This window comes from Pseudomonas sp. CH61, from assembly GCF_059429415.1.
Map to the genome: position 1 here is coordinate 4,988,910 of NZ_CM182098.1, position 453,268 is coordinate 5,442,177.

426 protein-coding genes, 7 tRNA genes, 3 rRNA genes, 1 pseudogene and 1 riboswitch (2 of these 438 only partly in view) are annotated in these 453,268 nt (G+C 59.1%); of the genes and pseudogenes, 206 read left to right on the forward strand and 231 right to left on the reverse strand.

Annotated elements, in window-relative coordinates:
* Positions 1-121, reverse strand: partial view of a transcriptional regulator NrdR gene (gene nrdR, locus AC5SEM_RS22345; RefSeq protein ID WP_007910946.1) — the 5' end (the start) only. 344 nt of this gene lie to the left of the window's left edge; the window shows 121 of its 465 coding nt (coding positions 1-121); its start codon is at positions 119-121; the stop codon falls past the left edge of the window.
* A 128-nt stretch (positions 122-249) separates the two neighbouring features.
* Between nrdR and AC5SEM_RS22350 the strand changes: the two genes are divergently transcribed.
* From AC5SEM_RS22350 to trxA, 3 genes are all read left to right on the forward strand, one after another.
* Positions 250-714: a YbaY family lipoprotein gene (locus AC5SEM_RS22350; protein WP_053124259.1), complete on the forward strand. Its 465-nt coding sequence runs from the start codon at positions 250-252 to the stop codon at positions 712-714.
* On the forward strand, positions 711-1,364 hold the full coding sequence (locus AC5SEM_RS22355) for a class I SAM-dependent methyltransferase (RefSeq protein ID WP_077574709.1): 654 nt from the start codon (positions 711-713) through the stop codon (positions 1,362-1,364). Before AC5SEM_RS22350 ends, AC5SEM_RS22355 begins: the two co-directional genes overlap by 4 nt.
* A 183-nt stretch (positions 1,365-1,547) precedes the next feature.
* Positions 1,548-2,420, forward strand: a complete 873-nt coding sequence (gene trxA / locus AC5SEM_RS22360) for a thioredoxin (RefSeq protein WP_116029891.1) — start codon at positions 1,548-1,550, stop codon at positions 2,418-2,420.
* An 88-nt stretch (positions 2,421-2,508) separates the two neighbouring features.
* On the opposite strand, the gene AC5SEM_RS22365 is transcribed toward trxA, so the two are convergent.
* Complete coding sequence (locus AC5SEM_RS22365) at positions 2,509-2,868, reverse strand: hypothetical protein (RefSeq protein WP_077574711.1); 360 nt, start codon at positions 2,866-2,868, stop codon at positions 2,509-2,511.
* Between the two features lie 135 nt (positions 2,869-3,003).
* Between AC5SEM_RS22365 and AC5SEM_RS22370 the strand changes: the two genes are divergently transcribed.
* From AC5SEM_RS22370 to AC5SEM_RS22390, 5 genes are all read left to right on the forward strand, one after another.
* The gene (locus AC5SEM_RS22370) at positions 3,004-3,603 is read left to right on the forward strand and encodes a DUF2796 domain-containing protein (RefSeq protein WP_495471297.1); all 600 of its coding nucleotides are present in this window, start codon (positions 3,004-3,006) and stop codon (positions 3,601-3,603) included.
* Positions 3,604-3,741: 138 nt separating this feature from the next.
* On the forward strand, positions 3,742-4,452 hold the full coding sequence (locus AC5SEM_RS22375; protein ID WP_016984101.1) for an ABC transporter ATP-binding protein: 711 nt from the start codon (positions 3,742-3,744) through the stop codon (positions 4,450-4,452).
* A 1-nt stretch (position 4,453) separates the two neighbouring features.
* Positions 4,454-5,719 carry an ABC transporter permease gene (locus AC5SEM_RS22380; RefSeq protein ID WP_077574714.1) on the forward strand — a complete coding sequence of 422 codons (1,266 nt, stop codon included), beginning with the start codon at positions 4,454-4,456 and terminating at the stop codon, positions 5,717-5,719.
* An 11-nt stretch (positions 5,720-5,730) separates the two neighbouring features.
* Positions 5,731-6,249 carry a DUF3299 domain-containing protein gene (locus tag AC5SEM_RS22385; RefSeq protein ID WP_116029893.1) on the forward strand — a complete coding sequence of 173 codons (519 nt, stop codon included), beginning with the start codon at positions 5,731-5,733 and terminating at the stop codon, positions 6,247-6,249.
* Between the two features lie 221 nt (positions 6,250-6,470).
* Positions 6,471-7,169, forward strand: coding sequence for an OmpW/AlkL family protein (locus tag AC5SEM_RS22390; RefSeq protein ID WP_007910962.1), 699 nt, complete (start codon positions 6,471-6,473; stop codon positions 7,167-7,169).
* A gap of 468 nt (positions 7,170-7,637) precedes the next feature.
* Here the strand turns inward: AC5SEM_RS22390 and AC5SEM_RS22395 are convergent, their stop codons facing one another.
* Together AC5SEM_RS22395 and AC5SEM_RS22400 are read right to left on the reverse strand one after the other, a co-directional pair.
* Positions 7,638-8,570 carry an NAD-dependent epimerase/dehydratase family protein gene (locus tag AC5SEM_RS22395; RefSeq protein WP_495471298.1) on the reverse strand — a complete coding sequence of 311 codons (933 nt, stop codon included), beginning with the start codon at positions 8,568-8,570 and terminating at the stop codon, positions 7,638-7,640.
* Complete coding sequence (locus AC5SEM_RS22400) at positions 8,563-9,447, reverse strand: sugar nucleotide-binding protein (RefSeq protein WP_495471299.1); 885 nt, start codon at positions 9,445-9,447, stop codon at positions 8,563-8,565. Before AC5SEM_RS22400 ends, AC5SEM_RS22395 begins: the two co-directional genes overlap by 8 nt.
* A gap of 308 nt (positions 9,448-9,755) precedes the next feature.
* Here AC5SEM_RS22400 and AC5SEM_RS22405 point away from each other — a divergent pair, with 308 nt between their 5' ends.
* Positions 9,756-14,042, forward strand: a complete 4,287-nt coding sequence (locus AC5SEM_RS22405; protein WP_495471300.1) for a DEAD/DEAH box helicase — start codon at positions 9,756-9,758, stop codon at positions 14,040-14,042.
* Between the two features lie 117 nt (positions 14,043-14,159).
* On the opposite strand, the gene AC5SEM_RS22410 is transcribed toward AC5SEM_RS22405, so the two are convergent.
* The gene (locus AC5SEM_RS22410) at positions 14,160-16,253 is read right to left on the reverse strand and encodes a mechanosensitive ion channel family protein (protein WP_495471301.1); all 2,094 of its coding nucleotides are present in this window, start codon (positions 16,251-16,253) and stop codon (positions 14,160-14,162) included.
* A gap of 284 nt (positions 16,254-16,537) precedes the next feature.
* Positions 16,538-17,679, reverse strand: a protein-coding gene (locus AC5SEM_RS22415) for an IS3 family transposase (protein WP_495471302.1) whose coding sequence is annotated in 2 segments (ribosomal slippage) — positions 16,538-17,418 and positions 17,418-17,679 — 1,143 coding nt in all. Because the reading frame shifts where the segments join, the coding sequence is not laid out codon by codon here.
* A gap of 228 nt (positions 17,680-17,907) precedes the next feature.
* Between AC5SEM_RS22415 and AC5SEM_RS22420 the strand changes: the two genes are divergently transcribed.
* From AC5SEM_RS22420 to AC5SEM_RS22435, 4 genes are read left to right on the forward strand one after another with little or no spacing between them, the layout of a single operon-like run.
* Positions 17,908-18,834, forward strand: a complete 927-nt coding sequence (locus AC5SEM_RS22420; RefSeq protein WP_495471303.1) for a DUF72 domain-containing protein — start codon at positions 17,908-17,910, stop codon at positions 18,832-18,834.
* Positions 18,831-19,628: an endonuclease/exonuclease/phosphatase family protein gene (locus AC5SEM_RS22425; protein WP_495471304.1), complete on the forward strand. Its 798-nt coding sequence runs from the start codon at positions 18,831-18,833 to the stop codon at positions 19,626-19,628. The genes AC5SEM_RS22420 and AC5SEM_RS22425 overlap by 4 nt, the downstream gene beginning before the upstream one ends.
* Positions 19,625-20,899: a cardiolipin synthase ClsB gene (gene clsB / locus AC5SEM_RS22430; protein ID WP_495471305.1), complete on the forward strand. Its 1,275-nt coding sequence runs from the start codon at positions 19,625-19,627 to the stop codon at positions 20,897-20,899. The genes AC5SEM_RS22425 and clsB overlap by 4 nt, the downstream gene beginning before the upstream one ends.
* Positions 20,896-21,882, forward strand: a complete 987-nt coding sequence (locus AC5SEM_RS22435; RefSeq protein WP_137216607.1) for a lysylphosphatidylglycerol synthase domain-containing protein — start codon at positions 20,896-20,898, stop codon at positions 21,880-21,882. The genes clsB and AC5SEM_RS22435 overlap by 4 nt, the downstream gene beginning before the upstream one ends.
* A gap of 114 nt (positions 21,883-21,996) precedes the next feature.
* Here AC5SEM_RS22435 and AC5SEM_RS22440 read toward each other — a convergent pair whose 3' ends face one another.
* The 3 genes from AC5SEM_RS22440 to AC5SEM_RS22450 form a co-directional block, all read right to left on the reverse strand.
* Positions 21,997-22,755 carry an alpha/beta hydrolase family protein gene (locus AC5SEM_RS22440; RefSeq protein ID WP_495471306.1) on the reverse strand — a complete coding sequence of 253 codons (759 nt, stop codon included), beginning with the start codon at positions 22,753-22,755 and terminating at the stop codon, positions 21,997-21,999.
* Positions 22,745-23,854, reverse strand: coding sequence for a DUF3182 family protein (locus AC5SEM_RS22445; RefSeq protein WP_495471307.1), 1,110 nt, complete (start codon positions 23,852-23,854; stop codon positions 22,745-22,747). The genes AC5SEM_RS22440 and AC5SEM_RS22445 overlap by 11 nt, the downstream gene beginning before the upstream one ends.
* A gap of 280 nt (positions 23,855-24,134) precedes the next feature.
* Positions 24,135-25,136: a GlxA family transcriptional regulator gene (locus AC5SEM_RS22450; RefSeq protein WP_495471308.1), complete on the reverse strand. Its 1,002-nt coding sequence runs from the start codon at positions 25,134-25,136 to the stop codon at positions 24,135-24,137.
* A gap of 101 nt (positions 25,137-25,237) precedes the next feature.
* Here AC5SEM_RS22450 and AC5SEM_RS22455 point away from each other — a divergent pair, with 101 nt between their 5' ends.
* The 7 genes from AC5SEM_RS22455 to AC5SEM_RS22485 all read left to right on the forward strand — a co-directional run bounded on the left by AC5SEM_RS22455 (position 25,238) and on the right by AC5SEM_RS22485 (position 30,483).
* A complete protein-coding gene (locus AC5SEM_RS22455; protein ID WP_495471309.1) occupies positions 25,238-25,792 on the forward strand; it encodes a cysteine hydrolase family protein in 555 nt (184 codons plus the stop codon).
* 145 nt (positions 25,793-25,937) lie between these two features.
* Entirely contained in the window at positions 25,938-26,606 is a 669-nt protein-coding gene (locus tag AC5SEM_RS22460) for a YjfI family protein (protein WP_093434422.1), read from the forward strand.
* A 17-nt stretch (positions 26,607-26,623) separates the two neighbouring features.
* On the forward strand, positions 26,624-27,322 hold the full coding sequence (locus tag AC5SEM_RS22465) for a PspA/IM30 family protein (protein ID WP_064118871.1): 699 nt from the start codon (positions 26,624-26,626) through the stop codon (positions 27,320-27,322).
* Positions 27,323-27,521: 199 nt separating this feature from the next.
* Complete coding sequence (locus AC5SEM_RS22470) at positions 27,522-28,172, forward strand: DUF2491 family protein (protein WP_212620936.1); 651 nt, start codon at positions 27,522-27,524, stop codon at positions 28,170-28,172.
* A 15-nt stretch (positions 28,173-28,187) separates the two neighbouring features.
* Positions 28,188-28,613 (forward strand): DUF350 domain-containing protein, encoded by a 426-nt coding sequence (locus AC5SEM_RS22475; RefSeq protein ID WP_016983572.1) that lies wholly within the window; start codon positions 28,188-28,190, stop codon positions 28,611-28,613.
* A gap of 17 nt (positions 28,614-28,630) precedes the next feature.
* Entirely contained in the window at positions 28,631-29,323 is a 693-nt protein-coding gene (locus AC5SEM_RS22480) for a DUF1190 domain-containing protein (protein ID WP_116029905.1), read from the forward strand.
* Positions 29,324-29,325: 2 nt separating this feature from the next.
* Positions 29,326-30,483 carry a glutathionylspermidine synthase family protein gene (locus tag AC5SEM_RS22485; protein WP_495471310.1) on the forward strand — a complete coding sequence of 386 codons (1,158 nt, stop codon included), beginning with the start codon at positions 29,326-29,328 and terminating at the stop codon, positions 30,481-30,483.
* A gap of 197 nt (positions 30,484-30,680) precedes the next feature.
* On the opposite strand, the gene AC5SEM_RS22490 is transcribed toward AC5SEM_RS22485, so the two are convergent.
* A complete protein-coding gene (locus tag AC5SEM_RS22490) occupies positions 30,681-31,205 on the reverse strand; it encodes a single-stranded DNA-binding protein (RefSeq protein WP_008081898.1) in 525 nt (174 codons plus the stop codon).
* Between the two features lie 9 nt (positions 31,206-31,214).
* Entirely contained in the window at positions 31,215-32,612 is a 1,398-nt protein-coding gene (locus AC5SEM_RS22495) for an MFS transporter (protein WP_016983569.1), read from the reverse strand.
* A 191-nt stretch (positions 32,613-32,803) separates the two neighbouring features.
* On the opposite strand from AC5SEM_RS22495, the gene uvrA reads away from it, so the two are divergent.
* The gene (uvrA, locus tag AC5SEM_RS22500; RefSeq protein WP_495471311.1) at positions 32,804-35,638 is read left to right on the forward strand and encodes an excinuclease ABC subunit UvrA; all 2,835 of its coding nucleotides are present in this window, start codon (positions 32,804-32,806) and stop codon (positions 35,636-35,638) included.
* Between the two features lie 65 nt (positions 35,639-35,703).
* Here the strand turns inward: uvrA and bfr are convergent, their stop codons facing one another.
* From bfr to tyrS, 56 genes are all read right to left on the reverse strand, one after another.
* Positions 35,704-36,171: a bacterioferritin gene (gene bfr / locus AC5SEM_RS22505; RefSeq protein ID WP_007918444.1), complete on the reverse strand. Its 468-nt coding sequence runs from the start codon at positions 36,169-36,171 to the stop codon at positions 35,704-35,706.
* A gap of 149 nt (positions 36,172-36,320) precedes the next feature.
* Positions 36,321-37,775 (reverse strand): catalase, encoded by a 1,455-nt coding sequence (locus AC5SEM_RS22510; RefSeq protein ID WP_495471312.1) that lies wholly within the window; start codon positions 37,773-37,775, stop codon positions 36,321-36,323.
* 240 nt (positions 37,776-38,015) lie between these two features.
* Positions 38,016-38,402 (reverse strand): 50S ribosomal protein L17, encoded by a 387-nt coding sequence (gene rplQ, locus AC5SEM_RS22515; protein WP_003176402.1) that lies wholly within the window; start codon positions 38,400-38,402, stop codon positions 38,016-38,018.
* A 42-nt stretch (positions 38,403-38,444) separates the two neighbouring features.
* On the reverse strand, positions 38,445-39,446 hold the full coding sequence (locus AC5SEM_RS22520) for a DNA-directed RNA polymerase subunit alpha (RefSeq protein WP_003186012.1): 1,002 nt from the start codon (positions 39,444-39,446) through the stop codon (positions 38,445-38,447).
* A 22-nt stretch (positions 39,447-39,468) separates the two neighbouring features.
* Complete coding sequence (gene rpsD, locus AC5SEM_RS22525; protein WP_003176404.1) at positions 39,469-40,089, reverse strand: 30S ribosomal protein S4; 621 nt, start codon at positions 40,087-40,089, stop codon at positions 39,469-39,471.
* Positions 40,090-40,107: 18 nt separating this feature from the next.
* The gene (rpsK, locus tag AC5SEM_RS22530; protein WP_002555466.1) at positions 40,108-40,497 is read right to left on the reverse strand and encodes a 30S ribosomal protein S11; all 390 of its coding nucleotides are present in this window, start codon (positions 40,495-40,497) and stop codon (positions 40,108-40,110) included.
* 30 nt (positions 40,498-40,527) lie between these two features.
* On the reverse strand, positions 40,528-40,884 hold the full coding sequence (rpsM, locus tag AC5SEM_RS22535; protein ID WP_009045849.1) for a 30S ribosomal protein S13: 357 nt from the start codon (positions 40,882-40,884) through the stop codon (positions 40,528-40,530).
* A 129-nt stretch (positions 40,885-41,013) separates the two neighbouring features.
* The gene (rpmJ, locus tag AC5SEM_RS22540; protein WP_002555468.1) at positions 41,014-41,130 is read right to left on the reverse strand and encodes a 50S ribosomal protein L36; all 117 of its coding nucleotides are present in this window, start codon (positions 41,128-41,130) and stop codon (positions 41,014-41,016) included.
* A gap of 27 nt (positions 41,131-41,157) precedes the next feature.
* Complete coding sequence (gene secY, locus AC5SEM_RS22545; protein ID WP_077574735.1) at positions 41,158-42,486, reverse strand: preprotein translocase subunit SecY; 1,329 nt, start codon at positions 42,484-42,486, stop codon at positions 41,158-41,160.
* Positions 42,487-42,924, reverse strand: coding sequence for a 50S ribosomal protein L15 (gene rplO, locus AC5SEM_RS22550; protein ID WP_003228720.1), 438 nt, complete (start codon positions 42,922-42,924; stop codon positions 42,487-42,489).
* Between the two features lie 3 nt (positions 42,925-42,927).
* Positions 42,928-43,104 (reverse strand): 50S ribosomal protein L30, encoded by a 177-nt coding sequence (gene rpmD / locus AC5SEM_RS22555; protein ID WP_003176408.1) that lies wholly within the window; start codon positions 43,102-43,104, stop codon positions 42,928-42,930.
* 2 nt (positions 43,105-43,106) lie between these two features.
* Positions 43,107-43,607, reverse strand: a complete 501-nt coding sequence (gene rpsE / locus AC5SEM_RS22560; protein ID WP_003186035.1) for a 30S ribosomal protein S5 — start codon at positions 43,605-43,607, stop codon at positions 43,107-43,109.
* Between the two features lie 3 nt (positions 43,608-43,610).
* Complete coding sequence (gene rplR, locus AC5SEM_RS22565) at positions 43,611-43,961, reverse strand: 50S ribosomal protein L18 (RefSeq protein ID WP_003186037.1); 351 nt, start codon at positions 43,959-43,961, stop codon at positions 43,611-43,613.
* A 10-nt stretch (positions 43,962-43,971) separates the two neighbouring features.
* On the reverse strand, positions 43,972-44,505 hold the full coding sequence (rplF, locus tag AC5SEM_RS22570) for a 50S ribosomal protein L6 (protein WP_003176412.1): 534 nt from the start codon (positions 44,503-44,505) through the stop codon (positions 43,972-43,974).
* Between the two features lie 12 nt (positions 44,506-44,517).
* On the reverse strand, positions 44,518-44,910 hold the full coding sequence (gene rpsH / locus AC5SEM_RS22575) for a 30S ribosomal protein S8 (protein WP_077574736.1): 393 nt from the start codon (positions 44,908-44,910) through the stop codon (positions 44,518-44,520).
* A gap of 209 nt (positions 44,911-45,119) precedes the next feature.
* Positions 45,120-45,425: a 30S ribosomal protein S14 gene (gene rpsN, locus AC5SEM_RS22580; protein WP_003228726.1), complete on the reverse strand. Its 306-nt coding sequence runs from the start codon at positions 45,423-45,425 to the stop codon at positions 45,120-45,122.
* Positions 45,426-45,438: 13 nt separating this feature from the next.
* Positions 45,439-45,978 (reverse strand): 50S ribosomal protein L5, encoded by a 540-nt coding sequence (rplE, locus tag AC5SEM_RS22585; protein ID WP_003176415.1) that lies wholly within the window; start codon positions 45,976-45,978, stop codon positions 45,439-45,441.
* A gap of 20 nt (positions 45,979-45,998) precedes the next feature.
* Positions 45,999-46,313: a 50S ribosomal protein L24 gene (gene rplX, locus AC5SEM_RS22590; RefSeq protein WP_008081905.1), complete on the reverse strand. Its 315-nt coding sequence runs from the start codon at positions 46,311-46,313 to the stop codon at positions 45,999-46,001.
* Positions 46,314-46,324: 11 nt separating this feature from the next.
* Positions 46,325-46,693, reverse strand: coding sequence for a 50S ribosomal protein L14 (rplN, locus tag AC5SEM_RS22595; RefSeq protein ID WP_002555479.1), 369 nt, complete (start codon positions 46,691-46,693; stop codon positions 46,325-46,327).
* Between the two features lie 23 nt (positions 46,694-46,716).
* Positions 46,717-46,983, reverse strand: a complete 267-nt coding sequence (gene rpsQ / locus AC5SEM_RS22600) for a 30S ribosomal protein S17 (RefSeq protein WP_003194644.1) — start codon at positions 46,981-46,983, stop codon at positions 46,717-46,719.
* A gap of 2 nt (positions 46,984-46,985) precedes the next feature.
* A complete protein-coding gene (gene rpmC, locus AC5SEM_RS22605; RefSeq protein WP_002555481.1) occupies positions 46,986-47,177 on the reverse strand; it encodes a 50S ribosomal protein L29 in 192 nt (63 codons plus the stop codon).
* Positions 47,177-47,590, reverse strand: coding sequence for a 50S ribosomal protein L16 (gene rplP / locus AC5SEM_RS22610; RefSeq protein ID WP_007896757.1), 414 nt, complete (start codon positions 47,588-47,590; stop codon positions 47,177-47,179). Before rplP ends, rpmC begins: the two co-directional genes overlap by 1 nt.
* Positions 47,591-47,602: 12 nt before the next feature.
* A complete protein-coding gene (rpsC, locus tag AC5SEM_RS22615; protein ID WP_003176422.1) occupies positions 47,603-48,289 on the reverse strand; it encodes a 30S ribosomal protein S3 in 687 nt (228 codons plus the stop codon).
* Between the two features lie 13 nt (positions 48,290-48,302).
* On the reverse strand, positions 48,303-48,635 hold the full coding sequence (gene rplV / locus AC5SEM_RS22620; RefSeq protein WP_003103908.1) for a 50S ribosomal protein L22: 333 nt from the start codon (positions 48,633-48,635) through the stop codon (positions 48,303-48,305).
* 11 nt (positions 48,636-48,646) lie between these two features.
* Complete coding sequence (gene rpsS, locus AC5SEM_RS22625; RefSeq protein ID WP_011336172.1) at positions 48,647-48,922, reverse strand: 30S ribosomal protein S19; 276 nt, start codon at positions 48,920-48,922, stop codon at positions 48,647-48,649.
* Between the two features lie 16 nt (positions 48,923-48,938).
* On the reverse strand, positions 48,939-49,763 hold the full coding sequence (rplB, locus tag AC5SEM_RS22630; protein ID WP_003228734.1) for a 50S ribosomal protein L2: 825 nt from the start codon (positions 49,761-49,763) through the stop codon (positions 48,939-48,941).
* A 14-nt stretch (positions 49,764-49,777) separates the two neighbouring features.
* Positions 49,778-50,077, reverse strand: a complete 300-nt coding sequence (rplW, locus tag AC5SEM_RS22635) for a 50S ribosomal protein L23 (RefSeq protein ID WP_002555488.1) — start codon at positions 50,075-50,077, stop codon at positions 49,778-49,780.
* Complete coding sequence (gene rplD, locus AC5SEM_RS22640; RefSeq protein ID WP_007918468.1) at positions 50,074-50,676, reverse strand: 50S ribosomal protein L4; 603 nt, start codon at positions 50,674-50,676, stop codon at positions 50,074-50,076. The genes rplW and rplD overlap by 4 nt, the downstream gene beginning before the upstream one ends.
* Positions 50,677-50,688: 12 nt before the next feature.
* Positions 50,689-51,324, reverse strand: a complete 636-nt coding sequence (rplC, locus tag AC5SEM_RS22645; RefSeq protein ID WP_003228738.1) for a 50S ribosomal protein L3 — start codon at positions 51,322-51,324, stop codon at positions 50,689-50,691.
* A gap of 80 nt (positions 51,325-51,404) precedes the next feature.
* Entirely contained in the window at positions 51,405-51,716 is a 312-nt protein-coding gene (gene rpsJ / locus AC5SEM_RS22650) for a 30S ribosomal protein S10 (RefSeq protein WP_003186070.1), read from the reverse strand.
* 158 nt (positions 51,717-51,874) lie between these two features.
* Positions 51,875-53,068 carry an elongation factor Tu gene (tuf, locus tag AC5SEM_RS22655; protein WP_077574737.1) on the reverse strand — a complete coding sequence of 398 codons (1,194 nt, stop codon included), beginning with the start codon at positions 53,066-53,068 and terminating at the stop codon, positions 51,875-51,877.
* A gap of 31 nt (positions 53,069-53,099) precedes the next feature.
* Positions 53,100-55,205, reverse strand: coding sequence for an elongation factor G (gene fusA, locus AC5SEM_RS22660; protein ID WP_016984188.1), 2,106 nt, complete (start codon positions 55,203-55,205; stop codon positions 53,100-53,102).
* A 30-nt stretch (positions 55,206-55,235) separates the two neighbouring features.
* Positions 55,236-55,709, reverse strand: coding sequence for a 30S ribosomal protein S7 (gene rpsG / locus AC5SEM_RS22665; RefSeq protein WP_007916467.1), 474 nt, complete (start codon positions 55,707-55,709; stop codon positions 55,236-55,238).
* Between the two features lie 107 nt (positions 55,710-55,816).
* The gene (rpsL, locus tag AC5SEM_RS22670) at positions 55,817-56,188 is read right to left on the reverse strand and encodes a 30S ribosomal protein S12 (RefSeq protein ID WP_003186084.1); all 372 of its coding nucleotides are present in this window, start codon (positions 56,186-56,188) and stop codon (positions 55,817-55,819) included.
* A 216-nt stretch (positions 56,189-56,404) separates the two neighbouring features.
* Positions 56,405-60,604: a DNA-directed RNA polymerase subunit beta' gene (gene rpoC / locus AC5SEM_RS22675; RefSeq protein ID WP_016984189.1), complete on the reverse strand. Its 4,200-nt coding sequence runs from the start codon at positions 60,602-60,604 to the stop codon at positions 56,405-56,407.
* Between the two features lie 64 nt (positions 60,605-60,668).
* On the reverse strand, positions 60,669-64,742 hold the full coding sequence (rpoB, locus tag AC5SEM_RS22680; RefSeq protein WP_077574738.1) for a DNA-directed RNA polymerase subunit beta: 4,074 nt from the start codon (positions 64,740-64,742) through the stop codon (positions 60,669-60,671).
* 221 nt (positions 64,743-64,963) lie between these two features.
* Positions 64,964-65,329 carry a 50S ribosomal protein L7/L12 gene (gene rplL, locus AC5SEM_RS22685; RefSeq protein WP_003228750.1) on the reverse strand — a complete coding sequence of 122 codons (366 nt, stop codon included), beginning with the start codon at positions 65,327-65,329 and terminating at the stop codon, positions 64,964-64,966.
* Positions 65,330-65,403: 74 nt separating this feature from the next.
* Entirely contained in the window at positions 65,404-65,904 is a 501-nt protein-coding gene (rplJ, locus tag AC5SEM_RS22690) for a 50S ribosomal protein L10 (RefSeq protein ID WP_008081912.1), read from the reverse strand.
* 198 nt (positions 65,905-66,102) lie between these two features.
* The gene (rplA, locus tag AC5SEM_RS22695) at positions 66,103-66,798 is read right to left on the reverse strand and encodes a 50S ribosomal protein L1 (RefSeq protein ID WP_007916481.1); all 696 of its coding nucleotides are present in this window, start codon (positions 66,796-66,798) and stop codon (positions 66,103-66,105) included.
* The gene (gene rplK / locus AC5SEM_RS22700; RefSeq protein WP_003228756.1) at positions 66,798-67,229 is read right to left on the reverse strand and encodes a 50S ribosomal protein L11; all 432 of its coding nucleotides are present in this window, start codon (positions 67,227-67,229) and stop codon (positions 66,798-66,800) included. The genes rplA and rplK overlap by 1 nt, the downstream gene beginning before the upstream one ends.
* Positions 67,230-67,346: 117 nt before the next feature.
* Entirely contained in the window at positions 67,347-67,880 is a 534-nt protein-coding gene (gene nusG, locus AC5SEM_RS22705; protein WP_007916492.1) for a transcription termination/antitermination protein NusG, read from the reverse strand.
* Between the two features lie 9 nt (positions 67,881-67,889).
* On the reverse strand, positions 67,890-68,258 hold the full coding sequence (gene secE / locus AC5SEM_RS22710) for a preprotein translocase subunit SecE (RefSeq protein ID WP_007916493.1): 369 nt from the start codon (positions 68,256-68,258) through the stop codon (positions 67,890-67,892).
* A gap of 45 nt (positions 68,259-68,303) precedes the next feature.
* Positions 68,304-68,379: transfer RNA gene (locus AC5SEM_RS22715), tRNA-Trp, on the reverse strand.
* A 53-nt stretch (positions 68,380-68,432) separates the two neighbouring features.
* Complete coding sequence (gene tuf, locus AC5SEM_RS22720) at positions 68,433-69,626, reverse strand: elongation factor Tu (RefSeq protein WP_038362141.1); 1,194 nt, start codon at positions 69,624-69,626, stop codon at positions 68,433-68,435.
* Positions 69,627-69,711: 85 nt separating this feature from the next.
* A tRNA-Thr gene (locus AC5SEM_RS22725) sits at positions 69,712-69,787 on the reverse strand.
* A 26-nt stretch (positions 69,788-69,813) separates the two neighbouring features.
* Positions 69,814-69,887 (reverse strand) — tRNA-Gly (locus AC5SEM_RS22730).
* A gap of 25 nt (positions 69,888-69,912) precedes the next feature.
* A tRNA-Tyr gene (locus AC5SEM_RS22735) sits at positions 69,913-69,997 on the reverse strand.
* 143 nt (positions 69,998-70,140) lie between these two features.
* Positions 70,141-70,572, reverse strand: coding sequence for a hypothetical protein (locus AC5SEM_RS22740; protein WP_116029910.1), 432 nt, complete (start codon positions 70,570-70,572; stop codon positions 70,141-70,143).
* 7 nt (positions 70,573-70,579) lie between these two features.
* Positions 70,580-71,332 (reverse strand): pantothenate kinase, encoded by a 753-nt coding sequence (locus tag AC5SEM_RS22745; RefSeq protein WP_495471313.1) that lies wholly within the window; start codon positions 71,330-71,332, stop codon positions 70,580-70,582.
* A complete protein-coding gene (birA, locus tag AC5SEM_RS22750) occupies positions 71,322-72,275 on the reverse strand; it encodes a bifunctional biotin--[acetyl-CoA-carboxylase] ligase/biotin operon repressor BirA (protein WP_495471314.1) in 954 nt (317 codons plus the stop codon). The genes AC5SEM_RS22745 and birA overlap by 11 nt, the downstream gene beginning before the upstream one ends.
* Positions 72,276-72,407: 132 nt before the next feature.
* Positions 72,408-72,523: ribosomal RNA gene (rrf, locus tag AC5SEM_RS22755) — 5S ribosomal RNA — on the reverse strand.
* Between the two features lie 151 nt (positions 72,524-72,674).
* A 23S ribosomal RNA gene (locus tag AC5SEM_RS22760) occupies positions 72,675-75,568 on the reverse strand.
* A gap of 246 nt (positions 75,569-75,814) precedes the next feature.
* Positions 75,815-75,890 (reverse strand) — tRNA-Ala (locus AC5SEM_RS22765).
* A 30-nt stretch (positions 75,891-75,920) separates the two neighbouring features.
* Positions 75,921-75,997: transfer RNA gene (locus AC5SEM_RS22770), tRNA-Ile, on the reverse strand.
* A gap of 162 nt (positions 75,998-76,159) precedes the next feature.
* Positions 76,160-77,696, reverse strand: a 16S ribosomal RNA gene (locus AC5SEM_RS22775).
* The 16S, 23S and 5S rRNA genes sit together here with 2 tRNA genes alongside, the layout of an rRNA operon.
* A gap of 496 nt (positions 77,697-78,192) precedes the next feature.
* On the reverse strand, positions 78,193-79,392 hold the full coding sequence (tyrS, locus tag AC5SEM_RS22780) for a tyrosine--tRNA ligase (protein ID WP_129395737.1): 1,200 nt from the start codon (positions 79,390-79,392) through the stop codon (positions 78,193-78,195).
* Between the two features lie 212 nt (positions 79,393-79,604).
* On the opposite strand from tyrS, the gene AC5SEM_RS22785 reads away from it, so the two are divergent.
* Positions 79,605-81,023: a peptidoglycan DD-metalloendopeptidase family protein gene (locus AC5SEM_RS22785; protein WP_495471315.1), complete on the forward strand. Its 1,419-nt coding sequence runs from the start codon at positions 79,605-79,607 to the stop codon at positions 81,021-81,023.
* Between the two features lie 3 nt (positions 81,024-81,026).
* Positions 81,027-82,118, forward strand: coding sequence for an anhydro-N-acetylmuramic acid kinase (locus tag AC5SEM_RS22790; protein WP_212620932.1), 1,092 nt, complete (start codon positions 81,027-81,029; stop codon positions 82,116-82,118).
* Positions 82,119-82,191: 73 nt separating this feature from the next.
* Here AC5SEM_RS22790 and erpA read toward each other — a convergent pair whose 3' ends face one another.
* Together erpA and argC are read right to left on the reverse strand one after the other, a co-directional pair.
* A complete protein-coding gene (erpA, locus tag AC5SEM_RS22795) occupies positions 82,192-82,542 on the reverse strand; it encodes an iron-sulfur cluster insertion protein ErpA (protein ID WP_008077999.1) in 351 nt (116 codons plus the stop codon).
* A 168-nt stretch (positions 82,543-82,710) separates the two neighbouring features.
* A complete protein-coding gene (gene argC / locus AC5SEM_RS22800; protein WP_495471316.1) occupies positions 82,711-83,745 on the reverse strand; it encodes an N-acetyl-gamma-glutamyl-phosphate reductase in 1,035 nt (344 codons plus the stop codon).
* Between the two features lie 132 nt (positions 83,746-83,877).
* On the opposite strand from argC, the gene hemJ reads away from it, so the two are divergent.
* From hemJ to coq7, 6 genes are all read left to right on the forward strand, one after another.
* On the forward strand, positions 83,878-84,306 hold the full coding sequence (gene hemJ, locus AC5SEM_RS22805; protein WP_077574746.1) for a protoporphyrinogen oxidase HemJ: 429 nt from the start codon (positions 83,878-83,880) through the stop codon (positions 84,304-84,306).
* A 32-nt stretch (positions 84,307-84,338) separates the two neighbouring features.
* Positions 84,339-85,307, forward strand: coding sequence for an NAD(P)H-dependent flavin oxidoreductase (locus tag AC5SEM_RS22810; RefSeq protein ID WP_495471317.1), 969 nt, complete (start codon positions 84,339-84,341; stop codon positions 85,305-85,307).
* 78 nt (positions 85,308-85,385) lie between these two features.
* Complete coding sequence (locus AC5SEM_RS22815; RefSeq protein ID WP_116028300.1) at positions 85,386-86,336, forward strand: DUF805 domain-containing protein; 951 nt, start codon at positions 85,386-85,388, stop codon at positions 86,334-86,336.
* A 61-nt stretch (positions 86,337-86,397) separates the two neighbouring features.
* The gene (locus AC5SEM_RS22820; RefSeq protein WP_077574749.1) at positions 86,398-87,186 is read left to right on the forward strand and encodes an SDR family NAD(P)-dependent oxidoreductase; all 789 of its coding nucleotides are present in this window, start codon (positions 86,398-86,400) and stop codon (positions 87,184-87,186) included.
* 81 nt (positions 87,187-87,267) lie between these two features.
* Positions 87,268-87,606: a histidine triad nucleotide-binding protein gene (locus AC5SEM_RS22825; protein ID WP_053124353.1), complete on the forward strand. Its 339-nt coding sequence runs from the start codon at positions 87,268-87,270 to the stop codon at positions 87,604-87,606.
* A 199-nt stretch (positions 87,607-87,805) separates the two neighbouring features.
* Positions 87,806-88,453 (forward strand): 2-polyprenyl-3-methyl-6-methoxy-1,4-benzoquinone monooxygenase, encoded by a 648-nt coding sequence (gene coq7, locus AC5SEM_RS22830; protein ID WP_008077993.1) that lies wholly within the window; start codon positions 87,806-87,808, stop codon positions 88,451-88,453.
* 107 nt (positions 88,454-88,560) lie between these two features.
* Here coq7 and speD read toward each other — a convergent pair whose 3' ends face one another.
* Both speD and AC5SEM_RS22840 read right to left on the reverse strand, forming a co-directional pair.
* The gene (gene speD / locus AC5SEM_RS22835) at positions 88,561-89,355 is read right to left on the reverse strand and encodes an adenosylmethionine decarboxylase (RefSeq protein ID WP_034155105.1); all 795 of its coding nucleotides are present in this window, start codon (positions 89,353-89,355) and stop codon (positions 88,561-88,563) included.
* 237 nt (positions 89,356-89,592) lie between these two features.
* Complete coding sequence (locus AC5SEM_RS22840) at positions 89,593-90,015, reverse strand: OsmC family protein (protein ID WP_003228794.1); 423 nt, start codon at positions 90,013-90,015, stop codon at positions 89,593-89,595.
* Positions 90,016-90,252: 237 nt separating this feature from the next.
* Between AC5SEM_RS22840 and crp the strand changes: the two genes are divergently transcribed.
* On the forward strand, positions 90,253-90,897 hold the full coding sequence (gene crp / locus AC5SEM_RS22845; RefSeq protein ID WP_008088598.1) for a cAMP-activated global transcriptional regulator CRP: 645 nt from the start codon (positions 90,253-90,255) through the stop codon (positions 90,895-90,897).
* A 9-nt stretch (positions 90,898-90,906) separates the two neighbouring features.
* Here crp and AC5SEM_RS22850 read toward each other — a convergent pair whose 3' ends face one another.
* The 4 genes from AC5SEM_RS22850 to AC5SEM_RS22865 all read right to left on the reverse strand — a co-directional run bounded on the left by AC5SEM_RS22850 (position 90,907) and on the right by AC5SEM_RS22865 (position 94,229).
* A complete protein-coding gene (locus tag AC5SEM_RS22850) occupies positions 90,907-91,608 on the reverse strand; it encodes a lipoate--protein ligase family protein (RefSeq protein WP_495471318.1) in 702 nt (233 codons plus the stop codon).
* A 135-nt stretch (positions 91,609-91,743) separates the two neighbouring features.
* Entirely contained in the window at positions 91,744-92,580 is an 837-nt protein-coding gene (trpC, locus tag AC5SEM_RS22855; RefSeq protein WP_212620929.1) for an indole-3-glycerol phosphate synthase TrpC, read from the reverse strand.
* On the reverse strand, positions 92,577-93,626 hold the full coding sequence (gene trpD, locus AC5SEM_RS22860) for an anthranilate phosphoribosyltransferase (protein ID WP_077574752.1): 1,050 nt from the start codon (positions 93,624-93,626) through the stop codon (positions 92,577-92,579). The genes trpC and trpD overlap by 4 nt, the downstream gene beginning before the upstream one ends.
* Before the next feature lie 9 nt (positions 93,627-93,635).
* Positions 93,636-94,229, reverse strand: a complete 594-nt coding sequence (locus AC5SEM_RS22865) for an aminodeoxychorismate/anthranilate synthase component II (RefSeq protein WP_095050324.1) — start codon at positions 94,227-94,229, stop codon at positions 93,636-93,638.
* Between the two features lie 408 nt (positions 94,230-94,637).
* Here AC5SEM_RS22865 and estP point away from each other — a divergent pair, with 408 nt between their 5' ends.
* Positions 94,638-96,545 (forward strand): esterase EstP, encoded by a 1,908-nt coding sequence (estP, locus tag AC5SEM_RS22870; protein WP_495471319.1) that lies wholly within the window; start codon positions 94,638-94,640, stop codon positions 96,543-96,545.
* A gap of 174 nt (positions 96,546-96,719) precedes the next feature.
* Here the strand turns inward: estP and trpE are convergent, their stop codons facing one another.
* From trpE to AC5SEM_RS22920, 10 genes are all read right to left on the reverse strand, one after another.
* Positions 96,720-98,201 (reverse strand): anthranilate synthase component I, encoded by a 1,482-nt coding sequence (trpE, locus tag AC5SEM_RS22875; protein WP_137217349.1) that lies wholly within the window; start codon positions 98,199-98,201, stop codon positions 96,720-96,722.
* A gap of 71 nt (positions 98,202-98,272) precedes the next feature.
* Positions 98,273-99,091, reverse strand: coding sequence for a phosphoglycolate phosphatase (locus tag AC5SEM_RS22880; RefSeq protein ID WP_137217350.1), 819 nt, complete (start codon positions 99,089-99,091; stop codon positions 98,273-98,275).
* Positions 99,088-99,762: a ribulose-phosphate 3-epimerase gene (gene rpe / locus AC5SEM_RS22885; protein WP_007918813.1), complete on the reverse strand. Its 675-nt coding sequence runs from the start codon at positions 99,760-99,762 to the stop codon at positions 99,088-99,090. Before rpe ends, AC5SEM_RS22880 begins: the two co-directional genes overlap by 4 nt.
* 114 nt (positions 99,763-99,876) lie before the next feature.
* The gene (locus AC5SEM_RS22890; RefSeq protein WP_495471320.1) at positions 99,877-101,025 is read right to left on the reverse strand and encodes an iron-containing alcohol dehydrogenase; all 1,149 of its coding nucleotides are present in this window, start codon (positions 101,023-101,025) and stop codon (positions 99,877-99,879) included.
* A gap of 397 nt (positions 101,026-101,422) precedes the next feature.
* Positions 101,423-102,247 (reverse strand): ABC transporter permease, encoded by an 825-nt coding sequence (locus tag AC5SEM_RS22895; RefSeq protein WP_008027084.1) that lies wholly within the window; start codon positions 102,245-102,247, stop codon positions 101,423-101,425.
* Positions 102,248-102,259: 12 nt separating this feature from the next.
* Complete coding sequence (locus AC5SEM_RS22900; RefSeq protein ID WP_122604300.1) at positions 102,260-103,507, reverse strand: ABC transporter permease; 1,248 nt, start codon at positions 103,505-103,507, stop codon at positions 102,260-102,262.
* A 194-nt stretch (positions 103,508-103,701) separates the two neighbouring features.
* Positions 103,702-104,745 (reverse strand): ABC transporter substrate-binding protein, encoded by a 1,044-nt coding sequence (locus AC5SEM_RS22905; RefSeq protein ID WP_016983607.1) that lies wholly within the window; start codon positions 104,743-104,745, stop codon positions 103,702-103,704.
* Between the two features lie 48 nt (positions 104,746-104,793).
* Positions 104,794-105,918 carry an ABC transporter ATP-binding protein gene (locus tag AC5SEM_RS22910; RefSeq protein ID WP_038363353.1) on the reverse strand — a complete coding sequence of 375 codons (1,125 nt, stop codon included), beginning with the start codon at positions 105,916-105,918 and terminating at the stop codon, positions 104,794-104,796.
* A 354-nt stretch (positions 105,919-106,272) separates the two neighbouring features.
* Positions 106,273-106,902: a response regulator gene (locus tag AC5SEM_RS22915; protein ID WP_008085218.1), complete on the reverse strand. Its 630-nt coding sequence runs from the start codon at positions 106,900-106,902 to the stop codon at positions 106,273-106,275.
* An 85-nt stretch (positions 106,903-106,987) separates the two neighbouring features.
* On the reverse strand, positions 106,988-109,384 hold the full coding sequence (locus AC5SEM_RS22920) for a PAS domain-containing sensor histidine kinase (RefSeq protein WP_495471321.1): 2,397 nt from the start codon (positions 109,382-109,384) through the stop codon (positions 106,988-106,990).
* A 73-nt stretch (positions 109,385-109,457) separates the two neighbouring features.
* On the opposite strand from AC5SEM_RS22920, the gene AC5SEM_RS22925 reads away from it, so the two are divergent.
* Positions 109,458-110,447, forward strand: coding sequence for an alpha/beta hydrolase family protein (locus AC5SEM_RS22925; RefSeq protein WP_077574761.1), 990 nt, complete (start codon positions 109,458-109,460; stop codon positions 110,445-110,447).
* A gap of 123 nt (positions 110,448-110,570) precedes the next feature.
* On the opposite strand, the gene AC5SEM_RS22930 is transcribed toward AC5SEM_RS22925, so the two are convergent.
* From AC5SEM_RS22930 to AC5SEM_RS22940, 3 genes are read right to left on the reverse strand one after another with little or no spacing between them, the layout of a single operon-like run.
* Positions 110,571-111,338, reverse strand: a complete 768-nt coding sequence (locus tag AC5SEM_RS22930; protein ID WP_077574762.1) for a TerB family tellurite resistance protein — start codon at positions 111,336-111,338, stop codon at positions 110,571-110,573.
* A gap of 1 nt (position 111,339) precedes the next feature.
* On the reverse strand, positions 111,340-112,011 hold the full coding sequence (murU, locus tag AC5SEM_RS22935; protein ID WP_116028311.1) for an N-acetylmuramate alpha-1-phosphate uridylyltransferase MurU: 672 nt from the start codon (positions 112,009-112,011) through the stop codon (positions 111,340-111,342).
* Positions 112,008-113,027 (reverse strand): aminoglycoside phosphotransferase family protein, encoded by a 1,020-nt coding sequence (locus AC5SEM_RS22940; RefSeq protein ID WP_495471322.1) that lies wholly within the window; start codon positions 113,025-113,027, stop codon positions 112,008-112,010. The genes murU and AC5SEM_RS22940 overlap by 4 nt, the downstream gene beginning before the upstream one ends.
* A 130-nt stretch (positions 113,028-113,157) precedes the next feature.
* Here AC5SEM_RS22940 and AC5SEM_RS22945 point away from each other — a divergent pair, with 130 nt between their 5' ends.
* From AC5SEM_RS22945 to AC5SEM_RS22995, 11 genes are all read left to right on the forward strand, one after another.
* Positions 113,158-115,959: an LPS-assembly protein LptD gene (locus AC5SEM_RS22945; RefSeq protein ID WP_495471323.1), complete on the forward strand. Its 2,802-nt coding sequence runs from the start codon at positions 113,158-113,160 to the stop codon at positions 115,957-115,959.
* On the forward strand, positions 115,934-117,256 hold the full coding sequence (gene surA, locus AC5SEM_RS22950) for a peptidylprolyl isomerase SurA (RefSeq protein ID WP_495471324.1): 1,323 nt from the start codon (positions 115,934-115,936) through the stop codon (positions 117,254-117,256). The genes AC5SEM_RS22945 and surA overlap by 26 nt, the downstream gene beginning before the upstream one ends.
* Positions 117,253-118,242: a 4-hydroxythreonine-4-phosphate dehydrogenase PdxA gene (gene pdxA, locus AC5SEM_RS22955; protein WP_495471325.1), complete on the forward strand. Its 990-nt coding sequence runs from the start codon at positions 117,253-117,255 to the stop codon at positions 118,240-118,242. Before surA ends, pdxA begins: the two co-directional genes overlap by 4 nt.
* Positions 118,239-119,057 (forward strand): 16S rRNA (adenine(1518)-N(6)/adenine(1519)-N(6))-dimethyltransferase RsmA, encoded by an 819-nt coding sequence (gene rsmA / locus AC5SEM_RS22960; protein WP_095122616.1) that lies wholly within the window; start codon positions 118,239-118,241, stop codon positions 119,055-119,057. Before pdxA ends, rsmA begins: the two co-directional genes overlap by 4 nt.
* 113 nt (positions 119,058-119,170) lie before the next feature.
* Complete coding sequence (apaG, locus tag AC5SEM_RS22965) at positions 119,171-119,551, forward strand: Co2+/Mg2+ efflux facilitator ApaG/CorD (RefSeq protein WP_008085199.1); 381 nt, start codon at positions 119,171-119,173, stop codon at positions 119,549-119,551.
* Positions 119,551-120,432, forward strand: a complete 882-nt coding sequence (locus AC5SEM_RS22970) for a symmetrical bis(5'-nucleosyl)-tetraphosphatase (protein WP_495471326.1) — start codon at positions 119,551-119,553, stop codon at positions 120,430-120,432. The genes apaG and AC5SEM_RS22970 overlap by 1 nt, the downstream gene beginning before the upstream one ends.
* Positions 120,433-120,465: 33 nt before the next feature.
* Entirely contained in the window at positions 120,466-120,795 is a 330-nt protein-coding gene (gene glpE / locus AC5SEM_RS22975; protein WP_016983139.1) for a thiosulfate sulfurtransferase GlpE, read from the forward strand.
* A gap of 297 nt (positions 120,796-121,092) precedes the next feature.
* Positions 121,093-123,015, forward strand: coding sequence for a PrkA family serine protein kinase (locus AC5SEM_RS22980; RefSeq protein ID WP_007910115.1), 1,923 nt, complete (start codon positions 121,093-121,095; stop codon positions 123,013-123,015).
* Positions 123,016-123,136: 121 nt separating this feature from the next.
* Positions 123,137-124,408, forward strand: a complete 1,272-nt coding sequence (locus AC5SEM_RS22985; RefSeq protein ID WP_007910114.1) for a YeaH/YhbH family protein — start codon at positions 123,137-123,139, stop codon at positions 124,406-124,408.
* On the forward strand, positions 124,405-125,967 hold the full coding sequence (locus AC5SEM_RS22990; RefSeq protein ID WP_077574770.1) for a SpoVR family protein: 1,563 nt from the start codon (positions 124,405-124,407) through the stop codon (positions 125,965-125,967). The genes AC5SEM_RS22985 and AC5SEM_RS22990 overlap by 4 nt, the downstream gene beginning before the upstream one ends.
* Positions 125,968-126,030: 63 nt before the next feature.
* Positions 126,031-127,260, forward strand: coding sequence for a multifunctional CCA addition/repair protein (locus tag AC5SEM_RS22995; protein ID WP_495471327.1), 1,230 nt, complete (start codon positions 126,031-126,033; stop codon positions 127,258-127,260).
* 84 nt (positions 127,261-127,344) lie between these two features.
* Here AC5SEM_RS22995 and folK read toward each other — a convergent pair whose 3' ends face one another.
* Both folK and folB read right to left on the reverse strand, forming a co-directional pair.
* Entirely contained in the window at positions 127,345-127,863 is a 519-nt protein-coding gene (folK, locus tag AC5SEM_RS23000) for a 2-amino-4-hydroxy-6-hydroxymethyldihydropteridine diphosphokinase (RefSeq protein WP_095122605.1), read from the reverse strand.
* Entirely contained in the window at positions 127,854-128,210 is a 357-nt protein-coding gene (gene folB / locus AC5SEM_RS23005) for a dihydroneopterin aldolase (RefSeq protein ID WP_064390789.1), read from the reverse strand. The genes folK and folB overlap by 10 nt, the downstream gene beginning before the upstream one ends.
* 74 nt (positions 128,211-128,284) lie before the next feature.
* Between folB and plsY the strand changes: the two genes are divergently transcribed.
* Complete coding sequence (gene plsY, locus AC5SEM_RS23010) at positions 128,285-128,854, forward strand: glycerol-3-phosphate 1-O-acyltransferase PlsY (RefSeq protein ID WP_038363312.1); 570 nt, start codon at positions 128,285-128,287, stop codon at positions 128,852-128,854.
* A 23-nt stretch (positions 128,855-128,877) separates the two neighbouring features.
* Here the strand turns inward: plsY and tsaD are convergent, their stop codons facing one another.
* Positions 128,878-129,903: a tRNA (adenosine(37)-N6)-threonylcarbamoyltransferase complex transferase subunit TsaD gene (gene tsaD, locus AC5SEM_RS23015; RefSeq protein ID WP_495471328.1), complete on the reverse strand. Its 1,026-nt coding sequence runs from the start codon at positions 129,901-129,903 to the stop codon at positions 128,878-128,880.
* A gap of 199 nt (positions 129,904-130,102) precedes the next feature.
* Between tsaD and rpsU the strand changes: the two genes are divergently transcribed.
* The 5 genes from rpsU (at position 130,103) to AC5SEM_RS23040 (ending at position 138,646) form a co-directional block, all read left to right on the forward strand.
* Positions 130,103-130,318, forward strand: a complete 216-nt coding sequence (rpsU, locus tag AC5SEM_RS23020) for a 30S ribosomal protein S21 (protein WP_002551877.1) — start codon at positions 130,103-130,105, stop codon at positions 130,316-130,318.
* 486 nt (positions 130,319-130,804) lie between these two features.
* Positions 130,805-132,769, forward strand: coding sequence for a DNA primase (dnaG, locus tag AC5SEM_RS23025; protein ID WP_077574774.1), 1,965 nt, complete (start codon positions 130,805-130,807; stop codon positions 132,767-132,769).
* A gap of 67 nt (positions 132,770-132,836) precedes the next feature.
* Positions 132,837-134,681 carry an RNA polymerase sigma factor RpoD gene (rpoD, locus tag AC5SEM_RS23030; RefSeq protein ID WP_137217364.1) on the forward strand — a complete coding sequence of 615 codons (1,845 nt, stop codon included), beginning with the start codon at positions 132,837-132,839 and terminating at the stop codon, positions 134,679-134,681.
* A gap of 126 nt (positions 134,682-134,807) precedes the next feature.
* Positions 134,808-138,554: a bifunctional diguanylate cyclase/phosphodiesterase gene (locus AC5SEM_RS23035; RefSeq protein ID WP_495471329.1), complete on the forward strand. Its 3,747-nt coding sequence runs from the start codon at positions 134,808-134,810 to the stop codon at positions 138,552-138,554.
* Between the two features lie 15 nt (positions 138,555-138,569).
* Positions 138,570-138,646, forward strand: a tRNA-Ile gene (locus AC5SEM_RS23040).
* A 120-nt stretch (positions 138,647-138,766) separates the two neighbouring features.
* Here the strand turns inward: AC5SEM_RS23040 and AC5SEM_RS23045 are convergent.
* Positions 138,767-139,831 (reverse strand): phage integrase, encoded by a 1,065-nt coding sequence (locus tag AC5SEM_RS23045; protein ID WP_495471330.1) that lies wholly within the window; start codon positions 139,829-139,831, stop codon positions 138,767-138,769.
* Positions 139,832-140,071: 240 nt separating this feature from the next.
* Positions 140,072-140,320 carry a helix-turn-helix transcriptional regulator gene (locus tag AC5SEM_RS23050; RefSeq protein ID WP_339433290.1) on the reverse strand — a complete coding sequence of 83 codons (249 nt, stop codon included), beginning with the start codon at positions 140,318-140,320 and terminating at the stop codon, positions 140,072-140,074.
* A 90-nt stretch (positions 140,321-140,410) separates the two neighbouring features.
* Between AC5SEM_RS23050 and AC5SEM_RS23055 the strand changes: the two genes are divergently transcribed.
* From AC5SEM_RS23055 to AC5SEM_RS23080, 6 genes are all read left to right on the forward strand, one after another.
* Positions 140,411-140,638 carry a hypothetical protein gene (locus AC5SEM_RS23055; protein ID WP_495471331.1) on the forward strand — a complete coding sequence of 76 codons (228 nt, stop codon included), beginning with the start codon at positions 140,411-140,413 and terminating at the stop codon, positions 140,636-140,638.
* Between the two features lie 9 nt (positions 140,639-140,647).
* On the forward strand, positions 140,648-143,341 hold the full coding sequence (locus tag AC5SEM_RS23060; protein WP_495471332.1) for a toprim domain-containing protein: 2,694 nt from the start codon (positions 140,648-140,650) through the stop codon (positions 143,339-143,341).
* 487 nt (positions 143,342-143,828) lie between these two features.
* A complete protein-coding gene (locus AC5SEM_RS23065; protein ID WP_495471333.1) occupies positions 143,829-144,122 on the forward strand; it encodes a hypothetical protein in 294 nt (97 codons plus the stop codon).
* Between the two features lie 13 nt (positions 144,123-144,135).
* Positions 144,136-144,387, forward strand: coding sequence for a hypothetical protein (locus tag AC5SEM_RS23070; protein ID WP_495471334.1), 252 nt, complete (start codon positions 144,136-144,138; stop codon positions 144,385-144,387).
* 339 nt (positions 144,388-144,726) lie between these two features.
* The gene (locus AC5SEM_RS23075; protein WP_495471335.1) at positions 144,727-144,969 is read left to right on the forward strand and encodes a hypothetical protein; all 243 of its coding nucleotides are present in this window, start codon (positions 144,727-144,729) and stop codon (positions 144,967-144,969) included.
* A gap of 511 nt (positions 144,970-145,480) precedes the next feature.
* On the forward strand, positions 145,481-145,693 hold the full coding sequence (locus AC5SEM_RS23080; protein WP_495473510.1) for a hypothetical protein: 213 nt from the start codon (positions 145,481-145,483) through the stop codon (positions 145,691-145,693).
* Here the strand turns inward: AC5SEM_RS23080 and AC5SEM_RS23085 are convergent.
* From AC5SEM_RS23085 to AC5SEM_RS23095, 3 genes are read right to left on the reverse strand one after another with little or no spacing between them, the layout of a single operon-like run.
* Positions 145,669-145,926 carry an ogr/Delta-like zinc finger family protein gene (locus tag AC5SEM_RS23085; RefSeq protein ID WP_495471336.1) on the reverse strand — a complete coding sequence of 86 codons (258 nt, stop codon included), beginning with the start codon at positions 145,924-145,926 and terminating at the stop codon, positions 145,669-145,671. The two genes, AC5SEM_RS23080 and AC5SEM_RS23085, sit on opposite strands and share 25 nt — an antisense overlap.
* Positions 145,927-145,979: 53 nt before the next feature.
* Positions 145,980-146,846 carry a phage portal protein gene (locus tag AC5SEM_RS23090; protein ID WP_495473496.1) on the reverse strand — a complete coding sequence of 289 codons (867 nt, stop codon included), beginning with the start codon at positions 146,844-146,846 and terminating at the stop codon, positions 145,980-145,982.
* The gene (locus AC5SEM_RS23095) at positions 146,758-148,791 is read right to left on the reverse strand and encodes a terminase large subunit domain-containing protein (protein WP_495471337.1); all 2,034 of its coding nucleotides are present in this window, start codon (positions 148,789-148,791) and stop codon (positions 146,758-146,760) included. Before AC5SEM_RS23095 ends, AC5SEM_RS23090 begins: the two co-directional genes overlap by 89 nt.
* A 162-nt stretch (positions 148,792-148,953) precedes the next feature.
* Between AC5SEM_RS23095 and AC5SEM_RS23100 the strand changes: the two genes are divergently transcribed.
* The 24 genes from AC5SEM_RS23100 (at position 148,954) to AC5SEM_RS23215 (ending at position 166,410) form a co-directional block, all read left to right on the forward strand.
* The gene (locus AC5SEM_RS23100) at positions 148,954-149,880 is read left to right on the forward strand and encodes a GPO family capsid scaffolding protein (RefSeq protein WP_495471338.1); all 927 of its coding nucleotides are present in this window, start codon (positions 148,954-148,956) and stop codon (positions 149,878-149,880) included.
* Complete coding sequence (locus AC5SEM_RS23105; RefSeq protein WP_495471339.1) at positions 149,881-150,906, forward strand: phage major capsid protein, P2 family; 1,026 nt, start codon at positions 149,881-149,883, stop codon at positions 150,904-150,906.
* Positions 150,903-151,607, forward strand: coding sequence for a phage terminase small subunit (gpM, locus tag AC5SEM_RS23110; RefSeq protein ID WP_495471340.1), 705 nt, complete (start codon positions 150,903-150,905; stop codon positions 151,605-151,607). The genes AC5SEM_RS23105 and gpM overlap by 4 nt, the downstream gene beginning before the upstream one ends.
* 98 nt (positions 151,608-151,705) lie before the next feature.
* Positions 151,706-152,167 carry a head completion/stabilization protein gene (locus tag AC5SEM_RS23115; RefSeq protein WP_495473497.1) on the forward strand — a complete coding sequence of 154 codons (462 nt, stop codon included), beginning with the start codon at positions 151,706-151,708 and terminating at the stop codon, positions 152,165-152,167.
* Entirely contained in the window at positions 152,164-152,616 is a 453-nt protein-coding gene (locus tag AC5SEM_RS23120; protein ID WP_495471341.1) for a phage tail protein, read from the forward strand. The genes AC5SEM_RS23115 and AC5SEM_RS23120 overlap by 4 nt, the downstream gene beginning before the upstream one ends.
* A complete protein-coding gene (locus tag AC5SEM_RS23125) occupies positions 152,603-153,286 on the forward strand; it encodes a phage virion morphogenesis family protein (protein ID WP_495471342.1) in 684 nt (227 codons plus the stop codon). Before AC5SEM_RS23120 ends, AC5SEM_RS23125 begins: the two co-directional genes overlap by 14 nt.
* Positions 153,287-153,297: 11 nt before the next feature.
* The gene (locus tag AC5SEM_RS23130; protein ID WP_495471343.1) at positions 153,298-154,413 is read left to right on the forward strand and encodes a DUF2586 domain-containing protein; all 1,116 of its coding nucleotides are present in this window, start codon (positions 153,298-153,300) and stop codon (positions 154,411-154,413) included.
* Positions 154,414-154,419: 6 nt separating this feature from the next.
* Positions 154,420-154,872, forward strand: coding sequence for a phage protein (locus tag AC5SEM_RS23135; protein ID WP_039756525.1), 453 nt, complete (start codon positions 154,420-154,422; stop codon positions 154,870-154,872).
* The gene (locus AC5SEM_RS23140; protein ID WP_495471344.1) at positions 154,872-155,084 is read left to right on the forward strand and encodes a TraR/DksA C4-type zinc finger protein; all 213 of its coding nucleotides are present in this window, start codon (positions 154,872-154,874) and stop codon (positions 155,082-155,084) included. The genes AC5SEM_RS23135 and AC5SEM_RS23140 overlap by 1 nt, the downstream gene beginning before the upstream one ends.
* The gene (locus AC5SEM_RS23145; protein WP_041074592.1) at positions 155,081-155,377 is read left to right on the forward strand and encodes a hypothetical protein; all 297 of its coding nucleotides are present in this window, start codon (positions 155,081-155,083) and stop codon (positions 155,375-155,377) included. Before AC5SEM_RS23140 ends, AC5SEM_RS23145 begins: the two co-directional genes overlap by 4 nt.
* Entirely contained in the window at positions 155,374-155,907 is a 534-nt protein-coding gene (locus AC5SEM_RS23150; protein WP_116256723.1) for a lysozyme, read from the forward strand. Before AC5SEM_RS23145 ends, AC5SEM_RS23150 begins: the two co-directional genes overlap by 4 nt.
* A complete protein-coding gene (locus tag AC5SEM_RS23155; RefSeq protein WP_495471345.1) occupies positions 155,907-156,422 on the forward strand; it encodes a lysis system i-spanin subunit Rz in 516 nt (171 codons plus the stop codon). The genes AC5SEM_RS23150 and AC5SEM_RS23155 overlap by 1 nt, the downstream gene beginning before the upstream one ends.
* Entirely contained in the window at positions 156,419-156,712 is a 294-nt protein-coding gene (locus AC5SEM_RS23160; protein ID WP_039756535.1) for a putative phage tail assembly chaperone, read from the forward strand. Before AC5SEM_RS23155 ends, AC5SEM_RS23160 begins: the two co-directional genes overlap by 4 nt.
* A gap of 23 nt (positions 156,713-156,735) precedes the next feature.
* Positions 156,736-156,876, forward strand: a complete 141-nt coding sequence (locus AC5SEM_RS23165; RefSeq protein ID WP_039013052.1) for a DUF6890 family protein — start codon at positions 156,736-156,738, stop codon at positions 156,874-156,876.
* A 5-nt stretch (positions 156,877-156,881) separates the two neighbouring features.
* Entirely contained in the window at positions 156,882-158,867 is a 1,986-nt protein-coding gene (locus tag AC5SEM_RS23170) for a phage tail tape measure protein (protein ID WP_495471346.1), read from the forward strand.
* Complete coding sequence (locus tag AC5SEM_RS23175; RefSeq protein ID WP_071173502.1) at positions 158,864-159,181, forward strand: DUF2590 family protein; 318 nt, start codon at positions 158,864-158,866, stop codon at positions 159,179-159,181. Before AC5SEM_RS23170 ends, AC5SEM_RS23175 begins: the two co-directional genes overlap by 4 nt.
* Positions 159,178-160,353, forward strand: a complete 1,176-nt coding sequence (locus tag AC5SEM_RS23180; protein ID WP_495471347.1) for a baseplate J/gp47 family protein — start codon at positions 159,178-159,180, stop codon at positions 160,351-160,353. The genes AC5SEM_RS23175 and AC5SEM_RS23180 overlap by 4 nt, the downstream gene beginning before the upstream one ends.
* Complete coding sequence (locus tag AC5SEM_RS23185) at positions 160,350-160,874, forward strand: phage tail protein (RefSeq protein WP_150708049.1); 525 nt, start codon at positions 160,350-160,352, stop codon at positions 160,872-160,874. Before AC5SEM_RS23180 ends, AC5SEM_RS23185 begins: the two co-directional genes overlap by 4 nt.
* 9 nt (positions 160,875-160,883) lie before the next feature.
* Entirely contained in the window at positions 160,884-162,578 is a 1,695-nt protein-coding gene (locus AC5SEM_RS23190; RefSeq protein ID WP_495471348.1) for a phage tail-collar fiber domain-containing protein, read from the forward strand.
* 8 nt (positions 162,579-162,586) lie between these two features.
* Complete coding sequence (locus AC5SEM_RS23195; protein ID WP_495471349.1) at positions 162,587-163,294, forward strand: DUF4376 domain-containing protein; 708 nt, start codon at positions 162,587-162,589, stop codon at positions 163,292-163,294.
* On the forward strand, positions 163,291-164,214 hold the full coding sequence (locus AC5SEM_RS23200) for a hypothetical protein (protein ID WP_495471350.1): 924 nt from the start codon (positions 163,291-163,293) through the stop codon (positions 164,212-164,214). The genes AC5SEM_RS23195 and AC5SEM_RS23200 overlap by 4 nt, the downstream gene beginning before the upstream one ends.
* The gene (locus tag AC5SEM_RS23205) at positions 164,211-164,765 is read left to right on the forward strand and encodes a baseplate complex protein (protein ID WP_460120334.1); all 555 of its coding nucleotides are present in this window, start codon (positions 164,211-164,213) and stop codon (positions 164,763-164,765) included. The genes AC5SEM_RS23200 and AC5SEM_RS23205 overlap by 4 nt, the downstream gene beginning before the upstream one ends.
* Positions 164,762-165,466, forward strand: coding sequence for a hypothetical protein (locus AC5SEM_RS23210; RefSeq protein ID WP_495471351.1), 705 nt, complete (start codon positions 164,762-164,764; stop codon positions 165,464-165,466). The genes AC5SEM_RS23205 and AC5SEM_RS23210 overlap by 4 nt, the downstream gene beginning before the upstream one ends.
* Positions 165,439-166,410 carry a hypothetical protein gene (locus AC5SEM_RS23215; RefSeq protein WP_495471352.1) on the forward strand — a complete coding sequence of 324 codons (972 nt, stop codon included), beginning with the start codon at positions 165,439-165,441 and terminating at the stop codon, positions 166,408-166,410. The genes AC5SEM_RS23210 and AC5SEM_RS23215 overlap by 28 nt, the downstream gene beginning before the upstream one ends.
* A gap of 38 nt (positions 166,411-166,448) precedes the next feature.
* On the opposite strand, the gene AC5SEM_RS23220 is transcribed toward AC5SEM_RS23215, so the two are convergent.
* The 3 genes from AC5SEM_RS23220 to AC5SEM_RS23230 all read right to left on the reverse strand — a co-directional run bounded on the left by AC5SEM_RS23220 (position 166,449) and on the right by AC5SEM_RS23230 (position 170,488).
* A complete protein-coding gene (locus tag AC5SEM_RS23220) occupies positions 166,449-167,090 on the reverse strand; it encodes a DUF2931 family protein (RefSeq protein ID WP_495471353.1) in 642 nt (213 codons plus the stop codon).
* Positions 167,091-167,101: 11 nt separating this feature from the next.
* On the reverse strand, positions 167,102-168,949 hold the full coding sequence (locus tag AC5SEM_RS23225; protein WP_495471354.1) for a PAAR domain-containing protein: 1,848 nt from the start codon (positions 168,947-168,949) through the stop codon (positions 167,102-167,104).
* 546 nt (positions 168,950-169,495) lie between these two features.
* A complete protein-coding gene (locus AC5SEM_RS23230) occupies positions 169,496-170,488 on the reverse strand; it encodes a hypothetical protein (RefSeq protein WP_495471355.1) in 993 nt (330 codons plus the stop codon).
* A 508-nt stretch (positions 170,489-170,996) separates the two neighbouring features.
* Here AC5SEM_RS23230 and AC5SEM_RS23235 point away from each other — a divergent pair.
* The 11 genes from AC5SEM_RS23235 to AC5SEM_RS23285 all read left to right on the forward strand — a co-directional run bounded on the left by AC5SEM_RS23235 (position 170,997) and on the right by AC5SEM_RS23285 (position 182,783).
* Complete coding sequence (locus tag AC5SEM_RS23235; RefSeq protein ID WP_495471356.1) at positions 170,997-171,563, forward strand: PBECR2 nuclease fold domain-containing protein; 567 nt, start codon at positions 170,997-170,999, stop codon at positions 171,561-171,563.
* A 295-nt stretch (positions 171,564-171,858) separates the two neighbouring features.
* Positions 171,859-172,320 carry an Lrp/AsnC family transcriptional regulator gene (locus AC5SEM_RS23240; RefSeq protein ID WP_007910086.1) on the forward strand — a complete coding sequence of 154 codons (462 nt, stop codon included), beginning with the start codon at positions 171,859-171,861 and terminating at the stop codon, positions 172,318-172,320.
* Positions 172,321-172,542: 222 nt separating this feature from the next.
* Complete coding sequence (locus AC5SEM_RS23245) at positions 172,543-174,225, forward strand: flavin monoamine oxidase family protein (RefSeq protein WP_495471357.1); 1,683 nt, start codon at positions 172,543-172,545, stop codon at positions 174,223-174,225.
* A gap of 12 nt (positions 174,226-174,237) precedes the next feature.
* The gene (locus tag AC5SEM_RS23250) at positions 174,238-175,032 is read left to right on the forward strand and encodes a carbon-nitrogen hydrolase family protein (RefSeq protein ID WP_495471358.1); all 795 of its coding nucleotides are present in this window, start codon (positions 174,238-174,240) and stop codon (positions 175,030-175,032) included.
* Positions 175,033-175,070: 38 nt separating this feature from the next.
* Positions 175,071-177,485: a pyrroloquinoline quinone biosynthesis protein PqqF gene (gene pqqF, locus AC5SEM_RS23255; RefSeq protein WP_495471359.1), complete on the forward strand. Its 2,415-nt coding sequence runs from the start codon at positions 175,071-175,073 to the stop codon at positions 177,483-177,485.
* Positions 177,486-177,641: 156 nt separating this feature from the next.
* Complete coding sequence (gene pqqA, locus AC5SEM_RS23260; protein WP_003422658.1) at positions 177,642-177,716, forward strand: pyrroloquinoline quinone precursor peptide PqqA; 75 nt, start codon at positions 177,642-177,644, stop codon at positions 177,714-177,716.
* A gap of 81 nt (positions 177,717-177,797) precedes the next feature.
* Positions 177,798-178,709, forward strand: coding sequence for a pyrroloquinoline quinone biosynthesis protein PqqB (gene pqqB / locus AC5SEM_RS23265; protein ID WP_495471360.1), 912 nt, complete (start codon positions 177,798-177,800; stop codon positions 178,707-178,709).
* Positions 178,710-178,849: 140 nt separating this feature from the next.
* Entirely contained in the window at positions 178,850-179,602 is a 753-nt protein-coding gene (gene pqqC / locus AC5SEM_RS23270) for a pyrroloquinoline-quinone synthase PqqC (protein ID WP_495471361.1), read from the forward strand.
* Positions 179,599-179,874 carry a pyrroloquinoline quinone biosynthesis peptide chaperone PqqD gene (gene pqqD, locus AC5SEM_RS23275; protein WP_495471362.1) on the forward strand — a complete coding sequence of 92 codons (276 nt, stop codon included), beginning with the start codon at positions 179,599-179,601 and terminating at the stop codon, positions 179,872-179,874. The genes pqqC and pqqD overlap by 4 nt, the downstream gene beginning before the upstream one ends.
* Positions 179,867-181,006, forward strand: coding sequence for a pyrroloquinoline quinone biosynthesis protein PqqE (gene pqqE / locus AC5SEM_RS23280; RefSeq protein ID WP_218959291.1), 1,140 nt, complete (start codon positions 179,867-179,869; stop codon positions 181,004-181,006). The genes pqqD and pqqE overlap by 8 nt, the downstream gene beginning before the upstream one ends.
* Complete coding sequence (locus AC5SEM_RS23285) at positions 180,972-182,783, forward strand: S9 family peptidase (protein ID WP_137217369.1); 1,812 nt, start codon at positions 180,972-180,974, stop codon at positions 182,781-182,783. Before pqqE ends, AC5SEM_RS23285 begins: the two co-directional genes overlap by 35 nt.
* Positions 182,784-182,912: 129 nt before the next feature.
* Here the strand turns inward: AC5SEM_RS23285 and AC5SEM_RS23290 are convergent, their stop codons facing one another.
* From AC5SEM_RS23290 to AC5SEM_RS23300, 3 genes are all read right to left on the reverse strand, one after another.
* A complete protein-coding gene (locus tag AC5SEM_RS23290) occupies positions 182,913-183,071 on the reverse strand; it encodes a YqaE/Pmp3 family membrane protein (RefSeq protein WP_003228885.1) in 159 nt (52 codons plus the stop codon).
* 109 nt (positions 183,072-183,180) lie between these two features.
* Positions 183,181-183,501 carry a helix-turn-helix domain-containing protein gene (locus AC5SEM_RS23295; RefSeq protein ID WP_102900121.1) on the reverse strand — a complete coding sequence of 107 codons (321 nt, stop codon included), beginning with the start codon at positions 183,499-183,501 and terminating at the stop codon, positions 183,181-183,183.
* Between the two features lie 267 nt (positions 183,502-183,768).
* Positions 183,769-185,052 carry an aspartate aminotransferase family protein gene (locus AC5SEM_RS23300; protein ID WP_495471363.1) on the reverse strand — a complete coding sequence of 428 codons (1,284 nt, stop codon included), beginning with the start codon at positions 185,050-185,052 and terminating at the stop codon, positions 183,769-183,771.
* A gap of 169 nt (positions 185,053-185,221) precedes the next feature.
* On the opposite strand from AC5SEM_RS23300, the gene AC5SEM_RS23305 reads away from it, so the two are divergent.
* Positions 185,222-186,136 (forward strand): LysR family transcriptional regulator, encoded by a 915-nt coding sequence (locus AC5SEM_RS23305; protein WP_077574788.1) that lies wholly within the window; start codon positions 185,222-185,224, stop codon positions 186,134-186,136.
* Positions 186,137-186,363: 227 nt separating this feature from the next.
* Here AC5SEM_RS23305 and AC5SEM_RS23310 read toward each other — a convergent pair whose 3' ends face one another.
* From AC5SEM_RS23310 to bioB, 10 genes are all read right to left on the reverse strand, one after another.
* A complete protein-coding gene (locus AC5SEM_RS23310; RefSeq protein WP_495471364.1) occupies positions 186,364-188,142 on the reverse strand; it encodes an acyl-CoA dehydrogenase C-terminal domain-containing protein in 1,779 nt (592 codons plus the stop codon).
* 211 nt (positions 188,143-188,353) lie between these two features.
* Complete coding sequence (locus AC5SEM_RS23315; RefSeq protein WP_495471365.1) at positions 188,354-190,150, reverse strand: acyl-CoA dehydrogenase C-terminal domain-containing protein; 1,797 nt, start codon at positions 190,148-190,150, stop codon at positions 188,354-188,356.
* Positions 190,151-190,240: 90 nt separating this feature from the next.
* Positions 190,241-191,530, reverse strand: coding sequence for a GGDEF domain-containing protein (locus AC5SEM_RS23320; RefSeq protein WP_077574791.1), 1,290 nt, complete (start codon positions 191,528-191,530; stop codon positions 190,241-190,243).
* 192 nt (positions 191,531-191,722) lie between these two features.
* Complete coding sequence (locus tag AC5SEM_RS23325) at positions 191,723-193,528, reverse strand: phenylacyl-CoA dehydrogenase (protein WP_495471366.1); 1,806 nt, start codon at positions 193,526-193,528, stop codon at positions 191,723-191,725.
* 275 nt (positions 193,529-193,803) lie between these two features.
* Positions 193,804-194,100, reverse strand: coding sequence for a pyrroloquinoline quinone biosynthesis protein PqqE (locus AC5SEM_RS23330; protein ID WP_495471367.1), 297 nt, complete (start codon positions 194,098-194,100; stop codon positions 193,804-193,806).
* Positions 194,101-194,207: 107 nt separating this feature from the next.
* Entirely contained in the window at positions 194,208-194,888 is a 681-nt protein-coding gene (gene bioD / locus AC5SEM_RS23335; protein ID WP_368967739.1) for a dethiobiotin synthase, read from the reverse strand.
* Positions 194,885-195,694: a malonyl-ACP O-methyltransferase BioC gene (gene bioC / locus AC5SEM_RS23340; protein ID WP_495471368.1), complete on the reverse strand. Its 810-nt coding sequence runs from the start codon at positions 195,692-195,694 to the stop codon at positions 194,885-194,887. The genes bioD and bioC overlap by 4 nt, the downstream gene beginning before the upstream one ends.
* Complete coding sequence (locus tag AC5SEM_RS23345; RefSeq protein ID WP_495471369.1) at positions 195,687-196,418, reverse strand: alpha/beta fold hydrolase; 732 nt, start codon at positions 196,416-196,418, stop codon at positions 195,687-195,689. Before AC5SEM_RS23345 ends, bioC begins: the two co-directional genes overlap by 8 nt.
* The gene (gene bioF / locus AC5SEM_RS23350; protein ID WP_212620904.1) at positions 196,411-197,589 is read right to left on the reverse strand and encodes an 8-amino-7-oxononanoate synthase; all 1,179 of its coding nucleotides are present in this window, start codon (positions 197,587-197,589) and stop codon (positions 196,411-196,413) included. The genes AC5SEM_RS23345 and bioF overlap by 8 nt, the downstream gene beginning before the upstream one ends.
* Before the next feature lie 146 nt (positions 197,590-197,735).
* Positions 197,736-198,791: a biotin synthase BioB gene (bioB, locus tag AC5SEM_RS23355; RefSeq protein ID WP_038363255.1), complete on the reverse strand. Its 1,056-nt coding sequence runs from the start codon at positions 198,789-198,791 to the stop codon at positions 197,736-197,738.
* Between the two features lie 91 nt (positions 198,792-198,882).
* Here bioB and AC5SEM_RS23360 point away from each other — a divergent pair, with 91 nt between their 5' ends.
* From AC5SEM_RS23360 to rarD, 5 genes are all read left to right on the forward strand, one after another.
* Complete coding sequence (locus AC5SEM_RS23360; RefSeq protein WP_495471370.1) at positions 198,883-199,617, forward strand: ComFC family protein; 735 nt, start codon at positions 198,883-198,885, stop codon at positions 199,615-199,617.
* A 186-nt stretch (positions 199,618-199,803) separates the two neighbouring features.
* Positions 199,804-200,568: a TOBE domain-containing protein gene (locus tag AC5SEM_RS23365; protein WP_077574798.1), complete on the forward strand. Its 765-nt coding sequence runs from the start codon at positions 199,804-199,806 to the stop codon at positions 200,566-200,568.
* Between the two features lie 70 nt (positions 200,569-200,638).
* Positions 200,639-202,540: a PhoX family protein gene (locus tag AC5SEM_RS23370; RefSeq protein WP_454563648.1), complete on the forward strand. Its 1,902-nt coding sequence runs from the start codon at positions 200,639-200,641 to the stop codon at positions 202,538-202,540.
* 166 nt (positions 202,541-202,706) lie between these two features.
* Entirely contained in the window at positions 202,707-203,681 is a 975-nt protein-coding gene (locus AC5SEM_RS23375; protein WP_007910023.1) for a serine/threonine protein kinase, read from the forward strand.
* Positions 203,682-203,887: 206 nt separating this feature from the next.
* The gene (gene rarD, locus AC5SEM_RS23380; protein ID WP_495471371.1) at positions 203,888-204,775 is read left to right on the forward strand and encodes an EamA family transporter RarD; all 888 of its coding nucleotides are present in this window, start codon (positions 203,888-203,890) and stop codon (positions 204,773-204,775) included.
* Between the two features lie 223 nt (positions 204,776-204,998).
* On the opposite strand, the gene AC5SEM_RS23385 is transcribed toward rarD, so the two are convergent.
* Positions 204,999-205,517, reverse strand: a complete 519-nt coding sequence (locus tag AC5SEM_RS23385) for a glycine cleavage system transcriptional repressor (RefSeq protein WP_116028337.1) — start codon at positions 205,515-205,517, stop codon at positions 204,999-205,001.
* Between the two features lie 503 nt (positions 205,518-206,020).
* Here AC5SEM_RS23385 and AC5SEM_RS23390 point away from each other — a divergent pair.
* Positions 206,021-208,198, forward strand: coding sequence for a malate synthase G (locus AC5SEM_RS23390; RefSeq protein WP_495471372.1), 2,178 nt, complete (start codon positions 206,021-206,023; stop codon positions 208,196-208,198).
* A gap of 347 nt (positions 208,199-208,545) precedes the next feature.
* On the opposite strand, the gene AC5SEM_RS23395 is transcribed toward AC5SEM_RS23390, so the two are convergent.
* Positions 208,546-208,992, reverse strand: a complete 447-nt coding sequence (locus tag AC5SEM_RS23395) for a response regulator (RefSeq protein WP_077574803.1) — start codon at positions 208,990-208,992, stop codon at positions 208,546-208,548.
* 258 nt (positions 208,993-209,250) lie between these two features.
* Between AC5SEM_RS23395 and AC5SEM_RS23400 the strand changes: the two genes are divergently transcribed.
* From AC5SEM_RS23400 to AC5SEM_RS23435, 8 genes are all read left to right on the forward strand, one after another.
* Positions 209,251-211,185 (forward strand): putative nucleotidyltransferase substrate binding domain-containing protein, encoded by a 1,935-nt coding sequence (locus AC5SEM_RS23400; RefSeq protein ID WP_495471373.1) that lies wholly within the window; start codon positions 209,251-209,253, stop codon positions 211,183-211,185.
* Positions 211,182-211,889, forward strand: coding sequence for a 3'-5' exonuclease (locus AC5SEM_RS23405; RefSeq protein WP_077574805.1), 708 nt, complete (start codon positions 211,182-211,184; stop codon positions 211,887-211,889). The genes AC5SEM_RS23400 and AC5SEM_RS23405 overlap by 4 nt, the downstream gene beginning before the upstream one ends.
* A gap of 336 nt (positions 211,890-212,225) precedes the next feature.
* On the forward strand, positions 212,226-212,702 hold the full coding sequence (locus tag AC5SEM_RS23410; protein ID WP_495471374.1) for an RNA polymerase sigma factor: 477 nt from the start codon (positions 212,226-212,228) through the stop codon (positions 212,700-212,702).
* Complete coding sequence (locus AC5SEM_RS23415) at positions 212,699-213,673, forward strand: FecR domain-containing protein (RefSeq protein ID WP_495471375.1); 975 nt, start codon at positions 212,699-212,701, stop codon at positions 213,671-213,673. The genes AC5SEM_RS23410 and AC5SEM_RS23415 overlap by 4 nt, the downstream gene beginning before the upstream one ends.
* A 208-nt stretch (positions 213,674-213,881) precedes the next feature.
* On the forward strand, positions 213,882-216,305 hold the full coding sequence (locus AC5SEM_RS23420) for a TonB-dependent siderophore receptor (protein WP_495471376.1): 2,424 nt from the start codon (positions 213,882-213,884) through the stop codon (positions 216,303-216,305).
* 74 nt (positions 216,306-216,379) lie between these two features.
* Positions 216,380-217,510: a PepSY-associated TM helix domain-containing protein gene (locus AC5SEM_RS23425; protein WP_116028668.1), complete on the forward strand. Its 1,131-nt coding sequence runs from the start codon at positions 216,380-216,382 to the stop codon at positions 217,508-217,510.
* On the forward strand, positions 217,507-217,686 hold the full coding sequence (locus tag AC5SEM_RS23430; RefSeq protein WP_077574808.1) for a hypothetical protein: 180 nt from the start codon (positions 217,507-217,509) through the stop codon (positions 217,684-217,686). Before AC5SEM_RS23425 ends, AC5SEM_RS23430 begins: the two co-directional genes overlap by 4 nt.
* Positions 217,687-217,860: 174 nt before the next feature.
* Positions 217,861-218,490: a glutathione S-transferase gene (locus tag AC5SEM_RS23435; protein WP_495471377.1), complete on the forward strand. Its 630-nt coding sequence runs from the start codon at positions 217,861-217,863 to the stop codon at positions 218,488-218,490.
* A gap of 208 nt (positions 218,491-218,698) precedes the next feature.
* On the opposite strand, the gene creD is transcribed toward AC5SEM_RS23435, so the two are convergent.
* The 4 genes from creD to rloA2 all read right to left on the reverse strand — a co-directional run bounded on the left by creD (position 218,699) and on the right by rloA2 (position 222,930).
* The gene (gene creD / locus AC5SEM_RS23440) at positions 218,699-220,069 is read right to left on the reverse strand and encodes a cell envelope integrity protein CreD (protein WP_495471378.1); all 1,371 of its coding nucleotides are present in this window, start codon (positions 220,067-220,069) and stop codon (positions 218,699-218,701) included.
* 185 nt (positions 220,070-220,254) lie between these two features.
* Positions 220,255-221,673, reverse strand: coding sequence for a two-component system sensor histidine kinase CreC (creC, locus tag AC5SEM_RS23445; protein WP_495471379.1), 1,419 nt, complete (start codon positions 221,671-221,673; stop codon positions 220,255-220,257).
* Complete coding sequence (gene creB, locus AC5SEM_RS23450) at positions 221,673-222,353, reverse strand: two-component system response regulator CreB (protein WP_077574813.1); 681 nt, start codon at positions 222,351-222,353, stop codon at positions 221,673-221,675. The genes creC and creB overlap by 1 nt, the downstream gene beginning before the upstream one ends.
* Positions 222,354-222,426: 73 nt before the next feature.
* Positions 222,427-222,930: a retropepsin-like aspartic peptidase RloA2 gene (rloA2, locus tag AC5SEM_RS23455; protein ID WP_007909997.1), complete on the reverse strand. Its 504-nt coding sequence runs from the start codon at positions 222,928-222,930 to the stop codon at positions 222,427-222,429.
* A gap of 306 nt (positions 222,931-223,236) precedes the next feature.
* On the opposite strand from rloA2, the gene yihG reads away from it, so the two are divergent.
* Positions 223,237-224,124 (forward strand): 1-acylglycerol-3-phosphate O-acyltransferase, YihG family, encoded by an 888-nt coding sequence (yihG, locus tag AC5SEM_RS23460; protein WP_331692766.1) that lies wholly within the window; start codon positions 223,237-223,239, stop codon positions 224,122-224,124.
* 1 nt (position 224,125) lies between these two features.
* Here the strand turns inward: yihG and AC5SEM_RS23465 are convergent, their stop codons facing one another.
* Positions 224,126-224,683 (reverse strand): DUF2780 domain-containing protein, encoded by a 558-nt coding sequence (locus AC5SEM_RS23465; RefSeq protein WP_077574816.1) that lies wholly within the window; start codon positions 224,681-224,683, stop codon positions 224,126-224,128.
* 150 nt (positions 224,684-224,833) lie between these two features.
* Between AC5SEM_RS23465 and AC5SEM_RS23470 the strand changes: the two genes are divergently transcribed.
* From AC5SEM_RS23470 to AC5SEM_RS23480, 3 genes are all read left to right on the forward strand, one after another.
* A complete protein-coding gene (locus AC5SEM_RS23470; RefSeq protein ID WP_495471380.1) occupies positions 224,834-225,469 on the forward strand; it encodes an RNA polymerase sigma factor in 636 nt (211 codons plus the stop codon).
* Positions 225,466-226,140, forward strand: a complete 675-nt coding sequence (locus AC5SEM_RS23475) for an anti-sigma factor (protein ID WP_495471381.1) — start codon at positions 225,466-225,468, stop codon at positions 226,138-226,140. The genes AC5SEM_RS23470 and AC5SEM_RS23475 overlap by 4 nt, the downstream gene beginning before the upstream one ends.
* 210 nt (positions 226,141-226,350) lie before the next feature.
* Entirely contained in the window at positions 226,351-226,662 is a 312-nt protein-coding gene (locus AC5SEM_RS23480; protein ID WP_259698374.1) for a hypothetical protein, read from the forward strand.
* Positions 226,663-226,719: 57 nt separating this feature from the next.
* On the opposite strand, the gene fdhA is transcribed toward AC5SEM_RS23480, so the two are convergent.
* The 8 genes from fdhA to AC5SEM_RS23520 form a co-directional block, all read right to left on the reverse strand.
* Positions 226,720-227,919 (reverse strand): formaldehyde dehydrogenase, glutathione-independent, encoded by a 1,200-nt coding sequence (gene fdhA / locus AC5SEM_RS23485; protein WP_038363199.1) that lies wholly within the window; start codon positions 227,917-227,919, stop codon positions 226,720-226,722.
* A 176-nt stretch (positions 227,920-228,095) separates the two neighbouring features.
* Positions 228,096-228,953 (reverse strand): formyltetrahydrofolate deformylase, encoded by an 858-nt coding sequence (gene purU / locus AC5SEM_RS23490; RefSeq protein WP_212550107.1) that lies wholly within the window; start codon positions 228,951-228,953, stop codon positions 228,096-228,098.
* Positions 228,954-229,202: 249 nt separating this feature from the next.
* The gene (locus AC5SEM_RS23495; RefSeq protein WP_008086919.1) at positions 229,203-229,835 is read right to left on the reverse strand and encodes a sarcosine oxidase subunit gamma; all 633 of its coding nucleotides are present in this window, start codon (positions 229,833-229,835) and stop codon (positions 229,203-229,205) included.
* 160 nt (positions 229,836-229,995) lie between these two features.
* Positions 229,996-233,013, reverse strand: a complete 3,018-nt coding sequence (locus AC5SEM_RS23500) for a sarcosine oxidase subunit alpha (protein ID WP_495471382.1) — start codon at positions 233,011-233,013, stop codon at positions 229,996-229,998.
* Complete coding sequence (locus AC5SEM_RS23505) at positions 233,010-233,339, reverse strand: sarcosine oxidase subunit delta (RefSeq protein ID WP_016986286.1); 330 nt, start codon at positions 233,337-233,339, stop codon at positions 233,010-233,012. Before AC5SEM_RS23505 ends, AC5SEM_RS23500 begins: the two co-directional genes overlap by 4 nt.
* 14 nt (positions 233,340-233,353) lie before the next feature.
* Positions 233,354-234,604, reverse strand: a complete 1,251-nt coding sequence (locus AC5SEM_RS23510) for a sarcosine oxidase subunit beta (protein WP_495471383.1) — start codon at positions 234,602-234,604, stop codon at positions 233,354-233,356.
* A 20-nt stretch (positions 234,605-234,624) separates the two neighbouring features.
* Positions 234,625-235,878, reverse strand: coding sequence for a serine hydroxymethyltransferase (locus tag AC5SEM_RS23515; protein WP_007913117.1), 1,254 nt, complete (start codon positions 235,876-235,878; stop codon positions 234,625-234,627).
* 274 nt (positions 235,879-236,152) lie between these two features.
* Positions 236,153-236,863: a TraX family protein gene (locus AC5SEM_RS23520; RefSeq protein ID WP_495471384.1), complete on the reverse strand. Its 711-nt coding sequence runs from the start codon at positions 236,861-236,863 to the stop codon at positions 236,153-236,155.
* Between the two features lie 126 nt (positions 236,864-236,989).
* Between AC5SEM_RS23520 and AC5SEM_RS23525 the strand changes: the two genes are divergently transcribed.
* The 3 genes from AC5SEM_RS23525 to AC5SEM_RS23535 all read left to right on the forward strand — a co-directional run bounded on the left by AC5SEM_RS23525 (position 236,990) and on the right by AC5SEM_RS23535 (position 239,965).
* Positions 236,990-238,030 (forward strand): threonine aldolase family protein, encoded by a 1,041-nt coding sequence (locus AC5SEM_RS23525; RefSeq protein ID WP_064119210.1) that lies wholly within the window; start codon positions 236,990-236,992, stop codon positions 238,028-238,030.
* 314 nt (positions 238,031-238,344) lie between these two features.
* Entirely contained in the window at positions 238,345-238,878 is a 534-nt protein-coding gene (locus tag AC5SEM_RS23530) for an REP-associated tyrosine transposase (RefSeq protein WP_495471385.1), read from the forward strand.
* 262 nt (positions 238,879-239,140) lie between these two features.
* A complete protein-coding gene (locus AC5SEM_RS23535) occupies positions 239,141-239,965 on the forward strand; it encodes an SDR family oxidoreductase (protein WP_495471386.1) in 825 nt (274 codons plus the stop codon).
* 322 nt (positions 239,966-240,287) lie between these two features.
* Here the strand turns inward: AC5SEM_RS23535 and gbcB are convergent, their stop codons facing one another.
* Entirely contained in the window at positions 240,288-241,388 is a 1,101-nt protein-coding gene (gene gbcB / locus AC5SEM_RS23540) for a glycine betaine monooxygenase reductase subunit (protein WP_007911227.1), read from the reverse strand.
* A gap of 297 nt (positions 241,389-241,685) precedes the next feature.
* Between gbcB and gbca the strand changes: the two genes are divergently transcribed.
* The gene (gene gbca / locus AC5SEM_RS23545) at positions 241,686-242,981 is read left to right on the forward strand and encodes a glycine betaine monooxygenase oxygenase subunit (protein WP_064388154.1); all 1,296 of its coding nucleotides are present in this window, start codon (positions 241,686-241,688) and stop codon (positions 242,979-242,981) included.
* 928 nt (positions 242,982-243,909) lie between these two features.
* Here gbca and etfB read toward each other — a convergent pair.
* The 6 genes from etfB to AC5SEM_RS23575 form a co-directional block, all read right to left on the reverse strand.
* Positions 243,910-244,680, reverse strand: coding sequence for an electron transfer flavoprotein subunit beta (gene etfB / locus AC5SEM_RS23550; RefSeq protein WP_077574827.1), 771 nt, complete (start codon positions 244,678-244,680; stop codon positions 243,910-243,912).
* A 9-nt stretch (positions 244,681-244,689) separates the two neighbouring features.
* A complete protein-coding gene (etfA, locus tag AC5SEM_RS23555; protein ID WP_495471387.1) occupies positions 244,690-245,910 on the reverse strand; it encodes an electron transfer flavoprotein subunit alpha in 1,221 nt (406 codons plus the stop codon).
* Positions 245,910-247,859 carry a dimethylglycine demethylation protein DgcB gene (dgcB, locus tag AC5SEM_RS23560; protein ID WP_495471388.1) on the reverse strand — a complete coding sequence of 650 codons (1,950 nt, stop codon included), beginning with the start codon at positions 247,857-247,859 and terminating at the stop codon, positions 245,910-245,912. The genes etfA and dgcB overlap by 1 nt, the downstream gene beginning before the upstream one ends.
* Positions 247,860-248,012: 153 nt before the next feature.
* Positions 248,013-250,073, reverse strand: a complete 2,061-nt coding sequence (gene dgcA / locus AC5SEM_RS23565; RefSeq protein WP_116028357.1) for a dimethylglycine demethylation protein DgcA — start codon at positions 250,071-250,073, stop codon at positions 248,013-248,015.
* A gap of 15 nt (positions 250,074-250,088) precedes the next feature.
* A complete protein-coding gene (locus AC5SEM_RS23570; protein WP_005792152.1) occupies positions 250,089-250,619 on the reverse strand; it encodes a DUF5943 domain-containing protein in 531 nt (176 codons plus the stop codon).
* A gap of 107 nt (positions 250,620-250,726) precedes the next feature.
* On the reverse strand, positions 250,727-251,704 hold the full coding sequence (locus tag AC5SEM_RS23575; RefSeq protein WP_027610650.1) for a dipeptidase: 978 nt from the start codon (positions 251,702-251,704) through the stop codon (positions 250,727-250,729).
* Positions 251,705-251,938: 234 nt separating this feature from the next.
* Between AC5SEM_RS23575 and AC5SEM_RS23580 the strand changes: the two genes are divergently transcribed.
* The 3 genes from AC5SEM_RS23580 to AC5SEM_RS23590 all read left to right on the forward strand — a co-directional run bounded on the left by AC5SEM_RS23580 (position 251,939) and on the right by AC5SEM_RS23590 (position 253,212).
* Positions 251,939-252,340 (forward strand): lysozyme inhibitor LprI family protein, encoded by a 402-nt coding sequence (locus tag AC5SEM_RS23580; RefSeq protein WP_160059706.1) that lies wholly within the window; start codon positions 251,939-251,941, stop codon positions 252,338-252,340.
* A gap of 102 nt (positions 252,341-252,442) precedes the next feature.
* Complete coding sequence (locus AC5SEM_RS23585) at positions 252,443-252,766, forward strand: helix-turn-helix domain-containing protein (RefSeq protein WP_495471389.1); 324 nt, start codon at positions 252,443-252,445, stop codon at positions 252,764-252,766.
* Positions 252,767-252,795: 29 nt separating this feature from the next.
* Entirely contained in the window at positions 252,796-253,212 is a 417-nt protein-coding gene (locus AC5SEM_RS23590; protein WP_116028358.1) for a DUF3010 family protein, read from the forward strand.
* A gap of 122 nt (positions 253,213-253,334) precedes the next feature.
* On the opposite strand, the gene AC5SEM_RS23595 is transcribed toward AC5SEM_RS23590, so the two are convergent.
* Positions 253,335-254,279, reverse strand: a complete 945-nt coding sequence (locus AC5SEM_RS23595) for a GlxA family transcriptional regulator (RefSeq protein ID WP_110721290.1) — start codon at positions 254,277-254,279, stop codon at positions 253,335-253,337.
* Positions 254,280-254,471: 192 nt separating this feature from the next.
* Between AC5SEM_RS23595 and AC5SEM_RS23600 the strand changes: the two genes are divergently transcribed.
* From AC5SEM_RS23600 to AC5SEM_RS23625, 6 genes and pseudogenes are all read left to right on the forward strand, one after another.
* On the forward strand, positions 254,472-255,416 hold the full coding sequence (locus tag AC5SEM_RS23600) for a choline ABC transporter substrate-binding protein (RefSeq protein ID WP_495471390.1): 945 nt from the start codon (positions 254,472-254,474) through the stop codon (positions 255,414-255,416).
* Positions 255,417-255,536: 120 nt separating this feature from the next.
* A complete protein-coding gene (gene cdhC, locus AC5SEM_RS23605; RefSeq protein WP_495471391.1) occupies positions 255,537-256,424 on the forward strand; it encodes a 3-dehydrocarnitine:acetyl-CoA trimethylamine transferase CdhC in 888 nt (295 codons plus the stop codon).
* 141 nt (positions 256,425-256,565) lie between these two features.
* On the forward strand, positions 256,566-257,531 hold the full coding sequence (locus AC5SEM_RS23610; protein ID WP_495471392.1) for an L-carnitine dehydrogenase: 966 nt from the start codon (positions 256,566-256,568) through the stop codon (positions 257,529-257,531).
* A 329-nt stretch (positions 257,532-257,860) separates the two neighbouring features.
* Complete coding sequence (locus AC5SEM_RS23615; protein ID WP_495471393.1) at positions 257,861-258,337, forward strand: thioesterase family protein; 477 nt, start codon at positions 257,861-257,863, stop codon at positions 258,335-258,337.
* A 100-nt stretch (positions 258,338-258,437) separates the two neighbouring features.
* Positions 258,438-258,578: pseudogene (locus tag AC5SEM_RS23620) on the forward strand (TauD/TfdA family dioxygenase); the annotation flags it as partial.
* 402 nt (positions 258,579-258,980) lie between these two features.
* Complete coding sequence (locus tag AC5SEM_RS23625) at positions 258,981-259,244, forward strand: hypothetical protein (RefSeq protein ID WP_016983943.1); 264 nt, start codon at positions 258,981-258,983, stop codon at positions 259,242-259,244.
* Between the two features lie 88 nt (positions 259,245-259,332).
* On the opposite strand, the gene gbdR is transcribed toward AC5SEM_RS23625, so the two are convergent.
* Both gbdR and AC5SEM_RS23635 read right to left on the reverse strand, forming a co-directional pair.
* Positions 259,333-260,436: a choline metabolism transcriptional regulator GbdR gene (gbdR, locus tag AC5SEM_RS23630; protein ID WP_007949927.1), complete on the reverse strand. Its 1,104-nt coding sequence runs from the start codon at positions 260,434-260,436 to the stop codon at positions 259,333-259,335.
* Positions 260,437-260,958: 522 nt separating this feature from the next.
* A complete protein-coding gene (locus tag AC5SEM_RS23635) occupies positions 260,959-262,335 on the reverse strand; it encodes an L-serine ammonia-lyase (protein ID WP_495471394.1) in 1,377 nt (458 codons plus the stop codon).
* Between the two features lie 437 nt (positions 262,336-262,772).
* Here AC5SEM_RS23635 and AC5SEM_RS23640 point away from each other — a divergent pair, with 437 nt between their 5' ends.
* The 3 genes from AC5SEM_RS23640 to choV all read left to right on the forward strand — a co-directional run bounded on the left by AC5SEM_RS23640 (position 262,773) and on the right by choV (position 265,807).
* Positions 262,773-263,720, forward strand: coding sequence for a choline ABC transporter substrate-binding protein (locus AC5SEM_RS23640; RefSeq protein ID WP_095121425.1), 948 nt, complete (start codon positions 262,773-262,775; stop codon positions 263,718-263,720).
* Between the two features lie 66 nt (positions 263,721-263,786).
* Complete coding sequence (choW, locus tag AC5SEM_RS23645) at positions 263,787-264,632, forward strand: choline ABC transporter permease subunit (protein ID WP_137217404.1); 846 nt, start codon at positions 263,787-263,789, stop codon at positions 264,630-264,632.
* Complete coding sequence (choV, locus tag AC5SEM_RS23650; protein ID WP_034153601.1) at positions 264,629-265,807, forward strand: choline ABC transporter ATP-binding protein; 1,179 nt, start codon at positions 264,629-264,631, stop codon at positions 265,805-265,807. The genes choW and choV overlap by 4 nt, the downstream gene beginning before the upstream one ends.
* Positions 265,808-265,994: 187 nt before the next feature.
* Here the strand turns inward: choV and betT are convergent, their stop codons facing one another.
* Entirely contained in the window at positions 265,995-267,992 is a 1,998-nt protein-coding gene (gene betT, locus AC5SEM_RS23655) for a choline BCCT transporter BetT (RefSeq protein ID WP_008085768.1), read from the reverse strand.
* Between the two features lie 429 nt (positions 267,993-268,421).
* Between betT and betI the strand changes: the two genes are divergently transcribed.
* From betI to yccS, 9 genes are all read left to right on the forward strand, one after another.
* On the forward strand, positions 268,422-269,015 hold the full coding sequence (gene betI, locus AC5SEM_RS23660; protein WP_077574838.1) for a transcriptional regulator BetI: 594 nt from the start codon (positions 268,422-268,424) through the stop codon (positions 269,013-269,015).
* A gap of 88 nt (positions 269,016-269,103) precedes the next feature.
* Positions 269,104-270,576 (forward strand): betaine-aldehyde dehydrogenase, encoded by a 1,473-nt coding sequence (gene betB / locus AC5SEM_RS23665; RefSeq protein ID WP_123376206.1) that lies wholly within the window; start codon positions 269,104-269,106, stop codon positions 270,574-270,576.
* Between the two features lie 153 nt (positions 270,577-270,729).
* Complete coding sequence (betA, locus tag AC5SEM_RS23670) at positions 270,730-272,433, forward strand: choline dehydrogenase (protein WP_150651706.1); 1,704 nt, start codon at positions 270,730-270,732, stop codon at positions 272,431-272,433.
* Between the two features lie 281 nt (positions 272,434-272,714).
* On the forward strand, positions 272,715-274,157 hold the full coding sequence (locus AC5SEM_RS23675) for a TldD/PmbA family protein (RefSeq protein WP_471895852.1): 1,443 nt from the start codon (positions 272,715-272,717) through the stop codon (positions 274,155-274,157).
* The gene (locus AC5SEM_RS23680; protein WP_495471395.1) at positions 274,157-275,494 is read left to right on the forward strand and encodes a TldD/PmbA family protein; all 1,338 of its coding nucleotides are present in this window, start codon (positions 274,157-274,159) and stop codon (positions 275,492-275,494) included. The genes AC5SEM_RS23675 and AC5SEM_RS23680 overlap by 1 nt, the downstream gene beginning before the upstream one ends.
* Before the next feature lie 150 nt (positions 275,495-275,644).
* Positions 275,645-277,072 (forward strand): multidrug transporter subunit MdtD, encoded by a 1,428-nt coding sequence (gene mdtD, locus AC5SEM_RS23685; protein ID WP_495471396.1) that lies wholly within the window; start codon positions 275,645-275,647, stop codon positions 277,070-277,072.
* Positions 277,073-277,152: 80 nt separating this feature from the next.
* Positions 277,153-278,538, forward strand: a complete 1,386-nt coding sequence (dbpA, locus tag AC5SEM_RS23690) for an ATP-dependent RNA helicase DbpA (protein ID WP_077574844.1) — start codon at positions 277,153-277,155, stop codon at positions 278,536-278,538.
* Between the two features lie 131 nt (positions 278,539-278,669).
* Positions 278,670-279,848 (forward strand): BaiN/RdsA family NAD(P)/FAD-dependent oxidoreductase, encoded by a 1,179-nt coding sequence (locus AC5SEM_RS23695; RefSeq protein ID WP_495471397.1) that lies wholly within the window; start codon positions 278,670-278,672, stop codon positions 279,846-279,848.
* A gap of 230 nt (positions 279,849-280,078) precedes the next feature.
* The gene (gene yccS / locus AC5SEM_RS23700) at positions 280,079-282,271 is read left to right on the forward strand and encodes a YccS family putative transporter (protein ID WP_122604380.1); all 2,193 of its coding nucleotides are present in this window, start codon (positions 280,079-280,081) and stop codon (positions 282,269-282,271) included.
* A 114-nt stretch (positions 282,272-282,385) separates the two neighbouring features.
* On the opposite strand, the gene AC5SEM_RS23705 is transcribed toward yccS, so the two are convergent.
* Positions 282,386-283,123 carry a substrate-binding periplasmic protein gene (locus AC5SEM_RS23705; protein ID WP_077574847.1) on the reverse strand — a complete coding sequence of 246 codons (738 nt, stop codon included), beginning with the start codon at positions 283,121-283,123 and terminating at the stop codon, positions 282,386-282,388.
* Between the two features lie 255 nt (positions 283,124-283,378).
* Here AC5SEM_RS23705 and AC5SEM_RS23710 point away from each other — a divergent pair, with 255 nt between their 5' ends.
* Positions 283,379-283,831 carry a GNAT family N-acetyltransferase gene (locus tag AC5SEM_RS23710; RefSeq protein ID WP_034153611.1) on the forward strand — a complete coding sequence of 151 codons (453 nt, stop codon included), beginning with the start codon at positions 283,379-283,381 and terminating at the stop codon, positions 283,829-283,831.
* A 184-nt stretch (positions 283,832-284,015) separates the two neighbouring features.
* Here the strand turns inward: AC5SEM_RS23710 and AC5SEM_RS23715 are convergent, their stop codons facing one another.
* From AC5SEM_RS23715 to AC5SEM_RS23725, 3 genes are read right to left on the reverse strand one after another with little or no spacing between them, the layout of a single operon-like run.
* The gene (locus AC5SEM_RS23715; protein WP_007913779.1) at positions 284,016-284,312 is read right to left on the reverse strand and encodes a winged helix-turn-helix domain-containing protein; all 297 of its coding nucleotides are present in this window, start codon (positions 284,310-284,312) and stop codon (positions 284,016-284,018) included.
* 24 nt (positions 284,313-284,336) lie between these two features.
* Positions 284,337-284,831, reverse strand: coding sequence for a M48 metallopeptidase family protein (locus tag AC5SEM_RS23720; RefSeq protein ID WP_034153713.1), 495 nt, complete (start codon positions 284,829-284,831; stop codon positions 284,337-284,339).
* 44 nt (positions 284,832-284,875) lie between these two features.
* On the reverse strand, positions 284,876-286,999 hold the full coding sequence (locus tag AC5SEM_RS23725) for a putative bifunctional diguanylate cyclase/phosphodiesterase (protein ID WP_077574848.1): 2,124 nt from the start codon (positions 286,997-286,999) through the stop codon (positions 284,876-284,878).
* A gap of 321 nt (positions 287,000-287,320) precedes the next feature.
* Between AC5SEM_RS23725 and AC5SEM_RS23730 the strand changes: the two genes are divergently transcribed.
* A complete protein-coding gene (locus AC5SEM_RS23730; protein ID WP_034153613.1) occupies positions 287,321-287,989 on the forward strand; it encodes a polysaccharide lyase family 7 protein in 669 nt (222 codons plus the stop codon).
* Between the two features lie 101 nt (positions 287,990-288,090).
* Here AC5SEM_RS23730 and AC5SEM_RS23735 read toward each other — a convergent pair whose 3' ends face one another.
* Positions 288,091-288,492 (reverse strand): hypothetical protein, encoded by a 402-nt coding sequence (locus AC5SEM_RS23735; RefSeq protein WP_495471398.1) that lies wholly within the window; start codon positions 288,490-288,492, stop codon positions 288,091-288,093.
* 550 nt (positions 288,493-289,042) lie between these two features.
* Here AC5SEM_RS23735 and AC5SEM_RS23740 point away from each other — a divergent pair.
* Together AC5SEM_RS23740 and AC5SEM_RS23745 are read left to right on the forward strand one after the other, a co-directional pair.
* Positions 289,043-289,405, forward strand: coding sequence for a DUF6124 family protein (locus AC5SEM_RS23740; RefSeq protein ID WP_495471399.1), 363 nt, complete (start codon positions 289,043-289,045; stop codon positions 289,403-289,405).
* 281 nt (positions 289,406-289,686) lie between these two features.
* Entirely contained in the window at positions 289,687-289,959 is a 273-nt protein-coding gene (locus AC5SEM_RS23745; RefSeq protein WP_495471400.1) for a hypothetical protein, read from the forward strand.
* 101 nt (positions 289,960-290,060) lie between these two features.
* Here AC5SEM_RS23745 and fba read toward each other — a convergent pair whose 3' ends face one another.
* The 6 genes from fba to tkt all read right to left on the reverse strand — a co-directional run bounded on the left by fba (position 290,061) and on the right by tkt (position 296,401).
* Entirely contained in the window at positions 290,061-291,125 is a 1,065-nt protein-coding gene (gene fba / locus AC5SEM_RS23750; protein ID WP_008081027.1) for a class II fructose-bisphosphate aldolase, read from the reverse strand.
* A gap of 252 nt (positions 291,126-291,377) precedes the next feature.
* Complete coding sequence (locus tag AC5SEM_RS23755) at positions 291,378-291,710, reverse strand: MliC family protein (RefSeq protein ID WP_016987235.1); 333 nt, start codon at positions 291,708-291,710, stop codon at positions 291,378-291,380.
* 57 nt (positions 291,711-291,767) lie between these two features.
* A complete protein-coding gene (locus AC5SEM_RS23760) occupies positions 291,768-291,989 on the reverse strand; it encodes a hypothetical protein (protein ID WP_495471401.1) in 222 nt (73 codons plus the stop codon).
* Positions 291,990-292,023: 34 nt separating this feature from the next.
* Positions 292,024-293,187 carry a phosphoglycerate kinase gene (locus AC5SEM_RS23765; RefSeq protein ID WP_007913753.1) on the reverse strand — a complete coding sequence of 388 codons (1,164 nt, stop codon included), beginning with the start codon at positions 293,185-293,187 and terminating at the stop codon, positions 292,024-292,026.
* Between the two features lie 12 nt (positions 293,188-293,199).
* On the reverse strand, positions 293,200-294,252 hold the full coding sequence (gene epd / locus AC5SEM_RS23770) for an erythrose-4-phosphate dehydrogenase (RefSeq protein ID WP_368967873.1): 1,053 nt from the start codon (positions 294,250-294,252) through the stop codon (positions 293,200-293,202).
* Positions 294,253-294,403: 151 nt separating this feature from the next.
* Entirely contained in the window at positions 294,404-296,401 is a 1,998-nt protein-coding gene (gene tkt / locus AC5SEM_RS23775) for a transketolase (RefSeq protein WP_495471402.1), read from the reverse strand.
* Positions 296,402-296,659: 258 nt separating this feature from the next.
* Here tkt and AC5SEM_RS23780 point away from each other — a divergent pair, with 258 nt between their 5' ends.
* The 4 genes from AC5SEM_RS23780 to AC5SEM_RS23795 all read left to right on the forward strand — a co-directional run bounded on the left by AC5SEM_RS23780 (position 296,660) and on the right by AC5SEM_RS23795 (position 301,264).
* Complete coding sequence (locus AC5SEM_RS23780; RefSeq protein WP_077574856.1) at positions 296,660-297,655, forward strand: ArsR/SmtB family transcription factor; 996 nt, start codon at positions 296,660-296,662, stop codon at positions 297,653-297,655.
* 18 nt (positions 297,656-297,673) lie between these two features.
* A complete protein-coding gene (metK, locus tag AC5SEM_RS23785) occupies positions 297,674-298,864 on the forward strand; it encodes a methionine adenosyltransferase (protein WP_016987231.1) in 1,191 nt (396 codons plus the stop codon).
* A gap of 230 nt (positions 298,865-299,094) precedes the next feature.
* Entirely contained in the window at positions 299,095-300,771 is a 1,677-nt protein-coding gene (ligB, locus tag AC5SEM_RS23790) for an NAD-dependent DNA ligase LigB (RefSeq protein WP_495471403.1), read from the forward strand.
* 97 nt (positions 300,772-300,868) lie between these two features.
* Entirely contained in the window at positions 300,869-301,264 is a 396-nt protein-coding gene (locus tag AC5SEM_RS23795) for a DUF1090 domain-containing protein (protein WP_077574858.1), read from the forward strand.
* A 78-nt stretch (positions 301,265-301,342) separates the two neighbouring features.
* Here the strand turns inward: AC5SEM_RS23795 and AC5SEM_RS23800 are convergent, their stop codons facing one another.
* Positions 301,343-301,792: a c-type cytochrome gene (locus AC5SEM_RS23800; protein ID WP_495471404.1), complete on the reverse strand. Its 450-nt coding sequence runs from the start codon at positions 301,790-301,792 to the stop codon at positions 301,343-301,345.
* A gap of 128 nt (positions 301,793-301,920) precedes the next feature.
* Between AC5SEM_RS23800 and mltA the strand changes: the two genes are divergently transcribed.
* Entirely contained in the window at positions 301,921-303,099 is a 1,179-nt protein-coding gene (mltA, locus tag AC5SEM_RS23805) for a murein transglycosylase A (protein ID WP_495471405.1), read from the forward strand.
* A 126-nt stretch (positions 303,100-303,225) separates the two neighbouring features.
* On the opposite strand, the gene AC5SEM_RS23810 is transcribed toward mltA, so the two are convergent.
* Both AC5SEM_RS23810 and AC5SEM_RS23815 read right to left on the reverse strand, forming a co-directional pair.
* Positions 303,226-303,609, reverse strand: coding sequence for an MAPEG family protein (locus tag AC5SEM_RS23810; RefSeq protein WP_077574861.1), 384 nt, complete (start codon positions 303,607-303,609; stop codon positions 303,226-303,228).
* 38 nt (positions 303,610-303,647) lie between these two features.
* Positions 303,648-304,481, reverse strand: coding sequence for an EamA family transporter (locus tag AC5SEM_RS23815; protein ID WP_495471406.1), 834 nt, complete (start codon positions 304,479-304,481; stop codon positions 303,648-303,650).
* 212 nt (positions 304,482-304,693) lie between these two features.
* Between AC5SEM_RS23815 and AC5SEM_RS23820 the strand changes: the two genes are divergently transcribed.
* Positions 304,694-305,863 (forward strand): MFS transporter, encoded by a 1,170-nt coding sequence (locus AC5SEM_RS23820; RefSeq protein WP_077574863.1) that lies wholly within the window; start codon positions 304,694-304,696, stop codon positions 305,861-305,863.
* A 269-nt stretch (positions 305,864-306,132) separates the two neighbouring features.
* Entirely contained in the window at positions 306,133-307,395 is a 1,263-nt protein-coding gene (locus AC5SEM_RS23825) for a cation:proton antiporter (protein WP_495471407.1), read from the forward strand.
* A 31-nt stretch (positions 307,396-307,426) separates the two neighbouring features.
* Here AC5SEM_RS23825 and AC5SEM_RS23830 read toward each other — a convergent pair whose 3' ends face one another.
* Positions 307,427-308,290 carry a LysR family transcriptional regulator gene (locus AC5SEM_RS23830; RefSeq protein WP_495471408.1) on the reverse strand — a complete coding sequence of 288 codons (864 nt, stop codon included), beginning with the start codon at positions 308,288-308,290 and terminating at the stop codon, positions 307,427-307,429.
* 91 nt (positions 308,291-308,381) lie between these two features.
* Between AC5SEM_RS23830 and AC5SEM_RS23835 the strand changes: the two genes are divergently transcribed.
* Complete coding sequence (locus AC5SEM_RS23835; protein ID WP_495471409.1) at positions 308,382-308,795, forward strand: VOC family protein; 414 nt, start codon at positions 308,382-308,384, stop codon at positions 308,793-308,795.
* Positions 308,796-308,832: 37 nt separating this feature from the next.
* Complete coding sequence (locus tag AC5SEM_RS23840; RefSeq protein WP_495471410.1) at positions 308,833-310,122, forward strand: cation:dicarboxylate symporter family transporter; 1,290 nt, start codon at positions 308,833-308,835, stop codon at positions 310,120-310,122.
* A gap of 2 nt (positions 310,123-310,124) precedes the next feature.
* On the opposite strand, the gene AC5SEM_RS23845 is transcribed toward AC5SEM_RS23840, so the two are convergent.
* Positions 310,125-311,021 (reverse strand): formate/nitrite transporter family protein, encoded by an 897-nt coding sequence (locus tag AC5SEM_RS23845; RefSeq protein ID WP_495471411.1) that lies wholly within the window; start codon positions 311,019-311,021, stop codon positions 310,125-310,127.
* Positions 311,022-311,195: 174 nt separating this feature from the next.
* Complete coding sequence (locus AC5SEM_RS23850) at positions 311,196-311,603, reverse strand: acyl-CoA thioesterase (protein ID WP_016984776.1); 408 nt, start codon at positions 311,601-311,603, stop codon at positions 311,196-311,198.
* A gap of 198 nt (positions 311,604-311,801) precedes the next feature.
* A riboswitch (S-adenosyl-L-homocysteine riboswitch) is annotated at positions 311,802-311,901 on the forward strand.
* A gap of 23 nt (positions 311,902-311,924) precedes the next feature.
* On the opposite strand from AC5SEM_RS23850, the gene ahcY reads away from it, so the two are divergent.
* From ahcY to rhlE2, 4 genes are all read left to right on the forward strand, one after another.
* Positions 311,925-313,334 carry an adenosylhomocysteinase gene (gene ahcY, locus AC5SEM_RS23855; RefSeq protein ID WP_457464319.1) on the forward strand — a complete coding sequence of 470 codons (1,410 nt, stop codon included), beginning with the start codon at positions 311,925-311,927 and terminating at the stop codon, positions 313,332-313,334.
* A gap of 156 nt (positions 313,335-313,490) precedes the next feature.
* Entirely contained in the window at positions 313,491-314,336 is an 846-nt protein-coding gene (gene metF / locus AC5SEM_RS23860; protein WP_007913720.1) for a methylenetetrahydrofolate reductase [NAD(P)H], read from the forward strand.
* 193 nt (positions 314,337-314,529) lie between these two features.
* Entirely contained in the window at positions 314,530-315,342 is an 813-nt protein-coding gene (locus AC5SEM_RS23865; protein ID WP_495471412.1) for a substrate-binding periplasmic protein, read from the forward strand.
* 222 nt (positions 315,343-315,564) lie between these two features.
* The gene (gene rhlE2 / locus AC5SEM_RS23870; protein ID WP_495471413.1) at positions 315,565-317,448 is read left to right on the forward strand and encodes an RNA helicase RhlE2; all 1,884 of its coding nucleotides are present in this window, start codon (positions 315,565-315,567) and stop codon (positions 317,446-317,448) included.
* Between the two features lie 259 nt (positions 317,449-317,707).
* Here the strand turns inward: rhlE2 and AC5SEM_RS23875 are convergent, their stop codons facing one another.
* Both AC5SEM_RS23875 and AC5SEM_RS23880 read right to left on the reverse strand, forming a co-directional pair.
* Positions 317,708-318,286 (reverse strand): YceI family protein, encoded by a 579-nt coding sequence (locus AC5SEM_RS23875; protein ID WP_495471414.1) that lies wholly within the window; start codon positions 318,284-318,286, stop codon positions 317,708-317,710.
* A gap of 31 nt (positions 318,287-318,317) precedes the next feature.
* Positions 318,318-318,869 carry a cytochrome b gene (locus AC5SEM_RS23880; RefSeq protein ID WP_077574882.1) on the reverse strand — a complete coding sequence of 184 codons (552 nt, stop codon included), beginning with the start codon at positions 318,867-318,869 and terminating at the stop codon, positions 318,318-318,320.
* Between the two features lie 323 nt (positions 318,870-319,192).
* On the opposite strand from AC5SEM_RS23880, the gene AC5SEM_RS23885 reads away from it, so the two are divergent.
* Positions 319,193-319,690 (forward strand): hypothetical protein, encoded by a 498-nt coding sequence (locus AC5SEM_RS23885; RefSeq protein ID WP_495471415.1) that lies wholly within the window; start codon positions 319,193-319,195, stop codon positions 319,688-319,690.
* 375 nt (positions 319,691-320,065) lie between these two features.
* On the opposite strand, the gene AC5SEM_RS23890 is transcribed toward AC5SEM_RS23885, so the two are convergent.
* Positions 320,066-321,835 carry a flavin monoamine oxidase family protein gene (locus AC5SEM_RS23890; protein WP_495471416.1) on the reverse strand — a complete coding sequence of 590 codons (1,770 nt, stop codon included), beginning with the start codon at positions 321,833-321,835 and terminating at the stop codon, positions 320,066-320,068.
* Between the two features lie 223 nt (positions 321,836-322,058).
* Between AC5SEM_RS23890 and AC5SEM_RS23895 the strand changes: the two genes are divergently transcribed.
* Both AC5SEM_RS23895 and AC5SEM_RS23900 read left to right on the forward strand, forming a co-directional pair.
* On the forward strand, positions 322,059-323,465 hold the full coding sequence (locus AC5SEM_RS23895; protein WP_495471417.1) for an adenosylmethionine--8-amino-7-oxononanoate transaminase: 1,407 nt from the start codon (positions 322,059-322,061) through the stop codon (positions 323,463-323,465).
* A gap of 132 nt (positions 323,466-323,597) precedes the next feature.
* Positions 323,598-324,317 carry a 16S rRNA (uracil(1498)-N(3))-methyltransferase gene (locus AC5SEM_RS23900; RefSeq protein ID WP_212620857.1) on the forward strand — a complete coding sequence of 240 codons (720 nt, stop codon included), beginning with the start codon at positions 323,598-323,600 and terminating at the stop codon, positions 324,315-324,317.
* Positions 324,318-324,453: 136 nt separating this feature from the next.
* On the opposite strand, the gene trhA is transcribed toward AC5SEM_RS23900, so the two are convergent.
* The gene (gene trhA, locus AC5SEM_RS23905) at positions 324,454-325,071 is read right to left on the reverse strand and encodes a PAQR family membrane homeostasis protein TrhA (protein ID WP_025109169.1); all 618 of its coding nucleotides are present in this window, start codon (positions 325,069-325,071) and stop codon (positions 324,454-324,456) included.
* A gap of 187 nt (positions 325,072-325,258) precedes the next feature.
* Here trhA and AC5SEM_RS23910 point away from each other — a divergent pair, with 187 nt between their 5' ends.
* Positions 325,259-326,179, forward strand: coding sequence for a LysR family transcriptional regulator (locus AC5SEM_RS23910; protein WP_463398484.1), 921 nt, complete (start codon positions 325,259-325,261; stop codon positions 326,177-326,179).
* Positions 326,180-326,293: 114 nt separating this feature from the next.
* Here the strand turns inward: AC5SEM_RS23910 and madM are convergent, their stop codons facing one another.
* The 16 genes from madM to pilG all read right to left on the reverse strand — a co-directional run bounded on the left by madM (position 326,294) and on the right by pilG (position 344,839).
* Positions 326,294-327,058 (reverse strand): malonate transporter subunit MadM, encoded by a 765-nt coding sequence (gene madM, locus AC5SEM_RS23915; protein WP_007913704.1) that lies wholly within the window; start codon positions 327,056-327,058, stop codon positions 326,294-326,296.
* A gap of 1 nt (position 327,059) precedes the next feature.
* Complete coding sequence (madL, locus tag AC5SEM_RS23920) at positions 327,060-327,476, reverse strand: malonate transporter subunit MadL (protein ID WP_038358777.1); 417 nt, start codon at positions 327,474-327,476, stop codon at positions 327,060-327,062.
* 66 nt (positions 327,477-327,542) lie between these two features.
* Positions 327,543-328,463, reverse strand: coding sequence for a malonate decarboxylase subunit epsilon (gene mdcH, locus AC5SEM_RS23925; RefSeq protein WP_495471418.1), 921 nt, complete (start codon positions 328,461-328,463; stop codon positions 327,543-327,545).
* Positions 328,460-329,080: a malonate decarboxylase holo-ACP synthase gene (locus AC5SEM_RS23930; RefSeq protein WP_495471419.1), complete on the reverse strand. Its 621-nt coding sequence runs from the start codon at positions 329,078-329,080 to the stop codon at positions 328,460-328,462. The genes mdcH and AC5SEM_RS23930 overlap by 4 nt, the downstream gene beginning before the upstream one ends.
* The gene (mdcE, locus tag AC5SEM_RS23935) at positions 329,074-329,859 is read right to left on the reverse strand and encodes a biotin-independent malonate decarboxylase subunit gamma (protein WP_495471420.1); all 786 of its coding nucleotides are present in this window, start codon (positions 329,857-329,859) and stop codon (positions 329,074-329,076) included. Before mdcE ends, AC5SEM_RS23930 begins: the two co-directional genes overlap by 7 nt.
* A complete protein-coding gene (locus AC5SEM_RS23940; protein ID WP_160059749.1) occupies positions 329,856-330,707 on the reverse strand; it encodes a biotin-independent malonate decarboxylase subunit beta in 852 nt (283 codons plus the stop codon). Before AC5SEM_RS23940 ends, mdcE begins: the two co-directional genes overlap by 4 nt.
* Entirely contained in the window at positions 330,700-330,999 is a 300-nt protein-coding gene (locus AC5SEM_RS23945) for a malonate decarboxylase subunit delta (RefSeq protein ID WP_007913697.1), read from the reverse strand. The genes AC5SEM_RS23940 and AC5SEM_RS23945 overlap by 8 nt, the downstream gene beginning before the upstream one ends.
* Positions 330,999-331,871, reverse strand: coding sequence for a triphosphoribosyl-dephospho-CoA synthase (locus tag AC5SEM_RS23950; RefSeq protein ID WP_495471421.1), 873 nt, complete (start codon positions 331,869-331,871; stop codon positions 330,999-331,001). Before AC5SEM_RS23950 ends, AC5SEM_RS23945 begins: the two co-directional genes overlap by 1 nt.
* A complete protein-coding gene (gene mdcA / locus AC5SEM_RS23955) occupies positions 331,871-333,541 on the reverse strand; it encodes a malonate decarboxylase subunit alpha (protein WP_007913685.1) in 1,671 nt (556 codons plus the stop codon). The genes AC5SEM_RS23950 and mdcA overlap by 1 nt, the downstream gene beginning before the upstream one ends.
* 321 nt (positions 333,542-333,862) lie before the next feature.
* Positions 333,863-334,228, reverse strand: coding sequence for a DUF6124 family protein (locus tag AC5SEM_RS23960; RefSeq protein WP_077574893.1), 366 nt, complete (start codon positions 334,226-334,228; stop codon positions 333,863-333,865).
* A 655-nt stretch (positions 334,229-334,883) separates the two neighbouring features.
* Positions 334,884-335,354, reverse strand: coding sequence for a chemotaxis protein CheW (locus AC5SEM_RS23965; protein ID WP_034153648.1), 471 nt, complete (start codon positions 335,352-335,354; stop codon positions 334,884-334,886).
* Positions 335,347-341,244 carry a hybrid sensor histidine kinase/response regulator gene (locus AC5SEM_RS23970; protein WP_495471422.1) on the reverse strand — a complete coding sequence of 1,966 codons (5,898 nt, stop codon included), beginning with the start codon at positions 341,242-341,244 and terminating at the stop codon, positions 335,347-335,349. The genes AC5SEM_RS23965 and AC5SEM_RS23970 overlap by 8 nt, the downstream gene beginning before the upstream one ends.
* Positions 341,245-341,255: 11 nt before the next feature.
* Positions 341,256-343,304 (reverse strand): methyl-accepting chemotaxis protein, encoded by a 2,049-nt coding sequence (locus tag AC5SEM_RS23975; protein ID WP_093429842.1) that lies wholly within the window; start codon positions 343,302-343,304, stop codon positions 341,256-341,258.
* A gap of 154 nt (positions 343,305-343,458) precedes the next feature.
* Complete coding sequence (locus AC5SEM_RS23980) at positions 343,459-343,998, reverse strand: chemotaxis protein CheW (RefSeq protein WP_007913675.1); 540 nt, start codon at positions 343,996-343,998, stop codon at positions 343,459-343,461.
* Between the two features lie 10 nt (positions 343,999-344,008).
* Entirely contained in the window at positions 344,009-344,374 is a 366-nt protein-coding gene (pilH, locus tag AC5SEM_RS23985) for a twitching motility response regulator PilH (protein ID WP_007913674.1), read from the reverse strand.
* 60 nt (positions 344,375-344,434) lie between these two features.
* Entirely contained in the window at positions 344,435-344,839 is a 405-nt protein-coding gene (pilG, locus tag AC5SEM_RS23990) for a twitching motility response regulator PilG (protein ID WP_116028398.1), read from the reverse strand.
* Between the two features lie 225 nt (positions 344,840-345,064).
* Here pilG and gshB point away from each other — a divergent pair, with 225 nt between their 5' ends.
* From gshB to AC5SEM_RS24030, 8 genes are all read left to right on the forward strand, one after another.
* Positions 345,065-346,036, forward strand: coding sequence for a glutathione synthase (gshB, locus tag AC5SEM_RS23995; protein ID WP_495471423.1), 972 nt, complete (start codon positions 345,065-345,067; stop codon positions 346,034-346,036).
* A gap of 107 nt (positions 346,037-346,143) precedes the next feature.
* Positions 346,144-347,043 (forward strand): energy transducer TonB, encoded by a 900-nt coding sequence (locus tag AC5SEM_RS24000; RefSeq protein WP_038358807.1) that lies wholly within the window; start codon positions 346,144-346,146, stop codon positions 347,041-347,043.
* A 171-nt stretch (positions 347,044-347,214) separates the two neighbouring features.
* A complete protein-coding gene (locus AC5SEM_RS24005) occupies positions 347,215-347,787 on the forward strand; it encodes a YqgE/AlgH family protein (protein WP_016985971.1) in 573 nt (190 codons plus the stop codon).
* Positions 347,787-348,224 carry a Holliday junction resolvase RuvX gene (gene ruvX, locus AC5SEM_RS24010; RefSeq protein ID WP_008077844.1) on the forward strand — a complete coding sequence of 146 codons (438 nt, stop codon included), beginning with the start codon at positions 347,787-347,789 and terminating at the stop codon, positions 348,222-348,224. The genes AC5SEM_RS24005 and ruvX overlap by 1 nt, the downstream gene beginning before the upstream one ends.
* A gap of 79 nt (positions 348,225-348,303) precedes the next feature.
* Positions 348,304-348,810, forward strand: a complete 507-nt coding sequence (pyrR, locus tag AC5SEM_RS24015; RefSeq protein WP_495471424.1) for a bifunctional pyr operon transcriptional regulator/uracil phosphoribosyltransferase PyrR — start codon at positions 348,304-348,306, stop codon at positions 348,808-348,810.
* Positions 348,811-348,837: 27 nt separating this feature from the next.
* Positions 348,838-349,842, forward strand: coding sequence for an aspartate carbamoyltransferase catalytic subunit (locus tag AC5SEM_RS24020; RefSeq protein WP_007913665.1), 1,005 nt, complete (start codon positions 348,838-348,840; stop codon positions 349,840-349,842).
* Positions 349,839-351,110, forward strand: coding sequence for a dihydroorotase (locus AC5SEM_RS24025; RefSeq protein ID WP_495471425.1), 1,272 nt, complete (start codon positions 349,839-349,841; stop codon positions 351,108-351,110). Before AC5SEM_RS24020 ends, AC5SEM_RS24025 begins: the two co-directional genes overlap by 4 nt.
* Positions 351,111-351,838: 728 nt before the next feature.
* Complete coding sequence (locus tag AC5SEM_RS24030) at positions 351,839-352,417, forward strand: lipid II-degrading bacteriocin (protein WP_495471426.1); 579 nt, start codon at positions 351,839-351,841, stop codon at positions 352,415-352,417.
* A 517-nt stretch (positions 352,418-352,934) separates the two neighbouring features.
* On the opposite strand, the gene AC5SEM_RS24035 is transcribed toward AC5SEM_RS24030, so the two are convergent.
* Positions 352,935-353,348, reverse strand: coding sequence for an NINE protein (locus AC5SEM_RS24035; protein ID WP_495473498.1), 414 nt, complete (start codon positions 353,346-353,348; stop codon positions 352,935-352,937).
* Between the two features lie 266 nt (positions 353,349-353,614).
* On the opposite strand from AC5SEM_RS24035, the gene AC5SEM_RS24040 reads away from it, so the two are divergent.
* On the forward strand, positions 353,615-354,232 hold the full coding sequence (locus AC5SEM_RS24040; RefSeq protein ID WP_016985978.1) for a C40 family peptidase: 618 nt from the start codon (positions 353,615-353,617) through the stop codon (positions 354,230-354,232).
* A gap of 143 nt (positions 354,233-354,375) precedes the next feature.
* On the opposite strand, the gene AC5SEM_RS24045 is transcribed toward AC5SEM_RS24040, so the two are convergent.
* Positions 354,376-355,410 (reverse strand): type IV pilus twitching motility protein PilT, encoded by a 1,035-nt coding sequence (locus AC5SEM_RS24045; protein WP_007953348.1) that lies wholly within the window; start codon positions 355,408-355,410, stop codon positions 354,376-354,378.
* 56 nt (positions 355,411-355,466) lie between these two features.
* Here AC5SEM_RS24045 and AC5SEM_RS24050 point away from each other — a divergent pair, with 56 nt between their 5' ends.
* The 10 genes from AC5SEM_RS24050 (at position 355,467) to AC5SEM_RS24095 (ending at position 362,442) form a co-directional block, all read left to right on the forward strand.
* Complete coding sequence (locus AC5SEM_RS24050) at positions 355,467-356,153, forward strand: YggS family pyridoxal phosphate-dependent enzyme (RefSeq protein ID WP_495471427.1); 687 nt, start codon at positions 355,467-355,469, stop codon at positions 356,151-356,153.
* 23 nt (positions 356,154-356,176) lie between these two features.
* Positions 356,177-356,995 (forward strand): pyrroline-5-carboxylate reductase, encoded by an 819-nt coding sequence (gene proC / locus AC5SEM_RS24055; RefSeq protein WP_495471428.1) that lies wholly within the window; start codon positions 356,177-356,179, stop codon positions 356,993-356,995.
* 10 nt (positions 356,996-357,005) lie between these two features.
* On the forward strand, positions 357,006-357,596 hold the full coding sequence (locus AC5SEM_RS24060; RefSeq protein WP_038358826.1) for a YggT family protein: 591 nt from the start codon (positions 357,006-357,008) through the stop codon (positions 357,594-357,596).
* Positions 357,593-357,880, forward strand: coding sequence for a DUF167 domain-containing protein (locus tag AC5SEM_RS24065; RefSeq protein WP_095121519.1), 288 nt, complete (start codon positions 357,593-357,595; stop codon positions 357,878-357,880). Before AC5SEM_RS24060 ends, AC5SEM_RS24065 begins: the two co-directional genes overlap by 4 nt.
* A gap of 179 nt (positions 357,881-358,059) precedes the next feature.
* Positions 358,060-359,199 (forward strand): homoserine O-succinyltransferase MetX, encoded by a 1,140-nt coding sequence (metX, locus tag AC5SEM_RS24070; protein WP_007913641.1) that lies wholly within the window; start codon positions 358,060-358,062, stop codon positions 359,197-359,199.
* Between the two features lie 7 nt (positions 359,200-359,206).
* A complete protein-coding gene (gene metW / locus AC5SEM_RS24075) occupies positions 359,207-359,827 on the forward strand; it encodes a methionine biosynthesis protein MetW (protein WP_007913638.1) in 621 nt (206 codons plus the stop codon).
* Positions 359,828-359,853: 26 nt separating this feature from the next.
* Entirely contained in the window at positions 359,854-360,288 is a 435-nt protein-coding gene (locus tag AC5SEM_RS24080; protein ID WP_495471429.1) for a DUF4426 domain-containing protein, read from the forward strand.
* Complete coding sequence (gene rdgB, locus AC5SEM_RS24085; protein WP_007913634.1) at positions 360,285-360,881, forward strand: RdgB/HAM1 family non-canonical purine NTP pyrophosphatase; 597 nt, start codon at positions 360,285-360,287, stop codon at positions 360,879-360,881. The genes AC5SEM_RS24080 and rdgB overlap by 4 nt, the downstream gene beginning before the upstream one ends.
* Positions 360,878-362,083, forward strand: a complete 1,206-nt coding sequence (gene hemW, locus AC5SEM_RS24090) for a radical SAM family heme chaperone HemW (RefSeq protein ID WP_495471430.1) — start codon at positions 360,878-360,880, stop codon at positions 362,081-362,083. Before rdgB ends, hemW begins: the two co-directional genes overlap by 4 nt.
* Positions 362,084-362,118: 35 nt before the next feature.
* Positions 362,119-362,442 (forward strand): DUF3392 domain-containing protein, encoded by a 324-nt coding sequence (locus AC5SEM_RS24095; protein WP_034153666.1) that lies wholly within the window; start codon positions 362,119-362,121, stop codon positions 362,440-362,442.
* Between the two features lie 131 nt (positions 362,443-362,573).
* On the opposite strand, the gene trmB is transcribed toward AC5SEM_RS24095, so the two are convergent.
* The 4 genes from trmB to AC5SEM_RS24115 form a co-directional block, all read right to left on the reverse strand.
* Complete coding sequence (trmB, locus tag AC5SEM_RS24100; protein WP_077574906.1) at positions 362,574-363,299, reverse strand: tRNA (guanosine(46)-N7)-methyltransferase TrmB; 726 nt, start codon at positions 363,297-363,299, stop codon at positions 362,574-362,576.
* A gap of 9 nt (positions 363,300-363,308) precedes the next feature.
* Positions 363,309-364,103: a thiazole synthase gene (locus AC5SEM_RS24105; protein ID WP_007913621.1), complete on the reverse strand. Its 795-nt coding sequence runs from the start codon at positions 364,101-364,103 to the stop codon at positions 363,309-363,311.
* A gap of 60 nt (positions 364,104-364,163) precedes the next feature.
* Positions 364,164-364,364, reverse strand: coding sequence for a sulfur carrier protein ThiS (thiS, locus tag AC5SEM_RS24110; protein ID WP_122604433.1), 201 nt, complete (start codon positions 364,362-364,364; stop codon positions 364,164-364,166).
* 71 nt (positions 364,365-364,435) lie between these two features.
* Entirely contained in the window at positions 364,436-364,816 is a 381-nt protein-coding gene (locus AC5SEM_RS24115) for a DUF423 domain-containing protein (RefSeq protein WP_077574908.1), read from the reverse strand.
* A 74-nt stretch (positions 364,817-364,890) separates the two neighbouring features.
* On the opposite strand from AC5SEM_RS24115, the gene mtgA reads away from it, so the two are divergent.
* A complete protein-coding gene (mtgA, locus tag AC5SEM_RS24120; protein ID WP_495471431.1) occupies positions 364,891-365,613 on the forward strand; it encodes a monofunctional biosynthetic peptidoglycan transglycosylase in 723 nt (240 codons plus the stop codon).
* 180 nt (positions 365,614-365,793) lie between these two features.
* Here the strand turns inward: mtgA and rpoH are convergent, their stop codons facing one another.
* The 4 genes from rpoH to ftsY all read right to left on the reverse strand — a co-directional run bounded on the left by rpoH (position 365,794) and on the right by ftsY (position 370,019).
* Positions 365,794-366,648 (reverse strand): RNA polymerase sigma factor RpoH, encoded by an 855-nt coding sequence (gene rpoH / locus AC5SEM_RS24125; protein ID WP_456020477.1) that lies wholly within the window; start codon positions 366,646-366,648, stop codon positions 365,794-365,796.
* 115 nt (positions 366,649-366,763) lie between these two features.
* Entirely contained in the window at positions 366,764-367,789 is a 1,026-nt protein-coding gene (gene ftsX, locus AC5SEM_RS24130) for a permease-like cell division protein FtsX (RefSeq protein ID WP_077574909.1), read from the reverse strand.
* Positions 367,786-368,457 carry a cell division ATP-binding protein FtsE gene (ftsE, locus tag AC5SEM_RS24135; RefSeq protein WP_003229148.1) on the reverse strand — a complete coding sequence of 224 codons (672 nt, stop codon included), beginning with the start codon at positions 368,455-368,457 and terminating at the stop codon, positions 367,786-367,788. Before ftsE ends, ftsX begins: the two co-directional genes overlap by 4 nt.
* Positions 368,454-370,019 carry a signal recognition particle-docking protein FtsY gene (gene ftsY, locus AC5SEM_RS24140; RefSeq protein WP_495471432.1) on the reverse strand — a complete coding sequence of 522 codons (1,566 nt, stop codon included), beginning with the start codon at positions 370,017-370,019 and terminating at the stop codon, positions 368,454-368,456. Before ftsY ends, ftsE begins: the two co-directional genes overlap by 4 nt.
* A gap of 344 nt (positions 370,020-370,363) precedes the next feature.
* Between ftsY and AC5SEM_RS24145 the strand changes: the two genes are divergently transcribed.
* The 5 genes from AC5SEM_RS24145 to AC5SEM_RS24165 all read left to right on the forward strand — a co-directional run bounded on the left by AC5SEM_RS24145 (position 370,364) and on the right by AC5SEM_RS24165 (position 375,720).
* Positions 370,364-371,719: a M16 family metallopeptidase gene (locus tag AC5SEM_RS24145; protein ID WP_025112091.1), complete on the forward strand. Its 1,356-nt coding sequence runs from the start codon at positions 370,364-370,366 to the stop codon at positions 371,717-371,719.
* A complete protein-coding gene (locus tag AC5SEM_RS24150; RefSeq protein ID WP_495471433.1) occupies positions 371,712-373,199 on the forward strand; it encodes a M16 family metallopeptidase in 1,488 nt (495 codons plus the stop codon). The genes AC5SEM_RS24145 and AC5SEM_RS24150 overlap by 8 nt, the downstream gene beginning before the upstream one ends.
* Complete coding sequence (gene rsmD / locus AC5SEM_RS24155; protein WP_116028413.1) at positions 373,199-373,813, forward strand: 16S rRNA (guanine(966)-N(2))-methyltransferase RsmD; 615 nt, start codon at positions 373,199-373,201, stop codon at positions 373,811-373,813. The genes AC5SEM_RS24150 and rsmD overlap by 1 nt, the downstream gene beginning before the upstream one ends.
* A gap of 63 nt (positions 373,814-373,876) precedes the next feature.
* Positions 373,877-374,872, forward strand: coding sequence for a hydrolase (locus AC5SEM_RS24160; RefSeq protein WP_495471434.1), 996 nt, complete (start codon positions 373,877-373,879; stop codon positions 374,870-374,872).
* On the forward strand, positions 374,869-375,720 hold the full coding sequence (locus AC5SEM_RS24165; RefSeq protein WP_495471435.1) for an AraC family transcriptional regulator: 852 nt from the start codon (positions 374,869-374,871) through the stop codon (positions 375,718-375,720). Before AC5SEM_RS24160 ends, AC5SEM_RS24165 begins: the two co-directional genes overlap by 4 nt.
* Before the next feature lie 98 nt (positions 375,721-375,818).
* On the opposite strand, the gene AC5SEM_RS24170 is transcribed toward AC5SEM_RS24165, so the two are convergent.
* Both AC5SEM_RS24170 and AC5SEM_RS24175 read right to left on the reverse strand, forming a co-directional pair.
* The gene (locus AC5SEM_RS24170; protein WP_495471436.1) at positions 375,819-376,673 is read right to left on the reverse strand and encodes a sulfurtransferase; all 855 of its coding nucleotides are present in this window, start codon (positions 376,671-376,673) and stop codon (positions 375,819-375,821) included.
* Positions 376,674-376,705: 32 nt separating this feature from the next.
* On the reverse strand, positions 376,706-377,377 hold the full coding sequence (locus tag AC5SEM_RS24175; RefSeq protein WP_007913599.1) for a TetR/AcrR family transcriptional regulator: 672 nt from the start codon (positions 377,375-377,377) through the stop codon (positions 376,706-376,708).
* A gap of 128 nt (positions 377,378-377,505) precedes the next feature.
* Here AC5SEM_RS24175 and AC5SEM_RS24180 point away from each other — a divergent pair, with 128 nt between their 5' ends.
* The 5 genes from AC5SEM_RS24180 (at position 377,506) to AC5SEM_RS24200 (ending at position 382,232) form a co-directional block, all read left to right on the forward strand.
* Positions 377,506-378,954, forward strand: a complete 1,449-nt coding sequence (locus AC5SEM_RS24180) for a coniferyl aldehyde dehydrogenase (protein WP_495473499.1) — start codon at positions 377,506-377,508, stop codon at positions 378,952-378,954.
* Positions 378,955-378,983: 29 nt separating this feature from the next.
* Entirely contained in the window at positions 378,984-379,529 is a 546-nt protein-coding gene (locus AC5SEM_RS24185) for a twin-arginine translocation pathway signal protein (protein WP_212620838.1), read from the forward strand.
* A 119-nt stretch (positions 379,530-379,648) separates the two neighbouring features.
* Positions 379,649-381,244 (forward strand): GMC family oxidoreductase, encoded by a 1,596-nt coding sequence (locus AC5SEM_RS24190; RefSeq protein WP_495471437.1) that lies wholly within the window; start codon positions 379,649-379,651, stop codon positions 381,242-381,244.
* Positions 381,245-381,359: 115 nt separating this feature from the next.
* Positions 381,360-381,839, forward strand: a complete 480-nt coding sequence (gene coaD, locus AC5SEM_RS24195; protein ID WP_003229157.1) for a pantetheine-phosphate adenylyltransferase — start codon at positions 381,360-381,362, stop codon at positions 381,837-381,839.
* A 141-nt stretch (positions 381,840-381,980) separates the two neighbouring features.
* Positions 381,981-382,232 (forward strand): YfhL family 4Fe-4S dicluster ferredoxin, encoded by a 252-nt coding sequence (locus AC5SEM_RS24200; RefSeq protein WP_003195146.1) that lies wholly within the window; start codon positions 381,981-381,983, stop codon positions 382,230-382,232.
* A 124-nt stretch (positions 382,233-382,356) separates the two neighbouring features.
* Here AC5SEM_RS24200 and AC5SEM_RS24205 read toward each other — a convergent pair whose 3' ends face one another.
* The 3 genes from AC5SEM_RS24205 to AC5SEM_RS24215 form a co-directional block, all read right to left on the reverse strand.
* Positions 382,357-382,680, reverse strand: coding sequence for a multidrug transporter (locus tag AC5SEM_RS24205; protein WP_495471438.1), 324 nt, complete (start codon positions 382,678-382,680; stop codon positions 382,357-382,359).
* 69 nt (positions 382,681-382,749) lie between these two features.
* Positions 382,750-383,562 carry a bifunctional DNA-formamidopyrimidine glycosylase/DNA-(apurinic or apyrimidinic site) lyase gene (gene mutM, locus AC5SEM_RS24210; protein ID WP_007913582.1) on the reverse strand — a complete coding sequence of 271 codons (813 nt, stop codon included), beginning with the start codon at positions 383,560-383,562 and terminating at the stop codon, positions 382,750-382,752.
* Positions 383,563-383,574: 12 nt separating this feature from the next.
* Positions 383,575-384,387, reverse strand: coding sequence for an HDOD domain-containing protein (locus AC5SEM_RS24215; protein ID WP_177412531.1), 813 nt, complete (start codon positions 384,385-384,387; stop codon positions 383,575-383,577).
* A 228-nt stretch (positions 384,388-384,615) separates the two neighbouring features.
* Between AC5SEM_RS24215 and AC5SEM_RS24220 the strand changes: the two genes are divergently transcribed.
* The 6 genes from AC5SEM_RS24220 to ilvD all read left to right on the forward strand — a co-directional run bounded on the left by AC5SEM_RS24220 (position 384,616) and on the right by ilvD (position 392,333).
* Positions 384,616-385,155: a type 1 glutamine amidotransferase domain-containing protein gene (locus AC5SEM_RS24220; RefSeq protein WP_077574922.1), complete on the forward strand. Its 540-nt coding sequence runs from the start codon at positions 384,616-384,618 to the stop codon at positions 385,153-385,155.
* Between the two features lie 172 nt (positions 385,156-385,327).
* The gene (locus AC5SEM_RS24225; protein ID WP_077574923.1) at positions 385,328-386,524 is read left to right on the forward strand and encodes a class I SAM-dependent rRNA methyltransferase; all 1,197 of its coding nucleotides are present in this window, start codon (positions 385,328-385,330) and stop codon (positions 386,522-386,524) included.
* Positions 386,525-386,961: 437 nt separating this feature from the next.
* Positions 386,962-388,035 carry a SagB family peptide dehydrogenase gene (locus tag AC5SEM_RS24230; protein ID WP_495473500.1) on the forward strand — a complete coding sequence of 358 codons (1,074 nt, stop codon included), beginning with the start codon at positions 386,962-386,964 and terminating at the stop codon, positions 388,033-388,035.
* Positions 388,032-389,009, forward strand: a complete 978-nt coding sequence (locus AC5SEM_RS24235) for a diiron oxygenase (RefSeq protein ID WP_495471439.1) — start codon at positions 388,032-388,034, stop codon at positions 389,007-389,009. The genes AC5SEM_RS24230 and AC5SEM_RS24235 overlap by 4 nt, the downstream gene beginning before the upstream one ends.
* A complete protein-coding gene (locus AC5SEM_RS24240; RefSeq protein ID WP_495471440.1) occupies positions 389,002-390,234 on the forward strand; it encodes a multidrug effflux MFS transporter in 1,233 nt (410 codons plus the stop codon). Before AC5SEM_RS24235 ends, AC5SEM_RS24240 begins: the two co-directional genes overlap by 8 nt.
* A gap of 257 nt (positions 390,235-390,491) precedes the next feature.
* Positions 390,492-392,333, forward strand: a complete 1,842-nt coding sequence (gene ilvD, locus AC5SEM_RS24245) for a dihydroxy-acid dehydratase (protein ID WP_008088424.1) — start codon at positions 390,492-390,494, stop codon at positions 392,331-392,333.
* A gap of 191 nt (positions 392,334-392,524) precedes the next feature.
* On the opposite strand, the gene AC5SEM_RS24250 is transcribed toward ilvD, so the two are convergent.
* Positions 392,525-393,586, reverse strand: coding sequence for an HAD family hydrolase (locus AC5SEM_RS24250; protein WP_099757434.1), 1,062 nt, complete (start codon positions 393,584-393,586; stop codon positions 392,525-392,527).
* 241 nt (positions 393,587-393,827) lie between these two features.
* Here AC5SEM_RS24250 and AC5SEM_RS24255 point away from each other — a divergent pair, with 241 nt between their 5' ends.
* Complete coding sequence (locus tag AC5SEM_RS24255; RefSeq protein WP_038358898.1) at positions 393,828-395,219, forward strand: L-cystine transporter; 1,392 nt, start codon at positions 393,828-393,830, stop codon at positions 395,217-395,219.
* Positions 395,220-395,309: 90 nt separating this feature from the next.
* Here the strand turns inward: AC5SEM_RS24255 and AC5SEM_RS24260 are convergent, their stop codons facing one another.
* Positions 395,310-395,822 (reverse strand): dihydrofolate reductase, encoded by a 513-nt coding sequence (locus AC5SEM_RS24260; protein WP_495471441.1) that lies wholly within the window; start codon positions 395,820-395,822, stop codon positions 395,310-395,312.
* An 85-nt stretch (positions 395,823-395,907) separates the two neighbouring features.
* Here AC5SEM_RS24260 and AC5SEM_RS24265 point away from each other — a divergent pair, with 85 nt between their 5' ends.
* Positions 395,908-397,287, forward strand: a complete 1,380-nt coding sequence (locus tag AC5SEM_RS24265; RefSeq protein ID WP_077574929.1) for a DUF2868 domain-containing protein — start codon at positions 395,908-395,910, stop codon at positions 397,285-397,287.
* Entirely contained in the window at positions 397,280-398,665 is a 1,386-nt protein-coding gene (locus AC5SEM_RS24270) for a GTPase/DUF3482 domain-containing protein (RefSeq protein WP_495471442.1), read from the forward strand. Before AC5SEM_RS24265 ends, AC5SEM_RS24270 begins: the two co-directional genes overlap by 8 nt.
* Positions 398,666-398,867: 202 nt before the next feature.
* On the opposite strand, the gene AC5SEM_RS24275 is transcribed toward AC5SEM_RS24270, so the two are convergent.
* The 7 genes from AC5SEM_RS24275 to AC5SEM_RS24305 all read right to left on the reverse strand — a co-directional run bounded on the left by AC5SEM_RS24275 (position 398,868) and on the right by AC5SEM_RS24305 (position 408,022).
* Positions 398,868-399,428 (reverse strand): phosphonate degradation HD-domain oxygenase, encoded by a 561-nt coding sequence (locus AC5SEM_RS24275; protein ID WP_495471443.1) that lies wholly within the window; start codon positions 399,426-399,428, stop codon positions 398,868-398,870.
* Complete coding sequence (locus tag AC5SEM_RS24280; protein ID WP_495471444.1) at positions 399,428-400,561, reverse strand: TIGR03364 family FAD-dependent oxidoreductase; 1,134 nt, start codon at positions 400,559-400,561, stop codon at positions 399,428-399,430. Before AC5SEM_RS24280 ends, AC5SEM_RS24275 begins: the two co-directional genes overlap by 1 nt.
* A gap of 190 nt (positions 400,562-400,751) precedes the next feature.
* The gene (locus tag AC5SEM_RS24285) at positions 400,752-401,777 is read right to left on the reverse strand and encodes a putative 2-aminoethylphosphonate ABC transporter substrate-binding protein (RefSeq protein ID WP_034153698.1); all 1,026 of its coding nucleotides are present in this window, start codon (positions 401,775-401,777) and stop codon (positions 400,752-400,754) included.
* Positions 401,778-401,813: 36 nt separating this feature from the next.
* Positions 401,814-403,538: a putative 2-aminoethylphosphonate ABC transporter permease subunit gene (locus AC5SEM_RS24290; RefSeq protein ID WP_077574933.1), complete on the reverse strand. Its 1,725-nt coding sequence runs from the start codon at positions 403,536-403,538 to the stop codon at positions 401,814-401,816.
* Positions 403,538-404,614 carry a putative 2-aminoethylphosphonate ABC transporter ATP-binding protein gene (locus AC5SEM_RS24295; RefSeq protein ID WP_495471445.1) on the reverse strand — a complete coding sequence of 359 codons (1,077 nt, stop codon included), beginning with the start codon at positions 404,612-404,614 and terminating at the stop codon, positions 403,538-403,540. Before AC5SEM_RS24295 ends, AC5SEM_RS24290 begins: the two co-directional genes overlap by 1 nt.
* A 221-nt stretch (positions 404,615-404,835) precedes the next feature.
* Positions 404,836-405,699 (reverse strand): LysR family transcriptional regulator, encoded by an 864-nt coding sequence (locus AC5SEM_RS24300; RefSeq protein WP_495471446.1) that lies wholly within the window; start codon positions 405,697-405,699, stop codon positions 404,836-404,838.
* A gap of 13 nt (positions 405,700-405,712) precedes the next feature.
* Positions 405,713-408,022 carry a heavy metal translocating P-type ATPase gene (locus AC5SEM_RS24305; protein ID WP_495471447.1) on the reverse strand — a complete coding sequence of 770 codons (2,310 nt, stop codon included), beginning with the start codon at positions 408,020-408,022 and terminating at the stop codon, positions 405,713-405,715.
* An 84-nt stretch (positions 408,023-408,106) separates the two neighbouring features.
* On the opposite strand from AC5SEM_RS24305, the gene cadR reads away from it, so the two are divergent.
* Positions 408,107-408,556, forward strand: a complete 450-nt coding sequence (gene cadR / locus AC5SEM_RS24310; protein ID WP_016983204.1) for a Cd(II)/Pb(II)-responsive transcriptional regulator — start codon at positions 408,107-408,109, stop codon at positions 408,554-408,556.
* A 125-nt stretch (positions 408,557-408,681) separates the two neighbouring features.
* On the opposite strand, the gene AC5SEM_RS24315 is transcribed toward cadR, so the two are convergent.
* The 3 genes from AC5SEM_RS24315 to AC5SEM_RS24325 all read right to left on the reverse strand — a co-directional run bounded on the left by AC5SEM_RS24315 (position 408,682) and on the right by AC5SEM_RS24325 (position 411,381).
* The gene (locus tag AC5SEM_RS24315) at positions 408,682-409,653 is read right to left on the reverse strand and encodes a thymidylate synthase (RefSeq protein ID WP_064116306.1); all 972 of its coding nucleotides are present in this window, start codon (positions 409,651-409,653) and stop codon (positions 408,682-408,684) included.
* Between the two features lie 50 nt (positions 409,654-409,703).
* Positions 409,704-410,519, reverse strand: coding sequence for a prolipoprotein diacylglyceryl transferase (gene lgt, locus AC5SEM_RS24320; protein WP_007913003.1), 816 nt, complete (start codon positions 410,517-410,519; stop codon positions 409,704-409,706).
* Between the two features lie 79 nt (positions 410,520-410,598).
* Positions 410,599-411,381, reverse strand: a complete 783-nt coding sequence (locus tag AC5SEM_RS24325; RefSeq protein WP_457463126.1) for a sulfite exporter TauE/SafE family protein — start codon at positions 411,379-411,381, stop codon at positions 410,599-410,601.
* A 132-nt stretch (positions 411,382-411,513) separates the two neighbouring features.
* Between AC5SEM_RS24325 and AC5SEM_RS24330 the strand changes: the two genes are divergently transcribed.
* Positions 411,514-412,260: an NRDE family protein gene (locus tag AC5SEM_RS24330; RefSeq protein WP_495471448.1), complete on the forward strand. Its 747-nt coding sequence runs from the start codon at positions 411,514-411,516 to the stop codon at positions 412,258-412,260.
* Positions 412,261-412,495: 235 nt separating this feature from the next.
* On the opposite strand, the gene ptsP is transcribed toward AC5SEM_RS24330, so the two are convergent.
* Entirely contained in the window at positions 412,496-414,775 is a 2,280-nt protein-coding gene (gene ptsP / locus AC5SEM_RS24335) for a phosphoenolpyruvate--protein phosphotransferase (RefSeq protein WP_007913900.1), read from the reverse strand.
* 22 nt (positions 414,776-414,797) lie between these two features.
* Complete coding sequence (locus AC5SEM_RS24340) at positions 414,798-415,277, reverse strand: RNA pyrophosphohydrolase (RefSeq protein ID WP_003229203.1); 480 nt, start codon at positions 415,275-415,277, stop codon at positions 414,798-414,800.
* A gap of 143 nt (positions 415,278-415,420) precedes the next feature.
* Between AC5SEM_RS24340 and AC5SEM_RS24345 the strand changes: the two genes are divergently transcribed.
* On the forward strand, positions 415,421-416,077 hold the full coding sequence (locus AC5SEM_RS24345; RefSeq protein WP_331692964.1) for a histidinol-phosphatase: 657 nt from the start codon (positions 415,421-415,423) through the stop codon (positions 416,075-416,077).
* Between the two features lie 93 nt (positions 416,078-416,170).
* On the opposite strand, the gene AC5SEM_RS24350 is transcribed toward AC5SEM_RS24345, so the two are convergent.
* Both AC5SEM_RS24350 and ilvA read right to left on the reverse strand, forming a co-directional pair.
* On the reverse strand, positions 416,171-416,584 hold the full coding sequence (locus tag AC5SEM_RS24350; protein WP_495471449.1) for a DUF2269 family protein: 414 nt from the start codon (positions 416,582-416,584) through the stop codon (positions 416,171-416,173).
* A gap of 40 nt (positions 416,585-416,624) precedes the next feature.
* The gene (gene ilvA, locus AC5SEM_RS24355) at positions 416,625-418,139 is read right to left on the reverse strand and encodes a threonine ammonia-lyase, biosynthetic (protein ID WP_371043403.1); all 1,515 of its coding nucleotides are present in this window, start codon (positions 418,137-418,139) and stop codon (positions 416,625-416,627) included.
* Positions 418,140-418,286: 147 nt separating this feature from the next.
* On the opposite strand from ilvA, the gene rpiA reads away from it, so the two are divergent.
* Positions 418,287-418,961 (forward strand): ribose-5-phosphate isomerase RpiA, encoded by a 675-nt coding sequence (gene rpiA, locus AC5SEM_RS24360; RefSeq protein ID WP_007913886.1) that lies wholly within the window; start codon positions 418,287-418,289, stop codon positions 418,959-418,961.
* A gap of 146 nt (positions 418,962-419,107) precedes the next feature.
* Here the strand turns inward: rpiA and AC5SEM_RS24365 are convergent, their stop codons facing one another.
* The 4 genes from AC5SEM_RS24365 to AC5SEM_RS24380 all read right to left on the reverse strand — a co-directional run bounded on the left by AC5SEM_RS24365 (position 419,108) and on the right by AC5SEM_RS24380 (position 423,549).
* Positions 419,108-420,025: an SdiA-regulated domain-containing protein gene (locus AC5SEM_RS24365; protein WP_495471450.1), complete on the reverse strand. Its 918-nt coding sequence runs from the start codon at positions 420,023-420,025 to the stop codon at positions 419,108-419,110.
* 242 nt (positions 420,026-420,267) lie between these two features.
* The gene (locus AC5SEM_RS24370; protein ID WP_116028439.1) at positions 420,268-421,191 is read right to left on the reverse strand and encodes an SdiA-regulated domain-containing protein; all 924 of its coding nucleotides are present in this window, start codon (positions 421,189-421,191) and stop codon (positions 420,268-420,270) included.
* A gap of 258 nt (positions 421,192-421,449) precedes the next feature.
* Positions 421,450-422,115, reverse strand: a complete 666-nt coding sequence (locus AC5SEM_RS24375; protein WP_495471451.1) for a fumarylacetoacetate hydrolase family protein — start codon at positions 422,113-422,115, stop codon at positions 421,450-421,452.
* A gap of 39 nt (positions 422,116-422,154) precedes the next feature.
* Positions 422,155-423,549, reverse strand: a complete 1,395-nt coding sequence (locus AC5SEM_RS24380; RefSeq protein WP_116028440.1) for an FAD-binding oxidoreductase — start codon at positions 423,547-423,549, stop codon at positions 422,155-422,157.
* Between the two features lie 204 nt (positions 423,550-423,753).
* Between AC5SEM_RS24380 and serA the strand changes: the two genes are divergently transcribed.
* Positions 423,754-424,983 (forward strand): phosphoglycerate dehydrogenase, encoded by a 1,230-nt coding sequence (gene serA / locus AC5SEM_RS24385; RefSeq protein WP_008085296.1) that lies wholly within the window; start codon positions 423,754-423,756, stop codon positions 424,981-424,983.
* 119 nt (positions 424,984-425,102) lie between these two features.
* On the opposite strand, the gene AC5SEM_RS24390 is transcribed toward serA, so the two are convergent.
* A complete protein-coding gene (locus AC5SEM_RS24390; protein ID WP_102901377.1) occupies positions 425,103-425,528 on the reverse strand; it encodes a DUF4399 domain-containing protein in 426 nt (141 codons plus the stop codon).
* 135 nt (positions 425,529-425,663) lie between these two features.
* Between AC5SEM_RS24390 and AC5SEM_RS24395 the strand changes: the two genes are divergently transcribed.
* Complete coding sequence (locus AC5SEM_RS24395) at positions 425,664-426,227, forward strand: transporter substrate-binding domain-containing protein (RefSeq protein ID WP_495471452.1); 564 nt, start codon at positions 425,664-425,666, stop codon at positions 426,225-426,227.
* 286 nt (positions 426,228-426,513) lie between these two features.
* Here the strand turns inward: AC5SEM_RS24395 and AC5SEM_RS24400 are convergent, their stop codons facing one another.
* Complete coding sequence (locus AC5SEM_RS24400) at positions 426,514-426,999, reverse strand: 2-thiouracil desulfurase family protein (RefSeq protein ID WP_495471453.1); 486 nt, start codon at positions 426,997-426,999, stop codon at positions 426,514-426,516.
* A gap of 1 nt (position 427,000) precedes the next feature.
* Positions 427,001-427,633, reverse strand: coding sequence for a 2OG-Fe(II) oxygenase (locus tag AC5SEM_RS24405; protein WP_137218534.1), 633 nt, complete (start codon positions 427,631-427,633; stop codon positions 427,001-427,003).
* A gap of 108 nt (positions 427,634-427,741) precedes the next feature.
* Here AC5SEM_RS24405 and AC5SEM_RS24410 point away from each other — a divergent pair, with 108 nt between their 5' ends.
* Positions 427,742-428,473, forward strand: a complete 732-nt coding sequence (locus AC5SEM_RS24410; RefSeq protein ID WP_123593566.1) for a DUF2059 domain-containing protein — start codon at positions 427,742-427,744, stop codon at positions 428,471-428,473.
* 103 nt (positions 428,474-428,576) lie between these two features.
* Here the strand turns inward: AC5SEM_RS24410 and bipL are convergent, their stop codons facing one another.
* Complete coding sequence (gene bipL / locus AC5SEM_RS24415) at positions 428,577-429,524, reverse strand: phospholipase BipL (protein ID WP_495471454.1); 948 nt, start codon at positions 429,522-429,524, stop codon at positions 428,577-428,579.
* Between the two features lie 99 nt (positions 429,525-429,623).
* Here bipL and AC5SEM_RS24420 point away from each other — a divergent pair, with 99 nt between their 5' ends.
* Positions 429,624-430,202, forward strand: a complete 579-nt coding sequence (locus tag AC5SEM_RS24420) for a DUF6436 domain-containing protein (protein ID WP_077574953.1) — start codon at positions 429,624-429,626, stop codon at positions 430,200-430,202.
* A gap of 102 nt (positions 430,203-430,304) precedes the next feature.
* Positions 430,305-432,713, forward strand: coding sequence for a penicillin acylase family protein (locus AC5SEM_RS24425; RefSeq protein ID WP_495471455.1), 2,409 nt, complete (start codon positions 430,305-430,307; stop codon positions 432,711-432,713).
* A gap of 180 nt (positions 432,714-432,893) precedes the next feature.
* On the opposite strand, the gene AC5SEM_RS24430 is transcribed toward AC5SEM_RS24425, so the two are convergent.
* On the reverse strand, positions 432,894-433,859 hold the full coding sequence (locus AC5SEM_RS24430) for a GlxA family transcriptional regulator (protein ID WP_495471456.1): 966 nt from the start codon (positions 433,857-433,859) through the stop codon (positions 432,894-432,896).
* Between the two features lie 154 nt (positions 433,860-434,013).
* Between AC5SEM_RS24430 and AC5SEM_RS24435 the strand changes: the two genes are divergently transcribed.
* The gene (locus AC5SEM_RS24435; protein ID WP_495471457.1) at positions 434,014-434,655 is read left to right on the forward strand and encodes an HD domain-containing protein; all 642 of its coding nucleotides are present in this window, start codon (positions 434,014-434,016) and stop codon (positions 434,653-434,655) included.
* Positions 434,656-434,795: 140 nt separating this feature from the next.
* Here AC5SEM_RS24435 and AC5SEM_RS24440 read toward each other — a convergent pair whose 3' ends face one another.
* The 8 genes from AC5SEM_RS24440 to AC5SEM_RS24475 form a co-directional block, all read right to left on the reverse strand.
* A complete protein-coding gene (locus AC5SEM_RS24440; RefSeq protein WP_007913861.1) occupies positions 434,796-435,686 on the reverse strand; it encodes an ABC transporter permease subunit in 891 nt (296 codons plus the stop codon).
* Positions 435,683-436,564 (reverse strand): ABC transporter permease subunit, encoded by an 882-nt coding sequence (locus tag AC5SEM_RS24445; protein ID WP_174245145.1) that lies wholly within the window; start codon positions 436,562-436,564, stop codon positions 435,683-435,685. The genes AC5SEM_RS24440 and AC5SEM_RS24445 overlap by 4 nt, the downstream gene beginning before the upstream one ends.
* A 35-nt stretch (positions 436,565-436,599) precedes the next feature.
* Entirely contained in the window at positions 436,600-437,742 is a 1,143-nt protein-coding gene (locus AC5SEM_RS24450) for an ABC transporter ATP-binding protein (protein WP_007913856.1), read from the reverse strand.
* A 66-nt stretch (positions 437,743-437,808) separates the two neighbouring features.
* Complete coding sequence (locus AC5SEM_RS24455; RefSeq protein WP_471895014.1) at positions 437,809-438,906, reverse strand: polyamine ABC transporter substrate-binding protein; 1,098 nt, start codon at positions 438,904-438,906, stop codon at positions 437,809-437,811.
* Positions 438,907-439,094: 188 nt separating this feature from the next.
* The gene (locus AC5SEM_RS24460; protein ID WP_077574958.1) at positions 439,095-440,207 is read right to left on the reverse strand and encodes a polyamine ABC transporter substrate-binding protein; all 1,113 of its coding nucleotides are present in this window, start codon (positions 440,205-440,207) and stop codon (positions 439,095-439,097) included.
* Positions 440,208-440,379: 172 nt separating this feature from the next.
* On the reverse strand, positions 440,380-441,744 hold the full coding sequence (locus tag AC5SEM_RS24465) for an aspartate aminotransferase family protein (RefSeq protein ID WP_077574959.1): 1,365 nt from the start codon (positions 441,742-441,744) through the stop codon (positions 440,380-440,382).
* 56 nt (positions 441,745-441,800) lie between these two features.
* Complete coding sequence (locus AC5SEM_RS24470) at positions 441,801-443,159, reverse strand: glutamine synthetase family protein (RefSeq protein WP_034151968.1); 1,359 nt, start codon at positions 443,157-443,159, stop codon at positions 441,801-441,803.
* Positions 443,160-443,253: 94 nt separating this feature from the next.
* Positions 443,254-443,610 carry a gamma-glutamyl-gamma-aminobutyrate hydrolase family protein gene (locus AC5SEM_RS24475; protein ID WP_495471458.1) on the reverse strand — a complete coding sequence of 119 codons (357 nt, stop codon included), beginning with the start codon at positions 443,608-443,610 and terminating at the stop codon, positions 443,254-443,256.
* A gap of 278 nt (positions 443,611-443,888) precedes the next feature.
* On the opposite strand from AC5SEM_RS24475, the gene AC5SEM_RS24480 reads away from it, so the two are divergent.
* Both AC5SEM_RS24480 and AC5SEM_RS24485 read left to right on the forward strand, forming a co-directional pair.
* On the forward strand, positions 443,889-445,265 hold the full coding sequence (locus tag AC5SEM_RS24480; protein ID WP_007913842.1) for a glutamine synthetase family protein: 1,377 nt from the start codon (positions 443,889-443,891) through the stop codon (positions 445,263-445,265).
* A gap of 260 nt (positions 445,266-445,525) precedes the next feature.
* Positions 445,526-446,164, forward strand: coding sequence for a TetR/AcrR family transcriptional regulator (locus AC5SEM_RS24485; RefSeq protein WP_212620814.1), 639 nt, complete (start codon positions 445,526-445,528; stop codon positions 446,162-446,164).
* Between the two features lie 153 nt (positions 446,165-446,317).
* Here the strand turns inward: AC5SEM_RS24485 and AC5SEM_RS24490 are convergent, their stop codons facing one another.
* From AC5SEM_RS24490 to AC5SEM_RS24525, 8 genes are all read right to left on the reverse strand, one after another.
* Positions 446,318-446,533: a TOBE domain-containing protein gene (locus tag AC5SEM_RS24490; protein WP_003229256.1), complete on the reverse strand. Its 216-nt coding sequence runs from the start codon at positions 446,531-446,533 to the stop codon at positions 446,318-446,320.
* Between the two features lie 27 nt (positions 446,534-446,560).
* Positions 446,561-447,367 carry an aliphatic sulfonates ABC transporter ATP-binding protein gene (ssuB, locus tag AC5SEM_RS24495; protein ID WP_495471459.1) on the reverse strand — a complete coding sequence of 269 codons (807 nt, stop codon included), beginning with the start codon at positions 447,365-447,367 and terminating at the stop codon, positions 446,561-446,563.
* On the reverse strand, positions 447,364-448,146 hold the full coding sequence (gene ssuC / locus AC5SEM_RS24500; RefSeq protein WP_003229260.1) for an aliphatic sulfonate ABC transporter permease SsuC: 783 nt from the start codon (positions 448,144-448,146) through the stop codon (positions 447,364-447,366). Before ssuC ends, ssuB begins: the two co-directional genes overlap by 4 nt.
* Before the next feature lie 8 nt (positions 448,147-448,154).
* Positions 448,155-449,303, reverse strand: a complete 1,149-nt coding sequence (ssuD, locus tag AC5SEM_RS24505) for an FMNH2-dependent alkanesulfonate monooxygenase (RefSeq protein WP_018928626.1) — start codon at positions 449,301-449,303, stop codon at positions 448,155-448,157.
* Positions 449,304-449,328: 25 nt separating this feature from the next.
* On the reverse strand, positions 449,329-450,294 hold the full coding sequence (locus AC5SEM_RS24510; RefSeq protein WP_137218529.1) for a sulfonate ABC transporter substrate-binding protein: 966 nt from the start codon (positions 450,292-450,294) through the stop codon (positions 449,329-449,331).
* A gap of 92 nt (positions 450,295-450,386) precedes the next feature.
* The gene (gene ssuE / locus AC5SEM_RS24515; protein ID WP_034151973.1) at positions 450,387-450,980 is read right to left on the reverse strand and encodes an NADPH-dependent FMN reductase; all 594 of its coding nucleotides are present in this window, start codon (positions 450,978-450,980) and stop codon (positions 450,387-450,389) included.
* Between the two features lie 308 nt (positions 450,981-451,288).
* Positions 451,289-451,927, reverse strand: a complete 639-nt coding sequence (locus tag AC5SEM_RS24520) for a peroxiredoxin (RefSeq protein ID WP_077574963.1) — start codon at positions 451,925-451,927, stop codon at positions 451,289-451,291.
* Between the two features lie 296 nt (positions 451,928-452,223).
* Positions 452,224-453,268 carry the 3' portion of an OprD family porin gene (locus AC5SEM_RS24525; protein ID WP_495471460.1) on the reverse strand. 311 nt of this gene lie beyond the right edge of the window, so the window shows 1,045 of its 1,356 coding nt (coding positions 312-1,356); its start codon lies beyond the right edge, outside the window; it ends in the stop codon at positions 452,224-452,226.

The following is a 453,268-nucleotide window of genomic DNA, read 5'->3' on the forward strand; positions in this document are numbered from 1 at the left end:
ACGTCGTGAAACGCTCGCCGCAGGCCAGGCATTCACGCCGGCGGCGCACCTGTTCGCCCTCGGCGACCAGACGCGAGTCGATGACCTTGGTGTCGTTGGCACCGCAGAAGGGACAGTGCATGGTGGCTGGCAACAAAAAAAGGGAGGGCCATGGTAGCGCATCCCGGTGGCAAGACAAGCCATAGGCTTTGCGGTATACAGAACGGCATGATCGTTTGATCCATGGATTTCATTTTGCCGGAGCATCCAATGCCGTTACGTCCGCTCGTTTTGCTCAGTCTTTTCAGCCTGCTGGTGGCCTGTGGCAGCGATGCACCCAAGCCCCAGCCGCCGACGCCAGGCCCGGCGCCGCAGCAAGCGCAGAAAAAAGCCAAGGAAGCCGCCGAGCTTGGCCCGCTGCCAGCCTATCAACGCGAACTGAGCGGCACCCTGCAAGGCGTGCCGGCCGGCGCCGAGGTCGAACTGGCGCTGTTGGTGATCGACGAGAAGGATCGCCCGCAACAATTGCTCGCCAGTTCAAGTCTGATCGGCAACAACCAGATTCTGCCGTTCCGCCTGCGTTTCAACCCGGACGCCTTCCCCGCCGGTGCGCGGGTTGAGTTGCGTGGCCGCGCCAGCCAGTCCGGCCAGTTGATCCTGCACCTGCCGTCGCAAACCATCAGCCAGCCGACCACTCAGGCGCTGGGCCAACTGCAATTTGTCAAAGCACCATGAATGCACCGCTCGACCTGCAACAGGCGTTAGGTGAATTGCTCGGCGACGCCAGACTTAAAGTCTGTGCGTTGCCGGACACTGATTTACAGCTATGGCTGATCGATGGCGACAACATGGATCGCGAATTCAGCCAGGAAGAAATTCAGCGAATTCTGCACGAGCCACCGTACTGGGGTTTCTGCTGGGCCAGCGGTCTGGCGGTGGCGCGCCATCTGGCGGAGTTTCCCGAGTGGGTACGCGGCAAGCGCGTGCTGGATTTCGGCGCCGGTTCCGGGATTGCCGGGATCGCGGCAGTGAAGGCCGGAGCGCTGGAAGTGGTGGCGTGCGATCTCGATCCGCTGGCGATTGCTGCATGCCGGGCGAACGCCGAGCTCAATGATGTGCAAATGAGTTATTCAACGGATTTCTTTGCCGAAGCCGATCGGTTTGATCTGATCCTGGTGGCGGATGTGTTGTATGACCGGGCGAATCTGCCGTTGCTCGATGCTTTTTTGAGCCGTGGAAGAGAAGCGCTGGTGGCGGATTCGCGGGTTCGGGATTTTCGGCATCCGTTGTATGAGCGCATTGAAATGCTTGAGGCGATGACGTTGCCGGATCTGGCTGAGCCGGAAGAGTTCAGACATGTCAGCCTGTACCATGCGCGGCGCTAGCTAAAAGCTTCGCCAGCAGGCTGGCTCCCACAGGGGTTTTGTGAACGACACAGATCCAATGTGGGAGCGAGCCTGCTCGCGAAGGCGTCCACCCATGCAACACCCCTCTCAAAAGCTGACCGCTTCCGGCCACACCCCGCCAAGCCGTATAGTTGCCCCATCCACGCTTCTACGAGATCCCCCATGAGTGAGCAAACGCCGTACATCTTCGACGCCACGACGGCCGATTTCGACCAGTCGGTAATCGAGGCCTCTTTCAACAAACCGGTGCTGGTGGATTTCTGGGCCGAATGGTGTGCGCCGTGCAAGGCGTTGATGCCGATGCTGCAAGGCATTGCCGAGAGTTATCAGGGCGAACTGCTGCTGGCCAAGGTCAACTGCGACATCGAGCAGGACATCGTCGCCCGCTTCGGCATCCGCAGCCTGCCGACTGTGGTGCTGTTCAAGGACGGTCAACCGGTCGACGGTTTTGCCGGTGCACAACCAGAGTCCGCCGTCCGCGCCCTGCTTGAGCCGCACGTGCAAATGCCACCGCCGGCTGCCGCTGATCCGTTCGAACAGGCTCAGGCATTGTTCGATGACGGTCGTTACGCTGACGCCGAAGCGGCGCTGGTGGTGATGCTCACTGAAGACAACAGCAACGCCAAAGCGCTGATTCTCTACGCGCGTTGCCTGACTGAACGCGGCGAGCTGGACGAAGCGCAAACCGTGCTGGATGCAGTCAAGAGCGACGAACACAAAGCCGCACTGGCCGGGGCCAAGGCGCAGATCAAGTTCCTCGGCCTGGCGCGTGACTTGCCGGATGCCGCTGACCTGAAAGCGCGCCTGGCGAAAGATCCGCAGGACGATGAGGCGGTGTATCAACTGGCGATTCAGCAACTGGCGCGTCAGCAATACGAAGCGGCGCTGGAGGCATTGCTCAAGCTGTTCATCCGCAACCGCAACTATGGCGAAGGTCTGCCGCACAAGACCTTACTGCAAGTGTTCGAGCTGCTGGGCAATGATCATCCGTTGGTGACGATGTACCGCCGCAAGATGTTTGCTGCGCTTTATTAAGATCAAAAGATCGCAGCCTGCGGCAGCTCCTACATTGGGATCGTGTACACCCTTGCAGGAGCTGCCGCAGGCTGCGATCTTTTGCGGTTCACTCGATCCAGCTGTAGAGCGGCGTATCCCCGCCGCTCACCACTTTCACGTCGGAACTGTGGCGCAGGCGCACCAGCAAGCGCTTGCCTGCCACCGCGCTGCCGGTCAGCCCTTCCAGTTGATCAAGCAGGTCCGGACCGCTGAGCTGCCCGGCCTTGCGCAACAGGTCCTTGGCCAACTGCCACAAGGCATCGTCCTGATTCAGCGGTTTCGCCGCCGGGGCTGATGCGACCGCCTCAGATTGAGCGACCGGCGCCTGCCCATTCAGCGCTGAACCGAGCTTCGCCCAATCGCCGTCATCCAGTTCCACCGTCAAATCCACCGGCACATCGCCGACGGTTCCGCGTATCCGCAACATTGAGTTCGCTCCTGCACTTTTCTGACCTGCATGCTCCCACGGGACTTGTGCAACGCCAAGCGCACGGGCAAACTCTGCGCACTTTCGTTATAAGATTACATAACAAACTCTTCACTTTACTTCCCGGAGACCGCCATGCGTCGTCTGCTGCTCGCTTTGCCGTTTGCCCTGTTGCCGCTGGCTGTCGCCCACGCGGCTGATGAGCATGACCACGATCACGACCATGAACACGGCAGCCTCGGTGCACATGAACATGGCGTGGGTCGCCTGAACGCTGCGCTCGACGGCCAGACCCTGGAGCTGGAGCTGGAAAGCCCGGCGATGAACCTTGTGGGTTTCGAACACATCGCCACCAGCGATGCCGACAAGGCCAAAGTTGCCGCCGCGCGTGCGCAACTGGAAAAACCCTTGGCCCTGTTCAGCCTGCCCGCCGCTGCCGGTTGCAAAGTGGTCAGTCAGGAACTGGAAAGTCCGCTGTTCGGCGACAAGCCGGATGCCGATGACCATGACGCCGATGAAGCGGACAAGGACGGTCACGAGCATCACCACGACCACAGCGAAATCCACGCGCATTACCAATTCAACTGCGCCACACCGGGCGCCCTGAAAACCCTTGATCTGGCCAACGTCTTCAATACCTTCCCGGCGACGCAGAAAATTCAGGTACAACTGATCAGCGCCAGCGGCCAGCAAGGTACCGAAGTGACGGCCAAGGCTGCCTCGCTGAAATTCTGAAATCTGTGAAGATCCCTTGTAGGAGTGAGCCTGCTCGCGATAGCAGACTGTCAGTTGATTCAGTGCTGACTGGTACACCGCTATCGCGAGCAGGCTCACTCCTACAAAGGGGCCACTAAACTCCATATCCGGTTTCACATGACCCAAGCACTCATCGAACTGTCCGACCTGGGCTTCAACTGGCCCGGTCACCCGCCGTTGCTGGACATCCCGGCATTTCGTCTGGAAGCCGGCGAAACCCTGTTCCTCAAAGGCCCCAGCGGCAGCGGCAAGACCACCCTGCTCGGCCTGCTCGGCGGCGTGCAGAAACCCGGTCGAGGCAGCATTCGCCTGCTCGGTCAGGAACTCACCGAACTCTCCGCTGGCGCTCGCGATACTTTTCGCGTCGATCACACCGGCTACATCTTCCAGCAGTTCAACCTGCTGCCGTTTCTCTCGGTGCGCGAGAACGTCGAGCTGCCTTGCCACTTTTCCAAGCTGCGTGCGCAACGGGCGAAACAGCGTCATGGCAGCGTTGATCAAGCCGCCGCCACCCTCCTCGCCCACTTGGGTTTGAAAGACGAAAGCATCCTCAGCCGTCGCGCCGATTCGCTGTCGATCGGCCAACAACAGCGCGTCGCTGCTGCGCGTGCGTTGATCGGTCAGCCTGAGCTGGTGATCGCTGACGAACCGACCTCGGCACTGGATTACGACGCCCGGGAAAACTTCATCCGCCTGCTGTTCGCCGAATGCCGCGAGGCCGGATCAAGTCTGCTGTTCGTCAGCCACGACCAGAGCCTGGCGCCGCTGTTCGACCGTCACCTGTCCCTGGCCGAACTCAATCGCGCCGCCACGTCTGCCGAGGTCTGAGATGTATCTGTTTCGTCTGGCCATGGCCAGCCTGGCCAACCGCCGCTTCACCGCTTTGCTCACGGCTTTTGCCATCGCCCTCTCGGTGTGCCTGTTGCTCGCCGTTGAGCGGGTGCGCACCGAAGCCAAAGCCAGTTTCGCCAGCACCATCAGCGGCACCGACCTGATCGTCGGCGCACGCTCCGGTTCGGTGAACCTGCTGCTGTACTCGGTATTTCGCATCGGCAACGCCACCAACAACATTCGCTGGGACAGCTTCGAACACTTCGCCAGCAACCCGAAAGTGAAGTGGGCGATCCCGATGTCCCTCGGCGACTCCCATCGCGGCTACCGGGTGATGGGCACCACCGAAGCCTATTTCGAGCATTACCAGTACGGTCGCCAGCAACACCTGGCACTGGCTGACGGCCGTGCGTTTGCCAGCGATCCGTTTGAAGTGGTGCTCGGCGCCGAAGTGGCCGATGCGCTACATTACAAACTCGGTGACAAACTGGTGCTGGCCCACGGCGTGGCGGCGATCAGTCTGGTCAAGCACGACGACAAACCGTTCACCGTGGTCGGTATTCTCAAGCGCACCGGCACCCCGGTCGATCGCACGTTGCACATCAGCCTCGGTGGTATGGAGGCGATTCACATCGACTGGCACAACGGTGTGCCGGCACGCGGAAATGGCCGGATCAGCGCCGATCAGGCGCGCAACATGGACCTGACGCCGCAAGCGATCACTGCATTCATGCTCGGTCTAAACAGCAAGATTTCCACGTTTGCGCTGCAACGCGAAATCAATGAATTCCGTGGCGAACCGATGCTGGCGATTCTGCCGGGCGTAGCGTTGCAAGAATTGTGGAGCCTGATGAGCACTGCGGAAAAAGCGCTGTTCGTGGTCTCGTTGTTCGTGGTGCTAACCGGGTTGATCGGCATGCTCACGGCGATTCTCACCAGCCTCAACGAGCGGCGCCGCGAGATGGCGATTCTGCGCTCAGTCGGGGCGCGACCGTGGCATATCGCGAGCCTGTTGGTGCTCGAGGCGTTTGCACTGGCGCTGACCGGGGTGATTGCCGGGGTAGCACTTTTGTACATCGGCATCGCTGCAGCGCAGGGCTACGTACAGGCCAATTACGGTTTGTATCTGCCGCTGGCGTGGCCGAGCGAGTATGAATGGACGCTGCTCGGTGGCATTCTGGCCGCCGCGCTGCTGATGGGCAGCGTGCCGGCCTGGCGCGCTTATCGCCAATCCCTGGCCGATGGCCTGTCGATCCGTTTATGAGGATGTTCACCATGCCCCGCGCCTTACTTGCGCTGCTATTGCTGGTCGCCCTGCCCGTGTGGGCAGCGGCGCCGAAAGACCTGACGTGGTCGGAAATGATCCCGCCGGACGCCGCGCCGGAAGTGCCGAACATGACCCCGCTGCACGACATGTCGAAGATGAGTGATGCGCTGTCTGCCGAGTCGGCGCCAGCGGCGAAGCAGGACCTGCCGAACGCGCCGGTGGTGCAATCACTCGACGGTCAGAACATTCGTTTGCCGGGTTATATCGTGCCGCTGGAAGTCAATGAAGAAGGACGCACCACGGACTTTTTGCTGGTGCCGTATTTCGGCGCCTGCATCCACGTGCCGCCACCGCCGTCGAACCAGATTGTGCATGTGAAAAGCGAGTTGGGCGTGAAGCTTGATGAGCTGTATCAGCCTTACTGGGTCGAGGGACCGTTGCAAGTCAAGGCGTCGAGCAGTGAACTGGCGGATGCCGGGTATCAGATGGATGCGGACAAGATTTATGTGTATGAGCTGCCGGAGTGAATCCGGCGGTTTTGTGTTGATTGATCCATCGTCTTCGCGAGCAGGCTCGCTCCCACAGGTGATCACATTCCAGGGTGGGAGCGAGCCTGCTCGCGAAGAGGCCCTCAAGGTTCCACAGAAATCTACCCCTTCACTGTTTCATTGAGCTGAGTCAAAAGACCGTATCAGTTGGTTTCGTACCATAGGACATCAGAAACTTTTAACGTCCTTTCGGAGCCCCCATGAACAAGTCCTTGCTCAGCGCTTCGCTGTTTGCCCTCGCGCTCGCAGCCCCGCTCGCCCACGCCCACGAAGCCGGTGACATCCTCATCCGCGCCGGTGCGATCACCGTCAACCCGAAGGCCGACAGTTCCAGCGTCAAGGTTGATCAGGGGCCGTTGAGCGGCACCAATCTGGGCGGCAAGGCGACCATGAGCAGCGACACCCAACTGGGTCTCAACTTCGCTTACATGCTCACCGATCACGTCGGCCTCGAACTGCTCGCGGCGACGCCGTTCGAGCATGACGTCAAGCTCAAAGGCACTGCCCTGCCAGCGGCCAATGGCAAGCTCGGCACCCTGAAACACCTGCCGCCAACCCTCAGCGTCGTCTACTACCCGCTGGACTCGAAGTCGCCGTTCCAGCCGTATGTCGGTGGTGGCATCAACTACACCTGGATCTATGACGAACACGTCGGCAGCGAAGCCAGCGCCAACGGTTTCAGCAACTTCAAGGCGAAAAACTCCTGGGGTCTGGCCTGGCAGGTCGGCGCAGACTACATGCTGACCGACAACATCATGCTCAACGCCCAAGTGCGTTACATCGATATCGACACCCGCGCCACCGTCGAGAACAACGCGGTTGCACCGGGCACTCGCGCACGGGTCAACGTCGATGTGGATCCGTTCATCTACATGGTTGGCTTGGGCTATAAGTTCTAAGTCGAGTTTCGAACGTTCACGTGGTGGTGAATGAGGCTTGGTGGCGAGCAGGCATAGAACTGACGGCGACCGAACGCAGTTGATCGGGGATAACATCCCCTTGCCACAGGAGTAGCGACATATTCCGGCCGTGAAAAAGGCGCCTGTCAAAGGGCGCCTTTTTCATGTCCGCTGGAAACCTGTGGCGTGAGTTGGATCTCCCCCCTCACCCCAGCCCTCTCCCTCAGGGAGAGGGGGAAAGGGAGCCGATTTGTGTGTTCTTCAAAACCTGAGTTCGACTCGGTATCTCACGCCGGCGTAACCCGAAAGAACACCTCGGTCAGTCCCCAATCCCCCCCGGGAGAGGGAGCCGATTTGGGTGACTTTCAAAACCTGAGTTCGACTCGGTATTTCACGTCGGCGTAACCCGAAAGAACACCTCGGTCAGTCCCCTCTCCCTCTGGGAGAGGGTTAGGGTGAGGGCTCTTTTCAGGAACGCCCCAACAACCGCGCCAACCCCACACTCATCGGCGTCTGCTGCGGCAGTTTGAAGCGCTCCAGCAAACGAGCATTGTTCGCCCGCGAATGCCGGATGTCACCGGAGCGCGCCGGGCCGTAGCTGACGGGCGGCAACTCACCGACCACCGCTTGCAGTGCTTCAAGCATCTGCTTGAGGCTCATCGCCTGATTCCAGCCAACGTTCACCGGGCCGACGTCCACCTCAGGCTTTTCGATGCCCTGCACCAGCAGATCGACCAGATCTTCGACGTACAGGAAATCACGCGTCTGCTCACCATCACCGAACACCGTAATCGGCAGACCTTTCTGCGCGCGTTCGCTGAAGATGCTGATCACCCCGGAGTACGGCGAGGACGGATCCTGGCGCGGGCCGAAGATGTTGAAGAAGCGGAAAATCACCGGCTCCAGGCCATGCTGGCGGCGATAGAAATCGAAATAATGTTCGCCCGCCAGTTTGTCCGAGGCGTAAGGCGTCAGCGGGGCTTTGGGTGTGTCTTCATCTATCGACTCGCCCTCACCGTTGTTGCCGTACACCGCCGCACTGGACGCATACAGCACACGTTTGACGCCGGCCAGACGCATGGCTTCGCAGACATTCAGCGTGCCGATGAAATTGCTCTGGTGAGTTTTCACCGGATCATCCACCGACGCCTGCACCGAAGCCACGGCCGCCAAGTGCGCGACCGCGCTGCAGCCTTGCATGGCCTTGGCCACCAGCGCCGCATCGGCGACATCACCAACAATCAGTTCAACCTTCGGATTGTCCAGCGGCAGGTTGCTGCGCTTGCCCGTCGACAAATCGTCGAGGATGCGCACCGAATGCCCCTTGGCGAGCAAAGCGTCGGTCAGGTGGGAGCCAATGAAGCCGGCTCCGCCGGTGATTAAAACAGTCCCTTCAGCCATGACGGTAGAACCTATCCAGTAAGCCCGGGAGTGCGGCACGCCAGGCGCGCGGTTTGATCCCGAAAGTGTGCAGAATTTTCTTGCAGGCCAGCACCGCGTGTTGCGGCTCTTCGGCAGCGTCCGGCCGCGCGGCGTGAGCCTGGGCGGTCGGCGCTTCGATGGCCAGGGCGTGCAGGCTGCGCGCTTCGGTCAGAATCGCCTGGCCCAGCGCCAGCGGTGTGGTCGCTTCGTGGCCGGCGTAGTGGTAAGTGCCCCACAGTGGCGCGGCGCAATCGAGTTGTTTGAGCACCGAAATGATCACGCGCGCGGCATCGTCGACTGGCGTCGGATTGCCACGGCGGTCGTCGGCCAAGAGCAATTCGTCCGGTTGTTCGGCACGAGCAAGAAAGCGTCCGAGGGTGCCATCGGGGCTGTCATCGAGCAACCAGCCAAATCGTAGCAAAACGTGTTGCGGGCAGGTGGCGCGAACGCTTTGTTCGATACGCCACAATGCTTGACCGCGCAGGCCCAGTGGCACCGGCTCGTCTTTTTCGCTGTACGCCGTGGCGCGCGAACCATCGAACACCCGATAACTGGAGGGCTGCACGAGGACGATGTTGTGGTGCTGGCACAGTTCGGCCAGACGTTCGATGGCGCGTTCCTGCCCGGCCATGCGGCCTTCGCTGACGGTTTCGGCCTGGAACCAGTCGAAATAGTAGGCGAGGTTGATCAACGCATCGGGACGGGTGTCGTCGAGCAGTTGCGTCAGGCTCGCGGCATCCCAGCCGTCTTCGGGCGGGCGGGGGGCGAGGAAACCGATGTCTTCCTCCGCACCGAGGCGAATCAGCGCCTGCCCAAGGGCATTTCCGCCGCCCAGTAACATAAGGCGCATTCGCATAGAGTCAGCAGGCCCAGTCTGATTGGAACGATGGCTTTAGCGACGGATCTCGTGGAACCGTCGTCGATAATTACCGGAATCGTTGCATTTTGCGGGTTTAGTGCGCAACCGTCATCCGTAAAGTGTAGATCGCCGGGATTTGTGCTGTCCCGACCGGCCCCTTCGCGAGCAGGCTCGCTCCCACAGGGGATTTTGCGGTGCACATAAATCCACTGTGGGAGCGAGCCTGCTCGCGAAGAGGCCCTCCAAGACGCTGAAGATCCCGGCGGTACTTGCATCTTCCCCCCAGCGCCCGCATAACTTAAGCCATGAATCTGCCCATCCCAACGGACGCGGCCCTGGCAGGCTTTCACCCCGCCGTCAGCGCCTGGTTCAGCAAAACCTTCCCGACGGTCACCGCCGCCCAGGCCCGCGCATGGCCGTTGATCCGCCAGCGCCGTTCGACGCTGATCGCTGCGCCCACCGGCTCGGGCAAAACCCTCACAGCCTTTCTCGCCGTACTCGATGATCTGGTTCACCGTGGCCTGGAAAACCCCGAAGGTTTGCCCGATAAAACGCTCGTCGTTTATGTTTCACCGCTAAAAGCACTGTCGAACGACATCCGCATCAACCTGCAAAACCCGCTCGCTGGGATCATCGAACAACTGCGGCAGATGAACCTGCCGGAAGTACACATCACCACCGCCGTGCGCACCGGTGACACCCCGCAGAAAGAACGCGCGGCCATGCGAAAATCGGCGCCGCACATTCTGGTGACCACGCCGGAATCGCTTTACGTCCTGCTCGGCTCGGAATCGGGGCGCAAAATGCTCGGCACCACGCGCACGGTGATCATCGATGAAATCCACGCCATGGCCGCCGGCAAGCGTGGCAGCCATCTGGCCCTGAGCCTTGAACGCCTGCAAGCACTGTGCGCCGAACCGCTGACCCGTATCGGCCTGTCCGCCACGCAGAAACCGGTCGAAGCCGTGGCGCAATTCCTCGTCGGCGATGACCGCCGCTGCGAAATCATCGACATCGGCCACGCCCGGCCACGGGATCTGGGCATCGAGGTGCCGCCCGTGCCGTTGTCGGCCGTCATGGCCAACGATGTCTGGGAATTGGTATACGACCGCCTCGCCGAACTCGCTCGCGAGCACCGCACCACGCTGATTTTCGTCAACACGCGGCGCCTCGCCGAGCGCCTGAGCCGACACCTCAGCGAACGCCTCGGTAAACAAGCCGTTGCCGCACATCACGGCAGTCTGGCCAAGGAGTTTCGCCTCGACGCCGAACAACGCCTCAAACGCGGCGAGTTGCAGGTGTTGATCGCCACTGCCTCACTGGAACTGGGCATCGACATCGGTGAAGTCGATCTGGTCTGTCAGATCGCCTCGCCGCGTTCCATCGCCGGTTTTCTGCAAAGGGTTGGCCGTTCCGGTCACCAGGTCGGCGGTACGCCCAAGGGTCGGTTGTTCGCCACCACCCGCGACGATCTGATCGAATGCACCGCCCTGCTCGACTGCGTGCGCCGTGGCGAGCTCGATACCCTGCACATCCCGGTCGCGCCGCTGGATGTTTTGGCGCAGCAGATCATCGCCGAAGTCAGTTGTCAGGAATGGGCAGAAGACGCCTTGCTCGCGATGTTCCGCCAAGCCTCGCCCTACCGCGATCTCGACGAAAGACACTATCAGGCCCTGCTGAGCATGCTCGCCGAAGGCTACAACGGTCGTCAGGGCATCCGCAGCGCCTACCTGCACCGCGACGCCGTCAGCCGCACCTTGCGTGGCCGCCGAGGCTCGCAGCTGACCGCCGTGACCAGCGGCGGCACCATCCCCGACAATGCTGACTACAGCGTGATGCTCGAGCCGCAAGGCCTGAACATCGGCAGCGTCAACGAAGACTTCGCGGTGGAAAGCATTGCTGGCGACGTGTTTCAGCTCGGCAACACCTCCTATCGCATCCTGCGCGTGGAAACCGGCAAGGTCCGCGTCGAGGATGCCCACGGCCAGCCGCCGACCATTCCCTTCTGGCTTGGCGAAGCGCCGGGACGCAGTGATGAATTGTCGTTCGCCGTGGCACGTCTGCAAGCGCAGCTCGACGAACTGCTCGGCGCCAGCCCCGGCGATCTGCAACCGGCGCTCGACTGGCTGACGCAGACCCTCGGCCTCAACCACGCCAGCGCCGAACAATTGGTCGAATACCTCGCCCGCGCCCGTCAGACCCTCGGCGCCCTGCCCTCGCAGGACACGCTGCTGATGGAGCGCTTTTTCGACGAGTCCGGCGGCACGCAATTGATCATCCATTCGCCGTTCGGCAGCCGCATCAACCGCGCCTGGGGTCTGGCCCTGCGCAAGCGATTCTGCCGCACCTTCAACTTCGAATTGCAGGCTGCCGCCAGTGAAGACGCGATCGTCCTGTCGCTGTCCACCAGCCACAGCTTTGAACTCGATGACATCTGGCGTTACCTGCACAGTAACAGTGCTGAACACATCCTCATCCAAGCGGTACTCGATGCGCCGCTGTTCGGCGTGCGCTGGCGCTGGAATGCCGGGGTGGCGCTGGCATTGCCGCGTTTTACCGGCGGACGCAAAGTCGCGCCGCAGTTGCAGCGGATGAAAAGCGAAGACTTGATTGCCAGCGTGTTTCCCGACCAGATTGCTTGCCTGGAAAACCTCGCCGGTGAACGCGAAATTCCCGAGCACCCGTTGATCGAACAAACCCTCGACGATTGCCTGCACGAGGCGATGGACAGCGAAGGCTGGCTCAATCTGCTGCGGCGCATGGAGCGTGGCGAGGTGCGTTTGATCAGCCGCGATCTGCCGGCGCCCTCGCCGCTCGCCGCTGAAATTCTCAGTGCGCGGCCGTACACCTTCCTCGACGATGCACCGCTGGAAGAACGTCGCACCCAAGCGGTGATCAACCGGCGCTGGAGCGATCCGCAATCGACCGATGATCTCGGTGCGCTGGATGCCGACGCGATTACCGCCGTACGTGAAGAAGCCTGGCCGACACCGAACACTGTGGATGAAATGCACGAGGCGTTGATGAGCCTGGCGTGCATCAGCGATGACGAAGTGCAAGCGAACGAAGGCTGGCGTGCATGGCTGGAAAATCTGGCCAAGAGTGGTCGCGCCTGCCGTTTGCAGATCGATGCCGAGCATTGTTTATGGCTGGCCCGCGAACGCCTGACGTGTCTGCAAGCGCTTTATCCACAGGCGACTCTGCAACCCGAGCTGGAGGCGTTGCCGGGATTCGATGAGGCGTGGACGTTCGATGAAGCGCTGGTCGAAGTGATCCGCGCACGGCTCGGTGCGTTCGGCCCGTTACCGTTGCCTGCCATCGCCGAACCACTGGCGTTGCCGGCCGCTCGGGTCAATCAGGCGCTCGCCCAACTGGAGCGCGAAGGTTATGTGCTGCGTGGTCAATTCACGCCAAAGCTCAATGTCGAGGAATGGTGTGAACGGCATCTGCTCGCGCGCATTCATCGCTACACGGTCAAGCGCCTGCGCCGGGAAATCGAGCCAGTCGCGTTACAGGATTTCATGCGGTTTCTGTTCGATTGGCAGCATCTGTCGCCCGCGACTCGCGGTCAGGGCAGCACCGTGTTGCCGGCGATTGTCGGCCAGTTCGAAGGCTACGCGGCGGCGGCTTCGGCATGGGACAGCGACATTCTTCCGGCGCGGCTCAAGGACTATTCGCCGAGCTGGCTGGATGAGCTGTGCCGCAACGGCAAACTGGTGTGGACGCGCCTCAGTGCCCGGCAAAAAGTCAGCGGCACGGCTTTGCGCAGCACGCCGATTGTATTGCTGCCGCGCAGTCAGGTCGGTTTGTGGAGTGCGTTGGCCGAACAGACACCGGTGAGCGAGCTGTCACCAAAAACCCAAAAGGTGTTTGAAGCGCTGAGCCAGCACGGCGCGTTGTTTTTCGATGAGCTGATTCATGAAGCGCACCTGCTGCGCACCGAGCTGGAAATCGCCTTGCAGGAACTGGTCGGCGCCGGACTGGTGAACGCCGACAGCTTCGCCGGCCTGCGCGCGCTGATCACCCCGGCGAGCAAGCGCCAGCAGCGCAGCAGTCGTCGCGGGCGCGGGGCATTTGTCGGTGGCATGGATGACGCCGGGCGTTGGGCGTTACTGCGGCGAGGCGCGGCTGTGGATAACAGCGAAACCCTGGAACATGTCGCCATGACGTTATTGCGGCGTTACGGCGTGGTGTTCTGGCGCTTGCTGGAGCGCGAGGCGGACTGGCTGCCGAGTTGGCGCGAATTGCTGCGCACGTTTCATCGGCTGGAAGCGCGCGGCGAGATTCGTGGCGGGCGGTTTGTCAGTGGTTTGGCGGGGGAACAGTTTGCCTTGCCCGAGGCGATTCCGTTGTTGCGCGAAGTGCGCCGTCGGCCGCATGACGGCAGTCTGGTGGCGGTGTGTGGAGTGGATCCGCTGAACCTGGCCGGGACGTTGTTGCCGGGGGTAAAAGTGCCGGCGTTGGTGAGTAATCGGTTGGTGTATCGCGATGGCTTGCCGGCGGCGGCGGAGATTGCCGGCAAGCCGCAGTTCTGGCTGGAGCTGGATCAGATCGGCATGGAGCAGGTGCGCGGCAAGCTGATCCGGCATTGAGGTTGACTGTTCTGGCGCTATCGCGAGCAGGCTCACTCCTACAGGGGAACGCATTCCAAAATGTAGGAGTGAGCCTGCTCGCGATAGCGTCGGTAATCCCCCCTCAAAATCCGAAAGTTAAGTCCGCGATTCCTGCGGCACCTCGCTCGCCACCACCGCCCCCTCCTGCTGCCGCTTCGGCAACAAAACCTGCTGTGGATAAGTCTGCGCGAAATGCACCACCGGGCTGTTATCCACAAGCTTCTTCAAACGCTGATTGAACGCCCGGCTCACCGCATACTGCCCACCCGAGACCGTACGGAACTGCGCGGTCAGCACCACGCCATTCAAATCCATCTTGTCCACGCCAAACACATCCAGCGGCCCTTGCAGGTTGTACTTGAGGAACGGGTCTTCGCGGATCGAATCGCCGGTTTCGCGAATCAGCTCGATGGCCTTGTCCACGTCCGTGTCGTAGGTGAACTGCACCGAGAAAAACGCAAAGGCAAACTGCCGCGATTGGTTGGTCACGGCTTTGATCTGGCCGAACGGCACCGAGTGCACAAAACCCTTGCCGTCGCGCAGACGCAGGGTGCGAATGGTCAGCCCTTCGACTGTGCCGGCATGGCCCGAATCGAGCACCACCCAATCGCCAATCGAAAGCGTGTCTTCAATGATGATGAACAGCCCGGTGATCACGTCCTGTACCAGTTGCTGCGAACCGAAGCCGATGGCCAGACCGACCACCCCGGCACCGGCCAGCAGCGGCGCGACGTTGATCCCCAGATTGGCCATGGTGGTGATCGCGCAGATCACCACGAGGATGATTTTGATCGCGTTGCGCAGCAGCGGCAGGATGGTTTTCACCCGCGTGCTCGGCTGGCGCGCCGCGCGTTTGCTGAGCGGCGGCTTCAGCGCTTCCTGAATCGCCGTGTCGAGTACCACCCACAGCAACCACGTAACCAGGAAGATCAGTCCGATGCTGCTCAGCGCGTTGCTGATCGCCCGGCCGACCGTGCTGCTCTGAGCGAAATCGAGCAGCGATACACCCCAGATCCGCCCGAGGATATCGATGAAGGCAATGGCGATGACGATCCGCAACAAGGCATGCAAGAGGCTGAGGAACCGTTCCTTGTAGGCGCTGCTGCGCTGGATCGCTTCGGCTTTTCGCGACTTGAACAAATGCTGCAGGATCGTGCTGAGGAACACCGTGCCGATTAACAAAACCGTGGTGAACAACGCGCAGCGCAGGGCTTTCTGATTGTCCTCGCCGATGCCGATCAGATTGACCGCCGAGACCAGCACCATCAGCACGATTGGCCAGTACCACAGCCCCGAGAAAATCCGCAGCGACTCCTGCAACGAGGGTTGTTTCAGCCGCTGACTGAGCGAACGATTGCGGATCAGATGCGCCACCGGGCGGCGCAGGCGAATCACCAGCAAACCAAAAATGATCGAGGCGATCAGGCCGGTGAACACCGCGATACTGCTGGTGATGTTACCGCCCAGTTGTCGGGCGATCTGCGGGCTGGTCAGCGCATCGCTGAGGGCCGCGAGGAAGCCGATCAGGAACAGCGGACGCGGGCAATAATCACGAATGATCCGCGCCGCCGGACGTTTATGGCCGACGTTGAACATCACCACCACGCACAACAACATCGAGGTGGAAAAGATGCCGCTGCTGGTGGCGTAAGCCAGACACAGCGCCAGCGCGCGTCCCACGGAGGCTTGCAGAAAATGGCTGACATATAACGTCAGCGGTAGGCAGATCAGCGCCGGCACGGTATACGGCAGCAAGTAACCAATCAGGTCCTGGCTGCGTTGGCGGGTGCGCAACCAGCGGCCCTCGCGCAGACGCTTGGCCAATAGACTACCGAGCACGGTCAATAACGCGAAACTGCCGAGCCAGACGCCCGACAGCGTGAGGAAGTCCCCGGCAACGCTCCAGCCCGAGCGATTCGACGGTTGATTGACCAGTTTGTCGACTTCATCGGCGGCGCGATCGGCGCGCAGGCGCCAGGCGTCGACCAGGTGTTCGTTGAGATCGAGCTTGTCCTGGACGTCGTCGATGCTCGAACTGATCGCACCGAGCAGACCGCCCTGCACAATCGGTTCGGGTTTAGCCGCTTCTTCGGTGGTGGCCGGGACGCCCGGCAATGCGGCGGCGTCAATTTCACTGGCGCCGAGAAACAGCAGTGCTCCCAGCAGAATGGCGATCCTGAACTTGACCAAAACTCCGATCTCCCTTGGCTGAACCTGTAAGGAACTGATCGGTAATTGCACAGCAAGTTCAAGAGCACCCTCACCCCAGCCCTCTCCCAGAGGGAGAGGGAGCCGACCGAGTTGAATACAAGAATTACATCGACCTGAAAGTCCGGAGTCGAATTCAAGTTCTGGAAACCATAAAGACCAGCTCCCTTACCCCTTGTGAGGCGAACTCAAACCCTGAAAACCAAGATCTGCTCCCTTGATCTGGTCAAACGATACTGGACACGGTTATAGGGTTTTACCCTTTTTCATGCCGCCAGGGCCTCCATGTCCACCGGAGTTCGGTAGCCATTGTGACTGTGCAGCCTGATCCGATTGTAATAATGGGTCAGGTAGCGCAATACATCGGTACTGGCCTCATCTTCGTTTCGGTAGCCAGCCTTGGGTATCCATTCAGATTTCAAACTGCCAAAGAAACGCTCCATCGGGGCGTTGTCCCAGCAGTTTCCTCGTCGACTCATGCTTTGTTTTATGCGCATGTCCGCCAGCGTTTCACGAAACACTTTACTGCTGTAATGACAGCCCTGATCCGAATGGAACATTAGGTTTTCAGGGCGTCCTCGCGACTCGAAAGCCATCTTTAACGCTCGACAGGTCAGAGCTGAATCCGGACTTCTGGACATCGCCCAGCCGACGATGCGGCGGGCATGCAGATCAAGTACAGCAGCCAGATAAACCCAGTAAGTACCGGCCCAAATGTAAGTCACGTCGCCACACCACACTCGATTGGGGGCCTCGACTTTGAATCTACGCTCCAAATGATTGGGGGCGTATTGCGCCTCCGCACCGCTGGGTTTGTACCGATGCCTGCGCCGTTGCTGGCTCTTCAAACCGAGCTCGCGCATCAGGCTACGAGCCATGTAACGACCTACCGACTCTTTTTCGTTACACAGCGCTTTTGACAGGCTGCGCGCGCCCATTGATCCGCGACTTTGCTCATGTAATTCGGCAGCCTTGATCTTTAGGCGATCGCGCCCGACATGCACTTTCGCCCGCTGTTTCAGACGCTCGTAATAACTGCTGCGGTTGATACCAAACACGCCACACAACTCGGATCTTGGATATTGCTCGCTTAACTCCTCGACCAGCCTTACCGATCGAGGGAATCCGACATCAAGAGAGCTGTAGCCTTTTTTAAAATTTCCTTCTCGCGCTCAATCCGTCGAATTGTTGCTTCCAGTTCCTGGATGCGTTGTTGGTCAACGGTCATGGCCTTGGACTTCTCAGGCGTCTTGCCACTGCGCTCCGCACGCAGTTGCTCAACCCAGCGGCGCAGAGCTGTAGGGCCCACGCCCATTGCTTCGCAGGCTTCACTCACCGAATAGTCTTTATCCAAAACCAGGCAAGCCGCATCCCGTTTGAAATCTGTCGAAAAATATCGTCTGGTCAAATCACACCTCTTCGTTGGGCGTAGATTAACGCCCTTTAGGGGTGTCCAGAATCATTAAGCCAGATCACCTTCCCCCTCGCCCCCTTGGGGGAGAGGGTTGGGGTGAGGGGGAGCGCTTTTGATCTTCGCCTTGGACGTGACCGTCCGTAATACCGTCGAAACTTTCCCCGTCCGCCAGCAGTCATCAAAAGATACCGGCAACACGAGGACTTTCGACGGGAGGGCGGCATGGCAACGATTCACATCGGTATTTCCGGCTGGCGCTACGCACCGTGGCGCGGGGACTTCTACCCCAAGGGACTGGCGCAGAAACGCGAATTGCAGTTCGCGTCGAGAGCGGTCAACAGCATCGAAATCAATGGATCGTTCTACGCCCTGCAACGGCCTGAACGCTATGCGCAGTGGTACGCCGAAACACCCGACGACTTCGTTTTCAGCGTCAAGGCGCCACGCTTCATCACCCACATCCGCCGCTTGCGCGAGATCGAAAAACCACTGGCGAATTTCTTCGCCTCCGGGGTGCTGGAACTCAAGGAAAAGCTCGGGCCGATCCTTTGGCAGTTTCCGCCGAACTTCAAATTCGAGCCTGAGCGCTTTGAACACTTCCTCGCATTATTGCCCCACGACACCGAAGCCGCCGCCACCCTCGCCCATCAACACGATTCGCACCTGCACGGCCACGCCAGCATGAAAGCCTGGCGCAAAAAGCCGCTGCGCCATGCCGTGGAAATCCGCAACGAGAGCTTCATCGACCCCGAGTTCGTGCGCTTGTTGAAACGCCACAACACCGCGCTGGTGATCGCCGATACTGCGGACAAATGGCCGTACCGCGAAGACCTCACCAGCGATTTTGTCTACCTGCGCCTGCACGGTGCCGAAGAACTTTACGCCAGCGGCTACACCGCACCGGCACTCAAACGCTGGGCCGAGCGCATTGACGCTTGGCACCACGGCGAGCAACCGCAAGACGCACACCTGATCGCACCACGGCAGAAACCGCACGCGCGCAAATCCCGAGAGGTGTTCTGCTATTTCGACAACGACATCAAAGTCCGCGCGCCGTATGACGCCCGCGATCTGCTGCATCGTTTCGAGCTGGATAAAGACCTCGCCACCACCCCCGGCGAACCCGCTGGTGAAGGAGTGTTGCCATGAGCATTCCAGAACCGGTCGGTTTCACCGATGAAGGCTGCGTGGTCGCGCCGTCAGTGCGCACCTTCACCGTGCTGACGGTCAACACCCACAAAGGTTTTACCGCGCTCAACCGGCGCTTCATCCTGCCGGAGTTGCGCGAAGCGGTACGCAGCGTTGCCGCCGACGTGGTGTTTCTGCAGGAAGTTCATGGCACCCATGAACAGCATCCCAAGCGCTACAACAATTGGCCGACGATGCCGCAATACGAATTCCTCGCCGACAGCCTCTGGCCGCAGTTCGCCTATGGGCGCAACGCGGTGTACCCGGAGGGCGATCACGGCAACGCGTTGCTGTCGAAGTTCCAGATCATCCGTCACGACAACCTCGACGTGTCGATCAACGGCCACGAGAACCGCGGCCTGCTGCATTGCGTGCTGCGCCTGCCGGGTGACGGCACTGAAGTACATGCGATCTGCGTGCACCTGGGCCTGCGTGAAAGTCATCGCAACGCCCAACTGGATTTGCTCATGCAGCGCTTGGCGGAGTTGCCCGACGACGCACCGGTGATCGTCGCTGGCGATTTCAACGACTGGCGCCAGCGCGCCGATGCACAGCTCAAACCCTGTGGCCTGCGCGAAGTGTTCGCCGAGCATCAGGGCAAACCGGCGCGCAGTTTTCCCGCGCGCCTGCCAACACTTCGGCTTGATCGTATTTACGTGCGCAACCTCAAGGCCAGCCAGCCGAAAGTTCTGGCGAACCGGCCCTGGTCGCACCTTTCCGACCACGTTCCTTTATCGGTAGAGATCGAACTATGAGCAGCGCGCCGCTGGAGAAATCTGCCGTGGAACCGGTAGCCATCAACCCGCCGATACGCGAGCCCGGCCAGGTCGATGTCGAGTACCACTGGCAGGGCAACAACCGTGTCGAGTTGCTGGAGAACGGCGAGGAGTATTTCCCGCGAGTGTTCGAGGCGATGCGCGCAGCGAAGAGTGAAATCCTCCTCGAGACCTTTATCGTTTTCGAAGACAAGGTCGGTGCCGAGTTACAGGAGATTCTCATCGACGCTGCCCGGCGCGGTGTGCGCACCACGGTCAGCCTCGACGGCTTTGGTTGCGGCGAGTTGACCACCGCTTATCTCACCGCGCTGAGCGAGGCCGGCGTGCATCTGCAAATCTTCGACCCGGCGCCGAAACGCCTGGGCATCCGTACCAATTGGTTCCGTCGTTTGCACCGCAAGATCGTGGTGGTCGACGGCCTGATCGCATTTATTGGCGGGATCAACTTTTCCGGCGATCACCTCGCTGATTTCGGCCCTGAAGCGAAGCAGGATTATTCGGTGCAGGTCCAAGGGCCGGCAGTCGCTGACATCCACCATTTCGCCCTGCTGCAAAGTGGTCGGCCGGGCCGTGCGCGATTCTGGTGGCAACGTCGGCGCCAGCGCCGTGCGGAAATGGCCTTCAATGATCACGACGGTCAGGTGCGTCTGGTGTTCCGTGATAACGACCAGCACCACTCCGATATCGAAGACGTCTATCTGCAGGTACTGCGCCGCGCCAAACGCCGGGTGGTGATCGCCAACGCCTACTTCTTTCCCGGTTATCGCCTGTTGCGGGAAATCCGTAATGCAGCGCGTCGCGGGGTCGAGGTGCGCCTGATTCTACAAGGTCAACCGGACATGCTGGTGGCCAAACTGGCGGCGCGCATGACCTACGACTACCTGCTCAAGGCCGGCGTGCAGATTCACGAATATTGCCAGCGCCCGCTGCACGGCAAAGTCGCGCTGGTCGATGAAGAATGGAGCACGGTCGGCTCAAGCAATCTCGACCCGTTGAGCCTGTCGCTGAATCTGGAAGCCAACGTGCTGATCCGCGACCGCGCCTTCAATCAGCACTTGTTCGAGCGCCTCGAAGACCTCAGTCAAAACCATTGCAAAGCCATGGATGCCAGCAAGTCCCCACGTGGACGCATCTGGCACATGACCGTAGGGTTTCTGGTGTTTCACTTTCTGCGGCATTTCCCGGCGATGGCCGGATGGTTGCCAGCACATAAACCGCGGCTCAAGCCATTTCGAGGGAACACGCCATGAGCCACTCCGAAGCGCACCCGAGCGGCCATGCGGCGCCAGCCACTCATTCGAAATGGAGTCGCTGGAAGCGCCCGTTGACCCTGCTGTTTTTCCTCGCGCTGATCGTGTTGCTGACGCTGTTCGCCACGCGCATCGAATGGGCCGAAGTGCTGCAAACCCTCGCCGACTTCAAGGTGCGTACGCTGATCATCGCCGCCAGCCTGACGCTGTTGAGCTTTCTGGTGTACGCCAGTTTTGATCTGATCGGCCGTACTTACATTCGTCAGGACCTGACCTGGAAACAGATTCTGCCGGTAGGGATCATCAGCTATGCGTTCAACTTGAATCTGAGCGCGTGGGTGGGTGGCATCGCCATGCGCTATCGGCTGTATTCGCGCCTTGGCGTGAGCAAAAGCAACATCGCCAAGATTCTCGGTCTGAGCCTGGCGACCAACTGGTTCGGCTACATGACCATCGCCGGTGCGGTGTTCAGCAGCGGGCTGGTGAGCATGCCGCCAGGATGGAAAGTCAGCAGTGACGCGTTGCAAGGCATTGGGGTGCTGTTACTGCTGATCAGCGCCGGTTATCTCGCGGCGTGTCAGTTTTCCAAGCGCCGCGAATGGTCGATTCGCGGCGTGGAAATCAATCTGCCGTCGTTGCGCATGGCGGTCCTGCAACTGCTGCTGGGGGCGTTGAACTGGTCGCTGATGGCGGCGGTGATTTTCACCTTGCTGCCGAGCAAGCTCGATTATCCGTTGGTGCTGGGCGTGTTGTTGATCAGTGCGATTGCCGGGGTCATCACGCATATTCCGGCCGGGCTTGGGGTGCTGGAGGCGGTGTTTGTGGCGCTGCTGCAACACGAGGCTTCGCGCGGCAGTCTGGTGGCGGGGTTGCTGGCGTATCGGGCGATTTATTTTCTGTTGCCGTTGTTGATTACGGTGGTGATGTATCTGGTGGTTGAGGCCAAGGCCAAGGCGCTGCGAATAGAGAAGAAACCGTCCTGAGAAAGTTGCTAAGGCTGATGCCCTCTTCGCGAGCAGGCTCGCTCCCACAGGTTGAATGCATTCCAAATGTGGGAGCGAGCCTGCTCGCGAAAGTGCCCGGGAGAACAACACAGATCATGCGGACTGAATAATGCTCAACCGCTCACCCACGACCATCTCGGTAATCCAGTCCACCAGAATCGAGGTGTACGCCTGCTGCGACACCGGCTCGCTCAGCGCATGATCGGCGCCGTCGATAATCCGGTGGGTCAGTGAATGGGTCTGCTGACACGCCGCACGGTAACTCATGATCGCTGCATGCGGGACGTAATCGTCGGTTTCCGACTCCACCAGCAACATATCGCCAGTGAACTGCGAACAAGCATGCAACGCCCGATTGGTGTCCGCGCGCACCAGCGTGCTGCGGTAATCGCGCAGATCGGCCTTGTCCAGCTCACGCTTGGGTGTGTGCCATTGCTCGTCGCGATACAGTGCCGGCACGCGCAACGCCAGCCAGCGCACCGGGCGCAGCGAGGTCAGGATCGACGCCAGATAACCGCCATAACTGGTACCGACCACGGCGATCGCGGAAGTGTCGAGCGCCGGATGCGCCAGCAAGCGGTCATACGCCGCGAGCAAATCACGCAGGTTGTCTTCGCGGGTGACGCGAGTCAGCGGGATGCCGGTACCGCCGGTGTGTCCGCGCAAGTCGAAGGTCAGGCACACACAGCCGAGACCGGCGATGCCTTTGGCGCGCTCAAGGTCCCGTTCCTGACTGCCGCCCCAACCGTGCACAAACAACACCCCCGGGACTTTCGATTTGGGACTGAGAAATGTCCCGCTCATCTGTTCATCATCAATGTCGATTTGAATGCTTTCGCTTCTAGCCGTCATAAGATTTGACCGTTACGTATTTGAGGAGAAATTCGCTGTTCTCAGCCGGCCCGCGATAGACCTCGATAGCGTCCGCTGGCAGCGGCTGATCGATGTAGGTTTCCACCGAAGACACCCGGATCGCGCGCATCCCCGGGTCGTTGACGAAGCTTTGCAACGCTGCCACTTCAGCACTGCTGGCACCGCCCATGCGCCAGGATTGTTCGAGCACACCGCTGCGGGTTTTGCCGTTGCTGTCCAGGCCCTGGGCGATGTCGTAGTTGCGTCGCGAAGCATAGAAGCGCGGATAGGCTTGATTGGCGGCCGCGTCGAAAACCTGCGCCTGCTCAATGGCCAGACGCACATCGTCGGGCAGGTCCAGCGTCAGTAGTTCGTCATAACCACCCTGCACCACCAGCAGATTCGAGCCGCCATAAACCTCTTCGCCGTGGGCGTCCTTGGTCAAGTATTGATCACCGCAGTAGCTCAGCACTTTATCGCCGATGAATGACTGGCCGACGCTGTGGGTGATGACGTCGCTCAGGTCCTGTTCCAGCACCACGCCTTCGCTGAACTGCTTTTCAATGTCAGGGCGGGCAAGGATTTCGTCAAAGGCATCGAGGCTTTTGATCACTTCCTGCCCCCGACCGGCGCAGGCGTGAACCGGCTTCAAACGAATCGGGCCGTTGTACAGCAAATGCTCGGCAGCGGGCCGCGCATCTTCCAGCGCGAACACGCTGAGACCGTCGAGCACTACGTTACGCGTCCGCTCGGAAAACAGTGGCGACCACCCAGGTGGCGCATGAGCCAGATGACTGCGCAAACCGTGGCTGATGGCTTTGGTGCAGATGAAATCGTGCTCGACAAAGCCACCCCACAAATCGTCAGGGCCTGTGATACCGAGTTGCTGAGCGCTGGCAGTGCCGACAATGGTTTGCGTCGGTAGCAGATACAGATCACGGCCGCGATGTTTGTCCGGGTCGTAGCTGCCGCCGAATTTGCATCCGAGAATCTGCGCCAGCCATCGCGCCAGGGCCTTGTTGGTCTGTACTTCATGTTGCGGCGCGTCGGCGCGCACTGAGTGGGCGACGACGATTTTCCTGCGGGGTGTCGGGGTCATGCGTCCCCCTTCCATCGGTTCGATGACTGTAGCGGTGAAGAGTGCAGAGATCAGGCCAACGGCGGCTCTAGTAAAATCATAGACCAATCAGAAACTTGCCAGCAGGGTGCTGGCATCACGCCTGTTTCAATCTGCACGACGGCGTGCAAAACCCCGGCAAATTGCACGATCCCGAACCTTGTGCGGTCTCTTGTAGGAGTGAGCCTGCTCGCGATAGCGGTGGGTCAGTCACCTCACGGTTTTCTGACAGATTGCTATCGCGAGCAGGCTCACTCCTACATTAGATGTTCGTTGCTTTCGGGATCGGGGTCACACCAAACCGCGCCCGATAATCACTCGGCGCCAGCCCGGTAATCTTCTTGAAGATTGCGCGAAACGCGCCCGGATCCTGATAGCCCACCGTCCACGCAATGTGATCGATCGTGCCATTGCTGAACTCGAGCATTTCCCGCGCCTTGCCGACCCGTAGATGCTGGCAGTACTCGGTCGGTTTCAACCCGCTCGCCGCGCGGAACCGCCGCAGAAATGTGCGCTCCTCCAGCCCGGCCCGCCCCGCCATCGCCGTCAGCGAAACATCCGTCGCGCCGGTGCTTTGCAGCCAGTGCTGAACCTTGAGAATCGCCGCATCGCCATGACCGAGAATCGGCGCGAAATTACTGCCGCACTCACTGGCGCTGTCACTGTGCTCGATCACCAGAAATCGCGCGGTGCCGGTGGCAATGCTCGGCCCGAGCAACCTGTCGACCAGACGTAATCCCAGTTCCGACCAAGCCATCAACCCGGCCGTGGTGATCAAGTCGCCGTCGTCGACAATCGGGGTATCCGCCTTGAGCTTGATCTTCGGGTAACGCTCGGCGAAGGCCTTGGCCGAGGTCCAGTGGGTGGTGGCGCTGCGGCCGTCGAGCAGACCGCTTTCAGCCAACATCAGCGAACCTACGCAAACCCCGCCAAGCGTCGCACCGCGGGCATGTTGATCGCGTAACCATTGCATCAGGCTGGCCGGTGCTTGCGCCGCCGAGAACCCGCCGATCGACGGCGGAATCAGCACCGCCAGCAAAGCGCTGTCGTCACCCGCATGACTGGCGTAAGTGCGCGTCGGCGGCTGATCACCTTCGACCTGCCAATGACTGACCCGCAGCACAGGCAACTGCGCGGCCTGATGCTCGGCGGCAATCCGGTTGGCCACCGCAAACAAATCGGTCAAACCGTGCACCGCTGCCATCTGCGCACCGGGATAAATCAGCACCCCCAGTTCAGCGATGGCAGCTCTTTCTGCGCCCATTGTCAGTTTTCCCCTGTCTATTGTCGGTGCGGCCAATCCCCGAATCTCTGCTCAGCGCCAATACTGAAGCCACTTCCAGCCACTACATCGAGGACACACCCATGGCCAAGCAAGCGCTCATCGTAGTCGATATCCAGAACGACTACTTCCCCCAAGGCAAGTGGCCGCTGGCCGGTGCTGATGCCGCCGCCGACAACGCCGCTCGGCTGATCGCCGCCTTCCGCGAGGCCGGCGATTCGGTAATACACATTCGCCACGAATTCACCTCAGCGGACGCGCCGTTTTTCACCCCGGGATCGGACGGCGCCAAGCTGCATCCGAAAGTGCTCAACCGCGCTGATGAACCGGTGGTGCTCAAACACTTCGTCAACTCGTTCCGCGAAACCGAACTGCAAGCGATCCTCGACGAACAAGGCATCAAGGAACTGGTAGTGGTCGGCAGCATGAGCCACATGTGTGTTGACGGCATTACCCGCGCGGCGGCAGATCTGGGTTATGGCGTGACCGTGATTCACGATGCCTGCGCCAGCCGCGATCTTGAGTTCAATGGCCTGACAGTGCCGGCCGCTCACGTCCATGCCGCGTTCATGTCAGCGCTGGGTTTTGCCTACGCCAGCGTGGTGTCCACTGACCAACTCCTCGCAGCCAAAAGCTGAGTCATATTTCGCAAAAACACTGGGCCCGCGTTATTGCGGGCCTTTTTTCGTCTGTCATGAAAATCTCACGCGTGAGCCATTGATGGCATTTTGAATTGGTTGTAGTGTGGCTCACGCGTGAGATGTCCATAACCGAGCCATTGCCATGAAAAGCCGTTCCCCCACCGCGAAATCAGAAAGTCCCAAGGGAGAGCGCGCGAAACCGTCGGCGAAAAAACCGTCGAGCTTCTATATGAAGCAGATGCGCGCGGGCCTGGCCGCTGCCGGTTATGTGAAACACGAAACTTGGGTGCTTCCCGAAAACCGAAGCTTGCTCAAGCAAATGGAGCAACAGCTACGCCAACCGATTCTGGCTGGCTCTTTCATGTCGGAGAATTACATGAGCGCAGGCAACAACTGGACCATCGATAGCCTCTTCAACGCCCTCAAGGCCCTGGACGAGGTGGCTTCGCAAGAAATCACGCTGTCGCTGATCCAGAGCTCCGAACCCAGCATCAAGCTGGAAATGAACGAATTCGGCGGTCTGCCGATTCACATCGCCCTGGCCGGCCAGCAGATCATCGTCGACACCGTGCTGGTGGACATCGATTCGATCAGCGACGTGCGCGCCTTCAACGATGCCGTGCTGCGCAGCCGGGAAATGTTCCCGCTGTCGTCGATCGGTATCGAGTCGATGCCGAACGGGCAGACCGTTTACAACATGTTTGGCGCCCTCAGCGCCGACTCGAGCCTGACCAACGTGGTGACCGAGGTGAAAACCCTGGTCGACAACGTGCAGCGCGCGAGCGAAGCCTTCGAACACTTCTTCAAGTAATCAACAGGGAATATCCAATGACTCAGTCCATCTGGAGCAAGTTGTTCACCGCACTGCGCGGCGGCGCCAATGAAGTCGGCGAAGCGATCGCCGACCAACAGGCCCTGCGCATCCTCGATCAGGAAATCCGCGACGCCGACACCGCCCTGTCGAACGCACGCCGCGAACTGGTCACCATCATGGCCAAACACAAACTGGCTGCCGACCGCGTGAGCGAGTACGACGCCAAGATCAAGGATCTGGAAGCCAAAGCGGTCTCGGCGCTGAACGCCGGCCGTGAAGACCTGGCACTGGAAGTGGCCGAAGCGATTTCGACCCTGACCAACGAGCTGGATGTTGAGAAAAAGCAGAGCGACGAATTCGGCACTTACGCCGAAAACATGCGCAAAGACATCAGCAAAGCCGAGTCGCGGATCAAGAGCCTGCGCCAGCAAGTGGACATGGCCAAGGCCCGTGAAAGCGTGCAGAAAGCCCAGGTCAGCGCTTCCATCGCCAGCGGTGGCGCCAATGGCAAACTGGAAACCGCCGTCGGTACGTTGAACCGCCTGCAAGCCAAGCAGCAGCAACGTGCTGCCGAGCTGAGCGCGGCGGACGAACTGGCTGACGCTTCGACCGGCAACGACCTGGAACGCAAACTGCGCGACGCCGGCATCACGCCGAACGAAGGCAGCGCCAATGCGATTCTTGAGCGCCTGAAGCAAAAGTCCGCTCAGTAAGCATTTGCGCAAAACCTGTGGGAGCGAGCCTGCTCGCGAAGACGGAATATCAGTCGGCATATGAGTCAGCTGACATGACGCTTTCGCGAGCAGGCTCGCTCCCACATGGTTTGTGGCGTGTCGTTGATCGCGTAGCCCGGTACACTAGCCACGTTTTTTTCGCCGACGAACACCTCCACCCGCTTCAAGGAACGTACCCATGGGATGGTTTAAAGACTTGCTGGGCACCAGCAACTGGCAGACCGCTGCGCCGACATCGACCGTTGCCAGTGGCCCACTCGGCTTGGCTCAGGGCAAGGCTGTCAGGTTCGATACGACGCTGGCGCTGCTGCTCGACGGCTCGACCACGGTGCGCGTGCCCTTCGATCAGGCGATCTGGAGTCACGGCTGGGTCGACCTCGGCCAGTCCAATAAACTGCACCGCTATTACATGAATGACGAGGATTTCTGGCTGCAGATCCACGTCACCGGTGACGATCAGATCGAATCGGTCACCCTGTTCAACTACCTCAGTTACGTGACCGTCAACAGTGACGCCGAACTGCAGCGTCTGGCCGGCCCCAACAGTTCGATCGGTCTGCCGACCTACACCCACGCAGGTGTCGAATACACCCGCGAGTGGGGCACCGAGCACGGCCAGACCGAACTCGTACCGATGACCGAACAGGTGGTCAATCCGGACGAGAGCTACACCATCGAACACCACTCCATGCTTTATGCGCGCGAGACCGGCCTGACCGATCGCCGCGAATTGCTGCTGTTCTCCGTCGAACAGGATGAAGAAGGCACCGTCAGCCTGAGCACTTCGCTCGGCATTTCGCTGTACACGACAGATCTGAGCACCATTTAAAAAAGGAAGTTTTTCATGCTGGAAGTGCTGGCCGTTTCCCTGAACAAAACCGCGCTGGTCGGTTTCGTCGTCTACCTCATCGGCGCCGTACTGCTGTTCATGCTGTTTCAATTCGTCTACACGCGCATCACACCGCACAAGGAATTCGAGCTGATTCGCTCCGGCAACGTAGCCGCGGCCATCGCTTTGGCCGGCGCGATCATCGGCTTCGCGATTCCGGCCAGTAACGTGATTGCGTTTTCGGTCAATGTTCTCGATTTCGTACTGTGGGCGGTGATTGCCGCCGTCGTGCAACTGCTGGCGTTTCTTGCCACGGGCCTTGTGCTCAAAGGCACCTCCCAGCGCATCGCCAACGGTGAAATCGCTTCCGGCATTTACGTTGCAGCGGTCGCGATCAGCGTCGGCATGCTCAACGCGGCGTGCATGACACCGTCCAACTGATCGGCAGGAAGCCTTAGATGAAACGCAGCAAATACGTTCAGTTGTCCCTCGCTGCCTCGGTGGCCATGGCCGTTTCCGGCCAAGTGACAGCCGCGGATCAACCGCGCAATTTCCAGAACGTGGAACAGTGCGTCGACGCCGAAGTGGCTGCCGATGTCTGCTCCAACGCCTACGTCGCCGCTCTGACCGAACACCGGCGCATCGCCCCGGCGTACGACGCCAAGGCCAAGTGCGACGCAGATTTCGCCGCTGACTGGTGCCAGAAGAATTCCGACGGCCGCTTCGTGCCGAAACTCGGCGGCTTCAAAGTGCCGCAGGAAGGTGAGCCGGCGCAGAACCTCGACGCCATCGCCAATGCCCAGATGCCCGCCGGTAGTGCAACGGCGCAGAATGTGCAAAGCACTTCGCACGTCTCCAGCGGTGGCGGAAATGGCTGGCTGACCGGCTGGCTGATCGGCAACGCGATGAGCAACAACGCCGAACGCACGGTTTACCGCGATCGCGAAACGCGCCAGCCCTACAACACCTCGACGCAGTACCGCAGAGCCGAAACCACGACGCGCAGCCAGCCGGATTACGAGAGCAGCAAAAGCAAACCGGTCAACGTGGCTTCTTCGACGTCACGCGGCGGCTTCGGCAGCCAGTCCAGCGCCCGTAGCGGCTGGGGTGGCTGGGGCAGCAGTTCTGGTTCTGGTCGTTCGAGTAGCTGACCATGAAGAAGATCCTCTGCGCCGAGCGCCCCGACTGGAAACAGACCGCCGAAAGCCTCGGCTTCATGTTCCACACCATCGACGACGAGCCGTACTGGGACGAAAGCGCGTACTACCAGTTCACGCTCGCGCAGATCGAAAACGATCTTGAGGACCCGACCACCGAACTGCACGAGATGTGCATGGACCTGGTCGACCGTGTGGTGCACAGCGAGGAACTGCTGGATCGCCTGAGCATCCCGGCGCCGTACTACGACATGATCCGTACTTCCTGGCTGGAAGGTCATCCGCATCTGTACGGCCGCATGGACTTTTCCTACAGCGGCAACGGCCCGGCAAAACTGTTGGAGCTCAACTACGACACGCCGACCAGTCTTTATGAAGCGGCAGCGTTTCAATGGGGCTGGCTGGAACAATGCATCGAGCGCGGCACCCTGCCGCGCCATGCCGACCAGTTCAACAGCATCGACACCCAGTTGCACCAGGCCTTCGCCGAATTACAGCTGAAGCGTCCGTTCTACTTTGCTTCGATGAAAGAGTCGGTCGAAGACAAGGGCACCACGGATTACCTGCGGTTGATCGCCGAGAAGGTCGGCATCGAATCACGGCACATCGATATTGAAGACATCGGCTTGACGGCTGAAGGGCGTTTTGTCGATCTGGAAGATCGCTGGATCCCGCATCTGTTCAAGCTGCATGCCTGGGAATTCATCTTCCACGAGCCGTTCGGCGCGGCGATTGCCGAGTGCGATACGCAGTTTTTCGAACCGGCGTGGAAGGCGATTCTGTCGAACAAAGCTGCACTGCCGTTGCTGTGGGAAATGCACAAAGGGCATCCGAATCTGCTGGCGGCGCATCTCGACCCGAACCCGGCAAGCGCGGTGCCTAAAGGCTGGGTACGCAAGCCGTACTTTTCCCGCGAGGGCGCGAACATTGAGTTGCAAACGGCTGATGGTCTGATCGTCAAAGAGGACGGACCCTACACGGATGCACCGTTTATCCTGCAGGAATTTGCACCGCTGCCGAAATTTGGCGACAGCTACACGTTGATCGGTTCGTGGGTGATCGGCGATCAGGCAGCGGGGATTGGTGTAAGGGAAGACAACAGCCTGATCACTAAAGATTCGAGCCGGTTTCTGCCGCATCTGATCCTTGATTGAAACCCGAATCCCTTCTGTGGGAGCGAGCCTGCTCGCGAAAGCGGTGTGTCATTCAACCATTTTTTGAACTGACCGACGCCTTCGCGAGCAGGCTCGCTCCCACAGTTGATCGGGGGGATTGCAGGTTATTTGCTCCACAAAAAAGGCCCGTCGTTTAAGCGACGGGCCTTTTTATTTGCAGCGGTTACAGCAGCGAATCAGAACGGAATATCGTCATCAAAGCTATCGAAATCCGGAGCCGGTTGCGGTGCGGCCTGTTGTGGAGCCGGGGCCGAACGCTGCTGTGGAGCCGACTGCTGCGGACGCGGCGCCTGCTGGCGTGGCGCTGGAGCGGACTGCTGGTAGTTGTTGCCACCACCTTGTTGGTCGCCCTGCTGTGGACGGCCGCCGAGCAGTTGCATGGTGCCTTGCATGTCGACCACGATTTCGGTGGTGTAACGCTTGATACCGTCTTTTTCCCACTCACGGGTCTGCAGCTTGCCTTCGATGTAAACCTGCGAACCCTTGCGCAGGTATTCGCCGGCAATTTCCGCAACCTTGCCGAACATCGAAACACGGTGCCACTCGGTCTTCTCGACCTTCTGACCGGTTTGCTTGTCGGTCCATTGTTCGCTGGTGGCCAGACTCAGGTTGGTCACGGCGTTACCGTTAGGCAGGTAGCGAACTTCGGGATCCTGGCCGCAAGTGCCGACCAATATGACTTTGTTAACCCCACGGGCCATAACGTTCTCCTAGGCTTCGCAAGCAGCCCCGGCCGGGTTGTTCACCAGGCGTTCGAGGGTGTCGCGATCCACTAATTCTTTGTCCAGTTTGATGTAAACAGCCGCTTCGTCAGCAACTATCACTGCATCGGTTACCCCTACGAGGGCCTTGAGGCGCTCGACCAGACCCGCTTCGCGGATCGCCTCGGGCGACAACGGCAAGCGCAGGCTCGTCACGTAGGGAGGTTCACGCATGGTAACAGCAAAGGCCAACCAAAGTGCAGCCAGCCCGGCACATCCAAGGAACACAACCGACAGACCGCCATGCTGAAACAGCCAGCCGCCGAGTATCCCGCCGAGTGCCGAACCGAGGAACTGGCTGGTGGAATACACGCCCATCGCCGTGCCCTTCCCGCCCGCCGGTGAAACCTTGCTGATCAGCGACGGCAATGAAGCCTCCAGCAGATTGAACGCGGTGAAGAACACCACCGTACCGATCACCAGAGCCCGCAGGCTGTCGCCGAACTGCCAGAAGAATAGCTCAGTCAGCATCAGCGTCATGACGGCGCCGAGCAAAACTCGTTTCATTTTGCGTTTCTTCTCGCCATAGATGATGAACGGGATCATGGCGAAGAACGAAATCAGCAGCGCGGTGAGGTAGACCCACCAGTGCTGTTCCTTGGGCAAACCGGCTTTTTCCACCAGCGCCAGGGGCAATGCAACGAAGCTCGACATCAACATGGCATGTAACACAAAGATGCCCAGATCGAGTCGCAGCAAGTCCGGATGCTTGAGCGTCGGCATCAAGGCCTGACGCGCCACGCCGGACTCGCGATGAGTCAACGGCCCGGTGGATTTCGGCACCATGAACATCACGATGACGATGCCCACCAGCGCCATGCCGCCGGTGGCAAGAAACAATCCAGAGAGCCCGAAAGCACGGGTCAACAGCGGCCCAACCACCATGGCCACGGCGAACGACAGACCGATGGTCATACCGATCATGGCCATCGCTTTGGTGCGATGTTGTTCGCGGGTCAGGTCGGAAAGCAGCGCCATGACCGCAGCGGAAATCGCCCCGGCACCCTGCAGGATCCGCCCGGCGATGACGCCCCAGATCGAGTCGGCCTGAGACGCCAGCACACTGCCGAGGGCAAAGACGATCAGCCCGAGGTAAATCACCGGACGACGGCCTATGCGGTCGGAAATGATTCCGAACGGAATCTGGAAAATTGCCTGGGTGAGGCCGTAAGCGCCGATAGCCAACCCGATCAGGGCCGGGGTCGCGCCTGCCAGATCCATGCCGTAGGTCGCCAGTACCGGCAACACCATGAACATGCCAAGCATACGGAAGGCGAACACCAGGGCCAGACCGCTCGCCGCGCGGGTCTCGCTGCCACTCATGCGTTCGCTGTGGGGATCGTGCATGGAAAAACCTCGTGTGAACCGGCGGCGATTCTACCAGTCCCATCGGAAGACGGGGTAGATCGCGACGCTTTGACGCGTATAGATGAAACTCTCTTCATCCGGGGCAAAAAACCCTTCGTTTGATAGTGTGCATCCATCCAGTATTTGCCCGTATACTCCTATGTTTTCGACGCCCGCCGAGCGAGGCCACTTTGGACAAGATCCTGATACGTGGGGCCCGTACCCACAACCTGAAGAACATCGACCTGACCCTGCCACGGGACAAGCTGATCGTCATCACCGGCCTGTCCGGATCCGGCAAGTCGTCCCTGGCCTTCGACACACTGTACGCCGAAGGTCAGCGCCGCTATGTCGAATCGCTGTCGGCCTACGCCCGCCAGTTCCTGTCGATGATGGAAAAACCCGACGTCGACACCATCGAAGGCCTGTCGCCGGCGATCTCCATCGAACAGAAGTCGACCTCGCACAACCCGCGCTCCACGGTCGGCACCATCACCGAAATCTACGACTATCTGCGCCTGCTCTATGCCCGCGTCGGTACGCCGCGCTGCCCGGATCACGATATTCCACTGGAAGCGCAGACCGTCAGCCAGATGGTCGACCTGGTGCTGGCGCAGCCGGAAGGCAGCAAGCTGATGCTGTTGGCCCCGGTGATCCGCGAGCGTAAAGGTGAACACCTTTCGGTCTTCGAAGAGCTGCGCGCACAAGGTTTCGTACGCGCCCGGGTCAACGGCCGCATCTGTGAGCTCGACGAACTGCCGAAACTGGATAAACAGAAGAAGCACTCGATCGATGTAATCGTCGACCGTTTCAAGGTACGCGCCGATCTGCAGCAACGTCTGGCCGAGTCTTTCGAGACTGCGCTGAAACTGGCGGACGGCATTGCACTGGTGGCGCCGATGGACGATGAGCCGGGCGAAGAGATGATCTTCTCCGCGCGCTTCGCCTGCCCGATCTGCGGCCATGCGATCAGCGAACTGGAACCGAAGTTGTTCTCCTTCAACAACCCGGCCGGCGCTTGCCCGACCTGTGATGGCCTGGGCGTGAAGCAGTTCTTCGACATCAAGCGGTTGGTCAACGGCGACCTGACCTTGGCCGAGGGTGCGATCCGCGGCTGGGACCGGCGCAACGTCTACTACTTCCAGATGCTCGGCTCACTGGCCTCGCACTACGGTTTCAGCCTCGAAGTACCGTTCAACGAACTGCCGGCCGACCAGCAGAAATTCATCCTGCACGGCAGCGGCTCGCAGAACGTCGACTTCAAATACCTGAACGACCGTGGCGATATCGTCAAACGTTCGCACCCGTTCGAAGGCATCGTGCCCAACCTTGAGCGTCGCTACCGCGAGACCGAGTCGGCAAGCGTGCGCGAAGAGCTGGCCAAGTTCCTCAGCACTCAGTCGTGCCCGGATTGCCGTGGCACGCGCCTGCGTCGCGAGGCGCGGCACGTTTGGGTTGGCGAGAAGACATTGTCGGCGGTGACCAATCTGCCGATCGGTGATGCTTGCGAATACTTCGGCCAGCTGAAGATGACCGGCCGCCGTGGCGAGATCGCGGACAAGATTCTCAAGGAAATCCGTGAGCGTCTGCAGTTTCTCGTCAACGTCGGTCTCGACTATCTGTCGCTGGATCGCAGCGCTGACACCCTTTCCGGTGGCGAGGCGCAACGGATTCGTCTGGCCAGCCAGATCGGTGCGGGCCTGGTGGGCGTGTTGTACATCCTCGACGAACCGTCCATCGGCTTGCATCAGCGTGATAACGACCGACTGCTCGGCACGCTCAAGCACCTGCGCGACATCGGTAACACGGTAATCGTGGTTGAGCACGACGAAGATGCGATTCGTTTGGCTGACTATGTTGTCGATATCGGCCCGGGCGCCGGCGTGCACGGCGGGCAGATCGTTGCCGAAGGTACGCCGGCGGAAGTCATGGCGCATCCGGACTCCCTGACTGGCAAATACCTGTCGGGCCGGGTGAAGATTGAAGTGCCGGCCAAGCGCACACCACGCAACAAGAAGCTCAACCTGTCGCTCAAAGGCGCGCGTGGCAACAACCTGCGTAATGTCGATCTGGATATCCCGATCGGTCTGCTGACGTGCGTCACCGGCGTGTCCGGCTCGGGCAAATCGACGCTGATCAACAACACGCTGTTCCCGCTGAGCGCCACCGCCCTCAACGGCGCGACCACCCTGGAAGCGGCAGCGCATGACAGCATCAAAGGCCTGGAGCATCTCGACAAAGTCGTCGATATCGACCAGAGCCCGATTGGCCGTACACCGCGCTCTAACCCTGCGACGTATACAGGGCTGTTCACACCGATCCGTGAACTGTTCGCCGGCGTGCCCGAATCACGCTCTCGTGGTTACGGCCCGGGGCGCTTCTCGTTCAACGTCAAGGGCGGTCGTTGCGAAGCGTGCCAGGGCGATGGTCTGATCAAGGTTGAGATGCACTTCCTGCCAGACATCTACGTGCCGTGCGATGTGTGCAAGAGCAAGCGCTACAACCGCGAAACCCTTGAGATCAAATACAAGGGCAAGAGCATCCACGAAACCCTCGAAATGACCATCGAGGAAGCCCGAGTGTTCTTCGACGCGGTGCCGGCGCTGGCGCGCAAGCTGCAGACGCTGATGGATGTCGGTCTGTCGTACATCAAGCTCGGACAGTCGGCGACCACGTTGTCCGGCGGTGAAGCGCAGCGGGTCAAGCTGTCCCGCGAACTGTCCAAGCGTGACACCGGCAAGACCCTGTACATCCTCGATGAGCCAACCACCGGTCTGCACTTCGCGGATATTCAGCAGTTGCTCGATGTGTTGCATCGACTGCGCGACCACGGCAACACAGTGGTGGTGATCGAACACAACCTCGACGTGATCAAGACGGCCGACTGGCTGGTCGATCTGGGGCCGGAGGGCGGCTCCAAAGGTGGGCAGATCATTGCCACCGGCACGCCTGAGGATGTGGCCGAGATGAAGCAATCTCACACCGGCCATTACCTCAAGCCATTGCTGATCCGTGATCGGGCTTAAACGCCAGGCATGAAAAAGCCCCTGTCACTTCATCAGTGACAGGGGCTTTTTTGTATCGATTGCAATCAGGAAGTGTGGGATTGCAGATAGTTCTCGAGACCGATCAGCTTGATCAGGCCCAACTGCTTTTCCAGCCAGTAGGTGTGATCTTCTTCGGTGTCGTTCAACTGCACGCGCAGGATCTCACGGCTGACATAGTCTTTGTGCTGCTCGCACAGCTCGATGCCTTTGCACAGCGCAGCTCGGACTTTGTACTCAAGACGCAGATCGGCTTCGAGCATCTCCGGCACAGTGGTGCCGACATCCAGATCATCCGGACGCATGCGCGGCGTGCCTTCGAGCATCAGAATCCGGCGCATCAGTGCATCAGCGTGACCGGCTTCTTCTTCCATCTCGTGGTTGATTCGCTCGTAGAGCTTGGTGAACCCCCAGTCCTCATACATCCGCGAATGAACGAAATATTGATCACGCGCGGCCAGTTCGCCGGTCAGCAACGTGTTGAGGTAATCGATTACGTCTGGGTGGCCTTGCATCGCCCTACATCTCCCTACTTGAAAGGCTGTAGTTTGAACCAACCTGACTGGAAGGTCACCCGCTTCACGCAATAAAAGCGAAGATATTCTGAGAAAAGCAGCCTAAATAACGCAAAAACCGCCCGAATGAGGGCGGTTCTGCTTCTCGTTTAGACTTCGTTAAGCTGTACGTTGAGCAGCTTTGCGATTGCTTCTCCATACGCCGGGTCGGCTTTGTAGAAATGCTGCAGCTGACGATCGACCACATCACTGGAAACACCCGACATGGCGCCGGCGATATTGCTGACCAGCAATGCTCTCTGCTCGTCGCTCATCAGTCGGAACAGCGCGCCGGCGTGGCTGTAGTAATCGGTATCCTCGCGGTGATCGTAGCGATCTGCAGCACCGCTCAAGGCCAGCGCTGGTTCAGCGTAACGCGGCGCTTGTTTCGGCGCTTCGGTATAGCTGTTCGGTTCGTAGTTAGGCGCGGCACCACCATTGCTGCCGAACGCCATCGAGCCATCACGCTGGTAAGTGTTCACCGGGCCGCGTGGCGCGTTCACCGGCAACTGCTGGTGATTGGTACCTACGCGATAGCGGTGAGCATCGGCATAGGCGAACACGCGACCTTGCAGCATGCGGTCTGGCGAGAGACCAACGCCTGGGACCATGTTGCTTGGGCCGAACGCGGCTTGCTCGACTTCAGCAAAGTAGTTCTGCGGGTTGCGGTTCAGCTCCAACTCACCCACCTCGATCAACGGGAATTCTTTCTGCGACCAGGTTTTGGTGACGTCAAAAGGATTCTCGTAATGTGCCGCCGCCTGAGCTTCGGTCATGATCTGGATGCATACGCGCCATTTCGGAAATTCACCGCGCTCGATCGCTTCGAACAGATCACGCTGGGCGTAATCCGGATCGGTGCCAGCCAACCGCGCAGCATCGGCCGGAGCCAGATTCTTGATGCCTTGTTTGGTCTTGTAGTGCCATTTCACCCAGTGACGCTCACCTTTTGCGCTGATCAGGCTGTAGGTGTGGCTGCCGAAGCCGTGCATGTGACGGTAGCCATCAGGAATGCCACGATCGGAGAACAGAATGGTGACCTGGTGCAGCGCCTCGGGCGAATGCGACCAGAAGTCCCACATCATCTGCGCACTTTTCAGGTTGCTTTGCGGCAGACGTTTTTGCGTGTGAATGAAATCAGGGAACTTCAGTGGATCACGGATGAAGAACACCGGCGTGTTGTTGCCAACAATGTCCCAGTTGCCTTCTTCGGTGTAGAACTTCAATGCAAAACCGCGCGGATCACGCTCGGTGTCGGCAGAGCCGCGTTCGCCGCCTACCGTGGAGAATCGCAAAAACGTCGGGGTTTGTTTACCGACAGATTCAAACAACTTGGCGCTGGTGTATTCGGTGATGTCGCGGGTCACGGTAAAGGTGCCGTAAGCACCTGAGCCTTTAGCGTGAACACGACGCTCAGGGATGTTTTCCCGATTGAAGTGGGCGAGCTTCTCGATCAGATGAAAGTCGTCGAGCAGCAGCGGGCCACGCGGGCCGGCGGAGCGAGAATTCTGGTTATCAGCGACAGGTGCGCCACTGGCGGTCGTAAGCGTTTTGATCTGGCTCATACGGTCTTCTTCCTCTGTCAGTCTTGAAACTGCCGGCTAATCGGCTTGTCGGGAAGTATCGATCATCCATGTGATAGCTACAAATTCATTAACTTGCAGACATCGATAGATAATTACTAATTATGTTTCCCAGCACATAGTGACAACAGAGACATGTCAGAAGCTTGTATGAACAGCGCATTTTCTTGCAGGCACAAAAAACCGGGCACTAGGCCCGGTTCTTTGTTTCAGACTGACGTCTTACTCGGCGGATACAGCTTCGCCGGCAGTAGCACGATCAACCAACTCGACGTACGCCATAGGCGCGTTGTCGCCAGCGCGGAAACCGCACTTGAGGATGCGCAGGTAGCCACCCTCACGGGTAGCGTAACGCTTGCCCAGGTCGTTGAAGAGCTTACCAACGATAGCTTTCGAACGAGTACGGTCGAAAGCCAGACGGCGGTTAGCCAGGCTATCTGTCTTGGCCAGAGTGATCAGCGGCTCAGCAACGCGACGCAGTTCTTTGGCTTTTGGCAGAGTAGTTTTGATCAGCTCGTGCTCGAACAGCGACACCGCCATGTTTTGGAACATGGCCTTGCGGTGCGAGCTGGTGCGGCTCAGGTGACGACCACTTTTACGATGACGCATGGTTCATTCCTTACCAAACACTACGTTCGGTGATTACGACGATCAGGCAGTCGCCTTGTCGTCCTTCTTAAGACTTGCAGGCGGCCAGTTGTCGAGGCGCATGCCGAGGGACAGACCGCGGGAGGCCAGAACGTCCTTGATTTCAGTCAAGGATTTCTTGCCAAGGTTCGGAGTCTTCAACAGCTCTACTTCGGTACGCTGAATCAGGTCACCGATGTAGTAGATGTTTTCCGCCTTAAGGCAGTTAGCCGAACGTACAGTCAGTTCCAGATCGTCAACCGGGCGAAGCAGGATCGGATCGATCTCGTCTTCCTGCTCGACAACCACTGGCTCACTGTCACCTTTGAGGTCGACGAACGCAGCCAACTGCTGTTGCAGGATGGTTGCAGCGCGGCGGATAGCCTCTTCAGGATCCAGAGTACCGTTGGTTTCCAGATCAATAACCAGCTTGTCCAGGTTGGTACGCTGCTCGACACGGGCGTTTTCCACCACGTATGCGATACGGCGAACCGGGCTGAACGAAGAGTCAAGCTGCAAGCGACCGATGCTGCGGCTTTCGTCTTCATCGCTCTGACGCGAGTCTGCTGGTTCATAACCACGACCACGAGCTACGGTGAGCTTCATGTTCAGGGCGCCGTTAGACGCCAGGTTAGCGATTACGTGATCGGGATTAACGATCTCGACATCATGATCCAGCTGAATATCGGCAGCGGTAACCACCCCCGAACCCTTCTTCGACAAGGTCAGCGTAACTTCGTCACGACCGTGCAGCTTGATGGCCAGACCTTTAAGGTTCAACAGGATTTCAATTACGTCTTCCTGTACACCTTCGATGGCGCTGTACTCGTGGAGCACACCGTCAATCTCGGCCTCGACTACTGCGCAGCCGGGCATTGAGGACAACAGGATGCGTCGCAGCGCGTTGCCCAGGGTGTGGCCAAAACCACGCTCGAGAGGCTCGAGAGTGATCTTGGCGCGGGTTGGACTGACAACCTGCACATCAATGTGGCGGGGTGTCAGGAACTCATTTACCGAAATCTGCATGGATGCACCTATTTTCTAGCCCTTACTTGGAGTAGAGCTCGACAATCAGGCTTTCGTTGATGTCGGCGGACAGATCACTGCGAGCAGGAACGTTCTTGAAAACGCCCGACTTCTTCTCAGTGTCTACTTCTACCCATTCTACGCGGCCACGTTGGGCACACAGATCGAGAGCTTGGACAATGCGAAGTTGGTTTTTTGCTTTCTCGCGAACTGCAACCACGTCACCAGCACGAACCTGATACGACGGAACGTTTACGGTCTGACCGTTAACGCTGATCGACTTGTGCGATACCAGCTGACGGGATTCGGCACGAGTCGAACCAAAGCCCATACGGTATACAACGTTGTCCAGACGGCATTCGAGCAGTTGCAGCAGGTTTTCACCGGTTGCACCTTTCTTGCCAGCAGCTTCTTTGTAGTAGCCGCTGAACTGACGCTCGAGAACGCCGTAAATACGACGGACCTTCTGCTTTTCACGCAGTTGGGTGCCGTAATCGGACTGGCGACCGCGGCGTTGGCCGTGGATACCAGGTGCTGCTTCAATGTTGCACTTCGATTCGATCGCGCGCACGCCGCTCTTCAGGAAGAGATCGGTGCCTTCGCGACGAGCGAGTTTGCATTTTGGACCAATGTAACGAGCCATTCTTTACAATCTCCTGGATTACACGCGGCGCTTCTTCGGCGGACGGCACCCGTTGTGCGGGATTGGCGTCACGTCGGTGATGCTGGCGATCTTATAGCCACAGCCGTTCAATGCACGGACAGCGGACTCACGACCTGGACCTGGACCTTTGACGTTAACGTCGAGGTTTTTCAGGCCATATTCCAGCGCAGCTTGACCAGCACGTTCAGCAGCTACTTGAGCAGCAAACGGGGTGGACTTGCGGGAACCGCGGAAACCCGAACCACCGGAGGTAGCCCAAGAAAGCGCGTTACCTTGACGGTCGGTGATGGTCACGATGGTGTTGTTAAAAGAAGCATGGATGTGGGCGATGCCATCAACCACTGTCTTTTTAACTTTTTTACGAGGACGAGCAGCAGGTTTTGCCATGATTAATTTCCTGTCGATTCGCGTGGGCGATTACTTGCGGATCGGCTTACGCGGACCTTTACGGGTACGCGCGTTAGTCTTGGTACGCTGACCGCGTACTGGAAGACCACGACGATGACGCAGACCACGGTAGCAACCGAGGTCCATCAAACGCTTGATTTTCATGTTGATTTCGCGACGCAGGTCACCTTCAGTGGTGAACTTCGCCACTTCGCCACGCAACTGCTCAATCTGCTCGTCGCTCAGATCTTTGATCTTTGCGGCTGGGTTTACCCCAGTCTCTGCGCAAATTTTCTGCGCAGTAGTGCGACCAACACCATAGATGTAGGTCAGCGAGATAACAGTGTGCTTGTTATCTGGAATGTTAACGCCTGCAATACGGGCCATTCAGTGGGACTCCAATTGACAGCTACCTACGCCCCGGAAGCCAAGAAATAGGGCGCGAGATAATATCGCTGTAATAACAAATAATCAACCCGGCAGCGCACTAGCTGCCGGGCTTCAAGCAGATCACACTCAGCCTTGGCGCTGTTTGTGACGCGGTTCCGCGCTGCAAATTACTCGAACAACACCTTCGCGGCGAATAATCTTGCAGTTACGGCACAGCTTTTTCACCGATGCACGAACTTTCATCACCAACTCCTCGAACCTTATGGGTACTCAGCGCAACATGCCGCTGCCGTAACCCTTCAGGTTGGCTTTCTTCATCAGGGATTCGTACTGGTGCGAAACGAGGTGCGATTGTACTTGGGACATGAAGTCCATCACAACCACGACCACGATCAGCAACGAGGTCCCGCCAAGGTAGAACGGAACGTTTGCTGCAACCACCAGGAACTGGGGCAACAGGCACACGGCCGTCATGTAAAGAGCACCGAACATGGTCAAGCGAGTCAGAACGCCATCAATATAGCGCGCAGACTGCTCACCTGGACGGATGCCCGGAATAAAGGCACCGGACTTCTTCAGGTTTTCCGCTACGTCTTTCGGATTGAACATCAACGCCGTATAGAAGAAGCAGAAGAAAATAATCCCTGCACTAAACAGCAGAATATTCAACGGCTGACCAGGAGCGATCGACTGCGAGATGTCCTGCAACCAGCCCATACCTTCAGACTGACCGAACCAGGCACCCAACGAAGCCGGGAACAGCAAAATGCTGCTCGCGAAAATAGCCGGAATAACACCGGCCATGTTCACTTTAAGCGGCAGGTGGCTTGTCTGCGCAGCAAAAACCTTGCGGCCCTGCTGACGCTTGGCGTAGTGAACAGCAATACGACGCTGACCACGCTCAATGAACACCACAAAACCGATAATCGCTACTGCCAGCAAACCGATGGCAACCAAGGCGAAGATGTTGATATCACCCTGACGCGCAGACTCGAAAGACTGCCCGATTGCTCTCGGAAGACCGGCGACGATACCCGAAAAAATCAACATCGAGATACCGTTGCCTACACCACGCTCAGTAATCTGCTCACCCAGCCACATCATGAACATCGCACCAGCCACAAAAGTGGATACCGCGACGAAATGGAAGCCAAAGTCACCAGTGAACGCAACACCCTGCCCCGCCAGACCAATGGACATGCCAATAGCCTGAACGAGAGCGAGGATGACGGTGCCGTAGCGGGTGTACTGGCTGATCTTGCGACGGCCAGCTTCACCTTCCTTCTTCAACTGCTCCAGCTGCGGACTGACGGCTGTCATCAGTTGCATGATGATCGATGCCGAAATGTACGGCATGATCCCCAGTGCAAAGATGCTCATCCGTTCCAGCGCGCCGCCGGAGAACATGTTGAACAAGCTAAGAATGGTCCCCTCATTCTGTCGAAACAGGTCTGCGAGTCGGTCCGGGTTAATACCTGGAACCGGGATGTGTGCGCCTATTCGGTAGACGATAATCGCCAGGAACAGAAAACGCAGACGAGCCCAGAGTTCAGACATACCGCCTTTGCCGAGCGCAGAGAGAGCACCTTGCTTAGCCATTTATTCCTCGAACTTGCCGCCAGCTGCTTCGATAGCCGCACGCGCACCTTTGGTGGCGCCGATTCCCTTGCCGATAGTGACAGCGCGAGTCACTTCACCGGACAGCATGATTTTCACACGCTGTACGTTGACGTTGATCACGTTGGCATCTTTCAGGGACTGCACGGTGACGATGTCGCCTTCCACTTTAGCCAGCTCGGACAGACGCACTTCTGCGCGGTCCATGGCTTTCAGGGAAACGAAACCGAACTTCGGCAGGCGACGATGCAGCGGCTGTTGACCGCCTTCAAAGCCTGGAGCAATGGTGCCACCGGAGCGGGAGGTCTGACCTTTGTGACCACGGCCACCAGTCTTACCCAAACCGCTACCGATACCACGGCCCGGACGATGCTTTTCGCGACGGGAACCCGGCGCTGGACTCAGATCATTGAGTTTCATCGATTAACCCTCGACACGCAGCATGTAGTAAGCCTTGTTGATCATCCCGCGATTCTCGGGAGTATCCTGGACTTCCACAGTGTGACCGATGCGACGCAGACCCAGACCCTTAACGCACAGTTTGTGGTTAGGGATGCGGCCGGTCATGCTTTTGATCAGCGTTACTTTAACGGTAGCCATGATCAGAAGATCTCCTTGACGCTTTTGCCACGCTTGGCGGCAATGGATTCAGGAGACTGCATAGCTTTCAAACCTTTGAAAGTGGCGTGAACCACGTTTACCGGGTTAGTCGAGCCGTAGCACTTGGCCAGAACGTTCTGAACGCCAGCAACTTCGAGAACAGCACGCATAGCGCCGCCAGCGATGATACCGGTACCTTCAGAAGCAGGCTGCATGTACACCTTCGAAGCGCCGTGAGCGGACTTCATTGCGTACTGCAGAGTGGTGCCGTTCAGATCAACTTGAATCATGTTGCGGCGAGCAGCTTCCATTGCCTTCTGGATCGCAGCAGGCACTTCACGCGACTTGCCACGGCCGAAGCCAACACGCCCTTTACCATCACCAACCACGGTCAACGCGGTGAAAGTGAAGATACGGCCGCCTTTAACGGTTTTGGCTACGCGGTTAACTTGAACCAGCTTCTCAATGTAGCCTTCGTCGCGCTTTTGGTCGTTATTTGACATAACTTAGAACTCCAGCCCAGCTTCACGAGCAGCATCAGCCAGCGCTTTAACGCGGCCGTGATACTTGAAGCCAGAGCGGTCGAAAGCCACTTGCGAGACGCCAGCGGCCTTAGCACGCGTAGCGACCAGCTGGCCAACCTTTGTGGCCGCGTCGATGTTGCCAGTGGCACCATCGCGCAGTTCTTTATCCAAAGTCGAGGCGCTTGCCAGGACCTTGTTGCCGTCGGCCGAGATGACCTGGGCGTAGATGTGCTGCGACGAGCGGAACACGCAGAGACGCACGACTTCGAGTTCGTGCATTTTCAGGCGTGCTTTGCGAGCGCGACGCAGTCGAGTAACTTTTTTGTCGGTCATTTGCTATGCCCTACTTCTTCTTGGCTTCTTTACGACGGACGACTTCGTCCGCGTAGCGCACACCTTTGCCTTTGTACGGCTCTGGTGGACGGAAGTCGCGGATCTCAGCGGCCACTTGACCTACCAGCTGCTTGTCGATGCCCTTGATCAGGATATCGGTCTGGCTAGGAGTCTCAGCGGTGATGCCTTCCGGCAGTTCGTAATCCACTGGGTGCGAGAAGCCAAGGGCCAGGTTCAGAACCGTGCCTTTTGCTTGCGCTTTGTAACCAACACCGACCAGCTGGAGCTTGCGCTCGAAGCCTTGGCTTACGCCTTGGACCATGTTGTTTACCAACGCACGCGTGGTACCGGCCATTGCGCGAGTTTGTTGATCGCCATTGCGAGCAGCGAAACGCAGCTCACCAGCTTCTTCAACGATCTCAACGGACGAATGGATGTTCAGTTCAAGAGTACCCTTGGCACCCTTCACCGAAAGCTGTTGGCCTGCGAATTTTACTTCGACACCGGCTGGCAGCTTAACGGGGTTCTTAGCGACGCGAGACATGCTTATCCCCCCTTAGAACACAGTGCAAAGAACTTCGCCGCCGACACCGGCAGCGCGCGCAGCACGATCCGTCATCACACCTTTGTTGGTGGAGACGATAGACACGCCAAGACCGCCACGAACTTTCGGCAGATCTTCAACGGACTTGTACTGACGCAGGCCTGGACGACTAACGCGCTTCACTTCTTCGATAACCGGACGGCCTTCGAAGTACTTCAGCTCGATGGACAACGACGGTTTAGCGTCGGTGGTGATCTGAAAATCCGCGATGTAACCTTCGTCCTTCAGGACTTTTGCTACAGCCGCCTTCAACGTGGAAGATGGCATGCTTACGACAGACTTTTCAGCCATCTGGGCATTACGGATTCGAGTTAGCATGTCCGCTAACGGGTCCTGCATACTCATGGGCTAGACGCTCCTAATACAGAAAAATTAGCCTTGCGGCTACTACTTGTCGCCGAGAACTTCCGGGCATGAAAAACACGGGCTCAGGCGAGCCGGTCATTCTAGACACACCCCAGAAATGAATCAAGCCCCAAAAGGGGCTTGATTCAGATTCAAGGCCACCGATGGTCAGGTTCTTGCGAACCCGAACATCGAGACTTTGACAGCAATTACCAGCTGGCTTTAACCAGACCTGGTACGTCACCACGCATTGCAGCTTCACGCAGCTTGTTACGGCCAAGGCCGAACTTGCGGTAAACGCCGTGCGGACGACCAGTCAGGCGGCAACGGTTACGCATGCGCGAAGCGCTTGCGTCACGTGGTTGCTTCTGCAGAGCTACGGTAGCTTCCCAACGTGCTTCTGGACTTGCGTTCAGATCAACGATGATAGCTTTCAGCGCTGCACGCTTGGTGGCGTACTTGGCAACGGTGAGCTGACGCTTCAGCTCACGGTTTTTCATGCTCTTCTTGGCCATTTTCCTACTCCAATCAGTTGCGGAACGGGAATTTGAAAGCACGCAGCAGAGCGCGGCCCTCATCATCGTTCTTGGCAGTGGTGGTCAGGGTAATGTCCAGACCGCGGAGAGCATCGATCTTGTCGTAGTCGATTTCCGGGAAAATGATCTGCTCTTTCACGCCCATGCTGTAGTTACCACGACCATCGAAGGACTTGGCATTCAGGCCGCGGAAGTCGCGAACCCGAGGCAGGGAGATCGACAGCAGACGATCCAGGAACTCATACATACGCTCACGGCGCAGAGTCACCTTGACGCCGATCGGCCATCCTTCACGGACTTTAAAGCCAGCGATGGATTTACGAGCGTAGGTCACAACGACTTTTTGGCCGGTGATCTTTTCCAGGTCAGCAACAGCATGCTCGATGACTTTTTTATCACCAACAGCTTCGCCCAGACCCATGTTCAGGGTGATTTTTGTAACGCGTGGAACTTCCATCACGTTCGAAAGCTTAAGTTCTTCCTTAAGCTTCGGTGCGATTTCCTTCCAGTAAATCTCTTTTAGTCGTGCCATGGTCTTCTACCTAGCAGTGTTCAAGCATCAACCGCTTTTTGGGTCGACTTGAAGACACGAATTTTCTTGCCGTCTTCTACTTTGAAACCAACGCGGTCAGCCTTGTTGGTTTCGCCGTTGAAAATGGCGACGTTAGAAGCGTCCAGTGGAGCTTCTTTTTCGACGATACCGCCTTGCACGCCCGACATCGGGTTAGGCTTGGTATGACGCTTTACCAGGTTCAGACCGCTGATAACCAGACGGTTATTAGCAAGAACCTTGAGCACCTTACCGCGCTTACCTTTGTCTTTGCCGGCGATCACGATGATCTCGTCGTCACGACGAATCTTTTGCATGTCGGATCTCCTTACAGCACTTCTGGGGCGAGCGAGACGATCTTCATGAACTTCTCAGTACGAAGTTCACGGGTCACTGGCCCAAAGATACGGGTGCCGATCGGCTCTTGCTTGTTGTTCAGAAGAACAGCAGCGTTGCCATCAAAGCGGATAATGGAGCCATCAGCACGACGTACGCCGTGACGAGTGCGGACTACAACAGCAGTCATCACTTGGCCTTTTTTCACTTTACCGCGAGGAATTGCTTCCTTCACGGTAACTTTGATGATGTCACCGATACCAGCGTAACGACGATGGGAGCCACCCAGCACCTTGATGCACATAACACGGCGAGCGCCGCTGTTATCGGCCACATCGAGCATGGATTGAGTCTGAATCATATAATTTCTCCGACCCCTAGTCCTTAGACTTCCACAGCGCGTTCGAGAACATCAACCAGCGCCCAAGACTTGGTCTTGGCCATAGGACGAGTTTCACGAATAGTGACTTTGTCGCCGATGTGGCACTGGTTGGTTTCGTCGTGCGCGTGCAGCTTAGTCGAACGCTTAACGTATTTACCGTAGATCGGGTGCTTTACGCGACGCTCGATCAGTACGGTGATGGTTTTGTCCATCTTGTCGCTGACAACACGGCCAGTCAGCGTACGGACAGTTTTTTCGGCTTCAGCCATGATCACTTACCTGCCTGCTGGTTGAGCACAGTCTTCACGCGAGCGATGTCACGTTTAACTTGCGAGAGCAGATGAGACTGCCCCAACTGGCCAGTTGCTTTCTGCATACGCAGATTGAACTGGTCGCGCAGCAAGCCGAGCAGTTGCTCGTTCAGCTGCTGTGCGGATTTTTCACGAAGTTCATTCGCTTTCATCACATCACCGTCCGTTTAACAAAGGCGGTGGCGAGCGGCAGCTTTGCAGCAGCCAGGGCAAAAGCCTCACGCGCCAGCTCTTCAGAAACACCCTCGATTTCATACAGGACTTTGCCTGGCTGAATCTGGGCAACCCAGTACTCCACACTACCCTTACCTTTACCCATACGAACTTCGAGGGGCTTTTTGGAAATAGGCTTGTCCGGGAATACACGGATCCAGATCTTGCCGCCACGTTTAACGTGACGGGTCAGAGCACGACGCGCTGACTCGATCTGACGAGCGGTGAGACGACCACGAGCTACAGACTTCAGCGCGAACTCGCCGAAGCTGACTTTGCTACCGCGCTGAGCCAGACCACGGTTGTGGCCTGTCATCTGCTTGCGGAACTTCGTACGCTTAGGTTGCAACATTTGGCGTACCCCTTACTTAGCAGCTTTTTTACGAGGCGCTGGTGCTTGTGGTTTCAGCTCTTCTTGGCGACCACCAATTACTTCGCCTTTGAAGATCCAAACCTTTACACCGATCACACCGTAAGTGGTGTGAGCTTCGTAGTTGGCATAGTCGATGTCGGCACGCAGGGTGTGCAATGGCACACGACCTTCGCGATACCATTCAGTACGTGCGATTTCAGCACCGCCGAGACGACCGCTCACTTGGATTTTGATGCCCTTGGCACCAATGCGCATGGCGTTCTGAACTGCGCGCTTCATAGCGCGACGGAACATTACACGACGCTCCAGCTGCTGAGCTACGCTCTGCGCAACCAGCATACCGTCGAGCTCCGGCTTGCGGATCTCTTCGATATTGATGTGCACAGGCACACCCATTTGCTTGGTCAGGTCCTGACGCAGTTTCTCAACATCTTCACCTTTCTTCCCGATAACGATACCTGGACGAGCGGTGTGGATGGTGATACGTGCAGTTTGGGCCGGACGATGGATATCGATACGGCTTACGGACGCGCTTTTTAGTTTGTCTTGGAGATACTCACGCACTTTCAGATCTGCGAACAAGTAGTCCGCATAAGTCCGACCGTCTGCGTACCAGACGGAGGTGTGCTCCTTGACGATTCCCAGGCGAATGCCAATGGGATGTACTTTCTGACCCATCTCTTCGACTCCGTTACTTGTCAGCAACCTTGACAGTGATATGGCAAGACCGCTTGACGATGCGATCAGCACGGCCTTTGGCACGTGGCATGATGCGCTTCAGCGAACGCCCTTCGTTGACGAAAACGGTGCTGACCTTCAGGTCATCAACGTCTGCGCCTTCGTTATGCTCGGCGTTGGCTACGGCCGACTCCAGCACTTTCTTCATGATCTCGGCGGCTTTCTTACTGCTGAAAGCCAACAAGTTGAGCGCTTCGCCCACCTTCTTCCCGCGGATCTGGTCGGCGACCAAGCGGGCTTTCTGGGCGGAGATTCGAGCGCCCGACAACTTAGCGGCTACTTCCATTTCCTAACCCCTTAACGCTTGGCTTTCTTGTCAGCCACGTGCCCGCGATAGTTGCGGGTACCGGCGAACTCGCCCAGTTTGTGGCCGACCATGTCTTCGTTAACGAGAACTGGGACGTGCTGACGACCGTTGTGTACTGCGATGGTCAGACCGACCATTTGTGGCAGGATCATCGAACGACGCGACCAAGTCTTAATTGGTTTGCGATCGTTCTTTTCCGCCGCCACTTCGATCTTCTTCAGTAGGTGAAGATCAATAAAAGGACCTTTTTTCAGAGAACGTGGCACTGTCGTATCCCTCTATTTACTTGCGACGACGGACGATCATTTTGTCGGTACGCTTATTACCACGAGTCTTCGCGCCCTTAGTCGGGAAGCCCCATGGCGATACCGGATGACGACCACCAGAGGTACGACCTTCACCACCACCATGTGGGTGGTCAACCGGGTTCATGGCAACACCACGAACGGTTGGGCGAACGCCACGCCAGCGCTTGGCACCAGCTTTACCCAGCGAACGCAGGCTGTGCTCGGAGTTCGAGACTTCGCCCAGGGTCGCACGGCATTCAGCCAGGACTTTACGCATTTCACCGGAACGCAGACGCAGGGTAACGTAAACGCCTTCACGAGCGATCAGCTGAGCCGAAGCACCAGCGGAACGAGCGATCTGTGCGCCTTTACCTGGCTTCAGTTCGATGCCGTGTACGGTAGAACCGACTGGAATGTTGCGCAGTTGCAGAGCGTTGCCTGGCTTGATTGGAGCCAGAGCGCCTGCGATCAGCTGGTCGCCAGCACTCACGCCTTTAGGGGCGATGATGTAGCGGCGCTCGCCGTCTGCGTAGCAGAGCAGTGCGATGTGAGCAGTACGGTTTGGATCGTATTCGATACGCTCGACAGTGGCGACGATGCCATCTTTGTCGTTGCGACGGAAATCGACCATACGATAATGCTGCTTATGACCACCACCGATGTGACGCGTGGTAATACGGCCATTGTTGTTACGACCACCAGTCTTCGATTTTTTCTCGAGCAGCGGTGCGTGAGGAGCGCCTTTATGCAGCTCCTGGTTGACCACCTTGACCACAAAACGGCGGCCAGGGGAAGTCGGTTTGCATTTAACGATTGCCATGATGCACCCCTTCCTTACTCAGCACTGCTGCTGAAATCGAGATCTTGGCCTGGCTGAAGGGAGATAACTGCCTTCTTCCAGTCATTACGCTTGCCCAGACCGCGAGCAGTGCGCTTGCTCTTACCCAGAACATTCAGGGTAGTGACGCGCTCTACTTTCACGCTGAACAGGCTTTCGACGGCCTTCTTGATTTCCAGCTTGGTTGCGTCAGTAGCAACCTTGAAAACGAACTGGCCTTTCTTGTCTGCCAGAACCGTAGCCTTCTCGGAAACGTGCGGGCCAAGCAGAACTTTAAATACGCGTTCCTGGTTCATCCCAGCAGCTCCTCGAATTTCTTCACGGCCGACACGGTGATCAACACCTTGTCGTATGCGATCAGACTAACTGGATCGGAACCTTGAACGTCACGTACATCTACGTGCGGCAGGTTACGAGCAGCCAGGTACAGGTTCTGATCAACAGCGTCCGACACGATCAAAACGTCGGTCAGGCTCATGTTGTTCAGCTTGCCCAGCAGATCTTTGGTTTTCGGAGTTTCAACAGCGAAATCCTGAACCACGACCAGACGATCAGTACGCACCAGCTCAGCAAGGATGGAACGCATTGCTGCGCGATACATCTTCTTGTTCAGCTTCTGGGAGTGATCCTGTGGACGCGCTGCAAAAGTGGTACCGCCGCCACGCCAGATTGGGCTACGGATAGTACCGGCACGAGCACGGCCAGTACCTTTCTGACGCCATGGGCGCTTACCGCCACCACGAACGTCGGAACGGGTCTTCTGCTGCTTGGTACCTTGACGGCCGCCAGCCATGTAGGCCACGACTGCTTGGTGAACCAGCGTCTCGTTGAATTCGCCGCCAAATGTCAGTTCGGAAACTTCGATCGCTTGAGCGTCATTTACATTTAATTGCATGTCAGCTTCCCCTTAACCGCGAGCCTTGGCTGCTGGACGTACAACCAGGTTGCCGCCAGTAGCGCCAGGAACAGCACCCTTGACCAACAACAGATTGCGTTCAGCGTCCACGCGCACTACTTCCAGGGACTGCACGGTCACGCGCTCAGCGCCCATATGACCGGACATTTTTTTGCCCTTGAATACACGACCAGGAGTCTGGCACTGGCCGATAGAGCCTGGGACGCGGTGGGATACGGAGTTACCGTGGGTGTTATCTTGCCCGCGGAAATTCCAACGCTTGATCGTACCCTGGAAGCCTTTACCCTTGGACTGACCGGTTACATCAACCAGTTGACCAGCGGCGAAGATTTCAGCGTTGATCAGATCGCCAGCCTGGTACTCGCCTTCTTCAAGACGGAATTCCATGGTGGTGCGACCAGCGGCAACGTTCGCTTTAGCGAAGTGGCCAGCCTGAGCTGCTGTTACACGCGAAGCACGACGCTCGCCGACAGTGACTTGCACTGCACGATAGCCATCGGTCTCTTCAGTTTTGAACTGGGTGACGCGATTCGGCTCGATCTCAATGACCGTGACCGGAATGGAGACACCTTCTTCGGTGAAAATACGGGTCATACCGCATTTACGACCGACTACACCAATAGTCATGTTGTAAACCTCATGAGTGTACGGGGCTTTCACCCGCTATGGCCGCCCATTTCAGAGCGTTACACGACTAAGACCGAGTCTTAGCCGAGGCTGATCTGCACTTCCACACCGGCCGCAAGATCAAGCTTCATAAGAGCATCAACGGTTTTATCCGTTGGCTGGACGATGTCCAGAACGCGCTTATGAGTGCGGATTTCGTACTGGTCGCGCGCGTCTTTGTTGACGTGCGGAGAAACCAGAACGGTGAACCGCTCTTTACGGGTAGGCAGTGGAATTGGACCACGCACTTGAGCACCAGTACGTTTCGCGGTTTCCACGATTTCCTGGGTTGATTGGTCGATCAGGCGATGGTCGAAAGCCTTCAACCTGATACGGATTTGCTGATTTTGCATTGGATTTCAGACTCCGGCTGCTATTCCCACCGAGCGCAATACGCCCGTTAAAAGGAGGCGCAATTCTATAGACGCCCCAGATAGGTGTCAACCCAATAAAAAAGCCCCCGCTGAGCGGGGGCTTTTTCAAAGCATCAGGCAATCTCTATAAAAGAGAATTACGCGATGATTTTGGCTACGACGCCAGCGCCGACGGTACGACCGCCTTCACGGATAGCGAAACGCAGGCCGTCTTCCATCGCGATGGTTTTGATCAGGGTAACAGTCATCTGAATGTTGTCACCTGGCATTACCATTTCAACGCCTTCTGGCAGCTCGCAGTTACCAGTCACGTCAGTAGTACGGAAGTAGAACTGTGGACGGTAGCCTTTGAAGAACGGAGTGTGACGACCGCCTTCTTCCTTGCTCAGAACGTAAACTTCTGCGGTGAAAGTGGTGTGCGGCTTAACCGAACCTGGCTTAACCAGAACCTGGCCACGCTCAACGTCGTCACGCTTGGTACCACGCAGCAGAACGCCGCAGTTCTCGCCAGCACGACCTTCGTCGAGCAGCTTGCGGAACATTTCAACACCGGTGCAAGTAGTAACGGTGGTGTCACGCAGACCAACGATTTCCAGCGGATCCTGAACGCGAACGATACCGCGCTCGATACGACCAGTCACAACAGTACCGCGACCCGAGATCGAGAATACGTCTTCGATTGGCATCAGGAACGGCTTGTCGATCATACGAACTGGTTCTGGGATATAGGTATCCAGAGTCTCAACCAGTTTACGAACGGCAGTGGTGCCCATTTCGTTGTCGTCTTTGCCTTCCAGCGCCATACGAGCCGAACCGATGATGATTGGAGTGTCATCGCCCGGGAAGTCATAGGTGGACAGCAGGTCGCGAACTTCCATCTCAACCAGTTCCAGCAGCTCAGCGTCGTCTACCAGGTCAGCCTTGTTCAGGAAAACCACGATGTACGGAACGCCTACCTGACGGGACAGCAGGATGTGCTCACGGGTTTGTGGCATCGGACCATCAGCGGCCGAGCAAACCAGAATAGCGCCGTCCATTTGAGCAGCACCGGTGATCATGTTCTTCACATAGTCAGCGTGACCTGGGCAGTCAACGTGAGCGTAGTGACGAATTGTCGAGTTGTACTCAACGTGAGCGGTGTTGATGGTGATACCACGAGCTTTTTCTTCTGGTGCGCTGTCGATCTTGTCGAAGTCAACGATTGCGGAACCGAAAACTTCGGAGCAAACGCGAGTCAGAGCAGCAGTCAGAGTGGTTTTACCGTGGTCAACGTGACCAATGGTGCCAACGTTGACGTGCGGTAGGGAACGATCAAATTTTTCTTTAGCCACGACAATTAACTCCTAGCCTAAAGGGGCTGAATCAGCCTTGTTTTTTGGTTACGGATTCGACGATGTGCGACGGAGCCGTATCGTATTTTTTGAATTCCATAGAGTAGCTTGCGCGACCCTGGGACATGGAACGAACGTCGGTCGCATAACCGAACATCTCACCCAGTGGAACCTCGGCACGGATAACCTTGCCGGACACTGTGTCTTCCATACCCTGGATCATGCCGCGACGACGGTTAAGGTCGCCCATCACATCACCCATATAGTCTTCAGGCGTAACAACCTCTACAGCCATGATCGGCTCAAGCAACTCACCACCGCCCTTCTGGGCCAGTTGCTTGGTCGCCATGGAGGCAGCCACTTTAAACGCCATCTCGTTGGAGTCGACGTCGTGGTAAGAACCATCGAACACGGTAGCCTTCAGGCCGATCAGCGGATAGCCGGCAACAACGCCGTTCTTCATCTGCTCTTCGATACCCTTCTGGATAGCCGGGATGTATTCCTTAGGAACCACACCACCTACAACTTCGTTCACGAATTGCAGACCTTCCTGACCTTCGTCAGCAGGAGCAAAACGGATCCAGCAGTGGCCGAACTGACCACGACCGCCGGACTGACGAACGAACTTGCCTTCGATTTCACAGTTCTTCGTGATGCGCTCACGATACGAAACCTGAGGCTTGCCGATGTTGGCTTCGACGTTGAACTCACGGCGCATCCGATCAACCAGGATGTCCAGGTGCAGCTCGCCCATGCCGGAGATGATCGTTTGACCAGTCTCTTCATCAGTTTTAACGCGGAAAGACGGGTCTTCCTGAGCAAGTTTGCCCAGAGCGATGCCCATTTTTTCCTGGTCATCCTTGGTCTTAGGCTCTACGGCTACCGAAATAACCGGCTCCGGGAAGTCCATGCGAACCAGGATGATTGGCTTGTCAGCGTTGCAGAGGGTTTCACCAGTGGTGACGTCCTTCATGCCGATCAGGGCCGCGATGTCGCCAGCGCGCACTTCCTTGATCTCTTCACGGGCGTTTGCGTGCATTTGCACCATACGACCCACGCGCTCTTTTTTACCTTTAACCGAGTTGATCACGCCGTCGCCGGAGTTCAACACGCCCGAGTAAACACGGACGAAGGTCAAGGTACCCACGAATGGGTCGGTAGCGATCTTGAACGCCAGAGCCGAGAACGGCTCCGCATCGTCTGCATGACGCTCCAGCTCGATTTCCTCGTTATCAGGGTCAGTACCCTTGATCGCAGGAATGTCGGTCGGCGCAGGCAGGAAGTCGATAACGGCGTCGAGAACCAGGGGAACACCCTTGTTCTTGAACGAAGAACCGCAAACAGCCAGAACGATTTCGCCGGCGATAGTACGCTGACGCAAAGCAGCCTTGATCTCTTCGATCGACAGCTCTTCGCCTTCCAGGTACTTGTTCATCAGCTCTTCGTTGGCTTCAGCAGCAGCTTCAACCATGTTGTTGCGCCACTCTTCAGCCAGCTCTTGGAGCTCAGCAGGAATGTCCTTGCGAACAGGGACCATACCTTTGTCAGAGTCGTTCCAGTAGACAGCTTGCATGTTGATCAGATCGATCTGACCCTGGAAGTTGTCTTCGGAACCGATGGCCAACTGGATCGGCACCGGAGTGTGACCCAGACGCTGCTTGATCTGACCGATCACGCGCAGGAAGTTGGCACCAGCACGGTCCATCTTGTTTACGTAAACAAGACGTGGAACACCGTATTTGTTAGCTTGACGCCATACGGTTTCCGACTGAGGCTCAACACCCGAAGTACCGCAGAACACAACGACAGCGCCGTCGAGTACGCGCAGGGAACGCTCAACTTCAATAGTGAAGTCAACGTGGCCCGGGGTATCGATTACGTTGAAGCGGTGCTCGTCCTTGTACTGCTTCTCGGAACCTTTCCAGAAAGCGGTGATGGCAGCAGAAGTGATGGTAATACCACGCTCCTGCTCCTGCACCATCCAGTCTGTGGTCGCGGCGCCATCATGCACCTCGCCCATTTTGTGACTTTTGCCGGTGTAAAAAAGGACGCGCTCGGTGGTGGTGGTTTTACCAGCATCCACGTGAGCGACGATACCGATGTTACGGTAGCGGCTAATCGGAGTAGTACGAGCCATAAAGCCCTCGCAAAATTAGTGAAGCTAAAATTAGAAGCGGTAGTGCGAGAAAGCTTTGTTGGCTTCAGCCATACGGTGCACGTCTTCACGCTTCTTAACAGCAGCACCTTTACCTTCAGCAGCATCCAGCAGTTCGCCAGCCAAACGCAGAGCCATAGACTTCTCGCCACGCTTACGGGCGAAGTCTACCAACCAGCGCATTGCCAGAGCGTTACGACGGGAAGGACGAACCTCGACCGGAACCTGGTAAGTAGCACCACCAACGCGGCGCGACTTCACTTCGACCAGCGGAGCGATGGCGTCGAGTGCTTTTTCGAAGAGTTCCAGGGGATCGGTGCCAGCCTTACGGGTCGCAACGGTTTCCAGGGCACCATAAACGATACGTTCGGCAACGGCTTTCTTGCCGCTTTCCATAACGTGGTTCATGAATTTGGCGAGGATCTGGCTTCCGTATTTCGGATCGTCCAGAATCTCACGCTTTGCTGCTACGCGACGTCTTGGCATGATAAGCCCTCAAGCGGTCTTCAGGTTAGCTCGGGACAGATCCAATGGATGCGTGCCCGACCTTACTCTTATCGACTCAATAAAATGAAAATCTGCAAAACGGCCGATTACTTCGGACGCTTGGTACCGTACTTCGAACGACCCTGGTTACGGCCTTTAACGCCGGAAGTATCCAAGGAGCCGCGAACGGTGTGGTAACGAACACCTGGCAAGTCTTTTACACGACCGCCGCGGATCAGTACCACGCTGTGCTCTTGCAGGTTGTGACCTTCACCACCGATGTACGAGGAAACCTCGAAACCGTTGGTCAGGCGCACACGGCATACTTTACGCAGTGCCGAGTTAGGTTTTTTCGGCGTGGTGGTGTACACACGGGTGCACACGCCACGACGTTGCGGGCAGTTCTGCAGCGCAGGTACGTCGGATTTCTCGACGATACGCTTACGCGGCTGACGTACCAGCTGGTTGATAGTTGCCATCTACTAGCTCCACTGTTGTCTTGCGACGCTATTGTCTTGCAAGAAAAGCAAAATGGCAGGAACGAATTCCCGCCAAATTTAGGGGATCAAGAGTCTAAAGAGGATCTTGTCCCCAGTCAAGGCAAGGCCCCGACCTCCCCGCCCCTCGAACCTCGACAAAATGTCTCGATTCGATGAACGGAGCGATCAGGGCCTTACACTCATTTATCGCAGAACTCAGTTACCGCTCGAGTTCAGCGCTTCGGTCAGTGCAGCTTCCACTTCACTGGCGCTTACGCGCAACGGCTTGTCTGCTTCACGACGACGCTTGCGCTCGCTGTGATATGCCAGGCCGGTACCTGCCGGGATCAGACGACCCACGACCACGTTTTCTTTCAGGCCGCGCAGGTAATCGCGCTTGCCGGTGACTGCCGCTTCGGTCAGTACGCGGGTGGTTTCCTGGAAGGAAGCCGCCGAGATGAACGATTCGGTGGACAACGACGCCTTGGTGATACCCAGCAGAACGCGAGTGTACTTGGAGACGAACTTGTCTTCGCCGCCCAGACGCTCGTTTTCTACCAGTACGTGAGTCAGTTCCATCTGGTCGCCCTTGATGAAACTGGAATCGCCGGATTCAGCGATTTCAACTTTACGCAGCATCTGACGCAGGATGGTCTCGATGTGCTTGTCGTTGATCTTCACGCCTTGCAGACGGTAAACGTCCTGGATCTCGTTCACGATGTACTTGGCCAGCGCGCTCACACCCAGCAGACGCAGGATGTCGTGCGGATCGCTTGGACCGTCGGAGATAACTTCGCCGCGGTTTACCTGTTCGCCTTCGAACACGTTCAGGTGACGCCACTTCGGAATCAGCTCTTCGTACGGATCGCTACCGTCGTTCGGGGTAATAACCAGACGGCGCTTGCCTTTGGTCTCTTTACCGAACGCGATGGTGCCGCTGACTTCAGCCAGAATCGACGCTTCTTTCGGACGACGGGCTTCGAACAAGTCGGCAACACGCGGCAGACCACCGGTGATGTCACGGGTCTTCGAAGTTTCTTGCGGGATACGCGCGATAACATCACCGATCGCGATCTTCGCACCATCCGCTACACCGACCAGGGCGTTGGCTGGCAGGAAGTACTGAGCGATAACGTCAGTGCCTGGCAGCAACAGATCCTTGCCGTTGTCGTCGACCATCTTCACTGCTGGACGGATTTCTTTGCCCGCAGCTGGACGATCTTTCGCGTCGAGTACTTCAATGTTGGTCATACCGGTCAATTCGTCAGTCTGACGCTTGATCGTGATGCCTTCTTCCATGCCCACGTAGGTCACGGTACCTTTCATTTCGGTAACGATCGGGTGAGTGTGCGGATCCCACTTGGCCACGATTGCGCCAGCGTCGACCTTGTCACCTTCTTTAACCGAAATCACAGCACCGTACGGCAGCTTGTAACGCTCGCGCTCACGACCGAAGTCGTCAGCGATGGCCAGCTCACCGGAACGGGACACAGCAACCAGGTGACCATCCACTCGCTCAACGTGTTTCAGGTTGTGCAGACGGACGGTACCGCCATTCTTCACCTGAACGCTGTCGGCTGCGGAAGTACGGCTTGCCGCACCACCGATGTGGAACGTACGCATCGTCAGCTGGGTACCCGGCTCACCGATGGACTGGGCAGCGATAACGCCGACCGCTTCACCGATGTTCACCTGGTGACCACGAGCCAAGTCACGGCCGTAGCACTTGGCGCAAATGCCATAGCGGGTTTCGCAGCTGATCGGCGAACGCACGATCACTTCGTCGATGCTGTTCAGCTCGATGAATTCAACCCACTTCTCGTCTACCAGAGTACCGGCCGGAACGATAACGTCCTCGGTGCCTGGCTTGAATACGTCACGGGCAATAACACGACCCAATACGCGCTCACCCAACGGCTCTACAACGTCACCGCCTTCAATGTGCGGAGTCATCAGCAGACCGTGCTCGGTGCCGCAATCGATCTCGGTTACAACCAGATCCTGCGCCACGTCTACCAGACGACGAGTCAGGTAACCGGAGTTCGCAGTTTTCAACGCGGTATCCGCCAGACCTTTACGAGCACCGTGAGTCGAGATGAAGTACTGAAGTACGCTCAAACCTTCACGGAAGTTCGCAGTAATCGGCGTTTCAATGATGGAACCGTCCGGCTTGGCCATCAGACCACGCATACCGGCCAGCTGACGAATCTGTGCTGCGGAACCCCGCGCACCCGAGTCGGCCATCATGTACATCGAGTTGAAAGACTCTTGATCGACTTCAACGCCGTGACGGTCGATAACCTTCTCTTTCGAGAGGTTGGCCATCATTGCCTTGGAAACTTCGTCGTTCGCTTTCGACCAAAGGTCGATCACTTTGTTGTACTTCTCGCCCTGGGTTACCAGGCCGGAGGCGTACTGGCTCTCGATCTCTTTCACTTCGTCGGTGGCAGCACCGATGATGCGGGCTTTTTCATCCGGGATAACGAAGTCGTTAACACCGATGGAAACGCCGGAGATGGTCGAGTAAGCGAAACCGGTGTACATCAACTGGTCAGCGAAGATCACGGTCTCTTTCAAACCAACCACGCGGTAGCACTGGTTGATCAGCTTGGAGATCGCCTTTTTCTTCATAGGCAGGTTGACGACGTCGTACGACAGACCTTTTGGCACAACCTGGAACAGCAGCGCACGGCCGACAGTGGTGTCGACGATACGGGTACCGCTCACGCTGTTGCCGTCACGGTCGTTGACGGTTTCGTTGATACGAACCTTAACCTTGGCGTGCAGTGCGGCTTCGCCGGCACGGAACACACGGTCAACTTCCTGCAGATCCGCGAACACACGACCTTCGCCTTTGGCGTTGATCGCTTCACGAGTCATGTAGTACAGACCCAATACAACGTCCTGCGACGGAACGATGATTGGCTCACCGTTGGCTGGCGACAGAATGTTGTTGGTCGACATCATCAACGCACGCGCTTCCAACTGGGCTTCCAGTGTCAGCGGTACGTGCACGGCCATTTGGTCGCCGTCGAAGTCGGCGTTGTACGCGGCGCAGACCAGAGGGTGCAGCTGGATAGCCTTACCTTCGATCAGTACCGGTTCAAACGCCTGGATACCCAGACGGTGAAGGGTCGGTGCACGGTTGAGAAGAACCGGGTGTTCGCGAATCACTTCAGCGAGAACGTCCCAAACCTCTGGCAGTTCGCGCTCGACCATTTTCTTGGCCGCTTTGATGGTGGTCGCGAGACCACGCATTTCCAGCTTGCCGAAAATGAACGGTTTGAACAGCTCGAGAGCCATCTTCTTCGGCAGACCGCACTGATGCAGACGCAGAGTCGGGCCTACGGTAATTACCGAACGACCGGAGTAGTCAACACGCTTACCGAGCAAGTTCTGACGGAAACGACCCTGCTTACCCTTGATCATGTCAGCCAGGGATTTCAGAGGACGCTTGTTGGAACCTGTGATAGCGCGGCCACGACGACCGTTGTCGAGCAGAGCATCGACAGCTTCCTGCAACATACGCTTTTCGTTGCGCACGATGATGTCCGGAGCGGACAGATCCAGCAGGCGCTTCAAACGGTTGTTACGGTTGATCACTCGACGATACAGATCGTTGAGGTCGGAAGTCGCGAAACGGCCGCCGTCCAGCGGGACCAGTGGACGCAGATCTGGCGGCAGAACCGGCAGAACGGTCAGCACCATCCACTCTGGCAGGTTGCCGGAACCCTGGAAGGCTTCCATCAACTTCAGACGCTTGGACAGCTTCTTGATCTTGGTTTCGGAGTTGGTTTGCGGAATTTCTTCACGCAGACGGCCAATCTCGTGTTCCAGGTCGATAGCGTGCAGCAGTTCACGTACAGCTTCAGCACCCATACGGGCGTCGAAGTCGTCACCGAACTCTTCCAGCGCTTCGAAGTACTGCTCGTCGTTCAGCAGCTGACCTTTTTCAAGGGTGGTCATGCCTGGATCGATAACGACATAGCTCTCGAAGTAGAGAACGCGTTCGATATCACGCAGGGTCATGTCCATCAGCAAGCCGATACGGGACGGCAGCGATTTCAGGAACCAGATGTGAGCAACCGGCGAAGCCAGTTCGATGTGCGCCATGCGCTCACGACGAACTTTGGCCAGTGCAACTTCAACGCCGCACTTCTCGCAGATCACACCACGGTGCTTCAAGCGCTTGTACTTACCGCACAGGCACTCGTAATCCTTTACCGGGCCAAAGATCTTGGCGCAGAACAGGCCGTCACGCTCAGGTTTGAACGTACGGTAGTTGATGGTTTCCGGCTTTTTAACTTCACCGAACGACCATGAGCGGATCATCTCAGGCGAGGCCAATCCGATACGGATGGCGTCGAACTCTTCGACTTGACCCTGGTTTTTCAGCAAATTCAGTAGGTCTTTCAAGGCCTTTCCTCCTGGCGGAGCAGAGAGCGGGCAATCCTGCCCCGCTCTCGATTCGCGTCACGTGTTATTCGGTTTCCAGATCGATATCGATGCCGAGGGAACGAATTTCCTTGATCAACACGTTGAAGGACTCGGGCATGCCCGGCTCCATACGGTGATCGCCATCCACGATGTTTTTGTACATCTTGGTACGGCCGTTCACATCGTCCGACTTCACTGTGAGCATTTCTTGCAGAGTGTAAGCAGCACCGTATGCTTCCAGTGCCCAGACCTCCATCTCCCCGAAACGCTGACCACCGAACTGCGCCTTACCACCCAGCGGCTGCTGGGTAACCAGGCTGTACGAACCGGTAGAACGCGCGTGCATCTTGTCGTCTACCAAGTGGTTCAGCTTCAGCATGTACATGTAGCCAACGGTAACTGGACGCTCGAACTTGTTGCCGGTACGGCCGTCAGTCAGCTGCATCTGGCCGCTTTCCGGCAGGTCTGCCAGTTTCAGCATGGCCTTGATTTCGCTTTCCTTGGCGCCGTCGAACACTGGAGTGGCCATTGGAACGCCGCCACGCAGGTTCTTCGCCAGATCCAGGATTTCCTGATCGGAGAAGCTGTCCAGATCTTCGTTACGACCGCCGATCTGGTTGTAGATCTCGTCCAGGAAGGTACGCAGTTCAGCGACTTTACGCTGCTCTTCGACCATCCGGTTGATCTTCTCGCCCAGACCTTTGGCCGCGAGGCCCAGGTGGGTTTCAAGGATCTGACCAACGTTCATACGCGAAGGTACGCCCAGTGGGTTGAGGACGACGTCGACCGGGGTGCCATTGGCATCGTGCGGCATGTCTTCAACCGGCATGATCACGGAGACCACACCTTTGTTACCGTGACGACCGGCCATCTTGTCGCCCGGCTGGATGCGACGACGGATTGCCAGGTAAACCTTGACGATTTTCAGCACGCCTGGAGCCAGGTCATCGCCCTGCTGCAGTTTGCGCTTCTTGTCTTCGAACTTGTCGTCCAGCAGACGGCGACGATCAACGATGTAGGCCTGAGCCTTCTCGAGCTGCTCGTTCAGAGCATCTTCAGCCATGCGCAGTTTGAACCACTGACCATGCTCAAGACCGTCGAGGACCTCGTCGGTGATGTCCTGACCTTTCTTCAGACCTGCGCCGCCTTCAGCCTTGTGGCCTACCAGAGCGGAACGCAGACGTTCGAAAGTCGCGCCTTCAACGATACGGAACTCTTCGTTCAGATCCTTGCGGATCTCGTCGAGCTGAGTCTTCTCGATCGACAGTGCACGAGCATCACGCTCAACGCCGTCGCGGGTGAAGACCTGTACGTCGATGACAGTACCTTTGGTACCGGTAGGTACACGCAGGGAGGTGTCTTTAACGTCGCTGGCTTTTTCACCGAAGATTGCACGCAGCAGTTTTTCTTCCGGAGTCAGTTGGGTCTCACCTTTCGGAGTGACCTTACCTACCAGAATGTCGCCTGCGCCAACTTCAGCACCTACGTAAACGATACCGGCTTCGTCCAGCTTGTTCAGTGCAGCTTCACCCACGTTAGGGATGTCCGCAGTGATTTCCTCAGGCCCAAGCTTGGTATCACGAGCCACACAGGTCAGTTCCTGAATGTGGATCGTGGTGAAACGGTCTTCCTGAACCACACGCTCGGACAGGCAGATGGAGTCTTCGAAGTTGAAGCCGTTCCATGCCATGAACGCGATGCGCATGTTCTGACCCAGTGCCAGTTCACCCATGTCGGTGGACGGGCCGTCGGCCATGATGTCGCTACGCTGAACGCGATCACCCTTGCTCACCAGCGGACGCTGGTTGATGCAGGTGTTCTGGTTCGAGCGGGTGTATTTGGTCAGGTTGTAGATGTCGACACCAGCTTCGCCGGTTTCAACTTCGTCATCAGCAACACGAACCACGATACGGCTGGCGTCGACGGAATCGATCACGCCGCCACGACGAGCCACGACGCAAACGCCGGAGTCACGGGCTACGTTACGCTCCATGCCGGTACCTACCAGCGGCTTGTCAGCACGCAGCGTTGGTACAGCTTGACGCTGCATGTTCGAACCCATCAACGCACGGTTGGCGTCGTCGTGCTCGAGGAACGGAATCAACGACGCTGCAACCGAAACTACCTGCTTCGGCGAAACGTCCATCAAGGTGACTTCTTCAGGCGCCTTAACGGTGAATTCGTTCAGGTGACGTACGGCTACCAGTTCGTCGATCAGGACTTTCTGGTCGTTCATGGTCGCCGAAGCCTGCGCGATCACGTGATCGGCTTCTTCAATAGCTGACAGGAACACGATCTCGTCGGTAACCACACCCTCTTTCACCACACGGTACGGGCTTTCCAAGAAGCCGTACTGGTTGGTGCGAGCGTAAGCAGCCAGGGAGTTGATCAGACCGATGTTCGGACCTTCCGGCGTTTCAATCGGGCATACACGACCGTAGTGAGTCGGGTGTACGTCACGGACTTCAAAGCCTGCGCGCTCACGAGTCAGACCGCCAGGGCCGAGTGCAGAGACACGACGCTTGTGGGTGATCTCGGACAGCGGGTTGTTCTGGTCCATGAACTGCGAGAGCTGGCTGGAACCGAAGAACTCTTTCACCGCCGCAGCCACTGGCTTGGCGTTGATCAGGTCTTGCGGCATCAGGCCTTCGCTTTCAGCCATCGACAGACGCTCTTTGACCGCACGCTCAACACGTACCAGGCCAACGCGGAACTGGTTCTCGGCCATTTCGCCTACGCAGCGAACACGACGGTTACCCAGGTGGTCGATGTCATCGACGATGCCTTTACCGTTACGGATGTCGACCAGAGTCTTCAATACCGCGACGATGTCTTCCTTGCACAGCACGCCCGAACCTTCGATCTCGGTACGACCGATACGACGGTTGAACTTCATCCGGCCGACCGCAGACAGGTCATAGCGCTCAGGGCTGAAGAACAGGTTGTTGAACAGGGTTTCGGCAGCGTCTTTGGTTGGCGGCTCGCCTGGACGCATCATGCGATAGATCTCGACCAGCGCTTCCAATTGGTTGCTGGTGGAGTCGATCTTCAGCGTGTCGGAGACGAACGGACCGCAGTCGATATCGTTGGTGTACAGAGTTTCGATGCGAACAACGCCGGACTTGGCAATTTTTGCCAGGACTTCGGTGTTCAGCTCGGTGTTGCACTCTGCCAGGATTTCGCCGGTAGCCGGGTGCACGATGACCTTGGCGGTAGTACGGCCCAGGACGTAGTCCAGAGGTACTTCCAGAGTCTTGATACCGGCTTTTTCGATCTGGTTGATGTGGCGCGCGGTAATACGGCGGCCCGCTTCAACAATGACCTTGCCTTTCTCGTCCTGAATGTCCAGAACCGCAATTTCACCACGCAGACGCGAAGCAATCAGTTCCAGGCTGAGGGTTTCGCCGCTCAGGTGGAAAACGTTGGTGGTGTAGAAAGCGTCCAGCACTTCTTCAGTGGTATAGCCGAGCGCGCGCAGCAGTACCGATGCCGGCAGCTTGCGACGACGGTCGATACGCACGAACACGCAGTCTTTCGGGTCGAACTCGAAGTCCAGCCACGAACCGCGGTAAGGAATGATGCGCGCGGAGTACAGCAGTTTGCCGGAGCTATGCGTCTTGCCGCGGTCGTGATCGAAGAACACGCCCGGGGAACGGTGCAGCTGGGAAACGATTACACGCTCGGTACCGTTGATTACGAAGGTACCGTTCTCAGTCATCAGGGGGATTTCACCCATGTAGACTTCTTGCTCTTTGATGTCCTTGATCGCTTTGTTCGACGATTCTTTGTCGAAAATGATCAGGCGCACTTTTACCCGCAAAGGTACGGCGAAAGTTACACCGCGCAATACGCATTCTTTGACATCAAATGCCGGTTCGCCCAGGCGATAACCGACGTACTCCAGCGCAGCATTGCCGGAGTAGCTGATGATCGGGAAAACGGATTTGAAGGCCGCATGCAGGCCCACGTCGCGGAACTGATCTTTAGTCGCTCCCGCTTGCAAGAATTCACGATACGAATCCAGCTGGATGGCCAGGAGGTAAGGCACATCCATGACGTCCGGCAACTTGCTAAAGTCCTTGCGGATACGTTTTTTCTCAGTATATGAGTAAGCCATCAGCGTTCCCCAGCTTGGTCACCTGCTTGTTTGGCCCCTCCCGACGGGAGCAGCCAGAAAATCGTGCAAACCCCATGGTTTGCTCCACCGCATCGGGTGGTTACAGCGCCTTTATCAGCACCGACCCAGTCGGCTGCCAATAACGGAAAAAGGCCGGTGGCAAGAGCCACCAGCCATCAGCCTGTCGCTTGACGCTCGGGCTGGAGGAGCAAAGTCGATACTTATTTCAGTTCGACTTTAGCGCCTGCTTCTTCCAGCTTCTTCTTGGCGTCTTCAGCCGCTTCTTTCGAAACGCCTTCAGCTACAACCTGAGGAGCGCCGTCTACTTTCTCTTTGGCTTCTTTCAGGCCCAGACCGGTCAGTTCACGAACTGCCTTGATCACGTTAACCTTCTTCTCGCCAGCTTCCAGCAGAACAACGTTGAACTCGGTTTGCTCTTCAACAACAGCGGCAGCAGCAGCTGGACCAGCCGAAGCAGCAGCAGCGGTAACACCGAAGGTTTCTTCCATCGCTTTGATCAGCTCAACGATTTCCACTACGGATTTCTGGCCGATTGCTTCGATGATTTGTTCGTTAGTCAGAGACATGACTCAATTCCTGAATTGGGGGACGGCCTACGCGACCATCGAAATAAACAAAAAACGCGAGAAGTTGACGAGCCTTAGGCTGCAGCAGCTTCTTTCTGGTCGCGAATTGCCGCCAGAGTACGAGCCAATTTGCTGGTAGCGCCTTGAATCACGCTCATCAGCTGAGAAATTGCTTCGTCACGGGTCGGCAGAGTTGCCAGTACGTCGATCTGATTAGCTGCGAGGAACTTGCCCTCGAACGCAGCTGCCTTGATCTCGAACTTGTCCTGACCCTTGGCAAACTCTTTGAAGATACGAGCAGCAGCGCCCGGATGTTCGTTCGAGAATGCAATCAGGGTCGGGCCGGTGAACACGTCGTTGAGGACACTGTATTGAGTGTCAGCAACAGCGCGCTTGAGCAGGGTATTACGTACAACGCGTACGTAAACGCCAGCTTCACGAGCCTCTTTACGGAGTCCGGTCATTGCGCCTACTGTTACGCCACGTGCATCAACCACGACAGCGGACAGAGCGACTTTGGCAGCCTCGTTGACTTCAGCGACGATGGCCTTCTTGTCTTCGAGATTAATTGCCACGGGTTTAACTCCTGCTTGTTACCGTTTCATTCGATCGGAACCGAATGTCGTTTTGGTGTCTGATTCGGTAAGGAACCGGGAGCACCATCTGCGTAGGCTGGTGGTTTAAGACTTGCGTCGCCTACGGTCTTGGATAGCCCCCGCCAGGCAGGGACCCCAATCTTTCAACTGGCGCGAATACTCGCGCCAATTTTTGTCTTACGCGTCCAGCGAGCTCTGGTCGATGACCAGACCTGGGCCCATAGTGGTGCTCAGGGTAACGCGCTTGACGTAGATACCTTTCGAAGAAGCTGGCTTGATACGCTTCAGATCAGCGATCAGGGCTTCAACGTTTTCCTTCAGCTTGACGGCGTCGAAGCCCATCTTGCCAACGGAGGTGTGAATGATGCCGTTTTTGTCGGTGCGATAACGAACCTGACCAGCTTTAGCGTTCTTGACCGCGGTAGCTACGTCTGGAGTTACGGTACCAACCTTAGGGTTAGGCATCAGACCACGTGGACCGAGGATCTGACCCAGCTGACCTACAACGCGCATGGCATCCGGGGATGCGATCACTACGTCATAGTTCAGGTCGCCGCCTTTCATTTCGGCAGCCAGGTCGTCCATACCTACACGGTCAGCGCCGGCAGCCAGAGCGGCCTCAGCAGCTGGACCTTGGGTGAAAACAGCAACGCGAACAGTCTTGCCAGTGCCGTGCGGCAGCACAGTAGCGCTACGAACAACCTGGTCAGATTTACGCGGGTCTACACCCAGGTTTACAGCAACGTCGAACGACTCGCTGAACTTGACAGTCGACAGCTCAGCCAGCAGTGCAGCGGCGTCTACAATATTGTAGGCCTTGCCTGCTTCGATTTTGCCGGCGATAGCCTTTTGACGCTTGGTCAGCTTAGCCATTACACACCCTCCACGTTAAGGCCCATGCTACGAGCAGAACCGGCGATAGTACGCACGGCTGCATCCATATCAGCTGCAGTCAGATCCGCGTTTTTGGTTTTCGCGATTTCTTCCAGCTGAGCACGGGTAACGGTGCCAACCTTAACGGTGTTCGGACGAGCGGAACCGCTGGTCAGACCGGCCGCTTTCTTCAGCAAAACCGAAGCAGGGGTGGATTTTGTTTCGAAAGTGAAGCTACGGTCGCTGTAGACAGTGATGATCACTGGAGTCGGCAGACCTGCTTCAAGACCCTGAGTACGGGCGTTGAAGGCCTTGCAGAATTCCATGATGTTCACGCCGTGCTGACCCAAAGCAGGACCAACAGGTGGGCTTGGGTTAGCCTGAGCGGCCTTCACTTGCAGCTTGATGTAAGCGGTAATTTTCTTGGCCATGAGGCACTCCAATTACGGGTTCGAACGCCTCGAAAGGCTCCCCGGTTACTTGCGCGTTTATCCCAGTGACGACAAAACCCCACAGCCTAGGGCTGCGGGGTTGGGATGCTTGCCCAGCTAGACCTTTTCGACCTGACTGAACTCCAACTCTACCGGAGTAGAGCGACCGAAAATGAGCACTGCCACTTGGATCCGGCTCTTTTCGTAGTTAACTTCTTCAACAACGCCATTGAAATCAGCGAATGGACCGTCATTGACTCGCACCGTTTCACCTGGCTCGAAGAGAGTCTTCGGCTTCGGCTTGTCGCTACCATCAGCAACACGACGCAGAATTGCTTCTGCCTCTTTATCGGTGATTGGCGCAGGCTTATCGGCAGTACCGCCAATGAAACCCATCACCCGAGGAGTATCCTTGACCAAGTGCCAAGTACCCTCGTTCATATCCATCTGAACCAGCACATAGCCTGGAAAGAACTTGCGCTCGCTTTTGCGTTTCTGGCCATTACGCATTTCAACCACTTCTTCAGTGGGAACCAGAATCTCGCCGAAGCCATCTTCCATGCCAGCCAGCTTTACGCGCTCGACCAGCGAGCGCATCACATGCTTCTCGTAACCCGAGTAAGCATGCACAACATACCAACGCTTAGCCACGGGACACCCTTAGCCGACAATCAAGGAAACAAGCCAACCGAGCAGGGAATCAAGACCCCACAACAGCAACGCCATAACCAGAACAACAGCCACCACAATCAGGGTGGTCTGCGTGGTTTCTTGGCGAGTTGGCCACACGACTTTACGAATCTCGGTGCGAGCTTCCTTAACCAGTACAAAGAAAGACTTGCCCTTGGCTGTCTGCAGGCCTACAAAGGCAGCTACAGCAGCAATAACAAGCAAAGCGAGTACACGGTACAGGATCGGCGAAGCAGAGTAATACTGATTGCCAACAACGCCAACAACCACCAAAGCGACAACTACAAGCCACTTGAGCAGATCGAAGCGAGAGCCTTGAGCTTCAGCTTTAGGAGTCATCTATGAAGATCCTGTGAAAAGAAAGCCAGACACACTGAGTGAATCTGGCAGGTCAGGAGGGAATCGAACCCCCAACCTACGGTTTTGGAGACCGTCGCTCTGCCAATTGAGCTACTGACCTAAAACAAAATCAGGCCGACCATTATGCCGGCCCGAAAAATACATTACAACCACTTACTCGATGATTTTGGCTACGACGCCAGCGCCGACGGTACGACCGCCTTCACGGATAGCGAAACGCAGACCATCTTCCATCGCGATGGTTTTGATCAGGGTAACAGTCATCTGAATGTTGTCACCTGGCATTACCATTTCAACGCCTTCTGGCAGCTCGCAGTTACCAGTCACGTCAGTAGTACGGAAGTAGAACTGTGGACGGTAGCCTTTGAAGAACGGAGTGTGACGGCCGCCTTCTTCCTTGCTCAGAACGTAAACTTCTGCAGTGAACTTGGTGTGCGGCTTAACCGAACCCGGCTTAACCAGAACCTGACCACGCTCAACGTCGTCACGCTTGGTACCACGCAACAGAACACCGCAGTTCTCGCCAGCACGACCTTCGTCGAGCAGTTTGCGGAACATTTCAACACCGGTGCAGGTGGAAACGGTAGTGTCACGCAGACCAACGATTTCCAGCGGATCCTGAACGCGAACGATACCGCGCTCGATACGACCAGTCACAACAGTACCGCGACCCGAGATCGAGAACACGTCTTCGATTGGCATCAGGAACGGCTTGTCGATCATACGAACTGGCTCTGGGATGTAGCTATCCAGAGTTTCAACCAGTTTCTTGACGGCAGTTGTGCCCATCTCGTTGTCGTCTTTGCCTTCCAGCGCCATTCGAGCCGAACCGATGATGATTGGAGTGTCATCGCCCGGGAAGTCGTAGGTGGACAGCAGGTCGCGAACTTCCATCTCAACCAGTTCCAGCAGCTCAGCGTCGTCTACCAGATCAGCCTTGTTCAGGAAAACCACGATATACGGAACGCCTACCTGACGGGACAGCAGGATGTGCTCACGGGTTTGCGGCATCGGACCATCAGCGGCCGAGCAAACCAGGATAGCGCCGTCCATTTGAGCAGCACCGGTGATCATGTTCTTCACATAGTCAGCGTGACCTGGGCAGTCGACGTGAGCGTAGTGACGGATCAGCGAGTTGTACTCAACATGCGCGGTGTTGATGGTGATACCGCGAGCTTTTTCTTCTGGAGCGCTGTCGATCTTGTCGAATTCAACTACGGCCGAACCGAAAACTTCGGAGCAGACGCGAGTCAGAGCAGCGGTCAGAGTGGTTTTACCGTGGTCAACGTGACCAATGGTCCCAACGTTGACGTGGGGCAGGGAACGATCAAATTTTTCCTTAGCCATCGATATCACCCTCAACAGAAGAAATTAGACAAACAATATCAACCATTAAAACAAAGGCAGATATTTTCATATCTGCCTTGTTATATGGAGCTCTTGAGCGGATTTGAACCGCTGACCTCACCCTTACCAAGGGTGTGCTCTACCAACTGAGCTACAAGAGCGAAACGCGTTGCACAACCTGCAAACTTGGAGCGGGTAGCGGGAATCGAACCCGCATCATCAGCTTGGAAGGCTGAGGTTCTACCACTAAACTATACCCGCGGAGCCTGCAGCTCACGCTTAAATCTGGTGGAGGGAGAAGGATTCGAACCTTCGAAGTCGTAGACGTCAGATTTACAGTCTGATCCCTTTGGCCGCTCGGGAACCCCTCCTAATCAGGCCGGCATTCTATACTATGCCAAACCCCTGTCAAGCATTTTCTCATTTAAAAACCTGAGGTTAGCTGCGTTGACATCACTTCACTTTGAATACCCGTTTAGGTCTTCGCTGTGGAGCGGGCGCCATTCTATGCAAACTATTCAGCAGGTGCAACCCCCTCACACAGCATTATTTTATGTTTTAACTCATTGAATTCGTTGGAAAGGTTTTGTAGCTGAGCGTCACCCAACAAACGCTGGCTCTGAGGCGCGACAGACAACCAATAACCAGCCCCAAAAGCATCCCTCGAAGAAGATTGCACACTGACCCCCATTTCGACCAAGCGCTGCTGAAGGGCTGAAAGCGACTCCTGACTGGAAAAGCCACCGAGAAACAGACACTCCTGCCGTCGCCGCTCTCGCCCCTCCCGAACATCACCCGTCGTTTCGCTGAGCAAGCGTATGTCTTGCTGGGAACCCCGATACAAACTGAGGGGCGTTACATCTTTCGCCCGCAAGGGCGCCTCTTGCTGATGCCAGACATAATAGAAAACGTTGAGAACAAGAAGCAGGAGGAACAACCAACGCATACAAACCTCAGGAAAAAGGACACGCCATGGCCAACCCCACAAATACCAGGTCGGGAACAACTCGGGCCTCAGGCGCGACATCCGCGACCAATTCAGCATCACCGCCAGTTATAAAGACTGTGAAGTCTTCCCCCCAGTAAGAGCGCGCCAGCTCCAACTGCGTCAAGACGAAACCTCGCAGCATCAATGCACACCCGCGCTCCACCGCCTCAACGGTGGTGCGCCCAGGCGCAATACTGGACAGTGCACGCTCAGCCGCCTGATCCCCATAGCGAATCTTGCGGGTATGAGTACGCAGCTGATCTCGCATCAATGGAATTCCAGGGCAAATAAAGCCGCCAAGATGGTCACCATCAGAAGCAATAAAATCTGCAGTTACCGCTGTACCGAAATCGAGTACAAGGCAAGCGCCGCCCGATGCCAGATAAAACCCGCCAAGCATGGCCAACCATCGATCAAGCCCTAGACGCTCGTAGTCTTCATAACCATTTTTGACACCAGACATTTCACGAGCAGACTTCGCACACACCGCAGAAACACCGAACTCCCGCTCGAGAGCATCGATCAATACATCCGTCTCTTCCGCAGTCCTGACGCTGACCAGGCGACACTTGCGCAGTACTAGCCCTTCAAGGGACCTTAAACTGTCAAGCAACGCGATATCAGAGCCGACAACTCCTTCAGAAAAAATAGCGACGGGCGCAGCCTTCAGCACACGCCACTTAATAAAGCTGTTTCCACAGTCGAGCTCAAGAATCATCACGCAACCTCAGGCTGAGCTCACCACCACTAAAGACTTTTTCCACACCACTCACCTTCAGACGCAGCGCACCCTGACTATCTATTCCGAGCACCACACCATCTACATGGTTGGAACCGGCGATCAATGACACCGAGCGATCTTGCCATAGATGGTTCGCCTCCCATTCCGACTGAAGAGCCGAAAAACCATCGACTTGATGGCGCTGAATGTAAGCACTTAATTGCTTACTCAACTCAACCACCAAGGCGTTGCGATCACTGCTTCTGCCTGACTCAAGCCGAATTGAAGTCCATTGCTGATCCACCTCATCAGCCACCTGCATATTCACGTTGACGCCAATACCCAAGACCACGTGGCAAACGTCTGCCGGATCGCCGACGAGCTCAAGAAGAATGCCCGCGATTTTCTTGTTACCCACCAAGACATCGTTAGGCCACTTCAATCCCACACCTGGCACCCCAAAGTTTCTCAGAGCCTGCAAGACAGCCAATCCCACAACAAGACTCAAGCCCTCAAGCTGGCGCATTCCGCCATCGATGCGCAGGACAAGACTGTAATAGAGATTTTCAGCAAACGGACTCACCCACTTGCGACCTCTTCTTCCGCGCCCAGAGACTTGTCGCTCCGCGAGCACCAAAAAGGGCGCCTGCCCCCCTTGGCCGATTGCACGCAAAGCCTCAGCGTTTGTCGAGTCGACCGAATCCAGGACGGTCACCGGCCAAGATGGAGCAATTGCGGATATCGTCAGAGCGTCGAGAAGCATCAATGGCGCAGCCAATTGATAGCCCCGCCCCCGCACTTTATGGATAGACAGACCAAGCTCAGCTTCAAGATGCTGAAGTTGCTTCCATACCGCACTTCGACTTATCCCCAGGGCGGCGCCCAGATCCTGACCAGAATGGAATCGACCATCTTTCAGAAGGTTCAACAACGTCAACATGCAGGTCTCGCCTCACAATGAGGCCCGAATAATAGCCATGCACCGGGCCGTTGCATAGAAATCAAGCAGATGCTTTTCTTGCGGGCAAAACAAAACCCCAACTGCTTTCGCAATTGGGGTTTCGGAATTTAATCTTGACGATGACCTACTCTCACATGGGGAAACCCCACACTACCATCGGCGATGCATCGTTTCACTGCTGAGTTCGGGATGGGATCAGGTGGTTCCAACGCTCTATGGTCGTCAAGAAATTCGGGTACTGAGTCGTGACCAGATGGCCTCGCTTCAGCAAATTGGGTATGTGACAGCTTTCGGTGTTTGTGAACATCGAACTTTCGGTTCGTTTCGTCTTCACACACCGCAATCTGGTCTCTTCGACGCAAATTGCTTGGGTGTTATATGGTCAAGCCTCACGGGCAATTAGTATTGGTTAGCTCAACGCCTCACAGCGCTTACACACCCAACCTATCAACGTCGTAGTCTTCGACGGCCCTTCAGGGAACTCAAGGTTCCAGTGAGATCTCATCTTGAGGCAAGTTTCCCGCTTAGATGCTTTCAGCGGTTATCTTTCCCGAACATAGCTACCCGGCAATGCCACTGGCGTGACAACCGGAACACCAGAGGTTCGTCCACTCCGGTCCTCTCGTACTAGGAGCAGCCCCTCTCAAATCTCAAACGTCCACGGCAGATAGGGACCGAACTGTCTCACGACGTTCTAAACCCAGCTCGCGTACCACTTTAAATGGCGAACAGCCATACCCTTGGGACCGGCTTCAGCCCCAGGATGTGATGAGCCGACATCGAGGTGCCAAACACCGCCGTCGATATGAACTCTTGGGCGGTATCAGCCTGTTATCCCCGGAGTACCTTTTATCCGTTGAGCGATGGCCCTTCCATACAGAACCACCGGATCACTAAGACCTACTTTCGTACCTGCTCGACGTGTCTGTCTCGCAGTCAAGCGCGCTTTTGCCTTTATACTCTACGACCGATTTCCGACCGGTCTGAGCGCACCTTCGTACTCCTCCGTTACTCTTTAGGAGGAGACCGCCCCAGTCAAACTACCCACCATACACTGTCCTCGATCCGGATAACGGACCTGAGTTAGAACCTCAAAGTTGCCAGGGTGGTATTTCAAGGATGGCTCCACGCGAACTGGCGTCCACGCTTCAAAGCCTCCCACCTATCCTACACAAGCAAATTCAAAGTCCAGTGCAAAGCTATAGTAAAGGTTCACGGGGTCTTTCCGTCTAGCCGCGGATACACTGCATCTTCACAGCGATTTCAATTTCACTGAGTCTCGGGTGGAGACAGCGCCGCCATCGTTACGCCATTCGTGCAGGTCGGAACTTACCCGACAAGGAATTTCGCTACCTTAGGACCGTTATAGTTACGGCCGCCGTTTACCGGGGCTTCGATCAAGAGCTTCGCGTTAGCTAACCCCATCAATTAACCTTCCGGCACCGGGCAGGCGTCACACCCTATACGTCCACTTTCGTGTTTGCAGAGTGCTGTGTTTTTAATAAACAGTCGCAGCGGCCTGGTATCTTCGACCGGCATGAGCTTACGGAGCAAGTCCTTCACCCTCACCGGCGCACCTTCTCCCGAAGTTACGGTGCCATTTTGCCTAGTTCCTTCACCCGAGTTCTCTCAAGCGCCTTGGTATTCTCTACCCAACCACCTGTGTCGGTTTGGGGTACGGTTCCTGGTTACCTGAAGCTTAGAAGCTTTTCTTGGAAGCATGGCATCAACCACTTCGTGTTCTAAAAGAACACTCGTCATCAGCTCTCGGCCTTAAGATCCCGGATTTACCTAAGATCTCAGCCTACCACCTTAAACTTGGACAACCAACGCCAAGCTGGCCTAGCCTTCTCCGTCCCTCCATCGCAATAACCAGAAGTACAGGAATATTAACCTGTTTTCCATCGACTACGCTTTTCAGCCTCGCCTTAGGGACCGACTAACCCTGCGTCGATTAACGTTGCGCAGGAAACCTTGGTCTTTCGGCGTGGGTGTTTTTCACACCCATTGTCGTTACTCATGTCAGCATTCGCACTTCTGATACCTCCAGCAAGCTTCTCAACTCACCTTCACAGGCTTACAGAACGCTCCTCTACCGCATCATCCGAAGATGATACCCGTAGCTTCGGTGTATGGTTTGAGCCCCGTTACATCTTCCGCGCAGGCCGACTCGACTAGTGAGCTATTACGCTTTCTTTAAAGGGTGGCTGCTTCTAAGCCAACCTCCTAGCTGTCTAAGCCTTCCCACATCGTTTCCCACTTAACCATAACTTTGGGACCTTAGCTGACGGTCTGGGTTGTTTCCCTTTTCACGACGGACGTTAGCACCCGCCGTGTGTCTCCCATGCTCGGCACTTGTAGGTATTCGGAGTTTGCATCGGTTTGGTAAGTCGGGATGACCCCCTAGCCGAAACAGTGCTCTACCCCCTACAGTGATACATGAGGCGCTACCTAAATAGCTTTCGAGGAGAACCAGCTATCTCCGAGCTTGATTAGCCTTTCACTCCGATCCACAGGTCATCCGCTAACTTTTCAACGGTAGTCGGTTCGGTCCTCCAGTTAGTGTTACCCAACCTTCAACCTGCCCATGGATAGATCGCCCGGTTTCGGGTCTATTCCCAGCGACTAGACGCCCTATTAAGACTCGCTTTCGCTACGCCTCCCCTATTCGGTTAAGCTCGCCACTGAAAATAAGTCGCTGACCCATTATACAAAAGGTACGCAGTCACAGAACAAAGTCTGCTCCCACTGCTTGTACGCATACGGTTTCAGGATCTATTTCACTCCCCTCTCCGGGGTTCTTTTCGCCTTTCCCTCACGGTACTAGTTCACTATCGGTCAGTCAGTAGTATTTAGCCTTGGAGGATGGTCCCCCCATATTCAGACAAAGTTTCTCGTGCTCCGTCCTACTCGATTTCATGACCAAGAGATTTTCGCGTACAGGGCTATCACCCACTATGGCCGCACTTTCCAGAGCGTTCCGCTAATCTCAAAGCCACTTAAGGGCTAGTCCCCGTTCGCTCGCCACTACTAAGGGAATCTCGGTTGATTTCTTTTCCTCAGGGTACTTAGATGTTTCAGTTCCCCTGGTTCGCCTCTTGCACCTATGTATTCAGTACAAGATAACCATCTTATGATGGCTGGGTTCCCCCATTCAGACATCTCCGGATCAAAGTCTGTTTGCCGACTCCCCGAAGCTTTTCGCAGGCTACCACGTCTTTCATCGCCTCTGACTGCCAAGGCATCCACCGTATGCGCTTCTTCACTTGACCATATAACCCCAAGCAATCTGGTTATACTGTGAAGACGACATTCGCCGAAAATTCGAATTTCTCAATTAAGAGAACTCACAAATTTTACCTTAGCCTGATCCGTTACCAGTGAAAGTAACGTTCAGTCTATCTTTCTATCACATACCCAAATTTTTAAAGAACGAACTAGTCAAAGACTAGAAATCAACATTCACCATCACAACGATGGAATGCTCATTTCTAAGCTTTATACAAGAGAAGCAGTAGTGGTGGAGCCAAGCGGGATCGAACCGCTGACCTCCTGCGTGCAAGGCAGGCGCTCTCCCAGCTGAGCTATGGCCCCGTATTTCTACAGGCGTTTCCCACACAAAATTGGTGGGTCTGGGCAGATTCGAACTGCCGACCTCACCCTTATCAGGGGTGCGCTCTAACCAACTGAGCTACAGACCCAATTTCGAGCTACTAAGGCCGACCTCACCCTGCTCTTAACCACAAAGCATGGGGTACGCTCTAACCAACTCAGCTACAAACCGATACAGGCTGCTTCTTTCGTCTTCTTCAATGAATCAAGCAATTCGTGTGGGAACTTATGGAGCAGCTGATGTCGTCGATTAAGGAGGTGATCCAGCCGCAGGTTCCCCTACGGCTACCTTGTTACGACTTCACCCCAGTCATGAATCACACCGTGGTAACCGTCCTCCCGAAGGTTAGACTAGCTACTTCTGGTGCAACCCACTCCCATGGTGTGACGGGCGGTGTGTACAAGGCCCGGGAACGTATTCACCGTGACATTCTGATTCACGATTACTAGCGATTCCGACTTCACGCAGTCGAGTTGCAGACTGCGATCCGGACTACGATCGGTTTTATGGGATTAGCTCCACCTCGCGGCTTGGCAACCCTTTGTACCGACCATTGTAGCACGTGTGTAGCCCAGGCCGTAAGGGCCATGATGACTTGACGTCATCCCCACCTTCCTCCGGTTTGTCACCGGCAGTCTCCTTAGAGTGCCCACCATGACGTGCTGGTAACTAAGGACAAGGGTTGCGCTCGTTACGGGACTTAACCCAACATCTCACGACACGAGCTGACGACAGCCATGCAGCACCTGTCTCAATGTTCCCGAAGGCACCAATCCATCTCTGGAAAGTTCATTGGATGTCAAGGCCTGGTAAGGTTCTTCGCGTTGCTTCGAATTAAACCACATGCTCCACCGCTTGTGCGGGCCCCCGTCAATTCATTTGAGTTTTAACCTTGCGGCCGTACTCCCCAGGCGGTCAACTTAATGCGTTAGCTGCGCCACTAAGAGCTCAAGGCTCCCAACGGCTAGTTGACATCGTTTACGGCGTGGACTACCAGGGTATCTAATCCTGTTTGCTCCCCACGCTTTCGCACCTCAGTGTCAGTATCAGTCCAGGTGGTCGCCTTCGCCACTGGTGTTCCTTCCTATATCTACGCATTTCACCGCTACACAGGAAATTCCACCACCCTCTACCATACTCTAGCTCGACAGTTTTGAATGCAGTTCCCAGGTTGAGCCCGGGGATTTCACATCCAACTTAACGAACCACCTACGCGCGCTTTACGCCCAGTAATTCCGATTAACGCTTGCACCCTCTGTATTACCGCGGCTGCTGGCACAGAGTTAGCCGGTGCTTATTCTGTCGGTAACGTCAAAATTGCAGAGTATTAATCTACAACCCTTCCTCCCAACTTAAAGTGCTTTACAATCCGAAGACCTTCTTCACACACGCGGCATGGCTGGATCAGGCTTTCGCCCATTGTCCAATATTCCCCACTGCTGCCTCCCGTAGGAGTCTGGACCGTGTCTCAGTTCCAGTGTGACTGATCATCCTCTCAGACCAGTTACGGATCGTCGCCTTGGTGAGCCATTACCTCACCAACTAGCTAATCCGACCTAGGCTCATCTGATAGCGCAAGGCCCGAAGGTCCCCTGCTTTCTCCCGTAGGACGTATGCGGTATTAGCGTTCCTTTCGAAACGTTGTCCCCCACTACCAGGCAGATTCCTAGGCATTACTCACCCGTCCGCCGCTGAATTCAGGAGCAAGCTCCTGTCATCCGCTCGACTTGCATGTGTTAGGCCTGCCGCCAGCGTTCAATCTGAGCCATGATCAAACTCTTCAGTTCAAACATCTTTGGGTTTTTAAGAAACCCTAAACTTGGCTCAGCAATCGTTGGTTACATCTTTGATTTCTCGCGGAGTAACTTGTGATGCTGATAATCTTGTTGACTATCAGTCTGACTCCACAAGCACCCACACGAATTGCTTGATTCAGTTGTTAAAGAGCGGTTGGTTAAGATCTTTCGTCTCAACCGAGGCGCGCATTCTACAGCAGCCTCATTTGCTGTCAAGTGATTATTTTCAGAAGTTTTCGAAGACTTCTTCAACAACTTCAACCACTTGCGCCTCCGATCTCTCGTCAGCGGGAGGCGAATTCTACAGCGTTACACGCTGCTGTCAACACCTCTTTTTCAACTTCCTTTCGGCTTCGACGAACTGAAGCAACTCACTGCCGAAACCTACATAACTCATTGAATCTCAAGGAGTTTTCCGTTTCGACTGCGCCGGAAGTGGGGCGAATTATAGACATCTGAAATCTGCCGTCAAGACCTATTTTCAACTTTACTCGGATTTCAGCGTGATACGTGCAAACGCCTTCTTGCCTGCCTGGCAAACATGGGTTGCGCCCAGTACATATATAAAGGAGCGATCAACCACCTCACCATCAACGCGCACACCGCCGGACGCCAACAGGTCGCGCGCTGCTGCTGAGTTCTTCACCAGACCTGCTTTATTAAGAACAGCCGCGATCGGCATATCTTCAGCAGAGGCCAGTTCGATCTCCGGCAGATCATCCGGCAGCTCGCCATCCTTCATGCGATTGCCCGCCGCACGATGAGCATTGGCCGCCGCCTCTTCACCATGGAAGCGCGCAACGATCTCTTCAGCCAGCTTGATTTTGACGTCGCGCGGATTGGCACCCGCCTCGACATCGGCACGCAACGCATTGATTTCATCCATCGAGCGGAAACTCAGCAGCTCGAAGTAGCGCCACATCAATGCATCCGGAATCGAAACCAGCTTGCTGTACATGACACCCGGCGCTTCCTGAATACCGACATAGTTGCCCAACGACTTGGACATCTTCTTCACGCCATCCAGACCTTCAAGCAGCGGCATGGTCAGAATGCACTGAGCCTCTTGGCCATAACCACGCTGCAACTCACGCCCCATCAGCAAGTTGAACTTCTGATCGGTACCACCCAGTTCGACATCCGCGCGCAGAGCGACCGAGTCATAACCCTGCACCAGCGGATAGAGGAACTCGTGAATAGCGATTGGCTGATTAGTGGTGTAACGCTTGTCGAAGTCATCACGCTCAAGCATGCGCGCGACCGTGTATTGCGAAGTCAGGCGAATGAAGTCCGCAGGCCCCATCTGATCCATCCAGGTGGAGTTGAACGCGACTTCGGTTTTCGCCGGATCGAGAATCTTGAACACCTGAGTTTTGTAGGTCTCGGCGTTTTCCAGAACTTGCTCGCGAGTCAGCGGAGGACGAGTAGCGCTCTTGCCGCTCGGATCACCGATCATCCCGGTGAAGTCACCTATAAGGAAGATCACCTGATGCCCCAGCTCCTGGAACTGACGCAGCTTATTAATAAGCACGGTATGACCCAGGTGCAGATCCGGAGCGGTTGGATCAAAACCAGCCTTGATACGCAGCGGCTGGCCGCGCTTGAGCTTCTCGATCAGCTCGGACTCGACCAATAGTTCTTCCGCACCACGTTTAATCAGCGCTAGCTGCTCTTCAACCGACTTCATAACAGACCCGCAAGGCTCAGATTCAAAGGGAACCAACCATACAAGATCGCGCACCAATTACAAGTTTTGCCCGGCGCACGGACACCAATCCACAGACGCGGTGTCTGTAGACTTGCTTCAGAGATGATTTGGTTATATTTTATACAGTTATTTCATCTTCATCATGTCATTCATCTTTTCCAATTCATCATTTTTCAAAGTCAAAATTACCTATGACCACAGAACCGTCTAAAGCGCCGCCGCTTTACCCGAAGACCCACCTGCTTGCCGCAAGTGGAATCGCCGCCCTTCTTAGCCTGGCACTCCTGGTATTCCCTTCCAGTGATGTTGAAGCCAAAAAGACGACCCTGAGTCTTGAACTGGAAAGTCCTGCTGAACAACTGACACAAGATCAAGACGCTGCTGACGCGGCTCAAGCCACAAATGAGCCAGTAGCTTCTCCGTTTGCTCAAATCGAAAACACTGACGAAAACACCGCACAAACCGCTGAAGCAGCACCGGCACCAGCCGCTGAAAAGCCAAAAGCGCCAGGTCATCGTGAAGTCATCGTTGCCAAAGGCGATACACTATCGACCTTGTTCGAAAAGGTCGGCCTGCCTGCCGCCTCCGTTCATGAAGTATTGGCCAGCGACAAACAAGCCAAACAGTTCAGCCAGCTCAAGCACGGCCAGAAACTCGAATTCGAATTGAACCCAGAAGGCCAACTGACCAGCCTGCACAGCAAGGTCAGCGACGTCGAAACCATCACCCTGACCAAGAATGACAAGGGTTATGCCTTCAACCGGGTTACCGCAAAACCCACCGTTCGCACCGCTTACGTACACGGCGTGATCAACAGCTCGCTTTCACAATCCGCGGCCCGTGCCGGCCTCTCCCATAGCCTGACCATGGATATGGCCAGCGTCTTCGGCTACGACGTCGACTTCGCTCAAGACATCCGCCAGGGCGACGAATTCGATGTGATCTACGAGCAGAAAGTGGTCAAAGGCAAAGCCGTCGGCAATGGCCCGATCCTGTCCGCCCGCTTCACCAATCGCGGCAAGACCTACACCGCCGTGCGTTACACCAATAAACAAGGCAACAGCAGCTACTACACCGCTGACGGTAACAGCATGCGCAAGGCATTCATCCGAACTCCGGTGGATTTCGCCCGCATCAGCTCGAAGTTCTCCATGGGCCGCAAACACCCGATCCTCAATAAGATCCGCGCCCACAAAGGCGTTGATTACGCTGCGCCACGCGGTACGCCAATCAAGGCTGCCGGTGACGGTAAAGTGCTGCTCGCCGGGCGTCGTGGTGGCTACGGCAACACCGTGATCATCCAGCACGGCAACACTTACCGCACGCTATACGGCCACATGCAAGGCTTCGCCAAAGGTGTGAAGACTGGCGGTACCGTGAAACAGGGCCAGGTCATCGGCTACATCGGCACCACCGGCCTCTCGACCGGTCCGCACTTGCACTATGAGTTCCAGGTCAACGGCGTTCACGTCGACCCGCTGGGCCAGAAGCTGCCAATGGCTGATCCGATTGCCAAAGCCGAACGTGCGCGCTTCCTTGCACAGAGCCAACCGTTGATGGCGCGCATGGATCAAGAGAAGGCCACCATGCTGGCTTCGAGCAAGCGCTAAGTCATGGCCCTGTATATCGGCGTAATGTCCGGAACCAGCCTCGACGGTCTGGACATTGCCCTGATCGAACAGACCTCGGCGATCAAGCTGATCGCCACGCACTACATTCCCATGCCTGAATCCCTGCGCGCCGAGCTGCTTGGCTTGTGCGCCAGCGGCCCCGACGAAATCGCCCGTTCGGCGATTGCCCAACAGAACTGGGTGACGCTCGCTGCGCAGGGCATTCATACCCTCCTCGACCAGCAGCAACTCAAACCCCAAGACATTCGTGCAATCGGCAGCCACGGCCAGACTATCCGCCATGAACCGGCGCGCGGTTTCACCGTGCAGATCGGCAACCCTGCCCTGCTGACCGAACTCACAGGTATTACCGTAGTCAGCGACTTCCGCAGCCGCGACGTCGCAGCCGGTGGCCAAGGCGCTCCGCTGGTTCCCGCGTTCCATGAAGCTTTGTTCGAAGAGCGTACCGGCAATCAGGCCGTCTTGAATGTCGGCGGTTTCAGCAATCTCAGTCTGATTGAGCCGACCAAACCTGTAGCCGGTTTCGACTGCGGCCCGGGGAATGTGCTGATGGACGCCTGGATTCAGCAGCAGCGCGGCGAAAACTACGATCGCAATGGCGAATGGGCGAAATCAGGCACTATTGAGCCAACCCTGTTGCAGTCACTGCTCAGCGATCCGTTCTTCGTTACCAAAGGACCAAAAAGCACCGGCCGCGAAGTGTTCAACCTGCCATGGCTGGAACAACACCTTTCACGCCTGCCAACCTTTGCCGCTGAGAATGTGCAGGCCACGCTGCTTGAACTGACCGCATTGACCATCATCGAGTCGCTGCAAAGCGCTCAATCCGACACTCAGGAATTGTTGGTCTGCGGCGGCGGTGCGCACAACGCCACACTGATGAAGCGCCTGGCCGACCTGCTGCCAAACGCAACGGTCGCCAGCACCGCCACTCACGGCGTTGATCCGGACTGGGTTGAAGCCATGGCCTTCGCCTGGCTCGCCCATTGCTGCCTTGAAGGCATCGCCGCCAACCGCCCAAGCGTCACCGGCGCTCGCGGTCTTCGTGTCCTCGGCGCCATCTACCCGGCCTGATTAAACCGCACACAGCAAAACGCCGCAGAACCGTAAGGCTCTGCGGCGTTTTGTTATCTGAAGCGCGGCGCGATCAGATCGAGAACGAAGACCCGCAACCACACGTCGTGGTGGCGTTCGGGTTCTTGATCACGAAGCGCGAACCTTCCAGACCTTCCTGGTAGTCCACTTCAGCACCGGCCAGGTACTGAAAGCTCATCGGATCCACCACCAGACTCACGCCTTCGCGCTCGACGATGGTGTCGTCCTCGGCCACATCTTCATCGAAGGTGAAACCGTACTGAAACCCTGAACAACCGCCGCCCGTAACGAATACGCGCAGCTTCAAGCGATCATTCCCCTCTTCATCGACCAGGCTCTTCACCTTGTGCGCGGCACCGTGGGTGAATTGCAAAGCCGTGGGGGTGAAGGATTCGACGCTCATGCTGACTATCTCCCGGCGTTACGCCGCCATAATGCGTGATGACGCGCATTATCCGCTTGTCCGAGAAAATCGGTCAACTATTGTTACGGTATATCAATAAACCCGACGAGCTGATCAGAATGCAAAAAGGCCCGTCAGACGGGCCTTTTCGCTCTGCCGTTTAAAATGTTACGGCAGCATACCGGCGTGGGACAGACCGAAGCGCTCGTCCAGCCCGAACAGAATGTTCATGTTCTGTACCGCCTGGCCCGACGCGCCTTTGACCAGATTGTCGATCACCGACAGCACCACCACCAGATCGCCATCCTGCGGACGGTGAACGGCGATACGGCAAACGTTGGCGCCACGCACGCTACGGGTTTCCGGATGGCTGCCGGCCGGCATCACGTCGACGAACGGTTCGTTGGCATAACGCTTTTCAAACAGCGCCTGCAGATCCACCGAACGATCAACCACGGTCGCGTAGAGCGTGGAGTGAATGCCACGGATCATCGGGGTCAGGTGCGGAACGAAGGTCAGACCGACATCCTTACCCGCTGCACGACGCAGACCCTGACGAATTTCCGGCAGGTGACGGTGACCTTTTACCGCGTAGGCCTTCATGCTTTCCGACGTCTCGGAGTACAACGAGCCTACAGCCGCACCGCGACCGGCACCGCTGACACCGGATTTGCAGTCGGCGATCAGACGCGAAGTATCGGCCAGATCTGCTTCAAGCAAAGGAAGGAAACCCAACTGCGTCGCTGTCGGATAGCAACCCGGCACGGCGATCAGGCGAGCTTTCTTGATCTGCTCGCGATTGACTTCCGGCAGACCGTAAACCGCCTCGTCCAGCAGCCCGGGCGCGCCGTGCGGCTGACCGTACCACTTGGCCCATTCTTCAGCGTCTTGCAGACGGAAGTCGGCTGACAGGTCGATGACCTTGGTGCCCGCTGCCAGCAATTCGCCCGCCAGCGCGTGAGCAACGCCGTGTGGTGTGGCGAAGAACACTACGTCACAAGCGCCGAGCGTCTTGATGTCCGGTACGCTGAAGGCGAGGCCGTCGTAGTGACCGCGCAGGTTCGGGTACATGTCAGCCACAGGCAGGCCGGCCTCGGATCGGGAAGTGATGACAACCACTTCTGCCTGCGGATGCTGCGCCAACAGACGCAGCAGTTCGACACCGGTGTAACCCGTGCCGCCGACGATACCGACCTTGACCATAACCTGCCCTCAAAGAACCACTGGAAAGCCGTCGATAATAGGGGCCGCGCGGCCCTGCGACAACCGTCAAGGTGACGTGCGGACGCTCAAGCCTCTACTATCCGGCTTACCGTGAACCTGGAATAACTAAAAATGCTCTATCTATGGATCAAAGCTTTTCACATTGTCAGCGTCGTTTGCTGGTTTGCCGGGCTGTTCTACTTACCGCGTCTGTTCGTGTATCACGCGCAAAGCGAAGACACGCTCAGCAAAGAACGCTTCAGCATCATGGAGCGCAAGTTGTATCGCGGCATCATGGGCCCGGCGATGATCGCCACGCTGATATTTGGCGGCTGGCTGATCTATCTCAACCCGAGCATCTTCAGCATGGGTGGCTGGATTCACGCCAAACTGACCCTCGTCGTCTTGCTGATCGGCTACCACCATATGTGCGGCGCGCAGGTAAAACGTTTTGCCCGTGGCGAAAACACCCGCAGCCATGTCTTTTATCGCTGGTTCAATGAAGTGCCGGTTCTGATATTGCTGGCTATCGTAATTCTGGTCGTGGTCAAGCCGTTCTAACTTCAACAAGTACAGATCTTGGGGTGTTCATAATGTCGCTGCCCGCTTTGCTCGAACAACGTCTGCGTCTGCCAGTAGTAGCGGCGCCGATGTTTCTGATTTCCAACCCGGAGCTGGTGCTCGCCTGCTGCCGCAATGGCGTGGTCGGCAGCTTTCCGGCCTTGAACCAGCGCGAAAGCAGCGGCTTCAAAGCCTGGCTGGAACAGATCGAAGCGGGACTTGCGACACTGGAGAACCCGGCGCCCTACGCGGTGAACCTGATCGTGCACAACAGCAACCCGCGCTTGCAGGCGGATCTGAACATTTGCGTCGAGCACAAAGTGCCAATCGTCATCACCAGCCTCGGCGCGGTGAAGGAGTTGGTCGACGCGGTACACAGTTATGGAGGCCTGGTGTTCCATGACGTCACCACTCGCCGACATGCCGAGAAAGCGGCCGAGGCGGGTGTCGACGGTTTGATCGCCGTGGCGGCTGGCGCCGGGGGACATGCCGGGACCTGGAGTCCGTTTGCGCTGATCGCCGAGATCCGAGAGTTTTTCGATAAAACCCTGTTGCTTGCAGGATGTCTTAACCACGGTCACGAGATTCTCGCCGCACAGCTGCTCGGCGCGGATTTGGCCTACTTCGGTACGCGATTTATCGCCACCACGGAAAGTCATGCGCCTGACGCCTACAAGGAGATGCTGCTGACAGCCAAGGCTTCGGACATCATCCATACTCCAGCGGTCTCGGGAGTGCCGGCGAGTTTTATGCGTCAGAGCCTGGAGGCGGCCGGTTTCGATATGGCTGCTCTGCAAGGCAAAGGCGAAGTGAATTTCGGTGACAAGTTGAAGCCGATCAGCGATGAGGCCAAAGCCTGGAAAACCGTGTGGTCGGCCGGTCAAGGCGTAGGGCAGATCGATGACCTGCCGAGTGTGGATCAATTGATCGCACGGCTGGACGCCGAGTATCGCCAGGCACAGGAACGCGCAGCCCAGCTACCGCAACGCTGGCCGCGCTAAGAAAAATCGGGTCAGCCCCGCTGGGCTGGCCTTACACTGCTGACCTTTCAATTTATTCGCGACAAGGATGCCTCGGCCATGAGCGAACCCCGTTACAAGATCGTGTTCGACGGTGCTCTACAGCCCGGTGTCGATATCACCACTGCCAAACTCAATCTGGCGGATCTGTTCAAAAGCGATGTGGCCGCGATCGAACGCCTGTTCAGTGGCCGCAGCGTCGCGCTCAAGCGTGATTTGTCCCACAGCGATGCGCAGACCTATCTGCAAGCGCTGAGCAAAACCGGGATCGACGCACGCATTGAAGCTGAAACGGCAATCGAGCTGAACCTGGCGGATGTCCATGAGCACACCGCCGTTGTGGCCGAACCGGACTCGCCGTATGCACCGCCTCGCGCAAGCGTTGGCGAAAGCCAGGCGGAGTTCGCCACGCTCAAGCCATTCAGCGTCGAAGGCCGAATCGGACGCCTGCGTTTTCTGGCGTGGACAATGGTCCTGAGCCTGGTGACCTTGCCCATTGTCGGCGTGTTCGCCCTGCTGGCTTTGGGACTGGTCGCCGGCGACTCCACCACCGGTCTGATCATCGGCGGGATCTTTGCGTTCTTCCTGTTTATCGCTTTCCTGATTGTCAGCATCCTGTTCAGCATTCAGCGCCTGCACGACATCGGTTGGTCGGGCTGGCTCTGGCTACTGAACCTGGTGCCATTCGTGGGCAGTTTCTTTCCGCTGGTGATCATGGTCGTGCCGGGCAATACCGGCGCCAACCGTTACGGCCCTCCCCCACCTCCCAACAGCACTGCCGTGAAAGTGCTGTGCTCCCTGTGGATCGTGTTCTTCGCGCTGGTGTTCGCCGGCGGCATGCTTGGCGGGATCTCGGCCATCCAGCAGGAATATGAAAGCAATCTGGAAAGCAGCTACGAAAGTGGCTCGGTGACCACTGATGAAGTCGAAGTAGAGGTCCAAGCGCCTGCGGATTACGCCGACGAGGCAGCCGAAGCGGCGCAGGCCCCTGTAGACTCTGCGAAAGAATGAACAGCGCTCCCCGCCGTGACACCCGCGTCGCCGGCGCGGAGCTGTTGCGATGGAGAATTGCATGACCCGTTACGCACTGATCACCGGCGCTTCCAGCGGCATTGGCCTGGCGATGGCCGAGGCACTGGCCCGGCGTGGCCGCAGCCTGATTCTGGTGGCCCGACAGCGTGATCAGCTGGAAAGCATTGCGATCGAGTTGACCCAGCGTTTTGGCGTCGAGGTACTGTTCCGCGCCTGCGATCTGGGCGAGCCATTGCGTCTGTCCGGCTTCCTGCTGGAACTCGAAGAAGGTGACCGGCAAATCGACTTGCTGGTCAATTGCGCCGGTATCGGCACCTGCGGCCCGTTTCTCGCGCAGGACTGGATGACCGAGCAGGACCTGATCGAAGTGAACATCCTCGCCCTAACCCGCCTCTGCCACGCCATCGGCAACAGCATGGCGTTGCAGGGTGGCGGGCAGATTCTCAATGTCGCCTCGGTGGCCGCGTTCAATCCCGGCCCATGGATGAGCACTTACTACGCCAGCAAGGCCTATGTGCTGCACTTCTCCGAAGCCTTGCGGGTCGAACTAAAACAAAGCGCGGTGAAGGTTTCGGTGCTCTGCCCAGGCCCGACACGCACGGCATTTTTCCGCACGGCACAGCTCAACAGCGAAAAACTCAAAGACAGCAAATTGCTGATGAGCCCCGAGGAAGTCGCGCTGTACACCGTGCGCGCCCTCGACAAGAACCGGGCGATCATCATTCCGGGACGACGCAATCGCTGGTTCGCGTTTTTGCCGCGACTCGGTTCGCGCTGGCTTAATCGCACCATTGTCGGCATGGTCAACAAGGCTTACTGCCCTCGCTGAAATGCCCTACAGGTAAAACACTGGGCGGGATAAGCCGCCCTGCGTACACTCAGACCAGCCCAAACAACGGAGAAAACAGCAGTGGATACTCTGTTCACCAAGATCATCAACCGGGAAATCCCGGCCAAGATCATTTACGAGGACGACCAGGTTCTGGCGTTCCACGACATCGCCCCGCAGGCGCCAGTGCATTTCCTGGTGATCCCGAAAAAACCGGTGCGCACCCTCAATGACCTGACCGAAGACGACAAGGCACTGGCAGGGCATATCCTCTTCACTGCACAGCGCCTGGCGCTGGAGCTGGGCTGCGAAGACGGTTTCCGCGTGGTGATGAACTGCAATGAAAAGGGTGGGCAAACCGTCTACCACATTCACATGCACGTACTCGGTCAGCGGCAGATGAACTGGCCACCGGGCTGATCCGTACCCCATCCCCCTGTGGGAGCGAGCCTGCTCGCGAAGTCTTCGGCACATCCAATGTATCAGTGCCTGACATTCCGCCTTCGCGAGCAGGCTCGCTCCCACAAAAAAGCATGACCGCGCAGCAAATGACCCAGCGCAAACCTTCCCCCGGCCGATTCGGTTAAACTGGCCGCCGAGATTCTTCCCGGAGGTCAGCATGACTACCCAACGTCACTACTCGCCAATTGACCGTCTTCTGCTGCAAGCCGATGCCGCGATGCGTACCCTGCTGCCCTTCAGTGGCCAGCCGTACCGTCCATCGCCAGCAATTTTGCAACCGGACACGCAGATGAGCGACGAAGACACCCGCCACGTCGCCGGTCTGATGCGCATCAACCATACCGGTGAAGTCTGCGCCCAGGCGCTGTATCAGGGACAGGCTTTGACTGCCAAGCTGCCGCAGGTACGCGAGGCCATGGAGCACGCCGCCGAGGAAGAGATTGATCATCTGGTGTGGTGCGAACAGCGCATTCACCAGTTGGGCAGCCATACCAGCGTTTTGAATCCGCTGTTTTACGGCATGTCGTTCGGGATTGGCGCAGTGGCCGGATTGATCAGCGACAAGGTCAGTCTCGGGTTTGTCGCGGCGACTGAACATCAGGTGTGCAAGCACTTGAACGAACATCTCGAGCAGTTGCCAGCGGAGGACGAGAAGTCCCGTGCGATTCTGGAGCAGATGCGCATTGATGAAGAACATCATGCGGAAAGTGCGCTGGAGGCTGGGGGGTTCCGTTTTCCGGCACCTGTGAAGTTCGGGATGAGTATTCTGGCCAAGGTGATGACCAAGAGTACTTATCGGATCTGAGAACGGTATTGCTGCAAAGGGCCCCTTCGCGAGCAGGCTCGCTCCCACAGGGGGTGGCAGAATTGAAAAAGGCGACCGAAAGGTCGCCTTTTTTGTGCCCGGGAATCTTAGGTCGGCATGTTGCGCGCGTAGAAGATTTCGAGCATTTCGTGTTTCACCCGGTCGGTCACCTGAGCGCGCTGCTCGGAAGACAGATTGCTGGTGGCGTCGCCGAACAGGTAGTTATCCAGTTCGAAGTTCTTCAGCAGCATTTTGGTGTGGAACAGGTTTTCCTGGTACACGTTCACGTCGGTCATCTGGTACGCGTCGCGGGTGTCTTCGGAGAGGTAGTTCTGGATCGAATTGATCTCGTGGTCGATGAAGTGCTTGTTGCCTTCAACGTCACGGGTGAAGCCGCGCACACGATAATCCACAGTCACGATGTCCGAATCGAACTGGTGAATGAGGAAATTGAGCGCTTTCAGCGGTGAAATGACACCACAAGTCGACACATCGATGTCCACACGGAACGTTGCAATACCGTCGTCCGGATGGATTTCCGGGTAGGTGTGCACCGTGATGTGGCTCTTGTCGAGGTGGGCCAGGATAATTTCGGGCAACGGGCCCGGCGATTCTTCAATCTGGCTTTCAGTCGGGGTTACCGGCTCTTCAGAAATCAGGATCGTGACGCTGGCGCCCTGAGGTTCATAGTCCTGACTGGCAATGTTCAGGATGTTGGCACCAATGATCTCGACAACTTCTGTGAGAATCTGCGTCAGGCGTTTCGCGTTGTACTCTTGATTGATGTACTCGACGTAAGCCTGCTGGTCTTGCGGGGTTTCCGCGTAGCAGATGTCATAGATGTTGAAGCTCAAGGTCTTTGTCAGGTTATTGAACCCGTGGAGCTTGAGTTTGCTTTTCACCGTTAAAAACTCTCTATGTATGCGGCGCAGCCGCGTGATCAAGCATGCCCGTCAAGTGCGAACAACGCACCTGCGTAGGACGGTTAACACCTCTTCGCGATGGCGATTTTGGTTATCTGTTCAGGCGGCTGATCCGTCGGCTGACCGATCACTGCCCTGAAAAAAGTGGCGCATTATGCAGACGTCAGCGGGGGATCGCCAGAGTCTGCACTGCTTTTATGATAGTTGAATGTCGGATCAACCGAGTTCGACGATTTCGTAGTCGTGGGTGATTGCCACGCCGGCCGCGCCGAGCATGATCGAGGCCGAGCAATACTTCTCGGCGGACAACTCGATGGCGCGCTTGACCTGGGCTTCTTTCAAGCCACGGCCCTTGACCACGAAATGCATGTGAATCTTGGTGAACACCTTTGGATCTTCAGTCGCGCGCTCGGCTTCGAGGAAGGCTTCGCAGCTTTCAACGGCCTGGCGGGACTTCTTCAGAATGCTGACCACGTCGAAGTTGCTGCAACCGCCGACACCCAGCAGAAGCATTTCCATCGGGCGAACACCCAGATTACGACCACCGGCGTCCGGCGGACCGTCCATCACCACGACATGACCGCTGCCGGATTCGCCGAGGAACATGGCTTCGCCAGCCCATTGGATGCGTGCCTTCATCGCCAAGACTCCACTGTAGAAAAAAGGGTCGCCAGCTTAGCACAGCGCCCCGGCCTGACAGCGAGCGCTGATCCTAGGACGGATGCCTCTACGACGTAGGTAATTTCTCGAATTTTCGACGAAGTGTCTGTTAAGCTGGCGCCAATTCGCTGGCGCCCATGCCAGCTGTGTAGCGACCGCCTTCAGCGCCTCATAAAAAAATCAAACATCACCGTGCAGTCTTTTCGGGATACAACCATGGTTGCTATTACCCCCACACCCAAAATCAAGAACCTCGACAAGCTGTTGATGCATTGTCAGCGCCGTCGCCATGCGGCCAAGAGCAACATCATTTGTGCAGGCGATCGCTCGGACACGCTGTACTTCATCATCAAGGGTTCGGTAACGATCCTGATCGAGGACGACGATGGTCGCGAGATGATCATCGCCTACCTCAACGCCGGGGATTTCTTCGGTGAACTGGGCCTCTTCGAGCAAGCGGGTCAAGAACAGGAACGCAGCGCCTGGGTGCGGGCCAAGGTTGAATGCGAAACAGCAGAAATCAGCTACGCCAAGTTCCGCGAGTTGTCGCAGCAGGATCCGGACATTCTTTACGTGCTCAGCGGACAAATCGCACAACGCCTGCGCAACACCACGCGCAAGGTCGGCGATCTGGCGTTCTTCGACGTAACTGGTCGAGTCGCGCGCTGCTTGCTTGAGTTGTGCAAACAACCCGATGCGATGACCCACCCTGACGGCATGCAGATCAAGGTGACCCGTCAGGAAATCGGCCGGATTGTCGGTTGTTCGCGGGAGATGGTCGGTCGCGTGCTCAAGGATCTCGAGGAACGCAACCTGGTCGATGTCAAAGGCAAGACCATGGTGGTCTTTGGTACGCGCTAAGCCCGAATATCAGGCGCTGTACATCTGCGCCAGCATCAGACGAAACAGCTCATCGAGACGCGCCAAGGCCTGTGGCGCGTTGAATTTCTCATGCAGGGCAATGTGGCTTTCAGCCCGTACCCGCTGCCCCAGGCCGCACGCTTCGTTGAAGCGATTGACCGCGGCGACCATCGATTCGCGCTCGTTATCCATCAGCATCGCACCATGCACCAGACCGACCGGACGCTGTCCGCCCTGACTCTGGCGCCAGCGCTGCGCGGTGCCGACCATTTTGCGGCCATCGAGGTTGACGTTGAATCGACCGTCGCAGAATGCGCCATCGATTTCGCCCAACGATGATGTGCCGCCCAATTCATCCAGTAACTGACAGATCGGATCGCAGAGACGGTGGTAGCCGGTTTCGATGCGATTGAGGTCGCCTTCGCTGCGCGGTGGCGCGTAGACCAGGGCGATGTTGATTGTCGCGGCAGATTGCGGGACCGGTTCGCCGCCGGTTTCACGCAGCAGGACTGGCCAACCGGCAGCGGCGGAGACTTCACAGGCGTGGTCGAACGCGGGGAGGCGATTGAGGCGGCGTGGCATGACCAGGGCGCGATCGCTGGGTTGCCAGAACAGCAGGCCGAATTCAGAGTCGCCGGCGCAGACCGAGGCCAGCAAATCCTGTTCGGCTTGCAGGCCGGCTTCGATGGTCAGGGGGGTTGGCAGCGGCATGGAAGGCTCCGGCTATATGGAAATCTTCAGAGGTTTCGATGAACCCATCGCGAGCAGGCTCACTCTTACAGGGGGAACGCATCCAAGTGTAGGAGTGAGCCTGCTCGCGATGGCGTCGACTCGGTCTGAAGCGAATCAGTCGAGGGTCGAACCGCTGATCGAAGTGCCACGCTCCGGGAAGAACAGTCGCTGCAGTTCAGTGCCCGGATTTTCCGCGCGCATGAACGCTTCACCGACCAGGAACGAGTACACGTCACTGATTTCCATCAACTCGACATCGGCACGGTTGAGGATGCCGCTTTCAGTAATCACCAGACGATCGCGCGGAATGCGCGGCAGCAGATCGAGGGTGGTTTCCAGGCTGACGTCGAAGGTGTGCAGATTACGGTTGTTGACACCCACCAGCGGCGTGTCGAGGGTTTTCAATGCGCGCTCCAGCTCATCGCCATCGTGCACTTCAACCAGCACATCAAGACCAACGCCTTTGGCGACCGAGGCCAGCTCGGCCATTTTCACGTCGTCCAGCGCGGAGACGATCAACAGCACACAGTCGGCGCCCAGCGCACGGGCTTCGACGATCTGGTACGGATCGATCATGAAGTCCTTGCGGATCACCGGCAGTTTGCACGCGGCCCGGGCCTGTTGCAGGTACGCATCGGCGCCCTGGAAATAATCGATGTCGGTCAGTACGGACAGGCAAGTCGCCCCGCCCTTCTCGTAGCTTTTGGCGATGTCGGCGGGAACGAAGTTCTCGCGGATCACGCCTTTGCTCGGCGAGGCCTTTTTGATTTCGGCGATCACAGCAGGCTGCTTCTTCTTGGCTTGCGCCAGCAATGCCTGGGCAAAACCACGGGGTGCATCGGCCGCCTTGGCCAGACTTTCCAGCTCGCTCAGGCTGACGCGAGCACTACGCTCGGCGACTTCCTGAACTTTGCGCGCCAGAATGTTTTCCAGAACCGTCGGTACACTCATCCCTCATTCTCCACTCTGAATACCGCGGTAAAGGCACCCAGCTCCTCGAGTTTTTCCCGAGCAAGACCGGTGTGCAAGGCGTCGTGCGCAAGCTCCACGCCCTGTTTCAAACTACTCGCCACGTCGGCGGCGTACAGCGCTGCACCGGCATTGAGGACAATCATTTCGGCGGCTTTCTGGCCGTTTTCGGTTTTGCGCTTGCCGAGGGCATCGCGGATCAGCGCCAGCGAGGCTTCCGGGCCGTCGACCGACAGGCCATGCAGACTCTGGCTTTTCATACCGAGGTCTTCCGGCTCGACCCAATATTCGCTGATCTCGTTGTTTTTCAGCTCGGCGACAAAGGTCGGTGCGGCGAGACTGAATTCATCCAGGCCGTCCTTCGAGTGCACCACCAGCACATGCTTGCTGCCCAGACGCTGCAAGACTTCGGCCAATGGCCGGCACAGCGCCTTGTTGAATACGCCCACTACCTGATGTTTCACACCGGCCGGATTCGTAAGCGGGCCGAGCATGTTGAACAGTGTGCGCAGGCCGAGATCGCGGCGCGGGCCGGCGGCGTACTTCATGGCTTTGTGGTGAGTCTGGGCAAACATGAAACCGATGCCGACGTTGTCGATACAACGGGCGACCTGCACCGGCGTCAGGTTCAGATAGATGCCAGCCGCTTCCAGCAAGTCGGCGCTGCCGCTCTTGCCCGACACCGCGCGGTTGCCGTGTTTGGCCACCGTGCAACCGGCTGCCGCGACGACAAACGAAGAAGCCGTCGACACGTTGAAGATGTTCGCGCCGTCACCGCCGGTACCGACCACATCGACCACGCCATCAAGGGTCTTCAGTTCGACCTGATCGGCCAGCTCACGCATCACCGACACGGCACCGACGATTTCGTCGATGCTCTCGCTCTTCATGCGCATGGCCATCATGAACGCGCCGATCTGCGCATCGCTGCATTGGCCAGTCATGATTTCGCGCATCACATCGCGCATTTCCTCGGTGCTGAGGTCGAGGTGATCGACGATACGGCTCAGGGCTGTCTTGATATTCATGGGAAGTCCTTAGCGCGTGCCGCCGGTTTGTTTGAGGAAGTTGGCAAACAGTTCATGACCCTGTTCGGTCAGGATCGACTCGGGGTGGAACTGTACGCCCTCAATGTTGAGGGTCTTGTGCCGCAGGCCCATGATTTCGTCGACTGAACCGTCGTCGTGTTGGGTCCACGCAGTCAGTTCCAGGCAATCGGGCAAAGTGTCGTGCTTGACGATCAGCGAGTGGTAACGGGTGACGGTCAGCGGATGATTGAGACCGGCGAAAACGCCCTTGTCCTCGTGGAATACCGGACTAGTCTTACCGTGCATTACCTGACGCGCACGCACTACATCGCCGCCAAAGGCCTGACCGATGGACTGGTGGCCGAGGCAGACGCCAAGGATCGGCAGCTTGCCGGCAAAGTGCTTGATGGCTTCGATGGAAATGCCGGCTTCGGTCGGCGTGCACGGGCCTGGCGATACCACGATGCGCTCAGGCTTGAGGGCTTCGATTTCGGCGATGGTCAATTCGTCGTTGCGCACGACTTTGACCTCGGCACCCAGCTCGCCAAGGTATTGCACAACGTTGTAAGTAAAGGAGTCGTAGTTGTCGATCATCAGCAACATGGCGTTTCGAACCTCTTGAATTCTGATTTGAAAACAGCCTTCAGATCACTTGCCCGCAGGGCGCTGCACGATGTCGGACGCAGGAAGACGCGGCGGCACAGCGGCATTTCAAACAGGCAAGGAAGGCAAAGCGATACAGATCCGGCGGGGCCGGCAGAAAAGATTCAGGCGCGCCAACGCCAGCGGGCGTGTGCCTTGATGACTTGATCCAGAAGTTTGCTGGTGATCAACACGGGGGAGGTCTCGTTCATACGTTCCGGCACAGTAACTTAGCTGGGCGGAGCGTGCAATATGGCCGGGCCTTTGGGGGATAAATCCAGGGGAGGATTCGCGACCGATGGCAAAACGCCGGGAGTTTTTGGTACTGTCGTTTCGTTCACCTACAACAATAAATAAACGGACTTGCTCATGATCAAACAGACGTTGTTTGTACCGCTGGCTGGCTGCCTGCTCGCACTGGCTTGTGCTCAGGCCAATGCAGCGCCCAATCCTTATTCCCGTTTCATTGTGTTTGGCGACAGCCTCAATGATGCCGGTACCTTCACCGACGCCGGCGGACCGGCCGGCTCCACCGAGCGTTACACCAACCGGACCGGGCCGGTGTATCAGGATGGCAGCGGCGAACTGTATTCATTGAACTCCACGCAGTTGCTCGGCGGACGCCTTGGCTTTTCGCCAGATCAGACAGCCTCTTCCAGCTCTGCAGTGCGCGCCGAAAACGGCCAACCGGACGGTAACAACTGGGCGGTGGGCGGCTATCGTACCGACCAGATCCTCGACTCGATCACCACGCAATCCGCTACCGGTGAACGCACTCGCGCCGGTTACCTGCCATCGAATGGCTTCCGCGCCGATCCGAATGCGCTGTATTACATTTCCGGCGGCGGCAACGACTTCCTGCAAGGGCGCATTCTCAGCCTGCCGCAAGCCAACGCCGCCGCCGATCGACTGGCCGACAGCGTGCAAACCCTGCAAACCGCCGGCGCCAAATACGTGATGGTCTGGCTGTTGCCTGATGTGGGGCTGACGCCGGCCATCAACGGTACGCCACTGCAAGCTTTCAGCAGCCAACTCGCCACCCAGTTCAACAGTCAGTTGGTTACGCGCCTGCAAGGCATCAACGCCGAGATCATTCCGCTGAACATTCCGGTGCTGCTGTCGGAAGTGTTTGCCGATCCAGGACGTTTTGGCCTCGCGACCGATCAGAACCTGACCGCGACCTGCTTCAGTGGCAATAGCTGCACCGAGAACGCCCGTTACGGGATCAACAGTGCAACGCCGGATCCGACCAAGCTGATCTACAACGACGGCGTACACCCGACGGAAGCCGGGCAAAAACTGATCTCCGACTATGCCTACTCCCTGCTCGCCGCACCGTGGGAACTGACGCTGTTACCGGAAATGGCCCACGCCACCGTACGCGCGCACCAAGACGAACTGCGCAACCAATGGCAAGCGGACTGGGAGAACTGGCAAGCGGTCGGCCAATGGCGCGCGATTGTTTCCGCGGGTGGCCAGCATCTGGATGTCGACAGCCAAAGCAGCGGCGCCAGCGCCGATGGCAGCGGTTACAACCTCAACGTCGGCGGCAGTTATCGTTTGAATGAGGCCTGGCGCGTCGGCGTGGCAGGCGGCTTCTACCGGCAGAACCTGGAGGCCGGCCATAACGATTCGGACTACAAACTCAATAGCTATATGGCTACGGCATTTGCCCAGTACCAGCAAAATCGCTGGTGGGCTGACGCGGCGTTGACCGGCGGCAAACTCGACTACGACAACCTCAAGCGCAAGTTCGATCTCGGTGCCAGCGAAGGCGCAGAAAAAGGCGACACCGACGGCAGCCTCTGGGCCTTCAGCGCCCGTGTCGGTTATGACATTGCCCAGCCGGGCAGCGAGTGGCACCTGTCGCCATTCGTCAGCGCTGACTACGCCAGCGTTGATGTCGATGGCTATTCAGAGAAGAGCAACCGCGCCACAGCGCTGACCTTCGATGATCAGACTCGCGATTCGAAACGTCTGGGGTTGGGCTTGCAGGGCAAATACAACATCACCCCGCAAACGCAGGTGTTCGGCGAGTACGCTCACGAGCGTGAGTACGAAGATGACGTGCAGAAGGTGCGTATTGCACTTAATACTCTGCCGGCCAACGACTTCAAGCTTGAGGGTTATACGCCGCAGAGCCATTTGAATCGCTTGAGCCTGGGCGTCAGCCACAAGCTCACGGCGGATCTGGCGCTGCGTGGCGGTTATTCGTTGCGCAAGGATGATGACTTTACCCAGCAGGGCGTTAATGTCGGGGTTGTGCTGGACTTCTAACTCGCAGGCACAAAAAAGCGGCGCCCTCACAGGCGCCGCTTTTTTATTGCCGAGCACAAAGCCCACTGTGGGAGCGAGCCTGCTCGCGAAGAGGGTGTGTCAGTCGCCATTAATGTTGGCTGACACAACGCCTTCGCGAGCAGGCTCGCTCCCACAGGGTTTTGCGCAAGCTGCTCAAGCTTGCGGGGTTTGCTCGGCCAGGGCCACGGCGCGGAACATCGCGCGGCGTTTGTTCAGGGTTTCTTCCCATTCCAGGGCCGGCACCGAGTCGGCAACGATGCCGCCGCCAGCCTGCACGTGCAGCTCGCCGTTCTTGATCACTGCCGTGCGAATGGCAATCGCGGTGTCCATGTTGCCGTTCCAGGCGAAGTAACCGACCGCCCCACCGTAGACGCCACGCTTGACCGGCTCCAGTTCGTCGATGATTTCCATCGCGCGAATCTTCGGGGCGCCCGACAAGGTGCCGGCCGGCAGAATCGCTCGCAGCGCGTCCATCGCCGTCAGGCCTTCTTTCAACTGGCCGGTGACGTTGGAGACGATGTGCATCACGTTGGAATAACGCTCGATGACCATTTTCTCGGTGAGCTTCACCGAGCCGATTTCCGAAACGCGGCCGGTGTCGTTGCGACCGAGATCGATCAGCATCAAGTGCTCGGCGATCTCTTTGTCATCCGACAGCAGATCTTCTTCCAGCGCCACGTCCGCCTCTTCGGTCGCGCCACGAGGGCGAGTACCGGCAATCGGACGCACGGTGATCAGGTTGTCTTCAACGCGCACCAGCACTTCCGGCGAACTGCCAACAACATGGAAGTCGCCGAAGTTGAAAAAGTACATGTAAGGCGTCGGATTGAAGCAACGCAGCGCGCGATACAGATCAATCGGCGCAGCCTTGAAGTCGATCGACATGCGCTGCGACGGCACGACCTGCATGCAGTCACCGGCAAGGATGTATTCCTTGATGGTGTCGACGGCTTTTTCGTAATCGTCTTGGGTGAAACTGGAGCGGAACACTGGATCAGCGGATTGCTGTTTGCTGAAATCCAGGCCACGGCGCGGGGTGATCGGCTGGCGCAGTTTCTCCAGCAATGCCTGCAGTTGCGCCTGACCTTGTTCGAAGGCATCCACCTGCGCAGGGTCGGCCAGCACGATCGCGTGCATCTTGCCGGCGAGGTTGTCGAACACCACGACAGCGTCGGAAACCATCAGCAGAATGTCCGGTACGCCCAGCGGATCCGGGTTCGGGCATTTGCCCAAGCGCTTCTCGACATAACGCACGCAGTCATAACCGAAGTATCCGACCAGACCACCGTTGAAACGCGGCAGACCGGCGATAGTCGGCACGTTGTAGCGCGCCTTGAAGGTTTCAACGAACGCCAACGGATCTTCAACATCGTGGCTTTCGGTCTCGACACCATCAACGGTGATGCTGACGTGATGGTCGTGAACCCGCAGCACAGTGCGGCACGGCAGGCCGATGATCGAGTAACGGCCCCACTTCTCGCCGCCCTGCACCGATTCGAGCAGGTAGGAGTTGGGCTGGTCGGCCAGTTTCAGGTAGATCGACAGCGGCGTGTCGAAGTCGGCCAGGGTTTCGCAGGCCAACGGAATGCGGTTGTAGCCGTCAGCGGCCAAGCGCAGGAATTCTTCGCGGATCATAAGGTGCCTCGTGGAGTGAGGGGCAAATCAGTCAGGTATGCAAACGCGCCGGCAGGCCGGCCAGGAACAAGTCAGGCGCGCCAACGCCAGCGGGCCAGGGCCTTGATGACTTTCATCCAGAGTTTGCGAGTGACCACCACGATGGCGTTTCCAGAATGGGAGTGAGAAGCGTCGGGCAACGTTATCTCAGCGGCCGAACCGAGGCAACCGGGAATTAGCTTGCGCAGATCGTCGATCACCAAAGCCGGCGATTCTTCGGCAATTGGCCGGCCATGGTTGTAGCCGTAACTCAGTGCCACGCATTTGACCCCCGCCGCTTTCGCCGCCAGTACGTCGCTGCGCGAGTCGCCGACGAACAACGATTGCGAGGCCGGGATGTTGGCCATTTTCATGACAAAGAACAGCGCCGCCGGATCCGGTTTCTTCTGCGGCAAGGTATCGCCACCGATGATCCACTTGAAGTAGCGGCCGATTTTCATCTGATCCAGCAGCGGCGCGACGAAACGCTCCGGTTTGTTGGTGATCAGCGCCATCGCCACGCCTTGCTTGTGCAGCCACTTGAGGGTGTCGCGCACGCCGGGATAGACCACGGTCAGCTCATGGCTGGCGCCGTAGGCGTCCATGAATACTTCCAGCGCGTGCTCGGCCTCGACGTCATCCACCGCTGAATGATCAATGCCGCCGGCCAGCGCGCGGCGCACCAGGACTGGCGCGCCATTGCCAACCCATTCGCGCACCGAATCGATGCCCGCCGGTTGACGGCCGAGGGAGAGCAGCATGGTGTCCACCGCCGCTGCCAGGTCTGGAACCGAGTCGATCAGCGTGCCATCCAGATCGAACATCACCAGCCGTGGCAGTTTTCCCGGGAACAGCTGCTCAAATCCGCTCATGGGCGAGCCAGCGCCAGTTCGGAACGCATCTTATCGATGACTTCCTGATAGTTCGGCGCATTGAAGATCGCCGAGCCAGCGACAAAGGTGTCAGCGCCAGCCGCGGCGATTTCGCGGATGTTGTTGACGTTGACGCCGCCGTCGATTTCCAGACGGATATCACGGCCCGAGGCATCGATGATCGCCCGCGCTTCGCGCAGTTTGTCGAGGGTGCCGGGAATGAATTTCTGCCCGCCGAAGCCAGGGTTGACGCTCATCAGCAAGACCATGTCGACCTTGTCGATCACGTACTTGAGCACGTCCAGCGGGGTCGCCGGGTTGAACACCAGACCGGATTTGCAGCCGCCTTCACGGATCAGCTGCAGCGAGCGATCAACGTGCAGCGTGGCTTCCGGGTGGAAGGTGATGTAGGTGGCGCCGGCCTCGATGAAGTCGCCAACGATGCGATCCACCGGGCTGACCATCAGGTGCGCATCGATCGGCGCGGTGACGCCGTACTTGCGCAATGCCGCGCAGACCATCGGACCGATGGTCAGGTTCGGCACATAGTGGTTGTCCATGACGTCGAAGTGAACGAAGTCGGCACCAGCGGCCAGAACGTTGTCGACTTCCTCGCCGAGGCGGGCGAAGTCGGCGGAGAGAATCGACGGAGCAATTACGAAGGGCTGCATGACGCACCTTTTCTGAGCTAAATCACGATGGCGCGCATTGTATACCTCAAGTTTCCAAGCGCGCACCGTGACCGCGATGATTGGGTTGTGCCATGACGGATGACCGACGCTGACTCAATACGCCGCGCGGTAGATCTTCTCGATGTCCACGGCGCTGAGTTTGCGCGGGTTGTTGCGCATCAGCCGCTCGATCCCTGCCGCTTCCACGGCCATCGCCGGGATCGCCTCTTCCGGGACACCGAAACTGCGCAGCCCGGCCGGGATTTCCACGGCCGCGCACAGATCGCTCATCGCCTGCACGGCTTTGTCCGCTGCTTCGGCGGCACTCAGATGAGCGGTCTTCACCCCCATCGCTTCGGCAATATCCTGCATGCGTTCGACGCAGGCCATCTTGTTCCAGGTCATGACATACGGCAGCAGCAAGGCGTTACTCACGCCATGGGCAATGTTGAAGCGCCCGCCCAGCGGATACGCCAGCGCATGCACCGCGCCGACCCCGGCATTACCGAACGCCATACCGGCCATCAGGCTGGCGGTGGCCATGTCTTCGCGGGCTTGCAGGTTGGCGCCGTTGGCGTAGGCCTTGGGCAGGGCTTTGGCGATCAGCTTGATGGCGCCGATGGCCAGCGAATCGGTGATCGGCGAGGCATTCACCGACAGGTAGGATTCGATGGCGTGCACCAGTGCGTCGACGCCACTGGCGGCGGTGACGCTGCGTGGGCAGGTCAGGGTCATCTGCGGGCTGACCAGCGCCACGTCCGGTAATAGAAAGTCGCTGACGATGCCTTTCTTCAGTTGCGCGACGTTGTCCGAAAGGATTGCGACATTGGTGACTTCAGAACCGGTGCCGGCGGTGGTCGGGATGGCGATCAGCGGCGGGCCCTTGCGCGGCACTTGATCGACGCCGAACAGATCTTCCAGTGCGCCGTGGTAACCGGCGTACGCAGCAACACTTTTGGCGATGTCGATGGCGCTACCGCCACCGAGGCCGATCAAGCCGTCATGCCCGCCCTCACGGTAAACACGCATGCAGTCTTCGACGATGGCGATTTCCGGATCGGGCAGCACGCGGTCGAAAATCTCGTAGTCGCGTCCACCGAGTTGCACCAGCGCCAGCTCGACCGTGCCGGATTTGACCAGCGCGGCGTCGGTGACGATCAGGGGGTTGTCGATGTCGAGGCGGCTGAGTTCGGCGGCCAATTGCTCGATGGCGGCGGCGCCGGTGATCAGTTTGTGGGCGATTTTGAACTGGGACAGACTCATCGTGCGCAGCCTCTTATAGATGTGGGAGCTGGGCACAAGATTAGCTGGGGATTTGGGGTTGTCTGCTATTCAGGTGGTGAATGACCCATCGCAGACGAGAGCAAAAGCAAGAGCCCCTCACCCTAGCCCTCTCCCAAAGGGAAAGGGGACTGACCGACGTGGATGGGAGAGGTACACCGACGTGCGATACCGAGTCGAACTCAGGTTTTGAAAAGCACAACGATCTGCTCCCTTCCCCCGAAGGTAAAAAGACTGACCGAGGTGGATGGGAGAGGTGCACCGACTTGCGATATCGAGTCGAACTCAGGTTTTGATAACCATGAAGATCTGCTCCCTTTCCCCCTCGCCCCCCTGGGGGAGAGGGCTGGGGTGAGGGGGTAAGCTTTTGATCTAGCCCTTAAACCTGAGCAGTGCGCAGTTTCTCGCTACGGCCACGCAGCCATTCCAGCGTCAGCAGCAAGATGACCGAGAAGGCAATCAACAATGTCGCCGCAGCCGCAATCGTCGGACTCAGGTTTTCGCGAATCCCGCTGAACATCTGCCGAGGCAAAGTCGCCTGCTCAGGCCCGGCCAGAAACAACGTCACCACCACTTCATCAAACGACGTCGCAAAGGCAAACAGTGCCCCCGAAATCACTCCCGGCGCAATCAGCGGCAGGGTCACCCGACGGAACGCGGTCAGCGGCGAAGCCCCCAGACTCGCGGCGGCACGCACCAGATTGTGATTGAAACCCTGCAACGTCGCCGACACCGTGATGATCACAAACGGCACACCCAGCACCGCGTGCACCACAATCAACGAGAAGAAACTGTTGCCCAGCCCCAACGGCGCGAAGAACAGATAACTCGCCACACCAATGATCACCACCGGCACCACCATCGGCGAAATCACCAACGCCATCACCAGCGCTTTACCGGGGAAGTCGCCGCGAGTCAGGCCAATCGCCGCCAGCGTGCCGAAGACCATTGCCAGCACTGTCGCGGCCGGGGCGACGATGATGCTGTTCTTCAGGGCGCGCATCCATTCCGCCGAGGCGAAGAAATCCTGATACCAGTGCAACGAAAAACCCTGCAGCGGATAGACCAGAAAACTCCCCGAGTTGAACGACAGCGGAATAATCACCAGCACCGGCAGAATCAGAAACAACAGAATCAGGCCGCAGAGGATCCGCAGGCTGTAGAACCACACCCGTTCAATGGGCGACATGTAAGGACTCAGCATCTCGAATTCCCCTTAGCTCAGGCGCAGGCGACTGGCGCCGACCAGCCAGCTGTAAATCAGATAAAGCACGACAGTCGCCAGCAACAACAGCCCGCCCAGCGCGGTGGCCATGCCCCAGTTGATGCTGGTGTTGGTGTAGAAGGCGACGAAGTAGCTGACCATTTGATCGTTCGGGCTGCCGAGCAGCGCCGGGGTGATGTAGTAGCCAATCGCGAGGATGAACACCAACAGGCAACCGGCGCCAACACCGGCATAGGTCTGCGGGAAGTACACCCGCCAGAAACTGGCGAACGGGTGGCAGCCGAGGGAGATCGCCGCGCGCATGTAGGTCGGCGAGATGCCTTTCATCACGCTGTAGATCGGCAGGATCATGAACGGCAGCAGGATGTGCACCATCGAGATGTATACGCCGGTGCGGTTGAACACCAGTTCCAGCGGTTTATCGATGATGCCCATGGCCATCAGACCGCTGTTGATCAGGCCGCCCGATTGCAGCAGCACGATCCACGCAGCGACGCGCACCAGAATCGATGTCCAGAACGGCAACAGCACCAGAATCATCAGCAGGTTGCTTTGCCGCGAGGGCAGGTTCGCCAGCAGGTAGGCCAGTGGATAGGCGAGCAGAAGGCAGATCACGGTGATGACCAAACCCATCCAGAAGGTGCGGGCGAAGATGTCTAGGTAGATCGCCTGATCCGGGGTGGCTGGGGCGATTTCGCCGAGATCGTCGATACGATGATCGACAGCCGCCAGCAAGTAATACGGGGTGATGCTGCTGGTGTTGCGTTTGACCGCTTGCCAGTAGGCCGGGTCGCCCCAACGTTCGTCGAGAGCTTCCAGCGCTTCTTTATAAGAGGCCGGTTCGCTGGCGAATGGCAGCGCCCGGGCGGTTTTGGTCAACAGGCTGCGATAGCCGGCCAACTCCATGTTCAAGCGCTTGGACAAATCGCCCAGCGTCTGGTTTTTGCGCGCTTCGGCGAGGTCTTCGCCGGCAGCTTTGTAGACGGGTTCAGCGGGCAGGCCGCGGCCGTCCCAGCTGGCGATGGCCGCCACGGTGCGCGGCATGCCGCCAACCACTTCGGGGTTGCCGACGCTTTTGTAGAGCAGCGCCACGATCGGCACCAGAAACACCAGCAACAGAAACAGCACCAGCGGCGCAATCAGCGCTTGAGCCTTCCAGCGGTTGACCCGCTCGGCGCGCTTGAGCTTCTGCTTCAAGGTGGGGCTGTTGCCCTCGTTCAGGGGAACGGCGATGGCCATGACGTACTCCGCAAATCTTTGATCGTTACAGAGGTGGCGAACCACCGCTGCTATGTTGAAACACCGCTACCTGTGGGAGCGAGCCTGCTTGCGAAGAGGCCAGCACATTCAACATCCATGCTGGCTGATCTACCGCTTTCGCGAGCAGGCTCGCTCCCACAGGGGTGGGCAAGCCCACCCTCACCAGGTTCGGCTTATTTCGCCGCCCAGGAGTTGAAGCGCTGCTCCAGTTGCTCGCCGTTGTCAGCCCAGAAGCTGACGTCGATCTGCACTTGGTTGGCGATGTTTTCCGGGGTGGTCGGCATGTCTTTCAGGACATCCTTGGCCAGCAGCGGTACGGCTTGGGTATTGGCCGGGCCGTAGGCGATGTTTTCCGAGTAGGTCTTCTGCTGCTGCGGCTGCACCGAGTAGGCGATGAACTTCTTCGCCGCTTCCGCACGCTTGGCGTCCAGACCTTTCGGGATGGCCCACGCGTCGAAGTCGTAGATGCCGCCGTTCCACACCACTTTCAGGTTGGATTCTTTCTGCACCGCCGCGATGCGACCGTTGTAGGCCGAGCTCATCACCACGTCGCCGGAAGCGAGGTATTGCGGCGGTTGCGCGCCGGCTTCCCACCACTGGATATTCGGTTTCAGCTCATCGAGCTTCTTGAACGCGCGATCCTGGCCACCCTTGCTCGCCAACTCTTTGTAGACGTCTTTCGGCGCCACACCATCGGCCATCAGAGCGAATTCGAGGGTGTACTTGGCACCTTTACGCAGGCCACGTTTACCCGGGAATTTCTTGGTGTCCCAGAAATCCGCCCAACTGGTCGGTGCGGTTTTCAGCTTGTCGGCGTTGTAAGCCAGTACGGTCGACCACACGAAGAAGCCCACGCCGCATGGCTGAATCGCGCCTTTGACGTAGTCTTCAGTCTTGCCGAACAGCGCCGGGTCGAGTTGTTCGAACATGTCTTCGTCGCAGCCACGGGACAGCTCTGGTGATTCAACTTCGACCAGATCCCACGACACGCTCTTGGTGTCGACCATGGCTTTGACCTTGGCCATTTCGCCGTTGTATTCGCCGGCGACGATCTTGCCGTTACCTGCCGCTTCCCACGGTGCATAGAAGGCTTTGACTTGCGCCGCCTTGTTCGCCCCGCCAAACGACACCACGGTCAAATCCGGGCCAGCGGCCATTGCGCTTGCCGCACCCATCAGGCCCAGGGTCAGGGCGGTGAACTTCAGGGATCTCAACATTTATTGTTCTCTCCACGTGCAGGGTTGGTGTTGGTATTGCCGGGGCGATCAGTTCGCCTCTAAAAGCGGATCAAGCGCGCGAACGTGCTCGACCTGCCAGCCAAGCGGTACCACGTCACCGACCGCGAGCGCGGGATCGAGCTCGGCAATCGGTTGTTTCACGAAGAAGTCGGTCTTGCCGCAGACTTCCAGGCGCACCCGGACGTGGTCGCCCAGATAGATGAATTCCGCCACCCTCCCTGAGAAGCGGTTAACGCATTGATCGCTCGAACCGTTTAGGCTGACGCGCTCCGGACGGATCGACAGGGTCACCGGTTCGCCGGTCTGGCCGACGTTGACCGCCAGCGCCTCGACCTTTTCGCCACGACCCAACTCGACCACGCAACGCTCGCCGCTCTGGCTGAGCAGGCGACCGTTGAGGCGGTTGTTTTCGCCGATGAAGTTGGCGACGAAGGTATTTTTCGGTTCTTCGTAAAGGGTGCGCGGCGGGGCGATCTGCTGGATTTCACCCTGATGGAATACCGCAACACGATCGGACATGGTCAGCGCTTCACCCTGATCGTGGGTCACGTAGACCACGGTCACGCCGAGGCGCTGGTGCAGGTGTTTGATCTCCATCTGCATGTGTTCACGCAGTTGTTTGTCGAGGGCGCCGAGCGGTTCATCCATCAGCACCAGTTGCGGTTCGAACACCAGCGCACGGGCCAGTGCCACGCGTTGCTGTTGACCGCCGGACAGTTGCGCCGGATAGCGCGAAGCGAACGCATCGAGCTGGACCATGCTGAGGACTTTCTTCACGCGGTCGCTGACATCACTTTTGTTCAGGCCACGCACGGTCAGCGGGAACGCGAGGTTTTCCGCCACGGTCATGTGCGGGAACAGTGCGTAGTTCTGGAACACCATGCCGATGTCGCGCTTGTGCGGCGGCACATTGTTGATCGAGCGCCCGGCCAGCAGAATCTCGCCGGCGGTCGGTGTTTCGAAACCGGCGAGCATCATCAGGCTGGTGGTCTTGCCGGAACCGGACGGCCCGAGCAGGGTGAGGAATTCGCCTTTGCGAATGTCGAGGTTGAGGTCTTTGACGATCAGGTTCTCGCCGTCGTAGCTCTTCTGCACTCCACGAAAGCTGACCAGCACATCACTGGCCCCTGCGTTTGTATCGACCTGGCTCATACCCACACCTTTGTTGTTGATGACTGCTTGTGGATTAAGCCTAGTGGTTGCTGACAGCCGCGCAAATCGGGGCGCAGGAGAGAATCGCCTCAGCCGGATGGAAGGTTGGGGGTAGGGATTGCCCTACAAGGATGGCGCTCATGGATAAGGCAGTGGCGAGGGTTGAGCTGCAAGCTGCAAGAACAAGCAAAAGCGGCTGTCGCTAACAGATATGCCCACATTCCCCGAAGGCTGAGGAGATCCCTTGTAGGAGTGAGCCTGCTCGCGATAGCAGTGGATCAGCCAACACTGCAGTGAATGATCCACCGCTATCGCGAGCAGGCTCACTCCTACAATTTTTGATCGCGGTGACTGTTAGAGGAGTTTGTGTTCCATCGCATATTTGACCAGTTCGGCCAGCGAGGTGATGTTGAGCTTCTGCATCAGCCGCGCCTTGTGGGTGCTGATGGTCTTGCTGCTCAGGGCCAGTTGCTGGGCGATGTCGTTGACGTTGGCGCCTTGGGCCAAGCGTTCGAACACCGAGAATTCGCGTTCGGACAGCAGCGAGTGCAGGGGGCGTGCATCGGTCAGGCCGACTTCGAAGACCATGCGATCGGCCAGATCCGGATCAATGTAGCGCCCACCGGCCGCGACTTTTCGAATGGCGGTGAGCAACAGCGCCGGATCACTGTCCTTGGTCGCATACCCTGCCGCGCCGACTTTCAGCGCCCGCGCGGCCATCTGCGCCTCGTCGTGCATCGACAGCACCAGAATCGCCGGCGGGTTGTTCAGCGCACGGATGCGCGGGATCGCTTCAAGTCCATTGACGCCGGGCATGGAGATATCGAGCAATACCACTTCGCACGGAACATGGCGCAGCGTCTCCAGCAGTTGCTCGCCATTGCTCGCCTCGCCCACCACTTGCAGATCTTTGGCCAGGCCGATCAATTGCTTGATGCCCTCACGCACGATGGTGTGGTCTTCGGCTACCAGTACACGGATCAAATCTTTTCTCCAGATTTCAGGTACACACCATTCCCTGTAGGAGTGAGCCTGCTCGCGATAGCGTCAGCCCAAACACTACAGACTTTCAGACCTCACTCACCGGCACCCGCACCATCAGACTGGTGCCCTCCCCCGGCTCACTCTCCAGCACCAACCGCCCGCCCATGATCAGCACCCGCTCACGCATGCCCACCAGCCCAAACGAAGTCGGCCGACCGGCAGCGGGGACAAACCCTACGCCATCATCACTGACCGTCAGACACAATTCGTCGCCTTCCAGCGCCAGCGTCAGTTCCACAGTATGCGCCTGAGCATGACGCATCACATTGGTCAGCGCCTCCTGCAAAATCCGAAACAACCCTATCGCCTTGGCATCGCTCAGCGCCGGCAGATTGTCCGGCACCTGCACCAGACACGGAATCTGCGTCCGCGCTTCAAACCGCCGCGCCTGCCATTCGATCGCCGACGCAATCCCGGCATCGAGAATCGGCGGTCGCAGCGCCGTCGCCACATCGCGCACCAACTGGAACAACTGGGCGATCAGGCGCTTCATGCTGTTCAGCCGCTCGTTCAGTCCCGGATCGAGTTGCGCGTAGGCCAGTTCGCACATCGATGTTTCCAGTTTCAGCACGGTCAACATCTGCCCCAATTCATCGTGAACCTCGCGGGCAATTCGCGCCTTCTCTTCTTCACGCACGCTCTCAAGGTGCGCCGACAGTTCGCGCAGTTGCTCACGGGAGGCGGCCAGCTCCAGCTCGATACGCTTGCTCTCGGTGATGTCCCAGACGATGCCGTCCCAGACGTAGGCGCCATCCTCCAGTTGCCGGGTGATCGCCTTGATCTCGGCCCAGCGCTGCTGGCCCTGACGCGTAAGGATTCGGCCCTGCCACGACCAGTCGCTGTCGGTGTCCAGCGCCTGATCCTGAGTGCGGTGATAACTGGCCTTGTCATCCGGATGCACCAGACTGCGCAGGCCCATGTCGCGATGAGCGATAACGGCCGGCGCGTAGCCGACCAGACTTTCGCTGCCTTCGCTGATGTAGGCAAAGTCGATCTGCCCGGTCACCGGTGCCCGCTCCAGACGGAACACCAATCCCGGCACGTTGGCGGCGATGCCTTGCAGACGCGCCTCGCTTTCCTGCAACGCGGCGAGGGCGCGACGGCGATCGGTGACGTCGGTGAGGTAAACCACCAGGTACTCGCTGTCGCGAAAACGAAGGAAACTCAGCGAGACATCCGCCGGCAAAATACTGCCATCGGCGCGCACGCAGCTGGTTTCGAAACTCAGCGGCCCTTCTTCGCTGGCCCGCGCGCGTTTCCACAGGTTAAGCCAGCGATCCATGTGCAGACCCGGCTCGAAGTCGATCAATGGCCGTTCGATCAGTCCGCCCGAGGCATACCCGAGCATGATTTCTGCCGCGCGATTGGCGTAGCGCACATGGCTGTCCCAGTTGACCCAGAGGATGCCGACGGTGCTTTGATCAATGGAGAACTGCGTCAACCGCAGCGCTTCTTCGCTGGCCGCGCGCAAGGCGATGTCTTCCCGGGCGGCCAGCAGTCGCTGCTCAAGGCTGTGCTGTTGGCGGCGCTGCCAGAACACGATCGCGACACAACTGAGCAGCATCACCGCAAACAACAGGCTGAGGTTCTGCCAAAAGCCTGGTGACTCCGACAGTCGCGGATATTTCGGTTGCAGCCATTGGTTGTGCAGTTGCTCCAGATCCTTGGCCGGGATCGCGCGCAGCGCACTTTGCACGATGCCGGCCAACTCAGGCCAATCGCGGCGCGAGCCGACTCGCAGCAGTTGCGGCAGGCCGATATCGCCGACCACCACTAGTTCGGCGAACTCCGGCTCTACCGACAAGCGCCCGAGCTGCGCTTCATCAACCACGGCGTAGGCAGCCTGCTGACTCAACAGCAACTGCAAGGCCTGACGTTCGAGCGGCACGCCTTGCAGATTCAGATGGGGATAGTTGCCGCGCAGATAGTCAGCGGTGCTGCTGGGCATGCGCACGGCGACGCGGGCCTGGCTATCGAGCTTTTCCAGATCGACTACGCCACTGGCTTTCTGATCACTGACCACCAGTTGCGGCACGCGCATATAGGGATCGGAAAACTGCCACAGACGCAGGGCGCTCGGGGTTTGGCTCAGGCCCGGGGCGATATCGATCTCGCCCTCGCGCACGGCGGTTTCCAGTTGCGCGAGATCCTGAAAATTGCGCCAGCTCAGTTCGACATTGAGCGACTTGGCCAGCAACTTCATCAGTTCGACGTTGGCCCCGGACAGCTTCTGCAAACGCCGGTCGTATTGCGCAAACGGCGCTTGCAACACCAGACCGACGCGCAATTCATTGTGCTGCGCCAGCCATTGCTGCTGGCCCGCCGACAACTGTGCGAGATGAGACGGCGGCGCAGGCGCCGCCCAGCCCATCAAGGGAAACCATAAACAGCCGATAACCCACAGGCAGCAAAATCGCTTCATTGAAGTCTCATACACTGACAAATTCTGACCAACCCATTAGGCTGCCGGGATACTTTCTGGCCTGGAATGACCGATGCCCTCTGTTTACCGCCTGGCAATGCCAGCATTGTGCCTGTCGCTGCTCCTGCCTTGTGCGTTTTCCGTCGAAGCCGCCGATCCGGCACCCGCCGCCACGGCGGAAAAACCGGCCGAAGAAAAACCGGCCGAACGCCAGCCACTGCTTGAGCGTAGTCAGGAAGAAGCCGCTGCACTGGAACGTAAAGTCCCGGCACAAGAACAGCAACAGTTGCAGGCCGGCAGCGACACCTTCCTCGCCCTGTGGAAACCGGCCAACACCGCCGAGCCCAAAGGCGCGGTGATCATCATCCCCGGCGCCGGCGAAACCGCCGACTGGCCGCAGGCGATCGGCCCATTGCGACAAAAACTGCCAAACGCCGATTGGAGCAGCCTGAGCATCACGCTGCCTGACCTGCAAAGCGATACCATTGCCCCGCGCGTCGTCGAAGCAGCTGCGGCGCCGAAGGCACCGGAAAGCGGCAGCAAGGACGCCACCACCGCACAGCCAATCGAGCAAGCCGCTGGCGGTGAAGCCGAAGTGGCGGATCAAGTGGTCGCCGAAACCACTGAAGAGCAATCCAAGGCTGACGCCGAACGAATCTTCGCGCGCATCGACGCGGCGATTGCCTACGCCGAGCAGCAGAGCGCGCGCAGCATAGTCGTGCTCGGACACGGCACCGGTGCTTATTGGGCCGCGCGCTACTTGAGCGAAAAACAAACTTCGCAGGTCGAAAAGTTCGTCATGGTTGATGTGCTGACACCGACCAAGGCCAAACCGGCGCTGGTAGAACTGACGCCGACGTTGAAATTGCCGACCGTGGATATTTTCTACATGGACAAGCCGCTGGATCGCAACGCAGCGCTGGAGCGCATGCAAGCGAGCAAGCGCTTGAAGACCTCGGCGTTCAGCCAGGTCGCGCTCAAGGCTTTGCCGGATAACAAGGCTGAACAGGAACAGTTGTTCCGCCGGGTGCGTGGCTGGCTGAATCCGCAGAATCCGGACTGATCGGTAAACCGCGTCGCCCCCTTCGCGAGCAGGCTCGCTCCCACATTGGATCTGCGTACACAATCCATTGTGGGAGCGAGCCTGCTCGCGAAGAAGCCAGCGCAGTCGCTACACCTCTAACGACTAGCGAAAATCCCGCCGCTCACGAATCAACGTGTAGGCATTGTGCAGCTCGCGGGTTTTATCGGTCGCTTCGCGCACCTGCGCTGGCGTCGCCCCCGTACCGGCAATCTTGTCCGGATGATGACGACTGAGCAGACGCCGATAGGCTCGCTTGATCTGCGCCGGTTCGCTGGACGCCGACACGCCCAATAAACGCATCGCCTCCTGATAACTCACCGCAGCGCTGACGATCGGTCGTTTGCCCGGCTCGTAATCATTGGCCAGGGCCTGAACCTGCTGCGATGTCCAGCCCAGCCATTTGCCCCACTGCGCCAACAATTCCCGCTCGCTGACGCCCGCACGACCATCGGCCCAGACCATCCGCCAGCACGCCCGCAACACACCCTCGGCGGCATGAGGCTGCGCGCTCAAGCGCCGCAGATAGCCACGCAGATTGTCATTTTCCGACTTGCCGCGGTTGAACGCGGCAATCGCCCGACGCGTCGCCGGCTCACTCATTTCCAGCGCGCGCATCTCGTTGCGCGCCTGCTGGATATGGCCATCGGTGACTCGACCGTCACTTTTGGCCAGACGTCCGAGCAACACAAACAACAGTTCGTCGTTACGCAGCATCGGCCGACCGCCGAGCTTTTCCCGCAAGTGTCCCCAGCTCTGCAAGTGCAAGCGCCGATCCAGCGCCTGCCCCAACAATGCCCCAAGCATGGCCCCCGGAATGCTGGCGATCGCAAAACCCGCTCCGGCTCCAATCAGAGTCCCTGGCCACAACATGTCAGCGACTCGCTTCTATCAAGGTTTCAGCTTCAGCCAGACGCTCGTGCGTACCGACATCCACCCAGTGACCTTTCAGTCGCTCGCCCGTGACCTCGTCAGCCGCCATGGCGTTGCGCAACAGCGGCGCCAGTTTGAAGGCGCCGTCGATGCAGCCGTCGAACAGCTGAGGATGCAGCACCGCGATGCCGCTGTAGGTCAGGGTCGCAGCGTCCGGCTGACCGTCGTGCACCTTGCCATCGACCAAAGTGAAATCTCCACTCGGGTGATGCGCCGGATTGTCGGCCAGTACCAGATGTGCGAGCCCGTTGATCGGCTGATGCAGCACGCTGAAGTCGTAATCGGTCCAGATATCACCGTTGACCACCAGGAAGGCGTCATCGCCGAGCAACGGCAGCGCACGGAAAATCCCGCCGCCGGTTTCCAGTGGCTCACCTTCCGGCGAGTACTGAATGCTCACGCCAAATTGCGAACCGTCGCCCAGGTAATCTTCGATCTGCTGACCGAGCCAGGCGTGATTGATCACGATCTCGTTGAACCCCGCAGCCGCCAGGGCGCGCAGGTGATATTCGATCAGGGGAACACCGCCGGCACGCACCAGTGGTTTCGGCGTGGTCAGGGTCAGCGGGCGCATACGCTCGCCTTTGCCTGCCGCCAGAATCATTGCCTTCATGCTGTTGCTCCACCCCGCAGGCTGGTGAACAGCGCTTGCAGCTCCGCCAGTTCCGGACGACGCGCAATCACCGCTTCTATATAAGAGAAGAAACGCGGCACGTCGGCCAGATAACGCGGCTTGCCATCGCGGTGGCAGATACGCGCGAAGATGCCGATGACTTTCAGGTGACGCTGCACGCCCATCACGTCGCTGGCGCGCAGGAAGTCCTCGAAGTCCGGCTGCACCGGAATATTCAGCGCCGAGGCTTGCTGCCAATAACTTTCCAGCCAGCCACGCACGCGTTCTTCAGGCCAACTGAGGAAGGCGTCCTTGAACAGGCACGTCACGTCGTAGGTCACCGGGCCGTAAACTGCATCCTGGAAATCCAGCACGCCGGGGTTCGGCTCGCTGAGCATCAGGTTGCGCGGCATGTAGTCGCGGTGCACCAGCACTTTGGGCTGGGCGAGTGCGCTGTCGATCAGCAGATCGCTGACCTGCTGCCACTGCTGTTGCTGAGTCGAATCGAATTCGACGCCGAGCTCATGTTTCACATACCACTCGGGGAACAGTTCCAGCTCACGACGCAGCAACGCAACGTCGTAACTCGGCAACGGTGCAACCATCGGCAACTGCTGAAAAGCCAGCAGCGCTTGCAAGGCATCGTTGAACAATGCGTCGGCATTTTCGCCATCGATCACGTCGAGATAGGTCTGGTTGCCCAGGTCATTGAGCAAAAGAAATCCGCGCTCGAGGTCTTCGGCGTAAATTTTCGGCACATTTATTCCGGATTTCGCCAGCAAAAAAGCGATATCCACGAACGGTTTGCAGTTTTCCTGGGGCGGCGGAGCGTCCATCACGACGAAGCTGCGACCTTCACCTTCCCAACGGAAGTAACGGCGGAAACTCGCGTCGCTGCTGGCCGCGGTCAACGTGGCCGGGGGCACGGTGCCCCAGCCCTGATCTGCAAACAGGTTTGCCAACTGCTCATCGAGCCAAACTTTCAGGTGTTGCAAGCGTACATCTTGGTCAGGCATTGCAAGGGTCTCCGACGGCGCTAGCCGTCAAGCGGGTCATGCTTTATTATCCAGCATCTTTTTCAGACCATCGAGAGGCGTGCGGCCCACACCGCGGGCAGATGGCACGCAGGAAGCCCGGACTAATAAGATGGCATTGAAATCCCCCGCGTTTCGTAAAAAATTTCCGTTGTTGGTAACCGGCAGTCTGCTGGCTATGCAACCTCTGGCCAGTCAATTCGTTGTTGCCGCCGAGCAGTATGACTGCTCCGTCTCGGCTTCGGGTGGTTGGGCCTGTGCGCCCAAATCAACCGCTGCTGCGTTGCCGCCGCGTCCGGTGCATGACGGCAGTGCCGTCAGCGCTACCGGCGAAGCTGCGACCGAGACCGGTTCGGCTGCCGACGCAGCGCCTAAAACGGCGCTGGTCACCGAAGCCAAGGGCCGCGGTTTGAAATCCCGTAGCGAAGACTTCAGTCACCTCGACTGGGTTCCGCGCGAGAAGCTCACCGCCGCTCAATTGGCCGAGACCGGGCCTTACTGCTCTGGTGCCTATATCGAACCCACTCGTCCTGGCATGAATGACAAGACGAATAAAAGCGATGCTCCGACCTTTATCGGCGCAAAAGCCTCGCGCTATAACACCGATGATCAAGTCGGTACGCTGGCTGGCGATGTCGTCCTGCGTCAGGGCAGCATGCAGGTCGAGTCCGACGAGGCCAGCCTGTATCAGGCCGAGAGCCGCGCCGAACTCAATGGCGATGTACGTATCCGCGACAACGGCGCGCTGATCGTCGGCGACCACGCCGATGTGCAGCTCGACACCGGTGAAGCCAAGGTCGACAACGCCGAATACGTGATGCACAAATCGCGCATTCGCGGCAACGCGCTGTACGCCAAGCGTGCGGAAAACGCGATCATCCGCCTGAAGGACGGCACGTACACCACGTGCGAACCGAACAGCAACGCCTGGCAGCTCAAGGGCAACAACATCACCTTGAACCCGGCTACCGGTTTCGGTACCGCGACCAACGTGACGTTGCGCGTAAAAGACATTCCGATTCTGTACACGCCGTACATCTACTTCCCGATCGACGACCGTCGTCAGTCGGGCTTCCTGCCGCCGACCATCGGCACCGGCAGCGATACCGGCTTCATGCTGGTCACTCCTTACTACTTCAACCTGGCGCCGAACTACGATGCCACGTTGTACCCGCGCTACATGAGCAAGCGTGGCATGTTGGTGGAAGGTGAGTTCCGTTACCTGACCAAGTCGAGTGAAGGTCAGTTCGGCGCGGCGTACCTCAATGACGAGGACGATGATCGCAAGCGTCAGTCCGACTACAGCGAGACTCGCTACATGTACAACTGGCAGCACAAGGGCGGTCTCGACTCCCGCGTGCTCACCCAGGTTGACTACACCAAGATCAGCGATCCTTATTACTTCCAGGATCTGCAGACCGATCAGATCGGTGTGAAAAGTTCTGACTACGTGAACCAGCAGGGTTCGGTGACTTACCGTGGTGACAGCTATACCGCTCGCCTGAATGCTCAGGCGTATCAACTAGCAACCGTTTCGAACATCACGCCGTACGATCGTCTGCCGCAGATCACCTTCAATGGACAGCTGCCGTATCACCCGGAAGGTCTGAACTTCGATTACGAGACGGAGCTGGTTCGTTTCGACCGTGATCTGAGAAGTGGCACTTTTGTACAGGAAGACGGCGTCACAACCGAACCGCGCCTGGACAACAACATTACGGGTCTGGCACGTGCCAATGGCGACCGTTTGAATCTCAAACCGGGCGTCAGTCTGCCGATGAACTGGACCTACGGCTTCCTGAAACCGTCGCTCAAGTATCAGTACACCCAGTACCAGCTGGACCTGGACAACACCGGTAAATCGCAGATCGATGCGATGACTGCTGAGCAGAAAAAACTCAACGGTGAATTCGACAGCAACCAGAACCGTGGCGTACCAATCGCCAGTATCGACAGCGGCCTGTATTTCGACCGCAATACGTCGTTCTTTGGCAAAAACTACCGCCAGACCCTGGAACCGCGCCTGTTCTACCTCTATGTACCGAAGGTTGATCAGGAAGATATTCCAGTATTCGACACCAGCGAATACACCTTCAACTACGCCTCGCTGTTCCGCGACAACCGCTTCTCCGGCTCCGACCGTGTCGGCGACGAGAACAAGCTGTCGCTGGGCGTGACCAGCCGCTGGATTGAAGACAACGGTTTCGAGCGTCAACGCATCAGCGTCGGTCAGGCTTACTACTTCAAGGATCGTGAAGTACAACTGCCAGGCATCGCGTTCAAGGATCGCAAAGATGCCCAGTCCGACGTCTCGCCATACGCACTCGAATATGAATACCGCTGGAACCGCGATTGGCGCACCACGGCCGACTACAACTGGGATCCGGACAGCCGCAGCCCGCGTTCCGGCAGCGCGATGTTCCACTACCAGCCTGAAGACAACCCGAACAAGGTCATCAACGCCGGTTATCGCTATCGCAACGACCAGGTTCGTTACGACCAGAACACCGGTAAATGGTCGGTGGGCGGTGGTGACTACGGCACACCAGGCACGCCTGGCTACGTGAAGGACTACTACAAGATCCAGCAGCATGACTTCTCGGTCATCTGGCCGATCGTTCCACAGTGGAACGCAATCAGCCGCTGGCAGTACGACTACAACCGCAACCGTACGCTGGAAGCCTTCGGTGGTTTCGAGTACGACAACTGCTGCTGGAAACTGCGCCTGATCAACCGTTACTGGGTTTCCTATGACGAGTTCAGCCAGGAAGCTCCGCAAAACGAAAAAGGCGACCATGGCGTCTTCCTCCAAATTGTTCTGAAGGGACTCGGCGGCCTGACCGGCGCCAAGGTAGAGAGCTTCCTCGACAAAGGCATTCAAGGTTATCGTGAACGTGAAGACCAAGCTTTCTGATTGTCTGCGCCCGCTGATGCTGGGCGCGCTGTTCCTGGGTACTGCGGCTAACGCCGCAGTTCAATCCATCGATAAAGTGGTCGCGATCGTCGACAACGACGTGGTCATGCAGAGCCAACTGGACCAGCGCGTTCATGAAGTGCAGCAGACCATCGCCAAGCGTGGTGGCGGCTTGCCGCCTCCTGGCGTACTGGATCAACAGGTGCTCGAGCGTCTGATCGTCGAAAACCTGCAACTGCAGATTGGCGAGCGTTCCGGCATCCGCATCACCGACGAAGAATTGAACCAGGCAGTCGGTACCATTGCTCAGCGCAACAACATGACGGTTGAGCAGTTCCGTGCTGCTCTGGCTCGCGACGGCCTGTCCTACGACGACGCCCGTGACCAGATCAAACGCGAAATGGTCATCAGCCGCGTACGTCAGCGCCGCGTGGCAGAACGCATTCAGGTCTCCGAGCAGGAAGTGAAGAACTTCCTCGCCTCCGACCTGGGCAAAATGCAACTGTCCGAAGAGCTGCACCTGGCCAACATCCTGATCCCGACGCCGGAAAGCGCCAACTCTGACGCCATTCAGAGCGCTGCCCGTACGGCGATGGCGGTTTACCAGCAACTCAAGCAAGGCGCTGACTTCGGTCAGATGGCCGTGGCCAAGTCCGGTAGCGACAACGCTCTGGAAGGCGGCGACATGGGCTGGCGTAAAGCCGCACAATTGCCACCGCCGTTCGACCGCGAGTTGAGCAGCATGGCCGTCGGCGACATCACGCAACCTGCACGCACACCGGGTGGCTTCATCATCCTCAAGCTGCTGGCAAAACGCGGTGGCGAAGCGCAGATGCGCGATGAAGTGCATGTACGCCATATTCTGGTGAAGCCAAGCCCGATTCGTGATGAAGCGAAGACCAAGGCGCTGGTTCAATCTTTGTATGAACGCATCCTCGCAGGTGAAGATTTCGCCACTCTGGCGAAAAGCTACTCCGAAGACCCGGGCTCGGCGCTTAACGGCGGCGACCTGAACTGGATCGACCCGAACGCATTGGTACCGGAATTCCGCGAAGTGATGGCCAAGACCCCACAAGGTCAGCTGTCCAAGCCATTCCAGACCCAATACGGCTGGCACGTTCTGGAAGTCCTTGGCCGCCGCGCCACCGACAGCACCGAACAGGCCCGCGAGCAGCAAGCCATGACCGTACTGCGTAACCGCAAATACGACGAAGAGCTGCAAACCTGGCTGCGTCAGATCCGTGACGAAGCGTACGTAGAGATCAAACTCCCTGGTGCAGACCAGGCAGCGCAGTGAAACCCCAGCGTTTCGCGTTGACACCCGGCGAACCAGCCGGCATCGGTCCCGACCTGTGCCTGCTGCTCGCCTCGCAAGCCCAGCCACATCCCCTGATTGCCATTACCAGCCGCGACCTGCTCTCCGAGCGGGCCGCGCAGCTGGGGCTGGCCGTCACTTTGCTGGATGTTGCGCCTGGCCGTTGGCCGGATGCTCCGGCGCCCGCCAACAGCCTGTACGTTTGGGACACACCGCTCAGCGCCCCCGTGGTAGCCGGGCAACTGGACAAGGCCAACGCCGCGTTCGTCCTCGAAACCCTGACCCGCGCCGGTAATGGCTGCCTCAACGGCGACTTCGCCGGGATGATCACCGCCCCTGTGCACAAGGGCGTGATCAACGAGTCAGGTATCGCCTTTTCCGGGCACACGGAATTCCTCGCTGACCTGACCCAAACCGCCCAAGTCGTGATGATGCTCGCCACCCGCGGTTTGCGTGTGGCACTGGTCACCACTCACCTGCCCCTGCGCGAGATTGCCGACGCAATCACACCGGAACGGCTGGAACGGGTTACACGGATTCTGCACAGCGACCTGCAAAACAAATTCGGCATCGCCCAGCCACGTATCCTTGTCTGCGGGCTCAACCCGCACGCTGGAGAAGGCGGACACTTGGGCCATGAAGAAATCGACATCATTGAACCGACATTAGAGCGCCTGCGCGGCGAGGGCATGGACCTTCGTGGCCCGCTGCCTGCCGACACTCTGTTTACCCCCAAATATCTGGAGCACTGCGACGCAGTGCTGGCGATGTACCACGACCAGGGCTTGCCTGTGCTCAAGTACAAAGGCTTCGGCGCTGCCGTCAACGTGACCCTGGGTCTGCCGATCATCCGCACATCGGTCGATCACGGCACGGCCCTGGATCTGGCCGGCAGCGGCAAGATCGACACCGGCAGCCTGCAAGTCGCCCTGGAAACCGCCTACCAGATGGCCGAGACCCGTTTATGACCGAGCAATACCAACACAAGGCGCGCAAACGCTTTGGCCAGAACTTCCTGCACGATGCCGGGGTTATCGACCGCATCCTGCGCTCCATCAGCGCCAAGTCTGAAGACCGCCTGCTGGAAATCGGCCCGGGCCAGGGCGCATTGACCGCCGGCCTGCTGAACTCCGGCGCGCAACTCGACGTGGTGGAACTGGACAAGGATCTGATTCCGATCCTCAACCAGCAGTTTGCCGGCAAGAGCAATTTCAACCTGCACCAGGGCGATGCGCTGAAGTTCGACTTCAACACGCTCAACGCCGCGCCGAACAGCCTGCGTGTGGTCGGCAACCTGCCGTACAACATCTCCACGCCGCTGATTTTTCACCTGCTGAACAACGCCGGCATCATTCGCGACATGCACTTCATGCTGCAGAAAGAAGTAGTCGAGCGTCTGGCCGCAGGCCCTGGCGGTGGTGACTGGGGTCGCCTGTCGATCATGGTTCAGTATCACTGCCGCGTAGAGCACCTGTTCAACGTTGGCCCGGGCGCGTTCAACCCGCCGCCGAAAGTCGACTCGGCGATCGTCCGTCTGGTGCCGCACGCGGTACTGCCGCACCCGGCCAAGGATCACAAGTTACTGGAGCGTGTTGTGCGCGAAGCGTTCAACCAACGCCGCAAGACTTTGCGCAACACCCTCAAGCAATTGCTCAGCAATGCCGAGATCGAAGCAGCCGGCGTTGATGGCAGCCTGCGTCCGGAGCAACTGGATCTGGCGGCGTTCGTACGCCTGGCCGACCAGTTGGCGGTACAAGTCCCGGCCTCCCCCGCCGCCGACTGATAAACGATGAACGCTATCGGGCAGGACGCCACTCTGGTTTACTGCCCGATACTTGCCTAGACTGATTCCCCATCAGCTACGCCCCGCGTTCCGCTTCGTTTAAGGCCTCTTGCATGTCCGATTCCCGTTACCAGGTCGATGTCAGCGTCGTTACCCACTATCTGGCAGACCAATCGCAACCCGAGCACGACCGCTTCGCCTTCGCCTACACCATTACTGTGCAGAACAATGGCGAGCAGCCTGCGCGCCTGATGTCGCGACACTGGGTGATCACCGATGGCGACGGGCATGTCGAAGAGGTGCGTGGCGCCGGCGTCGTCGGCCAACAACCCTTGATTGATGCCGGCCAGAGCCACACCTACAGCAGCGGCACGGTAATGACCACCAAGGTCGGTACCATGCAAGGCACCTACGAAATGGTCGCCACTGACGGCAAGCATTTCGACGCGATCATCAAGCCCTTCCGCCTCGCCGTCCCCGGAGCCCTGCACTGATGGCGACGTATGCCGTCGGCGACCTGCAAGGCTGCCTCGAACCGCTGAAATGCCTGCTCAGGCAAGTCGCGTTCGACCCGAAAATCGATCGACTGTGGCTGGTGGGTGATTTGGTCAACCGAGGCCCGCAGTCGCTGGAAACCCTGCGTTTTCTGTATGGCATGCGTGAGTCGCTGATCTGCGTACTCGGCAACCACGACCTGCACTTGCTTGCTGCCGCAAAGAATATCGAGCGTTTAAAGAAGTCCGACACCCTGCGCGAGATTCTCGAAGCGCCGGACAGTGCCGAACTGCTTGAATGGGTGCGCCAACAAAAGCTGATGCACTACGACGAGACGCGTGATGTCGCCATGGTTCACGCGGGCATTCCACCGCAATGGTCACTGCGCCGCGCCCTGAAATGCGCTGATGAAGTCGAAACCGCCCTGCGTGACGACAACCTGTTTCCGGCCTACCTCGACGGCATGTATGGAAATGAGCCGGCGAAATGGGACAACGATCTCAAAGGTGTGGCCCGCCTGCGCGTCATCACCAACTATTTCACGCGCATGCGTTTCTGCACCGCCGAAGGCAAGCTCGACCTCAAGAGCAAGGAAGGCCTCGACACCGCCCCTCCCGGTTACAAACCGTGGTTCCAGCACCGGGACCGCAAGACCAAGGGTCTGCGCATCATCTTCGGCCACTGGGCGGCACTCGAAGGCAATATCCATGAGCCAGGCATCTCGGCGCTGGACACTGGTTGTGTCTGGGGCGGTAGCCTGACCCTGATGAACGTCGACAGCGGTGAACGCCTGTCCTGCAAATGCGATGAACACGGCGGCATAGCGCCAAGCGTCGCACCACTTATCCCCGAAACCTCGCCAGTCAGCGTCCCGCGTTAGACTGCGTTTTCAGCCGAGCAACAGGAACCCGCCATGAGCGAATTCAAACGAATCCCCCCGGAACAGGCCCAGGCCCTGCGTGAGCAAGGTGCCGTTGTCGTCGATGTCCGCGATCCGGCGACTTTTGCCGCCCTGCATATCAGTGGCTCGAAGCATCTGGACAATCATTCGCTGCACGCCTTTATCCAAGGCGCTGACCTCGATGCACCGACCGTAGTCGTCTGCTACCACGGCAATTCCAGCCAGGGTGCTGCGGCCTACCTGATCAGCCAAGGCTTCTCCGACGTCTACAGCATGGACGGCGGCTTCGAATTGTGGCGTACGACTTATCCTGCGGAAACCGCGCAAGGCACCGCCGAATAATTTTTTTGTCACGCGCAGGCCCCGGCTGACGCGGGCCTGCGCGGGCAGACGAACGGTCTTGCCACAACTAATTACGTATCTCGCCTTTACCTCCTGAATTCCCAACTATCCTTAAGCCCAGGCCATCCAAAACAGGGGAGAGCCGGTACACCGGCGCACGGGTCATCGGGAGTGACTTTCACGATTGTCGATCGTGGAAGTGTTCTGGGGGGTAAACAATCGGCTGCTACTGCGGCTGCTTGCCAGCATCGACTGAGTGATCCGGCGTCGGCTCCACGTATCGAGCGAGGTGACGTCATGAGTATCTTTAGCCACTTCCAACAACGCTTCGAGTCCACACGCCAGGAAGAACTCTCGCTGCAAGAGTACCTGGAGCTGTGCAAGAAAGACCGTAGCGCCTACGTTTCCGCCGCCGAGCGTCTATTACTGGCCATCGGCGAGCCGGAACTGCTCGACACCTCGACCAACTCGAGGCTGTCACGCATCTTCTCCAACAAGGTGATCCGTCGCTATCCGGCCTTTGAAGACTTCCACGGGATGGAAGAATGCATCGACCAGATCGTTTCGTATTTCCGCCATGCCGCCCAAGGCCTGGAAGAGAAGAAACAAATCCTCTATCTGCTCGGCCCCGTCGGCGGCGGTAAATCGTCGCTGGCCGAGAAGCTGAAACAGCTGATCGAGAAAGTGCCCTTCTACGCGATCAAGGGCTCGCCGGTATTCGAATCGCCTTTGGGTCTGTTCAACGCCACCGAAGATGGCGCGATCCTCGAAGAAGACTTCGGTATCCCGCGGCGCTACCTGAACACCATCATGTCGCCATGGGCGACCAAACGCCTGGCCGAATTCGGCGGCGACATCAGCCAGTTCCGCGTGGTCAAACTGTACCCGTCGATCCTTAACCAGATCGCCGTGGCCAAGACCGAACCGGGTGACGAGAACAACCAGGACATTTCCGCACTGGTTGGTAAAGTCGACATCCGTAAACTCGAGGAATACCCACAGAACGACGCCGACGCCTACAGCTATTCCGGTGCGCTGTGCCGGGCCAACCAGGGCCTGATGGAATTCGTCGAAATGTTCAAGGCACCGATCAAGGTGCTACACCCATTGCTGACCGCGACTCAGGAAGGCAACTACAACAGTACCGAAGGCCTCGGCGCGATTCCGTTCACCGGGATCCTGCTCGCCCACTCCAACGAATCGGAGTGGCACACCTTCCGCAACAACAAGAACAACGAAGCGTTCATCGACCGGATCTACATCGTCAAAGTGCCGTACTGCCTGCGCGTCAGCGACGAAGTGAAGATCTACGACAAACTGCTGTTCAACAGCTCACTGGCCAAGGCCCATTGCGCACCGGACACCCTGAAAATGCTGGCGCAGTTCACTGTCCTGTCACGCCTCAAGGAGCCGGAAAACTCCAACATCTATTCGAAAATGCGCGTCTACGACGGCGAAAACCTCAAGGACACCGATCCAAAGGCCAAGTCGATTCAGGAATATCGCGACTCGGCAGGCGTCGATGAAGGCATGAACGGTCTGTCGACCCGCTTCGCCTTCAAGATCCTCTCCAAGGTCTTCAACTTCGATCCGCATGAAATCGCCGCCAACCCGGTGCATCTGCTCTATGTACTGGAACAGCAGATCGAACAGGAACAATTCCAGGCCGAAACCCGCGAGCGCTATCTGCGCTACCTGAAAGAGTATCTGGCACCGCGTTATATCGAATTCATCGGCAAGGAGATCCAGACCGCGTACCTTGAGTCTTACAGCGAGTACGGCCAGAACATCTTCGACCGCTACGTGCTGTACGCCGACTTCTGGATTCAGGATCAGGAATACCGCGACCCGGAAACCGGCGAGATTCTCAACCGCGTCGCTCTGAACGAAGAACTGGAGAAAATCGAGAAGCCGGCCGGCATCAGCAATCCGAAGGATTTCCGCAACGAGATCGTCAACTTCGTGTTGCGCGCACGGGCCAACAACAACGGCAAGAACCCGACCTGGCTCAGTTACGAAAAACTGCGGGTGGTCATCGAGAAGAAAATGTTCTCGAACACCGAGGACCTGCTGCCAGTCATCAGCTTCAACGCCAAGGCCAGCAAAGAGGATCAGCAAAAGCACAACGACTTCGTTACACGCATGGTCGAACGTGGCTATACCGACAAACAGGTACGACTGCTGTCCGAATGGTACCTACGGGTCCGGAAGTCGCAGTGAAGCAGCAGCAAGCTTCCAGCTACGAGCTGCAAGAACAAAGCGCGTAACCCAGTGATCCCCGGGAACCTGCTTTTACTTGCAGCTTGAGGCTCACAACTTGAAGCTGCCCGGAGGGCTTCCTATGAGTTATGTGATCGACCGACGTCTCAATGGCAAGAACAAGAGCACGGTAAACCGCCAGCGTTTCCTGCGGCGCTACCGTGACCACATCAAGAAGGCTGTCGAAGAGGCGGTCAGCCGGCGCTCCATTACCGATATGGAACACGGCGAACAGATCAGCATTCCCGGTCGCGACATCGACGAACCGGTGCTTCACCACGGCCGTGGCGGCAAGCAGACCGTGGTTCATCCCGGCAACAAGGAATTCACCGCCGGCGAACACATCGCTCGCCCACCGGGAGGTGGCGGCGGACGCGGCCCGGGCAAGGCCGGCAATTCCGGTGAAGGCATGGACGAGTTCGTCTTCCAGATTACACAGGAAGAGTTTCTCGAATTCATGTTCGAAGACCTCGAGCTGCCGAACCTGGTCAAACGCAATTTGAGCGGTACTGACACTTTTAAAACCGTTCGTGCCGGGATCAGCAACGAAGGCAACCCGTCGCGCATCAATATCATCCGCACCCTGCGTTCGGCTCATGCGCGACGCATTGCCCTGTCCGGCAGCAGCCGGGCGAAACTGCGCGAAGTCAAAGAAGAACTTGAGCGACTGAGACGCGAAGAGCCAGACAACTTCGGCGATATCCAGGAACTCGAGGCGGAAATCGAAAAACTCAGCGCGCGCATCCATCGCGTGCCGTTCCTCGATACGTTCGACCTGAAATACAACTTGCTGATCAAGCAGCCCAACCCCAGTTCAAAAGCGGTGATGTTCTGCTTGATGGACGTTTCCGGCTCCATGACGCAGGCGACCAAGGACATCGCCAAACGCTTTTTCATCCTGTTGTACCTGTTCCTGAAACGCAATTACGACAAGATCGACGTGGTGTTCATCCGCCACCACACCAGTGCCCGGGAAGTCGACGAAGAAGAGTTTTTCTATTCGCGGGAAACCGGCGGCACCATCGTTTCCAGCGCCCTGAAACTGATGCAGGAGATCATGGCCGAGCGTTACCCGAGCAACGAGTGGAACATCTACGCGGCGCAGGCTTCCGACGGCGACAACTGGAACGATGACTCGCCGATCTGCCGCGACATCCTGATCAACCAGATCATGCCGTTTGTGCAGTACTACACTTATGTGGAGATCACCCCGCGCGAACATCAGGCCCTGTGGTACGAGTACGAACGTATCGCCGAAGCCTTCTCTGACACTTTTGCCCAGCAGCAACTGGTCTCGGCCGGGGATATCTATCCGGTCTTCCGTGAACTCTTCCAGCGCAGGTTAGTGACATGACCGCCAAAGAGCAGAAGCGCCAACCCATTTCCACCGGCTCCGAATGGACGTTCGAGCTGATCCAGACCTACGACCGCGAAATCGCCCGGATCGCGGCCCGCTACGCCCTGGATACCTATCCCAACCAGATCGAAGTGATCACCGCCGAGCAAATGATGGACGCGTACGCCTCGGTGGGCATGCCACTGGGCTATCACCATTGGTCCTACGGCAAACACTTCCTCAGCACCGAAAAGTCCTACAGCCGCGGGCAGATGGGCCTGGCCTACGAAATCGTGATCAACTCCGACCCTTGCATCGCCTACCTGATGGAAGAAAACACCATCTGCATGCAGGCGCTGGTGGTGGCGCACGCGTGCTATGGCCACAACAGTTTCTTCAAGGGCAATTACCTGTTCCGCACCTGGACCGATGCCAGTTCGATCATTGATTACCTGGTGTTTGCCAAGCAATACATCATGCAGTGCGAAGAGCGCCACGGCATCGATGCGGTGGAAGACCTGCTCGACTCCTGCCATGCGCTGATGAACTACGGCGTCGACCGCTACAAGCGTCCGTATCCGATTTCCGCCGAAGAGGAACGCCGGCGGCAAAAGGATCGCGAAGAGCACCTGCAGAAGCAGATCAACGATCTGTGGCGCACGATCCCCAAAGGCGCGGACAAGTACAGTGACAGGGACAACGCTCGCTTCCCGGCCGAGCCGCAGGAAAACATCCTGTATTTCATCGAGAAACACGCGCCGTTGCTGGAGCCGTGGCAGCGCGAAATCGTGCGGATCGTGCGCAAGATCGCTCAGTATTTCTATCCGCAGCGTCAGACCCAGGTGATGAACGAAGGCTGGGCAACGTTCTGGCACTACACGCTGATGAACGACCTGTACGACGAAGGACTGGTCACCGAAGGCTTCATGATGGAGTTCCTCACCTCGCACACCAGTGTGGTGTTTCAGCCAGGCTTCGACAGCCCCTACTACAACGGCATCAACCCTTACGCGCTGGGCTTTGCGATGTATCGCGACATTCGGCGCATGTGTGAGGAGCCTACCGAAGAGGATCGTCGCTGGTTCCCGGAAATTGCCGGGACTGACTGGCTGTCGACCATCAAGTTCGCCATGAGCAGCTTCAAGGATGAGAGTTTCATCCTGCAGTATCTGTCGCCGAAGGTGATCCGTGACCTGAAACTGTTCAGCATCATGGATGACGATCAGAAGGACGACTTGTTGGTGCCTGCGATTCATGACGAACCCGGCTACCGGATCATCCGCGAAACCCTGGCCGCGCAATACAACCTCGGCAATCGTGAACCGAACGTGCAGATCTACAGCATCGATCGACGCGGCGACCGCTCACTGACCTTGCGTCACCAACAGCACGATCGCAAACCGCTGGGAGATTCCACCGACGAGGTGCTCAAACACCTGCATCGCTTGTGGGGCTTCGATATCCACCTGGAAACCCTGCAAGGCGACCAGATCATGAAAACCCATCACGTTCCGCCACGCAGTGAACACAGCGAAGGGGATTACGGTCGACTGGATCTGGCCGTCATTCATCTTTGATCCGGTTCTGGCCTCCGAAAGTCTGACGCAAGGGTTATCCTGTCCGGCTAACGGAGGTTTTTTATGCAGATTTTCAAGGTTGGCGGTGCGGTTCGAGATCGCCTGCTCGGCAAACCGGTCACGGATATCGATTGGGTGGTGGTTGGCGCCACCACGGAAGAGATGCTCGCCAAGGGTTATCGGCCGGTCGGCGCGGATTTTCCGGTGTTTCTTCATCCCAAAAGCGGCGAGGAATACGCCCTCGCCCGCACCGAGCGCAAAAGCGGGCGCGGTTATGGCGGTTTCACTTTTCACGCCAGCCCCGAAGTCACGCTTGAAGAGGATCTGATCCGTCGCGACCTGACCATCAACGCCATGGCCGAGGACGATCAACAGAATCTGACCGATCCGTACCATGGTCAGCGCGATCTGGAAGATCGACTACTGCGCCATGTTTCTCCGGCATTCGCCGAAGATCCCCTCCGTGTATTGCGCGTTGCCCGCTTCGCTGCGCGTTATGCCGGACTCGGTTTCACCGTCGCGCCAGAGACGCTCGAACTGATGCGTCAGCTCAGCGACTCCGGCGAACTCGAAGCACTGACTGCCGAACGCAGCTGGAAGGAAATCTCCCGGGCATTGATGGAAGATCAGCCGCAGGTGTTCATTCAGGTGCTGCGCGACTGCGGCGCACTGAAAGTACTGATGCCGGAAGTCGACGCGCTTTTTGGCGTGCCACAACCGGAAGCGCATCATCCGGAAATCGACACCGGCCTGCACACGCTCAGCGTGTTGGAGCAATCGGCGCTGTACAAACAACCGCTGACCGTGCGTTGGGCTTGCCTGCTGCACGATCTCGGCAAAGGTCTGACCCCGGAAGAAGAATGGCCGCGACACATCGCCCATGAGCACACGGGGTTGAAGCTGATCAAAGCGGTCAACGAACGCTTCAAGGCACCCAAGGATTGTCAGGAATTGGCGCTACTGGTCGGCCAGTACCACACCCATGGCCACCGGGCGCTGGAGCTGAAGGCTTCGACATTGCTGGAGTTGCTGCAGAGTTTTGACGTGTATCGCCGGCCGCAGCGGTTTGAAGAGTTCATTGTTGCGTGCGAGATGGATGCGCGGGGCCGCAAGGGGCTCGAGCAGAGAAGTTATCCACAGGCCGATTATTTGCGTGGTGCGGCGAAGGCAGCACGGGAAGTCGCGGTGCAGCCATTGCTAGAGAAGGGATTCAAAGGCCCGGAGCTGGGCGAAGCGCTCAAGCGTGAGCGACTGAAGGCGCTAAAAGCCTACAAAGACGCGGCGTCCGCTTGAAAAGCTTCGCGAGCAGGCTCGCTCCCACATTTTGGAATGCATTTCCCTGTGGGAGCGAGCCTGCTCGCGAAGACGTCAGTCGATCTAAAGCAAATCTGAAGGCGTGAGCCGCTGCCCGCGCCACTCGAACGCAACCGGCGCCAGCACCTGATCAATCTGCGCCTCAGCCCACAACGTCGCGAAGCTTTTTCCCACACCTGGATGCACGCGATCCGGCGCAATCAGCGACAACGGCCACAGCACAAAGGCATTTTTCAGAATCTCGGCACGCGGCAAAACCAACCCGTCGAAATTCCCCGCCAGCTCGCCATACAGCAGCACGTCGATATCCAGCGGCAAGCCTTTGCGATCAGGCGCGTAGCGACCGTTATCCGCCTCGATGAATTTCAAGCGTCGATCCAGTTCCATCAACGGTAGATCGGTAAACGCCGACACCACAAAGTTGAAGAACGGCCCGCTCTTGATCCCCACAGGTGCGCTCTCGAACACCGCCGAACAGCGGATATCCACCAGAAATGTCGCCAAAGCGTCGAGTCCGGCACGCAAATGGGTTTCGCGCTCGATATTGCTACCGAGCCCGAGGTAGACCTGAGTCAGCGACATCCGCGCTCGATCTCCACACCCACGCCACCCTTAGCAGCCGGAACGGCGCCAGGCTTGGTCAGCTTCAGACGCACCCACGTGATTTTGAATTCGCTCATCAGCACTTCGACCAGACGTTCGGCAAAGGTCTCGACCAGCTGAAACTGCGCCTGCTCGGCAAAAGCCTGAATCCGCGTGGAAACGCTAGCGTAGTCGAGCGCCAGGGTCAGGTCGTCACCGGCGGCGGCCGGGCGATTGTCCCAGGCGAAGCTCAGATCAAGTCGCAAGCACTGTCGGATGCCGCGCTCCCAGTCGTAGGCACCAATGACGGTGTCGACTTCCAGGCCCTCGATAAACACTCTGTCCAAGCACTTCTCTCCGCTGCACGACAAGGGCGCAATGCGCCGTTAGAATCAGGGCGTCCTCGCCCGGAATAGTTAGCATGTTTTGGTTACTGGCGACTTTCGCCTACCTGCTCGGCTCGCTGTCCTTCGCCATTTTGCTCAGCCGCCTGACCGGTAACCCGGATCCGCGAATGAGTGGCTCGGGCAATGCCGGTGCCACCAACATGCTGCGCCTGGCCGGTCGCAAACTGGCGATCCTGACCCTGCTGGGTGATCTGTGCAAAGGCCTGGTGCCGGTGCTGATCGCCTCGGCTGTAGGCCTTTCGCTGCAGGATCAGGCATGGATCGGCGTGTGCGCCGTGATCGGCCATCTGTTCCCGCTGTATTTCCGCTTCCGTGGCGGCAAAGGTGTCGCCACCGCTGCCGGCATGCTGCTCGGCCTGTATCCACCGGCCGCACTGCTGGCGGTATGCGCCTGGCTACTGACGTTCTACCTGACCCGCACCAGTTCGCTGGCGGCGCTGATTGCCACGCCGCTGACCCTGCCGTTGCTGGCCTGGCAGGAACCGGAGGCGCTGTTGCCAATGAGCGCACTGACCTTGCTGATCGTCTGGCGCCACCGCGGCAATCTACGCGACCTGTTTGCCGGGCGCGAACGGCATTTTTAAATAGCGCCCATGAGCGCCTCTCATCACAACGGCGACAATTGCTCCATTGGCCAGCGCGCCTGCACGCTGATTGCCAGACTTTCCTGCTGACCGGCCTGCAAGCGCTGGCAACCGGCAAACGCGATCATCGCGCCGTTGTCGGTGCAGAACTCGGGACGGGCGTAGAACACATCACCTTTCATATCGCCGAGCATTTTCTCCAGCGAAACCCGCAAGGCCTTGTTGGCACTGACGCCGCCAGCGATCACCAGACGCTTCATGCCCGCCTGTTTCAGGGCACGCTTGCACTTGATGGTCAAAGTCTCCACCACGGCCTGCTGGAACGCCAGCGCGATGTCGCAACGGGCTTGCTCGTTGTCGTCCCCGGCGCTGACGCACTGCTGCCAGGCGTTGAGCGCAGAGGTTTTCAGACCACTGAAGCTGAATTGCAGACCCGGGCGATCGCACATCGGGCGCGGGAAGGTAAAACGTCCTGCGACGCCCTTCTCGGCCAGTTTGGCGATTTCCGGGCCACCCGGGTAATTGAGGCCCATCATCTTCGCGGTCTTGTCGAAGGCTTCGCCGGCGGCGTCGTCGAGCGTCTCGCCGAGCAGGCTGTATTGGCCGATGCCATCCACCTGAACCAGCTGCGTATGGCCGCCGGACACCAACAAAGCGACGAACGGGAATTGCGGCGGTTTCGGCTCCAGCATCGGCGCCAGCAAATGCCCCTCCATGTGATGCACGCCGAGCGCCGGAATGCCCCAGGCAAACGCCAGCGCCTGAGCGCAGGAAGCACCGACCAGCAGCGCGCCAACCAGGCCAGGACCCGCGGTATAGGCGATCGCATCGATCTCGGTCGGCACGCAGTCCGCCTCGGCCAACACCTGACGAATCAAGGGCAGCATGCGTTTGACGTGGTCACGCGAGGCCAGCTCCGGCACCACACCGCCATAAGCGCGGTGCAGGTCGATCTGACTGAACAGCGCGTCGGCCAGCAGGCCCCGTTCACTGTCATATAATGCGACGCCGGTTTCGTCGCAGGAGGTTTCTAATCCCAGTACTAGCATGGGTTTGCGCCTTGTTTAGGCTGAATTCGAAGGCGCGCATAATAGTCGCCACGTGATGCCCCGACCAGCGGTTTTCGATCAGAGGCTTTGCATTCCGAGCGATGAGGGGTTAACATCCGCAACCCTTAAAAACCGACGTCTTCAAGTGCTCTTTTGCCGCGAGGATGTTGACCCCGGTAATGAATGAAGGTAGCTCTGGATGCCAGCCGTCAAAGTTAAAGAGAACGAACCCTTCGACGTAGCTCTGCGTCGTTTCAAGCGCTCCTGCGAAAAAGCCGGTGTACTGGCTGAAGTTCGTAGCCGCGAATTTTACGAGAAGCCAACTTCTGAGCGTAAGCGCAAAGCAGCAGCCGCTGTTAAGCGTCACGCCAAGAAAGTTCAGCGCGAACAGCGCCGCGCCGTTCGTCTGTACTAATACACAGACGTTCGTTGCAAGCTTCTTTGCCTAAGCCCGGCTCTCAGCCGGGCTAATGGCATTTGCGTAAAACGCTTGATGCTTCAACGTCGAAGCCGCACACGCGACCTAGACGAATCTGCTTCACACGTCAGACCTGGCTCTTTTGCCAGCGGTGCACGTCTTTTCTGACGAGCCTTTCAAGGCTACTGACGAGCACACCCACTGATTCCTCTTACGACGATCAGCCCAAGGCACCTGCATGCGTGCCCGCTTTATTGAGCTATCCGAGGCCCCTAACCGGCTGTCAGCGGATTCAGCGCAACACTTTCAAATAGTCGAAGACTGATGAGTACTAACGTCAGGGGATTTTCGGCAGATACACTTCCCGACAGCGATTACGCAGACGACACCGGTCGAGCCGCATATTTTGCGCGCTTCAAACAATGACCCGCGTCCGCCAGCCTTACGCATCGGACTTATTACAGCGCAGACGACGAGAACGCCATGGCCGGGCTGATTCCCCAGAGCTTCATTGACGACCTGCTGAACCGCACCGACATCGTCGATGTGGTCAGTTCGCGCGTGCAATTGAAGAAGGCCGGCAAGAACTACACCGCCTGTTGCCCGTTTCACAAAGAGAAAACCCCGTCCTTCAGCGTCAGCCCCGACAAGCAGTTCTATTACTGCTTCGGCTGCGGCGCCGGCGGTAACGCCCTCGGCTTTCTCATGGATCACGACAACCTGGACTTCCCCCAGGCTGTCGAAGATCTGGCCAAAGCCGCCGGCATGGAAATCCCTCGCGAAGAAAGCGGCCGACCGCACAAACCGCGCCAACCGACCGATTCGCCGCTGTATCCGCTACTCACCGCTGCCGCCGATTTTTACCGGCAAGCCCTCAAGAGCCATCCATCGCGAAAAGCTGCAGTGGACTACCTCAAGGGCCGCGGCCTGACTGGCGAGATCGCCCGGGATTTCGGGCTCGGCTTCGCGCCACCCGGCTGGGACAACCTGTTCAAGCATTTGAGCAGCGACACCCTGCAGCAGAAGGCCATGATCGACGCCGGCCTGCTGATCGAGAACGCCGAAACCGGCAAACGCTATGACCGCTTCCGCGATCGCGTGATGTTCCCGATCCGCGACACCCGTGGACGCATCATCGCCTTCGGCGGTCGCGTGCTCGGCGACGACAAGCCCAAGTACCTGAACTCACCGGAAACCCCGGTATTTCATAAAGGCCAGGAACTCTACGGCCTTTATGAAGCACGCAAGAACAACCGCAACCTCGACGAAATCATCGTCGTCGAGGGCTATATGGACGTCATCGCTCTCGCCCAGCAAGGCCTGAAGAATGCCGTCGCGACGCTGGGGACTGCGACCAGCGAAGAACATTTGAAGCGCCTGTTCCGTGTAGTGCCGAACGTGCTGTTTTGCTTCGACGGCGATCAGGCCGGCCGCAATGCCGCATGGCGCGCGCTGGAAGCAACGCTTTCAAGCCTGCAGGACGGGCGCCGTGCACGCTTCCTGTTTCTACCCGAAGGTGAAGACCCGGACACCTTGGTACGCGCTGAAGGCACTGACGCCTTCAAGGCACGAATCAATCAGCACGCGCAGCCGCTGGCGGATTATTTCTTCCAGCAACTGACCGAAGAAGCCGATCCGCGCTCGCTCGAAGGCAAGGCGCACATGGCCACCCTCGCTGCGCCACTGATCGACAAGGTGCCGGGCGCCAATCTGCGGATTCTGATGCGTCAACGCCTGACCGAAATTACCGGCCTGAGCAGTGAAACCGTCAGCCAGCTCGCACAAAGTGCGCCGCAGGAAGCGCCGCCCGCCTACGATCCGGGCATCGATTACGACGCGATGCCGGACTACAGCGACTACCATCAGCCGCAGGCACAGGACATGTATGTGCCGCAGCAGGAGTGGACGCCAAAGAAACCCGGCGCCGGCGGCAAGAAATGGGACAAGAAACCCTGGGACAAGAACGGCAAACGTGGCGGTGATCGCGAACAACAGCGCCCACGCACGCCGATCGGTGTCGAATCGCCTACCCTGACTGCCCTGCGCACCCTGCTCCATCACCCGCAACTGGCCGAGCGCGTCGAAGATGCCGGGCACATTGCGGACGAGAATCAGACCAACGCCCAGTTACTTGTGGCGCTGCTCGAAGCCGTACAGAAGAATCCCAAGCTAAACTCATTTCAGTTGATCGCGCGATGGCACGGCACTGAACAGGGTCGTTTGCTCAAGGCGCTGGCAGAAAAGGAGTGGCTGATTGACGGAGATAACCTTGAACAACAGTTTTTCGACACCATTACTAGCTTGTCAGCCCGCCAACGCGAGCGAAATCTGGAACAGTTGCTCAGGAAAGCGCGTCAAAGCGAACTGAGTATCGAAGAGAAAAATCAACTGCGCGACCTATTAAGTCGCAATGTTTCCGCATCAAACCCGACCTCAACTGGCGCGTGAGGTCATAGCTCAGGTATAATCCTCGGCTTGTTTTTTGCCCGCCAAGACCTTCAGTGGATAGGGTGTTATGTCCGGAAAAGCGCAACAGCAGTCTCGTATTATTGAGTTGATCAAACTGGGTCGTGAGCAGAAGTATCTGACTTACGCCGAGGTCAACGACCACCTGCCCGAGGATATTTCAGATCCAGAGCAGGTGGAAGACATCATCCGCATGATTAACGACATGGGGATCCCCGTACACGAGAGTGCTCCGGATGCGGACGCCCTTATGTTGGCCGACGCCGATACCGACGAGGCCGCTGCGGAAGAAGCAGCCGCTGCGTTGGCAGCGGTGGAGACCGATATCGGTCGCACCACTGACCCAGTGCGCATGTACATGCGTGAAATGGGTACGGTCGAGCTTCTGACTCGTGAAGGCGAAATCGAAATCGCCAAGCGTATCGAAGAGGGCATCCGTGAAGTGATGAGCGCAATCGCGCACTTCCCTGGCACGGTTGACCACATTCTCTCCGAGTACACTCGCGTCACCACCGAAGGTGGTCGCCTGTCCGACGTTCTGAGCGGTTATATCGACCCGGACGACGGCATTGCGCCGCCTGCCGAAGTGCCGCCGCCTGTCGAAGCGAAAGTGGCGAAAGCCGACGACGAAACCGACGACGATGAAGCCGAATCTTCCGATGACGAAGAAGAAGCCGAAAGCGGTCCGGATCCGGTCATCGCTGCCCAGCGCTTTGGCGCCGTGGCTGATCAGATGGAAATCACCCGCAAGGCGCTGAAAAAGCACGGTCGCAACAACAAGGCAGCGATTGCCGAGTTGCTGGTACTGGCCGAGCTGTTCATGCCGATCAAACTGGTGCCGAAGCAATTCGAAGGCCTGGTCGAGCGTGTTCGCGGTGCCCTGGATCGTCTGCGTCAGCAAGAGCGCGCGATCATGCAACTGTGTGTACGTGATGCACGTATGCCACGCGCCGATTTCCTGCGTCAGTTCCCGAGCAACGAAGTCGACGAAAGCTGGTCCGACGCCCTGGCCAAAGGCAAGAGCAAGTACGCCGAAGCCATCGGTCGCGTGCAGCCGGACATCATTCGTTGCCAGCAGAAACTGATCGCGCTGGAAACCGAGACCGGTCTGACCATCGCAGAAATCAAGGACATCAACCGTCGCATGTCGATCGGTGAGGCCAAGGCCCGCCGCGCGAAGAAAGAGATGGTTGAAGCCAACTTGCGTCTGGTGATCTCGATCGCCAAGAAGTACACCAACCGCGGCCTGCAATTCCTCGATCTGATCCAGGAAGGCAACATCGGCCTGATGAAAGCGGTGGACAAGTTCGAATACCGTCGTGGTTACAAGTTCTCGACTTATGCCACCTGGTGGATCCGTCAGGCGATCACTCGCTCGATCGCCGACCAGGCCCGCACCATCCGTATTCCGGTGCACATGATCGAGACGATCAACAAGCTCAACCGTATTTCCCGGCAGATGTTGCAGGAAATGGGTCGCGAACCGACGCCGGAAGAGCTGGGCGAACGCATGGAGATGCCTGAGGACAAGATCCGCAAGGTATTGAAGATCGCTAAAGAGCCGATCTCCATGGAAACCCCGATCGGTGATGACGAAGACTCCCATCTGGGTGACTTCATCGAAGACTCGACCATGCAGTCGCCAATCGATGTCGCCACTGTTGAGAGCCTGAAAGAAGCGACTCGCGAAGTGCTGTCCGGCCTCACTGCCCGTGAAGCCAAGGTACTGCGCATGCGTTTCGGTATCGACATGAACACCGACCACACACTCGAAGAAGTGGGCAAACAGTTTGACGTAACGCGTGAGCGGATCCGTCAGATCGAAGCCAAGGCACTGCGCAAGCTGCGCCACCCGACGCGAAGCGAGCATCTGCGCTCCTTCCTCGACGAGTGATACCAGAACCCCCGGCCCAGGCCGGGGGTTTTGTTTATATGGCAGATTAAATCCTTCGCAACGCCCCTCCCCCGCATACCCCGTCTACACTCGAAACAATCATCCCCGAGCCATAACGAGAGCGTTATGCCCAGATTGGCGTCCGTGCTTTTTTTGCTGTCACTGATGATCTGGACCGCAACGGCTGACGCGCTGACTCTGACCGATGAAGAACGTAGCTGGCTGGCGGCTCACCCGGACTTGCGCCTGGGTGTCGATGCATCGTGGCCGCCCTTTGAATTTCGCGACGACCAGAACCGCTATCAGGGCCTGGCTGCCGACTATATCGACGTGATTCGCCAACGCCTGGCGATCAAGTTGACGCCCATCGAACCGGTGAGCTGGACAGTGGTGCTGGAACAAGTGAAGTCGGGCAAGATCGACCTGCTGCCCGGGATCATGTCCACCCCCGAACGCCAGACCTACCTGTCGTTCACCCGCCCCTATCTTGATTTCCCGATCGTGATCCTCGCGCACATCGGCGGCGCGCAACCGCGCAAACTCGACGACCTGTACGGTTTGAAAATCGCCGTGGTGGAAAACTATGCGCCCCACGAACTGCTGCGCACCCACCACCCCGATCTGAATCTGGTCGCCATGCCCAATGTCAGTTCGGCGCTGCAGGCGTTGGCGACCGACGAAGTGGACGCTGTGGTCGGCGACCTCGCATCCAGCGTCTGGAGCCTGCGCCAGCTCAAGCTCGACGGTCTGTACGTCAGCGGCGAAACCCCGTATCGCTACCAACTGGCAATGGCCGTGCCCCGCGACAACAAGGTCTTGGTGGGGATTCTCGACAAAGTGCTCGCGGACATGAGCCCTGATGAAATCAGCAGCATTCAGGAGCACTGGGTCGGCAACGTCCTTGATCATCGGACATTCTGGTCGGATCTGTTGATCTACGGTTTGCCGGGGTTGTTGCTGTTGATGACGATCCTGGCTGTGGTGATCCGCATCAACCGCCGCCTGAGTTCGGAAATCGCCCGACGCATCGACCTCGAACAGGAACTGCGCAGCAGCGAATACCACTATCGCGGCCTGGTCGAGAGCCTGTCGGCCATCGCCTGGGAAGCGCGGATAAGCGACTTCACCTACAGCTATGTCTCGCCCCACGCCGAAGACCTGCTCGGCTACCCACAATCCCATTGGCTGATCCCCGGTTTCTGGCACAACATCATTCACCCGGCGGATCTGACCCGTACGCAAAGCTACTGCAAGGAAGCCCTGCGCGAAGGCCGTGATCACATCGTCGACTATCGAGTGATCACCGCCGATGGTCGCTGCTTGTGGGTACGCGACATCGTCAGCCTGATCGAACATGGTCATGAGCCGGTAATGCGCGGTCTGATGATCGACATCAGCGAAATCAAGCGCACTGAAGAGGCGTTGCAGCTCTCGGAGCAAAAGTTCGCCTCGGTCTTCCAGCAATGCCCGGACATTCTGGTGATTGCACGGCTGTCCGACGGTTGCCTGCTGGAGGTCAACGAAGCGTTTGAAGAACAGATCGGACTGAAAGCCGAGGAAGTGCTGGGGCAAACGGCGACCGAGCTGAATATCTGGGGCATTCCCGGCGTTGGTCCGGGGCTGCTGCAACGTTTGCAGGCGGGCAGCATTCGCAACCTGGAGATGCCCTTTCGCCGCAACAACGGCCAACTGTTCACTGGCCTGATTTCCGCCGAGCCGTTCGATCTGGACACCACGCCAGCCTTGGTGGTCGTTGTACGTGACATCACCCAGCTCAAGGAAACCCAGCAGCAGCTGCAAACCTCCGAAGAGAAATTCGCCAAAGCCTTCCATGCCTCGCCGGATGGTTTGTTGTTGTCACGCCAGAGCGATGGCCTGCTACTGGAGGTCAACGAGGGTTTCAGCCGTATCACCGGTTTCAATAGCGCCATGTCGGTGGATAGGTCGGCGCTGGATCTGGGCATCTGGGTCAACCTCAACGAGCGCAAAGAGATGCTCGACCTGTTGCACCGCGACGGCTTTGTGCGTGACTTTACCTGCCATATCCGCCGCAGTGACGGGCAGATTCGCCTCTGTGAAGTCTCCAGCCGTCCGCTGCCGATCGGTGAAGAAGACTGCATGCTGACCATCGCCCGCGACATCACCGAGCGCCATCTGATGCAGGAAAAACTGCAACAGGCCGCCACTGTGTTCGAAAGCACTGCCGAAGGCGTATTGATCACCGACACCCAACAGCACATCAGTGCGGTCAACCGCGCCTTCACCGAGATTACCGGTTACAGCGAAAGCGAAGCGCTCGGCCATACACCGCGCCTGCTCGCCTCCGGCCTGCATGACAGCGCGTTCTACGCGGCAATGTGGCACCAGTTGACCGACGAAGGTCACTGGCAGGGCGAGATCTCCAACCGGCGCAAGAACGGCGAGTTGTACCCGAGCTGGCTGACCATCAGTGCCGTACGCAATCGCGACAAGTTCATTACCCACTTTGTCGCGGTGTTTGCCGACATCTCCAGCCTCAAGCATGCGCAAGCCAAACTCGACTATCAGGCGCACCACGACCCGCTCACTGGCCTGCCGAACCGCACGCTGTTCGAAAACCGCTTGCTGATGGCACTGAACAGTCAGCAGGAAAACGGCGGCCAGGGTGCCGTGCTGTTTCTCGATCTCGACCGCTTCAAGCACATCAATGACAGCCTCGGACACCCGGTCGGCGACCTGCTGCTCAAGGGCATCGCCGTGCGCCTGAAAGAGCAACTGCGCGACATCGATACCGTGGCGCGTCTGGGCGGTGACGAATTCATCATTCTGCTGCCCGGCCTGCAACAGGCCAGTGATGCCGACAACATCGCCACCAAACTGCTCAACTGCTTTGGTGCGCCGTTCCAGGCTGGCGAACATGAGTTCTTCATCAGCGCCAGCATTGGCACCAGCCTCTACCCACGGGACGGTTGTGACGTCGCCACCTTGGTGAAAAACGCCGACGCAGCGATGTACCGCTCCAAGGCCAAGGGCCGCAACCGCGTCGAGAGCTACACCCGCGACCTCACTGCCCAGGCCAGCGAGCGCATCGCGCTGGAACACGAACTGCGCCGGGCCATCGAGCGCGATGAACTGTTTCTCTACTACCAGCCGAAAATCAGTCTGGAGGATCACAGCCTGGTCGGTGCCGAAGCGCTGATCCGCTGGCGCCATCCGACCTTCGGCGACGTGCCGCCAGAGCATTTCATTCCGCTCGCGGAAGAGAACGGCATGATCCTGCAGATCGGTGACTGGGTGCTGGAGACCGCGTGCCGGCAGATGTTCGAATGGAATCAGGTCTACGACAGCCTTGGCCCACTGTCGGTAAACCTCGCCGGCGCGCAACTGCGTCAGCCGAATCTGCTCGGGCGCATCGAACAACTGCTCAACGACAACGGCCTGCAGCCGGATTTACTGCAACTGGAAATTACCGAGAATTTCATCATGAGTCAGGCCGAAGAGGCGCTGGCTGTGTTGCATCAGCTCAAACACCTCGGCGTACAACTGGCGATCGATGATTTCGGTACCGGATATTCCTCTCTCAGTTACCTCAAGCGCCTGCCGCTGGATATCCTCAAAATCGACCAGTCGTTTGTCCGCGGATTGCCCGACGACCCCCACGACGCGGCCATTGTCCGAGCCATTATCGCGCTGGGCCGGAGCATGCAATTCACGGTCATCGCCGAGGGCGTGGAAACCCAGGCGCAACAACAATTTCTCGCCGCCGAAGGCTGCGAACAGATCCAGGGCTACATCGTCAGCCTGCCGCTACCGCCGGAAGAATTCGCCGCGACGTTTCTTCGTGTAACCGTATCGGATTATTCGGATAGCACAGCCGAGAAACCGTCGCTATAATCCGCGGCCTACTGAGGGCCTATAGCTCAGTTGGTTAGAGCAGAGGACTCATAATCCTTTGGTCCACGGTTCAAGTCCGTGTGGGCCCACCATCTTGAAAGCCACGTATTACGTGGCTTTCGTCGTTTCTGGCATTCGAAAAAGTCAGTCAGCTGGATTGCAAAAAATGCGTTCCGTCCAAAATTCGTCCAATTTCAATTTTGGACGGACATTTACGCTACCTCAGCGACCGCTGGTTTAGCCTCCAAGAGTGTGGCCAGCGGATTCAGATTGACGACCTCGGCCAAGTGTCCAGGGCTAAAGTGAGCATACTTTTGAGTCATGGCCAACGTTGCATGCCCAAGCACCTTTTGAAGCGTCAGGATGTCCCCGCCGTTCATCATGTAATGGGATGCGAAGGTGTGCCGCAGGACATGCGTCATCTGTCCATCGGGTAGCTCCAAGCCGATAGCATCGACGCTACGCCGAAAGGTGATGGCGCAAGGTCTGAATGGCAGTGCGGCTTTCAATCGCTCCTCAAGCCGTTTCGAGATTGGCACAGACCGATTCTTGCTGGATTTTGTACGGCTGTAATGCACCATCTGATTCCGCACCTGGCGCGGTTGAAGCGCTTCCGCTTCGCCCCACCTGGCACCGGTGGCCAGGCACACTTCAGCGATCAACCCGGCGTTTGAATCCCGTGTAGCCAGGTCACTCAACAGCAGCTTAATTTGATCCGCCAGTAGGTAGGCCATCTCTGTTTCGTCAAACTTGAGTTTGCGCACCTTGCCCAACGGGTTGTCGGCGTCCCACTCCCCCAGCCTGGCCAGCTCGTTGAACACAGCACGTAGGTACGTCAGCTCATGATTCAGCATATTCGCGCTGACGGGTTTCGGATCTGCATCGCCCTTTGAATAGCCAGCGCCTGGTGTAGTCCTGGAGTGCTTACCTTCTGCGCGCTCGGCGCGGTACTGCGCAAAGTGAGCAGACGTAAACTTGTGCGCCTTCGGGTTCCCCATTCGATTGACCATGCTGATCAAAAGCGCCAGGCGCTGTTTGCCGGTCTTCAGGTTTTGCCCATGGACGACGTACCAGCGATTAACCAGCTCAAGCATGCTTCTGGCGTCGTGCTTGGCGGGCTTGGCAACCCGTCCTGACGCAGCCTCTCCCATGACCTTGCTGTGGTAATGGGTCGCTTCATTTTTGGTAGGGAAAATCCTGCGGGTTCGATAGCCGTAGCTGCCGTTAGGGCGGCAATCCACTTCGTAGCGGCCATCCGGTAGTTTTCTTATCGGCACGGACTTACACGGGGCTAATCTGCCCTGCCTCCGGTATGGTTTGGCCAGTCATCAGCCACATCGTGTATTTGGTGAGCAAAGGGTGTTGGGTGACTTTCAACAGTTCTGAAGATGCAACCGTTTTACTTCGCCCGTACTCGTACGCCTTCCACGTCTCAACCTTGATACCGGTGATATTGCTGATTTCGACCTGAGTAAATCTTTCTCGGGTTCGGATCAGCTTTAGCTTTTCACCGAGACTCATTGACCGATGACCGGGCTTATTTGCCCAATCTCTGGTGCCGTCTCATCGGTCACCAACCACAACGCGTAACGCTTGAAACGCGGGTGCATGGTGATTTTCAACAGCTCTGTAGAGCTTACGGATGCGCGCCGCCCGTACTCGTACCCCTTCCATGTTTCGAGCTTGATGCCCGCGATATCGCAAATTTCTGTCTGAGTCAGACGCTCAGTCAGCCGCACTTCCTTGAGTTTTTGACCTAGTTCCAACGCATGGCTCCTATTGACATGTGCGAATGCACATTCGTAACATGTGCATATGCCACTTTATTCGGCATATATACACATGGAGCTTATCAAATGCAGATCACCATAGACACGCCCTACACGACAGTTCGGGAGCTTGCGCGTCGGTCGGGACAGTCCGAACGTGCGATCCGCAACGACATCGAGCGCGGCCGAATCCTCATTCGCGCCAAGGCCGAGGGATCTAAAGAAGCACTGTTGATCAATATGGTCGCTTTGGCCATGGAAGCAGCAGAACAAGCCGAACGTGCGTCCGCCAAACCTACCGCCTCCAAGCGCTGAGGGGCGGTGATGAACGCAAGAAATCGCTTCACACAGGATCAGTTCGACGAGATCTATCAGTCCGACGTCGTCAAGGCGTTGGAAAACGATAGAGAGCTGGACTTTAAGGACATCAGCGATAAGTACCTACAGAAAGGCACGTGCCCCAACTGCGGTCAGCAAAAGCTGTTCATCAGTCGCGAAAAGCCCTACCAGTTGAAATGCAACCGAGATAACGAATGCCAGTTCGAACAGAAAACCCGGGAGCGTTACAGCTTCCTGTTCGAAAACCTGAGCGAGCGTTTCCCGGCTACAGAAACCAACCCCAACGCCACCGCCGACGCCTATCTAAAGCGCAACCGTGGTTTTGACATAGCAAAGCTCGCCGGCTGGTATTCCCAAGCTAAACGCAAAATGAAGTCAGGCGTTTGGGCCGATACCGTCCGCTTTCCGCTGTGCAACGGTTATTGGGAAAGGATCATCGACGAGAGCATGGTAGCCGCCAACAAAGGCGACAAAGCCGGCATCAAGTTCGAAATGTCTTACCAGAACAGCGGGTGGGCACCACCAGGCCAGACCATCGAAAAGAGCGATCGGGTGTTTGTAGTCGAAGGGATCTTTCACGCGATCGCGCTGCACCTGGCCGGCTACAAAGCGATTGCATCGATCAGTTGCGTGAACTTCCCATGGGCGATCGTGGAGGCGAACAAAGGCAAACTGGTGACATGGGTCATTGGCCTGGATGACGACAAAGCCGGCCATAAATACATTCCCAAGTATCTGAAGATGCTGCGCGGCATGACGGAAATCGGCTGGGTAGCCCTCGCCGGCGAACGCGATTGGGATGACGTCTACCGAGATGGCGAACTGAACGACAAGTTTCTGGAGGACGCTTGTTATCGCGGCCGACTGTTCACTGCTGAGAACACAAACAAACTCGCTTACCTGCTGTACCTGCGGCGCCCGGCCGGCTTCTATCTGCTGGAGTTTCGAAATCAGCTGTTTTCGGCCCGCGTGAACCAGGCAGAGCTCAGCAAGGATCTTGGCGAAGAAAAGGTTGAGGGCAACCGAGAAATCTTTTCGCGCAACGTGAAGATCTCGCAGATATCCAACTGCATACCCAGCTTGGACTATCTGGAAAAAGACATCATCACTGGTGAGCAGCGCTACTACTTCGACTTTCGGTTTCCCGATCGGAGCCGCAGTGTTCAGGCCCCACTACCATCGAGCGCGATCGCCGAGCCGCGGGGATTCGTCCGGGCAATGCTCGACTTCACGCCAGGTGGAAACTTTGAGGGCGGCGCCCGTGAGCTGGCGATGCTCAAAGCGAAATGGCTGAACGATGAGCGGCGCCCGGTACGCACCGTTCGCAGCCTGCCGTTCATTGGCTACGACGAAGATTCGGGAACCTACTGCTATCCAAAGTTCGGGTTTCACGGCGGCAGAGAGTTGCAGGTGAACAGTCACGGTTTCATTGAGGTCAAGGGTGCCGGGGTAAAAACCGCTCTGGTGAATACAAAGTTCGAACGCGGTGCTGACTTCGATCCGGAATGGTTCCCCGACTTCTTGGCGGTTCATAGCCTGAATGGCCTAGCCGCACTGTCGTGGTGGACAGCGTCGCTGTTCGTTCAACAGATTGGCGTTCAGCAGGCGTCGTTCCCTTTCCTCGAGCTGACCGGCGAACCAGGCGCGGGCAAGTCCACTCTACTGCGATTCCTGTGGCGCCTGATCGGTCGCGACAATATGGAAGGGATCAAACCCAGTGGCACCGGTGCCAGCGCCGTGGGCCTTTCACGCGCCCTTTCCGAAGTCAGCAACTTACCAGTTGTCCTGATCGAATCCGATCGGACTTACACCGATGCTCAGGGCCGTTCGGTGACTGTGCAGTTCGCCTGGGATGAAATGAAGACGCTGTATGACTATCACGCCCCTGTACGTGTAACCGGCGCGAAGACTACCGGTAACGAGACGCGCACCAGCATCTGGCGCGGTGCCTTGGCCATCTCACAGAACGAAACCGTGGATGGCTCCGAGGCCATTCTTTCGCGCATCGTGCATATGCACTGCACCAAGGATCACCACTCGCTGGCCCTGAAGCCGATGGCCGATCGGTTGAAGATCATGAAAGCCAAGGAGCTGGGCGGCTTCCTGCGCCGTGTACTGGCTTTCGAAAAGCAATGGTTGGAACGCTACTTCGAGGCATTCCCGCGCTATGAGAAACGTCTTCAGTCCATCAACGCCCTGACGGAAGCGCGGATCGTCCAGAGCTTCGCGCAAGTCCTTGCAGCGGCCTACGCAACCCAGGCGCTGTTTCCCACCTGGACGGACAGAGACACAGAAAGCCTGGCTAAGCATCTGGAGGCCCGCGCCATCGATCGCCAACAGCGCTGCCGATCGGAGAACCCGACCGCCGCCAAGTTCTGGCAGATCTATCACTACTTGAATGAAGACGTGGTGACCATCATCGATGCCGAAGGCGAACGTGAAGAGACCCGCGAAACGCTCAACCACAGCATCGACAAAGAACTGATCGGCATCAACATCGAGCATTTCCAGCAGGCCTGTAGAAAGGCTGGCCAAGACGTCATTCCTGACACCCAGTTGCGCCGTGCATTGGCCACCAGCACCACCCACAAATTCATTGAGACGCGTAAAGCACGGTCACGACTGGAGAAGCGTTCTCTGTGGCTGTGGTTCTTCAGCAAGCGGGGGGAGGCCTCATGAAACGTATGGGTCAGCAGGTGTATCGGGTGTGCATGGGTAAGAGCTTGGCTTTTGTGCGAAGTCCCCTTGTTTGTCCGGAACATCCGGAACATTTCTATTCAATAGATATAAACATCAATAAATACAGTCACTTACTTACAAAAAAACGTTCCGGTCGCACTGGAACATTCCGGAACACACCGGAACGGATTGTGTTCCGTCATGTTCCGGCAATGTTCCGGTCAGCGTTTTTACCGGAACACGGCTGTAGCCCTTACAACACAAGGCTTACAGCCGATTCACAAAAAAACGTGTTCCGGAATGTTCCGGTAGTACCGGAACATTTTCGCTCAGCTACAGGCCCCGTAAATCAAGGGTTACAGCCAATCACTTTTTAAATGTTCCGGATGTTCCGGACTCCGAGCGGTCTTGCGCGCGTTTTTTACTGGCGGACTCGACTCACCCTCCTGGATCAAGAAACCCAGGCTCATAAAGAAGGAGCAACACCATGCAAATACAAGTCATCACCGGCGACCAAGCCACGGGCAAAACCACCCGGCTACGCGCAATTCAAGCCGAACTGCAAAAGCAGGGGATCGAGGCGCCAATCCTCGTCGGCCAGCAGTGGACTACCCCGTACTTCGTGAACCTGATCGCAGAGAAAGCACTGGCCGGGGCTAAGCAATTCCTGGCCGACGACTGCACCCAGTTCCAGATCAAAGCCGCGATGAATCTGCAAGCCCAGGGCATTCACTCCGGAATCCCATCTGACTTTGTGGTTCACCTGGTGCGCCAAGCGTAAGGAGGGGGCAGCAATGATTATTCGCTTCGTAGCCAACACCCTGCCCGGCGAGCTGCCGTTACCGAGCAGCTACGTCGACCAGCGCTCACCGGAAGATCTGGCCGAGCTGGCAGCGGCCGCACATTGGAGGGATCACCCGGAGGATACGCCGACGTTCATCACGGTCGTGCATATGCGCGACGTTGATGGGCATGACCTGGGACTGTTTGAAGTGCGCTGTGAACAGCGCCCGGTATTCACGGCAAGCCTATTGCGGCAGGCGTGAGAGAGACGGTGTCGAGGAGTTGCAGCTCCCCGACACCAACCACCACGAAAGGAGCAACACCATGCAAGCACAGCACCCAAGCAGCAGTGGGAACAAGGCTATCACACCACCCGACCAACGCAGCAGCACGTTCAAGCCCCCTCGCCCTCTGTTCGCGACGGCGATGATTGGAGCGGCCTTGATCGGCTACTTGGTTCACAAAACCCCGGATGCCCGGCAGCGTCTCCAAAGCTTGGCCGAAATGGCTCAAACCTTGGGCGATCTGTCCGATCGCGATGCTGACGTGGTCGCCCGACTACTCGCCAAACCCATAGCAGTACAACAGAAAGGAGTTAGCCCATGCTGATCGACGGTCAGTTTGTAGCAGTCAGTGAGGCGCAGTATGACGATGTCCGCAAACAGATGGAGTTGCCCGCCGACTTTCATCTGGTGGAGGCCACCGCACTACTCCACCACGACACAGGCAATGGCGTAGCACATATCTCGTTACCCGCCGGCCTGGTTGTTGCCGCGTTCGAAGATCCGCATGGACATCGGCGTTATGGCGTAGTCACGCTGGCGACGCCTCGCAACAAGCCGTAATGGTTTTTAGCGGCTAAAATTTCAGCAACGTCTTATTGACAAGGGCGCTTCGGCGCCCTTTTTTGCGCCTTATTAAATCTGCCTCCCCACTATTACCTCAACTGCTTGACATGCATGAAAACATAGTTTCATGCAAATCAACTCAACAACACCCAACAGCAAGAAAACTCAAATAATTTAAAAATGCCGCAAATGTTTAGCTATACATCGCCACGAAGAGCCTACGTCAACTAAAAAAAATCCGATCTCCAGAACGCAACCCCTCACGTACGTATGTAATTACGCATACACGAAAGTATAAATTCATGCAGAAAGTTGAGATCTAAAGGCAGACCACAATGTCACCAAGGCTCCGTAATCCGGGGGTTTCCAGATACGGCAGAACAGTGTAGCTTTGGTTTTTAGGCAACTTCACACACATGCCAAACGCGACCAAAATACTATTTGACAATCTATTTTTTAAATAAGTAAAGTGCGCTGCATCTGATCCGCCCAGCATGGAGCCATAGAAATGGACGAGCGAACTATTATCCAAACAAGAGACATCATAGAAGAGGTCGCAAAGGTAATTATGTCATTAAGCGTATCAGTCGGCGCTAGACCACTGAACGAAGAGGAAAGCGGCGGAGTAGTAGCGACCATGACTTGGAGTCATGGCCGATTACTGGAATGTTCTAAAGAACTGGGAGAATTGTTCAATCAGACGGGCAATGAACTAAGTTGATCGAATAGCTGACGCTGCTGAGCTATTGGCATTTCACGGAGTCGGTCGAAAATCAACTGGTCGACCGACTGAGCAGATGGACGCAAAGGATGTGAATAGGTAAGGCTCATTACGAACGTATGCCCACAGTGCGGGTTGAGACACTGGCAATACAGCTTCGCATATTCCAGATTCATGTTTTCACGCGAACCAATACGAGCCTTACCCCCACAATCCCTACAAGTGATCCGCATTGTGCCCCTTCCCCAATGGTGTATGTATATACACTATTCTACTTGAAGCAACCTCAAACTGCTGCGCCTGCCTCTACTGGATTACGCCATCCAATACGCCGATCGGCCCGCAGTGAGTCGTTCAACTGATCGAATAATTGACAGATCGGACGGATTTCATTGTTGGTGTAAACCCGATCGATCTTTTCGATGTCGCCAAATCCACCGCTGTTCTCTGGGATAATCCCCGCCAGCGCCGGGTTCATCCGCCAGGCCGCAATGACGTCGTTACGGGTGATGTTCTTCACCTTCTCCAGCTCGTCTTTCGCCTGAAAGTCTCCCACAGGGATGATCTGAATCGCCTTTTCGGTACCCCCAGGGATGTTCACAAACATCGACCTGAAGTTACCCACACCCTTGCTTGCGCTGATCTGCGCCCGCAACTCGTTTTCGTCGTCTTCGGTCAGATTCGGGTCGTTGGTGTAGAAGATGTAGCCCGCGTGGGCACCGTTGCTGTAATAGCGCCGGCGAAACAGTGTCGCCGCCTCGTTGAGCAAAAGTGCCTGCATACCGCCAAGGTAATCGGGCACACCGTAGACGTTCTGTTCCACGTCGTAGTTGAGGACATGCTCGACCTCCTCCTGGTCAAATTCGACTTCCTTGCCGTCCGGCAACAGCATCACGAAACCACCATCCACTTTCACGCGCATGTTGATCGCCGGCAGGTGATCCACTTCTAGTACTTCTCCGAACACATTGCGGTTGCGAAGGAAATAGGACTCTCCGAACACCATGAAGTCCAGCCCAGCGCGGCTCATTGTTTGAATGCTGCACCCGGGAGAGGCGATGAACTCACGCAGCAGCAGGTTGCGTTTGAAACCCGGAATGGCGCCGTGGTGCGCGTTGGCGCGCAACAGCTTCGCCAGTCCTTGGCGCGACACTGGTGGCGTGTAAATACGGCCGTCGTGGCTGGCAAACGTGCCTAGGTATTGCCCGATGTTTTCGGTCAGCACCTGCTCGGGAGCGCCGAACGAAAACGCCCGCGCTCGCCCGCGTGGTGGATTGACGGTTTGCTGGTTTCTTCGCTTGCCCATGTGTACCTGTTCCGCTGAGTGTGTAGGAGCTTCGGCGCTGCTTGTTGGTGTTGAGGGGTTCGTGTGCCAGCGCGTGCATGATTGCCCAGGCAATGTCCGCGTGGCCCGTCGCGTCGGTACGGGAGGCGCTGTAGGTGATCTGGCCGCTGCTGGTCGCACCGCGCTTGATGGTCAAGAAGGCCTGTGCGATGTCGTTCCAACCGGCGTCCCATTCGATTCGACTGCCTTGGATCGTGTCCTGGGCTTTCAGTACCAGGCTGTTTTTGGTTTCAAGGCTGTAGTGAATTGAGGTCGCACGCGGGTAGAAGTCGCGCACTAGGTCAAACACCCCGTAGCCGATACCGGTGGTATCGATGCCGATGTGCTGGACGTTGAAACGCTCCGTGAGCTTTTTGATTTGCGCTGCCTGGAAGGTGAACGAATGCCCACGCCAGCTGTGCTTTTCCAGTATCCGGAACTTGGCGCCTGGCTCTAACGGTGGAGCTAGGACAACACAGGTGGCGTCGTCTCGCGTTCGACTTGGGTCGTAGCCGATCCATACCGGACTGTTTCCGTAGGGTCGATCGTCCTCGGGTTCGAAGTCCGTCCACAACGACAGATCCGAGTAGCACCGTTCCAGATCGGCCAGTGCGAACACTCCTTGGGTGCTGTCGATGAATTTGCAGTAGAACAGCTGCTGGAACTTGTCCGCGTCGTACTCAAGCTGCAATTGCTCCAGATCGAACAAATCGCAGCCACCGGCGATTGCGTCCTCAATGGTGATGATCTTGCGCCACTGGCCATCAGGGCACAGCGCGCCGGCGGCAATTTCCTTTTCGCTTGGCCAGGGATTCTTCGCAGCCTTGCGCTTGCTGTTACGGAAGGTCTCACCAGTCCAGAACGGATAGGCCTGGTGCGTTACTGCGCTCGGAGTAGAGAAATACGTCTTGCGCCACTTCTTATGGGTGCCCATAGCACTGGCCACAGTGCTGAGTTTTTCGAAGTCGCGAATCCAGAAATACTCGTCGATGTAGACGTGACCGTGGTGCCCCTGAGCAGTGCTGCTGTTGGTGCTGAGAAACCGCAGTTCGGCGCCGTTGCTCAACACAATAGGATTGCCGGTCAGCTCCAATCCGAACCACTGCTGGGCGAACTGGATGATGTAGCTACGGAAAATCTCGGATTGCGATCGGCTGGCCGACAAGAACATTTGATTGTCCCCGGTCAGCACCGCGTCCATGAACGCTTCGCCAGCGAAATAGTAGGTCAAACCTACCTGCCGACTCTTCAGAATGTTACGGATTCGGCGTGTCAGTGGGTTCTGTTTGGCTTCAAACAATTCCTTTTGATAGCCGTACATCTTGCTGATGAACTTATCTAGGAAGTCGACTTCGGTTAGACCGGAAACGTCGTTCTTCACTTTCTTTTCGCGTTTCTTACCGCCTCTGTCGCCACGCTCCCGGCGCCTGTCTTGGCGATCGCCCTGGTCGTGCGCGGGCGCCTCACCTGCGATCGCCTGCGCCGGTTTGTTGGACTGCTTCAGCAGTCGATCGCGCACGGTGGTCAGTCGGTCCAGTTCGTCCAACTCACCTTTGGTCAGCGTGGTCTGTTTCTCAAGGATCAACGTCAGACGCCGGCTGACCGCTATCAGCGGTTCTTCATCCGAAAGCATCTCGTCCCAGCCGCCCTTGGCGATCCAGTAATAGACGATACGGATATTCGGCAGCTTGAGTTGGGCCTGAATCTCTTTCGGCTTGCACCGACGCAAATAGAGACGTTTAGCGGCTTCTTTGACTTCGATTGAATAGAGCATGGTCCGCAGTCTATGCGGCGAAAACGTTGAAAACGCGGTGTTAAATTCCGCGAATATCCTAGATCCTGAAAATAGGAGAAAAGCAAAAGCAAAGCGTTTGTTTGGTGTTCTTCCGCTCCCTATCGTGGCGGCTCAAACCACCGATTGAGCGCAGAAACGCCAATGCCCCGTTCCCTTGTTTCTTTCTGGAAACGTGTCGCCACCAGCGGCACCACCGCTGATAACCGCGAGATTCTGCCCCAGGAACTGCGAGACATCGCCGAGACCTATAAGCCTTCTTTTTACACGGCAGTGATCTGGTGCGAACACGAACGTGGTTATGGATCCCACGGGACGGTATACGCAGTGCGCCTGGTGGAAGATGACGAGGATCTGGAACCTGGCCAAGTCGCGCTGGAGGCCCAACTCAAGCCCAACGATCAATTGCTATGGCTAAACGACCAGGGCCAGAAGCTGTTCACCAGCATCGAGATCACTCCTAACTTCCGTGGCAAAGGCAAAGCCTATTTGACCGGTTTGGCTGTGACCGACTCCCCTGCCAGCACTGGCACCCAAGAGCTGTATTTCTCCCGCAAAAAGGTCTCCCCCACCGTTTATTACAGCGCCGCCCTCCCGCTGGGTTCATTTGACGAATCTGAACCCAAGGGCGAGCTGCAAAAACTCCTTTCGATGTTCTCCGGACTGTTCAAACGCTTCGGCATCGAAGAAACCCCAGCAACCCCGAACCCCCAATCAGAGAGCCAAACCCCAATGGATGACGCCCAAGCCAAAGCGCTGGCCGCACTGGTCGAACAGCTGTTGCTCGTCGCTGCCGGCATTCAAACCTTGATCGAACCAGACACGGCTGAAGTTGAAGCAGACCAGGACCAAATCGACGCGGTCGGCACCTCCGTGCAGGACATTCTCGACACTGCTGAAGAAGAGCGCGAGTACTCCCGTCGCCGCAAGGGCGCGACCGGCAACCTGGCGTTGGCCAAGGCCGTAGCCAACCTGGACAAGAAATTCACCGCGCTACTGGATACGCCGAAGGGCCGCAACGTGCCGCGCACCACCGGCGCGACCCAAAGCCCGAAGCGGAGAACCTTGTAAATGGGCGCCTCTCTCAGCAGTCACGCTCAGGAACAGTTCGCGCTTCTGCAGGACGACATGGCCGAGTCGTACAACGTCCATGACGTGTCTCGGCAGTTCGCGGTAGAACCGAGCATTGCCCAAGAGCTGAACGACAAAATCACCGAAAAATCCGACTTTCTCAGTCGCATCAACGTGGTTCCTGTCAATGAAATCAAGGGTCAAAAAGTCATGCTTGGCGTGACCGGCCCGGTGTCCAGCCGCACCAACACCAAAACCAAAGACCGCGAAGCCAAGGACTTCAGCGATGTGTCCGGCTTGGACTACGAGCTGTATCACACTGAATCCGACGTAGGTCTGCCATTCGCGAAGATCGACAGCTGGGCCAAGTTCCCGGACTTTGCAGAGCGTTACGGCGCGGCGGTGCAACGCCAGATCGCGCTGGATCGCATCATGATCGGCTGGCATGGCGTCGAAGCGGCGGCACAGACCGACCTTGCGGCCCACCCGATGCTGCAAGACGTCAACAAAGGTTGGCTGCAACTGGCTCGCGAGCAGATCCCTGCCCAGGTGCTGAAGGAAGGCAAAGTCGCGGGCAAAATCACCCTCGGCCCTGATGGTGACTACGCCAACCTTGACGCCCTGGTGCACGACGTCAAACAGATGATCGATCCTGTTTTCCGTGATGCCGGCGACCTCATCGCAATCATCGGCAGCGATCTGTTGGCCAATGACAAGGGCAAGCTGTACGCCAAGCAAGGCGACACGCCGACCGAAAAAGAACGCATCGAAAACGCGCAGGTGATCGACACCTACGGCGGTTTGCCATCCTTCGTCATCCCGCACTTTCCATCCACCGGCGTTGTCGTGACCAGTTGGGACAATCTTTCGATTTACTTCCAGGACAGCAGTTGGCGCCGCCATCTGATCGAGAACCCGAAACGCTCCCGCGTTGAAGATTACAACGGCCGCAACGAGGGCTATGTGATCGAGCAGCTGGAAAAGTTCGCGGCGATCGAAGCCAGCAATCTGGAGCTGCTGCCGTGAGTATCGCCCTTGCCCACAAGCGGCGTGTTCTCGCGGAAGGTCCGGGCACGGCGACCCGTGCGGAGCCCTACAGCTCAAGCACGGCTCTGGCCAGTCCAGCTAATGCGCAGAAGCACCTCAAGCTGATGGAAAGCGCATTGGCCGTGGATCTGGAGCGGCTCAGCAACATCAACAACCACGAAACCCGCCGCCTGATTAAGCGTGACGAGCTGCTGCCCAAGTACATGGAGTACGTAGAGCGCTACCGCGACTCGGGACTGAATCACCCCAATCCGGTGCTGGTGCATGTCCTGGTCTGGCTCTTCGATACCGAGCAGTTCGAGCTGGGCTTGCAGGTCGCCATGTTCGCTATCCAGCAAGGCCAGGCAATGCCCGACGGATTCAAGCGTGACGTGCCGACGTTCGTGGGTGACGCAGTGATCGATTGGGCCGAGAACGAGCAAAAGTGCGGGCGCAGCCCCGAGCCATACCTGAGCGACATGATGCCGTTCGTGGATGGTGAATGGGATCTGCCGGCACAAATCCCGGCGCGCTATCACAAATTGCTCGGCATCCGCGCTATCGACGCCAAGGAATGGGAAACCTCCGTCCGCCACTTTGAGCGTGCCCAAGAACTGCATTCCGAAATTGGCGTGGGAACGCGCCTGAAAGGCGCTCGCAAGGCACTGGAAAAACAACAGGCTCAAAGCGCCTCCGAATAACCCGACTACCCCCCCTGCGGGGAACTGTGGACGTGAGTCGGCCATTTATGGCCCGCCCCATGAGAAACAGTTTCCCCGCCCTATTTGAGTGCCCAGTAATGAGCTTTTCCGGGAAACCCACGACCTTTGTGGAACAGGCCATCGAGAACGACGGCTTTTGGCCGAACCTCTCCGTGTCTGAGTTTCAGAAGGGTTACCGCCTGCCGGCGGAGTACCTGGTAGACATGCTGGTCACCGACTTAAAGACCGCAATGATTGAGGTAAACCGCGATCTGACCAAGCGCAAAAGCGACTGGCAGAACGTCGGTGTCACCACCGTGGAAACGGCCGACCCTACGGTCCTGCCTAAACGCACATTTCACGCTGCGACGTACAAGCGCGCCGTTTACTGCCGTGCAAAAGCCAGCCTACTGACCCAATTCGCCACCGTGAACCGTCGCGAAAGCGCGGAAAACATCGGCAAGGAATTGCCCGAGCGCGGCGAAACCTTTCTGGAATTCAGCCAGCAAGCCATCCGGGTTCTGCAAGGCCGTGGCCGTATAACGGCGGCGCTGCTATGACCAAGCTTCAAGGACTGACCGCCTACCTTTTGGAGCGCCGCCTGGTTGCACCTGAACAGCTCGACAGCTTCACCGAGCAGGTAAAGCTTTCGCTGATCTGGAAACCCGACGTCGGCGGCATGCACTTCGCCGACATGCACTATCGCGCCGCGATCGTGCTGGAGCGCTTCGCCGACCATCCGGCACGCCTGATGGCCCTGGTCGGCAGTTGGCTGGAAAACCACGATGTCGATCGCGACCGCCATGAATTGCCGGCGCCGGAGTTCGCGGTGGAGCCGTTGGACAACGACCTTTTCGACGTGGAAGTCACGCTGGAATTCGCCGAGCCGCAATATCTGGCCGAAGACCCTGCCGGCGAGATCGAAGCCTTCGGCAAGACCTGGGCCTTTGTCCCGTTTGATCTGTGGATTGCAGAGCGCGGCGAGGTGGCCACCGATGGCCGGGCGTAGCACGTTCGAACTCGACATTCGCGGTCGCTTGGGCGTACGCGAACAACTGGCGTTGTTGAGCCTGCCGCCGCAATTGCGCCGCCGCTTGCTGAACCAGGTTACCAAACGCGTGCGGACGATGAGCCGCAAGCGTGTGCGTGAGCAGAAGAACCTGGACGGCACGCCCTTCGCTCCACGCAGGGGCGACAGCAAGGGCAAAAAGAAGATGGAAGCCGGCCTGGCCAAGTTGATGGTGGTCACCCGGGTAAGCGCTGATGAAGCGGAACTGGGCTGGAAAAACGCCCTGACCCGATGGGTCGCCGCGCAGCAGCACAACGGCGTCAGTGAGCGCCGCACCGCCCAACAGATGCGCCGATGGAACAAAACCCCACCGGGTTTGGCAGCAACCGACAAGCAGGCCAAGCGCCTGCGCCGGTTGGGATTTCGCGTGCGTCAAGCAGGCAAAAAGACGCTGACCCGGCCGTCTGTGGCGTGGATTCAACAGCATGTGAACTACGCCAAGGCCGGCTTGCTGATCCGGATCCTGGACGACCAGCGCCGCGAAAGCACTGGTGCCCAGAGCTGGGAAATCACGCTGCCGAAACGCCAGTTCATCGGCGCCGAAACTGAACGCGAAACCAATCTCCTGATTAACCAGGTGTTGCAACAAATCCTAACTTCACCCCGCTAACGAGGCACTGCATGGCACTCGGTCAAGTCACCGTCGACAATCTCAATCTAGGCCAGGGCGCCGTGACAGAGGTTGAGCGTTACTTTCTTTTCATCGGCCCCGCCGCCAAAAACGTCGGCCAGATCATCCCGCTGAACACCGACAGCGATCTGGACGCCGCCCTGGGCATCCCGGCGAGCGACCTGAAAACCCAAATCGCCGCCGCACGTTTGAACGGTGGCCATCGCTGGGCCTGCATGGCGGCCCCGATCGGCCCCGAAGGCGACTGGGCCACGGCTCTGGAGACAACCCAGCAACAAGGGGTGTCGGTGGAAGCGGTAATCGTCACCAAACCTGTCGCCAAGGGTGACGAACTATCGGCCATGAATGACGCGGCCGTCGCCCTGAACAACACCTACGGCCGTCGTGTTTTCTTTCTGGCAAGCACCGCCGGCATCGCCGTCGACCAGACCTGGGCGCAGTACCTGAGCGAGCAAAAAGCGTTGGTCGCGGGTCTGGCAGCGCCGCGCGTTTCACCGGTGCCGCAACTGCACGGTAATGACCTGGGCGTGCTGGCTGGCCGCTTGGCCAATTCGGCAGTCAGCATCGCTGATAGTCCGATGCGCGTGGCCACCGGGCCGGTGTTGGGGCTTGGCGACGTGCCTATCGATATGGAGCTGATACCGCTGCCGTCCGCTGTGCGCAGCGAACTGGATCGGGCGCGGTTCTCCGTCACCCAGACCTACCCAGACTATCCAGGCGTGTACTGGGGTGACTGCAACATGCTGGACACCCCAGGCAGTGACTTTCAAGTCGTGGAATACCTGCGCATCACCGACAAAGCCGCTCGCCTGATTCGCCCGCTGCTGATCCGCCGTGTCGCCGATCGCCGCTTGAACAGTACCCCCAACAGCATGGCGGTGAACACCAACCAGCTGATGGCGCCGCTGCGTGCCATGGCCAAGTCCATCAAGTTCGCCGGCGAGGTGTTTCCCGGTGACATCGAACCGCCGAAGGATGGCGACCTGGTGCTGGAATGGCTCAGCAAAACCAAGGTTGCGGCCTACATCAAGCTCAAACCCCTCAACTGCCCGAAAGACCTCACGGCGAACATCGCTCTGGATCTTTCCACTGACAAAACGGAGTAACGCCCCATGGCAAAAATTGGCGGCAAGAACTTCGACGTGAGCCTGGGCGATCTGTCGCTGCACGTCGAGAGCTGCACCCTGGACATTACCGACAACTCGGCTGTGGCCCAAACCCGGGGCGTGCCTGACGGCTACGTGGAGGGCGATGTGGCTGCTGCTGGCGAACTGGAACTGGACAGCTCCAACTTTCAATTGCTGATCGATGCGGCGCGATCGGCCGGGAGCTTTCGCAAGCTCAAGCCGTTCGATGCGGTGTTCTTCGCCAAGGCCGGCGAGGACGAGGAACTGCGCGTGGAGGCCTTCGGCTGCAAGGTGAAGATCTCCAGCTTGTTGTCGATCGATCCCAAAGGTGGCGAGAAGACCAAACACAAGGTGCCGTTTGACGTCACCAGTCCGGACTTCATTCACATCAACGGCGTTCCGTACCTCGACGCTACCGAGATCGAGGGGATTCGTTAATGGTGGATTGGTTCGACCGCGCCCAGGAGCTGGAGCAGCGCCAACGTGACCAGGCGATCAAAGCCCAGTTGCTGACGCCTGTGCCGGTCGGGCCAAGCCTGACCCATTGCCAGGACTGCGACACACCAATCCCGCCGGCGCGCCAGGCGCACGGAGGCATAACCCGGTGCGTCCCGTGCCAGACGGACGTCGAGAAGAGTAAACGCCGATGACCACTGAAACTTCGCGTCTGGGAACGCTGGAGCGGCAACTTGCCGTGATCGAGCACCGCATGAATGAGTTTGAAGGTCGTCACGAAACCGTGCCGACTCGCGTGACCAAGCTTGAGCAGCAATTCGAAAACATGACTGGCCAGCTCAAGGAACTGAACAAAGGCCAGCAGGCGTTGACCCTGGCGGTCAACGTGATCGGCTCGAAGGTCGGGCGCTTGCTGACCATCCTGACGCTGGTTGGCGCCGTCCTGCAGATGGTGGTGCCGGCACTGTTGCGGGTGTGGTTCCCATGAGCTTGCGCGGCAGGATCATGGCCGGTGCGATCGCGCTGGCCAGCACGCCGCTGGTGATCTTCCTGGGCACCTGGGAAGGCAACGGCCAGAACACCGTTTACGCGGACAAGCTCGCCGGCGGACTGCCCACGGTTTGCAAAGGCATCACCCGGTTTACGAGCCCGTACCCAGTCGTGGTCGGCGACTACTGGTCGCCCGCCAAGTGCGCCGAGGTGGAGCAGCTGGTGATCCGCAAAACGCAGTTGCAGTTGGCCGAGTGCATCACGAACCCGAACGTGGGACAGACCACGTTCGACGCACTCACCAGTCATGGCCACAACTTCGGCGTGACCAGCACCTGCGCCAGTCGAGCGGTCGCGCTTATCAACGCCGGCCGCATCGCCGAGGGCTGCAAAGCTCTGGCATGGGCGCCGGACGGCAAGACGCCGGTATGGGCCTTTGTGACTGACGCCAAGGGCCAGAAGCGCTTTATTCCGGGCCTGCACAACCGCCGGCTGGCCGAATCCCGGCTGTGTGCGGAGGGCTTGTGATGCTGCGCCAAGCCTTGTTCCTGGTCGTGTTGTGCCTGGTCGCCTGGATCGGTTTTGAATCGCTCGAAGGCCAGCGCGACGAAGCCAGGCGCGAGCGTGATAGCGCGAAATGGGAGGCCAGCGGCCTGCGGGAAGCGGCACGCATCAGCGGCGTAATGCTCGCCGAGCGGGACGCGATCGACCAACGAAACACTAAGGAATTGACCGATGCACGCACTGAAAACGAACGCCTGCGCCGCGCTATTGGCGATGGCACTGGCCGGCTGTACGTCAGCGCCACCTGTCCCGCTTCCGGATCTTTGTCCGCCACCGCCGGCACCGGCCGCGTGGCTGATGCAGGACGCGCCGAACTCGCAGCAGACGCTCGACCGGATTATTTCACCCTCCGAGATCAGCTCGCCTTAAGCCGGCAAATGATCGTCGGACTGCAGCAATACGTCCGTGGCGTGTGCCAGCGATCGCCAGCGCACCAGGACAGGAATTTTTCCAACCTCAACAAGAGATCTACCCAATGAGCCAACAGAACAACACCGAAATCACCCTGGAAGTCGGCGAACAGGAATTCACCTTCAACCTGACCCCGGCCGACGTCACCAAGTACTTCAACGCGCTGACCCAAACCAACAAGGTCGCCCCAGGCAACAACCTGTTGATGACCACTGTGCTGCAGGAACAAAAAACCGTGCTGAAACCACTGCTGGGCAACCCGGTGATGGTGATGCAGATCGCCGGCGCGCTGCTCGAGGAGTACGCGCCGAACGTTGAGGTGATCGTAAAAAAGCGCTCGAGCACGCTGAGCGCCTAAGCGAAAACGGACTGGGCCAGTTGATGGCCCTGACGAACCGCTGGCTACCTGGTGCCGAACCCACGCCCGAGGCGATGGGGACGGCCAAGTGGCTGGAGGACGAACACTGGAGACGCATGGAGTTCGCCGTGGCTAACGGCATCGCCCTTGCGCTGAACGGGTAACGACTTTGGCAGACCGTAGCGCCAGCCTGGCTTTCATTCTCAGCTTGCAGGACAAGGTCACTGCGCCTCTGGGCAAGGTGAAAATGGGCTTTTCCGAGCTTGCCGATCAGAGTGAAAAACACATAAAGACGATCGGGCTTGGTCTGGGCGGCGTGACCGCTGCTGTGGTCGGGATCCGGGAGTCCATGGAACCGGCGCTGGAGGTCAATCGCGCCCTGGGCGACGTCCGATCGTTGGGCGTGGCTGAGGATGCGTTGTCGGCACTCAATGCCAAGTCGCTGCAGTTCGCGGTGAGCTATGGCGAGAACGCCAAGGATTTTGTGGCCTCGGCTTACCTGATCGAGGGCGCCATTAAGGGGCTTGCCGGCAACCAGCTCGCCACGTTCACCAACACCAGCAACTTACTGGCGAAGGCCACCAAGACGGACGCCGAAACCATGGGCGAATACGTCGGCACGCTCTACAACCTGCAGAAGTCCCAAGCGGATGCGATGGGTAAGGGCGCATGGGTGGAAAAACTCGGCGGGCAAACGGCGCTGGCCGTGCAGTTGTTCCGCACCAGCGGCGCGGCGATGAAAGACGCCTTTAAGGAGGCCGGCGCGATCGCCACCACATCGGGTGTCGACCTTGCCGAACAGATGGCGGTGATCGGCACGCTGAGCAGCACCATGGAGGGCGGCGACGCCGGCGGACGCTACAAAGCGTTTTTCGAGAACATCGGCGCCGCATCGGAAAAGCTCGGCATGCAGTTCACCGACCAGCAGGGCAAAGTCCTGCCGATGATGGCTATTCTGGACAAGCTGCAGGCCAAGTTCGGTGACCTGACCAGCGCCTCGGCCGGCGCCAAGTTAATGGAGGCCTTCGGCGGAGAAGGTGCCCAGGTGATCGGCGCGCTGGCCAAGGACACCGATCGACTGCGCAACGGCATCGAGCAGTTGGGCAAGGTGCGCGGTCTGGAAAATGCCGAGCAGATGGCCAGGGCGATGGTCGATCCGTGGCAACAGTGGGCGTCCCTGGTCGAAGTCATGCGGGTGGTGTTTGGCCAGGTGCTGATCCCGGTACTGACGCCGTTCATGAGCAAGATGGTCGACATCGGCAAAACCCTGGTGCGCTGGTCGCAGCTGTTTCCCAACATCACCCGGGTGATAGGCATCACCGCACTGACCATCATGGCGATCGTCGGCGCCATGTCGTTGTTGACCCTCGTGGTCGGCGTAGCCCGGATGACCTGGCTGGGCCTGTTATCGGTGTGGAAGGTCATGCAGTTGCTGAACCTGCGCACCGTTGCCGGCTTCGTCCTGCAGAAACTGGCGATCCTGGCTTACATGGCCGTGATCTACACGCTCAGCGCCGGTCTTGCCCTGGTGCGCGGCGCCATGCTGCTTTGGCAGGGCGCGATCTGGCTGGTCAACGCGGCGCTGTTGGCCAACCCGATGGTGTGGATTGTGGTCGGTGTTCTCGCCCTGGTGGCGGTCATTGTCGCGGCGGTTCACTACTGGGACGAATGGACGTCCGCCCTAATGAACACAGCCGCGTTCCAGTTCGTCGCCGACAAGCTCCAGAAGCTGTCCGACTGGTTCAACTCCATGGGCGGCTGGTCCGGCATGGCCAAGGCTGCTTGGGACAGCATCGTCGGCATTTTCACCAAGGCTGTTAACGGCGTGATCGAGCTGCTGAACAGCATCCCGGGCGTGAACATCGAAGCGCGTTTTGGCGGTATGCCTGAAGTGCCTGGCGTCGATGCCGCGACCAATGCCGCTGACACCGCCAACGCCGCGCAGAAAGCCCAGCAGACCATCAACGCGGCAATCCCCAGCCTTTCACCGGCGCGCCCTTCAGCGGTGCCGCCCGGTGGTCTGCTGACCAGTATCCAGAACAACAACAACAGCCAGAACAAGGGCACGCATGTGGAGAACGTGAACATTCACACGGGCAAGAACATGACGCCGCTGGAGATGGAAAACATGGTCGCAATGGCGGTCGGCGGATGAGCGAGTACGTAGACCTGTTGATCGTCAACAACGACCTGGCGCTGGATCCGTCACACCAGCCGCTGCTGGTCGATGACCGCGCCTGCATCGCCCAGGACATCGCTCACATGATCCGCGACAGCGGGTTGCTGGTGACACTGGTGGCCGAGCGCGATCGGTTGCGGCAGCGCGACTGCATCCAGCAACTGGAATTGTTGGTGGAGGACGACCAGCGCCTGGTGCCCGGTACGGCACGCATCACCCAGCAGGAACCAGGTGTGTACCTGGTCACTGCGAAAACCCTGAAATTCGGTTCGATTGAGGTAAGTCTGTGAGCCAGGTCGATTTTAAGAAGGTGATCGCCGACGCCGGCATCCCGACCACCGAGGCCGGTTTGAAAGCTGCGTGGGAAAAGGAAGTGGAAGCCCAGGGCGCGAAGGTGGCCAACACCAGCAGTTATTCGCCGTTCTGGCGGGTGATGACCGCGCTGGTGACCAAACCGGTGTTGTGGCTGTTGGACTTTCTGTGCCTGACGGTGCTGCCGAATTTCTTTGTGAAAACTGCGGTGGACGCGTGGCTGGACATGCTCGCCTGGGCGGTGAACGTCGAGCGTAAAGGCGCCACCAAAGCCCGCGGTAAATTGCTGTTTACCCGGGCCTTGCCGGACGGCGTCATGGAACTGGAAAAAGGCATTGTGGTGCAGTCAGCCGCCATCAACGGCAACGTGTACAAACTGATTACCACGGCGCCGGCGACGTTCGTAGCCGGTCAGTTACAGCTGGAAGTCCCCGTTGAGGCGATCGAATCGGGCAGTGGCTTCAATCTCGCGCCGGGTTACTACGCGATCCTGCCTGTGCCGGTACCGGGAATTGTCCAGGTGGTGAACAAGGACGGTTGGCTGGAATCACCCGGTGCGGATCCGGAGCCGAACGACCAGCTGCGTTTGCGCGTGCGCAACCAGTTCTCGGCCGTGAATCAGTGGCACACCGACGCGGTGTATCGCGCCATGATCTCGGCCTTTCCGGGCGTGCGTCCGGACGGCGTTTACTTCGAACATGGCGCACCGCGTGGCCCGGGCAGCGCGAATGCCTTTGTGTTGTTTGATGCAGGTGTGCCGGCGGCGACTTACCTGGAGCAAATCAATTCGCACATTCGCGACCAGGGCAACCATGGCCACGGCGATGATCTGCTGGCCATGGTGATGCCCGAAGTACCCGTGAGTGTTGCGATGACACTCTGGCCGCAACCAAATCTGAGCGCCGAGCAGATCGACACGCTTAAAAGTGAGATCGAGCTATTCATCCGCGCCGCGTTTCGGGAAAGCACGCCCCGCGATTATCAGCCGACGCTGACTTATCCCCAGTCGCGTTTCAGCTTCAGTCGCCTCGCGGAAGAACTGCACCAGCAGTTTGCCGATATCGCCTCATTGCGGTTTACACCTGGCGTCGACATCACCAGCGGGTTGGACATTCCGCGCCTGACTTCACTGAAGGTGAACCTGCAATGAACAAACTGAAACTGCCGTTCTGGCTTGGCGGTACCGAGCTTTCGAAACTGGTCGCGGCTGCACAGGCGTGGTGGGAAACCGTCACCGGCTGGCTGCGCTGGCCTTACTCGCAGATCGATCCCGACACCTGCCACATGAGCATCCTTGAACTGTGGGCCTGGCAGCGGGACGTGACGCGCTTCAAGGGCGAACCCGAGACCCTGTTTCGACTGCGCGTGAAGTACGCGTTTATCAACTCAGTCGACGCCGGCAGCACTGCCGGTTTGAAACGCATTTTCGAGCGACTGGGCGTGGGTTACGTCGAGATCGAGGAACGCCAGCCCGACCGCGATTGGGACGTGGTGCTGCTGAAGTTCAGCAACGCTCAGTTGTCTTTGAACCCTGAACTGTTGCGCGTGCTGATCCAGCAATACGGTCGAACGTGCCGGCGCTACGACTTCGTCACCATCACCCCCGTGGGGCTGCAAATCGCCCTGATCGACTTCAACGACGACCAGCAAACGCTGGTTGCCAGCCTGTAGGAGCGCACCGTGAGCGCCAGTATTACCTTGGCCGGCGAAAGCCAAATCGCCCTTAAACAAAGCCAGCAAAAGCCGCTGATCGTCAGCCGATTCATCTTTGCGAATGTGCCCGGGCTTGATCCGACCGCGCCGCTCGATCGCGCTGCCGGCAAGCCACCGGCTGCGCAGATCGTTCACGTCTACACGATCCCGGAAAAGAACGCGGGTTACGTGAACCCGAACCAGGTGGTGTACAGCGCACAGCTGGGGTCAGACGTCGGGGATTGGGACTTCAACTGGGTCGGACTTGAGGACGCTGACGGCATCTTGTTCGCCGCGTCGTCGGTGCCACTGCAACAGAAACGGAGAAACATTCCGCCGGAGCAGATCGGCAACAACGTCACCCGTAATTTTCTGGTGGCCTTTGACGGCGCCATGAAACTCACCGGCGTAAAGATCGATGCCAGCACCTGGCAGCATGACTTTACGGTGCGCCTTGCTGGCATCGATGAGCGAGAGCGCCTGAGTAACCGTGAGGTGTACGGCCGCGCCTGTTTTTTCGGTAACTCCTTGGCATTCGGGAAGGGCGAAAACGGTTTCCAGTTGGGTGCCGGCACTGCTTACATCGAAGGCATCCGGGTATTCATGGAAAAGCCTGTGCCGTTGTCGGGTGTTGCCGTAGGCACAGTGACATTGGACGTTTGCCTGGAGCGGCAATTAAACGATCGGGTCGCGACGTGGAAAGTGATTTTCGGACAGCAAGGTGACTACACCGACGCAGCCGGGGTTCGCCATTACTGCGTGCCGATCGCTTATTACGCATCTCCGACGGAGATTTACGACGCTCGTGAGCCTGAGCCGATCGCCGGCGCACTCATCAAGCATTTGGCGGCACGTAAAGGGGATTACGCGGAGTTGCGCGCCCGGGCAACCACCAAAGCAGACGTGGGGCTGGGCAACTTGCCCAACGCAATCAGCGACGATCCAGCAACCAACAGCAGCCAGATCGTGGCGTCGACAGCCGCGCTGAACAAGCTGCAAAAACAAGTCGGGGATTCGATGACCGGCATGGTGGCCTCCTTCGCCATGAATAGCCCGCCGGCGGGTTGGTTGGCATGTAACGGTGCGGCGATTTCCCGTACTGCTTTCGCCGGCTTGTTTGCACGTATCGCAACACACTACGGAGCCGGCGACGGTTCAACCACGTTCAATCTGCCCGACATGCGCGGCTTGTTTCCTCGCGGCTGGGACGACGGGCGAGGTTTGGATCCTGGCCGTGCATTCGGCGTCTATCAGGACATGATGATCCACTCGCACGCGCACGGCGCCTCGGCCGCAGCCGTAGGCGATCACGTGCATGGCGCCTGGACAGACGCCCAAGGCAATCACGTGCACAGCGCCTGGACGGATGCCCAGGGCAACCATGATCACGGGTTCCGAACTGTCGACAACGGCGCAGGCATCAATGTGGGTTATCCGGCAGGCGGCAGCGTCTGGACTGAACTTGAAATTCCTGGTGGAAAAAATGCCGACGGTCGCCCCATGCGCACCGACTACCAGGGCCAACACGCGCACAACGTCGGCATCGGTGCCGCCGGACAGCACGCGCACAACGTTGGGGTTGGCGGGGCAGGTAACCACACCCACGGCATCTCCGTGGCTGCCGCCGGCGGCATCGAGACACGGCCCCGAAACTTGGCCCTTTTTTACTGCATCAAGTATTGAGATCGAGCATGACTGAAAAACTGGTGTACCAGACTGACCACCTCGGCATTTTTATTGGTTCCGTAACAGCTGACGAATCCCCTCTGGAACCCGGCGTTTACTTGATTCCTGGTGGCTGCGTGGAAGTCGAACCGCCTGCCGTTCCGGAGCATAAAGCCGCTTGGTGGAACGGTAACGCTTGGCAGTTGGTGGATTACCTCGGCGGCGTCGTGGTGTACAGCACCGACACCGGCGAGCCGCGAACACTGGAAGGCTTTGAGGCGGTTCCAGCGGGTTTCACCATGAAGAAGCCCGGCCCTAATCAGATCTGGAAGAATGGTAAATGGGTCGATGACATCGAGGCCGTTCTGGCCGCACTCCGCGACCAGAAACTACAAGCGATCGCGACCGGATGCGCGGACTACATCGCGAGCGGATTCACTTCAAGCGCGCTGGGCGGGCCATACCGCTACAGCAGCGAGATCGATGACCAAGTGAACCTGAACGGCCAGGTACTGCTGGGCCTGGACGATGTTTACCCCTGCTATGACATCGACCAGGTGCTGGCCTTCCGGCCGCACACCATCGCCCAGCTGCAGAAAGTCAGCCTTGACCTGGTGCGCTTCCGGCAAGCGGCGCAGCAGCACGCGGAAACACTGCGCCAAGCTGTGGCGAAGGCTCAGAAAGACAAAAATCTGAAGGCAATGAAGGCCATCACCTGGACGCCGCCGGCATGACCTGGGCACCGGTGACAATGCGCTGGCCGGAGCAGGCCACGCAGTGGATGGCCGGGCTGTCAGCGGCCAAGGATCTGGCCGGTGGCGAACTGGCCAGCACCGCCCAGCGCCTGGCTGGCCTGAGTGGACTGGCCAACACCAACCCGGGGCCGGTCGGTGATGCAGCAAAAGGCGCGATCGCGGCAGGACGCGCAGCGTTGGCCGAGCAGATGGGGCAGGTTCCGGCGTGCCTGGTCGTGACGCCATTTCAAAGCGGCGTTGGCCAGGGCGCGGGCTATCAGCGCTTTCTGTCCGCGCCCAACGCGCTGGAACATCTCGCCAAGAAACTGGAAGACGCCAGCGACAGTGGGCGTCCGACTGGGCCGCAATACGCGTTGTCGATCCTGTTCCTGGGCACGCGCCTGGAACAGTTGGCCAGCAGCTTGGCGCGCTTCAATGCACTGCTGCCGATCCCTGACCTGGTGCGCACCGAGCGCCGGGCGCAGCACCTGGTGAAACTGGAGAGTGAAAAGTGGGAGATCCCCGGCGCCGGAACTCTACCGCGCTGGCAGGGTTTGCCGCTGGAGCGTTGCACGGTGGTCAAAGCTGCCAAACAGTCGATGGCGGGGCAGATAGCCGTGCTGGAAGGCTACGCCGCCGACAGCTCGCCGTTGGCCGATCTGGCAGCTCTGGCAGCTCGCAAGAGCGCCCAGCAGCAGGGGCGAGATAAACAATTGGCTGACCTGAAAGACCTGCTGGCCGGGGGCAACCCTGACGTCAGCGTGCGCGCGCGGATGATCGGCCCAGGCACTGCCGGAGAATTACGCCGCGAGTTGTTGGCCGGCGATGCGCCGGGCCATGAATGGATTCAGTGTGCCGGGGTTCTGTTGGTCGGCAGCAAAGAAGGATTGAGCTTTGTGCGGGAACTGGTAGGCCTATGACGCTGTTACTCGACGGGCAAAAAGTCCAAGGCAAGAACCTCAAAGTCACGGCCAATCTGCGAATCGAAAGTGGCGATATGTCCGGCCAGACCAGCAACACGGACAAGGCCCATAAGGGCTTCAAGCCCAAGACGCTGGCGGTCTCGCTGATGATCCCCTTTGTGGATAAAACCCAGCTTACGGATCTGTTGCGCATGGCTGAAGCCACCGCCGGCGGCGGTCAGTTGCATCTGTATCGGATCGTGAACGACACGGCCGAAACCTTCGGCGTGCGTCAGGTGGAGTTCTCCGACGGCGTCAGTGCGCGGGAAGCCGACACCCTGAAAGCCTGGCTTGTGCAATTCACGCTGAGCGAACGCGAATCGAACCCGGAGAAAGTCGAAGGCCGGCGCGCCGGCAACAAGGTTGACGCTCAAGGCGCCCCGGGCAGTGCGGTCGGCGAAGGCGGCGCCGGCAACGGTGATGGAACCAGCGACAACCCCGCGCTTAGCGGCTTTGAAAAAGTGCTGGGACGTGTGGATAAGTGGCTGGGCGGGAGTGAGCAGACGTGAAACTGCACAAGATACTTTCCATCAACGGCGCCCCGATCGCTCTCATCAAGGAGGACGTCAGGCTGGACGCTACCAGTCCCGGCCGGGCGAACTTCACAGTTCAATCCCCTGTGCCGCTGAAAGGGCTGGTGACGCTGGATATCGGCTACAACGAGGGCACGCTGCAACGGCACTTTATCGGCTACGTCGAGCGCTGCACGGCCGCTAACGCGGTCGAACAGGTGTTGTTTTGCCGTGAGCTGGCCGCCGTGCTGGCCAACCCGTTGCCGTTGAACCTGCGTCATGTGGATCTGCGCGCCGTGCTGGCCGAGGTCAGCGAACAAACCGGGCTGCGCTTCCGCGTTCCGGATCAACCATACGCCAGCGTGAAGACGCCGTACTTCTACAGCCTCGCCGCCGGTTACCAGGCGATGGACAGTCTGGCCCGAGTGTTCAGCATTCCCGACTTCACCTGGCACCAGCTGGGCAACGGTGAAGTGTTCGCCGGCAGTTGGGCCGACAGTTTTTTCGGCGCCCGTGCGCCGTTGCAAATCCCAACGGAGCTGTTTGACAGCTACCAGGGCAACCAAAGCGCGATGGTCGCGGCCCTTCCCGGGTTGCGACCAGGTGCAACGATCAACAAAGGCGAGCGCGTTACCACTGTTGCACTCACCAATGACCAGATGGCCATCCGATGGACGACGCAATCCGCCGCGCTGTAGAGCGCCAATTCCCCGAACTCACCGGTGGCTATCACCTGCCGCGATTTGCCCGGGTTACCGCCGTGGCCGACGCGCCGGCGGACGCCGGACTGTGCGACGACTTCCGGCCGCGCTATGCCGTGGACATCGAAGTGCTTGGCCCTGACGATGAACCAGACCCAGCCATGCCGCCGCTCACTGGCGTTCCGTTGCCGCTGCCCACAGGTGGCGAGGAAATGGGCATTTACGCCTTTCCAGAGGAGGGCACGCGGGTCGTGGTTTGCTTTGCCTACGGCCTGCCGAACAAGCCCTACATTCAATCGATATTGCCGCACGGCCTGAGCATGCCGAAGGTGCCGAAAGGGGATCAGGTGTGGCAACACAGCGCTGCCGCCCAGCAGCGCGTCGACGCCGACGGCAACTGGCTACGCCAGACCGATGGCAAGATTCGTGATCAGGCGATCGAGCGCGAAGTCGAAGCCCTGGACAACCGCGAGCAGTTCCAGAGCCACACGCAGACGATCGATGACCACTCGACCGAATCTGTGGGTGGGGTGAAAAAGATCGAGGCGCTGGGCGCGCTCAAATTGTTGTCGGGCGGATCCGTGAGCCTGGCGGCGGTGGACGATCTGCACCAGGCTACGGGCCGGGATCTGAATCTGGTCGTGGGACAGAAGTACAACGCCACGGTGGCTGGCGATATGCAGGAACGGATCCAGGGGCTACGTCAGAGCGTGGCCAAAGTCAGTCAACGACTGGAGGCGCCAAAGACATGGATCGGATCGAGCGGAGTGAATGTGTTGCAGGTGCTGTGTGATTTGCTCGACCTGGTGCAACAGATGAATAGCCAGCTAGCTGCGCACAAGCATGGACCAACACCTCCGCCAGACAATGCCGGAGAGTTCGTACGCAATGCCACCAGCGCGCTGTCGTTGAGCGAGAAATTGAAGCCCATCACCGGATAGCAAAAACCCGCCAATTGGCGGGCTAAATATGCAGCGACTTACCAACTGCCGTAGGGGATTCCGTACTTTTCGACATACAGTTTCGACGCATCCTGCAATGGATAGTAAGTACCACCTGAAAGCCCTAAATCAGGCCCCTTTGGCTCTATTTCTACTTGAGCGCGTGCGACTTTGATTGCTCGTCGACACTCGTCCAGTGCCCACACTTGGACGATACCGCCGGGAGCTAGCCCCAGCCGTACAGACGCACGCTTCGGAAGAAAAGTAGTCTCTGGAACACTTGAGCATTCTTTGGTCAGGGCATTGCGCATGACCTGCCGTGCACTTTCGGGTATCTCGATCCAGCCTTGGTAGGTTTGTGGCTCGACAAGCGATTGCCAGCGAACATAGATACGTACCGGAAGTTTTGCATCTACGACATGTCTTTCTTTGCCTCCTCCAGTAACCAGCCAGCCACTTGCTCCCTGAGTGCCGTTTTTCCTCCCTCCGGAAGAGCTGCTTCCAATCCTACGGTACATGTTCCCATCGACATCGACAGTGGCACTGTCCTCAACCCAGCCGTCCATGGCGTAGGGAGTGATAAAACCCAGTGCCCACGGGCCGGCGTCCAGGTCCGAATGTCCCGAAGCTTGGCAACCGCCCGTTAAAAATGCCCCTAACAAAATCCATAGTGTTCGCACGCTTGTGACTCCTAGTCGGGTACGTGGGGATGCTGTACGCGGATCCCTTCCGTGGTAGGGGCGTTAAAATAAACCAATCCCGTGCGTGGCGTGGTGCCTTGCAACTTCCTGGGAGGGTTCCAGTTGGCCGAGGTGTGAATATACTTCAGCTTGAGCAACTGCTCTTCCGCTGGCGTAGTGCTGTAGTCACCAGATACAAAGCGATCACAAAGTGCTTGAAGCTCTGCCGGAATGGCATAGCGCGAAGACTTATCGTTGATTGGTATGAATCGTACTCCCTGTTGCTTAGCCAGTTCGTACATGACCCGCAGGTAAACCCGCGACAGCTCACCTCGTACTGGTCGCTTAAGCTGCAACGCCGCGTAGACACGCTTGGTAGGGTTCAAGCGATCCTGCTGAGACGGAGGTAAGCTCCGAACATAGGGTGTAACAACCTCCAGCATCTCTGCCGGCCAACCTTTGGCCTCCCACTTCGCCTTCACTTGTTGGGCATCACGATAGATTGAGGTGTATTTCACATCGGTCGTTAGGGGAACGTCCAGCGCTTGCATGGGACTGATCAGCAGGAGCTCTTCAGACTCGGGGTAGTAACCGCCGCCAATGTCCGAATGCACACCGGGCAAGTTGAATTCAGGATGATCGGCTTTCACGCGGGTCAGCGGGAAGTTGGCGCGTACTTCATCACGAGCCGCCAACTGGACGACTTTGGGGAACAAGCTGCGAGGCAGATAGAGATTAAGCCAAGGCGCTTTCTGACTTCGCACATAACCCAAATTAGCTAGGCCACCAACCGACGCCACCGTGTCGAACAATCCGATAAATCCCATTTGGATATCTCGCTGGTACTCACCGCCGAAAGACTCTTGGAACGCTCGACGAAACATCTTGATGGTTTCACCCAGAGGCCCCTTCTGTCCCTGCGCGACTTCATTGGCAAAGTGCCGTGCAGCTGCTGCACCACGACTGAAACCAAAAGTGTCGAAAGTCAGATTCACAATCTTGGAATCCGGGTTGGTTTGCGAAAAGTCATAGATGATTCGCCCAATTTCTCTAAAGGCCCCTTCAACTTTAGCTGTTACGCCCGTTGCTCCGCGCCCCATGGCCGCTCCCATCATGCTGTCTTCTTCGCCGGATGAAGTGCCTATACCCTCAATGTAGAGTGCTTGGAAAAACTGGCGCTGTTCGCCTTCGCCCTGAATCTCATCGGATGAGAAATACAAATCACTGAGTTTTTTGACGTTCGACTCATCATTCGCATAACTGCTGTCAGGATCACTCATGTACGGTTTGCAGGCCGCATCTAGGTCTTCGGGTTTGATGGGGTGATTGGCACCACACAACAACCCCAATATGCCATTGTTTGCGTTGTTCAATGTTCCGTCGAAAAACACGCCAATGCGCAGAGTGATCGCGACAGAACTGTCTTCCTCAAGCTCCTCCTCTTCTTCCTCTTCCTCCAGACTGGAGTTATCCACAAAGGCGGCAGGCTCCGGCGAAGGCGTCAGGAGCGAGTCGGCGGGTACATAGCTGGTGGGGACGGCCAGATGAGCAGGCATCGGACTAACGGGAGCGACCGGTGCAGGCGTGAAGCTGTTACCGATGATGATGCTCGATGAACCGCCGGTGACGGTGTCGCCATGCGTACCTTGCGAACCAGTGACTAAGGCGGCTTGGCCATTGATCTGCACCGAGGACATAGCGGCCATGGTCAAGACACTGCCGCAGGTGGTGCAGTCCGTTACACGTGCCGCAGGTAAACCATCAAAAAACACATTGGGTGAACCGGACTCGATGGCCGTTCCGCCGCAACGAGGGCAGCTAACGGTATCGGTTTTGCGAGCAGCGGGTTTGCCGGACATTGCCGACCTCCATGTCAGTGTTGATCGAGGCAGCACCATGCTGACGCTCTCTGTAAAAAACAATCAGACATTTCCCAAAGTACCAACCAGGTACAAAGATCGTATCCATTGGGTGAGAACACTTGGGCCAGCAAAGTTCCTCAGTCAACAAAAAAACATCCGAAAAAGCACTTATCCCCCTCCCGCCGACGGAGTTCGTGTCATTTTTTTTTGAAAGCGCCGTGGAAGTGCAATTGAATCGCTAACCCAAGCGGGCTATGGGCTTCAGCTGGCTATGGTCAATTTCACATGATGCAAAGTATTGAAAAGAAATGCAGAGACATTGCGCATCTACTCGGAAAACGTCTTTTCACTTCGCCCGCCGGCAGCACCTTATTTCATTGGATGGAAACCACAAAAATCAGGATTTTGGCGTTATTTTTAAATCAGAACTGATAAGAAAATCGGCTAAGACCCTAAATCGCTTGGACTTCAAAGGAAGCCCGCAACCCCGGCGGATCAAGGGGTGCGGGATGGTGCGTAGTGTTCCAGCCGCTGAACTTGATTTCAGAGAGATTTACTTCGTGTTAACCCGAGACTCAAGCCTTTCGGAAGATTCTCAACGGAGATCAGCGCTAGGTTGTCGGTAATAATTCGATCATCGTCAAGCAAAGCAAAGGAGGGAACCCACAAGAGCGCCTCTTTATCGAACTCATAAACCAACTGCCGACAAACCATTCCTCGATCTCTTAGTCTGGAGGTTAAGCGCGCCGCTTGGCCCGCAGCACCCGCTGAAGCATCTAGCGCGGCATGAAGCTTTTTGACGTCAGTCCCCCTGTACAAGAATGAAATCTGACACCCCTCATAGAACGAGTGGAAGTCAAGGATGGGGCTACGTCGCTCAGCAGCTCGACTGAGCAGGCGCTTTAACCAAGCATGAACTCCTGCATATGAGGCTTTTCCCGCTTCAGAGGCAAATGCCTTCACGAAAGGGTTCCATACAAGAATTACGTACGGGATCCCGATTCTGATTAACTCTTGCAGGGAATCAGCGGCGTTATGAGAAAGCTCACCGCACTCAATCTTGACAGGCGAGTCGTTGGCGACCTGGTCCAACCACTCTTTTTCAACCTCCCTTGGGTCCGTTGCGATCTCAAGCCACATATCATCAGGCAGCGGAGGAAGCGTCTCTGGCGGTGGCACCAACGCTCGCTCATCAAGACCCAAATCACCAAAATTGAGCACATCCCCGCCCGCGTAATACCCGATTAGCGCGGCAACAAATTTTTGACCTTCTTCGCTTTCGAACGACTCGCTTTCCAAAACTTTTCCCTTGGGAAGCCCAGGGTCGTGGTTATGAAGAAGGGTGAAGGGATTGCTGTTGATCTGTGCGACCAGCCTGGCCGGATCAACGTCGACCTGTAACTCCCCATGTTCGTTGCGAGAGTCAGTCCAAATAATGGCGCGTACAATTTCGCCAAATTTCCCCGGAGCGTGGCGCAGCTCGGCTTCTTCAGCCCATCTGAGGGCGGCAGGCGTATCTCGTAAAAGGTCAGACATGGGTGACTCCGCCGGTGGTTTATAGTCGATTGGTCAAGATAGACCGTGATGGCCATGATCCTAGATTTCTTTCCACTCACACCAGCGAAGAGCGAGCGCTTCTATAGGAACAGGCTAAAACGCGAGATTTTTCCGTCCAACATCCGTCCAATTCAGCCATATTTTTATTCGGCACATATGTACAGGAATCGCAGACATGTCCCGATTTTTAAGGCTTTACCCAATGAAATCGACGTTCCAAATCGGGCTCATAATCCTTTGGTCCACGGTTCAAGTCCGTGTGGGCCCACCAAATTGAAAGCCGCGCAAATGCGCGGCTTTTTTTTGGGTGATGGATTGAGGTTCGAAGTCTTGGCGAGCGCAATGTTCGGAAACGCATTGTTAGGAATATAACCGCAAGATCTGTAGGAATGTTCCCAAACTATGTTTTCTCCCCTCTCCGCGCGTTGTCGACCAATTCTCCAGACGAGTAATCTCCGGACGCCACCGCCCGTCCAGGATTGTTTTTATGCTCGTGAATGCTGCGCCACTGATAAAGGAAGCAGCCCACCAACCAACCTGGATCAACCTTGCGTTACCTGATTTGAGAACGTTATCGAGAGAACTTCGGTCAGCGGCAATCGACGAGATAAAAAGGGCTGACAACGCAGAAGACGCCCTCAAAATCCTTCTGGATCAATTTGGGTTTCTCGACGAGTCCGTACTGACCGTCACTATCCTCACACCCATTGGGAGGGTGGCAGTCATGAGAGACAAACTGGCTCATATCGTTGAGAAACGTCCAGACTCCCGAGAGCGCTATGTTCGACATGCCATCGATACGCTCACGGGACCTTTCGAAGTCTGGAAAGTCCTTTACGATAATGGCGGTCACCGAATGGCATTCATCAATGCCTATGAGGCAAAAAACGACATGCTTGTCGTGGTCGATGTGCGAAACGGGCATCTCCTCTGGAACTTCATGCACGCACCGGCCAGAGCGATGAACAAACACCGCCAAGGCGAGCTTTTGTACAAGCGGTACATTCTTGAAGACAAAGAAAAGGGCAGCCATTCGGCTGCCCTTGATGTTTGAATCCTGATATTTGCACCCTCAGGAAATGGGATGAAGAGGTCTCACCTTACACCGATGTTGCAGCATCGCTGAGGTACCTACGTCCGCTAATGCCCTGCAAGGCAGCAGATTTCGCGCTCTTGCTGGCATTCTTGATAAATAGGCCAGGCAAGTCAAATCAAATATCCGATGTTTTGTTTCAGCGCACCGTTAGCGTCGACGATTGGGTGAACCGCTCCAACATCACCCGCAGCGTGTCGCTCGTAGTGCCTGTAACATTCGCAACTCACCGCCCCCACACACCATGGAGCCGCCCTTGCCAGACATCCGCCCGCCCGTGCTTGATGAAATCGACCGTCAACTAATCGCAGCCCTGCAGATCAACGCCCGTGAGAGCGTGGCCATGCTCGCCCGGCAATTGGGCATTGCGCGCACCACCGTGACGTCGCGTCTGGCGCGGCTGGAAAAGGCCAAAGTGATCACCGGCTATGGCGTACGCCTCGGCCAGCGAGTGGTCGACGGCGGCTTGCAAGCGTATGTCGGGATCAAGGTACAGCCACGCTCTGGCAAAGAGGTGCTACGCCGGTTGAGTGCAATGGCGCAGGTGCAACAACTGTGTGCGGTGAGTGGCGAGTTTGATTATGTGGCGTGGTTGCGTACGGATTCGCCGGAGCAACTGGATCAGTTGCTCGATCAGATTGGCAGTGTGGACGGGGTGGAGAAGACCACGACGTCGATCATTTTGAGTAGCAAGATCGATCGGGGGCAGCCGGTTTAAGATTTTGATCGGGCTTCTCGGGTGAGTTTCAGGGCTTCTTCGCGAGCGGGCTCGCTCCCACATTCTGATCGGTGTGTAGTATCCGTTCGTCATATTGATCGCTAATTTGGCAAAACGACGACACTTTGCGTCTTATTAACGTGTTCTACGCTCCCTAGAATGGCTGGCATCTTTTCCTATACTCAGACGCGCATTCGCGTCGGGTCGCCAGCAAGGTCAGCCATGAACAAGAACAATCGCCATCCTGCAGACGGTAAGAAACCAGTCACCATTTTCGGCCCGGACTTTCCGTTCGCGTTTGACGACTGGATCGAACACCCGGCCGGTCTCGGCACTATTCCTGAACATAATCACGGCGCCGAAGTGGCGATTGTCGGCGCGGGCATCGCCGGGCTGGTGGCCGCCTATGAGCTGATGAAACTCGGTTTGAAACCGGTGGTTTATGAGGCGTCGAAGCTTGGCGGTCGTTTGCGCTCGCAAGCGTTCAACGGCACTGACGGCATCGTCGCTGAACTGGGCGGCATGCGTTTCCCGGTGTCTTCCACCGCGTTTTATCACTACGTCGACAAGCTTGGCCTTGAGACCAAACCTTTCCCGAACCCGCTGACGCCGGCCTCCGGCAGCACCGTGATCGACCTGGAAGGCAAAACCCATTACGCACAGAAACTGGCGGATCTTCCTGCGCTGTTTCAGGAAGTGGCTGACGCTTGGGCGGATGCACTGGAGGCCGGCTCGCAGTTCGCCGATATCCAGCAAGCCATTCGCGACCGCGATGTACCCCGTCTGAAAGAGCTGTGGAACACGCTTGTGCCGTTGTGGGACGACCGCACCTTCTACGACTTCGTCGCCACCTCCGAAGCCTTCGCCAAACTGTCATTCCATCACCGCGAAGTGTTCGGTCAGGTCGGTTTCGGCACCGGCGGCTGGGACTCGGATTTCCCTAACTCGATGCTGGAAATCTTTCGCGTGGTGATGACCAACTGCGACGATCACCAACACCTGGTGGTTGGCGGCGTCGAGCAAGTACCGCAAGGCATCTGGCGACATGTGCCGGAGCGCTGCGTGCACTGGCCCGAAGGCACCAGCCTGAAATCCCTGCACCGTGGCGCGCCGCGTTCTGGCGTGAAGAAAATCGCCCATGCACCAGATGGCCGTTTCGCGGTCACCGACAATAACGGCGATACCCGCGAATACGCCGCCGTGCTGACCACGTGCCAGAGCTGGCTGTTGACCACCCAGATCGAATGCGACGAAAGCCTGTTCTCGCAGAAGATGTGGATGGCCCTCGACCGCACGCGCTACATGCAGTCGTCGAAGACTTTCGTGATGGTCGACCGGCCGTTCTGGAAGGACAAGGACCCGGAAACCGGTCGCGACCTGATGAGCATGACCCTCACTGATCGCCTGACCCGTGGCACCTATCTGTTCGACAACGGCGACGACAAGCCGGGCGTAATCTGCCTATCGTACTCGTGGATGAGTGACGCGCTGAAGATGCTCCCGCATCCGGTGGAAAAACGCGTTGAGCTGGCGTTGAATGCGTTGAAAAAGATCTATCCGAAAGTCGACATCGCCGCGCGGATCATCGGCGACCCGATCACCGTGTCGTGGGAAGCCGACCCGTACTTCCTCGGCGCCTTCAAAGGTGCGCTGCCCGGCCACTATCGCTACAACCAGCGCATGTACGCGCACTTCATGCAGGACGACATGCCGGCCGAGCAACGCGGGATTTTCATCGCCGGCGACGACGTTTCGTGGACGCCGGCCTGGGTCGAAGGCGCGGTGCAAACATCGCTCAACGCGGTGTGGGGGATCATGAAGCATTTCGGCGGTTCGACACATAAAGCGAACCCGGGCCCGGGTGATGTGTTCAAAGACATCGGCCCTATCGCCCTGCCCGAGTAAGAGGAATCCCTGATGCGTGTAGCCCTTTACCAATGTCCACCGCTGCCCCTGGACCCCGCCGCCAACCTGCAACGCCTGCATCAACTGGCGATGGAGGCCAAGGGCGCCGACCTGCTGGTGCTGCCGGAGATGTTCATGACTGGCTACAACATCGGCGCCGAAGCGGTCAGCACCTTGGCCGAGGTCTACAACGGTGAATGGGCGCAGCAGATCGGGCGAATCGCCAAGGCTGCGGGTCTGGCGATTGCTTACGGCTATCCGGAGCGCACCGCCGACGGGCAGATTTACAACGCCGTGCAGTTGATTGATTCAAACGGTGAGCGCCTGTGCAATTACCGCAAGACGCATCTGTTTGGTGATCTTGACCGGTCGATGTTCAGCCCGGGCGATGATGATTTCCCCATCGTCGAACTCAACGGCTGGAAACTCGGCTTCCTGATCTGCTACGACCTCGAGTTTCCGGAAAACACCCGCCGTCTGGCGCTCGCCGGCGCCGAGCTGATTCTGGTGCCGACGGCGAACATGATTCCGTTCGATTTCGTCGCCGATGTCACCGTGCGTTCGCGCGCCTTCGAAAACCAGTGCTATGTGGCCTACGCCAACTACTGCGGCAGCGAAGGCGAGATCCACTACTGCGGGCAAAGCAGCCTCGCCGCACCGGATGGCAGCCGCATCGCTCAGGCCGGACTCGACGAAGCATTGATCAGCGGAGAACTGGATCGGCAGCTAATGATCGATTCGCGCGCCGCCAATCGCTATCTCAGCGACCGCCGCCCGGAGCTTTACGGCGCGCTGAACAAGCGCTAATCCGCTAGCATTGGCACTTCACTGTTCTGGAAGTGCCCATGCCTGCGCCGACTCACCCCCGCCCCCACTCTGAAACCCTGGCCAATGGCTTGCGCGTGACCCTGCGTCATGTGCCAGGTCTGAAGCGTAGCGCCGCTGCATTGCGCGTGGCCGCCGGTAGCCATGACGTGCCGCTGGCGTGGCCGGGGCTGGCGCATTTTCTCGAGCATTTGCTGTTTCTCGGCACCGAGCGTTTTCCGGCGGACGAAGGGCTGATGGCCTACGTGCAAGGTCATGGTGGTCAGGTGAATGCCAGCACCCGCGAACGCACCACTGATTTTTTCTTTGAGTTGCCGACACAAGCGTTCAGCGCTGGGCTGGAGCGCTTGTCAGACATGCTCGCCAGGCCGCGTATGAATCCGGACGATCAGCTGCGTGAACGCGAAGTGTTGCAGGCGGAATTTATCGCTTGGTCGCAGGATCCTGCGGCGCAGCAGCAGTTTGCCGTGTACGAAGGTTTACCGGCAGAGCATCCGTTGCGCGGATTTCATGCAGGGAATCGTGACAGCCTGCAAGTCGAACAGCCTGCGTTTCAACAGGCCTTGAAGGACTTCCACCAGCAGTTTTATCAAACTGGGCAGATGACCCTGAGCCTGGTCGGACCGCAGAGCCTTGCAGAACTAAAAGCACTGGCTGAACAATTTGCGGCGGTTTTGCCCGTTGGGGATAAAGTTGCGCAGGCGACATCCATACCGCTGGCGGTAAAAAGTTATCAACAGCTCGGTGAGCGACGCGGCAACCTGATGTTTGCGTTCGATGCCTTGCCTGAGTCTTCTGTCGAGGCTTTGGCGTTTCTTTGCCATTGGATGAACAGCGCCAAACCCGGCGGGTTACTGGCGCATTTGCAGCAGCAGAATCTGGCTGATGGTTTAAAAGCTGCGCCGGTCTATCACTTTGACAGCCAAGCGTTGCTGCATCTGGAGTTCATCGCAGCTTCCGAATCGTTAAACGCCATTGGCGCGCAGGTGCTGGATTGGCTGAGTTTCTTTGCTCAACAAGATTGGGCGCCACTGCGCAAAGAATACGCAACTCTGCTTCAGCGCCAGCAGCAAGTCAGCGGCGCGCTGCAGTTGGCGCGACTCGACAGTGAACAGTTGGAAAATGGCCTGTCCGAGGCAGGCGTTAAGGCCCTTGTTCACATCCTCGGCAAAATCGGCACTGTGGATAACTTCAGCGCTCACTGGCGCCTGCCTGCCGCCAACCCATTCCTGCGCGCCAGCGAACCCTTGGCCAACGCCGGACTGATTCGCGGCCAGACCAGCGCCCACCGGGGGCTGCGCACGTTCGCTCAGGATCGCTCACGCGGTCGTCGTGAGCGTTCACCGATGCAATTCAGCCAGGCGCTGCCAGACACTGGCGATGAGGGTGCGATCTATCTGCGCTGGCAAGTAGAGGCTGCCGCCAGTGCTGATCTGCTCTCAAGGTTGCAGCGCAGTCTTCGGCAAACTCAGCAGGACGCGCGCCAAGCCGGGGTCGATTTGTGTTTCAGCGCCTCTGGCAATCAATGGCTGCTGAAGCTCACGGGCCTGAAAGAGCCAATGCCTAGCGTCCTTGAGCACGCGCTGAAATCTCTGACGCAAATTGACGCCGATTCGCCGCGCAATGAGCCGGAAGCGCCGTTGATCCCCATCCGCCAACTGCTCAAAGCACTGCCGGAACATGTGCTGGAATCAGCCAAAACCGGCGACGACGCCAAACACCTGTGGACAACTTCACGCTGGGACGGCCTCGCTCTGGGTCTTGACCAGCAGACGCAATCCGCCATGGGCCCGGCCCTGAGCCGTATTCCCGGGATCCCGGACAATCAGTTACCTGCGCCGACAGCCGTGGCTGCGCACAAACATTGGAGCCACATCGACACCGCGTCCAGCGAGCATGCCTTGCTGCTGTGCTGCCCGACTGCCAGCCGCGACATTGCCGTTGAAGCCGCATGGCGACTCCTCGCGCAGGTGTGCCAGACGCCGTTCTATCAGCGTCTGCGGGGCGAATTGCAATTGGGCTATGCGGTATTCAGCGCACTGCGCCAGACTCACGGCCAAACGGCCATGCTGTTCGGCGTGCAATCCCCGAACACCCAACCCGTGGAACTGCTTGACCACATTCAACAGTTTTTCGAAAGCCTGCCAAGGCTGGTCGAAAAGATGGATGAGTCGAGCTTCGAGCAACAGCGCCAGAGCCTCGCCGATCAATTCGACGACACCAATCTGTCCAGCAAAGACGCCGCCGAACTGCTCTGGCAGGCAAAGCTCGCGGGCCACTCGTCGGATTATCTTGAGCAGTTGACCGCCGCCATCCTTCAACTGGATCGCCAGTCATTGCTCGCAGCTGCTCAGCGTTTGATCAACGCAGACCGCGGCTGGCTCTGCCTCGCCAGCGATCAAGCGCCCGCAACCCCATGGCGAGCGACAAATTGATCATTACCGAGGCTGCAAGGAGCTTTCTCAAAGATTCACGGGCATTTGTCTGGAAATTTTGAGTAACATAGCAGCCTAACTATTTGGAACATCTCTGCGCTGCCGTGGACTATACCTATGGACAGCGCTATCCCACCCACCCTGAGGAGACACACCATGTCCTGGACAAAACCGGCTTACACCGACCTGCGTATCGGCTTCGAAGTCACCATGTACTTCGCCAGCCGCTGAGTTCTGCTTACGTAGAATTGCAGTGCAACGCCTCGGCTCGCCGGGGCGTTTTATTTTCCGCGTTGAAATGATGGAGCGTTCATGTTCGTCCAGATTCTGGGTTCGGCCGCTGGCGGCGGTTTTCCGCAGTGGAACTGCAACTGCGTCAACTGCGCAGGCTTTCGCGACGGCAGCCTGAATGCCAAGGCCCGCACCCAATCGTCCATCGCGATTTCCGATGACGGCGTGAACTGGGTGTTGTGCAACGCCTCGCCGGACATCCGCGCGCAGCTGCAAAGCTTCGCCCCGATGCAACCGGGCCGCGCTCTGCGTGACACCGGCATCAGCGCGATCATCCTGATGGACAGCCAGATCGACCACACCACCGGTCTGCTCAGCCTGCGCGAAGGCTGCCCGCATCAGGTCTGGTGCACGGACATGGTTCACGAAGACCTCAGCACCGGTTTTCCGCTGTTCAAGATGCTCACCCACTGGAACGGCGGGCTGAACTGGAACCGCATCGAACTCGACCAGAGCTTCACCGTGGCCGCGTGCCCGAACCTGCGTTTCACCCCCCTGCCATTGCGCAGCGCCGCGCCGCCGTACTCGCCGCATCGCTTTGATCCGCACCCGGGCGACAACATCGGCTTGATCGTTGAAGACCTGAACACCGGCGGCAAGCTGTTCTACGCGCCAGGGCTGGGCAAGGTCGATGCGCCGTTGCTGGAGATCATGGCGGGCAGCGATTGCCTGTTGGTCGACGGCACGATGTGGGATGACGATGAGATGCAGCGCCGTGGCGTTGGCACTCGCACCGGTCGCGAGATGGGCCATCTGGCACAGAACGGGCCTGGCGGCATGCTCGAAGTGCTGGAGCAGTTGCCTGAGCAGCGCAAAGTGCTTATCCACATCAACAACACCAACCCGATTCTCGACGAAGATTCGCCGGAGCGTGCCGAGTTGGCGCGGCGGGATGTTGAAGTGGCGTATGACGGCATGAGTATTGTGTTGTAAGCATTTGAGACCGCTGCGCGGTCTATCGCGAGCAGGCTCACTCCTACATTGGAATGCGATCACCTGTAGGAGTGAGCCTGCTCGCGATAAGGCCGGCACAGACACCAGCTATTTCTAGGGTTGTTCCCCGGAGAACCGCAATGACCGACACCCCGCTGTCCCCCACCGAATTCGAAGCGGCCCTGCGCGCCAAAGGCGCCTACTATCACATCCACCACCCGTATCACGTGGCGATGTACCAAGGCCGCGCCACTCGCGAGCAGATTCAGGGCTGGGTCGCCAACCGCTTCTACTATCAGGTGAACATCCCCCTGAAAGACGCGGCGATCCTCGCCAACTGCCCGGATCGGGAAATCCGCCGCGAGTGGATCCAGCGCCTGCTCGACCACGACGGCGCCCCCGGCGAAGACGGCGGCATCGAAGCCTGGCTGCGTCTCGGGCAAGCGGTCGGTCTCGACCCGGATCAACTGCGCTCCCAGGAACTGGTGCTGCCCGGCGTGCGTTTCGCCGTCGACGCCTACGTCAACTTCGCCCGCCGCGCCAGTTGGCAGGAAGCCGCCAGCAGTTCGTTGACCGAACTGTTCGCGCCGCAGATCCACCAATCGCGCCTCGACAGTTGGCCGCAGCATTACCCGTGGATCGACCCGGCCGGTTACGAATACTTCCGCACCCGCCTCGGTCAGGCACGGCGTGATGTCGAGCACGGTCTGGCGATTACGCTGGAGCACTACAAGACGCGCGAAGGTCAGGAGCGCATGCTGGAAATTCTCCAGTTCAAACTGGACATTCTTTGGAGCATGCTCGATGCCATGAGCATGGCCTACGAACTGAACCGCCCGCCGTACCACAGCGTCACCGAACAACGGGTCTGGCATAAAGGAATCACCTTATGAGTTTCGACCGCAGCAAAGTCCCGACCTGGCGTCCCGGCTACCGCTTCCAGTACGAACCGGCGCAAAAAGGCCATGTGCTGCTTTACCCGGAAGGCATGGTCAAGCTCAACGACAGCGCCGCATTGATCGGTGGTTTGATCGACGGTGAGCGCGACGTTGCGGCGATTATTGCCAAACTCGATGAGCAGTTCCCCGGCGTGCCCGAGCTCGGTGACGACATCGAGCAATTCATGGAGGTTGCCCGTGCGCAGCACTGGATCGAACTTGCCTGATCTGCCGGCCAAGCCTGAGATCGGCCTGCCGCTGTGGCTGCTCGCCGAGCTGACCTACCGCTGCCCGCTGCAATGCCCGTACTGCTCCAATCCACTGGATTTCGCCGAGCAGGGCAAAGAGCTGAGCACCGAGCAGTGGATCAAGGTGTTCCGCGAAGCGCGGGAGATGGGCGCAGCGCAATTGGGCTTTTCCGGTGGTGAGCCGCTGGTGCGTCAGGATCTCGCCGAGCTGATTCATGAAGCGCGGCAATTGGGTTTCTACACCAACCTGATCACCTCAGGCATCGGTCTGACTGAGCAGAAAATCAGCGACTTCAAAAAGGCCGGCCTCGATCACATCCAGATCAGTTTTCAGGCCAGTGACGAGCAAGTGAACAACCTGCTCGCTGGCTCGAAAAAGGCTTTCGCGCAGAAGCTGGAGATGGCCCGCGCGGTGAAGGCCCACGGCTATCCGATGGTGCTGAACTTCGTCACCCATCGGCACAACATCGACAAGATCGACCGCATCATCGAGCTGTGCATCGCGCTGGAAGCCGACTTCGTCGAGCTCGCCACCTGCCAGTTCTACGGATGGGCGCAGCTCAATCGTGTCGGCCTGTTACCGACCAAAGAGCAACTGGTCCGTGCCGAACGCATCACCAACGAATACCGCGCAAAACTGGAAGCCGAAGGGCATCCATGCAAGCTGATTTTCGTCACCCCGGATTACTACGAAGAACGCCCGAAAGCCTGCATGAACGGCTGGGGCAGCATCTTTCTGACGGTCACCCCGGACGGCACCGCCCTGCCCTGCCATGGCGCCCGGCAGATGCCGGTGCAATTTCCCAATGTGCGCGATCACAGCATGCAGCACATCTGGTACGACTCGTTCGGCTTCAACCGTTTTCGCGGTTACGACTGGATGCCCGAGCCGTGCCGCTCGTGCGATGAGAAAGAAAAAGACTTCGGCGGCTGCCGCTGTCAGGCGTTCATGCTCACTGGTGATGCGAGCAATGCTGACCCTGTGTGCAGCAAGTCCGAACATCACGGCGTGATCCTCAAAGCCCGCGAAGAAGCCGAGACCGCCACTCAAACCATCGAACAACTGGCCTTCCGCAATGAACGAAACTCACGCCTCATCGCCAAGGGCTGAGCCTTTCAGCGCTTCGCAAGCCGTCGCTGCCGGCATGGACTTCGCCGAGCTGCAGCTCGGCGCCAATGGGCTGTTCTGGAATGAATATCGCCCCGAAGATGCCGCGTGCCGGATCTGGCATTGGCGTGACGGCGTGGCGAAATGTCTGACGCCGGATGGCTTCAGCGTGCGCAGTCGGGTGTACGAATATGGCGGTGGCGCGTTTTGTCTGACGCCGGATGGGGTGGTTTTCGTCGCTGAGGCGGATCAGCAGTTGTACCGCCAGAAGCTCGGTGGCGAGCCGGAAGCATTGACCTCGGGCGAGTGCCGTTATGGCGATGTGCATTTTGCTTTCGGCCAAGTGCTGGCGGTTGAAGAACAGCAGGATCAGCATCGGCTGGTGGCGATTGATCTGGCTGATGGCCGTCGACATGTGCTGGCTGAGGGCGCGGATTTTTATGCTGCGCCAACACTCAGCCCGGATGGCCAGCGTTTGGCCTGGATCGAATGGAGTCGGCCGCATCAGCCGTGGACATCGACTCGGTTGATGGTGGCTGAACGCTTGGCTGACGGCGCATCCGCTTCACCGCAATGCGTTGCTGGCGCCGAGATTGAAGAATCCATTCAACAGCCGCGATTTGATGCTGAAGGTCAGCTGTATTGCCTGACCGATCGTGGTGGATTCTGGCAGCCGTGGGCTGAGACCTCCGACGATTTGGAGCCATTACCTGCTGCGCAAGCCGATCACGCGCCGGCACCGTGGCAACTGGGCGGCTGCACTTGGTTGCCTGTTGAAAATTCGGTTTTAGCCAGTTGGAGTGAAGGCGGTTTCGGCCGTCTGACATTAGGCGATGACGACCTCACCGGTGACTACAGCCGTTTCCGGCATTTGGCTTTGGATGCGCAATTTATCTACTGCATCGCCGCCTCGCCGATCAGCCCTTCGGCGGTCATCGCTATTGATCGAACGAGCCGCGAAGTGAAAGTGCTGGCCGGTGGTGTTGCTCCCCTGCCCGCTGAACGCATCAGCCGTCCGCAAACCCTGCGTTACCCGAGTGGTTCGGGCCAAGCTCACGGGTTCTTCTATCCCGCCATGAGCGGCGAGACGAAACCACCGTTGGTGGTGTTCATCCATGGAGGCCCGACGTCGGCCTGCTACCCGATGCTTGATCCGCGCATTCAGTACTGGACGCAACGCGGTTTCGCCGTCGCCGATCTCAACTATCGCGGCAGCAGCGGTTATGGCCGGGAATATCGACAGGCCTTGCATCTGAGCTGGGGTGAAGTGGATGTCGAGGATGCTTGTGCGGTGGTGAACTATCTTGCCGAGCAGGGTTTGATCGACGGTGAACGCGCATTCATTCGTGGCGGCAGCGCAGGCGGCTACACCACATTATGTGCGCTGGCGTTCAAACAGGTTTTCCGCGCCGGAGCGAGTTTGTACGGCGTCAGCGACCCGGTTGCGTTGGCTCGGGCAACGCACAAATTTGAGGGTGATTATCTGGACTGGCTGATCGGCGATCCCGAACAGGACGCCGAACGCTACGCCGCCCGCACACCCTTGCTGCACGCAGGCAACATCCGGGTGCCGGTAATCTTTTTTCAGGGAGAACTGGACGCCGTGGTTGTCCCGCAACAAACCCGCGACATGGTCACGGCACTCGAGCAGAACGGCATCGCGGTCGAAGCGCATTACTACCCCGACGAACGCCACGGCTTCCGCCGCGCGGCCAATCAGGCGCATGCACTGGAGCAGGAGTGGAAGTTCTATCGGCGGGTGATGGGGTTGGCGGACTGATCAGGGGGGCCCCGTTGAAATCGCGCAGCCCCATTCGCGAGCAGGCTCCCACATTGGATCTGTGTCGTTCACAAATCCCCTGTGGGAGCGAGCCTGCTCGCGAAAGCTATCTATCAGGTGCCGCAGTACTCAACGCTTGGCGATGATATACACCGCATGCACGATCCCCGGAATATACCCGCACAACGTCAGCAGAATGTTCAACCAGAACGCCCCGCCAAACCCGACCTGCAGAAACACGCCCAGTGGTGGCAACAGAATAGCGATGATGATGCGAATGAAATCCATGGGGCAGCTCCTGTATGGGGGTTGGCTCACTTGAGCCATACAAGCTAATCGACCTGCGCCGCTCGTCAGGGTTCAGTGCTAATCACGGTGTCGGTATCAAACTGATAGCTCAGCCAAGAATTTGCAGTCCGTGCTTCTGCACGATGCTCAGTAACTTCAGCGCCATTCCGCTCGGGTGTTTGTCTCCCGACTCCCATTGTTTGACTGTCGACGCGCTCGTGTTCAAGTAGCGAGCGAATACCGGCTGGCTAACGTTATTGCGTTCGCGCAGAGCCTTGATCTGTTCCGCCGGGATCGCTTCAGGAACCGTTGCCAGACACGACTCATCAAACTCCCGCATTGTTGCCTTGCTGATTGCGCCGACAGCCAGTAGAGCGCTGGCTGATTCGTGTATCGATCCAAAAACTTCACTTTTGAATTTCTTACTCATGAAATATCTCCACAAACTCCTTCATTGCCAACAAATCCCGGATCTGCTGCTCGGTCAGCTGAGCATAGGCTTTTGCTAACTTTCATAAATCCTTCAATTCAGATGTCGCAGGGACTTTCTAAAAAACCATTCGCACGACGAACTCTCAAGCTCTAAACACCATCTGCAAAACCCGGCCACAAAAAAACGCCCCACGCCAAAAGAATCAGGCGTGGGGCGTGCGTTATACCGCGAGACGGTTCTGGAAATCGGGTAGGAAACTTCAGCTCAGACGGCAATCCCTTTGCGGCATTGCAGTTGTGCGGTGCGCACTCGCGAAAAGGCGCGGCCCAGGCGCAGGAGCATTTCGTCGATGTTGGTTTTGCTCACGGTGAGCGCCGGGGTGAAGCGCAGGCAGTTGGCTTGCGGGGCATTGAGCAGCAGGCCTTCATGCAGTGCGGCGTGGACCACGGCTTCGGCGGAAGCGTCTGACAGGGTCAATCCGTAGAACAGGCCCTGGCCGCGCAGTTCGCCGTGGTCGTAGCGGTGTGCCAATCGGGCCAGACCTTCACGCAGGTGCTGACCGTTATCTTTGATCTGCTGGAGGAAGCTGCGGTCGTGCACGCTGTCGAGCACGACCAGACCGGCCGCCGTCATCAATGCATTGCCGTGATGCGTACCGCCGAGCTCGCCGGCCTCGAAACAGCAGGCCTTGCCCCGCGCCAGCAGCGCCGCCAACGGCACACCGCCGCCAAGCCCTTTGCCGAGCACAACGATATCGGCGCGCACGCCGTAGGATTGTTCGGCGAGCAAGGTGCCGCAGCGACCGATGCCGGTCTGTACTTCGTCGAGAATCAGCAGAATGCCCAATTCGCGGCACAGTCGTTCGACACCTTTGAGGTAATGCTCGGTCGCCGGCACAACGCCGGCGTCGCTCTGGATCGGCTCCAGCATGATCGCTACAGTTTGCGCGTCGACCGCCGCGTGCAGGGCCGACAAATCGTTAAACGGCACCGGATCGAAACCCGGCAGCAACGGCGCAAACCGGTTGGGCAGGTTGCAGCTGTCGGAGGCGGAAATCGTCGCCAGGCTGCGACCATGACAACCCTGCTTCGCAACGATAATCCGCGAGGCGCCGCCGCGATGCAGTTGGCCCCATTTGCGCGCCAGTTTGATCGCCGCTTCACAGGCTTCGCTGCCGCTGTTGAGCAGGTAGGCCTGATCGCTGGAGGTAGCGGCGCACAGACGCTCGGCAAGGCTGAGCATGCCGCGATTATGCAGATTGAAACCGGGATTGATCAGCGCCTGCGCCTGGTTGGCAATCGCTTTGACCAAAGCAGAAGGACTGTGACCAAGGCTGTTGGCGCCACCAGCCTGGGAAAAGTCGAGATACGCGCGATCATTGCTGTCCCACAACCAAGAACCCTGACCACGAACAAACACCTGTTGCGGCCGTTCAACGCTGGGCATCAGGCGCGCGGTGCTCAGATTTTCGTTGATCTCAGAAGAGTCGGTCTCAAAGGCGAGGTCATCAAGACTCGGCGTCTGACGCCGCAAACTGAACAGATTCATTGAAAAACACCTCGTTTAGGGTGTTTTGAACTGCCTATGCAAACACTGTCGAAGCGAACGCTATTCATCGCGCTTTCTGGCCCTGTAAGCCTTGTGAATGCGGTTAGACTAGGCTCACCGAGGCTTGCGGGCCATTTCGATTTACCAGCATTTTCGATAAGCATTACTTATGGATTTCAAACAACTGCGTTATTTCGTCGCGGTCTACGAAGAAGGCCATGTTGGCCGGGCGGCGGAGCGTCTTTCGATCTCGCAACCGGCGCTCTCGCAGCAGATCCGCCAGCTCGAACAGAACCTCGACGTAACCCTGTTCGAGCGCAGCAGCAAGCGCTTGCTGCCGACCCTCGCCGCTCACACTTTGTACAACCATGCCCTGCCGCTGCTTGATGGTTTGCAACGGGCGCGCGAGGCGTTGGGGAATTTCAAAGGACAGGCCTTGCGCACGCTGGCGATCGGCGTGCTGCAAACGGTTCACACCAGTCTGGTGCCGCAAATGCTTGAGCGGGTGCGCAAGGCGCAGCCGCATCTGGTGGTGCAGATTTATGAATTGACCGGACTTGAGATCGAGCGGCGCCTGCTCAACGGTTCATTGGACATCGGCATTAGTTATCTGCCGCCGCGCCAACCGGGTCTGCACGGCGTAATGCTCTACGAAGATGAACTGACGCTGGTGATCCCGGCGGACCACCCATTGCGCGAATTCAAGAAAGTCTCGATGCGCCAGGCCGCCGAACTGCCCATGTTGCTGCTGGGTGAAGAGTTTCAGATCCGCCAGATCTGGCAGGCGCAACTGACCGCTCTGGGGCGACGTCCACAGGTGCAGGCAGAGCTGAACAATATGGTGGGGATTCTCGACAGTCTGCCGCATACCAAACTGGCGACGGTTCTGCCGGGGCGCTCGCAAAAGGAGTACGACGATCAGGATCTGCTCTGGAAACCGCTGAGTGAACCGCGGGTGCCGCTGAAAGTGGGCTTGGTCTGTCGCGATGTGCAGCGCCAGCAGGCGCCTTTGGCGCTTTTGCAGACGTTGCTGGAAGAAGTGATGGAGCGCGAAGTGAAACCGGCGCTGGATCCGTTGGCCTGACTACTTTTCTGCAGGCAAAAGAAAACCCCGCCGAAGCGGGGCTTTGCAGACTGTTTCCCTGACATCCATTTCACTCCGCCACCCTGGCAGAATCCTACGTGTCCGTGTTGTTGCTTTGCGCTTCCTGCGCGACGTCCATGAAATGTAGATTAGCCGTGGATCCAATCTACGCCTATGGGAGAACAGCAGCACGTCATGTAAGCAAATGCTTACATGACGTTATCGCATCAGAATTGCGCCGCATCCAGCAGGAACAGCGACTCGCTGCCAGCCTTCACTGACGCGCTCAACGAGTGAATGCGCGGCAGCAAACGGGCGAAATAGAAGCGCGCAGTGCCAAGCTTGCTGGCATAGAAATCGTCCTGCGCTTCTTTGCCCAGTGAGGCTTTGGCCATCAATGCCCACATGTAGGCGTAGGACACGTATCCAAACGCTTGCAGATATTCGACCGACGCCGCGCCGATTTCGTTCGGGTTGGTTTTCGCCCGGTCCAGCAACCATGAGGTCAGCTCGTCGAGGGTGCCGACGGCATCGTTCAGCGGCTTGGTGAATTCGCCCAGATCGGCACTCGCGGTGGCGGTGAAGTGGCGGATCTCGTCGGCGAACAGTTGGTAGAACGCGCCGCCGCTGCCGACGATCTTGCGCCCGACCAGGTCCAGTGCCTGAATACCGTTGGTGCCTTCGTAGATCTGGGTAATGCGCACGTCACGCACCAGTTGCTCCTGACCCCACTCGCGGATATAGCCGTGGCCGCCGAAAATCTGCTGGCCGTGCACGGTGGTTTCCAGACCCAGATCGGTGAGGAACGCCTTGGCCACCGGCGTCAGCAGTGCAACCAGATCTTCCGCACGTTTGCGGGTGGTGGCGTCTTCGCTGAACTTGGCGGTGTCGAGTTGCATTGCCACGTAGGTGGAGAATGCACGACCGCCCTCGTTCGAGGCTTTCATGGTCAGCAGCATGCGCCGCACGTCCGGGTGGACGATGATCGGGTCAGCGACTTTGTCTTTGTTTTGCGCGCCGGTTGGCGAACGGCTTTGCAGACGGTCGCGGGCGTATTCAACAGCGTTCTGATACGAACGCTCGCCAGTCGCCAGGCCTTGAATGCCAACACCGAGACGCTCGTAGTTCATCATGGTGAACATCGCGGCCAGGCCTTTGTTAGGCTCGCCGACCAGATAACCCACGGCTTCGTCGAAGTTCATCACGCAGGTCGCGGAGGCCTGGATACCCATTTTGTGTTCGATCGAACCGCAGTTCGCCGGGTTGCGTGCGCCCAGGCTGCCGTCGGCATTGACCATGAACTTCGGCACCAGGAACAGCGAAATACCTTTCGGACCGGCTGGGGCGTCCGGCAGTTTCGCCAGCACCAGGTGAATGATGTTTTCGGTGAGGTCGTGTTCGCCACCGGTGATGAAGATCTTGGTGCCGCTGACCTTGTAGGAACCGTCGGCCTGAGGCTCGGCCTTGGTGCGGATGATCCCCAGGTCGGTGCCAGCGTGCGGCTCGGTCAGGCACATCGAACCAGCCCAGACGCCGGCGTACATGTTCGGCAGGTACGCGGCTTTCAGCTCTTCGCTGGCGTGGGCGTTGATCGACAGGCAGGCGCCGGCGGTCAGCATCGGGTACAGACCGAAGGACAGGCTGGCGGAGTTGACCATTTCTTCAACCTGCGCCGACACGGCTTTGGGCATGCCCATGCCGCCGTATTGCGGATCGCCACCGACGCCAACCCAGCCGCCTTCGGCATAAGTCTTATAAGCCTGTGGGAAACCGGCTGGAGTGGTGACGGCACCGTCGGCCCAGTGGCAGCCTTCTTCGTCAGCCGCACGGCTCAATGGCGCGATGCTTTTGCTGGTGACCTTGCCGGCCTCTTCGAGAATGGCTTCAACGGTTTCGGCGTCGACGGTCTCGGCCAGTGCCGGCAGTTCGGCCCAGAGTTTGGCGACCTCGAACACTTCATTGAGGACGAAGCGCATATCGCGCAGCGGCGCTTTGTAGTCAGCCATGGCAAACCTCGCAAGATCTAAACGGTGATTCGTGGAAGGGTGTTTTCGTTGAGCCGGAGTGTACCTCAACAACTTTTGCGACACATAGGGTCAACCGGTGACTGTTTTGTTATTTTTAGTCACCAAAAAAGATCGCAGCCTACGCCAGCGCCTACAGGTAAAACGCGATCCTATGTAGGAGCTGCCGAAGGCTGCGATCTTTTGATCTTCCTTAAAGCGCAAACAGTTCAGCAGGCAACTTCATCAAACAATCACTCCCCGCCTCAATCGCCGCCCGATGCGCTGCCGTACGCGGCAACAAACGCTTGAAGTAAAACTCGCACGTCGCCAACTTCCCGCGCAGGTAATCCGCCTCACCCTCGCCCGCCTCCAGTTGCGCCTGCGCCACCAATGCCATACGCAACCACAGATAACCGAGAATGATGTAACCGCTGTACATCAGATAATCCACAGACGCCGCGCCCACCTCATCCGGGTTCTTCATCGCCGCCATCCCAACCTTCATGGTCAGGTCGCCCCACTGCTGGTTCAACTCATTGAGTTGCGCAACGAAACTGCCCAGTTGCGGGTGCTCAGTGTTGGCCGCGCAGAACTTATGGACGATTTTGGTAAACCCGCGCAGCAACTTGCCCTGACTGCCCAGCACCTTGCGACCCAGCAGATCCAGCGCCTGAATGCCGTTGGTACCTTCGTAGATCGGCGCGATCCGACAGTCGCGCACCAGTTGCTCCATGCCCCATTCACGAATGAAGCCGTGGCCGCCAAACACCTGCATGCCATGGTTAGTCACTTCCAGCCCGGTGTCGGTCATGAACGCCTTGCAGATCGGCGTGAGGAAGGCCAACAGATCTTCGGACTCCTGACGCGCGTCGGCATCGCTGCTCAGATGCGCGGTATCGAGCAATTGTGCAGTGAAGTAAGTCAGCGCGCGGTTGCCTTCGTTGAAGGCTTTCATGGTCAGCAACATGCGCCGCACATCCGGATGGACGATGATCGGATCCGCCGCTTTGTCCGGGGCTTTGGCACCGGTCAGCGAACGCATCTGCAAGCGGTCGTTGGCGTATTTGATCGCGCCCTGAAAACTCGCTTCGCCCAGACACAAACCCTGCATGCCGGTACCGAGGCGGGCATGGTTCATCATGGTGAACATGCAGTTGAGGCCCTTGTTCGGCTCGCCGATCAGATAGCCCTTGGCGCCATCGAAGTTGAGCACGCAAGTGGCCGAAGCCTTGATGCCCATCTTGTGCTCGATCGAACCGCAGGACACGCCGTTGCGCTCGCCCGCTTCGCCCGCCGTATCTGGCAAGAACTTCGGCACGATAAACAGCGAAATGCCTTTGGTCCCGGCCGGCGCGTCCGGCAGTTTGGCCAGCACCAGATGGATGATGTTGTCGCTCATGTCGTGCTCGCCGGCAGAGATGAAAATCTTGCTGCCGGTGACCGCATAACTGCCGTCAGCCTGAGGCACGGCGCGGGTCTTGATGATGCCCAGGTCGGTGCCGCAATGGGCTTCGGTCAGGCACATGGTGCCGGTCCATTGCCCGGCGGTGAGTTTGCTCAGATAAGTCTCTTTCTGCTCGGCGCTGCCGTGGGCATGGATCGCCGACATCGCACCGTGGGTCAGCCCCGGGTACATGCCCCAGGAGGTGTTGCTGGAGCCGACCATTTCGCTGATCACCAGCCCCAGCGAACTCGGCAGGCCCTGGCCGCCGTAGGACGGGTCTGCGGCCAGACCGTGCCAGCCGCCTTCCACGTATTGTGCGAAGGCTTGCTTGAAGCCTGTAGGCGTTGTCACCACACCATTGTCGAAATGGCAGCCCTCTTCGTCGCCGCTGCGATTGAGCGGCGCCAGAACGTTCTCGCAGAACTTCGCGCCCTCTTCGAGGATCGCGTTGATCATGTCCGGGCTGGCGTCGTGCGCGCCGAGAGCGGCGTAATTGGCGTGGAAGTCGAAGACGTGGTCGATCAGAAAGCGCATGTCGCGCAGGGGAGCTTTGTACTCAGGCATGGTGGCTTCTCCGTCAGCAGATTGCTCCAACCTACTGCTGGCCACCACGCCCGACAATCATTGTGCAGGCGCTGAATGCGCCGTCATCACTCAACCTGCGGCCGTGTCCATGCGCACCGCGCCGCGGCGGTTCTGGCCGAATGCAACCACGCAGTTACGCCCCGCGCCTTTAGCGGCGTATAGCGCTTCGTCGGCGGACTTCAGCACTTGTTCCGGATTGCGTTGTTCCACTCGTTCGGCGACGCCGATGCTCACCGTCACCGAAACGCTAGAGGCACCGGAACCGGCCCGGCGCTGACGACCTTGCTGGTCATCCTGCGGCCGGTTTTCCTGATTGCGCAGTTGAATGCTGTAGGAAGCAATCGACTCACGGATCACCTCAAGATGCGGCATGCACTCCTCAAGGGTTTTGCCTGCAAATACCAAGGCAAATTCCTCACCGCCATAGCGATAAGCCCTACCGCCACCGCTGATTTTCGACAGTTTGCTGGCGACCAGGCGCAGCACCTGGTCACCGACGTCGTGGCCGTGGGTGTCGTTGAATTTCTTGAAGTGATCGACGTCGCTCATCGCCAATACATAGTTGCGACCGAGGCGTTGCATACGTTCATTGAGCGCGCGACGGCCCGGCAGACCGGTGAGTTCGTCGCGGAAGGCCATTTGATAAGCCTCGTGCGCAACGGCGGCGGCAATCATCAACATCACTTGGCTGCACATGATGTTCAGGGTAAACGGCAGGATGAAGGTTTTCGGCAGCATCCAGAACACGCCGAGCAAGCCGACCAGTTGCGCCGCGTGCAATGGGCGCGGATTGCGCCAGTATTGCCAGGCGAGCAACAGGAATGCCGAGATAAACACCGGATAGGACAGCTGGATCAGGCTCATCCACGCGCCGTGCAGCGCCGGCCAGCGGATCTCCGACAGCCAGATCAGCAACGCCTGCGGATAACTTTGCTCCAGGCCCAACGCCACACTGCCAAAAGCCAGCAACACGGCGAAGCGCGCAACCATGTCCTGGAACAGATGCGTGCGCTCCTGCCACGCCGCAAACAGCCCAAACAACAACGGCAGCAGCAAACAGACGAGGTGGAAGACCACCGCAGCGTCTTCGCGGACCTTGCCGTTGTCGCGGTAATAATCGGTCTGGGTATCGAGCAAGAAGTAGGCGATGTACACCGTGAGCATCAGAAACAGTTCGCGCTGACGTCGGTAAACCGCGCAATACGCGCCGCCCAGCAACAGCACCAAGGTCGGCAACACGTTGAACAGCGAAGTGAAGAACACGCTGAGGTCTTTGACGTACGCAGCCGCCAACCCCGCTAGTAACAACAGCAGTGAAGGTAGGAAATGGCTGAAACGTACAGCGGAAGAACGCGGCAAGGGTAAAGCTCCGACCCGTCATATCAAAGAGATGGCATTGTGCCTGCAAAGTGCAGCCAAGCCCACACAATGTGATCCAGATCACACACTGTCTCTTTAACGGCCGGTAGCCCGACTATCTGAACTGTTCACCAACAAAAAAACCGCTACCCCCTAACGGGAGCAGCGGTTTTCAGGAGACTGCGTTAAGGCTTAGTAGCCCAGTGCGAAGTCTTCTTCTTTCATGTCCATCAGGTTGTTGGCGCCCGACAGCATGGTGGCCACGTGCGTACGGGTACGCGGCAGGATGCGCTGGAAGTAGAAGCGCGCGGTTTGCAGCTTGGCGGTATAGAACGCTGCGTCGCCGGTGCCTTCTGCCAGCTTCTCGGCTGCTACACGAGCCATGTCGGCCCAGAAGTACGCCAGGCAGGCATAACCGGAGTACATCAGGTAGTCCACGGAGGCCGCGCCGACTTCTTCGCGGTCTTTCATGGCGGCCATACCGACCTTCATGGTCAGCTCGCCCCATTCCTTGTTGATTGCCGCCAGCGGTGCGACGAACTCTGCAACGGCTTCGTTGCCTTCGTTGTTCTGGCAGAACTTGTGGACGATCTTGGTGAAGCCCTTCAGAGCTTCGCCTTGCGTCATCAGCACTTTACGGCCCAGCAGGTCGAGTGCCTGGATACCGGTGGTGCCTTCGTACAGCATCGAAATGCGGCTGTCGCGAACGTTCTGCTCCATGCCCCACTCGGCGATGAAGCCGTGGCCGCCGTAGATCTGTACGCCGTGGTTAGCAGACTCGAAACCGACTTCGGTCATGAACGCCTTGGCGATCGGCGTCATGAAGGCCAGCAGTGCGTCAGCTTTCTTTTTCTCTTCTTCATCGACGCCGTATTTGACGATGTCGACCTGTTTGGCGGTGAAGTACACCATCGCACGGTTGCCTTCGGCGAACGCCTTCATGGTCAACAGCATGCGGCGTACATCCGGGTGCACGATGATCGGGTCAGCGGCTTTGTCCGGCGCTTTCGGGCCAGTCAGGGAGCGCATTTGCAGACGATCGCGAGCGTATTTCAGGCCACCCTGGAAACCGATTTCGGCGTGGGCCAGACCTTGCAGCGCGGTGCCCAGACGTGCGGTGTTCATAAAGGTGAACATGCAGTTCAGGCCTTTGTTCGCCGGGCCGATCAGGAAACCGGTGGCGCCGTCGAAGTTCATCACGCAGGTGGCGTTGCCGTGAATGCCCATCTTGTGTTCCAGCGAACCGCAGCTTACTGCGTTGCGTGTACCGACGCTGCCATCAGCATTCGGCATGAACTTTGGCACGATGAACAGCGAGATGCCTTTGGTGCCAGCCGGTGCGTCCGGCAGGCGGGCCAGCACGATGTGGACGATGTTGTCGGCCATGTCGTGTTCGCCGGCCGAGATGAAGATCTTGGTGCCAGAGACTTTGTAGGAACCATCAGCCTGAGGTTCGGCCTTGGTGCGCAGCATGCCCAGGTCGGTGCCGCAGTGCGGTTCGGTCAGGCACATGGTGCCGGTCCATTCGCCGGAAACCAATTTGGTCAGATAGGCTTCTTGCTGCTCAGGGGTGCCGTGCTCGGAGATGGTGTTCATCGCGCCGTGCGACAGGCCTGGGTACATGCCCCACGACCAGTTGGCTTCGCCAACCATTTCGCTCACTGCCAGACCCAGCGACTCCGGCAGGCCTTGGCCGCCGTGCTCGACGTCGTGGGCGAGGCTTGGCCAGCCGCCTTCAACGAATTGCTTGTAGGCCTCTTTGAAGCCAGTCGGGGTTTTCACGCCGGACTCGCTCCAGGTGCAACCTTCGAGGTCGCCCACGCGGTTCAGCGGTGCCAGTACCTGCTCACAAAACTTGGCGCCTTCTTCGAGAATGGCGTCAACCATGTCCGGAGTTGCGTCTGCGCAAGCCGGAAGGCTCTGATAGTGCGCTTCGTAGCCGAGCAGTTCGTCACGAACGAAGCGAATATCACGCAAGGGGGCCTTGTAGTCAGGCATAGCGATAAACCTCTGCTGATGTAACCGGGAATGAACGACCGTGTTGATTTGTTGTGACGGTCAAACAGTTGTTTGAAACATACGTTTACGCCGAAATCTTGTCAAGCATCGATCTTTTGCCGTTCGTCATCGCACCTTTCAAACGCCGGGCACAGCAAACTGCCATGCGTTCGAATGAGCCACGGGCGCTGAAAAAAGATTAGTTGAGGGAGAAGGACTTACAACGAAAAACGCCGCGACAAGGCGCGGCGTTCAAGATGCAGATTACGAAAAAATCAGGCGAAGGTGTCGATGATCGTACCCAGCACTTCGTCGGAAGCTTTGGCGACTTTCACCCCCAGCTCCACTTGGAATTTACCTTGGGCCATCTGAACCATGTCGCTACCCATGTCCATTTGCTGGCTGCGATCGACACCACGCAGACGATCGACCTGTGCCTCCGAAGACTGGCTGGTGACCGAACGTTCAATGGTGTTGTTGGCAATCTGGCTGGCAGCCTGATCGACGCGATTCTGCCCGTTCTGAATCGAGCTCAGACCTGCATAAAAAGCTGTGTTACCGGAGATTTCCATAACGATTCTCATCCTTGGGAAGGATCAATGACGCCATTGAAGCAGAGGCGCCAGAAAAACACCCGTCAAAAACACTAATGGCACAGTGCCTGCCCATAGAGAAAAGCTTAGTCGAGCAGATCCAGTTGCAAATGATCGGCCACCGCCTCTGCACTCAAGGTCTTGAGTTTCGGCACCCGCCCCAGACACGGCGCCGGAATTCGCTCGGCCAACGTCGCGAGGTTTTCCTCAAGCCGCGAAGTCTTCGGATCGATGATATTCGCCACCCATCCAGCCAATTGCAGGCCATCACGGGCAATCGCCTCCGCCGTCAGCAAGGCATGACTGATGCAACCCAGGCGCACACCCACCACCAGAATGACCGGCAGCTTCAGGGCAATCGCCAGATCCGACAGATTATCCTGATCGGCCAACGGCACCCGCCAGCCTCCCGCCCCTTCGATCAGAGTGAAATCGGCATTCATCGCCAGAATCTCGCGCATCGGCGCCAGCAGCGATTGCACGGTCAATGCCACACCCGCTTCACGCGCCGCCAGATGCGGAGCAATCGCCGGCTCGAACGCCACCGGATTGACCTGTTGATAAGTCAGCGGCAGCGAACATTCGGCCAACAGCGCCAATGCATCGGCATTGCGCAATCCCTTCGGCGTCACTTCGCACCCGGACGCCACCGGTTTGCCCGCCGCCGTACTTAGCCCTGCCGAACGAGCTGCATGCAGCAACCCTGCGGCAACGGTGGTCTTGCCGACGTCAGTGTCCGTTCCGGTGATGAAATAGGCTGCGCTCATACGGGTTTCTCCAACACGGCGTAGACCACCTGATAAGTCGCCGGCAACCCCGACGCCTGACGGAACTGCTCGTAAGCTTCGACCAACCCGAGAATCCGTGCCCGCCCGGTCAAACCGCCCGGCCGCCCCGGATTCAGATTGTGCGCGCCCAAGGCTTTCAACTCATGGGTGAGACTGCGCACATCCGGGTAATGCAACACATGAGGCTGATTCTCCAGGCTCAGCGTGCGCAAACCACTGGCCGCACACAAATGCTCATAGCGGGCGAACTCGCGGAAGCGATTGACATGCACCAGCCCGTCGACCTGCCGCCAGCTGTCGCGCAACTCAAACAGCGTCCCTACACAAAGACTAGCAAACGCGAAGATCCCACCCGGTTTCAACACGCGAAAGGCTTCGCTGAGCACTGCATCAAAGTCCGCGCACCACTGCACGGCGAGGCTGGAGAAGATCAGGTCGCAGGTCGAATCCTGCAACGGCAGACGCTCCGCGTCGCCGGCAATGAAATGCTCGGCACCGCCCAGTGGCCGCGCATGCTCAAGCATGCCTTCAGCGATATCCAGCGCCAGACCATGGCTTTCAACAAAACGCGAGGCCAGCGCCCGGGTGAAATAACCCGTGCCGCAGCCCAGATCCAGCCAGCGCGCCGGCACAAATTCCTGCGGCAAACGCTCAATCAACTGTGTACCGACATCACGTTGCAACTCGGCGACGCTATCGTAACTGGCCGCCGCGCGGGAGAAAGAGGCTGCGACCTGGCGTTTGTCAGGCAAGCCGCCAGGCAGCACAAGAGACAAATCAGTCATCACCGCACTCATGTAAAAAAGCCTGGATAGCACCCGCCAGTCCGTGGGGGTCTTCCAGAAGAAACGCATGACAGGCCTGTTCGATCAGACCTATTTCGATATCCGGCAACAGGGCGAACAACGCCCCCGCCGCTTCCGCCGGGACCAGAGCGTCCTGTCCGGCGAACAGATGAAATTGCGGACCGCGAAATGCTTGCAGTGCTTCGCGGGTGTCCAGTTGCGCGAGCAATTCCAGTCCCGCCATCAGCGCCGCCGGCGCGGTGTTCGGCGCGCCGCCCAACAGCAATCGCGAGAAGCCGCGCGGGTCTTGCGCGCCTTGAGCACAGAGCAGCGAGAAGCGTTTGAGAGTTGTGCGCGGATCGGCCTGGCAACCGGCAAGAAACGCGTCGAAAGTTTCGCCGGGCATCGCGTTCGGCCACTGCTCATGGGCAACGAAAGAAGGATTGCTCGCCAACGTCAGCAAACCGCAGCAACGCTCGCCACGCCGTGCCGCCAGCTCGGACGCGAGCATGCCGCCCAACGACCAGCCACCCAGCCAGACGTCCTGAGGAATGCTTTCATCAAGTTCGTCGAGCCAGTCCTGCAGGTCGCTGAAATCCAGTTCCGGCAACGGCTCGATGTCGACTTTCAGATGCTCATCAAGACCTTGCAATGCGGCGGCCAGCGGCTCCATCGGCGACACGCCGAGGCCCCAGCCGGGCAGCAGAATCAGGCGATCACGCATGGCTTGGCTCCGACGACAGTTGGGCAAAGCAATCGGCCAGTCCCTCTAACAATAGCTGCACCTGCGCCTCGCTGTGCGCGGCGGTCAGGGTTACGCGCAAGCGAGCGCTGCCGGCAGGCACGGTCGGCGGACGAATCGCGGTGACCATCAGTCCGCGCTCGCGCAACATCTGCGACAACCGCACCGCGCGCCCGGCATCGCCAATCATGATCGGCTGGATCGGCGTAAAGCTGTCCATCAGCTCCAGGCCGATCTGCTCGGCGCCCTGGCGGAACTGGCGAATCAACGTCTGCAGATGTTCACGACGCCAGTGTTCAGTGCGCAGCAGCTCCAGACTTTTCAGGGTCGCGCAGGCCAGCGCCGGTGGCTGGCTGGTGGTGTAGATGTACGGCCGGGCGAACTGGATCAGGCTTTCGATCAGCTCTTCGCTGCCAGCGACAAATGCCCCCGCCGTGCCGAACGCTTTGCCGAGGGTGCCGACCAGCACCGGCACATCCTCCTGAGTCAAACCGAAATGCTCGACGATGCCGCCGCCATTCGCACCGAGCGGCCCGAAACCGTGAGCGTCATCAACCATCAACCATGCACCTTTGGCCTTGGCTTCACGGGCCAGCGCCGGCAGATCCGCGAGGTCGCCGTCCATGCTGAACACACCGTCGGTGACCACCAACGTATTGCCGGTGGCTTTCTCCAGGCGTTTGGCCAGACTCACCGCGTCGTTGTGCAGATAGCGATTGAAACGCGCGCCGGACAACAGGCCCGCGTCCAATAACGAAGCGTGATTGAGGCGGTCTTCCAGCACCGTATCGCCCTGCCCCACCAGCGCAGTGACCGCGCCGAGATTGGCCATGTAACCGGTGGTGAACAGCAACGCACGCGGGCGACCGGTGAGGTCGGCCAATGCTTCTTCCAGTGCGTGATGCGGGCCGCTGTGGCCGATCACCAGATGCGATGCACCGCCACCGACGCCCCAGCGTTCAGCACCGGCGCGCCAGGCTTCGATGACCTGCGGATGATTGGCCAGACCGAGGTAATCGTTGTTGCAGAACGCGAGCAGCGGTTTGCCGTCGACCACCACTTCAGGCCCCTGCGGGGACTCGAGCAGCGGGCGCTGGCGATAGAGGTTTTCGGCACGACGGGCAGCAAGGCGTGCGGCGAGATCGAAAGACATGCAGGCCTCGACTTTCAAGTGACACAGATCCCATGTGGGAGCGAGCCTGCTCGCGATGGCGGTGTATCAGTCGACATCGTTGGTGAATGTCAGACCGCTTTCGCGAGCAGGCTCACTCCTACAAGGTTTTGCATTTCAAGTTGCGGTTAGACGGCGGCGTTATAGAACTGCTCGCTGCTCTTCTGCTCCACCAGCGCCTGTTCGATTGCGGCCTGGTGCACCTCATCGGAATGCTCTTCACGGGCTTCCGGCTGGATGCCCAGACGCGCAAACAGTTGCATGTCCTTGTCGGCCTGCGGGTTGGCGGTGGTCAGCAGTTTGTCGCCGTAGAAAATCGAGTTGGCACCGGCGAAGAATGCGAGGGCCTGCATCTGCTCGTTCATCGCTTCGCGGCCAGCGGACAGGCGCACGTGGGATTGCGGCATGAGAATGCGCGCCACGGCGAGCATGCGGATGAAGTCGAACGGGTCGACGTCTTCGGCGTTTTCCAAAGGCGTACCCGCGACCTTCACCAGCATGTTGATCGGCACCGATTCCGGATGCTCCGGCAGGTTGGCCAACTGGATCAGCAGATTGGCGCGATCATCCAGAGACTCGCCCATGCCGAGAATGCCGCCGGAGCAGATCTTCATCCCCGACTCACGCACGTAGGCCAGGGTTTGCAGGCGCTCGCTGTAAGTACGGGTGGTGATGATGCTGCCGTAGAACTCGGGCGAGGTGTCGAGGTTGTGGTTGTAGTAATCGAGGCCGGCCTTGGCCAGCGCTTCGGTCTGATCCTGGTCGAGACGCCCCAGGGTCATGCAGGTTTCCAGGCCCATGGCTTTCACGCCTTCAACCATCTTCAGCACGTACGGCATGTCTTTCGCCGACGGGTGCTTCCACGCCGCGCCCATGCAGAACCGTGTCGAGCCGATAGCCTTGGCGCGGGCAGCCTCTTCGAGGACTTTCTGCACTTCCATCAGCTTTTCTTTTTCAAGGCCGGTGTTGTAGTGACCGGACTGCGGGCAGTACTTGCAGTCTTCCGGGCAGGCGCCGGTCTTGATCGACAGCAGGGTCGAAACCTGCACGCGGTTGGCGTTGAAATGTGCGCGATGCACCGTTTGCGCCTGGAACAGCAAGTCGTTGAAAGGCTGTACGAAGAGTGCTCTGACTTCGGCCAGAGACCAGTCGTGACGCAGGGTGGCGGTGGTGCTCGCGCTCATGGGTAGTTCCTTGGTTATGCTTGGCTGGCGGCTGCGGGAACGGAATACCCACAGGCGCGACACGGATGTTCGGCATATTTAAGGAAGAGTCATGCGCTGTCAACCACGATACGAAGGACAGGTTTACATCTGTTTAAATAATGTACAAATCTGCTTGCTTTGCGATGAGCCGGCAGACGCAGAAATGCCAATCTGCGTGGCCTGCGAAACCGATCTGCCATGGCTCGGCGAGCAGTGCATCACCTGCGCTTTGCCGTTATCCACAGCGGGCCTGACCTGCGGTGACTGCCTGCTAGAGCCGCCGGCGTTCGAACAGGTGGTGGTGCCGTGGCTGTATGGCTTCCCGGTCGACAGTTTGATTACGCGCTTTAAACACAACGCGAAATGGCCGTTTGGCCACCTGCTCGCCGACGTTCTCGGGCAATACCTGCAACATCGCTTCGATGAGGGTTTGCCAAGGCCCGATGCGTTGTTGCCGGTACCGCTAGCGGGTAAACGTCTGCGCCAACGGGGATTCAATCAGGCTGCGATGTTGGCGCGCTGGTTGAGTCAGTCGCTGAATCTGCCGTGCGAAGAACAGGTTCTGCGGCGAGTCAAGGAGACCGACGCACAGCAGGATCTCGACGCCAAGGCGCGTAAACGCAATCTGCGTAATGCTTTCAACCTCATGCCGGATGCGCAGATAAAAGACCGAAATTTCGCGCTGGTTGACGACGTCTTGACCACTGGCGCTACTGCACAGGCTCTCGCCCGGTTGCTGATAAACGCTGGCGCCGCCCGGGTCGATGTCTATTGTCTGGCGCGCACGCCAAAACCCGGAAGCTGAAGCCAACACCCCCCCCCCTGTAGGAGTGAGCCTGCTCGCGATAGCGTCATCATTGCCAACATTTATGCTGACTGATCCACCGCAATCGCGAGCAGGCGAAGGCCTACAAGGGATCTCGGCTCGACTTGACTCTCGCGTCGCTAGCGGCCAACTTCCACGCCACCGCCACAAAAAAGCACCCCATCCATGTCCATGCCTTCCCTGTTGTCCCAGCACATCGTCCGCCGTCCGCAGCGCATCGCTTTGCTGCAACACATTGCCGAACAGGGCTCGATCACCCGCGCGGCGAAGAGCGCAGGCCTGAGCTACAAAGCGGCGTGGGACGCCATTGATGAGCTGAACAACCTCGCGCAAAAACCATTGGTCGAGCGCGCCGTCGGTGGCAAGGGCGGCGGCGGCGCGAAACTCTCCAGCGAAGGCGAGCGCGTTTTGCGCCTGTACCAAAAACTCCAGGCCTTGCAGGCGCAAGTGTTGGAAGCAGCAGAAGACGCCAGCGACCTGGACCTGCTCGGTCGCTTGATGCTCAGAACCAGTGCACGCAATCAGTTGCACGGCAAAGTCGTAGCGATCGAGGCGCAGGGGCGCAATGACCTGATCCGCCTCGAACTGGCCGAAGGGTTGTGCCTCGACGCCCAGATTACCCACGACAGCACCGTGCATCTGGAGCTGCAAGCCGGCACCGAAGTGGTCGCGTTGATCAAGGCCGGCTGGCTGGAATTGCTCGGCAGCGAGCAATCTGCAACGTCTGGTCACAATCTTCTCAAAGGCACCATCGAAGCGATTCTCGACGCCGAGGACGGCCCGAGTGAAGTGCGGATTACCCTGCCCAACGGCCATACCCTCTGCGCTCTGGCTGAGCCACTCGATTTGCGCACTCGCGGGCTGACGGTCGAACAACCGGTGCAGGTGCAGTTTTCGCCGTCCAATGTGCTGATCGGCACGCCGCTGTAATCCGGCGCTGCAACGAAAGCGTCATCGACGCTCATTAAGGTAGCTGCCAAAACCAAGCAGGGAGCCTGATGTGAGCCTATTAGAAGAAAACCAATCCACTGACCTGGAAAAAATGGTCGGCCTCAGCCGTCGTGGTTTCATCGGCGCCGGTGCGCTGTGCGGTGCAGCGATGTTCCTCGGCGGTAGTCTGTTGAGCCGCAGCGCACTGGCCACCGGTGTCAGCGCCGGCAATAGCCGCCTGCTCGGTTTCGAGAGCATTCCCGCTGCGACCACCGACGTCATCACGCTGCCAAAGGGCTACAAGTCTTCGGTGTTGATCAGTTGGGGCCAGCCATTGCAGAAAAACGGTCCGGCCTTCGACCCGAGCGGCAACGGCACCGCCGCCGCACAGGAAGTGCAATTCGGCGACAACAACGACGGCATGAGCCTGTTTGCCTTCCCCGACGACCGCAACCGCGCGTTGATGGCGATCAACAACGAATACACCAACTACCGCTACCTCTACCCGCACGGCGGCATGCCGCAATCGGCCGAAGACGTGCGCAAGGCACTGGCCTGCGAAGGCGTGTCGGTGATTGAAGTGCAGCGCAAAAACGGTCAGTGGCAGTTCGTTCAGGGCTCGCGCTACAACCGCCGTATTCACGGCAACTCGCCGCTGCGCATCAGCGGTCCAGCGGCCGGTCACGACTTGATGAAAACCGCCGCCGACAAACACGGCAAGAAAGTCCTCGGCACGTTCCAGAACTGCGCCAACGGTAAAACGCCGTGGGGTACCTATCTGACCTGTGAAGAAAACTTCACCGACTGCTTCGGCAGCAGCAATGCCCAGCAGCAGTTCGACCCGGCGCAAAAGCGCTACGGCGTCTCGGTCGCCAGCCGCGAAATCAACTGGCACCCGTACGACCCGCGCTTCGACATGGCCAAGAACCCCAACGAACTCAACCGTCACGGCTGGGTGGTCGAGATCGATCCGTTCGATCCGCAATCGACCCCGGTCAAACGCACCGCGCTGGGCCGCTTCAAGCATGAAAACGCCGCACTGGCCGAGACCGACGACGGTCGCGCCGTGGTGTACATGGGCGACGACGAGCGTGGCGAATTCATCTACAAATTCGTCAGCCGCGACCGCATCAACCACCGCAACGCCAAGGCCAACCGCGACATCCTCGACCACGGCACCTTGTACGTGGCCAAGTTCGATGCCGGCGACGGCAACCCCGATCACCCGAAAGGCCAAGGCCAGTGGATCGAGCTGACCCACGGCAAAAACGGCATCGACGCCAGCAGCGGTTTCGCCGATCAGGCCGAAGTGCTGATCCACGCACGCCTCGCCGCCAGTGTCGTCGGCGCGACGCGCATGGACCGCCCGGAATGGATCGTCGTCAGTCCGAAGGACGGCCAGGTCTATTGCACCCTGACCAACAATGCCAAGCGCGGCGAGGACGGCCAGCCGGTGGGCGGGCCGAACCCGCGCGAGAAAAACGTTTACGGGCAGATCCTGCGCTGGCGCACCGACCGCGACGATCACGCTTCGAAGACATTTGCCTGGGATCTGTTTGTGGTCGCCGGCAACCCGGGTGTGCATGCCGGGACACCGAAGGGTGGCTCGAAGAACATCACCCCGCAGAACATGTTCAACAGCCCCGATGGTTTGGGCTTCGACAAGGCTGGGCGTTTGTGGATTCTCACTGATGGTGACTCGAGCAATGCCGGGGATTTTGCCGGGATGGGCAATAACCAGATGCTCTGTGCAGATCCGAAGACCGGTGAGATTCGTCGGTTCATGGTCGGGCCGATTGGTTGTGAGGTCACGGGGATCAGCTTCTCGCCGGATCAGAAAACCCTGTTTGTCGGGATTCAGCATCCGGGCGAGAACGGCGGTTCGACCTTCCCTGAGCATTTGCCGAATGGCAAGCCGCGGTCGTCGGTGATGGCAATTACTCGGGAGGATGGCGGGGTCGTCGGCGCCTGATAAAGCGCTTTCGCGAGCAGGCTCGCTCCCACATTGGGAATGCGATCCCCTGTAGGAGTGAGCCTGCTCGCGATAGCGTCAGCACAGACACCAAACCCCTAAGGGTCTGCCATCTGCGCTACCATGCTGGGCCGGACGCGGCAGCCTGCTGCGCGCAGGAGTCAGCATGGCCCACCCGTTTGAAACCCTCACCCCCGACCTCGTCCTCGATGCCGTTGAAAGCATCGGCTTCCTGAGTGATGCGCGCATTCTGGCGCTCAACAGCTACGAAAACCGCGTCTATCAGGTCGGCATCGAAGACTCCGAACCGCTGATCGCCAAGTTCTATCGTCCACAACGCTGGACCAACGAAGCCATCCTCGAAGAACACAAGTTCACCTTCGAACTGGCCGACGTCGACATCCCGGTGGTGGCGCCGCTGATCCACAACGGCGAAACCCTGCACGAGCATGCCGGTTTCCGCTTCACGCTGTTCCCGCGTCGCGGCGGTCGGGCGCCGGAGCCGGGCAATCTCGATCAGCTGTATCGCCTCGGCCAGTTGCTCGGGCGGATTCACGCGGTCGGTGCGACCAAGCCGTTCGAACACCGTGAAGCCCTCGCCGTGCAGAACTTCGGCCACGCCTCGCTGAACACCTTGCTCGAAGGCAACTTCATTCCGAAAAGCCTGCTGCCGGCCTACGAGTCTGTCGCCCGCGACCTGCTCAAGCGCGTGGAAGATGCCTACGCCAACACGCCGCACCAGAACATCCGCATGCACGGCGATTGCCACCCCGGCAACATGATGTGCCGCGACGAAATGTTCCACATCGTCGACCTCGACGACTGCCGCATGGGCCCGGCGGTGCAGGACATCTGGATGATGCTCGCCGGCGACCGCCAGGAATGTCTCGGGCAGTTGTCGGAATTGATGGATGGCTACAACGAGTTCCACGATTTCGACCCGCGCGAACTGGCGCTGATCGAACCGCTGCGCGCCTTGCGCCTGATGCACTACAGCGCCTGGCTGGCGCGGCGTTGGGATGACCCGGCGTTCCCGCACAGCTTTCCGTGGTTCGGCACCGAACGTTATTGGGGCGATCAGGTGCTGGCGTTGCGTGAGCAACTGTCCGCGCTGAATGAAGAGCCACTGAAACTTTTCTGATCACCACCTCCCCCTTGTAGGAGTGAGCCTGCTCGCGATAGCGCTTTGTCAGTCGACGTAAATGTTAAATGTCAGACCGCGATCGCGAGCAGGCTCACTCCTACATTTGCTCGGTGTTCACAATTTCCCGACCATTGCGCTACGGCATTCGTAGACAAATCTCCTTACAATCCCTCCTTTGTTAGCTGCCTAAGCAAGGATTCTGCATGCAAGCCGCCAACCCGCGTCGCGGGTACATTCTGGGCCTGAGTGCCTACATCATCTGGGGCCTGTTCCCGATCTACTTCAAAGCCATCGCCGAAGTGCCGGCCGTCGAGATCATCATCCATCGGGTGCTGTGGTCGGCGCTGTTTGGCGCACTGTTGCTGATGGTGTGGAAACACCCGGGCTGGTGGCGCGAGTTGCTCGACAACCCCAAACGCCTGGCGATTCTGGCCCTGAGCGGCACACTGATCGCGGCCAACTGGCTGACCTACGTCTGGTCGGTGAACAACGGACGCATGCTGGAAGCGAGCCTCGGTTACTACATCAACCCGTTGGTCAACGTGCTGTTGGGCATGTTGATTCTCGGCGAACGCTTGCGGCGGATGCAGTGGATTGCGGTCGGTCTGGCGGCGGTCGGTGTCGCGCAACAGGTGTGGCAGGTCGGCAGTCTGCCGTGGGTGTCGCTGGTGCTGGCGCTGACGTTCGGCTTCTACGGTCTGATCCGCAAACAGGCGCCGGTCAAGGCGTTGCCGGGGCTGGTGGTGGAAACCTGGATGCTGGTGCCGATCGCGATTGCCTGGCTGCTTTTCAACCAGACCGCGACCAGTGCGCAACCTGAGTTCTGGACTACGTCCCAAGCCTGGTGGCTAGTAGCGGCCGGGCCGGTGACGTTGATCCCACTGGTGTGCTTCAACGCCGCCACGCGTCACTTGCCGTACACCACGATCGGCTTCCTGCAATACCTGGCGCCGACCCTGGTGCTGTTGCAAGCCGTACTGCTGTTCGGCGAGCACTTGTCGTCGAGCACGTTAGTCGCGTTTATCTTCATCTGGGCCGGTCTGGCCGTTTACAGCGTCGATGCGGTGATCAGTTTGCGTCGGCGCAGCTGATCAAAAAACGCACAAACCCTCGCAGGCCACGGTTCTCGTGGCCTGCATCGTTCCTTCCCAAGGTTATCCACAGCGTGATCCCCGCCGTTTGTGTGCAAGTCACTGAATGTTGGCGGTTTTTTGATCAGTTCCGCGCAAGCCCCGGCCGGCTTGACGCTGCGCCCGGTCTCTACAGGTTATCCACAGGCAGGTGCACGTTAAAACTGGATAACCCGATCAGCGCTTAAACGTCTGTGCGTAACACCAGTTCCACCATCAGATCATCCGCCAGGGTTTCCAGACGCGACTGCAAAACGTCGAGCGACAAGGTCAGCGGCACCGCCAGAATCGCCTCGGCGTGAAACAGCGGTTCACTGCTCATCGGTGCCGGGCGCACTTCGGTAACCAGCCGCTCAAGATTGACGCCCTGCTCGCTCAAAAGCCGTGTGATGTCGCGGACGATGCCGGGCCGATCATTGCCCACCAACTCCATGGAGATCGGCTTCCACGTGCAGGATTGCTCGATGCCACTCTCGGCAATCAATACGCGGATGCCATGCGTCGACAGTGCTTGTAAGGAATCGACTAATTCGTCGTAAGCCTCCGCCGGCACGCCCACCCGAAGAATCCCGGCGAATTGCCCGGCCATCCGCGACATGCGGCTTTCCAGCCAGTTACCGCCGTGCTCGGCGATGCATTGGGCGATGCGCTCGACCTGTCCGGGCTTGTCCGGGGCGAAAACAGTGAGTACGAGATGGTCCATGGCGCAGCCCTCTTGTCATGACTTTTGTTATAGAAGGGGAAGTATAGGCAAGAGTCGATTTTGCGTTGAGTCGACCGACGCTTTCGCGAGCAGGCTCGCTCCCACATAAACCGCTGCCATAGCAGCCAAATAGCATTTATGTGTACAACTTTTTATATTTAGCTGGAACAATCCAATGGTTTTTTGAGAACATCCCGTTCCGCGATGTGACCGCAATGCGACATGAGGTCGCAGAACGACGTAATTAGTCTGATTTTCACAAGCGCAACTCATCATGTAGTATGCCGCAGCGCGCACTACATAACGCCGGATCGATGTCTGCCCAAGGCCTGTTCGCAACCCTGAAAGCCCCGTCAGCAAGGCCCCAAGCCTTTGATTGGTCCCAGCCCAGCCGCCCGCAATGGCATGTACTGGTCGGCAGGTTTGTGGTTTAAATGGCCAGAGGCTTCATTGTCAAATTGAAGAGCTGAAAAGCGAAATAGCTGAGCAGAGTGAGGCAAGCAATGACTGAACACGTTCAAGTCGGTGGCCTGCAGGTCGCCAAAGTCCTGTTCGACTTCGTGAACAACGAAGCCATTCCCGGTACCGGCCTCACCGCCGAAAAATTCTGGGAAGGTGCCGACAAGGTCATTCATGACCTGGCGCCGAAGAACAAAGCCCTACTCGCCAAACGCGATGACTTTCAGGCTCGTATCGATGCCTGGCACCAGGAACGCAACGGTCAGGCGCACGACGCCGTGGCCTATAAAGCCTTCCTGCAAGAAATCGGTTATCTGCTGCCAGAAGCGGCTGATTTCCAGGCAACGACACAAAACGTCGATGATGAAATCGCCCGTACCGCCGGCCCGCAACTCGTTGTGCCGGTGATGAACGCCCGCTTCGCTCTCAATGCTTCGAACGCCCGCTGGGGTTCGCTGTACGACGCCCTCTACGGCACCGACGCGATCAGCGAAGACGGTGGCGCAGAAAAAGGCAAAGGCTACAACAAGGTGCGTGGCGACAAAGTCATCGCCTTCGCCCGTGCGTTCCTCGATGAAGCTGCGCCATTGGCGGCTGGCTCCCACGTCGATTCGACCGGCTACAAGATCGCTGACGGTAAATTGCTGGTCACCCTCAAGGGCGGCAGCAACACTGGCCTGCGCGATGACGCTCAGCTGATCGGTTTCCAGGGCGACGCCAACGCGCCAATCGCGATCCTGCTGAAACACAACGGTCTGCATTTCGAAATCCAGGTCGACGCCAGCACCCCGGTCGGCCAGACCGATGCTGCCGGCGTCAAAGACATCCTGATGGAAGCGGCACTGACCACCATCATGGACTGCGAAGACTCCGTGGCTGCCGTCGATGCCGACGACAAAGTGGTGATCTACCGCAACTGGCTCGGCCTGATGAAGGGCGACCTGACGGAATCCGTGTCCAAGGGCGGTCAGACCTTCACCCGCACCATGAACCCGGATCGCACCTACGCCGCGCCGAATGGCGGTGAAGTGACTTTGCACGGTCGTTCGCTGTTGTTCGTGCGTAACGTGGGTCACCTGATGACCATCGACGCGATCCTCGACAAAGACGGTAACGAAGTGCCGGAAGGCATTCTCGACGGTCTGGTCACTTGCCTCGCGGCGATGCACAACCTCAACGGCAACACCTCGCGCCGCAACACCCGCACCGGTTCGGTCTACATCGTTAAGCCGAAGATGCACGGTCCGGAAGAAGCAGCGTTCACCAACGAGCTGTTCGGCCGCATCGAAGACGTGCTGGGCCTTACGCGCAACACTCTGAAAGTCGGGATCATGGACGAGGAGCGCCGTACCACGGTCAACCTCAAGGCCTGCATCAAGGCAGCCAGCGAGCGCGTGGTGTTCATCAATACCGGTTTCCTCGACCGCACCGGCGACGAAATCCACACCTCCATGGAAGCCGGACCGGTTGTGCGCAAGGCTGACATGAAGGCTGAGAAGTGGATCGGCGCCTACGAGAACTGGAACGTCGATATCGGTCTGAGCACCGGCCTGCAGGGTCGTGCGCAAATCGGTAAAGGTATGTGGGCAATGCCGGATCTGATGGCGGCGATGCTTGAGCAGAAAATCGCTCACCCATTGGCCGGCGCCAACACCGCTTGGGTTCCATCGCCGACCGCCGCTGCGCTGCACGCGCTGCATTATCACAAGGTCGATGTGTTCGCCCGTCAGGCCGAACTGGCCAAACGCGCTCGCGCTTCGGTGGACGATATTCTGACCATCCCGTTGGCGGTCAACCCGAACTGGACGCCAGAGCAGATCAAGAACGAACTGGACAACAATGCCCAGGGCATTCTCGGTTACGTAGTGCGCTGGATCGACCAGGGTGTCGGCTGCTCGAAAGTGCCGGACATCAACGACGTCGGCCTGATGGAAGACCGTGCCACGCTGCGTATCTCCAGCCAGCACATCGCCAATTGGCTGCGCCACGGCGTGGTCACCGAAGCGCAAGTGATGGAAAGCCTCAAGCGCATGGCACCGGTGGTGGATCGTCAGAACGCCAACGACCCGCTGTACCGTCCGCTGGCCCCGAACTTCGACAGCAACATCGCCTTCCAGGCGGCGGTCGAACTGGTGATCGAAGGCACCAAACAGCCGAACGGTTACACCGAGCCGGTATTGCACCGTCGTCGTCGCGAGTTCAAAAAGGCCAACGGCCTGTAACTTGCGCTGAATGCCGGACATGAAAAAGCCCTGATCGAGAGATCAGGGCTTTTTTGTTTGTGTCGTGGATTGGATTTTTGTGGTGGGCTTGAGATCCATCCCCCTCACCCCAGCCCTCTCCCCCAAGGGGTAGAGGGGGAAAGGGAGCAGATCTGTATGCTTTTCAGAATCTGAGCTCGGCTCAGGAATTGCCAAGGGTAGAGGGGAAAGGGAGCCGATCTTTGTGTTTTTCAAAACCGGAGTTCGACTGAGGAATTTCAGGTCGGTGTACCTCGAATATTCACCGCGGTCAGTCCCCTCTCCCTCTGGGCGGTCCGACGTTTCGGGAGGGCTAGGGTGAGGGGCTTCTAAGGCTCAATCCCCAATTCATGCTTCACCAACGCCAACAACTTGCCCGTATCAATCGGCTTGAGCAAAAAATCCACCACGCTCAAATGCATCGCCGCAATCGCATCCTTCACATCGGCATCGCCCGAGACAATGATGATCGGCATCGCCGCCCGCACCGATTCGCGCACCTGGCGAATCAACTCAAGACCACCGACATGGCCCATGCGCAGATCGGTAATGACCAGACCGATCGAAGGTTTTTCTTCAAGCATCTTCAGCGCCGTTTCACCACTGGCAGCAGTCATGCAACGAATACCGTCCAACGCGAGAATCTCCGACAACAGCTCCCGGGCGTCCTTGTCGTCATCAACGATCAATACACGCTGAGGTGGAAGATCAGGTTCGAGCATGACTGCACTGAGCGCTTCTCGCTCGGCATCGCTCAAAATATCGTGGTCGGACATGGCGTTCTCTAAGTATTCAAAACAGTCCCTTGGCAAGTGGTCAGACATCGCTGGGCAGAGCTTCAATGTGCACTTCGTCGGATTTTTTTCCAAGGGGGTAGAACGAGGAATTTCCGACTGTTTGCGTAGGGCATCTCCGAAACCGCGCCAATGGTGGCAAAACCTAGACTTACGTCCAATGGGCACCCCGCCCGCAGGGGTCGACCATGGCCGCAACGATCCGACAACAACAATTCGAAAAAGACTGCGGTAATGGTTATGAGTAAAGCGGACGCCTTCACCCAGGCAGGGAAAACCGCGGTATTGCAGAACATTCAGGGCACCCTGCAATTCCTCCAGCGCTTCCCGCCCTTCAATCAGATGGAACACGCCCACCTGGCTTATCTGGTGGAGCAATGTCAGCTGCGTTTCTACGGCCAGGGCGAGAGCATCATCAAACCCGCCGACGGCCCGGTCGAACATTTCTATATCGTCAAACAAGGTCGGGTGGTCGGCGAACGTCAGCACATCACCAAACCCGGCACCGAGACCACGTTTGAAATCACCACCGGCGAATGTTTTCCGCTGGCCGCATTGCTCGGCGAACGCGCGACGCGCACCGAGCACCTGGCCGGCGAAGACACCTTCTGCCTGCAACTGAACAAACTGGCGTTCATCAAACTGTTCGCCCTCTCCAGCACCTTCCGCGACTTCGCCTTGCGCGGGGTCAGCAGCCTGCTCGATCAGGTCAACCAGCAAGTGCAGCAGAAAGCCGTGGAAACCCTCGGCACGCAGTACTCGCTGAACACCCGACTGGGCGAACTGGCGATGCGGCACCCGGTGACGTGCAGCCCGGACACGCCATTGCGTGAAGCGGTGAAGCTGATGCACGAGCAGCAGGTCGGCAGCATCGTCGCCGTGGATGAGCACAAGGCGCCGCTGGGGATTTTCACCCTGCGCGATTTGCGCCATGTCGTGGCCGAAGGCATCGGCGATTTCAGTGAGGCCATCGAGCGCCACATGACGCCTTCGCCCTTTTATCTGTCGCCGGATCACAGTGCGTTCGATGCAGCGATTGCCATGACTGAACGGCACATCGCGCATGTCTGCCTGGTCAAGGATCAGCGCCTGTGCGGCGTGGTTTCCGAGCGCGATCTGTTTTCCCTGCAACGGGTCGACCTGGTGCATCTGGCGCGGACGATTCGCAGCGCCCAGCGCGTCGAACAACTGGTGAGCCTGCGTGGCGAGATCGGCCAACTGGTCGAACGCATGCTCGCTCACGGCGCGTCCTCGACGCAGATCACCCACATCATCACCTTGCTCAACGACCACACCGTGTGCCGGGTGATCGAATTGACCCTCGCCGAAAAGGGCGACCCCGGCGTGCCGTTCAGCTGGCTGTGTTTCGGCAGCGAAGGCCGCCGCGAGCAGACGCTGCACACCGATCAGGACAACGGCATTTTGTTCGATGCGAGAGACGCAGCACATGCGGCGGAAATTCGCGGAAAGCTGCTGCCGATCGCCCAGCAGATCAACCAGAGTCTGGCGCTGTGCGGTTTCACTCTGTGCAAGGGCAACGTCATGGCCGGCAACCCCGAGCTGTGTTTGTCGCGAGCGGAATGGGCACGGCGCTTTGCGGCTTTTATTCGTGAGGCGACGCCGGAGAATCTGTTGGGTTCGAGTATCTACTTTGATCTGCGCGTGGTCTGGGGTGATGAACAAGGCTGTGAACAACTGCGCCAAGGCATTCTCGATCAGGTTGGCGACAACCGTTTGTTCCAGCGCATGATGGCCGAGAACGCCCTGCGCAACCGTCCACCGGTGGGGCGTTTCCGCGAGTTTGTGCTGGCGCGCAAGAACGGCGAGAAAGCCACGCTGGATCTCAAGGTGCAGGGGCTGACGCCGTTCGTGGATGGCGCGCGATTGCTCGCGCTGGCCAACGGCATCGACGCCAACAACACCCTTGATCGCTTCCGGCAGCTGGTCGAGAAAGAAGTCATCGAGCGGCTGGATGGCGCGGCGTATGAAGAGGCCTATCACTTCATTCAGCAGACGCGCATGCAACAGCATCAACTGCAGACGCGGGAGAACCTGCCCTATTCCAACCGCGTCGACCCGGACAGCCTCAATCACCTCGACCGGCGCATCCTGCGTGAATCCCTGCGCCAGGCCCAGCGCCTGCAAAGCAGCCTGACCTTGCGGTATCAGCTATGAGCCTGTTCTCGTGGCTGCGCCCGGCGAGTGCGGTGGTGCCGGTGGATTTTCAGCAGCGCCTGGCGCAGTTGCCGACGATTACCGAACTGCGCGAATGCACGTTGCGCGAACAACGTTGGGTGGTGCTGGATCTGGAAACCACCGGGCTGAATCTGAGCAAAGACCGTGTGCTGTCGATTGGCGCGGTGGTGATCGAGGACGGCGCGATCGACTTCAGCCAGCAGTTCGAACGCACGCTGCAATGTCGCGAATTGAAGCTCAGCCCCAGCGTGTTGATTCACGGATTGGGGCCGAATGCGATTGCCGCCGGCAGTGAGCCGGCCGAGGCGCTGCTGGAGTTATTGGAGTTTATCGGTGAAAGCCCGGTATTGGCGTTTCATGCGCCGTTCGATCAGCACATGCTCGGTCGCGCGTTGAAGGAACATTTGGGGCACAAGTTGCAGCAGGTGTTTCTCGATGTCGCCGACATTGCACCGCTGGTGTGTCCGCAGGCGCAGATTCGTGAGGCCGGGCTGGATGAGTGGATAGACTGGTTCAAGCTGGAAGTGTTCGAGCGACATAACGCGAGTGCCGATGCGCTGGCGACGGCGGAGTTGGCGTTGATTCTGTTCAGCCGGGCGCGGGGGCAGCAGATTCATAGTCCGTTGAATTTGCAGCAGCGATTGAGTCAGTGGAAGCGGCGGCAGCAGGCGCCTTCGTTCTAAATCAAAAGCCCCTCACCCCAGCCCTCTCCCAGAGGGAGAGGGAGCCGACCGAAGTGTCTGACGCTTTATATCGACCTGAAAGATCGAGTCGATTATGGATTCACTAAAGATCGCTCAGGTCGGTGTACCTCAAGAATATCCCCCGATCGGTCCCCTCTCCCTCTGGGAGAGGGCTAGGGTGAGGGTCTGCCTTTAACCGCCCACCTGACCAGTGGCCAATTGCTAACCATTCCCACCTCTGCCACAATCGCGAACAATTCGCGTTAGTTAACATTTCCCAATCGGTGATGTCCGGTGTCGTCAGTCCCAAGCCCTAACAGTGAGCTCGTCGGTGCGATGTATCGCGACCATCGTGGTTGGCTGCTGGCATGGCTGCGACGCAATGTGACGTGTCCACAACGCGCCGAGGACCTGAGCCAGGACACCTTCGTCCGTCTCCTCGGTCGCGAAACCCTGCTGACACCGCGCGAGCCGCGGGCCTTTCTGGTGGCGATCGCCAAAGGACTGCTGTTTGACTACTTCCGTCGCGCGGCGCTGGAACAGGCCTACCTCACCGAACTGATGCTGATCCCCGAAGGCGAGCAACCGTCGGTGGAAGAACAGCAAATGATCCTCGAAGACCTTAAAGCCATCGACCGCTTGCTCGGCAAACTGTCGACCAAGGCCCGTGCCGCTTTCCTTTATAACCGCCTCGATGGTCTCAGCCATGCCGAGATCGCCGGGAAGCTCGGCGTCTCGGTGCCGCGCGTTCGGCAATATCTGGCGCAAGGCATTCGGCAGTGCTACATCGCCCTGTACGGGGAACCGACATGAGTCCGGCCAGTTCCAGACCGGTGCCGGCGCATGTGCTGGACGCGGCGATTGCCTGGCAACTGACCCTCGACTCGAGTAGTCCGCTGGAGCGAGAAGAGTTCGCCAAATGGCACGCGGCCCATGAAGAACACGCCCGCGCGTGGCGGCAACTGGGCATGCTCGATCAGCGTTTCAGTGTGGCTAAAGGCCCGGCACGCAGTGCCTTGCTACAGTCGCGCGAAGGCATTCGCCGGCGCGTGCGCAAGCTTGGCAGTGGACTGGCCAGCGTTGTGGTGCTTGTTGGTCTGGGGCTGTTCGCCAGCGAACGGTTCATGCCGCTGGATTACTGGCTCGCCGATCAACGCACTGCTACGGGCGAACAGCGCACCGTGCGCCTGGCGGACGGCACTGTGCTGAATCTCAATACCCACAGTGCGGTGGATGTGCGGTTCGATGAGAAGCGCCGACTGATCGTATTGCAGGAAGGCGAAATTCTCGTCGAGACCGGTCATGGCGATGCACGGCCCTTTATCGTCGAAACCCGCGAAGGCAGCATGCGTGCCCTGGGTACGCGGTTTCTGGTCAAGCGTGAAGACGAAGGCACGCGTCTGAGCGTATTGCAGTCGGCGGTGGCGGCGCACCCGCAATCCAATCCTGAAGAACACATTCTCCATGAAGGCCAGCAAGTGCTGCTGCGCAGTGACGGGTTAGGCTCGATTGTCGCGCTCACCCCCGGTGCCGACGCATGGACGCGCGGCATGTTGGTGGTGGATAACGCGCGACTCGGCGATCTGGTGCATGAGCTCGGGCGTTATCGTCGCGGGCATCTGGGCGTGGCGCCGGACGTGGCGGATTTACGGATTACCGGCAGCTTCCCGCTGCATGACACCGATAAAGCCTTGAGCGCATTGCTGCCGACTTTGCCGGTGCAGATCGAGCGGCATACGCCGTATTGGGTCACAGTCGCGAAGGCTGATATCAAGCCTGAGTAGTGGGCTGGTAGAACCATCGCTTTCGCGAGCAGGCTCGCTCCCACAGGAGAATGTATTCCAAATGTGGGAGCGAGCCTGCTCGCGAAGGCGTCATCCGCGGCAACACTATTTCCAGCTAATAAAAATTATTTTCATCCAGCCCTATCACTTTCTGCTTTTCATCCGGCACACAGGCAATTGAGAAATATTTCCATTCAGGAGCCGCCGTATGTCCCGTTCGCTAGACACCTTGTTGCGCCCCAGTCTGCTGGCCGTCGCCATCGCGCTCAGCGCACCGCTGATCAGCAGTCCGTTGCTCGCCGCTGAACAAGCGTCCAGCGTGCGCGCCTACAACCTGCCGGCGGCGCCACTGTCGACCACCCTGAACCAGATCGCCAGCCAGGGCGGCATCGCGCTGTCGCTGAATCCGTCGCTGGCGGCGGGCAAGACTTCGGCACCGGTCAACGGCCAGTACGACGCGGCTGGTGCGTTGCGCGCGGCGCTGCGTGGCACCGGTCTGCAACTGGAACAAAGCAGCAGCGGCACCTACAGTCTGGTCGCCGTGCCTGAAGGGACGTTGGCCCTGCCGGAAACTTCCGTCATCGGCGTAGAAAACCTGGAAAGCGCCTGGGGCCCGGTCGAAGGCTACACCGCCACCCGCACCGCCGCCGGCACCAAGACCGACACCGCACTGGTCGAGGCACCGCGTTCGATCTCCGTCGCTACCCGCCAGCAAATGGACGACCGCAGCGTGCACAGTCTCGACGACGCTGTGCGCTACATGCCAGGCATCACCGCCAGCAGCTACGGCAGCGACACCCGCGCCGACTGGCTGCGTGTGCGTGGTTTCGAACCGACCCAGTTCCTCGACGGCCTGCCCCTGCCGAAAGGCGTTTACGCCAACCCGAAACAGGAAACCTGGAACCTCGACCGCCTCGCCCTGCTGCGCGGCCCAGCCTCTTCGGTTTACGGCCAGACCCCGCCGGGCGGCCTGCTGGACATGGTCAGCCGTCGCCCAAGCGCCGAAGCCAGCAGCGAAATCCAGTTGCAGTACGGTAGCGACAACCATCGCCAGATCAACTTCGCCAGCACCGGCAAGATCGATGACGCCGGCCAGTTTCTCTATGGCCTCAGCGGTGTGGTGCGCGACAGCGACACGCAGATTGATCATATTGAGAACAAGCGTTACAACATTGCGCCAAGCTTGACCTGGAACATCGACGAGGACACTAAACTCACCTTTTTGAGTCAGTTCACCCGCGACGATACCGGCATCACCAGCCAGTTCCTGCCGATTCAGGGCACCAAAATCAAATCGCCGTTCGGTGATATTTCCCACCACAAAAATCTTGGCGACCCAGACTGGGAATACTACGATCGCACCTACTACGCATTGGGGTATGCATTTGAAACCCGCCTGAACGATGTGTGGCAGTTCAAGCAAAACCTGCGATACACCAAATCCGATCTTTCCTTCCAGGCTTTGACAGTTGGCGCCTACGCGTTCAACCCGGTTGATGCCGAAGGCAACGTTGGCCGTACTAGCACCTCTGTCGACGAAGACATCAGCCAGTTCGCCGTAGACAACAACTTCCAGGCCGATTTCGCCACTGGTGACGTTCGCCACACCTTGTTATTGGGTCTGGATCACCAGCGAAATAACGCTAACTTTCTCTCCATCTATGGCGACGGTTTAAAAACCAACGTCAACAATCCGATCTATGGCCAACCCATCATCCGCCCGGATCGCTCGGCGGCTTATCTGGACTACAACCAAAAGACCAACCAGACCGGCCTATACGTGCAGGATCAAATGGCCCTCGACCAGTGGCGCCTGACGCTAGGCGGCCGTGAAGACTGGGTTCATACCAGCACCCTCTTCAACAAAACTGATGCAACAAACACCGATCGCGACAAGCACTTCAGCGGCAACGCGGCCATCAGCTATGTGTTCGATTCGGGCTTCGTACCTTACCTTTCGTACGCTGAATCCTTCCAGACCACCGCCGGCGCGGACGCCAGCGCCACGGGTTCGCTCAAACCGACCGAAGGCAAGCAGTGGGAAATGGGCGTCAAATACCAGCCGCCAGGCAGCAAAACCCTGTTGACTGCTGCGGTGTATGACCTGACACAGAAAAATGTCGCGGTCACCACTACCGTCGGTAATACGCCAATCACCAGCCAGACTGGTGAGGTGAAAGTAAAAGGCTTGGAGCTGGAAGCTACATCCGACCTCACAGACAATCTGAAAGTAATCGCTGCCTACACGTTGGCCAAGTCCGAAGTGCAAAAAGGTGACTTCAAAGGTAATCGTCTTCAATTGATGCCTAACCAGCAAGCGTCGTTGTGGACTGATTACACATGGCATGCCGGTATGCTCGATGGTTTCGGCGTCGGCGGCGGTGTTCGTTACACTGGCAACACCTACGGCGATCAAGCCAATACCTGGCTGGGCAAAGCGGATGCCTACACCGTGTTCGATGCCTCCGTGCATTACGACCTCGGCCGTTTGGACAACAGCCTCAAAGGCGCGTCGCTGGCACTCAACGCGACCAACCTGTTCGACAAGGATTACATTTCCACCTGCGACAGCTACAACTGCTACTACGGCGACCAGCGCAGTGTCGTCGCCAGCGCCACTTACAAGTGGTAAGCGATTGAGCTGAAACAGGCCCTGTGACCAGGCCGTCCCTCGTGGACGGCTTTGGTGTTTTTGAAGGTCATGAAATGAAAAGTAAAACAATTCGTCGCTGGTCGTTCATCCACACCTGGACCAGCCTGATTTGCACCGTGTTTTTGTTGCTGCTGGCACTGACCGGTTTGCCACTGATTTTCCATCACGAGATTGAGCACCTGCTCGGCGACGCACCCGAAGTGCGCGAGATGCCGGCGGACACGCCACGGCTGAATCTGGCGCAACTGGTCGAGGCTGCCGAAAAGCATCGCCCCGACGAAGTCGTGCAGTACTTCGGTTTCGATGACGATGAGCCGAATGCCGTGCTGACGATCATGGCGAAAACCGCCGGCACCGAGCCGAATTCGTCGCACACCTTCATGCTCGATGCGCGTACCGGTGAAGCGCTGGAAACGCCGTCGGCCAACGGCGGCTTGATGCTGTTCATCCTGCGCCTGCACGTCGACATGTTTGCCGGATTGCCGGGCAAGTTGTTGCTGGCGTTCATGGGGCTGCTGTTTGTCGTGGCCATCGTATCCGGGACGGTGCTGTATTTGCCGTTCATGCGCCGCTTGAAGTTCGGCACGGTGCGTCAGGACAAATCCACAAGGTTGCGCTGGCTCGACCTGCATAACCTGATCGGCGTTGTCACCCTGACCTGGGCGCTGGTGGTCGGCGTGACTGGCGTGATCAGCGCTTGCGCAGACCTGTTGATCGCTGCTTGGCGCAACGATGCACTGACTGCGCTGATCGAACCCTACCGCGATGCGCCACCGCTGACCCACCTGGCGCCGGCCACGGGTTTGCTCGATATCGCCGCCGAAGTGGCACCGGACATGAAAGCGGATTTCATTGCCTTCCCCGGCACACGGTTTTCCAGCGAACACCACTACTCGGTGTTCATGAAGGGCGGTACGCACCTGACCTCGCATCTGCTGACGCCGGTGCTGATCGATGCCACCACGCTGCAGGTCACCGCCGTGGCCGAACGGCCGTGGTACATGGACGCCATGGGCATGTCGCAACCGCTGCACTTCGGTGACTACGGCGGCATGCCAATGAAAATCCTCTGGGCCACGCTTGATGTGCTGACGATCATTGTGCTCGGCAGTGGCGTGTATTTGTGGGTGGTGCGGCGCAGAGCGGCCAAGCCTGTGCTGGAAACGGCGGAGGCGTCTGCATGAAGCCACGTCAGTCGAATTTCTGGAAGGTATTCAGCACGCCGATCGTGATTGCGTTGCTCAGTGCAGCGGGGTTGTTTGCGGCGTTGCTTGGGGATGGGATTTGGGATGCGTTGAGCTGGGTCGGGTTGGGCGTGCCGGCATTTCTGGCCATAAGAGGATTGCTGCAGCGAAGCTAAAGAAACCTGTGGGAGCGAGCCTGCTCGCGAAAGCGCTCTGACATTCAACACCAATGTTGACTGTACCGACGCCTTCGCGAGCAGGCTCGCTCCCACATTGGTTTTGCACTGGGCTTGAGGACGTGGCGTTACGCGCTATGCTGCTCCCTCATCGTTCTGATCGAGACCCTGCCAATGTCCGCCCCCAGCATGACCCTGTACCACAACACGCTCTCCCCGTTCGTGCGCAAAGTGATGGTGTTGCTGCACGAAACCGGCCAGCAGGATCGCGTCGCCTTGCAAGACTGCGTACTCAGCCCGGTCAGTCCGAGCACCGAGCTCAATCTCGACAACCCGCTGGGCAAGATTCCCGCCCTGCGTCTGGCCGACGGCAATGTCATCCATGACAGCCGTGTGATCCTCGAATACCTCGACCAGCAGCACGTCGGCAACCCGCGGATCCCGCGCGAAGGTTCGGCGCGCTGGCGGCGTCTGACCCTGGCCTCGATGGCCGACGGGATCATGGATGCGTCGGTGATGGTGCGTTATGAAATGGTCCTGCGTGCTCCGGAAAAGCATTGGGACGAATGGCTCGAGGCTCAGCGCGACAAGATCCGCCGTGCCCTCGCTGTACTGGAAAAGGATGCGATTGCCGAGCTGACCAGCCATTTCGATGTGGCAGCGATCAGCGTGGCATGTGCACTGGGTTACCTCGACCTGCGTTTCCCGGATCTGGGCTGGCGTGAGGCCAATCCGCAACTGGCCAACTGGTTCTTTGAAGTGAGTCAGCGACCGTCCATGATCGCCACGATGCCCAAGCCTTAAATCGGCGGCGCCTGTTCCGGCCTCTTCGCGAGCAGGCTCGCTCCCACATTGGTTTTGGGAGTGGCAGAGAACTCTGTTTCAGCACAAATCCTGTGGGAGCGAGCCTGCTCGCGAATGCACCACCTCGGTTCCACAGGCAAAAACCCGATAATCCGCGTCACCAACTCATCCTTCCAGCACTGATCCTCACGCAATCCCAGCGACCGGCTCATTGCATCGCCCCCACATCAAACTCCAACGGCTTGGCCGGCTTCTGCCCGATCCCGTACCAATCCAGTTTGCGCGTCAGCACCATAAACACGCCGAGCAAGCCAAACAGCAACAGCGAGCCCATCAACAACGCGTAATCCTCGGCGCTCAGCAAGCCATAGAGCAGGCCGTACAGGGCCGCCAATCCCGCCGAAAAACTCAAACCATGGCGCACACTGCGCAACACGTGGCAGACATAAAACCCGATCAACAGCACACAAGCACTGGCCGACAACAAATACGCCGGGGCAAAACCAATGTGCTCCGATAACGACAGCAGCAACAGATAAAAGAACGCCAGCGCCACACCGACCAGCGCGTATTGCACCGGGTGCACAGCAAGACTCTTGAGCACTTCGAACAGGAAGAAACCGGCGAACGTCAGCACGATGAACAGCAGCGCGTATTTGATCGCCCGGTCGCTCTTCAGGTACTGATCCACCGGGTCGATGAAACTCACACCGAAGCTGCGACCATTGAACGCCTCGCAATCATTGCCGCTCACGCAACGGCTCATGGCGTCTTGCAGGTTGGTGGAGAAAAACGTGGTCTGCCAATCGGCGCTGAAACCCTGATCGTTGATCTCACGCTTGGCCGGCAGGAAATTGCCGACAAAACTCGGGTGTGGCCAGTTGGCCGTGAGGCTGACACTGCTGGTCTTGCCCACCGGCAGCACTTGCAACGAGCCGGTGCCCTGCAGGCGCAAATCGAAGCCAAAGCCAAGTTCCGTGGCTTTGCTGGTGTCGAGCAGCGGCAACGTCACTCGCACGCCTTCACCAAGCCAGCCGACTTGAGTGCCTGGCACGAAGTCCAGACGCTGACCATCAAGTTCCAGTTTCAGCGCATTTTCGATACCGCGAATGTCGCTGATACCGACAGCGAGAAACGGCGCATCGAACTGGTAATCGGTGAAGTCTTCCTTGATGCCCAACTGCGCCGGCAATGAGAAATGGCCGTTGATGCGGTTATCGGCGTGGAACAGCCGCGCCTCATAAATGCCCCGCGCACGCAGTTCGGTTTGCACTTGGCCGTCGAGTTCGAAACGCTCCGGCAGGAAGTACAAACGACCGCGCTCTTCGCTCGGCTCGTCGTAACGCTGGTTGGTCTTGTCGTTGGTTTTCCAGTTGTGAATCACTTTGCGATACGGCACCACCATCACCGGGCCGCTCAGTTGCTGGCTGGAGCTGGAACTGCGGGCGATGTCTTCGAGCACGCCATCACGCAACTGTTGGCGCTCGTCGATGACGCCGTCGATCATCAGCAGCGGGATCAGCAACAGCAGGATCAGCACGGCGATGGCGCCGAGCTTTATCGTCAGATTCTTGTTCATGGGACTCTCCCTGTTTGGATGGGGAAAGTCTGGTGGTGCTGTATGAGGGGAATGTGGGGGGAATATGGAGATTGTGTGGAGACTTCACTGGCCCCTTCGCGAGCAGGCTCGCTCCCACATTGGATCTGTGCCGTTCACAAATCCCCTGTGGGAGCGAGCCTGCTCGCGAAGGCCGCGCCTCGGTATCAAGGCAAGCGCAATGTCACTTCCACTCCGCGTTCGACATTGCGAATCTGCATAGATCCACCATGCAACTTGACCACTTCTTCAACGAAGTTAAGCCCCAACCCCGTGCTTTTTCGCCCACTGTCCGGGCGCGGCAACGAGTAGAAGCGCTCGGTCAGACGCGGCAAAGCGTAGTCAGGAATCGGCGCCGTTTCATTGAACAATCGAAATTCGATCTGCTCGCCAACCCGCTCGGCACTGAACCGCAGCAGCCCCTCAACCGGGGTGAAATCCAGTGCGTTTTCCAGCAGATTGCCCAACGCCTGACGCAACAGAAACGGCTCGCCAATCAGCAGCAGATCCGCCGCAATCGTCTGCTCGATGCGCAATTGCTTGCCCTCGATCCGCGCCGCTTGACCTTGCAATAACTCATCGACCAAGACCGTTAACGGCACCGCGACCCGTTCCTCCAGGCCCTGACGTTGCTCCACCTGCGCCAGATTCAACAACCGTTCGATCAACTGCTGCATCCGCGCACTTTCGCTGTCGATGTTGCCGATAAAGCGCAGACGTTGAACCGGCGGCATTTCACCTTGCAGCAACTCCGCGGCGCCACGAATCGCCGCCAGCGGACTTTTCAGTTCATGGGTCAACGTATGCACGTAGCGCTCAACGTACGCCTTGCCCTCCAGCTGTGTGCGCATCTGCTCAACCGCTGTGGCCAGTTGCTCCAGCTCACCGCCGCGATAGTGCGGCACTTCCACCCGCCGCCCTTCGCTCACCGCTTGTGCATAACCGGTCAAACGGTGCAGTGCGCGGCTCAGCCACCACGACAGCAAGGCACCAAAGAGCAGACCGAGGCCGATCAAACCCGCGCCGTAAAACAGCAGACGCCGTTCGGTACGATCCACATAAGGCTGCAATGAGCTGTTGGGTTTGGCCACGGTGACCACGCCGATAATCTGCCCGTTGTCGCGGATCGGCGCGCCGACGTGCATGACTGAAGATGCTGGGTCATCCGGATCGCTGCGACTGGAGCGCGCACCGTACTCGCCACGCAAGGTCAGGTAGACGTCGTTCCAGCGCGAGTAGTCCTGCCCCACGGCCACGCCACTGGAATCGAGCACCACGATGCCCTTGGCGTCGGTGACGTAAATGCGGTGGTTGACCTGATTTTTCGGCAAGCCCCAGATCGTCGCTTGCGGCTGACGATCACCATACGCGCGCAGCAACTCCGGCCAGCGGTTCTCGCTAAGGGTGCCAGCCTTGAAATCGTCACGGAGGATTTCCGCCATCAGGTTGGCGGTGTCGACCAGGGTTTCTTCGGTGGACTGACGCACGCCGGGGCGGATTTCTTCCATCACCGTGTTGAGCACGAAATAACCGGTGAGGCCGACAAACAGCACATACACCAGAAAGATCCGCAGCCCCAGCGACATCAGCTGTGCCCCGGGCTGTAGCTGTAACCGAGGCCGCGATGGGTCTGGATCGGCTCGGCGTCGGCGCGCACCAGACGCAATTTGGCGCGCACGCTTTTGATGTGGCTGTCGATGCTGCGTTCATAACCGGCGTCGGCCGCCACGCCCAACGCATCAAGCAGTTGTTCGCGACTGAACACCCGCTCGGGTTGTTCGAGCAGGCATTGCAGCAAGCGGAATTCGTGGCGGGTCAGGCTCAGGGTCTGGCCGCGATAAAGGATTTGAATCCGCTCCGGATCGATACGAAACAGCGCTGAACTGGCTTCAATCACAGGACGCGGCGCCATGCGTTTGAGGATGGCCTTGACCCGCGCCGCCACCTCTCGAGGGCTGAACGGCTTGACCACGTAGTCGTCGGCACCAATTTCCAGGCCCACCACGCGATCAATCTCGGCATCCCGGGCGCTGAGGAACAGCACCGGCACTTCGCTGAAACGCCGCAACTGCTTGCAGGTCTCGAAGCCGCTGATGTCCGGCAGGCCGATGTCGAGGATGATCAGATCGGCCGGCGTTTGCCGCTGATGCTCCAGCGCCGCCGCGCCGAGGCTCAGCCACGTGGTGCTGAAGCCCTCGCCTTGCAGGGCGAAAATCAGCGTGTCGGCAATCGCCGCTTCGTCTTCGACAATCAGGATATGAGGCATGGCGTCCGAGCCCGTGGGTTAAGTGCGCGAACGGTGCCCCAAGCCTGGCGTTACGTCAATGAGACCACTTGGTTCAGCAGTCCGGTTTGTCGGCAGTAAAGCGCCGAGCCGGGTTCACTGCTGCGCCAAATTCGCGCAAGGCCTTGGCACCGATCAGCAGCGGATAATTGAAGTTGCTGCGGTCGGTCAGGTTGACCTCGACGGTACGCTTGACGTTACCCAGGCACAGCTCCAGATCGACCACCGGGCGTTTGGCGACTTCGGTGCTTTCGCCCTCGTCCTCTTCATCCGAACGGCTCTTGATCTTGCTGATGCGCGCGACCTTGTGTTCGTAGACCTTGTTACTGGCGTCCTTGGTGCCGAGGCGGAACCGTACCCATTCATCGCCATCACGGGTGAAGGTTTCGATGTCCTTGGCCGACAGCGAGGCGGTTAGCGCGCCAGTGTCCATCTTGGCCTTGAGCACTTCACCGCCGATTTCCGGCAGTGCGATGTATTCATAGCGCCCGTACAGGGTCGGCTCGGCGGCCATGACCGGCAGGGCGACGAGGGCAAACAGTGCAAGGAGGGATTTCACGTAAGGGGCTTCCTTGGAAATTGAGGGCGGCAGACTGGGATTTTAGACACCCATTGAGGCATTCGTTCGCCTTGAAATCGCTTTCGCGAGCAGGCTCGCTCCCACAGGGTTTTGTGCTGAGCAGACATTTTTAATACACCTGAATCCAGTGTGGGAGCGAGCCTGCTCGCGAAGAGGCCAGCACATTCAACACAACGCTTGAGCAAAGCATACCGGCCCAAAAGTGAAACATTCGTCACCACCGATTTGGCCTGTCGCGCGAAGCTGCTTATCATGGCGCGCCCATCCGTTTGCAAAGAGTTGCTTATGCGCCGCCTGCTCACCGGCTGTTTCGTCACCCTGCTACTGTTGCTCAACACCCTGATCCTGATCGGGCCGTTGCTGGTGTTTGCCCTGCTCAAACTGGTCGCACCAGGCCGCTGGCGCGATTACGCGTCGGGGGCGGTGATGTGGATCGCCGAGACCTGGGCGGAAATCGACAAGCTGATTTTCCGCCTGTGCATTCCCACCCAGTGGGACATTCGCGGTGGCGAAGATTTGCGCGGTGACACTTCGTATCTGGTGGTCAGCAACCACCAGTCGTGGGTCGATATTCCGGCGCTGATCCAGACGCTGAACCGGCGCACGCCGTTCTTCAAATTCTTCCTCAAGAAAGAACTGATCTGGGTGCCGTTTCTGGGGCTGGCGTGGTGGGCGCTGGATTACCCGTTCATGAAGCGCTACACCAAGGCCTTTCTGGCCAAGCATCCGGAACTGGCCGGCAAGGATCTGGAAATCACCAAGCAGGCCTGCGAGCTGTTCAAGCGTCAGCCGGTGACCGTGGTCAATTATCTGGAAGGCACGCGCTACACCGCCGCGAAAAGCGCGCAGCAGCAATCACCGTTCAACCACCTGCTCAAGCCCAAGGCCGGCGGCGTGGCGTTTGTCCTGGCGGCGATGGGTGAACAACTGGATGCGATTCTCGATGTGACGGTAGTTTATCCACAGGCGAAAATCCCCGGGTTCTGGGATTTGATCAGCGGCAACGTGCCGCGCGTGATCATCGACATCAAGACCCGCGAACTCGACCCGGCGCTGTGGCAAGGTGATTACGAGAATGATCCGGCGTTTCGCGAGAAGGTCCAGAGCTGGGTCAACCAGCTCTGGAACGAGAAAGATCAGCGCATCGCCGAACTGCGCAGCGAGCGCGGCTGAATCAGCTACCGGTGCCGGCGCCCCAGATGCTGCCCAGGCTTTGCAGCAGCGGGCCGCCGACGCCTTGATCACCCAGATACTTGAGCAGCACCGGAGCAAACTGGCCAACCATGCCGCTGTCCATGCCCAGCGCACCGAAGGCGTTGTTCAGGTCATTGGTGTCCTTGACGTTGCCCAGTGCGTTCTCCAGACCGGCGGATTTGCCGGACTGACCGAGCAACCCGCTCAACGCCGCCAGGTTGCCGCTACCGCCCGACAGTTTGTCGATGCCCGGCACTTCTTTGGCCAACTGTGAATAATCGGTGCTGCTCAACTGGTTCTTGGCCAGGCCCAGCATGGCGCTGGTGCCGCCGACGGCTTGCTGCGGCGTCACACCCAGACCGGTGACGGCTTGCAGCAGACCGGCGGTTTCCGAGGTCGGAGCCGCAGCGGTGGCCGCGTTGCCGCCCTGCATGCTGGCAGCAGCCTTGGTCACGTCGTCGAGGCTGAAACCAGCAAATACCGGGCTGGCCGCAAGGGTCATCAGTGAAGCCAAGGCAATACCGCGTGAAATCTTCATTCAGACATCCTCTTGCGCTGTGAAAACCACCCGTTGAACGGGCAGTGAAACTGCCGGTTTGACCGGGTATCCGCCGGCATGTTCCGGCGCGGCGCATCCATTTTCGTTCGGCCTGCGTATATAAAACGTGAAATCCCGGACACCTTCGCGATGAATGGCACAACCGCTGTCGCTGAACTAGCCTGTGAACAGTCCGAGCCCAGCCCTCGTCGCTCGACCTTTGCCTGGAGAGTCGTCATTGCCATCGCCGACACCGATCAGCTGCGACAGCTGTTGGCCCAGTGTTCACTGGGTGATCGTCGCGCCTTCGAAACGCTCTATCGCAGCGTCGGCCCGCGTCTGCATGGCGTGGCCCTACGTTTTATGGGCCGCACTGATCTGGCCGAGGAAGTGCTGCAGGAAAGTTTCGTGCGCATCTGGAACAACGCCTCGCGCTACGAAGCGCACCTGTCGGCGCCGCTGACCTGGATGATCAACATCACCCGCAATCAGGCTATCGATCAGTTGCGCAAACATCGTGACCGGCCATTGACCGATCTGGAACAGGACGCGCTGCCGGACGAAAGCCCCTCGGCTCACGACCAACTGAACAGCGCCCGTGAGGCCCATGCGTTGAACCGTTGCCTCGAAACCCTCGACAGCATGCAGCGCCAGTCGATCACTGTGGCGTACTTTCAGGGATTGTCGTGCACGGAACTCGCCGAACACCTGGCCACGCCACTGGGAACGGTGAAATCGTGGATCCGCCGTGGCCTGGAACGTCTGCGTCGGTGCCTTGAATCATGAACTACCAGACCCCTGCCCTGCGCCGCGCGCTGGCTGCCGATTACGCGATTGGCCTGATGCCTGCGCCTGCGCGGCGGCGGTTTGAACAGTTGCTGCTGGATGACGCGGCATTAAGGGCTGAACTTGCGCAATGGCAGGAAAGCCTGAGCTCTTTAACTGAATCGCTGCCGGAACATCCAGTGCCTGACCGCGTCTGGCAAGGCATCACCGCGCGAATCGAACCGCAAGTGCTGCATGTGCCTGAGAAACGGCCGTTCTGGAACTGGCTGCGCGTCACCGCTGCGCTGTGCTCGATCGTGGTGCTGGTCTTCCTCGGCTCGCTGTACAACCGCGACGACGCCCGCTACCACGCCACCCTGCTGACCGCCGATGCGCAACCGGCGCTGAAGGTCGAGGCGCATGCGGATTATCTGCAGGTCGAGCCGTTGACACTGGCGGCGGTTGATGCGGATCGTAGTCTGGAACTGTGGGCGATTCCGGCTGACGGCAAACCGATCTCGCTTGGGGTCATTCCGGCGGGGGGCAAAGGCAAGGTTGAGTTGAACGAGGCGCAGAAAGCGTTGATCGGTAAACCGATTGCGCTGGCGGTCAGTCTTGAGCCTAAAGGTGGTTCGCCGACCGGGCAGCCGACTGGACCGGTTCTGTATCAGGGTGCTTTGGCAGCCCTCTAATTGCCAGGATCAAAAGATCGCAGCCTTCGGCAGCTCCTACATGGATTGGTGTAGGAGTTGCCGAAGGCTGCGATCTTTTAGGCCATTTAGTTGCGCACCAGGCGAATCGATATTTCAAAACGAACTATAAACCTGTCAGATCTGACAGTAGGCGACAATCATCATCCACGCGAACATTGCGGCCCCCACTTATGTAACGGAGTACAAATGATGAAGCTGAAAGTTATCACGGGTGTCCTGATGAGTCTGGCCATGATGAGCACCGCCTATGCCGCTACTTGCCCGACAATCTCGGTGACCCACCCTACAAATGCCGAGGATCTCACCTTCACGTCCGCACGCATCAAGGACAAAAACACGGCCAATTCGGTGGTCATCTGCCGGTATGAAGGCAAAAACGACGTTGACGTCTCGGCTGGTTACCGGAACGGCACCCCGGTCAAAGCCACCGGAAGCGGCTGGGAAGGTGATGACTGTAAAACGTCTGACGGTGACGCCAGCAAATGCGCGTTCGCAGAATAGAAAAAGTAAGGAACAAAAAGGGCAACCCGCCGGGTTGCCCTTTTTAAAGCTAGAAACTCACGCCGCACTAAACAACTTATGCGGATCAATCACAAACTTCTTCGGCACGCCCGCATCGAACTCGCCATAGCCTTCCGGCGCCTGATCCAGACTGATCACCTGCACCCCCACCACTTCAGCAATGTTGATGCGATCCCACATGATCGCCTGCATCAGTTGGCGGTTGTACTTCATCACCGGGGTCTGGCCGGTGTGGAAGCTGTGGGACTTGGCCCAGCCCAGACCGAAGCGAATGCTCAGGCTGCCCATTTTCGCGGCGGCATCCACGGCGCCCGGATCTTCAGTGACGTAGAGGCCCGGGATACCGATCTTGCCGGCCACACGCACTACGCCCATCAGCGAGTTGAGTACGGTGGCCGGCGCTTCGGCTTTGACGCCGTCGTGGCCGTGGCCGCGTGCTTCGAAGCCGACGCAGTCCACCGCGCAATCCACTTCCGGCTCGCCCAGCAGTGCGGCGATCTGTTCGTGCAGCGGCGTGTCCTTGGACAGGTCGACGATTTCAAAACCCTGGGACTTGGCGTGGGCCAGGCGGATGGTGTTGACGTCACCGATGATCACCACTGCTGCACCGAGCAACCGCGCAGAGGCAGCGGCGGCCAGACCGACCGGGCCGGCGCCAGCGATATAAACGGTGCTGCCCGGGCCAACGCCCGCGGTGACGGCGCCGTGGTAGCCGGTTGGGAGGATGTCGGAGAGGCAGGTCAGGTCGCGGATTTTCTCCATGGCCTTGTCGCGATCCGGCAGTTTCAGCAGGTTGAAGTCGGCGTACGGCACCAGCACATATTCCGCCTGGCCGCCGGTCCAGTCGCCCATGTCGACGTAACCGTAAGCGCCGCCGGCACGAGCCGGGTTGACGGTCAGGCAGACGCCGGTGTGTTGCTCTTTGCAGGAACGGCAGCGCCCGCACGCGACGTTGAACGGTACGGAGACCAGGTCGCCGATTTTCAGGTTTTCGACGTCGGAGCCTTTTTCGATCACCTCGCCGGTGATCTCGTGGCCCAGCACCAGACCGGTCTGCGCCGTGGTACGGCCGCGCACCATGTGCTGGTCGGAGCCGCAGATGTTGGTGGAAACCACTTTGAGAATGACCCCGTGCTCGATCTTGCGACCGCGCGGGTCCTGCATTTTCGGATAGTCGATTTTCTGTACTTCGACCTTGCCAGCGCCGAGATACACCACACCACGATTGCCAGACATGCTTTCACCTCGCTGTTGTTTTTATGGAACCGCGTTGCCCAGGCAGGCAGCGCGTTGAGTGCTCGGGTTATTGCTTGTTGGTTTTGCGTTGTTTGTTATGGCCCTATCGCGAGCAGGCTCACTCCTACATTGGAATGCGTACCCCTTGTAGGAGTGAGCCTGCTCGCGATAGCTATCTAAAGAACGACCGTGCGATTGGCGTTGAGAAACACCCTCCGCTCAATGTGATACCCAACCGCCCGCGCCAACGTCAGGCCCTCAATATCGCGCCCCTTGGCGATCAAATCCTCGGGGTAATGACTGTGATCCACCGCCTCGACGCCCTGGGCAATGATCGGCCCTTCATCGAGGTCGTTATTGATGTAATGCGCCGTCGCGCCAACCAGTTTCACGCCTTTGTTGTAAGCCTGGTGGTACGGTTTGGCGCCCTTGAAGCCCGGCAGCAACGAGTGATGAATGTTGATCGCCTTGCCATCGAGCTTGCGGCACAGCTCCGGCGACAGCACCTGCATGTAGCGGGCGAGGATCACCAGTTCGGCGCCGGACTCTTCGATCACCTGCCACACCTGACGCTCCTGCGACGGTTTGTCGTTGGGGTCGAGGGGGAAATGGTAGTAGGGAATCTGGTGCCAGTCGGCCAGCGGTTTCAAATCCGGATGGTTGGAGACCACCGCCGCCACGTCCATCGACAACTGGCCGATGCGCTGGCGGTAGAGCAAGTCGTTGAGGCAGTGATCGGCCTTGGAGACCATGATCACCACTTTTGGCCGGTAGTTCGGCGCGGTCAGCTCGAAGATCATGCCGAAGGCCTGGCCACGTTCGGCTAAACCGGCACGGAAGGATTGTTCGTCGAAGCCGTCGGGCTGACGGAATTCCACGCGAATGAAGAAGCGCCCGGAGAGGCGGTCATCGAACGAATGGTGCTCGGTGACGTAGCAGCTCTGCTCGAACAGAAAACGCGTGACCGCGTCCACCGTGCCGAGGACGCTGGGGCAGTCGGCGGTCAGAATCCATGTGTCTGGGGCGCGGCTCATGGTGCGGTGACTCCTGTTCTTTGTGCGGGGTGTCAGGTTTTTCCCTCACCCTAGCCCTCTCCCAGAGGGAGAGGGGACTGACCGAGGTGTTCTTTCGTGTTACGTCGACCTGAAATACCGAGCCGAATTCAAGCTCTGGAAAATCTATCGCCAGCCAGACTCGGCTGTTGAAATCGCCCGAGATCAGCTCCCTTTCCCCCTCTCCCCCTTGGGGGAGAGGGCTGAGGTGAGGGGGTAGCTCTTGATCTTTCAGGCCTGAACGCTCAACCCGTACTCAGCCGAAGCATCCTGCAACCACAACCACCAGTAATCCGAGAAGCTTCGACGAATCAGCAGTTCCCAGGTGTCTTCAGCGGTGTGGCGAATCATCAGCTGCGACTTGGCGAACACCGTGCCGACCGCTTTACCCACCGGGAAATTATTCGGGTGCACGTCGTAGCTGGTCGACTTCATCAGCACCTGACGCACGTTCGGCCCGCTCAGTTCGAGCACTTGCTGGCCGCCGCTGACGTTGACGATCGCGATGTGCAGATCACCCAGCGCTTCACGCAGTTTCTGTTCGGCGGCGAACTCTTCACCGCTTGGCACGATCAGCAGCCACTCGTCCGGGCCCATCCATTGCAGGCTGGTTTCACCTTTGACGATGACGCTCAGAGCGCCAGGCAATTCGATACCCAGGGCTTTGTGCACACCGGCGGCAAACGCTGCATCGTGGCCGTCGCCACGGATGGTCAGGTGGCCTAGGAGTTTTTTCTCACGCACGATCACGCCGGCGTTCTTGCGGCCCTTGCCGACCAGGCTGGCGAGGTCGGCATGGTGCAGCGACGACTCGGCCTTGGCCCCGGTGGTCGGGCGTTGTTGGTAAACATTGGCTGTGGTCATAAAGCACCTTTGCTGAATTCTGACTTGAGCCCTGTGTAGGCAGATCTACCGCTATCGCGAGCAGGCTCACTCCTACAAGGGGTACGCGATCACCTGTAGGAGTGAGCCTGCTCGCGATGAAGTCAACGCGGTGCAACTGCACTCCCCAGGCGCCGAACCATCAAATATTCTGGCGATCCCCCTTCGGATCGAAGAACACCGAAGAAACAATCTCCGCCTCGATCACGCTGCCATCGGCCAGCGGTGCAAACACCCGCTCACCGAGGCGCTTCAGACCGCCCTTGACCACACCCATGGCAAACGAATAACCGAGGGAGTTGTGCGCGTAGCTGGAGGTCACGTGGCCGACCATGGTCATCGGAATCGCCTGCTTGGTGTTGAACACCAACTGCGCGCCTTCCGGCAGCCACACGTTCGGATCGATCGGCTTCAACCCGACCAGTTGCTTACGCTGATCTTTCACGCAGTCTTCACGGTTCATGCCACGCTGGCCGATCCACGAGAACGGTTTGGTGCGACCGACGCACCAGCCCATATTCAGATCGTCCGGAGTCATCGAGCCGTCAGTGTCTTGGCCAACGATGATGAAACCCTTCTCGGCACGCAGGACGTGCATGGTTTCAGTGCCGTACGGGGTCAGGTTGTACTGCTTGCCGGCCTCGACGATTTTCTCCAGCACGCCCATCGCATAGTCGGCCTGCACGTTGACTTCGTACGACAGCTCACCGGTGAACGAGATGCGGAACACCCGCGCCGGCACGCCGCCGACCTGACCTTCTTTCCAGGTCATGAACGGGAAGGCTTCGTTGCTCAGATCAATGTCGGTCACGGCGCTGAGCAGCTTGCGGCTGTTCGGTCCGGACAGGGTCATGGTCGCCCAGTGGTCGGTCACGGAAGTGAAGTAAACCTTCATGTCCGGCCATTCGGTCTGGTGGTACAGCTCCAGCCATTGCAGCACGCGAGCCGCGCCGCCGGTGGTGGTGGTCATGACGAAATGGTTGTCGGCCAGACAAGCCGTGACACCGTCGTCGAAGACCATGCCGTCTTCTTTGCACATCAGACCGTAGCGCGCCTTGCCCACGTCGAGTTTGGTCCAGGCGTTGGTGTACACGCGGTTAAGAAACTCGCGGGCATCCGGGCCTTGAATGTCGATCTTGCCGAGGGTCGAGGCATCAAGCAGGCCGACGCTGTCGCGCACGGCTTTGCATTCGCGCTTAACGGCGGCATGCAGGTCTTCGCCGTTTTTCGGGAAGTACCATGGACGCTTCCACTGACCGACGTCTTCAAACTCGGCGCCATTCTTCACATGCCAGGCATGCAGCGCGGTATGACGAACCGGCTCGAAGATGTGCCCACAGTGACGACCGGCCACGGCGCCGAAGGTTACCGGCGTGTAGTTCGGGCGGAACATCGTGGTGCCCATCTGCGGGATGGTCACGTTCAGCGAGCGAGCGGCGATGGCCAGACCGTTGACGTTGCCGAGCTTGCCCTGATCGGTGCCGAAGCCCAGCGCGGTGTAGCGTTTGACGTGCTCGACCGACTCGAAACCTTCGCGGGTTGCCAGTTCAATTGCTGCAGCGGTCACGTCGTTTTGCAGGTCGACGAATTGCTTCGGCGCCCGTGCGGTGTTCTTTTCATGCGGCACCTGGAACAGCGCCAGCGTCGGTTCTTCGTGACGGCTCAGGGCTTTTGGCAGCACGCCTTCGACGGTCTGGAAACCGGCTTCTGCGGCAGCGCGCACGCCTCCTTCAAAACCGTCAGCGAGCGAATCGCCGAGACCGTAGACGCCGTTGATGCCACCGACGCACACGCGCTTCTGCGGTGCTTCGCCCGGCACGAAACCGAGGATGTCTTCACGCCAGGTCGGCTTGCCACCGAGGTGCGAAGCCAAGTGAACGACCGGGCTGTAACCACCGGAACTGGCAATCACGTCGCAGTCGAGCCATTCGCCCGGGCTGGTCACGGCGTGCGCTTTGACATCGATCGCGGCAATACGAGCAGCGGTGACGCGCTTGCTGCCACGGGCTTCGATCACGGCGCTGCCGGTGAGAATGCGGATGCCTTTGGCGCGGGCTTCTTCCACCAGCGCACCACGCGGATTGCTGCGCGCATCGGCGATGGCCACCACTTGCAGACTGGCGTCGAGCCAATCCAGTGCCACGCGATAGGCGTGATCGTTGTTGGTCGACAGCACCAGTTTCTTGCCCGGTGCCACGCCGTAGCGACGCACGTAAGTCGACACCGCACCGGCGAGCATGTTGCCCGGCACGTCGTTGTTGCCGTAAACCAGCGGACGCTCGCAAGCACCGGTCGCCAGCACGACACGCTTGGCGCGAACACGGTGAATACGCTGACGCACCTGACCGATTGGCGCACGGTCACCGAGGTGATCGGTGAGGCGTTCGTGAATGGTCAGGAAGTTGTGGTCGTGGTAACCGTTGACCGTGGCGCGCGGCAACAGCAGCACGTCCGGGGTGTTCTTCAGTTCAGTGATGACGCTGGCGACCCAGTCCATCGCCGGTTTGCCGTCGAGGCTTTCGCGCGAGTCGAGCAGGCTGCCGCCGAACTCTTCCTGCTCATCGGCAAGAATCACTCGGGCACCGCTGCGCGCAGCCGCCAGAGCAGCGGCGAGACCAGCCGGGCCAGCGCCGACGATCAGCACGTCGCAGTGCTGGTTCATATAGTCGTAGGTGTCCGGATCGTTCTCGGTCGGCGAACGGCCCAGACCGGCAGCCTTGCGAATGTACTTCTCGTAAGTCATCCAGAACGATTGCGGGTACATGAAGGTTTTGTAGTAGAAACCCGGCGGCATCAGCTTGCCGCCGACCTTGCCAAGAATGCCCATCATGTCGTTGTTGACGCTCGGCCAGCCGTTGGTGCTGGTCGCGACCAGCCCTTGATACAACGCCTGTTGCGTGGCGCGCACGTTGGGGATCTGCGTAGCTTCGGTGGCACCGATCTGCAGCACCGCGTTCGGCTCTTCGGCACCGGCGGCGAAGATCCCGCGAGGACGCGAATACTTGAAGCTGCGGCCGATGATGTCGACGCCGTTGGCGATCAGCGCGGCGGCCAGCGAGTCACCCTCGAAGCCTTTGTAGCTCTGACCGTTGAAGGTGAAGCTCAGCACTTTGTTGCGGTCGATCCGTCCACCGTTGGACAGGCGATTGGTCTGGCTCATACCTTCTCTCCCAGCGCCGTCGTGGCTGTTTTCGCCGTATCAGCCTTGTCGGTGAATTGCGGCTTGGTGCCGATCTTGTAGGTTTCGAGAATCTCGTAGGTCACGGTGTCGCGGGTGACGTTGAAGTACTGGCGGCAACCGGCAACGTGATCCCACAGTTCGTGGTGCAGACCGCGCGGGTTGTCGCGGAAGAACATGTAGTCGCCCCACTCCTCGTCGGTGCAGGCGCCGGGATCCAGTGGACGCGGAATGTGCGCCTGGCCGGATGCGTGGAATTCCTCTTCGGAGCGCAGTTCGCCGCAGTGAGGACAGAAGATATGCAACATGGGGATTTCTCCTGTTAGTGGGCGACGGCAGCAGCGCCGTGTTCGTCGATGAGTGCGCCGTTGTGGAAACGGTCGATGGAAAACGGTGCGGCCAATGGGTGCATTTCACCCTTGGCCAGACTCGCGGCAAACACGTTGCCCGAGCCAGGTGTGGCTTTGAAACCGCCGGTGCCCCAACCGCAGTTGAAGAACATGTTCGGTACCGGGGTTTTCGAAATGATCGGGCAAGCGTCCGGGGTGGTGTCGACGATGCCGCCCCACTGACGGTTCATGCGTACGCGGGACAACACCGGGAACATCTCGACGATGGCCTGAATGGTGTGTTCGATCACCGGGTACGAACCGCGCTGGCCGTAGCCGTTGTAGCCGTCGATACCGGCACCGATCACCAGGTCGCCCTTGTCGGACTGGCTGATGTAACCGTGCACGGCGTTGGACATGATCACGCTGTCGATAATCGGTTTGATCGGCTCGGACACCAGCGCTTGCAGCGGGTGGGATTCGATCGGCAGGCGGAAACCGGCGAGTTTGGCCATGTGCCCGGAGTTACCGGCGGTGACCACACCGACGCGCTTGGCGCCGATGAAACCTTTGTTGGTTTCAACGCCGATGCATACGCCGTTTTCCTTGCGGAAGCCGATCACTTCGGTCTGCTGGATCAAGTCGACACCGAGGGCGTCAGCGGCACGGGCAAAGCCCCAGGCCACGGCATCGTGACGGGCGACGCCGCCGCGACGCTGCACGGTGGCGCCCAACACTGGGTAGCGGGTGTTTTTCGAGCAGTCGAGGTACGGAATCTCGTCAGCGACTTGCTTGGCGTTGAGCAGTTCGCCATCGACGCCGTTGAGGCGGTTGGCGCTGACCCGACGCTCGGAATCACGGATGTCCTGCAGGGTGTGGCACAGGTTGTAGACGCCACGCTGGGAGAACATCACGTTGTAGTTGAGGTCCTGCGACAGGCCTTCCCACAATTTCATCGCGTGTTCGTAGAGGTGCGCCGACTCGTCCCACAAATAGTTGGAGCGCACGATGGTGGTGTTGCGCGCGGTGTTACCGCCGCCCAGCCAGCCCTTCTCGACCACGGCCACATTGGTGATGCCGTGCTCTTTGGCCAGATAGTAAGCCGTCGCCAGACCGTGCCCGCCGCCGCCGACGATGACCACGTCGTAGACATTTTTCGGCGTTGGCGTGCGCCACATGCGCTGCCAGTTTTCGTGGTGGCTGAGGGAGTGTTTGAAGAGGCCGAAGCCCGAATAGCGTTGCATAGTCAGTTACTCCAGAACACTCAGCGATAAACCGGGAAGTCTGCGCACAGGGCCGACACTTGCTGGGCAACATTAGCCTCGACATCGGCATCACCGAGGTTGTCGAGGATGTCGCAGATCCAGCCGGCCAACACTTCGCACTGGGTCACCTTGAAGCCACGGGTGGTGACCGCCGGGGTGCCGATGCGCAGGCCGGAGGTGACAAACGGCGATTGCGGGTCGTTCGGCACGGCGTTCTTGTTGACGGTGATGTGCGCGCGACCGAGGGCGGCGTCAGCGTCTTTGCCGGTCAGGCCCTGACGGATCAGGCTGACCAGGAACAAGTGGTTGTCGGTGCCGCCGGACACTACATCGTAGCCACGTTTGATAAACACGCTGGCCATCGCCTGAGCGTTGTCGATCACTTGTTGCTGATACGCCTTGAAGCCTGGCTCCAGCGCTTCCTTGAAGCACACGGCTTTACCGGCGATGACGTGCATCAGCGGGCCACCCTGAGCGCCGGGGAACACGGCAGCGTTGAGCTTCTTCTCGATCTCTTCGTTGGACTTGGCCAGGATCAACCCGCCACGTGGACCGCGCAGGGTTTTGTGCGTGGTGGTGGTGACCACGTCGGCGTACGGCAGCGGGTTCGGGTACAGACCGGCAGCGACCAGACCGGCGACGTGAGCCATGTCGACAAACAGCAGCGCGCCGACTTTGTCAGCGATCTGACGGAAGCGCGGGAAATCCAGCGTCTTCGAGTAAGCGGAGAAACCGGCGACGATCATTTTCGGCTTGGATTCAACGGCGAGACGCTCGACTTCGTCGTAATCGATCAGCCCGGTGTCAGTGTTGATGCCGTACTGCACCGCGTTGTAGAGCTTGCCCGAGGACGACACTTTGGCGCCGTGGGTCAGGTGACCGCCGTGGGCCAGGCTCATGCCGAGGATGGTGTCGCCCGGCTGGATCAGCGCCAGGTACACGGCGCTGTTGGCGGAGGAACCGGAGTGCGGCTGGACGTTGGCGTAATCGGCGCCGAACAGTTGCTTGGCACGTTCGATGGCCAGTGCTTCGACTTTATCGACGTGCTCGCAGCCACCGTAGTAGCGCTTGCCCGGATAGCCTTCGGCGTATTTGTTGGTCAGGCCGCTGCCTTGCGCTTGCATCACGCGTTTGCTGGTGTAGTTCTCCGACGCGATCAGCTCGATGTGATCTTCCTGACGTTGCTCCTCGGCATTCATCGCCGCCAGCAGTGCATCGTCGTAACCCTGGATCTGGTCTTGCTTGCTGAACATCGCGTCTCTCCCAGCGGCATCTGTGCGCCATTCGTCTCGGTAAGGCACTGGCAATGAAGGCAGTGCCCTTTGATGCCGATGGTATGACCGGCGCAGACAGCTCAAATGCCTGCGCGCGCCACGCAAAGGTGCGTTTACGACATGACTGGAAATGCTCTCTTCGAAACGCCGCAGATCCCCTGTGGGAGCGAGCCTGCTCGCGAAAGCGGTCGGTCAGCCAGCTTCTATGTTGGATGTGCCGGCCTCTTCGCGAGCAGGCTCGCTCCCACAGGGGTCAGGTGTATGCCATGCGGACGGCGAGCAGCAGGAGGAAATGCGCGGGATACAGGGCATAGGCCCAGCGCCGCATCGGCGGTGGCTGGAGATGTCGCGCATGTCGCAACAGGAACATTCCGAGCATGGGCGCAAACAGACAGATGGCAATGCCAAGAATGGCAACGCTGCTACCGAACCTTGCCGAGTCGTAAAGCACTTGCCATTGATTCGCTGCCAGACATACCAATCCCGACATCAAGCTGAAGTACCAAGGACGGCGAAACACCAGCAGCATCGCCAACGGCAGCAGACCGCCGAAGAAACCGAACATCAGCCGCTCAGGGAATACAGCGGCCAGCACCAGCGCGGCGACACCCAGCAATCGCGACATGATCGATGGATCCTGCCACCCCCGCGCCACCAACAACCCCAGCGCCAGCGTTGGCATCACATTCAACGTATCCGGCTCTGGAATGTACAACCGATACGGAATTTCACTCACCGCACTGAACAGCAACAACCACCCCAGATACCGCCACTCCATCTTCCGCGAACCATCGCGCGCCAGATTCGCCGCCATCGCCAGACAAAACCACGGAAACGCCAACCGCCCCGGCACATACAGCCAATCGGCGGAGAACCCGGCATATCGCAGGTGATCGAACAACATGCTCAACAACGCCAGCCACTTGAGCAGATCCAGTGCGCCGTCGCGTTTTCTCAGGTGCATAATCGGCCTGCGTCCATGTAATGTTCTGCCAGCGACATCCCGTGTGCTCCCCGGAAGATCTTCGGTAAAGTGCGCACCATCATTGACCACGAGCCTTCACAAGAGTCTCGACCACGGAAGCCGGCCATGACCGACAAGAGCCAACAATTCGCCAGCGACAACTACTCCGGTATCTGCCCTGAAGCCTGGGCTGCGATGGAGCAGGCCAACCACGGCCACCAACGCGCGTATGGCGACGATGAATGGACCGCTCGCGCGTCCGATCATTTCCGCAAACTGTTCGAAACCGACTGCGAAGTGTTCTTCGCCTTCAACGGCACCGCCGCCAACTCGCTGGCCCTGTCGTCGCTGTGTCAGAGTTACCACAGCGTGATCTGCTCGGAAACCGCCCACGTCGAAACCGACGAATGCGGCGCCCCGGAATTCTTCTCCAACGGCTCGAAACTGCTGATCGCCGGCACTGAAAACGGCAAGATCACCCCGCAGTCGATCCGCGAAGTCGCACTCAAGCGCCAGGACATCCACTACCCGAAACCGCGCGTGGTTACGCTGACTCAAGCTACTGAAGTCGGCAGCGTCTACACCCCGGAAGAAGTCCGCGCCATCAGCGCCACCTGCAAAGAGCTGGGCCTGCACCTGCACATGGACGGCGCGCGTTTTTCCAACGCCTGCGCATTCCTCGGCTGCTCGCCAGCGGATCTGACCTGGAAGGCCGGCGTTGACGTGCTGTGCTTCGGCGGCACGAAAAATGGCATGGCCGTGGGTGAAGCGATCCTGTTCTTCAACCACAAGCTGGCCGAAGACTTCGACTATCGCTGCAAACAGGCCGGGCAACTGGCGTCGAAAATGCGCTTCCTCTCGGCACCGTGGGTCGGCATCCTCGAAACCGACGCCTGGCTGAAATATGCGCGCCACGCCAACCACTGCGCGCAATTGCTGGCAGAACTGGTCAGCGACATTCCCGGCGTCGAACTGATGTTCCCGGTACAGGCCAATGGCGTTTTCCTGCAACTGTCGGAACCGGCGATTGCCGCGCTGACCGCAAAAAACTGGCGCTTCTACACCTTCATCGGCAAGGGCGGCGCGCGCTTCATGTGCTCGTGGGACACCGAAGAAGAACGCGTCCGCGAACTGGCTCGCGACATCCGCGAAGTCATGTCCGCCTGACCTCCCGCCACCGCACTGATCGTTCCCACGCTCCGCGTGGGAACGCCTCCCGGGACGCTCCGCGCTCCAGCCTCACCACTACCGCCATGCTGAGCACCGCTATGACGCAGAGCGTCAGTGGCTGCATTCCCACGCAGAGCGTGGGAACGATCTTCGATCGGGAATGATTTTTCCCACCGTGAGACCAGACTTCTCCTCTGGCGCGTTCTCTTCGCCCGCCTCACCCTGATGGTTCCCACGCTCCGCGTGGTAACGCATCCCGGGACGCTCCGCGTTCCATTCCCGTCGCACCGCAAGATTCAAGGAAGAATCCCATGGGCCGCAGCCGCTACACCATTACCGAAACGGACAAACCGCATTTTCTGACCTGCACGATCATGGAATGGTTACCGCTGTTCATCCGCCCATACATAGTCGACCACCTGCTCAACTGCTGGCGATATCAACAGACTCATCACGATCTGAAACTGTACGGCTACGTGATTCTGGAAAACCATCTTCACTTCGTCGCCCAGGCACCCGACCTGAGCAAATGCCTCAGTCAGTTCAAATCTTTCACCGCTCGACAGATCATTAATGACCTGCAAAGCAAAGGCGCTGACAAAGCACTGCAACGCCTGCGCTTTAGCAAACGTGCACACAAGCAGGATCGCGTTTACCAGTTATGGCAGGAAGGTTCTCACTCAGAGATGGTTTATAGCGAATCGGTGATGCGACAGAAACTTGAATACATTCACAACAACCCGGTAAAACGCGGGTATGTGGATTTGCCAGAGCATTGGCGTTATTCGAGTGCCAAGAACTACGCGGGAACGCCGGGGCTGATCGAGGTTCAGTGCTGGTATTGAATGGGATGCAGAGCGTAGGAGCGATCAGATCCCCTCCCTCCGCACTGATCGTTCCCACGCTCCGCGTGGGAATGCCTCCCGGGACGCTCCGCGTTCCAGCCTCACCACTACCGCCATGCTGAGCACCGCTATGACGCAGAGCGTCAGTGGCTGCATTCCCACGCGGAGCGTGGGAACGATCAATGGCAGGGATGGCGATGACTCTTGGTCTACATTGTCTGTCGAGCCCTTCGCTCACATAACAATAAGCAGGAGCATCGGCATGTCGTTACAAGGCAAAACCCTGTTCATCACCGGCGCCAGCCGTGGCATTGGCCGTGAGATTGCGCTGCGTGCCGCGAGGGACGGGGCCAATATCGTGATTGCGGCGAAGAGCGCCGAACCTCACGCCAAACTGCCCGGCACCATCCACAGCGTCGCCGCCGAAGTGGAAGCGGCGGGTGGCAAGGCCTTGGCGTTGCAACTGGATGTGCGTGATGAAGAGGCTGTGCGCAAAGCGCTTGCGCAGGCCAATGAGCACTTCGGCGGCATCGATGCACTGGTGAACAACGCCGGGGCGATCAAGCTCACGGGTGTGCAACACATCGAACTCAAGCGTTTTGACCTGATGCACCAGATCAACACCCGCGCGGTGTTGCTGTGCAGCCAGGCTGCCCTGCCCTATCTGAAGAAATCCGCCGGGCACATTCTCAATCTGTCGCCGCCGCTGAATCTGGCGAACAAGTGGTTTGCGCAGTTCAGTCCGTACACCGTGACCAAGTACGGCATGAGCATGCTGACGCTGGGGATGAGCGAGGAATTTGCCAGTTACGGGATCAGCGTCAATTCACTGTGGCCGCAGACAATGATTGCCACGGCGGCGATTGAGTTTCAGTTGGGCAGCCGGGAGTCGTTCAAGCAGGCGCGGACCCCGGCGATCATGGCGGATGCGGCGCATGTGATTTTGGGTAGCCGCGAGCGGCAGATCACTGGGCGGTTGTTGATTGATGAGGAGATTTTGCGGGAGAGCGGTGTAAGCGAGTTTGAGCATTACCGGTTTGAACCGGAGAGTAATGCGGCGTTGATGACGGATTTGTTTGTTGACTGAAAAAGCCCCTCACCCTAGCCCTCTCCCGGAGGGAGAGGGGACTGATTGGGGGATATTTGAGAATTACGCCGACGTGAAACTGCTTTACCGAATCCATAGTCGACTCGATATCTCAAGTCGGTGTACCTCGAGAGAACAACTCAGTCAGTCCCCTCTCCAACAGGGAGAAGGGACTGATTGGGGGATGCTCGAGAAATACGCCGACGTGAAACTGCTTTGCCGAATCCATAATCGATAAGGTCATTCAGGTCGATGCAGAACGCCAGACACCTCCGTCGGCCCCCTCTCCCTCTGGGAGAGGGCTGGGGTGAGGGTTTACCAATCAGAAATCGATACGCACATCCCCTTTAGGCACACTGCAGCACGACAAGATAAACCCTTCAGCCTCATCGTCCTCGGTAATCCCGCCGTTGTGCTCCATCTCCACCTCGCCACCCAGCTTGAGCACCTTGCACGTCCCGCAAATCCCCATGCCGCACGCCTTCGGAATCATCAACCCCAGCTTGGCCGCCGCCGCGTGCACGGTCTCACCCGGTGCCACACGAATGCTCTTGCCGGACGAAGTGAATTCGACCTGATGCAGATCCGCCGCATCGATTTCCGGCGCATCCGCAGCCTGCTCGGCCTGCTCCACCGCATCGGCACGGGCTTCGGGTGGCGTCGCACCGAACGATTCCTCGTGATAACGCGACATGTCGTAACCAGCCACTTCCAGCAACCGCTTGACCGCATTCATATACGGCGTCGGCCCGCAGCAGAACACTTCGCGCTCAAGGAAGTCCGGCACCATCAGCTCAAGCATCTTGTGGTTCAGGTAACCGCGATACCCGGCCCACGGTTCACCCAAGCCATGCTTCTCGCAAATCAGGTGCAGACTGAAGTTGTCGATCCGCGACGCCATGTGCTCCAGCTCGCGGTGGTAAATGATGTCTTTCGGCGAGCGCGCGCTGTGGATAAAGGTCATGTCGACGTTGGCGTTGGTGTCGTAGAACCAGCGCGCCATCGACATGCACGGCGTGATGCCAACGCCTCCGCTCAGGTACAGGACTTTCGGGCTCGGGAAGTCGATGGCATTGAACAGCCCGACCGGCCCGTGCACCGCCAATTCCTGGCCTTCATGCAAGGTGTCGTGCAGCCAGTTGGAAACCTTGCCACCCGGCACCCGTTTGATCGTCACCGAAAAACTGTACGGCACCGACGGCGAACTGGAAATCGTGTACGAGCGCATGATCGGCTGGCCTTCGATTTCCAGCTCCAGGGTGACGAACTGCCCGGGCTTGAAGAAGAACAGGATCGGCTGGTCAGCCATAAAGCAGAAGGTGCGCACGTCCCAGGTTTCCTGGATGACTTTGACGCAACGGACGATGTGTCGGCCATTGGCCCAGGTCTGGGTGGTGACCGGATTCAGGAAGCTGTTGGACATGCTGTTCTCCACGGCCGACTGTCGGCCTCATGTCGGCGATTCTGCGTATAGCGCGAACCGTCCGTTTACCTATCCGCGACATCGGCATACTTATCGCGACCAGCCCCCAACCACCGGGGGTTGCGCGTCGGGAACAGATTGCACCATGTCGCCCATGGATAAGGTTGCGCCCTGCGCCGGGCCCACACTCGCCCCAACACCAAGACAGCTTCTTTACACCTTGCGTAGCAACCGTTAGCAGCACACCTGATCAGCCACTTTTCGCCGGCCACGCAGATGGCCATGAGGATCACATCGATGGACGTCACCGCAAAAATCAGCCTGGGCGATCCGCTGGAACCCGCACGCAAGGCCACCGCACAAATGCTCCAGGAGCGCGAGCGGACGTTTTCGCTGCCGCAACCGTTCTACAGCGATGAGCGGTTGTTCGATATCGACATGCAGGAGATCTTCCAGAAAGAGTGGTTGATCGCCGGCATGACCTGCGAGATCCCGGCCAAGGGCAACTACCTGACGCTGCAGATCGGCAAGAACCCGATCATCGTCATTCGTGGCGCCGAGGGCGTGGTGCATGCGTTCCACAACGTCTGCCGCCACCGTGGCTCGCGTCTGTGCACCAGTGAAAAAGGCAAGGTCGCCAAACTGGTCTGCCATTACCACCAGTGGACGTACGAGCTGGACGGTCGTCTGCTGTTCGCCGGCACCGAAATGGGCGCCGACTTCGACATGAAGCAGTACGGCCTGAAACCGGTGAACGTGAAGACCGCCGGCGGCTACATCTTTATCAGTCTGGCGGAGAACCCGCCGGCCATCGATGACTTCCTGTCGACACTGAACCATTACATGGAACCGTACGACATGGAGAACACCAAGGTGGCGATCACCACCACCTTGATGGAGAAGGCCAACTGGAAACTGGTGCTGGAAAACAACCGCGAGTGCTACCACTGCAACGCGTCGCACCCGGAACTGCTGAAAACTCTGCTGGAATGGGACGACGTCACCGATCCGCGCGCCGATCAGGCGTTCAAGGATCACGTTGCTGCGTCCGCTGCTGCCTGGGAAGCCGAGAAGATTCCTTACGCCCATGCCAGCTTCGGCCTGCGCAACCGCATCGTGCGCATGCCGCTGCTCAAGGGCACCGTGTCGATGACCCTCGACGGCAAACAGGGCTGCGCGAAACTGATGGGCCGGATCAAGAACCCGGATCTGGGTTCGATGCGCATCCTGCACCTGCCGCACTCGTGGAACCACTGCATGGGCGACCACATCATCGTCTTCACCGTGTGGCCGATCAGCGCGCAGGAAACCATGGTCACTACCAAATGGATCGTGCACAAGGATGCGGTTGAGGGCGTGGATTACGACGTCGAGCGCATGCGTCAGGTGTGGGACGCGACCAACGATCAGGACCGGCGTCTGGCGGAAGAGAATCAGCGCGGGATCAACTCGACGGCGTATCAGCCTGGGCCTTACTCGAAGACGTATGAGTTTGGTGTGGTCAACTTCGTTGATTGGTACAGCGAGCGCCTGTTGAGCAACCTCGGCGCCGAGCCTGCGCCGTACCTCAAAGGCGTTCCTGTTCAAGGATAAAAAGCATCGCGAGCAGGCTCACTCCTACATTGGGAATGCTTTCCCCCTGTAGGAGTGAGCCTGCTCGCGATAGCTACTTCACATTCACCACATCCCTACACCTTGATTGCACAATTTCTGATCAATCACCCCACACCCTATACCCACCAAGCCTCCCAGCCTTCCGCAAACAAGTTATCCACACACCCACCCACAGCAAATGGGGGTAACTGTGGATGAACGAAAAAATAACTGACTGATTTTTGAAGAAAAATCGTGACTTATCCAGAAGCACGGTTTGCAAGACGCATTGGTTGATTTTTGATCATATTCTTGTAAGCCACGTTTTGTATGGCCTGTAGAGGATGGCAAACATGTTATCCACAGAAGCGCCAACAGAGATCGGGGGTAACTTTGCCTTATCTGTGGAAAAGCGTTGGACGCTGTGTGAAATCGGGGTTTACGTGGCAGTTTTCGATGGAAACAGAAGAATTGACTGTTTTTTGATCAACCCCTTTAAAGCCACGGTTTGTATGGGTCTCAGCGGATAGCGAACATCTTATCCACAGAAGCGCCAACAGAGATTGGGGGCAACTTTCCAAGTTATCCTAGCGAAAAAGCCCTGAAAATCCGTGACTTAGACTGGTTGTTTTTTGATCGGAGGGCTGTAGGGCTTGAATGGCGTGGGGTGTAGAGAGGGGCGAACATGTTATCCACAGATCCGCCAACAGGGATTGTGGGTAAATCGCCCCCCTCACCCCAGCCCTCTCCCTCCGGGAGAGGGAGCCGACCGAGGTGTATTGGAAAAGTGCAGCGACCTGCGACTTATGCGGTGTCCTTAGCTTGGCCAGACCTGAGTTCACGCCGATCTCTCAGGTCGATGTAACGCTTGAGCGCGCCACCGTAGGTCCCCTCTCCCTCCGGGAGAGGGCTAGGGTGAGGGGGCTTTTCAGCGAACAACACCCTCTTCAATCAGCAACTTGAGAATCGCTTCAGCACCGGCCTGCGCGGTGACGCCCTTGAGCACCTGCCCACCACCCCCACTGGCCTTGGCCGTCGCGGCCTTCATCCGGTCCGCCCCGCTCTTGGCCTTGATCACCTTCAAGCGTTTCGGCCGTGGCTTGGCCGCTTGCAAAGTGGCAACCGCGAGCAGCTCATCGTCCACCACTTCGACGTCTTCAGCCTGCAAAACACCGCGCCGCGCCGGTCCATAAGCACTCTGCCGAGGTTTCGGCGCGGCGTTATCCACAGTCGCCAGAAACGGCAGCTTCACCTTCAACCGTCGCCGCTGCCCACGCGGCAACGCTTGCAGCACCAGCGCCGAGCCGTCATTGATCGACTCGACCTGCGCCAGCCCCACCACCAGCGGCCAACCCAAACCTTCCGCCAACAAGAACGGCAGCATCCCCGAACCCTCGCCGGTTTCTGCCTGGCTGCCGGTCAGCACAACTTGCGCACCGGCATCGCGCAGATACGCGGTCAGCGCCGGCAGCGCATCGGCGCCAGCCGGTTGCTCCAGCACATGCATCTGTTCCAGACCCATGCCCAAGTAGGCGCGCAACGCCGGTTCCGCAACGTCGCCGGCATGCAGCACTTGCAGGTTATCCCCAGCCAATTGCAAACCGAGTTCCACCGCGCGGGCATCCTGGTCGGCGCGGCGTGGCCTGCCGGAAGTCGGGTGGGCGCCGATTGAAACCAGACTGATAACTTTCGTGTTCATAGCGTTTCCTTAAGCCGCATCGCGCTTGGCTTCGTTGCGGTAAGCCGCGACCGCTTCGATCAACGCCTGCAGAATCTCTGCGCTCTCGCCGATCACCGACAAATCGGCACGCTTGATCATGTCGCAGCCTGGATCAAGGTTGATTGCCACCACCTTGTCGCAAGCGCCGATGCCTTGCAGGTGCTGGATCGCGCCAGAGATACCCACAGCCACATAGACCCGCGCGGTGACCCAGGTGCCCGACGCGCCGACCTGGCGATCACGCGCCATGAAGCCATCGTCCACCGCCACCCGCGACGCACCTTCGGTAGCGCCGAGTGCCGCCGCCGTTTGGTGAAACAGCTGCCAATCCTTGACACCGTTGCCGCCGGAGAAAATGAACTCCGCTTCGGCCATCGGAATCGCCGCCGGGTCGACCGCCACCGCGCCGAGATCTTCGATCCGCGACAGGCTGCGCGCGACACTTGTGGATAACTCCAACGGCAACGCTTCATGACGGGTTTCGCTGACCGGCTCGGCGCATTCGGCAGCGGCCAGAATCAACCGTGCAACCGGGCGGGCAAGGTCTTGCAGCCCAGCACCAGCGCGGCCGATGCACTCCTGATCCTTGACCTGCCAGACCCGAGTGGCCGGGCGCTCGCCCAGTGCCGCCGCAAAGCGTCGACCGAGTTCGCCGCCACCGCTGCGGCTGTCCGGTAGCAGCCAGTGACGCGGGTTGAACTGGTTATCCACAGCACGCAAACCCTGCACTCGCTGTTCCGGTGCATAACCGCTGAACTGTTCACCTTCGAGCACCAGCAAGCGATCGACGCCTGCGGTCGCAAAGGCGTTTTCCTTATGCTCGCCAAAGACCACCGCCAACACTGCGCCGTCATTACCGGCGAGCTGATGGGCGAGGCCGAGCAGATCACGGTCGTGACTGCTCAAGCGGCCACCGACCATGTCCGGTACCACGCTGATATAGAACGCCGGGGCCGGTACCTGATGCAGCGGCAATTGCACTTCAACCGCGGCCGAACGTTTGACCGCCCCGCCCTGTTGCGCGCCGCTGCGGTCGATCCGCTTGATGCCGTTGGGGCCGATAAAACCGATGCCGTGCAGGTTCTTGCGGATGATGCCGTTGGGCCCCATCCAGCTGTGTTGCGCCGGTTGCATCGCCGCGTGCAACGGGTGCAAGCGGTTACGCGCAATCCATTCGGCGCGCGGGTCGCGGCGGATAATGTCGCTCATCAGTGGGCCTCCGCAGGTTCACGTTTGGCCGGAGTGGCAGGCTTGCTCGGCGCGGCGTCTTCAAGCAACGCGTCGGCCACCAGTTCGGCGATGTCCTTGATCAGCGGACGCGGTTCGACCACGCCTTCGAGCATCGCCGTGCACTGTGGACAACCCACCGCCACCAGTTCGGCACCGGTCTCGCGGATGTCTTCCATGCGCATATCAGGAATCCGCTGCTTACCCGGAATGTCAGTGATCGGCGCGCCGCCACCGCCGCCGCAGCAGCGCGAACGGAAGCCGGAACGTTGCATCTCTTTGACTTCGATACCGAGCGCACGCAGCACTTCGCGCGGCGCTTCGTATTCGCCGTTGTAGCGGCCGAGGTAGCACGGGTCGTGATAAGTCACGCTGTTGCCTTTGTGCTGACCGAGGTTCAGCGCGCCGGCCTGAATGATTTCTGCCATGTAAGTGCTGTGGTGCTGCACCAGGTAGTTGCCGTCGAACGCGCCGTACTCGTTTTTCAGCACATGGAAACTGTGCGGATCACAGGTGACGATGCGGTTGAAACTGTATTTGGCCAAGGTCTGGATATTGCGTTTGGCGAGCAACTGGAAGGTCGCCTCATCGCCCAAACGCCGGGCCACATCGCCGCTGTCACGCTCTTCGAGGCCGAGCACGGCGAAGTCGATTTTTGCCGCTTTCAGTACTTTGACGAACGCGCGCAGGGTGCGCTGGTTGCGCATGTCGAAGGCGCCGTCGCCGACCCAGAACAGCACGTCGGTGGATTTCTTTTCGCTGAGCAGATTGAGGTTCAAATCCGCCGCCCAGTTCATCCGTCCGCCCGGGGCGAAACCTCCGGGGTTGTCGGTGGCGATGAGATTTTCGAGGACTTCGGCGCCCTTGTTCGGGGTCGCGCCTTTTTCCAGGGTCAAATGGCGGCGCATGTCGACGATGGCATCGACGTGCTCGATCATCATCGGGCATTCCTCGACGCAGGCGCGGCAAGTGGTGCAGGACCACAGGGTTTCGGCGTCGACCAAGCCGTTGACGATCGGTTGATGTGGATTACCGCTATGTTCGCCTACAGGTTTGCCCGGATACGGGCTGCCGGCGAACTTGGCATCGGTACCGCCAGCGAGGCCGACGACCATGTCCTGAATCAGCTTTTTCGGGTTCAGCGGCTGGCCGGCAGCAAAGGCCGGGCACGCCGCTTCGCATTTGCCGCACTGCACGCAGGCGTCAAAACCGAGCAACTGGTTCCAGGTGAAATCCTTGGGTTTTTCCACACCCAGTGGCGCGCTCGGATCGTTCAAATCCAACGGCTTCAAACCCGTGGAACGACCGCCGCCAAAACGTTCGGCGCGACGGTGCCAGGCCAGGTGTAACGCGCCGGCAAAGGCGTGTTTCATCGGCCCGCCCCAGGTCATGCCGAAAAACAGTTCCGACACGCCCCACAGCACACCGATCCCGAGGATCGCCGCGAGCACCCAGCCACCGAAGTTTTCCGGCAGAATCCCGGCCACCGGCAAGGTCAGCAGAAAGAACGACGCCGAGAACGCCAGCAGGCTTTTCGGCAGGCGCATCCACGGGCCTTTCGACAGCCGCGCCGGCGGGTTGCGCCGACGCAGATAAACGAAGATCGCGCCGACGAACATCACTGCCGTCATCAGCAGCAAGGCATAGCCAAGGATGCGGTTATGCAGGCCGAAACCGTGGACCAACAGCGCCAGCACAATCGACGCCACCGCACCGCCCGCTGTAGCGACGTGGGTGTTGGCGATGTATTTGTCCCGCGCCACCACGTGGTGCAAGTCGACCATGTAACGCTTGGGCATGGCCAACAGGCCGCCGATCAGATCGACCTTCGAGGCCCGGCCCCGACGCCACATGGCCACCCGCCGCAGCGCGCCGAGGACCCCAAGGCCGATAGCTGCGAACAACAGGATTGGAAGAAGGGTGTTCAACATGGTGAAGCTCCCACCAGTACAACCTGGAGAAACACGATCCGCTTTACTGTGGGAGCGAGCCTGCTCGCGAAAGCGGTGAATCAGTCAGCTCATCTTTCACTGACAGATTGCATTCGCGAGCAGGCTCGCTCCCACAGGGTTTGGTGCAAGTCCTTAGAAATCCTTGCACAGCCGCAGGGCGTCATAGATCGCGGCGTGCGTGTTGCGCTGCGCCACGCAGTCGCCGATGCGGAACAGCAAGTAGCCGTCGCCCGCCTCGCTCAGCGAAGGTTGCGGCTGGATCGCGAACAACGCTTCAACGTCGATCTGGCCCTTGTTGCGCGAACCTTCTTTGAGCGCGTAGTAGATTTCCTCATCCGGCCGCACGCCGTTTTCCACCACCACCTGATCGACCACCCGCTCCTCCTTGGCGCCGGTGTATTCGTTCTCCAGCACCGCGACCAGTTTGTCGCCCTCGCGGTAGACCTTCTCGAGCATCATGTCGCCGGTCATGATCACTTCTTTCGGGTACATGCTGCGGTAGTAGGTCGGGAACGACGTACCGCCGATGGCCACACCCGGTTTGATGTCGTCGGTGACGATCTCGACCTGGCTGCCTTTGTCGGCTAGGAAGTCGGCAACCGACATCCCGGTGAACTCGCAAATCGTGTCGTAGACCAGCACGTTCTTGCCCGGCGCGACCTTGCCGTCGAGCACGTCCCAGCTGCTGACCACCAGCCCTTCGGCGGCGCCCCAGTGTTCGTTCTGTTCCAGATACGGATGCCCGCCGACCGCCAGCACCACCACGTCCGGACGCAAGTCCATGATGGTGTCGGCATCGGCCGCCGTGCCCAGGCGCAGATCGACTTTCAGCCGCGCCAGTTCCAGCTGGAACCAGCGGGTGATGCCGGCGATCTGATCGCGCTGCGGCGCTTTCGACGCGGTGGTGATCTGCCCGCCGATGAATTCTTTCTTCTCGAACAGGGTCACGTCGTGGCCACGTTCGGCGGCAACGCGGGCCGCTTCCATCCCGGCCGGGCCGGCACCGACGATCACCACTTTGCGTTTCGGCCCGGTGGATTTCTCGATGATGTGCGGCACGCCCATGTATTCACGGGACGTCGCGGCGTTCTGGATGCACAGCACGTCGAGGCCTTGATACTGGCGGTCGATGCAATAGTTGGCGCCGACGCACTGTTTGATCTGGTCGATCTGGCCCATTTTGATCTTGGCGATCAGGTGCGGGTCGGCGATGTGCGCGCGGGTCATGCCGACCATGTCGACGTAACCGCCTTCAAGGATGCGCGTGGCCTGGTTCGGGTCCTTGATGTTCTGTGCGTGCAGCACCGGCACCTTGACCACTTCCTTGATCCCGGCGGCCAGATGCAGGAACGGCTCCGGTGGATAACTCATGTTCGGAATCACGTTGGCCAGGGTGTTGTGGGTGTCACAACCCGAGCCGACCACGCCGATGAAATCGAGCATGCCGGTGTCGTCGTAATACTTGGCGATCTGCTTCATGTCCTCGTGGGACAAGCCGTCCGGGTGGAACTCGTCACCGCACAGACGCATGCCCACGCAGAAGTCGTCACCGACCTCGGCGCGCACCGCTTTCAACACTTCCAGACCGAACTTCATCCGGCCTTCGAAGGTGCCGCCCCATTCGTCGGTACGCTTGTTGACGCGCGGGCTCCAGAACTGGTCGATCATGTGCTGGTGCACCGCCGACAGTTCAACGCCGTCGAGGCCACCGGCCTTGGCCCGGCGCGCGGCCTGGGCGTAGTTGCCGATCACCCGCCAGATTTCTTCCGGCTCGATGGTTTTGCAAGTGGCGCGGTGTACCGGTTCACGGATGCCCGAGGGCGACATCAGCGTCGGCCAGTTGAAGCCGTCCCAGCGCGAGCGCCGGCCCATGTGGGTAATCTGAATCATGATCTTGGCGCCATGCTTGTGCATGGCGTCGGCCAGATTCTGGAAATGCGGAATGATCCGGTCGGTGGACAAGTTCACCGAGCTCCACCATTCCTGCGGGCTGTCGACGGCGACCACGGAGGAACCACCACAGATCGCCAGGCCGATCCCGCCCTTGGCCTTCTCTTCGTAATACTTGACGTAGCGGTCGGTGGTCATGCCACCGTCAGTCGCGTAGACCTCGGCGTGCGCAGTGCTGAGCACGCGGTTGCGGATGGTCAGTTTGCCGATCTGGATCGGCTGGAACATTGCTTCGAAAGCCATGGCGGGTTCCTCGACTTACAACGGCTTGACGGTGAACAGGCCGTCGTCGTGGCCTTCTTCGGAGCCACCGTAAACTTGCTCGGCAACCGTGCGAATCTTGCTGCCGCGCGCCTCAAGAATCTGATCCATGGCCCCGGCAAACCAACCGGTGAACATGTAATCGACCTTGCGCCCGACCTTGCCGTAGACGTAGACGAACGCCGAGTGCTCGAGCTTGACGCTGGCGGTGCCTTTGTCGAGGTCGATGTCCTGGATCTTGAACAGGCCCCAGCCGCGTTGCGACAGGCGTTTCATGTAGTGCTCGAACACCGCGACGCCTTCCAGGCCGTGGCATTCGGCTTCTTTCTCGCACCAGTGCCAGGCGGATTTGTAGCCGGCCTTGTAGAGGATCTCGGCGTAGGCGTCAGCGCCCAAAACCTCTTCGATGCCCATGTGGTTATTCACGAAGAAATGACGCGGCACGTAGAGCATTGGCAGGGCGTCGGAGGTCCAGACACCGGTCTCGCTGTCGACTTCGATTGGCAATTGCGGGGCGATCTTGGCCATGGAAACTTAACTCCAGAAAAAATAGTGGATTCAGTGGTGACCGCTGCCCTCACCCCAGCCCTCTCCCACAGGAGAGGGGGCAGTTCGGCGGCGGTCTTGAGTCAGCGTTACTCGCCCCAGACGTCTTTCAAGACGTTGACCCAGTTCTCGCCCATGATCTTGCGCACCACGCGCTCGGAATGGCCGCGCTTGAGCAGGGTTTCGGTCAGGTTCGGGAACTCGCCGACGGTGCGAATGCCCAGCGGGTTGATGATCTTGCCGAAGCTGGTCAGACGGCGGGCGTAGCCCTTGTCGTGGGTCAGGTATTCGAAGAAGTCCTGGCCATGGCCTTGGGTGAAGTCGGTGCCGATGCCGATGGCGTCTTCGCCGACGATGTTCATGGTGTATTCGATCGCCTCGGCGTAGTCGTCGATGGTCGAATCGATGCCCTTGGCGAGGAACGGCGCAAACATGGTCACGCCGACAAAACCGCCGTGGTCGGCAATGAACTTCAGTTCTTCATCAGACTTGTTGCGCGGGTGCTCTTTGAGACCCGACGGCAGGCAGTGCGAATAACACACCGGTTTTTTCGATTCGAGGATGACTTCTTCCGAGGTCTTGGAACCGACGTGGGACAGGTCACACATGACGCCGACGCGGTTCATCTCGGCGACGATTTCGCGACCGAAACCCGACAGACCGCCGTCACGCTCGTAGCAACCGGTGCCGACCAGGTTCTGGGTGTTGTAGCACATCTGCACAATGCCGACGCCGAGCTGCTTGAACACCTCGACATAGCCGATCTGGTCTTCAAACGCGTGAGCATTCTGGAAGCCGAAGAGGATGCCGGTCTTGCCTTGCTCTTTGGCGCGACGGATGTCGGCGGTGGTACGCACCGGCATCACCAGATCGCTGTTTTCGCGGATCAGCTTCTGGCTGGCAGCAATATTGTTCACGGTCGCCTGAAAGCCTTCCCACACCGACACAGTGCAGTTGGCTGCCGTCAGACCGCCCTTGCGCATGTCTTCGAACAGCTCGCGGTTCCATTTGGCAATGATCAGACCGTCGATAACGATGCTGTCGGCGTGTAATTCGGCTGGGCTCATCAGGCGTCCCCTTATTGGCGATTCATGCGCCGAATCGTCTGCCGGCGCTTTGGGGCCAGCATATGCCTCGGTGCCGGGGCGACCGGGTGCAAAAACGACAGGGGAATTGCCGAAAGCGTCAATCCGCGACAAAGGGTCGCCAGACGCTCCGATCAGCTACCTGTTCAAGCCCGCAAGCTTGAGCCAGAATCTGCGGCATCCTGGAAACACCACTGGCTTAGAGCGGCGACAACAATGAAATCGATCTTCCTGGCTTTGGCTTTGCTTGCGACCGGCGTACACGCCGCCGAAGAATCCGACAACAACCCCTGCGACGCCGTCGAAAACGACGTCCAGACCCTGGAATGCTCGACCTACAGCCGCACTACTGCCGAAGACCTGCTCAAGGACAACTACGCCAGCCTGACCGAACGCATGCAGACCGCCTACGGCAAAAACGCCACGCAACTGGCGGACATCACCGCCAAGATCAAGACGGCTCAGCAGCAGTGGTTGAAGACGCGGGATGCCGATTGCGCGGTGGAAGCGTTCCCGGCGACGGCGGGCAGCAAGGCCTTCACAATTGCGCAGAATGACTGCGTGGCGCGGATGAGTGATGAACGGTCGGAGTTCTTGGAGTCGATTGGGCAGGAGTGATCCTGACCACTCGTAACATGCCGTCAATTCTTGTTGATTGGCCTTGGGAGAAATATAAGCAAAGATTCTGAAATCTTATAAAAGACTTATATTTCTCCGAATATGAAGTTATCCACAGATATCCAGATCATCAACGACGCCGAGGGCAACCCCGCCTTCGTGGTCATTCCCTATGCGCAATACGTCGCGCAGAAAATGCAGCCCGATCTGATTCCCCATGAAGTGGTCAGTCGGATGGTCGACGGAGCGACACCGATCCGTGCCTGGCGCGAATACCTAAACCTGACTCAGGAAGAAGTCGCCAAACGCATGGGCATTTCGCAACCGGCGTTTGCCCAGCAGGAAACGGTGTCCAAGCCACGTAAAGCGACACGCGAAAAAATTGCAGCGGCGTTCGGCATCACCGCCAATCAGCTAGAGCTGTAAGCTGCCCTCCTCACTTCAAGGAATTCCCCATGAACATCTGCGGCATCGAAATCAAAGGCAGCGAAGCGATCATCGCCGTGGCCGCTCTCGACGGTTCGACCCTGAGCCACATTCCCCTTGCCACCAAGAAGATCGCCCTCGAAGACGATGACGAAGCGGCAAACGTTAAGCTCTTTGCGGCGCAGGTGGCGTCGTTTGTGCGGGAGAATTCGGTTGACCGGATTGCGATCAAGAAGCGCAGCAAGAAGGGTGAGTTTGCCGGCGGGCCGACGACGTTCAAGATTGAAGGGATTTTGCAGTTGCTGGATGGCTGTGAGGTGACGTTGTTGTCGCCGCAGACGATCAATGCGCAGGCGAAGAAGCATAATTTCGAGCTGCCGGGGACGCTGAACAAGTATCAGCATGAGGCTTATAAAGCGGCGTGTTCGGCGTTGCTGAAGAAGTAACCCGATCAAACTGTAGGAGTGAGCCTGCTCGCGATGACGAAGTGTCAGTCGACATCAGTGTTGTCTGACTTACCGCTATCGCGAGCAGGCTCACTCCTACAGGGGGTTTGGGTGCATCCAATTCAGGCTTGGGCGGTACGCCGATCTTCGCGGGGACAGCGGGCGAATTTTGCGCGGTAGCTGCGGGTGAAATACGACGGTGATTCGAAGCCGCAGGCGATGCTCACTTCGAGCACGCTCATGTCGGTCTGGCGCAGTAGCTGCCGGGCCTTTTCCAGGCGTAGGCGCAGGTAGAAGTTGCTCGGCGTGTCGTTCAGGTGCAGGCGAAACAAGCGCTCCAGTTGCCGTCGCGTCACTTTGATCGATTCCGCCAGTTGCAGCGTGGTTAACGGTGGTTCGCTGTGCTGTTCCATCTCGCCAATCACCTGAACCAGTTTCTTGTTATTGATCCCGTAACGCGTCGCGACTTCCATGCGCTGGTGGTCTTTACGCGGACGAATCCGTCCCAGTACAAACTGCTCACTGACCTGAATCGCCAGTTGCGGGCCGTGGGCCTGGGCGATCAGATCGAGCATTAAATCGATGGAAGCGGTGCCGCCCGCCGAGGTGATGCGCCGGCGGTCGATCTCGAACAGCTCTTGGGTCACGCTGAGCTGTGGATAAGATTCCTTGAACGCGTCGATGGCTTCCCAGTGCAGGGTCAGGCGATGGCCATCGAGCAAACCGGCTTCAGCGAGGACAAAACTGCCGGTGTCGATGGCGCCAAGTGTGACGCCTTCGTTGTCCAGTCGGCGCAGCCAATGCTCCAGCACCGGGGTGGCGAACTTGAGCGGCTCAAACCCGGCCACCACCAGCAGCGTCGCGCCTTTCTTCAACGGCTCCAGTGCCGCGTCGGCGTTGACCGACATGCCGTTGCTCGCCAACACCGCCCCGCCATCAGCGCTCAACACATGCCAGCGGTACAGCTCGCCACGAAAGCGGTTGGCCACGCGTAGCGGTTCGATCGCGGAAATAAAGCCGATGGCGGAGAACCCCGGCATCAGCAAGAAGTAGAAATCCTGGGACATGTGCGCACTCGGTTGGCGGGTAGCGTGGGATGTTGATACGCCAGTTGTCTTCGGCATTCAAGAGCGCAGGTCGCTACAGTGCAAATGCCAGTCGCCGCAGTGCGCTTTCATGGGCGTATAGCTGCGTAACTTTGCATCACCGGCACGACAGATGCCGGAACTCACAATAAACGACCTGCCGAGGAACCCGACATGAAACGACTGATCAGCAGCTGTGTTCTCGCACTCAGCGGTACCGCTTTCTTCAGCGCCAGCGTCATGGCGGCCGAACCCGCCTCGTGCCAGAACGTGCGCATGGGCGTGGTCAACTGGACCGACGTGATCGCCACCAGTGCCATGACCCAGGTCCTGCTCGACGGCCTCGGCTACAACACCAAACAAACCAGCGCCTCCCAGCAAATCATCTTCGCCGGGATCCGCGATCAGCGCCTGGACCTGTTCCTCGGTTACTGGAACCCGCTGATGACCCAGACCATCACGCCGTTCGTCGACGCCAATCAGGTCAAAGTCCTTGAAGCGCCAAGCCTGAAAGATGCCCGTGCGACCCTCGCCGTGCCGACTTATCTGGCCGACAAGGGCCTGAAAACCTTTGCCGACATCGCCAGATTTCAGAAGGAACTGGGCGGCAAGATCTACGGCATCGAGCCGGGCTCGGGCGCCAACACGCAGATCAAGGCAATGATCGCCAAGAACCAGTTCGGCCTCGGCAAGTTCCAGTTGGTCGAGTCGAGTGAGGCCGGCATGCTCGCCGCCGTCGACCGCGCCGTGCGCCGCAAAGAGGCCGTGGTGTTCTTCGGCTGGGCGCCGCACCCGATGAACGTCAATGTGCAGATGACCTATCTGACCGGCAGTGACGACGCTCTCGGCCCGAATGAAGGCATGGCCACCGTGTGGACGGTCACCGCGCCGAAATACGCCGAGCAGTGCCCGAACATCGGTCGCCTGCTGACCAACCTGACGTTCACCGCCGAGGACGAGAGCCGGATGATGCAGCCGCTGCTCGACCACAAGGACGCCTTTGAATCCGCCAAGCAATGGCTCAAGGATCACCCTGAAGACAAGCAGCGCTGGCTGGAAGGTGTGACCACGTTCGATGGCAAACCGGCCGCTGAAAACCTGCAGTTGACCAGCAAATAACCCTCTCATTTAAAAGCCCCTCACCCTAGCCCTCTCCCAAGGGGAGAGGGAACCGGACGAAGCTTCGCAGCCCCGAAAAAGGCTGCGGACAGACCCATCACGCCTGAAGGAAACCGCACCATGAACCACGACGTCATCATCACCTGCGCACTCACCGGTGCTGGCGACACGACCGCCAAGAGCCCGCATGTGCCGGTCACCCCGAAACAGATCGCAGCAGCCGCCGTTGAAGCGGCCAAGGCTGGCGCCACCGTCGTGCACTGCCACGTGCGTGATCCGCAGACCGGCAAGTTCAGCCGTGACGTGGCGCTGTACCGCGAAGTGATGGAGCGCATCCGCGAGGCGGACGTCGACATCATCGTTAACCTCACCGCCGGCATGGGCGGCGACCTGGAAATCGGCGCTGGCGAGAACCCGATGGAGTTCGGCCCGAACACCGATCTGGTCGGCCCGCTGACTCGTCTCGCCCACGTTGAAGAGTTACTGCCGGAAATCTGCACCCTCGATTGCGGCACGCTGAACTTCGGCGATGGCGACACCATTTACGTCTCCACCCCGGCGCAACTGCGTGCCGGCGCCAAGCGCATCACCGAGCTGGGCGTGAAGGCCGAGCTGGAGATTTTCGACACCGGTCACCTGTGGTTCGCCAAGCAGATGATCAAGGAAGGCTTGCTGGATAACCCGTTGTTCCAGTTGTGCCTGGGCATTCCGTGGGGCGCCCCGGCGGATACCACCACCATGAAAGCCATGGTCGATAACCTGCCGACGGATGCGGTGTGGGCCGGGTTCGGGATTGGCAGGATGCAGATGCCGATGGCGGCGCAAGCGGTGCTATTGGGCGGCAACGTGCGGGTCGGGCTGGAAGACAACCTGTGGCTGGACAAGGGTGTGCTGGCGACCAACGGCCAATTGGTCGAGCGCGCCACCGAGATCCTCAGCCGCCTCGGCGCCCGCGTGCTGACCCCGGCCGAGGGCCGCAAGAAAATGGGCCTGACCCAGCGCGGCTAAACGACCACTCATTTCCCCCTGTGGGAGCGAGCCTGCTCGCGAAGAGGCCGGTACATCCGAAGCATCTTCAGCAGCAGAGCCACCGCATTCGCGAGCAGGCTCGCTCCCACAGTTTTTTCCAGTCGAATTCAGGAAATCACCATGAGCTTTATCACCGAAATCAAAACCTTCGCCGCGCTGGGCAGCGGTGTCATCGGCAGTGGCTGGGTCGCCCGCGCCCTCGCCCATGGCCTGGATGTGATCGCCTGGGACCCGGCACCGGGCGCCGAAGCGGCACTGCGCAAACGCTTGGCCAACGCCTGGGGTGCGCTGGAGAAAAACGGTCTGGCGCCGGGTGCTTCGCAGGATCGTCTGCGCTTTGTCGCGACCATCGAAGAGTGTGTTCGGGATGCCGACTTCATTCAGGAAAGCGCCCCGGAACGTCTGGAACTGAAACTCGATCTGCACAGCAAAATCAGCGCCGCGGCCAAGCCGAATGCGTTGATCGGCTCGAGCACTTCGGGCCTGTTGCCGAGTGAGTTCTACGAGAGCTCGACGCACCCGGAGCGCTGCGTGGTAGGCCACCCGTTCAACCCGGTCTATCTGCTGCCGTTGGTCGAAGTCGTGGGCGGCAAGAACACTGCGCCGGAAGCCGTGCAAGCGGCGATGAAAGTCTACGAATCCCTCGGCATGCGCCCGTTGCATGTGCGCAAGGAAGTGCCCGGATTTATCGCCGACCGCTTGCTTGAAGCGTTGTGGCGAGAGGCGCTGCACCTGGTCAATGACGGTGTCGCGACCACTGGCGAGATCGACGATGCGATCCGTTTTGGCGCTGGTTTGCGCTGGTCGTTCATGGGTACGTTCCTGACTTACACCCTGGCCGGGGGGGATGCGGGCATGCGCCACTTCATGTCGCAATTCGGCCCGGCGTTGCAGTTGCCGTGGACGTATCTGCCGGCACCGGAGCTGACGGAGAAGTTGATTGATGATGTGGTTGATGGCACCAGTGATCAGCTTGGTCGTCACAGTATTTCGGCGCTGGAGCGCTATCGTGATGATTGCTTGCTGGCGGTGCTTGAGGCGGTGAAGACCACCAAGGAAAAGCATGGGATGGCGTTCAGCGAGTGATGGGGTTGGCATGACATCGCTGCCCTCACCCTAACCCTCTCCCAGAGGTAGAGGGGACTGACCGAGTTGATTGTTCGAGTTACACCGACTTGCACCACCGAGCCGAACTCAGGACTTGAAAAGCTTGAAGATCTGCTCCCTTTCCCCATGGGGTAGAGGGGACTGACCGTGTTGATTGTTCGAGCTACGCCGACTTGCGCCACCGAGCCGAACTCGAGTTTTGAAAGGCCCCCGATCTGCTCCCTTTCCCCCTCTCCCCTTGGGGGAGAGGGCTGGGGTGAGGGGGTAGCTCTTGATCCTAACGACCCGCCCACTGCCGGAACCCAATCATGCCCAACCTCACCACCTACCAAACCCGAATCATCCCCGACTGGGTCGACTACAACGGCCACCTGCGGGACGCCTTCTACCTGCTGATTTTCAGCTACGCCACCGACGCCCTGATGGACCGCCTCGGTATGGACAGCAGCAACCGCGAAGCCAGCGGCCACTCCCTGTTCACCCTCGAACTGCACCTCAACTACCTGCACGAAGTGAAGCTCGACACCGAGGTCGAAGTGCACACGCAAATCATCGCCCACGACAGCAAACGCCTGCACCTCTATCACAGCCTGCACAAGGTCGGTGACGAACAGGAACTGGCCGGCAACGAACAAATGCTCTTGCACGTCGACCTCGCCGGCCCGCGCTCGGCGCCGTTCAGCCCGGACACGTTGAGCCGCCTGCAAAGCATCGTCGCCGAGCAGCAAGACCTGCCCGCTCCCGCTTACATCGGCCGCGTCATCGCGCTGCCGCCTGCAAGGTAAATCCATCGATCGCAAGGAGCCGCCATGAACACCGCTGCCGCTGTTGCCGACTTCCGTACTTGTCCGTTGATCAGCGCGCTTGGTGGCGTGAAGAGCCTGGGGGGAGTTGTGGTGTTTTGATAACCGCCGCACTTTGCATGCGCGCAATGCCTTTGATCCAGCCACGGGGGCGCGGCATTTCCAGGGCTGCTATATCGACAGAGATGAATTGTTGTCGCGGATTCTGGTGTTGCAGCGTTAGACCGCGTCAGCGTTCTTCGTCGGAACGCCGCCCGGAGACAGGCTCGCTCCCACATTTAATCGCATTCCCATGAATGAACGCGGTCACCTGTGGGAGCGAGCCTGCTCGCGAAGGCGTCAGCGGAAACAACAAATCTCTGACTGATTCACAGCAAAAAAAAGCCCCGATACAAGCCGTGACAGGATCGGGGCAGAGGGTACTGTTGAGGAGCTGCCAAGCGAGGGTGACCAAACCTTCGTGTTGCGAGCTGAGCTCAGTGTGCCCACTCCCTTGAGCGGCAAGTTAGCCGAAAACGACCTGTTCATAGCCGTCGCAGCCACTGCGACAAAACGCCCTTGCCGTGCCCCGACGTGGCTACCAGAATCGAGCCACGACCTCCGTTATTGAAGAAGGATGCGCGTCATGATGTATGCCGATTTGATCGATCAGGAAGATTTGTTGGGCCAGCTCAAGGCGTTGGGCATCCAAGTACCCAGTGGTACTACCGCTGATCAGGCTTGCGAGTGCGCGGTGCGCGGTCTGGATAATGTTCGCGCGTTTGAACTGCGCAAGATGGTCAAGGACATGTACACCAGCGGCGCCAGCATTCAGCCGGCGGTGCGTCAGGCGATCGACAAACAGTTGTTGCCGGCATTGGCGGACTATCAGCAAAGCCATAGCGCCTGATAAATCCATTCGCGAGCAGGCTCGCTCCCACATTGGAATGCATTCCTACTGTGGGAGCGAGCCTGCTCGCGAAGAACGATGACTCGGTCTACAGTCTCACACTGGCAAACGTCGACTCATTGCGCGCCTGACTCAACGCCGACATCGGCCCCGACAGCGGCGACATCACGATTGCCTGCGGCAGCGGCAGCATCGCCACTTGCTGGGTGGTGTTGGAGCCTACGCGCTCGTCACGCGGCGGAATGCCGAAGTACTCGCGGTAGCACTTGGAGAAGTGCGGCGTCGAAACGAAACCACACACCGACGCCACTTCGATGATCGACATCGGCGTTTGCTTGAGCAGTTGCCGGGCGCGGATCAGGCGCAGCTTCAAGTAGTAACGCGATGGCGAGCAGTGCAGGTATTTCTGGAACAGGCGCTCCAGCTGTCGACGCGAAACGGCCACATACACCGCCAGCTCATCAAGATCGATCGGCTCTTCCAGATTGGCTTCCATCAGCGCAACGATTTCCTGCAGTTTCGGCTGGTTGGTGCCGAGCATGTGCTTGAGCGGCACACGCTGGTGATCCTGTTCGTTGCGGATGCGTTCGTAGACGAACATTTCCGAGATCGCGGCGGACAGTTCACGGCCGTGATCGCGGCTGATCAGGTGCAGCATCATGTCCAGCGGCGCGGTACCGCCGGAGCTGGTGAAACGGTTACGGTCGAGGGTGAACAAACGGGTGCTCATGGCCACGCGCGGGAAAGCTTCCTGCATCGCCGCCAGACATTCCCAGTGCACGCTGCAATCGAAACCGTCGAGCAACCCGGCGCAAGCCAGCGCCCAACTGCCGGTGCACACGGCGCCGAGACGCTTGGACTGACGCGCCTGGCTTTGCAGCCAGGAAACGTGTTCACGGGTCACGGTGCGTTGAATACCGATACCGCCGCAGACAATCACAGTGTCCAGCGGCGGCGCTTTGTGCATGGAGGCGTCGGGAGTGATTTGCAGACCGTCACTGGCCCACACCTGGCCGCCATCGACGGTGAGGGTGCTCCAGCGATACAGCTCGCGACCGGACAATTGGTTGGCCATGCGCAGGGGCTCTACTGCGGAGGCCAGAGAAATCAGCGTGAAATTGTCCAGCAGCAGAAAGCCGATGGATTGAGGCGCACGGTTCTGGGGTTGGGCCCCGGAGTTGAACGACGTCATCGCGGTATCTCCTCACACAAAGCGGGTGATGGCCTCAGGCGGAGGCTCTTGTTATTGCCAGCGTTCTCGCGTGGGAGACGGGCTTTGTTATGACAGAGCAATTGCCATGCCTAAAATTGGATGGCCGTTCAATAACTCCTGAAAACGACGTCGCGACGTGTCTATACGAGACGTCCGACGAAAGGTATTTCGAAGTGCCATCAGCGTGGGTGAAAGCCCTGCCCCGTTGCGTGTGAGCAAATCGGTAGCACTTGTGGGAACTGGCCTGCGCGCAGTTTGTGGGGAGTGTCACCGCAAGCACGGGTGACGAACGGTAGAAGGGCTGAGCGCGTGTAACAGGTGGGAAAGACTCTTATCTGTTTGCGACGCGCTAAAAGGTGGCGTGATTGATCGCGCGTGTTCACTTGATGAGCAATTTTGACTGGTCTGGCCCCATCGCGAGCAGGCTCACTCCTACATTTGGAATGCGTTCCCCTGTAGGAGCGAGCCTGCTCGCGAAGAATTCACCTCGGTGTCACTGACTCAGCACTCAACCGCACTGACCGCCAATCCACCACGCGATGTCTCTTTATATTTGTCATGCATGTCGGCGCCGGTATCACGCATGGTGCGGATCACCCGGTCCAGCGAGATAAAATGCTGACCATCGCCACGCAACGCCATCTGCGCCGCATTGATTGCCTTAACCGCGGCAATCGCATTGCGCTCGATGCACGGCACTTGCACCAGGCCGCCGACCGGATCGCAGGTCAACCCAAGGTTATGTTCCAGGCCAATCTCCGCCGCGTTGCACAACTGCTCCGGCGTAGCACCGAGAATTTCCGCCAGCCCCGCCGCCGCCATTGCGCACGCCGAACCGACTTCACCCTGACAGCCGACTTCGGCGCCCGAGATCGAAGCATTCTTCTTGCACAGAATCCCCACCGCCGCCGCACCGAGGAAGTAGTCGACCACGTTGGCGTCCGTCACCGCTTCGCTGAACTTCATAAAGTAGTGCAGCACTGCCGGAATGATCCCCGCCGCGCCATTGGTCGGCGCCGTGACCATGCGCCCGCCCGCCGCATTCTCTTCATTAACTGCCAGGGCGAACAGGTTGACCCACTCCATCGCGCTGAGCGTCGAGCCGATCACATTGGGCTTGCCCAATTCCTGAAGACTGCGATGCAACTTCGCCGCACGCCGCCGCACATTCAAACCGCCCGGCAGGATGCCTTCGTGCTTGAGCCCCTGCTCGACGCAATCCTGCATCGCCCGCCACAGCTTCATCAGACCGGCGCGAATCTCTTCTTCACTGCGCCAGACCTTTTCATTGGCCATCATCAGTTCGGCAACACGCAAATTGTTCTTCTTGCACAACTCCAACAGCTCGACCGCGCTGGAAAAGTCGTAAGGCAATTCAGTGCGATCCAGATCGACGACACCGCTTGAGGCTTGCTTTTGATCGACGACAAAACCGCCACCCACCGAATAGTAGGTATCGCGATGCAGTTCGCCGTGATCGCCCTCGGCCACAATCGTCATGGCATTGGGATGGAACGGCAGATTCTCGTCAATCAGGCGCATGTCCCGTGCCCAGACAAACGGCACCGACAAGCGACCATCCAATAACAGTGTGTGAGTTTCACGCAGCGCCTGAATGCGCGGGCCGATCTGCGCCGGGTCGATTGCGTCCGGCCACTCGCCCATCAAACCCATGATCACCGCGTTGTCGCTGCCGTGGCCAATGCCCGTGGCCGACAGCGATCCGAACAATTGCACTTCTATACGAAGCACCTGTTCCAACTGGTGCTTGTCCCGTAGCGACTCGACGAACAACGCCGCGGCGCGCATGGGCCCGACGGTGTGGGAACTGGAAGGGCCGATGCCGATTTTGAACAGGTCGAAAACGCTGATAGCCATTGCTGCAGAGCTCCTGAGGATGCCGGTCCGGGACGCAAAAGCGCCCGCTGGCGGAGCTGCTACGCTCAAGCTGCGTTCCGCCGGAATGCCCGCATCATCAGGCTTTTGTCGGGACGCACGGCGTCTGACACCGACGCACTCATGTCCACCAGCGCCGCGCCGTTTTCGCCCCGGTTTTTCGCCGTTTTTATGCGGTTCAGATGGCCATCGGGGGCTGAAAAAAGCTGTAAACGACGTCACCGACACTAGATACGACCATCCCTGTACTGGATACGACCCCCCCTGTAGGCGTCAGATTTTCACTGGTACATGATCGTTGTGACTCGATTGCAAGGCGCCGTGGTAGAGCTGTCTCCAGAACGCCATCCAACCGCAACCTATAAGTGCGGTGGTCCACAGTCGGAACACTGCCAAAAAAAACACCAAGGAGTCCATCCATGAAAGGTTCCCCGTCGTTGTTGTTGGCCGCCATGCTGAGTCTGCCGTTACTGGCGCAAGCTGCAGAACCGGCGCAGTGCAGTACCGTTAACTTCTCCGATGTCGGCTGGACCGACATCACCGCGACCACCGCCACCACCTCCGTCGTGCTCAACGCCCTCGGCTACAAGACCAAGACCACCATGATCTCCGTGCCCGTGACCTACAAGTCGCTGGCCGACGGCAAGAACATGGACGTGTTCCTCGGCAACTGGATGCCGACCATGGAAAACGACATCAAGGCCTACCGCGACGCCGGCACCGTGGAAACCGTGCGCACCAACCTCAAGGGCGCCAAGTACACCCTCGCCGTGCCGCAAGCCCTGTATGACAAAGGTCTGCATGACTTCGCCGACATCGCCAAATTCAAGAAAGAGCTCGACGGCAAGATCTACGGCATCGAGCCTGGCAACGACGGCAACCGTCTGATCCAGAGCATGATCGACAAGGACGCCTTCGGCCTGAAGACCGCCGGTTTCAAAGTCGTCGAGTCTTCGGAAGCGGGCATGCTCTCGCAAGTGGATCGCGCGCAAAAACGCGACACAGCGGTGGTCTTCCTCGGCTGGGCGCCGCACCCGATGAACAAGCGCTTCAAGATTCAATACCTGACCGGTGGCGATGATTTCTTCGGCCCCGATTTCGGTGCGGCGACCGTGGCGACCAACACCCGCAAGGGTTACGCCACGGAATGCAGCAACGTCGGTCAGTTGCTGAAGAACCTGGAGTTCACCGTCGACATGGAAAGCGAACTGATGGGCAACATCCTCGACGACAAGATGAAGCCTGACGCGGCCGCCAAGGCCTGGCTGAAAAAGAATCCACAAGTGCTCGATACCTGGCTCGCTGGCGTGACCACCATTGACGGTAAACCTGGCCTGGAGGCCGTGAAAGCCAAGATTGCTCAGTAATCGCTTATGCCGGACGGCTGCGGCCGTCCGGGCTGTTTATTTCCTTGCATGCGGACGTTCACTACCATGCTGATTGATCAGAAAATACCTTTAGGCCAGTACATCGCGGGCTTCGTTGAATGGCTGACGCAACACGGCGCCAGCACCTTCGACGCAATCGCCGTGACCCTGGAAACGATGATCCACGGCGTGACGTTTGCGCTGACCTGGTTCAACCCACTGGTCTTGATTGGCCTGATCGCCCTGCTCGCGCACCTGATCCAGCGCAAATGGGGATTGACCGCTTTCGTGATCGCCTCATTCCTGCTGATCCTCAATCTGGGGTACTGGCAGGAAACCATGGAAACCCTCGCCCAGGTCATGTTCGCGACCCTGGTCTGCGTGGTCATCGGCGTGCCGTTGGGCATCGTCGCCGCGCATAAACCGATGTTCTACACTGTCATGCGTCCGGTACTCGATCTGATGCAGACCGTACCGACCTTCGTTTACCTCATTCCTACCCTGACCCTCTTCGGGCTGGGTGTGGTACCGGGCCTGATCTCCACGGTGGTGTTCGCCATCGCTGCGCCGATCCGCCTGACCTACCTGGGCATCCGCGATGTCCCGCAAGAACTGATGGACGCCGGCAAAGCCTTCGGCTGCTCGCGTCGCCAATTGCTCTCACGGATCGAACTGCCTCACGCCATGCCGAGCATCGCAGCCGGCATCACCCAGTGCATCATGCTGTCGTTGTCGATGGTGGTGATCGCGGCATTGGTGGGCGCCGACGGACTCGGCAAACCGGTGGTCAACGCACTGAACACTGCTGATATCGCCCTGGGCTTCGAAGCGGGCCTGGCGATCGTACTGCTGGCGATCATGCTCGACCGTATCTGCAAACAACCCGACGCCAAAGTAGGGGGTGACGCATGAGCATAATTCGCTTCGAAGACGTTGACGTAATCTTCTCCAAGGATCCGCGCGAGGCGCTCAAGCTGCTGGATCAGGGCATGACCCGCAACGAGATCCTGAAAAAGACCGGACAGATAGTCGGTGTGGAGAAAGCCACGCTGGATATCAACAAAGGCGAAATCTGCGTGCTGATGGGCTTGTCCGGTTCCGGCAAGTCGAGCCTGCTGCGCTGCATCAACGGCCTCAACACCGTGAGCCGCGGCAAACTGTTCGTCGAGCATGAAAACCGCCAGATCGACATCGCCTCCTGCACCCCCGCCGAGCTGAAAATGATGCGCACCAAACGCATCGCCATGGTGTTCCAGAAGTTCGCCCTGATGCCGTGGCTGACGGTGCGCGAGAACATCAGTTTCGGTCTGGAAATGCAGGGTCGCCCAGAGAAGGAACGCAAAAAACTGGTCGATGAAAAACTCGAATTGGTTGGCCTGACCCAATGGCGCAACAAGAAGCCTGACGAACTCTCCGGCGGCATGCAGCAACGTGTCGGTCTGGCGCGGGCGCTGGCGATGGACGCCGATATTCTGCTGATGGACGAACCGTTCTCGGCGCTCGACCCGCTGATCCGTCAGGGCCTGCAGGATGAACTGCTGGAACTGCAGCGCAAGCTGAGCAAAACCATCGTGTTCGTGAGCCATGACCTCGACGAGGCGCTGAAACTCGGTAGCCGCATCGCGATCATGAAAGACGGCCGGATCATCCAGTACAGCGTGCCGGAAGAGATCGTGCTGAACCCGGCGGACGACTATGTGCGCACCTTCGTCGCGCACACCAATCCGCTCAACGTCCTCTGCGGCCGCAGCCTGATGCGCACACTGGACAAGTGCAAACGTATCAACGGTTCGGTGTGTCTCGATCCGGGCGGCGATTCGTGGCTGGATCTGGCTGAAGGCAACACCATCAAAGGCGCGCGGCAGAATGGTTCGGTGCTGAACCTGCAGAACTGGGCACCGGGGCAAGCGGTCGAGGGCCTGGAGCGCAAGCCGACGCTGGTGGATTCGAACATCGGCATGCGTGATGCGCTGCAGATTCGTTATCAGACCGGCAACAAGCTGGTGCTGCACGATGACAATCATGTGGTGGGGATCCTGGGCGACAGCGAGTTATATCACGCGCTGTTAGGCAAGAACCTCGGTTAAGACGGGATAAAAAAAGGGATCGCGGTGAGCGATCCCTGATCGTTCCCACGCTCTGCGTAGGAATGCAGCCCGGGACGCTCCGCGTCCCACAACAGCGGACGCAGAGCGTCCATTGAGACATTCCCACGCGGAGCATGGGAACGATCATGCAAAAGGGGCTCAATCGAGCCCCTTTTGTTTTAGCGGTTTAGCTATACACCCGGCCAAGGAGCTGCCGATGGCTTTCAAACTGATCGAGCACATCGCGTGTGATCTGATCCTGCGTAAAGCCCATCAGGTCGTAATCCTGGCTGCCGTTATGCAGATACACCTCGGCGCGGTAGTAACGCTGGCGCGCTTCATCGGACTGCGCCGATTCGGTCGGGGTCGCCAGATAGCCGTCCAGGCTCACTTCGTAAACGAAAGGGTTGCCCTCTTCCATCTCGACGCGCACGCCCATGCAACGCTTGGATTTACCCAGCAGCGTCTGCACTTCCAGACCCTGCGCACGCATCTGCGCGGTGGCATCTTCCAGCGCCGGGCTGACCTGCTTGTCCATGAAGCGCTGCACCACCGATTGGCTCGGTTGCAGATCCAGTTGCGTCAGACGCTCGCTGAAACCACGACGACCGCGCTCCGCCAGTTGCGCCTGCTCCTGTTCGATCTGCACGTCCTGGCGCATCGCCTTATGCAGGCCGAACATAAAGAACACCAGCACCACCGAGAACGGCAGACCGGCCAGCACCACCATGGTTTGCATGGCTTCGAAGTTACCGGCAAACAGCAGACCGATGGTCACCAGGGTGATCACCACCGACCAGAAGATCCGCAGCCAGTGCGGCGCATCTTCGTCGACGTTGCCGCCCTTGCAGGACAGATTCGCCATCATCACCGCGCCGGAGTCGGCCGGGGTCAGGAACAGCACGAAGCCGACAAAGATCGACACACCGATGACGACTTTCGACGCCGGGTAGTGTTCAAGCAATTGATAGATCGCCATCGACGGCTGTTCCAGCGCCGTCTTGCCGAGTTCCACCGCGCCATGGTTCATCACCAGATCCAGCGCCGAGTTACCGAAGATCGACAGCCAGGCCAGGGTGAAGCCCAGCGGAATCAGCAGCACGCCAGCGACCAGTTCACGCACGGTACGACCACGGGAGATACGCGCGATGAACATGCCTACGAATGGCGCCCAGGAAATCCACCACGCCCAGTAGAACAGGGTCCACAGGCCCATCCAGCGCTCGGACTTGGCGTTGTCGCCTTCGTACACATAAAGGTCGAAGGTTTTCAGCACGATGCCATTGAGGTAGTCACCGATGTTCTGCACGAAGCCGTTGAGCAGGTGCAAAGTCGGGCCGAACAGCAATACGAAAATCAGCAGACCACTGAACAGCACAATGTTCAGGTTGGACAGACGACGGATGCCGTTTTCCACGCCGGACACGGCAGCGATGGTCGCCACGGTGCTCATCACGATGATCACGATCAACAGGTTAGTGTTGCTGTGTTCCATGCCGAACAGGTTTTCCAGCCCCGACGACACTTGCAGCGAACCAATCCCCAGGTTGGTCACCAGACCCAGCAGGGTCACGAACATGCCGAAGCCGTCCACCGCGTGACCGGCCGCGCCTTTGACCCAACGCTCGCCGACCAGCGGATACAGCGCCGAACGCAGGGCCAGCGGCTGGTTATGACGGTACGCAAAGTAAGCAACAGCCAGTCCGACTAGTGCGTAGATCGCCCAGCCGTGCAGACCCCAATGCAGGAACGTCAGCTGTACTGCCTGACGCGCGGCCATGTTGCTGGCCGATGCGCCTTCCGGCGGATTGAAGTAGTGATCCAGTGGCTCGGATGCGCCGAAATACAGCAGCGAAATACCGATACCCGACGAGAACAGCATCCCCGCCCAGGCGCCGTAACTGAAATCCGGGGTGTCATCCTTGCTGCCCAGTTTGAGTTTGCCGTACGAGGAAAACGCCAGGCCCACCACAAACACCAGGTAGGCGGCGATGACCACCATGTAGTACCAGCCGAAGCTGCGCGACAACCAGGCCTGAGCGATACCCAACAGTCTGCCGGCCTCTTGCGGGGCGATAATCAGAATGGCGGTCAACAACAGAATCAGCGCGGTAGAGGTGTAAAACACCCAACCGTTGACCGTCACCTTCTCGGGCGGGGTCTTTATAAGCGAGGCAGAACTCATGGCACAAATGCTCCAGGCAGTGCGAGAGAAGAACACAAGGCAACACGGAACCCGACCAATCGGTTAGTTGGCAGCCGACCGGCGGGTGATATAAAGACACCCCGAAAAATGCCCGAACCTGCCGAAATGGCGCTGCGAATCGCTTTCGTGGCCGAAGGTGGACGGACGTTCATCCGAAACCTGGCCCTGAGCGTCTTGCCCTTTCAACACGTCCATCGAATCGCGAACCGCGCCATGCCCCACGCAGGTTTCGAGCTGTTTCGGATGTCGGTTTTATCGCCACTTACACGTAGGAAAAATCTGTAGGCAGCGACGATTTGTCGCAGATCTTATTCTTTGTTGATTGAACGTTCAATCAAAACAAAATAGACTGGCCGTCAATCCGATAGGCGTCATTCGCCGCTCGGAAGGCCTAAGGAGATGTGCAAGATGCCCAAGGTCGGTATGCAACCCATCCGCCGCCAACAACTGATCGAAGCCACTTTGCAGGCGGTCGATCAGGTCGGAATGGGGGACGCCAGCATTGCGCTGATCGCCCGTTTGGCCGGTGTCTCGAATGGCATCATCAGTCATTACTTTCAGGACAAGAACGGCCTGATTGCCGCCACGATGCGGTATCTGATGAACGTCCTCAGCGAGAACGTCACCGCGCGCCGGCAGGCGCTGGCAGACAGCAGCCCACGGGCGCATCTGCAGGTGATCATCGAAGGCAACTTCGACGCCAGCCAGGTCAATGGCCCGGCAATGAAAACCTGGCTGGCTTTTTGGGCCACCAGCATGCACCAGCCGTCTTTGCACAGGTTGCAGCGGATCAACGATCACCGTCTGTATTCCAACCTGTGCTGCGAGTTCCGCCGTGTGTTGCCGCTCGAAGATGCGCGCAGCGCAGCGCGGGGGCTGGCAGCGTTGATCGACGGCTTGTGGTTGCGCGGCGCTTTGTCGGGAGACGCTTTCGACACGGCGCAGGCGCAACAGATCGCTTACGAATACATGGATTTCCAATTGGCCAAGAAGGTGAGCTAGAGCACACAGAAAACGCTCGGCCCCTGAACGCCACCGCAGCCTCACCGCGGTGGTCAACGCCAACCACCAATGCACTTGCGAGGACACTATGGCCCGTTTCGAACTGCAAAAACTTTACATCGATGGCGCGTACTCCGACGCCGGCAGCGATGCCACCTTCGAAGCCATCAACCCGGCTAACGGTGAAGTCCTCGCACTGGTGCAACGTGCGACCAAGGAAGACGTCGAGCGCGCCGTGGTCAGCGCCGAAAAGGGTCAGAAAATCTGGGCCGCGATGACCGCCATGGAGCGCTCGCGCATCCTGCGTCGCGCCGTCGACATCCTGCGCGAGCGCAACGATGAACTGGCCGCGCTGGAAACCCTGGACACCGGTAAATCCTTCTCCGAAACCAAATACGTCGACATCGTTACCGGTGCTGACGTGCTGGAATACTACGCAGGCCTGGTGCCAGCGATCGAAGGCGAGCAGATTCCTCTGCGCGACACTTCGTTCGTCTACACCCGTCGCGAGCCACTGGGCGTGGTTGCCGGTATCGGCGCGTGGAACTACCCGATCCAGATCGCCCTGTGGAAATCTGCACCAGCCCTGGCGGCCGGTAACGCGATGATCTTCAAACCAAGCGAAGTCACCTCGCTGACCACCCTGAAACTGGCCGAGATCTACACCGAAGCCGGCGTTCCAAATGGCGTGTTCAACGTACTGACCGGCAGCGGCCGTGAAGTCGGCACCTGGCTGACCGAGCACCCTCGCATCGAAAAAATCTCCTTCACCGGCGGCACCGACACCGGCAAGAAAGTCATGGCCAGCGCTTCGGCTTCGTCGCTGAAAGACGTGACCATGGAACTGGGCGGCAAGTCCCCGCTGATCATCTGCGACGACGCCGATCTCGATCGCGCTGCCGACACCGCGATGATGGCCAACTTCTACAGCTCCGGTCAGGTCTGCACCAACGGCACTCGCGTGTTTGTACCGGCGCACCTGAAAGCCGCTTTCGAAGCCAAGATCGTTGAGCGCGTTGCGCGCATTCGCGTCGGCAACCCGGAAGACGAAAACACCAACTTCGGCCCACTGGTCAGCTTCGCGCACATGGAAAGCGTGCTGGGCTACATCGCCAAGGGTAAAGAACAAGGCGCCCGCGTGCTGTGCGGCGGCGAGCGTCTGACCGACGGCGAATTCGCCAAAGGCGCATTCGTGGCACCGACCGTGTTCACCGATTGCACCGACGACATGACCATCGTCCGCGAAGAAATCTTTGGCCCGGTCATGGCGATCCTGTCTTACGAGACCGAAGAAGAAGTGATCCGCCGCGCCAACGACACCGACTTCGGCCTGGCCGCCGGTATCGTCACCAAAGACCTGAACCGCGCCCACCGCGTGATTCATCAACTGGAAGCCGGTATCTGCTGGATCAACGCCTGGGGCGAGTCCGACGCAAAAATGCCGGTCGGCGGCTACAAGCAGTCGGGTGTTGGCCGTGAGAACGGCATCAGCTCGCTGAACAACTTCACCCGCATCAAATCGGTACAGGTCGAGCTGGGCGATTACGTCTCGGTGTTCTAAGAGCCGAGTCTTGTATTGCTCGTGAGGCCTTCTTCGCGAGCAGGCTCGCTCCCACAGGAGATCCCATTCCAATGTGGGAGCGAGCCTACTTGCGATTCGAGTGCAAAGCACTCGTCAGGCCCGACCTGACCACATCTAAAGAGGGTGCATTCAATGTCCCAAGAATTCGATTACATCATCATCGGTGCCGGCTCGGCCGGTAACACCCTGGCGACCCGTCTGACTGAAGACGCTGGCGTCACCGTTCTGCTGCTCGAAGCCGGCGGCCCTGACTACCGTTTCGACTTCCGCACGCAAATGCCGGCTGCTCTGGCGTTCCCGCTGCAAGGTCGTCGCTACAACTGGGCCTACGAAACCGATCCTGAGCCACACATGGACGGTCGCCGCATGGAATGCGGTCGCGGCAAAGGCCTCGGCGGTTCCTCGCTGATCAACGGCATGTGCTACATCCGTGGTAACGCGATGGACTACGACGGCTGGGCGAAACTGCCAGGCCTGGAAAACTGGTCGTACCTCGACTGCCTGCCGTACTTCCGCAAAGCCGAAACCCGCGACATCGGCCCGAACGATTACCACGGTGGCGAAGGCCCGGTCAGCGTGACCACGCCGAAGGCTGGGAACAACCCTCTGTTCCACGCCATGGTTGAAGCTGGCGTACAGGCCGGTTATCCGCGCACCGAAGACTTGAACGGCTACCAGCAGGAAGGCTTCGGCCCGATGGACCGTACCGTCACGCCGAACGGCCGTCGTGCTTCCACCGCCCGTGGTTATCTCGACGTCGCCAAGAAGCGCTCGACCCTGACCATCGTCACCCATGCCCTGACCGACAAGATTCTGTTCGAAGGCAAGCGTGCGGTCGGCGTGCGTTACCTGGTCGGCGACGCTGAAGAGCGCGTTGAAGCCAAAGCCCGTAAAGAAGTCCTGCTGTGCTCCGGCGCCATCGCTTCGCCGCAGATTCTGCAGCGTTCCGGTGTCGGCCCTGCCGAGCTGCTGAAGTCGCTCGACATTCCAGTGGTTCACGACCTGCCGGGCGTCGGTGAAAACCTGCAGGATCACCTTGAGCTGTACCTGCAATACGCTTGCACTCAACCGGTTTCGCTGTACCCGTCGCTGCTCTGGTACAACCAGCCAGCCATCGGTGCCGAGTGGCTGTTCAACGGCACCGGCATCGGCGCCAGCAACCAGTTCGAAGCCGGCGGTTTCATCCGTTCGCGTCCGGAATTCGAATGGCCGAACATCCAGTACCACTTCCTGCCGGTAGCGATTAACTACAACGGCAGCAACGGTGTGAAAGAGCACGGTTTCCAGGCGCACATGGGTTCCATGCGCTCGCCAAGCCGTGGTCGCATCCAGGCCAAGTCGAAAGACCCGCGCCAGCACCCGAGCATCCTGTTCAACTACATGGCTACCGAACAAGACTGGCAGGAATTCCGCGACGGCATCCGCCTGACCCGTGAAATCATGCAACAGCCTGCGCTGGACGCCTTCCGTGGCCGCGAAATCAGCCCGGGCATCGAAGTGCAAACCGATGAGCAGCTGGACAAGTTCATCCGCGAGCACGCCGAAACTGCGTTCCACCCGTCCTGCTCGTGCAAGATGGGCACCGACGAGATGGCTGTGGTTGATGGCGAAGGTCGCGTGCACGGCATGCAGAGCCTGCGTGTGGTCGATGCTTCGATCATGCCGATCATCACCACCGGCAACCTCAACGCGCCAACGATCATGATCGCCGAGAAAATCGCCGACAAGATCCGTGGTCGCCAGCCGCTGCCGCGTAGCACCGCTGCTTACTATGTGGCGGGCGATGCGCCGGTGAAGGGCAAGCCGATGCGTGATATTACGCCTGCTGCTCAGTAATTCAGTTACACCGTATCAAGGCTGATCGCGAGCAGGCTCACTCCTACAAGGATCTCCAGTGAACACACATCATGTGAACACTGGAGATTAACTGTAGGAGTGAGCCTGCTCGCGATGAGGCCCTACAATTCAGCAAAAATCCCTCTGTTCCAAGTAAATTCCCCTACACCCCCTCTTCACTTGATCCTACCCCCACGCAGGCCTACTCTAGACCTCGCGCAACCGTTTCACCCCCTCCCCGCCGCTGCTCTACCGCTTCCCCCTGACAAGGAGGTTCCCGAATGTTCGATTTCCACCCCCAGCTCAAGCAGCGCTTCGCTGCCTTGCGCACGGGCGCTGAGTTTTTTTCCCTGCGATACGTACGCGAATCCGGTCAGTACCTGTCGGTGCGTAAAAACGTCGCCGAACCGCCGAGCCTGAGCCGCGACGAAGGCGCGATGCTTACCGTGCGCGTCAACGGCGTTGAGGCCTACGCGGCAACCAACGACCTCTCGCAACAAGGTCTGCAGGCCGCCCTCGAGCGCGCCGAGCAGCAAGCGCGCCGGCTCAAGCCGCACGCCTTGCTCGACCTGCGCGATCAGCCAGTGTCCAGCGATCGCGCTGATTACTTTTCGCCCAATCTCGAACAAGCCTTCCCGTCCCTGAGCGAATGCTTCGAGCTGCTCGGCGCGGAATCCGCCTCGGTGCCAAAGGATGAGCGCCTGGTGAACTGGCAGGTGAGCATTGGCATTACCCACGTCGAACAGATCTACCTGAGCAGCGCCGGGGCTGAATTGCGCCAGGCCCAGCGTTTCGTCTACCCGGGCCTCGACGTTACCGCCTACGATGGCAACGACAGCCAGACCCGTAGCCTCGGTCGCGAGAACTTCGGCCAACAGGGCGGCGCGGACGTGATCAGCCGCTGCGGCCTGATCGGCGCCGGCCCGCAAGTCGCCGACCAGGCATTGCAACTGCTGCTCGCGCCGAACACCCCGCAAGGCCCGCGCGATCTGCTGCTGATGCCGGATCAAATGATGCTGCAGATCCACGAATCCATTGGTCACCCGTTGGAACTCGACCGCATCCTCGGTGATGAACGCAATTACGCCGGCACCAGTTTCGTCAAAGCCAGCGACTTCGGCAGCCTGCAATACGGCTCCAAGCTGCTCAACGTGACGTTCGATCCGGGTATTCCCGAAGAACTCGCCAGCTATGGTCATGACGACGACGGCAGCAAGGCCAGCAAACAATTCCTGATTCGTGATGGTTTGCTGCTGCGCCCACTGGGCGGTGCACTGTCGCAGTTCCGCGCTGGTCTCGATGGCGTTGCCAACAGCCGCGCCTGCGGCTGGAACCGGCCGCCGATCGACCGCATGGCCAACCTCAATATCGAACCGGGCGATCAGCCACTGAACAAACTGATCGAAGGCATCGAGAACGGCATCCTGATGAGCACCAACCGTTCTTGGTCGATCGACGATGCGCGCAACAAATTCCAGTTCGGCTGTGAATGGGGCCAGTTGATCGAAAACGGTGAACTCAAAGGCGTGGTAAAAAACCCGAACTACCGGGCGATTTCCGCGCATTTCTGGAAAAGCCTGCGCGCCGTCGGCGACGCCAACACCGTCAAGGTGCTGGGCACGCCGAACTGCGGCAAGGGTGAACCAAACCAGGTGATCCGCGTCGGCCACGCTTCGCCGGCCTGCGTATTCAGCAACGTTGATGTGTTTGGGGGAGACGCCTGATGAGCATTTCGAAGAGTCAGTCCGACGCCTTCAAGGTCATGGTCGAGTGGCTGCGCGACAGCGTGCGCGAGCCGGAACAGTTCACCCTCAGCTTTGCCGCCGAATCCTCGGCGTTTGTGCGTTTCAATCACGCCAAGGTGCGTCAGGCCGGGCAAGTGCAGCAGGCCAATATCGTTCTGAAACTGATCAACGACGGGCGTCATGCCGACCTGCAAGTGACCCTCTCCGGTGATCAGGAAGGCGATCTGCAACGGCTTGCCGAAGGTCTGCAACAACTGCGCGAAACACTGCCGTTGCTGCCGCAGGATCCGTACCTGCTGCTCAATCACAACGGCTGGCAGAGCCAGAACGTGCAGGAGCATCCGCTGCCGGATACCGAACAGGTGGTCGATGAAATCTGTGCTGCCGCTGAAGGTCTGGATCTGGTCGGCTTTTATGCTGCCGGCCCGATCAGCCGTGGTTTCGCCAGTTCTTCAGGGGCGTTCGGTTGGCATCAGGCCAACAGCTTCAACTTCGATTTCAGCCTGTTCCACGACAACGGTGAAGCGGTTAAGGCCAGCTACGCCGGGCATGACTGGAGCAGCGAAGGTTTCGCCAAGCGCTTCGGCCAGGCGCGCGAGCAACTGGAGTTTCTCGGCCGCCCGCTGCGCACCTTGGCGCCGGGGCAGTACCGCGCGTACCTGGCACCGGCAGCGCTGGAAGAAATCATGGGCATGTTGAGCTGGGGCGGTTTTTCGGCGCAGTCGATTGCCAGCAAGAGCAGCCCGTTGCAGAAGCTGTATGTCGGCGATCAGGCGTTCAGTCCGCTGCTGTCGCTGGACGAGAAAGTCAGCGAATCGTTGAGCCCGGCGTTTTCCGGCGAAGGTTATCCGCGCAGTGATTTGCGTTTGATCGTCGAAGGCAAGGCTGGCGATCAACTGGTCGGCTCACGCAGTGCCGCTGAATACGGTCTGGCCGCCAACGGCGCCGGCGGCGGTGAAATGCCCAGTGCATTGAACATGGCGGCGGGTGATCTGTCGCAAGCAGAGATCCTCAAGCAGTTGGGCACCGGGCTGTACATCAGCAACCTGTGGTACCTGAACTACTCGGATCAACCGGCGGCACGCATGACCGGCATGACCCGCTTCGCGACTTTCTGGGTCGAGAACGGCGAAATCCAGGCACCGGTCAGCACCATGCGCTTTGATGACAGTGCTTACAGCCTGCTCGGTTCGCAGCTGGAAGCGTTGACCACCGAGCGTGAGTTGCTGCTGTCGGCGAGTACATATAGCCAGCGCAATACCTCCTCGGCATTGCTGCCGGGGGCGCTGGTCAGCCGTTTGACGCTAACCCTGTAAACGTAAAACCTGTGGGAGCGAGCCTGCTCGCGAAGAGGCCATGTCATCCAACATTGATGGCGACTGACCTACCGCTTTCGCGAGCAGGCTCGCTCCCACACTGACCGTGCTCGACCTTGGATTTGTATTAACTCCAACAACAGAGGTTCCATGCCCAACCGCCCGCCTCTCGACGCCATCACCGCCCGCTGGTTGCCGTGGGTCGTCGCTATCGCTTTCTTCATGCAGTCCCTCGACGGGACCATTCTTAACACTGCCCTGCCCGCCATGGCTCGCGATCTCGCCGAAGATCCGTTGCGCATGCAAGGCGTGGTCATCTCTTACATGCTCACCGTGGCGCTGCTGATCCCCGCCTCAGGCTGGATCGCCGACCGCTTCGGCACCAAGAAAATCTTCTTCGGCGCGATTCTGCTGTTCAGCTTCGGCTCGCTGCTCTGCGCCTTGTCGAGCAGCCTGAGCATGCTGATTGGCGCCCGGGTCATTCAGGGCCTGGGCGGCGCATTGATGCTGCCAGTCGGACGACTAGTGGTGCTGCGCGCTTACCCACGATCCGAACTGGTGCGGATCATGGGCTTCATCACCATTCCCGGTCTGCTCGGCCCGCTGATCGGCCCGACCATGGGCGGCTGGATGGTCGAATACCTGACGTGGCACTGGATCTTCCTGATCAACCTGCCGGTCGGCGTGATCGGCTGCTACGCGGTGTGGAAGTTCATTCCCGACCTGCGCGGCACTGAGCGCACACGCTTCGATAGCCTCGGCTTCCTGCTGTTTGGTGCGGCGATGATTTTGATCACCATCGCCATGGAAGGCCTCGGCGAACTGCACCTGCCGCACCTGCGGGTGATGTTGCTGCTGTTCGGCGGCATGGCTTGTCTGGCGGCGTACTGGTTGCGCGCCGGGCACATCGAAAACCCGCTGTTCTCACCGTCGCTGTTCAAGACCCGCACCTTTGCCGTCGGCATTCTCGGCAACCTCTTCGCGCGTTTGGGCAGCGGTGCTCTGCCGTTTCTGGTGCCGCTGCTGCTGCAAGTAGCGCTGGGCTATTCGCCGTCGCAAGCGGGGATGAGCATGCTGCCGCTGGCCGCGGCGGCGATGATCGCCAAGTGGGTCGCGCGGCCGCTGATCGAACGGCTTGGCTATCGCATCGTCCTCACCGGCAACACATTGGCGCTGGGGATCATGCTGGCGAGCATGGGCCTGGTCAGCGAGCAAACGCCGTACTGGCTACTGCTGTGTCTGCTGGCAGTGCTAGGGGCGATCAACTCGCTGCAATTCACCGCGATGAACACCGTGACCCTGATTGATCTGGACGACGCCAGCGCCAGCAGTGGCAACAGTTTGCTCTCGGTGGTCGCGCAGTTGTCGCTGAGTCTTGGCGTTGCCTGCGCTGGTGCATTGCTCGGTGGGTTTACAGCGGAGGTCGGCAACGATGGCGTGGAAACCGTGCTCGGCGCGTTCCAGCTGACCTTCGTCACCGTCGGCATCATGGCGATGCTGGCCGCGACGATCTTCTCGCAACTGTCGAAAGAAGACGGCCGCCGCGCCAAACGCCCGGAAGAACACATCGAACATTAACCACTGTTCGTCCAGAACTTTCGAAGAAAGTGGCACGGGGCTGCTACACTGCGCGACATTTTGTTTTGCAGGCCAGTCCCGTGACCACCATCGCCACCGCTTTTAATACTCTGCCGCTGTCCGCCGCCATGCTGGCTAACCTCGAATCCCTCGGTTATGCCCAGATGACGCCGATCCAGGCGCAGAGCTTGCCGGTGATCCTCAAAGGGATGGACCTGATCGCCCAGGCCAAGACCGGCAGCGGCAAGACTGCCGCATTCGGCATCGGCCTGCTCAACCCGATCAACCCGCGCTACTTCGGTTGCCAGGCACTGGTGATCTGCCCGACGCGCGAGCTGGCCGACCAGGTCGCCAAGGAAATCCGTCGTCTGGCCCGTGCCGAAGACAACATCAAAGTCCTGACCCTGTGCGGCGGCGTGTCCTTCGGCCCGCAGATCGCTTCGCTGGAGCACGGCGCGCACATCATCGTCGGCACCCCGGGCCGCATCCAGCAGCACCTGCGCAAGGGTTCGCTGGTCCTCGATGGCCTGAACACGCTGATCCTCGACGAAGCCGATCGCATGCTTGACATGGGTTTCTACGACGCCATCGAAGACATCATCATCAAGACCCCGGAGCGTCGTCAGACCCTGCTGTTCTCCGCCACCTACCCGGTTGGCATCAAGCAACTGGCGTCGAAATTCATGCGTGATCCGCAAACGGTGAAAGCCGAAGCGTTCCACGATGACACGCAGATCGAGCAGCGCTTCTACGAGATCTCCCCGGAAGATCGTATGAGCGTGGTGACCAAAGTCCTGCACCACTTCCGCCCAGCGTCGTGCGTGGCGTTCTGCTTCACCAAGCAGCAAGTGCAGGAAACCGTTGATCACCTGACCGCCAAAGGCATTTCCGCCGTCGGCCTGCACGGCGACCTGGAACAGCGTGATCGCGATCAGGTGCTGGCGATGTTCGCCAACCGTAGTACTTCGGTACTGGTTGCCACCGACGTTGCCGCCCGTGGTCTGGATATCGATGCACTGGACATGGTGATCAACGTCGAACTGGCCCGCGATTCGGAAATCCACATTCACCGCGTTGGCCGTACCGGTCGTGCTGGTGAGAAAGGCATCGCCATCAGCCTGGTTGCACCGGGCGAAGCGCACCGCGCGCAAGCCATCGAGCAGCTGCAGAAATCGCCGCTGAACTGGGATCAGGTCGATAACCTCAAGTCCCAGGGCCTCGCCCCGCTGCAACCGCCGATGACCACGCTGTGCATCGGCGCGGGCCGTAAAGACAAGGTTCGCCCGGGAGACATCCTGGGTGCATTGACTGGCGATGCCGGCATTCCCGGTGCACAGGTTGGCAAGATCGCGATCTTCGACTTCCAGGCGTATGTAGCCGTGGACCGCACCGTGGCCATGCAGGCCTTGCAGCGCCTGAACGACGGCAAGATCAAGGGCCGTTCGCTGCGCGTTCGTATCCTCTGACCTGATCGTTCCCACGCTCTGCGTGGGAATGCATCCCGTGACGCTCCGCGTCACATAACAACGGACGCAGAGCGTCCATGGCGGCATTCCCACGCAGAGCGTGGGAACGATCATTGTGTGAGGACACCGTTTTGCGCTCTACCGAAGTCGTGATCATTGGCGCTGGCGCCGCGGGGTTGATGTGTGCACTGACCGCCGCCGGGCGCGGCCGTCAGGTATTGCTGCTCGACCACGCGAACAAGGCCGGCAAGAAAATCCTGATGTCGGGCGGTGGCCGCTGCAATTTCACCAACATGTACACCGAGCCGAGCAATTTCCTCTCGCAGAATCCGCATTTCTGCAAATCCGCACTGGCGCGTTACACCCAGTGGGATTTCATCGGCATGGTCGGCAAACACGCCGTGCCCTACCACGAGAAAAAACTCGGCCAGTTGTTCTGCGATAACAAATCCAGCGACATCCTCGAAATGCTCCTCACCGAGTGCGATCAGGCCGGCGTCGAGCTGCATCTGGACACGTCGATCCAGACCATCGAGAAGGTCGAAAGCGGTTACTTGCTCGACACCACCCTCGGTCAGGTCCAGTGCCAGTCGCTGGTGATCGCTACCGGCGGTCTGTCGATCCCGACGTTGGGCGCCACCGGGTTCGGTTATCAGGTTGCCAAGCAGTTCGGCCACGAGCTGCTGCCGACTCGCGCCGGGCTGGTGCCGTTCACCATCACCGATCAGCTCAAGGAACTCTGCACCGAGTTGTCCGGGACCTCAGTGGATTGTCTGGTCAGCTGCAACGACCAGAGCTTTCGCGAGAACATTCTGTTCACTCACCGTGGCCTTAGCGGCCCGGCGATTTTGCAGATTTCTTCGTTCTGGGAATCCGGCGACACGGTGGAGATCAACCTGCTGCCGGATCACGACGCGGCGAGCTGGCTGCAACAGCAAGTGGCCGAGCGCCCGAACAGTGAGTTGAAAACGTTGCTCGGTGAGATCTTCACCAAGAAGATGGCCAATTTGCTGGCGGACAACTGGTTTGTGTCCAAGCCGATGAAGCAGTACACCCACGCGGAACTGGCGGAAATCGCCGAGAAGCTGGGCAGCTGGAAAGTCGTGCCGGCGGGGACTGAGGGTTATCGCACCGCCGAAGTGACCCTCGGCGGCGTCGACACCCGCGAAGTTTCCTCCAAGACCATGGAATCGCTGAAAAGCCCCGGTCTGTACTTTATCGGCGAAGTCCTCGACGTCACCGGCCACCTGGGCGGCTTCAACTTCCAGTGGGCCTGGGCCTCCGGTTACGCGGCTGCGCAGTACGCCTGACTCAGAGCCAAATACAAAACCCTGTGGGAGCGAGCCTGCTCGCGAATGCGGTATATCAGTCGACATATGTGTTGAATGACACTCCGCTTTCGCGAGCAGGCTCGCTCCCACAGTGGTTTGTGGTGTATGTAAAAGGAACACTTTTTGCTGTCAGATGTGATCGGCGCCATTGCGTCGGCGTCATTACTGGCTCAATTTAGCGGCATCGCCTCGGAAGGCCTTCGCACTTCATGTCCTCGACCTCGTTTCGTCAGTCTTTGCGGCGCCTGTGGGCGCTGGATAAATTCAGCTACAGCGTGCGGGTGTTCATCGCCCTGACCGGCAGCATGGCGCTGTGTTGGTATCAGGATGAAATGGGCCTGCTGATCCCGTTGTTCCTGGGGATTATCGCCAGCGCCCTGGCCGAGACCGACGACAGTTGGCAGGGCCGCCTCAATGCCCTCGCGGTGACGCTGGTGTGTTTCAGCATCGCCGCGCTGTCGGTGGAATTGCTCTTCCCCTACCCCATTGTGTTTGCCATTGCTTTGGCGCTGGCCAGTTTCGGCCTGACCATGCTCGGTGCACTCGGCGAGCGTTATGGGGCGATTGCTTCGGCGACGTTGATTCTGTCGGTGTACACGATGATCGGCGTTGATCAGCGCGGCGGCGCGGTCACCGATTTCTGGCACGAGCCGATGCTGCTGGTCGCCGGCGCCGCCTGGTACGGCTTGCTCTCGGTGCTGTGGCAGGCGCTGTTTTCCAACCAGCCGGTGCAGCAGAGTCTGGCGCGGTTGTTCCGTGAATTGGGTTTTTACCTAAAGCTGAAGTCGTCGCTGTTCGAGCCGATCCGGCAGATGGATGTCGAAGCGCGGCGGCTGGAACTGGCCCAGCAGAACGGCCGTGTGGTGGCGGCGCTGAACAGTGCCAAGGAAATCATCCTGCACCGCGTCGGCAACGGCCGCCCCGGCTCGAAAGTCAGCCGCTATCTGAAGCTGTACTTCCTCGCGCAAGACATCCACGAACGCGCCAGTTCCTCGCACTATCCGTACAACGCGCTGGCCGAAGCGTTCTTCCACAGTGACGTGCTGTTCCGCTGCCAACGCCTGTTGCGCCAGCAAGGCAAGGCCTGCCGCGCACTGGCCGAATCGATCCAGATGCGCCAGCCATTCATTTACGACGCGAGTTTCGCCGAAGCCCTGAGCGACCTCGACGCCTCCCTCGAGCACCTGCGCATCCAGAGCAACCCGGCGTGGCGCGGATTGCTGCGTTCGCTGCGCGCACTGGCCGCCAACCTCGGCACCCTCGATCGTTTGCTCAGCGACGCGAGCAACCCCGACGCCTTGGCCGATGCGACTGACAGCAGCCTGCTCGACCGTTCACCGCGCAATCTCAAGGATGTGTGGATTCGCCTGCGCACGCAGCTGACGCCGACCTCTTTGTTGTTCCGTCATGCCCTGCGCCTGCCACTGGCGCTGAGTATCGGCTACGGCATGGTGCATTTGATTCACCCGTCGCAGGGTTACTGGATCATCCTCACCACCCTGTTTGTCTGCCAGCCGAACTACGGCGCGACGCGGCGCAAACTCGGTCAGCGAATTTTCGGCACCGCCATCGGCCTGACCGTGGCGTGGGCGCTGTTCGATCTGTTCCCAAGCCCACTGGTGCAGTCGTGTTTCGCCATCGCTGCCGGCGTGGTGTTCTTTACCAACCGCACCACCCGCTACACGTTGGCGACGGCGGCGATCACCATCATGGTGCTGTTCTGCTTCAACCAGGTCGGTGACGGTTATGGGCTGTTCCTGCCACGCCTGTTCGATACGCTGTTGGGCAGCCTGATTGCTGGCCTGACGGTGTTCCTGTTCCTGCCGGACTGGCAGGGTCGACGGCTGAACAAAGTGCTGGCCAACACCCTGACCTGCAACAGCATCTACCTGCGCCAGATCATGCAGCAATACGCCGCCGGCAAGAGCGACGACCTCGCCTATCGTCTGGCCCGACGCAACGCGCACAACGCCGATGCGGCGCTGTCGACAACGCTGGCGAACATGCTCATGGAGCCAGGGCATTTCCGGAAGGAAGCGGATGTCGGCTTCCGCTTTCTGGTGTTGTCGCACACCTTGTTGAGTTATCTGTCAGGGCTCGGCGCGCATCGCGAGACGCAGTTGCCGGCGGATGTGCGTGAGCATTTGATTGATGGCGCCGGGGTGAAACTGGCGACGAGCATTGATGAAATCGCCCAAGGTCTGGCGAACAAGCAGCCGGTGGCGATTCAGAGTGATGAAGAAGAAGCGCTGGCCAATGAGCTGGAGCAAATGCCGGATGAGATTGATGAGGGGCAGCGGTTGGTGCAGACGCAGTTGGCGTTGATCTGTCGGCAGTTGGGGCCATTGCGGACGCTAGCGGCGCATCTTATCAAGGACACCAGTGAGGTTAGTGCTGGCTGACAGGATGCCTTCGCGAGCAGGCTCGCTCCCACAGGGGCACCGCATTCCAAATTGTGGGAGCGAGCCTGCTCGCGAAGAGGCCATCAGCAACAACACAACTCTGTGATCAGAAACTCACATCCCATGCTGCCTCAACAACTTGTCATAACTCCCATCCGCCTTCATCGCCGCAATCGCCTTATCAAACCCCGCAACAATCTGCTCATGCTGCGGATTCTTCAGGCTCACCAGAATGTGCAGGCTGTTCTCACTCAACGGCTTGGGTAAAAACTCCACCGAATTGCGCACCTTGGCGGATTCCCGCGCAAGGTAATACTTCGCCACATACTCATCCTCCAGCGTCAATTTGACCCGATCCGCCGCGAGCATGCGTACGGCCATGGCAAAGTTATGCACAGGGACTTTCTGCAACGCCGTGTCGGCATCGAACGGCGCCGAATAGGCGTAGCCGCGCACCACAGCGATCGGATAGGTGTGCAGTTGCTGCAGATTTGAATACTCGAGTGGCGTGTCTTTGCGCTTGAGAAAGCGGATGCGATTGAGCAGGTATTCCCCGGAAAACTGGCCGAGCTTGGTCCGTTCGTCGTTGTACCAAGCGTTGACCAATACATCGTAGCGGCCCTCGCCAACGCCAAGCAGCGCCCGCGCCCAAGGCACCTGCTCGTAGCCGCTGGCATAACCGGCCCGGGCCAGCGCAGTTGTGACGATGTCGGTGGCCAGTCCGCCGTTGACCAGCGTGTCGTCGGTAAAGGGTGGCCAGATATCAAACACCAGCCGCAGCTTGTCCGCTGCAGCGGTCTGGGCCAGCAAGAGCAATCCGGTCAAAGCAAAGGCTCGATGCAAACGCGGCATGCTTGAAAATCCTTAGCGGGCGAGTTGCCCAGCATGTTTTCAGTCAAAACCCCAAGGCCCCTTACCGGCAAAACCCAGGCCCTAACATTAGCTCATTGCAGCCAGTGCACAGGGCTCTCCTGCAGATTACACAAAGTCGCCGGGGCTGCGAGAAAGGAATGATGGCATTTTGACCTTTGTCACAGACTCTTACGCCATACAGACATCTTTATCGCAGGCGCTTAGTATCGGGCGACACGTTCAAGGAATCGGCAAATGACAATCGAATGGGTCTGCAAACATCACAGTGATCTGGGCAAGGAACAGCTGTACGCGCTGTTGAAGCTGCGCTCGGACGTGTTCGTGGTTGAACAGAAATGCGCCTATCCGGACCTCGACGGTCAGGATCTGGAGGGCGATACCTATCACCTGATGGGTTGGGAAGATGACCAGTTGATGGCGTACCTGCGCCTGCTGGATCCGGAATCCCAGGGCGGCGACGTGGTGATCGGCCGCGTGATTACCGCACCACAAGGGCGCGGCAAAGGGCTGGGGCACGAAATGATGGAGCAGGCGTTGAAACAGGCGGAGAAGCATTGGCCACAAGTGCCGATCTATCTGTCAGCGCAGGCGCATTTGCAGGGGTACTACGGTCGGTACGGGTTTGTTGTGGCGGGGGAGGAGTATCTGGAGGATGACATTCCACATATCGGGATGCGTCGTGCCTGAAAAGCCCCTCACCCTAGCCCTCTCCCAGAGGGAGAGGGGACTGACCTTATCGTCTTGCGTCAGACATCGACCTGAAAAACCGCGTCGATTATGGATTCACAGCAGCACTTTCAGGTCGGCGTAACTTACGAGCATCTCGCGGTCGGCCCCCTCTCCCTCCGGGAGAGGGCTGGGGTGAGGGCATTTAGGGATACTCAAGCACAGCCTTGATCTGCCGCAAATTACGCTCGATCCACCCGCGATCAATCGCCCCCCACTCGCGAATCCGATAGCGCCCCGCATGGTTGCGCGCGCCCTCTTCCTGCTCGAATTCACAAACGATATCCAGATCCGCCAACGCCGCAATCGTGTCCTGCGCCGTGCGCCGGGGCATGCCGGTCACTTCGGTCAGCGTCGGCACACTCGGCGCCAGACCGCTGTCGATCAGGTACGCCACATACAAGCGGCGGTAGAAACTGCTTTTGGTCTTGCTGACGTCCATCCCCACCTTCCTGGTTGCGTACTGTTAAGCCTGCATATCCCGCCACGTCAGGTACACGCGCAGATCAAACTCGACCTGGTGATACCCCGGCAGCATGTGCTCGCACAATTTATAGAACGCCTTGTTGTGATCCGATTCCTTGAAGTGCGCCAGTTCATGCACCACGATCATTTTCAGAAAGTCCGGCGCGGCGTCTTTGAACAACGAGGCGATACGAATCTCTTTCTTGGCCTTGAGCTTGCCGCCCTGCACCCGTGACACCGTGGTGTGCAGACCGAGGGCGCGGTGGGTCAGGTCGAGGCGGTTGTCGAACAGCACCTTGTCGATGGCCGGCGCGTTGCGCAGGTATTCCTGCTTCAAGTCCAGCGCGTAGCTGTACAAGGCCTTGTCGCTCTGTACGTCGTGGCGCCCCGAATAGCGTTGATTCAGGTATTCACCCAGACGCCCTTCGGCGATCAGTTGGCGCACCTGATCCTGCAATTGCGCGGGATAGGCCTGGAGGTACTTCAACACAGTCATGGACGAGCGACACGGTTCGAAAAAGGTGCGCCAGTGTAGCGAATTCAACCGGGCAGCGCGCTCCAGTCAAACGGTTCGGCGAAGCTCGCAGCGTCCTCGGCGATCAATGGACGCGCGACAAGGAAGCCCTGCACGTACTCGCAGCCGTGGGCTTGCAGCCACTGATATTGCTCGATGGTTTCCACACCTTCGGCAATCACCAGTAAACCGTATTGCTTGCACAGACTGATCACCGTGCTGACCAGTGAGGCGTCGCGTTTCGAGTCCGGCAATCGCGCAATGAGATGGCGATCAAGCTTGAGCGTATCGAGTTCCAGATCGCGCAGATGCGCCAGCGAACACGGCCCCGAGCCAAAATCATCCAGTGCCACGCGCACGCCGAGATTGCGCAGCAAACGTAACTGCTTGCGGGTTTCATCGGGGTTTTGCATCAGCGCTTCTTCGGTGACCTCGACCTCCAGCTGCCGGGGTTGCAAGGAATGTCGCTCCATCACCTGACGCAACTCGGTGACCAGATTCGGCAGGCTGAACTGGGTGTTGCTCAAACTCACGCCGAGCACCAGATCTTCGGCAAACAAAGTTTCCCAGGCTTTGCGCTGACCGGCGCCGCGATGATAAATCCAGCTGCCGAGGCGGCTGATCAGCCGCGCCTCTTCCAGCAGCGGCAGGAACAATCCCGGCGGAACATCACCGACACTTGGATGTTGCCAGCGCAGCAAAGCCTCAAAACCACGAATCTGGCCAGTGTCGATGGCCACTTGCGGCTGATATACCAAGTTGAAATCGCGATTCTCGATGGCGGCACGCACACTCTCTTCGAGCATCAACCGCGAGCGCGCCCGGCCATTCATTTCATGATCATAAAAGCGATATTGCTGACGTCCGGCGCGTTTGGCCTCGTACATCGCGATATCGGAGGCACGCAGCAATCCGTCAAGGTTAGAGCCGCAGTCCGGGTAAGTGGCGATGCCGATGCTGGCACCCAGCGCGATGTCCAACCCTTCGATCTGCTGACAGATCGACACCCGCTCAATGAGCTTTTCGGCAATCTTCGCCGCTTGCTCGGGGAATTCCAGATCGAGCAGCGCGGTAAATTCATCACCGCCCATGCGCGCGAGAATATCGAACGGTCGCAGGCAGGCTTTTAACTGCTCGGAGACCCAGCGCAGTACACGATCGCCGGCATCGTGACCGAGTGAATCGTTGACCCGTTTGAAGCCATCAAGATCCAGATACAGCAACACCCAACTGCTGTCGCTGCGCTCACCACGCAACAGCAGGTTTTCAACAGTCTGGTAAAAGCCGCGCCGGTTAAGCAACCCGGTCAGTGGATCGGTCACCGCTTGAAATTCCAGTTGCTGGTGCAAGTGTCGAACCACCGACATGTCCAGCACAGTCACCACCATCGCGTGTTGCTCGGCAGGCAACGCCGCACAGGACAGCGCCACCGGCACCTGCTGGCCGGGCGCGGTGCGCAGCAAGGCGTCGTGCAGCCTTAACGTCTCGCCACGTTTATAGCTGGCATAAAACTCGGAATCGGCCCACAGCGGAATGTGCGGCTTCTGTAGAAAATCGAGAAACTCCTTACCTTCGAGCTCCTTCACCGGCGCATTCAGCAACCGCGAAATCGCCGGATTGGCAAAACGTATCAAACCGTCCTCACCCACCACCAGAATGCCTTCGGCGGCGTTATCCAGCACCGAGGCATTGAAGGCGCGCGCCACTTCCAGGTCATGGCTCAGGCGCTGCAAGGCGCGGCGATTGCGCTGGTGTTCCAGCAACGCCTGCACCTTGGGCTTGAGGATCTGCGGGTCGAACGGCTTAAACAGGTAATCCACCGCGCCACTCGCGTAGCCCTTGATCACGGCGTCCTGGGATTGTTCGTTGGCGGTCAGAAAGATGATCGGCGTCAGGCGCGTGCGCTGGCTACCACGCATCAATCGCGCCACTTCAAAGCCGTCCATGCCCGGCATCTGCACGTCCAGCAGCACCAGATCGACGTCGTGGGAGAGCAGAATATTGAGCGCTTCGAAGCCGGAGGCTGCGGTGAGGACGTGCCAATCCTGACGCTGCAGCAATGCGCGCATGCTGATCAGATTTTCAGGGTAATCATCAACGATCAAAAGGACAGAGCTGCCTTCACCTGGCGGGGGTTGCGCGCATTCCATGCTGCTTCTCTTGTCGGGACTTTTGGTCGGCTTCCGGTAAAAACCGCACACATACTGAGCCTTCACTCTAGTACTGGATCCAAGAAAGCAGAAGCTGTCATCAGGCCATCATTTAACCAAAGCGTGAGTTTGCCGACTAACGGTCACCGCTGAAGCCCCCGGAAACCGGCAGAGATGGCATTTCGACAGGATGTTGACGTCAATCATCTGCCAAACGGGCATTAACAAAAAATCCCTCTACGCTTATAAAGGCCGCCCCAAAACGTGCGGGCTAGAGCTTCTGGCACGTGCGTGCAGTGAAACTTGAGTGGAAGAACCGACATGATCGATCTCGCAACCTGGAACCTCAGCGTTCCCGTTGGCAGCCCGCCATACACCGTCGAAACCTCCAAACTGGTGAACGGCTTCAAAGATCAGTACTTCCATTCCGACACCGGCACCTTGTTCTTCTGGTCACCGGTTACCGGGTCAAAAACCGAAAACGCCATTTATCCCCGCACTGAACTGCGCGAGACCTACAGCAACGGCACGCTGCGCAACTGGTATTACCCGGATGCCGACAACCTGCTGCGGGCGACCCTTACGGTTAACAAAGTGCCGAGTTCCGGCAAGATCGTCATTGGCCAGATTCATGCATATGAAAGCCAGAAGCCGATGGTCAAACTTGAGTATCAGTACAAGACAAAAACCGAAACCGGCAACCTGGTGATCAAGGTGCGCATGCATCCGGATGACGACGAAAGCCGTGTCATCACCCTGGCGACCGGGATCAAACTGGATCGCGAATTCAACTACCTTATCCACCTCAGCCCCGGCGGTGCGTTGGGTGTGAGTGCAGCGGGTTATCAGTGGGATTCACAGATCAGCGCGACGTGGCGCAACAAGCCGCTGTATTTCAAGGCTGGGGTTTATGTGCAGGACAACACCGGGTATACGAGTGAGGGCGGGCAAGTGACCTTCAGCAAGCTGGATATTGATCATGATAAATAACAGGGCACTGACCTGAGCATCAATTATCGATGACTTAAAATCAAAATCGGCAGACTTTCTCAAGTCTGCCGCATGACATTGATATCGCAGCAAAGAAGAAATTAACTACTTTTAAAATCAAACATCGCAATCAAAGAAAATGCTTTTTCTTCAGCACAATAGATCACACCCTTCGGATAATCTCCGCCTCGCTCCAAACAAACAAAGCCCTTGGCGCTCCTAGAATTATCAATCCCGTCCAACTCCAGCTGCACGTGGGCAGCTGTGCCGGGGGCACCCAAATTGTGCGGTTCGTCAAGCGGAAGGTTTTTGCGGAAGGTGGAACCAATATAGAACTCATTCCTGCCTAGATACTGAAAAAATTTGAAATTAAAATATTCTCCACTGTGTTCCAAAAACTCTCTACCACGAATTGAGACGGTAAAGCTTTCCCCCCCGGGAATCGCCAGAAACATTTGAACGTCGCCAACACCAACACTGGTAACTCTTTTGTCCTTTTGCATTTTTTCCATCCTGAAAGATAACTGAGCGCCCACGATAGATCGCCAATAAACTTTCCACACCTGTAAGATCTGACAGGTTTTTATACATAAAAAATATAGCCAGTGTCTTTTTAGAAGTTTAATCAACAAACCTGATCAGTTATCCAGCCAAAAACTGGATACTTGGTTGAACGCTCTCGAATTTGGATTACACCCAGGCGACGCTTTATTTAAACGACGCGTTTAGTTTTCTCGGCCGTCACTTCCGGATGCCTACAACAGCTTGCGCCGTTGCCTACCACTACGCCAGAATCCGCCGGCTTGTGCGCCTGGCGGGCCATCGGTAACTTGATTCGCGTCACTGATTTCCAGTGATCGGGTTTAGTAGCCCGTGGTTACGCGATGCGCATTGGCACCATTCAGTCGGGCATAACCCGCGCTTGATGGTAGCTGTTCGCAGGGCGCCTTCGGGTGCGCCGGTCGCGTCTCCCCGGTCTACTAACCTGCGTTCAGCTGCCACCCCTTCGTTTAGTAGCGATCCGGTGTCGGCTCCATTTACCGGAGACGAAATATGATCAGATCAACGCCGCACCCGCCAGAAACAGACCCCGCATCGCCCTACGAATCTCTTGATTCCAAAAAACTCAACGACGCCGCCGAGCGCGCCCTCGACCATTACCTCAAACCGTCCGCCTTCATCATGGCCAGCACGCATAAACCCGAGCCCATGTACCTCGCCAACCCGAAGTACAACACCGAATCCCTGCTGGCCAACGCCAGCGAAACCCTGGGTTCAGCCAGTGAAATGCTCAACAACTTCGCCGCCATGCTGAACACCTCACACCGCAAGACCGCGCTGGGGATCGCGCAGGTCGTCATGCTCGGTGAACTGGCAGTGAATCAGGCACTGGATCATGTCGAATTGAAGGAGTAGTTCTACTCCGGAAAAAACCCGCCTCTTGGCGGGTTTTTATAAGAACGATCTAAAAATATATACCCTTTTTACGCCCCCTAAACCTACCAAAAGTTATATACCAGGATAAGTTTATCGCCAATAAATATTAAAACCTGTCAGTTATTACAGGTTCAATTTACAAAACAACCGCCTAACATTCTTCAAGCCAAGAGCTATCACAGCAAAAACAATTGGCTGAACGTGCGTGTCTTATTTAGAAATCAGGTAAGACTCGACTCATATTACAAGGAGTAATAAACATGGCTAATGAAACAACTATCACATCCATCCGAAAAGACGTAAATGGCTTTTTTATTACCGGAAAATCCGTTCCTAACAGCAGGATTTACGTCACGCTATCTCCAAACGGCGCGACTCAGCTGGGATCAGGAGAGTCTTACGGAGACGGAAATTTTGGCTTTACAATTAGCTTCCCGGATAGAGGATTACAAAAAGTTGTTGCAACAGCCTTGGTAAATGGTGTCGCTGACAATACAAGATGGTCAGCGGTATATGCGTATAATGTTGCATAATTTAAACCCCGCAAACTTATGCCCTCTGCTTTAGCGAACGAGTCATCCACAAAAAACCCGCCTCACGGCGGGTTTCTTTTAAAGCAGTCTAACGCTCAGGCTTAGTTAACCTTAGCGTTCAACTCACCCTTCAGATAACGCTGGTACATCGCTTCCAGCGAGATCGGTTTGATCTTCGAAGCATTACCGGCAGTACCAAACGCTTCATAACGAGCGATACACACATCACGCATCGCCGTCACAGTCGCGCCGAAGAATTTACGCGGGTCGAATTCGCTCGGGTTGGTGGCCATCAGGCGACGCATCGCACCGGTGGATGCCAGGCGCAGGTCGGTGTCGATGTTGACCTTGCGCACGCCGTGCTTGATGCCTTCGACGATTTCTTCAACCGGTACGCCGTAGGTTTCTTTGATGTCGCCGCCGTACTGGTTGATGATCGCCAGCCACTCTTGTGGCACCGAGGACGAACCGTGCATCACCAGGTGGGTGTTCGGGATGCGTTTGTGGATTTCCTTGATGCGGTCGATCGCCAGCACGTCACCGGTAGGTGGCTTGGTGAACTTGTAGGCGCCGTGGCTGGTGCCGATGGCGATGGCCAGGGCATCGACTTGGGTGCGTTTGACGAAGTCAGCGGCTTCTTCCGGGTCGGTCAGCATTTGGCTGTGATCCAGAACGCCTTCGGCGCCGATGCCGTCTTCTTCACCGGCCATGCCGGTTTCCAGCGAACCCAGGCAGCCCAGCTCGCCTTCTACCGAAACGCCGCAGGCGTGAGCCATGGCCACGGTTTGTTGGGTAACACGGACGTTGTAGTCGTAGTCGGTCGGGGTCTTGCCGTCTTCGCCCAGCGAGCCGTCCATCATCACCGAGCTGAAGCCCAGTTGAATCGAGCGCTGGCAGACGTCAGGGCTGGTGCCGTGGTCCTGGTGCATGCACACCGGGATGTGCGGGAATTCTTCGATCGCGGCGAGGATCAGGTGACGCAGGAAAGGCGCGCCGGCGTATTTACGGGCGCCGGCCGAAGCCTGAACGATCACCGGGGAGTCAGTCTTGTCAGCGGCTTCCATGATGGCGCGCATCTGCTCAAGGTTGTTGACGTTGAAGGCTGGTACGCCGTAGCCGAATTCGGCTGCGTGGTCCAACATCTGGCGCATGCTGATAAGTGCCATTGTGTGTATCTCTCCCGGTTGAGGGTCGTTAATCGTGCCAGCCTGCCGGAGCGGCGGCGGCTATTCAAGTGATTGCAGATCGGGGGGTGAGGCCCGGTCTGGTGATTCGATAAAGCCAATTCTTAATTACTGCGCAGAACCCCTGTAGGAGTGAGCCTGCTCGCGATAGCCATCTTGCAGTCAATATTGCAGTGACTGTCATACCGCTATCGCGAGCAGGCTCACTCCTACATTGGGCCTGTGGTGTTTCAATTACTGCGCCTTGCAGCCGCGGCCAATCAGGTCATTGGTGGCAACCCAGTACACCAGGCCTTCTTCACCCTTGACGTGAAACGCCAGCATGCCGTCGCTGTAAAGCGTGCCTGAAGCGCCCGGCTCTTCTTTCAGGCGATAGACCTGATCACCGCCACCCAGTCGTACGTCGACTTCCTTCTGGCCGGCATCGGCGTAACGCCACAGCACTTTGGCCTGGCTGTCGCAGGTCCAGGTGGTCCAGTTGTCCGCGGGGGCAGACGACTGAAACAGGTTCAACTGCGCGCAACCGCCCAACAATGCCAACGCCGCAATGGCGATCAAGCCTTTCATCCGTGTTCCTCGACTGACGGCACACGCCGCCAGCCCTGAGTTAAAGAGTCAGACCCGTCAAGGACAACCATGTTCCTTGGCAGGGGTTTGCGTCTCGTATTTGTCCAGACCGTCCGGCCCCGAGCGCTTGTTCAGCACCGGGTTGGTTTCGGCCTGCCAGTCGGCCTGATAACAGCCCTTCTGCGACTCGCTCGGCGCCGGCGTGGCTTCGGCCTTCGGGTTACTCCCGCAGGCCGCCAGCGTACCGGTCAGCAACAACAGCGCTAACGACCTGACCATGTAAACACTCCTTTGCCTGGCCAAACGGGCGGCCTCAGGCCTTGGCCCGGCTTTCCAGGACTTCAACGGCTGGCAGCACTTTGCCCTCGACGAATTCGAGGAACGCGCCACCACCGGTGGAAATGTAGGAGATTTGCTCAGCCACGCCATATTTATCGATCGCAGCCAGAGTGTCGCCACCGCCAGCGATGGAGAACGCCGAGCTTTCAGCAATGGCCTGGGCCAGTACTTTGGTGCCGTTACCGAACTGGTCGAATTCGAACACGCCGACCGGGCCGTTCCACAGAATGGTTTTCGAGGATTTCAGCAGTTCCGCGAAGTTGGCTGCGGTTTGCGGGCCGATGTCCAGAATCATGTCGTCCGCCGCGACGTCAGCGATCAGCTTGACGGTGGCTTCGGCGGTTTCAGCGAATTCTTTGGCAACCACTACGTCAACCGGCAGCGGCACACTGACTTTGGCAGCGATGGCGCGTGCGGTGTCGAGCAGGTCCGGTTCGTACAGCGACTTGCCAACCGGGTGACCGGCGGCCGCGAGGAAAGTGTTGGCGATGCCGCCGCCGACGATCAGTTGATCGCAGATCTGGCTCAGGCTGTTCAGCACGTCGAGTTTGGTCGACACCTTGGAGCCGGCAACGATAGCCGCCATTGGTTGTGCCGGAGCACCGAGGGCTTTGCCCAGTGCGTCCAGTTCAGCGGCCAGCAGCGGGCCAGCAGCGGCGACTTTGGCGAACTTGGCCACGCCGTGGGTCGAACCTTCAGCGCGGTGAGCGGTGCCGAAAGCGTCCATCACAAACACGTCGCACAGGGCGGCGTATTGCTGGGCCAGTTCGTCAGCGTTCTTTTTCTCGCCTTTGTTGAAGCGCACGTTTTCGAACAGCACGATGTCGCCGGCCTTGACGTCAACGCCGCCCAGGTAATCAGCCACCAGCGGCACTTCGCGGCCCAGCGCTTTGCTCAGGTAGTCAGCGACAGGCTTGAGGCTGTTCTCGGCGGAGAACTCGCCTTCGGTCGGACGGCCAAGGTGCGAGCAGACCATCACCGCCGCGCCTTTTTCCAGGGCCAGCTTGATGGTCGGCAGCGAAGCCAGGATACGCGCATCGCTGGTGACAACACCGTCCTTGACTGGGACGTTGAGGTCTTCGCGGATCAATACGCGCTTACCTTGCAGATCGAGGTCGGACATCTTCAACACGGTCATGGGTCGCACTTCCTACGGTTTTTTTGAAGTTGCTGTTTGCAGATAGTGTTCTGCAACGTCCAGCATTCGGTTGGCAAAACCCCATTCGTTGTCGAACCAGGCCAGGATGTTCACCAGCTTCGGGCCGGAAACACGGGTCTGACTGGCATCGACGATGGCCGAATGTGGGTCATGGTTGAAATCACAGCTGGCGTGCGGCAACTCGGTGTAAGCCAGCAAGCCTTTGAGCGGGCCATGGGTGGCGGCCTCGCGCAGGATCCGGTTGACCTCATTGGCGTCAGTCGCGGTGGCGGTCTGCATCGTGATGTCGAGGCAGGACACGTTGACCGTCGGCACGCGTACGGCTTTGGCCTGAATTCGCCCGGCAAGTTCCGGCAGCAGGCGCTCGATGCCACGCGCCAGACCAGTGGACACCGGGATCACCGACTGGAACGCCGAACGGGTGCGGCGCAAGTCTTCGTGGTGATAGGCGTCGATCACCGGCTGATCGTTCATCGCCGAGTGAATAGTGGTGATCGACACGTAATCGAGGCCGATGGCCTTGTCGAGCAGACGCAACAGCGGCACGCCGCAGTTGGTGGTGCAGGAGGCGTTGGACACCAGCAGTTCGTCGCCGGTCAGGCAATCCTGATTGACGCCATAGACGATGGTGGCGTCGACATCTGCCTCGCTGGCCATCGGCTGCGAGAACAACACGCGTGGCGCGCCAGCGTCGAGAAAGCGCTGGCCGTCGGCACGGGTGTTATAGGCACCTGAGCATTCGAGCACCAGATCGACGCCCAGCGACGCCCAATCGATGCCTTCGGGGGTGGCACTGCGCAGGACCTTCACGCAGTCGCCATTAATATGCAGACAATCGCCGTCTACTCGCACTTCGCCCGGAAAACGGCCGTGGGTGGAGTCAAAGCGTGTCAGGTATTCGATGCTGGCCATGTCCGCCAGATCGTTGATCGCGACAATTTCAAACCCGGCTTCTTCGCCTCGCTCAAACAACGCACGCAAGACGCAACGACCAATCCGGCCGTAGCCGTTGAGTGCAACTTTGAAGGGACGCGGTTGAGGCATGGGGTTCTCGATTACCGTGGTGAATCGGGTAGTGCGATGTTGCCCGAACCAACGCTTTCGCGAGCAGGCTCGCTCCCACAGGGAAACGCGTTCCAATGTGGGAGCGAGCCTGCTCGCGAAGGCGTCAGCCCGGACAACACAACTGTCGGACTTAGTCTTCCAGCAGTTCTTCAGCCTGACCCAGGATGTTTTCCAGGGTGAAGCCGAACTCTTCGAACAGTGCCGAAGCCGGAGCCGATTCGCCGTAAGTGGTCATGCCGATCACACGACCTTCCAGACCCACGTACTTGAACCAGAAGTCGGCGTGAGCCGCTTCGATGGCGATACGTGCGCTGACCTGCAACGGCAGCACGGCTTGCTTGTAGCCGGCGTCCTGAGCATCGAACACGCTGGTGCACGGCATCGAAACCACGCGCACCTTGCGGCCTTGCTCGGTCAGTTTGTCGTAAGCCTGAACCGCCAGACCCACTTCCGAACCGGTCGAAATCAGGATCAGCTCAGGCTCGCCTGCGCAGTCCTTCAGCACGTAACCGCCACGGCTGATGTCGGCAATCTGGCCGGCATCGCGTTCCTGGTGCTGCAGGTTCTGACGCGAGAAGATCAGCGCCGATGGGCCGTCCTTGCGCTCCAGAGCGTTCTTCCAGGCCACGGCCGACTCAACGGCATCGGCTGGACGCCAGGTGTCGAGGTTCGGTGTGGTACGCAGGCTGGTCAATTGCTCGATCGGCTGGTGCGTCGGGCCGTCTTCGCCCAGACCGATGGAGTCGTGGGTGTAGACGTGGATCACTTGCTTCTTCATCAGCGCCGACATGCGTACGGCGTTGCGCGCATATTCCATGAACATCAGGAAGGTCGCGCCGTAAGGCACCAGGCCGCCGTGCAGGGTCACGCCGTTCATGATCGCGGTCATGCCGAACTCGCGCACGCCGTAGTACATGTAGTTGCCGCTGGCATCTTCAGCGCTGACGCCTTTGCAACCTTTCCACAGGGTCAGGTTGGAACCGGCGAGGTCAGCGGAGCCACCAAGCAGTTCCGGCAACAGCGGGCCGAAGGCGTTCAGGGTGTTCTGGCTGGCTTTACGGCTGGCGATGGTTTCGCCTTTGGCCGCAACTTCAGCGATGTAAGCCGAGGCTTTTTCGGAGAAATCGGCCGGCAGCTCACCGCTCAGGCGACGTACCAGTTCGTTGGCTTCAGTCGGGAACGCAGCGGAGTAAGCAGCGAAACGCTGATCCCACTCGGCTTCGGTTGCGCGACCTTTTTCCTTGGCATCCCACTCGGCATAGATGTCGGCCGGGATTTCGAACGGGCCGTGGTTCCAGTTCAACGCCTGACGGGTCAGCGCGATTTCCGCGTCGCCCAGTGGAGCGCCGTGGCAGTCTTCTTTGCCCTGCTTGTTCGGCGAGCCGAAACCGATGGTGGTCTTGCAGCAGATCAGGGTCGGCAGCGGGCTCTTGCGAGCAGTCTCGATGGCAGTCTTGATCTCTTCCGGGTCGTGTCCGTCAACGTTGCGGATCACCTGCCAGTTGTAGGCTTCGAAACGCTTAGGGGTGTCATCGGTAAACCAGCCTTCGACTTCGCCGTCGATGGAGATGCCGTTGTCATCGTAGAAAGCGATCAGCTTGCCCAGACCCAGCGTACCGGCCAAGGAAGCAACTTCGTGGGAAATGCCTTCCATCATGCAGCCATCGCCCAGGAACACGTAGGTGTGGTGGTCGACGATATTGTGGCTCGGACGGTTGAACTGCGCCGCCAGGACTTTTTCAGCCAAGGCGAAACCGACGGCGTTGGCCAGACCCTGACCCAGTGGGCCGGTGGTGGTTTCAACGCCCGGGGTGTAACCGAATTCCGGGTGACCCGGGGTGCGGCTGTGCAGTTGACGGAACTGCTTGAGGTCTTCGATCGACAGGTCGTAACCGGTCAGGTGCAGCAGCGAGTAGATCAACATCGAGCCATGGCCGTTGGACAGCACGAAGCGGTCACGGTCGGCGAACGATGGATTGCTCGGGTTGTGCTTGAGGTAGTCGCGCCAAAGCACTTCGGCAATATCTGCCATACCCATTGGGGCACCGGGATGGCCGCTGTTGGCTTTTTGCACGGCATCCATGCTGAGGGCACGAATGGCGTTGGCACGCTCACGACGGCTAGGCATCGCTGATCTCCTGGGTTCTGGTAAGTCGAAACGGAAAAAAGGAGGGCATTTTCCCTCACCGGGGCGCCTCGGGGCAATGACAGATAGTCATCCGGGGGCGTTTTTCCAATGGATAGCGGCGCTTTCTATTGGTGAAACCTTTCCGCTACTCGTTTGTAGAGTTAACCGCCTGGTGAGAAGTGCCATTTATCGAGCAATATCAAAACTTTTTGATATTGGCCTTGCGATGAATTCCCCCCATCACTAGACTGCGGCCCTATGAATTTACGCGTGCCTTCCATTCGCCATGACGATTGCGACGAGCTGGCGGCCCTGTGCAAGGCCGGCGGCGATCCGTTGCGGCTGAATGTCTTGCGCGCGCTGGCCAACGATTCGTTCGGTGTTCTGGAACTGGCGCAGATTTTCGGCATCGGTCAGTCCGGCATGAGTCATCACCTCAAGGTACTGGCACAAGCCGACCTGGTGGCGACGCGCCGCGAAGGCAACGCGATTTTCTATCGCCGCGCCCTGCCCCACACCGAACTGCTCGGCGGCAAGTTGCACGCGGCATTGTTAGAAGAAGTCGACAATCTGGATCTGCCTGACGACGTGCAAGCGCGCATCGAGCAGGTTCACGGCCAACGTGCCGCCGCCAGTCAGGACTTTTTCGCCCGGGTGGCGGAGAAATTCCGTGCCCAGCAAGACTTGATCGCAGGCCTGCCGCAGTACCGTGACAGCGTGCTGGCCCTGCTCGACAAACTGAACTTCGATGGTGCTGCCACGGCCATTGAAGTCGGCCCCGGCGATGGTGCTTTTCTGCCGGAACTGGCCCGCCGCTTCGGCACCGTAACCGCGCTGGACAACAGCCCGGCGATGCTCGAACTGGCGCGTCAGGTATGCGAACGTGAACAGCTGGCTAACGTCAGCCTGCAATTGGCCGATGCATTGAATGGCACCAGCCTCAAGGCCGATTGCGTGGTGTTGAACATGGTGTTGCACCATTTCGCCGCGCCGGCCGATGCGCTCAAGCACATGGCCGACCTGCTGCAACCGGGCGGTAGCCTGCTCGTGACAGAGTTATGTAGCCACAACCAGAGTTGGGCCAGGGAGGCCTGCGGTGATCTGTGGTTGGGGTTTGAACAGGACGATTTGGCCCGTTGGGCCACCGCTGCGGGACTCGTTCCCGGGGAAAGCCTCTATGTAGGCTTACGTAATGGTTTCCAGATCCAGGTTCGCCATTTTCAGCGACCGACTGGCGACACTCACCATCGGTAAATTCAGGAAAACATCGAGATGAGCGAATACTCCCTCTTCACCTCCGAGTCCGTGTCCGAAGGGCATCCGGACAAAATCGCCGACCAGATTTCCGATGCGGTGCTGGACGCCATCATTACCCAGGACAAACACGCACGCGTTGCCGTGGAAACTCTGGTCAAGACTGGCGTGGCCATCGTTGCCGGTGAAGTGACCACCAGCGCCTGGGTCGATCTGGAAGAGATCGTGCGTAACGTGATTCTCGACATCGGCTATAACAGCTCCGACGTCGGCTTCGACGGCGCGACCTGCGGCGTGATGAACATCATTGGCAAGCAATCCCCGGACATCAACCAGGGTGTTGACCGTGCCAAGCCTGAAGATCAGGGCGCCGGCGACCAGGGCCTGATGTTCGGCTACGCCAGCAACGAAACCGACGTTTTGATGCCAGCACCGATTACCTTCTCGCACCAGCTGGTACAGCGCCAGGCCGAAGCCCGTAAATCGGGTCTGCTGCCTTGGCTGCGTCCGGACGCCAAGTCGCAAGTGACTTGCCGTTACGAAGGCGGCAAGGTTGTCGGTATCGACGCTGTAGTTCTGTCGACCCAGCACAACCCTGAAGTGTCGTACAAAGACCTGCGCGAAGGCGTGATGGAGCTGATCGTCAAGCACGTGCTGCCTGCCGAACTGCTGAGCAAAGACACCCAGTTCCACATCAACCCGACCGGCCAGTTCATCATTGGCGGCCCGGTAGGTGACTGCGGTCTGACCGGTCGCAAGATCATCGTCGACAGCTACGGCGGCATGGCCCGTCACGGCGGCGGCGCGTTCTCCGGTAAAGATCCATCGAAGGTTGACCGTTCGGCTGCCTACGCTGGCCGTTACGTTGCCAAGAACATCGTCGCGGCCGGCCTGGCCGAGCGTTGCGAGATTCAGGTTTCCTACGCGATCGGTGTGGCTCAGCCTACGTCGATCTCGTTGAACACCTTCGGCACCGGCAAGATCAGTGATGACAAGATCGTCAAACTGGTGCGTGAAGTGTTCGACCTGCGTCCATACGCAATCACCACCATGCTCGATCTGCTGCACCCGATGTACCAGGAAACTGCAGCGTACGGCCACTTCGGTCGCACGCCAGAGACCAAGACCGTTGGCGAAGACACCTTCACCACGTTCACCTGGGAAAAAACCGACCGCGCCGACGCCCTGCGTTCTGCTGCTGGTCTGTAAGACTTTCCCCGCGGTACAAAAAAGCCCCGCACGGTTAGCGCCGTGCGGGGCTTTTTCATGCGCGCTCAATACCCTGTGGGAGCGAGCCTGCTCCGGGCGGCGATCCGACGAAGAGGCCAGCCGGACCGACATCACTTCCCGACCAGACACACCCCGCAAAACACCCCACCTACCGAGCTCCCAATCGTCTTCTAACCTTCAACCATTCCCCCTGAGCAAGGACGCTCACAATGCTTGTCACGCTGCGCCTGTTGTTGGTTTTCCTCACCGCCTGTACGGCCCTCAACGCCCACGCCGATTGCCCGAACTGGCCAGCCACTCATGCAAAAAGCGAAATCGCCGCCCTGCAAAAACAGATCGACCATTGGGACGACGCCTATCACCGCGAAGGCCGCTCGCTGATTGCAGACGAACTTTACGACCAGTCGCGTCTGCGGTTAAGCCAGTGGCGGCGGTGCCTCGATTTGCCACCCACGCCTGCGCCACTGCGCACTGCCTCAGGCTCAATCGCACACCCCATCGCCCATACCGGTCTGGATAAGGTGCATGACGCAGCCGCCGTGGAAACGTGGCTGCGCGACCGCCAGGATGTCTGGGTACAACCTAAAATCGATGGCGTCGCAGTGACACTGATTTACCGCGCGGGCGTTTTGCATCAGGCCATCAGTCGCGGTGACGGGGTGCGTGGCCAAGACTGGACGCCGTCAGCACAGCAGATCGGCGCTATCCCTCAACGCCTGTCACAACCATTGGATCTGCTGGTTCAAGGGGAGCTTTATTGGCGCTTGAATGAACACGTACAAGCCCGCTCCGGCAGCGTCAACGCCCGTGCCACCGTTGCCGGACTGATGAACCGCAAATCCTTCACTGCAGAACAAGCCGCCGGGATCGGGCTGTTCGTTTGGGACTGGCCACAAGGGCCTGTGGATTTGCCCGAACGGATTTCACGATTGGCAGCGCTGGGCTTTGCCACAACTGAACCGTACAGCCAGCCCGCCAGTGATTTCGCAGAGGCACAGAAATGGCGCGAGCACTGGTATCGCTCGCCTCTGCCATTTGCCACCGACGGTGTGGTGTTGCGCCAGAGTCTGCGCCCGCCTGCTGAGCGCTGGCAGGCTCGCGCACCGTACTGGGCGGTCGCCTGGAAGTACCCGTTTGCTCAGGCATTGGCTGAAGTCCGCAAGGTCAATTTCAAGATCGGTCGCACCGGCCGCATCACACCGGTGATCGAGCTGATCCCGGTGACACTCGATGACCGCGAAATCAAACGGGTCAGCGCCAGTTCGTTGAAGCGCTGGCAAGAGCTGGACATTCGCCCCGGCGATCAGGTTGCGATCAGCCTCGCCGGCCTGACCATTCCTCGGCTCGACAGTGTTGTACTGCGCACCACCGAACGCACAGATATCGATATCCCCAACGCCGATGACTTCCACGCCCTGAGCTGCTGGCAACCGACCCACGGTTGTGAAAGCCAGTTTCTCGCCCGCTTGACCTGGCTCAGCGGTAAAAACGGGCTGGCGATGCAACATGTCGGTCGTGGCACCTGGGAGAAACTTCTCGATACACGCCGCGTGAATAACCTGCTGGATTGGTTGACCCTCGACGCGCCAGAGCTTGCTAACATTGCCGGCTTCGGCGAACGCAGCAGCGAACGCCTGATGAACAGTTTTCACAGCGCGCGCCAACGGCCCTTCGTCCAATGGCTCAAAGCCCTGGGCTTACCACCGACAGGTCAGGCACAACTGCCTGACTCATGGCGGGCGCTGGCACAACGTGACACCGAACAATGGCAGGCCGAAGCCGGTATCGGCCCGGGACGTGCGGCGCAACTGAGCGCATTCTTTCGCGATCCGCAGGTACTGGCTTTGAGCGAAACCTTACATGCCGCCGGAATCGACGGTTTCTGACTACGCAATCCCGGCGCGCCGGGAACCCATCGGCCACCTAGGCGCTCAAACTGCGCAGTGCCTGACCGACCCGATTGCCTTTGCACATGGAGCTTTTATGAAATTTCTCGCACCGCTCGCCATGCTGACCCTTTGCGGCGTAATGGCCGCCCCCGTCATGGCCGACGAAGACGCCCCGGGCCTGACCGGCTGCGCAGCCAAGAAGCAAGGCATCATGAACCAGATCGAACAGGCCAAGTCGCGCGGCAATGCCGATCAGCAGGCCGGCCTGGAAACGGCCTTGCGTGAAGTGACCGAGCATTGCACCGACGCGGGCCTGAAGAAAGAACGCGAAAACAAGGTGCTCGAAGCCAAGCACGAGGTGAGCAAGCGTCAGGCGGATCTCGACAAAGCCATGAAGAAAGGCGACCCGGAAAAGATCAACAAGCGCAAAGACAAACTGGCCGAGTCGCGCAAAGAACTGCAGGATGCGCTGGACGAAATCGATAAGTAAAAATCAAAAGATCGCACCCTGCGGCAGCTCCTGCATTGATCAGGGTAGGAGCTGCCGCAGGCTGCGATCTTTTAACTATCAATGATCGCGAAACTGTTTATGGCAAGCGCTGCAGGCATCCTCAACTTTCTGCACCGCCGGCCCAAGGTTGCTGGCCTTGTATGGCTGAACCTGACTGGCGATCACCAATTCACCGGTGGCCGCTTCAAGGGTGCGGGCCATTTCCTGAAACTGCGCCTGCTTCTGCCAGACATCGTCCTTGGCGCTGGTGTGATCTTCTTCGCGAACCTGCGGAAAATGCTTCCACGGTTCATGGGACAACGCATCGAGCTTGACCGCGCCTTCGGCGAACTTCGGCCCGTCGAACGGAAGGCGTCCACGCAACATGCCGCCCAGGTCTTCGCCGGTCTTGAGCATCTGTTTGAAAATGGCCTTGCGCTGGCCCAGCGGAGAATTCGGATCGACACCGCCACAGGCGGACAAGGTCAGACAGGCCAGCAATACAACAGAAATGCGTTTAAGAGTCATGGTGGCTTCAGGTCACGGAATTCGGCGGCCAGTATCCTCGCGTCACCACCAAACACCAATAGCCCTATTAAAAATACGGGTTGTTCGAGCGCATGGAGCACTCAGGCAACCGTCACAGGAATTACTCCATGAACAGCCGTCTCAAGGCCTGGTTTCACCCGCTCATAGCCACCCTTCCAGTGTTGGCAATTCTCGCCGGCTGCACCGGTGGCGAAACCGCCAAGCCAAAAACCCACGCGCTGGCCACTTATTCCAGCGCCACCTGGGAAGCCTTGCCGGCGGTATCCGATAGCGACCTGGTCGCCGGTTTCGGTTCGTGGCGTAGCGCGTGCACCCGACTCAAAGCTGATGCGGTTTGGGGCACAACCTGCGCAGCAGCGGCCAATGTTCCACAGAGCGCCTCCGAGATTCGTGCGTTTCTCAAACAGAATCTCGATGTCTACGGCCTGCGCGCTGAAAACGACAACCCCAATGGTTTGATCACCGGCTACTACGAGCCGGTCTACCCCGGCAGCCTGACGCCCACTGGCGCGGCCAACGTGCCGGTGTATGGCGTGCCGGAAGACATGATCATCGTCTCGCTCGACAGCATCTATCCGGAATTGAAAGGCAAACGCCTGCGCGGTCGCCTCGAAGGCCGCGTGCTCAAGCCATACGACGATGCCGCGACCATCGAATCCAAAGGTGTGAAAGCCCCGGTGGTTGCCTACCTGACTGACCCGATGAATCTGCAATTTCTACAGATACAGGGTTCCGGACGGATTCAGACCGAGGACGGCAAACAACTGCGCATTGCCTACGCCGATCAGAACGGCCATCCATACCGGCCGATTGGCCGCTGGCTGGTCGAACAAGGCGAGCTGAAGAAAGAAGACGTGACCATGAACGCGATCAGCAATTGGGCCAAAGCCAATCCGTCGCGCATCCCCGAACTGTTGGGTAGCAACCCGAGTTATGTGTTCTTCACCCGCAACCCGGACAGCAATGAAGGCCCGCGCGGTTCGCTGAACGTACCGTTGACTGCCGGCTACAGCGCGGCGGTGGATCGCAAGGTGATTCCGTTGGGCAGTCTGTTGTGGCTGTCGACCACAAAACCGGATGGCACGGCACTGGTCCGCCCGGTGGCGGCGCAGGATACCGGCGGCGCGATTGCCGGCGAGGTTCGTGCAGATCTGTTCTGGGGCACCGGTGATGCGGCCGGGCAACTGGCCGGGGACATGAAACAACAAGGGCAGATCTGGATGCTCTGGCCAAAAGGCGCGGCGCTGCCGCAAGTGCCGCAGGTGGCGGATACAGAGAAGAAGTAAGCCTTGGAATCTGCTGAGGTAATCAGATAGCTATCGCGAGCAGGCTCACTCCTACAGGGGAACGCATTCCAAAATGTAGGAGTGAGCCTGCTCGCGATGAGGCCATCAGCAACACCAGTAAAATAATCAGACCGACACAAAGAAGAACGAAGCAATCAGCCCCATCCCCACAAACCAGACCAGTGAACGCAGGATCGCCCAGTCCGCCAGGTAGCAGATGATGTACAGCAGGCGACTGGTAATAAACATCACCGCCAGCACATTGACCGTCACCAACTGCGCGGTTCCCACCAGGTGCGCAACGATCACCGCCGCTGCAAACGCCGGCATCACTTCAAAGCTGTTCAGTTGCGCCGCGTGCGCCCGACGGGCCACACCGTTGAGGCTTTCAAGAAAGTCACGCGGATCGTGGTTGTCACTCAACCGGTAGCCGCCCACGGCTTTCGCCACGCCAGTGCAGACATACGGCAGAAAAATCGCAATCAACACACACCACAGAGCCACCGTCATAACGCCGTCCTTTTTCGAGTTATAGAATTCGCGGGCCGTTAGAACTTCATCACCAGCATGCCGATCAGTACCAACCCACAGGCTAAGAGCCGCGGACGGCCGAAAGGTTCTTTCAAGTAGCGCATGCCGAACAGCACCACCAGAATCACGCTGATCTCACGCAATGCCGCCGCCTCCGCAATCGAGCCCAATTGCATCGCCCACAGCACCAGAGCGTAGCTGGCCAATACGCAGAAGCCCACCGCCAACCCCAGCTTCCATTGCTCACGCCAGAACAACATGAACGCCGGACGCTTGGCGACCCACGCCAACAGCGGAAACGGCCAGGCGCTGAGCAGCGTGACCCAGACCAGATAATCCAAAGGATGCGACCAACGCCGCAACGCCTGGCCATCGATGTAGGTATAGCAACCGATGCACAGGCCAATCAGCGCCACCACCGGCAGCATCGACCACGGCAAATGCTTGCCACCGCCACCCTGCCACAGCAGACAAACCATACCGAACGGGATCAGCATGATGCCGAAGATTTGCTGCGTGGTGAGCACTTCACCGGCGAAGATCAGGGTCAGCGCCAGCACTACCAGCGGCGACAAACCGCGCATCAGTGGATAGACCAACCCGAGATCGCCGACCCGATACGCCTGAATCAACAGGTAGCGATACAGCAATTCAAACGCTGCCGACGCCAAAATCCACGGCCAGATTTCCATGGGCGGCAAGCTCACGAATGGCAACGCGATGGCAACGACCAGCAACGCCACGGTGTCCATGCACGCCACCACCAGCAGCCGCTCGGCGCTGAACTTGATCAATGTATTCCACGTCGCATGCAGCAGCGCCGCCATCAATACCAACCCCGTCGCCAGCACGTTCCACTCCTTATTGTTGTTAGCGAGCCAATTAGTCAGATTATTGATTCGCGATGTGTCAGCAGCTGTTTATACTGCAAGCGACCACGCCGCACTCAGTTGCGCACAGAAAAATACCAATAATTCCTGCCTGCACCGCCCTCCATAGAGAGCGGTCGTCGGCCTGCGTATGCCTGATCAAAGCGTCAAGACTACCGACAGAGACCTTGCGCATGCCACTCGCCTTGCTTGCCCTCGCTGTTGCCGCGTTCGGCATCGGCACCACTGAATTCGTCATCATGGGCCTGCTGCCCGATGTTGCCCGCGATCTTTCTGTGAGCATTCCCCACGCGGGTTTGTTGATTACCGGTTACGCGCTGGGCGTGGTGTTCGGCGCACCGATCCTGGCGATCGGCACCGCGAACATGCCGCGCAAAGCGACCTTGTTGGGGATGACGCTGATGTTCATCCTCGGCAACGTGCTCTGCGCCCTGGCGCCGAACTACGCGACGCTGATGGCTGCTCGCGTGGTCACGGCGCTGTGTCACGGCGCGTTCTTCGGCATTGGCTCGGTGGTCGCCGCCGGGCTGGTCGCGCCGAACAAACGCGCGCAGGCGATTGCGATGATGTTCACCGGCCTGACCTTGGCCAATGTTCTCGGCGTGCCGCTGGGAACAGCGTTGGGTCAGTACGCCGGTTGGCGCTCGACCTTCTGGGCGGTCTCGGTGATTGGTGTGATCGCCGCTCTCGCGCAGTGGTTGTGGTTGCCGAAACACATCCCGATGGACAAGGCCAACCTCGCCAGCGAATTCAAGGTGCTGGGTAAGGTCAACGTGCTGCTGGCGCTGGGCATGAGTGTTTTGGCGTCGACCAGCCTGTTCAGCGTTTTCACTTATATCGCGCCGATCCTGCAAGACATCACCGGCGTCAGCCCACACGGGGTAACGGTGATGCTGCTGTTGTTCGGCGTCGGCCTGACCGGCGGCAGCATGCTCGGCGGACGTCTGGCCGATAGCCGTTTGTTGCCGTCGCTGGTCGGTGTGGCCTTGGCCGTGGTGGTGATTCTGGCGGCGTTCAGCCAGACCAGTCACTCGGTGGTGCCGGCGGCGATCACGCTGGTGCTGTGGGGGATTTTTGCCTTTGCGCTGTGCCCGATTCTGCAACTGCTGATCATCGATCAGGCCCATGAAGCGCCGAACCTCGGCTCGACCTTGAATCAAAGCGCTTTCAACCTCGGTAATGCGGCGGGTGCGTGGATCGGCGGGCTGGTGGTGGCCAGTGGCGCGGATCTCGCGGACTTGCCGTGGACGGGTGCGCTGGTCGGTGTGTTGACGGTGCTGACGGCGCTTTTGTTTATTTATCTGCAACGTCGTGAGGCGGCTGCGGTCAATGTGTCCGGCTAGCCCTCACCCTAGCCCTCTCCCAGAGGGAGAGGGGACTGACCGTGTTGAATGTTCGAGTTACATCGACCTGAAATTTCCAGCCGAACTCAGCCCCTGAAAGACTTGAAGATCTGCTCCCTTTCCCCCTCTCCCTAAGGGAGAGGGCTGGGGTGAGGGGGCTCTTGATCTCATCACACCATCAACTGTGTCCCGATCCTGACTCAACCCATCCAACCCCTGCGCCAAAGATTCGGTGCGCTATCTTCCACCCCTCATCCAAAGGACCCCGGATGCTTGAACTTGTCGCCGCTTTCATCTGCCTCACCACCCTCCTGACCTTCGTCAACTTTCGTTTCATCGGTCTGCCGCCGACCATCGGCGTGATGGTCACCGCGCTGTTGTTCTCGCTGATCCTGCAAGGTCTGAGCGTGCTCGGCTACCCCGGTCTTGAAGAACGCGTACAGCAATTGATCGGCCAGATCGACTTCGGCGATCTGCTGATGAACTGGATGCTGTCGTTCCTGCTATTCGCCGGCGCCTTGCACGTCAACCTGAATGACTTGCGCAGCTACCGCTGGCCCATCGGTCTGTTGGCAACCTTCGGCGTGTTGATTGCCACCACGGTAATCGGCAGCCTCGCCTATTACATTTTTGCCTTGTTCGGCTGGCACGTGAGCTTCTTGTATTGCCTGCTGTTCGGCGCGCTGATTTCGCCAACCGACCCGATCGCGGTGCTCGGCGTGCTGCGTACCGCCAACGCCTCGAAGCCGCTGAAAACCACCATCGTTGGCGAATCGCTGTTCAACGACGGCACAGCTGTTGTGGTGTTCACCGTATTGCTGGGCATCGCCCAACTCGGCGAAACCCCGACCGTCAGCGCCACCGCCATGTTGTTCGTTCATGAAGCCATCGGCGGTGTGCTCTTTGGCGGGCTGATCGGTTATCTGGTCTATCGAATGATCAAAAGCGTCGAGCAACATCAGATCACTGTGATGCTGACCCTGGCGCTGGTCATTGGCGGTTCGGCGATGGCCACGGAGATTCACGTTTCCGCGCCGATCGCGATGGTGGTGGCCGGTCTGATCATCGGCAACCTCGGGCGCAATCTGGCGATGAACGACATGACCCGCCGTTATCTGGACGGTTTCTGGGAATTGCTCGATGACATGCTCAACGCGCTGCTGTTCGCGCTGATCGGCATGGAGCTGTTGCTGCTGCCGTTCAACTGGCTGCACGTGGCGGCGGCGAGTGTGTTGGCGGTAGCCATTCTGCTCTCGCGCCTGCTCACGGTGGCCCCGGCGATTCTGCTGCTGCGCCGCTGGCGGACAGTGCCCGCCGGCACGATCCGGATTCTGACCTGGGGCGGTTTGCGCGGCGGTGTCTCGGTGGCACTGGCGCTGGCCCTGCCGCTGGGCCCGGAGCGTGATCTGTTGCTGAGCATCACTTACATTGTGGTGCTGTCGTCGATCCTGTTGCAGGGGCTGACCATCGGCAAACTGGTCAAGCACGCGACGCGCAACGAGCCGAGTGCTGCGACCGAAACCGCGCACTGACACATCACTGCGGCGCAGTCGTGGAATACTTTCATGGCGGGTCGCAGAGTAATTCGAGCAGATGTCGCATCGCCAACGGGCGGTGCGGCGTCGAGCTGTGCATCACCACCAGTTCCCGCGAATAACGCTGCTCCTTTTCCACCGGCAGGACATACATTCCGTCCAGCGCCATCCCGGCCCATTGCGGCACCAGTGACACTCCCATCCCCTGAGTCACGAGCATGACGATGGTTTCCAGCGCATCCAGTTCACACAGCACATTCGGCTCGATCGCCTGCTCGTCGAGGTATCGCTGAGCGATCTGCCCGCCCCATGAGCGTGCGTCATAACGAATGAATGGACCTTCGCGCAGCAGTGTTTCCAGCGACTGTCCGACGCGCGCCGCCGGCGCAATCAGAACCAGCGGTTCGACCTTGAGCACAGCCAGCACCAATGCCTTCGGCGGCTGGAACGGCGGCCTGACCAGAATTGCCGCGTCCAACTCGCCCGTCAGCACTTTTTCGTAAAGGCTTTTTGAATCTCCGGGCGTGATCTTCAATTTGAGCGCCGGCGCCGATAACGCCAATCGTTCGATCAACCCCGGCAACACACCCGTCAAGGCAGTCGAGATCGCGCCAATCTTCACCTCTCCCGTCAGAGCATCGTGGTCCCGATCGTTTTGCAAAGCCTGCGTCTGTTCGATGATCGCCCTGATTTGCGGCAGCACCTGCAGACAGAGATCCGATGGCCGTACGGCATGCGCGGTGCGCACCAACAAGGCATAACCCAGTGACCGTTCGAGTGCCTGAACTCGCTGACTGATCGCCGCCGCCGTGCGGTTTTCGCGGCGCGCGGCGGCCGCAATCGAACCGGTTTCAACTACCGCGATCAGGCTTTGAAGAAAGCGCACGTCCATAAGTTTTCCTTTCGCTCAGAACAAGGCGAAGCCGTTTTGCCCCGCCGCATGGCCTGTTTACCCTGAGTGCTCCTTCACTCAGGGCTATCACATGAACAGACCTTTTCACGCTGCATACCATGTTTGCGACCTGGAACAGACGCGGATTTTTTATCGAGATGTGTTGGGCTGCACCGAAGGCCGCAGTACAGAGACGTGGGTCGACTTCGACTTTTTCGGCAATCAACTCTCGCTGCACCTGGGCAAACCCTTCGCGACAACCCGCACCGGGCAGGTCGGCGAGCACAAGGTGCTGATGCCACACCTCGGCGTGGTGCTGCCTCTAGAGGAATGGCTGGAACTGGCCGAGCGCCTGAACCGCCTGGGCACTCACTTTGAAATCCCACCGGTGATTCGTTTCGCCGGCGAAGCGGGCGAGCAACGCACGATGTTCTTCCTTGACCCCAGCGGCAACCCGATCGAAGTCAAAGGCTTCAAGGACTTCAACGGTCTGTTTGCGCATTGATTCCAACCCCAACAAACACAATAAAAAGGGGCACAGCATGAGTAGCAAAACATCCACCAGCCTGGTCACTCGCATCATGATCGGGCTCGCCGCCGGGGTCCTCGTCGGCATCCTCCTCAACCAGTTTCCCGAACACAAGACCTGGTTTATCGACAACCTGCTGCAACCGGCGGGCGACCTGTTTATCAGGCTGATGAAAATGATCGTCGTACCGCTGGTCTTTGCCTGCATGGTCGTTGGCATTGCCGGCGCGGGCAGTACCAAGGCCTTGGGACGGGTCGGGATAAAAACGCTGGTGTATTTTTTCACGATCACCAGCATCGCCATCGTCTTCGGGCTGATCATCGGCAACGTATTCCAGCCCGGCGCTGGCGCGGATTTCAGCAGCACCTTGCAAGCACCGGTCACCGGCCTGGCCACTACGGGTGAAACGCAAAACCTGGGTCGAACCTTGGTCAACATCGTCCCGGACAACATCGTATTGGCCATGTCGCAGGGCAAACTGCTGTCGGTGTTGTTCTTTGCCATCCTGTTCGGCTGCGCCCTGTCGATGCTGCCCGAGCAACAGAAGGCGCCGCTGATCGCGGTGATGCAAGCGGTTTCCGACACCATGTTCAAGGTCACGCATCTGGTCATGCACTATTCGCCGATCGGCATCTTCGGCCTGATCGGCGTGACCGTGGCCAGCTTCGGTTTGAGTGCCTTGCTGCCGCTGGCCAAGCTGATCGGCATCACTTACGTAGCCGTGCTGCTATTCGCATTCTGCGTGCTCGGGTTGGTGGCAAGAATCGCCGGGATCCGTTTTTTCCATCTGATTCGGGAAATACGCAGTGAACTACTGCTGGCCTACAGCAGCGCCGCTTCGGCCACGGTGATGCCGCAACTGATCGAGAAAATGGAGCGCTATGGAGCGCCGCGCCCGATTACCAGCATGGTCATTCCGCTGGGCTACTCGTTCAACCTCGACGGCGCATCACTGTTTGCAGGGCTGGGCACGTTGTTCATCGCTCAGGCCTATGGCATTGATCTGGGTCTGGCAGATCAGGCGATGCTGGTGCTGATCATGGTGCTGACATCCAAAGGCGCGGCGGGCGTGCCGGGCTTCATGTTCATCATTCTGACGGCAACGCTGACCGCCGCCGGATTGCCAGTGGAAGGCGTGGCGATCATCGCTGGCGTTTACCGGTTGATGGACATGCCGGTGACTGCGCTGAACGTGTTGGGCAACGCGCTGGCGCCGCTGGTCATTGCACGTTGGGAAGGTCAGCTCAAGGCGCCTGAAAGCGAGCCGACCGCGTCACCGGTCAGCCCGCCGTTCAACGGCTGAAACTATCGGCTTTTGCTGCCTGAATCATCCTCGCTGGATTCGCCAGAGGCGGGTTTATCCGTCTTTGGCGCACCGCTCTCACTGCGGATCTGCGCATGGCTGATCAGCGCAAAGATAAAGCTGCCACCAATGATGTTCCCCGCCAGCGTCGGCCCCGCGAAGACCATCCAGAAATCACTCCACGGCAGCTCGCCGGCAAACACCAGATATGACACCTCCGCCGAACCCACCACGATATGGGTGAAATCGCCGAGCGCCATCAAATAGGTGATGAGGATGATGATCCACATCTTCGCGCTCTCCATGGACGGGATCATCCAGACCATGGTGGCAATCATCCAGCCGGAAACGATGCCTTTGGCGAACATCTGGCTGGCATGGTTCTCCATGACCTTGCGACCGATTTCGAGGAAGGCATGATCCGTCTTGCTGTCGAAGATCGGCAGTTCGAGCATCACGTACGCGACCAGAATCGTGCCACACAGGTTGCCAACGAGCACCACCGTCCACAGGCGGATCAGCCGTCCGAAGTTTTGCAGGGTCGGCTTGGTCATGACCGGTAGCACTGCCGTCAGGGTGTTTTCGGTGAACAGTTGCTGGCGGGCGAGGATCACCGCAAGGAAGCCGGCGCAGTAACCGAAACTGGCGATCACTTTGAATTCGTCACCGTCGGGCAGGCGCGAATTGAGCAGGCCCATGCCCATCAGCGACAGACCCATGGTCAGCCCTGCCGCAAGCGCCGACCACCAGAGTGCGGCGATGCTGCGCTCCAGCTCCTGATCGCCCTGAGAGCGGATGATTTCGTGCAGAACGGCCGCACGGGGCGGCTGGTTTTTCTCGACTTCGTGCTGCTCTTTGGCCGAGAGGTCGGGGGTTTTGCCGTCAGTGGGGGTGGTCATGGCGTGGGAACCGTGGGGGTGGTGTTTACCTACGACCCCGGCGGTTCATGGCTGTTCAGTGGGCAGATGATTCTTCGCTGACTTTGAAACCGTCATCGCGAGCAGGCTCACTCCTACATGGACTGCGCTGTACCTGTAGGAGTGAGCCTGCTCGCGATGAAGCCGACGCTGATGTCACTTGGTAACTAACTCATCTTCCTGAAACTGGTCTTTCACATATTTGATTTCAGTGCGCCCATGCGGTGCTGGCAAGCCGTCTTCGCCCAGATTCACAAACACCATCTTCTCGACGGTCAGAATGCTCTTGCGGGTGATCTTGTTGCGCACTTCGCAGGTCAGGGTGATCGAGGTGCGGCCGAACTCGGTGGCGGTGATGCCCAGTTCGATGATGTCGCCCTGGCGCGAGGCGCTGACGAAGTTGATTTCGGAAATGTACTTGGTCACCACGCGCTGATTGCCCAACTGGACGATCGCGTAAATCGCCGCTTCTTCGTCGATCCAGCGCAACAGGCTGCCACCGAACAGGGTGCCGTTGGGGTTGAGGTCTTCGGGTTTTACCCATTTGCGGGTGTGGAAATTCATCTTCACTCCTGAGTGTCTTGCCGAACGATGGACGGTATCTTGGCAGACTGAGCGGTCATGCTCCATGCGGCTTCGACTATGGTCGTCATTAACGATCTTCATCTGGCCGACAGAAACCCTTTGGAAGATCAGTCTAGACGGCTATAATCGCCCCCGTTTCAAAACGGTCATCTTCAATTGATACCGTTTTCCCGCCACCTGTCCGAGGGGCGCTGCAGCAGGTTCAACCTGTCAGGCTCGGATGGGGCGTTGACCGGCCTTAGGCTGGACACTAAACGCACAACGGCGCCCATTCGCATACATTACGAATGGAGGCTCTTCATGAGCGCTGTTATCACGCCTGCAGATTTTAACGATTACAAAGTTGCCGACATGTCCCTGGCTGCCTGGGGCCGTCGCGAAACCATCATCGCCGAATCGGAAATGCCGGCTCTGATGGGTCTGCGTCGCAAGTACTCCGGCGAACAGCCGTTGAAAGGCGCCAAGATCCTCGGCTGCATCCACATGACCATTCAGACTGCCGTGCTGATCGAAACCCTGGTTGCCCTGGGTGCCGAAGTACGCTGGTCGTCGTGCAACATTTTCTCGACTCAGGATCAGGCTGCTGCCGCTATCGCTGCTGCCGGCATCCCGGTTTTCGCCTGGAAAGGCGAAACTGAAGAAGAGTACGAGTGGTGCCTGGAACAAACCATCCTGAAAGATGGCCAGCCATGGGACGCCAACATGATCCTCGACGACGGCGGCGACCTGACCCAGCTGCTGCACGACAAGTACCCACAAGTCCTGGATCGCGTTCACGGCGTGACCGAAGAAACCACCACCGGCGTACACCGTCTGCTGGACATGCTGGCCAAGGGCGAGCTGAAAATCCCGGCCATCAACGTCAACGACTCGGTGACCAAGTCCAAGAACGACAACAAGTACGGCTGCCGTCACAGCCTGAACGACGCGATCAAGCGCGGCACCGACCACCTGCTGTCCGGCAAGCAAGCGCTGGTCATCGGTTACGGTGACGTGGGCAAGGGTTCGGCTCAGTCCCTGCGTCAGGAAGGCATGATCGTTAAGGTTTCCGAAGTTGACCCGATCTGCGCCATGCAAGCGTGCATGGACGGTTTCGAACTGGTTTCGCCGTTCATCGACGGTATCAACGACGGCACCGAAGCAAGCATCGACAAAGCGTTGCTGGGCAAGATCGACCTGATCGTGACCACCACTGGTAACGTCAATGTTTGCGACGCGAACATGCTCAAAGCCCTGAAGAAGCGCGCTGTTGTCTGCAACATCGGTCACTTCGACAACGAAATCGACACCGCTTTCATGCGCAAGAACTGGGCATGGGAAGAAGTGAAGCCACAGGTACACAAGATCCACCGTACCGGCCCGGGCGCTTTCGACGCGCAGAACGACGACTACCTGATCCTGCTGGCCGAAGGCCGTCTGGTAAACCTGGGCAACGCCACTGGTCACCCAAGCCGCATCATGGACGGTTCGTTCGCCAACCAGGTACTGGCGCAGATCTTCCTGTTCGGCCAGAAGTACGCCGACCTGTCGCCAGCCCAGAAAGCCGAGCGCCTGACTGTTGAAGTACTGCCGAAGAAACTCGACGAAGAAGTGGCCCTGGAAATGGTTCGCGGCTTCGGCGGCGTGGTCACGCAACTGACCAAGCAACAGGCTGACTACATCGGCGTGACCGTCGAAGGCCCGTTCAAGCCGCACGCTTACCGCTACTAACAGGCGCTTGCTCGCTCTCCCTGTGGGAGCGAGCCTGCTCGCGAAGGCGTCTCAACATTCAACATCCGTGTTGTCTGACCCAGCGCTTTCGCGAGCAGGCTCGCTCCCACACGGGATTGCAACGCCTCGAAGGTTCTTGTTTCCAAGGGTATGACCATGTCCCAAGACCGTCGCTACAGCTTCGAGTTCTTCCCGACCAAGACCGATGCTGGGCATGAAAAACTGCTCGCCACTGCCCGTCAGCTGGCCACTTACAATCCCGACTTTTTTTCCTGCACCTATGGCGCTGGTGGTTCGACCCGTGATCGCACCCTCAACACCGTTCTGCAACTGGAAAGCGAAGTCAAAATCCCGGCCGCTCCGCACCTGTCGTGCGTCGGCGACAGCAAGGACGACCTGCGCGGCCTGCTGAACGAGTACAAGGCCGCCGGCATCAAGCGCATCGTCGCCCTGCGTGGCGACCTGCCGTCCGGCATGGGCATGACCAGCGGTGAGCTGCGTCACGCCAATGAACTGGTGGAATTCATTCGTGAAGAAACCGGTGACCATTTCCACATCGAAGTTGCCGCTTACCCGGAGATGCATCCGCAAGCACGCAACTACGAAGACGATCTGGCCAACTTCGTGCGCAAGGCTCGCGCCGGCGCCGACAGCGCGATCACCCAGTACTTCTTCAACGCCGACAGCTACTTCTACTTTGTCGACCGTTTGCAGGCGCAAGGTGTCGATCTGCCGATCGTGCCAGGCATCATGCCGATCACCAACTACAGCAAACTCGCGCGCTTCTCCGATGCCTGCGGTGCGGAAATCCCGCGCTGGATTCGCAAGCAACTGGAAGCCTACGGCGATGACACGCAAAGCATTCAGCGCTTTGGTGAGCAAGTCGTCAGCGAGATGTGCGAGCGCCTGTTGCAGGGCGGCGCACCGGGGCTGCACTTCTATTCCATGAACCAGGCTGAGCCTAGTCTGGCGATCTGGAATAACCTGAAGTTGCCGCGTTAAAGCAGCTACAAGCTTCAAGCTGAAAGCTACAAGCCGGATCAAAAGATCGCAGCCTGCGGCAGCTCCTACATTGGGATTTTGTTCACCCTGTAAGAGCTGCTGAAGGCTGCGATCTTTTGCGTTTAAAGGCCCGAAACAGAGCTTGTGCAGGCACTTTCTGGCTCTTTCACGTTTCTCGTCGTAATCTCAAGCCATGCCTTTGATCACGCAGTTATTCGCCGTGCTGGTTTTTGCTTGCCTGAGCTTCGCCGCTCGAGGCGAAAAGCTGCGTATTGTCACCGAGCCATGGGCGCCTTATGTGTATGAGGAAGGCGGCAAGAACCTCGGGCTGGACTATGAAACTACGGCCATCGTCTTCAAGCGTCTGGGCATTGAAGTCGAATGGCAATTCCTGCCGTGGAAGCGCTGCCTGTCGATGCTTGAAACCGGGCAGGCCGACGGTGCGCTGGACATTTTTCACAGCGACGAGCGCGACGCCACCCTGCTCTACCCGATCGAGCCGCTGTCGGACGTCGAGTTCGTGATGTTCTACGCCAATGACCGGCCGCACCCGTTCCGTAAACTCGAAGAGCTCAAAGGCCTGACCATCGGCACTTCGCCGGGTTATCTGTACAGCCCCGATTTCCGCGAATCAACGTTTTTTAGCCGTGAACCGGCACCGACCCACGAAGCCAACTTCGGCAAACTGGTGCGCGGTCGCATCGACTTGCTGATCACTGATCGCCGCGTTGGCCAGCATTTGCTTGATGAGCTGAATATTCGCGATCAGATCAGCGAAAACCCTACCGTTATTAGCCGTCAGAGCCAGTTTCTCGCGGTTCGGCGCAATGCCGGCATGGATTTGCTGGTGCAGCGGTTTGGCGCCGAGCTCAAGCGATTCAAGCGCGAACCGGCTTACGCCGAGCTGAGCGCACGCTACGGCGCTGCGCCCGCCGGCAGCCCTTCACTGAACTCAGCCACCGCCAACCGCAAAACCGTTGAGCAGCAGGAAAGCAGCGCGCAGTGATTGCTCTGTTATACTCCGGCGTTCCCGCCAGGCTCACGCCCGGACGCCCGGAACCGTAATAGGCCTCTCGACCCGCTACAGCGCAGCTTTGCAGCCCGCGCGAGCGCTCCAGACGTGCCTTCGGAACCGCAGCAGGACCGGACGGGATTGCGTCCTCTTAAACGCCATTCGCGCCAGGCAAGACTCCCATTGGGCCAAGCCCTAACTAAAACAGGATTACTCATGTCCTTTGCTTCCCTCGGTCTCTCCGAGGCTTTAGTCCGCGCCATCGAAGATGCGGGCTATACCGAGCCTACTCCGGTGCAACAGCGGGCCATTCCCGCCGTGTTGCAAGGTCGCGACCTGATGGTTGCGGCACAGACAGGTACCGGTAAAACCGGCGGTTTCGCCCTTCCGATCCTGGAGCGGTTGTTCCCCAATGGTCACCCGGACAAATCCCAGCGTCATGGCCCGCGCCAACCGCGCGTACTGGTCCTGACCCCGACCCGCGAACTCGCGGCCCAGGTTCACGAGAGCTTCAAGATCTACGCCCGTGACCTGAAATTCGTCAGCGCCTGCATCTTCGGCGGCGTCGGCATGAACCCGCAGGTTCAGGCCATGTCCCGTGGCGTCGACGTGCTCGTTGCCTGCCCGGGTCGCTTGCTCGATCTGTGCGGCCAGGGCAGCGTTGACCTGTCCCACGTGGAAATCCTCGTCCTCGACGAAGCCGACCGCATGCTCGACATGGGTTTTGTGCACGACGTGAAGAAAGTCCTCGCGCGCCTGCCGTCCAAGCGTCAGAACCTGCTGTTCTCGGCGACGTTCTCCAAGGACATCACCGACCTCGCCGGCAAGCTGCTGCACAACCCGGAACGCATCGAAGTGACGCCGCCGAACACCACGGTCGAGCGCATCGAACAACGCGTCTTCCGTCTGCCAGCCAGCCACAAGCGTGCGCTGCTGGCGCACCTGATCACCGCCGGCGCCTGGGAACAGGTGCTGGTCTTCACCCGCACGAAGCACGGCGCCAACCGTCTGGCCGAGTACCTGGACAAGCACGGCCTGCCGGCTGTGGCGATCCACGGTAACAAGAGCCAGAACGCGCGCACCAAAGCGCTGGCCGACTTCAAGGCCAACCAGGTACGCATCCTGGTTGCCACCGACATCGCCGCACGCGGTCTGGACATCGATCAGTTGCCACACGTGGTCAACTTCGAACTGCCGAACGTCGATGAAGATTACGTTCACCGTATCGGCCGTACTGGCCGTGCCGGTCGTTCGGGCGAGGCGATTTCGCTGGTTGCCCCGGACGAAGAAAAACTGCTGAAAAGCATCGAACGCATGACCAAGCAGAAAATCGCCGACGGCGACCTGATGGGCTTCGATTCGAGCACCATTGAAGCCGAGAAGCCGGAAGTGCGTGAGCGTCCGGACGTGCGTAACCCGCGCAATCCACGTGGCCCACGCGGTGACGGGCCGAATGGCGGCGGTGGCGGCGGTCGTAAAGACAAAGGCAAGGACAAGGGCAAAGAGAAGCCGGCCGGTGAACGTGGCGAGCGCCCTGCCCGTCAGCAGAAACCGCGCGAAGGCACCCCGGCCCGCGAACAGCGTCCGAGCCAACCGCCACGTGCGGCGGCTGATCGTGCACCGGACGAGTTCCTCGACGACGATGTGGATAACTTCGGTAATCGCGTTGACTACGTGCCCAAGCCTGCCCCGGCTGGCGGTCGCGGCCGTCGTCCAGGCGCACCGGCTCAAGGTGCTGGCGCAGGTTCGGGCGCACCACGCGGCGGTCAGTCGCAGGGTCGCCAGAACGGTCCGCGCAACAGCAACGGCTCGAGCACCGGCACCCCGCCCGCCAAACGCAGCGGCGGCCCGCGCAACGGCGCACCGCGTGATGGTCAGTCGGGGCGTCGCGACGATTCCGCCTCGTCGTCGCGCAACCGCCGTCCGGCCCGTGACGATCAGCCACGCAGCGAGCCAGCCGTGCAGAACCCGCGCAGCAACGGCCCGAAGATCATGCACAAGGAATCGAAAGCCGACCGCTTCCCGACGCCTGAGCAGCTCGATCAACTGCCAAGCCGCCCGCGTGGCGAAAAACCAGCGCTGCTGACCCGCAATCGCTGAGTTAACGCCGCCATGAAAGATGCCCCGACTCGCAAGAGCCGGGGCATTTTTTATGGCGCTACAAATACCCCTGAATCACCGCATATCCCCTGTGGGAGCGAGCCTGCTCGCGAAAGCGGTCATTCAGCCAACATCATTGCTGACTGACCAGCCGCCTTCGCGAGCAGGCTCGCTCCCACACGGGATGTGTGTGTGTCGCAGGCAATAAAAAACGCCCCCGGCCTTTCGACCGGGGGCGTTTTTATGTGGCGAGCGAAAGTTATTTAACTTTCACGCCTTCCAGCGAGATGTCCAGATCCGCAGTTTGCGAGGTAGGACCTGGGCCCTTGATCCCGAAATCGTTCAGGTTCAGGGTGGTCTTGGCGTTGAAGCCAGCACGCTCGCCGCCCCATGGATCCTTGCCTTCGCCGTTGAATGTGGCTTTGAAGGTTACAGGCTTGGTCACGCCGTGCAGGGTCAGGTCGCCAGTCACGTCAGCCGTCTTTTCACCGGTCGATTTAACGGCGGTGGAGACGAACTTGGCATCAGCAAACTTGCCAACGTCGAGGAAGTCTTTGCTGGCGATGTGCTTGTCACGTTCAGCGTGGTTCGACCACAGGCTGGCGGTTTTCACATCAACCGAGATCTTGCTGGCTTCAGGCTTGGCCGAATCCCACGAGAAAGTACCGTCGAAATCCTTGAAGATACCGTGGATGAAGCTGTAACCCAGGTGGCTGATTTTCCAGTCAACGAAGGCGTGCTGACCTTCCTTGTCGATTTTGTAGTCCGCAGCCATGGCCTGACCAGCCGAGAGCAGTGCAGAACCGATTGCCAGAGCGGCCAGAGTCTTTTTCAACATGCTTTCTTTTCCTTTGAGTCGAGGTTGAATTTCAGGCTTTGCGACCGAGCATTCGCGTCAGGGTCGCATCACGATCGATAAAGTGGTGCTTCAATGCTGCCAACGCATGGAGACCGGAAAAAATTACCAGTGCCCACGCCAGCCAGAGATGAATCACCCCAGCGGTATCTGCCTGATCCGGTAGCCCGGAAACCAGTGCAGGAACTTCAAACAGGCCAAACACCGGGATCCCGACACCGTCTGCGGTGGAAATCAGGTAACCGGCAAGCATCACAGCGAACAGCGCCAGATACAGAAACCCGTGGCCGAACTTGGCGCCGATACGGGTCATGCGACTGTAGCTTTGCAGCGTCGGCGGCGGCGGGCTGATAAAGCGCCACAGCACCCGCAACACCATCACACCCAGCAGCACCAGTCCGATGCTCTTGTGCAGATCCGGCGCCTCTTTGCGCCAGCTGCTGTAGTAATCCAGCCCGACCATCCACAGACCCAACGCGAACAGCCCGAAGACCACCAGCGCCACGCCCCAGTGCATGAAGATGCTGACCCAACCATAGCGCGAAGAAGAGTTACGTAGCTGCATTGCCCAAATCCTGTGAGAACTGCGAACCAAGACTAGCGAGTTATCTATCGAATTAAAGCGGAAAATTTCGCTTTGAAATATCGAGAAATACGATCAAGAGTCTGGAAGTGGCGTGTTAAGGAAAGATTAAAGGCGATTTGTCCGCACAGCGCTCGGGCCATGCTGCTCGATTCTCGCGGGCTGACCCGACGCTCCCCGGAGCAGGTGGCGATCACAGGAAGGTCGTCGCCAGAGAAATTCTCAATCGATAACTATGTATCGCTAGTTGTACGTCTGCACCTGCTCAAATGATGACTCAATCATTCTTTGAGAAGGTCAACAATATGGCTCTTCGTTACAGCCCCTTTCAAGCAAGTGGTACTTCCGAGTTACCGCCCAACCAGACCCTGACCCCAGGCCAATATCTGCAATCCGAAAACGGGCGATTTCGCCTGATATTGCAGAGCGATGGCAACCTGGTGATGAAAGAAGGCGAAGCAGTAGTCTGGATTGCCGATAACAAGCAGCCTTACAGTTTGACTTTGCATCCAAAAAAGATGCGTGAGCCACTGCAGTTTGTCATCAGCAATAACGGTTTTCTCTACGACCCTTCCCGACGGCGCCTATGGATTGCTGAAAGCACTCACAGCCTCGACAAATCGCTCTGGTACAACACGTACATGACGCTCCAGGACGATGGCAACCTGGTCATCTACGATCAGCGCAACGGGAATCTGCGCTGGGCCCGCTTCGGATTTGTACCCGGACGAATTCGAAAACCCAAGCAAAGATGGCTCAGGAAGTTGCCGAACGGCACGGAGTTCTTCAAATGGGACTTTTAACAGGCCTGAATGTTTGTGATTGATTAGTTTTTGAAAACTGCTGGCGGCTGTAAACAATCAGCACTATAGGGATCTATCTTGCATTGATGGGCAAGTTCAGCGCCGTAACCCCCAGGAAAGAAACGCCCATTGGCACAACCAGAAAGTGTCATCAACAGAAGTATTGCAATTAGCCTTTTCATCAAGCGCCTCCAATTTTTTCAAGCATAAAGTTGGAGATCAGGCACCCGCTATCGTTTCGTTCTGATTGTTTTGTGGGAAGTGTCCTGCGCAAAGGTAAGCCTTGAGACTGCACCGGCAAGGATTGAAGTGCGCGCTTTTGGCAAAAAAAAACGCGGCCCGTGGTATGGCCGCGTTTTTTATTGAAGCAAAGGCTTACTGCGCCTTGGTCTCAGTGGTGGCTGCCGGCTTGGCCGCCGGCTTCTTCGCCGGTTCGGCCTTCTTCGCTGCCGGTTTTGCCGCAGGCTTTTTAGCCTCAGTCTTAGCTGCAGGCTTCTTCGCCGCAGGCTTGGCTGCTGCTTTCTTCGCCGGTTCGGCTTTCACCGGGGCCGCTGGCTTCGGCGCTTCCACCGGAGCTGGCGCTGGTGCCGGGGTCGGCGCAGGCGCTGGTGCTACCGGGGCTGGAGCCGGCTCTGGCGCCTTCACAGGCTCTGGCTTCTTCTCGTCATCCGAACCGCCGAACAGATTAGTGAAGAAGTTGCCCTTCTTCGCCGCCACGGCACCCGCCGCGCCCGCCGCTGCTGCAGCCGGCACCACTTTGGCTGGCTCGAACGATTTGCCCGCCGCCAGATCTTCAACCTGACTGGCCGCACGTTGACCGGTGCGCAATGCACCTTCCAGGGTGCCCGGATACAAGGTGTCGGTATGTTCGCCGGCGAACGTCACGCGTTGCAGCGGACGTTCCCACAGGCGCCAGAACTTGCTGATCTGGCCTGGGCCGTAAGCCAGGTACGCGCCGCCCATCGACGGGTCGGTGCTGTAGCGACGGATTTCATAACCGGTGAACGAGCCACGGGCCTGTGGATAAAACGCGTGCAGACGAATCAGCACCTGATCGACCATCTGCTTGTCGCCAAACGCCTGCATCACACGAGCGTTGTCGCCGGACAGGTTGATCACCACGTTGGCGCCGCCCTTCAGCGCAGGCTCGATCCACAACATGCCGAGGCCAGTGTTGCTATAAATCTCGCCGGACATGCGCGCCTTGCTTTCCCACACCGGCGTCTTGAACTTCAGCATGATCTGGTCGCGCCAGCCGTAGTTGGTGCCCTTGATCGCAGCCATGTGCTGGGCATCCAGCGCAGGCGTCAGGGCAATCTTGTTCAGTGCACGCAACGGCACGGCTAACACGACGTAGTCAGCCTGATAGCCAACACTGCCGACCTTGACGGTCACGCCGTCCTTGTCCTGAACGATCGCCGACACCGGCGAGTTGGTCTTGATGGTTTTGATCTGTTTGACGAACGCCTGCGCCAGCACCTGGCTGCCGCCGACCAGACGCGAAGCGCGCAGGTCGCGGTCGGAGATGCCGCGATACACGCGGTTCTGCTGAGCGAAGTACAGCAGCGACAGACGCGAAGGCTCGTCGTAGTGCGTGCGGATGTCCTGGTTGATCAGCTGACGCGCGGTGGCCGGCAGGTTCTGCTTGTCGAGCCAGCTCGATACGGTGATCTGGTCCAGCGCGTGCAGGGTGCTGGTCGCCGCCGGGTTTTGCGGATCGTCGATCGAACGTGCCAGATCGTCGAGGGTTTTCTGATAGCGCTTCAGAGCATCGGCGGTGGCCGGCTGCTTGGTCGCCAGATCGGCAGCAGAGAAATACTCGCCGTCGATCAGGTAGCCCGGGGTCCGCACGAATTCCGGCGCAGGCGTGGTACCGAGTTTGAAGGTCGAGACGTACTTGTTCAGCACCGGCTGCGTCTTGTCGTTGCCGATCCACTCGCTGGTGGCCATACCGGAGCGACCGCCCAGGCTCGGCTTGGCTTCCAGCAGGGTGACCTGCCAGCCTTTGTTTTGCAGTTCGTAAGCGGCGGTCAGGCCCGACAGGCCGCCGCCGATCACGATTGCAGTTTTATCCTTGGCCAGCGCTGTAACGCTGAACAGCCCCAACATCACCAGCGCACAGGCGCGCAGCCAACCGACAGACATTCAGCGAACTCCGGAAATACACGTAGGAAAAAGCACTTTTGCGGGTCAGACGACCCAAAGAACCGCGAAGAATACGTTAGCCATCAAAACGCCGCCAGCGACGTCTATCGGCTCATACAAAGTAGCTCAATCGACACAATGGGTTGTCCCCGCGCGACGCATTGCATAGGCTTGCGCGATTGTTTGCCCGCGCCTGACGCGAGCCGCCTCGAGGAGACTGTAAATGGGCCTGAATAACCAGTGGATGCAACGCGACCTCGCGGTGTTGTGGCATCCCTGCACCCAGATGAAAGACCACGAACAGCTGCCGCTGATCCCGATCAAGCGCGGCGAAGGTGTCTGGCTCGAAGACTTCGAAGGCAAGCGCTACCTCGACGCCGTCAGCTCCTGGTGGGTCAACGTTTTCGGGCACGCCAACCCGCGGATCAACCAGCGCATCAAGGATCAGGTCGATCAACTCGAGCACGTGATTCTCGCCGGTTTCAGCCATCAACCGGTGATCGAGCTGTCCGAGCGTCTGGTGAAGATGACCCCGGAAGGCCTGAACCGGGTGTTCTACGCCGATAACGGTTCGTCCTGCATCGAAGTCGCGCTGAAAATGAGCTTTCACTATTGGCTCAACCGCGGCCAACCGAACAAGAAGCGCTTCGTCACCCTGACCAACAGCTACCACGGCGAAACCATGGCGGCGATGGCGGTCGGCGACGTGCCGCTGTTCACCGAAACCTACAAAGCCCTGCTGATGGACACCATCAAAGTGCCGAGCCCGGATTGCTACGGGCGCCCGGAAGGCATGAGCTGGGAAGAGCATTCGCGCAACATGTTCGCCGCCATGGAACAGACCTTGGCTGATAATCATGACAGCGTCGCGGCAGTGATCGTCGAACCGCTGATTCAGGGCGCCGGCGGCATGCGCATGTATCACCCGGTGTATCTGACCTTGCTGCGCGAGGCCTGCGACCGTTACGGCGTGCACCTGATCCTCGACGAAATCGCCGTTGGCTTCGGTCGCACCGGGACGATGTTTGCCTGTGAACAGGCCGGCATCCGTCCTGACTTCCTCTGCCTGTCGAAAGCCCTGACCGGCGGCTATCTGCCGCTGGCGGCGTGCCTGACCACCGACGAGGTTTACAGCGCTTTCTACGACGACTATCCGACCCTGCGCGCGTTCCTGCATTCACACAGCTACACCGGCAATCCGCTGGCGTGCGCGGCGGCACTGGCGACGCTGGATATCTTCGAGCACGACAACGTCATCGAGAACAACAAAGCGCTGGCCCAGCGTATGGCCTCGGCGACGGCGCATCTGGTCGATCATCCGAATGTGTCGGAAGTGCGCCAGACCGGCATGGTCCTGGCCATCGAGATGGTCAAGGATAAAGCCACGAAAGAGGCCTACCCTTGGCAGGAGCGCCGTGGTCTGAAGGTGTTCCAGCATGCGCTGGAGCGGGGCGCGCTGTTGCGGCCGCTGGGCAGCGTGGTGTATTTCCTGCCGCCTTACGTGATCACCCCGGAGCAGATCGACTTCCTCGCCGAAGTCGCCAGCGAAGGCATCGACATCGCCACGCGTGACAGCGTCAGCGTCGCAGTGCCGAAAGACTTCCATCCCGGCTTCCGCGATCCGGGCTAACCGTAACTTCTCATTCCCACGCTCCGCGTGGGAATGCAGCCCGGGACGCTCCGCGTCCCAAAGCGGACGCAGAGCGTCCATTGAGGCATTCCCACGCAGAGCGTGGGAACGATCTAATCTGAGAGACCCGAAATGAGACTGTCCCGCTTCTTTATCGACGCCCCCCTGAGCACCGGCGAACACGAACTGCCGGAAGCCCAGGCGCATTACATCAGCCGCGTGCTGCGCATGGCCGAGGGCGATGCGGTGCAGCTGTTCGACGGTTCCGGCAATGAGTTTCGCGGTTCCCTGCTGGAAGTCGGCAAGAAGCGCGTGACCGTGCAGATCGACGAGCAATTCGCCGGTCAGGCCGAATCGCCGCTGCACATTCACCTCGGCCAGGGCCTGTCCCGAGGCGAGCGCATGGATTGGGCGATTCAGAAAGCCACCGAGCTGGGCGTGAATGAAATTACGCCGATCTTCAGCGACCGCTGCGAAGTCCGTCTCAAGGACGAACGCGCCGACAAACGCCTGCTGCACTGGCGTCAGGTGGCGATCAGCGCGTGCGAGCAATGTGGGCGCTCGCGGGTGCCGGTGATTCATCCGCCGGTGTTGCTGGCGGACTGGATCAAGCAGACCGAAGCCGAGTTGAAGCTGGTGCTGCACCCGGTGGCCGAGCCGTTGGTGAGTCATGCCAAACCGGCGACGCTGGCGTTCCTGATCGGGCCTGAAGGTGGTTTGACGGACGCCGAAGTCGAGCAGGCCAAAGGCAACGGCTTCCACGCCGCCCGCCTCGGCCCACGGGTGTTGCGTACAGAGACGGCCCCGGTGGTTGCACTGGCGGTGGCCCAACAGCTTTGGGGTGATTTCTAAACCTTTTTGCCGGACTGATCGTTCCCACGCTCTGCGTGGGAATGCAGCCCGGGACGCTCCGCGTCCCAAACAGTGTGACGCAGAGCGTCACAGGAGGCGTTACCACGCAGAGCGTGGGAACGATCAGTCAGCCGGGCTACAGAACGTAAAACAGAATCGCCACAAAGTGCAGCAAACTCCCGGCAATCACGAACAAATGCCAGATCCCGTGCGCATGCCGCAGCCTATGATCCAGGGCAAAAAAGATAATCCCCACCGTGTACAAAACCCCGCCCGACGCCAGCCAGGCAAACCCTGTCGTGCCCAACGCCGCAATCAACGGCTTCACCGCCACCAACACAATCCAGCCCATCACCGCGTAAATCACGATCGACAGAATCCGCGCCTCCGAACGCGGTTTGATCTCTTGCAGGATGCCGATCAACGCCAGCCCCCAGACAATCCCGAACAACGTCCAGCCCCACGGCCCGCGCAGGGTTACCAGGCAGAACGGCGTGTAGCTACCGGCAATCAGCAGGTAGATCGAAAAGTGATCGACCTTCTTCATGATCGCTTTCTTGCGCCCGCGCACGCTGTGGTACACGGTCGAAGCGCTGTAGAGCACCAGCAAGGTAAACGCATAAATCGCCACACTGACGATCTTCCACGGGCTGCCGTCGAGGCTGGCGATCACCAGCATCCAGACGCCACCAATAAATGCCGCCACCGCCCCGACCAGATGGGTCCAGGCGTTCAATCGTTCTCCGTGATACATGTATTGCTTACCTCATATTCATTACCGCAGCGCGCAAGGCTCGGGCCTTGAGCGTAAAAGCGCAATCAAAAGATCGTAGCCTTCGGCAGCTCCTACCTTCGAACGCATTCCAATGCAGGAGCTGCCGAAGGCTGCGATCTTTTGATCTTCAAGGCACAATCGACGCATTCCAAAAAGAGTCCGCGCCATGCTGATCGACGAAGAATTGACCCTGAAAAAACTCGAGGTGTTCCTCGCTTTCATGCGCACCGGCAACCTCGCCCGCGCTGCTGCCGAACTGCAGACCAGCAACGTCAGCGTGCACCGCGCCATTCATTCGCTGGAAAGCGCCTTGCGCTGCCCACTGTTCAAGCACGAAGGCCGCAACCTGACACCGCTGGAAAGTGCTTACGTACTCGAAGAGCGTGCACAGAAGCTGATCAACGACGTCGTCGAAAGCGTACGCCTGACCCGCGAAGCGGCCGGCTTCTCGGCTGAACGCTTCAAACTCGGCTCGCTGTATTCGCTGACGGTGAAAACCGTACCGCAACTGATCATGGGCCTGAAAATCCGCCGCAGCGAACTCAACATCGACCTGATCCTCGGCTCGAACATCGACCTGCTCTACAAGCTGAAGAACATGGAAGTCGACGCAATTCTGGTGTCACTGGATGACAGCATCAATGACCCGGATTGCGAGCAGATTGCGTTGTTCTCCGACGACATCTTCCTCGCCACACCGGCGGATTCAAAGTTCGCCCAGCGCAGCGAGGTGGATCTGGCCGAGGTGCGCGATGAAACCTTCATCACCCTGACCCAGGGCTTTGCCACGCATCAGGACGGTAACCGGGTATTCAAGCAGGCGGGGTTCGAGCCGAAGGTGGCGATGCAGGTGAATGATATTTTCACGCTGCTGAGCATGGTCAGTTCGGGGGTGGGTTATGCGTTGCTGCCAGGGCGGATTGCGGCGGTGTATGAAAACAGGGTGAAGCTGATTCCGTTGCAGGAGAAGTACCGGTTGCAGCAGCACATTGGTGTGGTGTTTTTGAAGGCCAAGGAAAGGGATCCGAATTTGCTGGCGTTGTTGGCGGAGTGTCGGATGTATGCGAATCGCCAGATCACCCCATGATCGTTCCCATGCTCCGCGTGGGAATGCCTCAATGGACGCTCCGCGTCCGCTTTGGGACGCAGAGCGTCCCGGGCTGCATTCCCACGCAGAGCGTGGGAACGATCAGTTAGAGGCTCAGCCCACAATCCCGCGAACAATGAAGAACAACAACGATGGCCCAAGCAAACACCCAAGCCCGGTATGAAACGTAGCCGTCAACGCCCCATAAGGCACCAACCGCCGATCCGTCGCCGCCAACCCAGCTGTAACGCCGCTGACAGTCCCGGCCAGCCCACCAAACACCATCGCCGAACGCGGGTTATCCAGGCCCATCCAGCGCGCCGCGACCGGCGTGCCGACCATCACCAGAATCGCCTTGATCAACCCGGTGGCAATCGACAGCGCCATCACATCCGACGTCGCGCCAATCGCCGCACCGGTCACCGGCCCGACGATATAGGTCACCGCGCCCGCGCCAATGGTGGTCATGCTCACCGCATCGCGATAACCGAACGCCCAGGCCATACACGCGCCGACAATGAACGGCAAAATCGTGCCAAGCAGCAAGGCAATCACACCAATCAACCCGGCCTTCTTCGCCTCGGTCGCCTGCACTTCAAATGCCGTGGCCACAATCGCAAAGTCACGCAGCATCGCCCCGCCCATCAGGCCGATCCCGGAGAACAACGTCAAGTCCGCCAGACCTTTCTGGCCGCCAGTCATGGTGCCGCCGACCCACGCCAAAACCAGACCAATAACGATGGCAATCGCCGAGCCGTGAATGCGCCCGAACGTCAGGCGCTTGGAGAGCACCACTGACACCCACATGATCACGCCGACGAAGGCGAATGCGGTAACCAGCCCGTTGTGTTCCAGACCTTTCTCGATGAGATCCCACATATCAGCGGCCTCCTACTGGGGTGCCGACCGGGGAAATTTCCGCCGGTTCGTCGGGCAATGGCTCGCCTTTATGCGTGCGGCTAATCAAGGCAATCGTGCAACCACAGACCACCACCGAGCCAATCGCCGCCAACACCGCGACCGGGCCGCCGTGCAGCGCAGTGACGACGTTTTGCTGCGCGGCCATCGCCACCACCACCGGAATGTACATCGCGCCCCAGAAGCCGACGCCCATCTCGCATTCCTTGGTCATGCCGCCGCGTTTCTGCATCCACAACCGCGCGCAGATCAGCAGGATCATGGCGATGCCGACCCCGCCGACATTGGATTTCACGCCCAGCAACACGCCGAGCATGTCACCCATGATCACCCCTGCCAGCGTACAGATCGCGAGCAGCGCCACACCGTAAATAATCATTGTTGTAGTCCTCAAAGTGCATCGTCGAATGTTGTTTTTGTTGTTCGAAGCTTGAGTCGCGGCGGTTTAGAGTTGGCGGCTACCCTCCTCACGCAACAGCGCTTGCAGGGTGTCGAGGCGAGCACTGTCGAAGGCAGTCACGGTGCCTTGCTCGAACACCCGGCGCGCCAGCCCGGTCAGCACCGCACCGGGCGGCAGTTCGATCTGTAAACGTACGCCGCGCTCGTAAGCGCTTTGTACGGTGCCGCGCCAATCGACCACGCGGCACATGTTGAAGGCGAGGTCGTCGCGCAGCGCTTCTACTTTGGTCACAGGGCGTGCGCGGCTGCCGCTCAGGTAGGCGATTTTCGGAGTTTTCAGTTCGACTCTGGCGAAGGCTTCGGCGAGGGTTTGCGCCGGTTTTTCCAGCAGCGGGCAGTGCGACGGTACGCTTACCGCCAGACGTTTTGCCAGACCGGCGCCACGACTGCGCGCCAGTTCGGCCACGGCTTGCATGGCTTTGTCACTGCCGGCAATCACCACTTGGTTGTCGGCGTTGATATTGGCCAGATACACCGGCGAATCCTCGCTGTGCACCTGCGCCAGCAGCGTTTCGACTGTGGATAACTGCAGGCCGATGATCGCGGTCATGCCGTAGCCTTGTGGATAAGCCTGTTGCATCAACTCACCGCGCAGGCTGACCAGATGCAACGCGTCGCTGAAGCTCAAGGCGCCGGCAACCACCGCCGCCGGGTAAGCGCCGATGGACAGGCCGGCGACGTAATCCGCCGTGAGTCCGTCCTGCAATAACTGCCGTGAAGCCGCGACGCCAGCGATCAGTAGGCACAGCTGAACCGCCCTTGTCGTGCGCAACGCTGCGCTGGAATCCAGCAGCGATACATCTTCGCCGAGCACATCACTGGCCTCGGTCAACGTATCCCGAGGCAAGCGCTGCAGCATGCCCGCTTGCTGCGCGCCCTGGCCGGGGAACACCAGCAGACTGCTCACGCTGCCTGCTCCTGCGGGTTCCACGGGTCAGTCACCAAACAGGCCTGATACTCGTTTTTCAGCAGCACGCGTGCCGATCCGCTGGCCCACTCGCGCAATGCGACCGCACCGAACGGCGTCTGCAACTGCATGTCGATCCGGCACTCGGCTTGATCGAAAAGCTCCACGAGTTTGCGTGCCTGATTACGCGTGATCAGCTGCGGCGTACGCAGAATCAGATCGAGATCGCTGGCCGCGTGCATCGCGATAAAACCACTGGCCAATTCAAAGCCGACACTGCCGCTGGCACCCCAGACCCAACCGCAATCGTCGAGCATCGGCCGCAGTTGTTTGAGCGCGTGCATGACCGGCAAATCACGCTCGCAATCGACATGACAAAGCGCCTCGGGGCTGACTCGACAGGCAATCGAATCGACCGGCATAAACGCTGCCAGCCGCTGCTCGCGCAATACACCGCGCACGCCGACTGCGATAGAACCCTCATCGCTCAACGCGCGCCGCACCACCACCGGTTGCCCGGCGGCCAGCGACTCGACTGCCCACAGTGGCGCATCCGCCGGCAACTGCGCCGGAGTCATGCCCCAGAGCAGATCGTGGGCCAGAGGCGTATTCACCACTGCGCCCTCAGCAGTTCGCGAACCTTGCTGGAGGCCGCACGATTTTTTGCGCCGAGACGATTGCTCAGGTCAGTACTGGAAACATCGCTGATGGCTTGTTTCAGGCACTCGTTCACCCGCGCCAGATCCTCCGCCGTCGGCTGTTCAATCTGCTCAACCGACAGGGTTTCCCAAAGCAATCCGAGGCTCGCGTAACTGTCGATGTCATACGCCATCGGCGGCACACTGGCGGCCAACGCTTCCAATTCTTCAACACTACGCAACGTCACCCGCGCCGCCGACGCCTTGCCCATCGCATGCACCATCACACCCGGATCGCGCAACGCGATCAAACGATTGGCCTGATAACCATGCGCCAGAAAAGCCCCTGACATCGCCTTGCCAACCAACAGCGCAATCACCGAATGCCCGGCCAAACGTGCGCGGGCATAACTGTCCGCCGCACCGGCCAGTGCCTGATGAATGCCGAGCGCTTCTTCGCGCCGACCATAAGCCTGGCTCGGCACATCGACGATGGCGATGATCGGGCGCTTTTGCGCTTTATCACGATCAGCAGTGATCGCATCATCCACAGCCTTGGCCAGACCCCAGCCTTCGAGCAAGCCGACTTCGCCATTGCGAGCGCGAGGAAAGCGATTGTCCGGATCAGCGACCACAGCGATAAAACGCCCCAGCTCACCGTCAGCAACCCGCAGCGATGGCGGCAAACCCTCAACGGCTTTCGCCCCGGCGCTCAGGGCGTCGAACCAGTTCAAACCGCGCAATGAATAACCGCTCATGAGCGCTCTCCTTGATACAGATCGCGAACCACCGACGGTTCGATTTGCGGGTCAGTGTTCAGACTGCCAAGGCGTTGCAGGAACCATTCGGCGCGTTGGCTGCGCGGTTGCGCCGGCAAACCTTGCTGCAGTAATTCGCCGACCTGCTGACGAATCTTCGCCACGTCATCAGCGACATACCGATCCACCAGACCACTGGCAAACCGCTGCTCGCCGCCAGTCAGGCTCCAGATGAATGGCCGGTCGCGAGAATCGTATTCTTCGATCCCCGCTTCCTGTTCAATCACCTGCGGGCCGTTCAAACCGAGTCGTGCTTCCTGAGTCACCAGCAAATAGCTGCACAGCGCCGCCGCAATCGACATGCCGCCAAAGCAACCAACGCTACCCGCCACCACGCCAACCACCGGTTGGTACTGCTGCAAATCGACAATCGCCGCATGAATATCAGCAATCGCCGCCAGCCCGAGATTGGCTTCCTGCAAGCGCACACCCCCGGTTTCCAGCAGCAACACCGCGCGCGTCGGAATGCCTTTGCGGTTGTCTTCGGCGGCCAGTTCCAATGCGCCGGCAATCTTCGCCCCGCCGACTTCTCCAAGGCTGCCACCCTGAAACGCGCCTTCAATCGCGGCAATCACCACCGGCAAACCGTCGAGGCTGCCCTTGGCAATCACCACCCCGTCATCGGCCTGCGGCACCACGCCTTGACGTTCCAGCCACGGCGACATCACCCGTTGAAACGGATCGAGCAATTCGCGAAAACTGCCAGCATCGAGCAAGGCTTTCGCCCGTTGTCGCGCGCCGAGTTCGACGAAGCTGTGTTTGTTGAGCAACGCTGCGCTGTCAGTCATGGCCGATCTCCTCGAAACCTTGTTCCAGCCGCAAACGCACCACCCCCGGCGTCGCGCCGAAATCGTGGATATCGATGGCCATCGCCGGCGGCGTGGTGCCGTCGAACATCCGCGCAAACAGATGCTGCCAGCGCAGCTGCGCGCCGTTGACCGAGGTTTGCACATTGATCGTCAGCTTGCCGGCCAGGCCCGGTTCGATCAGCACTTCCAGATCACCCGAGCCGACACAACCGACCAGCGCACGACCGCGTGGCGGCTGCCCGGCGGGGAATTCAAACGATAGGGTTTCCATCAAAACGCTCCCTGAAGAATGCCGTCGCGCTCGATACGATCGAGCAGCAGCGTGGCGGCGAGCAAGTCGGCGGCGCCACCGGGCGAGGCATTCAATGCGATGAGTTGTTGATCCAGTTCATGCAGCCGGCGGCGACCGCTGAGGCTGGCGCTGCCACCCGCGTCGAGCACCGCTTGCGCACCGTATTGCATGGCGTGCAGACCCTCTTCGCCGGCGCGGTAGAGCACGCAGGTGTCGGCGAGGTCAGTCATGATCGCGAGCAAGGCGTCGAGGCGAGCGTTCTGTTCGCCGCTGGCGTTGGCGCGGCTGCGTTTGAGTTGTGGCAGGCCGCGTTGCAGCACCGAAGGGAAGCCGAGCTGCGCCTCTTCTCGGGCACCGCGTGCGCCGTAACGCAGGGCGACTTGGGCGCCGTGGCTCAAAGGTTTTGGTGCGTAGCGGTCGTCCAGCAAGGCCAGCCGTGCGGCGCGCAGGGTCACGGCATTGGCGCTGGAGGATTGCGGCTCCAGTGCAGCGGCCGTCACCAATAATCCCAGCGCCCAAATGGCGCCGCGATGCGTGTTCACGCCGTTGGTGGTCGTGAGCATCGCTTGTTCACCTTCACGGCCGATGCGGCCAATCGCTTCGCGCAACGTTGAATCGACTTCGCCGATTGCAACCGCCGCTTCAGCCATCTCCTTGAACGCCGGCCACAACGACAGCGCCGAAGCGTGCATCAGACCCAGATGCAAATCGGTGTGGGCGCCATTGCCGCGACGGTCGACCAGCGCCGGTTTCGGCGACAGATCGGCTTCGTCGATCAACGCGTCCACCGCCAGATCAGCCAATCGATCAGCCAGAGAAAGCGGTTTCGCTTGCAGATTAAATGCGTGCATTACCAGCTCCTGAATTTGGCGGGCGGGTTGTACAGGCCGCCGGACCACTCGACCAGATCGGCCACGCTCTTCGCTGCGAGCAGTTCGCGGGTGGCGTCGGTGCGGCGGATACCGAGGTCTTCGGGCAAGGCGATCAGGCCTTCGCGGCGCATACGTTCGGTGTCTTTCGGGTTGTGGCGCAGGCCGATGGCGGTGACTCCCGCGACCGCAGCGATCATCGCCTGGCGCTCTTCCAGCGAGCGCGCCTTGTACAGGTAGGCGATGCCTTCTTCGGTGAGCAGGTGGGTGACGTCGTCGCCGTAGATCATGATCGGCGCCAGCGGCATGCCGCTTTTCTTCGCCACTTCGACCGCGTCGAGGGTTTCTACGAAGGTCGGTTTGCCGCCCTCCTGAAAGGTCTCGACCATTTGCACCACGAGTTTCTTGCCGCGTTCGAGCATCGGTTGCTGCGAATCGTCGTGGCGCATGTCCAGCCACGCCGGAGTGCCGTGACGGCGACCGCGCGGGTCGTGGCCCATGTTCGGCGCACCGCCGAAACCGGCGAGGCGGCCACGGGTCACGGTTGAGGAATGGCCATCGCCATCGACTTGCAGCGTCGCGCCGATAAACAGGTCCACCGCGTATTGCCCGGCGAGTTGGCAGAACATCCGGTTGGAACGCAGCGAACCGTCGCGGCCGGTGAAGAACACGTCCGGGCGCGCGGCGATGTAGTTTTCCATGCCCAGTTCGGTGCCGAAGCAATGCACGCTTTCGACCCAGCCGCTCTCGATCGCCGGGATCAACGTCGGGTGCGGGTTGAGCGTCCAGTTGCGGCAGATCTTGCCTTTTAGGCCGAGGGATTCGCCGTAGGTCGGCAGGATCAATTCGATGGCGGCGGTGTTGAAACCGATGCCGTGGTTGAGCGACTGCACGTTGTGTTTTTCGTAGATGCCACGGATCGCCATCATCGCCATCAGCACGTGCACAGGCTTGATGTGGCGCGGGTCACGGGTGAACAGCGGTTCGATGTAGAACGGCTTGTCCGCCACCACGACGAAATCGACCCACGACGCCGGGATGTCCACGCGGGGCAGCTCGCTGACGTCGTCGACCAACTGGTTGACCTGGACGATGACAATGCCGTCGCTGAACGCCGCCGGTTCGATCAATGCGGGGGTGTCTTCGGTACTCGGGCCGGTGTAGATGTTGCCGGCGCGGTCGGCCATGAAACCGGCCGAGAGCACGACGTTGGGGATCAGGTCCACCACCAGCCGGGCGTAGAGTTCGATGTAAGTGTGAATCGCGCCGACTTCCAGCAGGCCGTCTTCGAGCAATTGGCTGATGCGCAGGCTCTGGGTGCCGGCGAAGGAGAAATCAAGCTTGCGGGCGATGCCGCGTTCAAACAGGTCGAGGTGCTCGGAGCGACCGACGCTGGGCATGATCATGTGCAGGTCGTGGAGCTTTTCCGGGTCGGCCTTGGCCAGCGAACGAGAAAGAAAGTCCGCTTGCTTCTGGTTGTTGCCCTCCAGCACCACACGGTCGCCGGGATGGATCAGCGCTTCGAGCGCGGCGACGATCTTGTCGGTGGGCAACACCACACCGTCGGCCAGCCCACGCACCTTGTCGAGGCGGCGCTGCTTCTCATCGCGCCGCCGCGTCCAGCGCGAGTCGGGGGAAATTGTTGTTGTCATGCTCACTCCACGGGGTTCGCTGTCGTGGAGCTAAGGTAGGCGTGTGGGGTGGGGGCATCAATCAAGCGCGGTGGTGAATCGTTACGGTCAGGGTAACGATCAAGAGCGCCCTCACCCTAGCCCTCTCCCGGGGGGAGAGGGGACCGATTGGGGGATATTCGGGAATTGCGCCGACCTGGGAATGTTGTACTGAATCCAGAAATTACTAGGTTTACCAGATCCATAATCGACTCGGTTTTTCAGGTCGATGTACAACGCCAGACACCTCGGTCGGCCCCCTCTCCCTACGGGAGAGGGCTGGGGTGAGGGTCAGCTTTTAAGTCACTCCGTCGGCACCAACCTGTCCAACAAACGGTTGACGGCCATCTCCGCCACCATCACCACCTGAGCAATACCCTGCACTGTCTTGCGGTGCGTACCTTCCACCATTGCCGCATGGTTGTTGAGCATCACCGTGGCCGAGCCGAGGGTTTCACTGGCATCGGCCAGCAGGGATTCGGTGTCGGCATTGGGATTGGCCATGTACAGCGTGTTCGGGGTGTAGGGCGTGGCCATCAGGTCGGCGTTGGTCGGGCCGAGGTAATGGTCGAGGGCGCGTTCGGCGGCTTCGTGGAATTTCTTCGAATCGGGGGATTCGTAGGGGGATGCCGGGTCTGCGAGCGGGGGGTTAGGCGTAGGTTTAATCATCTTCAGGTTCCGAAATTAAGCTGGAACCGCTTCTCTGCTAAAAGAAGGGGTGGCAGCTGAACGCAGGTTAGCAGACCGGGGAACCTAAGGAAGCCGGCGCGCCGAAGCGCCCTGCGCACAGCCGCCATCGAATGCAGGCGCTGAGCCTGACGATGATGTATGTGCACCCTTAGATTAACCACGGGCTGCTAAACCCGATCACTGGAAATCAGTGACGGAATCAAGTTACGCAGCATGCCCTAGGCGCACAAGCCGGCGGATTCTGGTGCATGCGTAGGCAGCGGCGCAAGGATTTGTAGGCTAGGGAGCCGTAACACCGGGTGTCTTTAAACGGCTGAGCTAAAGGGTGTTTATTACTCACAGAGATTTAGGATTTGTCTGTCGGATTGGGGTGGGGCGACTGGCGCTTTCGCGAGCAGGCTCGCTCCCACAGGGGGTCTGTGTCGTCCGCAAAATCCGGGATCACTGGAGATCCATTGTGGGAGCGAGCCTGCTCGCGAAGAGGCCAGTCGCAGTACCGAAAAGGCTGGATCAGCCCGCGGATGATCGTTCCCACGCTCTGCGTGGGAATGCCTCAACGGACGCTCTGCGTTCGGCTTTTTGGGACGCGGAGCGTCCCGGGCTGCATTCCCACGCGGAGCGTGGGAACGATCAATCAATGGACCAGCCCCGCCTCCACCAACAACTCCTCCAGCCCCAACAAATCCGGCACCTTCGCCACTTGCTCACCGACCTGCACCGCCGCCTGCTCCAGCGCACACAACGGCACATCGACATAACTCAACTGGCTATCAAGCTTGTACGACCGCGGAATCCCCTGCACCAGCAGCGCAATGAACTTCAACTCCGGCAACCCACCGAGCGCATTCAAAATCACGATCCGCGCGCGCTCGCCGATAACGATTTTCTGCCCGCAGGCCGACTCAAAACTGAGCAGAGGAATCTGCCGCTCACGCCACGTAACCTTGCCGAGATACCACGGCGGCGTATCCAGATCGAAGGCGCTGGCCTGGTAATCAATCAACTCAGCGACAGCGACGTTAGGCAGGATCAAATTACGATCCGCCAATGGCAACAGCAAACCGGTCAGTTGGCTGCTGCGCTGATTGTGCCGGCGCTCATGCATGTTTCTTGCTCCACTGGGCAATGCTTTCAAGCAGCACCGACTCTTGATACGGCTTGCCGAGGTAGTCGTTAACGCCGATGGCCATCGCGCGGTCGCGGTGTTTCTGCCCGGTGCGCGAGGTGATCATGATGATCGGCAGGTGTTGCAGGCGTTCGTCATTGCGCACCTGGGTGGCGACTTCGAAGCCGTCCATGCGCGGCATTTCGATGTCGAGCAGCATCAGGTCAGGCATGTGTTCTTCGAGCAGCAGCATGGCGTCGACACCGTCCTTGGCGGTCAGCACGTTCATGCCGTGGCGTTCGAGCAAACGGCTGGTGACCTTGCGCACGGTGACCGAGTCGTCGACCACCATCACCAGCAGCGGTTTGTGCGGTTCGCTGTCGATCTCCGGCAGCGTCGGCGCCTGCACAACCCGCGCCTGCATCGCACGGATCGGCGCGAGCAGATCGAGAATCAGCACCACCCGGCCATCGCCAAGAATCGTCGCGCCGGATACGCCCTGCACCGCCGCGAATTGCGCGCCAAGGCTTTTGACCACGATCTCGCGGGTGCCGGCCATGGTATCCACCAGCACCGCGATGCGCCGGTCGTTGTAGTGCACCAGCAGCACCGGCAACGGCAGGTTCTGCCCCAGCAGTTTCGGTCGTGGCGCGGTTTTCAGCAGTTCGCCGAGGTAGCACAGTTCATAGGTCTGGCCGCCGTACTGGTAACGCGGCGGATCAACCCGGAAGTGCCCTTCCAGGTCATTCGGCAACACGCGAACGATGCCTTCGATGGTGTTCAGCGGGATCGCATATTGATCCTCACCGCACTGCACCATCAGCGCACGGTTGACCGACACGGTGAACGGCAGCCGAATGCGGAAATGCACGCCCTGCCCCGGCACCGAGTCGATGCTCATGCTGCCGCCGAGTTGCCGCACTTCTTCGTGCACCACGTCCATGCCGACGCCACGTCCGGAAATCTGCGTGATTTTTTCGGCGGTCGAGAATCCCGGCTGCAGGATGAACTGCAACACGTCGCGGTCGCTGATCTCGGCATTCGGCGCGAGCAATCCACGCTTGATTGCTTTGCGCCGCACGGCTTCCAGCGGCACCCCGGCACCGTCATCGCGAATGTCGAAAACGATGTCACCGCCCTCGCGCGACAGATCGAGGCTGATCTGACCTTGCGCCGGTTTACCCGCCGCCAGCCGCACTTCGGCGGACTCCAGACCGTGGTCGACGGCGTTGCGCAGCATGTGTTCCAGCGGCGCGGCCATACGTTCGAGGACGTTGCGATCCATCTCGCCTTCAGCGTTGCCAATGACGAAGGCGACGTCTTTGTTCAGCTCTTCAGCGACCTGACGGACGATGCGTTTGAGGCGCGGCAACATGCGCTCGAACGGCACCATGCGCGTACGCATCAGACCTTCCTGCAATTCGGTGTTGATGCGGCCCTGTTGCTGCAACAGGTTCTCGGCGTCGTGATTGCGGCGGTCGAGGGTTTCCTTGAGGTCGAGCAAATCGGAAGCCGATTCGAACAGCGCCCGCGACAGTTGCTGCAACTGCGAATGGCGATCCATTTCCAGCGGGTCGAATTCTTCGTAACCGAGGCGTTCGGCATCGACTTGCTGACGACTGAGAATCCGCCCCTGGGTTTCAGTGTCGAGGCGGCGCAACTGATCGCGCATGCGCTCGATGGTGGTTTCCATCTCGTTCAGCGCGATCTGTGCGTCGTTGACCTGCTGTTCGATACGGCCACGGAAGATCGAGGTTTCCCCGGCCAGATTGACCAGCTCATCGAGCAGTTCGGCGGAGACCTTGACCATGTCCGCGCCAGCGTCGGCAGCCGGCGGCGCCGCGTCAGTCTTGACCGGAACAGGTGGCACTGGCGGCGTTTCAACCGTCGCCGGATGGCTGAAATTCTGGATTGCATTGATCAGCCGATCGGCCGGTGGACACGGTTGCCCGGCGCGCACGCCATCGAGCATTTGCGCCAGACGGTCATGGCCGCGCTGCACCAGCGCGAACAGCTCCGCCGATGGCTGCAAAGCGCCGCTGGAAAGACTTTCGTAAAGGTATTCCAGCTCATGCGCGAGGTCGCCGATCGGGCCGATCTCGACCATCCGCGCGCCACCCTTGAGCGTGTGCAGATCGCGCAGCAGGGTTTCCACTTCCTGACGATTGCCGGGCTCCGCCTGCCAACGCAGCAGCGCGGCGCCGGAGTTTTCGATGATGTCGAAACCTTCTTCGAGGAAGATTTCCAGCAGTTCAGGATCGTGGCCAGCGCTGTCGTGCTCGGCTATTGCAGGCGGCGCTTCGGCGACGCTGTGGCCCTGACGGACCTGACGAATCGTGTCGATCAGATCCTGCGCCGGGGTCAGCGGCTGATGGTTTTGCAGTTGATCAAGCAACAACGCCAAGCGGTCATGGCTCTTGAGCAGCAAGCGCCCCAGGCTTTCGCTGTAGTGATAGCGACGATCGACCAGACCTTCGTAAAGGCTTTCCAGCTCTTGAGCCAGATCGCCGATGGCCTCGACTTCGGCCATCCGCGCGCCGCCCTTGAGCGTATGCAGATCACGTTGCAACGAGGACAGCGGCGCGGCGTTGTCGGGATCGCTCAGCCAGCGCTGCAGGGCTTGGCCGGAGCTGTCGAGAATGTCGATCGCCTCTTCGAGGAAGATCTCGACAATCTCGTCATCGGGTTCAAGCGCCGTTGCCTTTTGCTGCAACTCAGCGGTGGCGCTGCCCAGTTCACGGATGCTCAAAGTGCGGCTGCCATCGCTGCGAATCAGGCCCATGGAAGAAGGATCGAGGCTCTGATCGAGCAGATCATGCAGCGCCCGAATCCGCGCCGGTTGCGGCGTGACTTCCTGACCGGCGGCCAGTTCGTCGAGCATGTTGATCAGTGCTTCGTGGGCGTTCTGCGCTTCCTGAAAAAACCGTTCGCTGACCGCCAGACTGCTTTCTTCCACCGCGCCATAGAGGTCGAGCAAGGCTTCACACAGCACGTCGACCGGCAGCAGATCGGCCATGTGTGCGCCTTCGCCAAGCGTCGTCAATTCATCCAGCAAGGCGCTGAGTTCCTGACGCTCGCCGGGATGTTGCTGCCAGCGCTGCAACAGGCTCTCAGCATCCAGCAGGATATCCATGCCCTGAGCGAGAAAGTTGTTGATCAGTTGCGGATCGCGCTTGATCCGCAGGCCGGTGTGCGGCGCATCGAGGATCGACGCCAGACGCTCGGCGAGCAGGGTTTCCGAGCGTTTGATCAGCGACTGCGCACCGACAATCGGCGCCAACGGATCATGCTTGAGCTGACGCAGACCCACACGGAACAGGCCCTCGGCTTCGAGGAGCAACTCCACTTCGTCGAGGTCCAGTGGCAACTGGTGCGCCTTGAACTCGCGGGCCAGTTGATCGAGCGGTGCAGCGAGTTCGGCAATCGGCAATACGCCAGCCATCGAGGCGCTGCCCTTGAGCGTGTGCAAGGCGCGCTGCAATTCATCGCTGGCCTGCAACGGCACGTGTTCGGCGGCCTGATCGAGAAAACGGTTGAGGCTAGCGAGGTGCGTTTCCGCTTCGTTGCGGAAGATTTCCAGCAACAACGGATCAAGCGCCGCCACATCGTCGACGTCTTCGGCCGCCAGCGGTTCATCACCCTTGGCCAAGGCATGTGCGCGGGCAGCAAGTTGGTCGACATCGCTGCGTTGACGTTGGCTGTTGGTGGCAAATTCGTTGATCAGTTCCGGCAGCAACAGCACCGTGTCGGTAAGCAGTTGCTGCACCACCGAACCGGGTTCGACGCTTTGTTCGAGCACGCGGTTAAGCAGGTTTTCCACCGCCCAGGCCAGCTCGCCGAGGATCAGCGCACGGACCATGCGCCCGCTGCCCTTCACGGTGTGGAAGGCGCGGCGCAGTTCAGTCAGCGCGTCGCGATCCTGCGGATTGGCAGTCCAGCGCGGCAGGTATTCGTGTAGAACTTCGAGGACCTCGTCGGTTTCTTCAAGGAACACTTCGCGCAGTTCATCGTCGACCGGCTCTTCATCGGCCGGTGGCGGCATCAGGCTGCCGGGGGTGATCAGTGCTGGCGGGTTGAGCGCAGACACCGGACTGGCCAGAACGTCGGCCAGCGACTGTACGGTTTCCGGATCGTCGAGCGCCTGCATGTCCTGCATCACCAGCGCTTCGCTGGGGCTGAGCACGTCGTCGAGCACCGGCACATGCGGCTCATTTGGAAAGAAACCGAGGCTGGCGAGGGACTTCTGCGCGACATCCAGCAACTGCTCGCTCGGCGCCTGCGGATCGTCGCTCAGACGTTCGAGGTAATACTCGAGGCTGCTGATGACATCGGCCAGATGATCCAGCTCTTCCCAACCCGGCTCGTGCGGATCAAGCAACAGATCTTCGCGGATAAAGCCGTTGCACGCCTCGACCAGACTTGCCGCGCGGTTCAACGGAATCATCGCCAGTGCCCCGCGCACCTGAGTCAGCAGCGCCGGCAACGGTTGCAGGTGCTGGCGATCCCAATCGGCGTCGATGTAGTCGACGATCATGTCCTTGGCCTGTTGCAGGCAGATGCGTGCTTCCTTGATGACGATCTGATGGATCTGCGTCAGGTCGGTGGTTGGCAGGCGCGTATCTTCCGGGCTTTCCGGCTCGACGGTGCCGACCATTCCGGCCAGCGTCGCTTCGACGTAGAGCAGCGCGCCGGCAACGTCCATCAGGATCGCGTCGTTCGGTTCGCGCTGGCCCTGAGCGAGGCTGAGCACCACGGCCAATTGATCAATGATGACTTTGCGCGGCTGGCCGAAACCGAGCACCGCGAGGGTGTCGGCGATCTGCCGCAGGGGTGCGAGCAGATTTTCCAGATCCGAGGTGTGCTGGCGGTCGCTGCGCACGAACAGGTCGAGGCGCTCCTTGACCCGCACCAGTTCTTCACACAACGCCGCCAGCACCGAGCGCATCGCATCGCGGTCGGGGCCGGCCAGGCGCGCGCGTTCTTCGTCGACCATCGCGCTGTCGGGCAACGCGTCGTCCAGGGAGTAGCGATCTTTCATGGTCAGCATCTGCCCGGTGGGATGTTCGGCTTTGGCAATATAGAACAACAGGCTTTTCAGCAGCTCGGCAGGCGCTGGCTGATTGAGGCCAGCCATGCCTTGCTCAAGCAGGCGCTTGAGCTCTTTGTCGGCGTCCTTGAACAGACTGCGCAGCGCCGGGCTGTTGGCGATGACGCCTTCGCGCATGCCTTCGACCAGCGCTGAGGCGACTTGCCACAATGGGCTCAGAGGCGAATCACCGCTCAGCGTTTCGAGGCGGGTGAAGACTTTCGCCAGATACTCGAGATGCGTCTGGTCATCCTGCTCGCGCAACAAACCGACCAAAGCCATTTGCAGCATCTGGCGCAATTTGCGCAGCACGTTCGGCAACTCTGCCGGCTCAAGCCGCGCCAGTGCTTCGGCGCTTAAGGGCGGTAACTCAGGCAGTAGCGGGCTGAACAAACTGGTTTCCGAGAGCAGGCTTTCACCACGAGCACTACGCAGATCGTTGAGCAGCGGCAGCACCACCAGCGGCAGATCTCGGCGGGCGCTCTGCACGCGGTCGAGGTAGATCGGCAATTGCCCGAGCGCTTGCAACAACAGGTGCAGGGCTTCGTCGCGGTGGCTGACGCGTTCGTGTTGCAGGGCTTCAACCAGATGCTCCATTTCTTCGGCGAGCAAGGCTGCGCCGTAGAACTCGACCATCTGCAGGCTGCCATGGACCTGATGGATGTAATCCAGGCACTCGTCCAGCCCGGGAAAAGCCTGCGGATCATCGAGCACGGCTTCAATCGCCTGATGCGCCAGCTTCAGCGTTTCGGCAATTTCGCCTTTGACCCATTCCAGGGCCACATAGTCGTGCCGATCACCCATAACCACTCCACTCACGCTTTATCTGTCGCCGCCGGCAAGGTGAAGCCGGACACCGAACGCCGTAACTGACTGGCCATTTTCGTCAGGTTGCCGATGCTCTCGGCCGTGGCCGTGGAGCCGGACGAAGTCTGCGAGGTGATCTGCTGGATCACGTTCATCGTCAGGGAAATCTGCCCGGCCGACGTCGTCTGCTGCTGCGCCGCGTTGGAGATGCTTTGAATCAGCGCCGCGAGGGTTTTCGACACGCCTTCGATTTCTTCCAGGGCCACACCGGCATCCTGCGCCAGTCGCGCGCCGCGCACCACTTCGGTGGTGGTTTGCTCCATGGAAATTACGGCTTCGTTGGTGTCGGTCTGAATCGCCCGCACCAGGGTTTCGATCTGCCGGGTGGCGGCGGACGAGCGTTCGGCCAGCCGCTGCACTTCATCGGCGACCACGGCAAAACCGCGCCCGGCATCACCGGCCATCGACGCCTGAATCGCCGCGTTAAGGGCGAGGATGTTGGTCTGGTCAGCGATGTCGTCGATCAGGCTGACGATGTCGCCGATTTCCTGCGACGACTCGCCCAGACGCTTGATGCGTTTGGCGGTGTCCTGGATCTGTTCGCGAATGTTGTCCATGCCGTGGATGGTGTTGTGCACCACCTCGTTGCCCTTGTTGGCGATCTCCACGGAGCGCTCGGCGACCGCTGAAGACTCGGCGGCGTTGGCCGAAACCTGATCGATGGACTCGGCCATGTCGCTGATCGCCGTCGAGGCTTCGGAAATCTGCTGGGCCTGATGTTCCGAGGCCTGCGCCAGGTGCATGGCGGTGGCCTGGGTTTCCTGCACCGCAGCGGCGACCTGGCCGGCGGTGAGGTTGATCGTCGCGACGAGATCGCGCAGTTGGTCGACGGAATAGTTGATCGAGTCAGCAATGGTGCCGGTGAAGTCTTCGGTCACCGAGGCGGTCACGGTGAGGTCGCCATCAGCGAGGTCTTCGATTTCGTCGAGCAGACGCATGATCGCGTTCTGGTTGCGCTCGTTCTTCTCGGCAGTTTCACGCAGTTGCCGGTTGGTTTCACGAACCATGACCATGCCGATCAGGATGATCGAGGCCAGCGCCAGCAAACCGAGGACGTAACCGCCGATGGTGTCGGTGTTGCGCCCACCGGCAAGGTTCTCAAAGCGAGTGGCCAGGTGCGAGGCTTCGTCGAGCAGGGTTTGCGAGAGGCTGAAGATATTGCTCGCCGATTCACGAACCTTGAACAGCTCCGGCGAGGTCTCGAGGATTTCATCGACGGAGCCGGAGACAAACTGGAACAGCTCGGAAATCTCACTCAAACGGGCACGGGCGTCGCGGTCTTCGACCTGGCTGATTTTCAGGGTCGGGTTGCCTTGCAGCATGCCGTTGAGCACTTGTCCGAAACGGGTGGCATCGCGGCCAAAAGCATCAGCGGCTTGCTGGGAGTTTTCGTCGCCGGCGAGCACAGTGTTGACCGCGCCGAGGATGCGTTCGGCGAGCAGCGATTGACGCTGGGCCATCGCCACTTGCGCCGCTGGGGCACCACGCTGGAGGAGGATTTCGACGACTTTTTCGTATTCGATCTGCAACTGCGGTACGGTTTCGGCCAGGGTCGCGGCGACCTGATGCAGCGACAGCACGGTCTGTTCGCTGGAGAGAATCGCGTCGGTATTTTTCAGCAGGCGTTCCCAGTCGAGCTGCACGGCGCGCATTTCCGGGCGCACGGTGGCCGGTGCTGGCGGCAGGCCAGTGGCCGGATCACCTTTTTTCAGGTAACCCCAGCGCTGGGCGAAATCGTTGCGCGCATCGCTGAGCAGCTTGAACGCGGCAGCCTTGCCGGCGGCGGCTTCGGTGGCGTTCTTGGCGATGCGCTGCGAGAGCACGCGCAGCTCACCGGCGTGGCCGATGTACTGTTTGTCGTAGTTCGCCTGGGTATTGAGGTACGCGAAGTTGGCGAACAGCAGCATGATGAACACGATCAGTGCGATGAACAGCACGATGATCTGCGAGCGACTGCGCGATCCTTCCGCCGGCTTGCCTGTTTTTGCTTTTGTCATCGGTCCTCGCCCTTAACCCACACCTTTGAGGCCTGCTGCAATCCCTGTGGGAGCGAGCCTGCTCGCGAAAGCGCTGGGTCAGCCAATATTTATCTTGCCTGACACGCCCTCTTCGCGAGCAGGCTCGCTCCCACAGGGGACGGTGTTGAATCTGTTATATCGCCACGCTCATGAATACCGGGGATTTGGCCAGCGCAAACAGGCTGAACACCCGCCAGTTCTGTTCGCGGCGGAAATAGCCTTTGACGAACTCGGCCTTGGAGCCCTGGCGCTTGCTGATCGAGATCGGTTCGAAGCTGTCCTGCTCGAAATGCTGCAGACCAATCACCTCATCGACCATCAACCCGGCAAACACATCGCCATGCTCGACCACCAACACCCGCCGTTGTTTACGCAACGGCGACAGCTCATGGCCGAAGAAACCGCACAGATCCATGATCGGCAACAGCCGCCCGCGCAGGTTAGCCACGCCTTTGACCCACGGCTTGACCCCGGGCAACTGGGTGAAGCGCGGTTCGTGCAGCACTTCGCTGACTTCGCCCATCGGCGCCACATACCAGTGTTCGCCGAGGCGAAAGCCGATGCCGCTCCAGCGATCCTGGCGCGCCGGTTGCGACGGCAGGTCCGCCGCCAGCAAGCGGCAGCGCTGGTCGATCTGCCAGAGCAGTTCGAACGCGGTCAGCGATTCGCTCATGATCGCGCGATCAGCCTTTGAGCACGTTGTTCAGGGTCTTGATCAGGGTGTCTTCGTCGACCGGTTTGGTCAGGTAGTCCTTGGCGCCCTGACGGGTGCCCCAGACCTTGTCGGTTTCCTGATCCTTGGTGGTGATGATGATCACCGGGATGTGGCTGGTGTCGGCATCCTTGGTCAACTGGCGGGTGGCCTGAAAACCGTTGAGGCCGGGCATGACGATGTCCATCAGCACGGCGTCGGGTTTTTCCTGACGGGCCAGGGCCACGCCGTCGGCGCCGTTTTCGGCCTTCAGCACTTCATGGCCGTGCTTTTCGAGCATGCCGGTCAGTTTGTACATTTCAGTCGGCGAATCATCGACGATCAGGATACGTGCCATGGTTTTCCCCATTTTTCTTGTCGACCCCCGGCCCACTGGCCGAGCGTCACTGTACGTGTCTTACTGCGGCAAAACGGCGGCGAAGCCCGGAACATGGGCCTGGATCGCGCTGAGCAGCTCTTCCTTGCTGAACGGCTTGGTCAAAAATTGATCGGAACCGACAATCCGCCCCTTGGCCTTGTCGAACAGCCCGTCACGCGATGACAGCATAATCACCGGCGTGGCCTTGAACGCACTGTTGTTCTTGATTAAAGCGCAGGTCTGATAACCATCCAGACGCGGCATCATGATGTCGACAAAAATGATCCCGGGATGGTTATCGGCGATCTTGGCCAAGGCGTCGAAACCGTCGATCGCCGTGATCACTTCGCAACCGACATTCTTCAACAATGTTTCGGCGGTGCGACGAATCGTTTTCGAGTCGTCGATCACCATGACCTTCAAGGCGCTGGACTGCTGTTCCATAAGAGGGCTCTACCGTCGCCTTTGCGAATCAAATTGTCCGTTTTGCGATGACTGATGGCTGGAAACCCTTGATGCTCAAGGGCCAGCACGGCATGGCAGCCTTTTTAGCACAGTCTCCAGATGCAATCTATCGACGGGTTTTTCCTTGACCGAAAACCCGCCCGGCGCCACTCTGGCGGCACTTTTTCAATACCGATCCGGTAGCCAATTTTCGAGGAAAACCCAATGAGCGTTCGCGTCGGGATTGTCATGGACCCTATCGCCAGCATCTCCTATAAAAAGGATAGCTCGCTGGCCATGCTGCTGGCCGCACAGAAGCGCGGCTGGGAACTGTTCTATATGGAACAGCGCGACCTGTATCAGGCTGAAGGTCAGGCCCGGGCGCGCATGAAGCCGCTGAAAGTCTTCGCCAACCCGGAAAAGTGGTTCGAACTGGACGCCGAGCAGGACAACCTGCTGAACGATCTGGACGTGATCCTGATGCGCAAGGATCCGCCGTTCGACATGGAGTTTGTCTACTCCACCTACCTGCTCGAACAGGCCGAAACCGCTGGCGTGCTGGTGGTGAACAAGCCGCAGAGCCTGCGCGACTGCAATGAAAAGCTGTTCGCCACGCTGTTCCCGCAGTGCACACCGCCAACCATCGTCAGCCGCCGCGCCGACGTGCTGCGCGAATTCGCCGCCAAGCACGGCGACGTGATCCTCAAGCCGCTGGACGGCATGGGCGGCACGTCGATCTTCCGTCACCGCGCGGGCGACCCGAACCTGTCGGTGATTCTGGAAACCCTGACCGCCCTCGGTGGCCAGCAGATCATGGGCCAGGCTTACCTGCCGGCAATCAAGGACGGCGACAAACGCATCCTGATGATCGACGGCGAGCCGGTGGATTACTGCCTGGCGCGGATTCCGGCGCAGGGCGAAACCCGTGGCAACCTCGCGGCCGGTGGCCGTGGTGAAGCGCGCCCGCTGACCGACAAGGATCGCTGGATCGCTGCCCAAGTGGGCCCGACCCTGCGTGAGAAAGGCCTGCTGTTCGTTGGCCTCGATGTGATCGGTGAAAGCCTCACTGAAATCAACGTCACCAGCCCGACCTGCATCCGTGAAATCGACAATGCCTTCGGCACTGACATTGGCGGCATGCTCATGGATGCGATCGCCAAGAAGCTGCAAGCCGCCGGCAAAAAGCCACAAGCTTGATGCACGTCACATGCAGTCTGTCGCTTGAAGCGTGAAGCCCAAGGCGTGAAACCAACATTGCGTTATCATGCGCAGCCTCTGAAAAACGCGATGTTGGTTTTCTTGTCATGACCCTCCCGTCCGATCTGCCCGCAGAACTCGCCCACCGTGGCGTGCGCCCGGCCGATCGCCTCGGTTTTACCCTATTCCTCGCGGCGCTGATTCATTTGGCGCTGCTGCTCGGCGTCGGCTTCACGATGGTCGAGCCCAAGCAAATCAGCAAAACCCTGGAAATCACCCTCGCCACTTTCAAGAGCGAAAAGAAGCCGGAGAAGGCTGACTTTCTCGCCCAAGAGCATCAGGAAGGCAGCGGCACGCTGGACAAGAAGGCGATCCCCAAAACCACTGAGGTGGCGCCGTTCCAGGACAATCAGGTCAAAAAAGTCACCCCGCCACCGGCCGCCAAACCGGAAGTGCAGGAGGCCGCGCCGAAGGCTGCGGTGACCACCGTCGCGCCAAAGCCGAAAAAAGCACCGACCAAGAAAGAAGAAAGCAAGACCGAGGTCAAACCGACGGTTGATGCGCCGGAATTCGACAGCTCGCAGCTGTCCAGCGACATCGCCAGCCTCGAAGCGGAACTGGCCAAGGAACAACAGCTGTACGCCAAGCGCCCGCGTATTCACCGCTTGAGCGCGGCATCGACCATGCGCGACAAGGGTGCCTGGTACAAGGACGACTGGCGCAAGAAGGTCGAGCGCATCGGTAACCTCAATTACCCCGAGGAAGCACGGCGCAAACAGATCTACGGCAATTTGCGCCTGATGGTTTCGATCAACCGCGACGGCTCGCTGTATGAAGTGCTGGTGCTGGAATCCTCCGGCCAGCCGCTGCTGGATCAGGCGGCGCAGCGCATTGTTCGACTGGCGGCACCGTTTGCCCCGTTTACCGGGGACTTGTCGGATATCGACCGTCTGGAAATCATTCGCACCTGGAAATTCGCCCGCGGCGACAAGCTCTCGAGCAATTGACACACTGTAGACCCCTTGTAGGAGTGAGCCTGCTCGCGATAGCAGTGCGTCAGTCAACTATTTTGGTTCTGGCACACCGCTATCGCGAGCAGGCTCACTCCTACAGTTGATCGGTGTGTTGCTTACATCTCCAGCTTGTCAGTTCGCCCCCCGAACGCCACACTAGCGCACATGAAAAACGTCAGCCCCAGCTACCTCAAGCATCAATTCCTGATCGCCATGCCACACATGGCCGACCCGAACTTTGCCCACACCTTGACCTACATCGTCGAGCACACGGCCAATGGCGCTATGGGGATTGTGGTCAACCGGCCGCAAGAGCTGAATCTGGCCGACATCCTTGAGCAATTGCGCCCCGACATCGACCCGCCAGCACTGTGCCAGCACGTACCGATTTTCATCGGCGGCCCGGTGCAGACCGATCGCGGTTTCGTCCTGCACCCCGCGGGCAAGACCTTTCAGGCCACCGCGCAACTGGACGGCGATCTGGCCCTGTCGACCTCGCAGGATGTGCTGTTCGCCATCGCGGACGGCGTCGGCCCGGCGAAAAGCCTGATTGCCCTCGGTTACGCCGGTTGGGAAGCCGGGCAACTGGAAGCGGAACTCGCCGACAACGCCTGGCTGAACTGCCCGTACGACGCCGACATCCTGTTCAACACCAGCAGCGAACTGCGCCTCGAAGCAGCGGCCAGGCACTTGGGGATCAACCTCAGCCTGCTGACCAGCCAGGCAGGTCACGCCTGATGGCCCTGCGCCTGATTCTCGGCTTCGACTACGGCACCAAACAGATCGGCGTCGCGGTCGGCCAGGTGATTACCGGCCAGGCCCGCGAGCTGTGCACCTTGAAGGCACAGAACGGCGTCCCCGACTGGAACCAGGTCGAAGCCCTTATAAAGGAATGGAAGCCCGACGCCGTGGTCGTCGGCCTGCCGCTGAACATGGACGGCACGCCGAGCGAAATGTGCCTGCGCGCAGAGAAATTCGCCCGCCGCCTCAATGGCCGCTTCAATGTGCCCTTCTATACCCACGACGAACGCCTGACCACCTTCGAGGCCAAAGGCGAGCGTCTGGTGCGTGGCGGCCAAAAGGGCAGTTACCGCGACAACCCGGTGGACGCCATCGCCGCAGCTCTGCTGTTGCAGGGCTGGCTCGATGAAAACACTGCATTGTTTGAATCCTGACAAGCGCTTCGGCGCTTTTCTTTTGAGTGAAAAACCGAGTTGCGTCCAAGGACCTGACTCGCCCCAACAAGGAGCAACCATGAGCCTGCCAAATCCCGCCGATCTGATCAGCCAGATGGCGACCCGCCTCAAGGCGCACCTTGCCCAGCGTGACATCACTGAACCGCGTTACATCGGCATTCGCACTGGCGGCATCTGGGTCGCGCAGGCCTTGCTCAAGGAACTGGGCAGCGACGCGCCACTGGGCACGCTGGATGTGTCCTTTTACCGCGACGACTTCAGCCAGAACGGCCTGCACCCGCAAGTGCGCCCGTCCGCCCTGCCCTTCGAGATCGAAGGCCAGCATCTGGTGTTGATCGACGACGTACTGATGAGCGGCCGCACCATCCGCGCCGCCATGAACGAATTGTTCGACTACGGCCGTCCGGCCAGCGTGACCCTGGTCTGCCTGCTCGATCTGGACGCCAGCGAGCTGCCGATCCGCCCGAATGTGGTCGGCGCGACCTTGTCGCTGGCCGCTCACGAACGGGTCAAGCTGTCCGGCCCCGAGCCGCTGACGCTCGAACTGCAAGACTTCAACCTTTAATCCGCCCTATTGAGAGTCCCCCTCGCGATGACGCCTCTAGATACCAAGCGCCCGCTGCAGCTCAATGATCAGGGCCAGCTGCGCCACTTCCTCTCGCTCGACGGCCTGCGCCGCGAGTTGCTGACGGAAATCCTCGACACTGCCGACTCGTTCCTCGAAGTCGGTGCCCGGGCGGTGAAGAAAGTCCCGTTGCTGCGCGGCAAGACCGTGTGCAACGTGTTCTTCGAAAACTCCACGCGCACCCGCACCACCTTCGAACTGGCCGCCCAGCGACTGTCGGCAGACGTGATCACCCTGAACGTGTCGACCTCGTCGGCCAGCAAGGGCGAAACCCTGCTCGACACCTTGCGCAACCTCGAAGCCATGGCCGCCGACATGTTCGTCGTACGCCACGGTGATTCCGGTGCCGCGCACTTCATCGCCGAGCATGTTTGCCCGCAAGTGGCGATCATCAACGGCGGCGACGGCCGTCACGCGCACCCGACGCAGGGCATGCTCGACATGCTCACCATCCGTCGGCACAAGGGCGGTTTCGAAAACCTCTCGGTGGCCATCGTCGGCGACATCCTGCACTCGCGGGTTGCGCGCTCGAACATGCTCGCGCTGAAAACCCTCGGTTGCCCGGACATCCGCGTGATCGCGCCGAAAACCCTGTTGCCGATCGGCATCGAGCAATACGGCGTGAAGGTCTACACCGACATGACCGAAGGCCTCAAGGACGTCGACGTGGTGATCATGCTGCGCCTGCAGCGTGAACGCATGACCGGCGGCCTGCTGCCGAGCGAAGGCGAGTTCTACCGCCTGTTCGGTCTGACCACCGCGCGTCTGGCCGGGGCCAAACCCGATTGCATCGTCATGCACCCGGGGCCGATCAACCGTGGCGTGGAAATCGAGTCCGCAGTGGCCGACGGCCCGCACTCGGTGATCCTCAATCAGGTCACCTACGGCATTGCCATTCGTATGGCCGTGCTGTCCATGGCCATGAGCGGGCAAACGGCCCAGCGCCAATTCGAGCAGGAGAACGCCCAGTGAAGCTCAGCATTCTCGGCGCACGCGTCATCGATCCAAGCAGCGGCCTGGATCAAGTTACCGACATTCACGTTGAAGCCTGCAAGATCGTCGCCCTCGGCGCGGCCCCAGCGGGTTTCACGGCAGTAGAAACCATTGATGCCCAAGGCCTCGTTGCCGCTCCGGGCCTCGTCGATCTGAACGTGGCCCTGCGCGAGCCGGGTTACAGCCGTAAAGGCTCGATCATCAGCGAAACCCGCGCCGCGGCCGCCGGCGGTGTGACCAGCCTGTGCTGCCCGCCGAAGACCAAACCGGTGCTCGACACCTCCGCCGTGGCCGAACTGATCCTCGACCGCGCTCGCGAGGCCGGCAACACCAAGGTGTTCCCGATTGGCGCACTGAGCAAAGGTCTGGACGGCGAGCAACTGGCTGAGTTGGTGGCGCTGCGCGACGCTGGTTGTGTGGCGTTCGGCAACGGTCTCGAAAGCTTCCGCAACACCCGCACCCTGTGCCGGGCGCTGGAATACGCAGCGACCTTCGACCTGACGGTGATTTTCAACTCACAGGATCACGATCTGGCCGAAGGTGGTTTGGCTCATGAAGGCGCGGTGGCCAGTTTCCTCGGTCTGCCGGGGATTCCGGAAACCGCTGAGACCGTGGCCTTGGCCCGGGATCTGTTGCTGGTCGAGCAGACTGGCGTGCGTGCGCACTTCAGCCAGTTGACCAGCGCTCGCGGCGTTGCCCTGATCGCTCAGGCGCAGGCCCGTGGTTTGAAGGTGACGGCGGATGTTGCGCTGTATCAGCTGATTCTGACTGACGAAGCATTGATCGACTTCAGCAGTCTGTATCACGTGCAGCCACCGCTGCGTACGCGTGCTGACCGCGATGGTTTGCGTGCAGCGGTGAAGTCCGGTGTTGTATCGGCGATCTCCAGCCATCACCAGCCGCACGAGCGTGACGCCAAACTGGCACCGTTCGGCGCGACCGAACCGGGCATCAGCAGTGTTGAGCTGTTGCTGCCGTTGGCGATGACGCTGGTTGAGGATGGCTTGCTCGATCTGCCGACCTTGCTGGCGCGTTTGAGCGCAGGCCCGGCTGAAGCGCTGCGCCTGCCGGCCGGCAAACTGGCGGTGGGTGGGGCGGCGGATATCGTGCTGTTCGATCCGCAGGCTTCGACGGTGGCCGGTGAAAACTGGTTGTCGAAGGGTGAGAACTGCCCGTTCATTGGGCACACTTTGCCGGGTGTGGTTCGCTACACGCTGGTGGATGGGCGGATCAGTCACCAGGCGTAAACTCTAATGATCGCAGCCTGTAGTGGGCTGCGATCTGTTGGACTTCGGTTAGTAACACCAAATTGTCTAATTACTAAAATTCCGCTCAGCTCCCTTCCTGAACCAGCACATACACTCGTTTAATACCCGCTATTTGCCCCCCATCAACAGGTGTAGGAAAAGGCACGCGAGCCACAAAGAAATTTCCGACACCTTTCTTTCCTACGAAAATAACTTCGGCACAACCAGAAACAGACTACAAAATTTCCATATCCAAGTTTAATACGCTACCCCTAATATAAAACCTGCAAAAAGGACGACAATCACCAACAAGGATGAACATATGAAAAACGGACTTACGCTTCCACCTATCGTCACCAGGGGCACAACAGGGAATTCTGGCGGCTTTACAGTTAACCATGGTTTTAGCTGGGGAACCTACGCCACGGCAGATTGGCAGGGCGCTGGAGAAGCCATTATCAACCATGATGGTCAAACCACTCACTCCCCTTAAGCGATGGGCCTGTGTTGTCTTCAGCGGAAATGGATATGTTCCATTCCTGGCTGGAAATGAAATCTGGCATCAAAGCTTTCACCTATGAGCTCCAAATGATGAGCAAGGCAATAAATAACGATGTCTGGGAGGTATTCGTGACCTGTGGAGAATCACTGAAAGCGATAACTACCTACTCAACAGCGCCGCTGTTATTAGCCACGGCTACTTTAAGAACAAGATTATAAATTTCAGTTTGGCCGATGCATTTTCTGCGCAGCAGAAACTGAGCCCGATAGAAGCACTGATCAAAGTTTCAGCGACAGCTCCATACAATTTAAATTACGAAACATTGACTACCGAGTTGTCGGGCGGCACTTTCAGCCCAATTAAAGCTTTCGCCCACTACCTGTGGGGGAACGGGGAGAGGATGAGAGTGAGCATTAACAATATCGGCCTGAACGTCAGGGCCAACGAACTGCCGCTACTGGCCAATTCAATTGCCAGCACCCGAGAGGCCGGTACCTATTATTTATCTGATCCGAAGATCCCTTACGCAACCATCAATGACAGCAACGTCACCGGAGCTTACCTAGGAAGAATAACGTTGAGCATGGAAGGAAGTTTCACGCGAGATGTACAAGGATCCTGGATTTTCGATGGCGTCGTCAGAGCCTATACCGATACTTATGATTTCGATGCCAGCAACAGATCAACAGCGCTTGAAGTCTTAACAACAGCCGGTAGAGTATTCTCCGGAACGCATTACGAGATCGATATCTTCGGCGAGCAAAAAATACGGCTCACCGGAACTGGCTTTCAACCGACCCCGTAGATTTTAATAAAATCTTCCATGCCCGCTCAGTGGAGCTCAAATGAAGAGACTCTATAGATTTTCGAGTTGTACGTATCTCATTTTGCTCGCAGTCACATTTTGCACCGGCGTATTCATACTCACTAAAAATCTCGAGGCGCAAATATACGATGCCAAACAAGATTCAATCGGCCTCCCCTTTAGCGTAATGTTTGCTATATGGTTGACACTGACACTTAACCACCTAATGCAGATTTTATTATTGCGAAAGTCACGCACTCGCTTCTCTGCAAGTCTAATCCGAAAAATACCAGCATATTTGCTTGCCACGGTGTCACTGGTGATTCTTGTGGAGAGCATTGTTTATTGGTCGATACCGAACCATGCAGTCATCGCAATATTTTACGTTGCTAGCGCAATCACGTTTATCGCTTTTCAGGTAAGCACATTTGCCCAATTGAAATAACACATTAGCAAAACAACTATTAGAGGAACTTGCCAAACCGTTCATCTAAGCGGTCTGGCGAGTCTCTCATATTTACTGGAAAGCACCGCGATTCTGCGCGTTACGCACCGAGACCTGATCATTCAGTGTCCAGAAGTCATACAGTACCCCCAGAAAGAACAACCCGCCCGTCAGCAGATAGATCAGCCCACTGATCCACTTGCCCTGATACATCCGGTGCACGCCCAATGCTCCGAGGAACGTCAGCAGAATCCACGCCACGTTGTACTCGATCGGCCCGGCGGTAAAACGCAGATCCGCTTCGCGATCCATTGCCGGGATCAGAAACAGGTCGATCAGCCAGCCAATGCCGAGCAAACCGAAGGTGAAGAACCAGATCGTCCCGGTCACCGGCTTGCCGTAGTAGAAGCGGTGGGCGCCGGTAAATCCGAAAATCCACAGCAGATAACCGATGACTTTGCTGTGTGTATCTTGCGGCTGAGCAATTTGTTGATAGGGGTTCATGAAGACCTCGATTCACGCGATAGATAAATATTCTTGAATTCTTTGTGACTTTTTTACAGGTAGCCGACGTACGGCAAATGTTACCGTTGCTACCGTCAAAGCCTTATAGCACCTGACTTCTGTCCGACAATTGCGTCCATTTGCCGCTTATTTGGTTCCGTTGGCTGCCAACTGAATCGACCAACGGACTCGGAATGAAAAAAAACTCTGTTATAAAGTTGCGCGCTATCACTGAAGAGCCACGCCTAATGCGACCATTTTTCAAGACATGGCTAACCATCTGCCTATTAATGCCACTGGCCGCCCACGCCACCAATCGTGAGCAACGTCTTCCTAACGTTAACGGCTTTACCCCTAAATCCCATGCTTCGGCTCCTTCGAGCAAAAGCAGCAAAAGCAAAACCACCACGCTGAGCAGCAAGAGCCACAGCAAGCTGGTGCCACCGATGGCGAGCAAGGAAAGCAGCAATGTGCTGAGCCGTGCGGTAAACGTCCTCGGTACACCTTATCGTTGGGGCGGCAGCAGCCCAAGTAAAGGCTTCGATTGCAGCGGTCTGGTGAAATACGCGTTCAACGACGCTACGTTCGACCTGCCACGCACCTCGAACGCCATGGCCAGCGGCCACGGCGAGAAAGTCGAGCGCAAGGATCTGAAGCCGGGCGATCTGATTTTCTTCAACATCAAGAGCCGTCGGGTCAACCACGTTGCCATCTACCTGGGTAACGACCGCTTCATCCACGCGCCTCGTCGTGGCAAAGCGGTGAGCATCGATACGCTGAACAAGCCGTACTGGCAGCAGCATTACGTAGTGGCCAAGCGTGTGTTGCCGAAAGAACAAAGCCAGATGCGCGTGGTTCAGCGCTGAGCTGACTGACTCGGAATCTGCTCAAGCAGCACTGGCCCCTTCGCGAGCAGGCTCGCTCCCACATTTGATTTGTGAACGACGCAAATCCCCTGTGGGAGCGAGCCTGCTCGCGAAGAGGCCGGTAATAGCGACACAAATCCCCCTCAAAAGTTATCCGGCGTCCGCGCCTTCTCCCGCGCATGCTCGCGGCTGATCAAGCCCTTGGTCACCAGATCCTTCAGGCACATGTCCAGTGTCTGCATGCCCAACGACCCACCGGTCTGAATCGCCGAATACATCTGCGCGACCTTGTCCTCACGGATCAGGTTACGGATCGCCGACGTGCCCAGCATGATCTCGTGCGCCGCCACCCGCCCGCCGCCGATCTTCTTGATCAGCGTCTGCGAGACCACCGCCAGCAACGACTCCGACAGCATCGAGCGCACCATCGACTTCTCGTCACCGGGGAACACGTCGACCACCCGGTCGATGGTTTTCGCCGCTGAGGTGGTGTGCAGCGTGCCGAACACCAGATGCCCGGTTTCGGCTGCGGTCAGCGCCAGGCGAATGGTTTCCAGGTCACGCATCTCGCCGACCAGAATCACGTCCGGGTCTTCACGCAACGCCGAACGCAAAGCCGTGGCGAAACTGCGGGTATCACGATGGACTTCGCGTTGATTGATCAGGCATTTGCGCGATTCGTGAACGAATTCGATCGGGTCTTCAATGGTCAGGATATGGTGATGACGGTGGGTGTTGAGGTAATCGATCATCGCCGCCAGCGTGGTCGACTTGCCGGAACCGGTCGGCCCGGTGACCAGCACCAGCCCGCGCGGCGCATCGGTGATCTTGCGGAAGACGTCGCCCATGGCGAGGTCTTCCATGCTCAGCACTTTCGACGGAATGGTACGGAATACGGCGCCAGCGCCACGGTTCTGGTTGAAGGCGTTAACCCGGAACCGCGCGACACCCGGCACTTCGAAGGAAAAGTCGGTTTCCAGATGTTTCTCGAAGTCGACCCGCTGGGTGTCGTTCATGATGTCGTAGATCAGCTCATGCACTTGCTTGTGATCCAGCGCCGGCAGATTGATCCGCCGCACATCGCCATCGACACGGATCATCGGCGGCAGACCGGCCGACAGGTGCAGGTCGGAAGCGCCCTGTTTGGCGCTGAAGGCCAGCAATTCAGTGATATCCATAGCGCTCCTCAATTCCAGTAGAATGCCGCGAACCTTCAGACCGCTGGCGCCTCTTGATGTCCACGATAGCAGACAACATTCTTCAGGTTGGTTCGCGCATCCAGACCGCGATCCAAGCCGCACACCGTCCTGAAAACAGCGTCCAGTTGCTCGCCGTGAGCAAGACCAAGCCCGCCGCAGCCCTGCGCGAGGCGTATGCCGCCGGCCTGCGTGACTTTGGCGAGAACTATCTGCAGGAAGCCTTGAGCAAACAGCTCGAACTGGCCGACCTGCCCTTGATCTGGCACTTCATCGGCCCCATTCAATCGAACAAGACTCGCGCGATTGCCGAGCATTTCGACTGGGTGCACTCCGTGGATCGCCTGAAAATCGCTCAACGTCTGTCCGAACAGCGCCCGGCCGAGCTGCCGTCGCTGAACATCTGCATTCAGGTCAATGTCAGCGGCGAAGCCAGTAAATCCGGCTGCACTCCGGCTGACCTGCCGGCATTGGCCGAGGCTATCAACGGCCTGCCCCGGTTGAAACTGCGTGGGCTGATGGCAATTCCCGAGCCGACTGAAGATCGCGCCGAGCAAGACGCGGCCTTCGCCGCCGTGCAGAAATTGCAGGCGAGCCTTGATCTGCCGCTCGACACACTTTCCATGGGCATGAGCCACGACCTTGAGTCGGCCATCGCCCAAGGCGCCACTTGGGTTCGTATCGGTACGGCCCTGTTTGGCGCCCGCGACTATTCCCAATCTTGAACGTTTCCAGATAAGGACCACACATGAGCAACACACGTATTGCGTTTATCGGTGCGGGCAACATGGCGGCCAGTTTGATCGGCGGCCTGCGCGCCAAAGGTCTGGAAGCTGCACACATCCGTGCCAGCGATCCGGGCGAAGAAACTCGCGCCAAGGTCAGCGCTGAGCACGGCATCGAAACGTTTGCCGACAACGCCCAAGCCATCGACGGCGTCGATGTGATCGTGCTGGCGGTCAAGCCGCAAGCCATGAAGGCTGTGTGCGAGGCGATTCGCCCGAGCCTGAAACCCAATCAACTGGTGGTGTCGATTGCCGCTGGCATCACTTGCGCGAGCATGACTGCGTGGCTTGGCGAGCAGCCGATCGTGCGCTGCATGCCAAACACCCCGGCGCTGCTGCGCCAAGGCGTCAGCGGTTTGTACGCGACCAGTGAAGTGACTGCCGAGCAACGTCAGCATGCTGAAGAGCTGCTGTCCGCCGTCGGTATCGCCCTGTGGCTGAAAGAAGAACAACAACTGGACGCCGTGACCGCTGTGTCCGGTTCCGGCCCGGCGTACTTCTTCCTGCTGATCGAAGCCATGACCGCTGCTGGCGTCAAACTCGGCCTGCCGAAAGACGTCGCAGAACAACTGACTCTGCAAACGGCGCTTGGCGCCGCGCACATGGCGGTTTCCAGCGATGTCGACGCGGCCGAACTGCGCCGCCGTGTGACCTCGCCAAACGGCACCACGGAAGCTGCAATCAAATCATTCCAGGCCAATGGCTTCGAAGCCCTGGTCGAAACCGCACTCGGCGCCGCCGCGCACCGCTCGGCCGAAATGGCCGAACAACTGGGCAAATAAGGAGCCTTACATGATTGGATTGAACACCGCAGCGGTTTACGTGCTGCAAACCCTCGGCAGTCTGTACCTGCTGATCGTGCTGCTGCGCTTCGTGCTGCAACTGGTACGGGCGAATTTCTACAATCCGCTGTGCCAGTTCATCGTCAAAGCCACCCAGCCACTGCTCAAGCCACTGCGTCGGATCATTCCGAGCCTGTTCGGCCTCGACATGTCGTCGCTGGTTTTGGCGATTCTGGTGCAACTGGCGCTGATGGCGCTGACCCTGCTGCTGACTTACGGCACCACCGGTAACCCGCTGCAACTGGTTATCTGGTCGCTGATCGGCGTGACCGCGCTGTTCCTGAAGATCTTCTTCTTCGCCTTGATCATCAGCGTGATTCTGTCGTGGGTTGCACCGGGCAGCCACAACCCGGGCGCTGAACTGGTCAACCAGATCTGCGAGCCGGCCCTGGCACCGTTCCGCCGCTTTCTGCCGAATCTCGGCGGCCTGGACCTGTCGCCGATCTTCGCCTTCCTCGCGCTGAAGCTGATCGACATGCTGGTGATCAACAATCTGGCGGCGATGACGATGATGCCGGAAATCCTCCGTCTGCTGATGTGAGCTGGTTTCGATGGGACGGTGACGACTTGATCCTCGAGTGTCACCTGCAACCAGCAGCCCGCAGCGATGACTTCGCCGGGCTGCACGGCGATCGTTTGAAGATCCGCCTGACCGCGCCGCCGGTCGAGGGCAAGGCCAATGCGTATCTGATGGGCTTTCTGGCCAAGGCGTTTGGGGTGTCCAAAAGCCAGGTCAGTTTGCTCAGCGGCGAGTTGAATCGGCAGAAGCGAGTGAAGATCTGCTCGCCGAAGAAGTTGCCGGATTTGCCTGACCTGGTGCGCTGATCGTTCCCACGCTCCGCGTGGGAATGCATCCCGGGACGCTCCGCGTCCCCCGCCGAAGCGGACGCGGAGCGTCCAATGAGGCATTCCCACGCAGAGCGTGGGAACGAGCGCAGGTAGTTGCTTGCCGCTAACCCCCCCGGTCTTTAGACTTACGCCTCATTTCAACGAGAGCAGGGTCGATGCCAACTGCCTTTCCCCCCGATTCTGTTGGTCTGGTGACGCCGCAAACCGCGCACTTCAGCGAACCGCTGGCCTTGGCCTGTGGTCGTTCGCTGGCCGCCTATGACCTGATCTACGAAACCTACGGCACGCTGAACGCGCAAGCGAGCAACGCCGTGCTGATTTGCCACGCCTTGTCCGGCCATCACCACGCCGCCGGTTATCACAGCGTCGACGACCGCAAACCCGGTTGGTGGGACAGCTGCATCGGCCCCGGCAAACCGATCGACACCAACAAGTTCTTCGTGGTCAGCCTGAACAACCTCGGCGGCTGCAACGGCTCCACCGGCCCGAGCAGCATCAACCCGGAGACCGGCAAACCGTTCGGCGCCGACTTCCCGGTACTCACCGTGGAAGACTGGGTGCACAGCCAGGCACGTCTCGCCGACCTGCTCGGCATCGGCCAGTGGGCAGCGGTGATCGGCGGCAGCCTCGGCGGCATGCAGGCGCTGCAATGGACCATCACTTATCCGGATCGCGTGCGTCACTGCCTGGCCATCGCCTCGGCACCGAAGCTGTCGGCGCAGAACATCGCCTTCAACGAAGTCGCACGTCAGGCGATCCTCACGGACCCGGAATTCCACGGTGGTTCGTTCCAGGAAGCGGGCGTGATCCCCAAGCGCGGACTGATGCTGGCGCGCATGGTCGGGCACATCACTTATCTGTCCGACGATTCGATGGGCGAGAAATTCGGCCGTGGCCTGAAGAGCGAGAAGCTCAACTACGACTTCCACAGTGTCGAGTTCCAGGTTGAAAGCTACCTGCGTTATCAGGGCGAAGAGTTCTCCGGGCGCTTCGACGCCAACACCTATCTGTTGATGACCAAGGCGCTGGACTACTTCGATCCGGCGGCGAACTTCGACGATAACCTGGCGAAAACCTTCGAGAACGCCACGGCCAAGTTCTGCGTGATGTCGTTCACCACCGACTGGCGCTTCTCCCCGGCCCGCTCGCGGGAGCTGGTGGATGCGTTGATGGCGGCGCGCAAGGACGTCAGCTATCTGGAGATCGATGCGCCGCAGGGCCACGACGCCTTCCTGATTCCGATCCCGCGCTACTTGCAGGCGTTCGGCAATTACATGAACCGCATCACGTTGTGAGAAAGCCATGAGAGCTGATCTGGAAATCATCCAGGAATGGATCCCCGCCGGCAGCCGCGTCCTCGACCTCGGTTGCGGTGACGGCGAGCTGCTGACTTGGTTGCGCGACAACAAGAACGTCACCGGTTATGGCCTGGAAAACGACGCCGACAACATTGCCCAGTGCGTGGCCAAAGGCGTCAACGTCATTGAGCAGGATCTGGACAAGGGACTGGGCAACTTCGCCAGCAACAGTTTCGACATCGTCGTCATGACCCAGGCCCTGCAAGCCGTGCACTACCCGGACAAGATCCTCGACGAAATGCTCCGCGTCGGCCGTCAATGCATCATCACCTTCCCCAATTTCGGTCACTGGCGCTGCCGCTGGTACCTGGCGAGCAAGGGTCGCATGCCGGTCTCCGAGTTTCTGCCGTACACCTGGTACAACACGCCGAACATCCACTTCTGCACCTTCGAAGACTTTGAAGAACTTTGCCGCGAACGTGATGCGAAGGTCATTGATCGGCTTGCCGTGGATCAACAGCACCGTCACGGGTGGGCCAGTAAGCTATGGCCTAATCTGTTAGGTGAGATCGGTATCTACCGCGTCAGCAGCCCGCAGCTTGCAGACCACAAAGTCGCGGTCTGAATCCCGTCATTTCGAGGAGCACGATCATGGGTCGTTTAGCGTTGTTGTTATTGACTGCCTGCCTGAGCACCAGCGCTCTGGCGGCCGACGTCATCAAGGGTGAGCGCAAGGAAACCTTTGGCGACATCACGGTGCACTACAACACCTTCAACTCGACGTTCCTGCAACCGGACATCGCCAAGGCGGCGGAGCTGATCCGCAGCAAGAATCAGGGCGTGATCAATGTCTCGGTAATCAAGGACGGCAAACCGCTGGTCGCCAACGTCACCGGCACGGTCAAAGACCTGACCAGCCAGAGCGTGCCGCTGAATTTCCGCCAGATCACCGAACAAGGCGCGATCTACTACATCGCCCAGTACCCGGTGGAGCAGCAGGAAACCCGCACCTTTGAAATCAAGGTGCAGAACGGCGACAAGATCAACACCATCAATTTCAACCAAGAACTCTTTCCCGGCGAATGATGAACATCAAGCAGCTCGTACTGGCCAGCCATAACGCCGGCAAACTCAAAGAACTCCAGGCCATGCTCGGCGAATCGGTGCAACTGCGCTCGATTGGCGAGTGGAGCAAGGTCGAGCCGGAGGAAACCGGCCTGTCGTTCGTCGAGAACGCTATTCTCAAGGCACGTAATGCCGCACGGATTTCCGGGTTGCCGGCACTGGCCGACGATTCCGGGCTGGCAGTGGATTTTCTTGGCGGTGCGCCGGGCATCTATTCGGCGCGTTATGCCGACGGCAAGGGCGATGCGGCGAACAACGCCAAACTGCTCGACGCCTTGAAGGACGTGCCGCAAGCCGAGCGCGGTGCGCAATTCGTTTGCGTGCTGGCGCTGGTGCGTCACGCCGATGATCCGTTGCCGATCCTCTGCGAAGGCCTGTGGCATGGACGGATTCTGACCGCCGCCAGCGGCGAGCACGGCTTCGGCTATGACCCATTGTTCTGGGTGCCGGAGCGTGATGTGTCCAGCGCCGAACTGAGCCCGGCCGACAAGAACCAGATCAGCCACCGCGCCCGTGCAATGGATCTGCTGCGCCAGCGTCTGGGTTTGAAATGACCCGTGACTCTTCCGCGTCGTCGCTGATTGTCGGCGGCGCCGCCTCTTCGCCTCGGGCGCCGTTGCCGACGCTGCCGCCCCTGGCGCTGTACATCCATATCCCGTGGTGTGTGCGCAAATGCCCGTATTGCGACTTCAACTCGCACACTGCCAGCCCGGTTTTGCCGGAGCAGGAATACGTCGACGCCTTGCTGGCCGATCTCGATCAGGACCTGCACGCGGTTTACGGCCGCGAAATCAGCTCGATCTTTTTTGGTGGCGGCACGCCGAGCCTGTTCAGCGCCGAAGCGCTTGGGCGGTTGCTGGCAGGCGTCGAACAGCGCATTCCGTTTGCTGACGACATCGAAATTACCCTGGAAGCCAACCCGGGCACCTTCGAACAAGAGAAGTTCGTCGCCTACCGCAAACTGGGGATCAATCGCCTGTCGATCGGCATCCAGAGCTTCCAGCAGGAAAAACTCAAGGCGCTGGGGCGGATTCACAACGGTGACGAAGCAGTGCGCGCGGCCGGGATGGCGCGGCAGGCCGGGTTCGATAACTTCAACCTCGACTTGATGCATGGCTTGCCCGATCAATCGCTGGACGATGCCTTGAGCGATCTGCGCCAGGCCATCGCATTGAATCCGACGCACATCTCCTGGTATCAGCTGACGCTGGAACCGAACACGGTGTTCTGGAATCAGCCGCCGGTGCTGCCGGAAGACGACACGCTGTGGGACATTCAAGAGGCCGGGCAGGCGCTGCTGGCCGAGCACGGTTACGCGCAGTACGAAGTGTCCGCGTACGCACAGTCCGGGCGCCCGGCGCGGCATAACCTCAATTACTGGAGTTTTGGCGACTTCATAGGCATTGGCGCGGGTGCGCATGGCAAGCTCAGCCATCCGGACGGACGCATCGTTCGTACCTGGAAAACCCGACTGCCGAAGGACTATCTCAACCCGGCAAAAAGCTTTCAGGCCGGCGAGAAAGCGCTGACCAATGACGAGATGCCGTTCGAGTTTCTGATGAACGCCTTGCGCCTGACCGCAGGCGTCGAATCGCGCCTGTATCCGGAGCGCACTGGTCTGTCGCTGGAAAGCCTCGCTGAAGGCCGGGCCGCGGCAGAACAAAGCGGTCTGTTGCAGGTCGAACCGTCACGTCTGGCGGCCACCGAGCGCGGACAGTTGTTCCTCAACGACTTGCTGCAACAATTTCTGACCTGAGCCCAACCCTCAACTTCTGTCCCAAGGGAAACCGCATGGATTTGATACTCGACCTGCTCGCCACCGTCTCCCGCTGGAGCCGCAGCAACCTATCGGAAATCGCTCTGGCCTTGGTGGGCTGCCTGCTGGTGCTGTTCGGCGCCGACTTCAAAGGCTGGGTCGAGCAACGCCTGGGCAGCATCGCCGGCGCCCTGCGCATACCGCTGATGTCGCTGCTGTGCGTGATCGGCAGCGGCGCGGCGCTGATCTACGCCACGCCATGGGTGATCAAGGGTTTGAGCCAGTTCAACAACTACAGCCTGGCGCCGGTGCTGCTGGTGGTTCTCGTCCTGATCGGCGTAGTTGCCGATCGTCGCTGATCCCGCAACCCCCCCAAAACGACTGTAGGAGTGAGCCTGCTCGCGATAGCGGTCTGACATTCAACCTCTTCGGTGACTGTCAGTGCGCAATCGCGAGCAGGCTCACTCCTACATTTTTTACCGCGTGATACTCAGGACTGTTTTTCGAACTTCAGGTCCCACACGCCATGGCCAAGACGTTCGCCGCGGCGTTCGAACTTGGTGATCGGGCGTTCGGTCGGGCGTGGCACGCACTTGCCGTCTTCGGCGAGGTTGCGGTAGCCCGGGGCGACGTTCATCACTTCCAGCATGTATTCGGCGTACGGTTCCCAGTCGGTGGCCATGTGCAGAATGCCGCCAACCTTCAACTTGCTGCGCACCAGTTCAGCGAACGACGCCTGAACGATGCGACGCTTGTGATGACGGCTCTTGTGCCACGGATCCGGGAAAAACAGCATCAGGCGATCGAGGCTGTTGTCGGCGATGCAGCGGTTGAGCACCTCGATCGCGTCGCAATCGTAGACCCGCAGGTTGGTCAGGCCCTGTGTCAGCACACCATTGAGCAGAGCGCCGACACCCGGACGGTGCACTTCAACGCCGATGAAATCCTGCTCCGGCGCCGCCGCGGCCATTTCCAGCAACGAATGGCCCATGCCGAAACCGATCTCCAGCGAGCGCGGTGCCGAACGGCCGAACACTTGATCGTAATCCACCGGCGCGTCGGCCAGCGGCAGCACGTACAGCGGCGCGCCCTGGTCCAAACCGCGTTGCTGGCCTTCGGTCATGCGCCCGGCGCGCATCACGAAACTCTTGATGCGGCGGTGTTGGCGCTCGTCGCCTTCTTCCGTCTGGATAGGCGTGTCGTTCGATTCAGTCATCAATGGCTCTTACTTGATCAGACCATCCAGCGGCGAAGAGGCGCTGGCATAGAGTTTTTTCGGCATACGGCCAGCGAGATAGGCCAGACGGCCTGCAACGATGGCGTGTTTCATGGCTTCAGCCATCATGACTGGCTGTTGGGCGTGGGCGATGGCCGAGTTCATCAGCACCGCATCGCAACCCAGTTCCATGGCGATGGTTGCGTCGGACGCAGTGCCGACACCGGCATCGACCAACACAGGAATTTTCGCTTCTTCGAGGATGATCTGCAGGTTGTATGGGTTGCAGATCCCCAGACCGGAACCGATCAGACCGGCCAGCGGCATCACCGCGATGCAGCCGATTTCTGCCAGTTGGCGGGCAATGATCGGGTCATCGCTGGTGTACACCATCACGTCGAAACCTTCCTTGACCAGCGTTTCGGCGGCCTTGAGGGTTTCGATGACGTTTGGGAACAGGGTTTTCTGGTCGGCCAGTACTTCCAGCTTCACCAGGTTGTGGCCATCGAGCAGCTCACGGGCCAGGCGGCAGGTGCGCACAGCTTCGATGGCGTCGTAGCAACCGGCGGTGTTCGGCAGGAAGGTGTAGCGCTCCGGCGACAGCACGTCGAGCAGGTTCGGCTCGCCTTCGATCTGGCCCAGGTTGGTGCGGCGCACCGCGAAGGTGACGATCTCGGCACCCGAGGCTTCGATGGCCTGACGGGTTTCTTCCATGTCACGGTACTTGCCGGTACCGACCAGCAAACGCGACTGGTAAGTACGACCGGCCAGAACAAAAGGCTTGTCGCTACGAACGATGCTCATGGGGAATCCTCTTTAAGGGTGAGGGTCTTGCAGAATTCTGTGCCCTCGCGGGGCGGACGATCAGCCGCCGCCGATGGCGTGCACCACTTCAACGTTGTCGCCGTCGTTGAGCGTGGTGTCGGCATGCTGGCTGCGCGGGACGATATCCAGATTGAGTTCGACTGCCACCCGGCGTCCAGTCAGTTCCAGACGGGTGATCAGGGCCGCAACGGTCTCGCCGTCGGGCAGTTCAAGGGATTCACCGTTCAACTGAATGCGCATGCGTAACGCCGCCATCATTTTTAGGGGCTGGCATTCTAGCCCGATCATGACCTAAAGGTCAGCACCAAGCGTCAAGCGGTTGGTTGCAAGCGCCAGGCGGCGAGGCCCAGGCAGACCCAACCGGCCAGAAATGCCAGACCACCGAACGGGGTGATGATGCCGAGCTTGCTGATGCCGGTCATGGTCAGCACGTACAGGCTGCCGGAGAACAACAGAATGCCGACGGTGAACGACACGCCGGCCCAAGCAACCAGCCGACCCTGAATCTGCGTGGCCAACAGCGCCACACCAAACAGCGCCAAGGTGTGCACCAGTTGATAGGTCACGCCGGTGTGGAAAATCGCCAGGTACTCGGGTGTAAGGCGGTTTTTCAGGCCATGGGCGGCAAATGCGCCCAAAGCGACTCCGGTGAAACCGAAAAAAGCAGCCAGCATCAAAAAGCCACGCAGCATTGGGAACTCCAGTCAGACGCGATCGGCAGGGTCTGTATAATGGCCCGCTCCACCGGTTCGGCCAAGCCATCTCTATGCTGCGTACTATTTTCCGTCGTCTCACGAAGGCCCTGCTCTGGTTCGCCGGCGGCAGCGTTTTGCTGGTGCTGGTGTTTCGCTTCGTGCCGCCGCCGGGCACGGCGTTGATGGTCGAGCGCAAGGTCGAATCCTGGGTCGATGGCGAGCCGATTGATCTGCAGCGCACGTGGAAGCCCTGGGATGAGATCTCCGACGACCTCAAAGTCGCGGTCATGGCCGGTGAGGATCAGAAGTTTCCTGAGCATTGGGGTTTTGATTTCAGTGCGATTCAGGCAGCCCTTGCCCATAACGAGCTCGGCGGCTCGATTCGCGGGGCCAGCACCTTGAGCCAGCAAGTGTCGAAAAACCTGTTTCTGTGGGCGGGTCGCAGCTACCTGCGTAAAGGCCTGGAGGCCTGGTTTACCGCGCTGATCGAAGTGTTCTGGCCCAAGCAGCGGATTCTTGAGGTGTACCTGAACAGCGTCGAGTGGGATGACGGGGTGTTTGGCGCCGAAGCCGCAGCCCGCCATCACTTTGCCGTGAGCGCGAAGTCGCTGTCACGGCAACAGGCGAGTTATCTGGCCGCCGTTCTACCGAATCCTCGCGTCTGGAGTGCCAGCCATCCGACCGCTTATGTGTCGCGGCGGGCCGGGTGGATTCGGCAGCAAATGAGTCAGTTGGGTGGGGATAGCTATCTGTTGGGGCTCAACGATTCTCGGCGGGCGCCTTGGTCGCGATAACACCGAGGATCGAAATGTAGGAGTGAGCCTGCTCGCGATAGCGGTGCATCAGTGACGGCAATGCTGACTGTCACACCGCTATCGCGAGCAGGCTCACTCCTACATTGGTTTGTGGCGAAGCAGAAATGAAAACGCCCCGATCATCGCTGATCGGGGCGTTTTTTATTGCCGAGGCGCCGGTTATACGGCGATCGACAATTTGAGCTTGTTCATCGCGCTCTTCTCGAGCTGACGGATCCGCTCGGCCGACACGTTGTACTTCTGCGCCAGGTCGTGCAGCGTGGCTTTCTCTTCTGCCAGCCAGCGCTGGTAGAGGATGTCACGGCTGCGCTCGTCCAGCACTTCCAGGGCTTCGTGCAGGTTGCTGTTGGAGTTGTCGCTCCAGTCGGCATCTTCCAGTTGACGCGCCGGGTCGTACCGGTGGTCTTCCAGATAGTTGGCCGGCGACTGGAAAGCGCTGTCGTCGTCGGCTTCAGCAGCCGGGTCGAAGGCCATGTCATGGCCGGTCAGGCGACTTTCCATCTCGCGCACTTCACGCGGTTCAACGCCGAGGCTTTCCGCCACACGGTGGACTTCCTCGTTGTTCAGCCACGCCAGACGTTTCTTCTGGCTGCGCAGGTTGAAGAACAGCTTGCGCTGGGCCTTGGTGGTCGCGACTTTCACAATGCGCCAGTTGCGCAGGATGAACTCGTGAATTTCCGCCTTGATCCAGTGCACGGCGAACGACACCAGACGCACACCCATTTCCGGGTTGAAGCGCTTCACGGCCTTCATCAGGCCGACGTTACCTTCCTGGATCAGGTCAGCCTGAGCCAGACCGTAGCCGGAATAGCTACGGGCAATGTGTACGACAAAACGCAGGTGGGCGAGCACCATCTGCCGAGCCGCCCCCAAATCCTGCTCATAGTAGAGACTCTCGGCCAGTTCACGCTCCTGCTCCGGCGTCAGCAATGGAATGCTGTTGACGGTGTGCACGTAAGCTTCCAGGTTCGCACCCGGAACCAACGCATACGCAGGTTGCAAAGAATTGGTCATACGAAAAAACCTCCCACTTACATACTCGTGCCTCTCGGCACTGCGAAAAATTGACCGGGAATTCAAGTGCAAGTTCCCAAAAAAACCGCGAGGTCAATCACGCGCAAAAAAGATTCTACTTCGGCGCCAACTCCCTGAGATGGCGTGCGACTGCAATCCATGCACCGATATAACCCAACAGCACCGCGCCAAGCAAGAGCGACAGACCGTCGGCAACTGGCACTCCGGCCAGCGCGAAATCACTGCCGTACAAGCCGGCCAGTCCAACCACCGCATCGTTCAGCCAGTTCAGGCCGAACGCCAATACACCCCAGGACAACAGTCCCGCACCGAAGCCATACAACGCGCCCATATAAAGGAAGGGACGACGCACATAGCTGTCAGTGCCGCCGACGAGTTTAATCACTTCTATCTCTGTGCGGCGGTTTTCAATATGAAGACGAATGGTATTGCCTATCACCAAAAGTAATGCGGAAACCAAAAGCACCGTCAGACCGAAGACAAAACGATCGCCAAGCTTGAGGATGGCGGCCAGACGCTCGACCCAGACTAGATCAAGTTGCGCCTGTTGTACCTTGGGCAACTCGGAAAGTTTTTGTCTTAATGCTTCCAGCGTTGGCTTGTCGACTTCGTTCGGGGTGACCAGCACCACGCCCGGCAACGGGTTCTCCGGCAGCTCACGCAGGGCTTCGCCCAGTCCGGACTGTTGCTGGAACTCCTCCAGCGCCTGATCGCGACCGACATATTCAGCATCAGCTACGCCGGGCATGCCTTTGATCTGTTCACGCAACGACTCGCCTTGCTCAGGGCTGGCGTCGAGTTGCAGGTACAGTGAAATCTGCGCCGCCCGCTGCCACGAACCGCCAAGACGCTCGACATTGTTGAGCAACAGCGAAAGCCCCATCGGCAGGCTCAGCGCGACCGCCATCACCATGCAGGTGAAGAAGCTGCCAATCGGCTGTTTGCCCAAACGGCGCAGGCTGTCGAGCAGACTGGCGCGATGACTTTCGACCCAGGCACGGAACAACGTGGCAAAGTCCGGGCCGTCGTCTTCGTCGTGTTTTTTCTTCTTCGGCGGCTGCGGGTCGGCGGCTTTCGGGGCCACGCGCTCGGAAACCTTCGGACTGCGTGTTGCACTCATACCCCGGCCTCCCCGTCGCCGATCAATCGGCCGCGTTGCAGGGTCAGCATGCGGTGCCGCATGCGTGCGATCAGCGCCAGGTCGTGACTGGCGATAAGCACGCTGGTGCCCAAACGATTGATGTCTTCGAACACGCCCATGATTTCCGCCGCCAGACGCGGGTCGAGGTTACCGGTCGGTTCGTCCGCCAGCAGCAAGGCCGGGCGGTGCACGATGGCACGAGCAATACCGACACGCTGCTGCTGACCGGTGGACAGGTCGCCCGGGTACAGATCGGTTTTGTCCGACAGCGCCACGCGCTCCAACGCCGAATCGACACGTTTGGCGATTTCGGCCTTGGACAGCCCGAGAATCTGCAACGGCAATGCGACGTTGTTGAACACCGTGCGATCGAACAGCAACTGGTGATTCTGGAACACCACGCCGATCTGCCGACGCAGGAACGGGATCTGCGCGTTGCTGATGGTGCTCAGGTCTTGCCCGGCGAGCAGCAGTTTGCCGCTGGTCGGACGCTCCATCGCCAACAACAGGCGCAACAACGTGGATTTACCGGCACCGGAGTGGCCGGTGACAAACAAGAACTCGCCACGACGGACTCGAAAGCTCAGCTCATGCAAGCCGACGTGACCGTTCGGGTAGCGTTTACCGACCTGTTCGAAACGAATCATGAACGCTCCCGCTCGGCAAACAGTGCCTGGACAAAGGGTTCGGCTTCAAAGGTACGCAAGTCGTCGATGCCTTCACCGACGCCGATGTAGCGGATCGGCAGGCCAAACTGCTTGGCCAGGGCGAAAATCACCCCGCCCTTGGCGGTACCGTCGAGTTTGGTCAGCGCCAGACCGGTCAGTTCGACGGTCTGGTTGAATTGCTTGGCCTGGTTGATGGCGTTCTGGCCAGTACCGGCGTCGAGCACCAGCAGCACTTCGTGCGGGGCGTCGGCGTCGAGCTTGCCGATGACCCGGCGAACCTTTTTCAGTTCTTCCATCAGGTTGTCTTTGGTGTGCAGACGACCGGCGGTGTCAGCGATCAATACGTCGATGCCACGGGCCTTGGCGGCCTGCACGGCGTCGAAGATCACCGAAGCCGAGTCGGCGCCGGTGTGCTGAGCGATGACCGGGATCTTGTTGCGCTCGCCCCAGACCTGCAATTGCTCCACGGCAGCAGCGCGGAAGGTGTCACCGGCGGCGAGCATGACTTTCTTGCCTTCCAGTTGCAGCTTCTTCGCCAGTTTGCCAATGGTGGTGGTTTTGCCGGCGCCGTTGACGCCAACCACCAGAATCACGAATGGCTTGTTCTGCGAAACGATCTTCAGCGGTTGTTCCACCGGTTTGAGCATCGCGGCCAGTTCGGCCTGCAGGGATTTGTACAGCGCGTCGGCATCGGCCAGCTCTTTGCGGGCGACCTTCTGGGTCAGGCGCTGGATGATCTGCGTGGTGGCTTCGACACCTACGTCGGCAGTGAGCAGACGGGTTTCGAGGTCATCAAGCAGATCGTCGTCGATGGTTTTACGGCCGAGGAACAGGCTGGCCATGCCCTCGCCGATGCTGGCGCTGGTTTTCGACAGGCCTTGCTTGAGACGGGCGAAGAAACCGGCTTTGGTTTCTTCGGTGCGCGGGGCTTCGACGGGGGCCTCGGCAATCACTTCAACTGGAGTAACAGGAGCAGCGACAACCGGTGCAGGTGCAGGTGCAGGTGCAGGTGCAGGTGCAGGTGCAGGTGCAGGTGCAGGTGCAGGTGCAGGTGCAGGTGCAGGCTCGGGCTGTTGAACAACTGGCGCAACAAACACGGGCGCAACAGGCTCAACAACAACCGGCGCAGGCTCGACAACCGGTTCAACCACCGGCGCCGGAACAACCTCTGGAACGAACGCAGCCGGCGCAGGAATCACCGGAGTGATATGCGGCGCAGCCTCTTCAACCAACGCCACCGGTTCTTCCGCCACTGGCAAGGTCAGCCACGGCTCGGCCGCCGGGGTCAGCGGCAGTTCAGCCGCCACAGGCGCTTCGGGCTCGGGTTCTGGCTCAACCGGCTGCAGCACCGGCTCGGCAATCGGCAGAACGATCGGTGCCGGCTCTTCTTCTATCACCGGAGCAGGCTCCGGCGCAGGCTCAGGAATCACCGGCGGCTGTTCGACGACGGGTTCCTGCGGTTTCTTACGCAGCCATCCGAACAGGCTTTTCTTCTCGCCAGCCGCAGCTGGGGTCTTCTTGTCGTCGTTGGAACCAAACATGGAGGACGGCTATCTCACGGTAGCGACGCGCCATAAGGGCGCCCCGGCAAATAAATATTCGATGCAGAACAGACTGTGTTTCATCCAGCTTGTTCACGCGCAACATTTTGTCGAGGCGCCAGCGGCACCCCAAAGAATCGTATAAACGAAGGACTAAACCGGCAAATTCGGCGAAAAAGCGAAGTTTAGTCGATAAACCGTAGCTTTCTGCCGCAAACCCATTCAGCCGGATCAGGTCTGAAAACCTGATAGGCGTGGTCGCCAGTAAAACGGATCAGTATCCTAGCACCCTCTCGCCCGCCGACGCTAAGACCAAGCGGGCAGCCCAACAGGTTAAAAAACGAATGAATGCTCTAGCCCGCCGCGCTGCAGGCCTGCTGCTCAGCACAGTCTGCCTGCCCCTTTCGGCCCTGGCGGCCGACCCGCAACCGACCCACGAATTCACCCTCGACAATGGCCTCAAGGTCGTCGTGCGCGAAGACCATCGCGCGCCGGTGGTGGTGTCGCAGGTCTGGTACAAGGTTGGTTCCAGCTACGAAACCCCGGGCCAGACCGGTCTGTCCCACGCGCTTGAGCACATGATGTTCAAGGGCAGCGAGAAAGTCGGCCCCGGCGAAGCGTCATTGATCCTTCGCGATCTGGGCGCCGAAGAGAACGCCTTCACCAGTGACGACTTCACCGCTTATTACCAGGTGCTGGCTCGCGACCGTCTGGGCGTGGCCTTTGAACTGGAAGCCGACCGCATGGCCAATCTGCGCCTGCCGGCCGACGAGTTCGCCAAGGAAATCGAAGTCATCAAGGAAGAGCGCCGCTTGCGCACCGATGACAAGCCAATGTCCAAGGCTTACGAGCGTTATAAAGCCATGGCTTACCCGGCCAGCGGCTACCACACGCCGACCATTGGCTGGATGGCCGACCTCGACCGCATGAAGGTCGAAGAACTGCGCCACTGGTACCAATCCTGGTACGTGCCGAACAACGCCACGCTGGTCGTAGTCGGTGACGTTACTCCGGACGAAGTGAAAACCCTCGCCCAGCGCTATTTCGGCCCGATCGCCAAGCGCGACGTACCACCGGCGAAAAAACCGCTGGAACTGGCCGAACCCGGCGAACGCCAGATCACCCTGCACGTGCAGACGCAATTGCCGAGCTTGATGCTTGGTTTCAACGTGCCGAGCATCGCCACGGCTGAAGACAAGCGCTCGGTCAACGCTCTGCGTCTGATCTCGGCGCTGCTCGACGGCGGCTACAGCGGTCGCATCCCGACGCAACTGGAGCGCGGTGAAGAGCTGGTTTCCGGCGGTTCGTCGAGCTACGACGCCTACACCCGTGGCGACAGCCTGTTCACCCTGTCGGCAACCCCGAACACGCAGAAGAAAAAGACCATGGCGCAAGCGGAGGCCGGTCTGTGGAAACTGCTGGAACAGCTGAAAACCACCGCGCCGTCCGCTGAAGAACTGGAGCGCGTGCGTGCGCAAGTGATTGCCGGTCTGGTCTTCGAGCGTGATTCGATCACCAGCCAGGCCACGGCGATTGGCCAACTGGAAACCGTCGGTCTGTCGTGGAAGCTGATGGACACCGAACTCGCCGATCTGGAAAGCGTGACCCCGCAAGACATCCAGAACGCCGCCAAGCTGTATTTCACCCGCGAACGTCTCAGCGTCGCCCACGTCCTGCCACTGGAGACGACTCATGAGTAAGCGCAAATCCCCACGCCTGCTGCTTGGCCTGATCGCCGTGGCGGTGATCGGCTCTGCCGCGCTGTACCTGACGCCAGGCGCTGACAGCAATGCCAGCGAAGCCTTGGACAACGCCAAGTCCAGCCAGAAGCTGCAATCACTCACCGAACTCGACGGCAAGGCCCCGGCCAGCCGCAAGCTCGACGTACAGACCTGGAACACCGCCGAGGGCGCCAAGGTGTTGTTCGTCGAAGCCCACGAGCTGCCGATGTTCGACATGCGCCTGATCTTCGCCGCCGGCAGCAGCCAGGACGGCAGCGCTTCGGGTCTGGCGGTGCTGACCAATGCGATGCTCAATGAAGGTGTCGCCGGCAAAGACGTCGGCGCCATCGCTCAGGGCTTTGAAGGCCTGGGTGCGGATTTCGGCAACGGTGCGTTCAAGGACATGGCGCTGGCCTCGCTGCGCAGCCTGAGTGCTGCCGACAAGCGCGAGCCTGCTTTAAAGCTGTTCTCGGAAGTCATCGGCAAACCGACCTTCCCGGCCGACTCGTTCGCGCGCATCAAGAACCAGATGCTCGCCGGTTTCGAATACCAGAAACAGAACCCCGGCAAACTCGCCAGCCTTGAGCTGATGAAGCGTCTGTACGGCGATCACCCGTACGCGCATTCGAGCGACGGCAATCCGCAAAGCGTGCCGAAGATCACCCTCGCGCAATTGCGTGAATTCCACGCCAAGGCCTACGCGGCCGGCAACGTGGTGATCGCGCTGGTCGGCGACCTGTCTCGCACCGAAGCCGAGGCGATTGCCAATCAGGTTTCCAGCGCACTGCCAAAAGGCCCGGCGCTGGCGAAGATCGCTCAGCCGCAGGAACCGAAGGCCAGCATCAACCACATCGAGTTCCCGTCGAAGCAGACCAATCTGATGCTCGCGCAACTGGGTATCGACCGTGACGATCCGGATTACGCGGCGCTGTCGATGGGCAACCAGATCCTCGGTGGCGGCGGTTTCGGCACGCGCCTGATGAGCGAAGTGCGTGAGAAACGTGGCCTGACCTACGGCGTGTACTCGGCCTTCAGCCCGATGCAGGCACGTGGCCCGTTCATGATCAACCTGCAGACCCGCGCGGAAATGAGCGAAGGCACCCTGAAACTGGTGCAGGACGTGCTCGCCGATTACCTGAAAACCGGGCCGACGCAGAAAGAACTCGACGACGCCAAACGCGAACTGGCCGGCAGCTTCCCGCTGTCCACTGCGAGCAATGCCGATATCGTCGGCCAACTCGGCGCGATGGGCTTCTATAATCTGCCGCTGAGCTATCTGGATGACTTCATGCGTCAGTCGCAAAGCCTGACCGTGGAACAAGTCCGCGACGCCCTGAACAAACACCTGAGCACGGACAAAATGGTCATCGTCACCGCTGGCCCGACCGTGCCGCAAAAGCCGTTACCGGCCCCATCTGATAAACCTGCCGAGCAACCGCTCGGGGTTCCGGAGCATTAATGGCGACTCGTACCCCTAAAAAGCCTGCGCATAACGTCCACAACGGCGTGAACCAGTTGCGCATCATTGGCGGCCAATGGCGCAGCCGCAAGCTGAGCTTCCCCGACGCGCCGGGCCTGCGCCCGACGCCGGATCGCGTGCGTGAAACCCTGTTCAACTGGCTCGCACCGTACGTTGAAGGGGCCAAGGTGCTTGATCCGTTCGCCGGCAGCGGCGCGCTGTTTCTCGAAGCGTTGTCGCGTGGCGCCGCCATGGGTCAAGCGCTGGACGCCAGCAACATTGCGGTGTCCAGCCTGAAAGAACACCTCGGCACCCTGCGCTGCACCAACGGTCAGGTACAAACGGCTGATGCCCTGCGTTATCTGGAAACCCAGACCGCCAGTGCATTCGATCTGGTATTCCTCGACCCGCCGTTCAACCAGAACCTGCTGCCAACCGTTTGCACCTTGCTCGAAGAGCGTCAGTGGCTGGCGCCCGACTCGTGGATCTACACTGAAAGCGAAACGGCGCCATCGACGCTGGGCCTGCCGGGCAACTGGCGCCTGCACCGCGAACAGAAATCCGGCCGGGTTTACTACGCGCTGTGGCAACGTACGGCAGAGATCGCCGGTTAACCGACCGGCCTGAATATGCGGCGCCCCTTCCAACAGGGTCGCCGCTCTGCATCGAGAACCATCGTGTCCGCCTCTTCAGATCGCTTCAACCCCGCCTTCGGCCTTGGCAATCCGCACCTGCAAACCTTGTGGGGACCGCTGTGGCGCAAAACCGTACATATCGAGCGTGAACGCGAACGCCTGTGGCTTGAGGATGGCGACTTCCTCGACCTCGACTGGCACGGCCCGCACACGGCAGAGGCGCCACTGGTGCTGGTGCTGCATGGGCTGACCGGCTCTTCCAACTCGCCTTATGTAGCGGGTATCCAAAAGGCCCTGGCCGATCAAGGCTGGGCCAGTGTCGCGCTGAACTGGCGCGGCTGCTCGGGCGAGCCGAATCTGCTGCCGCGCAGTTATCATTCCGGCGCCAGCGAAGACCTCGCCGAAACCATCAAGCACCTGCGCGCTAAACGACCATTGGCACCGTTGTATGCCGTCGGCTACTCCCTGGGCGGCAACGTGCTGCTCAAACATCTTGGGGAAACCGGTAGCGCCAGTGGCGTGCTCGGCGCTGTGGCGGTGTCCGTGCCGTTTCGCCTCGATCAATGCGCCGACCGCATCGGCCAGGGATTTTCCAAGGTCTATCAGGCGCACTTCATGCGCGAGATGGTCGCCTACATCAAGAACAAGCAACGGCAGTTTCAGCATGACGGTCGCGAAGACGGACTCGCCGCGCTGGCAGCCCTTGGCTCGCTGGAAAACATGCGCACCTTCTGGGATTTCGATGGCCGGGTAACCGCGCCATTGCACGGTTTCAATGATGCCGAGGATTACTATCGCCGCGCCTCAAGCCGCTATTTCCTCGGTGAAATCCGCACGCCGACCCTGATCATTCAAGCGGCGGACGATCCGTTCGTGTTCCCGCACAGTTTGCCGCAAGCCAGTGAGCTGTCGGCCTCGACTGCATTTGAATTGCAGGCACGCGGCGGACACGTTGGCTTCGTCGATGGCTCACTGCGCCAGCCCGGTTACTATCTGGAACGACGCATCCCGCAGTGGCTGTCTCGCGTGCCCGCATGAGCGATCAGGGCGAGTCGATCCGTTTCTGGCAAACCGCGCCACTGGCCGGGGTCGAGTTGTTGTCGGCACGCTACATCGAGCATCGTTTCACCCCGCATGTGCACGACGGATTCGTGATCGGCATGATCATGGCCGGCGCTCAGCGTTATCGCTATCGCGGCGCCGAACATCTGGCCGGCAGCGGCACACTGGTGTTGATCAATCCGGACGAGCTGCACACCGGGCACAAGGGCACCGAGGACGGCTGGCTGTATCGGGCGTTTTATCCCGATACGGCGCAAATCGTCTCGCTGCTGGATGAGCTGGAGCTGTCCACCACGAGTCTGCCGGCGTTTGGCGCCACGCTGTACCGCGATGCGGATCTGGTCAACGGCTTTGCCCAGTTGCACCGTTTGCTGGAAAGCCCGGCCACCGCGCTGCAACAGCAAACGCTGTGGCGCGAGATGATGTTGCTGCTGTTGCAGCGCCATGCAGCGGTGCCGGTGCCCGGTCGAGCGGGTAAAGAACACCGCGCGGTGCTGTTGGGCAAAGAACTGCTGCACGCGCAACTGGCGGCGCCACCGTCACTGGAAGAGCTCGCGGCAGCGGTCAATCTGTCGCCCTTCCATTTCGCCCGGGTGTTCCGCCGCGCCACCGGCATGCCGCCGCACACCTGGCTGATGCAGCAACGCATCGCTCAGGCGCGCGCACTTCTGCAACACGGCTGCCTGCCCGTCGAGGTCGCCACACAATTGGGTTTTGCCGACCAGAGCCACTTGAGTCGGCAGTTCAAGCAGGCTTATGGCGTCGGACCCGCCGCGTACCGCAGCGCCCGACAGTTTCCTTCAGACAACGCCGTTCCCTTGTAGGAGTGAGCCTGCTCGCGATAGCGGTGTGTCAGTAAAGGTAAAGGTGACTGACACACCGCTATCGCGAGCAGGCTCACTCCTACAGGGATGTGTGGTGACTATTCGCCAGTGGCGATGCCGCGAGCCGGTTCATTGATCCATTCGCTCCACGACCCGGCATACAACGATCCGAGCGGATAACCCGCCAGACACAACGCAAACAGGTTGTGACACGCCGTCACGCCAGACCCGCAATAGGCAACCAGATCCGCTGGCGAACGCTCACCGAGCTTGGCGGCAAAACGCTGCTTGAGTTGATCCGCCGGCAGGAATCGCCCATCGCCGCCGAGGTTGTCGGTGAACGCCGCGCATTGCGCACCCGGAATATGCCCGGCAACCGGATCAATCGGCTCGACCTCACCTTTGAAACGCGGTAAAGCCCGGGCATCGAGCAGGGTCAGCGTTGGCTGCCCAAGGCGTTGCTGCAATTGCTCGGCGTTAAGCAGCAGTTGCATGTCCGGCTGACCGCTGAAATTGCCCGTCGTAACCGTCGGCGCATCCAGACTCAGCGGCAGCCCCGCCGCATGCCACGCCTTGAGCCCGCCATCGAGAATGAACACGCCATCGCGCTTGCCCAGCCACGCCAGCAACCACCACGCCCGCGCCGCGTAGGCACCGGGACCGTCATCGTACAAAACCACGTCGCTGTCAGCGTTGATGCCCCACGCTTGCAGCCGCTCGATCAACGCCGCCGGCTCGGGCAACGGGTGACGGCCAGTCACGCCTTTGACCACTTTACCGCTGAGGTCTCGTTCAAGATCGGCGAAGCTCGCCCCGGCAATGTGCCCTTCTGCATAGCTGCGCTGACCGTAGTCCGGGTCTTCGAGGGCAAAACGACAATCGAGAATCACCAGCCCCGGTTGTTCCTTGCGGTCATCCAGCGTTTGCGGGCTGATCAGTTGCGCAATCGGCATAACAGGCTCCTGAGGGATTTCAACAGAACGGTTTATTTCACGTCTTCAAGGGCCTGGGCCAGCGGCACGTAGAACTCCTCGAACAACGCATTGACCTCGTCTCGCGCCTGCTCGGTAACAAACCCGGCTTCCAGCACCAGCACCTGATACACGCCACGTTTAATGGCTTGTTCGCTGAGGTGGTTGGAGTTTTCACGGGTGGTGCACAGGAAGCGCACCCACGACGTCAGGATGATCCAGGCATTGAGGGTCAGGGATTCGATCTGCACGCGATCCATATCGAGGATCCCGGCAGCGACGAAACCTTCGTAGATCGCCGCGCCCTGAATCACGCAACGCTGGGAAAAACGCCGATAGCGGGCGGCCAGTTCCGGATCGCTGTCGAGCAGATGCTCCAGATCGCGGTGCAGAAAGCGGTAGCGCCACATCGCCGAGAGCAATTCCTTGAGATAGAAACGCTTGTCCTCGACCGTCGCCGCGCGCCCCTGCGGTGGGCGCAGAAAGCTGTCCACGAGGCTTTCGTACTCACTGAACAAGACGGCGATGATCGCCTGCTTGTTGGGGAAGTGGTAGTACAGATTGCCCGGAGAAATCTCCATGTGGGCGGCGATGTGATTGGTGCTGATGCTGCGCTCGCCCTGCTGATTGAACAGCTCAAGGCTGTTCAGCACGATACGCTCGCTGGTTTTTATTCGTGGGGCCATGGCTTGAGCTTTAATTCAGAGTGCGTTGGGGGGCATCTTACGACCTAACCGGAAATGGATAAAACAATGCTGTGCAAGGAAGTCATTTGACTTTCTAGAGCATAGACTCTAAAAAGTTCATCACTACAATAAATCCGGAGCAGACCATGACTGCCGACATTGCTTACCTGCAAACGCTGCAACAACCGCTGGCCGAGCTGGACCGGTTGTTCGAGGCGCAGCGGGCCGCGTATGCCGCCAATCCGATGCCACCCGCCGCCCAGCGTCAGCAATGGCTCAAGGCTCTGAGTGATTTGCTCAGCAACGAGCGTCAGGCATTGATCGCGGCGATCAGCTCCGATTTCAGTCAGCGCAGCGCCGATGAAACCCTGCTCGCCGAGCTGATGCCGAGCCTGCACGGCATTCACTACGCCAGCCGCCATCTCAAAGGCTGGATGAAAGCTTCGCGGCGCAAGGTGGGCATGGCGTTCCAGCCTGCTTCGGCAAAAGTGGTCTATCAGCCACTCGGCGTGGTCGGCGTCATCGTGCCGTGGAATTACCCGTTGTACCTGGCCGTCGGCCCACTGGTCGGCGCCTTGGCGGCGGGCAATCGAGTGATGCTCAAACTCAGCGAATCAACCCCGGCCACCGGCTTGCTGATGAAAGAGTTGCTGGCGCGAATTTTCCCCGAAGACCTGGTCTGCGTGGTGCTCGGTGAAGCCGACATCGGCGTGGCGTTTTCCCGTTTGCGCTTCGATCACTTGCTGTTCACCGGCGCCACCAGCATCGGCAAACACGTGATGCGCGCCGCCGCCGAAAACCTCACCCCGGTGACACTGGAACTGGGCGGCAAATCGCCGGCCATCGTCTCCCGCGACGTACCGCTCAAGGATGCCGCCGAGCGCATCGCCTTCGGCAAAACCCTCAACGCCGGGCAGACCTGCGTCGCCCCGGATTACGTGCTGGTGCCGGAAGATCGGGTCGGCGCTTTCGTCGAAGCCTATCGCCAGGCGGTGCAGGGCTTTTACCCGACACTGACCGACAATCCGGACTACACGGCGATCATCAACGAACGCCAATTGGCGCGGCTCAACGGCTACGTCAGCGACGCGACCAGCAAGGGCGCGCTGTTGATTCCGCTGTTCGAACAGGGCCAGGGCCGACGCATGCCGCACAGTGTGCTGCTGAATGTCAGCGACGAGATGACGGTGATGCAGGACGAAATCTTCGGCCCGCTGCTGCCGATCGTGCCGTATCAGGATCTCGAGCAGGCATTTGCTTACATCAATCAGCGGCCACGTCCTCTGGCTCTTTACTACTTTGGCTACGACAAACGCGAACAGAACCGGGTGCTGCACGAAACCCATTCCGGCGGCGTGTGCCTGAACGACACGTTGCTGCATGTGGCGCAGGACGACATGCCGTTCGGCGGTATCGGCGCTTCGGGCATGGGCCACTACCACGGTCACGAAGGCTTCCTGACCTTCAGCAAAGCCAAAGGCGTGCTGATCAAACAGCGCTTCAACGCAGCCCGACTGATTTACCCGCCTTACGGCACATCGATTCAGAAACTGATCCAGAAGCTGTTCATTCGCTAAACCTTCGTCACCGCCGGGTAATAAAAATAATGCACCCAAGCCTGACCGAAACACCCGCACTGTCCCGCCGGGGCCTGCTGAAGTTCAGCCTCGGCGCCACGGCGTTTCTCGCCACCGCCGGACTCGGCGCCAGCCTCAGCGGCTGCTCGTCGAGCGTCGCGGCCAACGGTTTTGTCTCGTTGCGTGACGGCGATCTGCTGTTTCTGCGCGCACTGATTCCGGTGATGCTCGACGGCGCCGTGGTGGCCGAAAAGATGCCGGCCGCTGTCGATGGCACGCTCAAGTCGCTGGACTACAGCCTTAATCACCTGTCGCCGGAAATGCTCAAACTCACCCGGCAGCTGTTCGACGTCCTCGGCATGGCGGTGACGCGCGGGCCACTCACCGGGATCTGGGGCAGTTGGGAAAATGCCAGTGCCGAAGCGATGCGGCATTTTCTTGATCGTTGGGAAAACAGCTCGTTGAGCCTGCTGCGCATGGGGCATAGCTCGTTGCAGCAGATGGTGATGATGGCCTGGTATACCCGCGCAGAATCGTGGGCGCATTGCGGCTATCCCGGCCCGCCTTCGGTCTGAGACCGAGTCGCACCTATCGCGAGCAGGCTCACTCCTACAGGGGGTCGCATTCCAAATGTAGGAGTGAGCCTGCTCGCGATGAGGCCCGCCAGAACAACAAAAACAAGAGAACCTGACCGATGCCCGTACCCGACCCGTTCCGCGAAGGCCTCGCCCGAGGCTGGAAAACCTACAACGGCGCACAGTTGAGCGACGACCTCACCCTTGAGGCCGACGTGGCGATCATCGGCAGCGGCGCCGGTGGCGGCACCACCGCCGAAATCCTCAGCGCAGCCGGTTTCAAAGTGCTGTTGATCGAAGAAGGCCCACTGAAAACCAGCTCCGATTTCAAGATGCTTGAAGACCAGGCCTACAGCAGCCTCTATCAGGAAGGCATCGGCCGCATGAGCAAGGACGGCGCGATCACCATCCTGCAAGGGCGCGCGGTCGGCGGCACCACGCTGATCAACTGGACCTCGAGTTTTCGCACCCCAGAGCCGACCCTCGAACACTGGGCCAAGGAACACAACGTCAAAGGTCACAGCCCCGCCGAGATGGCGCCGTGGTTCGAGAAAATGGAGCAGCGCCTCGGCGTCGCGCCGTGGATGGTCCCGCCCAATGCCAACAACGATGTGATCCGCAAAGGCTGCGAACACCTCGGTTACAGCTGGCACGTGATCCCGCGCAATGTGCGCGGCTGCTGGAACCTCGGCTATTGCGGCATGGGCTGCCCGACCAACGCCAAGCAATCGATGATGGTCACGACCATTCCGGCGACCCTGGAAAAGGGCGGCGAGCTGCTTTATCTCGCTCGCGCGGAGAAACTGCTGATCAACGGCGACAAAGTCACTGGCCTGCAATGCGTGGCGATGGATGAGCGCTGCGTCGAACCGACCGGGCGCAAGATCAGCGTCAAGGCGCGGCATTACGTATTGGCCGGCGGCGGCATCAACAGCCCGGCGCTGTTGCTGCGTTCGGACGCTCCGGACCCGCATAAAACCTTGGGGAAACGTACCTTCCTGCACCCGGTGAACATGTCCGCCGCGCGCTTCGACGAAGTCATCAACCCGTTTTACGGGGCGCCGCAGTCAATCTATTCCGACCATTTCCAGTGGAAGGACGGCACCACCGGGCCGATGGCCTTCAAACTTGAAGTACCACCGCTGCACCCGGCACTGGCGGCCACCCTGCTCGGCGGCTTTGGTGAGGAAAGCGCGCAACACATGGCTGACCTGCCACACACCCACGCCATGCTGGCCTTGCTGCGTGATGGATTTCACCCGGACAGCACGGGCGGTGCAGTCGAATTACGTGGCGATGGTTCGCCGGTGCTCGACTATCAGGTTTCGCCCTACGCCTGGGAAGGCCTGCGCCGGGCCTTTCAGGTCATGGCCGAGATTCAGTTCGCCGGCGGCGCAAAATCGGTGATGCCGATGCACGCCGACGCCCGTTACGTGAAAACCCTGGCCGAAGCGCGCACGCTGATCGATGGTTTGAGCCTTGAGCTGTACCGCACCCGGCTCGGCAGCGCGCATGTCATGGGCGGCTGCGCGATGGGCGAAGACCCGAAAAGCGCGGTCACCGACAGTCTCGGACGGCATCATCAACTGGCTAATCTGTCGATCCACGACGGCTCGCTGTTCCCCACCAGCATTGGCGCCAACCCGCAGCTGTCGGTGTATGGCCTCACTGCGCAACTGGCGACATCCCTCGTCGATCGGCTGAGAAACCCGTGAAAAAACCGATTATTGCCATCGTCTATAGTGCTTTCTTACCCAACAGGCGACTTGGCCGACCGGGACGGCTGCGATACCATCCGACTCCCCAACGGACTCCCGCCAGGACGACGCGATGAACCGAGTGTTGTACCCAGGTACCTTCGACCCTATTACCAAGGGCCATGGCGATCTGGTCGAACGCGCCTCGCGCCTGTTCGACCACGTGATCATTGCGGTCGCTGCCAGCCCGAAGAAAAACCCGCTGTTCCCGCTGGAACAACGGGTCGAACTGGCTCGCGAGGTCACCAAACACCTGCCGAACGTGGAAGTGGTCGGCTTCTCGACACTGCTGGCGCATTTCGCCAAAGAGCAGAACGCCAACGTGTTCCTGCGTGGTTTGCGTGCGGTGTCGGACTTCGAATACGAATTCCAGCTGGCCAACATGAACCGCCAATTGGCCCCGGATGTGGAGAGTCTGTTTCTCACCCCGTCCGAGCGTTATTCGTTCATTTCCTCGACGCTGGTACGGGAAATTGCCGCGCTGGGCGGCGATATCAGCAAGTTCGTCCACCCGGCCGTGGCTGACGCGTTGACCCTACGCTTCAAGAAGTAGGCGTTGCCGAAGGCTCGGGCTGCGATCCTGGCTGTTGATTACAGCCCTTGATCGCAGCAGCGTGCACTGCGCGCGCCAATGCGGCACAATTGCGCGCATTGATTTATAGCGCCCGGGCCTGCCGCCCCGGCTGGAGTTAGCATGTCCCTGATCATCACCGACGATTGCATCAACTGCGACGTCTGCGAACCCGAGTGCCCGAACGCCGCCATCTCCCAGGGCGAAGAGATCTACGTGATCGACCCCAACCTGTGCACCCAGTGCGTCGGCCACTACGACGAACCACAGTGCCAACAGGTCTGCCCGGTGGATTGCATTCCGCTGGACGAGGCGCATCCGGAGACTGAAGAACAGTTGATGGAGAAGTACCGCAAGATTACCGGCAAGGCCTGATTTTTCAGCTTCTGTACCGACGCCATCGCGAGCAGGCTCACTCCTACATTGGAACGCATTTCAATTGTAGGAGTGAGCCTGCTCGCGATGAGGCCGTCAGCCTCACAGTTAAACCCTGATCAGCTCACTCACGCTGCTCAAACCCCTCCCCGATACACCCCAGGCACCGCACAAAAGCGGCCTTCGCCGGATCCACCACCAACGCCTGCCCGGCATCGCCAATCCCGCCACCCAGCGCGGTAAACGGCAACGACACGACAAACGCCCCCGCACCGATCACCGTCGCCACCACCAATAAAGGTCGGGCAATCAGCAAGTCGCCGATCATCGCGTAGGCCGGTGGATTCTGGATGGTGTAGCGCGGGTCACCGCTGCCGTTTTCCGTGGCTTGAACAGCCAGACTGGAACACAGCAGCAGCGTGACAAAGAGGGCTAGCAAGGATTTCATGGCACGATCCTTCGGGCTGAACAGTGAGACAACTCACTATAGACCGTAGGACTTTTTCAGCTTTTTGCCTCAGCTCTGGCAGCGCGGGCAGAACACACTGGCACGCTGGCCCAGCTTCACTTCACGCAAGCCGGTGCCACAGACCTTGCAGTGTTCGCCGCCACGGCCATAGACAAACAGCTCCTGCTGGAAATAGCCAGGCTGACCGTCACCGCCGATGAAATCACGCAACGTCGTACCGCCACGCTCAATGGCAGCGGCAAGAATGCGTTTGATCTCGATCGCCAGTTTCAGGTATCGCCCCCGGGAAATCCCTCCCGCCTCGCGGCGCGGATCAATCCCGGCAGCAAACAGCGCTTCGGTCGCATAGATATTGCCGACGCCCACGACCACTGCGTTGTCCATGATGAACGGCTTGACCGCCATCGAACGCCCGCGCGACAGCTGAAACAAGCGCTCGCCATCGAACAGATCGGTCAATGGTTCCGGGCCGAGGCGAATCAGCAATTCATGGTTGAGTGGATCATTGCTCCACAACATCGCGCCAAACCGTCGCGGATCGGTGTAGCGCAGGGCCAGCCCCGATTCCAGTTCGATGTCGACATGTTCATGCTTGAGCGCCGGCAAGCCGACCTCGACCAGACGCAAGTTGCCCGACATGCCCAAGTGGCTGATCAACGTGCCGACTTCGGCGTTGATCAACAGGTACTTGGCACGACGCTCGACCAGCACGATGCGCTGCCCCGACAGGCGCACATCGAGGTCTTCCGGGATCGGCCAGCGCAGGCGCCGATCACGCACGATCACCCGACTGACGCGCTGGCCTTCCAGGTGCGGGGCAATCCCGCGACGGGTGGTTTCGACTTCCGGCAGTTCAGGCATGGCGTCCTCGAATCAATGCGCGCCGAGGTCGCGGATCGTTTGTTTGAGCGTTTCGAAGTCGTAATCCGACAGCCCTACATAGTCGAGTACCAGCGGGCCGACGGCGTTCCATTCGAAATCTTCGGTCTGGTTGCCCAGCACGCGATACGAAGCGCAAATGTGTTCGGCCATTTTCAGGATCGCCAGCAGGTTTTTCATCTGGCTGTTGCGCGAAGACTCATCGCTGAAAATTGCCAAGGCGTTGTGGTGATTGGCGATCGCCGCACTGACGTGTTCCGGCAAGCGCCAGGACTTGGCGGTGTAGTAGCCGACCACGGCGTGGTTGGTGTTGAACTCGCTGTTCTCAGTGTCCACTACGCGACATTCGGCGCCGGCATTGGCGTAGGCCTTTTCCAGAACCGTCATGTAATTGGGGAACCGCTGCAACATCAACGGCACGCCGCAATCGTGGAACAGACCCAAGGCGTAAGCCTCGTCGCCGGCTTGAGTACCGATACGTTTGGCCAGCGTCAGACAGGTCATCGCCACGTCCTGGGCGGTGTCCCAGAAACGGTTGAGGGTGACGATGGTGTCGTCGTTCATCTCGCCCTTGATCGACTGCGCGTTGATCAGGTTGATGATCGATCGGCTGCCCAGCAGGTTAACCGCGCGCTGAATCGAGGTGATCTTGTTGCTCAGACCGTAATACGGCGAGTTGACGATTTTCAGCAGCGAGCCGGACAACCCTGGATCCTGGGCGATCAGTTTGGCGATCACCTCCAGGTCGGGGTCGGGCATGTACTGCTCCATTTGCAGATCCACCATGATCTGCGGTTGCGCAGGCACACTGATGCCTTGCAGCGATTGTTGAATCTGTTCGGTGGTCAGCTCTTGGGACATAAGTACACACTCTGGGACAGGCGGCGATTCTAACCTCTAAAAACCGCGCGACGACACACCAGTGGGCAATTGTCAGGAACTTTCATTCAGGCCACGGCTTCGGAATCTGTAATGCCCAACGGATCACTGCGATCCCTTGCGGCGGCAAACTCCCACAGACTCAGGAGCTTATCGATGGCCACTTCCCTCAACGGCAAGCGCGTCGCTTTTTTGGTAACAGACGGTTTCGAGCAGGTCGAACTGACCGGTCCCAAGCAAGCGTTGGAGCAAGCCGGCGCCCAGGTCGACATCCTTTCCACCGAGGCCGGCAAGGTCAAAGGCTGGAACCACGACAAACCGGCGGATGATTTCAAGGTCGATCAGACCTTCCAGAGCGCCAGCAGCGAACAGTACGACGCGATCGTCCTGCCGGGCGGCGTGCAAAACTCCGACACCATCCGCATCGATCAGGATGCCCAGCACCTGGTCAAGACCGGCGCCTCGGCCGGCAAACCGATTGCGGTGATCTGCCATGGCGGCTGGTTGCTGATCTCGGCGGGGCTGGTCAACGGCAAAACCATGACCAGTTACAAGACGCTCAAGGACGACCTGGTCAATGCCGGAGCCAATTGGGTCGATAAAGAAGTGGTCAAGGATGGTCACCTGATCAGTAGCCGTCAGCCGGATGATATTCCGGCGTTCAACAAAGAGCTGATCGACGCACTGTCGGCGTAGAAGTCAAAACCGCTTCGCGAGCAAGCTCGCTCCCACATTGGTCTTGTGTCCGCCACAAATCCCCTGTGGGAGCGAGCTTGCTCGCGAAAGGGCCATCAGCGTTTCATCGCTCATCAAACCCGGCACAAGTCGCAACACGCTATACTCCCGCTCTTTTTTCCGGAGCGACGTCATGTCCCTGCCTAGCTTGCGCCTCAAAGCCAACGCCGACCGTCGCCTGCGCGCCGGTCACCTGTGGGTCTACAGCAACGAAATCGATGTAGCCGCCACCCCTCTGCACGGCTTCCAGGCCGGCGATCAAGCCATCCTCGAAGCCGCCGGCGGCAAGCCGCTGGGCATTGTAGCGATGAGCCCGAACAACCTGATCTGCGCCCGCCTGCTGTCGCGCGACATCAAGCTGTCGCTGGACAAGTCGCTGCTGGTGCACCGCCTGAACGTCGCTTTGTCGCTGCGCGAGCGTCTGTTCGACAAGCCGTTCTATCGTCTGGTCTACGGCGATTCCGACTTACTGCCAGGCCTGGTCGTTGACCGTTTCGGCGACATCCTTGTGGTCCAGATCGCCTCGGCGACCATGGAAGCACATAAAGATGACGTGATCGCGGCATTGACCCAAGTGCTCAAGCCAAGCGGCATCCTGTTCAAGAACGACTCCGCGGCCCGTGATGCTGAAGGCCTCAACCGCTACGTCGAAACTGTGTTCGGCCTGGTGCCGGAGTGGGTGGCGCTGGAAGAGAACGGCGTGAAGTTCGAAGCCCCGGTCATTCAGGGTCAGAAAACCGGCTGGTTCTACGACCACCGCATGAACCGCGCCCGTCTGGCTCCTTACGCCAAAGGCAAACGCGTCCTCGACCTCTATAGCTACATTGGTGGCTGGGGCGTGCAGGCTGCCGCGTTCGGCGCCAGCGAAGTGTTCTGCGTCGATGCTTCGGCCTTCGCCCTCGACGGCGTAGAGCGCAACGCCGCGCTGAACGGCTTCGCCGACAAGATGACCTGCATCGAAGGCGACGTTTTCGAAGCCCTGAAAGAATTGAAAGCCAGCGAAGAACGCTTCGACGTGATCGTTGCCGATCCGCCGGCATTCATCAAACGCAAGAAAGACATGAAAAACGGCGAAGGCGCCTACCGCCGCCTGAACGAGCAAGCCATGCGCCTGCTCAACAAGGATGGCATCCTGGTCAGCGCATCGTGCTCGATGCACTTGCCGGAAGATGACCTGCAGAACATCCTGCTGACCAGCGCCCGTCATCTGGATCGCAACATCCAGTTGCTCGAGCGTGGCGGTCAGGGCCCGGATCACCCGGTACACCCGGCCATCGCCGAAACGCGCTACATCAAGAGCATCACCTGCCGCCTGCTGCCCAACAGCTGATACACGCGGATATGAGGGGAGCCAGCAGGCTCCCTTTTTTTTGCACGCTGCCCTGCCTCTTCGCTATTCATCAAGACTTCCTACAATTATTTTCTTGCTGACGTGCAGGATATTTCCTTACATCCTTTAATCACTGAAACTTACCCTACAAGTGCATTTCCAGCTAAAGATTACTCCGACAAAATTACTGGAAATTTCCTACTTAATATCCGCTTGCCAATAATCCATTACAAACTATTATGAAGTTGTCACCACGAGGTGACTTCAACCATCAATGAACAAGGAGTTCACATCATGAAAAGTATTTCTCTGGAAAGTAAAAAAATCGCGAACCTGGCTTTTCTGGTTGCCCCTAAAGCCCGCTAAGTAAGTCAGGACGCTGGGAAGTGCCGGCATCCCGGCGTCCTTTTGACTTTTTCCAGAGTGAACTGACAGATATGTACATCAACCCTTACTTATTTATATTGCCGCGCTCACCCGGGCAAATTGTGTGGAACTATAAAAACCATACTCAGCATGAACTCGATCTGGATTATGCCAATCGACTTGCACAACTAATCCACAACCCGGAACTCTTCGACACCCACAACATAATAGACACACAACTATTAAGCGCGGGCATTCTAACCATTTCAAAAATAGACAGTCCGCAATGGGGTTGGGATGAACTGTCGAAGATTTATCACATCGGCACGCAAAACATTCCCTGCGAACATACCCCACAGAATATTCACGAGTGGTCCAGACAATATCTGGCGCACTGCAACGAAGTACTGGCCACCCCTCAGCCCACTACAGCCCGCCCGACGCCCGCACCCGAGCAGCGTATCGCCCTGCCCGCGCCGTGCGCATTGAATGACGAAAGCCTGGGAAATGTTCTGCTCCAGCGCAAAACCTGCCGCAGCTACACAGGCGCAGCAATAACGCTGAATGACGTCGGCACCCTGCTCTACCTTTCCCTCGGTTATCTCCACGAACGTGACAATGATCGCGACGACAGTATCGCCGTCGGACTCAGCGCTCGTCGCAGCAGTCCTTCCGCCGGCGGCCTGAACGCTTGCGAAGGCTTCCTGCTGGTGCAGAACGTCGACGGCCTGGATCCCGGCATCTATGTCTACCATCCGGCCGACCATACCTTGAGCCGGGTCAGTCCATTACCTGAACCAGCGCTGGGCCACCTGCTCGGCGGTCAGCATTTCATCAACAACCTGCCGCTGGGGTTGTTCATCACCGCCCGTTTCGACCGGCTCTGGTGGAAGTACGAACACTCGCGCGCCTATCGGATGGCCTTCGTCGAGGCCGGTCACCTGTCGCAAACCTTCCAGTTGGTCGCCACAGCACTGGGCCTCAATACCTGGCTGACCGGCGCGTTTGCCGACCAGCAGGTCGAAGCACTCCTCAATATCGAGGGCAGCGCTGAACAGCCGCTGTTTTTTGTTGGCTGTGGAGAAAGCGACGGGCAAGTGATGTGTCACGAAATGCGCGATCTGTTGCGCGAGGGGCAAGCATGACCCAGTCGATTACCGACGCAGATCAAGCACCGGTGTCCTGGGCGCTCAAATTCACCCTGGGAGACTGGGACAGCCGTGCCTCCGTGCGCAGCAGTACCCATGATTATCAATTGCCCGACGATGTGCCGCTGCAACTGCAAACCCGCCATTGGTTTCCACCGGCGTTTCTGCCTTATCTGGCACATCCGGCCATTCAGGCGGCGGGGCGCGATGTGTTGCACCGGCTGTCAGCCAACCACCTGGTGCACTTTCTCGATTACACCACCCTGCTCGAACATCGCATCGTCAATCGTGCCGTGGAAGTCATCGTGCACCGCGAACTGCCCATTTATGTGCCTCTGCCGATGAAGCACGCGGCGCTGCAGCTCTACACCGACGAGGGTTACCACGCGCTGTTCTCCAATCGGCTCGCTGAGCAGATCGCCAATTTCTATGGAATCACCGGACGGCCGGCGACTCCGCAGCGCATCACCCGCCTGAATGCGCTGATTGCCCGCACGCCAGAAAAGAGCCGGGCACTGGCATGGTTTCTGCTGGGTTTCGTCTCGGAAACCATCATTGCCCGGGAGCTGCTGGACGTCTGCCGAGACAGTCTGGTGTCCAGCGTCAACGACATGCTGCGTGACCATCTGGCCGACGAAGCCCGCCACAGTCGCTACTTCGCCGAAGCGTTCCATTACTTCTGGCTGTCGATGAACAGCAGGCAGCGCACCTTTGCGAGCAGAACACTGCTGGAAATCATCGGGATTTTTTTCGAGGCGGACGAACGCTGGCTGCAACAGAGTCTGCGAGGAGCCGGCATCGCTGACAGTGACGTGATGGAAATCGCCGGCAGCATGGCAACGGTGCACGCCAATCGTGCGCGTGCACGATCAGGTTCCATCGCTACGCTGGATGCACTGCGCAAGGCCGGTTTTTTTGCCCTTCCCCATAACCAGAAACTTTTCGCCAAGGCAGGACTGATCGATGGATAAAGGAAAATCCGTGGCAACCACCCGACAGCGCCGCGCCGCTGTCAGCCTGTTACTGGCCATGGTGCTGTTGGGCGTGTTTCCACTGGATGTGCTGCTTCCTTCCTTTCCGGCACTGGCGACGCACTTTCGCCATTCACCGGCAGACATCGCACTGTCAATCAGTCTGTTCGCCGTGGGGATCGCATTTGCTCAGGTCTTGATCGGCCCACTCTCGGACGTGATCGGGCGCAAGGGCTTGTTACTCGCCGGCATGAGCGTATCGATGCTTGGCGCGCTCGGTTGCGTGATGACCTCCGATTACTCGCTGTTCCTGGTCTTTCGAGTGATGCAGGCCTTGGGCTGTGGATGTTTCGTGCTGTCCCAGGCGCTGGTGCAGGATCTGTTCGAAGGTGAGGAACGCGATCGTTTGCGGATTCTGATGGTCACGGCCACCGGGATATTCATCTCGGTATCGCCGCTGGCGGGCACCTTTCTGCAGGCCACACTCGGCTGGCGCGGCAGCTTCTGGGTGTTTACCGCGCTGTCCGCAACAGTGTTGATCAAGGCCTGGCTGTTTTTACCGAACAGCCGACCGGCTAACAGTGGCGTGCGCCTCGGTTTCATTCAGTCCTACCGCCGCGTGCTGGGGGATTTCGAATTTGTCGGTTACTGGCTGATTTCAGCGTTTGCCTTCGCCTGCCACTTCTCCTTCATCGTGATTTCGCCGTTGATCTTCATGGATCAATTGCAACTCGCGCCGTATGACTTTTCACTGATCCTGCTGGTTTACGGCGCTGCCTATGTGGTTGGTGGCATTCTTGCCGCCGTACTCAATCGACGCATCACGCCGGTTCAGCAAATCCTCACCGGGCTGAGCCTGATACTGCTGTCGGGACTGGCGATGCTGTACCTGGCGGCCAATCATGCGCTGGCGCCGGCCACGGTGTTGATTCCGATGCTGATCTGCACGGCGGGTACCACCATCGCCCGTCCCGCTGCCACCTCTCGGGCCATGGGCCTGTTTCCTGAAAACGCCGGCACCTCGGCCTCGGCGGGCAGCACGATCATCTTTATTTGTGGCGGGCTTATCAGCGCATTGATCAGCCTCAGTCCGGCCAATCTGCAATCAACGCTGGGCTACAGCTTTGTGCTATTGAGCGCGACAGCGCTGGTGCTCAACAACCGACTCAGCCGCCGCGCAAGAAACGTAGAAGCCAATGTCGTTGCACAGACCGGCGGTGATTAAACCCGCCGGTCGTCATCCCACACACGCCGTCTGCACTGGAACAATGCTTTGCGCCATTCCCTCCAGACGCCAGCGGTGTAGAATCGGCTGATTCATCGCCATTCATCCCCCGGCGGGTTTATGAGCTCAGGCTGAGACCAGCGGCGATCCCGCAACGTCATCGGCAACTTCACGGACACACGGTCATTTCTGAGTGTTCCAGACGTCAATAGAAGCTCACTCCCTTTTGATACCTGATTAGCCGCCCGGAGTGCTCCATGCCAGATTACCGCTCGAAAACATCCACCCACGGCCGCAACATGGCCGGTGCCCGCGCACTGTGGCGCGCCACGGGGATGAAAGATGACGACTTCAAAAAGCCGATCATCGCGATTGCCAACTCGTTCACCCAGTTCGTACCGGGTCACGTGCACCTGAAGGATCTGGGCCAACTGGTCGCCCGCGAAATCGAACGCGCCGGCGGTGTAGCGAAAGAATTCAACACCATCGCCGTGGATGACGGCATCGCCATGGGTCACGACGGCATGCTGTATTCGCTGCCGAGCCGCGAAATCATCGCCGACTCCGTCGAGTACATGGTCAACGCCCACTGCGCCGACGCCATCGTGTGCATTTCCAACTGCGACAAAATCACCCCGGGTATGTTGATGGCTGCCTTGCGCCTGAACATTCCGGTGATCTTCGTTTCCGGCGGCCCGATGGAAGCCGGCAAGACCAAACTCGCGTCCCACGGTCTCGACCTCGTCGATGCCATGGTAATCGCCGCCGACGAAAGCGCTTCTGACGAGAAAGTCGCTGAGTACGAGCGCAGTGCCTGCCCGACGTGCGGTTCGTGCTCCGGCATGTTCACCGCCAACTCGATGAACTGCCTGACCGAAGCATTGGGCCTGGCATTGCCGGGCAACGGTTCGACCCTCGCCACCCACAGCGACCGCGAACAGCTGTTCCTGCAGGCCGGCCGTACCATCGTCGAACTGTGCAAACGCTACTACGGCGAGAACGACGAATCGGTATTGCCGCGCAACATCGCCAACTTCAAGGCGTTCGAGAACGCGATGATGCTCGACATCGCCATGGGCGGTTCGACCAACACCATCCTGCACTTGCTCGCTGCTGCCCAAGAGGCGGAAATCGATTTCGACCTGCGCGACATCGACCGTCTTTCGCGCACCGTCCCGCAGTTGTGCAAAGTCGCGCCGAACATCCAGAAGTACCACATGGAAGACGTACACCGCGCCGGCGGCATCTTCAGCATCCTCGGTTCGCTGGCCCGTGGCGGCTTGCTGCACACCGACCTGCCGACCGTGCACAGCCGCAGCATGGAAGAAGCCATCGCCAAATGGGACATTACCCAGACCACCGATGAAGCGGTGCATCACTTCTTCAAGGCCGGCCCTGCCGGTATCCCGACGCAGACGGCGTTCAGCCAGTCGACGCGCTGGGAAACTTTGGATGACGACCGTGAAAACGGCTGTATCCGCAGTTTCGAACACGCCTATTCGCAAGAAGGTGGCCTGGCCGTGCTGTACGGCAACATCGCCCTCGACGGTTGCGTGGTGAAAACCGCCGGTGTCGACGAATCGATCCACGTCTTCGAAGGCAACGCGAAGATTTTCGAAAGCCAGGACAGCGCCGTGCGCGGCATCCTCGCTGACGAAGTGAAGGCTGGCGACATCGTCATCATTCGCTACGAAGGCCCGAAAGGCGGCCCGGGCATGCAGGAAATGCTCTACCCGACTTCGTACCTGAAATCCAAAGGCCTGGGCAAAGCCTGTGCGTTGCTCACCGACGGGCGTTTCTCTGGCGGTACTTCGGGTCTGTCCATCGGCCACGCTTCGCCAGAAGCCGCCGCCGGTGGCGCGATCGGTCTGGTGCAGGACGGCGACAAAGTGCTGATCGACATTCCGAACCGCTCGATCAACCTGTTGGTCAGCGATGAAGAACTGGCCGCGCGCCGCGCCGAGCAGGACAAGAAAGGCTGGAAACCGGTCGAGATTCGTCCACGTAAGGTGACGACCGCCCTCAAGGCTTACGCCCTGCTGGCGACCAGTGCCGACAAAGGTGCTGTGCGTAACAAAGCGATGCTCGACGGGCTGTAAGCGTTAAGCGTCGAATACAAAAATGCCCCGCCTGAGTGCGGGGCATTTTTTTGTCTGACCGAAATCCCAAAGTCACTGCAGATCAAATTGTGGGAGCGAGCCTGCTCGCGAATGCGGTATATCAGAAACGAAGAGGGTGACTGACACGACGCTTTCGCGAGCAGGCTCGCTCCCACATGGATCGGTGTTGCTTACTGAATCTCTTCAGGCTTGACGATCACCCAGTTCTTGTCCGCCGTCACCGGCAAACCTTCCTTGGCCTGCGCCGCCGCATGCTTGGCCATCATGCCGTTCAACTGCGTCATGTACTTGTCCTTGCGGTTGACCCACAAGTGAATGCCGCCCTTGGCCACGTCAACATCGTGGAACAGCATGTAACCGTCACTGGTCGGCGTATCACCACCCACCAGTACCGGTTTTTTCCATTCGTCGATGTAGGTGAGAATCGCCGCGTGCTTGCCGGCCATCCAGGTGGCCGGTGTCCACAGGTACGGCGTCAGCTCCAGACCGAGGTTGGCCTTCTCGTCATACTTCCCAGCAGTGATCTGCTTACGTGCAGTGGTCAGTTCGTTGGTTTCGCGGTTCTTCAGCAGCGTGGTCACGCCAATGACGTTCTGCGGTTTGACGTTGTAGCCATACTTCGGATCCGCCGCGACCATGCGCACCAGCTCTTCCGAGGCGGCGGTCATCACGTAGACCTCGATGCCGTTCTCCATCAGCTTGTTGTAGAGCTCTTGCTGGCCGGTGAAGATCTTCGGCGGGTTGACGTCGAGTTTCTTCACCACATCGCCTTCGTAATAGGTCGCCGGCACCGGTTTGCCCGAAGCCATCAGCTCGTCGACGTAGCCTTTGAGTTCCTTGAGGGTGAAACCGGAAAACACCTGCGCCACCCACGGGTAGCAAACCATGTCGTCGACTTCGCAGAGGCGATAGTAGTAACTGAACAGGCTTTCCTTGTGGTCGGCGGTGTCCTTGAACGGCATCAGTTTCAGGGAAGGGTCGAGTTTGTCGCGGGTGATCAGGCCCTTGTTTTCCATGAACGGTAACAACGACTCTTCGAGGTCGTAGCGGTAACTGGTGTTGTCCATGTCGAACACCGCGTAGTTACCCTTGTTGGCGTTGGCCGCGATCATCGCGTCCAGCGCTTTGGCCTGATCGGCCGGCCAGTGTTTCAGGTCGGTGGCGAAAGCCTGAGTGGCCAGACCCATGCCCACAGCCAGTGCGACAGCCAGAAATTTCGGTGCGAACTTCATAAGCCTCTTCTCCCTGATTCAAAGAGATCGACGCTAACAAATAAGTGTGACAGTCCTCGTCTGTCAGCGACCGCCTACGTCCCTATTGCGCCAGATGCATTGCCGAGAGCGACACAGGCTTATTCCAAAAACGACGGACAACCTGTCATTTCGGTATTAAATCATTGCAAATCAAACTGTTAGGCTTGCCGGTTCGCAGTTGCCCAAGAATGCGACTGGCACAAGTCTTATCGGAGTTTTCATGAATCTGCCGCTGATCCTCAATCTGCTGGTGTTCCTCGCCCTGCTCTTCGGTCTGGCACAAACCCGCCACACCACGTGGAGCCTGGCGAAAAAAGTCCTGCTCGCGCTGGCGATGGGCGTCGCGTTCGGCGTGGCCCTGCACACCGTTTACGGTGCCGGCAACCCGGTGCTGAAAGCCTCGATCGGCTGGTTCGATCTGGTCGGCAACGGCTACGTGCAGTTGCTGCAAATGATCGTTATCCCGCTGGTGTTCGCCTCGATCCTCAGCGCCGTGGCGCGTCTGCACAACGCTTCGTCGCTGGGCAAGATCAGCTTCCTGACCATTGGCACCCTGCTGTTCACCACCGCGATTGCGGCGCTGATCGGCATCGGCCTGACCAACCTGTTCGGCCTCACCGCTGAAGGTCTGGTCGCCGGTACCCAGGAAATGGCCCGTCTGCAAACCATTCAGACTGACTACGCCGGCAAGGTTGCCGACCTGAATGTGCCGCAACTGCTGCTGTCGTTCATCCCGCAAAACCCGTTTGCCGATCTGGCACGGGCCAAGCCGACCTCGATCATCAGCGTGGTGATTTTCGCCGCATTCCTCGGGGTTGCTGCGCTGCAACTGCTCAAGGATGACGTCGAGAAAGGTCAGAAAGTGATCAACGCCATCGACACCCTGCAAGCCTGGGTGATGCGTCTGGTGCGTCTGGTGATGAAGCTGACCCCTTACGGCGTGCTGGCGCTGATGACCAAAGTGGTCGCCGGTTCCAACCTGCAGGACATCATCAAGCTCGGCAGTTTTGTCGTCGTGTCGTACCTCGGTCTGGGCCTGATGTTTGTCGTGCACGGCTTGTTGGTGTCGGCGGCCGGGATCAACCCGCTGCGTTTCTTCCGCAAGATCTGGCCGGTGCTGACGTTCGCGTTCACCAGCCGTTCCAGTGCCGCGAGCATTCCGCTGAGCATTGAAGCGCAGACCCGTCGTCTGGGCATTCCGCAGTCGGTGGCGAGTTTTGCCGCGTCGTTCGGTGCGACCATCGGCCAGAACGGTTGCGCCGGTCTGTACCCGGCGATGTTGGCGGTGATGGTTGCGCCGACCGTGGGCATCAACCCGCTGGATCCGCTGTGGATCGCGACGCTGGTGGCGATTGTGACGTTGAGTTCGGCGGGCGTGGCCGGTGTCGGTGGCGGCGCGACGTTCGCAGCACTGATCGTGCTGCCGGCGATGGGTTTGCCGGTGTCACTGGTGGCGTTGCTGATTTCGGTTGAGCCGCTGATCGATATGGGTCGCACGGCGCTGAACGTGAGTGGTTCGATCACAGCTGGCGCGATTACCAGTCAGGTAATGCAGCAGACGGATAAAGCGTTGCTGGATGCCGATGAGCATGCGGAGTTGGCTCAGGCTTAAGTAGCGCCTGACAGACCGCTATCGCGAGCAGGCTCACTCCTACAATTGGAATGCGTTCCCCCTGTAGGAGTGAGCCTGCTCGCGATGCTTTTAGGCTTTTTCCCAAATCTCAAAGTTGTACGCGGGTTTGTCGCCCTCAGCCGGATTCGGCACATTCGACACCAGCTTCCACTGCTCCAAATCAAACTCCGGAAACCACGCATCCCCCTCCGGGCTCAACGCCACGCGCGTCAGATACAGACGATCCGCCTGCGCCAGCCCTTGCGCGTACAACTGCGCGCCGCCAATCAGCATCAGCTCATCGACGCCTTGGGCTTTCGCCCACTCTTCGGCGCGAACCACGGCAGCTTCCAGCGACGGATACACCTCGGCACCTTCAAGCATCAGACCGGCCTGACGGCTGACCACAATGTTCAAGCGCCCCGGCAATGGCCGACCGAGCGAATCCCAGGTTTTGCGACCCATGATGATAGGCTTGCCCAAGGTCGTGGCCTTGAAGTATTTGAAGTCCCCCGGCAGGTGCCAGGGCATGCTGTTGTCGACGCCGATCACGCGGTTTTCACCGAGGGCTGCGATCAGGCTGAGGGGGAGTGATTTAGTCATGCCGGCGAGGATACCAGAGCCGCGCTTACCCCGATAAGCGCCACAGCGGTTATGCTCAGCGCTCATTTAAGCGACGGGACGCCGCGTGACTGAACTGACTCCACTGCAAAACCTCTGGCTGACCGAGACCGTGCGCCTGCGCGAAGAACACGCAGGCCCCCTGGAAGATCTGGAAGCCAACCGACTGGCGCGCACGGCCGGCGGCGATCTGCCGAGCCGCATTCAGCGCCGGGCGTTATGGCTGGCCGAACGTGACGGACTGACGGCTGCCCTCAAACACTGGCTGCAAGGCGCGCGTCTGGCACTGCTATTGATGGTGGTGCTGGCCTGCGTCACTGGCGCAGGCATGGCATTTTCTGCGCTGGGCGACGGTACGCGAGCGGTGAACATTTTCTGGGCGCTGGGCACGTTGCTCGGGGTCAATCTGATCCTGTTGCTGAGCTGGGCATTCGGCCTGCTATTCGCTGGCGAACACGCGGCAGCGCTTGGCAGGTTGTGGCTGTGGCTCAGCGAGAAATTTGCCCGGGACGCCAAAGCCGCGCAATTACCCCCCGCATTACTGGTCCTGCTGCAACGCCACAAACTCAATCGCTGGGCGATTGGCTCACTGGTCAATGGCCTGTGGCTGCTGATCATGTTCAGCGCGCTGAGCATGCTGATATTGATGATGGCCACTCGGCAATATGACTTCATCTGGGAAAGCACGCTGCTGGGCGCTGACTTCTTCGCGGCACTGACTGATGCGTTGACGGTCGTTCCCCATGCGCTGGGCTGGAGTGCGCCGAGCGTGGACATGATCCGCGTGACACTGGATACCGATTACAACCGCGTTCTGGTTCGCCAGATGTGGGCGATATGGCTGGTCGGCGCGGTGCTGATCTACGGCGTGCTACCCCGTCTGCTGTTGATGCTGTTCTGCCGTTGGCGCTGGAAACGTGGACGTGATCGCTTGCGTCTGGAGCTGAACCTGCCCGGCTACGCGCAACTGCGCGAACGCTTGATGCCGACCAGCGAACGCCTTGGCGTCAACGATCCTGAGCCTGCGCAACTGCACCGTGTCGAAAGCGGCGTTGGCGAACTGGTTAGCGAAGGCGCGTTGTTGGTCGCGATTGAACTCGATGAGCAGCGCCCATGGCCGCCCGCGCTGCCGAAAAACGTCAGCAACGCCGGCATCCTCGACAGCCGCGAATCGCGGCACAAACTCCTCGAACAACTCAGCCGCTTTCCGCCGGCGCGTCTGGCGATTGCCTGCGACCCACGGCGTTCGCCGGATCGCGGCAGCCTCGCCTTGATCGCTGAACTGGCGCGCAGTGCCGGGGAGACGCGCGTCTGGCTGCTGCAAGCGCCGCCCGGCGAAGCACTGGATGCCGAACGCCTCGGCGACTGGCATGTCGCCCTGCAACAGCTTGACCTGAAGTTCGCCGATTGCGCGCCGTTGAACTGGTTGGAGACGGGTCATGACTGATGCCAGGAAAGCGCCGCTGAAACTCGCGGTGGTCGGCCACACCAACGTCGGCAAAACCTCGCTACTGCGCACGCTGACCCGCGATGTCGGCTTCGGCGAAGTCTCCCATCGTCCGAGCACTACCCGGCATATCGAGGGCGCGCGGTTGTCGGTGGACGGCGAACCGTTGCTCGACCTCTACGACACGCCCGGCCTGGAAGACGCCATCGCCCTGCTGGATTTTCTCGAACGCCTGGAGCGCCCCGGTGAACGCCTCGACGGCCCGGCGCGACTGGCGCGGTTTCTCGACGGCAGCGAGGCGCGCCAGCGCTTTGAGCAGGAAGCCAAAGTGCTGCGGCAATTGCTCGCCTCCGACGCCGGATTGTATGTGATCGATGCGCGCGAGCCGGTGCTGGCAAAGTACCGCGACGAACTGGAAGTGCTCGCCAGTTGTGGCAAACCGCTGCTGCCGGTGCTGAATTTCGTCAGCAGTGCCAATCATCGTGAGCCGGATTGGCGCGAGGCACTGGCACGGCTCGGGCTGCATGCGCTGGTGCGGTTCGACAGCGTCGCGCCGCCCGAGGATGGCGAGCGCCGGTTATACGAAAGCCTTGCGCTGCTGCTGGAAAATGCTCGTCCGCAATTGGAACGATTGATTGCTGATCAACAGGCCCAGCGCCTCGCGCGCCAGCAAAGTGCGGCGCGCTTGATTGCTGAATTGTTGATCGACTGCGCCGCGTGCCGACGCAGTGTGGTTAGCGAAGCGGAGCAGGAACAGCAGGCCATCAGCGAACTGCGCAAGGCTGTGCGCCAGCGCGAGCAGAAGTGTGTTGAGGCGTTGCTCAAGCTGTATGCGTTTCGTCCGCAGGATGCGGCGGCGAGTGATTTGCCGTTGCTCGATGGGCGTTGGGGCGATGACCTGTTCAACCCGGAAACCCTCAAGCAACTCGGTGTGCGCGTGGGTGGCGGGATTGCTGCGGGTGCGGCGGCGGGGGCTGGTGTGGATTTGCTGGTTGGCGGGATTACCCTCGGCGCGGCGGCATTGGCGGGTGCGATTGCTGGCGGTGCACTGCAAACGGCGCGCAGTTATGGCAGTCGCTTGCTGGGCAAGATCAAAGGGCAGCGTGAGCTGACGGTGGATGACGGAGTGCTGCGGCTGTTGGCGTTGCGTCAGCGGCAGTTGGTGTTGGCGCTGGATCAGCGCGGGCATGCGGCGATGGATGCGGTTCAGGTGGCCACGCCCCAAGACAAGACCTGGCGTGAGGGCAAGTTGCCGGAAGCGCTGAACAAGGCGCGGGCGCATCCGCAATGGTCGTCGTTGAATCCCCATGCAAAATTGAATCAGGCGGAAAGGCAGGAGCAGATTGAGGCGTTGGTTGATCGAGTGCTTGAGCTTTAGATCGCTACCCCCTCATCCCAGCCCTCCCGAAACGTCGGACCGCCCCCAAGGGGTAGAGGGGGAAGGGAGCAGATCTCCAGGCTTTTCAAAACCTGAGTTCGGCTGGATATTTCAGGTCGATGTATGCCCCAAAAACAACACGGTCAGCTCCCTCTCCCTCCGGGAGAGGGCTGGGCGGGCGGCGATCCGATGAGGGCGACAATCACACAGTAGACAACAATCTCGCAGCCTTACGCTTCAAAACCCCAAGATCCATCACCGGCACCGCCCTCTCCTTGGCCAACTCATCCCACTGCCGCATCCGCAAACTGACCGCACACAACGGATCCCGCTCAAACACATCCGCCTCAGCCTCGGTCATCACCCCGCCCTGATACTCCAGCGTCCGCCGACTCGCCTCACTCAGCCGATCAAAATATCCCGGCTCCCGCAACGTCAGATACCGCTTGGCCTGCACGTGATATTCCACCAGCCGCGCCATACGCTCGCTGAAACCGGCCTCACGCAAATAGTCCGCACCCAGCCGTTCATGACTGACCACGCCAAAGCCGCCCATGTTCTCAGCGCCCTCGGCACACAAATGGCCGATGTCATGAAAGAACGCCGCCAGCACCACTTCATCATCAAAGGCCTCGGCCATCGCCAGTTCGGCCGCTTGGGACATGTGCTCGATCTGCGACACCGGCTCGCCGATGTAATCGCTGGTGCCAAAGCGCTCGTACAGTCCGAATACCCGTGCGACGACTTGCTCGTGACCCGTCATCAAATGTCCTCCAGCAACTGCGCAATGTTGCGCTCGGCCATGGCCGGGCCGACGCTCATGCCGACGCCGGTGTGCATCAGCGCCACACTCAACCCCGCTGCCGGGCGCAGGAATGAAAATGGCCCCGGCCCCCGGGAACCATAGACGCCCTGCCAGCGCTCGACCACTTGCACCTTGCAGCCCAGCGTCTGCTCGGCCAGTTCGAGCATCCAGTTATCCACTTGCTCAGCGTTGAACGGTGAAGGGTCGCTGCCGTAATGGTGCGAGTCGCCGATGATCAATTCGCCGTACGGCGTCGGGCTGATCAACAGGTGGATGCCGTTGTCGTGCAGGTGCGGTTGCTCACGGATGATTTGCGCTCGCACCGCCGCCGCTTCCGGCAGATCGGCGAAGGCGCCGTAGTGCACGCAGCTGAGGCCGGTGAGCAAGGCGTGTTGCAGATTCAGCTCGTTCGCAGGTTTGGCGCGGAGCATTTGCAGGCGGCAGATTTGCGGGTCGAGCGCAGCGATCGGCTCGGCGAGCAAGGTCTGATAATCGTGGCCGGAGCAGACGATGATCTGCTTGGCGGTAAAGCTGCCGGCGGTGCTGTGCAGGTGCCCCGGCTCGACGTCGCGTACCAGTGTGGAGAAGTGGAACTCGACGCCGAGGTCGCGGCGCAGGTAATCGATCAGCGCCGGGATCGCTTCGCGCGAATACAGCTGTTGATCGTCGATGCCGTGGAGGGCGGCGCGGTGGTGGCTGAACTGGCCGTTGTAAAGATCGCGCAGGGCGGCGCCGCGCAGCAATTGAATGTTGTAACCGTGTTCCACGGCGCGACCGTTGCAGAAGGTCTCGAGCAGGTGTTCTTCGGCTTCGGTGCGGGCAAACAAGTAGGAGCCGTTGCGTTTGATTTGCAGCCCGGCGAGTTGCGCCCAGTCGCCCCATATTTCGCGGCTGGCCTTGGCCAGTTCGAGCATTGGGCCCGGCGGTTGGCCGGTGACCAAGGCCTGACCGAAGTTGCGCACCGAGGCGCCCAGCGGCGTGGCGGTGCGTTCGAAAACGGCGACCTTGAGGCCGCGTTTGGCGGCGGCGTAGGCGTGGGACAGGCCGAGGATGCCGGCGCCGACGATGAGCAGGTCTTGGTGTTGTGTCATCTGGATGATTTCCTGAATGAAAGACCGCTATCGCGAGCAGGCTCGCTCCCACAGGGGATTTTTAGTGCCCACAGAATTTGCGTTCACTGGAGATCCAATGTGTCAGCCCCCTCAGAGAATTGTGTTGTGAACACGGTCCAATGTGGGAGCGAGCCTGCTCGCGAAGGGGCCCTTTCAGTCGATAAAGATCTTACTTGGCAGCCACTTTCTCGGACTTGCCGTCATAACGCTTGCGCCACTCGGTCAGGATCTCGTCACGATTCTTCGAGGCCCAGGCAAAGTCGTTCTTGATCAGACGCTGCTCGTAATCCGCCGGCAATTCGGTCTGCGGCTTGGCGATCCCCGGCTGCGCAAGAACAGCGAAGTTCTCCTTGTACAAATCCATCGCCTCAGCGCTGGCAGAGAAGTCAGCCAGTTTCTTCGCCGCCTCTTCATGCGGCGTGCCTTTGATCACGGCAGTCGCTTCGATCTCCCAGCCCAGGCCTTCCTTCGGCAAGATGATGTCCAGCGGCGCGCCCTGACGCTTCAGCTGTACCGCTGGGTATTCAAAGGAAATACCGATCGGGAACTCGCCCGCCGCTGCTAACTTGCAAGGCTTGGAACCGGAGTGAACGTACTGGCCGATGTTCTGGTGCAGACCGTCCATGTAGGCCCAGCCCTGCTTCTCGCCAAAGGTTTGCAGCCAGGCGCTGACGTCGAGGAAACCGGTGCCGGACGACGCCGGATTCGGCATGACGATCTTGCCCTTGTACTCAGGCTTGGTCAGATCCTGCCAGCTCACCGGTTTGCTCAAACCCTGCTTCTCGGCTTCGACGGTGTTGAAGCAAATCGTCGCGGCCCACACATCCATGCCGACCCAGGCTGGCGGGTTGGCGGCGTCGCGGTAGTTCGCGCCAATCTTGCCGAGGTCCTTCGGCGCGTAGCTTTGCAGCATGCCTTGCTGATCGAGGATCGCCAGACTCGAAGCCGCCAGCCCCCATACCGCGTCAGCTTGTGGGCGGGCCTTTTCGGCGAGCAGTTTGGCGGTGATGATCCCGGTGGAATCACGTACCCATTTGATCTCGACGTCCGGGTTGGCCTTTTCGAAGGCTTCTTTGTAGGACTTCAGTTGCTCGGCTTCGAGGGCGGTGTACACCGTCAACTCGGTTTTTGCCGCAAAGGCATTCAGGCTGAAAGTAGCGAGCACAGCAGCGGCCAGGGCCATAGGCTTGAACATGATCGTTTTCCTGTAATGAGTTGAACGGGGTTGGAATCAGTGACCGGGCGCGGTTTGCCGCCAGGCTTGAGAACGGCGCAGCAAGCCGCGCGAAGCCCACGCCAGCAGCAGGGACACGCCCGCCGAGGTGAACAGAATCAGGGTCGACATCGCCGCCGCGCCGCCGACGTTGCCGGCGTCATCCATGTTCAACACCGCGACCGCCGCAAGGATGGTGTCGGGGCTGTAGAGGAAAATCGCCGCCGACACCGTGGTCATCGCCGAGACGAACAGGTAGCGCACGATGTCGAGCAGCGCCGGCAAACAGATCGGCACGGTGACGCGCAGGTAGTGGCGGTACAGCGGCGCTTTGAGCGACAGCGCGGCGGCTTCGAACTCGGCGTCGAGCTGGCGCAACGCGGTGGTCGCGGTCATTTGTGCGGTGGTCAGGTAGTGCGCAATGGTGCAGACGATCAACAGCGTCATCGTCCCGTAGAGCACATGCAGCGGGTTGCCCGTGAGGTTGAAGAAGAAGACGTAACCGAGACCAAGCACCAGCCCCGGCACCGCCATCGGCACGAAACTGAGCATGCGCAAGGTCAGATTGAGCCCGGGCTGGCTGCGGGTCTTCTCCATCAGGTAGGCGCCAGTGAAGATCAGCACGCTGCCGATCAGCGCCGTGCCCAAGGCCATCTTCAAACTGTTGCTGTAGGCCAGCCAGCCACCGCCAGCGGTTTCGTTGAACTGATAGTGATTGAGCGACAGCGACAGGTTGTACGGCCAGAACTTCACCAGCGAGGAGAACACCGCCATGCCGAACACCAAAATCAACGCCGCGGAGATCAACAAAACAATCGCCAGATAGCAGCCATCACGCAACTTCGACGGCGCCGGTTTGAACACCTGAGCGCGACCGCTCATGGAATCACCATGACGACGGCGCAGCCAGGCATCAACGCCGAAGCTGAACAGTGCCGGCAGCAACAGCACCATGCCGATCAAAGCGCCGCGACCGAATTGTTGCTGGCCGACCACGGCTTTGTAGGCTTCCAGCGCCAGCACTTGATAGTCGCCACCGACCACCACCGGCACCCCGAAATCGGTGATGGTCAGGGTGAACACCAGACAGAACGCGGCGAACACGGCCTGCCGCGTCGCCGGCCAGGTGATGCTGCGAAACGCCTTGGCCGGACTGGCGCCCATGCTCGACGCAGCGTCGAACAATCGCGCATCAGCCAGCGACAACGCCGAGAGCAAAATCATCAGCGCATGGGGAAAGGTGTAGATCACCTCGCCCAGCACAATTCCCCAGAACCCGTAGATGTTGTCCGAGAGCAGCCCGCGCAACATGCCCTGATTGCCGAACAGATAGACCAACGCAATCCCCGGCAGCATCGACGGCGCCATCAGCGGCAACAGAGAAATTCCGCGCCAGATGCCTTTCGCCGGAATCAGCGTGCGTTGCAGCGCGTAGGCAAACAGGTAGGCCAGCGGTACGACGATGGCCGCGACGCTGAGGGAAACTTTCAGGCTGTTGCCGAGCAGCCAGTGGAAATTCTCGCTGGTCACCAGTTCCTTCGCCGCGACCCAGCCACCGCCCTGCCCGGCTTCACTGCTGAAGCCGCGCCAGAAAATCGCCAGCAGCGGCAGCAACACCGCGACGCCGAGCAACAGCAGCAAAAGGACTTTGCCGCCGACGACAAAAATGCGGTCGCCGATCTCGGCTTTCGAAGACTGTCGCACCTGCTTGTGCGGTAGCGGCAGCGCGAGATTGCTGTTCATCAGGCAAACACCTGCAGGCTGCGCGGCGGCAAGGCGACCATGATCTGCTGGGCGCCGAGGCGCGGCATGGCTTCCGGGGCGAGTTCGGCGAGCAGTGCGTGGCCCGGCAGTTGATCGAGTTCGAAACTCATGCGGCAGCGGTTGCCGAGGAAGGTGATCTCGCGGACTTTGGCCGGGAACAGGTTTTCTTCGTGTACCAGCGGATTGACGTTGATCGCCTCCGGACGGCAGAACAAACGGCCGGAGGCGCGCTGAACGCTGCCGTCGCTGAGGCGCAGGTTCATCCCGCCGACCTGCGCGTGAGTCTCGCTGCTGCGTTGGAACGGCAGCCAGTTGCCCTGACCGACAAACTCGGCCACGAACGGCGTGGCCGGGCGGTTGTAGATTTCCTGCGGTGTGGCGTACTGCTCGACGCGGCCGTTGTTCATCACCGCGATGCGGTCGGCCATCAGCATGGCTTCGTCCTGATTGTGCGTGACCATCAGCGTGGTGATGCCGAGGTTACGTTGCAGCTGGCGCAACTCGGTGCACAGATGCTCGCGGACCCGGGCGTCGAGGGCCGACATCGGTTCGTCGAGCAACAACAGCGATGGTGCCGGCGCCAAAGCACGGGCCAGCGCGACACGCTGTTGCTGGCCGCCGGACAATTGGCCGGGGTACTTTTTCTCGCTGCCGGTGAGGCCGACCAATTCCAGCATCTGGCCGACGCGACGGCGCACTTCATCACGACCGCTGCCGGCGAGGCCGTAGGCAATGTTCGCTTCGACCGTCAGATTGGGGAACAGCGCGTAGGACTGGAACAGAATCCCGTAGTCGCGGGCTTGCGGGGCGAGGTGCGAGACGTCGCGCTCGCCGAGGTACAGCTCGCCGCTGTCCTGTTTTTCCAGACCGGCGATGCAACGCAGCAACGTGGTCTTGCCGCAGCCCGACGGGCCGAGCAGGCACACCAGTTCACCGGCGGCGACGTCGAGGGAGACGTTATCCAGTGCGGTGAACGCGCCGAAGCGTTTATGCACGCCGCGCACTTTCATCGGCGCACCGGGATTGGTCAGGGCAGTTGCGATGGCAGGATTCATGGACAGACCTCATCAAGCAGATGGGGCCAATCCTAGAGTTGTAATGCGTCCGTCATGTGGCAACGAGGCAAAAACGGCCGATAGTGGTATTCAGGGATTTTGGTTCACCAGAGATCGTTCCCACGCTCTGCGTGGGAATGCCTCATCGGACGCTCCGCGTTCGGCTGTTGGGACGCAGAGCGTCCCGGGCTGCATTCCCACGCGGAGCGTGGGAACGATCATTACGCGGGGGACATTTCCTGCGCCAACCCGAGGAACGCCGCCGGCAACCGCGCGCCTTTGCGCTCTTTCAGGCAATACAGATACTCCGGAATCTGCGGCGCATTCTCGATCGTCAGCACGCGCAACTGCGGATCATGCGGCACTTCCTGCCGGGCAATGATGCTGATGCCAATATTGCGCAACACCGCCTCACGAATCGACTCACGACTGCCAATCTCCAGCAACGGACCGAAACTGACCCCGGCGCTGGCCAGCAACTCTTCAGTCAGCCGCCGCGTGGTGGAACCCGACTCGCGCATCAACAAGGTATGCCCGGCCAACGCACTCAACGCCACATGCTCCTGCCCCGCCAACGGATGATTGCGATGCACCGCCAGCACCAGCGGATCAGTGCCGAGCACCCGGCGAATCAACCGCGCGTCATCGAGCAATTGCGACGACGCGGCGATGTCCACGCGATAATCCTCCAGCGCTTCGAGCACCTGCTGCGAGTTGCCGATTTCCACCGACACTTCCACTTGCGGCAGACGCTCGCGAAAGGTTTTCACCAGATCGAGGATGTAATACGGCGCGGTCGCTGCGATGCGCAATGTGCCCTGCACCTGACCGCTGTTGCGCAGGAAGAACTCGATATCGGCTTCCTGTTGCAACAGGGTCTTGACCATCGGCAGCAGCCGCGCACCTTCGTCGCTGACACTCAGGCGTCGACCGCCGCGATAAAACAGCTCCACCGAATACTGACTTTCCAGATTGCGGATCTGCGTGGTCACGGTCGGTTGGCTGAGGCCGAGTTTTTTCGCCGCCAGCGTGATGCTACCCAGGCGGGCGACCATGTAAAACGCTTTCAGCTCGGCACTCAGCACAACCTTTCCTCATTTATTTGCGCAGCAGGCGCAAACCGTTGAACACCACCAACAGGCTCACGCCCATGTCGGCGAACACCGCCATCCACATGGTGGCGAGCCCGGCGAAGGTTACCGCAAGAAAGATAGCCTTGATCACCAGGGCCAGCGCGATGTTCTGTTTCAGGATGCTGGCGGTGTTGCGCGACAGGCTGATGAACGCCGGGATCTTGCGCAGATCGTCGTCCATCAGGGCGACATCGGCGGTTTCAATCGCCGTATCGGTGCCGGCAGCGGCCATGGCGAAACCGATCTCGGCGCGGGCCAGTGCCGGGGCATCGTTGATGCCGTCGCCGACCATGCCAACTCGCCGGCCCTGCTTGTACAGGTCTTCGATGGCTTGCAGTTTGTCGGTCGGCAGCAAGTCACCACGGGCCTCGTCGATGCCAACCTGCGCGGCAATCGCCTGGGCGGTGTGGACGTTGTCGCCGGTGAGCATCAGGGTTTTCACCCCGAGCTCATGCAATTGGCGGATCGCTTCGCGGCTGGTTTCCTTGACGGTGTCGGCCACGGCAAACAGCGCCAGTGGGCCGGAGCTGTCGAGCAGCAGCACCACGGATTTGCCCTGTTTCTCCAGCGCGAAGAGTTTTTCTTCCAGTGCCGGCGAGCACAGGCCGAGTTCTTCGACCAGACGATGGTTACCCAAGTGATAGGTCTGGCCGTTGATGTCGCCTTTGACGCCACGCCCGCCCAACGCTTCGAAGTTATCCACAATCAGCGCTTGGAAGTTTTTATCCACAGCAGCCTTGGCGATGGCCAGAGACACCGGATGATCGGAACGGCCGGCCAACGCAGCGGCGATTGCCGGGGCCGTGGCATCGGCGGTTGGGTCGAGGGACAGGTAATCGGTCTGCACCGGTTTGCCATGGGTGATCGTGCCGGTTTTATCCAGTGCCAGATAATCCAGTTTGAAACCGCCCTCCAGGTACACGCCGCCCTTGACCAGAATGCCTTTGCGCGCCGCGGCGGCGAGGCCGCTGACGATGGTCACCGGCGTCGAAATCACCAGTGCACACGGGCACGCGACCACCAACAGCACCAGCGCGCGGTAGATCCAGTCGAACCACACGGCGCCCATGAACAGCGGCGGAATGATCGCCACGGCCAAGGCAAACACGAACACTACGGGCGTGTAGATTTTCGAGAACTGATCGACGAAGCGCTGGGTCGGCGCACGCGCGCCTTGAGCCTGTTCGACGGCGTGGATGATCCGCGCCAGAGTCGAGTTGTTCGCTGCGGCGGTGACCGCGTACTCCAGCGAACCGGCCTGGTTGATGGTGCCGGCGAAGACTTTGTCACCGACGGTTTTTTCCACCGGCAGGCTTTCCCCGGTGATCGGCGCCTGATCGATGGTCGAACTGCCGCTGACCACCTCACCGTCCAGCGCAATGCGCTCGCCGGGCTTCACTCGCACGCGGGCGCCGAGTTCGACGCTTTTCACGTCCTGCTCAATCCAGCTGCCGTCAGCCTGCAACACCGTGGCTTGCTCCGGTGTCATTTGCATCAGGCCGCTGATCGCATTACGCGCACGGTCCAGCGAGCGCGCTTCGATCAGCTCGGCGACGGTGAACAGGAACATCACCATCGCTGCTTCCGGCCACTGGCCGATGAGGATGGCGCCGGTGACGGCGATGCTCATCAGCGCGTTGATGTTGAGGTTGCGGTTCTTCAGGGCGATCCAGCCCTTTTTGTAAGTGGTGAGACCACCGCTGAGGATCGAGATCAGCGCGATGATCGCCACCACCCAGGTGGGTGCAGCGTTGGTGAAGTGGATGACTTCGGCAGCGAGAGCGCCGACACCGGACAGCGCCAACGGCCACCAGTGTTTTTTCACCGGCGCCGGGGCCGGCGAGTCGACGCCCGCCTCCAGTGGCTCGGCGTGCATGCCGAGGGATTTGATCGCTTCGGTGATCGGCTCGGTACCCGGCAGATTGTGGGTCACGCCGAGTACGCGATTGATCAGGTTGAATTCCAGCTGCTGCACGCCGGCGAGTTTGCCGAGCTTGTTCTGGATCAGCGTCTGCTCGGTCGGGCAATCCATCGCCTCGATGCGGAAACTGCTCAGCCGCGCATCGGCGGAAGTCTTTTCGCTCAGTTGCACCAACGCAGGCGCGGCGGCTGTCGACGAGCAGCAGGAGTCTTCGTGCGCGTGAACCGGTGCCGGCGCTGCAACTTTCGACCCGCAGCAAGAATCGCCGCCCTGTGAATGCTTATGCACAGGCTGCAATTTATGACTGTGATCGTGGCCGTCGCCGGGCTTGTGGGTGTGCTGGGAATCGCTCATTGGTCGCGTCCATGAAGGTGCCTGTTGCCAAGTAAAGACCCTGTAGCCACTATAGGGTCAAGCACCCTTTTGGAGATTGTCGTCATGAAGATCGGAGAACTGGCCAAACTCACCGACTGCGCCGTGGAAACCATCCGCTACTACGAGCGCGAAAACCTCCTGCCGGAACCGGCCCGCAGTGACGGCAACTACCGCGTCTACACCCAGGCGCACGCCGAACGCCTGACCTTCATCCGCAACTGCCGCACCCTCGACATGACCCTCGAAGAAATCCGCAGTCTGCTGGCCATGCGTGACAGCCCGCAGGATCAGTGCGAAAGCGTCAATACGCTGATCGACGAGCATATCCAGCATGTGAAGGCGCGGATTGATGGGTTGCTGGCGTTGCAGACACAACTGCTCGACCTGCGCCAACGTTGTGGCGAAGGGCCGATGGCCGATCAATGCGGGATTTTGCAGAGGCTGGAAGTGAGTGGCGGGGTTGTCGCGACGGAAGTGGAGCACTCCCATGTAGGCCGCAGCCACGGCCATTGAGCCCTACACAAAACCAAATGTGGGAGCGAGCCTGCTCGCGAAAGCGGTGTATCAGTCGACATCTCTATGACTGACACGCCCTCTTCGCGAGCAGGCTCGCTCCCACAGGGGTTTTATGCAACGGCTTAAACCGCCATCGGCGCGGTCATTGGCGCGTGGTGCTCATAACCTTCCAGCGAGAAATCGCTCGGTTCGACCAGCTCCAGCCATTCCGGCTGATACACACCCGTCTTGGCAAACTCCGGCACGCGGTCGGAGATTTTCAGTTTCGGCATGGCGAACGGCTCGCGTTTGAGCTGTTCGTTGAGCATGTCCAGGTGGTTCTCATAGACGTGCGCATCACCGATGAAATAGGTGAACCAGCGTGGCGTGTAGCCGGTCAGACGACCGATCAGGCTCAGCAGCGCGGCGCCTTCGGTGAGGTTGAACGGTGTACCCAGACCCAGATCGTTGGAGCGGATGTAGAGGGTCAGAGAAATCTCTTTGGTCTCGACATTCGGGTGGAACTGGTACAGCAGATGGCACGGCGGCAGGGCCATTTCATCGAGCTGAGCAACGTTCCAGCCGTGGAACAGAATGCGGCGGCTGCCCGGATCGTTGATGATCGTGTCGACGCACTGGCGCACCTGGTCGATGGCTTTGTACAGCACCACGTAGGCCTGGCCGTCTTCTTCGCCCTGGGCAATTTGCTTGTAGCCGTTGCTCAAGGTTTGTTCGATGGCGGCGCTGTTGCTCAGCGGGATCTGCTTGTACGCCGGCCATTTGCGCCATTGCACGCCGTAGATTTCGCCGAGGTCGTCGTCGCCCTGACGGAACGGGTTGGCCAGCCACTGCGCGTTTTCGTTGGCGTTCTGGTCCCAGACCTTGCAGCCCAGCGCACGGAATTCAGCGGCGTTGTTGACGCCACGGAGAAATCCGCACATCTCGCCGATGGCCGATTTGAAGGCCATTTTGCGCGTGGTGATCGCCGGAAAACCTTCCTGCAGATCGAAACGCAGCATCGCACCCGGGAAGCTGATGGTATTGATGCCGGTGCGGTTGGCTTGCTTGGTGCCGTTCTGAATGACGTGCGAGACCAGTTCGAGATATTGCTTCATGAGTTACCTGTGTCCTTTGAGCCCCGGCGTCGCGCGCCGGGGTTCGTAGTTTAAGCCGTCGGTGCGAGCGGTGCTGCCGGCGCGCGACGATAGGCCAGCCAGATCAGGAACAGCCCGCCGACGATCATCGGCACGCAGAGTACCTGGCCCATGGTCAGCCAGTTCCAGGCCAGATAGCCCAATTGTGCATCCGGCACGCGGACGAATTCGACGATGAAACGGAAGATGCCGTAGAACAGCGCGAACATGCCCGAGACGGCCATGGTCGGACGCGGCTTGCGCGAGAAAATCCACAGGATCAGGAACAGCGCCACGCCTTCGAGCGCGAACTGATACAGCTGCGACGGGTGACGCGGCAGTTGCGCCGGATCGCTGAATGGCGGGAAGACCATGGCCCACGGCACGTCAGTGGCTTTGCCCCACAACTCGGCGTTGATGAAGTTACCGATACGCCCGGCGCCCAGACCGATCGGCACCATTGGCGCGACGAAGTCCATCAGCTGGAAAAACGACTTGCCGTTGCGCTTGCCGAACCACAACGCGGCCAACATCACCCCGATAAAGCCGCCGTGGAACGACATGCCGCCCTTCCACACTTCGAAAATCAGCGTCGGGTTGGCCAGATAGGCGCTCAGATCGTAGAACAGCACATAGCCCAGGCGCCCGCCGACGATCACGCCCATCGACATCCAGAAGACCATGTCGGAGAGTTTCTCCTTGGTCCAAGTCGGGTCGAAACGGTTGAGCCGGCGCGACGCCAGCAGCCACGCACCGCCGATGCCGATCAGGTACATCAGACCGTACCAGTGGATTTTCAGCGGACCGATGGCCAGGGCCACCGGGTCGATCTGCGGGTAAGGCAGCATTGCGACTCCTCGTTAGAGTTGAAACCAAAATTCCCGGGCGACGCTGCCACCTCAGGATTAAGCCAGGATTGCGACGCGATTAAAGCAGGAAGCTCACACCCACGCTGAACAGCAAAGCGGCGAACAGCCGTTTCAGCAAGCGCGGCGACAACCGATGCGCCAAACGCGCGCCGATACGGGCGAAGATCATGCTGGTCAGGGCGATGCCCAACAGCGCCGGCAAATAGACAAAACCGAGACTATGCGGTGGCAATAACGGATCGTGCCAGCCCAAAATCATGAAACTTAATGCACTGACCAAGGCAATCGGCAGACCGCAGGCCGATGACGTCGCCACCGCTTGCTGCATCGGCACGCTGCGCCAGGTCAGGAACGGCACGGTCAGCGAGCCGCCGCCCACACCAAAAATCGCCGAGGCCCAACCGATGATGCTGCCGGCCACGGTCAGACCGAGTTTACCCGGCACTGTTCGACTGGCCTTGGGTTTGATGTCCAGCGCCAGTTGCACCGAGATGATCAAGGCAAACACGCCGATGATCTTTTGCAGGTGCGGCCCGGAAATCGCCTCAGCGGTCAGCGCACCGAAACCTGCACCGAGCAGAATGCCGACGGCCATCCACATGAAAATCGGCCAGCGCACCGCGCCGCGTCGATGATGCTCACGCACGGCGTTGACCGAGGTGAAGATGATCGTCGCCAGCGACGTGCCGACCGCCAGATGGGTGAGAATCGACTGATCAAAGCCCTGCAAGGTGAAACTGAACACCAGCACCGGCACGATGATGATCCCGCCGCCAACCCCGAACAGCCCGGCCAGCACGCCCGCACAGGCGCCCAGCGCCAGATAGAGCAGAAATTCCATGACCGTCTCCCCAGACCGCATCCGCAAAACCGGAGCGGCATGGTAACGGATGCACACCCTTTGGCTCCACTGGCGATGGATGCACGGACGCCGGATGCGTAGAGTGAGCAAAAAACAAACAAGGACCACCTTATGTGCCTGATTGCTTTCGCCTGGCGGCCGGGCCATGCCCAGCCGCTGATCGTCGCGGCCAACCGTGACGAGTTCTACGCCCGGCCGAGCCTGCCTTTGGCGCAATGGCCGGAAGCGCCGCATGTGCATGCCGGGCGTGATCTTGAGGCCGGTGGGACCTGGCTGGGGATTGGCGCCAACGGCCGCTTTGCTGCGCTGACCAATATCCGTGATCCGCAGCAGGCGCCAGCGCGCAAGTCGCGGGGGGAATTGGTGGCGCGGTTTCTCACCGGTGATGCGTCGATTGATGATTATTTGAGCGATGTGGTCGGGCGTTCGGCGGAATATGCCGGGTTTAATCTGCTGCTCGGCAATAGTCATGAGCTTTGGCACTTCAATGCGCGGATGTCGGAGCCGGTGATGCTGGAATCGGGCGTCTATGGGTTGTCGAATGACGGGCTGGACACGCCATGGCCGAAGTTGCTCAAGGCCAAGGCAGCGTTGAGTGGGGTGCTGGATGATCCGCAGCCTGAACGGTTGTTGGGGTTGTTGAGTGATGCGCAGACGGCACCATCTGCCGAATTGCCAGATACCGGGGTGGGTCTGGCGACGGAGTCATTGTTGTCGAGTGTGTTTATTGCCAGTCAGAGTTACGGGACGCGGGCGAGTACGGCGTTGATCGTTCAGGCGGATGGGTCGCGGCGGATGGTCGAGCGCAGTTTCGGGCCGTATGGCGGGCATTTGGGTGAAGTGGAAATAACAGCTTAAGAGCAGACCCTCACCCCAGCCCTCTCCCAAAGGGAGAGGGAGCCGACCGAGGTGTCTTGAGCCATACATCGACCTGAAAGACCGAGTTGATTATGGATTCAGCACAGCACCTTCAAATCGGTGCGTTTCGATTATGGATTCAGCACAGCACCTTCAGGTCGGCGGAGTTCTGCAGCATCCCCCAATCAGTCCCCTCTCCCTCTGGGAGAGGGCTAGGGTGAGGGGCTTTTGATCTTCAGAGCGCTTTGACCACCGCCGGCGGATGCATCTTCGACAACCCAAGGTTCTTCAGCGCCAATTGCAGCGAACTGTGGATAACTTGCGGGTTATCAATGGTCATCAACTCGGCCAACAACTCCTGGGCCTTGCTCAGATTGACCTGACGCAACATCCACTTCACCTTCGGCAAGTTGGTGGCGTTCATCGACAAACTGTCGAAACCCATCGCCATCAACAGCACCGCCGCCGCCGGATCGCCGGCCATCTCGCCGCAGATACTCACCGGTTTGCCTTCCGCATGCGCATCACGCACCACGGTTTGCAACGCTTGCAGCACCGCCGGATGCAGGTAATCGTAAAGATCGGCCACACGCGGGTTGTTACGGTCGACCGCCAGCAAATACTGGGTCAAGTCGTTGGAGCCGACAGAAAGGAAGTCGACCATCCGCGCCAGCTCCTTGGTCTGGTACACCGCGGCCGGAATCTCGATCATCACGCCAATCGGCGGCATCGGCACGTCGGTGCCTTCGTCGCGCACTTCGCCCCAGGCCCGGTGGATCAGGTGCAAAGCTTCTTCGAGTTCGTGGGTGCCGGAGATCATCGGCAGCAGAATCCGCAGGTTGTTCAGGCCTTCGCTGGCCTTGAGCATCGCGCGGGTCTGCACCAGGAAGATTTCCGGATGGTCGAGGGTGACACGAATGCCGCGCCAGCCGAGGAACGGGTTGTCTTCCTTGATCGGGAAGTACGACAGCGACTTGTCACCACCGATGTCGAGGCTGCGCATGGTCACCGGTTGCGGGTGGAACGCGGCGAGTTGCTCGCGGTAGATCGCCAGTTGTTCCTTCTCGCTCGGGAAGCGCTGGTTGATCATGAACGGCACTTCGGTGCGGTACAGGCCGACACCTTCGGCGCCGCGCTTCTGCGCCCGCGCCACATCGGCCAGCAGGCCGGTGTTGACCCACAGCGGCATGCGGTGGCCATCAAGGGTCACGCACGGCAGGTCGCGCAGGGTGTCGAGGCCCAGCGCCAGTTGTTTCTCTTCTTCGACGACTTCGGCGAACTGCTTGCGCAGCACTTCGCTCGGGTTGGTGTAGACCTCGCCACGCGTGCCATCGACGATCATTTCGATGCCGTCGACCTTGGCGTACGGCAGGTCGACCAGACCCATGACCGTCGGAATGCCCATCGCCCGGGCCAGGATCGCGACGTGCGAGTTACCCGAACCGAGTACCGAGACCAGACCGACCAGCGTGCCTTCCGGCACCTCGCCGAGCATCGCCGGCGTCAGTTCTTCGCTGACCAGAATGGTTTTTTCCGGGTAGACCAGATTCTGCTGACGCTCTTCCTGCAAGTAGGCGAGCAAACGGCGACCGAGGTCTTTGACGTCCGAGGCACGCTCCCGCAGGTAGGCGTCGTCCATCAGTTCGAAACGGTTGACGTGCTCGGTGACCACCTGACGCAGCGCGCCCTGGGCCCACTGGCCGGTCTTGATCACGGTGGTGATTTCGCTGCCCAGCGAGGCATCGTCGAGCATCATCAGATAAACGTCGAACAACGCACGCTCTTCCGGGCGCAGTTGGGTCGCGAGCTTGGCGGACAGCGCGCGCATGTCGGCGCGCACGCCTTCGATGGCGGTCTTGAACAGCGCCAGCTCGGCGTTGATGTCGGTGATGGTCTTGTCCGGCACCACGTCGAGATCGGCCGGCGGCAGCATGACCACCGCCGTACCGACCGCCGCACCCGGCGAACCCGGCACGCCGACGAACTTGGCTTCCTGAATGCCTTTGCCCTGACGGCCCAGACCCCGGATCGACCCGGTGGCCTCGGCGTGAGCGATTACGCCGGCGAGCTGCGCGCTCATGGTCACGAGGAAGGCTTCTTCACCTTCGTCGAACTGGCGGCGTTCTTTTTGCTGGATGACCAACACGCCGACGACGCGGCGGTGGTGAATGATCGGTGCGCCGAGGAACGAGGCATATCGCTCTTCACCGGTTTCGGCGAAGTAGCGGTAGCGCGGGTGATCCGCAGCGTTTTCGAGGTTCAGGGGTTCTTCACGCGTGCCGACCAGACCGACCAGACCTTCGTTGGGTGCCATGCTGACCTTGCCGATCGAGCGCTTGTTCAAGCCCTCGGTGGCCATCAGGACGAAGCGGTTGGTCTCGGGATCAAGCAGGTAGACCGAGCAGACCTGGCTGCCCATGGCCTCTTTGACGCGCAACACAATAATCCCCAACGCCGCCTTGAGATCCTTGGCGGAGTTAACTTCCTGGACGATCTTGCGCAGCGTATTGAGCATGGCTCGGGGTCGAACTCCGTCGTCAGTCGCGCGCTAAAAGGCGCGGGGCAAGCTCTTTGAGGGCGCGGCGATACACCTCGCGCTTGAATGTCACCACCTGGCCCAACGGATACCAATAGCTGACCCAGCGCCAGCCATCGAACTCCGGTTTACCGGTCAAATCCATCCGCACCCGCTGCTCGTTGGAGATCAGGCGCAGGAGAAACCATTTCTGTTTCTGGCCAATGCACAGCGGTTGGCTGTGGGTACGCACCAGACGTTGCGGCAAACGATAGCGCAACCAGCCCCGAGTACAGGCCAGTATTTCAACATCTTCACGTTCCAGGCCAACTTCTTCGTTCAGCTCGCGGTACAAGGCGTCTTCCGGCGTCTCTTCAGGGTTGATTCCCCCTTGCGGAAACTGCCAGGCATCTTGATTGATACGGCGAGCCCATAGCACCTGGCCGGCGTCATTCGTCAGAATGATCCCGACATTGGGGCGGAAACCATCGGGGTCGATCACGGGCACAACCTCGCAAACGCATGTCGCCGCATTGTTCCACAAAGGTTGATAAGGCGGCAACGAAGCTTCCTACCTTATGTGCACTCTTGTGAAAAGACCGTATTCTTGTCGCCTTTTTACAGACTTATCAGCGGGTAACTGCAATGCGCCTGGCACTCTTCGATTTGGACAACACCCTTCTGGGCGGCGACAGCGATCACGCCTGGGGCGACTATCTGTGTGAACGCGGCTTCCTCGACCCGATTGCGTACAAGGCGCGCAACGACGAGTTCTATCAGGATTACCTGGCCGGCAAACTGGATAACGCCGCGTACCTGAACTTCTGCCTGGAGATCCTCGGCCGCACCGACATGGCCGTGCTCGATCAGTGGCACAACGATTACATGCGCGACTGCATCGAGCCAATCGTGCTGCCGCAGGCGCTGGAATTGCTGAAAAAGCACCGCGATGCTGGCGACAAACTGGTGATCATCACCGCGACCAACCGCTTCGTTACCGCACCGATTGCCGTGCGTCTTGGCGTTGAAACCCTGATTGCCACTGAATGCGAAATGGTCGATGGCCGTTACAGCGGGCGCAGCACTGACATTCCGTGCTTCCGCGAAGGCAAGGTGACGCGCCTGAACCGCTGGCTGGAAGAGACCGGGTACTCGCTGGACGACAGCTATTTCTATAGCGATTCGATGAATGACTTGCCGTTGCTGGAGCAGGTGGCGAATCCGGTGGCTGTCGATCCGGATCCGAATCTGCGGGCTGAGGCCGAGAAGCGTGGCTGGCCGGTCATTACTCTGCGCGACTGAAATCGCTATCGCGAGCAGGCTCACTCCTACAGGGGAACGCATTCCAATGTAGGAGTGAGCCTGCTCGCGATTGGGTCTACGCGGTCTCAAGCCCTAGACAGGCTTGGCCCCCATCAACGCCGCAATGGCGAGAAATCCGATGCCGCTGACAATTGCCAGCGCCAGCGTGAATTTCCCGTTACCTACCCCGCCAGTCCACAGCCGATTAAGCCGCACCAACAGCCACACTGCACTCAACGTGGCCACGGCATAAATCAAGCTGGAACCCAGAATCCACAACTGCCCCAATGGCCAGCCAGTCAGATGCACTAGCCACCAGCCAGTGAAGGGCATGCTGAGCATCGCGATCAGCATCAAACACCATATGAACAACCAGGGGCGCTGCATCGTGCTCGCCGGCCCTTCGCTGCGATTACGCCAGGTCAGAGCGGCGAGCCCCAGCCCGCTCGCGAGTATGACCACGGTCGCCGCGACGTGAAGGACTTTCAGGGTGGTCAGGGTTTCCATGAATTTCTCTTCCTTGGGCCATGCCCATCAGCGTAGCCGCTCAGCCAAGAAACAGCTGATAGGCCGGGTTTTCGCTTTCATCCCAGTACGGGTAACCGATTTCCGCGAGCGCCGCCGGCACCAGATGACGCTCGTCGTGCGGCACTTGCAGGCCCGCGACCACGCGGCCATCGGCCGCGCCATGGTTGCGGTAATGAAACATCGAAATGTTCCAGCGCCCACCGAGCTTATTAAGGAAGTTGAACAGTGCTCCCGGACGTTCCGGGAACTCGAAGCGGAACACTACTTCATCAATCACGTGCGCCGCGTGCCCGCCGACCATGTGGCGGATGTGCAGCTTGGCCAGTTCGTTGTCGGTCAGATCGACGACCGGGAAACCCTGCTCGGTCAGGCTCGCCAGCAGTGCGCTGCGCGGGTCGTTTTCCGGGTGGGTCTGCACGCCAACGAAGATGTGCGCTTCGCTGCCGGTGTTATAGCGATAGTTGAATTCGGTGATCTGGCGCTTGCCGACGGCCTCGCAGAACGCTTTGAAGCTGCCGGCTTTCTCGGGGATGGTCACGGCGATGATCGCTTCGCGGCCTTCACCCAGTTCGGCGCGTTCGGCGACATGGCGCAGGCGGTCGAAGTTGACGTTGGCACCGGAGTCGATGGCCACGAAAGTCTGGCCACTGACGCCGCGCAACTCGACGTATTTCTTGATCCCGGCCACGCCTAAAGCACCAGCAGGCTCGGTGATCGAGCGGGTATCGTCGTAGATATCCTTGATTGCTGCACAGATCTCGTCGGTGCTGACAGTGATCACTTCATCGACATAGTCTTTGCAGATGTCGAAGGTATGCTGGCCAATCTGCGCCACTGCCACGCCGTCGGCGAAGATGCCCACGGTCGGCAATACGACGCGCTCACCGGCGGCCATCGCCGCTTGCAGACAGTTGGAATCGTCCGGCTCAACGCCGATGACTTTGATGTCCGGGCGCAGGTATTTCACGTACGCGGCGATGCCGGCGATCAGACCACCACCGCCGACCGGCACGAAGATCGCGTCCAGCGGCTGCGGGTGCTGGCGCAGAATTTCCATCGCCACGGTGCCCTGCCCGGCGATGGTGTGCGGATCGTCGTACGGGTGGATGTAGACGTAACCTTTTTCATCGACCAGTTTCAGCGAGTAGGCCAGGGCTTCCGGGAACGAATCACCGTGCAGCACCACTTTGCCGCCGCGCGAACGCACGCCTTCGACTTTGATTTCCGGAGTGGTCTTGGGCATGACGATAGTGGCTTTCACGCCCAGCACTTTCGCCGCCAGGGCCAGGCCCTGCGCATGGTTGCCCGCCGACGCGGTGACTACGCCACGGGCGCGCTCTTCATCGCTCAGTTGCGTCAGCTTGTTGTAGGCGCCGCGAATCTTGAACGAGAACACTGGCTGCAAGTCTTCGCGCTTGAGCCAAATGTCATTGCCCAGCCGCTCGGAGAGCTGGCGAGCGTTCTGCAGCGGGGTTTCTACGGCAACGTCATAAACGCGCGAGGTGAGGATCTTTTTGACGTACTGTTCGAGCATCGGAAAGCATCACTGAGCGGTTGAGCGGGACCGAGGAGTCTAACCCGGCTTTTGCCCGCACGACCACACGAATCCAGAGGTTTTAGCCACGCTTGCGGCTATAATGCCGGCCTTTCCGTTCTCACCTTGCCCGCTTCCGGAGCCCGCATGACCCAGGATCAACTCAAACAGGCAGTGGCTCAGGCCGCCGTCGACTTCATCCTTCCGAAACTCGACGACAAGAGCATCGTCGGGGTCGGCACCGGCTCCACCGCCAACTGCTTCATCGACGCCCTGGCCCAGCACAAGGGTGCGTTCGATGGCGCCGTCGCCAGCTCCGAAGCCACCGCCGCACGCCTGAAGGGCCACGGGATTCCGGTGTATGAGCTGAACACTGTCAGCGACCTGGAGTTCTACGTCGACGGCGCCGACGAAAGCGACGCACACCTGAACCTGATCAAGGGCGGCGGCGCCGCACTGACCCGCGAGAAGATTGTCGCGGCGGTGGCCAAGACCTTCATCTGCATCGCCGACGCCAGCAAACTGGTGCCAGTGCTTGGCGAGTTCCCACTGCCAGTCGAAGTGATCCCGATGGCCCGCAGCCACGTCGCCCGTCAGCTGGTGAAACTGGGCGGCGACCCGGTGTACCGCGAAGGTGTTTTGACCGACAACGGCAACATCATTCTGGATGTGTTCAACCTGCAGATCACCAATCCGGTGGAGCTGGAAGCGCAGATCAATGCAATTGTCGGCGTGGTCACCAACGGTTTGTTCGCGGCGCGTCCGGCGGATCTGTTGTTGCTGGGGACCAGCGAAGGCGTGAAAACCCTCAAGGCTGAGTAAACCCAGACTGTCCGAAATTAATGGGCAGACGAATAAACCTGTGGGAGCGAGCCTGCTCGCGAAAGCGCCAGTTCAGCCAACATTTTCATTGGCTGACACGACGCCTTCGCGAGCAGGCTCGCTCCCACAGTGTTTTGTGGTGTTGGTTAGTTCGGGGCTGGTTTTTTGAAGACGTAAAACAGATTCGGCTCGCTCACCAGATACAACGCCCCGTCATCATCCATGGCAATGCCTTCCGCCTGCGGTACGGTTTTCTTCAAACCTTGTCGGCCGCCACTGATGGACATTGTGCTCAATGGGCGCCCGTCGACATCCAGTTCCAGAATCAATCTCGACTCATCCGACAGCGCCAGTAAATGCCCGCTGCGCTCGTCGTACTGCAAACTCGACAGATCGCGCACGAACATCCCGGCATCGCGCTTGGGATCGTTGATCACATGCACCGCGTAGGACTTCTCCGGATTGAAGTGCGGAAAGCCGTGCACCTCGTAGATCAGCATCGGGTTGCGTTCTTTCGCGACAAACAGGCGCTTGCCCACCGAGTCGTACGCCAGGCCTTCAAAACCCTTGTTACTGGCCATATGCACGCCGAGGGTCATTTGTTCGGCGTCTGCTGCGTCGAGGAATGTGGTGTCTGCCTCCAAGTGAATCTTGATCAACCGCTGCTGACGTTCGTCAGTGATGACATAGGTGTCGGCGCTGATGAACTCGACCGCTTCGGGATCGCCAAAACCAATCAGGGCAATGCGCCGCAGGATCTGGCCTTCGAGCGACAGTTCGACCAGTTCGGAATTCTTGTTGGTCACGGTGAACAGGCTTTTGCGCACCGGATCGAAGGTCAGCGCCGAGACATCGTCGTCCAGCCCGTCAATCACCCGCGCTTCAATTTCGACGCGATACTGATCCAGCCCAATCGACTCGCTACTCTGCGGTTGCCACAACGTGTGCAGATTGAACCAGGCGCGCTCGAACAGGCGCATGTATTGACCGATAGCGATTAACGCGATCAAGACAATCACCGACAGGATGATAATCAGAGGTTTGGGACGGGCAAGTCGACGCATTCGGGTGAGCTCGGGATCAAGACAGGCGGATGAAATATCACGCCCGTCTGAACTGAAGCTTAATGGCCACTTGCCTCAAACCACAAGCCAACCCCTGTAGGAGCTGCCGAAGGCTGCGATCTGATCGTTCCCACGCTCTGCGTGGGAATGCAGCCGGGGACGCTCTGCGTCCCACAGTCAAAAGATCGTCCGAACGCGGCCCGAACCTTCGGCAGCTCCTACATTGGAATCGGTAAAGGCTGCTATTTCTGTTTTTCGAAGCGATAGAACAGGTTCGGCTCGCTGACCATGTACAGCGTACCCGCTTCGTCCATGGTCACGCCTTCTGCGCGGGGAATGGTGTTTTTCAAGCCATTGAAACCGCCGAGCAGGGTCATGAAGCTGACTTGCTCGCCCTTCTCGTCCAGCTCCAGCAGCAGGTGCGAATCGGCTGACAGTACCAGCGTGTGCTGGGTGCGCGGGTCAATCGCCAAGGCCGAGAGGTTGCGAATATCCAGTTCGTCACTGGCAAGTTTCTGCTTGTCACCCTTGAGGGTCTGGCTGCCATCGCTTTTCCAGGTAAACAACGCCGGCGGGCGCTCCTCGCCCAACAGCAATTGCTGGTTGTGCGCATCCCAGGTGATAGCTTCGAAGGCCTTGTTCTGGTCTTTCGACGGACCGAGATCGTATTTCGGGAAGTCGGCGATATTCAGTTCACGGGTATCAGCGTCGACCTTGACGATCGACAGCATGTGCTGGCGCTCGTCGACGATGGCCATCAGGCCGTTTTCCATCATCGTCAGGCCTTCCGGATTGCTCCAGCCCACCAGCGGCATCTTGCGCAGTACATCGCCCTGTAAAGTCAGTTCAGCGAGAAACGGGTTCTTGCCCATCACCGAGAACAGCGTTTTGGTCTGCGGGTTGTACGCCAGATCCGAAGCTTCATCCTTCTCCATCCCCTTGAGCGGCTTGGCATCGATCACCACGCGATAGTCCGGTAGCCAGATGCTTTCTTTCTGCTCGGCCTGGCTTTCGAAGCGTTCCTGCAGCCACAGCACCCCGCGATCATCCCAATGCATGGCAAACGCCAAGGCATAAGCGGCGGCAACCACCAGCAAGAGCCAGACATACCAGCGCAGGGCGAAACGTGAGCGGCGGGTGGGTTTGAGCTGAGTTTGAGATGACATCGAGGGACGCGTTCCGAAAATTCAGGCTATGGGTAATAGCACAAAGAGGCCGGCTCAGACGCCAGAATGAGAGGAATTATCCGTACAGGATGTGAAAAAAACGGCAAATGGCGGGATTGCCCTGCGCCATTGTGGGAGAGATCACAAAACCCTGTAGGAGTGAGCCTGCTCGCGATAGCGTCAGGTCAGTCGAAACAATCGTTGACTGACAGACCGCTATCGCGAGCAGGCTCACTCCTACAAGGGGACCGCGTTAAATCAGCGCACGCTGCTGGTGAAGCTGCTCGCACCGACCAGTTCGAGGACGATGTCGTCACCCACGTTCAGCGGGCCGACGCCGACTGGCGTGCCAGTGAGGATCACGTCACCGGCCTGCAGCGAGAAGCAGCCGGCCATGTGCTGGATCATCGGCACGATCGGGTTGAGCATCGCGCTGCTGTTGCCGTCCTGACGCACTTCGCCGTTGATGGTCAGGCGAATGCCGATGTCGGTCAGATCAGCAAAGGTGCTGCCGACCACGAACGGGGCGATCACTGCCGCGCCGTCGAACGACTTGGCGATTTCCCATGGCAGGCCCTTGGCTTTCAGCTCGGCCTGCTTGTCGCGCAGGGTCAGGTCCAGCGCCGGGGCGAACCCGGAAATGGCGTCGAGGACTTCTTCACGGCTCGGTTTGGTCGACAACGGCTTGCCGATCAACACGGCGATTTCCGCTTCGTAGTGCACCGAACCGCGGTCGGTCGGAATGGCGAAACCGCCTTCCAACTCGACCACGCAACTGCCCGGTTTGATGAACAGCAACGGTTCGGTAGGTACCGGGTTGTCCAGTTCCTTGGCGTGCTCGGCGTAATTACGGCCAATGCACACGACTTTCCCGATCGGGAAGTGGATGCGCGTGCCGTCGACGTACTGGTGCTGATAGCTCATTTACCGACTCCTGCCTTCATTGATTCAAGGGATTGCCAATCAAACCGCGAAGATCTTGCCCGGGTTCATGATGCCGTTCGGGTCGAACACCGCTTTCACCGCTTTCATGTACTCGATCTCAACCGGCGAGCGGCTGTAGGTCAAGTAATCGCGCTTGGTCATGCCGACGCCGTGCTCGGCGGAGATCGAACCGTTGTACTTCTCGACGGTTTCGAACACCCACTTGTTGACGGTCGCGCACTTGGCGAAGAACTCATCCTTGCTCAGGTTATCCGGTTTGAGGATGTTCAAGTGCAGGTTGCCGTCGCCGATATGACCGAACCAGACGATTTCGAAGTCCGGATAGTGTTCACCGACGATCGCGTCGATTTCCTTCAGGAACGCTGGCACTTTCGACACGGTTACCGAGATGTCGTTTTTGTACGGCGTCCAGTGCGAGATGGTTTCGGAGATGTACTCGCGCAGTTTCCACAGGTTCTGCAGCTGGGTTTCGCTCTGGCTCATCACGCCGTCCAGCACCCAGCCCTGCTCGACGCAGTGCTCGAAGGTTTCCAGTGCGCTGTTGGCCACTTCTTCGGTGGTCGCTTCGAATTCCAGCAACGCGTAGAACGGGCAATCGGTTTCGAATGGTGCCGGAACGTCGCCTCGGCCCATGACTTTGGCCAGGGCTTTGTCGGAGAAAAATTCGAACGCGGTCAGGTCGAGCTTGCCCTGGAAGGCATGCAGCACCGGCATGATCGAGTCGAAATCGGCAGTGCCGAGGACCATCGCGGTGAGGTTTTTCGGCGCGCGATCAAGGCGCATGGTCGCTTCGACGACGAAACCGAGGGTGCCTTCAGCGCCGATAAACAACTGGCGCAGGTCATAACCGGTGGCGTTCTTGATCAGGTCTTTGTTCAGCTCCAGCACATCGCCCTTGCCGGTGACGACTTTCATGCCAGCCACCCAGTTACGGGTCATGCCGTAGCGAATCACCTTGATCCCGCCGGCATTGGTGCCGATATTGCCGCCAATCTGGCTGGAACCTGCCGAGGCGAAGTCGACCGGGTAATACAGGCCTTTTTCTTCGGCGACGTTCTGCAAATGCTCGGTGACCACGCCCGGCTGACAAACGGCAGTGCGGTCGGTGAGGTTCACGTCGAGAATCTGATTCATGTAGTCGAACGAGACGACCACTTCGCCATTCGCGGCCACCGCAGCGGCGGAAAGCCCGGTGCGCCCGCCCGATGGCACCAGTGCGACCTTGTGTTCATTGGCCCAACGGACAACGGCCTGCACCTGCTCAATGGTCTTGGGAAACACAATGGCGCTGGGCGCCGGGGCGAAGTGCTTGGTCCAATCCTTGCCGTACGCATTCAGGGAGTCGGCGTCGGTCAGTACCTTGCCAGGCTCGACCAGGGTCTTCAGTTCATCAATCAGGGCAGGATTGGTCATCGACAGAACTCTCGAACAATTCATGGTCATCCTGAGAACGCTTCACGTCGCAGGAATGAGTGTTTAGCGGGGAGGCTATGCTAGCATATCGACCCCGCAGGACAGTGCCCAAGGCCAGATCCGCGGAGACGACTTTCTTGTCGTCCGGGTCAGCGTCTGTTGACCATTTCCTGCCATTTTTCTCCGGGATACAGGTTTACGCAGATGAGCAAGACTTCTCTCGATAAGAGCAAGATCAAGTTCCTTCTTCTCGAAGGCGTCCACCAATCGGCTGTCGACGTCCTCAAGGCGGCGGGCTATACCAGCATCGAATACCTGACAGGTTCCTTGCCGGAAGCCCAGCTCAAGGAAAAGATCGCTGACGCTCACTTCATCGGCATTCGTTCGCGCACCCAACTGACCGAAGAGATCTTCGATCACGCGAAGAAGCTGGTTGCGGTCGGCTGTTTCTGCATCGGCACCAACCAGGTTGACCTGAGTGCTGCCCGCGAGCGCGGTATCGCCGTGTTCAACGCGCCGTACTCCAACACCCGCTCCGTTGCCGAGCTGGTGCTGGCCGAAGCGATCCTGCTGCTGCGCGGCATCCCGGAGAAAAACGCTTCCTGCCACCGTGGCGGCTGGATCAAGTCCGCAGCCAACTCCTTCGAGATCCGTGGCAAGAAACTCGGCATCGTCGGCTATGGCTCGATCGGTACCCAGTTGTCGGTTCTGGCTGAAGGTCTGGGCATGCAGGTGTACTTCTATGACACTGTGACCAAACTGCCGCTGGGCAACGCGACTCAGATCGGTAGCCTGACCGAGCTGCTGGGCATGTCCGACATCGTTACCCTGCACGTTCCGGAAACCGCTGCGACCCAGTGGATGATCGGCGAGAAGGAAATCCGCGCCATCAAGAAGGGCGGCATCCTGATCAACGCTGCTCGTGGCACCGTGGTCGAACTGGACGCCCTGGCGGACGCGATCAAGGACAAGCACCTGATCGGCGCGGCCATCGACGTGTTCCCGGTGGAGCCACGCTCCAACGACGAAGAGTTCGAAAGCCCGCTGCGTGGCCTCGACAACGTGATCCTGACCCCGCACATCGGTGGCTCGACCGCCGAAGCGCAAGCCAACATCGGTCTGGAAGTGGCAGAGAAACTGGTCAAGTACAGCGACAACGGTACGTCCGTTTCGTCGGTGAACTTCCCGGAAGTGGCCCTGCCGGCTCACCCTGGCAAGCACCGCCTGCTGCACATCCACGAGAACATCCCGGGTGTGATGAGCGAGATCAACAAGGTCTTCGCCGAAAACGGCATCAACATCTCCGGTCAGTTCCTGCAGACCAACGAGAAGGTGGGCTACGTGGTGATCGACGTCGACGCCGAGTACTCGGATCTGGCGCAAGAGAAGCTGCAGCACATCAACGGCACTATCCGTAGCCGCGTTCTTTTCTAAGAACAGCTACAAGCCTCAAGTTACAAGCGGCAAGTGATGTTCGCTTGTGCTTTTGCTTGAAGCTCGCAGCTTGCAACTCGCCGCTGATAAAAAAGGGAGCCCCGAAAGGGCTCCCTTTTTTATTCCACGTTGATGGTGATTTTCTTCGAGACGATTGGCGGGTCGAATGCCATGTGACCGCTGTCGCCAAGCTCCAGCTGCAAGGTGTGTTTGCCCGGGGCGAGCTTGATGTCAGCCTGGGTCTGCGCCTTGCCGAAGTGCATATGGTTGGCATCGGTAGGGACAACCGAACCGGCAGGAACGATTTCCTTGGCGTCGATCAGCAGGTGATGGTGACCGGTGTTCTTGGTGACGTCACCGGCCGGCGCCAGTGCGACGTCCTTGGTACCGAATTTGACGGTGAAGGTCTGCGAAACCGTGGCCCCGTCTTCGGGAGAAACGATGAACACTTCGGCGCCTTTGGGGGCCGGTGTGGCGGCACTGGCCAGCACCGAAACGCCCATCAGCACACCCGCGAACGCTGCACGTGACATAAAGCTTTTCATTTTCTTCTCCAGTTTTTCCGTAAAATCCGCACGGTCATGACAACTTCATGACCATTCGTTGTCGAAGGCACTCGACAACCATAGCAAAGCGAGCCTGAATCAGAGCGTCGCGATAATGATTTCAAAGGAGTGACCATGCGTTTTCTGCCTGGCCTGATCTGCCTGCTACCCCTTTTGAGCCCTTTGGCTCATGCCGAACTGATTGATGACGTCAACGACCGTGGCGAGCTGCGCATAGCCCTTGAGGCTAATACACCGCCGTTCAATTACAAGGAAGGCGACACACTCACGGGGTTCGAGGTCGAGCTTGGGCAACTGCTGGCCAACGAGCTGGATGTGCGCGCCGACTTCATCGTCACCGACGAAGCCGACCTGCTCCAGGGCGTTGAAAGCGGCAAGTACGACGTCGCGCTCAACCACATAGCACTGACACCGGAGCTCAAGGATCGTTTCGACTTCAGCGAACCGTACGGCAAGGTCGATTCGCAGTTGCTGGCGAAGAAGGATGAGCAGCCACGGCCGATGGTGTTGGTGCAGGCATTGACGCAAGAGAAGCCGAAAGCGGCGGAGCCGGTGGATCTGGCGATTCCGTTTCAGAAGGGCAATCCGGCGTTTCAGGCCAGCCTTGCGAGTGCGATGGAGCGGATCAGGGCAGATGGGCGCCTGGCGGCGTTGACCGAGAAGTGGTTGAAACCTTAGAAGCCCCTCACCCTAGCCCTCTCCCAGGGGGAGAGGGGACTGAATGGGGGATGCTTCAGAGATACGCCGACTTGGGATGGCTATACCGAATCCGAAATCGACTGACCATGGCTTCGTCGACGCCATAATCGATCGGTCATGGCTGTGTCGAATCCATAATCGATCAGTCATGGCTGTGTCGAACCCATAGCCGATAAGGTCTTTCAGGTCGATGCAAGGCGCCGGACAACTCGGTCGGCCCCCTCTCCCTCCGGGAGAGGGCTGGGGTGAGGGAAACAATTCCGGATCAGTCCAAACCCGCCAGAGCCACCGCAGCCTCAGCCAATTCAAGCTCACTGAACACCTGCACACCATGGCGCTTGAGCAACGCCGCCGTCACCCCTTCGCCACTGACCTTGACGCCACTGAACGTGCCGTCATAGGTCAGCAAGTTTCCACAGGAAGGACTGTTGGCCTTAAGCACCGCCACGCGGATGCCATATTTCTGCACCAGCGCCAGCGCCTGCCGCGCACCATCGAGAAACTGCGCACTGACATCCTCGCCCTCAGTGGTGATCACCGCCGCGACGCCATCGAGCACTTCACCACCCTGCCCGCCCGGAATCTCCGCCGCCGCCCGTGGCGTCGGCAAACCGCCCGCAACCTCCGGACACAACGGCACCACCCGCCCTTCGGCAATCCACTGCTCAAGCAAATCAAACGGCCCGCTCGCGCCACCGTCGTAACGCACGCGATGGCCCAGCAGGCAGCGGCTGACCAGAATCTTGTCCATGTCAGAACGGCTCGTTGCCACGGCGGCGAAACCAACCGGTCAGCGACAAGCGCTCGCGGTTCGCCGGCAACACTTCATGCGGCACTTCGCCGGAGAGAAACACCACCAGACACCCGCCCGTAGGCTGAACGTCGTGCACGCGTTCATCGTTCAGGTACATGCGCAACTGACCGCCATCCTCCGGCAGCCAGGCGTCATTGAGATAGGCCACCACCGAAACCATGCGCTTGTCATCGTCGCGAAAACGGTCGACGTGCTTGCGATAAAACGCACCCGGCGGATACAACGCGAAATGGCATTCAAAGTCTTCAAGGCCGAGGAACAAGCCACGGTTGAGTGCCTCGCGCAGGCTCTCCATCAGGTTCAGATAACGGTCGCTGGCCTCGGCCTGACCGGGATCGATCCACTGAATGTGGTCGCCACGAATCCCCTCGCGGATCTCCGAAAAAGGCCCACGCCCCACCGCCGCCGGGGCCAACTCGCCTTCGGCCTCACGTTTACGGCACTCGGCCGCCAGCTCGCGGGTCAAACCGGCGGGCAGGAAAATGTTCTGCTGCGACCAGCCGTGTTCGGCCAGGTCATCGACAATGCGTAACAGGAGTGGGTGTTCAGAGGATATTTGCATGGCGCGCATAGTATGTCGGCGGCAAGAAATCCGACAGAGCCACGCGGCGGCTTGCTACGAATTCTCGACAAGTACCGGCACCGCACGGAGAATAGTCCGCTGCTGACAGGAGTCCCTATGCGCCGTTTGCTTTTTTCACTGTTGATGTTCTGCGTTTTGCCCGCCTGGGCGGACGGCCACGATCAGTTGTACAAGGTCGCCGGCTGGCCAGATCAACGTGCGCATTTCAACGATGCCCTGACGGCCGCACAGCAGCGCTATCAGAACAGCCTGCCGCCGGCGGTGTTTCAAGCATTGGTGAATAACAGCAATCAGCGCTTTGCCCCGCAGGCTGTGGATCAACGTGCCGAAGCGCAACTGCGACAGAAGCTCGCCGACCCGAAACCGGCACTGACCTTCTTTCAATCGCCGCTGGGCAAGAAAATTGTCGCGGCTGAATTGCTCGCAACCCGTCGCGATCAACTGGCGAAAAACGCCAAAGGCCTGCCGAAGATGCAGGTCAGCGACAGTCGTCTGCTGATCATCGGTCACCTCGCCCAAGCCTTGCCTGCCCGTGAGGCTGGCGCCGAAGTGAGCCTGGCGATTGCCGGCGTCGCGGCGGACAGCCTGAGTTCGATGATCCCGGGGTTGCTGGGAGGTGGTCAGGCGCAAGGCATGCTCAATGGTCAGCGCCAGCGTTTGATGGATCAGATCGGAGCTGACATGAACAACACGCTGCTCTACGTGTATCGCGACTTGTCTGATGAAGAGCTGGAAGAGTTCGCGACGTTTGCCGAGTCGGCTGAGGGCAAGGCGTATTACCAGGCGGCGTTGGCGGCGATTCGCGCAGGGTTGGCGGTCGGGCAATGATCTTCGTCGTCTCTTAGACCGCTATCGCGAGCAGGCTCACTCCTACAGGGGTACGCATTCCAAATGTAGGAGTGAGCCTGCTCGCGATAGGCCCTCACAGACGCTACAGATTCCGGCCCCTGATCCGCTTGCTCAGAAACTCGAAATACTCCTCACGCATCTCCGCCGTCTCATTCGCCAGATGATGCCGCGCCTCGGCCAGTAACAAGATTTGCGGTCGATCAAACTTCCATTTCAATACCTGCAAATTGTGCTGCCAGTCGACCGTCATGTCCGCCTGCCCCTGAATGATCAGTGGCCGCCGCGGACTTTTTTTCGCGTGCTCGACGCGAATGATCCAACGCGACAACGCCCCCACCCATTTCGTCGGCAAGCGTCGCGGCTGCAACGGGTCAGCCTGCAGAAACGGCAGGAAATCCGGATCGTTGGAATTCTCGCTGAAGCGCCGCGTGACCCCTCTGACAAAAGGCCTGAGCAAGTAATAGCTCAGCTGCGACCAGCCCCACGCCCGTGGACGCACCAGCGGCGCCATCAAAATAACCTGGCCCTGTGCGGGGCTGTTTTCGCTATGGTTGAGCAGGTGATCAACCACAATCGCCCCGCCGGTGCTTTGCCCACACAGATGCCACGGCTGCGGCAGCGCGATCGACTGCGCCTCGGCGAACAAGGCCTGCAGGACGTCCTGATATTCAGAGAAATCGCGAATGCTTGCGCGCGGCCCGCTCGACAGACCATGCCCCGGCAAGTCGCAGGCGATCACCGCGAAGTCCTGATCCAGCGCCCACTCGATCACATGCCGATACAGCCCGGTGTGATCGTAATAACCATGCAGCAGAAACAGCGTCGCCTTGACCTTCTCCGGCCACCAGCAATGGCTGACCACTTCATAGCCATCGACCTCGAAACGGCCCATGCCACGCCAGACATCGCGATGGGGAAAATCGGTTTTATAAAACTGCTGGTACGCCTTCGCCTCGTCCGACAACGGCTGCCACTCGGCCAAAGGCTTGAGGCTGGCGCGGATTTGATCGAGGTCGAAAGTGGCAGGCATGCGGGAATTCCAAAGCGGTAAACAGACTTTATCGGCCTGCGATATTCATCTGTAGTGACAGACATGGCAAGCTAGCCGACCTTTCGAGGATCGAAAACCATGCGTTCGCCCTACCGCACCGCACTGTTTGCCAGCCTGCTCGCGCTGATTTGCGCCGGGGTGCTGTGGGCGGCGTACGACTGGTTTCAAGGGCGTTATCTGCGCGCATTCAGCGAACACACGGCGGTGTTCTCCGGTGATCCGTTGCGCCTGCCGGACAATCTCGCCGGTCCCGGCAAGATTCGTCTGGTGCATTTCTGGGACCCGGCCTGCCCGTGCAATGTCGGCAACCAACAACACCTGACCGAGATGGTCGAGCAGTTCGGCGCCAAAGGCGTGGAGTTCTTCGCCGTGCAAAAAACTGGCAGCCACGGGCAGTTGCCCGCGACCCTCAGCAGCCTGAAAACCATCACGATATTGCCCGGTTCCGAACAGGTGCCCGCCAGCCCGGCCGTGGCGATCTGGGACCGCAGCGGCAAACTGGCGTACTTCGGCCCATACAGCGAAGGCCTGACCTGCAACTCCAGCAACAGCTTTATCGAACCGATTTTGAATGCCCTGACAGAAGATCGCCCGGTCAATGCCACGCACACCCTGGCGGTCGGTTGCTACTGCCCGTGGCCGGTGGAGGCGCAGTAAGGCATTCCGGACTTTTCAAGGACAGCGCTGCACGGCACAGAAGGTCTGTGCTAATTGTTTGCAGCCCGACGGGCGGCAATCCCGCCTGCACAAGGAGTCACCATGAAGCGCGTGTTCACCGTACTTGGCTTGCTCATCGTTGTCCTGCTCGCCGGCGTCGGCTGGTATGTCTACAGCAAACAACCGACGCGCCAGGGCCAGGTCGAACTGCGCAACCTGCAAGGTTCGGTGACCGTGCGCTACGACGAGCGCGGCGTGCCGCACATCCGTGCCGAGAACGAAACCGACCTCTACCGCGCCCTCGGCTATGTGCATGCCCAGGATCGCCTGTTCCAGATGGAAGCCATGCGCCGCCTCGCCCGTGGTGAGCTGGCCGAAGTGCTCGGGCCGAAGCTGCTCGACACCGACAAACTGTTCCGCAGCCTGCGCATCCGCGAGCGCGCGGCCAGTTACGTCGCCAGTCTCGATAAACAGTCGCCGGCATGGAAGGGCCTGCAAGCCTATCTGGATGGCATCAACCAATATCAGGACACTCACGCCGCGCCGATCGAGTTCGACGTGCTGGGCATCCCCAAGCGGCCGTTCACGGCGGAAGACAGCATCAGCGTCGCCGGCTACATGGCCTACAGCTTTGCGGCGGCGTTTCGCACCGAACCGCTGCTGACTTATGTGCGCGATCAGCTTGGTGCCGATTACCTCAAGGTCTTCGATCTCGACTGGCAGCCCAAAGGTGTGCTGGTCAACGGTCACGCCAAACCGACGCCGGCCCTCGCTGCCGGCGACTGGAAAGACCTCAATACCCTCGCCCGCCTCAGCGAACAAGCGCTTGTCGACAATGGTTTGCCGCAGTTCGAAGGCAGCAACGCCTGGGTCATCGCCGGCAGCCGCAGCCAGAGCGGCAAGCCATTGCTGGCGGGTGATCCGCACATTCGTTTCTCAGTGCCGTCGGTGTGGTACGAAGCGCAATTGTCGGCGCCGGGCTTCGAGTTGTACGGCCATCATCAGGCGCTGGTGCCGTTCGCCTTCCTCGGCCACAACCTCGATTTCGGCTGGAGCCTGACCATGTTCCAGAACGACGATCTGGATCTGATCGCCGAGAAGGTCAACCCGGATAATCCGAATCAGGTCTGGTATCGCGGCCAGTGGACCGACATGGTCGTCACGCAGCAGCAGATCAATGTGAAAGGCCAGACGCCGGTAACTCTCACCCTGCGTCAATCGCCCCACGGCCCGATCGTCAACGATGCGCTGGGGACTGCTGCCGGGAAAACGCCGATTGCGATGTGGTGGGCTTTCCTCGAAACGCCAAATCCGATCCTCGAAGGCTTCTACCAGCTCAACCGCGCCGACACCTTGGCCAAGGCCCGCGCCGCAGCGGCGAAAGTGCAGGCACCGGGGCTGAACCTGGTTTACGCCAACGCCAAGGGCGATATCGCCTGGTGGGCATCGGCGTTGCTGCCCAAGCGTCCGGCCGGGGTGCGGCCGGAATTCATTCTCGACGGCAGCAGCAATCAGGCGGACAAGGACGGCTTCTACCCGTTCAGCGCCAACCCGCAGGAAGAAAACCCGGCGCGCGGCTACATCGTCTCGGCCAACTTCCAGCCGCTGTCGCCCACCGGCATGGAGATTCCCGGTTACTACAACCTTGCCGATCGCGGGCAGCAACTCAATCGTCAGCTCAGCGACAAGAGCGTGAAGTGGACCAATGAGGCCAACCAGAAACTGCAACTGGGCACGGCGACCGGTTATGGCCCGCGCTTGCTCGCACCGTTGCTGCCGGTGTTGCGTGAGGTGGTGAGCGATCCGGCGCAGTTGAAACTGGTCGAGCAACTGGCGCAGTGGCCGGGCGACTATCCGCTGGATTCGGTCAGTGCAACGGTGTTCAACCAGTTCCTCTACGACCTCGCCGATGCCGCGATGCGTGATGAGTTGGGCAATGATTTTTTCGACACCTTGCTGTCGACGCGAGTGATTGATGCCGCGCTGCCGAAGCTGGCGGCGAATGCCGATTCACCGTGGTGGGATAACCGCAACACGCCGAACAAGGAGACCCGTGCCGATGTCGTGCGCGCGGCGTGGCAGGCGAGCATGCAGCACTTGAAGCTGACCCTCGGCGATAACTCCGCCGAGTGGAAATGGGGCACGGCACACACGCTGACTCACGGGCATCCGCTGGGACAGCAGAAGCCGCTGGACCGGATTTTCAATGTCGGGCCGTTTGCGGCGCCGGGCAGTCATGAAGTGCCGAACAACCTGTCGGCGAAGATCGGCCCGGCGCCGTGGCCGGTGACTTATGGGCCGTCGACGCGGCGCCTGGTGGATTTTGCCGATCCGGCGCATGGCTTGACGATTAACCCGGTCGGGCAGAGTGGTGTGCCGTTTGATAGCCACTATGACGATCAGGCTGAGGCGTATGTCGACGGGATGTATGTGCAGGCGCATTTCAACGACGAAGAGGTGACGGCGAATACGCGCAGTACGTTGAAGCTGTTGCCGATGCGGGCACCTTAAAAGCCCCTCACCCTAGCCCTCTCCCAGAGGGAGAGGGGACTGATTGGGGGATGCTCAAGGCTTACAGCGACCTGATCCTGCTTTGCCGAATCCATAATCGCTAAGGTCTTTCAGGTCGATGTAAAACACCAGACACTGCGGTCGGCTCCCTCTCCCTCCGGGAGAGGGCTGGGGTGAGGGTCACAGCTTCAACGCAAAATTCAGCCGAAACTGCTGCGGCGTCACCCCCAACCGCCGGTTGAACACCCCGCGCATATGCTGCGCATCCCGAAACCCGCACTGATAGGCCACGGTCTTCAACGGCGCCATGGTGCTCTCCAGCATCACCCGCGCCGCATCCACCCGCGCCCTTTCGACAAACTCCGCCGGCGTAACTTTCGCCTCCCGAGCAAACACCCGCGAGAAATTACGCGCACTCATGTTCGCTGCACTGGCCAGATCGGCAATCGTCAGATCGCCCGTGAGATTGGCCAGCACATACAACTGCACCATCGCCACCGCCGACGTCGGTTCCGCATGCGGCGTGAGGAACGGGCTGAACTGCGACTGCCCACCAGAGCGCTGAGTAAACACCACCAGCCGCTTGGCCACGCTCAGCGCCACTTCAGCACCGTGATCACGCGCCAGCAGATACAACGACAGATCAATCCCCGCCGTAACCCCGGCCGAGGTATAAAGCGTGCCGTCCTCGACGTACAGGCGATCCGCCTCGACCTGCGTGGTCGGGCATAACTGGGCCAACGCCTCGGCATCGTTCCAGTGCGTGGTGACGGTGCGCCCCTCCAGCATTCCGGCGCGCGCCAGCATGAACGCACCGTTGCAGATCGAACCGAAGCGCTGCGAGCGTGAACAGGCCGCACGCAGCCAATCATCGAACGTCACGCCAAAATCCATGAACGGCAATTGCGGGCCACCGGCGACCAGCAGCAGGTCATAGGCGTCGAGTGCCTCGCTGAAATGGCGATGGGCGTTGAGGGTCAAGCCGTTGGAGCAGGCCATCGGGCCGTGCTCGACACCGATTACCTCAAGTCGATAATGATCCTCGGGCGCCAGGAAGCGGTTGGCCTCGGCGAACACATCCAGGGGGCCGCTGACATCCAGCGACTGCACGCCTGCGAACACCACGATGGCGACGGTTTTGGTCATGGCGGCAAAGCTCCTTTGGGTCTCTGAGCCGAGTTGGCACGATTTGCAGGTGGATTGGCAAGGATCGCAGCCATGCATCGATTGTCCGGTTTCTGCCTCGGGCACAGACTTTTCCCATCAGCGCCACGACGGCGTTTTCGACGAGGAAACCGTTATGAGCACCACCATCGCCGGCATCAAAATCCCCGACAGCACCCTCGCCCGGGCCACCACCGAGTACATCCGCGACATCGAGTCCGACCTGCTCTACCACCACTCGCGCCGGGTATTTCTGTTCGGTGCATTGAGCGGCGAGCGCCAGCAACTGGCCTACAACCCGGAGTTGCTCTACGTCGGCGCGATGTTCCATGACCTCGGCCTGGTCGAAGGTCACCGCAGCGATGACGAGCGTTTCGAAGTAGACGGTGCCAACGCAGCAGCAGCGTTTCTCAAGCCGTACGGGCTCAGCGATGACGATATCGAACAGGTGTGGCTGTCGATTGCCCTGCACACCACGCCGGGCGTGCCCAAGCATCTGCGTCCGACCGTGGCACTGGTCACCGCAGGCGTAGAGATGGATGTGCTGGGCATGGATTACGCAGCGTTCAGCACTGTGCAACGCGAAGCGGTGGTGCATGCGCACCCGCGTGGAGAAGGTTTCAAGGAGTGCATCATCTGCGCGTTTGCCGATGGCTTGCGTCATCGTCCGCAGACCACGTTTGGTAATGTGAAGACCGATGTGCTGAAGGATCAGGAGCCGGGGTTCAAACCGATGAACTTTGTCGAGGTCATCCGCAACTCTCCCTGGACTGCGTAAAACCCATGTAGGAGTGAGCCTGCTCGCGATGGCGTCCTGTCAGTTGGAAATTTCCTGACTGACACTCCGCTATCGCGAGCAGGCTCACTCCTACAGTTTGAATTGGGTTGGTCTCGAGAGTGAGGCCAACCCATTAGTGCTTACGCAGCCTCCGGGCTTGGCGCCCGGCGCACGTCCGGCTGTTTCCACGAATCGGCTGCGCTTTCTTCGATAGCTTGCTGAATCGCCTTCTTGCGCGCTTCTTCGGCACGGCGGCTGAAGAACCAGACCATGAAGGTCACGATCGACACGGCCAGCAGAATCAGACTCGCCACGGCGTTGATCTCAGGCTTCACGCCCAGACGCACCGCCGAGAACACTTCCATCGGCAGAGTCGTCGAACCCGGCCCGGACACAAAGCTCGCCAACACCAGGTCATCCAGCGACAGCGCGAACGACATCATGCCGCCCGCCGCCAGGGATGGCGCGATCATCGGGATGGTGATCAGGAAGAACACCTTCCACGGCCGTGCACCGAGGTCCATGGCCGCTTCTTCGATCGACAGGTCCAGCTCACGCAGGCGCGCCGACACCACCACCGCGACATACGCCGCACAGAACGTGGTGTGGGCGATCCAGATGGTGACGATGCCACGTTCCTGCGGCCAGCCGATCATCTGCGCCATGGCCACGAACAGCAGCAACAGCGACAGACCGGTGATCACTTCCGGCATCACCAGCGGCGCCGTCACCAAACCACCGAACAGCGTACGGCCCTTGAAGCGGGTGATGCGGGTCAGCACGAACGCCGCCAGCGTGCCCAGCGCCACCGCGGCAACCGCGGTGTAGCAGGCGATTTCCAGCGAGCGCAGCACCGAGCCCATCAGTTGCGTGTTGTCGAGCAGGCCGACGTACCACTTGATCGACCAGCCGCCCCACACCGTTACCAGTTTCGAGGCGTTGAACGAGTAGATCACCAGGATCAGCATCGGCAGGTAGATGAACAACAGACCGATGACCAGCATCAGGCTGGAGAAACGGATGCGCTTCATTCTTTACCCTCCATTTCCTTGGCCTGACTGCGGTTGAACAGAATGATCGGCACAATCAGGATCGCCAGCATCACCACTGCCAGCGCGGATGCCACCGGCCAGTCACGGTTGTTGAAGAACTCTTGCCAGAGCACTTTACCGATCATCAGGGTTTCCGGACCGCCGAGCAGTTCCGGGATCACGAACTCACCCACCACCGGGATAAACACCAGCATGCAGCCGGCAATGATGCCGTTCTTGGACAGCGGAATAGTGATCTTCCAGAAGCTGTTGAAAGTACTCGAACCCAGGTCCGATGCTGCTTCCAGCAGACTGTGATCGTGTTTCACCAGGTTGGCGTACAACGGCAGGATCATGAACGGCAGATACGAGTAAACGACGCCGATGTACACCGCCAGGTTGGTGTTGAGAATCTGCAGCGGCTCGTCGATGAAGCCCATGCTCATCAGGAAACCGTTGAGCAAACCGTTGTTGCTGAGGATGCCCATCCACGCGTAAACGCGGATCAGGATCGCCGTCCAGGTCGGCATCATGATCAGCAGCACCAGCACCGTTTGCAACTCTTTACGGGCAGTGGCGATGGCGTAGGCCATGGGGTAGCCGATGACCAGACAAAGGATGGTGCTGATCAGCGCCATCTTCAGCGAGCCGAGGTAAGCGGCGATGTACAACTCGTCGCCCGCCAGCATCGCGTAGTTGCCCAGGTTCAGCAGCAGTTGCAGCTTTTGCTCGGCGTACGTGTAGATCTCGGTGTACGGCGGGATCGCCACGTCGGCTTCGGCGAAACTGATCTTCAGAACGATGAAGAACGGCAACATGAAAAACAGAAACAGCCAGATGAACGGAACCCCGATGACCAACTGCCGGCCATTGGGGATTATTCGGTTGATGCGGCGTTTGAATTTGCGCATGTTCATGAGCGGAGTACCACGCCGCTGTCATCTTCCCACCACACGTAAACCTGATCGCCCCAGGTCGGACGCGCGCCGCGACGTTCGGCGTTGGCGACAAACGACTGCACCAGTTTGCCGCTCGGCAACTCAACGTAGAACACCGAGTGCCCGCCGAGGTAGGCGATGTCGTGGACCTTGCCGCTCGACCAGTTGTATTCGCAGGTCGGTTGGTCGGCGGTGACCAGCAGCTTCTCCGGACGGATCGCGTAAGTCACCGATTTGTCCTGCACCGAGGTGCTGATGCCGTGGCCGACGTAGATCTGCCGATCAAGGTCTTTGCAGGTAATGGTTGCGTGGCCTTCGGCGTCGTCGATCACTTCGCCTTCGAAGATGTTGACGTTACCGATGAATTCGCAGACCAGGCGGCTGGTCGGGGTTTCGTAGATATCGATCGGGCTGCCGATCTGGGCGATCCAGCCCAAATGCATGATCGCGATGCGCTCGGCCATGGTCATGGCCTCTTCCTGGTCGTGGGTCACCATCACGCAGGTCACGCCGACGCGCTCGATGATTTCCACCAACTCAAGTTGCATCTGCGAACGCAGTTTCTTGTCCAGTGCGCCCATCGGCTCATCGAGCAGCAGCAGCTTCGGCCGCTTGGCCAGCGAACGGGCCAGCGCCACACGCTGACGCTGACCGCCCGACAATTGATGCGGCTTGCGCTTGGCGTACTGGCTCATCTGTACGAGCTTGAGCATTTCGGCCACGCGGGCATCGACTTCAGCCGCCGGGATCTTGTCCTGCTTGAGGCCGAAGGCAATGTTCTGCGCCACGGTCATGTGCGGGAACAAGGCGTACGACTGGAACATCATGTTGATCGGACGTTCGTACGGCGGCATGTCGGTGATGTCGACGCCGTCGAGGAAAATGCGCCCCTCCGTGGGCCGTTCGAACCCTGCCAGCATCCGCAGCAGAGTGGATTTGCCCGATCCCGAACCGCCGAGCAGGGCAAAGATCTCGCCCTTTTTGATTTCCAGGGACACATCGTCCACGGCAATCGTCTCGTCGAACTTCTTCGTGACCCGGTCGATTTTGACCAACACCTGTTTCGGTGTCTGGTCGCCCTCGAGGGCTTTCTTATAGGCGCCGGAGGCAACTGCCATTTACGAAACTCCCAGAAAAAAACAATGCAGTTCGCCCCGCAAGGCGAACCCAGGATAGTGTGTGCCTTACATCCCCGACTTGACCTTGGTCCAGCTGCGGGTCATCAGACGCTGAATGTTCGGTGGCAACTCGGTCGATACGTAGGCCTTGTCGATAACGGCCTGCGGCGGATACACCGACGCATCGGTGCGGATGGATTGTTCCATCAGCTTGTCCGAACCCGGGTTGGGGTTGGCATAACCCACGTAATCACTGACCTGAGCGATCACCTCAGGTTTCAGCAGATAGTTGATGAAGGCATGAGCCTCCTTCACGTTCGACGAATCCTTGGGGATTGCCAGCATGTCGAACCACAAGGCGCCGCCCTCTTTCGGTACCGAGTAAGCGATGTTCACGCCTTTCTTGGCTTCTTCGGCGCGGTGCTTGGCCTGGAAGATATCGCCGGAGAAACCGATGGCTACGCAGATGTCGCCGTTGGCCAGATCACCGATGTATTTCGAGGAATGGAAGTAGGTCACGTAAGGACGCACCGCGAGCAATTTGTCGGTGGCTTTTTCGTAGTCCTTCGGATTGGTGCTGTTGGCATTCAGGCCCAGATAGTTGAGCACGGTCGGCATCATTTCATCCGCCGAATCGAGGAACGCCACGCCACAGCTTTGCAGCTTCTTGATGTTCTCAGGCTCGAACAGAACGCCCCACGAATCGATCTTGTCGACACCCAGCACAGCCTTCACTTTATCGACGTTGTAACCGATGCCGTTGGTGCCCCACAGGTACGGCACGGCGTACAGGTTGCCCGGATCGTTCTGCTCCAGACGCTTGAGCAGCGCCGGGTCGAGATTGGCATAGTTCGGCAGCTGCGAGCGGTCGAGCTTCTGGAACGCGCCCGCCTTGATCTGCTTGCCGAGGAAGTGGTTCGACGGCACGACCACGTCGTAGCCGGTACGCCCGGCCAGCAGCTTGCCTTCCAGGGTTTCGTTGGAGTCGAAGACGTCGTAGACCGGTTTGATCCCGGTGGCTTTCTGGAAGTCGGCCAGGGTCGTCTCGCCGATGTAATCGGACCAGTTATAAATATGCACCGTACCGGCGGCCTGGGCTCCGACAGCAATCGTCAGGCCGGCAGTGGCCAGCAGGGCTTTGCGCAAAGAAGAAAAAATAGGCAAGTGGAGGTCCTCTAAATTAGTTGGGCCCAAGTTGCCCCGCGCTGCATGACAGCCGTGGCTGCCCGGCAACAAAACCGGCGCGCAACTTACCCTCGAAAAACCGTTCCTGCAAAACTTCCTGTCATTTAATTGATCCGCTGGCCGCCCGCGCGGGGCATGACGGCCAGCGGTTACTGCTTCAAACCGGCTTATTTACCCGATTTGATCTTGGTCCAGCTGCGGGTCAGGATGCGCTGGGTCGCGGCCGGCAAGTCGGCAATCGCGTACAGCTTGGCCAGCACGTCAGCCGGTGGATAGACGCCCGGGTCGCTGGTGATGTCTTTATCAACCAGTGGCGTGGCAGCGGCGTTACCGTTCGGGAAGCGTACGGCGTTGGTGATTTCAGCCATGATTTCCGGCTTCTGCAGGAAGGTCATGAACTTGTAGGCGCCTTCGACGTTTTCGGCATCTTTAGGGATGGCGACCATGTCGTAGAAGCTGCCGGCACCTTCTTTCGGAATGTTGTAGCTGACTTTCACCTTGTCACCGGCCTCAGCCGCGCGGGACTTGGCCTGGTAGATGTCACCCGAGTAGCCGATCGCTACGCAGATGTTGCCGTTGGCCAGGTCGGAGATGTACTTGGACGAGTGGAAGTAGGCGATCGAAGGACGGACCTTCATGATCAGCGCTTCAGCCTTGTCGATGTCTTCTTTCTTCTGGCTGTCGGTCGGCAGGCCCAGGTAGTGCAGCGCCACCGGGATCATCTCGGTTGGCGAGTCGAGCAGGCTGATGCCGCAGGATTTCAGCTTGGCCGCGTTTTCCGGCTTGAAGATCAGATCCCACGAATCGACCGGCGCATCGGCGCCCAGTGCAGCCTTGACCTTTTCGGCGTTGTAGCCGATGCCGATCGAGCCCCACATGTACGGGAAGGCGTGCTCGTTGCCCGGGTCGCTGACCGACACGGCTTTGAGCAAATCAGTGTTGAGGTTCTTCCAGTTAGGCAGCTTGGACTTGTCCAGCTTCTGGTACACGCCAGCCTTGATCTGCTTGGCGAGGAAGTTGTTCGACGGCACGACGATGTCGTAGCCGGACTTGCCTGCGAGCAGTTTGGCTTCGAGGGTTTCGTTGCTGTCGAAGACGTCGTAGACGACTTTGATGCCCGACTCGTCTTCAAACTTCTTGATGGTGTCCGGGGCGATGTAGTCGGACCAGTTGTAGACGTGCAACACCTTGTCGTCCGCCTGAGCCGCAGCCGCCATGATTCCCATCAGGGACATGGCGAGCAGAGTCTTGCCAGCGAGCTTTTTGCCTAATGCCTTCATGCGTTAATGCTCCAAATTTTTCTTTTTTGAACCACTTTGTTCAGCGGCCGAACCCGGACAACTGGAACCGCGGCTAGTCTGGCAAGATCCGAGGCGGTCTTTCAAGAAAAGACCAGCCTTTCTGACAGCTTTGAGCGCGAGCGCCACGGCTCCCCCGCTCAAAGCCTAGCACTTAGCCCTGCAACGCACTGAGGGTCAGGTCCAGACACTTGCGTGCCTTTGTAACCAGCTCATCGATCTCCGCTTTGCTGATAACCAGCGGCGGCGCGATGATCATGGTGTCGCCCACAGCGCGCATGATCAGGCCGTTGTCGAAGCAGAACTGGCGGCAGATCATGCCGACGCCCTTGCCTTCGTAACGCTTGCGCGTGGCCTTGTCCTGCACCAGCTCGATCGCGCCCAACAGACCGACCCCGCGAACTTCACCCACCAACGGGTGATCGTTCAGTTCCCGCAGACGTTTCTGCAAATACGGTGCCGTTTCGTTGTGCGCGTTCTCGATAATTTTTTCATCGCGCAGGATGCGGATGTTTTCCAGACCCACCGCCGCCGCCACCGGGTGACCGGAGTAAGTGAAGCCATGGTTGAAATCGCCACCTTCGTTGAGCACCGCAACAACGGAGTCACGAACGATCAGGCCACCCATCGGGATGTAGCCTGAGGTCAGGCCTTTGGCGATGGTCATCATGTCCGGCTTGAGATCGTAGAAATCACTGCCGAACCACTCACCGGTACGGCCGAAACCGCAAATCACTTCGTCCGCCACGAACAGGATGTCGTACTTGGCGAGGATTTCCTTGATGCGCGGCCAGTAGCTGTCGGGCGGAATGATCACGCCGCCGGCGCCCTGGATCGGCTCGGCAATAAAGGCACCGACGTTGTCGACGCCGACTTCGAGAATCTTCTCTTCCAGCTGATTGGCCGCCCAGATACCGAACTCTTCCGGGGACATCTCGCCACCTTCAGCGAACCAGTACGGCTGGGCGATGTGGACGATGCCCGGGATCGGCAAGTCGCCTTGTTCGTGCATATACGTCATGCCACCGAGGCTCGCGCCGGCCACGGTCGAACCGTGATAACCGTTCTTGCGGCTGATGATGACTTTCTTGTTCGGCTGGCCTTTGATCGCCCAGTAGTGGCGGACCATGCGCAGCATGGTGTCGTTGCCTTCGGAGCCGGAACCGGTGAAGAACACATGGTTCATGCCTTCCGGTGCCACGTCGGCAATGGCCTTGGCCAGTTCCAGCGCCGGCGGGTGCGCGGTCTGGAAGAACAGGTTGTAGTACGGCAGTTCGCGCATCTGTTTGGCGGCTGCGTCGGCCAGCTCATCGCGACCATAACCGATGGCCACGCACCACAGACCGGCCATGCCGTCGAGAATCTTGTTGCCTTCGCTGTCCCACAGGTAAACGCCCTTGGCGTTGGTGATGATCCGCGGGCCCTTCTCTTTCAGCTGCTTGAAGTCGCTGAACGGGGCCAGGTGGTGATCATTGCTGAGTGCTTGCCACTCGCGGGTTTGCGGGTTGTTGCTGGTCATGCCAATTCTCCTTGTTATCGGTGAAGACGCGGCCGCTGAGGACCGCGCCCGGCGTATCAGACGGCGAAGAGCAGGTACTCACGCTCCCAGGAACTGATCACGCGCTTGAAGTTTTCATGCTCGGCCCGTTTTACCGCGACGTAGCCAGTGATGAAGGTTTTGCCCAGGTACTTCTCGATGGTCGCGCTGTTTTCCATGCGCTCCAGCGCGTCTTCGATGGTCAGCGGCAGGCGCAGGTTGCGGCGCTCGTAACCACGGCCCACCACTGGTGCGCTCGGGTTGAGGCCTTCGACCATGCCGATGTAACCGCAGAGCAGGCTCGCGGCGATCGCCAGATACGGGTTGGCGTCGGCGCCCGGCAGGCGGTTTTCCACACGGCGGTTCTGCGGACCGGCATCCGGTACACGCAGGCCGACGGTGCGGTTTTCTTCGCCCCACTCGACGTTGACCGGTGCCGAGGTGTCCGGCAGGAAGCGGCGGAACGAGTTGACGTTCGGCGCGAACAGCGGCAACAACTCAGGAATCAGCTTCTGCAAGCCACCGATGTGGTGCAGGAACAACTGGCTCATGGTTCCGTCTTCATTGGAGAAGACGTTCTTGCCGGTCTCGATGTCGATGATGCTCTGGTGCAAGTGCATCGCACTGCCCGGCTCGCCGGTCATCGGTTTGGCCATAAAGGTCGCAGCGACGTCGTGCTTGAGCGCGGCTTCGCGCATGGTGCGTTTGAACACCAGAATCTGGTCGGCCAGCGACAGTGCATCGCCGTGACGGAAGTTGATTTCCATCTGCGCCGTGCCGTCTTCGTGGATCAGCGTGTCGAGGTCCAGCTCCTGCAGTTCGCACCAGTCGTAGACGTCTTCGAACAGCGGATCGAATTCGTTCGCCGCTTCAATGGAGAACGACTGACGACCGATTTCCGGACGGCCCGAGCGACCGATTGGCGGCTGCAACGGATAGTCAGGGTCGTCGCTGCGCTTGGTCAGGTAGAACTCCATTTCCGGCGCCACGATCGGCTGCCAGCCTTTGTCGGCATAGAGTTTGAGGACTTTCTTGAGGACGTTGCGCGGCGACAGCTCGATCGGGTTGCCTTGCTTGTCGTAGGTGTCGTGGATCACCTGCGCGGTTGGCTCGATGGCCCACGGCACCAGGTACACGGCGTTCTGGTCGGGGCGGCAGATCATGTCGATGTCGGCCGGGTCGAGCAGTTCGTAATAGATGTCGTCTTCGACGTAGTCGCCGGTCACGGTCTGCAACAGCACGCTTTCCGGCAGACGCATGCCTTTTTCGGCGATGAACTTGTTGGTCGGCGAGATCTTGCCCCGGGTGATCCCGGTCAAGTCGGCGATCATGCATTCGACTTCTGTGATCTTGTGGTCTTTCAACCAATCGGTGAGCTGGTCGAGGTTGTTACTCATAAATGCCTCTGGGCTGAGTCTCCTGACATGATGTCAGGCAAAGTTTGACGCTATGGGCGTCGCGTTAAAGGGGGCTTGCTCGCGCAGTGCCGGCTTATGCCTGGCACCGCGCATAGACAATGAAAGAAGAGCTTACCTGCCCTTTACGCTGGCGTTGCATTTCCTGTGCACAGTCCAGGCGTGCAGAATCATGAGCACGGCTGAGGAAGCCGCACAGGCTTTGGAAATGAAAGCGATCTATAGTGGAAGGAGACGCCATAAACAGGATGCCTTCCCGTACGTCCAGAATATCGGACGCTGGCGCTTGAACGGCCATGGACGGGAACATCGTCGGCAAGCGGCAAGCCTTGCTGGCTGCGCTACGGACGGATTTGTCGCCACTGATGTGATGAGCATGCAGACCGGACTGTTGCGAGCAGTCGGTGATGCCGATTAACGGCAGGCGAGACATGAAGGACCCCGGTATTATTGCTGTTATGGGTTTGATCGGAGCTTAGCCTTGTTCATTTTTTTACACAACACCCCCGTAAAAAATACAACACGGCCTGCTCAAGCCCGCGGGTGCCCAGCGTCCCAAGGGCCAAAAATCGCCCGAAAGTGCCCCATAAATGCCCTCACAGCGCTTTTTTAGGGCAAAAAAGGCCTCGCTTGACTTCGGCAGGCCGTTCGGGTTGACTGAAACCAGAAAAGATCAATGATTGATATTTTTAACAACAAAGGTGTTGCATCATGTCGGTACCCCCGCGTGCCGTTCAGCTTAACGAAGCGAACGCGTTCCTTAAGGAACATCCTGAGGTTCTGTACGTTGACCTTCTGATTGCGGATATGAATGGTGTGGTGCGCGGCAAGCGCATTGAACGCACCAGCCTCCACAAGGTTTACGAGAAAGGCATCAACCTGCCGGCCTCTCTATTTGCTCTGGATATCAACGGCTCTACGGTGGAAAGCACCGGCCTGGGCCTGGACATCGGCGACGCTGATCGTATCTGCTATCCAATCCCCGATACCCTGTGCAACGAGCCATGGCAGAAGCGCCCGACCGCGCAACTGTTGATGACCATGCACGAACTCGAAGGTGACCCATTCTTCGCCGATCCGCGCGAAGTGCTCCGTCAAGTTGTTGCAAAGTTTGACGAGCTGGGCCTGACCATCTGCGCCGCATTCGAACTCGAGTTCTACCTGATTGACCAGGAAAACGTGAACGGCCGTCCACAGCCGCCACGCTCGCCAATCTCCGGCAAACGCCCGCACTCGACGCAGGTCTACCTGATCGACGACCTCGACGAATACGTCGACTGCCTCCAGGACATTCTGGAAGGTGCCAAAGAGCAAGGCATCCCGGCCGACGCCATCGTCAAGGAAAGTGCCCCGGCGCAGTTCGAAGTGAACCTGCACCACGTCGCCGACCCGATCAAGGCGTGCGACTACGCGGTACTGCTCAAGCGTCTGATCAAGAACATCGCCTACGACCATGAAATGGACACCACCTTCATGGCCAAGCCGTACCCGGGCCAGGCAGGTAATGGTCTGCACGTACACATTTCGATTCTGGATAAAGAAGGCAAAAACATTTTTGCCAGCGAGGATCCCGAGCAGAACGCCGCGCTGCGTCACGCGATCGGCGGTGTGCTCGAGACCCTGCCCGCGCAGATGGCTTTCCTCTGCCCGAACGTCAACTCCTACCGTCGTTTCGGCGCGCAGTTCTATGTACCGAACTCGCCGTGCTGGGGCCTGGACAACCGCACCGTGGCGATTCGCGTACCGACCGGTTCGTCCGATGCCGTGCGTATCGAACACCGCGTGGCCGGTGCCGACGCCAACCCGTACCTGCTGATGGCTTCGGTACTGGCCGGCGTGCACCACGGTCTGACCAACAAGATCGAGCCGGGCGCGCCTGTCGAAGGCAACAGCTACGAGCAGAACGAGCAAAGCCTGCCGAACAACTTGCGCGATGCCCTGCGCGAGCTGGACGACAGCGAGGTGATGGCCAAGTACATCGATCCGAAGTACATCGATATCTTCGTCGCCTGCAAGGAAAGTGAGCTGGAGGAGTTCGAACACTCCATCTCCGACCTTGAGTACAACTGGTATCTGCATACCGTATAAGCGGATTGCAGCTTCAGGAAAAACGCCGTTGGCTGATTCAGCCAACGGCGTTTTTTTATGGCTGAACACAAATCCTTGGGATGTGAGTGAATGGCCGCCTGCGGCGGTTCGCGAGCAGGCTCGCTCCCACAGGGGGCTGTGTGTACAAATACTCAAGTTCACTGGAGATCAAATGTGGGAGCGAGCCTGCTCGCGAAGCGGCCGACAAGACAACACACGACCCGGCTCGTACAATGCCCGCTGCCCCGCAGGAGACTTCCATGACGCGACCCGCCCCCGTCCGCAAACCCCGTGCCCGCAGCCAGGCGCGCATCGATTCGATACTCGACGCCGCGCGCACATTGCTGGCCGCCGAGGGTGTGGCGAGTCTGTCGATCTACAGCGTCGCCGAGCGCGCGCAGATTCCGCCCTCTTCCGTGTACCACTTTTTCGCCAGCGTCCCGGCATTGCTCGAAGCGCTGACGGCGGATGTGCACGCGGCGTTTCGCGCCTGCCTGCAAGCGCCGATTGATCATGAAGCGCTGCGTGACTGGCGTGACCTGTCGCGACTGGTCGAGCAACGGATGCTGGAGATCTACGACGAAGACGCGGCGGCGCGTCAATTGATCCTTGCCCAGCATGGTCTGACCGAAGTGACTCAGGCTGACCGCCAGCACGATATTGAGTTGGGCGACCTGATGCACAAGCTGTTCGACCACCACTTCGAGTTGCCGAGGCTGCCGAAGGATGTCGATGTGTTTGCCCTGGCGATGGAACTGGGTGACCGTGTCTATGCGCGTTCGGTGCAACAGCATGGGCAGATCACCCCGCGCATGGCCGAGGAAGGGATGCGCGTGTTTGATGCTTATATCGGCCTGTATCTACCGCCGTATCTACCCAAAAGATCTCTAGTGATCTGACTGACCTCTTCGCGAGCAGGCTCGCTCCCACATTTGGAATGCGATCCCCTGTGGGAGCGAGCCTGCTCGCGAAGGCCGCACCGCAGTTTTCAGATCAGGCACAAAAAACCCCGCAGGGCTCACGCCCTCCGGGGTTGTTTTTTGCTCACCGGCTTACAACTTGGCGATCGACACCTCGGTGGATTTCACAAAGGCGATCACTTCGCTACCGACCACCAGTTCCAGCTCTTTGACCGAGCGGGTGGTGATCACCGAAGTAACGATGCCGGAAGCGGTCTGCACGTCGATTTCCGACAGCACGTCACCGAGGACGATTTCCTTGATCGAGCCTTTGAACTGGTTACGGACGTTGATGGCTTTGATAGTCATGGCAATGATTCCTGTCGTTTGCTTGAGTTATTGAGCCCAACGCAGTTGCGTAGGCAGTGGTGAAACAGGTTCCGGCGCCGGCGGTTCGCCGGGCAGGGAGAGAACACGGTTAAGCACTTCGGTTTCCAGCGCCGCCAGTCGGTGCGAACCACGCACTCGCGGCCGCGGCAATTCCACATGCAGGTCGAGGCCGAGTTCGCCGTCCTCGATCAGAATCACCCGGTCGGCAATCGCCACCGCTTCACTGACGTCGTGGGTCACCAGCAGCACGGTGAAGCCGTGTTGCTGCCAGAGACGTTCGATCAGTTGCTGCATTTCAATCCGGGTCAGTGCGTCCAGTGCGCCGAGCGGTTCGTCGAGCAACAGCAGGCGCGGTTGATGGATCAGCGCCCGCGCCAGTGCGACGCGTTGTTTCTGTCCGCCTGACAACGCCGCCGGCCACTCATTGGCCCGATCCGCCAGTCCCACCGCGTCCAGTGCTTCAAGCGCTTTCGGACGCCAGTTGCCTTTAAGGCCCAAGCCGACGTTGTCGATGATCTTTTTCCACGGCAGCAGACGCGCTTCCTGGAACATCAATCGGGTGTCTTCCCGCGCATCGCTGAGCGGCGCAGAACCGGCCAGCAAGTCGCCGCCAGTCGGTTGATCGAGGCCGGCGAGCAAGCGCAACAAGGTACTTTTGCCGCAACCGCTACGCCCTACTACGGCGACGAATTGCCCCGCCGGAATGTGCAGGTCGATGTCACGCAGCACCTGCCGCGAACCGAAGGTTTTCTGCAGATTGCGCACCGCCAGCGGAATCCCGCGCAACAGGCGTGGAGGTTGTTGAGCGGTCATGCCGCACCTCCTTTGGCAACCTGATAGGCCGGGTGCCAGCGCAACCACACGCGTTCAAGTCCACGAGCCGCGAGGTCGGCGAGTTTGCCGAGTACTGCATAAAGCAGGATCGCCAGCACCACCACGTCGGTCTGCAAAAACTCGCGGGCGTTCATCGCCAGATAGCCGATGCCGGAGCTGGCGGAAATGGTTTCGGCGACGATCAGCGTCAGCCACATAAAGCCCAAGGCGAAGCGCACACCGACCAGAATCGAAGGCAGCGCGCCCGGCAGAATCACCTGCCAGAACAGGCTGAACCCGCTCAAGCCATAACTGCGCGCCATCTCCACCAACGCCGGGTCGACGTTACGGATGCCGTGATAGGTGTTGAGGTAGATCGGGAACAGCGTGCCCAACGCCACCAGAAAAATCTTCGCCGACTCGTCGATGCCGAACCACAGGATCACCAGCGGAATCAGCGCCAGGTGCGGCACGTTGCGGATCATCTGCACCGAGCTGTCGAGCAGGCGTTCGCCCCATTTCGACAGGCCGGTGATGAAACCCAGGACCAGACCGATGCTGCCGCCGATGGTGAAACCGAGAGCCGCGCGCCAGCCGCTGATCGCCAGATGCGTCCAGATTTCACCGCTGCGCACCAGGCTCACGCCGGCTTCGATCACCGCCACCGGAGCCGGCAGAATCCGTGTCGACAACCAACCGGCCGACACCGACAACTGCCACACCGCCAGCAACAACACCGGCAACGCCCAGGGCGCGAGGCTGTGGATGATTTTCTTCATGGCGCGCCTCAGCTCTGCGACGCGGCTTTGGGAAGAATGTCGTTGGCGACCATCTCGCCGAACGGGCTGACATAACCGGCGCTTTTCGGCAGTTCCGGACGCTCGATGTCGAGGTGCGGGAACAGCAGCTCAGCGACGCGATACGATTCCTCGAGGTGTGGATAACCGGAGAAGATAAAGGTGTCGATGCCCAGATCGGCGTATTCCTTCACGCGTGCAGCCACAGTCGGGCCATCGCCAACCAGCGCCGTACCGGCACCGCCGCGCACCAGACCGACACCGGCCCACAGGTTCGGGCTGACTTCGAGGTTGTCGCGGCTGCCACCGTGCAGGGCGGCCATGCGTTGCTGGCCAACCGAATCGAAACGCGCCAGCGAAGCTTGAGCACGAGCGATGGTGTCGTCGTCCAGATGCGAGATCAGCCGATCCGCCGCTTGCCACGCTTCAGCGTTGGTTTCGCGGACGATCACGTGCAGACGAATGCCGAAGCGCACGGTGCGGCCGAGCTTGGCGGCTTTGGCGCGGACTTGTGCGATCTTCTCGGCGACTGCTGCGGGCGGCTCACCCCAAGTCAGGACCATTTCCACTTGTTCAGCAGCCAGATCCTGCGCCGCTTCCGAGGAGCCACCGAAGTACAGCGGCGGCCGTGGTTGCTGAATCGGCGGGTAGAGCAACTTGGCGCCTTTCACGCTGATGTGCTGACCGTCGTAATCGACGGTTTCGCCTTCCAGCACACGACGCCAGATGCGGGTGAATTCCACCGAGGCTTGATAGCGTTCTTCGTGGCTGAGGAACAGACCGTCGCCAGCCAATTCTTCCGGGTCACCGCCAGTCACGAGGTTGAACAGCGCACGGCCGCCGGACAGACGATCCAGCGTGGCTGCCTGCCGCGCTGCCACCGTCGGGGAAATGATCCCGGGGCGCAGGGCAACGAGGAACTTCAGACGCTGGGTCACCGGGATCAGCGACGCCGCCACCAGCCACGAGTCTTCGCAAGAGCGGCCGGTGGGGATCAGCACACCGCCAAAGCCCAGACGATCCGCCGCTTGCGCGACCTGTTGCAGATAACCGTGGTCGACGGCGCGAGCGCCTTCGGCGGTGCCAAGGTAATGGCCGTCGCCGTGGGTAGGCAGGAACCAGAAGATATTGAGGCTCATGGAGTGGTCTCCTTGGGGATTCGAATTACTGCGCTTTAGCCACAGCGGCCGGTGGTGTCCAGATCACATCCTTGATGCTCAGCGGCTTGGGAATCAGCTTGAGCTGGTAGAACGTGTCAGCGATTTTCTGCTGCGCGGCGACCACTTCCGGGGTCAGGAACAGCGCGCCGTAGCCCTGGCGTTTCACCGAGGTCAGGGTGATGTCTGCCGGCAGGCCGAGCAGTGGCGCGACTTGTTGGGTCACGTCTTCAGGGTTGGCTTTCGACCATTCGCCGACGGCGCGCACTTCCTCAACGAGGGTTTTGATCACCTGAGGATTTTTCTCTGCGTAAGGCTTGGTCGCGAGATAGAACTGATGGTTATCGACGATGCCTTTGCCGTCGCGCAGGGTGTGCGCTTGCAGTTGTTTCTCGGCGGCAGCCTGGTACGGATCCCAGATGACCCAGGCGTCGACGCTGCCACGTTCGAACGCAGCGCGAGCATCCGCCGGCGGCAGGAATACGGTTTGAATATCGGTGTACTTGAGACCGGCGTCTTCCAGCGCACGCACCAGCAGGTAGTGGACGTTGGAGCCTTTGTTCAGCGCGACTTTCTTGCCTTTGAGATCGGCCACCGATTTGATCGGCGAGTCTTTCGGCACAAGGATCGCTTCGCTGTTCGGCGCTGGTGGTTCATAAGCGACATAAAGCAAATCGGCGCCGGCAGCCTGAGCAAAAACTGGCGGGGTTTCGCCGGTGACACCGAAGTCGATCGAACCGACATTCAGGCCTTCCAGCAACTGCGGGCCGCCGGGGAATTCAGTCCATTGCACGTCGACGCCTTGGGCGGCCAGACGTTTTTCCAAAGTGCCCTTGGCCTTGAGCAGCACCAACGTGCCGTACTTCTGATAACCGATCCGAAGAGTCTCGGCTTGAGCTTGAGTGATGGCGCCGAAGGTGACAGCCGCAGCAAACAGAGCGACCAGACCACGACGCAAAAATACAGTGCGCATAGCGCTCTCCTTTTTTGCTGTTGGGTTTTGGCTGCACCTGCTTAACCGTTAGCGGCTGAGTAAGGTGAGTGGAGCAAATTCGGGTGTGGTTTTTAAATGCTCCAGCGAGCACTCAACAAACGTTCGTTCAACAGGCCCGGTTCCAGCGGCTTGGGCCGGCGCGCCATGGCGCCGACAAACTGATCCAGCGCTTCATGCAGTCGCTGCTCCAGCGCCGGTGCCAGTTGTGCTGCGGCACTGCCTTCGCCGTAAGCGATCTGGCTGTCCTCGGCGAAAATCCCCTGGAGCATTTCCTGGGCTTTCAACGCTGACAGCACAGGCTTGAGGGCGTAATCGACCACCAGCATGTGGGCGATGCTGCCGCCGGTGGCCATCGGCAAGACAATCTTGTGGTTCAGGGCGCGCTCGGGCAGCAGATCCAGCAGGGTCTTCAGAGCGCCGGAGAACGACGCTTTGTAAACCGGTGTGGCGATCAGCAGGCCGTCGGCGTTTTCAATCTGTTGCAGCAGGTCGAGCACCTTCGGGCTGTCGAAGCGGGCATGGAGCAAATCCTCGGCCGGGAAGTCCCGCACCTGATAACTCACCACTTCCACCCCTTGCTGCTGCAACCAACGTTGCGAGCGTTCCAGCAGCACTCCGGAACGGGAGCGCAGGCTGGGGCTGCCACCGAGTGAGACGACCAGCATTGAGACAATTCCTTAAGCGTTGCAGGCGATTCGCGGGTTGCGATCTCGCTTCGATGGAGTGACCTTACCATCTGATTTATATATCCATAAATCATATTTATTCATTTGGTTATGCGTTTTGGAGATATGAGATTCACTTTGTTCCGGGCGAAAAAAAAGGCCGTCGAAACGGCCTGAAATCCCCTGCTTAGTGGTTCCGTGGTGACTGGACTAACGCCATCGCGAGCAGGCTCACTCCTACATTTGGAATGCGTTTCCCTGTAGGAGTGAGCCTGCTCGCGATGGCGGTGGTGGCTACACCGCAAATATCACTTGTTCGGCTGCGGCGTCAGGCGCAGGTATGGCTTCACCGCGCGATAGCCCTTCGGAAAGCGCTGCTTGATCTCTTCTTCATCTTTCAACGAAGGCACGATCACCACCTCTTCACCGTCCTGCCAGTTGGCCGGGGTGGCCACCTTGTAGTTGTCGGTGAGCTGCAGCGAATCGATCACCCGCAGAATCTCGTGGAAGTTGCGCCCGGTGCTCGCCGGGTAAGTGATGGTCAGGCGAATCTTCTTGTTCGGATCGATCACGAACAGCGAACGCACGGTCAGCGTGTCGTTGGCGTTCGGGTGGATCAGATCGTAGAGGTCGGAAACTTTGCGATCGGCATCGGCCAGGATAGGAAAGTTGACGATGGTGTTCTGGGTTTCGTTGATGTCTTCGATCCACTTGTGGTGTGAGTCCACCGGGTCGACCGACAGCGCAATGGCTTTGACACCGCGCTTGCTGAACTCATCCTTGAGCTTGGCGGTGAAGCCCAGCTCGGTGGTGCACACCGGGGTGAAGTCCGCCGGGTGGGAGAACAGCACGCCCCAGCTATCGCCCAGCCATTCGTGAAAACGAATCTTGCCGGCGCTGGAATCCTGTTCGAAATCGGGGGCGATGTCGCCGAGTCTGAGGCTCATGATGCTGCTCCTGATGAGTTGTTCGAGACCTCAACTGTAGCCCGGGATTCACCATCGTGAAAAAGAATAAATAACTAGATATCTAGATCATTAACGAATATTAAACATCTGTTCACTGGACGCTGAACGGCATCCCGACGAACATCGGTCGCAAGGTTCGAGAAGGCCTTGAGTTGCAGTAAAGAGGGAAATTCGGGGAAGGCTTACGGGGGTGGGCCTGACTCGAAAACGCAAAAGCCCCGTCCGGCGCGATGCCGGACGGGGCTTTTTTTACATCAACGAATCGAAACGCGCTATTACAGCAGCGGGATCGAGTAGCTGAGGATCAGGCGGTTTTCGTCCTGGTCGCGAACGCCAGCGATGTTGGTACGCCAGGTAGCGTTTTTCCACATGAAGCCAACGTTTTTCAGCGGGCCTTCCGGTACGACGTAACCGACAGTCAGGTCACGTTCCCACTCGGAGTCGCCATTACCGTTTTCAAGACCGCGGGAAGTAACGGTGTCGATGTTGTCGCCACGCAGGTAAACCATACCAGCGGTCAGGCCTGGTACGCCGACTTTGGCGAAGTCATACGAGTAGCGAGCTTGCCAGGTACGCTCGCCGGCACGGCCGAACTTCTGGATCTGCATGTCAGTGATGGTGTAGTTCGACGAACCGTCGCCCTGGTTCAGCCAAGGGAAGTCACTGCTGCCGTTGGAAACCTGGTAGCCACCACCGAAGGTGTGACCAGCAACGGTGTACAGGAACAGGCCACTGTACAGGTTGTTGTCGACTTTACCGCGACCGCTGGCAACACCGGAATAGTTACCGCTGCTGAAGTAAGCAGGGGTGTTGCCGTTGGCACCGTCGTCGGAGCTGTTGAAGTAACGGAAGTCAGACTTCAGCACGCCCGGGCCGATTGCCCAGTTGTGAACCAGACCCAGGAAGTGTTGCTTGTAGAAATCTTCCAGGTTGCCGTAGTAGTACTGGGCAGTCAGGTCTTTGGTGATTTTGTAGTCACCACCGGCGTAGATGAACTTGTTGCTGTTAACGGTACGCGGTGCCGCGCCGTTGATAGACAGCTGTTCATTGTTGCTGGAGTTACGGCCTTTGGCGTGCTCGATCTGACCACCGACCAGGGTCAGGTCCTTGATATCGCCGGAAGTGATCTGGCCACCCTGCCAGGTCTGTGGCAGCAGACGACCGTCGTTGGTCACGATAACCGGGTTCTTCGGCTGCAGAGTACCCAGCTTCAGCTCAGTCTGGGAGATCTTGGCTTTGGCAGTCAGGCCCAGGCTTGAGAAGTTATCGACCGCTTGGCCATTGGATTCGCTTGGGAAAACAGTGCCGCCGTAAGCAGGA

Excerpts from the sequence above, each read along its gene's own strand:
- AC5SEM_RS23795 (WP_077574858.1), top strand. The coding sequence starts at position 300,869 with ATGAAATTTCTCGCACCGCTCGCCATGCTGACCCTTTGCGGCGTAATG.
- AC5SEM_RS24045 (WP_007953348.1), bottom strand. The coding sequence starts at position 355,410 with ATGGATATCACTGAATTGCTGGCCTTCAGCGCCAAACAGGGCGCTTCC.
- AC5SEM_RS23890 (WP_495471416.1), bottom strand. The coding sequence starts at position 321,835 with ATGTCTGTCGGTTGGCTGCGCGCCTGTGCGCTGGTGATGTTGGGGCTG.
- dgcA (WP_116028357.1), bottom strand. The coding sequence starts at position 250,073 with ATGGCTTTCGAAGCAATGTTCCAGCCGATCCAGATCGGCAAACTGACC.
- rplP (WP_007896757.1), bottom strand. The coding sequence starts at position 47,590 with ATGTTGCAACCTAAGCGTACGAAGTTCCGCAAGCAGATGACAGGCCAC.
- AC5SEM_RS24510 (WP_137218529.1), bottom strand. The coding sequence starts at position 450,294 with ATGCGCACTGTATTTTTGCGTCGTGGTCTGGTCGCTCTGTTTGCTGCG.
- AC5SEM_RS23600 (WP_495471390.1), top strand. The coding sequence starts at position 254,472 with ATGAAACGACTGATCAGCAGCTGTGTTCTCGCACTCAGCGGTACCGCT.
- bioC (WP_495471368.1), bottom strand. The coding sequence starts at position 195,694 with ATGACTGATTTGTCTCTTGTGCTGCCTGGCGGCTTGCCTGACAAACGC.
- rplF (WP_003176412.1), bottom strand. The coding sequence starts at position 44,505 with ATGTCTCGCGTCGCTAAGAACCCCGTTAAGCTGCCAGCCGGTGTCGAA.
- trpE (WP_137217349.1), bottom strand. The coding sequence starts at position 98,201 with ATGATCCGCGAAGAATTCCTGCGCTTGGCCGCTGACGGCTACAACCGC.
- AC5SEM_RS23730 (WP_034153613.1), top strand. The coding sequence starts at position 287,321 with ATGATCGATCTCGCAACCTGGAACCTCAGCGTTCCCGTTGGCAGCCCG.
- clsB (WP_495471305.1), top strand. The coding sequence starts at position 19,625 with ATGAGCAGCGCGCCGCTGGAGAAATCTGCCGTGGAACCGGTAGCCATC.
- AC5SEM_RS23500 (WP_495471382.1), bottom strand. The coding sequence starts at position 233,013 with ATGAGCCAGACCAATCGCCTGTCCAACGGTGGACGGATCGACCGCAAC.
- AC5SEM_RS24285 (WP_034153698.1), bottom strand. The coding sequence starts at position 401,777 with ATGTTCAAGCCTATGGCCCTGGCCGCTGCTGTGCTCGCTACTTTCAGC.
- AC5SEM_RS23895 (WP_495471417.1), top strand. The coding sequence starts at position 322,059 with ATGGGCCTGAATAACCAGTGGATGCAACGCGACCTCGCGGTGTTGTGG.
- ssuB (WP_495471459.1), bottom strand. The coding sequence starts at position 447,367 with ATGACCGCTCAACAACCTCCACGCCTGTTGCGCGGGATTCCGCTGGCG.
- AC5SEM_RS23520 (WP_495471384.1), bottom strand. The coding sequence starts at position 236,863 with ATGCACCTGAGAAAACGCGACGGCGCACTGGATCTGCTCAAGTGGCTG.
- rpsM (WP_009045849.1), bottom strand. The coding sequence starts at position 40,884 with ATGGCCCGTATTGCAGGCGTTAACATTCCAGATAACAAGCACACTGTT.
- AC5SEM_RS22405 (WP_495471300.1), top strand. The coding sequence starts at position 9,756 with ATGAATCTGCCCATCCCAACGGACGCGGCCCTGGCAGGCTTTCACCCC.
- AC5SEM_RS23465 (WP_077574816.1), bottom strand. The coding sequence starts at position 224,683 with ATGAAGATTTCACGCGGTATTGCCTTGGCTTCACTGATGACCCTTGCG.
- AC5SEM_RS23525 (WP_064119210.1), top strand. The coding sequence starts at position 236,990 with ATGACCGACAAGAGCCAACAATTCGCCAGCGACAACTACTCCGGTATC.
- AC5SEM_RS23710 (WP_034153611.1), top strand. The coding sequence starts at position 283,379 with ATGACAATCGAATGGGTCTGCAAACATCACAGTGATCTGGGCAAGGAA.
- AC5SEM_RS23345 (WP_495471369.1), bottom strand. The coding sequence starts at position 196,418 with ATGCGTGATCGCCTGATTCTGCTGCCCGGCTGGGGCCTCGGCGTGTCG.
- purU (WP_212550107.1), bottom strand. The coding sequence starts at position 228,953 with ATGAGCCGCGCCCCAGACACATGGATTCTGACCGCCGACTGCCCCAGC.
- AC5SEM_RS23360 (WP_495471370.1), top strand. The coding sequence starts at position 198,883 with ATGCGCTGTCAACCACGATACGAAGGACAGGTTTACATCTGTTTAAAT.
- etfA (WP_495471387.1), bottom strand. The coding sequence starts at position 245,910 with ATGAGCGACATTATCCGCCGCGACCCGCGCGCCGAATGGATTGCGCGT.
- bioF (WP_212620904.1), bottom strand. The coding sequence starts at position 197,589 with ATGTCTTTCGATCTCGCCGCACGCCTTGCTGCCCGTCGTGCCGAAAAC.
- AC5SEM_RS23975 (WP_093429842.1), bottom strand. The coding sequence starts at position 343,304 with ATGACAAAAGCAAAAACAGGCAAGCCGGCGGAAGGATCGCGCAGTCGC.
- AC5SEM_RS24325 (WP_457463126.1), bottom strand. The coding sequence starts at position 411,381 with ATGGAATTTCTGCTCTATCTGGCGCTGGGCGCCTGTGCGGGCGTGCTG.
- AC5SEM_RS22810 (WP_495471317.1), top strand. The coding sequence starts at position 84,339 with ATGTCGCTGCCCGCTTTGCTCGAACAACGTCTGCGTCTGCCAGTAGTA.
- murU (WP_116028311.1), bottom strand. The coding sequence starts at position 112,011 with ATGAAGGCAATGATTCTGGCGGCAGGCAAAGGCGAGCGTATGCGCCCG.
- AC5SEM_RS24205 (WP_495471438.1), bottom strand. The coding sequence starts at position 382,680 with ATGAAATCCTTGCTAGCCCTCTTTGTCACGCTGCTGCTGTGTTCCAGT.
- rplA (WP_007916481.1), bottom strand. The coding sequence starts at position 66,798 with ATGGCTAAGCTGACCAAGCGTCAAAAGGCTATCGCCGGCAAAATCGAA.
- ssuD (WP_018928626.1), bottom strand. The coding sequence starts at position 449,303 with ATGAGCCTCAATATCTTCTGGTTCCTGCCTACCCACGGCGACGGCCAT.
- AC5SEM_RS22490 (WP_008081898.1), bottom strand. The coding sequence starts at position 31,205 with ATGGCCCGTGGGGTTAACAAAGTCATATTGGTCGGCACTTGCGGCCAG.
- folK (WP_095122605.1), bottom strand. The coding sequence starts at position 127,863 with ATGTCGCTGACTCAGGTCTACCTCGGGCTCGGTAGCAATATCGAGCGC.
- AC5SEM_RS23610 (WP_495471392.1), top strand. The coding sequence starts at position 256,566 with ATGAGCTTTATCACCGAAATCAAAACCTTCGCCGCGCTGGGCAGCGGT.
- AC5SEM_RS24020 (WP_007913665.1), top strand. The coding sequence starts at position 348,838 with ATGACGCCTCTAGATACCAAGCGCCCGCTGCAGCTCAATGATCAGGGC.
- AC5SEM_RS24450 (WP_007913856.1), bottom strand. The coding sequence starts at position 437,742 with ATGGCAGTTGCCTCCGGCGCCTATAAGAAAGCCCTCGAGGGCGACCAG.
- AC5SEM_RS24240 (WP_495471440.1), top strand. The coding sequence starts at position 389,002 with ATGGATAAAGGAAAATCCGTGGCAACCACCCGACAGCGCCGCGCCGCT.
- AC5SEM_RS22520 (WP_003186012.1), bottom strand. The coding sequence starts at position 39,446 with ATGCAGATTTCGGTAAATGAGTTCCTGACACCCCGCCACATTGATGTG.
- AC5SEM_RS23055 (WP_495471331.1), top strand. The coding sequence starts at position 140,411 with ATGCAGATCACCATAGACACGCCCTACACGACAGTTCGGGAGCTTGCG.
- AC5SEM_RS23680 (WP_495471395.1), top strand. The coding sequence starts at position 274,157 with ATGAGCATTTCGAAGAGTCAGTCCGACGCCTTCAAGGTCATGGTCGAG.
- AC5SEM_RS23950 (WP_495471421.1), bottom strand. The coding sequence starts at position 331,871 with ATGCACGCATTTAATCTGCAAGCGAAACCGCTTTCTCTGGCTGATCGA.
- creD (WP_495471378.1), bottom strand. The coding sequence starts at position 220,069 with ATGAACAAGAATCTGACGATAAAGCTCGGCGCCATCGCCGTGCTGATC.
- rpsC (WP_003176422.1), bottom strand. The coding sequence starts at position 48,289 with ATGGGTCAGAAAGTACATCCCATTGGCATTCGCCTGGGAATCGTCAAG.
- AC5SEM_RS23800 (WP_495471404.1), bottom strand. The coding sequence starts at position 301,792 with ATGACTCTTAAACGCATTTCTGTTGTATTGCTGGCCTGTCTGACCTTG.
- AC5SEM_RS24150 (WP_495471433.1), top strand. The coding sequence starts at position 371,712 with ATGAGTAAGCGCAAATCCCCACGCCTGCTGCTTGGCCTGATCGCCGTG.
- bioB (WP_038363255.1), bottom strand. The coding sequence starts at position 198,791 with ATGAGCGCGAGCACCACCGCCACCCTGCGTCACGACTGGTCTCTGGCC.
- AC5SEM_RS23470 (WP_495471380.1), top strand. The coding sequence starts at position 224,834 with ATGAATGGCACAACCGCTGTCGCTGAACTAGCCTGTGAACAGTCCGAG.
- AC5SEM_RS23230 (WP_495471355.1), bottom strand. The coding sequence starts at position 170,488 with ATGTCTGACCTTTTACGAGATACGCCTGCCGCCCTCAGATGGGCTGAA.
- AC5SEM_RS24480 (WP_007913842.1), top strand. The coding sequence starts at position 443,889 with ATGTCGGTACCCCCGCGTGCCGTTCAGCTTAACGAAGCGAACGCGTTC.
- fusA (WP_016984188.1), bottom strand. The coding sequence starts at position 55,205 with ATGGCTCGTACTACTCCGATTAGCCGCTACCGTAACATCGGTATCGTC.
- AC5SEM_RS22970 (WP_495471326.1), top strand. The coding sequence starts at position 119,551 with ATGGCGACGTATGCCGTCGGCGACCTGCAAGGCTGCCTCGAACCGCTG.
- rdgB (WP_007913634.1), top strand. The coding sequence starts at position 360,285 with ATGATGAACATCAAGCAGCTCGTACTGGCCAGCCATAACGCCGGCAAA.
- rpmC (WP_002555481.1), bottom strand. The coding sequence starts at position 47,177 with ATGAAAGCGAATGAACTTCGTGAAAAATCCGCACAGCAGCTGAACGAG.
- AC5SEM_RS23235 (WP_495471356.1), top strand. The coding sequence starts at position 170,997 with ATGCTCGTGAATGCTGCGCCACTGATAAAGGAAGCAGCCCACCAACCA.
- AC5SEM_RS22865 (WP_095050324.1), bottom strand. The coding sequence starts at position 94,229 with ATGTTGCTGATGATCGACAACTACGACTCCTTTACTTACAACGTTGTG.
- AC5SEM_RS22900 (WP_122604300.1), bottom strand. The coding sequence starts at position 103,507 with ATGGCCATCGCCGTTCCCCTGAACGAGGGCAACAGCCCCACCTTGAAG.
- ssuE (WP_034151973.1), bottom strand. The coding sequence starts at position 450,980 with ATGCTGGTCGTCTCACTCGGTGGCAGCCCCAGCCTGCGCTCCCGTTCC.
- AC5SEM_RS23295 (WP_102900121.1), bottom strand. The coding sequence starts at position 183,501 with ATGAGTAAGAAATTCAAAAGTGAAGTTTTTGGATCGATACACGAATCA.
- trmB (WP_077574906.1), bottom strand. The coding sequence starts at position 363,299 with ATGACTGAATCGAACGACACGCCTATCCAGACGGAAGAAGGCGACGAG.
- AC5SEM_RS24275 (WP_495471443.1), bottom strand. The coding sequence starts at position 399,428 with ATGACGGGTCACGAGCAAGTCGTCGCACGGGTATTCGGACTGTACGAG.
- mutM (WP_007913582.1), bottom strand. The coding sequence starts at position 383,562 with ATGCCTGAACTGCCGGAAGTCGAAACCACCCGTCGCGGGATTGCCCCG.
- AC5SEM_RS22510 (WP_495471312.1), bottom strand. The coding sequence starts at position 37,775 with ATGAGCCAGATCAAAACGCTTACGACCGCCAGTGGCGCACCTGTCGCT.
- AC5SEM_RS24315 (WP_064116306.1), bottom strand. The coding sequence starts at position 409,653 with ATGAAGCAATATCTCGAACTGGTCTCGCACGTCATTCAGAACGGCACC.
- AC5SEM_RS22740 (WP_116029910.1), bottom strand. The coding sequence starts at position 70,572 with ATGCGTTGGTTGTTCCTCCTGCTTCTTGTTCTCAACGTTTTCTATTAT.
- AC5SEM_RS23070 (WP_495471334.1), top strand. The coding sequence starts at position 144,136 with ATGATTATTCGCTTCGTAGCCAACACCCTGCCCGGCGAGCTGCCGTTA.
- AC5SEM_RS22790 (WP_212620932.1), top strand. The coding sequence starts at position 81,027 with ATGGCCCTGTATATCGGCGTAATGTCCGGAACCAGCCTCGACGGTCTG.
- AC5SEM_RS23195 (WP_495471349.1), top strand. The coding sequence starts at position 162,587 with ATGACTGAAAAACTGGTGTACCAGACTGACCACCTCGGCATTTTTATT.
- AC5SEM_RS24235 (WP_495471439.1), top strand. The coding sequence starts at position 388,032 with ATGACCCAGTCGATTACCGACGCAGATCAAGCACCGGTGTCCTGGGCG.
- AC5SEM_RS23405 (WP_077574805.1), top strand. The coding sequence starts at position 211,182 with ATGAGCCTGTTCTCGTGGCTGCGCCCGGCGAGTGCGGTGGTGCCGGTG.
- mdcA (WP_007913685.1), bottom strand. The coding sequence starts at position 333,541 with ATGACAACAACAATTTCCCCCGACTCGCGCTGGACGCGGCGGCGCGAT.
- trhA (WP_025109169.1), bottom strand. The coding sequence starts at position 325,071 with ATGTATCACGGAGAACGATTGAACGCCTGGACCCATCTGGTCGGGGCG.
- AC5SEM_RS23175 (WP_071173502.1), top strand. The coding sequence starts at position 158,864 with ATGAGCGAGTACGTAGACCTGTTGATCGTCAACAACGACCTGGCGCTG.
- rsmD (WP_116028413.1), top strand. The coding sequence starts at position 373,199 with ATGGCGACTCGTACCCCTAAAAAGCCTGCGCATAACGTCCACAACGGC.
- AC5SEM_RS23820 (WP_077574863.1), top strand. The coding sequence starts at position 304,694 with ATGCCACTCGCCTTGCTTGCCCTCGCTGTTGCCGCGTTCGGCATCGGC.
- ptsP (WP_007913900.1), bottom strand. The coding sequence starts at position 414,775 with ATGCTCAATACGCTGCGCAAGATCGTCCAGGAAGTTAACTCCGCCAAG.
- AC5SEM_RS23535 (WP_495471386.1), top strand. The coding sequence starts at position 239,141 with ATGTCGTTACAAGGCAAAACCCTGTTCATCACCGGCGCCAGCCGTGGC.
- AC5SEM_RS23910 (WP_463398484.1), top strand. The coding sequence starts at position 325,259 with ATGCTGATCGACGAAGAATTGACCCTGAAAAAACTCGAGGTGTTCCTC.
- AC5SEM_RS23135 (WP_039756525.1), top strand. The coding sequence starts at position 154,420 with ATGGCAAAAATTGGCGGCAAGAACTTCGACGTGAGCCTGGGCGATCTG.
- AC5SEM_RS24460 (WP_077574958.1), bottom strand. The coding sequence starts at position 440,207 with ATGAAGGCATTAGGCAAAAAGCTCGCTGGCAAGACTCTGCTCGCCATG.
- AC5SEM_RS23145 (WP_041074592.1), top strand. The coding sequence starts at position 155,081 with ATGACCACTGAAACTTCGCGTCTGGGAACGCTGGAGCGGCAACTTGCC.
- AC5SEM_RS24405 (WP_137218534.1), bottom strand. The coding sequence starts at position 427,633 with ATGCGCGCCATGCAAATATCCTCTGAACACCCACTCCTGTTACGCATT.
- AC5SEM_RS22365 (WP_077574711.1), bottom strand. The coding sequence starts at position 2,868 with ATGTTGCGGATACGCGGAACCGTCGGCGATGTGCCGGTGGATTTGACG.
- rpsQ (WP_003194644.1), bottom strand. The coding sequence starts at position 46,983 with ATGGCTGAAGCCGAAAAAACTGTCCGTACGCTGACTGGCCGTGTTGTC.
- AC5SEM_RS24145 (WP_025112091.1), top strand. The coding sequence starts at position 370,364 with ATGAATGCTCTAGCCCGCCGCGCTGCAGGCCTGCTGCTCAGCACAGTC.
- metX (WP_007913641.1), top strand. The coding sequence starts at position 358,060 with ATGCCAACTGCCTTTCCCCCCGATTCTGTTGGTCTGGTGACGCCGCAA.
- AC5SEM_RS23155 (WP_495471345.1), top strand. The coding sequence starts at position 155,907 with ATGCTGCGCCAAGCCTTGTTCCTGGTCGTGTTGTGCCTGGTCGCCTGG.
- rplB (WP_003228734.1), bottom strand. The coding sequence starts at position 49,763 with ATGGCAATCGTTAAATGCAAACCGACTTCCCCTGGCCGCCGTTTTGTG.
- mltA (WP_495471405.1), top strand. The coding sequence starts at position 301,921 with ATGAACAGCCGTCTCAAGGCCTGGTTTCACCCGCTCATAGCCACCCTT.
- AC5SEM_RS23715 (WP_007913779.1), bottom strand. The coding sequence starts at position 284,312 with ATGGACGTCAGCAAGACCAAAAGCAGTTTCTACCGCCGCTTGTATGTG.
- AC5SEM_RS22930 (WP_077574762.1), bottom strand. The coding sequence starts at position 111,338 with ATGTTGTGGCCAGGGACTCTGATTGGAGCCGGAGCGGGTTTTGCGATC.
- AC5SEM_RS24255 (WP_038358898.1), top strand. The coding sequence starts at position 393,828 with ATGAATCTGCCGCTGATCCTCAATCTGCTGGTGTTCCTCGCCCTGCTC.
- AC5SEM_RS23400 (WP_495471373.1), top strand. The coding sequence starts at position 209,251 with ATGAGTAAAGCGGACGCCTTCACCCAGGCAGGGAAAACCGCGGTATTG.
- AC5SEM_RS23845 (WP_495471411.1), bottom strand. The coding sequence starts at position 311,021 with ATGACCACCCCCACTGACGGCAAAACCCCCGACCTCTCGGCCAAAGAG.
- proC (WP_495471428.1), top strand. The coding sequence starts at position 356,177 with ATGAGCAACACACGTATTGCGTTTATCGGTGCGGGCAACATGGCGGCC.
- secY (WP_077574735.1), bottom strand. The coding sequence starts at position 42,486 with ATGGCTAAGCAAGGTGCTCTCTCTGCGCTCGGCAAAGGCGGTATGTCT.
- AC5SEM_RS24000 (WP_038358807.1), top strand. The coding sequence starts at position 346,144 with ATGACCCTCCCGTCCGATCTGCCCGCAGAACTCGCCCACCGTGGCGTG.
- AC5SEM_RS22385 (WP_116029893.1), top strand. The coding sequence starts at position 5,731 with ATGCCCCGCGCCTTACTTGCGCTGCTATTGCTGGTCGCCCTGCCCGTG.
- ftsE (WP_003229148.1), bottom strand. The coding sequence starts at position 368,457 with ATGATTCGTTTCGAACAGGTCGGTAAACGCTACCCGAACGGTCACGTC.
- plsY (WP_038363312.1), top strand. The coding sequence starts at position 128,285 with ATGTTTTGGTTACTGGCGACTTTCGCCTACCTGCTCGGCTCGCTGTCC.
- rpmD (WP_003176408.1), bottom strand. The coding sequence starts at position 43,104 with ATGGCTACCGTTAAAGTAACGCTGATCAAAAGCATGACCGGCCGCATC.
- AC5SEM_RS22985 (WP_007910114.1), top strand. The coding sequence starts at position 123,137 with ATGAGTTATGTGATCGACCGACGTCTCAATGGCAAGAACAAGAGCACG.
- rhlE2 (WP_495471413.1), top strand. The coding sequence starts at position 315,565 with ATGTCCTTTGCTTCCCTCGGTCTCTCCGAGGCTTTAGTCCGCGCCATC.
- AC5SEM_RS24200 (WP_003195146.1), top strand. The coding sequence starts at position 381,981 with ATGTCCCTGATCATCACCGACGATTGCATCAACTGCGACGTCTGCGAA.
- AC5SEM_RS23185 (WP_150708049.1), top strand. The coding sequence starts at position 160,350 with ATGAACAAACTGAAACTGCCGTTCTGGCTTGGCGGTACCGAGCTTTCG.
- AC5SEM_RS23140 (WP_495471344.1), top strand. The coding sequence starts at position 154,872 with ATGGTGGATTGGTTCGACCGCGCCCAGGAGCTGGAGCAGCGCCAACGT.
- AC5SEM_RS24050 (WP_495471427.1), top strand. The coding sequence starts at position 355,467 with ATGTCCACGATAGCAGACAACATTCTTCAGGTTGGTTCGCGCATCCAG.
- AC5SEM_RS24190 (WP_495471437.1), top strand. The coding sequence starts at position 379,649 with ATGCCCGTACCCGACCCGTTCCGCGAAGGCCTCGCCCGAGGCTGGAAA.
- AC5SEM_RS24040 (WP_016985978.1), top strand. The coding sequence starts at position 353,615 with ATGCGACCATTTTTCAAGACATGGCTAACCATCTGCCTATTAATGCCA.
- AC5SEM_RS23885 (WP_495471415.1), top strand. The coding sequence starts at position 319,193 with ATGGCTCTTCGTTACAGCCCCTTTCAAGCAAGTGGTACTTCCGAGTTA.
- yccS (WP_122604380.1), top strand. The coding sequence starts at position 280,079 with ATGTCCTCGACCTCGTTTCGTCAGTCTTTGCGGCGCCTGTGGGCGCTG.
- AC5SEM_RS23250 (WP_495471358.1), top strand. The coding sequence starts at position 174,238 with ATGCGTGTAGCCCTTTACCAATGTCCACCGCTGCCCCTGGACCCCGCC.
- rpoD (WP_137217364.1), top strand. The coding sequence starts at position 132,837 with ATGTCCGGAAAAGCGCAACAGCAGTCTCGTATTATTGAGTTGATCAAA.
- AC5SEM_RS24250 (WP_099757434.1), bottom strand. The coding sequence starts at position 393,586 with ATGAAGTTCGCACCGAAATTTCTGGCTGTCGCACTGGCTGTGGGCATG.
- rplK (WP_003228756.1), bottom strand. The coding sequence starts at position 67,229 with ATGGCCAAGAAAATTACCGCTTACATCAAGCTGCAAGTGAAGGCCGCT.
- AC5SEM_RS23705 (WP_077574847.1), bottom strand. The coding sequence starts at position 283,123 with ATGCCGCGTTTGCATCGAGCCTTTGCTTTGACCGGATTGCTCTTGCTG.
- birA (WP_495471314.1), bottom strand. The coding sequence starts at position 72,275 with ATGTTGACGTTGTTGAACCTTCTGAAAGATGGTCGATTCCATTCTGGT.
- AC5SEM_RS22395 (WP_495471298.1), bottom strand. The coding sequence starts at position 8,570 with ATGGCTGAAGGGACTGTTTTAATCACCGGCGGAGCCGGCTTCATTGGC.
- AC5SEM_RS24420 (WP_077574953.1), top strand. The coding sequence starts at position 429,624 with ATGCGTTCGCCCTACCGCACCGCACTGTTTGCCAGCCTGCTCGCGCTG.
- AC5SEM_RS23225 (WP_495471354.1), bottom strand. The coding sequence starts at position 168,949 with ATGTCCGGCAAACCCGCTGCTCGCAAAACCGATACCGTTAGCTGCCCT.
- ftsY (WP_495471432.1), bottom strand. The coding sequence starts at position 370,019 with ATGTTTGGTTCCAACGACGACAAGAAGACCCCAGCTGCGGCTGGCGAG.
- AC5SEM_RS22470 (WP_212620936.1), top strand. The coding sequence starts at position 27,522 with ATGGGATGGTTTAAAGACTTGCTGGGCACCAGCAACTGGCAGACCGCT.
- gshB (WP_495471423.1), top strand. The coding sequence starts at position 345,065 with ATGAGCGTTCGCGTCGGGATTGTCATGGACCCTATCGCCAGCATCTCC.
- AC5SEM_RS22785 (WP_495471315.1), top strand. The coding sequence starts at position 79,605 with ATGACCACAGAACCGTCTAAAGCGCCGCCGCTTTACCCGAAGACCCAC.
- AC5SEM_RS23675 (WP_471895852.1), top strand. The coding sequence starts at position 272,715 with ATGTTCGATTTCCACCCCCAGCTCAAGCAGCGCTTCGCTGCCTTGCGC.
- AC5SEM_RS23060 (WP_495471332.1), top strand. The coding sequence starts at position 140,648 with ATGAACGCAAGAAATCGCTTCACACAGGATCAGTTCGACGAGATCTAT.
- AC5SEM_RS24260 (WP_495471441.1), bottom strand. The coding sequence starts at position 395,822 with ATGACTAAATCACTCCCCCTCAGCCTGATCGCAGCCCTCGGTGAAAAC.
- AC5SEM_RS22485 (WP_495471310.1), top strand. The coding sequence starts at position 29,326 with ATGAAGAAGATCCTCTGCGCCGAGCGCCCCGACTGGAAACAGACCGCC.
- hemJ (WP_077574746.1), top strand. The coding sequence starts at position 83,878 with ATGCTCTATCTATGGATCAAAGCTTTTCACATTGTCAGCGTCGTTTGC.
- rarD (WP_495471371.1), top strand. The coding sequence starts at position 203,888 with ATGCAAGCCGCCAACCCGCGTCGCGGGTACATTCTGGGCCTGAGTGCC.
- AC5SEM_RS24435 (WP_495471457.1), top strand. The coding sequence starts at position 434,014 with ATGAGCACCACCATCGCCGGCATCAAAATCCCCGACAGCACCCTCGCC.
- AC5SEM_RS22440 (WP_495471306.1), bottom strand. The coding sequence starts at position 22,755 with ATGACGGCTAGAAGCGAAAGCATTCAAATCGACATTGATGATGAACAG.
- trxA (WP_116029891.1), top strand. The coding sequence starts at position 1,548 with ATGAGTGAGCAAACGCCGTACATCTTCGACGCCACGACGGCCGATTTC.
- tyrS (WP_129395737.1), bottom strand. The coding sequence starts at position 79,392 with ATGAAGTCGGTTGAAGAGCAGCTAGCGCTGATTAAACGTGGTGCGGAA.
- glpE (WP_016983139.1), top strand. The coding sequence starts at position 120,466 with ATGAGCGAATTCAAACGAATCCCCCCGGAACAGGCCCAGGCCCTGCGT.
- AC5SEM_RS23725 (WP_077574848.1), bottom strand. The coding sequence starts at position 286,999 with ATGGAATGCGCGCAACCCCCGCCAGGTGAAGGCAGCTCTGTCCTTTTG.
- rpsE (WP_003186035.1), bottom strand. The coding sequence starts at position 43,607 with ATGTCAAATAACGACCAAAAGCGCGACGAAGGCTACATTGAGAAGCTG.
- AC5SEM_RS22425 (WP_495471304.1), top strand. The coding sequence starts at position 18,831 with ATGAGCATTCCAGAACCGGTCGGTTTCACCGATGAAGGCTGCGTGGTC.
- AC5SEM_RS24165 (WP_495471435.1), top strand. The coding sequence starts at position 374,869 with ATGAGCGATCAGGGCGAGTCGATCCGTTTCTGGCAAACCGCGCCACTG.
- AC5SEM_RS22980 (WP_007910115.1), top strand. The coding sequence starts at position 121,093 with ATGAGTATCTTTAGCCACTTCCAACAACGCTTCGAGTCCACACGCCAG.
- AC5SEM_RS23375 (WP_007910023.1), top strand. The coding sequence starts at position 202,707 with ATGGCCCACCCGTTTGAAACCCTCACCCCCGACCTCGTCCTCGATGCC.
- AC5SEM_RS23100 (WP_495471338.1), top strand. The coding sequence starts at position 148,954 with ATGCCCCGTTCCCTTGTTTCTTTCTGGAAACGTGTCGCCACCAGCGGC.
- AC5SEM_RS23765 (WP_007913753.1), bottom strand. The coding sequence starts at position 293,187 with ATGACCGTGTTGAAGATGTCCGACCTCGATCTGCAAGGTAAGCGCGTA.
- AC5SEM_RS22380 (WP_077574714.1), top strand. The coding sequence starts at position 4,454 with ATGTATCTGTTTCGTCTGGCCATGGCCAGCCTGGCCAACCGCCGCTTC.
- AC5SEM_RS24390 (WP_102901377.1), bottom strand. The coding sequence starts at position 425,528 with ATGAAAAGCTTTATGTCACGTGCAGCGTTCGCGGGTGTGCTGATGGGC.
- rpsU (WP_002551877.1), top strand. The coding sequence starts at position 130,103 with ATGCCAGCCGTCAAAGTTAAAGAGAACGAACCCTTCGACGTAGCTCTG.
- AC5SEM_RS24440 (WP_007913861.1), bottom strand. The coding sequence starts at position 435,686 with ATGAAGCGCATCCGTTTCTCCAGCCTGATGCTGGTCATCGGTCTGTTG.
- rpsL (WP_003186084.1), bottom strand. The coding sequence starts at position 56,188 with ATGGCAACTATCAACCAGCTGGTACGTCAGCCGCGTAAGCGTATCGTC.
- serA (WP_008085296.1), top strand. The coding sequence starts at position 423,754 with ATGAGCAAGACTTCTCTCGATAAGAGCAAGATCAAGTTCCTTCTTCTC.
- AC5SEM_RS23510 (WP_495471383.1), bottom strand. The coding sequence starts at position 234,604 with ATGCAACGCTATTCGGGCTTCGGCCTCTTCAAACACTCCCTCAGCCAC.
- gbdR (WP_007949927.1), bottom strand. The coding sequence starts at position 260,436 with ATGACGTCGTTCAACTCCGGGGCCCAACCCCAGAACCGTGCGCCTCAA.
- AC5SEM_RS24475 (WP_495471458.1), bottom strand. The coding sequence starts at position 443,610 with ATGTCTCGCCTGCCGTTAATCGGCATCACCGACTGCTCGCAACAGTCC.
- pqqB (WP_495471360.1), top strand. The coding sequence starts at position 177,798 with ATGTTCGTCCAGATTCTGGGTTCGGCCGCTGGCGGCGGTTTTCCGCAG.
- ligB (WP_495471403.1), top strand. The coding sequence starts at position 299,095 with ATGCTTGTCACGCTGCGCCTGTTGTTGGTTTTCCTCACCGCCTGTACG.
- cdhC (WP_495471391.1), top strand. The coding sequence starts at position 255,537 with ATGAACCACGACGTCATCATCACCTGCGCACTCACCGGTGCTGGCGAC.
- trpD (WP_077574752.1), bottom strand. The coding sequence starts at position 93,626 with ATGAATATCAAGACAGCCCTGAGCCGTATCGTCGATCACCTCGACCTC.
- AC5SEM_RS24170 (WP_495471436.1), bottom strand. The coding sequence starts at position 376,673 with ATGCCGATTGCGCAACTGATCAGCCCGCAAACGCTGGATGACCGCAAG.
- lgt (WP_007913003.1), bottom strand. The coding sequence starts at position 410,519 with ATGCTGCCTTACCCGCAGATCGACCCGGTGGCCCTGGCCATCGGTCCG.
- AC5SEM_RS23835 (WP_495471409.1), top strand. The coding sequence starts at position 308,382 with ATGAACAGACCTTTTCACGCTGCATACCATGTTTGCGACCTGGAACAG.
- thiS (WP_122604433.1), bottom strand. The coding sequence starts at position 364,364 with ATGCGCATTCAGTTGAACGGTGAATCCCTTGAACTGCCCGACGGCGAG.
- AC5SEM_RS23165 (WP_039013052.1), top strand. The coding sequence starts at position 156,736 with ATGGCCCTGACGAACCGCTGGCTACCTGGTGCCGAACCCACGCCCGAG.
- trpC (WP_212620929.1), bottom strand. The coding sequence starts at position 92,580 with ATGAGTGTACCGACGGTTCTGGAAAACATTCTGGCGCGCAAAGTTCAG.
- AC5SEM_RS23395 (WP_077574803.1), bottom strand. The coding sequence starts at position 208,992 with ATGTCCGACCACGATATTTTGAGCGATGCCGAGCGAGAAGCGCTCAGT.
- AC5SEM_RS23530 (WP_495471385.1), top strand. The coding sequence starts at position 238,345 with ATGGGCCGCAGCCGCTACACCATTACCGAAACGGACAAACCGCATTTT.
- AC5SEM_RS23940 (WP_160059749.1), bottom strand. The coding sequence starts at position 330,707 with ATGACTGACAGCGCAGCGTTGCTCAACAAACACAGCTTCGTCGAACTC.
- estP (WP_495471319.1), top strand. The coding sequence starts at position 94,638 with ATGATCAAACAGACGTTGTTTGTACCGCTGGCTGGCTGCCTGCTCGCA.
- AC5SEM_RS22370 (WP_495471297.1), top strand. The coding sequence starts at position 3,004 with ATGCGTCGTCTGCTGCTCGCTTTGCCGTTTGCCCTGTTGCCGCTGGCT.
- AC5SEM_RS22390 (WP_007910962.1), top strand. The coding sequence starts at position 6,471 with ATGAACAAGTCCTTGCTCAGCGCTTCGCTGTTTGCCCTCGCGCTCGCA.
- rplV (WP_003103908.1), bottom strand. The coding sequence starts at position 48,635 with ATGGAAGTAGCCGCTAAGTTGTCGGGCGCTCGAATCTCCGCCCAGAAA.
- tuf (WP_038362141.1), bottom strand. The coding sequence starts at position 69,626 with ATGGCTAAGGAAAAATTTGATCGTTCCCTGCCCCACGTCAACGTTGGG.
- erpA (WP_008077999.1), bottom strand. The coding sequence starts at position 82,542 with ATGAGCGTCGAATCCTTCACCCCCACGGCTTTGCAATTCACCCACGGT.
- AC5SEM_RS22420 (WP_495471303.1), top strand. The coding sequence starts at position 17,908 with ATGGCAACGATTCACATCGGTATTTCCGGCTGGCGCTACGCACCGTGG.
- AC5SEM_RS22350 (WP_053124259.1), top strand. The coding sequence starts at position 250 with ATGCCGTTACGTCCGCTCGTTTTGCTCAGTCTTTTCAGCCTGCTGGTG.
- AC5SEM_RS24115 (WP_077574908.1), bottom strand. The coding sequence starts at position 364,816 with ATGCTGCGTGGCTTTTTGATGCTGGCTGCTTTTTTCGGTTTCACCGGA.
- rplQ (WP_003176402.1), bottom strand. The coding sequence starts at position 38,402 with ATGCGTCATCGTAAAAGTGGTCGTCACCTGAGCCGCACCAGCTCGCAC.
- cadR (WP_016983204.1), top strand. The coding sequence starts at position 408,107 with ATGAAGATCGGAGAACTGGCCAAACTCACCGACTGCGCCGTGGAAACC.
- betT (WP_008085768.1), bottom strand. The coding sequence starts at position 267,992 with ATGAGTTCTGCCTCGCTTATAAAGACCCCGCCCGAGAAGGTGACGGTC.
- AC5SEM_RS23410 (WP_495471374.1), top strand. The coding sequence starts at position 212,226 with ATGTATCGCGACCATCGTGGTTGGCTGCTGGCATGGCTGCGACGCAAT.
- AC5SEM_RS23595 (WP_110721290.1), bottom strand. The coding sequence starts at position 254,279 with ATGTCCCAGGATTTCTACTTCTTGCTGATGCCGGGGTTCTCCGCCATC.
- mdcE (WP_495471420.1), bottom strand. The coding sequence starts at position 329,859 with ATGAGCGGTTATTCATTGCGCGGTTTGAACTGGTTCGACGCCCTGAGC.
- AC5SEM_RS23590 (WP_116028358.1), top strand. The coding sequence starts at position 252,796 with ATGAACATCTGCGGCATCGAAATCAAAGGCAGCGAAGCGATCATCGCC.
- AC5SEM_RS24060 (WP_038358826.1), top strand. The coding sequence starts at position 357,006 with ATGATTGGATTGAACACCGCAGCGGTTTACGTGCTGCAAACCCTCGGC.
- ssuC (WP_003229260.1), bottom strand. The coding sequence starts at position 448,146 with ATGAAGAAAATCATCCACAGCCTCGCGCCCTGGGCGTTGCCGGTGTTG.
- rplX (WP_008081905.1), bottom strand. The coding sequence starts at position 46,313 with ATGCAAAAGATTCGTCGTGACGACGAGATCATCGTGATCGCCGGCAAA.
- bipL (WP_495471454.1), bottom strand. The coding sequence starts at position 429,524 with ATGCCTGCCACTTTCGACCTCGATCAAATCCGCGCCAGCCTCAAGCCT.
- AC5SEM_RS23480 (WP_259698374.1), top strand. The coding sequence starts at position 226,351 with ATGAAGCTGAAAGTTATCACGGGTGTCCTGATGAGTCTGGCCATGATG.
- AC5SEM_RS22465 (WP_064118871.1), top strand. The coding sequence starts at position 26,624 with ATGACTCAGTCCATCTGGAGCAAGTTGTTCACCGCACTGCGCGGCGGC.
- AC5SEM_RS22905 (WP_016983607.1), bottom strand. The coding sequence starts at position 104,745 with ATGTTGAGATCCCTGAAGTTCACCGCCCTGACCCTGGGCCTGATGGGT.
- gbcB (WP_007911227.1), bottom strand. The coding sequence starts at position 241,388 with ATGTCCAACAGCTTCCTGAATCCGGTCACCACCCAGACCTGGGCCAAT.
- ruvX (WP_008077844.1), top strand. The coding sequence starts at position 347,787 with ATGGCCCTGCGCCTGATTCTCGGCTTCGACTACGGCACCAAACAGATC.
- hemW (WP_495471430.1), top strand. The coding sequence starts at position 360,878 with ATGACCCGTGACTCTTCCGCGTCGTCGCTGATTGTCGGCGGCGCCGCC.
- AC5SEM_RS23215 (WP_495471352.1), top strand. The coding sequence starts at position 165,439 with ATGGACGACGCAATCCGCCGCGCTGTAGAGCGCCAATTCCCCGAACTC.
- creB (WP_077574813.1), bottom strand. The coding sequence starts at position 222,353 with ATGCCTCATATCCTGATTGTCGAAGACGAAGCGGCGATTGCCGACACG.
- AC5SEM_RS23640 (WP_095121425.1), top strand. The coding sequence starts at position 262,773 with ATGAAAGGTTCCCCGTCGTTGTTGTTGGCCGCCATGCTGAGTCTGCCG.
- AC5SEM_RS23980 (WP_007913675.1), bottom strand. The coding sequence starts at position 343,998 with ATGAGCGAATCGCTGACCGCGTTCGAACTGCTCTGGCAGATCGACCAG.
- AC5SEM_RS23810 (WP_077574861.1), bottom strand. The coding sequence starts at position 303,609 with ATGACGGTGGCTCTGTGGTGTGTGTTGATTGCGATTTTTCTGCCGTAT.
- AC5SEM_RS23875 (WP_495471414.1), bottom strand. The coding sequence starts at position 318,286 with ATGTTGAAAAAGACTCTGGCCGCTCTGGCAATCGGTTCTGCACTGCTC.
- betB (WP_123376206.1), top strand. The coding sequence starts at position 269,104 with ATGGCCCGTTTCGAACTGCAAAAACTTTACATCGATGGCGCGTACTCC.
- pilG (WP_116028398.1), bottom strand. The coding sequence starts at position 344,839 with ATGGAACAGCAGTCCAGCGCCTTGAAGGTCATGGTGATCGACGACTCG.
- AC5SEM_RS24465 (WP_077574959.1), bottom strand. The coding sequence starts at position 441,744 with ATGACCAGCAACAACCCGCAAACCCGCGAGTGGCAAGCACTCAGCAAT.
- ilvD (WP_008088424.1), top strand. The coding sequence starts at position 390,492 with ATGCCAGATTACCGCTCGAAAACATCCACCCACGGCCGCAACATGGCC.
- crp (WP_008088598.1), top strand. The coding sequence starts at position 90,253 with ATGGTTGCTATTACCCCCACACCCAAAATCAAGAACCTCGACAAGCTG.
- AC5SEM_RS23475 (WP_495471381.1), top strand. The coding sequence starts at position 225,466 with ATGAACTACCAGACCCCTGCCCTGCGCCGCGCGCTGGCTGCCGATTAC.
- rpsN (WP_003228726.1), bottom strand. The coding sequence starts at position 45,425 with ATGGCCAAGAAGAGCATGAAAAACCGTGAGCTGAAGCGTCAGCTCACC.
- choV (WP_034153601.1), top strand. The coding sequence starts at position 264,629 with ATGAGCATAATTCGCTTCGAAGACGTTGACGTAATCTTCTCCAAGGAT.
- AC5SEM_RS23430 (WP_077574808.1), top strand. The coding sequence starts at position 217,507 with ATGAAGCCACGTCAGTCGAATTTCTGGAAGGTATTCAGCACGCCGATC.
- AC5SEM_RS23900 (WP_212620857.1), top strand. The coding sequence starts at position 323,598 with ATGAGACTGTCCCGCTTCTTTATCGACGCCCCCCTGAGCACCGGCGAA.
- secE (WP_007916493.1), bottom strand. The coding sequence starts at position 68,258 with ATGACTCCTAAAGCTGAAGCTCAAGGCTCTCGCTTCGATCTGCTCAAG.
- rplR (WP_003186037.1), bottom strand. The coding sequence starts at position 43,961 with ATGACCGACAAAAAAGTTACTCGACTGCGTCGCGCTCGCAAAGCACGC.
- AC5SEM_RS23720 (WP_034153713.1), bottom strand. The coding sequence starts at position 284,831 with ATGACTGTGTTGAAGTACCTCCAGGCCTATCCCGCGCAATTGCAGGAT.
- AC5SEM_RS23325 (WP_495471366.1), bottom strand. The coding sequence starts at position 193,528 with ATGCCTGACTACAAGGCCCCCTTGCGTGATATTCGCTTCGTTCGTGAC.
- AC5SEM_RS23095 (WP_495471337.1), bottom strand. The coding sequence starts at position 148,791 with ATGCTCTATTCAATCGAAGTCAAAGAAGCCGCTAAACGTCTCTATTTG.
- ahcY (WP_457464319.1), top strand. The coding sequence starts at position 311,925 with ATGAGCGCTGTTATCACGCCTGCAGATTTTAACGATTACAAAGTTGCC.
- AC5SEM_RS23390 (WP_495471372.1), top strand. The coding sequence starts at position 206,021 with ATGACTGAACACGTTCAAGTCGGTGGCCTGCAGGTCGCCAAAGTCCTG.
- AC5SEM_RS24305 (WP_495471447.1), bottom strand. The coding sequence starts at position 408,022 with ATGAGCGATTCCCAGCACACCCACAAGCCCGGCGACGGCCACGATCAC.
- AC5SEM_RS22890 (WP_495471320.1), bottom strand. The coding sequence starts at position 101,025 with ATGAGTCTGTCCCAGTTCAAAATCGCCCACAAACTGATCACCGGCGCC.
- rplD (WP_007918468.1), bottom strand. The coding sequence starts at position 50,676 with ATGCAATTAAATGTAAATGACGCTCAAGCGATCGAAGTTTCCGAACTG.
- AC5SEM_RS24345 (WP_331692964.1), top strand. The coding sequence starts at position 415,421 with ATGCGCCTGGCACTCTTCGATTTGGACAACACCCTTCTGGGCGGCGAC.
- AC5SEM_RS23130 (WP_495471343.1), top strand. The coding sequence starts at position 153,298 with ATGGCACTCGGTCAAGTCACCGTCGACAATCTCAATCTAGGCCAGGGC.
- rplC (WP_003228738.1), bottom strand. The coding sequence starts at position 51,324 with ATGACTATTGGTGTAGTCGGTCGTAAATGCGGTATGACCCGTATTTTC.
- AC5SEM_RS22925 (WP_077574761.1), top strand. The coding sequence starts at position 109,458 with ATGCCCTCTGTTTACCGCCTGGCAATGCCAGCATTGTGCCTGTCGCTG.
- AC5SEM_RS22945 (WP_495471323.1), top strand. The coding sequence starts at position 113,158 with ATGGCATTGAAATCCCCCGCGTTTCGTAAAAAATTTCCGTTGTTGGTA.
- AC5SEM_RS23495 (WP_008086919.1), bottom strand. The coding sequence starts at position 229,835 with ATGACCACAGCCAATGTTTACCAACAACGCCCGACCACCGGGGCCAAG.
- AC5SEM_RS23615 (WP_495471393.1), top strand. The coding sequence starts at position 257,861 with ATGCCCAACCTCACCACCTACCAAACCCGAATCATCCCCGACTGGGTC.
- AC5SEM_RS24105 (WP_007913621.1), bottom strand. The coding sequence starts at position 364,103 with ATGAGCATCGTTCGTAGCGACAAGCCTTTTGTTCTGGCCGGTCGTACT.
- AC5SEM_RS23035 (WP_495471329.1), top strand. The coding sequence starts at position 134,808 with ATGCCCAGATTGGCGTCCGTGCTTTTTTTGCTGTCACTGATGATCTGG.
- bioD (WP_368967739.1), bottom strand. The coding sequence starts at position 194,888 with ATGAGCGCAGCCTATTTCATCACCGGAACGGACACTGACGTCGGCAAG.
- AC5SEM_RS22820 (WP_077574749.1), top strand. The coding sequence starts at position 86,398 with ATGACCCGTTACGCACTGATCACCGGCGCTTCCAGCGGCATTGGCCTG.
- pilH (WP_007913674.1), bottom strand. The coding sequence starts at position 344,374 with ATGGCACGTATCCTGATCGTCGATGATTCGCCGACTGAAATGTACAAA.
- AC5SEM_RS22990 (WP_077574770.1), top strand. The coding sequence starts at position 124,405 with ATGACCGCCAAAGAGCAGAAGCGCCAACCCATTTCCACCGGCTCCGAA.
- fba (WP_008081027.1), bottom strand. The coding sequence starts at position 291,125 with ATGGCACTTATCAGCATGCGCCAGATGTTGGACCACGCAGCCGAATTC.
- AC5SEM_RS22910 (WP_038363353.1), bottom strand. The coding sequence starts at position 105,918 with ATGAGCCAGGTCGATACAAACGCAGGGGCCAGTGATGTGCTGGTCAGC.
- coq7 (WP_008077993.1), top strand. The coding sequence starts at position 87,806 with ATGACTACCCAACGTCACTACTCGCCAATTGACCGTCTTCTGCTGCAA.
- AC5SEM_RS24225 (WP_077574923.1), top strand. The coding sequence starts at position 385,328 with ATGTCCCTGCCTAGCTTGCGCCTCAAAGCCAACGCCGACCGTCGCCTG.
- AC5SEM_RS22445 (WP_495471307.1), bottom strand. The coding sequence starts at position 23,854 with ATGACCCCGACACCCCGCAGGAAAATCGTCGTCGCCCACTCAGTGCGC.
- AC5SEM_RS23570 (WP_005792152.1), bottom strand. The coding sequence starts at position 250,619 with ATGGCCAAGATCGCCCCGCAATTGCCAATCGAAGTCGACAGCGAGACC.
- AC5SEM_RS23575 (WP_027610650.1), bottom strand. The coding sequence starts at position 251,704 with ATGAGCCCAGCCGAATTACACGCCGACAGCATCGTTATCGACGGTCTG.
- bfr (WP_007918444.1), bottom strand. The coding sequence starts at position 36,171 with ATGCAAGGCCACCCAGACGTAATCGATTACCTCAACACGTTGCTGACC.
- AC5SEM_RS23290 (WP_003228885.1), bottom strand. The coding sequence starts at position 183,071 with ATGGATTTCATTCGCATCATCATCGCTATTCTGTTGCCACCACTGGGC.
- AC5SEM_RS22355 (WP_077574709.1), top strand. The coding sequence starts at position 711 with ATGAATGCACCGCTCGACCTGCAACAGGCGTTAGGTGAATTGCTCGGC.
- rpsG (WP_007916467.1), bottom strand. The coding sequence starts at position 55,709 with ATGCCAAGACGTCGCGTAGCAGCAAAGCGTGAGATTCTGGACGATCCG.
- AC5SEM_RS22920 (WP_495471321.1), bottom strand. The coding sequence starts at position 109,384 with ATGAAGCGATTTTGCTGCCTGTGGGTTATCGGCTGTTTATGGTTTCCC.
- AC5SEM_RS24380 (WP_116028440.1), bottom strand. The coding sequence starts at position 423,549 with ATGACCAATCCTGCCCTGATTGATGAACTGAAGACCCTGGTCGAGCCT.
- AC5SEM_RS24175 (WP_007913599.1), bottom strand. The coding sequence starts at position 377,377 with ATGGCCCCACGAATAAAAACCAGCGAGCGTATCGTGCTGAACAGCCTT.
- AC5SEM_RS24295 (WP_495471445.1), bottom strand. The coding sequence starts at position 404,614 with ATGAATCCTGCCATCGCAACTGCCCTGACCAATCCCGGTGCGCCGATG.
- AC5SEM_RS24490 (WP_003229256.1), bottom strand. The coding sequence starts at position 446,533 with ATGACTATCAAAGCCATCAACGTCCGTAACCAGTTCAAAGGCTCGATC.
- AC5SEM_RS24485 (WP_212620814.1), top strand. The coding sequence starts at position 445,526 with ATGACGCGACCCGCCCCCGTCCGCAAACCCCGTGCCCGCAGCCAGGCG.
- AC5SEM_RS24395 (WP_495471452.1), top strand. The coding sequence starts at position 425,664 with ATGCGTTTTCTGCCTGGCCTGATCTGCCTGCTACCCCTTTTGAGCCCT.
- AC5SEM_RS23505 (WP_016986286.1), bottom strand. The coding sequence starts at position 233,339 with ATGTTGCATATCTTCTGTCCTCACTGCGGCGAACTGCGCTCCGAAGAG.
- AC5SEM_RS23840 (WP_495471410.1), top strand. The coding sequence starts at position 308,833 with ATGAGTAGCAAAACATCCACCAGCCTGGTCACTCGCATCATGATCGGG.
- AC5SEM_RS23305 (WP_077574788.1), top strand. The coding sequence starts at position 185,222 with ATGGATTTCAAACAACTGCGTTATTTCGTCGCGGTCTACGAAGAAGGC.
- AC5SEM_RS24280 (WP_495471444.1), bottom strand. The coding sequence starts at position 400,561 with ATGACACAACACCAAGACCTGCTCATCGTCGGCGCCGGCATCCTCGGC.
- AC5SEM_RS23970 (WP_495471422.1), bottom strand. The coding sequence starts at position 341,244 with ATGGGTGATCGGCACGACTATGTGGCCCTGGAATGGGTCAAAGGCGAA.
- AC5SEM_RS22450 (WP_495471308.1), bottom strand. The coding sequence starts at position 25,136 with ATGGGCGCAGAAAGAGCTGCCATCGCTGAACTGGGGGTGCTGATTTAT.
- AC5SEM_RS23105 (WP_495471339.1), top strand. The coding sequence starts at position 149,881 with ATGGGCGCCTCTCTCAGCAGTCACGCTCAGGAACAGTTCGCGCTTCTG.
- AC5SEM_RS23515 (WP_007913117.1), bottom strand. The coding sequence starts at position 235,878 with ATGTTCAGCAAGCAAGACCAGATCCAGGGTTACGACGATGCACTGCTG.
- rplL (WP_003228750.1), bottom strand. The coding sequence starts at position 65,329 with ATGTCTCTGACTAACGAACAAATCATCGAAGCAATCGGCCAGAAATCC.
- AC5SEM_RS24350 (WP_495471449.1), bottom strand. The coding sequence starts at position 416,584 with ATGGAAACCCTGACCACCCTGAAAGTCCTTCACGTCGCGGCGACCGTG.
- AC5SEM_RS22435 (WP_137216607.1), top strand. The coding sequence starts at position 20,896 with ATGAGCCACTCCGAAGCGCACCCGAGCGGCCATGCGGCGCCAGCCACT.
- metK (WP_016987231.1), top strand. The coding sequence starts at position 297,674 with ATGAGCGAATACTCCCTCTTCACCTCCGAGTCCGTGTCCGAAGGGCAT.
- AC5SEM_RS23825 (WP_495471407.1), top strand. The coding sequence starts at position 306,133 with ATGCTTGAACTTGTCGCCGCTTTCATCTGCCTCACCACCCTCCTGACC.
- AC5SEM_RS24365 (WP_495471450.1), bottom strand. The coding sequence starts at position 420,025 with ATGCGTCGACTTGCCCGTCCCAAACCTCTGATTATCATCCTGTCGGTG.
- AC5SEM_RS24185 (WP_212620838.1), top strand. The coding sequence starts at position 378,984 with ATGCACCCAAGCCTGACCGAAACACCCGCACTGTCCCGCCGGGGCCTG.
- AC5SEM_RS24400 (WP_495471453.1), bottom strand. The coding sequence starts at position 426,999 with ATGGACAAGATTCTGGTCAGCCGCTGCCTGCTGGGCCATCGCGTGCGT.
- AC5SEM_RS22815 (WP_116028300.1), top strand. The coding sequence starts at position 85,386 with ATGAGCGAACCCCGTTACAAGATCGTGTTCGACGGTGCTCTACAGCCC.
- betI (WP_077574838.1), top strand. The coding sequence starts at position 268,422 with ATGCCCAAGGTCGGTATGCAACCCATCCGCCGCCAACAACTGATCGAA.
- AC5SEM_RS23160 (WP_039756535.1), top strand. The coding sequence starts at position 156,419 with ATGAGCCAACAGAACAACACCGAAATCACCCTGGAAGTCGGCGAACAG.
- fdhA (WP_038363199.1), bottom strand. The coding sequence starts at position 227,919 with ATGTCTGGCAATCGTGGTGTGGTGTATCTCGGCGCTGGCAAGGTCGAA.
- betA (WP_150651706.1), top strand. The coding sequence starts at position 270,730 with ATGTCCCAAGAATTCGATTACATCATCATCGGTGCCGGCTCGGCCGGT.
- mtgA (WP_495471431.1), top strand. The coding sequence starts at position 364,891 with ATGCTGCGTACTATTTTCCGTCGTCTCACGAAGGCCCTGCTCTGGTTC.
- AC5SEM_RS23245 (WP_495471357.1), top strand. The coding sequence starts at position 172,543 with ATGAACAAGAACAATCGCCATCCTGCAGACGGTAAGAAACCAGTCACC.
- AC5SEM_RS24080 (WP_495471429.1), top strand. The coding sequence starts at position 359,854 with ATGGGTCGTTTAGCGTTGTTGTTATTGACTGCCTGCCTGAGCACCAGC.
- AC5SEM_RS23960 (WP_077574893.1), bottom strand. The coding sequence starts at position 334,228 with ATGATTAAACCTACGCCTAACCCCCCGCTCGCAGACCCGGCATCCCCC.
- AC5SEM_RS24375 (WP_495471451.1), bottom strand. The coding sequence starts at position 422,115 with ATGAGCTATCAGCACCAGTACGTCGACGGCACGCGCATCCACTTCCCG.
- AC5SEM_RS23625 (WP_016983943.1), top strand. The coding sequence starts at position 258,981 with ATGATGTATGCCGATTTGATCGATCAGGAAGATTTGTTGGGCCAGCTC.
- AC5SEM_RS22495 (WP_016983569.1), bottom strand. The coding sequence starts at position 32,612 with ATGCACGATCCCCACAGCGAACGCATGAGTGGCAGCGAGACCCGCGCG.
- mdtD (WP_495471396.1), top strand. The coding sequence starts at position 275,645 with ATGCCCAACCGCCCGCCTCTCGACGCCATCACCGCCCGCTGGTTGCCG.
- AC5SEM_RS23300 (WP_495471363.1), bottom strand. The coding sequence starts at position 185,052 with ATGAATCTGTTCAGTTTGCGGCGTCAGACGCCGAGTCTTGATGACCTC.
- AC5SEM_RS23740 (WP_495471399.1), top strand. The coding sequence starts at position 289,043 with ATGATCAGATCAACGCCGCACCCGCCAGAAACAGACCCCGCATCGCCC.
- AC5SEM_RS24410 (WP_123593566.1), top strand. The coding sequence starts at position 427,742 with ATGCGCCGTTTGCTTTTTTCACTGTTGATGTTCTGCGTTTTGCCCGCC.
- AC5SEM_RS22745 (WP_495471313.1), bottom strand. The coding sequence starts at position 71,332 with ATGATTCTTGAGCTCGACTGTGGAAACAGCTTTATTAAGTGGCGTGTG.
- AC5SEM_RS23755 (WP_016987235.1), bottom strand. The coding sequence starts at position 291,710 with ATGAAAGGCTTGATCGCCATTGCGGCGTTGGCATTGTTGGGCGGTTGC.
- etfB (WP_077574827.1), bottom strand. The coding sequence starts at position 244,680 with ATGAACACGAAAGTTATCAGTCTGGTTTCAATCGGCGCCCACCCGACT.
- rpiA (WP_007913886.1), top strand. The coding sequence starts at position 418,287 with ATGACCCAGGATCAACTCAAACAGGCAGTGGCTCAGGCCGCCGTCGAC.
- rpoB (WP_077574738.1), bottom strand. The coding sequence starts at position 64,742 with ATGGCTTACTCATATACTGAGAAAAAACGTATCCGCAAGGACTTTAGC.
- AC5SEM_RS23425 (WP_116028668.1), top strand. The coding sequence starts at position 216,380 with ATGAAAAGTAAAACAATTCGTCGCTGGTCGTTCATCCACACCTGGACC.
- pyrR (WP_495471424.1), top strand. The coding sequence starts at position 348,304 with ATGAGCCTGCCAAATCCCGCCGATCTGATCAGCCAGATGGCGACCCGC.
- AC5SEM_RS23285 (WP_137217369.1), top strand. The coding sequence starts at position 180,972 with ATGAACGAAACTCACGCCTCATCGCCAAGGGCTGAGCCTTTCAGCGCT.
- pqqD (WP_495471362.1), top strand. The coding sequence starts at position 179,599 with ATGAGTTTCGACCGCAGCAAAGTCCCGACCTGGCGTCCCGGCTACCGC.
- AC5SEM_RS23580 (WP_160059706.1), top strand. The coding sequence starts at position 251,939 with ATGAAATCGATCTTCCTGGCTTTGGCTTTGCTTGCGACCGGCGTACAC.
- AC5SEM_RS22850 (WP_495471318.1), bottom strand. The coding sequence starts at position 91,608 with ATGCCGCTGCCAACCCCCCTGACCATCGAAGCCGGCCTGCAAGCCGAA.
- rpsJ (WP_003186070.1), bottom strand. The coding sequence starts at position 51,716 with ATGCAAAATCAGCAAATCCGTATCAGGTTGAAGGCTTTCGACCATCGC.
- creC (WP_495471379.1), bottom strand. The coding sequence starts at position 221,673 with ATGTCGCTGGGGCTGCGGATCTTTCTGGTGTATGTGCTGTTTGTCGGC.
- AC5SEM_RS23945 (WP_007913697.1), bottom strand. The coding sequence starts at position 330,999 with ATGGAAACCCTATCGTTTGAATTCCCCGCCGGGCAGCCGCCACGCGGT.
- AC5SEM_RS23365 (WP_077574798.1), top strand. The coding sequence starts at position 199,804 with ATGTCCATGCCTTCCCTGTTGTCCCAGCACATCGTCCGCCGTCCGCAG.
- AC5SEM_RS24330 (WP_495471448.1), top strand. The coding sequence starts at position 411,514 with ATGTGCCTGATTGCTTTCGCCTGGCGGCCGGGCCATGCCCAGCCGCTG.
- AC5SEM_RS23760 (WP_495471401.1), bottom strand. The coding sequence starts at position 291,989 with ATGGTCAGGTCGTTAGCGCTGTTGTTGCTGACCGGTACGCTGGCGGCC.
- AC5SEM_RS23120 (WP_495471341.1), top strand. The coding sequence starts at position 152,164 with ATGACCAAGCTTCAAGGACTGACCGCCTACCTTTTGGAGCGCCGCCTG.
- choW (WP_137217404.1), top strand. The coding sequence starts at position 263,787 with ATGCTGATTGATCAGAAAATACCTTTAGGCCAGTACATCGCGGGCTTC.
- AC5SEM_RS22375 (WP_016984101.1), top strand. The coding sequence starts at position 3,742 with ATGACCCAAGCACTCATCGAACTGTCCGACCTGGGCTTCAACTGGCCC.
- AC5SEM_RS23880 (WP_077574882.1), bottom strand. The coding sequence starts at position 318,869 with ATGCAGCTACGTAACTCTTCTTCGCGCTATGGTTGGGTCAGCATCTTC.
- AC5SEM_RS23435 (WP_495471377.1), top strand. The coding sequence starts at position 217,861 with ATGTCCGCCCCCAGCATGACCCTGTACCACAACACGCTCTCCCCGTTC.
- AC5SEM_RS23200 (WP_495471350.1), top strand. The coding sequence starts at position 163,291 with ATGACCTGGGCACCGGTGACAATGCGCTGGCCGGAGCAGGCCACGCAG.
- rplE (WP_003176415.1), bottom strand. The coding sequence starts at position 45,978 with ATGGCACGACTAAAAGAGATTTACTGGAAGGAAATCGCACCGAAGCTT.
- AC5SEM_RS24005 (WP_016985971.1), top strand. The coding sequence starts at position 347,215 with ATGAAAAACGTCAGCCCCAGCTACCTCAAGCATCAATTCCTGATCGCC.
- AC5SEM_RS23330 (WP_495471367.1), bottom strand. The coding sequence starts at position 194,100 with ATGGAAATCTCCGGTAACACAGCTTTTTATGCAGGTCTGAGCTCGATT.
- AC5SEM_RS22995 (WP_495471327.1), top strand. The coding sequence starts at position 126,031 with ATGCAGATTTTCAAGGTTGGCGGTGCGGTTCGAGATCGCCTGCTCGGC.
- metW (WP_007913638.1), top strand. The coding sequence starts at position 359,207 with ATGAGAGCTGATCTGGAAATCATCCAGGAATGGATCCCCGCCGGCAGC.
- tkt (WP_495471402.1), bottom strand. The coding sequence starts at position 296,401 with ATGCCTAGCCGTCGTGAGCGTGCCAACGCCATTCGTGCCCTCAGCATG.
- yihG (WP_331692766.1), top strand. The coding sequence starts at position 223,237 with ATGCGCCGCCTGCTCACCGGCTGTTTCGTCACCCTGCTACTGTTGCTC.
- rpmJ (WP_002555468.1), bottom strand. The coding sequence starts at position 41,130 with ATGAAAGTTCGTGCATCGGTGAAAAAGCTGTGCCGTAACTGCAAGATT.
- AC5SEM_RS22895 (WP_008027084.1), bottom strand. The coding sequence starts at position 102,247 with ATGCTGAGTCCTTACATGTCGCCCATTGAACGGGTGTGGTTCTACAGC.
- AC5SEM_RS24470 (WP_034151968.1), bottom strand. The coding sequence starts at position 443,159 with ATGAGTAACAACCTCGACCAGCTCACCGATTGGTTGAAAGACCACAAG.
- pqqF (WP_495471359.1), top strand. The coding sequence starts at position 175,071 with ATGCCTGCGCCGACTCACCCCCGCCCCCACTCTGAAACCCTGGCCAAT.
- AC5SEM_RS23125 (WP_495471342.1), top strand. The coding sequence starts at position 152,603 with ATGGCCGGGCGTAGCACGTTCGAACTCGACATTCGCGGTCGCTTGGGC.
- argC (WP_495471316.1), bottom strand. The coding sequence starts at position 83,745 with ATGGTCAAGGTCGGTATCGTCGGCGGCACGGGTTACACCGGTGTCGAA.
- dgcB (WP_495471388.1), bottom strand. The coding sequence starts at position 247,859 with ATGTTGAACACCCTTCTTCCAATCCTGTTGTTCGCAGCTATCGGCCTT.
- AC5SEM_RS22475 (WP_016983572.1), top strand. The coding sequence starts at position 28,188 with ATGCTGGAAGTGCTGGCCGTTTCCCTGAACAAAACCGCGCTGGTCGGT.
- AC5SEM_RS23080 (WP_495473510.1), top strand. The coding sequence starts at position 145,481 with ATGGACGAGCGAACTATTATCCAAACAAGAGACATCATAGAAGAGGTC.
- rpoH (WP_456020477.1), bottom strand. The coding sequence starts at position 366,648 with ATGACCAATTCTTTGCAACCTGCGTATGCGTTGGTTCCGGGTGCGAAC.
- AC5SEM_RS23205 (WP_460120334.1), top strand. The coding sequence starts at position 164,211 with ATGACGCTGTTACTCGACGGGCAAAAAGTCCAAGGCAAGAACCTCAAA.
- rplO (WP_003228720.1), bottom strand. The coding sequence starts at position 42,924 with ATGAAACTCAATGATCTGAGTCCAGCGCCGGGTTCCCGTCGCGAAAAG.
- AC5SEM_RS24220 (WP_077574922.1), top strand. The coding sequence starts at position 384,616 with ATGGCCACTTCCCTCAACGGCAAGCGCGTCGCTTTTTTGGTAACAGAC.
- AC5SEM_RS23075 (WP_495471335.1), top strand. The coding sequence starts at position 144,727 with ATGCTGATCGACGGTCAGTTTGTAGCAGTCAGTGAGGCGCAGTATGAC.
- AC5SEM_RS22940 (WP_495471322.1), bottom strand. The coding sequence starts at position 113,027 with ATGCCTGACCAAGATGTACGCTTGCAACACCTGAAAGTTTGGCTCGAT.
- AC5SEM_RS24095 (WP_034153666.1), top strand. The coding sequence starts at position 362,119 with ATGGATTTGATACTCGACCTGCTCGCCACCGTCTCCCGCTGGAGCCGC.
- tsaD (WP_495471328.1), bottom strand. The coding sequence starts at position 129,903 with ATGCTAGTACTGGGATTAGAAACCTCCTGCGACGAAACCGGCGTCGCA.
- apaG (WP_008085199.1), top strand. The coding sequence starts at position 119,171 with ATGTCCGATTCCCGTTACCAGGTCGATGTCAGCGTCGTTACCCACTAT.
- rpsH (WP_077574736.1), bottom strand. The coding sequence starts at position 44,910 with ATGAGTATGCAGGACCCGTTAGCGGACATGCTAACTCGAATCCGTAAT.
- AC5SEM_RS24370 (WP_116028439.1), bottom strand. The coding sequence starts at position 421,191 with ATGTCATCTCAAACTCAGCTCAAACCCACCCGCCGCTCACGTTTCGCC.
- AC5SEM_RS24520 (WP_077574963.1), bottom strand. The coding sequence starts at position 451,927 with ATGAGCCTCAGACTCGGCGACATCGCCCCCGATTTCGAACAGGATTCC.
- AC5SEM_RS23735 (WP_495471398.1), bottom strand. The coding sequence starts at position 288,492 with ATGCAAAAGGACAAAAGAGTTACCAGTGTTGGTGTTGGCGACGTTCAA.
- AC5SEM_RS22460 (WP_093434422.1), top strand. The coding sequence starts at position 25,938 with ATGAAAAGCCGTTCCCCCACCGCGAAATCAGAAAGTCCCAAGGGAGAG.
- AC5SEM_RS23830 (WP_495471408.1), bottom strand. The coding sequence starts at position 308,290 with ATGGACGTGCGCTTTCTTCAAAGCCTGATCGCGGTAGTTGAAACCGGT.
- AC5SEM_RS22840 (WP_003228794.1), bottom strand. The coding sequence starts at position 90,015 with ATGAAGGCACGCATCCAATGGGCTGGCGAAGCCATGTTCCTCGGCGAA.
- rplN (WP_002555479.1), bottom strand. The coding sequence starts at position 46,693 with ATGATTCAGACTCAATCCATGCTCGATGTGGCCGATAACAGCGGCGCT.
- AC5SEM_RS23850 (WP_016984776.1), bottom strand. The coding sequence starts at position 311,603 with ATGAATTTCCACACCCGCAAATGGGTAAAACCCGAAGACCTCAACCCC.
- AC5SEM_RS23385 (WP_116028337.1), bottom strand. The coding sequence starts at position 205,517 with ATGGACCATCTCGTACTCACTGTTTTCGCCCCGGACAAGCCCGGACAG.
- madM (WP_007913704.1), bottom strand. The coding sequence starts at position 327,058 with ATGTGGGATCTCATCGAGAAAGGTCTGGAACACAACGGGCTGGTTACC.
- AC5SEM_RS23745 (WP_495471400.1), top strand. The coding sequence starts at position 289,687 with ATGGCTAATGAAACAACTATCACATCCATCCGAAAAGACGTAAATGGC.
- ftsX (WP_077574909.1), bottom strand. The coding sequence starts at position 367,789 with ATGAGTGCAACACGCAGTCCGAAGGTTTCCGAGCGCGTGGCCCCGAAA.
- pqqC (WP_495471361.1), top strand. The coding sequence starts at position 178,850 with ATGACCGACACCCCGCTGTCCCCCACCGAATTCGAAGCGGCCCTGCGC.
- AC5SEM_RS23150 (WP_116256723.1), top strand. The coding sequence starts at position 155,374 with ATGAGCTTGCGCGGCAGGATCATGGCCGGTGCGATCGCGCTGGCCAGC.
- AC5SEM_RS23085 (WP_495471336.1), bottom strand. The coding sequence starts at position 145,926 with ATGCGGATCACTTGTAGGGATTGTGGGGGTAAGGCTCGTATTGGTTCG.
- AC5SEM_RS22400 (WP_495471299.1), bottom strand. The coding sequence starts at position 9,447 with ATGCGAATGCGCCTTATGTTACTGGGCGGCGGAAATGCCCTTGGGCAG.
- AC5SEM_RS23415 (WP_495471375.1), top strand. The coding sequence starts at position 212,699 with ATGAGTCCGGCCAGTTCCAGACCGGTGCCGGCGCATGTGCTGGACGCG.
- AC5SEM_RS22455 (WP_495471309.1), top strand. The coding sequence starts at position 25,238 with ATGGCCAAGCAAGCGCTCATCGTAGTCGATATCCAGAACGACTACTTC.
- rplW (WP_002555488.1), bottom strand. The coding sequence starts at position 50,077 with ATGAACCAGGAACGCGTATTTAAAGTTCTGCTTGGCCCGCACGTTTCC.
- rpsK (WP_002555466.1), bottom strand. The coding sequence starts at position 40,497 with ATGGCAAAACCTGCTGCTCGTCCTCGTAAAAAAGTTAAAAAGACAGTG.
- madL (WP_038358777.1), bottom strand. The coding sequence starts at position 327,476 with ATGATTATTTACGGTGTGGCGCTGCTCGCGATCTGTACGCTGGCAGGG.
- ilvA (WP_371043403.1), bottom strand. The coding sequence starts at position 418,139 with ATGCTCGAACAGTACGTCAAAAAGATCCTCACCTCGCGCGTTTATGAC.
- AC5SEM_RS23965 (WP_034153648.1), bottom strand. The coding sequence starts at position 335,354 with ATGCATGAGCGCCGGCACAATCAGCGCAGCAGCCAACTGACCGGTTTG.
- AC5SEM_RS23310 (WP_495471364.1), bottom strand. The coding sequence starts at position 188,142 with ATGGCTGACTACAAAGCGCCGCTGCGCGATATGCGCTTCGTCCTCAAT.
- AC5SEM_RS22480 (WP_116029905.1), top strand. The coding sequence starts at position 28,631 with ATGAAACGCAGCAAATACGTTCAGTTGTCCCTCGCTGCCTCGGTGGCC.
- AC5SEM_RS22880 (WP_137217350.1), bottom strand. The coding sequence starts at position 99,091 with ATGAGCGGATTTGAGCAGCTGTTCCCGGGAAAACTGCCACGGCTGGTG.
- rpe (WP_007918813.1), bottom strand. The coding sequence starts at position 99,762 with ATGCAGCCCTTCGTAATTGCTCCGTCGATTCTCTCCGCCGACTTCGCC.
- AC5SEM_RS23420 (WP_495471376.1), top strand. The coding sequence starts at position 213,882 with ATGTCCCGTTCGCTAGACACCTTGTTGCGCCCCAGTCTGCTGGCCGTC.
- AC5SEM_RS24270 (WP_495471442.1), top strand. The coding sequence starts at position 397,280 with ATGACTGATGCCAGGAAAGCGCCGCTGAAACTCGCGGTGGTCGGCCAC.
- AC5SEM_RS23065 (WP_495471333.1), top strand. The coding sequence starts at position 143,829 with ATGCAAATACAAGTCATCACCGGCGACCAAGCCACGGGCAAAACCACC.
- AC5SEM_RS23635 (WP_495471394.1), bottom strand. The coding sequence starts at position 262,335 with ATGGCTATCAGCGTTTTCGACCTGTTCAAAATCGGCATCGGCCCTTCC.
- AC5SEM_RS24425 (WP_495471455.1), top strand. The coding sequence starts at position 430,305 with ATGAAGCGCGTGTTCACCGTACTTGGCTTGCTCATCGTTGTCCTGCTC.
- AC5SEM_RS23780 (WP_077574856.1), top strand. The coding sequence starts at position 296,660 with ATGAATTTACGCGTGCCTTCCATTCGCCATGACGATTGCGACGAGCTG.
- coaD (WP_003229157.1), top strand. The coding sequence starts at position 381,360 with ATGAACCGAGTGTTGTACCCAGGTACCTTCGACCCTATTACCAAGGGC.
- metF (WP_007913720.1), top strand. The coding sequence starts at position 313,491 with ATGTCCCAAGACCGTCGCTACAGCTTCGAGTTCTTCCCGACCAAGACC.
- gbca (WP_064388154.1), top strand. The coding sequence starts at position 241,686 with ATGGACGTCACCGCAAAAATCAGCCTGGGCGATCCGCTGGAACCCGCA.
- AC5SEM_RS23115 (WP_495473497.1), top strand. The coding sequence starts at position 151,706 with ATGAGCTTTTCCGGGAAACCCACGACCTTTGTGGAACAGGCCATCGAG.
- epd (WP_368967873.1), bottom strand. The coding sequence starts at position 294,252 with ATGCCTCAACCGCGTCCCTTCAAAGTTGCACTCAACGGCTACGGCCGG.
- AC5SEM_RS24230 (WP_495473500.1), top strand. The coding sequence starts at position 386,962 with ATGTACATCAACCCTTACTTATTTATATTGCCGCGCTCACCCGGGCAA.
- AC5SEM_RS24290 (WP_077574933.1), bottom strand. The coding sequence starts at position 403,538 with ATGAACAGCAATCTCGCGCTGCCGCTACCGCACAAGCAGGTGCGACAG.
- AC5SEM_RS23585 (WP_495471389.1), top strand. The coding sequence starts at position 252,443 with ATGAAGTTATCCACAGATATCCAGATCATCAACGACGCCGAGGGCAAC.
- AC5SEM_RS23315 (WP_495471365.1), bottom strand. The coding sequence starts at position 190,150 with ATGCCTGAGTACAAAGCTCCCCTGCGCGACATGCGCTTTCTGATCGAC.
- dnaG (WP_077574774.1), top strand. The coding sequence starts at position 130,805 with ATGGCCGGGCTGATTCCCCAGAGCTTCATTGACGACCTGCTGAACCGC.
- AC5SEM_RS24430 (WP_495471456.1), bottom strand. The coding sequence starts at position 433,859 with ATGACCAAAACCGTCGCCATCGTGGTGTTCGCAGGCGTGCAGTCGCTG.
- rsmA (WP_095122616.1), top strand. The coding sequence starts at position 118,239 with ATGACCGAGCAATACCAACACAAGGCGCGCAAACGCTTTGGCCAGAAC.
- rpsD (WP_003176404.1), bottom strand. The coding sequence starts at position 40,089 with ATGGCTCGTTACATTGGTCCAAAATGCAAACTCGCTCGTCGCGAAGGC.
- AC5SEM_RS23865 (WP_495471412.1), top strand. The coding sequence starts at position 314,530 with ATGCCTTTGATCACGCAGTTATTCGCCGTGCTGGTTTTTGCTTGCCTG.